Origin of the sequence: Bradyrhizobium sp. BLXBL-01, assembly GCF_051853025.1 — a bacterium.
In the GTDB taxonomy this organism is placed as follows: domain Bacteria; phylum Pseudomonadota; class Alphaproteobacteria; order Rhizobiales; family Xanthobacteraceae; genus Bradyrhizobium.
The window spans coordinates 1,017,614-1,468,284 of sequence record NZ_CP182471.1 but is presented as its reverse complement, the minus strand read 5'-3'; the positions used below and the strand labels follow the sequence as shown (position 1 = coordinate 1,468,284).

420 protein-coding genes, 1 tRNA gene, 1 other RNA gene and 1 pseudogene (2 of these 423 running past the window's edge) are annotated in these 450,671 nt (G+C 64.5%); 185 read left to right on the top strand and 238 right to left on the bottom strand.

Translation table 11 applies throughout. The features are described 5' to 3' along the window. Positions 1-586, bottom strand: the 5' portion of a protein-coding gene (locus ACNJYA_RS06900) for a TetR/AcrR family transcriptional regulator (RefSeq protein WP_063694085.1). It extends 95 nt beyond the left edge of the window; 586 of the gene's 681 nt are visible here — the first part of the coding sequence; the start codon lies at positions 584-586; its stop codon lies off the left edge, out of view. Positions 587-1,111: 525 nt separating this feature from the next. On the opposite strand from ACNJYA_RS06900, the gene ACNJYA_RS06895 reads away from it, so the two are divergent. The 5 genes from ACNJYA_RS06895 (at position 1,112) to ACNJYA_RS06875 (ending at position 4,997) form a co-directional block, all read left to right on the top strand. Next, entirely contained in the window at positions 1,112-1,531 is a 420-nt protein-coding gene (locus ACNJYA_RS06895) for a CopG family transcriptional regulator (RefSeq protein ID WP_439402284.1), read from the top strand. A gap of 3 nt (positions 1,532-1,534) precedes the next feature. Then, positions 1,535-2,722: an extracellular catalytic domain type 1 short-chain-length polyhydroxyalkanoate depolymerase gene (locus ACNJYA_RS06890; RefSeq protein WP_439402283.1), complete on the top strand. Its 1,188-nt coding sequence runs from the start codon at positions 1,535-1,537 to the stop codon at positions 2,720-2,722. Positions 2,723-3,080: 358 nt separating this feature from the next. Beyond that, on the top strand, positions 3,081-3,602 hold the full coding sequence (locus ACNJYA_RS06885) for a phasin family protein (RefSeq protein ID WP_172784764.1): 522 nt from the start codon (positions 3,081-3,083) through the stop codon (positions 3,600-3,602). A 76-nt stretch (positions 3,603-3,678) separates the two neighbouring features. Beyond that, a complete protein-coding gene (locus tag ACNJYA_RS06880) occupies positions 3,679-4,485 on the top strand; it encodes a transglutaminase-like domain-containing protein (RefSeq protein WP_439402282.1) in 807 nt (268 codons plus the stop codon). A gap of 275 nt (positions 4,486-4,760) precedes the next feature. Further along, positions 4,761-4,997 carry a VOC family protein gene (locus ACNJYA_RS06875; protein ID WP_439402281.1) on the top strand — a complete coding sequence of 79 codons (237 nt, stop codon included), beginning with the start codon at positions 4,761-4,763 and terminating at the stop codon, positions 4,995-4,997. On the opposite strand, the gene ACNJYA_RS06870 is transcribed toward ACNJYA_RS06875, so the two are convergent. After that, positions 4,885-5,187, bottom strand: a complete 303-nt coding sequence (locus ACNJYA_RS06870) for a hypothetical protein (protein WP_439403531.1) — start codon at positions 5,185-5,187, stop codon at positions 4,885-4,887. The two genes, ACNJYA_RS06875 and ACNJYA_RS06870, sit on opposite strands and share 113 nt — an antisense overlap. A 333-nt stretch (positions 5,188-5,520) precedes the next feature. On the opposite strand from ACNJYA_RS06870, the gene ACNJYA_RS06865 reads away from it, so the two are divergent. From ACNJYA_RS06865 to ACNJYA_RS06855, 3 genes are all read left to right on the top strand, one after another. Further along, positions 5,521-5,913: a hypothetical protein gene (locus ACNJYA_RS06865; RefSeq protein WP_439402280.1), complete on the top strand. Its 393-nt coding sequence runs from the start codon at positions 5,521-5,523 to the stop codon at positions 5,911-5,913. Between the two features lie 111 nt (positions 5,914-6,024). Next, complete coding sequence (locus ACNJYA_RS06860; protein WP_439402279.1) at positions 6,025-6,654, top strand: TerC family protein; 630 nt, start codon at positions 6,025-6,027, stop codon at positions 6,652-6,654. Positions 6,655-6,883: 229 nt separating this feature from the next. After that, positions 6,884-8,350, top strand: coding sequence for a CHASE3 domain-containing protein (locus ACNJYA_RS06855; protein ID WP_212254267.1), 1,467 nt, complete (start codon positions 6,884-6,886; stop codon positions 8,348-8,350). Positions 8,351-8,477: 127 nt separating this feature from the next. On the opposite strand, the gene ACNJYA_RS06850 is transcribed toward ACNJYA_RS06855, so the two are convergent. Both ACNJYA_RS06850 and ACNJYA_RS06845 read right to left on the bottom strand, forming a co-directional pair. Beyond that, positions 8,478-9,707 carry a glycosyltransferase family 87 protein gene (locus ACNJYA_RS06850; protein ID WP_439402278.1) on the bottom strand — a complete coding sequence of 410 codons (1,230 nt, stop codon included), beginning with the start codon at positions 9,705-9,707 and terminating at the stop codon, positions 8,478-8,480. 163 nt (positions 9,708-9,870) lie between these two features. Beyond that, positions 9,871-10,035, bottom strand: coding sequence for a Flp family type IVb pilin (locus tag ACNJYA_RS06845; RefSeq protein ID WP_172784770.1), 165 nt, complete (start codon positions 10,033-10,035; stop codon positions 9,871-9,873). A gap of 353 nt (positions 10,036-10,388) precedes the next feature. Between ACNJYA_RS06845 and ACNJYA_RS06840 the strand changes: the two genes are divergently transcribed. The 4 genes from ACNJYA_RS06840 (at position 10,389) to ACNJYA_RS06825 (ending at position 15,337) form a co-directional block, all read left to right on the top strand. Beyond that, complete coding sequence (locus ACNJYA_RS06840) at positions 10,389-11,879, top strand: hypothetical protein (RefSeq protein WP_439402277.1); 1,491 nt, start codon at positions 10,389-10,391, stop codon at positions 11,877-11,879. A 110-nt stretch (positions 11,880-11,989) separates the two neighbouring features. Next, complete coding sequence (locus ACNJYA_RS06835) at positions 11,990-13,486, top strand: hypothetical protein (protein ID WP_439403388.1); 1,497 nt, start codon at positions 11,990-11,992, stop codon at positions 13,484-13,486. Positions 13,487-13,649: 163 nt separating this feature from the next. After that, positions 13,650-14,645: a glycosyltransferase family 2 protein gene (locus tag ACNJYA_RS06830; RefSeq protein WP_439402276.1), complete on the top strand. Its 996-nt coding sequence runs from the start codon at positions 13,650-13,652 to the stop codon at positions 14,643-14,645. An 8-nt stretch (positions 14,646-14,653) separates the two neighbouring features. After that, positions 14,654-15,337, top strand: coding sequence for a class I SAM-dependent methyltransferase (locus tag ACNJYA_RS06825; protein ID WP_439402275.1), 684 nt, complete (start codon positions 14,654-14,656; stop codon positions 15,335-15,337). Between the two features lies 1 nt (position 15,338). Here the strand turns inward: ACNJYA_RS06825 and ACNJYA_RS06820 are convergent, their stop codons facing one another. The 11 genes from ACNJYA_RS06820 to tolQ all read right to left on the bottom strand — a co-directional run bounded on the left by ACNJYA_RS06820 (position 15,339) and on the right by tolQ (position 29,349). Then, on the bottom strand, positions 15,339-16,781 hold the full coding sequence (locus ACNJYA_RS06820; protein ID WP_439402274.1) for a hypothetical protein: 1,443 nt from the start codon (positions 16,779-16,781) through the stop codon (positions 15,339-15,341). Between the two features lie 182 nt (positions 16,782-16,963). Then, positions 16,964-18,886, bottom strand: a complete 1,923-nt coding sequence (gene ftsH / locus ACNJYA_RS06815) for an ATP-dependent zinc metalloprotease FtsH (protein WP_035998585.1) — start codon at positions 18,884-18,886, stop codon at positions 16,964-16,966. A gap of 279 nt (positions 18,887-19,165) precedes the next feature. Continuing rightward, positions 19,166-20,221 carry a tRNA lysidine(34) synthetase TilS gene (tilS, locus tag ACNJYA_RS06810; protein ID WP_439402273.1) on the bottom strand — a complete coding sequence of 352 codons (1,056 nt, stop codon included), beginning with the start codon at positions 20,219-20,221 and terminating at the stop codon, positions 19,166-19,168. Between the two features lie 64 nt (positions 20,222-20,285). Next, positions 20,286-21,365 carry a tol-pal system protein YbgF gene (gene ybgF, locus ACNJYA_RS06805; protein WP_439402272.1) on the bottom strand — a complete coding sequence of 360 codons (1,080 nt, stop codon included), beginning with the start codon at positions 21,363-21,365 and terminating at the stop codon, positions 20,286-20,288. 207 nt (positions 21,366-21,572) lie between these two features. Then, on the bottom strand, positions 21,573-22,061 hold the full coding sequence (pal, locus tag ACNJYA_RS06800; protein ID WP_018641585.1) for a peptidoglycan-associated lipoprotein Pal: 489 nt from the start codon (positions 22,059-22,061) through the stop codon (positions 21,573-21,575). Between the two features lie 256 nt (positions 22,062-22,317). Next, the gene (locus ACNJYA_RS06795; RefSeq protein WP_172784778.1) at positions 22,318-23,049 is read right to left on the bottom strand and encodes an N-acyl amino acid synthase FeeM domain-containing protein; all 732 of its coding nucleotides are present in this window, start codon (positions 23,047-23,049) and stop codon (positions 22,318-22,320) included. Between the two features lie 151 nt (positions 23,050-23,200). Further along, complete coding sequence (locus ACNJYA_RS06790) at positions 23,201-25,531, bottom strand: putative bifunctional diguanylate cyclase/phosphodiesterase (RefSeq protein ID WP_212254257.1); 2,331 nt, start codon at positions 25,529-25,531, stop codon at positions 23,201-23,203. Positions 25,532-25,784: 253 nt separating this feature from the next. Beyond that, the gene (tolB, locus tag ACNJYA_RS06785) at positions 25,785-27,131 is read right to left on the bottom strand and encodes a Tol-Pal system beta propeller repeat protein TolB (protein ID WP_172785222.1); all 1,347 of its coding nucleotides are present in this window, start codon (positions 27,129-27,131) and stop codon (positions 25,785-25,787) included. A 41-nt stretch (positions 27,132-27,172) separates the two neighbouring features. Continuing rightward, positions 27,173-28,132 carry a protein TolA gene (locus ACNJYA_RS06780; protein WP_172784780.1) on the bottom strand — a complete coding sequence of 320 codons (960 nt, stop codon included), beginning with the start codon at positions 28,130-28,132 and terminating at the stop codon, positions 27,173-27,175. A gap of 4 nt (positions 28,133-28,136) precedes the next feature. Beyond that, positions 28,137-28,589 (bottom strand): protein TolR, encoded by a 453-nt coding sequence (gene tolR, locus ACNJYA_RS06775; RefSeq protein ID WP_172784781.1) that lies wholly within the window; start codon positions 28,587-28,589, stop codon positions 28,137-28,139. Between the two features lie 43 nt (positions 28,590-28,632). Next, a complete protein-coding gene (gene tolQ / locus ACNJYA_RS06770) occupies positions 28,633-29,349 on the bottom strand; it encodes a protein TolQ (protein ID WP_212254256.1) in 717 nt (238 codons plus the stop codon). A 412-nt stretch (positions 29,350-29,761) separates the two neighbouring features. Here tolQ and ACNJYA_RS06765 point away from each other — a divergent pair, with 412 nt between their 5' ends. After that, positions 29,762-30,277, top strand: a complete 516-nt coding sequence (locus ACNJYA_RS06765) for a DUF2231 domain-containing protein (RefSeq protein WP_439365735.1) — start codon at positions 29,762-29,764, stop codon at positions 30,275-30,277. Between the two features lie 10 nt (positions 30,278-30,287). On the opposite strand, the gene ACNJYA_RS06760 is transcribed toward ACNJYA_RS06765, so the two are convergent. Further along, complete coding sequence (locus ACNJYA_RS06760) at positions 30,288-31,055, bottom strand: serine O-acetyltransferase (RefSeq protein ID WP_439402271.1); 768 nt, start codon at positions 31,053-31,055, stop codon at positions 30,288-30,290. 311 nt (positions 31,056-31,366) lie between these two features. Here ACNJYA_RS06760 and ACNJYA_RS06755 point away from each other — a divergent pair, with 311 nt between their 5' ends. Then, entirely contained in the window at positions 31,367-32,530 is a 1,164-nt protein-coding gene (locus ACNJYA_RS06755) for an acyl-CoA desaturase (protein WP_439402270.1), read from the top strand. A gap of 160 nt (positions 32,531-32,690) precedes the next feature. Here the strand turns inward: ACNJYA_RS06755 and ACNJYA_RS06750 are convergent, their stop codons facing one another. From ACNJYA_RS06750 to ACNJYA_RS06735, 4 genes are all read right to left on the bottom strand, one after another. Continuing rightward, positions 32,691-33,182, bottom strand: coding sequence for a DUF2852 domain-containing protein (locus ACNJYA_RS06750; RefSeq protein ID WP_172784786.1), 492 nt, complete (start codon positions 33,180-33,182; stop codon positions 32,691-32,693). 121 nt (positions 33,183-33,303) lie between these two features. Next, complete coding sequence (locus ACNJYA_RS06745; protein ID WP_172784787.1) at positions 33,304-34,044, bottom strand: TetR/AcrR family transcriptional regulator; 741 nt, start codon at positions 34,042-34,044, stop codon at positions 33,304-33,306. A gap of 127 nt (positions 34,045-34,171) precedes the next feature. After that, positions 34,172-34,537, bottom strand: coding sequence for a hypothetical protein (locus ACNJYA_RS06740; RefSeq protein ID WP_439402269.1), 366 nt, complete (start codon positions 34,535-34,537; stop codon positions 34,172-34,174). A gap of 52 nt (positions 34,538-34,589) precedes the next feature. Continuing rightward, the gene (locus tag ACNJYA_RS06735; RefSeq protein WP_172784789.1) at positions 34,590-34,994 is read right to left on the bottom strand and encodes a YciI family protein; all 405 of its coding nucleotides are present in this window, start codon (positions 34,992-34,994) and stop codon (positions 34,590-34,592) included. 265 nt (positions 34,995-35,259) lie between these two features. On the opposite strand from ACNJYA_RS06735, the gene ACNJYA_RS06730 reads away from it, so the two are divergent. The 3 genes from ACNJYA_RS06730 to ACNJYA_RS06720 all read left to right on the top strand — a co-directional run bounded on the left by ACNJYA_RS06730 (position 35,260) and on the right by ACNJYA_RS06720 (position 37,371). Further along, entirely contained in the window at positions 35,260-36,048 is a 789-nt protein-coding gene (locus ACNJYA_RS06730; RefSeq protein WP_439402268.1) for an SDR family NAD(P)-dependent oxidoreductase, read from the top strand. Positions 36,049-36,212: 164 nt separating this feature from the next. Further along, entirely contained in the window at positions 36,213-36,650 is a 438-nt protein-coding gene (locus tag ACNJYA_RS06725) for a hypothetical protein (RefSeq protein WP_172784791.1), read from the top strand. Positions 36,651-37,026: 376 nt separating this feature from the next. After that, positions 37,027-37,371, top strand: coding sequence for a hypothetical protein (locus ACNJYA_RS06720; protein ID WP_212254251.1), 345 nt, complete (start codon positions 37,027-37,029; stop codon positions 37,369-37,371). A gap of 104 nt (positions 37,372-37,475) precedes the next feature. Here ACNJYA_RS06720 and ACNJYA_RS06715 read toward each other — a convergent pair whose 3' ends face one another. The 4 genes from ACNJYA_RS06715 to ACNJYA_RS06700 form a co-directional block, all read right to left on the bottom strand. Beyond that, the gene (locus ACNJYA_RS06715) at positions 37,476-37,889 is read right to left on the bottom strand and encodes a VOC family protein (protein WP_172784793.1); all 414 of its coding nucleotides are present in this window, start codon (positions 37,887-37,889) and stop codon (positions 37,476-37,478) included. A 25-nt stretch (positions 37,890-37,914) separates the two neighbouring features. After that, positions 37,915-38,454 (bottom strand): SRPBCC family protein, encoded by a 540-nt coding sequence (locus ACNJYA_RS06710; protein WP_439402267.1) that lies wholly within the window; start codon positions 38,452-38,454, stop codon positions 37,915-37,917. Positions 38,455-38,627: 173 nt separating this feature from the next. Beyond that, on the bottom strand, positions 38,628-39,914 hold the full coding sequence (locus tag ACNJYA_RS06705) for an RNA polymerase sigma factor (RefSeq protein ID WP_172784795.1): 1,287 nt from the start codon (positions 39,912-39,914) through the stop codon (positions 38,628-38,630). Further along, on the bottom strand, positions 39,911-40,279 hold the full coding sequence (locus ACNJYA_RS06700) for a YciI family protein (protein ID WP_172784796.1): 369 nt from the start codon (positions 40,277-40,279) through the stop codon (positions 39,911-39,913). The genes ACNJYA_RS06705 and ACNJYA_RS06700 overlap by 4 nt, the downstream gene beginning before the upstream one ends. Positions 40,280-40,419: 140 nt before the next feature. Here ACNJYA_RS06700 and ACNJYA_RS06695 point away from each other — a divergent pair, with 140 nt between their 5' ends. Further along, entirely contained in the window at positions 40,420-41,385 is a 966-nt protein-coding gene (locus ACNJYA_RS06695; protein WP_212254247.1) for a 2-hydroxyacid dehydrogenase, read from the top strand. A 105-nt stretch (positions 41,386-41,490) separates the two neighbouring features. Then, positions 41,491-43,458 (top strand): cache domain-containing protein, encoded by a 1,968-nt coding sequence (locus ACNJYA_RS06690; RefSeq protein ID WP_439402266.1) that lies wholly within the window; start codon positions 41,491-41,493, stop codon positions 43,456-43,458. Position 43,459: 1 nt separating this feature from the next. On the opposite strand, the gene ACNJYA_RS06685 is transcribed toward ACNJYA_RS06690, so the two are convergent. Then, positions 43,460-44,146: a TetR/AcrR family transcriptional regulator gene (locus ACNJYA_RS06685; protein WP_439402265.1), complete on the bottom strand. Its 687-nt coding sequence runs from the start codon at positions 44,144-44,146 to the stop codon at positions 43,460-43,462. Positions 44,147-44,253: 107 nt separating this feature from the next. On the opposite strand from ACNJYA_RS06685, the gene ACNJYA_RS06680 reads away from it, so the two are divergent. After that, entirely contained in the window at positions 44,254-44,898 is a 645-nt protein-coding gene (locus tag ACNJYA_RS06680) for a glutathione binding-like protein (RefSeq protein ID WP_439402264.1), read from the top strand. A gap of 82 nt (positions 44,899-44,980) precedes the next feature. Here the strand turns inward: ACNJYA_RS06680 and ACNJYA_RS06675 are convergent, their stop codons facing one another. The 4 genes from ACNJYA_RS06675 to ACNJYA_RS06660 all read right to left on the bottom strand — a co-directional run bounded on the left by ACNJYA_RS06675 (position 44,981) and on the right by ACNJYA_RS06660 (position 48,324). Continuing rightward, the gene (locus tag ACNJYA_RS06675; protein ID WP_439402263.1) at positions 44,981-45,745 is read right to left on the bottom strand and encodes a substrate-binding periplasmic protein; all 765 of its coding nucleotides are present in this window, start codon (positions 45,743-45,745) and stop codon (positions 44,981-44,983) included. Positions 45,746-45,762: 17 nt separating this feature from the next. Continuing rightward, the gene (locus tag ACNJYA_RS06670; RefSeq protein WP_246708779.1) at positions 45,763-46,056 is read right to left on the bottom strand and encodes a c-type cytochrome; all 294 of its coding nucleotides are present in this window, start codon (positions 46,054-46,056) and stop codon (positions 45,763-45,765) included. Positions 46,057-46,194: 138 nt separating this feature from the next. Further along, positions 46,195-47,913 (bottom strand): pyrroloquinoline quinone-dependent dehydrogenase, encoded by a 1,719-nt coding sequence (locus ACNJYA_RS06665; protein WP_212254242.1) that lies wholly within the window; start codon positions 47,911-47,913, stop codon positions 46,195-46,197. 207 nt (positions 47,914-48,120) lie between these two features. Further along, complete coding sequence (locus ACNJYA_RS06660) at positions 48,121-48,324, bottom strand: hypothetical protein (RefSeq protein ID WP_439402262.1); 204 nt, start codon at positions 48,322-48,324, stop codon at positions 48,121-48,123. Between the two features lie 931 nt (positions 48,325-49,255). On the opposite strand from ACNJYA_RS06660, the gene ACNJYA_RS06655 reads away from it, so the two are divergent. Both ACNJYA_RS06655 and ACNJYA_RS06650 read left to right on the top strand, forming a co-directional pair. Beyond that, positions 49,256-49,663: a hypothetical protein gene (locus ACNJYA_RS06655; RefSeq protein ID WP_439402261.1), complete on the top strand. Its 408-nt coding sequence runs from the start codon at positions 49,256-49,258 to the stop codon at positions 49,661-49,663. Positions 49,664-49,699: 36 nt separating this feature from the next. Next, positions 49,700-52,084: a patatin-like phospholipase family protein gene (locus ACNJYA_RS06650; RefSeq protein WP_439402260.1), complete on the top strand. Its 2,385-nt coding sequence runs from the start codon at positions 49,700-49,702 to the stop codon at positions 52,082-52,084. Between the two features lie 49 nt (positions 52,085-52,133). Here ACNJYA_RS06650 and ACNJYA_RS06645 read toward each other — a convergent pair. The 3 genes and pseudogenes from ACNJYA_RS06645 to ACNJYA_RS06635 all read right to left on the bottom strand — a co-directional run. Next, positions 52,134-52,367, bottom strand: a pseudogene (locus ACNJYA_RS06645) (TRAP transporter large permease subunit); the annotation flags it as partial. A gap of 76 nt (positions 52,368-52,443) precedes the next feature. Beyond that, the gene (locus ACNJYA_RS06640; RefSeq protein WP_439402259.1) at positions 52,444-54,102 is read right to left on the bottom strand and encodes a hydantoinase B/oxoprolinase family protein; all 1,659 of its coding nucleotides are present in this window, start codon (positions 54,100-54,102) and stop codon (positions 52,444-52,446) included. A gap of 2 nt (positions 54,103-54,104) precedes the next feature. Beyond that, on the bottom strand, positions 54,105-56,189 hold the full coding sequence (locus tag ACNJYA_RS06635; protein ID WP_439402258.1) for a hydantoinase/oxoprolinase family protein: 2,085 nt from the start codon (positions 56,187-56,189) through the stop codon (positions 54,105-54,107). A gap of 298 nt (positions 56,190-56,487) precedes the next feature. On the opposite strand from ACNJYA_RS06635, the gene ACNJYA_RS06630 reads away from it, so the two are divergent. Next, positions 56,488-57,585, top strand: coding sequence for a hypothetical protein (locus tag ACNJYA_RS06630; RefSeq protein ID WP_260382106.1), 1,098 nt, complete (start codon positions 56,488-56,490; stop codon positions 57,583-57,585). A 60-nt stretch (positions 57,586-57,645) separates the two neighbouring features. Here ACNJYA_RS06630 and ACNJYA_RS06625 read toward each other — a convergent pair whose 3' ends face one another. The 4 genes from ACNJYA_RS06625 to ACNJYA_RS06610 form a co-directional block, all read right to left on the bottom strand. Next, positions 57,646-58,467 carry an NAD-dependent protein deacetylase gene (locus ACNJYA_RS06625; RefSeq protein WP_260382105.1) on the bottom strand — a complete coding sequence of 274 codons (822 nt, stop codon included), beginning with the start codon at positions 58,465-58,467 and terminating at the stop codon, positions 57,646-57,648. Between the two features lie 76 nt (positions 58,468-58,543). Continuing rightward, positions 58,544-60,343 (bottom strand): cation:proton antiporter domain-containing protein, encoded by a 1,800-nt coding sequence (locus ACNJYA_RS06620; RefSeq protein ID WP_212254237.1) that lies wholly within the window; start codon positions 60,341-60,343, stop codon positions 58,544-58,546. A gap of 131 nt (positions 60,344-60,474) precedes the next feature. Then, entirely contained in the window at positions 60,475-61,311 is an 837-nt protein-coding gene (locus tag ACNJYA_RS06615; RefSeq protein ID WP_439402257.1) for an SDR family oxidoreductase, read from the bottom strand. Positions 61,312-61,380: 69 nt separating this feature from the next. Continuing rightward, entirely contained in the window at positions 61,381-62,700 is a 1,320-nt protein-coding gene (locus ACNJYA_RS06610) for a solute carrier family 23 protein (protein ID WP_439402256.1), read from the bottom strand. Positions 62,701-62,827: 127 nt separating this feature from the next. Here ACNJYA_RS06610 and ACNJYA_RS06605 point away from each other — a divergent pair, with 127 nt between their 5' ends. After that, the gene (locus ACNJYA_RS06605) at positions 62,828-64,162 is read left to right on the top strand and encodes a dicarboxylate/amino acid:cation symporter (protein WP_439402255.1); all 1,335 of its coding nucleotides are present in this window, start codon (positions 62,828-62,830) and stop codon (positions 64,160-64,162) included. Between the two features lie 258 nt (positions 64,163-64,420). Here the strand turns inward: ACNJYA_RS06605 and ACNJYA_RS06600 are convergent, their stop codons facing one another. Genes ACNJYA_RS06600 through ACNJYA_RS06560 form a run of 9 tightly spaced genes read right to left on the bottom strand, consistent with a single transcriptional unit; the run spans position 64,421 to position 72,558 of the window. Beyond that, positions 64,421-64,768, bottom strand: coding sequence for a RidA family protein (locus ACNJYA_RS06600; protein ID WP_025034068.1), 348 nt, complete (start codon positions 64,766-64,768; stop codon positions 64,421-64,423). 15 nt (positions 64,769-64,783) lie between these two features. Next, the gene (locus ACNJYA_RS06595; RefSeq protein ID WP_439365721.1) at positions 64,784-65,905 is read right to left on the bottom strand and encodes an NAD(P)/FAD-dependent oxidoreductase; all 1,122 of its coding nucleotides are present in this window, start codon (positions 65,903-65,905) and stop codon (positions 64,784-64,786) included. After that, the gene (locus ACNJYA_RS06590) at positions 65,902-67,320 is read right to left on the bottom strand and encodes an NAD(P)/FAD-dependent oxidoreductase (RefSeq protein ID WP_439402254.1); all 1,419 of its coding nucleotides are present in this window, start codon (positions 67,318-67,320) and stop codon (positions 65,902-65,904) included. Before ACNJYA_RS06590 ends, ACNJYA_RS06595 begins: the two co-directional genes overlap by 4 nt. After that, entirely contained in the window at positions 67,317-67,613 is a 297-nt protein-coding gene (locus tag ACNJYA_RS06585; RefSeq protein WP_172784813.1) for a (2Fe-2S)-binding protein, read from the bottom strand. The genes ACNJYA_RS06590 and ACNJYA_RS06585 overlap by 4 nt, the downstream gene beginning before the upstream one ends. 26 nt (positions 67,614-67,639) lie before the next feature. Further along, positions 67,640-68,776 carry an NAD(P)/FAD-dependent oxidoreductase gene (locus ACNJYA_RS06580; protein ID WP_260382099.1) on the bottom strand — a complete coding sequence of 379 codons (1,137 nt, stop codon included), beginning with the start codon at positions 68,774-68,776 and terminating at the stop codon, positions 67,640-67,642. Between the two features lie 8 nt (positions 68,777-68,784). After that, on the bottom strand, positions 68,785-69,591 hold the full coding sequence (locus tag ACNJYA_RS06575) for an ABC transporter permease (protein WP_172784815.1): 807 nt from the start codon (positions 69,589-69,591) through the stop codon (positions 68,785-68,787). Beyond that, positions 69,588-70,463 carry an ABC transporter permease gene (locus ACNJYA_RS06570; protein WP_439402253.1) on the bottom strand — a complete coding sequence of 292 codons (876 nt, stop codon included), beginning with the start codon at positions 70,461-70,463 and terminating at the stop codon, positions 69,588-69,590. Before ACNJYA_RS06570 ends, ACNJYA_RS06575 begins: the two co-directional genes overlap by 4 nt. Continuing rightward, entirely contained in the window at positions 70,460-71,500 is a 1,041-nt protein-coding gene (locus tag ACNJYA_RS06565) for an ABC transporter ATP-binding protein (RefSeq protein ID WP_439365719.1), read from the bottom strand. The genes ACNJYA_RS06570 and ACNJYA_RS06565 overlap by 4 nt, the downstream gene beginning before the upstream one ends. Before the next feature lie 23 nt (positions 71,501-71,523). Further along, positions 71,524-72,558 carry an ABC transporter substrate-binding protein gene (locus ACNJYA_RS06560; protein WP_439402252.1) on the bottom strand — a complete coding sequence of 345 codons (1,035 nt, stop codon included), beginning with the start codon at positions 72,556-72,558 and terminating at the stop codon, positions 71,524-71,526. Between the two features lie 274 nt (positions 72,559-72,832). Here ACNJYA_RS06560 and ACNJYA_RS06555 point away from each other — a divergent pair, with 274 nt between their 5' ends. Beyond that, entirely contained in the window at positions 72,833-73,732 is a 900-nt protein-coding gene (locus tag ACNJYA_RS06555; protein ID WP_172784819.1) for a LysR substrate-binding domain-containing protein, read from the top strand. A 187-nt stretch (positions 73,733-73,919) separates the two neighbouring features. On the opposite strand, the gene ACNJYA_RS06550 is transcribed toward ACNJYA_RS06555, so the two are convergent. From ACNJYA_RS06550 to ACNJYA_RS06515, 8 genes are read right to left on the bottom strand one after another with little or no spacing between them, the layout of a single operon-like run. Beyond that, positions 73,920-75,293, bottom strand: a complete 1,374-nt coding sequence (locus ACNJYA_RS06550) for an amidohydrolase family protein (RefSeq protein ID WP_439365717.1) — start codon at positions 75,291-75,293, stop codon at positions 73,920-73,922. Beyond that, positions 75,290-76,873 carry an ABC transporter substrate-binding protein gene (locus ACNJYA_RS06545; protein WP_439365716.1) on the bottom strand — a complete coding sequence of 528 codons (1,584 nt, stop codon included), beginning with the start codon at positions 76,871-76,873 and terminating at the stop codon, positions 75,290-75,292. The genes ACNJYA_RS06550 and ACNJYA_RS06545 overlap by 4 nt, the downstream gene beginning before the upstream one ends. Further along, positions 76,873-77,757 carry a polysaccharide deacetylase family protein gene (locus ACNJYA_RS06540; RefSeq protein WP_172784822.1) on the bottom strand — a complete coding sequence of 295 codons (885 nt, stop codon included), beginning with the start codon at positions 77,755-77,757 and terminating at the stop codon, positions 76,873-76,875. Before ACNJYA_RS06540 ends, ACNJYA_RS06545 begins: the two co-directional genes overlap by 1 nt. Beyond that, positions 77,744-78,559, bottom strand: coding sequence for an ABC transporter substrate-binding protein (locus ACNJYA_RS06535; protein ID WP_212254226.1), 816 nt, complete (start codon positions 78,557-78,559; stop codon positions 77,744-77,746). Before ACNJYA_RS06535 ends, ACNJYA_RS06540 begins: the two co-directional genes overlap by 14 nt. Positions 78,560-78,575: 16 nt before the next feature. Beyond that, complete coding sequence (locus ACNJYA_RS06530; protein ID WP_212254225.1) at positions 78,576-79,340, bottom strand: amino acid ABC transporter ATP-binding protein; 765 nt, start codon at positions 79,338-79,340, stop codon at positions 78,576-78,578. Then, complete coding sequence (locus ACNJYA_RS06525; protein ID WP_212254224.1) at positions 79,337-80,194, bottom strand: amino acid ABC transporter permease; 858 nt, start codon at positions 80,192-80,194, stop codon at positions 79,337-79,339. The genes ACNJYA_RS06530 and ACNJYA_RS06525 overlap by 4 nt, the downstream gene beginning before the upstream one ends. After that, positions 80,191-81,018 carry an ABC transporter substrate-binding protein gene (locus ACNJYA_RS06520; protein WP_439365715.1) on the bottom strand — a complete coding sequence of 276 codons (828 nt, stop codon included), beginning with the start codon at positions 81,016-81,018 and terminating at the stop codon, positions 80,191-80,193. Before ACNJYA_RS06520 ends, ACNJYA_RS06525 begins: the two co-directional genes overlap by 4 nt. 36 nt (positions 81,019-81,054) lie before the next feature. Continuing rightward, positions 81,055-81,978, bottom strand: a complete 924-nt coding sequence (locus ACNJYA_RS06515) for an N-carbamoyl-D-amino-acid hydrolase (protein ID WP_439367420.1) — start codon at positions 81,976-81,978, stop codon at positions 81,055-81,057. Between the two features lie 184 nt (positions 81,979-82,162). Between ACNJYA_RS06515 and ACNJYA_RS06510 the strand changes: the two genes are divergently transcribed. Together ACNJYA_RS06510 and ACNJYA_RS06505 are read left to right on the top strand one after the other, a co-directional pair. After that, positions 82,163-83,089 (top strand): LysR family transcriptional regulator, encoded by a 927-nt coding sequence (locus tag ACNJYA_RS06510; protein ID WP_172784828.1) that lies wholly within the window; start codon positions 82,163-82,165, stop codon positions 83,087-83,089. A gap of 28 nt (positions 83,090-83,117) precedes the next feature. Further along, positions 83,118-83,831, top strand: a complete 714-nt coding sequence (locus ACNJYA_RS06505) for a type 1 glutamine amidotransferase (RefSeq protein ID WP_172784829.1) — start codon at positions 83,118-83,120, stop codon at positions 83,829-83,831. Positions 83,832-84,030: 199 nt separating this feature from the next. On the opposite strand, the gene ACNJYA_RS06500 is transcribed toward ACNJYA_RS06505, so the two are convergent. From ACNJYA_RS06500 to ACNJYA_RS06470, 7 genes are all read right to left on the bottom strand, one after another. Beyond that, the gene (locus tag ACNJYA_RS06500; RefSeq protein WP_439402251.1) at positions 84,031-84,498 is read right to left on the bottom strand and encodes a DUF1348 family protein; all 468 of its coding nucleotides are present in this window, start codon (positions 84,496-84,498) and stop codon (positions 84,031-84,033) included. A 78-nt stretch (positions 84,499-84,576) separates the two neighbouring features. Then, positions 84,577-85,026, bottom strand: coding sequence for a tol-pal system-associated acyl-CoA thioesterase (gene ybgC / locus ACNJYA_RS06495; RefSeq protein WP_172784831.1), 450 nt, complete (start codon positions 85,024-85,026; stop codon positions 84,577-84,579). Between the two features lie 68 nt (positions 85,027-85,094). After that, a complete protein-coding gene (locus tag ACNJYA_RS06490; protein ID WP_439403387.1) occupies positions 85,095-86,015 on the bottom strand; it encodes a metallophosphoesterase in 921 nt (306 codons plus the stop codon). A 129-nt stretch (positions 86,016-86,144) separates the two neighbouring features. Next, positions 86,145-87,179, bottom strand: coding sequence for a Holliday junction branch migration DNA helicase RuvB (gene ruvB / locus ACNJYA_RS06485; protein WP_439403386.1), 1,035 nt, complete (start codon positions 87,177-87,179; stop codon positions 86,145-86,147). A gap of 20 nt (positions 87,180-87,199) precedes the next feature. After that, positions 87,200-87,817: a Holliday junction branch migration protein RuvA gene (ruvA, locus tag ACNJYA_RS06480; protein WP_260382083.1), complete on the bottom strand. Its 618-nt coding sequence runs from the start codon at positions 87,815-87,817 to the stop codon at positions 87,200-87,202. Beyond that, positions 87,814-88,341, bottom strand: coding sequence for a crossover junction endodeoxyribonuclease RuvC (gene ruvC / locus ACNJYA_RS06475; protein WP_260382082.1), 528 nt, complete (start codon positions 88,339-88,341; stop codon positions 87,814-87,816). Before ruvC ends, ruvA begins: the two co-directional genes overlap by 4 nt. A 230-nt stretch (positions 88,342-88,571) precedes the next feature. Continuing rightward, entirely contained in the window at positions 88,572-89,318 is a 747-nt protein-coding gene (locus ACNJYA_RS06470) for a YebC/PmpR family DNA-binding transcriptional regulator (RefSeq protein WP_439402250.1), read from the bottom strand. Positions 89,319-89,537: 219 nt separating this feature from the next. Between ACNJYA_RS06470 and ACNJYA_RS06465 the strand changes: the two genes are divergently transcribed. The 6 genes from ACNJYA_RS06465 (at position 89,538) to ACNJYA_RS06440 (ending at position 96,246) form a co-directional block, all read left to right on the top strand. Beyond that, entirely contained in the window at positions 89,538-91,286 is a 1,749-nt protein-coding gene (locus ACNJYA_RS06465; protein WP_439402249.1) for a methyl-accepting chemotaxis protein, read from the top strand. Positions 91,287-91,404: 118 nt separating this feature from the next. Then, positions 91,405-92,829, top strand: coding sequence for a methyl-accepting chemotaxis protein (locus ACNJYA_RS06460; RefSeq protein WP_439402248.1), 1,425 nt, complete (start codon positions 91,405-91,407; stop codon positions 92,827-92,829). A gap of 278 nt (positions 92,830-93,107) precedes the next feature. Beyond that, the gene (locus tag ACNJYA_RS06455; RefSeq protein WP_439402247.1) at positions 93,108-94,244 is read left to right on the top strand and encodes a DSD1 family PLP-dependent enzyme; all 1,137 of its coding nucleotides are present in this window, start codon (positions 93,108-93,110) and stop codon (positions 94,242-94,244) included. A gap of 630 nt (positions 94,245-94,874) precedes the next feature. After that, a complete protein-coding gene (locus tag ACNJYA_RS06450) occupies positions 94,875-95,201 on the top strand; it encodes a hypothetical protein (protein ID WP_439402246.1) in 327 nt (108 codons plus the stop codon). Positions 95,202-95,263: 62 nt separating this feature from the next. Further along, positions 95,264-95,752: a hypothetical protein gene (locus tag ACNJYA_RS06445; protein WP_439402245.1), complete on the top strand. Its 489-nt coding sequence runs from the start codon at positions 95,264-95,266 to the stop codon at positions 95,750-95,752. A 203-nt stretch (positions 95,753-95,955) separates the two neighbouring features. Then, entirely contained in the window at positions 95,956-96,246 is a 291-nt protein-coding gene (locus ACNJYA_RS06440; protein WP_439402244.1) for a DUF1330 domain-containing protein, read from the top strand. An 839-nt stretch (positions 96,247-97,085) separates the two neighbouring features. On the opposite strand, the gene ACNJYA_RS06435 is transcribed toward ACNJYA_RS06440, so the two are convergent. The 5 genes from ACNJYA_RS06435 to ACNJYA_RS06415 form a co-directional block, all read right to left on the bottom strand. Continuing rightward, positions 97,086-97,910, bottom strand: a complete 825-nt coding sequence (locus tag ACNJYA_RS06435; RefSeq protein WP_172784838.1) for a TIGR00282 family metallophosphoesterase — start codon at positions 97,908-97,910, stop codon at positions 97,086-97,088. Further along, positions 97,888-98,484: a 5-formyltetrahydrofolate cyclo-ligase gene (locus tag ACNJYA_RS06430; RefSeq protein WP_439402243.1), complete on the bottom strand. Its 597-nt coding sequence runs from the start codon at positions 98,482-98,484 to the stop codon at positions 97,888-97,890. Before ACNJYA_RS06430 ends, ACNJYA_RS06435 begins: the two co-directional genes overlap by 23 nt. Positions 98,485-98,684: 200 nt before the next feature. Continuing rightward, positions 98,685-98,845, bottom strand: a non-coding RNA gene (gene ssrS / locus ACNJYA_RS06425) — 6S RNA. 293 nt (positions 98,846-99,138) lie between these two features. Then, the gene (locus ACNJYA_RS06420) at positions 99,139-99,522 is read right to left on the bottom strand and encodes a cell division protein ZapA (protein ID WP_035998340.1); all 384 of its coding nucleotides are present in this window, start codon (positions 99,520-99,522) and stop codon (positions 99,139-99,141) included. Beyond that, positions 99,519-99,839 (bottom strand): DUF4164 domain-containing protein, encoded by a 321-nt coding sequence (locus tag ACNJYA_RS06415; RefSeq protein ID WP_020608063.1) that lies wholly within the window; start codon positions 99,837-99,839, stop codon positions 99,519-99,521. The genes ACNJYA_RS06420 and ACNJYA_RS06415 overlap by 4 nt, the downstream gene beginning before the upstream one ends. Positions 99,840-100,207: 368 nt before the next feature. On the opposite strand from ACNJYA_RS06415, the gene tkt reads away from it, so the two are divergent. The 8 genes from tkt (at position 100,208) to ACNJYA_RS06375 (ending at position 109,769) form a co-directional block, all read left to right on the top strand. After that, a complete protein-coding gene (gene tkt, locus ACNJYA_RS06410) occupies positions 100,208-102,193 on the top strand; it encodes a transketolase (RefSeq protein ID WP_439402242.1) in 1,986 nt (661 codons plus the stop codon). Between the two features lie 148 nt (positions 102,194-102,341). Continuing rightward, entirely contained in the window at positions 102,342-103,349 is a 1,008-nt protein-coding gene (gap, locus tag ACNJYA_RS06405; RefSeq protein ID WP_439365707.1) for a type I glyceraldehyde-3-phosphate dehydrogenase, read from the top strand. A gap of 147 nt (positions 103,350-103,496) precedes the next feature. Next, the gene (locus tag ACNJYA_RS06400) at positions 103,497-104,693 is read left to right on the top strand and encodes a phosphoglycerate kinase (RefSeq protein WP_439365706.1); all 1,197 of its coding nucleotides are present in this window, start codon (positions 103,497-103,499) and stop codon (positions 104,691-104,693) included. Between the two features lie 40 nt (positions 104,694-104,733). After that, a complete protein-coding gene (gene fba, locus ACNJYA_RS06395) occupies positions 104,734-105,801 on the top strand; it encodes a class II fructose-bisphosphate aldolase (RefSeq protein WP_035998315.1) in 1,068 nt (355 codons plus the stop codon). A gap of 260 nt (positions 105,802-106,061) precedes the next feature. Then, positions 106,062-107,087: a class I fructose-bisphosphate aldolase gene (locus ACNJYA_RS06390; protein ID WP_439402241.1), complete on the top strand. Its 1,026-nt coding sequence runs from the start codon at positions 106,062-106,064 to the stop codon at positions 107,085-107,087. A 3-nt stretch (positions 107,088-107,090) separates the two neighbouring features. Continuing rightward, positions 107,091-107,810: a thiamine phosphate synthase gene (locus ACNJYA_RS06385; protein WP_439402240.1), complete on the top strand. Its 720-nt coding sequence runs from the start codon at positions 107,091-107,093 to the stop codon at positions 107,808-107,810. Positions 107,811-107,818: 8 nt separating this feature from the next. Further along, positions 107,819-108,892, top strand: a complete 1,074-nt coding sequence (locus tag ACNJYA_RS06380) for a tetratricopeptide repeat protein (RefSeq protein ID WP_439402239.1) — start codon at positions 107,819-107,821, stop codon at positions 108,890-108,892. Positions 108,893-108,977: 85 nt separating this feature from the next. Further along, on the top strand, positions 108,978-109,769 hold the full coding sequence (locus ACNJYA_RS06375) for an inositol monophosphatase family protein (protein WP_439402238.1): 792 nt from the start codon (positions 108,978-108,980) through the stop codon (positions 109,767-109,769). 135 nt (positions 109,770-109,904) lie between these two features. On the opposite strand, the gene ACNJYA_RS06370 is transcribed toward ACNJYA_RS06375, so the two are convergent. The 3 genes from ACNJYA_RS06370 to ACNJYA_RS06360 form a co-directional block, all read right to left on the bottom strand. After that, positions 109,905-113,060, bottom strand: a complete 3,156-nt coding sequence (locus ACNJYA_RS06370; protein ID WP_439402237.1) for a multidrug efflux RND transporter permease subunit — start codon at positions 113,058-113,060, stop codon at positions 109,905-109,907. A 158-nt stretch (positions 113,061-113,218) separates the two neighbouring features. Then, entirely contained in the window at positions 113,219-114,412 is a 1,194-nt protein-coding gene (locus tag ACNJYA_RS06365) for an efflux RND transporter periplasmic adaptor subunit (RefSeq protein WP_172784849.1), read from the bottom strand. A 231-nt stretch (positions 114,413-114,643) separates the two neighbouring features. After that, on the bottom strand, positions 114,644-115,663 hold the full coding sequence (locus ACNJYA_RS06360) for an SAM-dependent methyltransferase (protein ID WP_439402236.1): 1,020 nt from the start codon (positions 115,661-115,663) through the stop codon (positions 114,644-114,646). A 167-nt stretch (positions 115,664-115,830) separates the two neighbouring features. On the opposite strand from ACNJYA_RS06360, the gene ACNJYA_RS06355 reads away from it, so the two are divergent. The 4 genes from ACNJYA_RS06355 to ACNJYA_RS06340 all read left to right on the top strand — a co-directional run bounded on the left by ACNJYA_RS06355 (position 115,831) and on the right by ACNJYA_RS06340 (position 118,755). Continuing rightward, positions 115,831-116,847, top strand: coding sequence for a flagellar motor protein MotA (locus ACNJYA_RS06355; RefSeq protein ID WP_212254200.1), 1,017 nt, complete (start codon positions 115,831-115,833; stop codon positions 116,845-116,847). Between the two features lie 147 nt (positions 116,848-116,994). After that, entirely contained in the window at positions 116,995-118,023 is a 1,029-nt protein-coding gene (locus tag ACNJYA_RS06350) for a peptidoglycan -binding protein (RefSeq protein WP_439402235.1), read from the top strand. Further along, positions 118,023-118,469, top strand: coding sequence for a GNAT family N-acetyltransferase (locus ACNJYA_RS06345; RefSeq protein WP_439402234.1), 447 nt, complete (start codon positions 118,023-118,025; stop codon positions 118,467-118,469). The genes ACNJYA_RS06350 and ACNJYA_RS06345 overlap by 1 nt, the downstream gene beginning before the upstream one ends. Positions 118,470-118,539: 70 nt before the next feature. Continuing rightward, positions 118,540-118,755, top strand: a complete 216-nt coding sequence (locus tag ACNJYA_RS06340) for a hypothetical protein (RefSeq protein ID WP_439365700.1) — start codon at positions 118,540-118,542, stop codon at positions 118,753-118,755. Positions 118,756-118,890: 135 nt separating this feature from the next. Here ACNJYA_RS06340 and ACNJYA_RS06335 read toward each other — a convergent pair whose 3' ends face one another. Then, on the bottom strand, positions 118,891-120,741 hold the full coding sequence (locus ACNJYA_RS06335; RefSeq protein WP_439365699.1) for an ABC transporter ATP-binding protein/permease: 1,851 nt from the start codon (positions 120,739-120,741) through the stop codon (positions 118,891-118,893). A 198-nt stretch (positions 120,742-120,939) separates the two neighbouring features. Between ACNJYA_RS06335 and rpmE the strand changes: the two genes are divergently transcribed. Beyond that, positions 120,940-121,167, top strand: a complete 228-nt coding sequence (gene rpmE, locus ACNJYA_RS06330; RefSeq protein ID WP_439365698.1) for a 50S ribosomal protein L31 — start codon at positions 120,940-120,942, stop codon at positions 121,165-121,167. A 202-nt stretch (positions 121,168-121,369) separates the two neighbouring features. On the opposite strand, the gene rcdA is transcribed toward rpmE, so the two are convergent. Together rcdA and ACNJYA_RS06320 are read right to left on the bottom strand one after the other, a co-directional pair. Then, on the bottom strand, positions 121,370-121,879 hold the full coding sequence (gene rcdA / locus ACNJYA_RS06325; protein WP_172784856.1) for a protease adaptor protein RcdA: 510 nt from the start codon (positions 121,877-121,879) through the stop codon (positions 121,370-121,372). Positions 121,880-122,480: 601 nt separating this feature from the next. Next, on the bottom strand, positions 122,481-122,672 hold the full coding sequence (locus ACNJYA_RS06320) for a DUF1192 domain-containing protein (protein WP_172784857.1): 192 nt from the start codon (positions 122,670-122,672) through the stop codon (positions 122,481-122,483). Between the two features lie 118 nt (positions 122,673-122,790). Here ACNJYA_RS06320 and ACNJYA_RS06315 point away from each other — a divergent pair, with 118 nt between their 5' ends. Continuing rightward, positions 122,791-123,825 carry an NAD(P)H-quinone oxidoreductase gene (locus ACNJYA_RS06315; RefSeq protein ID WP_439402233.1) on the top strand — a complete coding sequence of 345 codons (1,035 nt, stop codon included), beginning with the start codon at positions 122,791-122,793 and terminating at the stop codon, positions 123,823-123,825. Positions 123,826-123,942: 117 nt separating this feature from the next. After that, a complete protein-coding gene (locus ACNJYA_RS06310; protein ID WP_172784859.1) occupies positions 123,943-126,819 on the top strand; it encodes an EAL domain-containing protein in 2,877 nt (958 codons plus the stop codon). Between the two features lie 189 nt (positions 126,820-127,008). Here the strand turns inward: ACNJYA_RS06310 and ACNJYA_RS06305 are convergent, their stop codons facing one another. Then, positions 127,009-127,272 (bottom strand): DUF7662 domain-containing protein, encoded by a 264-nt coding sequence (locus tag ACNJYA_RS06305; protein WP_212254195.1) that lies wholly within the window; start codon positions 127,270-127,272, stop codon positions 127,009-127,011. A 146-nt stretch (positions 127,273-127,418) separates the two neighbouring features. Between ACNJYA_RS06305 and ACNJYA_RS06300 the strand changes: the two genes are divergently transcribed. Next, entirely contained in the window at positions 127,419-128,915 is a 1,497-nt protein-coding gene (locus ACNJYA_RS06300; protein WP_439365696.1) for a sensor domain-containing diguanylate cyclase, read from the top strand. A 122-nt stretch (positions 128,916-129,037) separates the two neighbouring features. Here the strand turns inward: ACNJYA_RS06300 and ACNJYA_RS06295 are convergent, their stop codons facing one another. Further along, positions 129,038-129,913: a UTP--glucose-1-phosphate uridylyltransferase gene (locus ACNJYA_RS06295; RefSeq protein ID WP_172784861.1), complete on the bottom strand. Its 876-nt coding sequence runs from the start codon at positions 129,911-129,913 to the stop codon at positions 129,038-129,040. Between the two features lie 207 nt (positions 129,914-130,120). Here ACNJYA_RS06295 and ACNJYA_RS06290 point away from each other — a divergent pair, with 207 nt between their 5' ends. After that, positions 130,121-131,503 (top strand): lytic murein transglycosylase, encoded by a 1,383-nt coding sequence (locus tag ACNJYA_RS06290; protein ID WP_439367418.1) that lies wholly within the window; start codon positions 130,121-130,123, stop codon positions 131,501-131,503. A 170-nt stretch (positions 131,504-131,673) separates the two neighbouring features. Further along, positions 131,674-133,386 carry an SGNH/GDSL hydrolase family protein gene (locus ACNJYA_RS06285; protein WP_439365695.1) on the top strand — a complete coding sequence of 571 codons (1,713 nt, stop codon included), beginning with the start codon at positions 131,674-131,676 and terminating at the stop codon, positions 133,384-133,386. A 134-nt stretch (positions 133,387-133,520) separates the two neighbouring features. On the opposite strand, the gene ACNJYA_RS06280 is transcribed toward ACNJYA_RS06285, so the two are convergent. Together ACNJYA_RS06280 and ACNJYA_RS06275 are read right to left on the bottom strand one after the other, a co-directional pair. Beyond that, positions 133,521-133,895 carry a CsbD family protein gene (locus tag ACNJYA_RS06280; protein ID WP_035998251.1) on the bottom strand — a complete coding sequence of 125 codons (375 nt, stop codon included), beginning with the start codon at positions 133,893-133,895 and terminating at the stop codon, positions 133,521-133,523. A gap of 79 nt (positions 133,896-133,974) precedes the next feature. Further along, positions 133,975-134,712, bottom strand: coding sequence for an SDR family NAD(P)-dependent oxidoreductase (locus ACNJYA_RS06275; RefSeq protein WP_172784865.1), 738 nt, complete (start codon positions 134,710-134,712; stop codon positions 133,975-133,977). A 100-nt stretch (positions 134,713-134,812) separates the two neighbouring features. Between ACNJYA_RS06275 and ACNJYA_RS06270 the strand changes: the two genes are divergently transcribed. Further along, a complete protein-coding gene (locus ACNJYA_RS06270) occupies positions 134,813-135,592 on the top strand; it encodes an SDR family NAD(P)-dependent oxidoreductase (protein WP_439402232.1) in 780 nt (259 codons plus the stop codon). Positions 135,593-135,688: 96 nt separating this feature from the next. Next, positions 135,689-136,576 (top strand): TauD/TfdA dioxygenase family protein, encoded by an 888-nt coding sequence (locus ACNJYA_RS06265; protein WP_172784867.1) that lies wholly within the window; start codon positions 135,689-135,691, stop codon positions 136,574-136,576. A gap of 188 nt (positions 136,577-136,764) precedes the next feature. Here the strand turns inward: ACNJYA_RS06265 and ACNJYA_RS06260 are convergent, their stop codons facing one another. Further along, the gene (locus ACNJYA_RS06260) at positions 136,765-137,406 is read right to left on the bottom strand and encodes a YqgE/AlgH family protein (RefSeq protein WP_172784868.1); all 642 of its coding nucleotides are present in this window, start codon (positions 137,404-137,406) and stop codon (positions 136,765-136,767) included. Positions 137,407-137,548: 142 nt separating this feature from the next. Between ACNJYA_RS06260 and ACNJYA_RS06255 the strand changes: the two genes are divergently transcribed. Together ACNJYA_RS06255 and ACNJYA_RS06250 are read left to right on the top strand one after the other, a co-directional pair. Beyond that, positions 137,549-138,388 (top strand): protein-disulfide reductase DsbD domain-containing protein, encoded by an 840-nt coding sequence (locus tag ACNJYA_RS06255; RefSeq protein ID WP_212254190.1) that lies wholly within the window; start codon positions 137,549-137,551, stop codon positions 138,386-138,388. A 311-nt stretch (positions 138,389-138,699) separates the two neighbouring features. Then, positions 138,700-140,058, top strand: coding sequence for a flippase (locus ACNJYA_RS06250; RefSeq protein ID WP_212254189.1), 1,359 nt, complete (start codon positions 138,700-138,702; stop codon positions 140,056-140,058). Positions 140,059-140,172: 114 nt separating this feature from the next. Here the strand turns inward: ACNJYA_RS06250 and ACNJYA_RS06245 are convergent, their stop codons facing one another. From ACNJYA_RS06245 to cysG, 12 genes are all read right to left on the bottom strand, one after another. Further along, entirely contained in the window at positions 140,173-140,961 is a 789-nt protein-coding gene (locus ACNJYA_RS06245; RefSeq protein WP_212254188.1) for a 3-hydroxybutyrate dehydrogenase, read from the bottom strand. 1 nt (position 140,962) lies between these two features. Then, a complete protein-coding gene (locus ACNJYA_RS06240) occupies positions 140,963-142,138 on the bottom strand; it encodes a DUF3734 domain-containing protein (RefSeq protein WP_212254187.1) in 1,176 nt (391 codons plus the stop codon). A gap of 78 nt (positions 142,139-142,216) precedes the next feature. Beyond that, positions 142,217-142,720, bottom strand: a complete 504-nt coding sequence (locus tag ACNJYA_RS06235) for a CAP domain-containing protein (protein ID WP_212254186.1) — start codon at positions 142,718-142,720, stop codon at positions 142,217-142,219. A 107-nt stretch (positions 142,721-142,827) separates the two neighbouring features. Beyond that, positions 142,828-143,862 (bottom strand): sulfate/molybdate ABC transporter ATP-binding protein, encoded by a 1,035-nt coding sequence (locus tag ACNJYA_RS06230; RefSeq protein WP_212254185.1) that lies wholly within the window; start codon positions 143,860-143,862, stop codon positions 142,828-142,830. Beyond that, the gene (gene cysW / locus ACNJYA_RS06225) at positions 143,852-144,763 is read right to left on the bottom strand and encodes a sulfate ABC transporter permease subunit CysW (protein ID WP_172784875.1); all 912 of its coding nucleotides are present in this window, start codon (positions 144,761-144,763) and stop codon (positions 143,852-143,854) included. Before cysW ends, ACNJYA_RS06230 begins: the two co-directional genes overlap by 11 nt. Positions 144,764-144,772: 9 nt before the next feature. After that, positions 144,773-145,558 carry a sulfate ABC transporter permease subunit CysT gene (gene cysT / locus ACNJYA_RS06220; RefSeq protein ID WP_246570639.1) on the bottom strand — a complete coding sequence of 262 codons (786 nt, stop codon included), beginning with the start codon at positions 145,556-145,558 and terminating at the stop codon, positions 144,773-144,775. 87 nt (positions 145,559-145,645) lie between these two features. Next, the gene (locus ACNJYA_RS06215) at positions 145,646-146,653 is read right to left on the bottom strand and encodes a sulfate ABC transporter substrate-binding protein (protein WP_433996045.1); all 1,008 of its coding nucleotides are present in this window, start codon (positions 146,651-146,653) and stop codon (positions 145,646-145,648) included. Between the two features lie 114 nt (positions 146,654-146,767). Further along, entirely contained in the window at positions 146,768-147,493 is a 726-nt protein-coding gene (locus ACNJYA_RS06210) for a phosphoadenylyl-sulfate reductase (protein ID WP_212254183.1), read from the bottom strand. After that, positions 147,490-148,005, bottom strand: a complete 516-nt coding sequence (locus ACNJYA_RS06205; protein ID WP_172784879.1) for a DUF934 domain-containing protein — start codon at positions 148,003-148,005, stop codon at positions 147,490-147,492. The genes ACNJYA_RS06210 and ACNJYA_RS06205 overlap by 4 nt, the downstream gene beginning before the upstream one ends. Further along, positions 147,992-149,647: a nitrite/sulfite reductase gene (locus tag ACNJYA_RS06200; protein ID WP_172784880.1), complete on the bottom strand. Its 1,656-nt coding sequence runs from the start codon at positions 149,645-149,647 to the stop codon at positions 147,992-147,994. Before ACNJYA_RS06200 ends, ACNJYA_RS06205 begins: the two co-directional genes overlap by 14 nt. Positions 149,648-149,658: 11 nt before the next feature. Continuing rightward, positions 149,659-149,976 (bottom strand): DUF2849 domain-containing protein, encoded by a 318-nt coding sequence (locus ACNJYA_RS06195; RefSeq protein WP_172784881.1) that lies wholly within the window; start codon positions 149,974-149,976, stop codon positions 149,659-149,661. Then, positions 149,973-151,397, bottom strand: coding sequence for a siroheme synthase CysG (gene cysG, locus ACNJYA_RS06190; RefSeq protein ID WP_212254182.1), 1,425 nt, complete (start codon positions 151,395-151,397; stop codon positions 149,973-149,975). Before cysG ends, ACNJYA_RS06195 begins: the two co-directional genes overlap by 4 nt. Positions 151,398-151,632: 235 nt before the next feature. Between cysG and cysD the strand changes: the two genes are divergently transcribed. The 4 genes from cysD (at position 151,633) to ACNJYA_RS06170 (ending at position 157,189) form a co-directional block, all read left to right on the top strand. Further along, the gene (gene cysD / locus ACNJYA_RS06185; protein ID WP_172784883.1) at positions 151,633-152,427 is read left to right on the top strand and encodes a sulfate adenylyltransferase subunit CysD; all 795 of its coding nucleotides are present in this window, start codon (positions 151,633-151,635) and stop codon (positions 152,425-152,427) included. A gap of 19 nt (positions 152,428-152,446) precedes the next feature. Then, positions 152,447-154,363 carry an adenylyl-sulfate kinase gene (gene cysC / locus ACNJYA_RS06180; RefSeq protein ID WP_439365688.1) on the top strand — a complete coding sequence of 639 codons (1,917 nt, stop codon included), beginning with the start codon at positions 152,447-152,449 and terminating at the stop codon, positions 154,361-154,363. Positions 154,364-154,660: 297 nt separating this feature from the next. Beyond that, the gene (locus ACNJYA_RS06175; protein ID WP_439402231.1) at positions 154,661-156,826 is read left to right on the top strand and encodes a malate synthase G; all 2,166 of its coding nucleotides are present in this window, start codon (positions 154,661-154,663) and stop codon (positions 156,824-156,826) included. 162 nt (positions 156,827-156,988) lie between these two features. Next, complete coding sequence (locus ACNJYA_RS06170) at positions 156,989-157,189, top strand: CsbD family protein (protein ID WP_008546815.1); 201 nt, start codon at positions 156,989-156,991, stop codon at positions 157,187-157,189. Between the two features lie 61 nt (positions 157,190-157,250). On the opposite strand, the gene ACNJYA_RS06165 is transcribed toward ACNJYA_RS06170, so the two are convergent. After that, positions 157,251-157,406, bottom strand: coding sequence for a Thivi_2564 family membrane protein (locus tag ACNJYA_RS06165; RefSeq protein WP_130363252.1), 156 nt, complete (start codon positions 157,404-157,406; stop codon positions 157,251-157,253). 272 nt (positions 157,407-157,678) lie between these two features. Here ACNJYA_RS06165 and ACNJYA_RS06160 point away from each other — a divergent pair, with 272 nt between their 5' ends. Next, a complete protein-coding gene (locus ACNJYA_RS06160) occupies positions 157,679-159,772 on the top strand; it encodes a methyl-accepting chemotaxis protein (RefSeq protein ID WP_439365686.1) in 2,094 nt (697 codons plus the stop codon). A gap of 31 nt (positions 159,773-159,803) precedes the next feature. Here ACNJYA_RS06160 and ACNJYA_RS06155 read toward each other — a convergent pair whose 3' ends face one another. Together ACNJYA_RS06155 and ACNJYA_RS06150 are read right to left on the bottom strand one after the other, a co-directional pair. Further along, positions 159,804-160,454, bottom strand: a complete 651-nt coding sequence (locus tag ACNJYA_RS06155; RefSeq protein WP_439365685.1) for a DUF2865 domain-containing protein — start codon at positions 160,452-160,454, stop codon at positions 159,804-159,806. Positions 160,455-160,470: 16 nt separating this feature from the next. Beyond that, positions 160,471-161,265: a L,D-transpeptidase gene (locus ACNJYA_RS06150; RefSeq protein WP_439365684.1), complete on the bottom strand. Its 795-nt coding sequence runs from the start codon at positions 161,263-161,265 to the stop codon at positions 160,471-160,473. A gap of 206 nt (positions 161,266-161,471) precedes the next feature. On the opposite strand from ACNJYA_RS06150, the gene ACNJYA_RS06145 reads away from it, so the two are divergent. The 5 genes from ACNJYA_RS06145 to ACNJYA_RS06125 all read left to right on the top strand — a co-directional run bounded on the left by ACNJYA_RS06145 (position 161,472) and on the right by ACNJYA_RS06125 (position 165,601). Continuing rightward, on the top strand, positions 161,472-162,584 hold the full coding sequence (locus tag ACNJYA_RS06145) for an AI-2E family transporter (RefSeq protein ID WP_172784889.1): 1,113 nt from the start codon (positions 161,472-161,474) through the stop codon (positions 162,582-162,584). A gap of 77 nt (positions 162,585-162,661) precedes the next feature. Then, the gene (locus ACNJYA_RS06140; protein ID WP_172784890.1) at positions 162,662-163,033 is read left to right on the top strand and encodes a DUF883 family protein; all 372 of its coding nucleotides are present in this window, start codon (positions 162,662-162,664) and stop codon (positions 163,031-163,033) included. Positions 163,034-163,121: 88 nt separating this feature from the next. After that, positions 163,122-163,577, top strand: coding sequence for a hypothetical protein (locus ACNJYA_RS06135; protein ID WP_172784891.1), 456 nt, complete (start codon positions 163,122-163,124; stop codon positions 163,575-163,577). Positions 163,578-163,765: 188 nt separating this feature from the next. Further along, complete coding sequence (locus ACNJYA_RS06130) at positions 163,766-164,908, top strand: OpgC domain-containing protein (protein WP_212254176.1); 1,143 nt, start codon at positions 163,766-163,768, stop codon at positions 164,906-164,908. An 84-nt stretch (positions 164,909-164,992) separates the two neighbouring features. Continuing rightward, entirely contained in the window at positions 164,993-165,601 is a 609-nt protein-coding gene (locus ACNJYA_RS06125) for a TetR/AcrR family transcriptional regulator (RefSeq protein WP_439403385.1), read from the top strand. Positions 165,602-165,812: 211 nt separating this feature from the next. Here ACNJYA_RS06125 and ACNJYA_RS06120 read toward each other — a convergent pair whose 3' ends face one another. The 16 genes from ACNJYA_RS06120 to urtA all read right to left on the bottom strand — a co-directional run bounded on the left by ACNJYA_RS06120 (position 165,813) and on the right by urtA (position 180,917). Continuing rightward, the gene (locus ACNJYA_RS06120; protein ID WP_172784893.1) at positions 165,813-167,474 is read right to left on the bottom strand and encodes a CHASE domain-containing protein; all 1,662 of its coding nucleotides are present in this window, start codon (positions 167,472-167,474) and stop codon (positions 165,813-165,815) included. Positions 167,475-167,774: 300 nt separating this feature from the next. Then, positions 167,775-168,398: an urease accessory protein UreG gene (gene ureG, locus ACNJYA_RS06115; protein ID WP_439402230.1), complete on the bottom strand. Its 624-nt coding sequence runs from the start codon at positions 168,396-168,398 to the stop codon at positions 167,775-167,777. A 39-nt stretch (positions 168,399-168,437) separates the two neighbouring features. After that, positions 168,438-169,166, bottom strand: coding sequence for an urease accessory protein UreF (locus tag ACNJYA_RS06110; RefSeq protein WP_439403384.1), 729 nt, complete (start codon positions 169,164-169,166; stop codon positions 168,438-168,440). Then, entirely contained in the window at positions 169,147-169,758 is a 612-nt protein-coding gene (locus ACNJYA_RS06105; protein WP_172784895.1) for an urease accessory protein UreE, read from the bottom strand. Before ACNJYA_RS06105 ends, ACNJYA_RS06110 begins: the two co-directional genes overlap by 20 nt. A 13-nt stretch (positions 169,759-169,771) precedes the next feature. Further along, positions 169,772-170,071 carry a putative quinol monooxygenase gene (locus tag ACNJYA_RS06100; RefSeq protein ID WP_035998129.1) on the bottom strand — a complete coding sequence of 100 codons (300 nt, stop codon included), beginning with the start codon at positions 170,069-170,071 and terminating at the stop codon, positions 169,772-169,774. 130 nt (positions 170,072-170,201) lie between these two features. Continuing rightward, on the bottom strand, positions 170,202-171,917 hold the full coding sequence (ureC, locus tag ACNJYA_RS06095) for an urease subunit alpha (RefSeq protein ID WP_439402229.1): 1,716 nt from the start codon (positions 171,915-171,917) through the stop codon (positions 170,202-170,204). A gap of 34 nt (positions 171,918-171,951) precedes the next feature. Further along, positions 171,952-172,491 carry an HD domain-containing protein gene (locus ACNJYA_RS06090; RefSeq protein ID WP_439365682.1) on the bottom strand — a complete coding sequence of 180 codons (540 nt, stop codon included), beginning with the start codon at positions 172,489-172,491 and terminating at the stop codon, positions 171,952-171,954. A gap of 13 nt (positions 172,492-172,504) precedes the next feature. Then, positions 172,505-173,632 (bottom strand): patatin-like phospholipase family protein, encoded by a 1,128-nt coding sequence (locus tag ACNJYA_RS06085; RefSeq protein WP_439365681.1) that lies wholly within the window; start codon positions 173,630-173,632, stop codon positions 172,505-172,507. 12 nt (positions 173,633-173,644) lie between these two features. Next, positions 173,645-173,950 (bottom strand): urease subunit beta, encoded by a 306-nt coding sequence (locus tag ACNJYA_RS06080; RefSeq protein WP_026202067.1) that lies wholly within the window; start codon positions 173,948-173,950, stop codon positions 173,645-173,647. A gap of 108 nt (positions 173,951-174,058) precedes the next feature. Continuing rightward, positions 174,059-174,361, bottom strand: a complete 303-nt coding sequence (locus ACNJYA_RS06075) for an urease subunit gamma (RefSeq protein WP_007605424.1) — start codon at positions 174,359-174,361, stop codon at positions 174,059-174,061. A gap of 38 nt (positions 174,362-174,399) precedes the next feature. Further along, complete coding sequence (locus tag ACNJYA_RS06070) at positions 174,400-175,230, bottom strand: urease accessory protein UreD (RefSeq protein WP_172784899.1); 831 nt, start codon at positions 175,228-175,230, stop codon at positions 174,400-174,402. Positions 175,231-175,268: 38 nt separating this feature from the next. Further along, on the bottom strand, positions 175,269-175,964 hold the full coding sequence (urtE, locus tag ACNJYA_RS06065; RefSeq protein WP_036021619.1) for an urea ABC transporter ATP-binding subunit UrtE: 696 nt from the start codon (positions 175,962-175,964) through the stop codon (positions 175,269-175,271). Positions 175,965-175,967: 3 nt separating this feature from the next. Then, complete coding sequence (gene urtD, locus ACNJYA_RS06060; protein ID WP_212254171.1) at positions 175,968-176,729, bottom strand: urea ABC transporter ATP-binding protein UrtD; 762 nt, start codon at positions 176,727-176,729, stop codon at positions 175,968-175,970. A gap of 7 nt (positions 176,730-176,736) precedes the next feature. Further along, positions 176,737-177,906: an urea ABC transporter permease subunit UrtC gene (gene urtC, locus ACNJYA_RS06055; RefSeq protein ID WP_172784902.1), complete on the bottom strand. Its 1,170-nt coding sequence runs from the start codon at positions 177,904-177,906 to the stop codon at positions 176,737-176,739. Next, entirely contained in the window at positions 177,903-179,510 is a 1,608-nt protein-coding gene (urtB, locus tag ACNJYA_RS06050) for an urea ABC transporter permease subunit UrtB (protein WP_439402228.1), read from the bottom strand. Before urtB ends, urtC begins: the two co-directional genes overlap by 4 nt. 84 nt (positions 179,511-179,594) lie before the next feature. Further along, the gene (urtA, locus tag ACNJYA_RS06045; protein WP_172784904.1) at positions 179,595-180,917 is read right to left on the bottom strand and encodes an urea ABC transporter substrate-binding protein; all 1,323 of its coding nucleotides are present in this window, start codon (positions 180,915-180,917) and stop codon (positions 179,595-179,597) included. A 502-nt stretch (positions 180,918-181,419) separates the two neighbouring features. Between urtA and ACNJYA_RS06040 the strand changes: the two genes are divergently transcribed. The 3 genes from ACNJYA_RS06040 to ACNJYA_RS06030 all read left to right on the top strand — a co-directional run bounded on the left by ACNJYA_RS06040 (position 181,420) and on the right by ACNJYA_RS06030 (position 183,758). Then, positions 181,420-182,979 carry a DEAD/DEAH box helicase gene (locus ACNJYA_RS06040; protein WP_439402227.1) on the top strand — a complete coding sequence of 520 codons (1,560 nt, stop codon included), beginning with the start codon at positions 181,420-181,422 and terminating at the stop codon, positions 182,977-182,979. 23 nt (positions 182,980-183,002) lie between these two features. Continuing rightward, complete coding sequence (infA, locus tag ACNJYA_RS06035; RefSeq protein WP_439365677.1) at positions 183,003-183,290, top strand: translation initiation factor IF-1; 288 nt, start codon at positions 183,003-183,005, stop codon at positions 183,288-183,290. A 255-nt stretch (positions 183,291-183,545) separates the two neighbouring features. After that, the gene (locus tag ACNJYA_RS06030; protein ID WP_014439634.1) at positions 183,546-183,758 is read left to right on the top strand and encodes a cold-shock protein; all 213 of its coding nucleotides are present in this window, start codon (positions 183,546-183,548) and stop codon (positions 183,756-183,758) included. Between the two features lie 89 nt (positions 183,759-183,847). On the opposite strand, the gene ACNJYA_RS06025 is transcribed toward ACNJYA_RS06030, so the two are convergent. The 4 genes from ACNJYA_RS06025 to ACNJYA_RS06010 all read right to left on the bottom strand — a co-directional run bounded on the left by ACNJYA_RS06025 (position 183,848) and on the right by ACNJYA_RS06010 (position 186,756). Further along, complete coding sequence (locus ACNJYA_RS06025; RefSeq protein ID WP_246570574.1) at positions 183,848-184,462, bottom strand: TadE/TadG family type IV pilus assembly protein; 615 nt, start codon at positions 184,460-184,462, stop codon at positions 183,848-183,850. Positions 184,463-184,485: 23 nt separating this feature from the next. Further along, positions 184,486-185,067: a TadE/TadG family type IV pilus assembly protein gene (locus ACNJYA_RS06020; protein WP_172784907.1), complete on the bottom strand. Its 582-nt coding sequence runs from the start codon at positions 185,065-185,067 to the stop codon at positions 184,486-184,488. 208 nt (positions 185,068-185,275) lie between these two features. Then, complete coding sequence (locus ACNJYA_RS06015) at positions 185,276-185,779, bottom strand: pilus assembly protein N-terminal domain-containing protein (RefSeq protein ID WP_172784908.1); 504 nt, start codon at positions 185,777-185,779, stop codon at positions 185,276-185,278. Positions 185,780-185,928: 149 nt separating this feature from the next. Further along, complete coding sequence (locus ACNJYA_RS06010; protein ID WP_212254167.1) at positions 185,929-186,756, bottom strand: sterol desaturase family protein; 828 nt, start codon at positions 186,754-186,756, stop codon at positions 185,929-185,931. A gap of 271 nt (positions 186,757-187,027) precedes the next feature. On the opposite strand from ACNJYA_RS06010, the gene ACNJYA_RS06005 reads away from it, so the two are divergent. The 10 genes from ACNJYA_RS06005 to ACNJYA_RS05960 all read left to right on the top strand — a co-directional run bounded on the left by ACNJYA_RS06005 (position 187,028) and on the right by ACNJYA_RS05960 (position 195,958). Further along, complete coding sequence (locus ACNJYA_RS06005; protein WP_106941836.1) at positions 187,028-187,192, top strand: Flp family type IVb pilin; 165 nt, start codon at positions 187,028-187,030, stop codon at positions 187,190-187,192. Positions 187,193-187,269: 77 nt separating this feature from the next. Beyond that, positions 187,270-187,410, top strand: coding sequence for a hypothetical protein (locus tag ACNJYA_RS06000; protein ID WP_172784654.1), 141 nt, complete (start codon positions 187,270-187,272; stop codon positions 187,408-187,410). Between the two features lie 120 nt (positions 187,411-187,530). Beyond that, entirely contained in the window at positions 187,531-188,055 is a 525-nt protein-coding gene (locus tag ACNJYA_RS05995; RefSeq protein WP_212254166.1) for an A24 family peptidase, read from the top strand. A 129-nt stretch (positions 188,056-188,184) separates the two neighbouring features. Beyond that, the gene (gene cpaB, locus ACNJYA_RS05990; RefSeq protein WP_212254165.1) at positions 188,185-188,982 is read left to right on the top strand and encodes a Flp pilus assembly protein CpaB; all 798 of its coding nucleotides are present in this window, start codon (positions 188,185-188,187) and stop codon (positions 188,980-188,982) included. Further along, positions 188,979-190,469 carry a type II and III secretion system protein family protein gene (locus tag ACNJYA_RS05985; RefSeq protein WP_212254164.1) on the top strand — a complete coding sequence of 497 codons (1,491 nt, stop codon included), beginning with the start codon at positions 188,979-188,981 and terminating at the stop codon, positions 190,467-190,469. Before cpaB ends, ACNJYA_RS05985 begins: the two co-directional genes overlap by 4 nt. Positions 190,470-190,489: 20 nt before the next feature. After that, the gene (locus ACNJYA_RS05980; RefSeq protein ID WP_439365674.1) at positions 190,490-191,224 is read left to right on the top strand and encodes a CpaD family pilus assembly protein; all 735 of its coding nucleotides are present in this window, start codon (positions 190,490-190,492) and stop codon (positions 191,222-191,224) included. After that, a complete protein-coding gene (locus ACNJYA_RS05975; protein ID WP_172784914.1) occupies positions 191,221-192,489 on the top strand; it encodes an AAA family ATPase in 1,269 nt (422 codons plus the stop codon). The genes ACNJYA_RS05980 and ACNJYA_RS05975 overlap by 4 nt, the downstream gene beginning before the upstream one ends. A gap of 21 nt (positions 192,490-192,510) precedes the next feature. Continuing rightward, entirely contained in the window at positions 192,511-193,980 is a 1,470-nt protein-coding gene (locus ACNJYA_RS05970) for a CpaF family protein (RefSeq protein WP_172784915.1), read from the top strand. 16 nt (positions 193,981-193,996) lie between these two features. Beyond that, positions 193,997-194,974, top strand: coding sequence for a type II secretion system F family protein (locus tag ACNJYA_RS05965; RefSeq protein WP_260382039.1), 978 nt, complete (start codon positions 193,997-193,999; stop codon positions 194,972-194,974). Positions 194,975-194,983: 9 nt separating this feature from the next. Further along, positions 194,984-195,958: a type II secretion system F family protein gene (locus ACNJYA_RS05960; protein WP_172784917.1), complete on the top strand. Its 975-nt coding sequence runs from the start codon at positions 194,984-194,986 to the stop codon at positions 195,956-195,958. A gap of 49 nt (positions 195,959-196,007) precedes the next feature. On the opposite strand, the gene ACNJYA_RS05955 is transcribed toward ACNJYA_RS05960, so the two are convergent. From ACNJYA_RS05955 to ACNJYA_RS05945, 3 genes are all read right to left on the bottom strand, one after another. Continuing rightward, positions 196,008-196,835: a tetratricopeptide repeat protein gene (locus ACNJYA_RS05955; RefSeq protein WP_439402226.1), complete on the bottom strand. Its 828-nt coding sequence runs from the start codon at positions 196,833-196,835 to the stop codon at positions 196,008-196,010. Positions 196,836-196,915: 80 nt separating this feature from the next. After that, complete coding sequence (locus ACNJYA_RS05950; protein WP_439402225.1) at positions 196,916-198,439, bottom strand: metallophosphoesterase family protein; 1,524 nt, start codon at positions 198,437-198,439, stop codon at positions 196,916-196,918. Between the two features lie 268 nt (positions 198,440-198,707). Beyond that, a complete protein-coding gene (locus ACNJYA_RS05945) occupies positions 198,708-198,911 on the bottom strand; it encodes a hypothetical protein (protein ID WP_172784920.1) in 204 nt (67 codons plus the stop codon). 199 nt (positions 198,912-199,110) lie between these two features. Between ACNJYA_RS05945 and ACNJYA_RS05940 the strand changes: the two genes are divergently transcribed. After that, a complete protein-coding gene (locus ACNJYA_RS05940; protein ID WP_439402224.1) occupies positions 199,111-200,484 on the top strand; it encodes a leucyl aminopeptidase family protein in 1,374 nt (457 codons plus the stop codon). Further along, positions 200,477-201,319 carry a C40 family peptidase gene (locus ACNJYA_RS05935; protein ID WP_439365671.1) on the top strand — a complete coding sequence of 281 codons (843 nt, stop codon included), beginning with the start codon at positions 200,477-200,479 and terminating at the stop codon, positions 201,317-201,319. Before ACNJYA_RS05940 ends, ACNJYA_RS05935 begins: the two co-directional genes overlap by 8 nt. A gap of 30 nt (positions 201,320-201,349) precedes the next feature. Here the strand turns inward: ACNJYA_RS05935 and ACNJYA_RS05930 are convergent, their stop codons facing one another. The 6 genes from ACNJYA_RS05930 to ACNJYA_RS05905 all read right to left on the bottom strand — a co-directional run bounded on the left by ACNJYA_RS05930 (position 201,350) and on the right by ACNJYA_RS05905 (position 209,864). Continuing rightward, entirely contained in the window at positions 201,350-202,987 is a 1,638-nt protein-coding gene (locus ACNJYA_RS05930; RefSeq protein WP_439402223.1) for an ABC transporter ATP-binding protein, read from the bottom strand. A gap of 5 nt (positions 202,988-202,992) precedes the next feature. Continuing rightward, on the bottom strand, positions 202,993-204,171 hold the full coding sequence (locus ACNJYA_RS05925; protein ID WP_439402222.1) for an ABC transporter permease: 1,179 nt from the start codon (positions 204,169-204,171) through the stop codon (positions 202,993-202,995). Further along, positions 204,171-205,280 (bottom strand): microcin C ABC transporter permease YejB, encoded by a 1,110-nt coding sequence (locus ACNJYA_RS05920; RefSeq protein WP_172784925.1) that lies wholly within the window; start codon positions 205,278-205,280, stop codon positions 204,171-204,173. The genes ACNJYA_RS05925 and ACNJYA_RS05920 overlap by 1 nt, the downstream gene beginning before the upstream one ends. A 2-nt stretch (positions 205,281-205,282) precedes the next feature. Then, positions 205,283-207,169 carry an extracellular solute-binding protein gene (locus ACNJYA_RS05915; protein WP_439402221.1) on the bottom strand — a complete coding sequence of 629 codons (1,887 nt, stop codon included), beginning with the start codon at positions 207,167-207,169 and terminating at the stop codon, positions 205,283-205,285. A gap of 14 nt (positions 207,170-207,183) precedes the next feature. Then, the gene (locus tag ACNJYA_RS05910; protein WP_439365669.1) at positions 207,184-209,100 is read right to left on the bottom strand and encodes an extracellular solute-binding protein; all 1,917 of its coding nucleotides are present in this window, start codon (positions 209,098-209,100) and stop codon (positions 207,184-207,186) included. 209 nt (positions 209,101-209,309) lie between these two features. Further along, the gene (locus tag ACNJYA_RS05905) at positions 209,310-209,864 is read right to left on the bottom strand and encodes a c-type cytochrome (RefSeq protein WP_439365668.1); all 555 of its coding nucleotides are present in this window, start codon (positions 209,862-209,864) and stop codon (positions 209,310-209,312) included. 233 nt (positions 209,865-210,097) lie between these two features. Between ACNJYA_RS05905 and ACNJYA_RS05900 the strand changes: the two genes are divergently transcribed. After that, positions 210,098-210,838 carry a 3-deoxy-manno-octulosonate cytidylyltransferase gene (locus ACNJYA_RS05900; protein WP_172784929.1) on the top strand — a complete coding sequence of 247 codons (741 nt, stop codon included), beginning with the start codon at positions 210,098-210,100 and terminating at the stop codon, positions 210,836-210,838. A gap of 21 nt (positions 210,839-210,859) precedes the next feature. Then, on the top strand, positions 210,860-211,717 hold the full coding sequence (locus tag ACNJYA_RS05895; RefSeq protein WP_212254156.1) for a prephenate dehydratase: 858 nt from the start codon (positions 210,860-210,862) through the stop codon (positions 211,715-211,717). A 154-nt stretch (positions 211,718-211,871) separates the two neighbouring features. Here ACNJYA_RS05895 and ACNJYA_RS05890 read toward each other — a convergent pair whose 3' ends face one another. Then, positions 211,872-212,891 carry an LLM class flavin-dependent oxidoreductase gene (locus ACNJYA_RS05890; RefSeq protein WP_260382030.1) on the bottom strand — a complete coding sequence of 340 codons (1,020 nt, stop codon included), beginning with the start codon at positions 212,889-212,891 and terminating at the stop codon, positions 211,872-211,874. 373 nt (positions 212,892-213,264) lie between these two features. On the opposite strand from ACNJYA_RS05890, the gene metF reads away from it, so the two are divergent. Together metF and metH are read left to right on the top strand one after the other, a co-directional pair. Then, complete coding sequence (metF, locus tag ACNJYA_RS05885; RefSeq protein WP_439365667.1) at positions 213,265-214,185, top strand: methylenetetrahydrofolate reductase [NAD(P)H]; 921 nt, start codon at positions 213,265-213,267, stop codon at positions 214,183-214,185. A 6-nt stretch (positions 214,186-214,191) separates the two neighbouring features. Continuing rightward, positions 214,192-218,034, top strand: a complete 3,843-nt coding sequence (gene metH, locus ACNJYA_RS05880) for a methionine synthase (protein ID WP_439365666.1) — start codon at positions 214,192-214,194, stop codon at positions 218,032-218,034. A gap of 290 nt (positions 218,035-218,324) precedes the next feature. Here the strand turns inward: metH and ACNJYA_RS05875 are convergent, their stop codons facing one another. Both ACNJYA_RS05875 and ACNJYA_RS05870 read right to left on the bottom strand, forming a co-directional pair. Beyond that, complete coding sequence (locus ACNJYA_RS05875) at positions 218,325-218,954, bottom strand: glutathione S-transferase family protein (protein ID WP_439402220.1); 630 nt, start codon at positions 218,952-218,954, stop codon at positions 218,325-218,327. A 129-nt stretch (positions 218,955-219,083) separates the two neighbouring features. Then, complete coding sequence (locus ACNJYA_RS05870; RefSeq protein WP_439402219.1) at positions 219,084-219,386, bottom strand: ArsR/SmtB family transcription factor; 303 nt, start codon at positions 219,384-219,386, stop codon at positions 219,084-219,086. Positions 219,387-219,413: 27 nt separating this feature from the next. Between ACNJYA_RS05870 and ACNJYA_RS05865 the strand changes: the two genes are divergently transcribed. Both ACNJYA_RS05865 and ACNJYA_RS05860 read left to right on the top strand, forming a co-directional pair. Continuing rightward, a complete protein-coding gene (locus tag ACNJYA_RS05865; RefSeq protein ID WP_439402218.1) occupies positions 219,414-220,397 on the top strand; it encodes a threonine/serine dehydratase in 984 nt (327 codons plus the stop codon). 11 nt (positions 220,398-220,408) lie between these two features. Continuing rightward, positions 220,409-220,843 (top strand): DUF6636 domain-containing protein, encoded by a 435-nt coding sequence (locus ACNJYA_RS05860; RefSeq protein ID WP_439365664.1) that lies wholly within the window; start codon positions 220,409-220,411, stop codon positions 220,841-220,843. Positions 220,844-221,064: 221 nt separating this feature from the next. Here ACNJYA_RS05860 and ACNJYA_RS05855 read toward each other — a convergent pair whose 3' ends face one another. The 3 genes from ACNJYA_RS05855 to ACNJYA_RS05845 form a co-directional block, all read right to left on the bottom strand. Then, on the bottom strand, positions 221,065-221,658 hold the full coding sequence (locus tag ACNJYA_RS05855; RefSeq protein WP_439402217.1) for a GNAT family N-acetyltransferase: 594 nt from the start codon (positions 221,656-221,658) through the stop codon (positions 221,065-221,067). Between the two features lie 222 nt (positions 221,659-221,880). Beyond that, the gene (gene glpK / locus ACNJYA_RS05850; RefSeq protein ID WP_439402216.1) at positions 221,881-223,386 is read right to left on the bottom strand and encodes a glycerol kinase GlpK; all 1,506 of its coding nucleotides are present in this window, start codon (positions 223,384-223,386) and stop codon (positions 221,881-221,883) included. A 337-nt stretch (positions 223,387-223,723) separates the two neighbouring features. After that, entirely contained in the window at positions 223,724-224,044 is a 321-nt protein-coding gene (locus tag ACNJYA_RS05845; protein WP_439402215.1) for an endonuclease domain-containing protein, read from the bottom strand. A gap of 207 nt (positions 224,045-224,251) precedes the next feature. Here ACNJYA_RS05845 and ACNJYA_RS05840 point away from each other — a divergent pair, with 207 nt between their 5' ends. Beyond that, positions 224,252-225,658, top strand: a complete 1,407-nt coding sequence (locus tag ACNJYA_RS05840; protein WP_439402214.1) for an MBOAT family O-acyltransferase — start codon at positions 224,252-224,254, stop codon at positions 225,656-225,658. A gap of 29 nt (positions 225,659-225,687) precedes the next feature. Next, positions 225,688-226,557: a hypothetical protein gene (locus ACNJYA_RS05835; RefSeq protein ID WP_172784941.1), complete on the top strand. Its 870-nt coding sequence runs from the start codon at positions 225,688-225,690 to the stop codon at positions 226,555-226,557. On the opposite strand, the gene ACNJYA_RS05830 is transcribed toward ACNJYA_RS05835, so the two are convergent. From ACNJYA_RS05830 to ACNJYA_RS05805, 6 genes are all read right to left on the bottom strand, one after another. After that, the gene (locus tag ACNJYA_RS05830; protein WP_172784942.1) at positions 226,538-227,311 is read right to left on the bottom strand and encodes an SDR family NAD(P)-dependent oxidoreductase; all 774 of its coding nucleotides are present in this window, start codon (positions 227,309-227,311) and stop codon (positions 226,538-226,540) included. The genes ACNJYA_RS05835 and ACNJYA_RS05830 overlap by 20 nt on opposite strands. Positions 227,312-227,481: 170 nt before the next feature. Continuing rightward, positions 227,482-228,624: a pimeloyl-CoA dehydrogenase small subunit gene (gene pimD / locus ACNJYA_RS05825; protein WP_439402213.1), complete on the bottom strand. Its 1,143-nt coding sequence runs from the start codon at positions 228,622-228,624 to the stop codon at positions 227,482-227,484. 164 nt (positions 228,625-228,788) lie between these two features. Beyond that, a complete protein-coding gene (gene pimC / locus ACNJYA_RS05820) occupies positions 228,789-229,979 on the bottom strand; it encodes a pimeloyl-CoA dehydrogenase large subunit (RefSeq protein ID WP_439365657.1) in 1,191 nt (396 codons plus the stop codon). Positions 229,980-229,995: 16 nt separating this feature from the next. Continuing rightward, entirely contained in the window at positions 229,996-231,183 is a 1,188-nt protein-coding gene (locus tag ACNJYA_RS05815; RefSeq protein WP_439402212.1) for an acetyl-CoA C-acyltransferase, read from the bottom strand. Continuing rightward, complete coding sequence (pimA, locus tag ACNJYA_RS05810; RefSeq protein ID WP_439403383.1) at positions 231,180-232,862, bottom strand: dicarboxylate--CoA ligase PimA; 1,683 nt, start codon at positions 232,860-232,862, stop codon at positions 231,180-231,182. The genes ACNJYA_RS05815 and pimA overlap by 4 nt, the downstream gene beginning before the upstream one ends. A gap of 118 nt (positions 232,863-232,980) precedes the next feature. Beyond that, the gene (locus ACNJYA_RS05805) at positions 232,981-235,077 is read right to left on the bottom strand and encodes a 3-hydroxyacyl-CoA dehydrogenase NAD-binding domain-containing protein (RefSeq protein ID WP_439365655.1); all 2,097 of its coding nucleotides are present in this window, start codon (positions 235,075-235,077) and stop codon (positions 232,981-232,983) included. Between the two features lie 130 nt (positions 235,078-235,207). Between ACNJYA_RS05805 and ACNJYA_RS05800 the strand changes: the two genes are divergently transcribed. The 10 genes from ACNJYA_RS05800 (at position 235,208) to ACNJYA_RS05755 (ending at position 246,539) form a co-directional block, all read left to right on the top strand. Further along, entirely contained in the window at positions 235,208-236,074 is an 867-nt protein-coding gene (locus tag ACNJYA_RS05800) for an IclR family transcriptional regulator (RefSeq protein ID WP_172784948.1), read from the top strand. Positions 236,075-236,140: 66 nt separating this feature from the next. Further along, positions 236,141-236,938: an ABC transporter ATP-binding protein gene (locus ACNJYA_RS05795; protein WP_439402211.1), complete on the top strand. Its 798-nt coding sequence runs from the start codon at positions 236,141-236,143 to the stop codon at positions 236,936-236,938. Continuing rightward, a complete protein-coding gene (locus ACNJYA_RS05790; RefSeq protein ID WP_035711291.1) occupies positions 236,935-237,648 on the top strand; it encodes an ABC transporter ATP-binding protein in 714 nt (237 codons plus the stop codon). The genes ACNJYA_RS05795 and ACNJYA_RS05790 overlap by 4 nt, the downstream gene beginning before the upstream one ends. 13 nt (positions 237,649-237,661) lie before the next feature. Then, positions 237,662-238,540 carry a branched-chain amino acid ABC transporter permease gene (locus ACNJYA_RS05785; protein ID WP_172784951.1) on the top strand — a complete coding sequence of 293 codons (879 nt, stop codon included), beginning with the start codon at positions 237,662-237,664 and terminating at the stop codon, positions 238,538-238,540. 2 nt (positions 238,541-238,542) lie between these two features. Then, entirely contained in the window at positions 238,543-239,562 is a 1,020-nt protein-coding gene (locus tag ACNJYA_RS05780; RefSeq protein ID WP_172784952.1) for a branched-chain amino acid ABC transporter permease, read from the top strand. Between the two features lie 30 nt (positions 239,563-239,592). Next, positions 239,593-240,828 (top strand): ABC transporter substrate-binding protein, encoded by a 1,236-nt coding sequence (locus ACNJYA_RS05775; RefSeq protein ID WP_172784953.1) that lies wholly within the window; start codon positions 239,593-239,595, stop codon positions 240,826-240,828. A 117-nt stretch (positions 240,829-240,945) separates the two neighbouring features. After that, on the top strand, positions 240,946-242,172 hold the full coding sequence (locus tag ACNJYA_RS05770) for an ABC transporter substrate-binding protein (RefSeq protein WP_260382016.1): 1,227 nt from the start codon (positions 240,946-240,948) through the stop codon (positions 242,170-242,172). 254 nt (positions 242,173-242,426) lie between these two features. After that, positions 242,427-243,653 (top strand): ABC transporter substrate-binding protein, encoded by a 1,227-nt coding sequence (locus ACNJYA_RS05765; protein WP_439365654.1) that lies wholly within the window; start codon positions 242,427-242,429, stop codon positions 243,651-243,653. Positions 243,654-243,835: 182 nt separating this feature from the next. Continuing rightward, complete coding sequence (locus tag ACNJYA_RS05760; RefSeq protein WP_172784956.1) at positions 243,836-245,065, top strand: ABC transporter substrate-binding protein; 1,230 nt, start codon at positions 243,836-243,838, stop codon at positions 245,063-245,065. Between the two features lie 190 nt (positions 245,066-245,255). Beyond that, on the top strand, positions 245,256-246,539 hold the full coding sequence (locus tag ACNJYA_RS05755) for a glycerate kinase type-2 family protein (protein WP_439402210.1): 1,284 nt from the start codon (positions 245,256-245,258) through the stop codon (positions 246,537-246,539). A 129-nt stretch (positions 246,540-246,668) separates the two neighbouring features. Here ACNJYA_RS05755 and ACNJYA_RS05750 read toward each other — a convergent pair whose 3' ends face one another. After that, the gene (locus tag ACNJYA_RS05750) at positions 246,669-247,190 is read right to left on the bottom strand and encodes a MarR family winged helix-turn-helix transcriptional regulator (protein WP_172784958.1); all 522 of its coding nucleotides are present in this window, start codon (positions 247,188-247,190) and stop codon (positions 246,669-246,671) included. Between the two features lie 175 nt (positions 247,191-247,365). Here ACNJYA_RS05750 and ACNJYA_RS05745 point away from each other — a divergent pair, with 175 nt between their 5' ends. From ACNJYA_RS05745 to ACNJYA_RS05735, 3 genes are read left to right on the top strand one after another with little or no spacing between them, the layout of a single operon-like run. Beyond that, entirely contained in the window at positions 247,366-248,406 is a 1,041-nt protein-coding gene (locus tag ACNJYA_RS05745; RefSeq protein ID WP_439365652.1) for a branched-chain amino acid ABC transporter permease, read from the top strand. 5 nt (positions 248,407-248,411) lie between these two features. Beyond that, a complete protein-coding gene (locus tag ACNJYA_RS05740; protein ID WP_172784960.1) occupies positions 248,412-250,181 on the top strand; it encodes a branched-chain amino acid ABC transporter ATP-binding protein/permease in 1,770 nt (589 codons plus the stop codon). Continuing rightward, the gene (locus tag ACNJYA_RS05735; protein WP_439365651.1) at positions 250,178-250,909 is read left to right on the top strand and encodes an ABC transporter ATP-binding protein; all 732 of its coding nucleotides are present in this window, start codon (positions 250,178-250,180) and stop codon (positions 250,907-250,909) included. Before ACNJYA_RS05740 ends, ACNJYA_RS05735 begins: the two co-directional genes overlap by 4 nt. A gap of 178 nt (positions 250,910-251,087) precedes the next feature. On the opposite strand, the gene ACNJYA_RS05730 is transcribed toward ACNJYA_RS05735, so the two are convergent. After that, positions 251,088-251,726: a pyridoxamine 5'-phosphate oxidase family protein gene (locus ACNJYA_RS05730; RefSeq protein ID WP_439402209.1), complete on the bottom strand. Its 639-nt coding sequence runs from the start codon at positions 251,724-251,726 to the stop codon at positions 251,088-251,090. 120 nt (positions 251,727-251,846) lie between these two features. Between ACNJYA_RS05730 and ACNJYA_RS05725 the strand changes: the two genes are divergently transcribed. Further along, positions 251,847-252,731, top strand: a complete 885-nt coding sequence (locus tag ACNJYA_RS05725; protein WP_212254130.1) for a LysR family transcriptional regulator — start codon at positions 251,847-251,849, stop codon at positions 252,729-252,731. Between the two features lie 181 nt (positions 252,732-252,912). On the opposite strand, the gene ACNJYA_RS05720 is transcribed toward ACNJYA_RS05725, so the two are convergent. Next, entirely contained in the window at positions 252,913-253,332 is a 420-nt protein-coding gene (locus tag ACNJYA_RS05720) for a PaaI family thioesterase (protein WP_212254129.1), read from the bottom strand. A gap of 574 nt (positions 253,333-253,906) precedes the next feature. Between ACNJYA_RS05720 and ACNJYA_RS05715 the strand changes: the two genes are divergently transcribed. The 4 genes from ACNJYA_RS05715 (at position 253,907) to ACNJYA_RS05700 (ending at position 257,458) form a co-directional block, all read left to right on the top strand. After that, entirely contained in the window at positions 253,907-254,923 is a 1,017-nt protein-coding gene (locus ACNJYA_RS05715) for a TRAP transporter substrate-binding protein (RefSeq protein WP_439403382.1), read from the top strand. 204 nt (positions 254,924-255,127) lie between these two features. Continuing rightward, the gene (locus tag ACNJYA_RS05710) at positions 255,128-255,664 is read left to right on the top strand and encodes a TRAP transporter small permease (protein WP_210268232.1); all 537 of its coding nucleotides are present in this window, start codon (positions 255,128-255,130) and stop codon (positions 255,662-255,664) included. Positions 255,665-255,666: 2 nt separating this feature from the next. Next, on the top strand, positions 255,667-256,986 hold the full coding sequence (locus tag ACNJYA_RS05705; RefSeq protein WP_172784965.1) for a TRAP transporter large permease: 1,320 nt from the start codon (positions 255,667-255,669) through the stop codon (positions 256,984-256,986). A 10-nt stretch (positions 256,987-256,996) separates the two neighbouring features. Next, a complete protein-coding gene (locus ACNJYA_RS05700; protein ID WP_439402208.1) occupies positions 256,997-257,458 on the top strand; it encodes a DUF3237 domain-containing protein in 462 nt (153 codons plus the stop codon). 11 nt (positions 257,459-257,469) lie between these two features. Here the strand turns inward: ACNJYA_RS05700 and ACNJYA_RS05695 are convergent, their stop codons facing one another. The 3 genes from ACNJYA_RS05695 to ACNJYA_RS05685 form a co-directional block, all read right to left on the bottom strand. Further along, on the bottom strand, positions 257,470-257,676 hold the full coding sequence (locus tag ACNJYA_RS05695) for a hypothetical protein (protein ID WP_439402207.1): 207 nt from the start codon (positions 257,674-257,676) through the stop codon (positions 257,470-257,472). Between the two features lie 118 nt (positions 257,677-257,794). Next, positions 257,795-258,070 carry a YiaA/YiaB family inner membrane protein gene (locus ACNJYA_RS05690; RefSeq protein WP_439402206.1) on the bottom strand — a complete coding sequence of 92 codons (276 nt, stop codon included), beginning with the start codon at positions 258,068-258,070 and terminating at the stop codon, positions 257,795-257,797. A gap of 52 nt (positions 258,071-258,122) precedes the next feature. Then, positions 258,123-258,818: a PspA/IM30 family protein gene (locus ACNJYA_RS05685; RefSeq protein WP_172784968.1), complete on the bottom strand. Its 696-nt coding sequence runs from the start codon at positions 258,816-258,818 to the stop codon at positions 258,123-258,125. A gap of 103 nt (positions 258,819-258,921) precedes the next feature. Between ACNJYA_RS05685 and ACNJYA_RS05680 the strand changes: the two genes are divergently transcribed. From ACNJYA_RS05680 to ACNJYA_RS05665, 4 genes are all read left to right on the top strand, one after another. Next, the gene (locus ACNJYA_RS05680) at positions 258,922-259,551 is read left to right on the top strand and encodes a TetR/AcrR family transcriptional regulator (RefSeq protein ID WP_439402205.1); all 630 of its coding nucleotides are present in this window, start codon (positions 258,922-258,924) and stop codon (positions 259,549-259,551) included. 69 nt (positions 259,552-259,620) lie between these two features. After that, positions 259,621-261,075 (top strand): dihydropyrimidinase, encoded by a 1,455-nt coding sequence (gene hydA, locus ACNJYA_RS05675; protein ID WP_439402204.1) that lies wholly within the window; start codon positions 259,621-259,623, stop codon positions 261,073-261,075. A 120-nt stretch (positions 261,076-261,195) separates the two neighbouring features. Next, positions 261,196-262,473: a DUF892 family protein gene (locus tag ACNJYA_RS05670; protein WP_260382007.1), complete on the top strand. Its 1,278-nt coding sequence runs from the start codon at positions 261,196-261,198 to the stop codon at positions 262,471-262,473. Positions 262,474-262,601: 128 nt separating this feature from the next. After that, positions 262,602-264,224, top strand: a complete 1,623-nt coding sequence (locus ACNJYA_RS05665) for an ABC transporter substrate-binding protein (RefSeq protein WP_439402203.1) — start codon at positions 262,602-262,604, stop codon at positions 264,222-264,224. On the opposite strand, the gene ACNJYA_RS05660 is transcribed toward ACNJYA_RS05665, so the two are convergent. Next, positions 264,221-265,564, bottom strand: a complete 1,344-nt coding sequence (locus ACNJYA_RS05660; RefSeq protein WP_439402202.1) for a glycoside hydrolase family 3 N-terminal domain-containing protein — start codon at positions 265,562-265,564, stop codon at positions 264,221-264,223. The genes ACNJYA_RS05665 and ACNJYA_RS05660 overlap by 4 nt on opposite strands. Positions 265,565-265,751: 187 nt before the next feature. Here ACNJYA_RS05660 and ACNJYA_RS05655 point away from each other — a divergent pair, with 187 nt between their 5' ends. From ACNJYA_RS05655 to ACNJYA_RS05645, 3 genes are read left to right on the top strand one after another with little or no spacing between them, the layout of a single operon-like run. Then, the gene (locus ACNJYA_RS05655; protein ID WP_439402201.1) at positions 265,752-267,254 is read left to right on the top strand and encodes a DUF4153 domain-containing protein; all 1,503 of its coding nucleotides are present in this window, start codon (positions 265,752-265,754) and stop codon (positions 267,252-267,254) included. A gap of 12 nt (positions 267,255-267,266) precedes the next feature. Beyond that, complete coding sequence (locus tag ACNJYA_RS05650) at positions 267,267-267,971, top strand: response regulator transcription factor (protein ID WP_271509807.1); 705 nt, start codon at positions 267,267-267,269, stop codon at positions 267,969-267,971. Continuing rightward, positions 267,968-269,554 carry an ATP-binding protein gene (locus ACNJYA_RS05645; RefSeq protein ID WP_439402200.1) on the top strand — a complete coding sequence of 529 codons (1,587 nt, stop codon included), beginning with the start codon at positions 267,968-267,970 and terminating at the stop codon, positions 269,552-269,554. The genes ACNJYA_RS05650 and ACNJYA_RS05645 overlap by 4 nt, the downstream gene beginning before the upstream one ends. Here ACNJYA_RS05645 and ACNJYA_RS05640 read toward each other — a convergent pair. Beyond that, on the bottom strand, positions 269,551-269,691 hold the full coding sequence (locus tag ACNJYA_RS05640; RefSeq protein ID WP_165935896.1) for a hypothetical protein: 141 nt from the start codon (positions 269,689-269,691) through the stop codon (positions 269,551-269,553). The two genes, ACNJYA_RS05645 and ACNJYA_RS05640, sit on opposite strands and share 4 nt — an antisense overlap. A 79-nt stretch (positions 269,692-269,770) precedes the next feature. Here ACNJYA_RS05640 and ACNJYA_RS05635 point away from each other — a divergent pair, with 79 nt between their 5' ends. Together ACNJYA_RS05635 and ACNJYA_RS05630 are read left to right on the top strand one after the other, a co-directional pair. Beyond that, positions 269,771-270,340, top strand: a complete 570-nt coding sequence (locus ACNJYA_RS05635; RefSeq protein ID WP_439402199.1) for an alpha-ketoglutarate-dependent dioxygenase AlkB — start codon at positions 269,771-269,773, stop codon at positions 270,338-270,340. Between the two features lie 236 nt (positions 270,341-270,576). Continuing rightward, positions 270,577-271,506 carry an alpha/beta hydrolase gene (locus tag ACNJYA_RS05630; RefSeq protein ID WP_439402198.1) on the top strand — a complete coding sequence of 310 codons (930 nt, stop codon included), beginning with the start codon at positions 270,577-270,579 and terminating at the stop codon, positions 271,504-271,506. Here ACNJYA_RS05630 and ACNJYA_RS05625 read toward each other — a convergent pair whose 3' ends face one another. The 6 genes from ACNJYA_RS05625 to ACNJYA_RS05600 form a co-directional block, all read right to left on the bottom strand. Continuing rightward, entirely contained in the window at positions 271,507-271,773 is a 267-nt protein-coding gene (locus tag ACNJYA_RS05625) for a DUF3551 domain-containing protein (RefSeq protein WP_439402197.1), read from the bottom strand. 82 nt (positions 271,774-271,855) lie between these two features. Then, the gene (locus tag ACNJYA_RS05620; RefSeq protein WP_212254114.1) at positions 271,856-272,347 is read right to left on the bottom strand and encodes a hypothetical protein; all 492 of its coding nucleotides are present in this window, start codon (positions 272,345-272,347) and stop codon (positions 271,856-271,858) included. A 12-nt stretch (positions 272,348-272,359) separates the two neighbouring features. Continuing rightward, positions 272,360-275,509 (bottom strand): efflux RND transporter permease subunit, encoded by a 3,150-nt coding sequence (locus ACNJYA_RS05615; RefSeq protein WP_439402196.1) that lies wholly within the window; start codon positions 275,507-275,509, stop codon positions 272,360-272,362. A 2-nt stretch (positions 275,510-275,511) separates the two neighbouring features. Beyond that, positions 275,512-276,582: an efflux RND transporter periplasmic adaptor subunit gene (locus ACNJYA_RS05610; protein WP_439402195.1), complete on the bottom strand. Its 1,071-nt coding sequence runs from the start codon at positions 276,580-276,582 to the stop codon at positions 275,512-275,514. Further along, complete coding sequence (locus ACNJYA_RS05605) at positions 276,579-277,694, bottom strand: efflux RND transporter periplasmic adaptor subunit (RefSeq protein ID WP_439402194.1); 1,116 nt, start codon at positions 277,692-277,694, stop codon at positions 276,579-276,581. The genes ACNJYA_RS05610 and ACNJYA_RS05605 overlap by 4 nt, the downstream gene beginning before the upstream one ends. Continuing rightward, positions 277,691-278,560 (bottom strand): histidine kinase dimerization/phosphoacceptor domain -containing protein, encoded by an 870-nt coding sequence (locus ACNJYA_RS05600; protein WP_439402193.1) that lies wholly within the window; start codon positions 278,558-278,560, stop codon positions 277,691-277,693. The genes ACNJYA_RS05605 and ACNJYA_RS05600 overlap by 4 nt, the downstream gene beginning before the upstream one ends. A gap of 210 nt (positions 278,561-278,770) precedes the next feature. On the opposite strand from ACNJYA_RS05600, the gene ACNJYA_RS05595 reads away from it, so the two are divergent. Beyond that, positions 278,771-279,424, top strand: coding sequence for a TetR/AcrR family transcriptional regulator (locus tag ACNJYA_RS05595; protein WP_439402192.1), 654 nt, complete (start codon positions 278,771-278,773; stop codon positions 279,422-279,424). Between the two features lie 37 nt (positions 279,425-279,461). Here the strand turns inward: ACNJYA_RS05595 and ACNJYA_RS05590 are convergent, their stop codons facing one another. From ACNJYA_RS05590 to ACNJYA_RS05580, 3 genes are all read right to left on the bottom strand, one after another. Further along, positions 279,462-280,106 (bottom strand): TetR/AcrR family transcriptional regulator, encoded by a 645-nt coding sequence (locus tag ACNJYA_RS05590; protein ID WP_439402191.1) that lies wholly within the window; start codon positions 280,104-280,106, stop codon positions 279,462-279,464. 8 nt (positions 280,107-280,114) lie between these two features. Beyond that, entirely contained in the window at positions 280,115-280,552 is a 438-nt protein-coding gene (locus ACNJYA_RS05585; protein WP_439402190.1) for a hypothetical protein, read from the bottom strand. Between the two features lie 79 nt (positions 280,553-280,631). Continuing rightward, on the bottom strand, positions 280,632-280,886 hold the full coding sequence (locus ACNJYA_RS05580) for a hypothetical protein (RefSeq protein ID WP_439402189.1): 255 nt from the start codon (positions 280,884-280,886) through the stop codon (positions 280,632-280,634). Positions 280,887-281,042: 156 nt separating this feature from the next. Between ACNJYA_RS05580 and ACNJYA_RS05575 the strand changes: the two genes are divergently transcribed. The 10 genes from ACNJYA_RS05575 to ACNJYA_RS05530 all read left to right on the top strand — a co-directional run bounded on the left by ACNJYA_RS05575 (position 281,043) and on the right by ACNJYA_RS05530 (position 288,407). Then, entirely contained in the window at positions 281,043-281,243 is a 201-nt protein-coding gene (locus ACNJYA_RS05575; protein ID WP_212254106.1) for a hypothetical protein, read from the top strand. After that, the gene (locus ACNJYA_RS05570) at positions 281,240-281,395 is read left to right on the top strand and encodes a hypothetical protein (RefSeq protein ID WP_164940715.1); all 156 of its coding nucleotides are present in this window, start codon (positions 281,240-281,242) and stop codon (positions 281,393-281,395) included. The genes ACNJYA_RS05575 and ACNJYA_RS05570 overlap by 4 nt, the downstream gene beginning before the upstream one ends. Positions 281,396-281,416: 21 nt before the next feature. Beyond that, positions 281,417-281,635, top strand: coding sequence for a hypothetical protein (locus ACNJYA_RS05565; protein WP_246570570.1), 219 nt, complete (start codon positions 281,417-281,419; stop codon positions 281,633-281,635). A 40-nt stretch (positions 281,636-281,675) separates the two neighbouring features. Beyond that, positions 281,676-281,975: a hypothetical protein gene (locus ACNJYA_RS05560; protein ID WP_439402188.1), complete on the top strand. Its 300-nt coding sequence runs from the start codon at positions 281,676-281,678 to the stop codon at positions 281,973-281,975. 23 nt (positions 281,976-281,998) lie between these two features. Next, positions 281,999-282,598: a PepSY domain-containing protein gene (locus ACNJYA_RS05555; protein WP_212254104.1), complete on the top strand. Its 600-nt coding sequence runs from the start codon at positions 281,999-282,001 to the stop codon at positions 282,596-282,598. Between the two features lie 31 nt (positions 282,599-282,629). Beyond that, complete coding sequence (locus ACNJYA_RS05550; RefSeq protein ID WP_212254103.1) at positions 282,630-283,796, top strand: DUF3734 domain-containing protein; 1,167 nt, start codon at positions 282,630-282,632, stop codon at positions 283,794-283,796. 27 nt (positions 283,797-283,823) lie between these two features. Continuing rightward, the gene (locus ACNJYA_RS05545) at positions 283,824-284,615 is read left to right on the top strand and encodes an acetoacetate decarboxylase (protein WP_212254102.1); all 792 of its coding nucleotides are present in this window, start codon (positions 283,824-283,826) and stop codon (positions 284,613-284,615) included. Positions 284,616-284,679: 64 nt separating this feature from the next. Continuing rightward, positions 284,680-285,468: a 3-hydroxybutyrate dehydrogenase gene (locus tag ACNJYA_RS05540; protein ID WP_439402187.1), complete on the top strand. Its 789-nt coding sequence runs from the start codon at positions 284,680-284,682 to the stop codon at positions 285,466-285,468. 348 nt (positions 285,469-285,816) lie between these two features. Next, positions 285,817-287,043: an ABC transporter substrate-binding protein gene (locus tag ACNJYA_RS05535; protein ID WP_439403381.1), complete on the top strand. Its 1,227-nt coding sequence runs from the start codon at positions 285,817-285,819 to the stop codon at positions 287,041-287,043. Positions 287,044-287,315: 272 nt separating this feature from the next. Beyond that, positions 287,316-288,407 carry an enolase C-terminal domain-like protein gene (locus ACNJYA_RS05530; protein ID WP_439402186.1) on the top strand — a complete coding sequence of 364 codons (1,092 nt, stop codon included), beginning with the start codon at positions 287,316-287,318 and terminating at the stop codon, positions 288,405-288,407. 9 nt (positions 288,408-288,416) lie between these two features. Here the strand turns inward: ACNJYA_RS05530 and ACNJYA_RS05525 are convergent, their stop codons facing one another. The 4 genes from ACNJYA_RS05525 to cpdR all read right to left on the bottom strand — a co-directional run bounded on the left by ACNJYA_RS05525 (position 288,417) and on the right by cpdR (position 290,626). Next, a complete protein-coding gene (locus tag ACNJYA_RS05525) occupies positions 288,417-288,992 on the bottom strand; it encodes a RidA family protein (RefSeq protein ID WP_439402185.1) in 576 nt (191 codons plus the stop codon). Positions 288,993-289,361: 369 nt separating this feature from the next. Next, positions 289,362-289,835 (bottom strand): L-2-amino-thiazoline-4-carboxylic acid hydrolase, encoded by a 474-nt coding sequence (locus ACNJYA_RS05520; RefSeq protein ID WP_439402184.1) that lies wholly within the window; start codon positions 289,833-289,835, stop codon positions 289,362-289,364. A gap of 284 nt (positions 289,836-290,119) precedes the next feature. Continuing rightward, positions 290,120-290,194 (bottom strand) — tRNA-Val (locus ACNJYA_RS05515). A 72-nt stretch (positions 290,195-290,266) separates the two neighbouring features. Continuing rightward, entirely contained in the window at positions 290,267-290,626 is a 360-nt protein-coding gene (cpdR, locus tag ACNJYA_RS05510) for a cell cycle two-component system response regulator CpdR (protein WP_007597092.1), read from the bottom strand. 333 nt (positions 290,627-290,959) lie between these two features. Between cpdR and ACNJYA_RS05505 the strand changes: the two genes are divergently transcribed. The 3 genes from ACNJYA_RS05505 (at position 290,960) to ACNJYA_RS05495 (ending at position 294,156) form a co-directional block, all read left to right on the top strand. Then, positions 290,960-291,850, top strand: coding sequence for an N-formylglutamate amidohydrolase (locus ACNJYA_RS05505; RefSeq protein WP_172784984.1), 891 nt, complete (start codon positions 290,960-290,962; stop codon positions 291,848-291,850). Between the two features lie 524 nt (positions 291,851-292,374). Further along, entirely contained in the window at positions 292,375-293,157 is a 783-nt protein-coding gene (gene hisN / locus ACNJYA_RS05500) for a histidinol-phosphatase (RefSeq protein WP_172784985.1), read from the top strand. 21 nt (positions 293,158-293,178) lie between these two features. Next, entirely contained in the window at positions 293,179-294,156 is a 978-nt protein-coding gene (locus ACNJYA_RS05495; protein ID WP_212254095.1) for a Bug family tripartite tricarboxylate transporter substrate binding protein, read from the top strand. 178 nt (positions 294,157-294,334) lie between these two features. Here ACNJYA_RS05495 and ACNJYA_RS05490 read toward each other — a convergent pair whose 3' ends face one another. Next, positions 294,335-295,225, bottom strand: coding sequence for a LysR substrate-binding domain-containing protein (locus ACNJYA_RS05490; protein ID WP_212254094.1), 891 nt, complete (start codon positions 295,223-295,225; stop codon positions 294,335-294,337). Positions 295,226-295,374: 149 nt separating this feature from the next. Between ACNJYA_RS05490 and ACNJYA_RS05485 the strand changes: the two genes are divergently transcribed. Next, entirely contained in the window at positions 295,375-296,127 is a 753-nt protein-coding gene (locus ACNJYA_RS05485; RefSeq protein WP_212254093.1) for a sulfite exporter TauE/SafE family protein, read from the top strand. 151 nt (positions 296,128-296,278) lie between these two features. Here ACNJYA_RS05485 and ACNJYA_RS05480 read toward each other — a convergent pair whose 3' ends face one another. Next, positions 296,279-296,911 carry a LysE family translocator gene (locus tag ACNJYA_RS05480; RefSeq protein WP_212254092.1) on the bottom strand — a complete coding sequence of 211 codons (633 nt, stop codon included), beginning with the start codon at positions 296,909-296,911 and terminating at the stop codon, positions 296,279-296,281. 234 nt (positions 296,912-297,145) lie between these two features. Between ACNJYA_RS05480 and ACNJYA_RS05475 the strand changes: the two genes are divergently transcribed. Next, positions 297,146-298,942, top strand: coding sequence for an adenylate/guanylate cyclase domain-containing protein (locus tag ACNJYA_RS05475; RefSeq protein WP_439402183.1), 1,797 nt, complete (start codon positions 297,146-297,148; stop codon positions 298,940-298,942). Between the two features lie 150 nt (positions 298,943-299,092). Further along, a complete protein-coding gene (locus ACNJYA_RS05470; protein WP_439402182.1) occupies positions 299,093-301,867 on the top strand; it encodes a di-heme-cytochrome C peroxidase in 2,775 nt (924 codons plus the stop codon). Between the two features lie 169 nt (positions 301,868-302,036). On the opposite strand, the gene ACNJYA_RS05465 is transcribed toward ACNJYA_RS05470, so the two are convergent. Then, on the bottom strand, positions 302,037-302,984 hold the full coding sequence (locus ACNJYA_RS05465; protein ID WP_172784992.1) for an alpha/beta fold hydrolase: 948 nt from the start codon (positions 302,982-302,984) through the stop codon (positions 302,037-302,039). Between the two features lie 217 nt (positions 302,985-303,201). Here ACNJYA_RS05465 and ACNJYA_RS05460 point away from each other — a divergent pair, with 217 nt between their 5' ends. Next, positions 303,202-303,666: an Hsp20 family protein gene (locus ACNJYA_RS05460; protein ID WP_035997846.1), complete on the top strand. Its 465-nt coding sequence runs from the start codon at positions 303,202-303,204 to the stop codon at positions 303,664-303,666. Positions 303,667-303,820: 154 nt separating this feature from the next. After that, complete coding sequence (locus tag ACNJYA_RS05455; RefSeq protein ID WP_439402181.1) at positions 303,821-304,591, top strand: alpha/beta fold hydrolase; 771 nt, start codon at positions 303,821-303,823, stop codon at positions 304,589-304,591. Between the two features lie 62 nt (positions 304,592-304,653). Here ACNJYA_RS05455 and ACNJYA_RS05450 read toward each other — a convergent pair whose 3' ends face one another. After that, positions 304,654-305,412 carry a hypothetical protein gene (locus ACNJYA_RS05450; protein ID WP_439402179.1) on the bottom strand — a complete coding sequence of 253 codons (759 nt, stop codon included), beginning with the start codon at positions 305,410-305,412 and terminating at the stop codon, positions 304,654-304,656. Between ACNJYA_RS05450 and ACNJYA_RS05445 the strand changes: the two genes are divergently transcribed. The 3 genes from ACNJYA_RS05445 to ACNJYA_RS05435 all read left to right on the top strand — a co-directional run bounded on the left by ACNJYA_RS05445 (position 305,411) and on the right by ACNJYA_RS05435 (position 312,246). Then, positions 305,411-305,587 carry a hypothetical protein gene (locus ACNJYA_RS05445; protein WP_439402178.1) on the top strand — a complete coding sequence of 59 codons (177 nt, stop codon included), beginning with the start codon at positions 305,411-305,413 and terminating at the stop codon, positions 305,585-305,587. The genes ACNJYA_RS05450 and ACNJYA_RS05445 overlap by 2 nt on opposite strands. Positions 305,588-305,902: 315 nt before the next feature. Continuing rightward, on the top strand, positions 305,903-310,648 hold the full coding sequence (gene gltB / locus ACNJYA_RS05440) for a glutamate synthase large subunit (RefSeq protein WP_439402177.1): 4,746 nt from the start codon (positions 305,903-305,905) through the stop codon (positions 310,646-310,648). 146 nt (positions 310,649-310,794) lie between these two features. After that, entirely contained in the window at positions 310,795-312,246 is a 1,452-nt protein-coding gene (locus ACNJYA_RS05435; protein ID WP_212254085.1) for a glutamate synthase subunit beta, read from the top strand. A 156-nt stretch (positions 312,247-312,402) separates the two neighbouring features. Here the strand turns inward: ACNJYA_RS05435 and ACNJYA_RS05430 are convergent, their stop codons facing one another. Both ACNJYA_RS05430 and ACNJYA_RS05425 read right to left on the bottom strand, forming a co-directional pair. After that, positions 312,403-312,669, bottom strand: a complete 267-nt coding sequence (locus ACNJYA_RS05430; protein ID WP_212254084.1) for a hypothetical protein — start codon at positions 312,667-312,669, stop codon at positions 312,403-312,405. Between the two features lie 12 nt (positions 312,670-312,681). Further along, complete coding sequence (locus ACNJYA_RS05425) at positions 312,682-314,424, bottom strand: outer membrane beta-barrel protein (protein ID WP_212254083.1); 1,743 nt, start codon at positions 314,422-314,424, stop codon at positions 312,682-312,684. 190 nt (positions 314,425-314,614) lie between these two features. On the opposite strand from ACNJYA_RS05425, the gene ACNJYA_RS05420 reads away from it, so the two are divergent. Then, positions 314,615-315,622: a KpsF/GutQ family sugar-phosphate isomerase gene (locus ACNJYA_RS05420; protein WP_212254874.1), complete on the top strand. Its 1,008-nt coding sequence runs from the start codon at positions 314,615-314,617 to the stop codon at positions 315,620-315,622. A gap of 116 nt (positions 315,623-315,738) precedes the next feature. On the opposite strand, the gene ACNJYA_RS05415 is transcribed toward ACNJYA_RS05420, so the two are convergent. After that, positions 315,739-316,290 carry a carboxymuconolactone decarboxylase family protein gene (locus ACNJYA_RS05415; protein WP_212254082.1) on the bottom strand — a complete coding sequence of 184 codons (552 nt, stop codon included), beginning with the start codon at positions 316,288-316,290 and terminating at the stop codon, positions 315,739-315,741. A gap of 72 nt (positions 316,291-316,362) precedes the next feature. Between ACNJYA_RS05415 and ACNJYA_RS05410 the strand changes: the two genes are divergently transcribed. Next, positions 316,363-316,701, top strand: a complete 339-nt coding sequence (locus tag ACNJYA_RS05410; RefSeq protein ID WP_212254081.1) for a winged helix-turn-helix transcriptional regulator — start codon at positions 316,363-316,365, stop codon at positions 316,699-316,701. A gap of 117 nt (positions 316,702-316,818) precedes the next feature. Here the strand turns inward: ACNJYA_RS05410 and ACNJYA_RS05405 are convergent, their stop codons facing one another. From ACNJYA_RS05405 to hemH, 4 genes are all read right to left on the bottom strand, one after another. Then, positions 316,819-317,262 carry an NfeD family protein gene (locus ACNJYA_RS05405; RefSeq protein WP_172785001.1) on the bottom strand — a complete coding sequence of 148 codons (444 nt, stop codon included), beginning with the start codon at positions 317,260-317,262 and terminating at the stop codon, positions 316,819-316,821. Positions 317,263-317,287: 25 nt separating this feature from the next. Further along, positions 317,288-318,286: an SPFH domain-containing protein gene (locus ACNJYA_RS05400; protein WP_172785002.1), complete on the bottom strand. Its 999-nt coding sequence runs from the start codon at positions 318,284-318,286 to the stop codon at positions 317,288-317,290. 252 nt (positions 318,287-318,538) lie between these two features. Beyond that, positions 318,539-319,516 (bottom strand): ABC transporter substrate-binding protein, encoded by a 978-nt coding sequence (locus ACNJYA_RS05395; protein ID WP_172785003.1) that lies wholly within the window; start codon positions 319,514-319,516, stop codon positions 318,539-318,541. Positions 319,517-319,526: 10 nt separating this feature from the next. Then, positions 319,527-320,564, bottom strand: a complete 1,038-nt coding sequence (gene hemH, locus ACNJYA_RS05390; protein ID WP_439402176.1) for a ferrochelatase — start codon at positions 320,562-320,564, stop codon at positions 319,527-319,529. An 80-nt stretch (positions 320,565-320,644) separates the two neighbouring features. On the opposite strand from hemH, the gene ACNJYA_RS05385 reads away from it, so the two are divergent. Beyond that, positions 320,645-321,043, top strand: a complete 399-nt coding sequence (locus ACNJYA_RS05385) for an MAPEG family protein (RefSeq protein ID WP_172785005.1) — start codon at positions 320,645-320,647, stop codon at positions 321,041-321,043. 7 nt (positions 321,044-321,050) lie between these two features. Here ACNJYA_RS05385 and ACNJYA_RS05380 read toward each other — a convergent pair whose 3' ends face one another. From ACNJYA_RS05380 to ACNJYA_RS05365, 4 genes are all read right to left on the bottom strand, one after another. After that, a complete protein-coding gene (locus ACNJYA_RS05380) occupies positions 321,051-321,488 on the bottom strand; it encodes an acyl-CoA thioesterase (RefSeq protein WP_439402175.1) in 438 nt (145 codons plus the stop codon). A gap of 201 nt (positions 321,489-321,689) precedes the next feature. After that, positions 321,690-322,811 (bottom strand): nickel/cobalt transporter, encoded by a 1,122-nt coding sequence (locus tag ACNJYA_RS05375; RefSeq protein ID WP_439402174.1) that lies wholly within the window; start codon positions 322,809-322,811, stop codon positions 321,690-321,692. Further along, the gene (locus ACNJYA_RS05370; RefSeq protein ID WP_439402173.1) at positions 322,808-323,446 is read right to left on the bottom strand and encodes a DUF1007 family protein; all 639 of its coding nucleotides are present in this window, start codon (positions 323,444-323,446) and stop codon (positions 322,808-322,810) included. The genes ACNJYA_RS05375 and ACNJYA_RS05370 overlap by 4 nt, the downstream gene beginning before the upstream one ends. Continuing rightward, on the bottom strand, positions 323,446-325,527 hold the full coding sequence (locus tag ACNJYA_RS05365; RefSeq protein WP_439402172.1) for a M3 family metallopeptidase: 2,082 nt from the start codon (positions 325,525-325,527) through the stop codon (positions 323,446-323,448). The genes ACNJYA_RS05370 and ACNJYA_RS05365 overlap by 1 nt, the downstream gene beginning before the upstream one ends. Before the next feature lie 137 nt (positions 325,528-325,664). On the opposite strand from ACNJYA_RS05365, the gene ACNJYA_RS05360 reads away from it, so the two are divergent. The 5 genes from ACNJYA_RS05360 to ACNJYA_RS05340 all read left to right on the top strand — a co-directional run bounded on the left by ACNJYA_RS05360 (position 325,665) and on the right by ACNJYA_RS05340 (position 330,529). Further along, entirely contained in the window at positions 325,665-325,919 is a 255-nt protein-coding gene (locus ACNJYA_RS05360; RefSeq protein ID WP_172785010.1) for a hypothetical protein, read from the top strand. Positions 325,920-326,607: 688 nt separating this feature from the next. Further along, on the top strand, positions 326,608-327,750 hold the full coding sequence (locus tag ACNJYA_RS05355) for a type III PLP-dependent enzyme (RefSeq protein WP_439365621.1): 1,143 nt from the start codon (positions 326,608-326,610) through the stop codon (positions 327,748-327,750). A 134-nt stretch (positions 327,751-327,884) separates the two neighbouring features. Then, positions 327,885-328,472 carry a GNAT family N-acetyltransferase gene (locus tag ACNJYA_RS05350; RefSeq protein WP_260381977.1) on the top strand — a complete coding sequence of 196 codons (588 nt, stop codon included), beginning with the start codon at positions 327,885-327,887 and terminating at the stop codon, positions 328,470-328,472. Between the two features lie 146 nt (positions 328,473-328,618). Further along, a complete protein-coding gene (locus ACNJYA_RS05345) occupies positions 328,619-329,008 on the top strand; it encodes a RidA family protein (RefSeq protein ID WP_172785229.1) in 390 nt (129 codons plus the stop codon). 78 nt (positions 329,009-329,086) lie between these two features. Continuing rightward, positions 329,087-330,529 carry a homospermidine synthase gene (locus ACNJYA_RS05340; RefSeq protein ID WP_212254072.1) on the top strand — a complete coding sequence of 481 codons (1,443 nt, stop codon included), beginning with the start codon at positions 329,087-329,089 and terminating at the stop codon, positions 330,527-330,529. 178 nt (positions 330,530-330,707) lie between these two features. Here the strand turns inward: ACNJYA_RS05340 and ACNJYA_RS05335 are convergent, their stop codons facing one another. From ACNJYA_RS05335 to ACNJYA_RS05285, 11 genes are all read right to left on the bottom strand, one after another. Next, positions 330,708-331,046, bottom strand: a complete 339-nt coding sequence (locus ACNJYA_RS05335; protein ID WP_172785014.1) for a hypothetical protein — start codon at positions 331,044-331,046, stop codon at positions 330,708-330,710. A gap of 94 nt (positions 331,047-331,140) precedes the next feature. Further along, positions 331,141-331,857, bottom strand: coding sequence for an MgtC/SapB family protein (locus tag ACNJYA_RS05330; protein WP_172785015.1), 717 nt, complete (start codon positions 331,855-331,857; stop codon positions 331,141-331,143). 132 nt (positions 331,858-331,989) lie between these two features. Next, positions 331,990-333,009, bottom strand: a complete 1,020-nt coding sequence (locus ACNJYA_RS05325; protein WP_212254070.1) for a WD40 repeat domain-containing protein — start codon at positions 333,007-333,009, stop codon at positions 331,990-331,992. Further along, positions 333,009-334,052 carry a CobW family GTP-binding protein gene (locus ACNJYA_RS05320; protein WP_212254069.1) on the bottom strand — a complete coding sequence of 348 codons (1,044 nt, stop codon included), beginning with the start codon at positions 334,050-334,052 and terminating at the stop codon, positions 333,009-333,011. The genes ACNJYA_RS05325 and ACNJYA_RS05320 overlap by 1 nt, the downstream gene beginning before the upstream one ends. A 56-nt stretch (positions 334,053-334,108) precedes the next feature. Further along, positions 334,109-334,972, bottom strand: coding sequence for a metal ABC transporter substrate-binding protein (locus ACNJYA_RS05315; protein ID WP_212254068.1), 864 nt, complete (start codon positions 334,970-334,972; stop codon positions 334,109-334,111). Between the two features lie 2 nt (positions 334,973-334,974). Continuing rightward, entirely contained in the window at positions 334,975-335,844 is an 870-nt protein-coding gene (locus ACNJYA_RS05310; RefSeq protein ID WP_212254067.1) for a metal ABC transporter permease, read from the bottom strand. A 6-nt stretch (positions 335,845-335,850) separates the two neighbouring features. After that, positions 335,851-336,606 carry a metal ABC transporter ATP-binding protein gene (locus ACNJYA_RS05305; protein ID WP_172785019.1) on the bottom strand — a complete coding sequence of 252 codons (756 nt, stop codon included), beginning with the start codon at positions 336,604-336,606 and terminating at the stop codon, positions 335,851-335,853. Between the two features lie 2 nt (positions 336,607-336,608). After that, positions 336,609-336,851, bottom strand: coding sequence for a hypothetical protein (locus tag ACNJYA_RS05300; RefSeq protein WP_172785020.1), 243 nt, complete (start codon positions 336,849-336,851; stop codon positions 336,609-336,611). Positions 336,852-336,907: 56 nt separating this feature from the next. Next, positions 336,908-337,408, bottom strand: a complete 501-nt coding sequence (locus ACNJYA_RS05295) for a hypothetical protein (RefSeq protein ID WP_172785021.1) — start codon at positions 337,406-337,408, stop codon at positions 336,908-336,910. Continuing rightward, complete coding sequence (locus ACNJYA_RS05290) at positions 337,405-338,016, bottom strand: permease (RefSeq protein ID WP_172785022.1); 612 nt, start codon at positions 338,014-338,016, stop codon at positions 337,405-337,407. The genes ACNJYA_RS05295 and ACNJYA_RS05290 overlap by 4 nt, the downstream gene beginning before the upstream one ends. A 257-nt stretch (positions 338,017-338,273) precedes the next feature. Continuing rightward, complete coding sequence (locus tag ACNJYA_RS05285; RefSeq protein ID WP_172785023.1) at positions 338,274-338,870, bottom strand: superoxide dismutase; 597 nt, start codon at positions 338,868-338,870, stop codon at positions 338,274-338,276. 245 nt (positions 338,871-339,115) lie between these two features. On the opposite strand from ACNJYA_RS05285, the gene ACNJYA_RS05280 reads away from it, so the two are divergent. From ACNJYA_RS05280 to ACNJYA_RS05270, 3 genes are all read left to right on the top strand, one after another. After that, entirely contained in the window at positions 339,116-339,643 is a 528-nt protein-coding gene (locus ACNJYA_RS05280; protein WP_439402171.1) for a GNAT family N-acetyltransferase, read from the top strand. Between the two features lie 82 nt (positions 339,644-339,725). Further along, a complete protein-coding gene (locus ACNJYA_RS05275) occupies positions 339,726-341,111 on the top strand; it encodes an MATE family efflux transporter (protein WP_439402170.1) in 1,386 nt (461 codons plus the stop codon). 81 nt (positions 341,112-341,192) lie between these two features. Beyond that, positions 341,193-341,627 carry a DUF2147 domain-containing protein gene (locus ACNJYA_RS05270; protein WP_172785026.1) on the top strand — a complete coding sequence of 145 codons (435 nt, stop codon included), beginning with the start codon at positions 341,193-341,195 and terminating at the stop codon, positions 341,625-341,627. Here ACNJYA_RS05270 and ACNJYA_RS05265 read toward each other — a convergent pair. The 11 genes from ACNJYA_RS05265 to ACNJYA_RS05215 all read right to left on the bottom strand — a co-directional run bounded on the left by ACNJYA_RS05265 (position 341,624) and on the right by ACNJYA_RS05215 (position 352,558). Further along, complete coding sequence (locus ACNJYA_RS05265; RefSeq protein ID WP_439402169.1) at positions 341,624-342,775, bottom strand: DUF3095 domain-containing protein; 1,152 nt, start codon at positions 342,773-342,775, stop codon at positions 341,624-341,626. The genes ACNJYA_RS05270 and ACNJYA_RS05265 overlap by 4 nt on opposite strands. Positions 342,776-343,040: 265 nt before the next feature. Then, positions 343,041-343,250, bottom strand: coding sequence for a hypothetical protein (locus tag ACNJYA_RS05260; RefSeq protein WP_172785028.1), 210 nt, complete (start codon positions 343,248-343,250; stop codon positions 343,041-343,043). 126 nt (positions 343,251-343,376) lie between these two features. After that, positions 343,377-344,099, bottom strand: a complete 723-nt coding sequence (locus ACNJYA_RS05255) for an SDR family NAD(P)-dependent oxidoreductase (RefSeq protein WP_439402168.1) — start codon at positions 344,097-344,099, stop codon at positions 343,377-343,379. Beyond that, positions 344,092-345,474 carry a class I adenylate-forming enzyme family protein gene (locus ACNJYA_RS05250; RefSeq protein ID WP_439402167.1) on the bottom strand — a complete coding sequence of 461 codons (1,383 nt, stop codon included), beginning with the start codon at positions 345,472-345,474 and terminating at the stop codon, positions 344,092-344,094. The genes ACNJYA_RS05255 and ACNJYA_RS05250 overlap by 8 nt, the downstream gene beginning before the upstream one ends. After that, positions 345,461-345,706 (bottom strand): acyl carrier protein, encoded by a 246-nt coding sequence (locus ACNJYA_RS05245; protein WP_015688794.1) that lies wholly within the window; start codon positions 345,704-345,706, stop codon positions 345,461-345,463. The genes ACNJYA_RS05250 and ACNJYA_RS05245 overlap by 14 nt, the downstream gene beginning before the upstream one ends. Positions 345,707-345,850: 144 nt before the next feature. Next, positions 345,851-347,656 (bottom strand): long-chain-acyl-CoA synthetase, encoded by a 1,806-nt coding sequence (locus tag ACNJYA_RS05240; RefSeq protein ID WP_439402166.1) that lies wholly within the window; start codon positions 347,654-347,656, stop codon positions 345,851-345,853. A 208-nt stretch (positions 347,657-347,864) separates the two neighbouring features. Further along, positions 347,865-348,143 (bottom strand): DUF3551 domain-containing protein, encoded by a 279-nt coding sequence (locus ACNJYA_RS05235; protein WP_172785032.1) that lies wholly within the window; start codon positions 348,141-348,143, stop codon positions 347,865-347,867. Between the two features lie 175 nt (positions 348,144-348,318). Continuing rightward, the gene (gene htpG, locus ACNJYA_RS05230) at positions 348,319-350,196 is read right to left on the bottom strand and encodes a molecular chaperone HtpG (protein ID WP_439402165.1); all 1,878 of its coding nucleotides are present in this window, start codon (positions 350,194-350,196) and stop codon (positions 348,319-348,321) included. A gap of 109 nt (positions 350,197-350,305) precedes the next feature. Continuing rightward, positions 350,306-350,728 (bottom strand): hypothetical protein, encoded by a 423-nt coding sequence (locus tag ACNJYA_RS05225; protein WP_439402164.1) that lies wholly within the window; start codon positions 350,726-350,728, stop codon positions 350,306-350,308. Between the two features lie 232 nt (positions 350,729-350,960). Next, on the bottom strand, positions 350,961-351,593 hold the full coding sequence (locus tag ACNJYA_RS05220) for a nuclear transport factor 2 family protein (protein WP_439402163.1): 633 nt from the start codon (positions 351,591-351,593) through the stop codon (positions 350,961-350,963). Positions 351,594-351,751: 158 nt separating this feature from the next. Then, entirely contained in the window at positions 351,752-352,558 is an 807-nt protein-coding gene (locus ACNJYA_RS05215) for a response regulator (RefSeq protein ID WP_172785067.1), read from the bottom strand. A gap of 231 nt (positions 352,559-352,789) precedes the next feature. Here ACNJYA_RS05215 and ACNJYA_RS05210 point away from each other — a divergent pair, with 231 nt between their 5' ends. Both ACNJYA_RS05210 and ACNJYA_RS05205 read left to right on the top strand, forming a co-directional pair. Beyond that, on the top strand, positions 352,790-353,023 hold the full coding sequence (locus tag ACNJYA_RS05210) for a NepR family anti-sigma factor (RefSeq protein WP_025032292.1): 234 nt from the start codon (positions 352,790-352,792) through the stop codon (positions 353,021-353,023). Beyond that, on the top strand, positions 353,023-353,571 hold the full coding sequence (locus ACNJYA_RS05205) for a sigma-70 family RNA polymerase sigma factor (RefSeq protein WP_018316216.1): 549 nt from the start codon (positions 353,023-353,025) through the stop codon (positions 353,569-353,571). The genes ACNJYA_RS05210 and ACNJYA_RS05205 overlap by 1 nt, the downstream gene beginning before the upstream one ends. 102 nt (positions 353,572-353,673) lie before the next feature. Here the strand turns inward: ACNJYA_RS05205 and ACNJYA_RS05200 are convergent, their stop codons facing one another. From ACNJYA_RS05200 to ACNJYA_RS05190, 3 genes are all read right to left on the bottom strand, one after another. Continuing rightward, positions 353,674-354,372, bottom strand: a complete 699-nt coding sequence (locus ACNJYA_RS05200; protein WP_212254054.1) for a nitroreductase — start codon at positions 354,370-354,372, stop codon at positions 353,674-353,676. Between the two features lie 139 nt (positions 354,373-354,511). Next, positions 354,512-356,743 carry a CHASE2 domain-containing protein gene (locus tag ACNJYA_RS05195; protein WP_172785069.1) on the bottom strand — a complete coding sequence of 744 codons (2,232 nt, stop codon included), beginning with the start codon at positions 356,741-356,743 and terminating at the stop codon, positions 354,512-354,514. A 148-nt stretch (positions 356,744-356,891) separates the two neighbouring features. Continuing rightward, a complete protein-coding gene (locus ACNJYA_RS05190) occupies positions 356,892-365,159 on the bottom strand; it encodes a VCBS domain-containing protein (protein ID WP_439367414.1) in 8,268 nt (2,755 codons plus the stop codon). Positions 365,160-365,901: 742 nt separating this feature from the next. Between ACNJYA_RS05190 and ACNJYA_RS05185 the strand changes: the two genes are divergently transcribed. Both ACNJYA_RS05185 and ACNJYA_RS05180 read left to right on the top strand, forming a co-directional pair. Then, positions 365,902-366,633 (top strand): transglutaminase-like cysteine peptidase, encoded by a 732-nt coding sequence (locus ACNJYA_RS05185; RefSeq protein WP_439365617.1) that lies wholly within the window; start codon positions 365,902-365,904, stop codon positions 366,631-366,633. Positions 366,634-366,817: 184 nt separating this feature from the next. Then, positions 366,818-367,933: a lysozyme inhibitor LprI family protein gene (locus tag ACNJYA_RS05180; protein ID WP_439402162.1), complete on the top strand. Its 1,116-nt coding sequence runs from the start codon at positions 366,818-366,820 to the stop codon at positions 367,931-367,933. A gap of 165 nt (positions 367,934-368,098) precedes the next feature. On the opposite strand, the gene ACNJYA_RS05175 is transcribed toward ACNJYA_RS05180, so the two are convergent. The 6 genes from ACNJYA_RS05175 to ACNJYA_RS05150 form a co-directional block, all read right to left on the bottom strand. After that, a complete protein-coding gene (locus ACNJYA_RS05175; RefSeq protein ID WP_172785073.1) occupies positions 368,099-369,298 on the bottom strand; it encodes an ABC transporter substrate-binding protein in 1,200 nt (399 codons plus the stop codon). Positions 369,299-369,373: 75 nt separating this feature from the next. Beyond that, positions 369,374-371,212 (bottom strand): AMP-dependent synthetase/ligase, encoded by a 1,839-nt coding sequence (locus tag ACNJYA_RS05170; protein WP_439365615.1) that lies wholly within the window; start codon positions 371,210-371,212, stop codon positions 369,374-369,376. Between the two features lie 93 nt (positions 371,213-371,305). After that, positions 371,306-372,094 carry an ABC transporter ATP-binding protein gene (locus tag ACNJYA_RS05165; RefSeq protein WP_212254049.1) on the bottom strand — a complete coding sequence of 263 codons (789 nt, stop codon included), beginning with the start codon at positions 372,092-372,094 and terminating at the stop codon, positions 371,306-371,308. Positions 372,095-372,098: 4 nt separating this feature from the next. Further along, positions 372,099-372,857 carry an ABC transporter ATP-binding protein gene (locus ACNJYA_RS05160; RefSeq protein ID WP_439365614.1) on the bottom strand — a complete coding sequence of 253 codons (759 nt, stop codon included), beginning with the start codon at positions 372,855-372,857 and terminating at the stop codon, positions 372,099-372,101. Continuing rightward, positions 372,854-374,005 carry a branched-chain amino acid ABC transporter permease gene (locus ACNJYA_RS05155; protein WP_439365613.1) on the bottom strand — a complete coding sequence of 384 codons (1,152 nt, stop codon included), beginning with the start codon at positions 374,003-374,005 and terminating at the stop codon, positions 372,854-372,856. The genes ACNJYA_RS05160 and ACNJYA_RS05155 overlap by 4 nt, the downstream gene beginning before the upstream one ends. Before the next feature lie 5 nt (positions 374,006-374,010). After that, positions 374,011-374,886: a branched-chain amino acid ABC transporter permease gene (locus ACNJYA_RS05150; RefSeq protein ID WP_172785078.1), complete on the bottom strand. Its 876-nt coding sequence runs from the start codon at positions 374,884-374,886 to the stop codon at positions 374,011-374,013. A 273-nt stretch (positions 374,887-375,159) separates the two neighbouring features. Between ACNJYA_RS05150 and ACNJYA_RS05145 the strand changes: the two genes are divergently transcribed. The 7 genes from ACNJYA_RS05145 (at position 375,160) to ACNJYA_RS05115 (ending at position 380,845) form a co-directional block, all read left to right on the top strand. Next, a complete protein-coding gene (locus ACNJYA_RS05145) occupies positions 375,160-375,909 on the top strand; it encodes an ABC transporter ATP-binding protein (protein WP_172785079.1) in 750 nt (249 codons plus the stop codon). Further along, positions 375,906-377,432, top strand: a complete 1,527-nt coding sequence (locus tag ACNJYA_RS05140; protein ID WP_439365612.1) for a permease — start codon at positions 375,906-375,908, stop codon at positions 377,430-377,432. Before ACNJYA_RS05145 ends, ACNJYA_RS05140 begins: the two co-directional genes overlap by 4 nt. Positions 377,433-377,500: 68 nt before the next feature. Then, positions 377,501-377,755, top strand: a complete 255-nt coding sequence (locus ACNJYA_RS05135; protein ID WP_172785081.1) for an AbrB/MazE/SpoVT family DNA-binding domain-containing protein — start codon at positions 377,501-377,503, stop codon at positions 377,753-377,755. Then, complete coding sequence (locus ACNJYA_RS05130; protein WP_439365611.1) at positions 377,752-378,147, top strand: type II toxin-antitoxin system VapC family toxin; 396 nt, start codon at positions 377,752-377,754, stop codon at positions 378,145-378,147. Before ACNJYA_RS05135 ends, ACNJYA_RS05130 begins: the two co-directional genes overlap by 4 nt. A gap of 65 nt (positions 378,148-378,212) precedes the next feature. After that, on the top strand, positions 378,213-379,025 hold the full coding sequence (locus tag ACNJYA_RS05125) for an MBL fold metallo-hydrolase (protein ID WP_172785083.1): 813 nt from the start codon (positions 378,213-378,215) through the stop codon (positions 379,023-379,025). Between the two features lie 65 nt (positions 379,026-379,090). Next, entirely contained in the window at positions 379,091-379,612 is a 522-nt protein-coding gene (locus tag ACNJYA_RS05120) for a hypothetical protein (protein WP_212254045.1), read from the top strand. A 180-nt stretch (positions 379,613-379,792) separates the two neighbouring features. Next, positions 379,793-380,845 (top strand): amidohydrolase family protein, encoded by a 1,053-nt coding sequence (locus ACNJYA_RS05115; RefSeq protein ID WP_439402161.1) that lies wholly within the window; start codon positions 379,793-379,795, stop codon positions 380,843-380,845. Positions 380,846-380,927: 82 nt separating this feature from the next. On the opposite strand, the gene ACNJYA_RS05110 is transcribed toward ACNJYA_RS05115, so the two are convergent. After that, positions 380,928-381,383 (bottom strand): cupin domain-containing protein, encoded by a 456-nt coding sequence (locus ACNJYA_RS05110; RefSeq protein WP_172785086.1) that lies wholly within the window; start codon positions 381,381-381,383, stop codon positions 380,928-380,930. Between the two features lie 236 nt (positions 381,384-381,619). Here ACNJYA_RS05110 and ACNJYA_RS05105 point away from each other — a divergent pair, with 236 nt between their 5' ends. Then, positions 381,620-382,174, top strand: a complete 555-nt coding sequence (locus ACNJYA_RS05105; RefSeq protein WP_439402160.1) for a hypothetical protein — start codon at positions 381,620-381,622, stop codon at positions 382,172-382,174. A gap of 181 nt (positions 382,175-382,355) precedes the next feature. Here ACNJYA_RS05105 and ACNJYA_RS05100 read toward each other — a convergent pair whose 3' ends face one another. Both ACNJYA_RS05100 and pcaB read right to left on the bottom strand, forming a co-directional pair. Continuing rightward, positions 382,356-383,612, bottom strand: coding sequence for an aminopeptidase (locus ACNJYA_RS05100; RefSeq protein ID WP_439402159.1), 1,257 nt, complete (start codon positions 383,610-383,612; stop codon positions 382,356-382,358). Between the two features lie 113 nt (positions 383,613-383,725). Further along, complete coding sequence (gene pcaB, locus ACNJYA_RS05095) at positions 383,726-385,087, bottom strand: 3-carboxy-cis,cis-muconate cycloisomerase (RefSeq protein WP_439402158.1); 1,362 nt, start codon at positions 385,085-385,087, stop codon at positions 383,726-383,728. A 322-nt stretch (positions 385,088-385,409) separates the two neighbouring features. Between pcaB and ACNJYA_RS05090 the strand changes: the two genes are divergently transcribed. Both ACNJYA_RS05090 and ACNJYA_RS05085 read left to right on the top strand, forming a co-directional pair. Then, a complete protein-coding gene (locus ACNJYA_RS05090) occupies positions 385,410-386,966 on the top strand; it encodes a winged helix-turn-helix domain-containing tetratricopeptide repeat protein (protein WP_439402157.1) in 1,557 nt (518 codons plus the stop codon). A gap of 117 nt (positions 386,967-387,083) precedes the next feature. Further along, entirely contained in the window at positions 387,084-388,664 is a 1,581-nt protein-coding gene (locus ACNJYA_RS05085; protein ID WP_439402156.1) for a GMC family oxidoreductase, read from the top strand. Positions 388,665-388,667: 3 nt separating this feature from the next. Here the strand turns inward: ACNJYA_RS05085 and ACNJYA_RS05080 are convergent, their stop codons facing one another. The 11 genes from ACNJYA_RS05080 to ACNJYA_RS05030 form a co-directional block, all read right to left on the bottom strand. Then, positions 388,668-389,366: a hypothetical protein gene (locus ACNJYA_RS05080; protein ID WP_439402155.1), complete on the bottom strand. Its 699-nt coding sequence runs from the start codon at positions 389,364-389,366 to the stop codon at positions 388,668-388,670. An 89-nt stretch (positions 389,367-389,455) separates the two neighbouring features. Continuing rightward, positions 389,456-390,166, bottom strand: coding sequence for a hypothetical protein (locus tag ACNJYA_RS05075; RefSeq protein ID WP_439402154.1), 711 nt, complete (start codon positions 390,164-390,166; stop codon positions 389,456-389,458). A gap of 132 nt (positions 390,167-390,298) precedes the next feature. Continuing rightward, on the bottom strand, positions 390,299-390,547 hold the full coding sequence (locus ACNJYA_RS05070) for a hypothetical protein (protein ID WP_172785094.1): 249 nt from the start codon (positions 390,545-390,547) through the stop codon (positions 390,299-390,301). A gap of 134 nt (positions 390,548-390,681) precedes the next feature. Then, positions 390,682-391,647 (bottom strand): NAD(P)H-dependent flavin oxidoreductase, encoded by a 966-nt coding sequence (locus tag ACNJYA_RS05065; protein WP_439402153.1) that lies wholly within the window; start codon positions 391,645-391,647, stop codon positions 390,682-390,684. Between the two features lie 446 nt (positions 391,648-392,093). Then, entirely contained in the window at positions 392,094-392,867 is a 774-nt protein-coding gene (locus ACNJYA_RS05060; RefSeq protein ID WP_439402152.1) for a thioesterase family protein, read from the bottom strand. A gap of 22 nt (positions 392,868-392,889) precedes the next feature. Next, positions 392,890-393,858 (bottom strand): NAD(P)H-dependent flavin oxidoreductase, encoded by a 969-nt coding sequence (locus tag ACNJYA_RS05055; RefSeq protein ID WP_439402151.1) that lies wholly within the window; start codon positions 393,856-393,858, stop codon positions 392,890-392,892. 267 nt (positions 393,859-394,125) lie between these two features. Then, positions 394,126-395,526 (bottom strand): aspartate ammonia-lyase, encoded by a 1,401-nt coding sequence (locus ACNJYA_RS05050; protein WP_275515164.1) that lies wholly within the window; start codon positions 395,524-395,526, stop codon positions 394,126-394,128. 30 nt (positions 395,527-395,556) lie between these two features. Next, entirely contained in the window at positions 395,557-396,096 is a 540-nt protein-coding gene (locus ACNJYA_RS05045; protein WP_439365602.1) for a hypothetical protein, read from the bottom strand. A gap of 45 nt (positions 396,097-396,141) precedes the next feature. Further along, the gene (locus ACNJYA_RS05040; RefSeq protein WP_246570560.1) at positions 396,142-396,723 is read right to left on the bottom strand and encodes a YqaA family protein; all 582 of its coding nucleotides are present in this window, start codon (positions 396,721-396,723) and stop codon (positions 396,142-396,144) included. Positions 396,724-396,790: 67 nt separating this feature from the next. After that, positions 396,791-397,195: a phosphoribosyl-ATP diphosphatase gene (hisE, locus tag ACNJYA_RS05035; protein WP_172785232.1), complete on the bottom strand. Its 405-nt coding sequence runs from the start codon at positions 397,193-397,195 to the stop codon at positions 396,791-396,793. Positions 397,196-397,313: 118 nt separating this feature from the next. Next, positions 397,314-397,673, bottom strand: a complete 360-nt coding sequence (locus ACNJYA_RS05030) for a hypothetical protein (protein ID WP_172785101.1) — start codon at positions 397,671-397,673, stop codon at positions 397,314-397,316. A 226-nt stretch (positions 397,674-397,899) separates the two neighbouring features. Here ACNJYA_RS05030 and ACNJYA_RS05025 point away from each other — a divergent pair, with 226 nt between their 5' ends. The 5 genes from ACNJYA_RS05025 (at position 397,900) to ACNJYA_RS05005 (ending at position 405,100) form a co-directional block, all read left to right on the top strand. Next, on the top strand, positions 397,900-398,949 hold the full coding sequence (locus ACNJYA_RS05025) for an ABC transporter substrate-binding protein (protein ID WP_439365601.1): 1,050 nt from the start codon (positions 397,900-397,902) through the stop codon (positions 398,947-398,949). Positions 398,950-399,030: 81 nt separating this feature from the next. Beyond that, on the top strand, positions 399,031-400,827 hold the full coding sequence (locus tag ACNJYA_RS05020) for a glucan ABC transporter ATP-binding protein/ permease (protein ID WP_172785103.1): 1,797 nt from the start codon (positions 399,031-399,033) through the stop codon (positions 400,825-400,827). A 191-nt stretch (positions 400,828-401,018) separates the two neighbouring features. Next, complete coding sequence (locus ACNJYA_RS05015) at positions 401,019-402,506, top strand: D-alanyl-D-alanine carboxypeptidase family protein (RefSeq protein WP_212254032.1); 1,488 nt, start codon at positions 401,019-401,021, stop codon at positions 402,504-402,506. Between the two features lie 188 nt (positions 402,507-402,694). Then, the gene (locus tag ACNJYA_RS05010; RefSeq protein ID WP_439402150.1) at positions 402,695-404,380 is read left to right on the top strand and encodes a long-chain fatty acid--CoA ligase; all 1,686 of its coding nucleotides are present in this window, start codon (positions 402,695-402,697) and stop codon (positions 404,378-404,380) included. A gap of 234 nt (positions 404,381-404,614) precedes the next feature. Next, positions 404,615-405,100 (top strand): peroxiredoxin, encoded by a 486-nt coding sequence (locus ACNJYA_RS05005; RefSeq protein WP_172785106.1) that lies wholly within the window; start codon positions 404,615-404,617, stop codon positions 405,098-405,100. 110 nt (positions 405,101-405,210) lie between these two features. On the opposite strand, the gene rnhA is transcribed toward ACNJYA_RS05005, so the two are convergent. Genes rnhA through ispH form a run of 3 tightly spaced genes read right to left on the bottom strand, consistent with a single transcriptional unit; the run spans position 405,211 to position 407,630 of the window. Continuing rightward, complete coding sequence (gene rnhA, locus ACNJYA_RS05000; RefSeq protein WP_212254030.1) at positions 405,211-405,675, bottom strand: ribonuclease HI; 465 nt, start codon at positions 405,673-405,675, stop codon at positions 405,211-405,213. After that, positions 405,672-406,655, bottom strand: a complete 984-nt coding sequence (locus ACNJYA_RS04995; protein ID WP_172785108.1) for a homoserine kinase — start codon at positions 406,653-406,655, stop codon at positions 405,672-405,674. Before ACNJYA_RS04995 ends, rnhA begins: the two co-directional genes overlap by 4 nt. 6 nt (positions 406,656-406,661) lie before the next feature. Continuing rightward, on the bottom strand, positions 406,662-407,630 hold the full coding sequence (ispH, locus tag ACNJYA_RS04990; RefSeq protein WP_172785109.1) for a 4-hydroxy-3-methylbut-2-enyl diphosphate reductase: 969 nt from the start codon (positions 407,628-407,630) through the stop codon (positions 406,662-406,664). Positions 407,631-407,895: 265 nt separating this feature from the next. Here ispH and ACNJYA_RS04985 point away from each other — a divergent pair, with 265 nt between their 5' ends. Further along, positions 407,896-408,591, top strand: a complete 696-nt coding sequence (locus ACNJYA_RS04985) for a DUF1013 domain-containing protein (protein ID WP_172785110.1) — start codon at positions 407,896-407,898, stop codon at positions 408,589-408,591. A gap of 130 nt (positions 408,592-408,721) precedes the next feature. Here the strand turns inward: ACNJYA_RS04985 and ACNJYA_RS04980 are convergent, their stop codons facing one another. From ACNJYA_RS04980 to ACNJYA_RS04960, 5 genes are all read right to left on the bottom strand, one after another. Then, positions 408,722-409,468: an OmpW/AlkL family protein gene (locus ACNJYA_RS04980; protein ID WP_439402149.1), complete on the bottom strand. Its 747-nt coding sequence runs from the start codon at positions 409,466-409,468 to the stop codon at positions 408,722-408,724. 186 nt (positions 409,469-409,654) lie between these two features. Beyond that, on the bottom strand, positions 409,655-409,924 hold the full coding sequence (locus tag ACNJYA_RS04975) for a hypothetical protein (protein ID WP_172785112.1): 270 nt from the start codon (positions 409,922-409,924) through the stop codon (positions 409,655-409,657). Between the two features lie 230 nt (positions 409,925-410,154). Next, positions 410,155-412,065 carry a propionyl-CoA synthetase gene (locus ACNJYA_RS04970; RefSeq protein WP_439402148.1) on the bottom strand — a complete coding sequence of 637 codons (1,911 nt, stop codon included), beginning with the start codon at positions 412,063-412,065 and terminating at the stop codon, positions 410,155-410,157. A gap of 190 nt (positions 412,066-412,255) precedes the next feature. Continuing rightward, the gene (locus tag ACNJYA_RS04965) at positions 412,256-413,641 is read right to left on the bottom strand and encodes a tetratricopeptide repeat protein (protein WP_260381939.1); all 1,386 of its coding nucleotides are present in this window, start codon (positions 413,639-413,641) and stop codon (positions 412,256-412,258) included. 129 nt (positions 413,642-413,770) lie between these two features. Further along, entirely contained in the window at positions 413,771-414,529 is a 759-nt protein-coding gene (locus tag ACNJYA_RS04960; protein WP_260381938.1) for a tetratricopeptide repeat protein, read from the bottom strand. A gap of 107 nt (positions 414,530-414,636) precedes the next feature. On the opposite strand from ACNJYA_RS04960, the gene ACNJYA_RS04955 reads away from it, so the two are divergent. Continuing rightward, complete coding sequence (locus ACNJYA_RS04955) at positions 414,637-416,214, top strand: cation:proton antiporter (protein WP_172785116.1); 1,578 nt, start codon at positions 414,637-414,639, stop codon at positions 416,212-416,214. 163 nt (positions 416,215-416,377) lie between these two features. Beyond that, positions 416,378-417,148, top strand: a complete 771-nt coding sequence (locus ACNJYA_RS04950; protein ID WP_212254024.1) for a hypothetical protein — start codon at positions 416,378-416,380, stop codon at positions 417,146-417,148. 60 nt (positions 417,149-417,208) lie between these two features. On the opposite strand, the gene ACNJYA_RS04945 is transcribed toward ACNJYA_RS04950, so the two are convergent. The 5 genes from ACNJYA_RS04945 to ACNJYA_RS04925 form a co-directional block, all read right to left on the bottom strand. After that, complete coding sequence (locus ACNJYA_RS04945) at positions 417,209-418,015, bottom strand: SDR family NAD(P)-dependent oxidoreductase (protein ID WP_172785118.1); 807 nt, start codon at positions 418,013-418,015, stop codon at positions 417,209-417,211. 12 nt (positions 418,016-418,027) lie between these two features. After that, positions 418,028-418,447: a DUF1850 domain-containing protein gene (locus ACNJYA_RS04940; RefSeq protein WP_439402147.1), complete on the bottom strand. Its 420-nt coding sequence runs from the start codon at positions 418,445-418,447 to the stop codon at positions 418,028-418,030. Next, positions 418,408-420,516, bottom strand: coding sequence for a TRAP transporter permease (locus ACNJYA_RS04935; protein ID WP_439402146.1), 2,109 nt, complete (start codon positions 420,514-420,516; stop codon positions 418,408-418,410). Before ACNJYA_RS04935 ends, ACNJYA_RS04940 begins: the two co-directional genes overlap by 40 nt. 155 nt (positions 420,517-420,671) lie before the next feature. Further along, a complete protein-coding gene (locus ACNJYA_RS04930; protein WP_172785121.1) occupies positions 420,672-421,619 on the bottom strand; it encodes a TAXI family TRAP transporter solute-binding subunit in 948 nt (315 codons plus the stop codon). Positions 421,620-421,937: 318 nt separating this feature from the next. Further along, positions 421,938-422,417, bottom strand: a complete 480-nt coding sequence (locus tag ACNJYA_RS04925) for a hypothetical protein (RefSeq protein WP_439402145.1) — start codon at positions 422,415-422,417, stop codon at positions 421,938-421,940. A 193-nt stretch (positions 422,418-422,610) separates the two neighbouring features. Here ACNJYA_RS04925 and ACNJYA_RS04920 point away from each other — a divergent pair, with 193 nt between their 5' ends. Next, positions 422,611-422,916 (top strand): hypothetical protein, encoded by a 306-nt coding sequence (locus ACNJYA_RS04920; protein ID WP_439402144.1) that lies wholly within the window; start codon positions 422,611-422,613, stop codon positions 422,914-422,916. 171 nt (positions 422,917-423,087) lie between these two features. On the opposite strand, the gene ACNJYA_RS04915 is transcribed toward ACNJYA_RS04920, so the two are convergent. Beyond that, entirely contained in the window at positions 423,088-424,305 is a 1,218-nt protein-coding gene (locus ACNJYA_RS04915) for a hypothetical protein (protein ID WP_212254018.1), read from the bottom strand. Between the two features lie 56 nt (positions 424,306-424,361). Then, a complete protein-coding gene (locus tag ACNJYA_RS04910; protein ID WP_433996050.1) occupies positions 424,362-424,991 on the bottom strand; it encodes an NUDIX hydrolase in 630 nt (209 codons plus the stop codon). Positions 424,992-425,058: 67 nt separating this feature from the next. On the opposite strand from ACNJYA_RS04910, the gene ACNJYA_RS04905 reads away from it, so the two are divergent. From ACNJYA_RS04905 to ACNJYA_RS04880, 6 genes are all read left to right on the top strand, one after another. Then, positions 425,059-425,484, top strand: coding sequence for a PaaI family thioesterase (locus tag ACNJYA_RS04905; protein WP_212254016.1), 426 nt, complete (start codon positions 425,059-425,061; stop codon positions 425,482-425,484). Between the two features lie 180 nt (positions 425,485-425,664). Continuing rightward, complete coding sequence (locus tag ACNJYA_RS04900) at positions 425,665-426,687, top strand: aldo/keto reductase (RefSeq protein ID WP_439365590.1); 1,023 nt, start codon at positions 425,665-425,667, stop codon at positions 426,685-426,687. A gap of 14 nt (positions 426,688-426,701) precedes the next feature. Continuing rightward, positions 426,702-428,015, top strand: coding sequence for a tetratricopeptide repeat protein (locus ACNJYA_RS04895; RefSeq protein ID WP_172785128.1), 1,314 nt, complete (start codon positions 426,702-426,704; stop codon positions 428,013-428,015). Between the two features lie 197 nt (positions 428,016-428,212). After that, positions 428,213-428,791, top strand: a complete 579-nt coding sequence (locus ACNJYA_RS04890; RefSeq protein ID WP_439365589.1) for a hypothetical protein — start codon at positions 428,213-428,215, stop codon at positions 428,789-428,791. A gap of 55 nt (positions 428,792-428,846) precedes the next feature. After that, the gene (locus ACNJYA_RS04885; protein ID WP_439365588.1) at positions 428,847-429,194 is read left to right on the top strand and encodes a DUF3088 domain-containing protein; all 348 of its coding nucleotides are present in this window, start codon (positions 428,847-428,849) and stop codon (positions 429,192-429,194) included. Positions 429,195-429,532: 338 nt separating this feature from the next. Further along, complete coding sequence (locus ACNJYA_RS04880; protein WP_172785131.1) at positions 429,533-429,826, top strand: hypothetical protein; 294 nt, start codon at positions 429,533-429,535, stop codon at positions 429,824-429,826. Positions 429,827-429,870: 44 nt separating this feature from the next. Here the strand turns inward: ACNJYA_RS04880 and ACNJYA_RS04875 are convergent, their stop codons facing one another. The 7 genes from ACNJYA_RS04875 to ACNJYA_RS04845 all read right to left on the bottom strand — a co-directional run bounded on the left by ACNJYA_RS04875 (position 429,871) and on the right by ACNJYA_RS04845 (position 437,543). Next, positions 429,871-431,142, bottom strand: coding sequence for a flavin monoamine oxidase family protein (locus tag ACNJYA_RS04875; RefSeq protein ID WP_439365587.1), 1,272 nt, complete (start codon positions 431,140-431,142; stop codon positions 429,871-429,873). Between the two features lie 9 nt (positions 431,143-431,151). Then, positions 431,152-431,859: a RibD family protein gene (locus ACNJYA_RS04870; protein WP_439365586.1), complete on the bottom strand. Its 708-nt coding sequence runs from the start codon at positions 431,857-431,859 to the stop codon at positions 431,152-431,154. Positions 431,860-431,878: 19 nt separating this feature from the next. Further along, the gene (locus tag ACNJYA_RS04865; RefSeq protein WP_439365585.1) at positions 431,879-432,541 is read right to left on the bottom strand and encodes an FABP family protein; all 663 of its coding nucleotides are present in this window, start codon (positions 432,539-432,541) and stop codon (positions 431,879-431,881) included. Between the two features lie 190 nt (positions 432,542-432,731). Further along, complete coding sequence (locus ACNJYA_RS04860; RefSeq protein ID WP_212254010.1) at positions 432,732-432,980, bottom strand: hypothetical protein; 249 nt, start codon at positions 432,978-432,980, stop codon at positions 432,732-432,734. Between the two features lie 169 nt (positions 432,981-433,149). After that, positions 433,150-435,717, bottom strand: coding sequence for a bifunctional diguanylate cyclase/phosphodiesterase (locus tag ACNJYA_RS04855; protein ID WP_172785136.1), 2,568 nt, complete (start codon positions 435,715-435,717; stop codon positions 433,150-433,152). A 354-nt stretch (positions 435,718-436,071) separates the two neighbouring features. Then, the gene (locus tag ACNJYA_RS04850; protein ID WP_439365584.1) at positions 436,072-436,851 is read right to left on the bottom strand and encodes a DUF2182 domain-containing protein; all 780 of its coding nucleotides are present in this window, start codon (positions 436,849-436,851) and stop codon (positions 436,072-436,074) included. A gap of 59 nt (positions 436,852-436,910) precedes the next feature. Then, complete coding sequence (locus ACNJYA_RS04845; protein ID WP_172785138.1) at positions 436,911-437,543, bottom strand: DUF1326 domain-containing protein; 633 nt, start codon at positions 437,541-437,543, stop codon at positions 436,911-436,913. Between the two features lie 681 nt (positions 437,544-438,224). On the opposite strand from ACNJYA_RS04845, the gene ACNJYA_RS04840 reads away from it, so the two are divergent. The 4 genes from ACNJYA_RS04840 (at position 438,225) to ACNJYA_RS04825 (ending at position 443,452) form a co-directional block, all read left to right on the top strand. Then, positions 438,225-439,502 carry a phosphoribosyltransferase-like protein gene (locus tag ACNJYA_RS04840; protein WP_439402143.1) on the top strand — a complete coding sequence of 426 codons (1,278 nt, stop codon included), beginning with the start codon at positions 438,225-438,227 and terminating at the stop codon, positions 439,500-439,502. Positions 439,503-439,688: 186 nt separating this feature from the next. Continuing rightward, a complete protein-coding gene (locus ACNJYA_RS04835; protein ID WP_439402142.1) occupies positions 439,689-440,831 on the top strand; it encodes a reverse transcriptase family protein in 1,143 nt (380 codons plus the stop codon). Between the two features lie 21 nt (positions 440,832-440,852). Then, positions 440,853-442,748, top strand: coding sequence for a patatin-like phospholipase family protein (locus ACNJYA_RS04830; RefSeq protein WP_439402141.1), 1,896 nt, complete (start codon positions 440,853-440,855; stop codon positions 442,746-442,748). Between the two features lie 2 nt (positions 442,749-442,750). After that, positions 442,751-443,452, top strand: a complete 702-nt coding sequence (locus ACNJYA_RS04825; protein ID WP_439402140.1) for a primase 1D-like protein — start codon at positions 442,751-442,753, stop codon at positions 443,450-443,452. Positions 443,453-443,508: 56 nt separating this feature from the next. Here the strand turns inward: ACNJYA_RS04825 and ACNJYA_RS04820 are convergent, their stop codons facing one another. Then, entirely contained in the window at positions 443,509-444,201 is a 693-nt protein-coding gene (locus tag ACNJYA_RS04820; RefSeq protein ID WP_439402139.1) for a DUF2971 domain-containing protein, read from the bottom strand. An 887-nt stretch (positions 444,202-445,088) separates the two neighbouring features. On the opposite strand from ACNJYA_RS04820, the gene ACNJYA_RS04815 reads away from it, so the two are divergent. Continuing rightward, positions 445,089-445,469, top strand: a complete 381-nt coding sequence (locus ACNJYA_RS04815) for a hypothetical protein (RefSeq protein ID WP_439402138.1) — start codon at positions 445,089-445,091, stop codon at positions 445,467-445,469. A gap of 10 nt (positions 445,470-445,479) precedes the next feature. Next, positions 445,480-446,313: a hypothetical protein gene (locus ACNJYA_RS04810; RefSeq protein WP_439402137.1), complete on the top strand. Its 834-nt coding sequence runs from the start codon at positions 445,480-445,482 to the stop codon at positions 446,311-446,313. 117 nt (positions 446,314-446,430) lie between these two features. Here the strand turns inward: ACNJYA_RS04810 and ACNJYA_RS04805 are convergent, their stop codons facing one another. Next, entirely contained in the window at positions 446,431-447,384 is a 954-nt protein-coding gene (locus ACNJYA_RS04805) for an STM4504/CBY_0614 family protein (RefSeq protein WP_439402136.1), read from the bottom strand. 139 nt (positions 447,385-447,523) lie between these two features. Further along, a complete protein-coding gene (locus ACNJYA_RS04800; RefSeq protein ID WP_439402135.1) occupies positions 447,524-448,255 on the bottom strand; it encodes a hypothetical protein in 732 nt (243 codons plus the stop codon). A 130-nt stretch (positions 448,256-448,385) separates the two neighbouring features. Between ACNJYA_RS04800 and ACNJYA_RS04795 the strand changes: the two genes are divergently transcribed. Next, entirely contained in the window at positions 448,386-450,047 is a 1,662-nt protein-coding gene (locus ACNJYA_RS04795; RefSeq protein WP_439402134.1) for a hypothetical protein, read from the top strand. A gap of 417 nt (positions 450,048-450,464) precedes the next feature. Further along, positions 450,465-450,671, top strand: the 5' portion of a protein-coding gene (locus ACNJYA_RS04790) for a recombinase family protein (protein WP_439402133.1). It continues 510 nt past the right edge of the window; the window shows 207 of its 717 coding nt (coding positions 1-207); it begins with the start codon at positions 450,465-450,467; the stop codon falls past the right edge of the window.

The window sequence follows — 450,671 nt, the reverse complement described above, 5'->3', positions numbered from 1 at the left end:
CCAGCAGCGTCACCGTCTGCACCGCATCGCGCATCTTGACGGGATCTTCGAGATTGTCGGGCGCGAGCGGCCCAACGAGAGCCTCATGCAGGGCCCCAAGCAGCGCGGTGGCGGCGAGCGCGGTGTCCTGCGCCGGCAGATGGCCGGCGCGCACCGCAGCGTCGATCCGGGAGGCGATCTCGCCGGCGATCTCGCGCCGGCTAGCGAGGCGGGAGGCGCTGACATCGACATCGACCGGCTCGGCCAGGATGCCCCAGGCTAGCCTACGCTGCGACAGCGTATGGACCGCCACCGTGGTGACCGCAGCCGCCAGCGCCGAGGACGGCCCCGGCGCGGCATCGGCCGCCCGGCGGATCGCCGCGAGCTCGTCGCGGGAGACCTCGGCAATGAGCTCGGAGATCAGCTCGGCCTTGGAGGGGAAATAGCGATAGACGGTGCCGGCTGCGACATTGGCCCGAACCGCGACCGGCGCGATCTGCACCGCCGCCATCCCGCCCTCCGCCGCCGCCTCCCGCGCCGCCGCCAAAATCGCGCTGCGCCGCGCCGCAAGGCGCTTCACCACTTGATGCGTCCGCCGATAAACCATGGCGCGCTTCCTGTCCCACACACGCCGGCCGCACGCCCTGCGGCCGAACGCTTCTCACGCAAAAGATGCAAATCGCCCCGCAAGGACTGAACAACTATTCAGGATGAATGACAAGATGGGAAATGCGTGGAGCACCATGGTGAGCGGACGGGGGCGCCATGCCTGCGTCGGCGCCATCCCTGTCGAGGCCGCCTTCCGAGGGTGGCAGTTTGCCAGGAGCAGAGCGGAATCAGCGTCACGTCTGTCCGGTACGATCGATCTCCAGCGAACCTTCGCGAGGCCGAACGAGTAGGGTTGGAGGACCTGGACCGCCGTTCACAATGAGCTCGGTAGTCGCGGCAGAGGTCGTGCGGCATGCGCGCCATCCGGAGCTCCACCGAGGTCATCGAGACGCCGGCCCGCTGCAGCATCCAGTCTCGTGCTCTTGGGCGCGGATCTATCCGCTCTATCCCTTGAAAGAAGCCTACGAGCATCTAGATAGCATCCATATGCCATCCATACGGATGGTAAGAATGGATGCTAGCCATGGCCGATAATATGCGCGAGCTGCGCCCCAAGGTCCCCGACACCGAGAAGATCACGATCAACCTTGGCTATATCGACCTCGGTCATGTCGATCTCATGGTGCAGGAAGGGTTCTATTCGAACCGGACCGATTTCATTCGGACAGCAATCCGGAACCAGCTCGAGCGCCACGCGGAGGTCGTCAGACAATCCACGGTCCGGAAGAACCTGGACCTCGGGCTGCGCAACTACGCGCGCGAGGATCTCGAAGCGGTGCGCCGCGCCGGCGAGATGCTGCAGATCAATGTTTTGGGCTTGGCCACTATCGCCCAAGACGTCACTCCCGAGTTGGCTCGCGCCACGATCGCGTCGGTCTCGGTGCTGGGGGCCCTCCACGCCACTCCCGCGGTCAAGGCCGCTCTCGCCGACAGAATGAGGTGAACGATGCTGAATCAAGACATAGTCCGCGAAGCAACCCGCCTTACGCGTGCCGGCCAACTGGTCGAGGCCACCGCGCTCCTGCAGCGCATGCTCCAGGGCGGTTACGCTCCAAGACCGGAGTCTCGTAGCGCCGCTCAGGCTCGGCTTCCGCTCGATCCGCTTACTATCGACGCCACTGCCGACGTCGTCGAGGAGCGGGAAGCTCCGCCGATCTCGGCGGCCCGCTCTGCTCAGGGACGCAGACGCGCCTTACCGCTCGACGGCATGCGGGATTTTCCCGGGGTCGGCCTGCGAAGTCCGATCACGCGCGCTCCCCTGTCCCCATCGGACATCGTGCCCGAGGGCACACAATTTATCGCCGGTACGTTCAGTAACGCCGCAGGAAGCCGGGCCTACAAGCTGTTCATTCCAAGCCGCTTTCAGGGACAACGGCTTCCCCTGATAGTCATGCTTCATGGCTGCACCCAGTCGCCGGACGATTTCGCGGCCGGCACCCGGATGAACTTCCTGGCGGAAGAGCAGAATTGCTATGTGGTCTATCCTGAGCAGCCGAGCGGAGCCAACCAGTCGAAGTGCTGGAACTGGTTTCGCACCGGCGACCAGCGTCGCGGCGGGGGCGAGCCGTCGATGATCGCCGGTATTACCCGCCAGATCATGCGCGAGCATCCGATCGATCCGAAGCGCGTATACGTCGCGGGTCTGTCGGCCGGCGGGGCCGCCGCCGCGATCATGGGCGCAACGTATAACGACCTGTACGCGGCCGTCGGTATTCATTCAGGCCTCGCGTGCGGGGCCGCGAGCGATCTTCCCTCCGCGTTCGTCGCCATGCGGCAGGGAGGCGGCTCCAAGGCAAATGCGGATGGCAAAACTTCTGTGCCGACCATCGTTTTCCATGGCAATCGCGACACTACGGTGCATCCAAAGAATGGCGATCAGATTATCGAGCAGTCCGCCAGGGCGACGAGGCCGACGACGAAGGTACTTCGCGGACGCGTACCCCACGGCCATGCCTATACTCGCACCGTCCTGATCGACGGGGCCGGTCGGGCGATCTCGGAACACTGGGACATCGATGGCGCCGGACACGCGTGGTCAGGCGGCAGCCCCGCCGGGTCTTACACTGATCCGCAAGGGCCGGATGCCACAAGGGAAATGCTGCGCTTCTTCCTCGAGCATTCGCTCGGTGGGTAACCCAGCTTCACAGGGCGCTCGGGTCCTCGAGCACGTCGCCGAGCTTCCGGATCAGCTTGCCGGCCTCTATCCGCCAGTCTCGCGATCAAGGCACGAATGCGAGCGTAGTCGCCGCAACTTAAAGCGGTCTCTGGAGAGCACAACGAGCGGAGAGCTGATTGTTCTCAGACCGACACCCGTTGAGTATAGGTCTGGAAGATCGCCAGCTATACGCTTGTTGGTTGGAGTTGCGACATCGCAGAGCGTGCGATTGATCTCGGGACTCCAACAATGCGCGGGTTGGAACGCCAGCTCACAAAGCCTGTTGTCCGTTCAGAAATGACCGTTGTGGTCGCACCCCATTTTATTGGAGCGTCAGATGAGCAAACGCAAACCGGCATCAGCCTCAAAGCGCGCCCGCAATCCGAAAATGGCCGTGCGGACCGAACGGAACAAACAGGCCGTTGTTAGAAGCCCGAAAGAGAATTTTCTTCGCTCGGTTGCGGCAGTTTCGATTGAACCGCCTCTTAAGCTTCAGGATGATCCTAACCACGAGGTTCCTACCATTGAGCCTCGGGTGGATGCCTTGCCAGATGACGTCAGTCAGAGAATGACGGAAAGCGATCAAACGAAGAGCTTTGTTTTAGCCACGGCAAACATGCAGGCATATCAAACGAAGCTTTTTGAGGTCGCCCGAGCCAACGTGCAATTTGCTTTTGAATTTGGCCTGAGATTTGCGACGATCGGGTCACCGACTGAATTTTTCGGCGTCCTTGCGGAGTTTACAAGCAGACAGGTCGATATGTTCGGGCAGCATTCGAAAGAATTGGCGGCATATCCATTCTGGCGCATCGAGCCGCCCCGTTCGCAAGTCACCAAGGAAGCCTCTAGTTTGAAGTAACGGACGCCGGCCGCCGTTGCCAACACGATCATCCCCGCAGCCATTCGAGTTGATGCAGTCGAGACAGGCCCTAAGGATGAAAATACGGGTTGGCTTCGAAATGATCTACGACTTCCAGCAAGTCACACCATTGATTGCTATCGTCGGCATGCATTTTACCCGGGCATCCGACATCATTGTGCCGGATTACCTCATCACCGAGCCTTCCGTCCCGATCTCGCCCTACCGCGACGGCTTCGGAAACTGGTGCAGTCGGTTCGTTGCGCCCGCCGGCCGCATGCGCCTTTCCGCCAACGGTACAGTGCGCGATAGCGGTTTGCCTGATGTGATCGCGCCTTCCGCCACGCAATACGCGGTTGAGGATCTTCCACCTGATACCATCGTTTATCTGCTTGGCAGCCGCTACTGCGAAACCGATCGGCTTTCCGACATCGCATGGAAGCTGTTCGAGAATGTGGCGCCGGGTTGGCCACGGGTCCAGGCGATCTGCGATTTCGTGCACAATCACATCGCGTTCGGCTACGAGCACGCGCGGGCCACCATGACGGCTTGGGAAGCATTCAACGAGGGCAAGGGCGTCTGCCGCGACTATGCACATCTTGCCATTGCATTCTGCCGTTGCATGAACATTCCAGCACGCTATTGCACCGGCTATCTCGGCGACATCGGCATCCCGCCGCCCCACGCTCCCGGGGACTTTACAGGCTGGTTCGAAGCCTATCTTGGCGGTCGCTGGTACACATTCGATGCACGCAACAACACTCCGCGAATCGGCCGCGTCCTGATCGCGCAAGGCCGCGATGCGGCGGATGTTCCGATCGCCCAAACTTTCGGACCCAACACGCTCGTCAGCTTCAAGGTGTGGGCTGATGAACTTGTATAAAGCGCTCGCCTTGGGCGATTGGGTACGAGGCGGCTGAGATTGATCTCGGCTGATTGCTTGGAAGACTGTTACACAGTTCGCATCACCGCCCGAAGTCCAGCTCGTACTTCTCGCAAAGAAGGGCCAACAGGTCGTTCGTGAGGAAATAGAATTCGAAGAAGATGATGGTTGGCAAGAGATACAGCCCGTCTCAGAGCTCAGACTTTGCAACGTCCTGCTCTATTGCAGCCCAAGGATGCCAGCCAAGACGATGACCAGGAGCACTGCGGTGAAGATTGCTTCCAGCCGAGGACCTGGAGCGCGCTCGGGCTTTCTACTCCGAAAAACTCGGTCTCGACCCGGTCGAACAGCGCGAGGGTGGATTGCGCTACGTCTGCGTATCTGGCGAGTTTGCGATATTCATCTCGGCCGGGTGCAATCCGGCAGCATACGCAGATGGGCTGGGAAGTAGAGGATATCGACGCAACAGTGCGCGAACTTCGCGCGCGGGGAGTCAAGTTCGAGGAATATGACCTTCCTGGTCTGAAGACTGCTAATGGGATCGCCGAGATCGCCGGCAACTACGCCAGCAAGGGTGTCGCTCAGCGAGGCGCGTGGTTCCGCGACAGCGAAGGCAATCTTCCTGGTATCGAACAGCCAGTTCGATCCTGACGTTCCAGTAGAAAGATCGATGCGCGTGCGGGCCGAACGGATCGTGGTCATGTTGCCGCGCGGCCAAAACGCGCGCGACCATCAGTAGCATTGTGTTTCTGAATGCAAGGGTCGTCCTTAAGCGGTGAAATCTATCGATCGTGGGGTGCGCTCTCGAGAGAGGCCAGCACATGATTGAGCTTTGGAACAGGTGGTATGAGACCTTGGCCTCCGTCGAGGGGCTGGCAGCCGTTGTCATTGTTGCCGTAACGACCGCTGGCGTTCTTACGTTGATTGAGGGTCGGCGGCATAGGACAACAAGACATTCATTTGAGAGGCGGAAAACGCCCAAGTAGACCGGAGTAGATGGCTCCTACATAAAGCGCTCGTATGCAGGAGGATCAAATGATCGCTTCTCATGCAAGTTGGAACAGGAATGCGCCTCGGCGGGACACATTCTGCTTATTCGCGTTGTTGAGCATCCTGGTCGCGACTCCCGCCCTCTTTATGATCCTCCTGCTGGATTCCCAACTCGTCTTACCAGCGCTCAGTCTTCTATTTTTCTCAGACGCGATGATCACCGCGCTCTTGGCCTGGGCAAAGCCCGAACATGTAACGCCAGAACATGTAACGCTCTGGGATATCGCAGGTGCATTCACCATGATGTGTTGCGCCGCAGCGATTTTTGGCGAACCAGATCAAGTCGCAATGCTTTTCGGGGCGCCGGTCGGACAGCATTCCGACGCCGTTTTGGGAGATCGTCACCTGGCGCCCGGATTGCCGGCGACGTCGGACTAGAGCTGAATTGGCCGCTCTGTTTTGGATGGTAACGCGCATCGGTCAATCCATAAGAACGTATGCGGCCATCGCTCGGAGTTGCCATTTCCCTGGCATCGGGGACCATGATCCGTGTTAGATTCTCTCAATACGGATGTTCTTAGCGTACTCTTGCAGGTCGTTCTAATCGACCTTGTGCTCGCCGGCGATAATGCCATCGTCATCGGCCTTGCCGCGGCGGGACTTCCTCAGGCCCAACGAAGCAAGGCGATTTTGATCGGTATAGTCGCCGCGACGATACTGCGCCTTCTGTTAGCCGGGATAGCGACGCAGATCCTGCAGATCGTCGGCCTCCCACTCGCCGGCGGGATCCTGCTATTGTGGGTATGCTGGAAAATGTGGCGAGAGTTGCGCACGTCCCGCACGGGCCCCACCGATAGGAAAGGGGCAATTGAAGCAATCCCGGAAAACAAACCTCGTAAAACACTCATCCAAGCGAGTTGGCAAATTATCGTTGCCGACGCTTCGATGTCTCTCGACAATGTTCTGGCCGTCGCGGGGGCTGCGCGGGAGCATCCATTGGTCCTGATCTTCGGCTTGGGCCTTTCCATCGCGATGATGGGAATGGCCGCTTCCTTCATTGCCCGCCTTCTGGAGACTCATCGCTGGATTGCATACGTCGGTCTGGCCGTCATTCTCTACGTGGCACTTGAGATGATCTTTCGCGGAACATTGGATGTCATGAAGGTCGCGTCGATATGACGGCCCTGTTGTGTCCGACGGCACGGCAACATTTCCCCCTTGCCCGACGAGACACTGACTGCGCTCCACTCCGGAGGCTGCGCCGCTTTGCCCCGTCACGGTCCCATACCAATTCTTGCGAATGCCATCGCTTGGGAGCAATCTCGAGCTAGCTGTCTGGTCGGTCGCGGACTTCGGCCTTGAGGGTCAGGTGCCCCAGTTTTCGAGTCTACTGATTTTGCACAAATTGATGGCGGCATTTGCAGCCGTGGTAGCGGTCATATTCGTGAGCGGCGCAATCGTCTACGACAGACTTAGCGTGATCGAAGAGGCCAAAAACCGGCGGGTCCACACCACTGACGTGTTGGACACGCTAGAGGCGGCAGTAGCCGCAACGCTGGATCAACAAACTAGCCTACGCGGCTATTTGATCAGCGGCGACGAGAAATTCCTGGACCCGTACCGCAGAGGCAGCGCCGACTTCAGCGCGGCAATCCGAAAATTGAGAGAACAGACTTCGGATAACCCAGACCAGCAAAGTCGTCTCGATGAATTGAACAAGCTGGCGATGACGTGGCGCGTCGAGACCGCCGAGCGGGAGATCACGCTGATGGCGGATCCCACGACGCGGGAGCAGGCGCGCACGTTGGAGGGGGCGACCGGCAAAGCTGCCATGGACGCAATCCGCGCCAAGGCGCGCGAAATCGAGAAGGTTGAGCGCGATCTGTTGGCAAGGCGTGACGCCGTACAGAACTCGGCATATGCTACTGCATACACGGCAACCGTGATGGGCGCCGCAGCCTCACTCATGATCGCAGTGTTGATGGGCATACTACTCACACGCGCGATCGCGCGGCCGATCACACGCATGACCGGGGCTATGGCAGCACTTGCCAAGGGAGACACGAGCATCGACGTGCCCGGAATTGACCGGCGTGACGAAATCGGCGCAATGGCGGCCGCGGTCAATGTTTTCAAGAAAGGCATTGTCGAACGCCAAAGGACACAAGTCGAGCTCGCTCATGTCAGTCGCGTAGCCACAATGGGCCAGCTGACGGCCTCGATTGCCCATGAGATCAATCAGCCGATCTCGGCCGTGCTTAGTAACGCCGACGCCGCCTTGAACTGGCTCGCCGCGGACCCGCCAAACCTGGGCAAGGGCCGCGAGTCCCTCCACCACATTGTCACAGATTGCCAACGAGCTGGCGACATCGTCCACCGGATCCGCGATATGGTCAGGAAAGCGCCGGTGCCCAAAAGTCGGCTCGACGTCAACGCAGCCGTTCTGGACGTCATCGCCATGGTCCGGAGCGAGGCGGTGAGGCATGGAATCTCGGTACAGATGCAACTCGCTGAGGATCTGCCGCAAATCGAAGGTGAGCGCATTCAGCTGCAGCAAGTGCTCCTTAATCTGATCCTCAATGCCGTGGAAGCCATGAACAGCCTCGAGGACGGCAAGCGGGAGTTGCAGATCAGTACCGAAAGAGACGTTGCAGGCAGCGTGCTCGTCGCTGTACGGGATTCGGGCCCGGGGATCGAGCCGACGAGTGCGGAACGTGTTTTCGACGCGTTTTACACGACCAAGTCCGACGGCCTAGGCATGGGGCTTGCCATCTGTCGGTCGATCATTGCGGCTCATGGCGGACGGTTGTGGGTCACCGTGAATAAACCGCGGGGCGCCGTCTTCCAGTTTACCCTCGCTCCCCTCCAGGACTAGATGACGCCACTTGCCCTGCGCGGCTGCTGAGTTTTGCGGCCGATGCTCGGGTTGCGCGAGATGGGCCCGAGGGCTCCCACGCCCCTCGCGTCTCACCTGGAGCCCGATCAAAGCGTAATCGAGCTTCTCAGCTCGTTCGCGCGATCGCGGGCTGCGCCGATGCGGCCTCGGCGGTCCGCCAGGCTGCACAGCGTCCGAGGATCAGCCCGAACACGATCAGGATTGCCGGGAAGCCGACCGGTTGCCCGAGAAACAGGAAGCTCGCAAGCAGCGCAAAGACGAGCGCCAGCGCCAACACCTCGTGGCGTGCGAAACCCTCATCGAGACCGGCGCGGATGAGGAAGGCCACCGCGATGCCCAGCACGACCAGGTCGTACATGAAGAGATAGGGCGTCGTCAGCAGCGTCGCCGTCGCGAGCATCGCCGCCTTGAGGGCGTGGGGCAGCCGGCTCCGCCACACCACGGCCAGCACGACGGCAACGGCTGCGGTCAACACCCACTGGAAGATCCATCCGAGCGGCTCGGTGCCGCCGACATAGCGCACCAGCGCGAAGATGCTCTGCATCTTGAACCAGGGCGCCCTGCCCTCGGTCAGGAAGGCCTGGGAGAACATCGGGATCCAGTGGAAGAACGCCTGCCAGCTGTCGGTGCCGAAGGCGAACCAGGACACTACAGCGATCGCAGCGGTGACGATTGCGGCCGTGAACAGCACGGTCCATTCGGCGGCGGCGAGCAGTGCAAGCGGAAACAGGAGGCCGTATTGCGGCTTGTAGCTGAGCAGGCCGAGACAGATTCCGGCCAGGACCGGCCGTGCCGGCAACAGGTAGAGCGTGCCGCCGATCAGCGATGCCGTGAGGAAGCCGTTCTGCCCGACCAGGATGTTGAGGAAGGCGGCCGGAAATCCAATGGCAATCACGAGGCCCGCATTGCGCCCGATGATCGCGCGCATCACGGCAAGATACGGCACCATGCTGAACGCGGCCCAGCCGATGAAGGCGATTGCATAGGGAAATTGCGCGAGGAACGACGCAACGAACAGGAAGGGCGGCGGATAGTGCCAGGCGAAATGGCCGACGAAATCCTGCTTGAGCAGTGCAAGCTCGACCTGCTTCTGAATGTCCCAATCCCAGGCCTGCGCGGGATGCCCCTCGAGCGCCAGCTTTCCGGCCGCCCAGACATTGACGAAATCAGTGGGGATGCCGCGTCCGTCGGCGTCGAAGATCCAGAGATGGGTGAGATAGGCCGTCGGAAAATACGCCAGCGTGACGATCGCCAGCACGAAGGAGATGTTGACGAGGATCGCAGGGACCGCATCGTGACGGCCGACGGCTGGCGGGACGGACGAAGCTTCGGCCATGCGGCTTCCTTACGCGATACGCTGACGCAGATGCGTTCAAGCCATACACCCGAGTGGCTTGAAGGAGGCTTAAGCCCGATCGTCGCGCCTCGCGCCGATACCGGCAAAGCAAAAGAGCCCCGTCGATGACGGGGCTCTTCGCTATTTCGCTTGTCGTCCGGCCTTACTTGAGGCTGGTCGAGATCGAGGTGAACTTGGCGTTCAGCGTGGTGCCGAGGTTGTTGACGACGGTGATGATCGCCAGCGCGATGCCGGCAGCGATCAGGCCGTATTCAATGGCGGTGGCGCCCGATTCATCCTTCATGAAACGCGCAACGAGGTTCTTCATAGAGTGCTCCAAATGAGTACACGAGGCTACAACTGATCTGGTCTCTTCGGCTTCCCAGCGCCGCCCGACCATGGGAACGAAACGTAGAGGCAAAGAATTGCGCCGCAGTTAATTCGACTGCGTAAACACTGAGCGGATTGCGTGTATTGGCCCATGGTAAATCCAAGTTCGAAACAATCCGTTAAATTGTAAATATATGACGCCGGTCTGGCGCGGCCGGTTTACCCGAAGTTATGACCGGCGTGGTCCAATGCCGCCCGCTCGGACTGAAGCGCGGCGAGATGGTGCGCACGCAGCCCGCCGGGTCCGGATCATGGCCGGACCGGCAAGAACAACCAGGACGACGAGGCGGCATGTCCCTTTCCTTCGCCAACAGCATCGCGGTGCAGGGCCGCGCACGCGCCCTGGTGCCATTGTGCGTCGGCGCCGGCGCCTATCTGTTCTTCCTGTTCCTCGGCGACACGCTGCTTCAGGATTCCGACTCGTTCTGGCAGATCAAGATCGGGCAATGGATCCTCGATCACCGCGCCATTCCCATGATCGACTTCTATTCCTTCACGCGGACGGGCGCGCCGTGGATCTCGACGTCCTGGCTGTCGCAGGTCGCGTTCGCCTTCTCCCATGCGCAATGGGGCTGGGCGGGTCCCGTCATCCTCACCGCGGCCGCCGTCGCGTTCACCGTCGCAATCTTCGTCCATCTGCTCGAGGCGCATCTCGAAGCCCCGCGCGCGGTGCTGTTCGCGATGCTGGCGCTGCTGCTGTCGATCCACCACGTGCTGGCACGCCCGCATATTCTGGCGCTGCCGGTGATGGTGGCGTGGGTCGGCTTGCTGATGGCGGCTGCAAGCCGCAAGAGCGCGCCGTCCTGGACCTGGCTGCCGCTGATGGCGCTCTGGGCGAACCTGCATGGCGGTTTCGTGCTGGGGCTCGCGCTGATCGGCCCGATCTCGCTCGAAGCGGTCGAGCATGCCGAGAAGGGCCGGCGGCTTGCCCTGTTCATGCGCTGGGTGCTGTTCGGAATCGGGGCGCTGATCGCGAGTTGCTGCACGCCCTATGGCTGGCGAACGCTGCAGGGCGCGACCAACATCCTCAGCCTCGGCGAGCTGCTGACGCTGATCCTCGAATGGATGCCGGCGAACTTCGCCACCTTCACCCCGTTCGAAGGCGCCCTGCTCGCCCTGATCGCATTCGGCTATTCTCGCGGCGTGGTGCTGTCGGCGCCCCGGATCTTCCTGATCCTGTTCCTGACCTGGAGCGCGCTGAGCCATGTCAGGAGCATCGAGGCATTTGCATTCCTGGTGCCGCTGGTGCTGGCAAAGCCGCTCGGCGAGATGTTCCCGCAGCCGGCGCCTGAGGCCGCCGGTGCCGAAAGCTGGCCGGGCCGCACCCTCACAGCACTCGGCGCGCTGATGATCATGGCGGCAAGCTGGACCTCGACCTCGCTCTACATGGGGCACCACCGTTTCACCTTCACCATGACGCAGACGCCGGTTGCGGCGGTCGATCTGCTCGAGCAACGCAAGGTGCGGCGCGTCTTCAACGCCTACCAGTTCGGCGGCTATCTGATCTCGCGCGACATCCCTGTTTTCGTCGACGGACGCGCCGAGCTCTACGGCGAGAAGTTCATCATGGACTTCTTCAAGGCAACCGAAGGCAAGAAGCCCGAGCTGCTGCCGCGTCTACTGGAAGAATACAAGATCGATGCGACGCTGCTGGGCGCCGATGCGCCGGGCCCGCAGATCCTCGACCAGCTCAAGGGCTGGAAGCGGATCTATGCGGACGACATCGCCGTGATCCACGTGCGCGACACCGCAGACAGCACGATTGTGGCGCCTGCGAAGTGAGGACCGGCTCCAGCGCGCGTCATCGGCCTCAGCGGCTCCATCACATGGCTCCTTTCAGCAAGCCGACCCTGACAGATCCGGCTCGTCCCGACCCGGACCGAGCCGTGACGATGATCGTGCTTACGATGCTGGCGGCGGTCTCGTTTGTTCCGGTGCTGCTGACGCCCATTCCGGCGATGGTCGATTATCCCAATCACCTCGCCCGCATGTACATTCTGAGCCAGAACGGCACCCCGGGGGCCAATCCGTATTACGAGGTGAGGTGGGCCTTCTATCCCAACCTCGGAATGGACCTGCTGGTCCCGCAGCTGGCGCGGCTGATGAGCGTCGAGAACGCCACGCGGCTGTTTCTGCTGCTGAGCCAATTCCTGATCGTCACCGGTGCGGTGCTGATCGAATGCGTCAGGAAGGGGCGCATCCATCTCGCCGGCTTCGCCGCGCTCGCTTTCCTCTACTGCCTGCCGTTCAGCTGGGGCTTCGTGAATTTCGAGTTCGGGCTCGGCCTCGCGCTCTGGGGCATCGCCGTCTATCTGATGCTCGCCGAGGGCCCCTGGCCGCTGCGCTTCGCCGCCAATCTGATCTTCGTCGCCGTGCTCTATGTCGCGCATTTCTTTTCGCTCGGCATCTACGGCACGACGCTTGGCCTCTTCGAACTGTCGCGCATCCGCCGAGGGCAAGTCGCGTATCCGATCGCGGCCGCGCGGCTTGGCGCGCTCGCCCTGCCGGCGCTTGCGCTGCTTGCGATCATGCATCTCACCGCAGGCTCGATCGGAAGCGAAGGCAACAGCTGGTTCGCCGCATTCAAGCCGGTCTGGCCGCTGCGTATCATGAACGGCTACAATCTGACGATCGCGGCGATAACCGGCCTGGCGCTGATGACCGGTTTGCTGTTCGCCGCAAGGCGCGGCGTTCTCCGACTCGAGCCGGCGGGGATTTGGCTCGCGATCGGCTTCGCGCTGCTTTACCTCGTCATTCCCTCAAAACTATTCGGAACCTCGTTCGTCGACCTTCGCATGATTCCCGCCGCGGCTCTGATCCTGCCGGCGTTCTGCTCGCTGTCCTTGCCGAGCCGGGCCTGGAGAATGGCTGCGCTCGCTGCGATCAGTGGCATCATATTGCTCAATGTCGCCGTCGTTCTGGCGGTCTGGCTGCCTTACCGCGCCGACTATGCGGCGATGATCGCCTCGTTCCAGAAGATCGATCGCGGCTCGCGCGTTCTCGTCGGCAGCACGGACGACAAGGGAGATCCGCCCTTCGCCGACCTCACCTCCTATCCGATGTATTATGCGCCGACGCTGGCGGTGCACTATGCCGACGCGTTCGTGCCCAACCTGTTCACCGAAACGGGCAAGCAGCCGGTGCGGCCGCGCGAGGCGGTGCGCAATATTGCCATTCCCTATGGCGGGCCGGTGCCGTCGGGCCTGCTTGCCGCGATCGCGGCGGGCCAGCCGGCGGCGGACGCTCCGCAATTCGTCCGCACCTGGCACCGGGATTTCGACTACCTCTATGTGCTGGGATCGCCGGCCGCAAATCCGCTGCCGGATCGGCTGGAGGTGCTGGAGACCTCGAAGCGGTTCGTCCTTTACAGGATTCGCCGCACGCCCTAGCGCGAAGCCGCGGCCGCAAAGCGTGGTTAACCGCACTTCACCATTCCGGTCCGCCGCCCTCACCAATGCTCCGGGCGATAGACCCTTAACGGTTGCGGCAAGGCGGCCTTAACCACCTGCTCATAGACTTCCGCCCCTGCAACCCCAGCCGGACTCCTTTCGCATGGCGGCCAATTCCAGATCGATCCGCTACAGCCTCGTCATCCCCGTGTTCAACGAGGAAGCGGTGTTGCCGGTGCTGCTGCGCCGGCTCGACCAGGTCATGTCCAGGCTGGACGGGCCGGCCGAAGCGATCTTCGTCGACGACGGCAGCAGCGATTCCAGCTCGATCGTGCTGCGGGCGCTCGCCGCGCGTGACGAGCGCTTTCGCTACATCGGCCTGTCGCGCAATTTCGGCCACCAGATCGCCATCACCGCCGGCATGGACGCCACGCAAGGCGACGCTATCATCGTCATGGACGCCGATTTGCAGGATCCGCCCGAAGTGATCGAGCAATTGATCGCGAAGTGGAAGGAAGGCAACGACATCGTCCACGCCCGCCGCCTGTCGCGCGAGGGCGAAAGCCGCTTCAAGCGTGCGAGCGCGCATCTGTTCTACCGGCTGCTCGGCAGGATGTCCTCCGTCGGCATCCCCGCCGATGTCGGCGACTTCCGCCTGATCGATCGCAAGGTGCTCGACGCGCTCATGCAAATGCCGGAGCAGGATCGCTTCGTGCGCGGCATGATCGCCTGGCTCGGCTTCCGCCAGGCCGAGGTCGCCTTCCATCGCCTCGAGCGCGCCGCGGGCGAAACCAAATACCCGCTGTTCAAGATGGTTCGGCTGGCGGTGAACGCCGCGCTAGGCTTTTCCGATCTGCCGTTGCGGCTGGCGATCTGGTGCGGATTGACGGTCTCCGGGCTCGCCCTGCTCTACGGCGGCTGGGTGGTCCTGTTGTGGCTCAGCAAGGACAGCCATCTCGTGACCGGCTGGTCCTCGACGATCGTCGTCGTGTCGCTGCTGTGCGGCATCAACATGCTGATGACGGGCATCGTGGGACTCTATGTCGGCCGCATCCATGCCGAGGTCAAACGCCGCCCGCTCTACGTGGTGCAGGCACGCATCGGATTCGATCGCGGCGAGGCCGCGGCGACACCCGCAATCCACGCCGTCAACGAGTGACCCAGCGCATGGCCGAACTGTTCGACGGCTATCACGACAATTACCGTGATGTGGTCCAATCCTCGATCGACTTCTCGGGCCTGCCGCATGATTTCTTCATGCGCGCGAAGGCCGACCTGCTGCGCGATCTGATCGCGCAGCGGCTCGGCGCGGAAAGGCCCGACATGCTGGACGTCGGCTGCGGCGTCGGCAGCCTTCATCCGCTGCTGCACGGCATGGTCGGCCGCCTCAGCGGCATCGACGTCTCGTCCGCCAGCCTGATCCAGGCGCGCACTCACAACGCCGCGGTCGACTACCGGGAGTATGACGGCCGCACCTTTCCGTTCGCCGACGCCAGTTTCGACCTGGTCACGGCCATCTGCGTGATGCACCATATCGTGCCGGCCGAATGGGCGCAGTTCATGGCCGAGATGCGGCGGGTGACGCGCCCCGGCGGGCTCGTCTGCGTGATCGAGCACAATCCCTACAACCCGCTGACGCGCCTCGCCGTTGCGCGCTGCGAGTTCGACCGGGACGCCGTGTTGCTCGGCGCCGGCACGACCCGGAAGCTGATGGCGGCGAGCGGCCTGCGCGAGATCGGCGCGCGGCATTTCCTGCTGCTGCCCTGGGACACCAAACCGGCGCGGCGCCTCGAAGGCGCGCTGAGCGGGTTTTGGCTCGGCGGCCAATACGCCGCGTTCGGCACCGCTTGAATTATTGCGGCGTCGCCCGCCGCTTGTGCACGACCGCCACATCGTCGCCGTAGACGCGCTGCCATTCGGGCAGCCGGTCGAGCAACGCGACGGCCGGTGTGCCAGGCGCAAGCAGCGTCGCGCCGATCTTGTACTCGTCGAGCAGCTTGAGCAGATCTCCGAGGTCGACCAGCGCCAGCGCACGGTTGTAGCGGTCGATGAACGGCCCGCCGTAGAGCTCGCCGCGGCCGTCGATGAAGGTGGGAATGCCGGCATAGATCAAGTAGCCGCCGAAGGAATAATCGTTGAGCACGCGCTCCGCCTTGGCGAGGCCGGCTCGGGCGATGGCGGCCTCGGGGGTGATAATCGGCGCGGGCCGGATGTCGCGCGCCAAAGCCAGGCCGCTGATCGCGGCCAAGACGCCGAATGCGGCCAGATTCAAGCCGCGCGCGGAGCCGTCGGTCTCGCTCTCGCTCGGCCCCCCGAAGGTGCGGCCCAGCGGGGCCGCCAGATAGAGCGGCGCCAGCATGGCCAGCAGATCCGCATTGCGCATCTGCGCCAGCGCGAAATGCAGCAAGCCGATCACCACCATGGTCCGCACCACCGGCAGCGTCACGCCGCGCGAGAGCGCGAAGATGCTCCCCAGCAGCAGCAGCTCGAAGCCGCCGACATGGCTGAAATCCTGCGGCCGCCATTCCGCGATCCAGGCGAGCGCGGAGCCGAGGCCGAGCGTGGTCAGCGGCATCAGCAGCGGTTCCGGGCCGTGCGGCGTCAGGCAGGACGCCGCCAGGGCAAGCACCGAGAACGGCAGCCATCGCAGCAGCACGCGCGGCCATTCGCTTCGCTGCTCGCGCAGCAGCGCCTCGAGCACCGCCGGGCCGATCAGCCCGAGCGCCAGCACCACGCTGCCATGCAGGTTGGTCCACAGCACCAGCAGCGGCAGGGCCCAATAGGGCGGAGGCATGCTGCGGTCCATGCAGCGAACCAGCGCAGCCGCCCAGGTCACCATCAGCGGCAGCACGAGGACATGGGGCCGCGCCAGCATGTGCGGCGCCAGCAGAACGATGGCCGCGATCACCATCAGCATGGTCAGGGCCGGCGAAAGCTCGCGCAGCAGGAAGAACGTGAGCAGGCCAAAGGCGAGTGCTATCGCCGCGGCGGCGATGGCGACGACGCCCGGCCAGCCGGCCGGCGCGTAGACGGCGGCATAGATGACCTCGGACAACCATTCGAAGGTGATCCAGGGCGCGCCGTGCTTCGAAAATGAAAACGGGTCGCTCGTCGGCAGGGTGCCATGCGCGATGATCCAGCGTCCGACCTCGATGTGGGAATAGCTGTCGGGATCCCCGAGCAGACGCGGCCCGATGGCCAGCAGCACGGCATAGAGCAACAGCCCCACCGCCCAAGGGAGCGCTGCACGTGCCGAAAACGGTTGAACCGCGCTGTGGACGACCTGATCAGTCATGGCGGGCCAAGATAGGCCGCAAGCGTTAAGTTCTTCTTTAGGGTTTCGCGCATTTGCCCCGGAGCGCAGTGCGCTTCTGCCGCCCGCTTCAGGCCGCGCGCGCTGGCTTGCGCCCCGGGGGCCAGCCAACAAAAAAACGCGGCGTTGCCGCCGCGTTTTTCAATCTCAGTTGCCGCCTGGGTTTACGCCTGCGGCTGCGGCTCGAGGCCGGGATCCGGATCGGGACGCGGGCGCGGCTTGCCGGCCGGGGGCACGGCGGAGGCGCGCGGGGTGGTCGGCTCGAGCACGGACTCGCGGTTCGGCTTCTTGCCCTTGAGCAGGTCGACGATCTCATCGCCGGTCAGCGTCTCGAACTCGAGCAGGCCCTTGGCCAGCGTCTCGAGATCGGCGCGCTTCTCGGTGAGGATGCGGGTCGCTTCCTTATAGCCTTCCTCGACCAGGCGCTTGATCTCGGAATCGATCTTCTGAACGGTGGCTTCGGAGGCGTTCTGCGTGCGCGACACCGACATGCCGAGGAAGACCTCGTCCTGATTCTCGCCATAGGAGACGGTGCCGAGCTCTTCCGACAGGCCCCAGCGCGTCACCATCATGCGGGCGAGGCGCGTGGCCTGCTCGATGTCGGAGGCCGCGCCCGAGGTCACCTTCTCGCGGCCGAAGATCAACTCTTCGGCGACGCGGCCGCCCATCATGATGGCGAGGCGCGAGGTCATCTGCTCCAGCGACATCGACAGCTTGTCGCGCTCGGGCAGCTGCATGACCATGCCGAGGGCACGGCCGCGCGGGATGATCGTCGCCTTGTGGATCGGATCGGTCGCGGGCACGTTGAGGCCGACGATGGCGTGGCCGCCCTCGTGATAGGCCGTCAGCAGCTTCTCTTCCTCGGTCATGACGAGCGACTTGCGCTCGGCGCCCATCATCACCTTGTCCTTGGCCTCCTCGAACTCGGCCTGTGTCACCATCCGCTTGTTGCGGCGGGCGGCGGTCAAAGCGGCCTCGTTGACGAGGTTCATCAGGTCGGCGCCGGAGAAGCCCGGGGTGCCGCGCGCGATGGTCTTGAGATTGATATCGGGCGCCAGCGGAACTTTACGAACATGCACCTTCAGGATCTGCTCGCGGCCGACGACGTCGGGGTTCGGCACCACGACCTGACGGTCGAAGCGGCCCGGACGCAGCAGCGCGGGATCGAGCACGTCGGGACGGTTGGTCGCGGCGATCAGGATCACGCCCTCGTTGGCCTCGAAGCCGTCCATCTCGACCAGCAGCTGGTTCAGCGTCTGCTCGCGCTCGTCATTGCCGCCGCCCAGGCCGGCGCCACGGTGACGACCGACGGCGTCGATTTCGTCGATGAAGATGATGCAGGGCGCGTTCTTCTTGGCCTGTTCGAACATGTCGCGGACGCGGCTGGCGCCGACGCCGACGAACATCTCGACGAAGTCAGAACCGGAGATGGTGAAGAACGGCACGTTGGCTTCGCCCGCGACCGCACGCGCGATCAGGGTCTTACCGGTGCCGGGAGGGCCGACCAGCAGCACGCCGCGCGGAATGCGGCCGCCGAGGCGCTGGAATTTGCCGGGGTCGCGCAGGAATTCGACGATCTCCTGCAGGTCCTGCTTGGCCTCATCCACGCCGGCGACGTCCTCGAAGGTGACGCGGCCATGGGCCTCCGTCAGCATCTTCGCTCGCGACTTGCCGAAGCCCATCGCCTTGCCGGCGCCGCCCTGCATCTGCCGCGACAGGAAGATCCAGACGCCGATCAGCGCGATGAAGGGCAGCCAGGAGACCAGCAGCGAGACGAACCACGGCACGTTGTCGCCGGGCGGCTTCGCGGTGATCTGCACCTTGCTGTCATAGAGGCGCTTCACCAGCGTCGGGTCGTTCGGCGCGTAGGTCTGGAAGCTGGAACCGTTGGTGAAGGTGCCGTGAATATCCGGCCCCTGGATCACGACGTCGCGCACATTGCCGCGGTCAACCTCGCTCAGCAGCTGCGAGAAGGCGATGTCCTGCGAGGAAGCCCGCTGACCCGGATTCTGGAAGAGCGTGAACAACGCCAACAGCAGCAAAACAATGATGACCCAGAGGGCGAAATTGCGCAGATTGGCGTTCATCGATCTTCCTTCGTGGTCGCGCGGATCGCGGCCCTGATCCTTGGGTCGTTACTTCCGTCAATGCGAGGAAATCCCAAGGAATCCTCATCGTTGGACGCATACAATTTAGGTGCCGCCCCGGTCGCTGCCAAGGGAACGAGATGGGACTATTTATCCCATCTTACCGCGATTCCCGCTGAAATAATGGCGCCCAAACCGGGGTTTTTCCTGCCTGGTTAAGGCGGCCTGACGGGCACGGACGCGAATTGACCGGTGTCATAATCCGCTTCTCTGTCGCGCTCATTTGCCCTTGCGCCGCCGGGCCGGCGCCGGCGCGATCTGGATACGCCCGCCGGCAAGGCTGATCAAGGCTCCCGCAAGGGTTTGCTTCAGGACCGGCCGGCCATTTGCGGCTGCACGGGGGCTGGCGGCCGCCCGATCAAGCACGGACATCAGGGTTTCGACCTTGCCGAGTTCCGCCGGCCCTTCATGACCGAGCGCGTTGATGGCCCGCAGCAGCAGCCGCAGCCGCACCTCCTCCGGCAAGGCGGCAAAAGCCGAGGCCTCGAAGCTTCGGACGCCCACCTGCGGCGCATCGCCGCGATCCCGCACGCGGAGGAAGCGCTCGGCGCCGTCGGCGAGCACCTCGATCGCCGCGTTGGCCCGCGCCAGCCTTGCCGCGAGCCGCGCCAGATTTCTGGCATCGCCGCCCTCGGCTGCGAGAAGCGGCAGCAGCGCGCGCAGCCGCGGCCGGGTGAAGGCGGCGTCCCGGTTGGTGGGGTCCTCGGCAAAGCCGATCCTCGCCCGCCGCAAGGTCGCGATCAGCTGCGATTTGGGGACATCGAGCAACGGACGCGCCAGCACGATTCCCTCGCGCGCGGTGAAAGGAGCCATGGCCGAGAGCCCGGCAAGTCCGCTGCCGCGGAACAGGCGCATCAACAGGGTCTCGGCCTGATCGTCACGGGTGTGGGCCGTCAGGACATGGCTCGCGCCGGCGGCACGCGCGGCCTTTGCAAGCAGACGGTAGCGGGCCTCGCGCGCAGCGGCAGGCAACCCCGTCTTCGGCTTTTCACCGTGCCAGCGCAGAGTCCGGTGCGGCAATCCGAGCGCGGCGGCGAGCCGCTTGACCTCGCGCGCCTCGCGGGCGGCTTCCGGGCGCAGGCCGTGATCAATCGTCACGACCGTGATTTGCGGGGCTCGCGCGAGGCTGCGCTGCCAGCGGGCCGCAAGCCACATCAGCGCAACCGAATCGGGCCCGCCGGAGACCGCGAGCACCAGCGCCGGCGCATCTTTCAGGCCCGCGAAGAGCCGCCTCGCCTCGCGCGCCGAGATCGGTGAATTGTCGTCGTCTGACATGACGCTGCAATCGTCCGCGGATGGACCGAGTGTTTAGCGCAACGCCATCGGTTTTGTCAGCGGATCAGCACTTCACCCGCTTCTGCTCGCGATCGACGGTGGCTTTGACGCTCGCCGAGGCGCGCGGATATTTGCGGCCGATCTCGCCGAAGGCGGCGCAGGCGGCCTCCTTCTCCTTCAGCGCGGCGAGCGACTGGCCGAGCCGCAGCAGCGCATCCGGCGCCTTGGCCGATTTCTCGTATTTGGTGGTGACGGCGAGGAAGGCTTCCGCGGAATCGCGATATTGCTGGCGCTGGAAATAGCTCTCGCCGAGCCAATATTGCGCGTCACCAAGCAGCGGGTCACTCGGATATTTCTGCGTGAAGTTCTTCATGGTCTGCTCGGCCAGCGCGTAGTCCTTGCGCTGCATGTAGCCGATGCCGAGGTCGAACTCGTCGCGAGGCGTCGCCGAGGGCGGCAGGGTGGCCAAGGCAGCGCCCCCGGCCGGTGCGGGATAACCCGATTGCGCCGGCGGATAGCCGGGCTGCGCGGCCGGCGGCACACCTTGCTGGTAGCGGGGGCTGGTGTTGGCGAGATCGAGCGGCTCGCCGGCATTGCGGCCGCCGCCGGGCGTGACCGCCGGCATCGGCTGCTGCCCGCCGCCGAGTGCGCGCGGCGCACCGGGCGCGTTCGGGTTCTGGTTGGGGTCGAAGGCATCGCCGCGGCGGCGCGTGCCGGGTCCGCCGGGCGCCGGCTGCTCCTGAACGATCGGCGCGGGCGCGGCGATCTGCGGCTGCTCGTAAGCAGGCTGAGCGGCCTGCTGTTGCGACGGCTGGCGGTAGCCGGGCGCGGCCTGACCTGGTGCAATCTGGCTCGGTGCGATCTGTGCGGGCGGCATCGCCGCGACGTTGGGTGCCTGCCCGGGCGCGGCTTGCGCGCCGCCCTCGAGCGCCCGCAGCCGCTCTTCGAGCTGGCGGTTGCGATATTGCAGCTCCTCGTTCTGGCCGGTGAGCTGGCGCAGCCGGTTCTCCAGCCGCTCGATCCGCATCTCCGGGTCGGCATCTTCCGACTGCCCGTAGCCCGATTGCGCAAGTGCGGGCGAGCACAAGGAGAGCAGCGCGGCGGTCGCCACGGTGCCGGTAAAGACCTTAAATCTGGATGACATCTTGCCCTGACGACGAAAGCGAAATGGCCTGCGACGGAACCCTCGACGCGCCACACATTGAAGTGGAGTACGCCAAAAATGTGACTGATACCAAGGGGTTTTCAGTCACAGAATGCTGAAACGAAACCGGCGCCCGAGAGGGCGCCGGCATCATCCAATTCCAAAGCTGAACGGCACCTGACTGACCGCCGGGGACCTGACTGATCGTCAGGAGCTCGCGTTCAAGACAGTGACCGCGCGGCGGTTCTGCGACCAGCAGGAGATGTCGTTACAGACGGCGACCGGCCGCTCCTTGCCGTAGGAGATCGTGCGCATGCGGTTCGGGTCGATGCCGCGCGAGGCGAGGAACGAACGCACCGACTGGGCACGCCGGGCGCCGAGCGCGATGTTGTATTCGCGGGTGCCGCGCTCGTCGGCATGACCTTCGATGGTGAAGGAGTAGCGCGGATAGGTCTGGAGCCACTGCGCCTGCTTCTCCAGGGTCACGATCGCCTGCGGGGTCAGATCGGTCTGGTCGCTTTCGAAGAACACGCGGTCGCCGACATTGACGACGAAGTCCTGCTGGCTGCCCGGCGTCGCCGCATTGGCCATCGCATCCGTCGCGGCATTCTTGTTGGCGCAGGCGCCCATCGACAGCGCGACGGCGAGCACCGCGGCCAGCTTCAATCCCTGGAGGATACGCATAGGATGTTTCATTCCGGAGCCTCCACGCTCACGTTAGTCCACTGCTGTCCGGTCTACAGGGGGTTGGTTAAGCGAACGTTCCGTCAACCTTGACGGAACCTTGCCACAGCCGGTCAAATGCCCCCAACCAGCGAAAAGCAAACGCCATGGTTAATGGGTTGTAAATGTGGCGCGAGGGTGAAGGCAAGCCGGTCGATGATCAAAACACCGTTCCGCCAGGATCGACCCCGGCGGCCGAGCGGCTGAAGCCGCTCACGGACTGAAGAGTTCAGGCCGGCGCAGCCGCGCCGGCAACGAGAACCGGCCGCGATGGGGCGATCCGGGGGGTGCTACGTTCGAACAGCATCCGCCGCTCGAACGCACTGGATCGCATGATGGGAAAACGCGTGAGGATCTTTTCCCGGACTCTAGGATAGTCCGAAGCCATCAGGACGGCTTTCTTGGTCGGCCAGCCCGGAAACGAACGCGGCTCGGTGAGAGTCTCGGACAGGAACACGCGGCGGTAGAACGCCTGATGATCGGTGCGCACCATCGAGAGTCCGACATCGGCGTTGAAGTGCTCGCAGGCGACGAAGGGAAGCCGCACCGTCAGATAAGGCAGTTCGGGGAACCGTTGCTGCATTTCCGGATCAGCGACGAATCGACAGGGGTCGATGAAGACCTCGCCCCGGTCCAGGCGCGGATGCAGCACGTCACCGAACACCTCTGTCGTGTAGGACATCCGCCATTCGAATGTCAGAACGTGGATGCGGACGGCACTGCAGAGTTCGTTGTCGACGTAGACTCCGAAATTCCAGACGTTGGGCGCGTCGTCGAAACGGTCGGTCACCCGCTGGGATTCCGACGGCGGAATCAGCCCGGCGTGCAAATAGGCATGGTAACGCATCCGATGGAGGCGATCCTTGTCCTCTTCCGTTTCGATGAGCCGATAATCCACACGCTCAAACAGCGCGGCTCCGCGTGGAACAAGCGCCGTTTGCGGTTCGGCCCCGGACTTCATCGATAACCCCTACGCTGCAAGCAACTTCTGCGAGTGAGCACAAGTTAATAGTTCCTTAAAGAAATTGCAAAGCGTTAGAAACGTTAGGGTTAACCTTTTGCGCCCCGTAAAAACACCGACAAGAAGAGCCTTTGTGAAGTCGGAAGGGAGGTCAGGCGATCGATCGCGCCGAAGCCGCGAGGGACTGATCGTTGCCGCCGCGAACGCCGTAGGAGGCATTGAGCAGCTGACGAATGCGCACGGCAGGGACTGGCCGGCTGAACAGGTATCCCTGAGCTTCGGTCACTGTCCCGTCGGCGTTGATGAGCTCGAGTTGCTCGTTGGATTCAATTCCTTCCACCACCACCGACATACCGAGGTCGGCGGATAGCCGCGCCACCCCCCGCAGCAGCGTCAGCGGACGGTCCGAGTCGATGCCTTCCAGGAAGGAGCGGTCGATCTTCACCTTCTGCATGGGGAAGTTGTGCAAATAGCTGAGGCTGGAATAGCCGGTGCCGAAATCGTCCAGCGAGATGCGCACGCCGAGCGCGTGCAATTGCGACAGGATGTCGTGCGTCAGCTGGGTGTTGCGCAACAGCGAGGACTCGGTGATCTCGATCTCGAGCCGATGCGCCGGCAGGCCCGACACTTCGAGGGCATAGCGGATTTCACTCAGGACGTCGCGCTGGTGGAATTGCTGCGGCGAGAAGTTGACGGCGACGCTGACGCCTTCCGGCCACTTCATGCATTCCACGCAGGCGCGGCGCAGGATCCAGCGGCCGAGATCGACGATCAGGCCCATGTCCTCCGCGACCGGGATGATGTCGATCGGCGACACCGTGCCGCGCACCGGGTGATTCCAGCGCAGCAGCGCTTCGCAGGTGGTGATCTTGCCGGACTTCAGATTGACCAGCGGCTGATAGAACAGCTCGAACTCCTCGTTGGCGAGCGCCTTGCGCAGGTCGAGCTCGAGGATGCGGCGGGCCTCGACGGTCGCCGCCATCTCGTCGCGGAAGAAGCAGAAGGTGCCGCGACCGTCGGCCTTGGCACGGTACAGCGCCATGTCGGCATTCTTGAGCAGCGTGTCGGCGCTGGTGCCATCCGGCGAGGTCAGCGCGATGCCGACACTGGCGCCGATCTCGACCAGGTGATTGTCGATGCGATAGCGCTCGCTCAGCCGCTCTACGATGCGGCGGGCGAGCGCCGCCGCGTCCTCCGGCGAAGCGAGGTTCTGCTGGAACACGACGAACTCGTCGCCGCCGAAGCGGGCGACGAAATCTTCGGGCCGCAGCATCTCGCGCAGGCGGTTGGCCACCGCACACAGGAGCTGGTCGCCGCAGGGATGGCCGAGCGTGTCGTTGACCTGCTTGAACTGGTCCAGATCTATGAACAGCAGTGCGGAGAGCCGCTCGGCATGATGCGTGCTCGCCAGCAGTCGCTCGATCTCGTCGCGGAAGCTGACGCGGTTCGGCAGCGCCGTGAGATCGTCGAAGCGGGCCAGATGGCTGATCCTGGCCTCCGCCGTGCGCCGCTCCGTAATGTCCTCGAGCAGCACCACCGCACCGCCGTCAGCCATCGGCTGGACGGTCCATGACAGCGAACGGTTCCTTTGTGAATCGGGGTCGGCGGTGATGATCTCTTTCGCATGCGCGTTTTCGATATCGGCAATGATCGCAGCGCCGCTCGCGGCCGAAATCGATCCCCCCTCGACACATGCGGCGACGATGTCGCGCGCTGTCATGCTGCTCTGGGTGAGATTGCCGGGCAGTTTCATCATGGCGGCAAAGCGGTGGTTCATCACCGCGAGCTGGCCGTCGATGCGAAACATGCAGAGCCCGTGCGGCATGTTGTTGAGCGCCGTGTCGAACTGGCCGGCGAGCGCAGCCTCGCGTTCGCGTGCGACAACCGCGCGCAAGAATATCTTGTGCAGATTGCCGGACAGCCGCATGACCGAAAGGAGGAACGCGGCGCAGACGACGGACATCGCGACGTAATAGGGCGTGCGGTGCAGCGCCAGCGCGATCACGGCCGGTCCGAAGATCAGAGTGGCTTGCAGACGAAATATCCACTGCCGTCCATAAGCTCTCCCGGCCCCTCCCGCCACGATTCCGGTGGTGACCGAGAGCGCAATCATGTGGGCGACGGCATCTTCATTGCTCAACAGCGTCGTGGAACACCAGAGACCGATGACGGCCGCCTGAATGAGCGCTCCAATCTGGTAGCGCTTCTGCCAACGCGCCGCTTGTTCGGCGCTCAGAACCGATTTTTGGGCCTGGTATCGACTGAGATCGAAAGCGCGTATAGCTCCCGCAAGAATGAGAAGCGGAACAAAGCCCCAGAGCAGCACCTGTCCGGTCTTGAGCGCCGTCAGCGAGGCCGAGAACGCCGAGAACACAATGCCGGTAAGCACCGTGCCGGGAGCTTCGAACAGCGAATCGGTCAGCGCCGCCGAGATCGTCGGCGAGGCCTGGTCCGGCTCTCTGCTCTGGCTTGCGAACTGCATTGGTGTTTGTACGCGCGTCCTGTTTGCCGCGTACTTTTACCCACTTCAGGTGAAGCCTTTCTGAGGGAACATCGTTAAAGTCGAGTTGTTTTCGGCAACGACGAAATGGCTTTCGCCTGATATATCAGGCAGGTAGGAAACTCTCGCCGGGGCCCAAGGTGAAGGAAGTGTTGCCCTTCGTAGAGAACGCGGAAAAATCGGCGCGTTTTTTCGAAAACATCGCGCGTCTGAACGCGCGATGTTTCAGATGTCGTCAGCCCGAGGTCGAGGACAAGAGCGGCGACCATGCCGGGTCCGAGGCGAAGCCCGGCGTCGGCACCTTCAATTCGTTGCGGCCGGAGATGTCGACCGAGTACAGCGACGGCCCGCCGTTGCCGCCGGGATCGCGGAAGAACATCAGCACGCGGCCGTTCGGCGAGAAGGTCGGGCCTTCATTGTGGAAGCCGGAGGTGAGCAGCCGCTCGCCCGAGCCGTCGGGCTTCATGACGCCGATCGCGAACTGACCGCCGCCCTGCCGGGTGAAGGCGATGTAATCGCCCTTCGGCGACCACACCGGGGTGGAGTAGCTGGCGTTGGTGTCGTCCTTGGAGAAGGAGATGCGCTGCGCCTGTCCGCCACCCGCACTCATCACGTAGATCTGCGACCTGCCGCCACGATCGGACTCGAAGCAGATCCGGCTGCCATCGGGCGAATAGGACGGCGAGGTGTCGATCGCCGGCGTGTCGGTGAGACGCGTGGTCGAGCGCGAGCGCAGATCCATCACGAACAGGTTGGAATTGCCGCCCTGCTGCAGGCTCATGATGACGCGCTGGCCGTCCGGCGAGAAGCGCGGCGCAAAGGTCATGCCGGGGAAATTGCCGACGATCTCGCGCTGGCCGGTCTCGATGTTGTAGAGATAGACCTTCGGATCACCCTGGCCGAACTCCATGTAGGTGATCTCTTGCGAGTTCGGCGAGAAGCGCGGCGTCAGCACGAGGTCGGAGCCGCGGGTCAGATAGCGCACATTGGCGCCGTCCTGGTCCATGATCGCGAGCCGCTTGACGCGGCGCTCCTTCGGCCCGGTCTCGTCCACGAACACGACGCGGCTGTCGAAATAGCCCTTCTCGCCGGTCATGCGCTCGTAGATCTGGTCGGAGATGATGTGCGCGATGCGGCGCCAATATTCCGGCGAGGTGAAATATTGCTGGCCGGCGAGCTGCTGGCCGGAGATGACGTCCCACAGACGGAATTCGGCCTTGAGACGGCCGTCCGGCTGCCGCGTCATGCGGCCGGTGACGAGCGCCTGCGCGTTGAGGGTCTTCCAGTTCTGGAATTGCGGCGCGACGTCCATGTTGCTGATGCGCTCGATGAAGGCGGCCTGGTCGATCGGCGCGAACAGGCCCGAGCGCTTCAGATTGTTGGTGATGACCTGCGTGACGCCGTTGCCGACGTCGCCGTCGGACGGCGAGCCCGGCAGGAAGCTGGTGATCGCGATCGGGATCGGCTGGAATGCCGTGGGATCGATGCGCAGGCGCCCCTCCTGCCCTTGAGCGAAGGCGCGTCCGCTCCCGAGCATCGCGAGCGTCGATCCGGTCAGGGTCATGAAGCGGCGGCGGTTCATCGAGCTCACGTCATTCATCGCAAAATTCTTTTGTTCGGATGTCACAACATATCTTTCAGGCCGAAAGTCATCGGAATGAGCTTCCAGCTCTCGTACTGCTGCTTCGGCATGAAGGAATAGACCTGGCACTGCACGATGGCACGCTTGGCGCTCTCCGCCACCGCCTGTGCGATCGACCGCGACGGTCCACGCACTGCGACGACGATCGGCTCGGAGGCGAGCGATCCGTCGATCTTCATGGGAATGTCGATGTCAGCCTCGTACTGATCGGCATCCTGCCCGTTATAGGTGGGGGTGAAGCAGCGCTTGACGGCGCCCTGGAATGCACCGCGCCAGGTCGCGACATTGTTGGCGGCCGTCCCGGTCGCCGCCCCCAGCGATGCCGACGCGTTCAGCGTCGACCCGGCGAGCTCGTGCCGGGTCGCGGCGCGCTTGTCGAGGTCGCGCTGGATCTGCGCGGGATCGAAGGTGCGCTCCTTGGGCTTGGGCTGCTGCTGCGGCTGCACCGCGGCGACCTTCTGCTCCACGGGCTTCGGCGGCGGCTTCTTGGTCTCCATCTTCTTCTGCAGCTCGGCGATCGGATCTTCCTTGGCCGGATCAGGCTTCTTGTCCTGCGGCTTCGGCTCTTCCTTCGGCTTGGCTTCCGCCACCGGCTTGGGCGGCTCCGGCTTCTTCTCGACCGGCTTCTCGACGGGCTTCGGCGGCGGCTCCGGCTGCGAGTTGGTCTTGATCAGCTCTTTTTTCTCGGTGACCTTGCCGACGGCGTCTTCCTCGGGCTTCGGTTCGGCGATCTTCTCGACCTTGGGCTTCGGCTCTTCCTTCTTGCCGGTCTTCTGCCCCGCCATCATCTTGGCGAGCTGATCGGTGGAGATGATGTCGACCGGAAGCGACTCCTCCGGAGCGATGTAGGCCTTGCTGCTGAAGGTGACGAGCCCCCATCCCAGCACGAGGACATGCAGGGCAATCGACGCAACGAGTGTCTTGTCGACGTTCACCTTCACGGCCTCAAGACCCCTGATCCGCTTCCGTGACGAGCGCCAGCTTCTTGAATCCGGCGCCCGAGAGCTGGCCCATCACCTTGGCGACGGTGCCGTAATCCGCCTTCTTGTCGGCGCGCAGATAGATGCGCTCCTCGAGGCCGCCGCGCGCATCGGTGATCGCCTTCAGCTTCGGGATCAGCTCGTTCAGCGCAATCTCGGTATCGTTGATGAACACCTTGCCCTTGATGTCGACCGACATCTGGATCGGCTTCTGGTCGTTGTTTTCGAGGCTCTTGGCATTGGTCTGGGGCAGGTCGAGCGGCACGCCGACCGTCAACATCGGCGCCGACACCATGAAGATGATGAGCAGCACCAGCATGACGTCGACCATCGGCGTGACGTTGATCTCGGCCACGACCGGCTTGCGCCGGCCGCGGCGCCCGCCGCCGCCGGACGAACTCGCAACGTTCATGGCCATGATCGCGTGCCCAAATTGCCCTTCACACTATACATGCCGTCGTTCAGCCCCGCTCGTCGATCTGACGGGACAAGATGGCTGAAAATTCATCAGCAAAGCCCTCGAGCCGCTGGGCCTGCCGGTTCACCTCGGAGGTGAACTTATTGTAGAAAATAGTGGCAGGAATGGCGGCGATGAGGCCGACGGCGGTCGCAAACAGCGCCTCGGCGATGCCGGGGGCGACCACCGCCAGAGAGGTATTTTTCGACGCCGCGATCGACTGGAAGCTCGACATGATGCCCCAGACCGTGCCGAACAGGCCGACGAAGGGGCCGGCGGAGCCGACGGTCGCGAGCACCAAGAGGCGCCGTTCCAGCCGCTCCACCTCGCGCGCGATCGAGACGTTCATCACCTTGTCGATGCGCATCTGAAGCCCTGCGACCGAGCGGGCATGGCTCTCGAACGAGCGCTTCCACTCGCGCATCGCCGCCACGAAGCAGGCCGCCATGGAATGCGTCGGCTTGGCCGACAGCGTGCGATAGAGCTCCTCGATCGACTCGCCGGACCAGAACGCCTGCTCGAAACGGTCCATCGAGCGGCGGGTGCGCGCGTAAAGAAAGATCTTGTCGATGGCGATCGCCCAGACCCAGACCGAGCAGGCCAGAAGCCCCAGCATCACCGCCTTCACGATCCAGTGAGCCTGCCAGAACAGCGCAATCAGCGACACGTCGGCGGCGGCAGCAACCGGAAGGGCTGACTGAGCCAATTCGGCCGGATTCATAAGCAGTATCCTCTCAAGGCGATCGTTACCTAATGTCCTTCGGCCAGCAAATCTCGGCCGGTGTTCCCCAACAGCCGCGCTGGACCCGCGCGGCGGGCAAGCCCGCTCAAAGCCTTGTCTTTCTGGGGTGCAGGGCTAGTCCAAAGCCGGCCGCCTGCATTCCCCGCCAAGATGTCAAAACTAAGGGGCCTTGACCCCAGGCAGGCACGCCTGTCCGGCCTTACCAGAGCCCGCCGATGGTTAATGCGGGGTTACCGGCGGCGCATTTGGCTGCGGGAAAGGCAGTTCGCACAGGGGGATGAAGGACGCTGCGTCGCGCCCGGAGCACGGGTTCCGCGTCCATGGTACGGCCGGAGGAACCAGCTTTCGCCCCAAAAATTGTCCGGAAAATCACTTTCAGCGAGGTCTTGCCATGTCCATCAACCCCAAGACGACTGCCGCCATCGGCGATCACCCGCTCCACCCCATGCTGATCCCGTTCCCGGTCGCGTTCCTGGTCGGCGCGCCCATCGCCGATCTGGCGTTCATCGGAACCGGTGACAGTTTCTGGGCGCGCGCCGCGATGTGGCTGATCGGCGCCGGCATCGTCATGGCGCTGGTTGCCGCCGCAGCCGGCTTCACCGACTTCTTCAGCGAGCCCCGCATCCGCCGCCTGAACGATGCCTGGTATCACATGGTCGGCAATCTCGCCGCGGTCGTGCTGGCCCTGGTCAATTTCTATCTCCGCTACGCCCAAGGCGCGGAGGCGGCGATCAAGCCGTGGGGCGTCGTGCTGTCGCTGGTCGTAGTCGGCATCCTCCTGTTCACCGGATGGAAGGGCTGGGAGATGGTCTACCGCCACCACGTCGCGGTGCTGGATGCGCCGGGCCAGACCAGCTCGGAGCCGGTCAACCCGCATCACGGCGGCGAACATCGCCGCGCCGCGTAAGCGAGGGCCCTCAGGCGGCCGATGCTGCCTCGGGGCAGTTGGTCAGCCGCGCGGGATTGCCGACCGCCGTGCAGCCAGCGGGGATGTCGCGCGTCACGACGGTGCCGGCGCCGATCTTGGCAAAATCGCCAATAGCGATGTCGCCGAGAATGGTCGCGCCCGATCCGATGAAGACGCCGCGGCCGACCCGCGGCGAGCGTGTCGGCAGCTCGCTGCGACGGCCGATGCTGACGTTCTGCAGGATGGTGACCTCGTCGCCGATGACGACGTTGGCGCCGATCACGATGCCCGTGGCGTGGTCGAGATAGACCGCCGATCCGATGCTGGCGGCCGGATGAATGCTCACCTGCAAGACATTCGACGCCTCGTTCTGAAACAGCAGCGCCGCATCGATTTGGCCACGATGCCACAGCCAGTGCGAGACGCGCCAGGCTTGCAGCGCGACGTAGCCCTTGTAGTGCAGCAAGGGCGGCAGCAGCTCGGCGATGGCGGGATCGCGAGATGCGATGGCCTGCAAGTCGCGGCTGGCGGTCTCGATCAGGTCCGGCTCGCCGTGAAAGGCGTCGCGGGCAAAGGATGCGAAGCGCGCGCGTTCGGCGGCATTGCTGCCGAGGCGCTGGCCGATCAGATCGGATAAGGCTGCGGCAAAATTATCATGAGCGAGAATGGCGCCGGCGAGCGCCTTGCCGAACACGGGATCGGCAGCGGCCGTGCGCTGCGCCTCGCTGCGAAGTCTCCGCCAGAGGCTGTCGCTCGCCATGATCGCAGCTTCCGCCATTGCCGCCTCCGGTATTCTTGCGCGTCCTACTCAGGTGCCGAATATAGGACGTGGCTGGCCCCCGCGCCACGGCGCACGCGTGGCCCCCAAACAGCATGCCGCAGCTCCCCGTGAGGCTACGAGCTTGCATGCCAGGCACCCGCGACCATATAGTTCGCTTGCTATTCGGCCGGCGCTGCGTTGGCCGGGGATGTACACGCAGAGCATCTCAAGCCCCCGCGGTGGTCCGCCATCCGCGGGTTTTTCGCACCCGACGTCCTGCGCGGCCGATGCGAATACCCGATCCCCCTCACCCAAGGTCACGCCAAGACATGTCGCCCAACGCGCTCGCCGACGACCACCATGACGACGTCATGTACCCCTCCGCCATACCGTTCGTGCTGGTCCATCTCGGCTGCTTCGCGGCCATCTGGTCGGGCGTCACCTGGCAGGCCGTCGCGATCTGCGGTTCGTTGTACGTCGTGCGCATGTTCGCAATCGGGGCAGGTTACCACCGCTATTTCTCTCATCGGGCCTTTGCGACAGGGCGCGCGTTTCAATTCATCCTGGCCTGTCTCGCGCAGAGCAGCGCACAGAAGAGCGTTCTGTGGTGGGCGGCCAAGCATCGGCACCATCATCTCCATTCCGATACCGAATTGGACGTGCACTCACCGCGCCAACGCGGCTTCCTGTACAGCCATGTCGGCTGGATTTTTTACCGGCAGCACGACGCGACCGACCTCGTGAAGGTCGGCGATCTCACGGTCTATCCGGAGCTGATGTGGCTGCATCGGCTGGAGCTTCTGCCGGCCGTCGTGCTTGCAGCGCTCTGCTTCCTGGTTGCGGGCTGGTCAGGTCTGATCGTCGGCTTCCTCTGGAGCACGGTGCTGGTCTATCACGCGACCTTCTGCATCAACTCGCTGGCCCATGTCCATGGACGCAAGCGCTACGTGACAGGCGACGATTCCCGCAACAACTGGCTGCTGGCCTTACTCACCCTGGGAGAGGGCTGGCATAACAATCACCACGCCTACCAGAGCAGCGTGCGACAAGGCTTTCGCTGGTGGGAGGTCGACGTGACCTATTACATCCTGAAGGTCCTGTCCTGGTTCGGCATCGTCTGGAACATGAAGGCGCCGCCCGAACTGGTGCTGCGCAACGAGCAGCAGCTCGGCGCACGGGTCATCAACAGGGCAGCCCGCCAGCTCGCCGGACAGTTCGACGCTCACGCGCTGGCGCACGCGATCTCGTCGGCGCTGCACAGGGCCGACATGGCCCAGCTGCAACTGCCGACGCTGCACGACATCTTTAATCGCGCCCACGAGAGCGTCGATGCGATGACGCATCTGCATCTGCCGAAGATCCCGACCCGCGACGAGTTTCTCGCCGAAGCCAGGGCGATGTTCGCGCGAACGCGATCGCTTAACGAGATTGTGGACCACGCCTACGAGCATTTCCTGACGTCGGTTCGCGCGCAGCTCGCCACCGCGCGCTGACCAGGGTGACCTGCAAGGCCATCTGAACGTCGCGGCTGCCCAGCCGCACTCCCCCCAAGAACCAAACCGCCCGCCTGCGGGTTGCGCAGGCGGGCGGCTCGGGGCCATCAGGACTTTGGGGGCATGCGCCTGAAGGCTTTGAGAGGTGGACTTCTTCGGATCAACCCTGCTGCTGGTCGGTCGGCGGCGGGGTCGGACGCGTCTTGTGCTGCGCCATGAACTGGTCGAACTCTTCCTTGTCCTTGGCGTGACGCAGGCGGGTCAGGAAATCCTTGAACTCGCGCTGCTCTTCCTCGAGGCGCTGCAGCGTCTCGGCGCGATATTCGTCGAAGGCGCGGTTGCCGGAGGACGGCGGGCCGAAGCCAAAGCCGAAGCCGCGGCGATCCATGCGGTCGCGCATGCGATCCATCTTGTACTGCATCTTTTCCATCTTGTTCTGCCAGCGATCCTGGTGGCTCCAGCACGACATTCTTCTGCTCCCGAGTGTGAAAAAGAGAAGGGCAAGTCCGATCGGCCACCAGATGATGAAGCCGAGAATGGTCACGGCGATCCAGCCGGGATGCCAGGGCGTATCGAGCATGCGGGGGCGCTCGTACTGTTGGTATTGGTCCGAAGGGCCGCGCCATCGATTGACATCAGCGGTGTAGGCCATTTCCCATCTCCATCACGGCAACTGCGCCGTTGTGAATGTAAATAACATTTACATAGCTAGACTATCCCGCGATTTTGTCAAGCTGGCCGCCAGACACGCCCGCGTGATTATTCGCGCAATCTTATTTCGGCTTGCCCCAGGGACCGCCGGGCGGGACGCCCGAACCGGAGGGAGCCTCCGGCGGCACCGGCGGCGGCGCGGCGCCCTTGCCCGCAGGACGGCGGTCGGTCGGGAAACCGAGGCCGCGCAGATAGATCAGCACTTCGGCCTCCAGCAGCTCGTCCGGCGACATCGGCAGCTTGCGGCGCGCGGCATCGCCCCGCGAGAACAGCGAGGCCACGCCATGCGCCATCGACCAGATGTGCAGCGCCATCATCATGGCCGGCGGTCGGGGCGTGCCGGGTGGCGTCAGCGCGGCGAGCCGCTCCGCTGCGGCTCGGATGATGTTGAAGGCGCGTTCGCTGGCCGCCTGAAGTGCGGCATTGGCATCGACCGGCACGCCAGATTCGAACATCGCGTTGTAGAAGGCCGGCTCCTCGCGGGCGAAGGCGAGATAGGCCTTGCCGACGCGCTCGAACGCGGTGACCGTATCGGGCCGCCCGTCGTCCCAGGCCGCGGACAGGCGCGCCTCGAACTGCTCGAAGCCGCGCTGCGCGATCGAGGACAACAGCTCCTCGCGGTCGCGGAAATGCCGATAGGGCGCCGCCGCACTGACGCCGGCCATGCGCGCCGCATCGGCGAAGGTGAAGCCGGCCGCCCCCTTCTCGGCGATCAGCCCGAGGGCCGCCTGCAACAGGGCTTCCTTCAGATTGCCGTGGTGATAGCCGCGCTCGGCGCGGCGCTGCTCCTTGCGCCAGCTCATGTGAACGACCTTTACATGAGCCGGGCGTGAAGGTCACTAGCGGCGATGGGGCGTGATTAACCCCGTAGTCTCCGCAGTCGTTCCGAACTGGCTCGAAGAGCCGCCCCGGAATGACGATCGCCGGAAGCTACATCTGCGGAATCGGCAGCACGGGCATGACCTCGATGGCCTCGCCCGGGAAGATCGCAAAATGCGGGTGGTTCTCGAACAGCTTTGCAGCGTCCTCCTGCGAGGCGGCGCGCAACACCGTGAAACCGGTCAGCGCGTTGCTGATCTCGGTGATGCCATTGGCGTCGATCCTGCGGGTCTTGCCGAGCGGGCCGCCCATCTCGACGATCACGGCTTTGTGCTTCTCGACCCAGCCTTGCCAGGCCGCCATGCCCTCCTGCTCCTTCGCCTTCCGTTCGGCCTCGGGCAGTGCGCGCCACGCCGCCATTTTCGATCCCGTCGTGCTGCCGAGATAGATGGCGAGGAATTTGTGTTCGGTGCTCATGGTTTTCTCCTGGGGTTGAAAGATTGGGGACATCACGCAGCGGCTGTGTCGTCTACGTCTTCAGGTCGCCAAACCCGGCGAGGATCTCCTGCACCTCGGGCGAGTAATCGGCGATCTCGTGCACCTGCCGGATTTCGACGATCTCGTTCGGCGAAGCCGGGCACTTCCTGGCCCACGCGATCGCTTCCTCGCGCGAAGCGACCTCGATCATCCAATAGCCGCCCAGGACTTCCTTGGCTTCCGCGAAGGGCCCGTCGGTCACCACAGGCTTGCCGGTCGCGAACGAGACGCGCGCGCCGGTCGACGGCGGGTGCAGCCCGTCCAGCGTGATCAGCACGCCCGCATCCTTCAGCGCCTCGTTGTAGCGCATCATCGCCGCAACGCGCTCGGGATCGAGCTGCACCTCCGGCGGCGCATTCTCGTAGCCGAGCGGGATCATCAGCATCATGAATCGCATGGGGCTCCTCGCTGTCAGTCCATTCCGATATGTCCTGCGGGCGGAAACGGCTGGCCCGCGCTCCCCTCCAAGACGAACGACCTTCTGCCGGGCAGACAGCGGGACAGAAATTATTTGGAGGCCGCGGGCGCAGCCGCGTCTGGCGCATTCTGGGCCACACCGGGCTCGATCGGCACGGCGCGAGGCCTTTCATGCCGAAACGAAAGCGCAGTAAAAGGGGCCGGCGCTCTCGCACGCCCCTCCCCGACACAGGACAGATCAGCCGATGCCGCAAGCCACGCAAAAAGTCGCCCTTGTCACCGGAGCCGCCCGCGGCATCGGGCTTGCGACCGCGAAGAAGTTCCTCGCAGAAGGCTGGCGCGTGGCGCTGCTCGACATCGAGGGCGAGCAGCTCGGCCGCGCGGTTGCCGAGATCGGCCAGAGCGAGGTAACGCTGGCGCTCACCTGCGACGTTTCCGACGCGGCCGCAGTCAGCCATGCGATGACGCGGCTCGAGCGGCGCTTCGGCCGGTTGGATGCGCTGGTCAACAATGCCGGCATCGCCGTGTTCGCGCCGCTGATGGAGACGTCGGAGGCTGACTGGCGCCGCGTGCTCGAGGTCAACCTCACCGGTCCGTTCCTCTGCACCAAGGCGGCCGTGCCCTTGATGCGCGACGGCAATGGCGGGGCCATCGTCAACATCACCTCGATCTCGGCCGTGCGCGCCTCGACGCTGCGCTCGGCCTACGGCACCAGCAAGGCAGGCCTTGCGCACCTCACCAAGCAGCTCGCAGTCGAGCTCGCCTCGCTCAACATCCGTGTCAACGCGGTCGCGCCGGGACCGGTCGACACCGCCATGGCCAAGCAGGTGCACACCAAGGAAATCCGCGCCGACTATCACGACGCCATTCCGCTCAACCGCTACGGCCTGGAGGAGGAACTCGCGGAAGCGATCTATTTCCTGTGCTCGGGCAGCGCGAGCTACATCACCGGCCAAATTTTGGCCGTGGACGGCGGCTTCGATGCGGCGGGTATCGGCCTGCCGACGCTGCGCGGGCAGAGGCGCAACGGGTAGAATTTGTAGGGTGGGTTAGCGCTGCGGCTGCGCGAAGCGCGGTCGCGGCGCGTAACCCACCACTTCTCACGCGGTCAGAAAGATGGTGGGTTACGCCAACGGACTGCGCTTCGCGCATCCGTCGGCTAACCCACCCTTACGGAATCGAGTTCGTGGAGAGTACCATGCAACGCATCACCTTCCTCAAAACCCTGATGCTTGCATCCGCGCTGCTCGTCGCCGCGCCGGCGGCGGCCGAGATCCGGATCATCCAATCCCCGGGTGGACAGGTCGGGCCGTTCCTCGATCTGTTCGAGAAAGTGCGCGAGAGCGGCGAGCGCGTCGTGATCGACGGCCCCTGCCTGTCCGCCTGCACGCTGGTGCTGAGCATCGTGCCGGGCGAGCGCATCTGCGTCACCAAGCGCGCCGTGCTCGGCTTCCACGCCGCGCGATCGGTGGACCGGCGCGGCCGCTTCTATGCCGAACCGGAAGCATCGGTCGCGGTGCTTGCCGCCTATCCAGGCCCGGTGCGCGACTGGATCAGCCGCCGTGGCGGTCTTAGCTCGCGGCTGCTCCTGTTGAAGGGGCGCGATCTCGCCGCGATCTATCCGCGTTGCCGCTGATACAGCCGGCAGCCGCCAACCGCTTTCAAAAGAGCGTCTGGATCACCGGCGCCAGCTTCGCGCTGGCGCAAATGAGCATTCCCCAGAGAGCAAAGTTGATCTGTAGCGCCGCCGCCATCGGTCGCTCCCCTTCCACGTGACGTCCATCCCAGTTTGTAGCTTTTATGACTCACCAATAGCGATTCTGACGTGCATATCACAGCCCAATATTGCGCCAATTGTTGTGCGATGCAGCCGGCGCCTCACTGCGTCCGCAAAGTGATGCGAAAGCACGACTCATATTCGGCCATGCCGGCAAGCTTGTTTTGCCTTGAGTTCCATTGAACCGATGAGGCGCGTGTCTCTCGCGCGCCGCTTATGGAGGCAAAAGCCCGGCATGATTCGACACGGCTTCATCGTGCTTACTTTTTGCACAGCGCTGATCGGCTGCGCAGAGGCGCAGGAGCGCCGCGCCATCGCATGGGATGGTCTCGGCAAGGATCCGAACCGTCCGCATGTCGCCAAGCGGCGCGTCACGACCGGCGCGCCGGCCGCAAGTGATCCCAATCAGGAGCGGGAAAAGGTGCTCGGCACATTGCGCCCATATTCCGAGGCGTGGTGGGCGGTCCAGGACGAGATACAGGCGGAGAACGACAAGAAGCTCGGCGCCAAGCTCGTGATCTGTCCTCGCTGCGTGGAATCGTCGCCGCCGCGCGAGGACGTCACCGGATCAATCCGGTGAGAGGAGACACGACCGATCGACTCGTGACGTAACGAAGCGTACGTCCCCTCTCCCGCAGCATTGGAGAGAGGGGATCGCAACGCGACGGATCGCGCTCGCGCCCGTCACATGCCTTCGGCCGGGCAATTCACCATCCAGGGAATGCCGAACTTGTCGACACACATGCCAAAGCCCTTGGCCCAGAACGTCTTGCTGAAGGGCATGGTGACGCTGCCGCCGTCGGCGAGCGCGTTGAACTTGCGCTCGCCATCTGCAGGATCCTTGACCGTGAGCGAGATCGAGAAGCCCTGCGGCTTGTGAAAGTGCTCGGCCGGCGCGTCGGAAGCCATCAGCACGCTGCCGTCGGGGAGCGACATGCGCGCATGCATGATCATCTTCTCGCGGCCGGGCGCGGCCGGCATCTCCGGCGGAGCATCCGATGCGCGCATCATTGCGTCGATCTTGCCGCCGAGAACCTTGGCGTAATAGTTGAACGCCGCTTCGCAATTGTCCTGGTAGAACAGATAGGGATTGAGCATCGTTTCTCTCCTCTTCGTTGCAGTCCTATTGCTTCTCGGTGAGCTTCTTCAGGCCGGCGAGGCCCGCCTCGAAATCCTTGCCGATCATGCCGTCCATGTTGATGAACACCTGCATGACCTTGGACAGGAACGGGGCCGGACCGTACATCGCCCATGTGACGAGTGTGGCATCGCCTTGCGGCACAAAGGTGAACTCGGCGGTGTTGTGGCCTTCGAACGGCCGCTCGAAATCGAGCTTGATGCGGAGCTTGGAGGGCCCGTTCGCCTCCAGGATCTCCATATGGCCGGCGCCGACATTGTTGTTGCCGTCCCAGGCATAGGTCGCACCCTTGCCTTCAGCGGTTCCGCCGAACGTCCGCTTCATGGCGGGATCGCGGGTCTCATAGGGCGACCAGGCGGTCCAGCGATGGAAGTCGGCAACCAGCGGATAGATCGCAGCGGCCGGCGCCTTCACGGCGAGCGCGCGCTCGACACGGAGCGTATCGGGTTTGGTTAGGGCAAAGACGAGGACCGCGGCAATGCCGACGGCGAGAACGATGGCGATGACGGCAATGGCTTTCAGCATGAGGGCTCTCCTGGATACGGGATTAAGACGAAGGAGAACGGCTGGGGCCGACAAGACGGAAACGGAATTATTTCAGCGTCATTCCGGGGCACCCGAAGGGTGAACCCGGAATCTCGAGATTCCGGGTTCGATGCTTCGCATCGCCCCGGAATGACGGTTTAGGGGCACCTGCCCTACTTCGTCTTCGCGCTTTCCTTTGCCCTCGGCTGGCTGTCCCGGATCAGGCGATCGAGATGCATGCGGATGTGGGCGGCTTCGGCCGAGGTGTTGGCGAGCGCAATGGCGCGGTCGAAGGCGATTCGGGCTTCGTCGTTGCGGCCGAGCTGCATCAGGAAGGCGCCGCGCACGCCGTAGAAATGGAAATAGTTGGCGAGCTTCGGCGCCAGCGGCTCGATCAGCTCGAGCGCGGCCTGCGGCCCGCGCACCTTGGAGACCGCGACCGCCCGGTTGAGCGTGACCACCGGCGAGGGCTGCACCACTTCGAGCGCGCCGTAGAGCAGGTCGATCTCCGTCCAGTCGGTCTCCTCCGGCGTCGCTGCGCGCGCATGCAGCGCGGCGATCGCGGCCTGGATCTGGTAGGGCCCGCTGCGACGGTGGCGCATCGCCTTGTCGATCAGCGCGAGGCCCTCCGCAATCATGGTGCCGTTCCACAAGGACCGATCCTGATCGTCCAGCAGGATCAGCGAACCGTCCGCGGCAAAGCGCGCGGCGCTGCGCGCGTGCTGCAACAGGATCAGCGCGGTCAGACCCATGATCTCCGGCTCGCTCGGAAACAGCCGCAGCAGCAGCCGCGCCAGCCGGGTCGCCTCCTCGCACAGCGGCTTCCTGATTTCAGCTGTGTCGCCGCTCGCCGAATAGCCTTCGTTGAAGATCAGGTAGATCATCGCGGCGACGCCGGCCAGCCGTTCGGAGCGCTCGACCGCGCCGGGCGCCTCGAACGGTGTCCCGGCCTCGGCGACCTTTGCCTTGGCGCGCGTGATGCGCTGCTCCATCGCCGCTTCCGAGACCAGGAACGCGCGTGCGATCTGCTTTACCGTGAGGCCCGAGACGATGCGCAACGCCAGCGCGATCTGCTGCGTCGCCGGCAGTCCTGGATGGCAGCAGATGAACATCAGCCGCAAGATGTCGTCACGATAGTGCGAGCCGTCGAGCCGCTCGGCCAGCGCGCCTTCGGCGTCGTCGAGATCGGAGATCGCCTGGTCGTCCTCCGGCAGCGGCTGCTGCCTGCGCGCGCGTCGCACTTCGTCGATCGCAACGTTGCGGCCGACCATGATCAGCCAGGCCGCGGGATCGCGCGGAGGCCCGTTCTGCGGCCAGGTCTTCAGCGCGCGCAGGCAGGCGTTCTGAAAAGCCTCCTCTGCGGTGTCGAGATCGCGGAAATAGCGCAGCAGCGCGCCGACCGCCTGGGGTCGCGCCGAGGTCAGCGCAGTCTCGATCCAGGCGGTATCGGCCTCGCTCACGTCAGGTTTCCTCCGGGCCGGAACACGCCGACGGGACGCACCTCGTAGGCGCCGCCGGGGTTGGCGGCAGCCAGCTCGCGTGCGACGTCGAGGGCGTCGTCGAGGTTCTTGCAGTCGACGATGTAGAAGCCGAGCAGCTGCTCCTTGGTCTCGGCATAGGGGCCGTCGAGCACCAGCGGCGGGTCCTCTTTGCGCAGGGTCGCCGCCGCAGTCGTCGGCAACAGCCGCGCCACCGGCCCGAGCCGGCCCTGCTTGGTGAGCTTCTCCTGCACGACGGAGAGCTTCTTCATCACGGCCTCGTCCTGGTCCTTGCTCCAGGAGCCGACGAAATCCTCATCGTGATAGCAAAGAATGGCGTAAAGCATGGCCGGCACTTCCCTCGTCTGTTCTGAAGACGCGCCAATATGCCCCGCGCCGACAGCGCTGCGGAAAAAAATTGCAAGAAAAATCCGGCAGATCGTGCCAAGGAGGGCTTTCTCGAGCGGAACCTGAAGAGGCACTTCGAATGACCATGGGCACACTGGCCGTCCTGATCAACAGCACGCAGCAGAACTGGCTGCCGGAGCGCTGGAAAGCCCGGTTTGACGCCGTCTGCGGGGATCGCCGCGTGGTGCTGCTGCCGGACGCCGGGCTCGATCCGGCGGAGGTGCATTATGCGGCGGTGTGGAAGCCGGTGCCGGGCGATCTCGGTGCGTTCCCAAATCTGCGGGCGATCTTCAACCTCGGGGCGGGCGTCGACGCGCTGATGGCCGACAAGAGCCTGCCCGAGGTGCCACTGGTGCGCGTCGCCGTGCCCGATCTCACCAACCGCATGACCGAATATGTCGTGCTGCACGTTCTGATGCATCACCGCCAGGAGCTTTACCTCCGACAATCGCAGCGCGAGAAGCGCTGGGAGCCCAGATATCAGTGGCCGGCCAGCGCGATCACGGTCGGCGTCATGGGACTGGGCACGTTGGGCGCCGACGCGGCCGACGTGCTGCGGCGGCTCGGCTTCCGGGTCGCCGGCTGGAGCCGCAGCCCGCGCACGATCGACGGCGTCGAATGCTTCCATGGCACGGCCGGAATGGACGCGTTCCTGCGCGCGACCAATATCCTGGTCAGCCTGCTGCCGCTGACATCCGACACGCACGGCATCCTCAACCGTGACGTCTTCGCAAAGCTCAACCGCAGCAGTCCGCTCGGCGCGCCGGTGCTGATCAATGCCGGCCGTGGCGGCCTGCAGAACGAAGCCGATATTCTCGCCTGCCTCGACGACGGCACGCTCGGCGCGGCCTCGCTCGACGTCTTCGTGCAGGAGCCGCAGCCGAAGGACAGCCGGTTCTGGACCCACCCCAAGGTGGTGCTGACGCCGCACAATGCCGCCGACACCGACGCGGATGCGATCTCGGCCTATGTCGCCGAGCAGATCGCGCGGTTCGAGGCGGGCGGGAAGCTGGAGAACGTGGTGGACCGCGCAAGGGGCTATTGAGACCGGCCGAGAGTCGCACGACCGCACGCTCCGGCATCCCGTTCACCGTCTCTTAGCGAGAAGTTGATAGGCCTCGTTAATCAACGCTCAAACAACGAGTCGGACATGCGGGCGAGTCTCGGTCTCAGGATGCGGATCACGGTTGCGCTGGCGGTGACGGCCGCAGCGACCACCCTGTTTGCCGTGCTCGGCGCGATGTGGATCATCGGCGGGATCATCGACCGCGCCGACCAGCGCGAGCTGCGCAGCCATTATGATGCCCTGTTGTCGCGCATCGCCGAGGAATCCCGCCGCGCCGCCGCCATGAGCACCGTGGTTGCCGCGATGCCGGCGACGCAGGATGCAATGGCGAAACAGGACCGCAACGCGCTCGTCACCCTGTTCGGTCCGGTGTTCACCGCGACCAAATCGGAGTACGGCGTCGAGCAGTTCCAGTTTCATGTGGCGCCGGCGACCTCGTTCCTGCGCGTGCACCAACCCGCCAAGTTCGGCGACGACCTCTCGGGCTTTCGCAAGACGGTCGTCGCCGCCAACCAGGACCGCAAGGTCGTGGTCGGTCTCGAGGGCGGCGTCGCCGGTCTCGGCATCCGCGGCGTGGTGCCGATCGCGCAAACCGGCAAGCATCTCGGCAGTGTTGAATTCGGCCTGAGCTTCGGCCAGTCCTTCCTCGACGACTTCAAAGCCAACCGCCATGTCGACATCGCCTTCCATCTCGCCGATGGTTCCGGCTTCAAGCTCTTTGGCGGCACGCTGAAGGGCAAGAGCTTCTTCGATGCGACCGAATACGGCCGGGCCACCGGCGGCGACTTCACGGTGCGGCAGGACAAGCTCGACAGCACGCCGGTCGCCGCCCTGCTGGGACCGGTCAAGGACTTTTCCGGCAAGCCGCTCGGCGCGGTCGAGCTGGTGATGGACAATGCCGACTATGTCGCTTCCGCCGATCGCGCGTGGTGGCTTTCGCTCGGGATCGCCGCGCTTGGGCTCGTGTTGGCCGCGATCGTCGGCTATCTGATCGCTCGCAGCATTTCGCGTCCGATCCTGTCGATCACATCAGTGATGCGCGAGCTCGCCGACGGCCGGCTCGACGTTGAAGTTCCCGTCAGCACGGCGAATGACGAAGTCGGCGCGATGGTGAAGGCGGTCGGGGTGTTCCGCGACAATGCCGTGAGCTTCGGCAAGCTTCAGGCCGAGCAATTCGAGGCCAAGGCCCAGTCCGAGGCGGAGAAGCGGCGGACTTTCGCGGCGCTCGCCGACAATTTCGAAGCCAGCATCCGCGACGTCGTCACCACGGTGTCCTCGGCCGCGGTCGAGATGGAGCATACGGCGCGATCGATGTCGGCCATCGTCGAACAGTCGCGGCAGCAGACCCGGATGGTGTCGTCGGCCTCGGCGCTGGCCTCCGAGAACGTGCAGACGGTTGCGGCAGCCGCCGAAGAGCTATCCTCGTCCATGACCGAGATCAGCCGCCGCCTCGCCCATGCGACCGAGGTGGTCGGCAAGGCGGCCAGCGACGGTCAGCGATCGAATGCGCGTGTGCAGAGCCTCGCCGACGCCGCGCAGAAGATCGGCGACGTCGTCTCCTTCATCAACGGCATCGCCGGTCAGACCAACCTGCTGGCGCTGAACGCGACGATCGAAGCGGCGCGCGCGGGCGAAGCCGGCCGCGGCTTCGCCGTGGTGGCGTCCGAGGTGAAGGCGCTGGCAACCCAGACCGCGAAGGCGACCGAGGAGATCGGCGCACAGGTCACCGCCGTGCAGGGCGAGACGTCAGGCGCGGTTGACGGCATCCAGTCGATATGCGCAACCATCCAGCAGGTCGACGAGATCTCGGCCGCGATCGCCGCCGCCGTCGGCCAGCAGGGCACGGCAACGCAGGAGATTGCGCAAAACGTCCAGCAGGCCGCGGCCCGCACCGGCGAAGTCTCGCAAAACATCGCGGGCGTCACCGACGGCATCGCAGCGACGGGTACCGCCGCCGAAGAGGTGCTGGGCTCGGCGGTCGAGCTTGCCAAGCAATCGCAGCGGCTGCGCGAAGAGGTGGATCGTTTCCTCGCGCAGATTCGCGCGGCGTAACTCAGGCCCTGGTCCCAGCTCCCACCATCACGTCGATTGCGCCCTTCACGATCGCCTCCAGCTCCTTGCGCGGCACGCGGGCGCGCGAGCGGATGGCAATGGTGTGGACGGTTCCCGATGCGACTTGCGCCAGCGCGACCGGATCGGCGCTCTCCGGCAGCTCGCCTTTCTCCTTGGCGCGGCGGAAGCAACTGGCAAACGCCTTGTCGAGCCCGGTGAGGCCCTCCAGCACCATGGCGCGGATCTCGGGATCGCCGACCGCCTCGGAGGCCGCGGTCACCACCGTGAAGCAACCCCGCGGTCCGGTGTCGCCGGACAAATAGATGTCCAGCGCGGAAGCGTAGATGCGCTCCAGCCGCTGCCGCAGCGGCATCTCCTCGCGGAAGATCGCGACCATCGCCGCGCCCGCCTCGTCGCGATAGCGCTGGTAGCTCTTGATGTAGAGCTCGCGCTTGTCGCCGAAGGCGCCGTAGAGGCTCGGCCGGTTCATGCCGGTGGCTGCGCTGAGATCGTCCAGCGAGGTGGCCGCGAAACCCTGCTTGCGGAACAGATCGAGCGCCTTGCCGAGCGCGACATCGGGCTCGTAGGCGCGCGGGCGGCCGCGGCGCTTAGGCTGGCCGCGGCGCTCGGGTTGACCGCGGGATTCGGGCTGATTGGCAGCAGCTGGCGGCTTCGATTTTTGTACCATTTCGCAAGATAATCCTTGACCGCATCCATATTATGCAAGATGGTACAAAAATCAATCTGGCCAGGTTGAGCGACACCCAAAGAGGAATTGCCCAAGGAGGCTACCAGATGGATCTCTATTTCTCGCCGCTTGCCTGCTCGATGGCGACGCGCGTCGCATTGTATGAAGCCGGCGCCGGGGCGAATTATCTCGAAGTCGATCCGCCGACCAAGAAGGTGCTGAACGACGGCTCCGACTTCCGCACCGTGAATCCGATCGGCCTCGTGCCGACGCTGCGCACCGACGAGGGCGTGGTGCTGACCGAGAACGCCGCCATCCTGCAATATGTCGCGGACCGTTTTCCGCAATCCGGTCTCGGCGCCACAGTTGGCATCGAGCGCACAAGGCTGCATCAGTGGCTCTGCTTCATCGGCACCGAGCTGCACAAGGGTCTCTTCATTCCCCTGCTCGACCGCAAGGCGCCGCAGGAAGCCAAGGCGTATGCGCTGGAGAAGAACCTGTCGCGGCTCGACTATCTCGACAATTACCTCGACGGACGCGAGTTCCTGCTCGACCATTTCAGCGTGGCCGATGCCTATCTCGCCACGGTCATCAACTGGACCATGGCGACGCCGCCGATCGAGCTTGCGAAGTGGCCGAACGTGAAGGCGTATTACGAGCGCCTGCGTCAACGGCCGTCATTCGCGAGGGCGGTCGCCGAGGAGTTCGAGCTGTACAAGGCCGAGCTCGCGCGGAAGAAGGCGGCGGCCTGAGGCCGCACGCGAGCTCCGTATTCGCGCGGCAGCGACGCTATTCCGGCTCAGTCGGGTCAGCGTCGCTCCGTCGTGCAGCGCGCTATCTCGGCGCCTGCAGCGTGATGCCGTAGCGGCGATAGATCCGGTCGATCGTGCCGTCGCTGCGCAGCCGTTCCATCGCTGCGTCGACGGCATCGCGCAATGCATCGTCCGGGCGGACCATGCCGACGCCGACGTTCCAGTTCAGATCGGCCGTGCTCTCATCGCGATCCAGGATCCGGAGCGGATTGTCCGGATGGGTCAGATTGAAATAGCTCGCCGCAGTGGGCGTGACCGCGGCGGCATCGATCTCGCGGTTCGATACGGCCTCCAGGCTGTCGCTCTCGAAGCCGAAGGTCGATATCGGCACGCGCCGCTGACCGATGATCATGGCTGCGATCGATCCAACCTGCACGCCCACCTTGGTCGACCCGTTGAGGCTCGCGAAGGACGTGAGCGTGCTGGATGAAGGCACGGCAAGCGCGACGCCCGTGCGATAATATGGTTTGGAGATTCTCAGGCGGGTTTCGCCTTGCGCTTCGCGATCGGCGATGACGTCCAGAAGAATGTCGCAGCCGGCGCTGCGCATCTGGTACTGCGTGATGATCCAGTCGAGCCTCAGGGAGACACCGAGCTCGCGTGCCAGAACCCGGCCGAGCTCGACCTGGAAGCCGGGCGGATCGCCGGTCTTGTGCGCGAAGGGAAGCGAATTGGGATGTGCGCAGAGCCCGATCACGCCGCTGGAGCGGATCGCCTCCAGGGTTCGCGCCGACGCCGGCCCCGACAGCACGATGGCGGCGACGATAACAGGGACAAATGCCTTCATGCCGCGCTCTCTGCGGTTCAACCCTCGCGCGGTTTCAGGGCGCGGATGTATTTGACCATCTGGTCGATCTGGGCGTCGGTGAAGGCGCCGTCGAAGGCCGGCATCGCCCCCTGCTTGCCCTGCTTGATGCGATTGCGAATGAAGTCGTCGTCGCGCGGCGAATTCATCAGTTGCGGCCCTTTGCCGGCGGCCCGGCCACCGTCAGAGTGACAAAAGCCGCACGTCCCCGCGAACACCTGCTCGACCTCGAACGCCGCGTTCTCCGGCGCGGGCGTGGCGGATTGTGCCTGGGCCAGCGCAGCCCACAGCAACGAGGCGCCCAGCCCCGCCGGAATCGTTTTGCAAGGCAGTCTCAACAGCTACGCTCCATTCCTGATCCACGCACGGGCCGCGACGTCGATCGAGGAGCGGGCTTGCGCCCGCTCCATGACCGAACATCTGCGGCTTACCTATTTCAGGCTGAAGACGACCAAGGCGCCGTCGTCACGCGGCATGCTCTTGTAGACGCCGCCGAAGTTCGGCGCATATTCGTCTGCCAGCATCCCGCCGAAGCCCGCCGTCACGGCGATATATTGCTTGCCGCCGACGGAGTAGCTGACGATGCCGCCCTGATGGCCGGTGCCGTTGTTGTGCTTCCACAGCTCAGCGCCGGTTTCGGCATCATAGGCGTGCAGCACGCCGCGGGAATCAGGCACGAAGACGAGGTTGCCCGCGGTCGACAGCACGCTTCCGAGCGGAGGCTCGGGATAGCGAACTTCCCATTTCTTCGCGCCCGTGATGGGATCGCGCGCGTCGAGGTGTCCGTAGATCTCACCACCTGGAGGCGGCACCATCTTGAAATCGGCACCGATGTTGAGCTGGGCCTGCGGCGCTGTGACCGGGGTCGTCTTCTGGATATCCAGCGTCATGCACCATTCCTGTCCGATCTTGTAATAGAGACCGGTCTTGGGGCTGTACGAGCCGGCGTTCCAGCTGATGCCGCCGCCGATGAACGGACACAGCGGTGGTTCGGTGACCTTCCCGACCGGGAAATCGCGACGGCCGATCAGCGCGCCGGTCTTGGGATCGATGTCCTTCACGAAGTTGATGTTCTCGACCAGCCGCCAGACGTTCTTCACGGCGAGATTGCGGTCGTAGACGAAGACGAAGCCGCCCTTGTTCGGATGGACCACGTATTTCTGGCCGTCACGCTCGAGCATCACGAACTCGCCGACGGAGCTGTCGAAGTCCCAGGCATCGTGCGGCAGTTCCTGATGGTAGAATTTCAGCTTGCCGGTGTCGATGTCGAGCCCGATCACCGAGCTGGTGTAGAGATTGTCGCCGGGACGCGCGCCCTGCGTCTTGTAGTCTGCGCCCGACCAATCGTAGAGCGGCGCCGGGTTCGCAGTGCCCCACAGGATGGTGTTGGTCTCGGAATCGTAGGTGCCCGGCATCCAGCCGCCACCACCGCCGGTGCGCCAGGACTCGTTGCCCCAGGTCTTCATGGCCTCGTCGGTGCCTGCGACCGTCAGGAACTCCCACTTCTTCTTTCCCGTCGCGGCATCGAGCGCGAAGATCGGGCCGCGGCCCGGCCATTCGCCGCCTTGCGCGCCGATGATCACGCTGCCCTTCGCGTAAAGCGGCGCGCCGGTGAAGCCGACCGTGAGCTTCTGCGAGTCGAGCAGCCTGGTCTCCCAGAGAACCTTTCCGGTCTTGGCGTCCAGCCCGAAGGCGCGTCCATCCATCGTGCCGACGAAGACCTTGCCTTCGCCGAGAGCGACGCCGCGGTTGTAAGGCGAGTGGGTCTGCCGGCTGATCAGCGCTTCATCCAGCTCCGGAAAGAACGACCAGATGACTTCGCCGGTCGCGCCGTTCAGCGCGAAGACGCGGCTGTAAGAGCCCGAATAGTACAGCACGCCGTCGGCTACGAGCGGCATCGACTGCAGCCCGCGCGTCGAGCGTCCGGGAATGTGCATCCACGCCACGCCCAGATTGCCGACATTGCTCGCATTGATCTGCGCAAGCGGGCTGTAGTGATGAGATTTGTACGAGCCGTGATAGGTAAGCCAATCGTTCTGCCCGGCGCTCTCGATACGGGCCGTATCCACGGACTGAGCCAATGCCGCCGTCGCTGCAAACGTCGCAACGACAACGACAGGCAAGACCGAGCTGAGCCACTGTTTCCTCATTTGCACTTCCTCCCGCTCTTGTGTTTGTTGATTGCGTCTCGTGAACGCCGCCGCGAGGGATTATTTGCAGTTCAGTGAGCGTCGATCGTCCTCCATTGGACCGAATCGTCAACAGACGTCCCCTCGCTCGGCGCATCGCGCCGAGGAGCCACGTTCACCGGAGTGGTTGCTATTGTACTTCTGCTTGCCGCTACAGTGTACGACGGATCAAAGAACGTGCAAACACGGAATGCGCGCTGAAGGCGATTTGATGCAGTGCAACTTGAAACGGCAGCGGCGCTGACCGTTTTTGCTTTTGAGCGGCCAAGTTTCTCGGAACGAGCCGATCATCGCATTGCCGAGGATCGACGTGCCTGACGCAATCAGCACGGTCATCGAGCAGGTGACGACCGCCAGGGCTCTGAGCCGCATCCGGGGCACGAGATCGTTGAATGATGGACATAGCTGCCTATCCTCGCGGCGTAGTTCGCCCGAGCTTTGCTATCCTTTTCCGCCCTTATCTGACGCAAGGGCGCAGGGAAGGCCGGGCGCCGGCGGGCACCCGAAGTCCCGCGTGTGCGAAAGAAGCGCGCACGGGGTGGACGACAGGTGTTGCCGGTCGCCCGGCCTTCCCTGCGCGATGGTTTTCACGGTGTCCTTCGTGCTCTCCTCGGGGAGCGATGCACTATTGCCCCCGTCGCCTTGCAGATGCTCGATGCGCGCACCGGTTGGCCGCCACATCACCGCAAGACTTGACGCACAGACCTCGGGCGTCGGGACCACACGACTTCTCCGTCCGCGCACGTCCTCGCTGGGTTCTCCACGGCTGGCGTGCGCTCACCGTCGAGGCCATTCGAAGACGCTGTCAGCGCCGTGTCGTATCGCGCCTGTCGCTGCTCACGGTTTCCCGCCCTGCAGCTACCACTCGCGCCGACGCCGTCGCGGCCACCGCATCCCGGCCCGCGTTCCGTGACGATCGCGAAACGCCCCTTGCGGCGGGCGGGATGGCGCGCGTTGTACGGTAAAACCGAACTTCTGTAAATACGAATATTTTGCGGACGGCTGTCGACCCAGTGCTGGCGTGTTTTGCCCGTCGGGCAACACAACGGATGGTAGGCGAAGCGACGGCCTTGGGACATTGGGCGCCGCGGTAGGCCGTTTCGCCGCGGCGCGGCCACCTTCCCGAAGAGCTCGCGGCTCCGATCGAGCCCGCCCCAAGATTCTGCACGCACGAGTTGCGCGAAATGGAGGTCGCGGGATAGGATGGCCGCCGCCGAAGAAGATCCGCCAAATTGCTGGCGGCGAAGTCTCCAGAACTTCGCCGCGTCGTTCATATTCATTGCAAAGCAAAGGATTTTTCGCCATGAACCGGGGTATCATTCATATCTGGTCCTGCGCAGCGGTTGGCGCTGCGCTGTTTTCCGTCGGCCAGGCGCAGGCCGTCTGCGATCCTCCGAAGGATATGAGGGACTGCGCGCGCATTCCGAAGGAAATATTTGCGCAGGAGAATCCCGCTCTTCCCGAGCCGCCATTCCTCGTGGTCTATCCGGGCAGCTCAAAGCAACTCGCGCTGACTGATTTCGATCTCTTGCGATCCCCGGATCCCCTGCCGGGAAGCAACGGATGCCACCCGCTGAACCAGAGCGCATGCGCCTCGATCCCATCGGCGGATCTGGCGAAGAGCACGGTGGCAAAGAAGTCCACTTCCTTCGTGGTGCGATTCCAGAACGGCCGGTCCTTGCTCGCGGCCCCAGTAGCTGCCGCTCGCTAAGCGTTACCAATCCCGGTCCGCGAGCGGAGACACACGGTGCAGAGTCCCACCCGCGCAGCTACGGCACTGCGAGCCCTTCTGAACGCTGTGGCCCCGCTGCGGTATATTCCTTATGGCCTGCGGGATGTGTTCGTCTGCCTCAGGGTCCTGATCATTCCCGCCTGCCTGAGCGGCTTTGCATCGCTCGTTCTGTTTCTGCCGGATCAGATGCGCGACTATTATCGCCTGGTGGTCGAGAATCTTGCTGAGCAGATCGACGTCTCGCGGTGTGCTGCCGTCGCCGACGCGGTTCTGCCGATCGTATTTCTGCTTGGCATGGCGACGTGCCTGTCGTTCAGCACCATCGTGCTTCTGCTCGATCGAAACCGGCCAAGCCTGTACCGCACGGCCTGTGCCCGCTACGCCGTTCCGTTCCTGCCGATCGTGTTCGGCGCACTTCCACTCGTTGCCGCCATCGCGGGTTTTGCGGCAGGCGCGGACGCAATCAACCTCAAGGTCGAGACGACATCGATCGATGAGATCAATGCATTCGGGGACCACGACTTCGCCGATCAGCTGAAGAAGCTTTTTGACTGGGCCAAGCGGGGCGACTGGTACTTCCGATTGGGGCTATGGGTTCTCGGCGCCGTCACCCTGCTGTTCGTTCTGAGAAGCATTCTTGTCGTGCACCGCAGCAGCCGGCTCGCGGCACCTCAAAAGGCGAGGCTCCGACAAATCGCAAATCGGGCCTCCGCCGCCTCGCTCATCCTGTCCCTCATTGCGGTGATCCTGATCGCTGCATTTCCAGTGCCGATCGGTCAAACCTTTGGATCGATCTCCATATTTGCGATCTTCATTGGCTGTCTTACGCTGAATGCTACGGGCTTGAGCATGTGGTCCCGGCGTCTCGACTTTCCCATCCTTCCGACGCTACTCGCCGTGGCCGCCATCCTGGCGTGGACCGACATCAACGACGATCACGAGCTGCGCCGCATCGACAGGAGCGGCCGGGAGGTCCGTTGGTCCGCAACGCCTACGGCCCGTCCTCTGGGCGACGTCGAAGGCGAATTCGAGAAATGGTTTGACCTGCGGCCCGACAAGAAGAACCCCGAATTCAGTGGGGACCAAGGCTATCCGGTCTACATCGTCGCCGCGCAGGGCGGCGGCATCTACGCGGCCGCGCAGGCCGTGCAATTCCTGACCAAGCTGCACACGACCTGCGAGCGGTTCGCCCAGCATCTGTTCGCGATCAGCGGCGTGTCCGGAGGCAGCGTCGGTGCCGCGCTCTATGCCGCGATGACCGAGGAATTCAAGCCGACGACGCAACAGTGCCGCAGCATTGCGGAAATCGGGAGCAGCGGTCCCCGCAGTCCGGAACTGCGCGAGGCGCAGCAATCCGCATTTGAGCTCGTGCGCAACGATTACGACTTCCTCTCGCCGCTGGTCGCTTCGGCACTCTTTCCCGATTTCGCACAACGCTTCTTCTGGCCGGCCAATCCTGCCTTGTCACGGGCCCGAGCGCTCGAACAATCGATCGAAGCCGCATGGGCGGATGTCGCAACCCGAAACTTCGGCGGCACCGGACGGGATGCTCTGAAGAGCGGGGTGCTGGCGTCCTGGAACCCAGCGGGCCTCAAGCCGGCACTGTTCTTCAATACGACCGAAGTCGCATCCGGACGGCGCCGCGTCATCGCGCCATTCGGCTTCGACAAGGGCTTTCGGACCGACGCGCAATTATTGCCCCTGAGCGAGGACTATGACATTCCGCTGAGCGTTGCGGCAGTCGCAAGTGCGCGCTTTCCCTGGCTTACGCCGGCGGCCTGGTTTTGGGACAGCGGGTCGACGGCAACCCCACCCGCCAAGAGCGACATCACGAGATTTCATGTCGTCGACGGCGGATATTTCGAGAATTCCGGCGTGACCACCGCGGTCGAGATCATCAATCGTCTTCAGCGTCGGGTGGACACATGCTGCAAACAGGCCCGCTTCCATCTCATCGTTCTGACATCGGGCGAGTACAGCAAAGGCAGCTCCAGCGCGTTCAGCGAGGCGGTATCTCCGGTGGTCGCACTGTTCAACAGCAGAACCGCGCGAACCTACTCGACCGTCGACCTGGCCACGCGAGATCTCGGCGTCATCAACCGTGATGCCAAGGACGTGCGGGCACGAATCACCCGGGTGCAACGTGTCGATTTCGGCGACTACGTGATACCGCTGCCTCTCGGCTGGCGCCTGTCGAAAATGTCGGCGTCCGAGATATTCTTCCTGACGGGCCGCGCCGCACATTGCGTGCCCGACGAGAACTTCTTGCAGAGATCAAAGGTCACGGGATTCGGCCCAGGCGATTGCGTGCAACGGTTGATCCTGCATCAGCTCCGGGGAGATGACCTCGAGACCGCGCTCAGAGAGGCTCAAGCAAGCCATCCACGAGTGAAGCCATAGAGTCGACGGCTTGAGCCCGCCGGTTTGCAGGCGCCCGTCCTCGACCCATTTACCCGTACAGCACCCGCGGCAGGATCGTGACGATGCCGGGCCAGAGCGTGAGCAGCAGCACGAAGGCAATCATGATCCCCAGGTACGGCAAGGTGACGCGCGCGATATAGCCGAGGCCGTCTTCGGTGAGGCCCTGGATGACGAACAGGTTGAAGCCGACCGGCGGCGTGATCTGCGCCATCTCGACCGCGAGCACGAGGAAGATGCCGAACCAGACCTCGTCGAAACCTGCGGAGCAGCGTCGCTGCGCCTGCGAAGTTCCGTCGCGTGATCAGTTCTCTCTTCTGTTTACCAAGCGCGTCGATGCATCAGCGCGCGTGTCCATAAACCTTGACGGCGTTCTCCGACGACACGAGACCGCTCGCGATGTCGTCGTTGACGGCCGCGCGATCGCGCTCCCTGGGATCGCCGATGCCGGCGCCGCCGGGCGTCATCACGACCAGTCGATCGTCCGGCGGCACCTGCTGGAAGCCTTTGCCGCGCAGTTTCTTGCCGGACTTGAGGCCGACATAGCCGGCCTCGCCGTTCCGGCCGCCGTCGCGCCCACGCGGCGGATGATCGATGCGATCGAACGCGGCGAGGATGTCGAACGGCGCATCGACGCCGCTGCCGACTTCGATGATTTGGCCGAGGCCGCCGCGGGTGCGCCCTGCCCCGCCGGAATCCGGACGCAGCTCCTTGCGCCAGAAGATCAGCGGCGTCTGCGTCTCCGCGATCTCGACCGGCGTGCCGCGCACGCCGCTCGGGTAAGCGGTGGCCGACAATCCATCCTTGCCGAAGCGCGCGCCGGTGCCGCCATTCGAGGTGACCGCCATCGAGAACCCGTAATTGCCGCCGGCGCCGCTTCGCGTCTGGCCGCGGACGTTGAGATTCCACAGGCACGAGGTGCCTTCCGCGGGCACGCGCTCGGGAATGATCTGGCGCAGGCAGCCGAACACGACGTCAGGCAGCATCTGGCCGATGACGTGACGCGAAGCGACCGGCGCGGGCTTCGGGGCATTGAGGATGGCACCCGCCGGCGCCGACACGGACAGCGGCGAGAGCGAGCCGGCATTGTTCGGGATCTGCGAGGCCACGACGCAGCCGAGGCCGAACACGGTGTAAGCCGTGGTGTAGGACAGCGGCACGTTGATGCCGAACTTCGAGGCGGCGGATGTGCCGTCGAAATCGACGTGGATGCCGGTCTCCGAGATCGTCAGCGTCGCGGCCAGCGTCACCGGCGCATCATAGCCGTCGACCACCATGGTGTTGCGCCAGCTGCCCTTCGGCAGCTTTGCGATCTCGGCCAGCACGGCCTCGCGCGAGCGCTCGCAGATGTAATCGCCGAGCTCGTCGAGCGTATCGATGCCGAACTCCGTCATCATCTCGACCAGGCGCTCGCAGCCGACGTCGTTGCAGCCGGCGAGCGAATAAGTGTCGCCCTCGGTATCGATCGGCAGGCGTGTGTTGGTGCGGATCATCGCCATCAGCGTCTCGTTGACGACGCCCTGATCGATCAGCTTCAGCATGGGGATGTAGAGCCCCTCCATGAACACGTCGGTGGCGTCTGGCCCGAAACCGATGCCGCCGATGTCCATGAGATGGCTCGTGCAGGAGAACAGCGCGACGACCTTGCCGTCCTTGAAGCAGGGCGTGGTGACGACGAAATCGTTGAGATGACCGGTCCCCATCCAGGGGTCGTTGGTGATGTAGGCGTCGCCCTCCTTCATCGTCTCGATCGGGAAGTGAGCGATGAAGTGCTTGACCGATTCCGCCATCGAGTTGACGTGGCCGGGCGTGCCGGTCACCGCCTGCGCCAGCATCCGGCCCCTGAGGTCGAACACGCCGGCCGAGAGGTCGCCGCATTCGCGCACGATCGGGCTGAAGGCGGTGCGCAGAAGCACCTGCGCCTGCTCCTCCACCACGGCGATCAGCCGGTGCCACATGATCTGAAGGTCGATCAGGCTCGCGCCATTTGCCTTGCTCATGATCAGGCCGCCTTTCGTTCCATGACGATGCTGCCTGCACCGTCGATATGGGCGTCGAAACTGGTGGAGACGAAGGTCGAGGTCTCGTCTTCCGCGATCACGGCGGGACCCGCGATGGTCACCCCCGGCGCCATGTCCTCGCGCCGATAGAGCGGGATCTCGATCACTTCTCCGGCCCGGCCGTCGAAGAATTTTCGACTGCCCGACGCCTTGGCCGCGGCCTTGCGCGCGACCGCCGCAACGGCAGGCGGATTGCGCGCCTCCGTGGTCGCCAGCACCGACCAGCTCAACACCTCGATCGCCGCGCCCGGAATCGGACGCTCGAACATCGCCGAATAGTCGGTTTCGAACTGCTGACGCAGGGAGGCGAGATCGGCCGAGGCGAGCCGCCGGTTCGGCAGCTCGACGGTGATCTCGTGGCCCTGGCCGACATAGCGCATGAAGGCCGCGCGCCGCTCGCGCACCGGTGCGCCGGCAGCTCCAGGCTCGACCAGCGCACGCGCTTCGGTTGCCATCTCCTGCAAGAGGTCGGAGACGGCCTCGGTGTCGAAATCATCGAGGCGGACGTGCCGGCTGCGCACCAGCTCATAGGCGATCGGCGCCGCCAGAAAGCCGACCGCCGAGCCGACGCCGGCATTCGACGGCACGATCACACGCGAGACGCCGATCTTCTCGGCGACGCGCGCCGCATGCAGCGGCGCAGCGCCGCCGAAGGCGATCAGCGTGTGCTGGCCGACCACCGCGCCGCGCTCGACGGCGTGCACGCGCGCCGCGCTCGCCATGTTCTCGCAGACGACCTCGTGCACGGCATAGGCCGCGGTTTCCGCCGACAGGCCGAGCGGTGCACCGACATCGCGCAGCAGCGCCTGTTTCGACAGCTCCGGATCGAGCTTGATCGTGCCGGCCGCGAAGGCATCAGGGTCGATCATGCCGAGCGCAACGTCGGCATCCGTCACCGCCGGACGCTGGCCGCCGCGGCCATAGCAGGCCGGGCCCGGCTCCGACGAGGCGCTCTCCGGGCCGACGGTGACGCGCTTCATCGCGTCGACATGGGCGATCGAGCCGCCTCCGGCGCCGATCTCGACCATCTCGATCACGGGGATGCGCACCGGCAGGCCGGAGCCCTTGAGGAAGCGCGCGGCGCGATCGACCTCGAACACGCGTGAGGTCTCGGGCTGGTATTTCTCGATCAGGCAGATTTTTGCCGTGGTGCCGCCCATGTCGAAGGAGAGCACCTTGCTCTCCCCGAGCCGCGCGGCGATTTGCGCCGCGAAGATCGCGCCGCCGGCAGGACCGGATTCGACAAGACGCACTGGGAAGCGCCGCGCGGTCTCGATCGAGGTGACGCCGCCGCCTGACGTGACCAGATAGATCGCGCCGCGAAACTGCTCGACCTGCAGGGCATCGGCCATGCGGGCGAGATAACCGTCGATCAACGGTTGCACATAGGCGTTGGCAACAGCCGTCGAGGTGCGCTCATATTCGCGGATCTCTGGACACACCGCCGAGGACACCGTCACCGAAATGCCGGGCATCTCTTCCGCGATGATCGCCGCCGCGCGCCGCTCGTGCTCGGGATTGGCGTAGGAGTGCAGGAAGGCGATCGCGACGCTCTCGACGCCGAGCTCACGCAATTTCGGCGCGAGCGCCCGCACTGCCGTCTCGTCGAGCGGGAGGCGGACGGCGCCGTGGGCGTCGATGCGCTCGGGCACGGTGAAGCGGAGGCTGCGCGGCGCCAGCGGCTTCGGCTTGTCGATGCCGAGATCGTACTGGTCGTAGCGGCTCTCGGTGCCGATATCGAGCACGTCGCGAAAGCCTTCGGTTGCGATCAGCGCCGTCCTGGCGCCGCGCCGCTCGATGATGGCATTGGTCGCGAGCGTCGTGCCGTGGATGAAGACGTCGATGTCGCTAATATGCGCGCGTGCATCGGCAAGAATGAGCCGCATGCCGTCCAGCACCGCCTGCTCGGGGCGCTGCGGCGTCGTCAGCAGCTTGCGGGTTTTGCGATCCTGCCCCACGTCCAGCACGATGTCGGTGAACGTGCCACCGATATCGACGGCAAGCCGCACCTCGGCTCCCTCAAGCATTCCAATTTCTCCGTGCTGATCGTCAAGACTGGGTCCAAAAAGCGCAGCAATTCCCGTGCCATGAGGCATGCCGGCAACGCTGTGCCCGGCTATTTTGCGCGGCACCTATGCAATAGGCAAGGCGTGTTCGCGCCTGCGCGATCAGAGCAGGAATGCAAGCGCCGCTTCGCAGCGCTCCTCGACCTGACGCGAGGAGATCGCCGGCGCAGCGCGACCAAGCAGCGGATGCGTTCTGCCTTTACCAAAGATTGCATCCGTGATTATTTTCCCGCAGCAGCCATTCCCAGGAGTGACTTGCATGGCCGACGATACTCCGCTCGAGGAGCGCAAATTCCTTTTCGAACAACAGCGATGGCGCGACGAGCTCCCGCTCAAGCGGTTGGAACTCGAACAGAAGCTTCGCGAGAACGGCTGGCTTGCCCGGGCATTCTCGCCGCTGACGACGGCCCTGATGGCGGGGGTTCTGACCATCTTCGGATCCGTGGTCGCGACCACGATGCAGAGCCGCAATTCACTCGAGCTGGAAACCAGGAAATTCGAAAGCACCAAGCAGTTGGAAAGCCAGAAGCAGGAGCACGAATTGATCCTGAAGATGGCCAGCGTCGGTGACGTCGAGCAATCCCGGAAGAACATTCGATACCTTGCTGAAACCGGACTCATTACAGACAAGGCGCTGGTCACGAGAATCCTTGCAAGAACGGATGCGCCCGTTCTCCCAGCGCCGGCCGGGGCAGCCAACTTCCCTGTTCCCGACTCGCTATCCCGGAGGCTTTCGCCGAGAGCGCTTGAAATGATAGCGAGCTTTGAGGTTCTCGGCCGCGAGAACTACGAAAAGACTTATGCGCATCCAACATGGACAGGCATGGGCGGCGTCACCATCGGGATCGGTTATGATCTGGGTTCGGTTTCTCCAAGCCAGATGAATCAGGACTGGGGCGGCCTGATTGCCTCGGCCGACCTGAACCGGCTGACAACAGCTGTCTCGATCAGAGGGCAAGCCGCGCGCGATCTCGCAAACAGCTTGCAGGACATCGTGATCGATTGGGATGACGCGGTCATTGTATTCGGCAAGCAGATCGAACGCTGGTCGAGCCTGGTTGACGGGCGCCTGCCAAATGCCCGCGAGCTTCCTCCCGATTGCTACGGAGCGATCCTGTCGATCGCATACAACAGGGGCCTGTCCTTCGACTCGCAAGGCGATCGCTACATCGAAATGCGAGCCATCAAGGAGCTGATCGAGAAACGGGAGTTTGACAAGATTGCCGATCAGATTCGGGCGATGAAGAGACTATGGCCGACCGTCTCCGGACTACAGCAGCGCCGCGACAAGGAGGCAAAACTTTTCGAAGATGGGCTCGCGCGTGCCGGCAACAAGGCCGCAATTGCTCCAAACTAGACTTGCTACAGTGCCGGGCCGAGCCTGATCAACAGCCAGGCCACCCTGTTGGCCATGCGCTCAGAGCAAAAACGCCAGCGCCGCTTCGCAGCGCTCCTCGACCTTCAGCGTCAAGAGATCGTCGGCGCGGGTGCGGCCGAGATTGACCGCGGCGATCGGAATCTGCCGTTTCGCGGCGGCCTGGACGAAGCGAAAGCCGGAATAGACCATCAATGACGAGCCGACGATCAGCATGGCATCGGCCTGCGCCAGATGATCCTGCGCCGTGGCCACCACCTCGCGCGGCACGTTCTCGCCGAAGAACACCACGTCGGGCTTGAGGATGCCGCCGCAGGCCTCGCAAGGCGGCACCTCGAAGGAGGAAAAATCCTCGTGCTCGAGATCGGCGTCGCCATCGGGTGCGTCCGCGGCATCCAGCGTCAGCCATGCCGCATTGGCGCGGCCGAGAGCGTGCTGGAACGCGTCGCGAGGGGTCTTGCGACCGCAGCCCATGCAGCGGACCAGATCGAGCCGGCCGTGCAGGTCGATCACCTGCCGGTGGCCGGCCGACTGATGCAGCCGGTCGACATTCTGCGTCAGCAACATTCCGCATCGCCCATTCGCCTCGAGCCGGGCCAATGCGCGATGCGCATCGTTCGGCTTCGCCTGGCCGAACCGCCGCCAGCCGATCAGGCTGCGCGCCCAATAACGCCGGCGCGTAGGCGCGTCCGACATGAAGGCCTGGAAGTTGACGGGCTGGGTCCGCTTCCAATTGCCCTGGCTATCGCGATAATCGGGAATGCCCGAATTGGTGCTGCAGCCGGCGCCGGTCAGCACGAACAGGTTCTCGTGCCGCTCGATAAAATCCTGGAGCGATCTGTTTCCCGGCGCAGCATTTGTCATGGCGTAGATGTAGTTCGCGCAAGTGCATTTTGCCAGATCACGAGCGTCGGCGGCGCACAGCCGTCCGGACGAGTGGCTATCGTGAGGACCGGCGCCCTGTGAGATCGGGCGGAGGAGCCTTCTCTTGTCCGGCGATGCGGGCGGCCTGCTGCAGCGTGCGCCGGAATTCGTCCCGCTTCTCGTGCACCGAGGCGATCGCATGACCGACCGCAACGCCGAGGCCGACCAGCGCGGCTTCGGAGAGCTGCAGGCTCGCCTCGATCGTTTCCGGCACCGCATCGGTTGCGCCGATCGCATAAAGGTGGCGGGCATGATCGGCGTCCCGCGCGCGTGAAACGATCAGCACATCCGGCCGCACCGCCCGGATCCGCTCGACGACGGCGTCGATCGCCGGCCGTGATTGGACGGTGATGATCACGCCGGTCGTCTGCATCAGGCCGCAGGCTTCGAGGAATCCCGGTTCTGTCGCATCGCCGAAATAGACTCTGTGGCCGTCGCGGCGGTCGCGCGCCACGCTGGCGGCCTCGTGATCGACGGCGATGTAGTTCAGGCCGTGGCTTGTCAGCAGCGAGCAGACGACTTTTCCAACACGGCCGTAGCCGACCACGATGGCTTGCGCCTGATCGCCGGGCGGCCGAACCGCAAGCTCGGGATCGGGCGCGCGTTCGCTGCCCAGCTTCGCGGCCAATTTTCGTCCGAGAATACTCAGAAGCGGTGTCAACGCCATCGTCACGGCGGTGACGGCCACGGCAAAGCTCGATACGCGGGGCTCGATCAGGTCGCCGGCCGCCGCCATTCCGATGCTGACGAAGGCGAATTCGCCGACGGGGCCCAGCAGGAAGCCGATCTCGATCGCCGCCGGCCATGACAGCCTGAAGAGGCGGCCTAAGATGATGAGCACGATCGCCTTGCCGACGACAATGCCGATAACGGCCGCCAGCAGCCAACCGGGCTCCCGCGCGAACACGCGGAAGTCGATGGCCATGCCGACGGTGAAGAAGAAGATGCCGAGCAGCAGGCCCTTGAACGGCTCGACGGTGGCCTCGATGGCCTTGCCATACTCGGTCTCCGCCAGCATCAGTCCTGCAACGAATGCTCCGAGCGCCATCGATAGGCCGGCCTGGTGGGCGGCAAGCCCTGCGCCGACAATGACGAACAGGGTCGCGGCAACGAACAACTCCGTCGAATGGGTGCCTGCAACCATCTGGAAGAGCGGACGCATCAGCAGCCGTCCAATCAGAATCAGGAAAACGACTGCCAGCACGGCCTTCAGGATCGCCGTGGAGATGTGCGCCACGACCGAGCCGCCGCTGCCCGCGCCGAGCACCGCGACAAGGACGAGGACGGGGACCACGGCAAGGTCCTGAGCCAGCAGCACCGCGAAGCTGGCGCGCCCGGCTGTGGTCGCAAGCCGCCTCTCGGTGGATAGAAGCTCGAGCACGATCGCAGTCGAGGACAGCGCAAGGCTCGCCCCGAGGATAACGGCCGTATCGGAGCTCTGCCCAAAGAGAAGCGCCACGCCGAAAATCATGGCCGAGGTCGCAAGGACTTGCAGGCCGCCAAGCCCGAACACGAAGCGTCGCATCGTGACGAGCCGGCGTAACGACAGCTCGAGCCCGATCAGGAACAGCAGGAACACGATGCCGAGATTGGCGATACCCTCGACGTTCTGCGCGTCCGTCACCGTGAACCAATACAGGAATGGGATGTCGCGAACGAGCGAGCCGAGCCCGAGCGGACCGAGAATGGCGCCGGCGCCAAGATAGCCCAGCACGGGATTGATGCCCCAATGCCGGACCATTGGCACCACCACGCCGGCGGTCCCGAGCACCACCAGCGCGTCGCTATAGGCATTGATGTTGATGGTTGTGGTCACGAGCCCGTCATGTGTCGGCGTCTGCCAATAGCGGCAGCAACGTCCACGGTCGATAGCACACGGCGCCGCAGACCCCCAACCGGACCTGCCCCTCCATCCCGCGCGAGGGACGCGTCATCCCAAGCCGATTCTCAGCTTGCCCAGTTCTCCCTGAACTCTGGAAACAGCGTGAGACCCCCGCAGGCATAGATGGTCTGCCCGGTGATGTAGCTGGCATCGTCGGAGGCGAGGAAGGCGAACACGGCGGCGATCTCTTCGGGCGCGCCGACGCGCCCCATGGGAATATGGGAGGTGACGACGCCGCGCTTTGCGGGATCTCCCGTCCAGGCGGCGTTGATCGGCGTGTCGATAGCGCCGGGACCGACCGCATTGACGCGGATGCCATGCCGCGCGAATTCGAGCGCCAGCGTGCGGGTGAGACCGGCCATACCGCTCTTGCTGATGGAATAGGCGAGATAGCCGGGCTTCGGGACGATCTGATGGACGCTGGAGCAGTTGATGATGCTGCCGCCTGCCCCTCGCGCGACGAAATGCGCCAGCGCTTTCTGCGCACACAGCACGGCACCGTTGAGATTGACGTCGATGATGCGGCGGTAGGTTTCGACGTCGAGCGCCTCGCTCGGCGATTCCCGCTGGAAGCCGGCATTGTTGACGAGGCAGTCGAGGCGCTTGAAGCGCGCCAGGACGGTCTCGAACATCGCGGCGATGTCCTGCTCATTGCCGATATCGGCCTTGACGACGATGTGATCGAGCCTGCCGTGGCCGCGATCGCTCGACGCGCTTCGTGCAAGGGCAAGGGTCTCCTCGGCCTTTCCAGCGTGATCGAAGTAGTTGATGGCGACAGTCGCGCCTTCCTGCGCCAGCCGGATGGCAACGGCGCGGCCGATGCCTTGCGAGGCGCCGGTCACCAGCGCGTATTGGCCGACGAGGCGCGAGGGAAACGAGGTCGAGCGTTCGGTTTGCGGCATGTGTTCTCTCCTGGATGCACCATCATGGATGGAACCGGCGATTTGTTCCATCCCTTGCAGTGCTGGGATCTAGTCGGCTCGCTGCGCGAGCGGCGAGGTCAGGATCTGATAGAGGATGATCGCGCCGAAAGTCGCGGTGCCGATGCCGCCGATCGTGAACGCACCGAATTTGAGCGTGAGATCGCCGGCACCTGCGGTCAGCGCCACCGCGACGGTGATCAGGTTCGCAGGATTGGCGAAGTCGACCTTGTTCTCGACCCAGATCCGCCCCGCCATCGCGGCGATCAAGCCGAACAACACGATCGAGAGGCCGCCGATGACGGGACCCGGGATCGACAGGATCAGCGCGCCGAATTTCGGCGAGAAGCCGAGCAGGATCGACACCAAGGCTGCGAACGCAAACAGCAGGGTCGAATAGACCTTGGTCGCCGCCATCACGCCGATGTTCTCGGCATAGGTGGTGACGCCGGTGCCGCCGCCGCAGGCCGCCACGATGGTCGCGAGGCTGTCGGCGAACAAAGCGCGGCCGAGATAGGCATCGAGGCTGCGGCCCGTCATGGCGGCGACGGCCTTGATGTGCCCAAGGTTCTCGGCAACGAGAATGACCGCAACCGGCGCGATGAGGAAGATCGCATCGGCATGGAAGCTCGGCGTGGTGAAGTTCGGCAGGCCGAGCCACGGCGCGGCCGAGAGCTGGGTGAAGTCGATCGGCTTGCCGAAGCCGAGGCCGTTTGCGAACAGCAGATACAACAGATAGCCGCCGGCCGCGCCGAGGATGATCGGCAGGCGGCGCCACAGGCCTGGCGCTGCAACGGCCACCACGCCGATGATCAGCACGGTGGCGAGCCCGATTCCCGTGTCGAACGCATTGGCACTCACCGCCTTGACCGCCACCGGCGCGAGATTGAGGCCGATCGCGGCGACGACAGCGCCGGTGACGGCCGGCGGCAGCAGCCGCTCGATCCAGCCGACGCCGGACCACATCACGACCAGCGAAATCAGACCATACAGCACCCCGGCGCCGACGATGCCGCCCAGCGCGACCGACAGGTTTGGGTTCGGCCCCTGCCCGGCATAGCCGGTGGCGGCGATGACGACGGCGATAAAGGCGAAGCTCGAGCCGAGATAGCTCGGCACGCGCCCGGCAACGACGACGAAGAAGATCAGCGTGCCGACGCCCGAGAACAGAATTGCAACGTTGGGATCGAACCCCATCAGCAGCGGCGCGATGATCGTCGCGCCGGACATCGCGACGCAATGTTGAAGACCCGAGACGATGGTCTGCCCCCAGGACAGCCGCTCCTCCGGCATGATCACGCCCGAGGTCTTGAGCTTCCAACGTGGAAAATAGCCTTGCCCCTGCTCGCCCGAGCCTGTTGCGATCGTCATGTTCCCACCCAAGTTGCGGCGCAACGATCGATGGTCGTGCCAACAGACAAAAATGTGATTATCGCTTCTGCGGCGCCCATCACATGATGCAAATCGTGCACGATCAATCCGTTCCCGAGCCTGCATTATGACACAGATCGCAATTCCGTCAGCCATCCAGCGCCGGCACCAGCCCTGGTACAAGATCCTCTACGTCCAGGTGCTGATCGCGATCGTGCTCGGCGTGCTCATCGGCTATGTCTATCCCGATCTCGGCAAGGCCTTGAAACCGCTCGGCGACGGCTTCATCGCGCTGATCAAGATGATGATCGCGCCCGTGATCTTCTGCACCGTGGTGCACGGCATCTCCTCGATGGGCGATCTGAAGCGGGTCGGTCGGGTCGGGCTGAAATCGCTGATCTATTTCGAGACGGTCTCGACCGTGGCCCTCGCGGTGGGTCTGCTCGTCGGCGAGATTCTCCAGCCCGGGCACGGCTTCAATATCGATCCGGCCACGATCGACCCGAATTCGGTGGCGACCTACGTCACCAAGGCCAAGGAGGAGGGCATCGTCGCGCATCTGATGGCGATCATTCCCGACAGCTATCTGGGCGCGATTGCGCGCGGCGACCTGCTCCAGGTGCTGCTGATCTCGATCCTCTCCGGCTTCGCCATCGCCTTTCTCGGCAAGGCCGGCGAGCCCATTGCGGACGCGATCGACAAGGCGGCGAAGATGTTCTTCGGCATCATCCGCATCATCGTGCGCGTCGCGCCGATCGGCGCCTTCGGCGCCATGGCGTTCACCGTCGGCGCCTATGGCCTCAGCTCACTGCTCAATCTCGCCGCTTTGATCGGAACGTTCTATCTGACCAGCATCCTGTTCGTACTGATCGTGCTGGGCGCGATCGCCCGCCTCTCCGGCTTCTCGATCCTGCGTTTCATCGCCTATATCAAGGACGAGCTCCTGATCGTGCTCGGCACCTCGTCCTCCGAGACCGTGCTGCCGCAGATGATCCAGAAGATGGAACATCTCGGCGCCTCACGCTCCGTGGTCGGCCTCGTCATCCCCACCGGCTACAGCTTCAATCTCGATGGGACCAACATCTACATGACGCTGGCGACGCTGTTCCTGGCGCAGGCGACCAACACCCATCTGACCATCTGGCAGGAGCTCGGCATTTTAGGCATCGCCATGATCACCTCCAAGGGGGCCTCGGGCGTGACCGGCGCCGGCTTCATCACACTCGCCGCGACGCTGTCGATCGTGCCTGATATCCCGATCCAGTCGATCGCGATCCTTGTCGGCATCGACAAGTTCATGAGCGAATGCCGCGCGCTCACCAATCTGATCGGCAATGGCGTCGCCTGCGTCGTCATCAGCATCTCCGAAGGCGAGCTCGACCGCGACGCGCTGCACGAGACCATGGCGCATCCGCTGGAGATCGGCGAGGCGCTGGAGCCGGGCGGAGGCGCGGCGTCGTAGTCCGCGCAGTCGGTGAGCAGACGACGCCTAGTTCCAATGCGGTAGTTTCCCGGAGTAGAAAATCGATGCGGTCCGCGTCACAACAATGGCGTTGGGATCACGGATTGATACTCATTCTTTCCGCCCGACGCGCTGGGGGCAGGGCGTCGGGCTTTTGAAAATCATTACCGCATGCGATCTGGCGGCGGGTCGAATTCCCTCTCATGAATGCGCTGGCAAGATCGGGCGATCGCCCGATCTCGGTCCCGCCGATCGCGATCAGCCCTTGAGTGCGGTCACCACCACCTCGATCAGCGCGCCGCCGCCGAGATCGGCGACGCCGACGGTGGCGCGGGTCGGCAGGTTGTCGCCGAAGAATTCGGTCCAGGCCGCGTCCATCTCCTTCTTCTTGGAGAGATCGGTGACAAAGATCGAAGCGCTGACCACGCGCGACTTGTCGGTTCCCGCTTCCTTCAGATAGCCGGCGATCTTGCCGAGGATGTTGCGGGTCTGGTCCCCCATCGAGACCGAGGTGTCGTCGGCGATGGTGCCGCCGAGGAAGACGAAGCCATTGGCTTCGACGGCGCGGTGCATGATGGGCGTGCGGATGCTGCGGGTGATGCTCATGATGTCCTCTTCTTTTTAGAGCGTGGAGGGGTGAAAGCGGTCGATGCCGAGATCGCTGACGCGGGTCTGGGTGCCGCCGTTGACGATCAGCTCCGCCATCACGGCGCCGGCGCCGGGGCCGAGCTGGAAGCCGTGCAGCGAGAAGCCGAACTGGTGATAGAGGCCCTTGTGACGGGAGCTCGGCCCGAACACGGGAATGTCGTCCTTCATCTTGGCTTCGATGCCGGCCCAGGCGCGGACGATGGTGGCGCTGCGCATCACCGGGAACAGCTCGAACACAGTCTGCGCGCTGGTCGCAAGGCTCTTCCAGTCCAGCACTGTCTCGTTGCGGTCCTGATAGGGCGTTGCCAGATGGCCGCCGCCGATCAGCACGGTGCCGTTCTTGAACTGCTTGAAGGAGAGCTTTCGCCCGCGCAGGATCACGACGGGATCGATGAAGTGGGGCACGCGCGAGGTGATCATCAGCATCGGCGCCACGGTCTCGACCGGCACCGGCTCGCCGAGATCAGCCGCGATCTTGCCGGCCCAGGCGCCGGCCGCATTGATCAGCACCGGCGCGGCAAAGCTCTCCGAACCGACATCGACGTGCCAGAGGCCGTCGCTGTAGCGGATGTTGCCTGCGGCCACGCCTTCGCGCACGGTCGCACCTAACTGCTCGGCCTTGCGGCGGAAGGCCGTCGTCGTCTGCGCCGGATTGGCCGCGCCGTCGCGGCGCGAGACCACGCCACCGGGACAGGTCTCGGCCACCGCCGGCACGAGCCGGCGCAATTCCGCCGCGTCGATCAGTTCTTCGTGGGTAAAGCCCAGCGCATTGAGCTCGGTGACACGCGCACGGCAGACCGCGAGCTCGTCCTCGTTTTCGGCGACCAGCACCTGACCGTAGCTCTCGAAGCTGCAATCGTCGTCGAGGAGGTCCGAAATCTTCTCCCAGATGCCCATCGAGCGGATCGAGAGTGGGATTTCTGGAATGTGCCGGGCGAGTTGGCGAACGCCACCGGCGTTGACGCCCGAGGCGTGACGGCCGGCATAGTCCTTTTCGATCAGCAGCGGCTTCAGGCCGGCGAGACACAAATGCAGCGTGGTCGAGCACCCGTGGATGCCGCCGCCAATGACGATCGCATCCACGTTTCGTGTCATCCGCGCACCACCGCCTTGACGTCGGCCTCGCTCTTGGGAACAGCGGCGAGCTCGGCCAGCGTGATCGGCTTCACCGGCGCGCGCAGCCGGTAGTAGCCGATCTCCTGCGGATTCTTGCCCCGCGCCTGCGCCATCAGCTCGGTGACGGTGAGGCCGCAGAGCCGGCCCTGGCACGGGCCCATGCCGGTGCGGCGATAGGCCTTGAGCTGGTTCGGCCCGGTCGCACCGATTGCGACGGAATCCAGAACGTCCTTGGCGGTCACCTCCTCGCAGCGGCAGACGATGGTATCGCCCGCGGGAATGCGGAACTGCGGCGCCGGGCGGAACAGCGTGTCGAGGAACAGTCGGCCGCGCTCGGCCTTGGCGAGGTCGGAACGAAGTGTCGCCATTGCGGGGAGTTTTGCGGCAGAAGCGGGCGCAAGTGCTTCCACCGCGGCGCCCGCGGCAATGCGACCGCGCACCACAGCGGCATTCGCGCCGCCGATTCCCGCGCCATCGCCCGCGATCGCGATGCCCGCGACCGACGAATTGCCGCTTGCATCGAGCACCGGCGACCAGCACAGCTGTAAATCATCCCAGCGATGCTCGATGCCGGCCGACATCGCCAGATTGACGTTGGGCACGACGCCCTGATGCAGCAGCAACAGATCGGCCAGAATGGTCTCGCGCTTGCCGCCGGCGACATAGCTGACGCTCGCGAGCTGGCCGTCGCCAGCCGCGGCGAGCTCGGTGACGCCCGAGACGACCTGCACCTTCGCCTTCACCTCGCGCATCATCGAGAGGCCCTTGGCGAAATAGGGCGACGTCAGGAATGCAAAGGCGTGCCGCAGCGCCGCGAAATAATTGCCGCGCTCGGTGGTGTCGAGGATGCGATCGATGCGGCCGCCGAGCCGCAAAATCTGCGCGGCGAGCAGCCAGAGCAGCGGCCCCTGCCCTGCGATCACCGTGCGTCCGTCGGGCACCAGGGCTGACGACTTCAGCATGGTCTGGGCCGCGCCTGCGGTCATCACGCCCGGCAGCGTCCAGCCGGGAATCGGGAACGGCCGCTCAAGCGCGCCGGTCGAAAGGATCACGCGCTTGGCCTTCACGAAGGCGGAGGCGCCGCCGATCGAGACGGCGATGTCGAGATTGCGGTCGAGACTCCAGACCGTGGCACGCTGGATCACCTCGGCATTGCTCGCGCGCAGCGACTGCACGAGATCGGCCCCGACCCAATAGTCCGGGCCGAGCTGGTTGCGGTCCGTCACAGGTGTCGAGGCGATCGCCCGAAACACCTGACCGCCAGGGCCGATGTTCTCATCGAGCAGCAGCGTCGACAGGCCGGCCTCGGCAGATGTGGCCGCAGCGGCGAGGCCGGCAGGGCCGGCGCCGATCACCACGACGTCGTAGTCATTGCGCTTGGGAGCCACACTCATCTTCCGATCTCCCGCTTGCCCTTCTGAATCTCGATCTGCATGCCCTCGGCGACGGGCACGAGACAGCCTTGCCGATTGCCGACGCCGTCGATGGTGACGAGGCAGTCGAAACAGACGCCCATCATGCAGTAGGGCAGACGCGGTGCGCCGCTGACTGCGGTGGAACGCCGTGCGTCAACGCCGGAGGCCAGCAGCGCGGCCGAGACGGTGTCGCCCTGGCGCGCCGCGACGGCGACGCCGTCGACGAAGATCTGCACCTGTGGGCGCTTGTCCTGTTCGGATCGTCTAAACATGGGATGCCCTTGGCTCCTTGTGATCTCTAGTAGCCGCTGCTGTTGGCAGCACCTGCGCCACCAAAGCGGCTGGCGGAGAACGCACCAACCAGCTCCGGCTCGAGCGCGCCCTGCGCCACCATGCGCGCAATCTCGAAGGCATGGTTGGAAGCCAGCGTCACACCGGAATGGCAACAGGCGACGAAGGCGCCGGGATGCGTCTCCGACTGGTCGTAGATCGGAAAGCCGTCCTGCGGCATGACGCGAATGCCCGACCAGCTCCTGACCACGTTGAGCCTCGCCAGATGCGGGAACATGCGCTGCGCACGATCGGCCATGACGCCGCTGATCGACGGCTTCAGCGTGCGATCGTCGAGCTCGTCCTCCTTGCTGTCGCCGATCATCACCGTGCCCTCGTCGGTCTGACGGATCGTGGTCAGCGGATGCGGCAGGAACGGCATGGTGCGCTCGGTCACGACGACCTGGCCACGGGTCGGGCCCATCGGAGCAAAGAGGCCGACCATCGGCGCCAGCGTCTGGTTGGCATTGCCGGCGGCGAGCACGATCTTGGCGGCACGCAGCTCGCCCTGCGGCGTCGTCAGGCGAAATTCGCCGCCGCTCTTGCTTATCGCCGAGACCGAACGCTCCGGAAAATAATCGATGCCGAACGCAACGAAGCCGGTGTGGAAGGCGCGGAACGTGCGCAGCGAATTGACATGGCCGTCGAGCGGACAATAACTGCCGCCGGAGACCTCGGGCCCGATCAGCGGCAGCGCCTTCTTCAGCTCGGACGGCCGCAGCATTTCCATCTTGTAGTCGGCCGCGCCGGCCTGGTTGTGCATGCGCTTGACGAGCTCGGTGCGCTGGCCGAATTCGTCCTCACCGAGGGTGAGGTGAAAACCGCCATTCTGCTGAAGGGCAACGTCGAGGCCAGTCTGCTGCTTCAACTCGGAGGCAAGCCGTCCCCATGCCTGCGAGGCCTGCACGGTCCACACCGTATAGGCGGGCATGCCGAGCCCCTTGCTCTGCACCCACACCAGCGCGAAGTTCGCGCGCGAGGCGCGCTTGGTGATGTCGCCTTCGTCGAGCACGGCGACCTTCTTGCCGAGCCGGCCGAGCCCCCAGGCAATGGCGGAGCCGAGCAGTCCGCCGCCGACGACGGCGACGTCGTAATCCGTTCGCATAGGTTCTCCTATCGTCCCGTATCGCCCTTGCCGGCGAGCACACGGTCGAGCCCGTAGAAGCGGTCGAGCAGAATGAGGGCGGTCATGGTGATCGCGATCACGCAGGCCGAGACAGACGTCACCAGCGGATCAATGTTGTCCTGGATGTAAAGGAACATCCGCACCGGCAATGTTTCGGTGCCCGGCGCGGCGAGGAAGACGGTCATGGTGAGATCGTCGAAGGACTGGATAAAGGCGAGCGCCCAGCCGCTGATGACGCCAGGCAGGATCAGCGGCAGCGTCACGCGACGGAACAGCGTCCAGCCGCCCGCACCGAGCGAGACGGCAGCCATTTCGACCGAGCGATCCATGCCGGTCGCAGCCGCCAAGGTCAGCCGCAGCGCGAACGGAAACACGATGATGACATGGGCGATGATCAGCGCTGCAAAGCTGCCGCCGAGGCCCGCCGAGGTGAAGAAGCGCAGGAAGGCGATGCCGAGCACGACATGCGGGATCATCAGCGGCGACAGGAACAACGCCGCCAGCGCATCGCGGCCGCGAAAGCGATAGCGCGCGATTGCCAGCGCCGCCGGTACCGCGAACAGGAGCGCCACGAGCGAGGACAGCGCGCCGAGGCCGAGGCTGACCCAGAACGCGTGGATGAATTCGGGATAGTTCAGGATGGTCCTGAACCAGCGCAGCGAAAACCCGTTGGTCGGTAGCGACAGAAACCCTTCGGGGGTGAAGGCGACGAGGCAGACCACCAGGATCGGCGCCACCATGACGATGACGAAGATGGTGTGGAAGATCAACGCGAGCGGACCGTTCTGCCTCATCGGAACACCTCGGCATAGCGGCGCTCGATCAGCGCATTGCAGCCGACCACGATCAGCACCAGCGCGACCAGCAGCAGCGTTGCGACCGCAGCTCCCAGCGGCCAGTTCAGGGTGTTGAGGAACTCGTCATAGGCAAGTGTCGCGGCGACCTTGAGCCGGCGGCCGCCGATGATCGCCGGTGTGGCGAAAGCGCTGGCCGAGAGCGAGAACACAATGATGGCGCCCGACAGCACGCCGGGCATGATCTGCGGCATGATGATGCGGCGGATGATGGTCGCGGGGCCCGCGCCGAGCGACATCGCGGCATTCTCGATCTGCGGGTCGAGCCGCTGCAGCGCCGCCCAGACCGAGAGCACCATGAACGGCATCATCACATGCGCGAGCGCGACCACCATGCCGGTTTCGGTGAACATGAACGGAATGGGCGAACGGATCGCGCCGAGCGACATCAGGAGCTTGTTGACGAGACCGTTGTTGCCGCCGAACAGCAGCGCCCAGCCGAGCGTGCGCGCCACGACGGAGATCAAGAGCGGCCCGAGAATGACCAGCAGGAAAAAGCTCTTCCAGCGGCCGCTCATGCGGTTGAGGATGTAGGCTTCGGGCGCGCCGAGCAGCGCGGTGAGCAGCGTGGTCAGGATCGCGATGCGGAACGTCCGCCAGAACATCTCGGCGTAATAGGGATCGGTCGCCATCTCGTGCCAGTTCTTCAGGATGAAGACCGGCTCGATGCCCTTGTACTGGCCCCAATCGTGGAACGACAGCATCACCGTCATCGCCAGCGGAATCAGCAGCACGCCGGCGAACAGCATCAGGGCGGGCGCGGTCAGCGCCCACGGCGCGCGTAGGCTGCGCTCCTCGGCGGCCATGCTCATGCGCCGGCCCTCGCGCGCACGCTCATGTCCTCAGGCCGCCAGGTGAGGCGGACGGCATCGCCTTCGCCTGGCTGCGCCGTGCCGTCATTCTGGCGGATCACGATCGCCGGGCCGCATTCGCTGTCGCACTGGAACAGCCAGTGATTGCCCTGGAAGATGCGCGTGATGATTTTTGCGCTGAGCCCTGTATCGCCAAAGCCGATTCTTTCCGGGCGAACGCTGACGGTGACGGGACCGCCGAGCGCGGCCGGCGCCGGTGCGCGCCAGGAGCCCGCCACCAGTTGCGTCGGCGAGACGGTCCGGTCGATGGTTCCGGCAAAATCGTTGGTCTTGCCGAGGAATTGCGAGACGAAGGCGGAGGCCGGCTTCTCGTAAGTCTCTTGCGGCGTGCCGATCTGCTCGATCTTGCCCTGGCTCATCACCACGATGCGGTCGGACAGCGACATCGCCTCGTTCTGGTCGTGGGTGACCAGGATCGTGGTGGTACCGACGGTGCGCTGGATCTGGCGCAGCTCGATCTGCATCTCCTCGCGCAGCTTGGCGTCGAGGTTCGACAGCGGCTCGTCGAGCAGCAGCACGCTCGGCTTGATTACCAGCGCACGCGCCAGCGCCACGCGCTGCTGCTGGCCCCCGGACATGCGGCGCGGATGGCGGTCCTCGTATCCGGCGAGCCCCACCATCGCGAGCGCGGCGCGCACGCGCTCGGCCCGTTCGGTGCGCGGCACGCCACGCATCTCCAGGCCAAAGGCGACGTTCTCCGCCGCGGTCATGTGCGGAAACAGCGCGTAGCTCTGGAACACGATGCCGAGGCCGCGCTTGGCCGGATGGATCGCGGTCAGGTCCTTGCCCTCGAGGCGGATCGCGCCGCGCGTGGGATCGAGGAAGCCCGCGATCATCTGCAAGGTCGTGGTCTTGCCGCAGCCGGACGGGCCGAGGAAGGAGATGAACTCCCCCTTCCCCACCGACAGGCTGAAGTCGTCGACCACAGTCTGCGTGCCGAACTGCTTGGCGACCCGATCGAGCTCGAGATAGGCCATGGCGCTGTCTCCGCGGCGACCGATCAGCGTTCGACCTCGCGATTCCAGCGCTTGGTCCACTCCTCGCGCTTCTCGTTGATGACGGTCCAGTCCGGATTGTAGAGCTTCGCCGCGCGCTCCCCGATCGGCGCCATCTTGCCGAGCTCCGGCGGGATCACCAGCGATTTCAGCACCGGGCCGTAGCCGTAATCCTTCAGCATCACGAGCTGGATCTTGGGATCGAGCAGCATCTTGACGAAGCTCGCCGCCAGCGGCGAAGCATTGGGCTTGTTGATCGGACACGCCGTCGTCAGCAGCGTCGCCGCGCCTTCCTTGGGATAGACGAAGTCGACGGGAAAGCCGGTATTGGCAAAGCTCTGCACGCGGCCGGTGCCCCACACCGCGATCACGGCCTGGCCGGACTGGAACAGCTCGGTCATCTTGCCCGGCGACGGCTCATAGGCCAGCACGTTCGGGTTGATCTGTTCCTTGAAGATCTTGAAGCCGGAATCGACGTTGGTCTCGCCGCCGCCGTTCATCTTCGACAGCATCACCAGCGCTTCGAGACCGTAGGTGTTGTTGATCGGCGGGATCACGAGCTGTTTTGCGTATTTCGTGTCCTTCAGGTCGTTCCACGAGGTCGGCGGCGCCCAGCCCTTCTCCTTGAACACTTTGGTGTTGTACATCAGGCCGGTGGCGACGATGCCGATCGCGACTGCGCGATCGTCCTTGAAACGCGCGGTGTCGTAGAGATCGGCGGGCAGGCCGTCGAGCCTGCCGCAGAAGCCGAGCTGGATTGCCTGGTACATCGGGCCGTCATCGACGATGGCGACGTCGATCTGCTGGTTGCCCTTCTGCGCCTGGAGTTTGGCCAGCGTGTCGGTGGAGTTGCCGGCGACGTATTCGACCTTGACGCCGTTCTCCTTCTCGAAGGCCGGGATCACCTCGTCGCGGATGGTCTTCTCGAACGAGCCGCCATAGCCGGCGACATAGAGCGTTTTCTGCTGGGCCCAGGCGACTGATGGGGAGGCAATGAGCCCTGCGATGCTGACCGCGGTCAGAAGGCGAAAAGTCTTCATGTGGACCGATCTCCAATACCGGAATGAGGTGACGTGCCGACGAGTCTCGCTGGCTGAAGCACCTTCCGCATTCCCTTCCGCGCAAACCCTCTCCGATTAGGGCTCCGGCCCCTGTTCGGCGGGTTTTTGGCGCGATCTGGAGGTTTGAACCCTCCAATCTGCCGAAAAAGCGGGCTGTCTCCAGTCCTGATGAAAAAGATCGCAACCTGTACTTCCATCGTCCAATGAATAATGGCACCCTCTGCATGCCAAAATGTTATGATTGGAATCGGGAATGGCGCGGATCAATTCGCGGCAGGTGGAGGCCTTCCGCGCGACAATGCTGACGGGCAGCGTGACCGAGGCCGCGGCGCTGATGAAGGTGACGCAGCCGGCCGTCAGCCGGTTGCTGCGCGACCTCCAGGCCCTGCTGAAAATGGAGCTGTTCGAACGGCGCGGCACCGGCCTGGTGCCGACCGCGGCGGCGATGGCGCTCTATACCGAGGTCGAGCGCTCCTTCGTCGGCCTGGAGCGCATCACTGCGGCAGCAGAAGAAATCCGCGGCCGCCGCACCGGCTCGCTACGCATCGCAGCACTGCCGGCGCTGTCGAACGGCTATCTGCCGCGGCTCACCGGTCACTTTCTGAAGGAGCGGCCCAACCTCAACCTGGCCTTCTTCGGTGTCATCTCGCCGATCGTGGTCGACTGGGTGCTGAACAATCAATGTGACGTCGGCTTTGCCGAGGTGCCGATCGCGCATTCCGGCCTGCCGAGCCAGCGGCTGCCAGCGCCGGCGCGCGTTGCAGTGCTCCCGACCGGCCATCGCCTCGCGGAGAAGGAAGTGCTGGAGCCGCGCGATTTCGAGGGCGAGACCTTCATCTCGCTGTCCGCGGGATCGTCGAGCCGTCATCTCGTCGACCAGGTCTTCCATCGCCATGATGTCCGCCGGGTGCTCAGGGTCGAGACCACGCTGTCGGAGATCATGTGCGGCATGGTGTCGTCGGGGCTCGGCGTCGCGATCTGCGATCCCTTCACGGCGCAGGAATTCGCAACGCGCGGGGTCGTCGCGCGCCGCTTCTTGCCGCGCATCGACTTCGAATTCTCCGCGGTCTTTCCGGCGCAGCGCAGTCCCTCGCCGGTGGCGCTGGACCTGGTCGAGACCATGCGCAAGGCGCTGGTGGAGTTTGAGGATTAGGGCTTGGATTTGAACAGTGCAGCTACAGGCTCGCTGCAACCTCTCCCGCTTGCGGGAGAGGTCGGCGCGTAGCGCCGGGAGAGGGCTCCCTCCACACTGAGAGTGTCCTATGAGGAGAGAGCCCTCTCCCCCGCCCTCTCCCGCAAGCGGGAGAGGGAGCGCACCGTCGTCGTGGCGTCAGCAGCGCTCAGCCGTTGAACGCCGCCTGCGCCTCCGGCAGATCCCAGATCTTGCCGATTGCGGCGGTGCCGGCGGCAATGATCGCCGCTTCATCCGCGCCGAGATAGCGTCCCTCATCGACCAGCACGCGGCCATCGACCACGACCTGGTCGATATTGGCGCGGTTGGCGAGCGCGATCAGCGCGCGGCGCGGATCGAACAGCGGCTGCAGATGCGGATGGGTGAGATCGACGACGGTGAGATCGGCAGTCGCGCCCGGCTCGATGCGGCCGAGATCGGGCCGCTTGATGACGTCGGCGGCGACCGTCGTGTTCGCCTCGATCAGCTCGGGCGAGTTCGCGACATCTGGGCGCGCCGAAGTGATCTTGGAGATCAGCGAGGCCGCATTGAGCTCGCCGAGCAGGTCCATGTTGTAGCCGTCGGTGCCGACCACGGTACGGACGCCGTGCTCTGCGAAGCGGCTGAAGGCTGCGGTGATGCCGGCGCGCGCGAACACGCGTGGACAGTTCAAGACGGTCATGCCGCGCGCGGCCATGAGCTTGAGATCGTCGTCGCTCGAGAACATGCAATGCGCCGCCATCAGATCGGGCGCGAGCAGGCCGAGCCAATCCAGATATTCTGCCGGGGTGCGGCCGCCATAGCGCTTGCCGATGGTCTCGACCTCGGCGCGGCTCTGCGCCATGTGCGTGGTGATGGGAACGCCGAGTTCGCGCGCCCGCGTGGCGCAAGCCTTCAGGAGATCGGGACCGCAGGTGTCGGTGGCGTGCGGGCTCATGGCAAGGCTGATGCGGCCGTCGCCGCGATTGTTCCAGCGCTGATAGAGCGCATCCCATGTCGCCATGTCCGCGGCGCCGTCATCGCCGGAATATTGCACCACGCCGTCCGGGCCAGCCTTGGCATCGGAGGTCGAGAACAGATAGGGCGCGCCGTAGAAGCGGATGCCCATCTCTTCCGCCGCGTCGAACATTTCGGGGATCGAGTTGCGGAACGGCTCCATCACCGTGGTGGCGCCGCCCTTGAGCAGCTGGAGGATGCCGAGCCGCGCCACCGCGAGCCGTTCCTCCGCCGACAGGATGTCGGCGCCGCGCTTGGTCAGCGGCAGCAGCACCGTGTAGACGATGCTCTGGTTGTTCTTGCGGCCGTTGCCGTCCTCGGTGTGACTGCGCGCCACTGCTTCCGAAAAGCAGTGATTGTGCAGGTTGAGCAGACCGGGCAGCACGAAGCGGCCCGGGCGGTCATAGATCACGTCGGCGCGCGGCTTGTCGCGCGTGACCGCCGCGATCTTCTTGCCTTCGACCAGAACCCAGTGGTCGCGCAGCACGTCCTGCACGCCGTCTTTCCGTGACAGCACGTAGCTGCCGAAGATCGCTGTTGTGCTCATGCGGGGCGCACGTTCCAGAACACGGCGGTGCCGTCGAGAATGCCGGTGATCGCCTTGCGATAGGCGGTCGGCTGCTTGTACAGGCCGATCGGAATATAGGGGATTTCCTCGAACGCCACCGCCTGGATCTCGCGGCAGATGCGCTGCTGCTCGGCGAGCTCGGAGGCCGCCAGCCATTGGCTGCGCAACGCGCCCATCTTCGTGCTCGCATACCAGCCGGCGACCTTGCCTTCGCCGCGGATGTTGGTGTTGCCGGCCGGGTTGAGCCAGTCGATGCCCTGCCAGTTGCCGACCGCGGCGCTCCAGCCGCCCTGCGGAAGCGGATCCTTCTTCAGCTGGCGCTGCAGTACCACGGCGAAATCGAGGCCGGCATATTCGACGTTCATGCCGGCCTTGCGCAACGAGTCCACCGCGATCTCGCCGAGCGGCTTTTGCGCCAGCGAGTTGGTGGGCACGAGCAGCACGATCTTCTCGCCGTTATAGCCGGCGGCCTTGAGGTCAGCCTTGACCTTGTCGTAGTTGCGCGGGCCGCGGAACACGTCGAGGCCGACGTCGTTTGCCATCGGCGTGCCGGGTGCGAAATAGCCGATCGGCGAGACCTGGAACGCCGGATCGGTGCCGGCGACGGCCGTCATGAACGCGGACTGGTCGATCGCCCCCAACAGCGCGCGGCGGATGGCGGGATTGTCGAACGGCGGCTGCAGGTGATTGAGGCGCAGCATGCAGGCGTAGCCTCTGGGATCGAGGATTCGCGTCTCGATATCGCCGGCCGCCTTGATCACCGGGAGCAGATCGTGCGGCGTGGTTTCCTGCCAATCCTGCTCGCCGGTCTGGAGCGCGGCGACGCCGGTGCCGGCATCAGGCGTGGTGGTCCAGACCACGCGGTCGTAGTGCACGATCTTCGGCCCGGCGGTCCAATCCGGCTTGCCGTCGGTGCGCGGCTGGTAGCGCTCGAACTTGGCATAGGCGTTGCGCGCGCCCTGCACGCGCTCGTCGGCGAGATAGCGGAACGGGCCGCTGCCGATCACCTCGGTCAGCGGCTTGAACGGATCCTGGCTCGCCAGCCGCTCCGGCATCATGAAGCAGGCATTGATCGCGGCCTTGCCGAGCGCCTGCGGCAGCAGCGGGAACGGGCGCTTGAGACGGAAGCGGATGGTGCGGTCGTCGACGGCCGAGAGCTCGGCGGTCGCCTCCATCAGCTCGCCGCCAAAGCCGTCGCGCGCGGCCCAGCGGCGAATGCTGGCGACGCAATCGCGTGCCAGCACGCGCTCGCCATCATGCCAGAACAGACCATCACGAAGCGTGAGGTCCCACTGCAGCTGGTCGCCAGAGATGGCTTGGCCCGACAGCATCTGCGGCGAAACCTGGAGCGAGGAGCTCATGCCGTAGAGCGTGTCGTAGACCATGAAGCCGTGGTTTCGCGACACCTGCGCGGTCGAATAGATGGGGTCAACGAAAGCGAGGTCGATGACCGGGATGAAGCGCAGCGTGGACTGCGATTCAGCGCGGACGATGCCCGGCAGCGACAGCGCCGGCAGCGCCGCGCCGGCCTTCAGGAGCAAACGGCGGGAAATGGACATTAGCGGTTACCGGCCTCGTGGCGCAGGAAGTTCTCCGCGATCTTCTCGCCGGTGGTGATCCAGACATCCGGGCACGATTTTGCGTAAGTGAGGAACTCGCGCAGCAGACGCAGCCGCATCGGACGGCCGCTGCATTGCGGATGCAGCACGGTCGTCACCATCGCGCCCCAGTCGCGGACCTCGTCCAGCTCGTCCTTCCACATCGAGAGCACGTGCTCCTTGGGGAAGATCGAGCGCGGGCTGAAGCGCGCGGAGAGGCCGTGCATCCAGTCGTCATAGCTCGCGGTCACCGGCAGCTCGATCGTGCCGGGCTTGCCGTCGGCGAGGCGATGGCGATAGGGCCTGACGTCGTCGCGGAACGAAGACGTATAGACGATGCCGTGGCGCACCAGCGCGACGCGCAGCTCCTCCGTGAACTCGCCATAGGGCGCGCGATAGCCGGTCGGCTTGACGCCGAGCCGGCGCTTCAGCGCCTCGAAGCCGCGCTCCAGCTCCTCCTCGATCCAGGGATCGCCGGGATCCGGCAACAGATGGTGATAGCCGTGATGGCCGATCTCGTGGCCGGCCTTCAGGATCGATTCCGCCATCGCCGGATGCGCGTCGACCGACCACCCCGTGACGAAGAACGTCGCCTTGAGATCGAGCTGGTCGAGCAGCTCCAAGAGCTTCGGCGTGCCAACGCGCGCCTCGTAGCCGCCATAGCTCATGGTGATGAGCCGCTGCGCATGCACCGCATCCTTGCTGGTCCAGGCGCTCTCCGCGTCCACGTCGAACGACAGGAACATCGCGGAATTGTACGGCTTCGGCCAGGGATATTCGGGCGCGGGATCCGCGGTGTTGGCCGGAACGAGCGGAATGCTCTGGAGTGCCTTACTGTCCAGCATTGATGGTCGCCTTCTCAATTGCGTTGTCGCTCAACTTCCACTTCGCCAGCAGCGTCTTGTAGGTGCCGTCCGCAATCAGCGCGTCGACCGCCTCCAGCATTGCCTGCTGCAATGCCTTCTCCTTCACCGGCAGAGCAATGCCGGTGAATTGCTGCGCGATGGGCTCGCCCACGGTCGCATAGGTGTTGGGCTCGAGGTCCATGATGTAGGGCAGCGTCTCGTTGCCCTGGGCGGCGGCATCGATGCGTCCCTGCCGCAGCTGGGTGCGCGCGTCGGCCGAGCCGTCGGTGCCGATGACCTGGATCGGATTGCTGCCGCAGTTCTTCTCGCTCCACGCCGCGATCTGCGCCGGGAACATGGTGCGGCGGCTGGAGCCGACCTTCTTGCCGCACAGCGACGTCGCATCCTTGAATTCCGCCTTGCGTGACGCCTGCACGAAGAACTGCGGGCCGCTGCGCAAATAGTCGACAAAAGAGGCGGTCTCATGCCGGCTCGCATAGTCGGTGAAGCCGGACAGGATGGCATCCACCCGCCCCGTCGAAATCGACGGCATGAATTCGGCAAAGCTGGTCTCGGTCCATTCGATCTTGAGGCCGAGCTTGCGGCCGATCGCCTCGCCGAGATCGACGTCGAAGCCGGAGAGCGCGTTGGTGGCGGGATCGCGGAACTCCATTGGCGGATAGTTCGGCACGATCGCCACTTTGAGGCTGCCGCGCTTTGCGATGTCAGGCGGCAATTCGGCCGCCATCGCCGACGCGCTCATGGCGCCCAGGAACGCCGCCGCAAGCAAAAATCTCTTCATCGCCATACCCCCAATGTCAGATCACTGCCGAAAGAAATGCCTTGGTGCGCTCCTCGCGCGGCGCGCCCAACACGTCGGAGGCGCGGCCCTGCTCGACGATCGCGCCATGGTCCATGTAGACGACGCGGTCGGCCACCTCGCGGGCGAAGCCGAGCTCGTGCGTCACCACCATCATGGTCATGCCGCTCTTCGCCAATTCCTTCATGACAGCGAGCACCTCGCCAACCAGCTCGGGATCGAGCGCGCTGGTCGGCTCGTCGAACAGCATCAACATCGGCTTCATGGCGAGCGCCCGCGCGATCGCGACGCGCTGCTGCTGGCCGCCGGAGAGCTGCGCCGGATAGGAATCCGCCTTCGCCGCCAGCCCGACGCGACGAAGCAGCTCGGTCGCCTCGGCGCGCACCTCGTCCAGCTTGCGCCCCTGAACCTGGGTGGGGCCTTCGGTGATGTTCTCCAGCGCGGTCTTGTGCGGAAACAGGTTGAAACGCTGGAACACCATGCCAGTCTTCAGCCGCTGCCGCCCGATCTCGCGCTCGCTGAGGCGATGGAGCCGCCCGCCGTGCTCGCGCACGCCCAGAAGCTCGCCGTCGAGCCAGATGCCGCCGGCATCGATGGTGGTAAGCTGGTTGATGCAGCGGAGCAGCGTGGTCTTGCCTGAGCCGGAGGCGCCGATCAGGCACATCACCTCGCCGGGCCAGACGTCGAGCGAGACGTTGTTGAGAGCCTGAAACTCTCCAAAGTTTTTGCTGACGGAGCGGATGGCGACGAGGGGTTTTGTCATCGCGCCAGCCGCAATGTGCCGCGTGCAAAGCGGCGTTCGAGCAGCATCTGCAGCGGCGTCAGGATCGAGACCACGAGCAGATACCAGAGCCCGGCGACGATCAGGAGCTCGATCACGCGCGAATTGGCGTAGTAGATGTTCTCGGCATTGTGCAGCAGCTCCGGATACTGGATCACGCTGGCGAGCGAGGTCGCCTTCACCATGCTGATGAACTCGTTGCCGAGCGGCGGGATCACCACGCGCATCGCCTGCGGCAGCACGATCCGCCGCAGCGCGCGCAGCCGTCCCATGCCGATCGCCTGCGCCGCCTCATACTGCCCGATATCGACCGACAGCATGCCGGCGCGCATGACTTCGGAGGTGTAGGCGCCCTGGTTGATGCCGAGCCCAAGCAGCGCGGCAAGGAACGGCGTCATGACGTCGACGGCGCGCGCGGACCACAGGCCGGGAATGCCGATGGTCGGAAACACCAGCGCGAGGTTGAACCACAGCAGCAGCTGCAGGATCAGCGGCGTGCCGCGGAACAGCCAGGTGTAGCCGGCGGCGACCGACTTCAGCACCGGATTGGGCGACAGCCGCATGATCGCGACGACGATGCCAAGAAAGATGCCGAGCATCATCGCCAGCACCGCCATCACCATGGTGTTGACGATGCCTTCGAGGATGACCTTTGCGGTCAGGAAGCGGCTGACATAGGACCATTCGATCTGGCCGTTCGCAAAGGCGCGCGCGATCGCCGCCAGCACGAGGACGATCAGGGCCGCGCTGATCCAGCGAAACCAGTGCGGCTCGCGCGCGATCCGCATGCCCGACAGATCGGGAAAGCCTTGCGCGAGTGCCGGCGCCGGCTTCATTGCGGCGCCGCGTTCAGCATGGGCTGGGCGACCGCATTGGCCCCTAAGCCCCATTTGTCGAGAATGGCCTTGTACGAGCCGTCGGCGATCATCGCCACGAGCTTCTCCGTCACGACCTCGCGCAAGGCCGCATCGTCCTTGCGGAACATGATGCCTTGATAGCCCGTGGACAATTGCTCACCAATGACGCGGTACTTGCCGGCTTCCTGCGTTTGCGCGTAGGGCAAGGTTTCACTGCCCTGAACCGCGGCATCGATGCGGCCCTGCTTGAGCTGATTACGCACGTCGATCGAATTCTCGCCGGGCACATACTGAATGGCAGGCTTGCCAACCGCCTCGCAGTTCTGCTTGCTCCATTTCTCGATCTCGATCGGAAATGCGGTGCTGCGGGTGGTGCCGACCTTCTTGCCGCAAAGATCGGTGGCGACCTTCGCCGCATTCTCGGTCAGCACGAAGAATTGCGGACCAGTGGTCAGGTAGTCGACGAAATCCGCCGTCTCACGCCGCGAACTACGATCCTGGATGCCACTGATGATGAAGTCGGCCCGCTTGGTCTGGAGCGAGGGGATCAGCTCGGCGAACGGCGTCTCGCTCCAGACGATCTTGAGGCCTCCGAGCCGCTTGGCGAGCTCGTTCGCCAGATCGATGTCGAGCCCGACCAGCTCGTTGGTTGCGGGATCGCGGTATTCCATCGGCGCGTAGGTGGAGTTGACCGTGAGCTTCAGCGTGCCGGCTTGCTTGATCTCCGCCGGCAGCTCGGCGGCTCGCGCCGACGTCACGGCAGCCAATGCTGCGAAGGCAAGCAAATGCGAAAGGCGTGTCATGTCAGCTCCTTTGCCAACGCCGCGACCGGCCGTTGATCAATCCGCGTCGAGAACGGCCGGCTCGATGACGCCGGCACGCTCGGTGATCACCCTGTATTGCTCGGGCCGCCGGTGGGCGGCGAAGTTGAACATCTTGTCCTTGCCCTGGCGGCAGAGGTCGAGATCGATGTCGGCGACGATCACCTCGTCGGCCAGCGTCTGCGCCTGCGCCACGATGCGGCCATTGGGATCGACGATGCAGGAGCCGCCGATCAGCCCGGAGCCGTCCTCCTCGCCCGCCTTCGCCACCGAGATCGCCCAGGTCGCGTTCATGTAGGCGTTGGCCTGCGTCACCAGCGTCGAGTGGAAGGTGCGCAAGGCGCCGTCTTCCGTCGTGCCGCCGTTGGGATCGTAGGCCGCCGAATTGTAGCCGATGCAGACGAGCTCGACGCCTTGCAGACCGAGCACGCGCCAGGATTCCGGCCAGCGACGGTCGTTGCAGATCATCATGCCCATGATGGCGTGGGCCCAGGACGAGCCGGCGCGGAAGGCGGGAAAGCCGAGGTCGCCATAGTCGAAGTAGCGCTTCTCGAGTTGCTGGTAGCGCGCGCCCGGACGTGGCTCGACCGAGCCCGGCAGGTGCACCTTGCGATAGCGGCCGAGAACCTCGCCGTCGCGATCGACCAGGATGGAGCAATTGTAGCGCCGGCCCTCCGGCGTCAGCTCGGCGTAGCCGACATAGAAGCCGACGCGCAGCGCACGGGCGCGGTCGAACAGCTTTGCCACAGCGGGGTTCGGCATGTCGCGCTCGAAATACCGGTCGAGCGCCTCGCCCTCGAGCAGCCAGCGCGGGAAGAAGGTGGTGAAGGCGAGCTCCGGAAACACCACAAGGCTCGCACCCCGACCGGCCGCCTCCTCCAGCATGTCGAGCATCCGCGACAACGTATGCTCGCGGCTGTCTGCTTTTTGCGTCGGCCCCATCTGAGCGGCGGCGGCGCGAAGGACACGAACCAAGATTGCCTCCAATCTGTGCGCAGTGCCGCCTCAATGGGCGAGCGAACCCTTTGATGCGACGTGCAAATCTGCTGCCATTACGGGGAAGCGCTGCTGCAAAATCAATTCGCTTTGCTATGATGTTTTGGCTCAGACTATAATCGGTAGTGATATGAACCTGCGTCAGCTCGAGATCCTGCGCGCCGTCATCCGGCACCGCACCACGGTGGCGGCGGCGGACGAGCTTGCGCTGTCGCAGCCCGCAGTCAGCAATGCGCTGAAGACGATGGAGACGCAGGCCGGCTTTGCGCTGTTCGAGCGCGTCAACAACCGGCTGTTTCCAACCGCCGAAGCGATGGCGCTCTACAAGGAGAGCGAGGCGATCTTTGCGCTGCACGCCAAGCTCGAGAACCGCGTGCGCGATCTGCGCGAGAACCGCTCCGGTCATCTCGCCATCGTGGCGACGCCGCCGCTCGCCTACAGCATCATTCCGTCCGCGCTGTCGGGCTTCCTGCGCCGCCGACCGGAGACGCGGGTGTTCTTCGACGTGCGGCGCTATGAGGGGATCATCGAGGGCGTACTGAGCCGTGTCGCCGAGCTCGGCTTCGCGCTCGGACTGACGCACCATCCCGGCATCGCGCATGAGGTGGTGCACACCGGCGAGATGGTGTGCGTGCTGCCGCCGCAGCATCCCCTCGCGGAACGACCGGTGATCACGGCCGCTGATCTCTCCGGCCTTCCCTTCATCGGGCTCGAACGCGGCACGCGGCTCGGCGAGGCCGTGCGCGACAGCTTTGCACGGGCCGGCGCGCCGTTCCGGCCGACGGTCGAGGTGCGCTACTGCAACACGGCTTGCGTGCTCGCCGCCGCCGGCGTCGGCGCCGCGGTGGTCGATCCCTTCTCGCCGCGGCAGAACGGCGGCAGCGGCCTCGTCGTCCGTCCGTTCACGCCGACGACGCAGGCGGTCGCCTACATGCTATGGTCGGAAGCCGAGCCGCTGTCGCGTCTGGCCAAGGCCTTTCTCAACGAGATCCGCAAGGAGAGCGCTCTGCTCGAGCGCACAGCGCCGCACCAGCAACATGGGGCAGAAGGCGGCTGAGCTTCGCAACCTCTTGCCTGGGAGGCCCATGGCACGCATCACCATCATCGAGACCGGAGAGGTCCCACAAAAATACCGCGAGCGCCACGGTTCATTTCCGGACATGTTCGCGCGTATGATCCGCGCCGAAGATCCGGCCGCGACAGTCGAGGTCGTCAGCATCCCCAACGGCCATGCGCTTCCCGATCCGGGCAACCTCGAGGCCGTCCTGATCACCGGCGCGGCTGCCGGCGTCTATGACGGGCTCGACTGGATCGCGCCGCTGGAAGATTTCGTGCGGACGGCCTACGCCAACAAGACTCCGATGGTCGGTGTCTGCTTCGGCCACCAGCTGATCGCGCAGGCGCTCGGCGGCACCGTGCGCAAGTCGGAGAAGGGCTGGGGCATCGGCCGGCACGTCTATCAGGTGCTGCCGGAGAACGGAGTGGTCGACGGCGAAGCGGTCGCGATCGCCGCCTCGCATCAGGATCAGGTGATCGAGCCGCCGAACGACGCGCTGACGATCCTCTCGTCCGACTTCACCCCGCATGCCGGCCTGCTCTATGCCAACGGCGCAACGCTGACCGTGCAGCCGCACCCGGAATTCGACGTGGGGTTTGCGCAAGTGTGCTGCGACCTGCGCGACGGCAAGGCGCCGGAGGAAGTCGTTGCCACGGCGCGGGCGTCGCTGGCGGAGCCGATGGACAGCGCCAAGCTCGGCGGAGCGATTACGCGGTTTCTGGCAAGGCGCGCGGCGCCTTAGTTCGCAACAATCACCACGGCGACTCTTCCCTTCTCCCCTTGCGGGAGAAGGTGGCGCGAAGCGCCGGATGAGGGGTATCTATCCGCGTGTTCGCTACTATCGAATGCTCGGATAGATACCCCTCACCCGTCTCGCCGCTACGCGGCGAGCCACCCTCTCCCGCAAGGGGAGAGGGTGAAGCAGCTCCGCTGGTGAGAATTTAGAACGGATCCGTTCCCAACCCCGGCACATCGGCCGGCCGCGGGCCCGGCGCCGCCCAGTGAAAGCGGCGGTCTTTCTCTGCAATCGCGATGTCGTTGATCGACGCCTCGCGGCGCTTCATCAGGCCGTGCTCGTCGAACTCCCACTGCTCGTTGCCGTAGGAGCGGTACCACTGCCCGCTTGCATCGTGCCATTCGTACTGGAAGCGCACCGCGATGCGGTTCTCGTCGAAGGCCCAGAGGTCCTTGATCAGGCGGTAGTCCTGCTCCTTCTCCCATTTGCGGGTGAGGAAGGCGACGATGGCCTCGCGGCCCTGAAACACTTCCGAACGGTTACGCCAGCGGCTGTCCTCGGTATAGGCGAGCGAGACCCGCACCGGATCGCGTGAATTCCAGGCGTCCTCGGCCATGCGGGCCTTTTGCGCGGCGGTCTCGCGGGTGAAGGGTGGAAACGGCGGGCGCGACATGATGGCCTCATCGGTTGATCGGACCGCGAATGTATCGTCGCAATTGGCAGAGTCGATAGGCCATCCGCTATCGAGCGATCACGAAACCAGATCGGCCTTCATCAGCTGGCGGATCGATTTCGGGATCGGCTGGGCGCGACCGCCGCTGATGAAGGCGACGCGGACCTCGGCTTTCACCAGCACATCGTCGCCGCGTCGCACCTCCTGCGCCAGCATGATGGACGCCCCCTTCACAGCAACCGGCCAGGTCACGACATCGAGCACGTCGTCCATTCGCGCGGGCTTCAAGAAGTCCAGATGCATCGAGCGCACCACGAAGGCAAAGCCCGTGCCTTCCGTCTCGGTCTGCTCGAACAGCGCCTGCTGCTCGGCCCCCATCAGCCTGAGATGATTGGTGCGTCCGCGCTCCATGTAGCGCAGGTAATTGGCGTGATAGACGATGCCGGAAAAATCCGTGTCTTCGTAGTAGACGCGGACCTGCATGTGGTGGCGGCCGTCGCGGATCTCGCCGTCGAGATGAGCTGTCACGTCGCGAGCCTCTTCGCTTGTCGGTAACCGGCTCGTTTTGCGCAAAAACGGCCGGAGGCGCAAGCGTGTTAGGACACAACCAGCCCTGACCGTCCCAGCGTCACCTCGACGATCTCAGGCGGCACGCCGAAGCGGAGCGGCATGATGCTGCAACCAAGGCCGCCGGAGACGATGAGGTCGCATTTCAGGCGGAAGTGGCCATAGGCGAGCCGCAGGCCGTTCTTGGGCGAAACCGCAGGCGACCAGCCGAGCAGGCGGACCTGGCCGCCATGGGTATGGCCGGACAGTTGCAGCGCGACGCGCGCGGGTACCAGCGGCGCGATGTTGGGCTCGTGCGCGAGCAGGATGACCGGCGCATCGTCGGTGATCTTCGCCAGCGTGGCGTTGAGATCGTCGGCGCCGAAATGCGCCATGCTCCGGAAGCGCCGCGCCGGCAGGAAGGCGAGCTGGTCGCCGAGCCCCGCGAGCCAGAACGGACGGCCATTCTTGGTCAAGCGCACGGCATCGTTCTCGTAGACGGGGATGCCGGCCGCCTCCAGCGCACGATGGGCGATGGTCGGCCCGTGCCCTGCCTGCTGCACGGTCCTGTCGTCCCAATAGTCGTGATTGCCCATGACGGCATGAACGCCGAGGGGCGCCTTCAGGCGCGCCAGCACCCTCGCCCATTCGCTCGACGGAATGAAGCGCGTGACCTGATGCAGGCCGGCGACATAGTCGCCGAGCAGCACGATGAGATCGGCGTTGAGCGCATTGGTCCGGTCGACGATGCCCTCGATACGCTCCAGCGACATCCAGGGATCGCAGGCATGGATGTCGGCGATGGCCGCAATCTTCAGCGGAAAATCCGCCGGCCACTGCCGCGGCGTGGGATGATAGCGCGTGACGCGCAGCCGCAGCACCGGCTCGACGCCGACGCCATAGGCTGCAGTCGAGACGCCGAGGGCGGACAGGCCGCCGATGGAACGAATGAGATGACGGCGCGTGATCATGGAAGCCCGATGATGATGCGACATCTTGATGATATCCGATTGGAGCGGAATTGGGGTGCGTTCGTGCAGATCGTTTGCACGAGATTAACGGAAATTCATCAAAGCCGGAACGGCGCGCGGTTCAGCAGATCACTCGTCGCTGTCATCCGTGCCGAACAGACCGAACTGCGCCGCCGCATCGCGCGAGGGTTCGGCGATGCCGAGATGACGGAAGGCGTGCGAGGTCAGCAGGCGGCCGCGCGGGGTGCGCTGCAGATAGCCGCACTGGATCAGATAGGGCTCGATGATGTCCTCGATGGCATCGCGCGGCTCCGACAAGGCCGCGGCCATGGTTTCGACGCCGACCGGGCCGCCGCCATAGTTGAGCGCGATGGTCGTGAGATAGCGGCGATCCATGGCGTCCAAGCCGGCGGCATCGACCTCGAGCGCGCTCAGCGCGTGGTCGGCGATCTTGCGGTCGATCTTGTCGGCATCGGCCGCGGAGGCGAAGTCGCGCACACGGCGGAGCAGGCGGCCGGCGATGCGCGGTGTGCCGCGGGCGCGGCGCGCGATCTCGTTGGCACCGTCCGCGCTCATGCCGACGTTGAGCACGCGCGCGCCGCGGCTGACGATGCTCTCCAATTCCTCGATCGTATAGAAATTCAGCCGCACCGGAATACCGAAGCGGTCGCGCAAGGGATTGGTGAGAAGGCCGGCGCGCGTGGTGGCGCCGACCAGGGTGAATTTCGACAGCTCGATCTTCACCGATCGCGCTGCCGGGCCCTCGCCGATGATGAGGTCGAGCTGAAAGTCCTCCATCGCGGGATAGAGCACCTCTTCCACCGCCGGGCTGAGGCGATGGATCTCGTCGATGAAGAGCACGTCGCGCTCTTCGAGATTGGTGAGGAGGGCGGCGAGATCGCCGGCCTTGGCGATCACCGGGCCTGAGGTGGCGCGAAAGCCGACGCCGAGCTCTTTCGCCACGATCTGCGCCAGCGTGGTCTTGCCGAGGCCGGGGGGACCGACGAACAGCACGTGATCCAGCGCCTCGCCGCGCTTGCGCGCGGCCTCGATGAAGATCGAGAGATTCTTGCGCGCCTGCTGCTGGCCGACGAAATCGGACAGCGATTGCGGCCGCAGCGCGGTGTCGCCGACATCGTCGCTGCGGCGCTCGGGCGAGACCATGCGGTTGGCTTTGGGGTCGCTCACTTCGCGAGCTCCTTCAGCCCGAGCCGGATCAGCTGCGCCGTCTCGGCGCCCTCACCCGCACTGCGCGAGGCCGAGGCAATCGCCGCGGCGGCTTGCGGCTGGCCGTAGCCGAGATTGATCAGCGCGGAGATCGCATCGGCCACCGGGCGCGGCGCGCGCTGGTCGTCGACGGCACCGGCAAGATGCACGACGGCGGGATCGACATTGGCAAAAGCCGGCGCCTTGTCCTTCAATTCGGTGACGATGCGCTCGGCGACCTTGGGGCCGACGCCGGGCGTGCGCGCCACCGCGGCCTTGTCGCGCAGCGCGATGGCATTGGCGAGATCGGCCGGCGACAGCGTGCCGAGCACGGCGAGCGCGACCTTGGCACCGACACCCTGCACGGTCTGCAGCAGGCGAAACCATTCGCGCTCCTGATCGGTGCGGAAGCCGAACAGTTTGATTTGATCCTCGCGGACATAGGTCTCGATCGACAGCACCGCGGCTTCGCCTGGCGAGGGCAGATGCTGCAAAGTGCGCGAGGAACAGTGCACCTGATAGCCGACGCCGCCGACGTCGAGGATGACGAAGTCCTCGCCGTAAGAATCGATCAGGCCCTTGAGCTTGCCGATCATATCCCCACCACCTTCAGCCGCAGCGCGGTGCTCTGGCGGTGATGAGCGTGGGTGATGGCGATGGCGAGCGCGTCGGCGGCGTCCGCGGACGGCGGCTCGGCCTTCGGCAGCAGGATCTTCAGCATCATCGCGATCTGTTGCTTGTCGGCGTGGCCGGCGCCGACCACGGTCTTCTTGACCTGGTTCGGCGCGTATTCGGCGACAGAAATGCCGAACATTGCGGGCGCAAGCATGGCGACGCCGCGGGCCTGTCCGAGCTTCAGCGTAGCAACGCCGTCCTTGTTGACAAAAGTCTGCTCGACCGCGGCTTCCATCGGCTGGTGGCTGGACAAGACGGAAGCGAGGCCTTCATGGATCGCAAGCAGCCGGCTCGCCAGCGGCAAATCGTCCGGCGGTTCCACCGAGCCGCAGGCGAGGTAGATCAGGCGATTGCCCTCAGCCTCGATCACACCCCAGCCGGTGCGGCGCAGGCCGGGGTCGATGCCGATGATGCGAACGGGGCCACGAATCGGAAGCGCAGTCATGGGCCAGTGATAGCGGCTGGCCGCGGGATGGGAAACAGAAACAGAACGGAAGTAACAGGGGAAGTGGGGTATCTCGGGTGAGCACCGCCGCCCACTCCACATTCCGTCGTCATACCCCGCGAAAGCGGGGTATCCAGTACGCCGCGGCTTATCCGTATCCCTCTCGCGTCTCTGGAATACTGGGTCGCCCGGTCAAGCCGGGCGACGACAGCAGAATCCGGAGCGAGGTATCAGCCGCCCATCTTCGCCATCAGCGCGTCCGACACCTCGAAATTGGCGTAGACGTTCTGGACATCGTCGTGCTCGTTGAGCAGGTCCATCAGCTTCAAGAGCTTCTCGCCGGTCTCGTCGTCGACCGTCACCGTGTTCTGCGGCTTCCAGATCAGCGCGGCCTTGCGCGGCTCGCCGAACTTGGCTTCCAGCGCCTTGGCAACGTCGCGATAGCCTTCGGTCGAGGCGTAGATCTCGTGGCCGCCCTCGCCGGACACGACGTCGTCTGCGCCGGCCTCGATCGCAGCGTCCAGCACCGCATCGTCGGAGGCGACGCTGCGGTCGTATTCGATGACGCCGGTGCGGTCGAACATGAAGGAGACCGAGCCGGTTTCGCCGAGATTGCCGCCGGACTTGGTGAAGAAGGAGCGGATGTCGGAGGCGGCGCGGTTGCGATTGTCGGTCAGCGCCTCGACGATGACGGCGACGCCGCCCGGGCCATAGCCCTCGTAGCGGATCTCGTCATAGTTCTCGCCGTCGCTGCCGAGCGCCTTCTTGATGGCGCGCTCGATATTGTCCTTCGGCATGTTCTCCTGGCGCGCAGCGATCACGGCGGCGCGCAGGCGCGGGTTCATGGCGGGGTCGGGCGTGCCCAGCTTGGCGGCGACGGTGATTTCACGCGCCAGCTTGCCGAACAGCTTCGACTTCTGGGCATCCTGCCGCCCCTTGCGGTGCATGATGTTCTTGAATTGGGAATGTCCGGCCATGCTTGGTCTCGTGAGGGAAGCGTGCGTCAAGGTGAGTGCGGGAAGCGCGGCCTTATAGGCCGCCCACCCACCGGAATCAAAGGGCTCGGCTGCTCCTGAGGTAGCCCTGTAAAGGTAGCCGCCGTAATGGCGCCTGCCTAGATGTCGGGCACCGTTAACCCTGATTTCATTCCGACTTGCGAAAATAGCGCCCGACCGTTCCCCGACAAGAGAGAGCTGATGGCGTTCGGACTATTTCGGAAGCGTCTGCCGGACACGGCCGCGCCTGCGGCAGCCCCGGAGGCTGCGCAGCCGGCGGCCCCTGCCGCACCCGCCCCGACCGCCGAAAGTGATTCGGCCCGGGAAATCCTGGAATTGCTGGAACTCGAGCTCGGCGCCATGATCCGCCAGCTCGAGCGCGCCGCCAATTCCGTCGCCGGCGGAGCCGATGCGACCGCCGCGACGCTCGCCGCCATTCGCGACCGCACCGACGCCCTGACCGGCCGGACCAACGCGGCGCAATCGACCGCCTCTACCTTCGCCCATGCCGCCGACAAGTTCACCCAATCCGCGCAAGGCATCGGCGCGCAGGTCCGCGAGGCCGGCAAGCTCGCCGACGAGGCCAGCGCCGCCGCGCAGGAAGCCCGCGCCAATGTCGACCGCCTGCGCGAATCCTCCGCCGCCATCGGCAACGTCGTCAACCTGATCGCGCAGATCGCGCGGCAAACCACGCTGCTCGCGCTCAACTCGACCATCGAGGCCGCGCGCGCGGGCGCCGCGGGAAAAGGCTTTGCCGTCGTCGCCACCGAGGTCAAGGCGCTCGCGGTGCAGACCCAGAGCGCGACGGAGGAGATCACAAAGAAGATCGACGCGCTGCAGCGCGACGCCGCCGGCTCGGCGGATGCGGTGCACCGCATCTCGCAGGCGATCGAGGCGATCCGCCCGGTGTTCGACACCGTCAACGGCGCGGTCGCCGAGCAGAACGCCACCACCAGCGAAGTCTCCGGCAATGCCGCCAGCGCCTCCGAGTTCATCATCTCGGTCGGCGAGAGCGCGGCCGAGATCGACGCGGCGACCAAGGCTGCCGAGACCCATGGCGAGAGCGTCGCCAGCGCCGGCAAGGCCGTCACCACCTTCGCCCAGAAGCTGAAATCACGCTGTGCCGTGCTGCTGCGCCAGAGCGAGCACGACGACCGCCGCAGGACCGAGCGGCTGCCCTGCCATCTCAAATTCGAGACCGCGCGCGGCGTGATGCCGGTCTATGAAATCGCGATGGAGGGCGTGCTGATCGGCGGCGCGGACGCAAGCCGGCTCGCGACGCAAGCCACGGTCGAAGGCAGCCTAGAGGACATCGGCGCCTGCCGCCTGCGCGTGGTCGAGCAATCCAAGGCCGGCGCCCGCGCGCAATTCGTCGGCGCCACCGCCGCGCTCAACGAGAAGATCGAGGACAAGCTCTGGTCGATCCATGAGGAGAACACCGAGCTCGTCACCCGTGCCATGGAAGCAGGCAATACGCTGACGAAGATATTCGAGCAGGCGGTTGCGCGCGGCGAGGTCAAGATCGAGGACCTCTTCGACACCGACTACGTGGAGATTGCCGGCACCAACCCGCAGCAATACCGCACCAAATATCTCGACTGGGCCGACCGCGCCCTGCCGCCGTTCCAGGAAGCCTTCCTGGCGAGGGAGTCGCGGATGGCGTTCTGCGCCATGGTCGACCGCAACGGCTTTTTGCCGGTGCACAACAAGATCTATTCGCATCCGCAGCGGCCGGGCGACGTCGCCTGGAATACGGCCAACAGCCGCAACCGGCGCATCTTCAACGATCCGGCGGGGTTAGCTGCCGCACGCAACCTGCGATCGTACTTGGTCCAGAGCTATGCGCGCGACATGGGCAACGGCAACACGGTGATGATGCGCGAGATCGACGTCCCGATCCGCGTGCAGGGCCGGCACTGGGGCGGCTTCCGCACGGCTTACAAGCTGTAGCACCCCGCGTGCACTCCTGGGCAAGACGCCGGGTGCGAATCATCCTCTAAGGTCGGAGCTAGGAATCGGAATGCCGCCAAGGAGCCGATCAACGGCTCCGACTGGAGAGAGCCCGTACATGTCCTTTGCCCAACTTGCCGTGTTGGACACTGCGTCCAACCGGACGCTCGCCGAACGCCTGATCGACCAGCTCGCCGACCGCATCGGCGGTCTCGGCGTCGAGCTCGCCGATATCGCCGGCAACGTCCAGGAAGTCGCCAACCGCGTCGCGAGCCAGTCGGAACGGTTTCACCATCTGCAGAAGACGGCCGAGACGATGGTCTCGGCCAACCACGACATCGCCAACGCCTCGCAGGCGGTGCAAAGCACGACGTCGGCTGCAGTCGGCGAGATCGCGCAGTCGCGCGGCGCGGTCGACACCGCGGTCAGCCACATCTCCGAGCTCGTCGCCGCGGTGGAGCGGATCGAGGCCCGCCTCAGCGCCGTCGGCGCGGCGCTGGCGCAAGTTGCGAAGGTCTCCGGCTCGATCGAGGCGATCGCGAAGCAGACCAATCTGCTTGCGCTCAACGCCACCATCGAGGCGGCGCGCGCCGGCACTGCCGGCCGCGGCTTCGCGGTGGTCGCAAGCGAAGTCAAGAACCTCGCGGAGGCCACGCGCCAGGCCACGCATGAGATCTCCGACACCGTGCGCGATCTCGACGGCCAGATCGAAGGCCTGATCGGCGAGAGCAGCGACGCCTCGCAGCGCGCCAAGACCGCCGGCGAAGGCGCGCAAGCGATCTCCGGCATCATCTCGCGGGTCCAGCAGGGCTTCGCCTCCGTCGAAGCCGAGATCGACTGCGTCGCGCGCGCGGCAACCTCCAACCTCGGCCATTGCGACACCGTGATCAGCGAGCTCAACGAGCTCGCCAAGGGCGTCGACCTCTCCTCGCGCGACCTTCGAAGCGCCGACGAGCGCGTGGCGAAGCTGCTCGACACCTCCGAAGGCCTGATCGCGCTGATTGCCGACAGCGGCGTCGAGACATCGGATGCGCCGCTGATCCGCGTCGTCATCGACACCGCGAAGCGGATCTCCGCCGAGTTCGAAGCTGCGATCGACCGCGGCGAGATCACGCTCGACCAGCTCATGGACGAGAATTACCGCGAGATCCCCGGCACCAATCCAAAGCAGTACAACACCGCCTACGTCGACTTCACCGATCGCATGCTGCCCGCGATCCAGGACCCGATCCAGACATCCGACCCGCGCATCGTGTTCTGCGTCGCCTGGGCCAAAGGCGGGTACCTGCCGACCCACAATCCGAACTACCGCCTGCCGCAGGGCAAGGACCCGGTCTGGAACAACGCCAATTGCCGCAACCGCCGCCTGTTCACCGACCGCGCGGTGAAGAAGGTCGCGGCCAACACAAAACCCTTCCTGCTCCAGACCTATCGCCGCGACATGGGCGGTGGGCAGTTCGTGCTGATGAAGGACCTGTCCTCGCCGATCATGATCCGCGGCAAGCACTGGGGCGCCTTCCGGATGGGCTTTCGGCAGGGCTGACGCCGACGCTCCGGCGTCCTTAAAACAAAAAGCTCGAAAACAACCCCATGCACAGTAGCCGGGGTGTGCGGAATCAATGGCTTATGCCGGCAGGCCATGGCGCGCGTTGACTCGTCGGGCAAAACAGGGGTAGAATGCTATTATTCCGAAATTGTGATGCGATTCTCCCCGCCGCCTGCCGAGCACAAAAGCCGACAGCACTGGTGCGGCGGCCGACGTTGCCGTAGAAATGCCGCCGCGCATTCGCGCGAACCCGAACACAGCAAGCTGGCTTTTCGATGTCCTGTCCACCCGCCCAAATCGGCGCGCCGTTTTCCGAGATCGATACACCGGCGCTGATCATCGACCTCGACGCCTTCGAGCGCAATCTCGACACCATGGCGGCGGCAGTGGGCAAGCTCGGCGTTCGCTTGCGTCCGCATGCGAAGACCCACAAATCACCGATCATAGCGGCCAAGCAGATCGCGCGCGGCGCAATTGGCATGTGCTGCCAGAAGGTCGCCGAGGCCGAGATCCTGGTTGCGGGCGGGGTGAGCGACGTGCTCGTCAGCAATGAGGTGGTGGGCCTGCGGAAGCTGGAACGGCTCGCAGGCCTCGCGCGCCACGCACGCATCAGCGTTTGCGTCGACGATGCGATTATGGTCGAGCAACTATCGCACGCCGCGGAGCGGGCAGGATCGCAAATCGAAGTCCTGGTCGAAATCGACGTCGGCGCCGGTCGCTGCGGTGTCAGGCCGGGACCGGCGGCGGCCACCCTGGCGCGGCAGGTGGCGGCTTCACGCTTCCTGTCGTTCGGCGGCCTGCAGGCCTATCACGGCTCTGCCCAGCATTTGCGCACGCCGGAGGAGCGGCGCGCTGCCATCGCCGGTGCCGCGAACGCGACCGCGGAGACACTGCGCGTCCTCAAGGACGCGGGCTTTCACTGCCGGACGATTGGAGGTGCGGGAACCGGCACATTCGAGCTCGAAGGCGCGAGCGGCATCTGGAACGAATTGCAGGCGGGCTCCTATATCTTCATGGACGCCGACTACGCCAAGAACCTCGCGGACGGGGCACGCAACGCCAATCCGTTCGAGCATGCGCTGTTCGTGATCGCGACGGTGATGAGCACCGCCGCCGGCGAACACTCGGTCATCGATGCCGGCCACAAGGCCCTTTCGAACGACAGCGGATTTCCGGTCGTGCTGGGCCGGCCCGACCTGCGCTATCATCGGCCCTCCGACGAGCATGGCTTGCTCGATTTCGTCAGCGCTTCGTCGCGACTGGCGATCGGCGACAAGGTGACGCTGATCCCCGGCCATTGCGACCCGACCGTCAATCTCTACGACTGGTATGTCGGCGTGCGCGGCTTCAACACGCCGGATGCCCGCGTGGAGGCACTCTGGCCAGTCGCGGCGCGGGGCGCGGTCACCTGAGATTGACGCGTGATTGCGCGCGACGATCTCCGCCGTCGCCACGGACAAGCGAAGCGCAGATCCGAGACCCATACGCCACAGCATCGGTTTGGCGAAGACGCGGAGTGACAAGCTTTGCGAAGCAACTACGCGCTTGGGGTTATGGGTTCTGGCCCCTCGTTCGCAATTGCGGACCAAGGCGTACACTCATATTTCGGGACTGCCCGTTTCCGAGGACGAGCAGACGTGGCCTGCCCAGCTGGGAACGTCTGCAAATGACCCAAAGCCGACCTGTGTGGGACCCTTATCCTAATTCGTTTTTCGCCGTTTCCATGTAGCGATCAGATACGCGGAAAGACCCAAAATCACGGCCCACAGTATGATCCGAATTGGCTTCGATTCGCCGCTGTCGACGAGGCCGTATAGCGTCAGGAGGAAGTAAACGACTGCGCATCCTAGAAGGGTCCATTTCAACGCGCCTCTCGACATTCCAGAACCCCATCACCCCCCGGGCCGCCCAGTTGACTATCTCCTTCATACCATAGCGAGGTCTGGTTGTGGCCCTCAACTGAGCGCTCGCGCGGCATGGTCGACGATGGCGCCACTTGACCCGAAGCGGACTTCGCAACGCAGTGGTGCTATGAAAAATCCATGACCCGAGAAGCCACCCTGCGACGACGCCTTGCCCTTGGTCTTCCTGACCTCACAGCAGAGGTCTACCTCTATCCAACTGGTGCAGGAGGGAGGAAGTCACCTGTCGGGCTGGGGTGGGGGTGTCCCTGCAGCAGCACGAACAAAGCTCCAGTCGACGGTTGGGACGGCTATCTGCTGCTCAAAAGCGAAATGATGCCGGGCGAACGGCGAACGCTTGGCTTCGTCTTTCTATCAGGCGCGGAGGCGACTTCGGCACTCACGGCGAACGACAAGTTTTATCTTTGGGAGGCCGGCGTTATCGGAGAAGCCAACATCATTCGATAGGGTGGTTCACGTCGCCGATTGGCCCATTGCGACAATCTCGACCCAGCGCCTTGTTGTCGGCCATGACCCAACTTTCAAACCGAAAAGGACTCCAGTTGTTTCCTGATCCCACTATCAAATGGCGGCCCTACCCTTCGATAATCGATGGCATCGAACGCCCACCTTTTGTTTTCGATCAAGGCCTTTGGCGTGGCGTTCTCTATCTCGTCGTGGTGGCACCGAACCCCGGCCTTCGCGCTTACGGCATCGAAATGTCCTGCGAGATCTATTCGGGCATCGAAGAAATGATCTATTCGATCGCCGATCACGGGGACAAAACAACTGGCCGTTACGACGGCGGAGTCTACATTAAAGAAGCTGAGAACTCGGCATTGCTGAAAGCCTACGCTGCGACCGATCCGGTCGGTCGGAAGCCGCGGCACTTCTCCTTTGTCGGAAGCGACTACTGCTACGAAGTGCTTGGTTTCTCCGAACCGATCATACGAGCGTTTAGCAGCCCCGAAGAGGCATATGCTTGGGGACCTTCTAGGTCCGAGGAGAAAGTAAACTAGGTCAGTAGCAACGCAGAGCCAGCACTTCCGCTTCTGGCCCATCGCTTCCATTAGGACGTAGCCGCGAGCTGTCTGGAGTCGGGGTAAACCGGAAGCGCTCGACCGCTGGTCAAACGGCGCTCATGACCCATTGCGGACCTGAGACGGCTAACTAATTGATAGGCCATGACCAACTCAAGGCGGGTGCTGCGGGAGCTTTGCAGGTGAAGGCTTATTTCGTCCTCGACATCACTGTGCATGACTACGGGCGGTTCAAAACGTATATTGACGCAATCCCCGCGATCATTGCGAGACATCACGGCAAGTATATCGTTCAGGGCGTCGAGCCAACGCTGCTCGAAGGCGAATGGAGGCATGAGAGACTTGTAGTAATCGAGTTTCCTAGTCGTGTAGATGCCGAAGCGTTGTTGAACGATCCTGAGGCGCAGCAACTTTTCGCAATTCGTCATGCCACGACGACCGGCCGTCTGCTTCTCGCTGATGGGTGCACCTAGTCAGTGGCGTCCGCAAATGGCCCAAGAAGGACACTGCCGGGTACTCGCTATAATTTGAACTCTATTATTCATGCGGGCGAAAGCGTGCTTAGCTATTGTGGTTGTAGGGCAAATAAGGCGCTTCGTCCCATGTCGAAATGGCTTGTTGTACTTGTCGCTCTCCTCGCGGCAACGGCCTACATCCCTCAGGTCCGCCACGGGGTGATCAACTGGCTTAAGAGGCACCCTGCGCTCATTGGACCAGCTCTGACCGTCGCCGGAATAGTAGCAGTCTTGTATCTGTTCATCGACCCTACCACGGTCCTGTTCTTGGCGGTTGTCGCTGTCGTCTCCTGTCTCGCTGCATTTTTGGACCCAAGAACCTATTCAAGCCGATGAGACCCTCGTACGAACGGCAGCTCGCGGACTTTGAAGCTGCATATGGCGAATTGCTTCTCTCGGCTTTGCAAGTGTGCGCCAAGGGAGAATGGGGTCTCTTCGGCTCATATGAACGGGTCGGCTTGCGCAACTCGGCAAGGGAGCAGCTGCTTGAATTGGGCTCGAGAATCGAGCGCCTGCGCGACAAATGCGGTATGGAGCCCTTCGCGCTTCATGCACGGTTCCTTCAGATGGGCACTCGCCATTCAAACACTCCGGGTGAGCCGAAACTGGCTCAGAGGTGGTTGGACGAGCTGACGTAAGCATCCTCACGGCTACAATCCTGTGTGGGCCATAGCATCTCTTGGAGTTCTGCTTGTGGCCCAAAGCGGATGCCCCTTGGTTGCCCGTCGATGTCCGCTGCTGAGGGCAAAGTTGATATAATCGTTTGGGGACGACACCGTGTGATCTGGCTTCGCGCTTCAACTCAACCAGAACTTCGGCGTTGTCGGCTCCAGCCTTCCACCGACGCGCACCGGGGCGACCTTCAGCGCGAGCCCCGTTGCGTCATCCGTCTCCACGGCGACGCCGCTGAGCGTCGCGGCGCCTGCGGCGGGCTCGAAGCGGCTCGACGGAATTCCTGATGTGAACCGGCGCAGCGGTTCTTCCTTCTGCATGCCGATGATGGAATCGTAATCGCCGGTCATGCCGGCGTCGGTCATGTAGGCGGTGCCGCCTGCGAGGATCTGGTGGTCGGCGGTCGGCACATGGGTGTGCGTGCCGACGACGAGGCTGGCGCGGCCGTCGCAGAAGAAGCCGATGCCCTGCTTCTCGCTGCTCGCCTCGCAATGGAAGTCGACGACGATGGCGTCGGCGGCCACACCGAGCGGACAGGCCCCCAACTCGCGCTCGAGCGCGGCGAATGGATCGTCGAACGGGGTCATGAAGACGCGGCCCAGCGCGTTGACGACGAGGGCGTGCTTGCCGTTCTTGGTTTCGACTAGAGCGGCGCCGCGGCCGGGCGTGCCGCGCGGATAGTTGGCGGGGCGCACGAGGCGGTCGGCGCGCTCGATGAAGACGAGGGCCTCGCGCTGGTCCCAGGAGTGATTGCCGAGCGTCACCGCATCGGCGCCGGCCTCGAGAAACTCCTGGTAGATCGCTTCCGTGATGCCGAAGCCGCCGGCCGAATTCTCGCCGTTGACGACGACGAGATCGAGCGACCAGTCCTTGACCATGCCGGGCAGATATTCGGAGACGGCCTCGCGCCCGCTACGGCCGACGACATCACCCACGAAGAGAATGCGCAACTTCAGAACTCCGGAAATCGAACACGTCCGATTCCGTTAGCACATAATCCAGCGCCACGTCGTGGGATAGTGCCGGAACCGCCTCGATCTCCTGCGCTGCAAACGCAAGGCCGATGCCGACGATGTGCTTGGCTTTGCGCAAATGCGCGAAGGTGAAATCGTAATGGCCCGCGCCATAACCGATGCGATGGCCGAGGCGGTCGAAGGCGGCGAGCGGCGTCAGCATGATGTCGGGGATCACTTCGGCGGCGGCCGGCGACGGCTCGGGAATGCCGAGCGGGCCGAGCATCAGGCGGTCGTTCGGATGGAAGAGACGGAAGATCAGCGACTGGCCGCGCGCGGTGACGCAGGGCAGCGCCAGCCTGGCGCCCTCTTCCGCGAGCTTCGTGAGCAGCGGCATCGGATCGATCTCGCTGCGGATCGGCGAATAGCCGGAGACGATGCTGCCCGGCAGCAGCGTGAACGGCAGCCCGCGCTTGGCGAGCTTTGCGGCGGCAGTGGCGCGCTTCTTCTCGCTCAGCGCATCGCGCTTGGCGAGGGCCTTGGCTCGGAGCTCGGCTTTGGAGTTCGACATGCGCTTTGGTCCCCCACGTCATCACCCGCCTTGTGCGCCCTTGCGCACTGGTGCGGGTGATCCAGTATTCCAGAGGCAGTGGTGATTCACACAAAGGCCGCGGCGTACTGGATGCCCCGCCTGCGCGGGGCATGACACCTACTGATTTGCCGCAGTCATTTCGACAGGCACGAATCGACAGGCAACCAAGCAAACAAAAGTGCGAAGCCGCGGACGCCGTTGAAGCACTCGATCCCGGAGTTCCCTACGAAAGTAGGTGGGCACCATATGTCCGAGCCCACGGGCCCGGCCAGGGACAGTTCCCTAAAGGATCGATAAGGCCCCGGGGATATATGGCTCCTGACGCACGTCGCAGCCTCGCGGAGGCAATGTAACAACGATACTGACGAATCGCCAGTGCAACGAGCGGGGCGCTTTCTTACCCTCCCCTGGAGGGGTCCGGGACGAGCGAAGCTCGCCCGTGGGTCGGCTCACATGGAGCGCAGCGAAATGTGAGACGGGGTGAGGTGACGGTCTCTCCACTCGAACAGTGCCCGTGCGGAGAGATCACCCCACCCCGCTCGCGCTGCGCGCGATCGACCCTCCCCCTCCAGGGGAGGGTAAGGCGCGCGGCCCCGTCGAGCCTAACAATTTGGTCGAGTCTTCCGAAGAGCTTCAGCCGATCGCGATGCCGTTGCCTACCGTCCGGTTCAGCACCTGCGTCGACTTTTCGATGCGCTCGGCGGCGGCATTGAGCGCGTTCACCACCGCGGTCTGCGTCATGCGGGCGCGCTCGACGGCGGCGTTGCGGAAATCCCTGAGCTCGGTCAATTCCTGCTCGAGGGTGCGGACGCGGTTGGTGGTGTCGATCAGTTCGTCGCAGACGGTCAGCGCGGCCATCACGGTGAGCCGCGCATCGCCGATCTCGCCGAATTTTCCGCGCAGCGACTGGATACGCGTCTCCAGCGTTTCGGCGAGCTTGAGCAGCCGCACCTCCTGGCCCTCCTCGCAGGCCATGCGGTATTGCCGGCCATTGATGGTGACGTTGATGTGGCTCATCCGTCCTCTCCGGTATCGAGCACCGAGCGTATCGTGACGATCGCGGAATCCAGCCGGTCGGAGATCTCGCGATTGGTGCGCTCGAGCTTGCGTGCCTTCACCAGCGCACCGTCGAGCTCGTCGGCAAGACGCGAGCGATCCGCGCCGAGCGCCTGGATTCGCGCCGCAAGCTCGTTCTCGTCGCGATCGGCGTCGCGCCGCCGCTCCACCGCACTTTCGAGCGCGTCGAGCGCCGCCATCAGTCTGCGGGTCGCAATCTCGATCTCGACGGCGGAAGACTCCGTCATGGCGGAACTGTTGGATACGCGATCGTTCATGCAGCTAGCGGCGGAACCTGGCGGCCTTTGCCCAGTGGCCTTTCCCTGGAGCTTGCCGTCCGGCAAAAGACTCGGTTCGGCAAGCGGTTAGAAGCAGAAATTTACGTGGCAAGCTAGCCAAGCGCAACGCCGCCGCAAAACTATGCACCGATCTATCGGGATGACCGTGATGATCCGTCCATTCCGCCCGGCGCGATCCGAGCGGAAACCGATGTCCACACGGGCAACTTTTGCGGCCAAACCGGCGTTTGATTGCCTTGGACTCCCGGAACCGAGGTGCTATCCCAGCCCGACCTTCAGTGGCCGCCAGGCTCCTCCCCGCGCGGGCAACCATCGCCAAGCGCCTCTTTTCAGACGGATTTTCAGACATGACGCAGGTCGATCACACCCGTATGGCCAACGCGATCCGCGGCCTTTCGATGGACGCTGTCGAGAAGGCGAAATCGGGCCATCCCGGCCTGCCGATGGGCGCCGCCGACATCGCCACCGTGCTGTTCACGCAGTTCCTGAAATTCGATGCCACAGCGCCCGCCTGGCCGGACCGCGACCGCTTCGTGCTCTCGGCCGGACACGGCTCGATGCTGCTCTATTCGCTGCTGTATCTCACCGGCAATGCCGAGATGACGCTGGACCAGATCAAGCAGTTCCGCCAGGTCGACTCGCTGACCCCCGGCCATCCCGAGAACTTCCGCACCAACGGCATCGAGACCACGACGGGCCCGCTCGGCCAGGGCATCTCGACGGCGGTCGGCATGGCGCTGGCCGAGAAGATGCTGGCGGCCGAGTTCGGCAAGAAGATCGTCGACCACCACACCTATGTGCTCGCCTCCGACGGCGACCTGATGGAAGGCGTATCGCAGGAAGCGATCGCGATGGCCGGGCACTGGAAGCTCAACAAGCTGATCGTGCTCTACGACGACAACGGCATCTCGATCGACGGCCCGACCTCGATCGCCGATTCCGTCGACCAGGTGAAGCGCTTCAAGTCGGCGGGCTGGGCTGCCGAGAAGATCGACGGCCAGGACCAGGCCGCGATCGCCGACGCCATCACGCGCGCGAAGAAATCCAGCAAGCCGACGCTGATCGCCTGCCGCACCACGATCGGCTTCGGCGCGCCGAACAAGGCCGGCACCTCCAAGGTGCACGGCGAGGCGCTCGGGGCCGACGAGCTCAAGGCCGCCAAGGAAAATCTCGGCATCGCGCTCGAGCCGTTCGCGGTCGCCGACGACGTGCTGAAGGCCTGGCGGGCGGCCGGCAGCCGCGGCGCGGCGGCGCGTCAGGAGTGGGAGACACGGCTCGGTGAGCTCGGCAGCCGCAAGCGGGCCGAGTTCGAGCGCCGCCTGCGTCATGAGCGTCCGGCTTCGCTGGCAAAGGCCGTGCGCGCTTACAAGAAGGAGCTGCTGGAAAAGCCGATGATTGCGGCTACCCGCAAATCCTCGGAAGCCGTGATCGAAGTCATCGCCGGCGCCATGCCGATGGAATTCCTCGCCGGCTCGGCCGACCTCACCGGCTCCAACAACAACAAGGCGAAGTCCGCGACCGCCTTCTCGGCCAAGACGCCGAAGGGCCGCTTCATCCATTACGGCATCCGCGAGCACGGCATGGCCGCCGCGATGAACGGCATTTTCCTGCATGGCGGCTTCGCGCCGAACGGCGCGACCTTCCTGGTGTTCACCGATTACGCGCGGCCTGCAATGCGCCTTGCCGCCTTGATGGGCTCCGGCGTCGTTTACGTCATGACCCATGACTCGATCGGCCTCGGCGAAGACGGCCCGACCCATCAGCCGGTCGAGCATCTCGCTGCGCTCAGAGCCATTCCCAACATGCGCGTGTTCCGTCCCTGCGATGCGATGGAAGTCGCCGAGTGCTGGGAGCTCGCGCTCAACCGCGTCGACGGCCCGACCGTGCTGGCGCTCACGCGGCAGAACCTGCCGCAGCTGCGGACCACCGCACCGAACGATAACCCTTGCGCGGCCGGTGCCTATGAACTGGTCGCCGCTCAGGGCGAAGCCAAGGCGACGCTGTTCGCCTCCGGCTCCGAGGTCGAGATCGCGGTCGCGGCCCAGAAGCAGCTGGCGGAACGCGGCGTCGCCTCGCGCGTTGTCTCCGTTCCCTCGCTCGAGCTGTTGTTAGCGCAACCAGAGGCGAAACGCGCCACCATCATCGGCAACGCGCCGGTGAAGATTGCGATCGAGGCTGCGGTGCGCTGGGGCTGGGATGCCGTGATCGGCCAGGATGGCGAATTCATCGGCATGCATTCGTTCGGCGAAAGCGGCCCCGCAAAGGAGCTTTACAAGCATTTCGGCATTACCGCCGAGGCCGCGGTTAACGCTGTGCTGAAGCGCGTTTCCTGAGAGTTGAGCTTGCCGCAAAAAAGGACTACCTAATCTCCCATATGATCAAGCACCGCCCGGCCGAACCGGGCGTCCGCCCCTAAAAAACCCTCGCAGGCGCGTATAGCGCGTTGTGCGGGATGACAACGGTCATTGAAGGAGACGAAACATGGTAGTCCGCGTCGGAATTAACGGTTTTGGCCGCATCGGCCGCAACGTCCTGCGGGCTATCGCCGAGTCAGGCCGCAAGGATATCGAGGTCGTCGGCATCAACGACCTCGGCCCGGTCGAGACCAACGCCCATCTCCTCCGCTTCGACAGCGTCCATGGCCGCTTCCCCGGCACCGTCACCGTCGATGGCGATTCCATCAGCCTCGGCAACGGCAAGATCAAGGTGACCGCCGAGCGCGATCCCTCGAAGCTGCCCTGGAAGGATCTCGGCGTCGACATCGCGCTGGAATGCACCGGCATCTTCACCTCGAAGGACAAGGCTAGCGCGCATCTGACCGCCGGCGCCAAGCGCGTGCTGGTTTCCGCGCCCGCCGACGGCGCCGACGCCACCATCGTCTACGGCGTCAACCACGACACGCTGACCAAGGATCATCTGGTCGTCTCCAACGGAAGCTGCACCACCAACTGCCTCGCGCCGGTCGCCAAGGTGCTGAATGATCTCGTCGGCATCGAGACCGGCTTCATGACCACGATCCACGCCTATACCGGCGACCAGCCGACGCTGGACACGCTGCACAAGGATCTCTACCGCGGCCGCGCCGCTGCGATGTCGATGATCCCGACCTCGACCGGTGCGGCGAAAGCGATCGGCCTCGTGCTGCCCGAGCTGAAGGGCAAGCTCGACGGCGTCGCGATCCGCGTGCCGACCCCGAACGTCTCGGTCGTCGACCTCAAGATCGTCGCCAAGCGCGCTACCGACGCCAAGGAAGTCAACGCGGCGATGAAGCGCGCCAGCGAGCAGCAGCTCAAGGGCATCCTCGGCTACACCAGCGCGCCCAACGTCTCGATCGACTTCAACCACGACCCGCACTCCTCGACCTTCCACGAGGACCAGACCAAGGTGCAGAACGGCACGCTGGTGCGCGTGATGTCCTGGTACGACAACGAGTGGGGCTTCTCGAACCGCATGGCGGACACCGCCGTCGCGCTGGCGAAGGTGATCTGATCGGGGTCTCGTGTCCCGGCTGCGGTGCAGCGCGCAAGCGCTGCTCCGCAAAGCCGGGACCCATTCAACCGCGGGACTCGCTGTCATGTGGGTCCCGGTTCTGCAGCGCATCGCTCCGCTGCTATCGCAGCGCCCGGGACAAGAGAGATGACCAACAAATTCCGTACCCTCGACGACGTCGACGTGAAGGGCAAGCGCGTGCTGCTGCGCGTCGACCTCAACGTGCCCATGGAGAACGGGCGCGTCACCGACGCCACCCGGCTGGAGCGCGTTGCGCCGACCATCACCGAGATCGCGGACAAGGGCGGCAAGGTCATCCTGCTCGCGCATTTCGGCCGGCCGAAGGGGCGCGATGCCAAGGACTCGCTGAGGCCCGTCGCCGAGGCGCTGGCGAAGGAGGTGAAGAAGCCCGTTGCGTTTGCCGAGGATTGCATCGGCGAGCCCGCGGCCAAGGCGGTTGCCGACCTGAAGGACGGCGACATCCTGTGTCTGGAAAACACCCGCTTCCACAAAGAGGAAGAAAAGAACGATCCCGGCTTCGTCGCGGAGCTCGCTAAGCTCGGCGACATCTGGGTCAATGACGCGTTCTCGGCCGCGCACCGCGCCCACGCCTCGACCGAAGGCCTCGGCCACAAGCTGCCGGCCTATGCCGGCCGCACCATGCAGGCCGAGCTGGACGCGCTGGAGAAGGCGCTGGGCTCGCCGACCAAGCCTGTCATCGCCATCATCGGCGGCGCCAAGGTCTCGACCAAGATCGACCTCTTGGAAAACCTCGTGACCAAGGTCGACGCGCTCGTGATCGGCGGCGGCATGGCCAACACCTTCCTGCACGCGCAGGGCGTTGCGGTCGGCAAGTCGCTGGCCGAGAAGGATCTCGCACCGACCGCGCTGCGCATCATGGAGAAGGCTGAAGCCGCCAATTGCGCCATCATCCTCCCTGTCGACGCCACCGTCGCCTACCACTTCGCCGCCAACGCGCCGTCGCATGCCTATGGGCTCGACGCGATCCCGACCGACGGCATGATCCTCGACGTCGGCCCGCAATCGATTGCGCGCGTCCACGCCGCGATCGACGATGCGGCGACGCTGGTCTGGAACGGACCGCTGGGCGCGTTCGAGATGCAGCCGTTCGACCGCGGCACGGTCGCGGCCGCCAAGCACGCCGCCGAGCGCACCAAGGCCAAGAAGCTGATCTCGATCGCGGGCGGCGGCGACACCGTCGCCGCGCTCAACCAGGCCCATGTGGCCGGTGACTTCACCTATGTGTCGACCGCCGGTGGCGCGTTCCTTGAATGGATGGAAGGCAAGCCCCTGCCCGGCGTTGAAGTTCTGCGTAGCAAGTAATCAAGCGGCCCTTGCAGGCCCCAACGGGAGACAAAGACAGATGGCTCGGATCACGTTACGTCAATTGCTCGACCACGCGGCGGAGAACGATTACGGCGTACCGGCCTTCAACATCAACAATATGGAGCAGGCGCTGGCGATCATGGACGCGGCCAACCAGGTCGATGCGCCCGTCATCATCCAGGCCTCGCGCGGTGCGCGCTCCTACGCCAACGACGTCATGCTCAAGCACATGATGGACGCGGTGACCGAAATCTATCCGCACATTCCGGTCTGCGTGCATCTCGACCACGGCAACGAGCCCGCGACCTGCATGACCGCGATCCAGGCCGGCTTCACCTCCGTCATGATGGACGGCTCGCTCAAGGCCGACGGCAAGACCCCCGGCGACTGGGGCTACAATGTCGGCGTCACCAAGACCGTGACCGACATGGCCCATCTCGGCGGCATCTCGGTCGAGGGTGAGCTCGGGGTGCTCGGCTCGCTCGAAACCGGAATGGGCGACAAGGAAGACGGTCACGGCGCCGAAGGCAAGCTCAGCCACGACCAGCTGCTGACCAATCCGGACGAGGCCGTGAAGTTCGTGCAGGAGACCAAGGTCGACGCGCTCGCGATCGCGATGGGCACCTCGCACGGTGCTTACAAATTCACCCGCAAGCCCGACGGCGACATTCTCGCCATGAACGTGATCGAGGAGATCCACCGCAAGCTGCCGAACACGCATCTCGTCATGCACGGCTCCTCTTCGGTGCCGCAGGACCTGCAGGACATCATCAACGCCTATGGCGGCAAGATGAAGCCGACCTGGGGCGTGCCGGTGGCCGAGATCCAGCGCGGCATCAAGAACGGCGTGCGCAAGATCAACATCGACACCGACAACCGCATGGCCATGACCGGCCAGATCCGCAAAGTGCTGAAGGACAACCCGGAAGAGTTCGATCCGCGCAAGTACCTGAAGCCGGCGATGGAGGCGATGACCAAGCTGTGCAAGCAGCGCCTGCAGGAGTTCAACACCGCAGGCCAGGCCTCCAAGATCAAGAAGGTGCTGACCACCGCCGAGATGGCCAAGCGCTACGCCAAGGGCGAGCTGGACCCCCGCGTCGCGTAAGCGATCGCGAGGTGGCGTAAACCAGTGCACCTCTCTCCGTCATTCCGGGGCGCCGCAGCGCGGCGAGCCCGGAATCCATAACCACAGCCTGGGGTTATGGATTCCGGGCCTGCGCCTTCCGGGGCATCCCGGAATGACAGTCTTTTTGTGGCACGACATTCCCTCCCCCCTTTACCCTGCGACGAACGATAACTCGGCAATTGCCCGAGAACGGTCTATTTTCACGGGCAAGGGCAGAATCGTTTTGGGAGGACCTCTCGATGAATCTGACTGAGCTCAACAGAATCGCGACCGCCATGGTCGCGCCGGGCAAGGGCATCCTTGCCGCCGACGAATCCTCCGGCACCATCAAGAAGCGCTTTGACGCCATCGGCGTGGAATCGACGGAAGAGAACCGCCGCGACTATCGCGAGATGCTGTTTCGCTCCAAGGACGCCATGAGCCAATACATCTCGGGCGTGATCCTCTATGACGAGACGATCTGGCAGAATGCCAAGGACGGCACGCCGCTGGTCAAGCTGATCGAGCAGGCTGGCGCCATTCCCGGCATCAAGGTCGACGAAGGCACGCAAGGCTTACCGATGTGCCCGGGTGAGCTCGTCACCGTCGGGCTCGACAAGCTCGCCGAGCGCCTGAAGAAATATCACGAGCGCGGCGCGCGCTTCGCCAAATGGCGCGCGGTGATCGACATCGGCAGCGGCATTCCCTCGATGACCGCGATTAGCGTCAACGCCCACGCGCTGGCGCGCTATGCCGCGCTGTGCCAGGCCGCGCAGATCGTGCCGATCGTCGAGCCTGAGGTGCTGATGGACGGCGACCACGACATCGACCGCTGCTATGACGTCACCCAGCGCGTGCTCAACAAGACGTTTCAGGAATTGCGCGTGCAGCGCGTCGCGCTCGAAGGCATGGTGCTGAAGCCGAACATGGCGATCTCTGGCAAGAAATGCGCAAAGCAGGCCTCCGTCGAGGAGGTCGCGGAGAAGACGATCCGGCTACTGAAGGCCTGCGTGCCGGCGGCGGTGCCAGGCATCGCCTTCCTCTCCGGCGGCCAGTCGGACGAGGAGGCAACCGCGCATCTCAACGCCATGCACAAGCTCGGTCCGCTGCCCTGGGACCTGACCTTCTCCTATGGCCGCGCGCTGCAGGCCGCGCCGCAGAAGGCCTGGGCCGGGAGGCCTGAGAACGTCGCGGCCGGCCAGCGCGCCTTCAGCCATCGCGCGCGCATGAACGGCCTCGCCTCCAAGGGCGAATGGCAAAGCAGCCTGGAACAGAAGGCAGCCTAGACCTTGTCGAACAAACCGCTTCCGCCGCGCCCGGCGCCGCGTCTCTATCTCGCGACGCCCGTCGTCGATGATCCCGCGACGCTGGTCGCCGCGCTGCCCGAGCTGATCGCGTCCGCCGACGTCGCCGCCGTGCTGCTGCGGCTGAAGGAAACCGATCAGCGCAGCATGACCTCGCGCGTCAAGGCATTGGCGCCGCCGGTGCAGAAGGCGGGCGCGGCGCTCCTCGTCGACGGCCACCCCGATATCGTCGCCCGCGGCGGCGCCGACGGCGCGCACCTGCCCGGCATCGCCGCGCTGAAGGAGGCGCTGCCGTCGCTCAAGCCAGATCGCATCGCCGGTGTCGGCGGGCTGACGACGCGGCACCATTCCATGGATGCGGGCGAGATGGGCGCGGATTACGTGCTGTTCGGCGAGCCCGATGCGAAAGGCCAGCGTCCCTCGGCGCAGGCGATCGCCGAGCGGCTGGACTGGTGGGCCGAGCTGTTCGAGCCGCCCTGCGTCGGCTTCGCCATTTCGCTGGACGAGGCCCACGATTTCGCCCTTAGCGGCGCCGATTTCGTGCTGGTCGGCGACTTCATCTGGGCCGATCCGCGCGGGCCCAAGGCCGCGCTGATCGAGGTCGACGCCGCGATCAAGAAGGCCCATGCGACGGCGCTGGCCGGCCAAGATCCTGCGAGCCAAGATCCTGCGAGCCAAGATCCTGCGCGCCAGGAGCACGGCTAGCGCCCGACATGAAGCTCCCGTGCATCACCATGCTGGCCACGCTGCTGCTGACCGTCCCTGCGGCCGCGCAGCTGCAGATCACCCCGCCGGCGACGACGCCGAGCGCACCGGCAGAGAAGCAGAAGCCGAAGCCGCCCGCGCCGGCCAAGAAGAAGGAGGCCGCGCCGGCGCCGAAGCCCTCTTCATCTCCAAAGCCGTCCGCCTCGCCCAAGCCGGCAACCGTGATCCCCGCGCCGCCGTCCGACGATCCCAACGTCGATCTGGTGTTCGGCGCCTATCAGCGCGGCCAGTACAAGACGGCGTTCGAGCTCGCCACCGCGCGGGCGCAAGGGGGCGATGCCAAGGCGATGACCATGCTCGGCGAGCTCTATTCCAACGCCATGGGCATAAGGCGCGATTACGCGAAAGCGGCCGAATGGTACAAGCGCGCCGCCGATTCCGGCGATCGCGAGGCGATGTTCGCGCTCGCCATGCTGCGCATTTCCGGCCGCGGCGGCCCGGTCGACAAAAACGAGGCAGTCAAGCTGATGGCCTCCGCCGCCAAGCTCGGCGAGCCCAAGGCGGCCTATAACCTCGCTCTGCTCTATCTGGACGGCCAGACGCTGCCGCAGGACATCAGGCGTTCGGCGGAGCTGCTGCGCCAGGCCGCCGATGCAGGCCTGCCCGAAGCGCAATACGCGCTCGCGACCTTCTACAAGGAAGGCACCGGCGTGCCGAAGGACCCCGAGCGCGCGGTGCGGCTGCTGCAGGCCGCCTCGCTCGCCGACAATGTCGATGCCGAGGTCGAATACGCCATCGCGATGTTCAACGGCACCGGCACGCCGAAGAACCAGCCGGCCGCCGTCGCCCTGCTCCGCAAGGCCTCCCGCCAGGGCAGCGCGATCGCGCAGAACCGCCTCGCATGGGTGCTGATCAACGGCGTGGGCACGCCCGTGGACAAGATCGAGGGCTTCAAATGGCACCTGGTGGCCAAGACATCAGGCAAGGGCGACCCCGAGCTCGACAAGCAGCTCTCGGATCTGCCGGCCGATGACCGCGCCAAGGCCGAGGCCGCCGCCAGGAAGTGGCTCGGGTCCAAATGACTTGACGCGGGGCCCCTCACGGGGCACCCAGTCCCCCAAACAGGCGTGTTTCCGCGCCCCTCTCCCCGATCAAGACCAGAAGCACATGCTGTATTCCGCCACTATCAACGTCATGGTCAAGGCGGCGCGCCGCGCCGGCCGCAGCCTCAAGCGCGATCTCGGCGAGATCGAGCATCTCCAGGTCTCGCTGAAGGGGCCGGCCAATTTCGTCTCGCTCGCCGACAAGCGCGCCGAGGAGATCCTCTACCAGGACCTCGCCAAGGCCCGGCCCGGCTACGGCTTCATCGGCGAGGAAGGGGGACAGCGCGAGGGCACCGACAAGAGCCACACCTGGATCGTCGATCCCTTGGACGGCACCACCAACTTCCTGCACGGCATCCCGCAATTCGCCATCTCGATCGGCCTCGCCCGCGAAGGCACCGTGATCGCCGGCGTGATCTACAACCCCGCCAATGACGAGCTCTACATCGCCGAGCGCGGCAAGGGCGCCTTCCTCAACGACCAGCGCCTGCGCGTCGCCGGCCGCCGCCAGCTGAGCGAATGCGTGGTCGCCTGCGGCCTGCCCCATATCGGCCGCGGCGATCACGAGGAATTCCGCCGCGAGATGACCGCGATCCAGGACCGCGTCGCCGGCCTGCGCCGCTTCGGCGCCGCCTCGCTCGATCTCGCCTTCGTCGCCGCCGGCCGCCTCGACGGCTATTGGGAGCGCGATTTGCAATCCTGGGACATCGCCGCCGGTATGCTGATGGTGCGCGAAGCGGGGGGAACGGTGAGCGATATCGCCACGCCGGGCGACCCGCTGGTCACGGGGCACGTCGTGTGCGGCAATGAGTACGTGCACGGGGAGTTGGTGAGGATCTTGCGGAAGCCGGCGTAAGGCGGAAGCTCGCTCACGTACTCCGCTGTCATCACCCGCGAAAGCGGGTGATCCAGTATTCCAGAGACGTCAGTTTGATACGGACAGGCCGCGGCGTACTGGATGCCCCGCCTGCGCGGGGCATGACAATGTTCCCTACGGCTTGACCGGCGCCGGCCGGCCGTGCGCTTCAGCTTCCCGCGCCGGCGCTGGCTCGCGATCCCCCGCCAGCACGCGCTGCACGGAGACGAAGAACACCGGCACCATCAACAGCGCCAGGATCACCACCGCGATCATGCCGCCCATCACGACTGAGCCGAGCGCCTGCTGGCTGGCGCCGCCGGCGCCGTGGGCGATGGCCATCGGCAGCACGCCGCAGATGAAGGCAAGGCCCGTCATCAGGATCGGGCGGAAGCGCAGGCGGCAGGCCTCGATGGTGGCTTCGACCAGCGGCTTGCCTTCCTTCCGCAGGTCTTTCGCGAACTCGATGATCAGGATCGCGTCCTTGGCCGCAAGGCCGATGATGGTGATCAGGCCGACGGTGAAATAGACGTCGTTGGGCAGGCTCCGCAGCGTCGCAGCCGCGACCGCGCCGACGATGCCGAGCGGCACGGTGAGCAGCACCGCGAGCGGAATGGTCCAGCTCTCGTAGAGCGCGGCGAGGCACAGGAACACCACGAACACCGACAGCGCGAGCAGGAACGGCGCCTGCGAGCCCGACAGCTTTTCCTGCAGCGACTGTCCGGTCCATTCGTAGCCGAAGCCGCGCGGCAAGCGGCCGGCGAGCCGCTCCATTTCCGAAATGGCGTCGCCCGAGGTGAAGCCGGGCCTGGCTTCACCGGAGATGCGCACCGCCGGATAATAGTTGAAGCCGGCGATCTGCGTCGGGCCGCGCGCCCATTCCACCGTGGCAAAGGACGAGAACGGCACCAGCTGGCCGCGGCTGTTCTTGACGTTGTAATTGAGGATGTCCTCGGTCCGCATGCGGTCGCGCGCGTCAGCCTGCACCACGACGCGCTGCATGCGGCCGCGGTTCGGGAAGTCGTTGATGTAGTTCGAGCCGAGATTGGTCGAGATGGTGTTGTTGATGTCCTCGAAGGTGACGCCGAAGGCGCCGGCCTTCTCGCGGTCGATCATGAGATTGACCACGCCCGCCTCGGGCAGGCCCTCGATATAGACCTTCTGCAGCACCGGGCTGGCATTGGCCTCCGCGATCAGCTGGTCGGCGGCGCGCATCAATTGCTGATAGCCCTTCTGGCCGCGATCCTGCAGGCGGAACGAGAAGCCGGAGGAGTTGCCGAGATTGTCGATCGGCGGCGGCTGCAACGCCGAGATCTTTGCGTCGCGGATCGACGAGCCCAGGTCGCGGTTGATGTCGTTGACGATCGCAGCAGCGGAATCTTTAGGCCCGCGCTCCGACCAGTCCTTCAGCGTGATGAAGGCCTGCGCGGTGTTCATGCCCTGGCCGGAGAAGCTGAAGCCGGTGAGGAAGGTGACGTTGTCGACGCCCGGCCGCGCGGCCAGATATTTCTCGACCTTCTCGATCACGGCTTCGGTGCGGGCATAGGACGAATCCGACGGCGTCTGCACGTCGGTGGTGACGAAGCCCTGGTCGTCGACCGGCAGGAAGCCGCCGGGCAGGTTGACGAAGGCCCAGGACAGGCCGACCAGCAGCGCGGCATAGACCAGCATCAGGCGGCCGGTGCGGTTCAGCGAGAAGCCGACGGTGCGCGAATAGCGCTCCTTGCCGCCTTCGAGCATGCGGTTGAACCAGCCGAACACGCCTCTCTTCGCATGACCGTGGCCGGCCTCGACGGGCTTGAGCAGGGTCGCACACAGCGCCGGCGTCAACGATAGCGCCAGGAAGGCGGAGAAGCCGATCGCGGCGACCATGGTGACCGAGAACTGGCGGTAGATGATGCCGACCGAGCCCGGGAAGAACGCCATCGGCACGAACACCGCCATCAGCACCAGGGTGATGCCGATGATGGCGCCGGTGATCTGCGACATGGCTTTCCGCGTCGCTTCCTTCGGCGGCAGGCCCTCCTCGGCCATGATGCGTTCGACGTTCTCGACCACCACGATGGCGTCGTCGACGAGGATGCCGACCGCGAGCACCATGCCGAACATCGAGAGCATGTTGATGGAGTAGCCGGCGAGCAGCAGCGTGGAGCAGGCGCCGAGCAACGCCACCGGCACCACGATGGTCGGAATGATGGTGTAACGGATGTTCTGCAGGAACAGGAACATCACCACGAACACCAGCACCACGGCTTCGACCAGGGTCGACAGCACCTTCTTGATCGAGGCTTCGACCACGGGCGTGATGTTGTAGGGGATCTCGTAGCTGATGTTGGCCGGGAAGAAGCGCGACAGCTCCTTCATCTTGGCTTCGACCGCGCTCGCGGTGGCCAGCGCGTTGCCGGTCGGCGACATCAGCACCGAAAGACCGGCGGTCGGCTTGCCGTCGAGGCGGGTGTTGAACTGATAGCTGAGGCCGCCGACCTCGATGCGCGCGACGTCGCGCAGGCGCACGGTCGAGCCGTCGGCATTGGCGCGCAGGATGATGGCGCCGAACTCGTCCGGCGACGACAGCTGGCCCTTGACCAGCACCAACGCCGAGGTGCGCTGGTTCGACGTCGACGGTTCGGCGCCGATGCTGCCGGAGGCGACCTGCGCGTTCTGCGCGGTGATGGCCTTGTTGACGTCGTCGGCGGTCAGCCCGTAGCCGACGAGTTTTGCGGGATCGACCCAGACACGAAGACTGCGCTCGGTCGAATAGAGCGTGGCGCGGCCGACGCCGGGAATGCGGCGGATCTCGCCGAGCACGTTGCGGATCATGAAGTCGCCGAGGCCGACTTCATCCAGGCTGCCGTCGGTCGAGTTCAGCGTGATGATCTGCAGCACCGCACTGGAGGCTTCCTCGATCAGGATGCCCTGCTGCATCACCGCGCGCGGCAGGCGCGCCTCGACCCGCTTGATGCGGTTCTGCACCTCGACCGAGGCGGCGCTGGTATCGGTGCCCGGCTGGAAGTTGGCGATGATCTCGACCTGGCCGAGCGAGTCGCTGGTCGATTCGAAATTGAGGATATTGGCGGCGCCGTTGAGCTCCTCCTCGATCAGCCGCGTGACGCTGTTGTAGAGGTTTTCCGGCGAGGCGCCGGGATAGCTGGTCGAGACCGAGATCGAAGGCGGCGCGATGATCGGATATTGCGCGATCGGCAGCAGCGGCACCGCGATGGCACCGATCAAGCAGATGAACAGCGCAACCACCCAGGCGAAGATCGGCCTGTCGATGAAGAAACTCGGCATTGGCCGTTTATCCTCGTTGTTTCGTTAGATCCTCATGGCGAGGAGCTCGGAACGCGCGTCTCGAACCATGAAGGCCCGGCTCTCTCCCGGCCATCCTTCGAGACGCCCGCTTCCAGCGGGCTCCTCAGGATGAGGACGACACTTGCAACGCCGTCCGGTTACCGCGTGAGCTTAAGGGCGTGCCGGTTGTCCGCGGTCGCGTCCGCCTCGGACCAGGATTGCGGCTGGACCTTGTCGCCGGCCGCGAATTTCTGGAAGCCTTCGACCACGACCTTGTCGCCGGCCTTCAGGCCTTCGGTGACGAACCAGAGGCCGTCCTGCACCGATCCGGTGCGCACCGGCTGCACCGCGATGTGGTTGTCGTCCTTGACCACGAACACCTCGCTGCCGCCGCCGCCGTTGCGCTGGATCGCCTGCTGCGGCACCGCGATCGCGTCGGAATCGAGTCCCTGGTCGATCCGAACCCGCACGTACATGCCCGGCAGCAGCTCGCGCTTGGGATTGCGGAACTCGCCGCGCAACGTCACCTGCCCGGTGTGGGCGTCGACCTTGGCGTCGGAGAACAGCAGCTTGCCGTCGAGCGAATAGATGGTGTTGTCGTCGAGCACCAGGCGCACCTTGGCGGCATCGGCGGCGATGCGCTCGAGGTCGCCGGTCTCGAAGGCACGGCGGAGCTGGTTGAGCTCGGTCACCGACTGGGTGAAGTCGGCATAGATCGGATCGAGCTGCTGGATGGTGGCGAGATTGGTCTCGTTCTGCACGGCGAGCGCGCCCTCGCTGACGAGGGCCGCACCGACCACGCCGTCGATCGGCGCGCGAACGGTGGCATAGTCGAGATTGAGCTTGGCCCGCGCGAGCTCGGCCTTGCGGCCTTCGACCTCGGCATGGGCCTGGCGTTCGGCCGCGATCGCCTTCTCGTTCTCGGCTTCGGGGGCGGCGCGATCCCTGGTCAGGGTGGCGATACGATGCGCCTGTTGCCTGGCCTGCATCAAAGCCGCTTCGGACTTGGCCAGCGCGGCCTCATTCGCCATCACCTCGACCTCGAACGGGCGCGGATCGATGCGGTAGAGCGGATCGCCGGCCTTCACCTCGCTGCCCTGGCGGAACAGGCGCTCGACCACGATGCCGGACACGCGCGGCCGCACGTCGGAGACCCGCGTCGGCGCGATCCGGCCCGGCAGCTCGCGCACCACGGCGCGGGACTGCGGCTTGACGACGACGATGCTGACGTCAGGGGCGGGCGGCTGGGCGGCGGACACCGCGGAGCTGGATTCGTCGCAGCCTGCCAGAAGCGGCGCAAGGGCCGCGAGCATCATTGCAACGCATGCCGATCGCGCGCGAAGTCCGGACATGAAGTGGGGTGCCCCGATATTGTTGAAACTGATCGTGCTCGCGCGCGGCCCGTTCTGGACCTTTTACACGCGGCTGATGCCGCCAAAATAGAATGCATCTGCTGCGATGCAACGCATGGCGCGGGCGGCTCATTGTCACACAGCTTATGCTGCTGAGATCAGAAGGCTTTTACGGTGTCACTTGATTGTGAGTCGGGGTCCACCGGCGCGTGCTGCGACGGAACATCGCAATTACTCGGCGGCCTTCATCCGGTAGTGGCTGACGCCCCATTCGGTTCCATCGGCGTAGCCGAACAGGCCCGAGCTCGCGAGCAGGAACCAGCGCCAGCGACGGATCCAGAGAGCGGCCTCCTCGCCATAGACCCTGCGCAAGGCGGCCTCGATGGCCTCGCGATGCGCATCGAAATTGGCGAGCCAGTCGTTGGCGGTGCGCTGGTAATGCGTCCCGCTCCAGCACCATTCCTTCTCGACCGCGAAGATATCGTCGAACTGCCTGACCAGGTGATGGCTCGGCATCAACCCGCTTGTATAGAGATGCTGCGCGATCCAGTCGTCGCGATCGGCGGGGTCAAGCAGATGCGAGCCGGAACGGTGGGTGACGACGTGCATGAAGAACCGCCCCTCCGGCGTGAGCCATGACCGCGCGCGCGTCATCAGCTTGCGCCAGTTGCGCATCTGCTCGAACATCTCGACCGAGACGATGCGGTCGAACTGCCCCTCCGGCGCGAACACGTTCATGTCGGCCGTGACCACGCGCAGATTGAGCAATCCACGCAGCCGCGCCTCCTCCTCGACATAGGCGCGTTGCGCCTGTGAGGTCGCGACCGCCGTCACCCTGGCGTGCGGAAACTGCCGCGCCATCCACAGGGACAGCGAGCCCCAGCCGCAGCCGAGCTCGAGGATGGCCTGGCCGTCGGCCAGGCCGGCATGCTCGACGGTCTGGCGCAGCGCCTCCTCCTCCGCCTCCCGCAAGGTGGTCGCGTCAGTCTTGTAGAAGCAGGAGGAGAATTTACGGTTGGGACCGAGCAAATCGGCGAAGAAGGCGGCAGGCACCTGGTCATGCCCGGCACCTGTACCCTCGGCGATCGGCCGCAGCATCATCCGGCCGGCAAAGGCGGCATCGTCGCCGGCGCCCAGGGCGGACAGGCGCGTCGCCATGCGGGAGCACAGGCGCTGGATCGCGGCGCGGATCACCACGTCCGGCAGCGGCACACGCTCGGCAGTCCCGATGATCGCGGAAACGACGCTCATGCGCCCCCCGAATGGCGAAATTCTGCAGAGACCTGCTTATCAAAGCGCCGCTTCCGGTCCGGGTTCCCCGAGCTGTCCCCGAAATCGGCGCATCCGGCGCTTTTTTTGGGCCGGCGCTGTGCCATAGTGCGCGCCGCAAGCAAGCTTACGTAACGGATGATACTGGCATGCGGTCTGGCACTTCCCGATCAACCATGGACATCGAGTACACGAAACTGTCCTCGCCCAGCGTCTTCCTGGTGCGGATGCTGGTCTTCCTGGTGCTGTGCACGCTGGTGGGCGTGGTGCTCTACAAGCAGATCATCCAGGCCTTCTTCGCCAATCCCGGGCTCAATGCCCTGATCGGCGGCGTGCTGTTCATCGGCATCATCCTCGCCTTCCGCCAGGTCATCCGGCTCTATCCCGAGGTCTCCTGGGTCAACAATTTCCGCGTCGCCGATCCCGGCCTGGCGCCGTCCCGTCACCCCAAGCTGCTGGCGCCGATGGCGGCGATCCTGGGCGGGGAGCGCTCGGGGCGGATGACCATCACCCAGACCACCATGCGGCACCTGCTCGATTCGATCGCGACCCGCCTGGACGAGGCCCGCGACATCTCCCGCTACATGACCGGCCTGCTGGTGTTCCTCGGCCTGCTCGGCACCTTCTGGGGCCTGATCGAGACGGTCGGCTCGGTCGGCAAGGTGATCGACGGGCTCAAGGTGGGGGGCGATTCCGGGGCGCTGTTCGACACGCTGAAGGAGGGCCTCGCCGCCCCGCTCGGCGGCATGGGCATCTCGTTCTCCAGCTCGCTGTTCGGCCTTGCCGGCTCGCTGATCCTCGGCTTCCTCGATCTGCAATCGAGCCAGGCGCAGAACCGCTTCTACACCGACCTCGAAGACTGGCTCGCCACCACCGTGCGCGAATACGGCAATGGCGAGGTGCCCGCCGCCGCCTCCGGCGGCGGTGTCGCCAGCGGGGAGCTTCAGGCCGCGGTCGAACGCCTGCGTTCCGTGTTCGAGGAAGGCAGCGCCGGCCGCGGCACCACGGCGGCGATGGCGAGCCTTGCCGAAGCGATCCAGGCGCTGGTCTCACACATGCGCACCGAGCAGCAGATGATCCGCGAATGGGCCGACGGCCAGGGTGAGCAGAACCGCGAGATCCGCCGCCTGTTGGAGCGGATCGCGCGCCAGCCCGAGAAGAGTTGAGACGGTATCGTGCCCCGGACGCGACGCAGCATGAAATGATGCGTCGCTGAGCCGGGGCCCAGCGTCAGGGACAATATGGGTCCCGGCTCTGCGAAGCAGCGTTGCACGCTGCATCGCGTCCGGGACACGAAAGAAACGGAGACGTTAATGGCTCTAGCGCGCGGCCGCCGCAGCGAAGGCGCCTTCAATTATTGGCCCGGCTTCGTCGATGCGCTGTCGACGCTGGTGCTGTCGATCGTGTTCCTGCTGTCGGTGTTCCTCGTGGTGCAGTTCTTCCTGTCGCAGGAGGTCACTGGCAAGGACAAGGCGCTGGAGCAGCTCAACGCCAAGATCGCCCAGCTCAACGAGCTGTTGTCGCTGGAGAAGCTCGGCAAGCTCACGCTCGACGACCAGGTCTCGCAATTGAAGGCCGGTCTCGCCTCGGCCGAGACCGAGCGCGACCGCATCAAGGGGCTCTATGACGGTCTCGCCGCCGCCGGCAACGACGCGCAAGGCAAGACCGCCGAGCTCGGCAAGGCGCTGGATTCCGAGAAGGCGGTCTCGACGCGGGCGCTGGCGCAGATCGAGGTGTTGAACCAGCAGATCAGCGCGCTGCGCCGGCAATTAGCGGCGCTGGAAGAGGCGCTCGATGCATCCGAGAAGCGCGACAAGGAATCGCAGAACCGCATCGCCGACCTGGGCTCTCGCCTGAACGTCGCCCTGGCGCAGCGCGTGCAGGAATTGTCGCGCTACCGCTCGGAATTCTTCGGCCGGCTGCGCGCCATCCTCGGCAACCGCCCCGACATCCGCATCGTCGGCGACCGCTTCGTGTTCCAGTCCGAAGTGTTCTTCGACACCGGCCAGGCGGTGCTGCTGCCCGAGGGCCGCGCCGAGCTCGACACCTTGGCGGCCGCGCTGATCGAACTCGACAAGAAGATCCCGAGCGACATTCCCTGGGTGCTGCGCGTCGACGGCCATACCGACGTGCGCCCCGTCAACGGTCCGAACTTCAAGTCGAACTGGGACCTGTCCGCGGCGCGCTCGATCTCGGTGGTGCAATATCTGGTCTCGCTCGGCGTGCCCGCCCAGCGCCTCGTCGCCGCCGGCTTCGGCGAATTCCAGCCGCTCGATACCGGCAACACGGAAGAGGCCTACAAGCGCAACCGCCGCATCGAGCTGAAACTGACGGAGCGGTAGTGAGCGCGCTCCACCTCCGCCCCTACGCGGCCTCCGACGAGGCCGCCGCGATCGATCTCTGGCATCGCACCTGGCAGCAGGCCTATCCGCAGATCGACTTCGCGGCGCGGCTGGACTGGTGGCGCGAGCGCTGGCTGGGGGATCTGGTGCCGAAGGCCCAAATCGTGGTGGCGGAACAGGACGGCGCGCTGACCGGTTTCGTCACCATCGACGGCGAGGGCTATCTCGACCAGCTGGTGGTCGATCCCGCGCATTGGGGCTCGGATGCGGCACGGCTGCTGGTGGACGAGGCCAAGCGCCTGTCACCGTCGGGCGTCACGCTGCTCGTCAACAAGGACAATGCCCGCGCCATCCGCTTCTACGAGCGCAACGGCTTTGCCCATGCCGGTGACGAAGTGAACCCGACCTCGGGCCGGCCGGTGTTGAAGATGGTATGGCGGGCGTGAGGCCTGTCACATCGGGGATCCCAAGGCGCCGGTTATTCGTTGTCTCAAGGCATGGCCATGGAGACGATCGATGAAGCTGAGCGAGCTGGCCAAGGGGTCCTCGGTGATGCTGGGCGTCATCGTCGCCGGCTATGTGTCGACGACCTATGTAGACCAGCGCTTTGCGACATCGAGCGCCCCTGCGCAGACGAACAGCCCTGAGGCATCAGCCTGCGTCGAAGCGGACGGCAGCTGGAAGAACTGGCCCTGGCCGAACGTGCCGGCGCTGTCACCGAAGTGCCGGTAGGCCCGCAGTTGTGGCGCGAAGCTCCCTCCACACGTCATTGCGAGGAGCTCTTGCGACGAAGCAATCCAGAGTCTTTCCGCGGAAACAGTCTGGATTGCTTCGCTGCGCTCGCAATGACGAGAGTGAGGCGGCGCCTCACGCCCCCTCGAACTGCAGCCGCGCCAGCCTGGCGTAGAGCCCGTTCGCCGCCACGAGCTCGGCATGCGTGCCCTGCTCGACGATCTTGCCCTGGTCCATCACCAGGATGCGGTCGCAGGAGAGCACCGTGGCGAGGCGATGGGCGATCACCAGCGTGGTGCGGTGGCGCATCAGCTCTTCCAGCGCGGTCTGCACCAGCGTCTCGCTTTCGGCGTCGAGCGCGGAGGTGGCTTCGTCCAGCAGCAACAGCGGCGCGTCGCGCAGGATGGCGCGCGCGATCGCGATGCGCTGGCGCTGACCACCGGACAGCGTCACGCCGCGCTCGCCGAGCGCGGTCTCGAAACCTTCGGGCAGGCGGCGGATGAATTCGGCGGCATGGGCGAGCTCGGCGGCGCGCTCGACCTCGGCATCGCTCGCACCGGGCCGGCCGAAGCGGATGTTCTCGCGGGCGCTCGCGGCGAACACCACGGAGTCCTGCGGCACCAGTGCGATGCGCGCGCGGAAATCCCCGGGGTCGGCGGACTTGACCGGCACGCCGTCGAGCGAGATCGTCCCGCTGCGCGGATCGTAGAAGCGCAGCAGCAGATGAAAGATGGTGCTCTTGCCGGCGCCGGAGGGACCGACGATCGCGACCTTCTCGCCGGGGCGCACGGTGAACGACACCGCGTCGAGCACCTTGACGTCGGACCGTGCCGGATAGGCGAAGCTGACCCGGTCGAAGCCGACCTCGCCGCGCGCCGGCACCGGCAGCGCAAGCGGCGCCGCAGGCGCGGCGATCTCGGGCCGGACGTGGAGGATCTCGAACAGGCGCTCGGCTGCGCCCGATGCGGCCGAGACCTCGCCCCAGACCTCGCTGAGCTGGCCGAGCCCGGCTGCGGCAAACACCGCATACAGCACGAACTGGCCGAGCCGGCCCGGCGTGATCGCGCCGGTGAGCACGTCATGCGAGCCGATCCAGAGGATGGCGACCACGCTTGCGAACACGATGAAGATGATGATCGCCGTCAGCACGGCGCGGGCCTGGGTCGAGGTGCGCGCGGCTTCATAGGCCTGCTCGACCTCGCCGCCGAAACGCTTCTCGGCGAAGCCCTCGCTGGTATAGGCCTGCACGGTGCGGATCGCGCCGACCAATTCGCCCGCATAGGCGGAGGCATCGGCGAGCGTGTCCTGCGCGTTGCGCGACAGGCGCCGCACCCAGCGCCCGAACGCCACAAGCGGCAGCACGATCAGGGGAATGGCGAGCAGCACGAAGCCGGAGAGCTTCGGGCTCGTGATCACCATCATCGCCGTCGCGCCCAGGAACATCATAAGGTTGCGCAGCGCGATCGAGACGGAGGCACCGACGGCCGATTTCAGCTGGGTGGTGTCGGCGGTGAGGCGCGAGATCAGTTCGCCGCTGCGCGCGGAATCGAAGAAGGCGGGGGACAGCGACAGCAGATGGGCGAAGACGTCGCGCCGGAGATCGGCGACGATGCGTTCGCCGATCGTCATCACGAGGTAGTAGCGCGCGGCACTGGCGATCGCGAGCACGGCAACGACCGCGAGCATGACCGAGAAGTAGCTGTTGATCAGCTCGATGCCCTCGGGCGTCAGGCCGAAATCGATCATCCTGCGCACCGCGACCGGCACCAGCAGCGTGGTCAGCGCGGCGATCGTGAGCGCGACGAACGCCAGCGCCGCGCGGCCGCGATAGCGGATCACATAGGGCGCGAGCGCCAGCAGCGGCCGCAGCTTGGCGCGGCCCTTGGCCGGCGCTTCGATCAGCTCGGCCTCGATCGAAGGGGTGTCCGCGGCGTTCATTGCGGGCCGATCGACATATTGGTCATCAAGCCGTTCCACTGCGCTCATGAGATCCGACCCATTGCATTCGTTTGCTCCCAATAGGCCGGTGCATCAGTAGTGGCAAATCCGGGAAGTCCCTTAGGGCAAACCCCCGGTTCACCGCGGCAGCATGGCTTGTTTTGCCGGGTTTCGTGAGGTATAGAGCCGCCCAAATCCGTCATTCGCGAGCCACCCAAGAAGGCGCCGGAGCGCCGAGGAATTGCCATGAAAGCCGAAATTCATCCGAATTATCATACGATTAAGATCGTCATGACCGACGGAACCGAGTACCTGACCCGCTCCACCTGGGGCAAGGAAGGCGACACGCTGAACCTCGACATCGACCCGAAGTCGCACCCGGCCTGGACCGGCGGCTCCGCCCAGATCATGGACCGCGGCGGCCGCGTCTCGCGCTTCCAGAAGAAGTTTTCGGGCTTCCTCAAGAAGGATTGAGCCGGCCGCAAGGCTGGACATGGAAACGCCCCCGGGAGACCGGGGGCGTTTTTGTTTTGGGGCCGGTCGTCGGCCAAGGCTGAGGACTCGTAAGGGTGGGCAAAGCGAAGCGTGCCCACGACCTCTATTGTGATCCCAAAAGAGAGAGAGATGGTGGGCACGGCGCTTTGCGCCTTTGCCCACCCTACGGCACCGGTGAGACCTACCGCTCGAACGCGGCCTTCAGCGCGTTGAGATGCGGCACCAACGGATTGCCGATCGCGGCCTGCTCGGCCGGCGGGGTGTGGATCGTGCTGTCGAGCCGGCGGACGCGGGTCTGCAGGCTCATCGAGCGATGGATCAGGTCCTGAAGCTGCGCCGGCAGCTTCTCGATGGTGTCGGCCGGGCCGGGATCGGCGGCGGTGAGCTTGACCTTGGTCTTCTCACGGTTGGCCTGGCTCAGCGTCATCTCGCCTTCCTTCACCGCGCGGTGCAGCAGCAGCCAGGAGGCGAGCTGCATCAGGCGCGTGGTGAGGCGCATGCTCTCGGTCGCGTAGGTGAGGCTGACGGCGCGGTCGAGCGCCTTGGCCTCGACGCGGCCAGCGCCGTCGAGATAGGCGGCGGTTTCCTCGACGAGGTCCATGCCCTCCCGGAACAGGCTGCCGAACGCCGCAGAATTGGTGAATCGCTCGCTGAGCTGAACGAGAGCGCCTTCGGCCTGCAAACGTTCCATGGTTAACGCCTCTTACGCAACTGTTTGACTGCCCGGCTTTGGCGCCGGCTTATGATGAACAAATCATTGCGCGGGCGAGAGGCGGAGTCCAGTGACAAGCGCGGATATGGTTTCCGCGGGTCAATCCTTCGGAATGCAACCGGACGGGGATGCTAGACAGCGGGAGCGGAAGCAAAAAAAGAGCCGCCGGAGACCGGCGGCTTTGAAAGTTGATAACAGGGAGGCGTCAAACAGAGTGGACAGGAGCCACTCGGTGTCCAAACGAGGACAGTTCCAGTCATAAACCCGAAAGCTTAATCCGAAGTAAACGAGCTAATTTTTTGGGATTTCGTTAGCCATGTCGGCCAGTGGCCGAATGAAGTGCGGAACAATCTTCAGCCGTCATTCCGGGGCGCGACGACGTCGCGAGGTACGATGCGCAATTGCGCACCTGAGAATCCATAACCACAGGCGGATGGAGTAGCCGGCCACGATCAGCGTGCCCGTATCAACGGCCTGTGGCTATGGATTCCGGGCTCGGCGCTGACGCGCCGCCCCGGAATGACGAGGCGGAGAAAGTTCGGCCCACGCGTCCGGGACGACAGTCGTTGTGGGGCGACTGCTACGACTTGAAAATGCTGTTCGCCGCATCGCGCGAGGCGCGCTTCTTGGTGGCGGCTTCTTCCAGTCTTGCGATCTCGGTCTTGAGCAGCGCGACACGCTCGGTCAGTTCCTCCACTGACAAGAGTGAGAGGTCCTGTCCAATCTCATGGCTGATCTTCTTGCGCGGGCGGTCGTCGTCTTCCATCGGCATCGTCGTTCCTCCTCTCGTCCGCGGACCGGACCACATGGCCTAAGGCGGTTGCCAGCCTGCACCGCGCTGGCTAAGCAAGGGCCTCGTTTCCTCCCGCACCTTTGCTCAAGGACACATCATGGACAAGCTGCCCGCGCAAATGACCGTGGTCGCCATCTCCAAGCCCGGTGGGCCGGAAGTGCTGGTGCCGGAGCAACGCAGCGTTCCGCAGCCCGGTCCCGACGAGATCCTGGTCAAGGTGATGGCTGCCGGCGTCAACCGGCCCGACGTGGCGCAGCGCTCGGGCGCCTATCCGCCGCCGCCCGGCGCCAGCGACCTGCCCGGCCTCGAGATCGCGGGCGAAGTCGTCGCGGTCGGCAGCAATGCCAAGCGGCACCAGGTCGGCGACAAGGTGATGTCACTCGTCGCCGGCGGCGGATATGCGCAGTACTGCATCGCGCAGGATGCCCAGGCGATGAGCGTGCCGCCGGCGCTGTCGATCAAGGAAGCCGGCGCGCTGCCGGAAACCCTGATGACGGTCTGGCACAACGTGTTCGAGCGCGGCGGCCTCAAGGCCGGCGAGACGCTGCTGATCCATGGCGGCTCCTCCGGCATCGGCACCATGGCCATTCAGCTCGCCAAAGCCTTCGGTGCGAAGGTGTTCGTCACCGTGGGATCGCAGGACAAGATCGATGCCTGCCTCAAGCTGGGGGCCGACCGCGCCATCAACTACAAGAGCGAAGACTTCGTCGCCGTGATCAAGGCTGAGACCAACAACGTCGGCGTCAACCTGATCCTCGACATGGTCGCCGGTGACTATGTCGACCGCAACTATGATGCCGCCGCGGTCGACGGGCGCATCGTCCAGATCGCGACCCTCAACGGCCCCAAGGTCAGCGTCAACATCGCCAAGGTCATGGTCAAGCGCCTGACCCATTCCGGCTCGACCTTGCGCCCCCGTAGTAATGCGGACAAGGCCGCGATGGTGGCCGCGATCGAGCAGAAAGTGATGCCGCTTTTGCGCGAAGGCCGCATCAAGCCGGTGATGGACAGCACTTTCCCGCTGGAAAAGGCCGCAGACGCCCACCGGCGCATGGAAACGAGCGCACATATTGGCAAAATTGTGTTGGAGGCCTTGGTCACCGGCCCACAGGGCAAGCCGGAAACCCTTTGATTTTCCTCGCTTTCGTGGCATCTATCGCGACGCACCGAACCACATCGGTTCGGTCTGAAATCGCCTTTTAGATTCGCCTTGCACTGACGAGTTTGCGTCGAACGCGGAGAACTGACCTTGCGTCTGATCAGGTGCCTCGCGCCCATCGCGCTGGGCCTCATGATTCTCGTCGCCGCGTATCCCGCGCGCGCGCTCGACGCCGTCAGCGTCCGTGGCGACGCGCCCGCGATCGACCTCACCAGCGTGCTCGAGCATCAGCGCAGCGATGCCGATCGCATCCAGGTCTCGACTGCGCCGGGCACCGACGGCATCGTCCGCCGCATCGAGGTGCGCGCCCGCGAGGGCGGCCAGAACTGGGTGGTGTTCGCGCTTGCCAACAACACCGACGACCAGCTCGACCGCCTGATCGTCGCCCCGCATTACCGCATCGTCTCCTCGGGATTGCTGTGGCCCGACCTCGGCCTGTCGCGCATCGCGACCATCACGCCCTCGATCGGCGACCGGCCGGAACGGCAGGAAAGCGCCACCGCGGACGTGTTCCGCATCACGCTCGACCCCGGCGCCGTCGTTACCTTCGTCGCGGAGCTGCGCACCGACAAGCTGCCGCAGCTCTATCTGTGGGAGCCGGAAGCCTACAAGGACAAGGTCAACTCGTTCACGCTGTACCAGGGCATCGTGATCGGCATCTCCGGCTTGCTTGCCCTGGTGCTGACCATCCTGTTCGTGGTGAAGGGCAGCATCATGTTCCCGGCCGCGGCAGCGCTGGCCTGGGCGGTGCTGGTCTATATCGGCGTCGATTTCGGCTTCTGGGGCAAGGTGCTCGACATGTCGAACAACGCCGAGCGCATCTGGCGCGCGGCGGGTGAGGCGATCCTGGCGGCGACGCTCTTGGTGTTCCTGTTCGCCTATCTCAATCTCAGCCGCTGGCACGTGCGCTATTCGCACATCACGGTCGGCTGGCTTGCGTTCCTCGGCTCGCTGGTGGCGCTCGCCCTGTTCGATCCGGCAGTGGCCTCCGGCATCGCGCGCATCTCGCTGGTGCTGATCGCCTTCGCCGGCTTCGCGCTGATCGTCTATCTCTCCACCCACGGCTTCGACCGCGCCGTGCTCTTGATCCCGACCTGGTTCCTCCTGGTGGTCTGGGTGGTGGCGGCCGGTATGACGGTCGCGGGCTCCGTCACCAACGACATCGTCGGCCCTGCCCTGCTCGGCGGCCTCGTGCTGATCGTGATGCTGATCGGCTTCACGGTGATGCAGCACGCCTTTGCCGGCGGCGGCGCCAGCACCGGCGTCGTCTCCGACATCGAGCGGCGCGCCCTGGCGCTGGCCGGCTCCGGCGACCTGATCTGGGACTGGGACGTCTCGGCCGACAAGGTGTTCACCAGCCCCGAGACCGAAGCCCTGCTGGGACTGAAGCGGGGCACGCTGGAAGGGCCCGCCGCCTCCTGGCTCGAGGTGCTGCACCCGCTCGACCAGGACCGTTTCCGCGCCGCGCTCGACAGCGTGCTCGACCAGCGCCGCGGCCGCCTGGTGCAGGATTTCCGCCTGCGCACCCCGGACGGCCACTTCATGTGGTTCGCGCTGAAAGCGCGCCCGGTGGTCGGCTCGGACGGCGAGGTCTCGCGCGTGGTCGGCACGCTCACCGACGTCACCGAGCTGCGCAATGCCGAGGAGCGCCTGCTGCACGATTCCGTGCATGACAATCTCACCGGCCTGCCCAACCGCAAGCTGTTCATGGACCGGCTGAATGCGGTCGCGCATTTCGCCAAGACCATGCCGACGCTGCGGCCGACGCTGATGGTGATCGACCTCGACCGCTTCAAGCAGGTCAACGATTCCGTCGGGATTGCGGTCGGCGATTCCATCCTGCTCACTTTGGCGCGCCGCCTCACCCGCATCCTGAAGCCGCAGGACACGCTGGCCCGGATGGCCGGCGATCAGTTCGGCCTGATCTTGCTCTCGGAGCAGGACCCGGCGCGCATCACCGCTTTTGCCGAGACGATCCGCAAGACCATCCGCGCGCCGATCGCCTTCAACGATCGCGAGATCTTCCTCACGGCGTCGATCGGCCTCGCGCTGTCCGATCCGCAAACCCAGCTCACGGACGAGATCATCAAGGATGCCGAGCTGGCGATGTATCATTCCAAGCGCATCGGCGGCGACCGCATCGACGTCTACAAGCCGGCGATGCGCGCGCGGAAGACCGACCGCCTGACGCTGGAGAGCGAATTGCGCCGCGCCATCGAGCGCCAGGAGATCACGATCCTGTACCAGCCGATCGTGCGACTGGAGGATCGATCCGTCGCCGGCTTCGAGGCGCTGGCGCGCTGGGATCATCCGAAGCTCGGACGCATGGCGCCCTCGGAGTTCATATCGATTGCGGAAGAGACCGGCCTGATCGTCGACCTCGGCATGTTCGTGCTCGACCAGACCGCCAAGCAGCTTTCGGTGTGGCAACGCGCGATGCGCTCGCGCGAGCCGATCTTCGCCTCCGTCAACGTCTCGTCACGGCAGCTGCTGCGCCACGATTTGATCCACGACATCCGCACCGTGCTGTCGCGCTCCTCGGTGGCGCGCGGCACGCTCAAGCTCGAGCTGACGGAATCGCTGGTGATGGAGAATCCGGAGCACGCAGCCCAGATGCTGACCCGGATCCGCGAGCTCGGCACCGGGCTGTCGCTCGACGATTTCGGCACCGGCCATTCCTCGCTGGCCTATCTGCAGCGCTTCCCGTTCGACACCATCAAGATCGACCAGTCCTTCGTGCGCACCACCAGCCGCGGCACCCGCCCCGTGATCCTGAAGTCGATCATCGCGCTCGCGCACGATCTCGGCATGGACGTCGTCGCCGAAGGCGCCGAGACGGATTCGGACGCCGTGGAGCTCTACCAGATGGGCTGCGAATACGCGCAAGGCTTTGCCTTCGGCGAGCCGATGGACGCGGACGCGGCGATGCGGCTGCTTACGGAAGTGCGGCTGGAAGCGGCGAGCTGATTGCTCTCTTACCCTCCCCTGGAGGGGGAGGTCGATCGCGCGCAGCGCGAGCGGGGTGGGGTGATCTCTCCACTCGGGCACCGCATCAGTCGAGAGACTGTCACCCCACCCCGGCTCGCAATCTCGCTTCGCTCGATCGCGAGCCGACCCTCCCCCTCCAGGGGAGGGTGGACGGCGTGCCCTACGATACTATCGCCGCCGCTCGTTCTTCTGCTTCCTGAACCTTACGCTCTGGCCATCCGGCATGCGCGTTGCCACGAAGCCGGCGGCGAGACAGGCTTCGCGTTGCGGCATCTGGATGTCGGGGCTGCGCAGGCTGTCCCACCATGAGGCACGCTGGGCCGCGCGCGGCAGCGCCGCGCCGATGATCTCCTCGATCTGCTCGAAGCTCAGCACGAGCTCCTCCTGCTTCTGCCGCAGCAGATAATCGCGCAACGCATCGTAGTCGTTCACACTCGTCCTCTCGTCCGGGGCCGAAGATCAGGTCTGCTCAAAACCGTCAGCCGCATAAACCGATTCTTAACTCATTGCAGCAGCGCCGTCGCGGCTTAAACACTACGCAAGCTTTCGGGCGCATCCACTATGGACAGGAGCGAACAATGTTCTCTGGATGGCGCGACGTTGCGGCCCGCCGGCCGTGGCGGATTTCGGCGAAGCTGCTGATCATCTCGTCCGTGGTGACGGTGATCGGCTTTTCCGCCATTTGCGTCAACGTCATGCTCGACATGCGCCGCGGCGAGGAGGCGCTCGCCCGCCAGACGCTGGAAAACCTTGCGACCACGATCGAGTCCGACGTCAGCCGCAACGTCGAGATCTACGATTTGTCGCTGAAGGCGGTCGCCAGCAACATGCTGCTGCCCGAGCTGGCGACGGTCTCGAAGCCGATTCGTCACCTGATCCTGTTCGACCACGCAACCACCGCCAGGCATTTCGGCGCCATCCAGGTGTTCGACGCCGAGGGCCGGCTGACCATCGACGCCTCCACGCTCGATCCGCTGCCGGAGGACCGCAGCGAGGAAGACTATTTCAGGGTTCACCGGGACAATCCCGGCGCGGAGCTGTTCATCAGCCGTCCCATGCTGTTTCGCGGCGCCTACTCGATCGTGCTGAGCCGGCGCATCAGCGACGCGGACGGCGGCTTCATGGGCGTCGTCGCCGGCTCGATCCGATTCAGCTATTTCCACGAATTGTTCGATCGGCTCAACCTCGACCCCGACGACACCATCACCGTGCTCAAGCGCGACCGCACCATCATCATGCGGCGGCCATTCGATCTCGACGTCATCGGCACGAACCTGAACGACCGCCAGAACTGGAAGGCCGACAATCTCAGGGTCGGCGCCTCCTATTCGGGACAGGGCCCGGTCGATCCGACGCCGCGACTCTATGTCCGCAGCAAGAACAATGGTCCGCTGTTCGTGGTCGCCGGCAAGCCTTTGGCCGCGGTGTTCGCGCTCTGGCAGAAGGAGGCGATCCGCATCGGCGCCGTGGTGCTGGCGCTCGCGCTGTTCGTGCTGGGATCGACGCTCGTGCTGGCGCGCGAGATCGGCCGGCGCGCCGAGGCCGAGCGCAAGCTCGAGGAGTTGGCGACGACGGACGCCCTCACCGGCCTGAAGAACCGCCGCAAGTTCGATTCCGTCATCGACGTCGAATGGCGGCGCGCCATGCGCCAGAAGGCGCCGATCGCGCTGCTCATGATCGATGCCGATCATTTCAAGGCCTACAACGACACGTTCGGCCATCAGGCCGGCGACCAGGTGCTGGTCGGCATCGCCATCTGCATTTCCGATTCGGTGAGCCGCGCCGGCGACTGCGCGGCGCGCTATGGCGGCGAGGAATTCGCCGTGCTGCTGCCGAGCACCTCGGCCGCCGATGCCTTCAAGGTGGCGGAGACGATCCGCCTCAAGGTGCAGGGCTGGTCCGACGATCAGGCGATGTCGACGGTGTCCTGCGGCATCGCCAGCCTCGTCCCCGCCGCCGGCATGGACTGGGCGCTGCTGGTTGCCGCCGCCGACAAGGCGCTCTACGCCGCCAAGGCCGGCGGGCGCAACCAGTCGGTGGTGGCGAGCCTGCCGCAGCTGTCGCTGGTGGCGTGAGGCGCTGTTCTCTCGCAGTCATTGCGAGCGAAGCGAAGCAATCCAGATCGTCTCCGCGGATACATCACTGGATTGCTTCGTCGCTTCGCTCCTCGCAATGACGAGTTGAGAGATAGCGCATGCTACTGCCCCAGATATTTCTTCATCTCCGCGATCAGGCCGTCGCGCAATTCCGGGCGCTTCAAGCCGTAGGCGATGTTGGCGCGCAGGAAGCCGGGCTTGGAGCCGCAATCATGGCGCTCGCCCTCGAACTCGACGCCGTAGAATTTCTGCGTCTTGGCAAGCCCGATCATGGCGTCGGTGAGCTGGATCTCGCCGCCGGCGCCGCGCTCCTGGGTCTCCAGGATCTTGAAGATCTCCGGCTGCAGGATGTAGCGACCGGTGATCGAGAGGTTGGAGGGCGCCGTGCCCTTGGCCGGCTTCTCGACCATGCCGTCGACCTCGAACATCTTGCCGTTGCGCTTGCCGACGCCGCAGATGCCGTATTGGTGGGTCAGATGATCGGGCACCGCCTCGACCGCGACCAGATTGGATTTTTCGCCGAGCGAGGACGCCATCTCGATCATCTGCTTCAGGCAGCCCGGCGTGTTGAGCACGAGCTCGTCCGGCAGCACCACGGCGAACGGCTCGTTGCCGACGATGTCGCGCGCGCACCAGACCGCGTGGCCGAGGCCGAGCGGCGCCTGCTGCCGGGTGAAGCTGACCGCGCCGGCTTCCGGCTGGTTCTGCGCCAGGATGTCCTGCTCGGCTTTCTTGCCGCGTGCGGCCAGCGTCGCGTCGAGCTCGAACATCCGGTCGAAATGATCCTCGATGACAGCCTTGTTGCGGCCGGTGACGAAGACGAAGTGCTCGATGCCGGCTTCCTTCGCCTCGTCATAGACGTACTGGATCAGGGGCTTGTCGACGATGGTCAGCATTTCCTTCGGCATTGCCTTGGTGGCAGGCAGAACGCGGGTGCCGAGGCCGGCGACGGGGAATACAGCTTTGCGAATCTTCATGGGATCGATCGAATACCTTGGGGCACATGGGACGGGAGCAATGGCATTCTTGCTAGCCTGTTTGCAGCCGCCAACAAAGGCGGATGTGGGGCCTCGCCCCGACAGAGTTAAGAAAAAGGCCGTCACCAAAATTTCACCTTTGTTAAGCTATTGGCAACGCTAACCAGGCCTCCTGTGGCGGGTTTTCAGGCCGACGCGTGGGATATGATGCAATCAATGGCAGGACTGACGAGACGGGCTGGCGGCGCAGTCGTTGCGGCCGCTTTGCTGCTGCCGGCCGGCGCGCAAGCGCAGGCACAGAACGGCCTGTCGAACCTGTTCGGCGGCATCTTCTCGGGATCGAACCCGGCACCGGCGCAACCCACACCTGGCCCGAGCGGCGCGCCGACGGGAGCATTGCCCTGGAGCGGCGAGGACGGCGCCTCCGGCCATCCCTTGATGACGGCCGCCGCGATCCGCGAGGCCGCCGGCAACTTCAACAATTGCGTCGCTGCGATGTGGCCCGATGCTGCACGGCGCGGCGTCACGCAGGAGAATTTTCAGCGCTTCACCGCCGGACTCTCGCCCGACCTGCGCATCATGGACCTCATGGACTCGCAGCCGGAATTCACCAAGTCGATCTGGGACTATCTCGACATCCTGGTGAACGACAACCGCCTCGCCAAGGGCCGCGAGGTCCTCGCCAAATACAAGGCGCAGTTCGACGCGACTGAGAAGGCCACCGGTGTCGACCGCACCATCATCGCCTCGATCTGGGGCATCGAGTCCAATTACTCGACGCAGATGGGCGACCGCAGCGTGCTGCAATCGACCGCGACGCTCGCCTGCATCGGCCGCCGCCAGGCCTATTTCAAGGACGAATTCCTCTCCGCGCTGGAGATCCTCAACCGCGGCGATCTGCGTCCGGAGCAGCTGCGCGGCTCCTGGGCCGGCGCCTTCGGCCCGACCCAGTTCATGCCGACCGCGTTCAAGCGCTTCGCGGTGGACGGAGACGGCGACGGCCGGCGCGACGTCGTCGACAACCCGACCGACCTGATTGCCTCGACCGCCAACAATCTGAAGAAGGACGGCTGGCAGCCCGGCCAGACCTGGGGCTACGAGGTCGTGGTGCCGCAAGGCTTCAACTACATGCTGGCCGACCGCGCCAAGGCGATGCCGATCGCGCAATGGGAGAAGCTCGGGCTCAAGCGTCCGAACAACCAACCCTTCCCGCAGCCGGCGGAGAAAGCTTACCTGCTGGCGCCGGCCGGCGCGCAGGGACCGGGCTTTCTGATGCTGCAGAATTACCGCGTCATCATGAAGTACAATCCGGCCGAGGCCTATGCGCTGGCGATCGGCCATTTCGCCGACCGGCTGCGCGGGGGACAGCCTTTCGTGCAGCCCTGGCCGCGCCAGGAGCGCGAGCTCTCGCGGACCGAGCGGCTGGAGCTGCAGCAACTGCTGGCCCAGCGCGGCTTCTACAAGGGCACCCCGGACGGCCAGTTCGGCGGCATGACCAGGGAGGCCTTGCGCAACTTCCAGGCCTCGATCGGGGCCCCCGCCGACGGTTTTGCCTCGTCCGACGTGCTGGACCGGCTGCGCGGGCGGTAAAATCGCGCCTGAAGTAACCTTGAAGGCGGATTTTGCCTGAAAACCTTGACCGGGACTGGTGTTCCCCGGTCTATGGACAAGAATCTGCGATGGAATTTGCCCGTTTGGCGCCTGATTCCGTTATTATATGAAGCTAACTCCGATCCTCCATTGCGCGCGCCCGAGATCGCATGTCGAAGAAGTCCCTGTTCAAGGCGCTGACCGAGACCGGCCCGTTGATCGCGCTGGGGACGGCGCTTGCGATCCTGGTGTCGGTGGCGGCACCGGCTTCGGCACAGTTCTTCAACTTCCCCGGCTTCGGCGGGCCGCCGCAGCGTTCGGCCCCACCACCGCCACCCCGGGGCGGCGGAGGTGGCGGCTGGTTCGGCGGCGACTTCTTCGCACCATTCCAGCAGCAGCCGCAGCAAGCGCCGCGCCAGGATTTTTCGCGCGCGCCGGCACCGGCCAAGCGCGACACCATTCCTGAGAAGAACGTGCTGGTGATCGGTGATGCCATGGCCGACTGGCTCGCCTATGGCCTCGAAGACGCCTACGCCGAGCAGCCCGACATGGGCGTGATCCGCAAGCACAGGACCACGTCCGGCCTGATCAAGTACCAGCCCAAGGGCGAGCCCGCGGACTGGGCCGCGGCGGCCAAGGGCATTCTCGAGACCGAGAAGCCCGACGTGATCGTCGTCATGCTCGGCCTCAACGACCGCGTCGCGATCCGCGAGCCGGCCGCCGACAAATCCGACAAGGCAGCCGCGGAAAAAGACAAGGACAAGAAGAACGACAAGGGTGCGCGCGCCAAGCCACAAGCAAAGCCCGGCGACGCCAAGCCCGACACCGCCGCCAAGCCGGACGACAAGCCTGCCGATGCCGACCTGCCGCAGGACGACGCCGACAACGCCGACACGCCGGCGGCCGCGCCGGAAAAGACTGCGCGCAACCCGAACGGCCTCTATGAATTCCGCGACGAGCGCTGGGTCGAGCTCTACGGCAAGAAGATCGAGGAGCTCGCGGGTGTGCTCAAGGCCAAGGGCGTGCCCGTGCTCTGGGTCGGCCTGCCCGCAGTTCGCGGACCGAAGGGCACCGCGGACACGCTGTTCCTGGATTCGCTGTATCGTGAGGGCGCGGCCAAGGCCGGCATCACCTATGTCGACGTCTGGGACGGCTTCGTCGACGAAGCCGGCCGCTTCCTGCAGAAGGGCCCGGACTTCGAAGGCCAGATCCGCCAGCTCCGCAGCTCCGACGGCGTCTACTTCACAAAGCCGGGCGCGCGAAAACTCGCGCATTATGTCGAGCGCGAGATCACGCGCCTGCTTGCCGGACGCTCCGGCCCGATCGCGCTGCCGAGCGAGCCTGCGACCCCCGACACCAGCGCCGAGCCGGGCAAGCCCGCGCCGCGGCCGCTGGCCGGGCCGATCGTGCCGCTGGTTGCAGCCTCGATCTCGACCGATCAATTGCTGGGCGGACCAGGCACGCGTCCCGCCGCCGTCGATGCGCTCGCGGCAAAGACCATGGTGAAGGGTGAGCCGCTGGCAGCTCCCGCCGGCCGTGCCGACGATTATGCCTGGCCGCGCCGGGAAGTCGGCCGCGAGCAGGCCAAGGGCGATACGCCGATGGCGGCAACGACGCCGGACGGCGGGGCGGCTCAGGGCGCACCGGGCGCAGCCGCCGCGATCGCGCCGCCAAAGCTCGCGCCGAAGAAGCCGCCGCTCCCGCCACAACAGCCGGCCCAGGCAACGCCCTCGTTCAGGGATTTCTTCGGCTTCGGCTCGCCGCAGCCCCCGCCGGCCCCGCGCCAGCTGGCGCCGGCACCCGGACCGCGCAATCCGAATCCCAATCCTGGGGTCCCGCGGCCGCCGGGCAACGTTGGCCGCTCGGCCGAGATGTTCCGGTAATCGTCTCTGACGATTTCAGATGTCATTCCGGGGCGCGCATAGCGCGAACCCGGAATCCATCGTGCCACCGGCAATGTTGATGAATGGATTCCGGGCTCGCGCCAAGAGGCGCGCCCCGGAATGACGCACGACAATCAGCCGTAATAGCGCCAGCGTGACGGCGGGCGACGGGCGGGACGCGACATCAGAAGCGCCAGCGCGAAGCCGATGCCGCCGGCCACCAGCAGCGCGCCGAGCGGGTTGTCCTGCACCTTCTGCGCGATGGCCTTCGAGCCGTCGCGGAAAGTCTCGCCACTGTTCTCATAGGCGTCCTTGGCATAACCCGCGGCCGTGTCCGTGGCGTCGCGCACGGCATCCTTGGCCTGGCCGTAGAGATTCTGCACCGTGCCCGCAGCTTCCCGCGCCTTGCCCGATGCCTGCGTCTTGGCATCGCCTGCCATGTCGCCGATCGCGCCTTCCGCGCGCCCGGCGTATTCCTTTGCCGATCCAACAATCCGATCCGTGTCCATGATGATCCTCCTCGGTGGTCAGCCGAAGTAACCGATCAGACGCAGCGCGGTTCCTTGGCTTGGCCTACAGAATCTTGGCCTACAGAATCAGGCCGCCATCGACGACCAGCGTCTGGCCGATGATGTAGGACGACAGCGGCGAGGCCAGGAACAGCGCCGCGCCCGCCATGTCGGCCGGCGTGCCCAATCGCCGCAGCGGGATGCGTGCGAGTGCGCCTTCCAGCCGCTTCGGATTGTCGGTCGTCACCTTCGTCATCTTGGTATCGACGAGCCCTGGCGCGATGCCGTTGACGCGGATGCCGTCCTCGGCCCAGGCCTCGCCCAGCGTGCGCGTCAATCCGACCGCACCGGTCTTCGAGGCATTGTAGGCGGGATTGCCCATGGTGGAATGATAGGCCGCAGTCGAGGACACGATGATCAGGGCGCCCTTCGCGTCCCGCAACATGGAATGAAAGCGCGTCGCGCAGGCCATCAGACTCATCAGATTGACCTCGACGACCTTGCGGAAACCCGCCATCTCGAATTCGCCGCGGCGGTAGATCACCGCGCCCTGCGCGAGCACCAGGACGTCGAGACGTTCGAACGACGGCTTGAACGCTTCGATGGCATTGGGATTGCTGACGTCGAGCTGCGCGTAAGCAAGACCTTCGAGATCGGAGCCTTCCTCGGCCGAATATTCCGTTGCGTGAGCACGCGTGCCGCAGACCGCAATTGTTGCGCCCTTGGCGCGAAAGGCCTGCGCGATGCCGTTGCCGATGCCGCTGGAACCGCCGACCACCAGCACCTGCTTGCCTGAGAAATCGAGCTCGTTTGCCATTCGCGGCCTCCCCTGGTGTTTTCTGCTTGTTTGACCTGTCTGCGGATCGATGCCAGCCTTGTCAATCATAGCAAGAACCAGCTCGGCGCGAGGAAACAGCATGTCCGACTTCAGGGAGCTCAGCCGGTCCGTGAAGGGCCTCACCGTGCTCGTCACCGGCGCAGCCAGCGGCATGGGACGCGCCACCGCGCGCATATTCGCTAACGAAGGTGCGAATGTCGCCGTCACTGATTTCGACGAGCAAGGCGCGCATGACGTCGCCGGGGAGATTGCGGCGAGCGGTGGCGCGGCAAGGGCGTGGAAGCTCGATGTCGCCGACGGCGGCGAGATCCAGCGTGTGGTCAGCGATGTCGCCGCGCATTTCAGCGGTCTCGACATCGTCGTCAACAATGCCGGAATCTCGGTGCGTGTCGCGATCGACGATGAGACCTATGAGGACGCCTGGGCAAAGGGCATCGCCGTGATGCTGACGGCGCATCCGCGCATCATCCGCGCGGCGCTGCCCCACTTGCGCCAATCGAAGAGCCCGCGCATCGTCAACATCGCCTCGACCGAGGCGCTCGGCGCTACCGCCTTGCACAGTCCGTATTCGGCCGCGAAGGGTGGCGTTGTGAGCCTCACCCGCTCGCTTGCCGTGGAGCTCGGCCGCGAGGGCATCACCGTCAACTGCATCTGTCCCGGACCGATCCGCACGGCAATCACCGACCGCATCCCGGAGGAGCACAAGACCATCTACGCCAAGCGCCGCACCGCACTCGGCCGTTACGGCGACCCTGAAGAGGTCGCGCATATGACGCTGAGCCTGTGCCTGCCCGCGGCGTCCTTCCTCACCGGCGCGGTGATCCCGGTCGACGGCGGGCTGATGGCGCGGAACGCGTGAGAGCCATGCGCGCGGCGCGTTGACATCGCCGGATGCGGGAGTCATTTTTTCCAGAAACAGAGCGGGGAAACCGCTCGTCAATGCGGGAGGAACGCCATGACCATCGCCATCCGGCAGCTTCAGAAACATTTCGTCGGCGAGGTATCCGGCCTCGATCTGCGCAAGCCGCTCACGCCGGATCAGGCGCGCGAGATCGAGGCCGCCATGGACAAGTACGCCGTGCTCGTCTTCCACGATCAGGACATCACCGACGAGCAGCAGATGGCGTTCGCGCTGAACTTCGGCCAGCGCGAGGAAGCGCGCGGCGGCAACATCACCAAGGCGGATGAACACCGCCTCACCTCGGGCCTGAACGACGTCTCCAACCTCGGCAAGGACGGCAAGCCGCTGCCGAAGGACAGCCGCGCCAATCTGTTCAACCTCGGCAATTGCCTGTGGCACTCCGACAGCTCGTTCCGCCCCATCCCCGCAAAGTTCTCGCTGCTGTCGGCGCGGGTGGTGAACCCGAAGGGCGGCAACACCGAATTCGCCGACATGCGCGCGGCCTATGACGCGCTCGACGACGAGACCAAGGCGGAGATCGAGGACCTCGTCTGCGAGCATTCGCTGATGTATTCGCGGGGATCGCTCGGCTTCACCGAATACACCGACGAAGAGAAGGAGATGTTCAAGCCGGTGCTGCAGCGGCTGGTGCGCACGCATCCCGTGCATCGCCGCAAGTCGCTGTATCTGTCATCGCATGCCGGCAAGATCGTCGGCATGAGCGTGCCCGAGGGGCGGCTGTTGCTGCGCGATCTGAACGAGCACGCCACGCAGCCTGAGTTCGTCTACGTGCACAAATGGAAGCTGCATGACCTCGTGATGTGGGACAACCGCCAGACCATGCACCGGGTCCGCCGCTACGACCAGTCCCAGCCCCGCGACATGCGCCGCGCGACGGTGGCGGGGACGGAGCCGACGGTGCAGCAGCAGGCGGCGGAGTAAGGCGCTGTCGTCGTGGTGAAGGCAGCAACGACAGAGTTGCAGACGACAGGGCGCGGGCGTTTCAACACACTCCGTCATTGCGAGCGAAGCGAAGCAATCCAGAATCCCTCCGCGTCGGTTTTCTGGATTGCTTCGTCGCTTCGCTCCTCGCAATGACGTGGTGGGAGGCCAGCTACACTCAGCGCCAGCTACGCATGCCCGGCCTCGTTCGAGAGCATGCCGGGATCGATGCCGATCTTCTGCAAGGCGCGGTTGTACTTGTCGTCGACGTCGTCGCCGAAGATCAGATCCGCATCCGCGTCGCAATGCAGCCAGCCGTTGCTCTGGATCTCCGTCTCGAGCTGGCCCGGCGCCCAGCCGGCATAGCCGAGCGCGAGGATGGCGTGCTTGGGGCCGGAGCCGTTGGCGATGGCGCGCAGAATGTCGACCGTCGCAGTCAGGCAGACGCCGTCATCGATCCGCAGCGTCGCGTTCTCGATGTAGAAGTCGCTGGAATGCAGCACGAAGCCGCGGCCGGTGTCGACCGGGCCGCCGCGCAGCACCTTCATGCTTTCGGCGTTCTCCGGCAGCTTGATGTGCTCGCCCTTCTTGATGATGCCGAGCTGCTGCAAGAGCTCGGGGAAATCGATGCTGCCGGCGGGATGGTTCACGATGATGCCCATCGCACCTTCCGCCGAATGGGCGCAGAGATAGATCACCGAGCGCTCGAAGCGGGAATCGCCCATCACGGGCATTGCGATCAGGAGCCGGCCGTCGAGATAGCCGGAACTGGGCAACGCGGCGCCCGAGCTGCGGGTGCTTTCGCCCGTCCTCTTGCCTGTGGGAGCCATCGCTCAAGCACTCCGGTTTCAATTCCTATCCTGATGTCGGGCCGGTCGGCTGTCAAATCAAGGCTTGCGGCGCCTTGATTCAAGTGCATCCATCACACGCAATTCAATGGTTTGGCCCGGGGCCACCCTGTAAAGACGTGCTATGCTTACGAGAGTTCCCCTGCGTGCGGCGATTGGCGTCGCAACAACCCTGCTCGCGTCGGCGCTGGCCATCGCCGCCCGTGCCGATGACGCCTCGCCTTGGCAGCGCGACGGACATTCCGCGGTGCGGCTGCTGGCGGGATCGCGCAGCGGCGCGGTTTTGCTCGGCGGTATTGCCTTCCAGCTCCAGCCCGGCTGGAAGACCTACTGGCGGTCGCCCGGCGATTCCGGCGTTCCACCCCGGTTCGACTTCTCGAAGTCCGATAATGTCGAAGCGGTGACGGTGATGTGGCCGGCACCGCTGAAATTCGACGACGGCGCGGGCGGCCATTCGATCGGCTATCGCGACCAGGTCGTGCTGCCCCTGCGCATCGTCGCCAAGGCCGCGGACAAGCCGGTGACCTTGCGCGCCGAGATCAACTACGCGGTGTGCGAGAAGCTCTGCATTCCCGTGGAGGCCAGCGCCGAGCTCGGCTTCAACAGCGTCGCCTCGACCGAGGATGCGAACTTGCGCGCTGCGCTCGACACCGTGCCGAAGCCCGCCAATATCGGCGACCCCAATCCGCTCACCATTCGCGACGTCAAGCGTGACGGGCCCAAGAACGTGGTGGTCGACGTGGTGACGCCCGACAGCCGCAAGGTCAATCTGTTCGTGGAAGGCCCGACACCCGATTGGGCGCTGCCGATTCCGGCGCCGGTGCAGCACGGCCCGCCGGGGGTGATGCGCTTCTCGTTCGAGCTCGACGGATTGCCGCCGGGCGCCAAGCCCGAGGGCGCCGCGCTGAAGTTCACGCTGGTCGGGCCGGAGAAGGCGTACGAGTTCAATACGAATTTGGAGTGAGGCCCGGTCAACGCGAGTACGTTGCTCTGCTGGCGTTCCACGTTCAGCTGTCGTCCCGGGGCGCGCGAAGCGCGAGCCCGGGACCCATAACCACAGGGAGTGGGTTGGCGAAGACTCGGAGTTGCCAGCTCACGCAACAACTTCTCCCTGGGGTTATGGGTCCCGGATCGGCGCGCGCTTGAGGCGCGCTTGTCCGGGACGACACCGCGTTTGGGGGTTACGGCACCCCGCCCAACCGAATCTTAACGAATCGTTGCTAGTCCCTCACCTGCCGCTGCAGGTCGCCCTGGGGATTCTTCGAATTGGCCGTGATGGATGCACCACCCGCAACGACCGGACCGGCCGGCCTGATTGCGCGGCTGCGCGCCAAGCTCGCGGGCGGATCGAGCGAGGCGTCGCTGACGCGGCGGCTCGCCGGCACCATCTTCGTCATCCGCGTCATCAGCGCGGGCCTCGCTTATGTCTCGCAGGTGCTGCTCGCGCGCTGGATGGGAACGTCCGATTACGGCATCTACGTCTATGTCTGGACCTGGGTGCTGCTGCTCGGCAGCATGATGGATTTCGGCATCTCGGCCTCGGCGCAAAAGATCATTCCGGAGTACCGCGCCAGCGGCGCGCAAGCGCTGCTGCGCGGCTTTCTCTCCGGCAGCCGCTGGCTGACCTTTGCCGTGTCCACGCTGGTGTCGCTCGGCCTTGCCGGCATCGTCAAATTGCTGTCGCCCTGGATCGATCCGGCTGAGGTGCTGCCGCTCTATATCGGCTGCATGACGCTGCCCGCCTTCGTCGTCGCCAACACCCAGGACGGCATCGCGCGCTCGCACGACTGGATGCAGCTCGGCCTGATGCCGCAATTCATCATCCGCCAGGCGCTCATCATCGGCATCACCGCGCTCGCCTTTCTGCTCGGCTATCACCTCGGCGCGGTCGCCGCGATGGTGGCGAGCCTGGGCGCGGTGTGGATCGCGATGGCCGGGCAGATGGTGGTGCTAAACCGCAAGCTCGCCGATCACGTCACACCGGGACCGAAGGTCTATGACGTCAAGGGCTGGCTCGCCGTCTCGCTGCCGATCCTGCTGGTCGAGAGCTTCTACCTGCTGTTGTCCTACACCGACGTGCTGGTGCTGCAGCAATTCCGTCCCTCCGACGAGGTCGGCGTCTATTTCGCCGTGGTGAAGACGCTGGCGCTGGTCTCGTTCATCCATTACGCGATGTCGGCGACGACGGCGCATCGCTTCGCCGAATACAATGCCAGCGGCGACAAGGCGCGCCTGTCGGCTTACGTCGCGCACGCCATCAACTGGACGTTCTGGCCGTCGCTGGCCGCGACCATCGTGCTGCTCGCGCTCGGCAAGCCGCTGCTGTGGCTGTTCGGACCGCAATTCATGATCGGCTACGACATCATGTTCGTGGCTGCGATCGGCCTCGTGGTCCGCGCCGCCATCGGCCCGGTGGAACGGCTGCTCAACATGCTCGGCCAGCAGAAGATCTGCGCGCTGGCCTACGCGCTGGCCTTCGTGATGAATGTCGTGCTCTGCATCGCGCTGGTGCCGCGCTACGGCGGCCACGGCGCGGCGGCTGCGACCTCGATCTCGCTGAGCTTCGAGACCGTGCTGCTGTTCTGGATCGTCCGGCAGCGCCTGGGGCTGCACGTGCTGGCGTTCGGGAAATAGCGATAGCAATTCGTGAGGTGGGCAAAGCGAAGCGTGCCCACCGCTCTTTCTCAATCGCGGAAAAATGGTGGGCACGGCGCTTACGCGCCTTTGCCCACCCTACGGCCTCGCCTCTTACTCCGCGGTCCAGCCGCCGTCGATCGAGAGGTTGGTGCCGGTGATCTGGGCGGCGTCGTCGCTGCACAGGAACAGCGCGAGCGCGGCGACCTGCTCGGAGGTGACGAACTCCTTGGTCGGCTGCGCATCGAGCAGCACGTCGTTGATGACCTGCTCGCGCGTCAGATTGCGCGCCTTCATGGTGTCGGGGATCTGCTTCTCGACCAGCGGGGTCCAGACATAGCCCGGGCTGATGCAGTTGCAGGTGATCTTGTGGGTCGCGACTTCCAGCGCCACGGTCTTGGTGAGGCCGGCAATGCCGTGCTTGGCCGAGACGTAAGCCGACTTGAACGGCGAGGCGACCAGCGAGTGCGCCGACGCCGTGTTGATGATGCGGCCCCAACCCTTCTTCTTCATGCCCGGCACCGCGGCGCGGATGGCGTGGAAGGCCGAGGACAGATTGATCGCGATGATCTGGTCCCACTTCTCCGGCGGGAATTCCTCGATCGGCGAGACGAACTGGATGCCGGCATTGTTGACGAGGATGTCGACCGAGCCGAAGGTCTTCTCGCCGAGCGCGATCATGCCGGCGATCTCGGCGGGCTTGGTCATGTCGGCGGGCGAGTAGACCGCCTTCACGCCGAAATCGGACTCGATCTTGGCGCGCTCCTTCTCGATGTCCTCCGGCGCGCCGAAACCGTTGATGACGACATTGGCACCGGCGGCGGCGAAGGCGCGTGCGTAAGCGAGCCCGATGCCGCTGGTCGATCCGGTCACGACGGCGTTCTTGCCTGACAGAGTACCCATTCTATTCACTCCTTTTTGCCGGGGGCGCGGTGACGTCCCCCGTGAGATCGTAGGTCACCATGGTCTCGCCGGACTGCGGCCGCTCCAGCCAATCCTTGTGGCGCATCGACAGGTGCACGTCGCGCACGCCGGCTTCCCAATGCTCGACCATGGCGACGTGCGAGAAATCGTAATCCTTGGACGAGGATTCGTAGTTCTTGCTGCGATAGATCAGATGCACCACGGTGACGGTGCTTTCGCGCGACACTTTCGCCAGGAATTCGACGGAAGGATCGTTCTTGAGATAGTCCGGCAATTTGCCGATCAGATCGCGCACGGCCCTCCGGGCGTTGTGCAGCTGCTTGTTCTTGTCGGTGTTCATCCGCGTGCGGCTGGAATAGCGAATGTCCTTCTCGCGCTCGGCGGCCTCCAGCAGCGAGTTCGGCAGGTCGCCGCGCGCGGAAAACAAATCGACCTGGAAGATCAGCATGTCGCGTGCGACCTCGGCATCGAGCACATAGTCGAGCGGGGTGTTGGAGGCGATGCCGCCGTCCCAATAATGCTCGCCATCGATGACGACGGAGGGAAAGCCCGGCGGCAGCGCCCCGGAGGCCATGATGTGCTCGGGGCCGATCTTCTTGCCGCGCTTCTTGAACTCGTAATTGTCGAAATATTTGAAATTGCCTGAGGTGACGCCGACCGCGCCGACCGACAGGCGTGTCTTCAGATCGTTGATGCGGTCGAAATCGACGAGACGCTCCAGCGTCTTCTTCAGCGGCGCGGTGTCGTAATAGCTTTCCGCTTCGGGATGCCCCGGCGGCCACAGCGGCGCCGGCGGAATGCGCGGCGTGAAGAAGCCGGGCACGCCGAAGGTCGCGATCAGCGCAGCACTGGTGGAATTGAACAGCTCGCGGCTGTGATCGCTCTTGCCGACCGGCTTCCACGGCACCGGGGCCGACACCATTTCCCAGAATTCCTTGAGCCGCTCGACGCGGGCGCGCCCCTCGTTGCCGGCGATGATGGCGGCATTGACCGCGCCGATCGAGATGCCGGCGACCCATTCCGGATCGAAGCCGTAGCCGCACAGCGCCTGAAAGGCGCCGGCCTGGTAGGAGCCGAGCGCGCCGCCGCCCTGGAGGACCAGAACGCGTTGCGCATTCGCGGGGACGCTGGCGGATTCCGGGCTATGATCGGTCATATGGGAACAATAGCAAAAGGCTGGCCACCGTGGCGACACTCCGCCGCGGCGTCAATGCATCCCGGGATCAAGTCTGGCTTATCGCGGCTCCGTCGAGGCCAGGATCATGGTCCAGAACACCTTGTACTTGGTGCCTGGAGCATAGCTCGCCGCGATGCCTAATTTTGTGACACCGCCCTTGAGCATGTTGGCGCGGTGCGGAGGCGAGTCGCGCCAGCCGGAAAACGCTTCCGCCAGCGTATGATAGCCGGCCGAAATGTTCTCGACCGCCACGGTGGCAGGATAGGCGCCAGAGGCCAGACGCTTGGCCAGCGGCGCGCGGACGTCGTGGTCCATCTTGTTGGCCGCCGCCATCGCGCCCGACTGGGATTCGGCGAGCCTGGTCAAATCCGGATCGACCACGACCGTGCCGAGCCCGTTGTTCTGGCGGTATTGCGAGATCATGATCGCAGCCGCCTGGACGTCGAGCTTCGAGCCCGGGACCGCCATGTCGGCATACATCGACGGCTGCTGGACCGGTGCTTCGTTGCCGGCGCAGCCGGCGAGCAGCAACATGATGAGAATTGCGGCCGCAGCGCGCATGAATCGGGGCCCCCAAATGAGGGGCCGTTGTTGCATACCAACAATGGCTGAAAGGTGAATATTGAAGAGAATTTGAGCCGTCATTCCGGGGCGGAATGACGGCAGACTTAGGCCGCAAATATCCGGTAGCGACGCGGATTGAGACCGATCGTGTCGCCGGCGCGCAGTTCCTTGTCGCGGGGGGCGTCGATCTCGATCGTCTCGCCGCCGGACAGGGCCACCTCCGCCCGCTGCACCGGGCCGAAATTGCGGACATGCTGGACCGCGCCCTCGAAGGCCCCGCTGCCGGGCGGGCCGACCAGCATGTCATGTCGCCGTACGAACAGCTTTGACGCGCCAGGCGTCAGGCCCTCCGCGGCGAGCTGAAGCGGCCGGTCGCCGAGCCTGATCACGCCGCCTTCGACCTGGACCGGCAACTCGATGGACTCGCCGATAAAGCCGTGAACGAAGGCGCTCGCCGGCGTTTCGTAGACATCGTCAGGCGAGCCGACCTGCTCGATCCGGCCCTTGTCCATCACCACGACGCGATTGGCGACTTCCAGCGCCTCCTCCTGGTCGTGGGTGACGAAGATCGAGGTGACGTTGATCTCGTGATGCAGCGAGCGCAACCATTTGCGCAGCTCTTTCCGGACCTTGGCATCCAGCGCGCCAAAGGGCTCGTCGAGCAGGAGGATGCGCGGCTCGATCGCGAGCGCGCGGGCGAGCGCGATGCGCTGGCGCTGGCCGCCGGAGAGCTGGCTGGGATAGCGGTCGGCGAGCCAGTCGAGCTGCACCAGATCGAGCAGCTCCTTGACCCGCGAGCGGATCGCGGCCTCGTCCTTTCGGACCGCGCGCGGCTGCACGCGGAGGCCAAAGGCAACGTTCTCGAACACCGACATGTGGCGGAACAGCGCATAGTGCTGGAAGACGAAGCCGACGTGACGCTCGCGGGCGCCTTGCGCCAGCGCGTCCTCACCGTTGAAGAAGACTTCGCCCGAGTCCGGCCAGTCGAGGCCGGCGATGATCCGCAGCAAGGTGGTCTTGCCGGATCCGGAGGGGCCGAGCAGCGCCAGCAACTCGCCGTTGTCGACCTTGAGGTCGACGCCGTCGAGAGCGGCAAAGCTGCCGAATTTCTTGACGAGATTCCTGACTTCAATCGTCACTGGCGTCTTGTCCTTCGTCGAGATGACGTTCGAGAATTGTTTTTGCGATGAGCGTGATCAGCGCAAGCATTGCGAGCAGCGAGGCGATCGCGAAAGCGGCGACGAACTGGTATTCGTTGTAGAGGATCTCGACCAGAAGCGGCATGGTGTTGGTCTCGCCGCGGATGTGGCCGGAGACGACCGAGACCGCTCCGAACTCGCCCATCGCGCGCGCGTTGCAGAGCAGGACGCCGTAGAGCACGCCCCATTTGATGTTGGGCAGGGTGACGCGGAAGAAGGTCTGCAGGCCCGAGGCGCCGAGCGAGATCGCGGCCTCCTCCTCCTGCGTGCCCTGCTCCTGCATCAGGGGAATCAGCGCGCGCGCCACGAAGGGGAAGGTCACGAAGGTGGTGGCGAGCGCGATGCCGGGAACCGCGAACAGGATCTGGATGTCGTGCTCGCGCAGCCAGCTGCCGAAAAAGCCTTGCGCGCCGAACAGCAGCACGAAGACGAGGCCCGAGATCACCGGGCTGACCGAGAACGGCAGGTCGATCAGCGTGATCAGGAAGGTCTTGCCCGGGAACTCGAATTTCGCGATCGCCCAGGCGGCGACGAGGCCGAACACCAGATTGAGTCCGACGGAAATCGCCGCGACGATCAACGTCAGCTTGATCGCCGCCATCGCCTCCGGCTCGGCGAGCGCGGCGAAATAGGCGAGGATGCCGCGGGAGAATGCCTGCGCGAACACGACGACGAGCGGCAGCACGACGAAAACGGTGAGAAACAGCACCGCCAGCGTGATGATGGCGATGCGGACGGCGCGCGGCTCGGTGCGCAAATTGTTCCGCGCTGCCGCCGCGTGAGCGCGTGCCTTCGAGTCGGAGGCCGAGAGCGACACGGAATCTGCGATCTGCATCGTCATGATCCGCCCTCAGCGCGCCGGAATCCGGCTCCGCGCCCAGCGCTGGAGCCGATTGACCGTGAAGATGATGACGAAGGAGACGACGAGCATGACCACCGCAATTGCGGTCGCATCGGCGTAGCGGAATTCGGACAGGCGTATCACGATCAAGAGCGGCGCGATCTCGGAGACGTTGGGCAGATTGCCGGCGATGAAGATCACCGAGCCGTATTCACCGACCGCGCGGGCGAACGCGAGCGCGAGGCCCGTGAGCAGCGCCGGCGCGAGCGAGGGCAGGATCACGCGGACGATGGTCTGCCAGCGGCTGGCCCCCAAGCTGCCCGCAGCCTCCTCGATTTCTGGATCGAGATCCTGGAGCACCGGCTGCACGGTGCGGACAACAAAGGGAATGCCGATGAAGATCATGGCGACGAAGATGCCGACCGGCGTGAACGCCACCTTGATGCCAAGCGCGGCGAGCGGCGCTCCCAGCCAACCTTTCTCGGCGAACAGCGCCGTCAGCGCGACGCCGGCCACCGCCGTCGGCAGCGCAAACGGCACGTCGACGATGGCATCGAAGATGCGACGGCCGGGGAAGCGGTAGCGCACCAGCGCCCAGACGATGATGCTGCCCATCACCAGGTTGACGCAGGCCGCCGCAAAGGCGAGGCCGAACGAGACGCGGAGCGCGTTCAGGGTGCGGCGGCTGGAGAGGATATTCCAGAACTGCTCGGGGCTGAGCTCGAGCGATCTCAGGAACAGGCCGGCGAGCGGAATCAGGATGATCACGGACAGCCAGGAAAGCGTCAGTCCCATGGTGAGACCGAAGCCCGGCAATGTCCGGCGTCGTGCTGCGAGTGCGCTCACCAGGCCCCCTGCTAAAGCCTCTACGACAGCGCCCGATCAGTTCTTGTAAATCTGATCGAAAACGCCGCCGTCTGCAAAATGTTCCTTCTGTGCCTTGGTCCAGCCGCCGAAGACGTCGTCGATCGTGAACAGCTCGACCTTGGCGAAGGAATTTTCGTACTTTTTGGCGGTCTCGGCATCGCGCGGACGGTAGAAATTGCGCGCGGCGATCTCCTGCCCTTCCTTGGTGTACCAGTATTGAAGGTAGGCGTCGGCCGCGTTGCGGGTGCCCTTTTTGTCGGCAACCTTGTCCACGATCGCGACCGGCGGCTCGGCGAGGATCGACTGCGGCGGTGCAACGATCTGGAATTTTTCGGGACCAAACTCCTTGAGCGCAAGATAAGCCTCGTTCTCCCAGGCGAGCAGCACGTCGCCGACGCCGCGCTCGACAAAGGTCACAGTGGCGCCCCGCGCGCCGGTATCCAGGACCGGCACCTGCTGGTAGAGCTTTCCAATGAAGTCCTTGGCCTTGTCGGTCGAGCCGTACTTCTTCTGCGCAAAGCCCCAGGCGGCCAGATAATTCCAGCGCGCGCCGCCCGATGTCTTCGGGTTCGGCGTGATGACGGCAACGCCCGGCTTGAGCAGATCGTCCCAGTCCTTGATGCCCTTGGGATTGCCCTTGCGCACCAGGAAGACGATGGTCGAGGTATAGGGTGATGAATTCTGCGGCAGCCGCTTCTGCCAATCCGTCGCGGTGAGACCCTTGTTCGCGATCGCGTCGATGTCATAGGCGAGCGCAAGCGTCACCACATCGGCCTGCAAGCCGTCGATCACCGCGCGTGCCTGCGAGCCGCTGCCGCCGTGCGACTGCTTGATCTCGACGCTCTTGCCGGTTTCCTTCTGATAGGCGGTCGCGAACGCCTTGTTGAACTCGACATAGAGCTCACGCGTCGGATCGTACGACACGTTCAGCAAATTGATGTCAGCGGCCAGAGCCGAGCCTGCCCAGAACCCCGTCGCGAGCAATCCCGCGGCGAGCGGAACGATACGGCGCATCATGTCCATCTCCATTCACCTCGACGACATCGGCGTCATCGACGGCAGGCATAACTCGTGGCGAAACGCTCTTGTGTCAACGGAACCTGATTTTCTTGTTCGCAGCGTGGCAGCGCGACTGTGCTACGAAGTCTTCATCGTGTGGATGCCGCATTCTGTCTTGGCCCTGCCACGCCAGCGGCCGGCGCGTGCATCCTCGCCCTCAGCCGTTCGGCTGGTGCAAGGCATACACCCAACCGACAGGAATCCTGACGCAGCCAGAGGGTGTCGCGGCAATTTGGCGCGGGAGAAGATCGCCTCGATCTCCTCGCGCGAGACGTTGGCGAAGGGATTGAATTTCAGCCGCGCGCCATCGTCCTCGACGACCGGAATGTCGGCGCGCGCATTGCCCTGGAAACGCTTGCGGCCGTTGAGCCAGGCGTCGAACGGTTTCAGCGCACGCGCCAGCGGCTCGACCTTGCGGATGCGGCAGCAGGCGTCGGGATCGGAGAACCAGAGGTCGCGGTCGGGATCTTCGCGCGACAGCGCCTCCTCGGCGGGCTTGATCGAGCGGACATCCTTCAGGCCCAGCGTCGCAATGAGGGTATCGCGATAGGCCAGCGTCTCCTCGAACAACCAGCCGGTGTCGAGAAAGATCACGGGGATCGCCGGATCGACGTCCGCCATCACCTTCAACAGCGTCGCCGATTCCGTGCCGAAGGAGGACACCAGCGCAAGCTTCTCGCGCCCGACCGTTTTCAGCGCCGCGGCAATGACCTCCGCGGGCGAGGCATCGCGCAGGGCGCGATCGAGCTCGTCCGCCGAAGGCAGCGCAGACACGGGCGAAACCTGTGGCGCGATCGCGTTCACGTGCCGACCCCTTCGGAGTGGCGCAGCTGCATGCGCCGGTGCAGCGCGGTGATGCGACCATCGCCGGTCGGCTGGTAGAACACCGAATAGCGCTTGGCGGTCTGCATGAAGGCTTCGGCGTCGGCCTGCTTCTTGACCTCGAAGGCATCGAAGCCGGCCCGCAACATGAACACGAACTGGTCGCGCAGCACCTGACCGGTCGCGCGCAATTCGCCGCGGTAATTGTAGCGTTCGCGCAGCAGCCGCGCCTGGCTGTAGGCCCGTCCGTCACGGAAGGTCGGGAACACCAGCGCGACGGCGGCGATCTTGCCGAGATACGGCACGAGCTCGCTGATGTCGCGACTGTTGGGCCAGATCACGCCGACCTTGCCGGAACGCTTGAGCAAGCCTTCGGCCTCGCCGAGGAAGCGCTCGGCGGGCACCAGGATGTCGCCGCCCTCGGGCAGCGGCGTGTCGACGGCGAGCTTGACAAAGCTGTCATCGACGATCTTTCCGCCGTTAACGAGTGGCATAGACGCGCTCCTTGAAGGGTTCGACGCCGAGGCGCTTCACCGTGTCCATGAACAGCTCTTCCGGCCGCTCGCGCAGCGCGAGATAAGCTTCCACGATGTCCTCGACGACGTCGGCGACCTCGTCGAACTTCACGCCGGGACCGATCAGGGTGCCGAGCGCCGCATTCTCGTCCGCACGGCCGCCGATGGTGATCTGGTAAACCTCCTCGCCGTTCTTCTCGACGCCGAGAATGCCGATATGGCCGACATGGTGATGGCCGCAGGCATTGATGCAGCCGGAAATGTTGATGTGGAGACGGCCGATCAGGTTGGCCAGCTCGTGGTTGGCGAAGCGCCGCGTCAGCTCCTGCGCGATCGGAATCGAGCGCGCATTCGCCAGCGAGCAATAATCGAGCCCCGGGCACGCGATGATGTCGGTGATCAGATTGACGTTGGGCGTCGCGAGCCCGAGCTTGTCGAGCGCCTTCCACAGCGCCGGCAAATCGCGCTTGGCGACGTGCGGCAGCGCCAGGTTCTGCTCATGGCCGACGCGGATCTCGCCGAACGAATATTTGTCGGCGAGATCGGCCAGCGCATCCATCTGCTCGGCCGTGGCGTCGCCCGGAGGCCCGCCGGTCGGCTTCAGCGAGATCGTGACGATCGAATAGCCCTGCACCTTGTGCGGCGCCACCGAGTTCTTGCGCCACGCCTCGAAGTCCGGATCGGCCGCGGCCTGGCGCAGCTCGTCCGGCATGTGCGGCAGCTTCTCGTAAGGAGGATAGGTGAAGCGCGAGCGGATGTCCTCGATCACCTCGTCGTCGATCTGGAGCGAGGAGTTGCGAATGTGCTGCCACTCGTCCTCGACCTCGCGCGAGAATTTCTCGATGCCGAGCTCGTGCACCAGGATCTTGATGCGCGCCTTGTAGATGTTGTCGCGGCGGCCGTACTGGTTGTAGACGCGCAAGATAGCCTCGATGTAGCTGAGGATGTCGCGTCCGTGCACGAAGTGCTTGATGGTCTTGGCGATGAACGGCGTGCGGCCGAGACCGCCGCCGACGAGAACCTCGAAGCCGGTCTCGTTCTTCTCGTTCTTGATCAGGCGGAGGCCGATGTCGTGGATCTTGATCGCGGCGCGGTCGTGGTCCGAGGCGGTGATCGCGATCTTGAACTTGCGCGGCAGGAACGAGAATTCCGGATGCAGCGTGGTGTGCTGACGGATCAGCTCAGACCAGATGCGCGGATCCTCGATCTCGCCCGGCGCGACGCCGGCCCACTGATCCGAGGTGACGTTGCGCATGTTGTTGCCGGAGGTCTGCATCGCATGGATGCCGACCTTGGCGAGGTCTTCGAGCGCGTCCGGCAGCTCGGCGAGCTTGATCCAGTTGAACTGGATGTTCTGCCGCGTGGTGAAGTGGCCATAGCCGCGGTCGTATTTGCGCGCGACATGGGCGAGCGCCCGCATCTGGTTCGTCGCCAGCGTGCCGTAGGGAATCGCGACGCGGAACATGTAAGCGTGCAGCTGCAGATAGACGCCATTCTGCAGACGCAGAATCTTGAACTCGTCCTCGGTGAGCTCTCCGGACAGGCGCCGCTTCACCTGGTCGCGGAACTCCGAGACGCGCTCGTTGACGAGCGTGCGGTCGATTTCGTCGTAAGCGTACATAAGTGCGTGCCTTAAACCTGGGCCGGCTGTCCGATTGTGACGCCGGTGCGGCGAATCTGTTCGCGCAGATTGCCGGGCAGGACCTTGCCATCGTCGCCGATCTCCACCGGCGCGATATAGGGGCCGATGGCGCCGACGTCATCGGCCACGGCTTCCGCAAGCAACGCCTTGGCCTCGTCGGAGTTGCGCACGATGGCGGCTTCCGACAGCTCGGCGGACCAGCTTTTGGCGGCGGTGCGGTAGACCACGATGCCGTCCCAGGTGCGATTGGCCGTCACAACCGAGGGGCCGGCGATCTTGATCTTCTTCTGTTCGAGCGGAGAGGTCATTCGGCTGCATCCAATAGGTCAGAGATGATTTGCTTGGGAGTCTGGCGGCGAAGCGAACCGGCATGCCGGACCACGTCGCCGATGATGAGAATGGCGGGACCGCCATGGATCCGCCGCACCAGTTCCGGCAGGTCGCGCAGCGTGCCGATCGCGCCTTGGGCATCGGGTCGCGTGACGCGGGCGAACACGCCGACCGGCGTCTCCGGCGAGCGACCGGCCGCGAACAAGCCGGCGCGCACGGCGGGCGCTGCGGTCACGCCCATGTAGACCACGACGGTCATCTTCGTGTCGGTCAGCGTCGACCAATCCACGTTCTCGGCATCGCGCGACTTGTGCGCGGTGAGAAAGGTGATGCGGGTCGCTTCGTGACGATAAGTGAGCGGCACCTCGAAATCGGCAGCGGCGCCTAGGCCTGCAGTGATGCCGGGAATGATCGAATAGGCGACGCCGGCGGCGCGCAGCGCTTCCACTTCTTCGCCGCCGCGGCCGAACACGAAGGGATCGCCGCCCTTCAGCCGCACGACGCGCTGGCCCGATTGCGCGGCCTCGATCATGCGCCTGTTGATGGCGTCCTGGCCGATGCCGGGCCTGCCGACGCGGCGGCCGACCGCAACGCGCGTTGTGTCGCGGCGAATGCGATCGAGAATCTCGGGCGAGACCAGCTCGTCATGGAAGACGATGTCCGCGTCCTGCAGCGCGCGCAGCGCCTTGATGGTGAGCAGATCGGGATCGCCGGGGCCGGCGCCGACCAGCGCGACCGAGCCTTCCGGCTTGTCGGCGCGGGCAAATACGGCGGGATCGGAGATCGCCTTGAGCGAAGCGTCCGCCTCAGCCTTGCGGCCGGCGAGCACGGCAGCGCCGATCGGACCGTCGATGACGCGCTCCCAGAAGCGGCGGCGCAGCGGAAACTCGGCGATGCGCTCGTTGATGGACTTGCGGAAGGTGCCGATGAACTCGGCGAGTTCGCCGATGCGCGCCGGCAGCAGCGCCTCGATCTTCTCGCGCACGCGCCGCGCCACCACCGGGGAGGTGCCGCCGGTGCCGACCGCGACCACGACATCGCCGCGATCGACGATGGCCGGAAAGATGAAGCTGGAATGCTCGAGGTCGTCCATGACGTTGACGGGAAGGCCGAGCGACTTGGCGCGAGCCGACATGGCCACACCGACATCGCCCGCGCCCGCGCAGACGACAGCAATGACACCTACGAGATCGGCCGTGAGCGGATCGCTCGCCGCGATCTCGATGCGGGCCGCATCTTCGGAGCCCAGGCCGAGGTCATGATTGCCGTCGATCGCATGCACGCGCAGCCGCGCGCCGGCAGCGGCGAGCACGCGCAGCTTGGCGCGCAAAAGCTCGCCCGCGCCGATGAGAATCACCGGGCCGGCCTTGAGATCGAGAAACACCGGCAAGAACCGCATGCGATACTCGCTTCCCCACAAACGGGGTTGACTGGAATTATTTTCTATATATGTCTCGTTTCGAGCGCGCAAAGAGAAATTTTTTTCTTCTCTTCTGCACCGCAACTATAGAATTTTCGCCTCCAAACGCAAAGTGGCAGAGATGCATCTTCTCAGGACGGATTCCGGTGCAGATGGGCAGAACTTTCGCGCGCCCATTTCCGAGCAAATTCCAGTCGGGCTGACCGCCCCGAGCATGGATCATCTCGACCAGCTCGAAGCGCAGAGCATCTACATCTTCCGTGAGGCCTTTGCCCGGCTGAAGAAGATTGCCCTGTTGTGGTCGCTCGGCAAGGACTCCAACGTCATGATCTGGCTGGCGCGGAAAGCCTTCTTCGGCAAGATGCCGTTTCCGGCCCTTCACGTCGACACCGGCAAGAAGTTTCCGGAGATGTATCGCTTCCGCGATCATTACGGGAAGGAATGGGATCTCGATCTGCGCGTCGAGCCCTGCCCGCCGATCGATGCGGTCGACCCGACGCTGCCGCCGGCCGCCCGTTCCGCCGCGCGCAAGACCGAGGGCCTCAAGATGGCGCTCGCAAAGTATGGCTTCGACGGCCTGATCGCCGGCATCCGCCGCGACGAGGAAGCGACCCGCGCCAAGGAGCGCGTGTTCTCGCCGCGCGGGCTCGAAGGCAATTGGGACGTGCGCGACCAGCCGCCGGAGTTCTGGGACCATTTCAACGCCTCGCCGCCGCAAGGCGCGCATTTGCGCATCCATCCGATCCTGCATTGGACCGAGGCCGATATCTGGGCCTACACCAAGCGCGAGAACATTCCGATCATCCCCCTGTACCTCGCCAAGGACGGCAAGCGCTATCGCTCGCTGGGCGATCAGGACATCACCAACCCCGTGAATTCGACGGCGTCCAGCATCGACGAGATCCTGATCGAGCTCGAGCAGACCAAGGTGCCGGAGCGCTCGGGGCGCGCGCTCGACCACGAGACCGAGGACGCCTTCGAGCGTCTGCGCGTCGCCGGCTATCTCTGATCAAGGACGCTTTGCGGCTATGAACATGATCGTCACTCCCGCTTCGCCTGCGACCCCGAACGGCACCACGCGTCCGCAAGTGCGCATCGTCATCGTCGGCCATGTCGACCACGGCAAGTCGACGCTGGTCGGCCGCCTCCTGCATGAAACCGGCAGCCTGCCCGACGGCAAGCTCGAAATGCTGAAAGCTGTGAGCGCGCGGCGCGGCATGCCATTCGAATGGTCGTTCCTGCTCGACGCGCTGCAAACCGAGCGCGACCAGGGCATCACCATCGACACCACGCAGATCCGCTTCCGCACCAATTCGCGCGACATCGTGCTGATCGACGCGCCCGGCCACGCCGAATTCCTGCGCAACATGATCACCGGCGCCTCGCAGGCCGACGGTGCGGTGCTGATCATCGATGCGCTGGAGGGCGTGCGCGACCAGACCAGGCGGCATGGCTATCTCCTGCATCTGCTCGGCGTGAAGCAGGTCGCCGTCGTCGTCAACAAGATGGACCGCGTCGATTTCTCCGCCGCACGCTTCAAGGACATCAGCGACGAGATTTCCGCGCATCTGAACGGCCTCGGCGTGACGCCCACGGCCGTGATCCCGATTTCCGCGCGCGACGGCGACGGCGTCGCCGAGCGTACGGACCGCATCGGCTGGTACAAGGGACCGACCGTGGTCGAGGCGCTCGATCGCCTCGAGCCGGCGCGTCCGCTGGAAGCGCTGGCGCTGCGGCTGCCGGTGCAGGCGATCTACAAGTTCGACGACCGCCGCATCGTTGCCGGCCGCATCGAATCCGGCAGCCTGATTGCCGGCGACGAGATCGTGATCATGCCCGCGGGCAAGATCGCGAAGATCAAGACGGTCGAGAGCTGGCCGGTGACGCCGGTCGCCAGCCGGCAAGGCGCGGGCCGCTCGGTCGGCATCACGCTCGACCGCGAATTGTTCATCGAGCGCGGCGACATCATCGCGCATGTGGGCAGCGCCCCGCGCGAGACGCGGCGGCTGCGCGCGCGGATCTTCTGGCTGCACGACAAGCCGCTCGCGAAGGGCGACCAATTGCTGGTGCGCTGCGGACCGAAGGAAAGCCGCGCCACCGTTGTCGCCATCGAGAAGGCGGTCGATCCCGGTGAGCTCTCGAGCAGCGAGAACAAGGCGATCGGCCGCAACCATGTCGGCGAGATCGACATCTCCCTGTCCAATCCGATCGCGACCGATCCCTACACCGAAAATCCGCGCACCGGCCGCCTCGTGATCGAGGTGTCCGGACGCATCGCGGGCGGCGGCCTGGTGCTGTCGGTCGATGCCGGCCAGCGTGCCGTGCCGGTCGACATCGTGCCGGTGGAATCGGCGCTGCGCAGCGACGAGCGCTCGGCGCGCTATCGCCATAACGGTGCCGTGGTCTGGCTCACCGGCCTGCCCGCCTCCGGCAAGTCGACGCTGGCGCGGGCGCTGGAGCGGCGTCTCTTCACCAATGGCGGCTCGCCGATCCTGCTCGACGGCGACACGCTGCGCGCCGGGCTCAACAGCGATCTCGGCTTCTCCGCCACCGATCGCAGCGAGAACATCCGCCGCCTCGCCGAGGTCGCGACACATCTCGCCCGCAACGGCCACATCGCCATCGTCGCGGCGGTCTCGCCCGCGCGCGAAGATCGCGCCGCCGCGCGCCGCATCGCCGATACCGCGTTCCGCGAGATCCATGTCGCGACGCCGGCCGAAGTGTGCGAGGAGCGCGATCCCAAGGGCCATTACAAGAAAGCCCGCGCCGGCGCGCTCGCCTCGTTCACCGGCATCGGCAACGATTACGAGAAGCCTGAGGCTGCCGAGCTCGTGATCGACACGTCGAAGCGGACCGTGGCTCAGGCGGCTGACGAGATCGAGCAGATGCTGAAGACATCAGGCGTGCTGTTCGACGAGCTCGTGGACCTCGCTGCGAACATTTGAGGTCGCCCCAGTCTCCGCTGTCGTCGCCCGGTGTGAACCGGGCGACCCAATATTCCAGAGACAGCGTTGGGATACGGAGAAGCCGCGGCGTACTGGATTCCCCGCTTTCGCGGGGAATGACACCGGTGCGTGGGGCTTCTCCCACCTTCTCTTGACATTTTGACAAGCCCCCGGGGGTCTTCTCACCGCCCTGATTTTGGGGCTAATAGGTCCGGAAAGCCGCCCCGCGTGGGCGCATTTTGCTGCTGTCGGGTCAAAAGCAGCCAAAAACAGCCATTTCCAACAAGAAAGCCCATCATGAAACGCGTCGACGCCCACGGATTGAAGATCGCCCCTGTTCTGTTTGACTTCATCGCCAAGGAAGCCGCCCCGACAACGGGGATCGCGCCGGATGCGTTCTGGGCCGGGCTTGCCGGCATCATCAAGGAGCTGGGACCGAAGAACCGCGAGCTGCTCGCGTTTCGCGACAATCTGCAGGCCAAGATCGACGACTGGCACCGCGCCAACAAGGGCAAGGCGCTCGACCTCGATGCCTATACCGCCTTCCTGAAGGAGATCGGCTATCTCGTGCCGGAGCCGGCGACGCAGAAGGTCGAGACCGCCAATGTCGACGAGGAGATCGGCAAGATCTGCGGCCCGCAGCTCGTCGTGCCCCTCACCAATGCGCGCTACGCGCTGAACGCGGCGAATGCGCGCTGGGGCTCGCTCTATGACGCCTTCTACGGCACCGACGCGATCCCGCACGACCCGTCCGAGAGCGGCAAGGGCTACAACAAGGCGCGCGGCGACAAGGTGATCGCCAAGGCCAAGGCGTTCCTCGACAACGCCGTGCCGCTCGCGACCGGCAGCCACACCGACGTCACCGCCTACAGCGTCGTCGCGGGCCAGCTCGCAGGGAAGCTGAAGAGCGGCAACGCCACCGCGCTGAAGCACGCCGCACAGTTCGCCGGCTTCCAGGGCGATGCCGCCGCGCCGAGCGCCGTGCTGCTCGTCAACAACGGCCTGCATATCGAGGTCAAGATCGACCGCAGCAGCGCGATCGGCAAGGACGATCCGGCCGGTGTCGCCGACATGATCATGGAGGCCGCGGTCTCGACCATCCTCGACATGGAGGACTCGGTCGCCGCGGTCGATGCCGAGGACAAGGTGCTGGTCTACCGCAACACACTCGGCCTGATGAACGGCACGCTGTCGGCCGATTTCGAGAAGGGCGGCAAGACGCTGACGCGTTCGCTCAATTCCGACCGCCTCTACAAGACGCCTGACGGCAAGGGCGAGGTCAAGCTGCACGGCCGCAGCCTGCTGTTGATGCGCAATTGCGGTCACCACATGTTCACCGACGCGGTGCTGGACGAGAAGGGCGAAGAGGTTCCGGAAGGCCTGCTCGATGCCGCCGTCTCGGGCCTGCTCGCGATCCACGACCTCAAGGGCCACTCCAAGGTCAAGAACAGCCGCACGGGATCGGCCTATATCGTCAAGCCGAAGATGCACGGCCCGGACGAGGTGTCGCTGACCTGCGAGATCTTCGACCGCGTCGAGAAGATGCTGGGCCTGCCCGAGAACACGCTCAAGGTCGGCATCATGGACGAGGAGCGGCGCACCACCGTCAACCTCAAGGCCTGCATCCAGCGCGCCTCCAAGCGCATCATGTTCATCAACACCGGCTTCCTCGACCGCACCGGCGACGAGATCCACACCTCGATGGAAGCGGGCCCGATGATCCGCAAGAACGAGATGAAGGCGCAGGCCTGGATCAAGGCCTACGAGGACTGGAACGTCGACATGGGCCTGACCTGTGGCCTGCCGGGCCACGCCCAGATCGGCAAGGGCATGTGGGCCGCCCCCGACAAGATGGCGGACATGCTGGCGCAGAAGCTCGCCCATCCGCAGGCCGGCGCTACCACCGCCTGGGTGCCCTCGCCCACAGCGGCGACGCTGCACGCGCTGCACTACCACCAGGTCAACGTGATCGCGCGCCAGGAAGAACTCGCCAAGGGCGGACCGCGGGCAAAACTGTCCGACATCCTGACCATTCCGGTGTCGAAGTCGAACTGGGCTCCCGATGACGTCAGGCAGGAGATCGACAACAATTGCCAGGGCATTCTGGGCTATGTCGTGCGCTGGATCGACCAGGGCGTCGGCTGTTCCAAGGTGCCCGACATCCACGATGTCGGCCTGATGGAAGACCGCGCCACCTTGCGCATCTCCAGCCAGCACCTCGCCAACTGGCTGCACCAGGGCGTCATCACCGAGGCGCAGGTGATGGAATCGCTCAAGCGCATGGCGGTCGTCGTCGACAAGCAGAACGCTGGCGATCCGATCTACAAGCCGATGGCGCCCGCCTTCGACGGCGTCGCCTTCAAGGCGGCCTGCGAACTCGTCTTCAAGGGGCGCAAGCAGCCGAACGGCTACACCGAATACATCCTCACCGCGCGCCGCCGCGAGGCCAAGGCTCTTGGATAAGAGGCTCTTGGATAAAGAGGCGCTGGGCTGAACGAAGTCACGGAACCGTCAAAAGCCCCGGCCCGCGCCGGGGCTTTTTTCTTGCGCGAAACGTCGCGGCTTGGCGCGGAACAGGCTGCGTGCGCCTCGCGTTGTCGGGCCATCAACCCATGGGAGATGGTCATGGACTGGAATCGGATCGAAGGAAACTGGAAGCAGTTCAAGGGATCGGCCAAGGAGAAATGGGGCAAGCTCACCGATGACGACCTCCAACTGATCGAGGGCCGCCGCGAGCAGCTCGAGGGCCGGCTGCAGGAACGCTACGGCAAGGCCAAGGACCAGGTTCGTCAGGACGTCGACGACTGGCTGAAGTCGCTGCACTAGCGCAGCATGAACGAAGCCCCGGCTCAGGCCGGGGCTTTTTGTTTGGGAGCAGTAGCCCCCGCTAGAATACTGTCAGATATTTCAGCAGCGACACGACGCCGATGATGATGACGATCACGCGCGCGATCTGCTTGGCGCGGCCGTCCATCGGCAGCATGTTGATCAGATAAAGCACGAGAATGACGACGAGAAAGGTGACGAGGACGCCGATCAGCATTGCAGGGACCCCCCTTCTGGCAAATTGCTAACGATGTCCTAACGCTGGCCTCGCGCGCTGGTTCCATCAACGCAACCCATTGCAACTTCTAGTAAATGCGTATTTTTACCGGTAGCTTGGCTGCCTAAAACTTTACCCTTTTCCTCTCACATGCAGAAACCGTCTGGCCATGAGGCGCCAACGGCATGTGATTGCCGATGCCACAGGGCTCCTCCTTTTCGATTGTTGCCGGGCGCCCTCCGCGAACTCGACATGGAAATTGGGGGACCTCGATGCTGAATCGTCTGACCGTATCCGCGCTGCTCAAGGCCGTGATCGCGATCACGTCGGTCTGCGTGGTCGTTGCGCTCTCGCTCACCGCCTACGCATCCTGGGATCGGCTGAGGACCGCCAGCCGGATCTCGCAGATCGCGGACGCGTCCGCCGACCTGTTCAAGGCGATGCACAATCTGCGGACCGATCGCTCCACCAGCAACAGGCTGCTGAACGCGACCACGCCAATGGACGCCGACATCGAGAAATATCTGCGCGCGATCCGCGACGCCGAGATGCCGGCGATGGCGCATGCGCTCGAGCTGTTGCCGGCCATCGACTTTCCGCAATCCGGCACGCTGGTGCCGGAGCTCGCGCGCCTCTACAAATCCGCGAGCGAGCAGCAGAAGCAGTTCTGGGAGGACGTCGCCAAGCCCAAGGATCAGCGCCGCGCCGGCCTGCCGAAGGACTACATGGAGACGACGCAAGGCCTGCTCGACACGCTCGACAAGCTCTCGAGCGTCCTGGCCGGGACCGTCAATCACCAGGACGCGGCGATCGATCAGCTGCTGTCGATCAAGCAGAACGCATGGCTCTTGCGCAACACTGCCGGCGAAGCCTCGCTCATCGTCTCGACTGGCCTTAACGCCGGCAAGATCACGCCCGAGGCTCACCAGTCCTACACCCAATATGTCGGCGGCACGGCCGCGATGTGGAAGGCGCTGGAATTGTCGGCATCGGGCATGCAGCTGCCGTCCGCACTGTCATCCGCCATGACCGCGGTCAAGTCCGCCTATTTCGATCCGCAATATCTCGCCCTGCGCGACCGCCTCGCGGAGACGCTGGTGAAGGGCGACAAGGCCGAGATGACAGCCAATCAATGGACCCCGGTCACGGTCGGTCGCCTGTCCAATGCCGTCGCAGTGGCAGAAGCCGCCCTCGACGCCGCCAAGGTCCATACGCTGGAGCAACACGGCGCCGCGCAGCGCGCGCTGATCGTGCAGCTTGGGCTCCTGGCGCTCGCCATTGGGCTTGCCGTCGGCGCGACCATGCTGGTCAGCCGCCGCGTCATCACCCCGCTCAACACCATCCGCGACGCCATGCTCAAGGTCGCCGGCGGCGACCTCGCCGTCGACAGCGGCTATCTCGACCGTCATGACGAGATCGGCGCACTGGCCGGCGCACTGGAGACCTTCAAGCAGCAGGCGGCCGAGAAGCTCAAGATCGAAGAGCAGGAGCGTGAGCGCAATGCGGGCGCCGCCGCCCGCCAGCGCGTGGTCGAGGCCCATGTCGGCGAGTTCGAGAGCGCCGTGCGCAAGTCGTTGGGCGAGCTGAGCGAGGCCTCCGGCGAGATGCGCAAGACCTCGGGCGACCTGTCGGCCGTCTCGCGCCAGAGCAATGAACGCGTCGAGATTGCCGGCAAGGCCTCGAACGAGGCCTCCACGAGTGTCGAGAGCGTCGCGGCAGCGGCCGAGGAGCTCTCGGCCTCCATCAACGACATCAGCCAGCAGGCCGCGCATGCCGCGGGCATCGCCAGCCGCGCCGTCACCCAGGCGCGCGAAACCGACGGCACCGTGCAGGGCTTGGCGCAGTCGGCGGGGCGCATCGGCGAGGTCGTCGGCCTCATCAACACCATCGCGGCGCAGACCAACCTGCTCGCGCTCAACGCCACGATCGAGGCGGCGCGCGCCGGTGATGCCGGCCGCGGCTTTGCCGTGGTCGCCTCCGAGGTGAAGTCACTCGCGAGTCAGACCGCGAAGGCGACCGAGGAGATTTCCGAGCAGATCGCCGACATCCAGAAGGTTGCGGGTGATGCCATCAACGCGATCCAGGCGATCGGCGGCATCATCAGCGAGGTCAACGAAGTCGCTACCGCCATCGCGGCCGCAGTGCAGGAGCAAGGCGCCGCTACGCAGGAGATCACCCGCAGCACGCAATACGCGGCGCAGGGAACCAAGAACGTTTCGGACAACATCACCGGCGTGAAGGCCGATGCCGACACCGCAGCCGGTGCCGCGGAGAACGTGAAGCAGGCCTCCGAGATGCTGGAGACGCAAAGCCGCCAGCTCGGTCAGCAAGTCAGCGATTTCCTGGGCAAGATCCGCGCGGCGTAGGGCTGGCGAGGACGGCGTTCGGAAGCCGAAGCTACTCCTTCGCCACCACGGGGACCTGGCGGAATCTGGCGCGCACCGATTCCGGCAGCGGCGAGAAATTCATCGCGACACCGCGGCGGTCATTGGCGTTGCGGCTGGCGACCACGAGGCCGCCGGCTCCGGCGACGATGTCGCCCTTGCGCAGGGTCGGATCGTCCTCGACCTTGACCGATGCGAGCCCGACCGGGTCCTTGCCGTTGCAGGTACAGCCCGCGACGATCTCGTTGCGAAAGCGGAACGCGTTCGGCAGGTCGGAATAGGACTTTCCGTTCTCCGTAGAGGCGTCGTCGATATTGCTGCCATAGACCAGCGAGGTTTCCGAGGCTGGGCAGAAGCTCTTGCAGGATTGCGCCTTGCTCTCGGAATCGCTGCCCTGCGCCGGGAAATAGCGGCCGTCACAGCCGCGCACGCAATAGGCCGCGCCGCCGCCATAGGAGGCCCGCTGACGCGGCCCATCGTAGCGCGGCCCATCGTCATTGGGGAACGGCATGCGGATTTCCGGCGGCGGCCGCATCCGGAAGCCGCCGAACAATGCCGAGAAGAAATCCTCCGCATGCGCCGACGGCGCCGATGCAAGACCGGCGGAGATCGCGATCAGGATCACCGTTCCGCCAGTCCATTTGCCAATCAGGCGTCTGCTCATATGACCTCGCTCACGCTTAATTCACGGCCGACGACGTGACGTTCAACGCCTGCCGACCCGAGGGCAGCGTCGTCACGGCCGGCCGCCTGCGCACGGGCTCGCCGGCCTTGTCGCCTCCTCTGGCCATCAAGGGCGCGTTCTTCGGCAGCACCACGACCTTGGCGCCGACATTAACGCGATTGAACAGGTCAATGACGTCCTCGTTGGTCATGCGGATGCAGCCGGAGGAGACGAACTTTCCGATGGTGGAGGGATCATTGGTACCGTGGATGCGGTATTGGCTCGAGCCGAGATACATCGCACGCGCACCGAGCGGGTTGCCGGGGCCGCCGGCGACGAAGCGCGGCAGATAGGGCTGGCGCGCGATCATCTCGGCCGGCGGATGCCAGTCCGGCCACTCGGCCTTGCGACTGACGCTCTGCACGCCCGACCAGGTAAAGCCCTCGCGGCCGACGCCGACGCCGTAGCGGATCGCGCGGCCGCCTCCGAGCACGTAGTAGAGATAGGTGCTGTTGGTATCGATGACGATGGTACCAGCCGCCTCGCTCCTGTCGAAGCTGACGATCTGCCTGCGCAGCCGGTCGGGCAACTGAGCATCCTCGTCGGCGACCTGCGGCGCCTCGTTGAGGTCATCCTGCGAGTATTGGCCCTGCGAGTACAGGTCCTGCGGGTACACCCGCTGCATCGGCGCATAGCCGAAGGTTTGCGCGCTCGCGGTGCCCATGGGCGCCATGAGCAGAGCGCTTGCGAAAGCGAATGCGCCGACGGCGCGCGGCGAGAAGCTGCGACGGACTGCAAACAACTTTGTCATGAGCTGCCCCGTTGGATGTGCATCAGGTAATGCGCTGCCCAACAAACTCCGCCGGCTGGATCGAAGTTCCGTTGCCGCGTGCGGCAGCGACGTCACAGTCAAGCGAGCCATCGTTCACGAAGCCGCGATGGAACCGGCATACCGCCCACGCGTTGTGAGGTCATCAATGGGCGCGCGGATCGCGGATTCCGTGCGGGAGAGATATTGTGCGCGTCCTACCCAGTGACCGTTTGATTTCCGGCAACGGCGAAGGCGAACCGCTCCCCGAGAGCCATGTCGAGCTGCCGCCGGTGATCCGCCGCACTGAATTCGTCGCGTTCGCGCTGGCCGGCCTGTTGCTGATTGCCATCGTCGCCGTGCTTTATGTCGGCAAGGCGTTCTTCCTGCCGGTCGTGATGGCGTTCGTCACCGGGACCATGCTGTCTCCGGCGGCCACCTTCCTGGAGCGAAGCAAGGTCCCACGCAGCCTCGGCGCCGTTCTGATCGTGGTCGCGGTGACCGCGGTGGTCGCCTTCGTCGTGGCGCTGATCGCTTCGCCGGTCATGGCATGGAGCACGCGCCTGCCGGAGCTCGGCGCGCAACTGCGGGACAAGCTGCACGTGTTCGATCGGCCGCTTGCGCTCTGGCGGGAGATGCAAGCCATGCTCGGCGGCTCGGAGGGATTGCCGAGCATCCACATGCCCAAGGTGGAGTGGGTGCAGCCGACGCTGGAATTCCTGTCACCGACCTTTACCGAATTTCTGCTGTTCTTCGTCACCCTGATCCTGTTCATCGCAAGCTGGCGCGACCTGCGGCGAGCCATGATCATGACCTTCAGCGATCGCGACGCGCGGCTGCGCACGCTCCGGATCCTCAACGAGATCGAGGTCCATCTCGGCAATTATCTGCTGACCGTCACCCTCATCAATGTCGGCGTCGGCGTCGCCACCGGCCTGATCTGCGCGCTCACCGGAATGCCCAATCCGGCCGGGCTCGGCGCGCTGGCGGCCACGCTCAACTTCATCCCCATCATCGGGCCCGTGGCGATGTTCGCCGTGCTGGTCGTGGTGGGGCTGATCGCCTTTCCGACCATCGGCGGCGGCCTGATGGCCGCGCTCGCCTTCGGCGGCCTCACCTTTCTGGAGGGGCACTTCATCACACCGACGATCATCGGCCGGCGGCTCGCCCTGAACGCGCTCGCCGTGCTGCTCGCGCTCGCGTTCTGGACCTGGCTGTGGGGGCCGATGGGCGCGTTCCTGTCGTCGCCGCTCCTGATCGTCGCGCTGATCCTGAAGGACCACCTGTTGCCGGAGAATTCGCCGCAGCTTCCGCAAGCCTGACCGGTTTCAGCGAACGGAACTTACCCGGCGACGAAACGTTCTCCGCCCATCTCAGCCGTCACAGTTCGGAGCTCCCGATGTCCACGCCCAATGCCGAAACCGGGATGAGAGACTGGACCGACAAAGCCACCCGAGACCGCCTCGAAAAGGATGTAGCAGCCGTGAAAAGCGATATCGCCGCCCTCACCGACCAGATCACCGACGCGCTCAATACTTTCGCCAACTCCACCAGCAAGCAGGCTCGCCGCGGCTATCGCCAGGCGCGCGAGAACATGGATTCCGCGATGGACGACATGTCCGAGCGCGGCAGCGCGATGATGGAAGCCGCACAAGATGCCTACGGCTCGATCGAAGAGACGCTGGAAGATGCGATCACACAGCGGCCGCTGGCGACCGTCGGGCTGGCGCTCGGCATCGGCTTCCTGATCGGCGCCGCCTGGCGTCGCTAAGGATGCCGCCGTTCATTTGACACGGCAGCGACACGCGGCCGCTGTCGGCCCGTGACGATTCGGCTGGCGGGGATTGAGGAGCAAGGCCATGTTTCAGCGCATCATCGACAGCATCAGTGCATCCACCGGCACGACTGTTCGGCTGACCTCCCTGGCTGCGGGCGCTGCCTTCGCGCTGCTCGTGACGACAGGCTTCCTTTGTGCCGCCGTCTTCATCTGGGTGCTGCAGAAATATGGCCCGGTGCAGGCTTGTCTTGCCGGCGCCGGCATCTTCTTTCTGCTGACGCTGGCCGCGGCAGGCTCCTATTGGGGCTACAAGCGCGAGGTGCAGAAGCGCGCCCAGATCGCGGCCGAGCGCGCGGCGAAATCGGCCGCGCAGAGCATGCTTGCAGATCCGATGCTCCTCGCCACCGGGCTTCAGATCGTTCGCGCCATCGGGGTGAAACGATTGTTGCCGATCCTGGCCATCGGGGGCGTCGCCCTCGGCATCCTGGCGAGCCGCGCCGGCGTGGCCGACGAGGTGTCGGCGGAGCCTGCCGAGTAGCGATCGGCGCGGGTCAGAAAATTTCGTCGTAAGTCCTTTGGGCGCATCTATCCCAATTCGATAGAGGGCGAGGGCCGCATTTCTGCGCGGTTCGGCGCGATTGCCTTGCCGCTCACGCAAACGCTACTCGGATGGGCAGGCGATTGCCGCTAAAAGCATCATCCTGATTCCCAAAGCTATTTTACTTAATGAAACCGTCCGTCAAGGCGAACCTCGCCGCATTCCAGCACGACGCCAGGCTCTATCTGACGCTCGGCATCGCCAATTGGTCCATCTTCGTCGACCATATTCCGAACAACGTCGTCAACCTGCTGACGCTCCGCAATTTCGGCTTCAGCGGCGCGGCGGACCTGTTCGTGTTCGTGGTGGGCTACGGCGTTGCCATCATCCACGGCAGGATGGCGCTGGAGCGCGGCTATGTGGTCGCAGCGACGCGCATCTTTCGTCGGGTCTGGCGGCTCTATGCCGCCTATGTCGTGCTGTTCGTGATCTATATCGACGCCATCGCCTATGTCGCCTCGCAATCGATGGCGCCGGAGATCATCCACGAATACAACATCTCCGGAATTCTCGAGCATCCGCTGCGCATCCTGGTCCGCGGTCTCGTGCTCCAGGAAGAGCCGCTGAATCTCGACCTGCTGCAGCTGATGATCCCGCTGATGGCGCTCTTTCCGCTCGTGCTGTGGGGCCTGTTGCGGGGGCCGAACCTGACGCTGGCGGCATCGGTCGCGCTGTATCTTGCCGCGCGCTGGTTCGGCTGGAATTTTCGGATCTATCCGGACGGGGAATGGACCTTCAATCCGCTGTGCTGGCAGCTGCTGATGGTGCTGGGCGGCTGGTTCGCCGTGACCGGTGCGCCGGGGCGGGCGCTGCGCGGCATGTCCTGGCTGCGGATCCTCGCAGGCGCCTATTTGATCTTCGCAATGGCCGTCACCTTGATGCGCCATTCGCCGACGCTATCCGCTTACCTGCCGGATCTCCTCCTCAACAGCATCGCGCCGACCGACAAGGAAAACCTCGCGCCCTATCGCGTGGTCCATTTCCTGGCCCTCGCGTTCATTGCGACCCATCTCATTCCGGCCGATCACCCCGGCCTGAGATGGAGACCGCTGCAAGCGGTGATCGCATGCGGTGAGGAATGGCTCGCGGTATTCTGTGTCGCCGTGTTCCTGTCCTTCGCCGGCCACCTCATCCTGATCACCGGGCCGAACTTGGTGGTGATGCAGGTGGCGGTGAGCATCACCGGCTTCGCCGCGATGACCGGGCTCGCCTACTACATCGCCTGGTCGAAACGGCAGGATCTGCCGGCAGCCCTGCGGCGGCAGGCGTAGAGCCAAAAAAGCGTGCGATTCTGCTAGGCCGAAAGGCGCCCCTGCGCTATGCCGGGACTCTGCGTGAGGAGACCGGGCGTGGCGATGGCGAAAGACGGGCGTGAAGAGGCGGAGAGCGCGCCCCGGCGCGGCCGGCCAAGGTCGATCGAGACCACCAACGCCATCCTCGAAAGCGCCTATGCACTGATGGCGACCACCGGCCTTGCCGCCACCACCATCGATGCGATCGCGCGCCACTCCAGCGTGTCGAAGATGACGATCTACAAATGGTGGCCGTCGCGGGAAGCGCTGCTGATCGACGCATTCCTCCACCATGCCGCGCAGATGCTGCCGCTGCCGCCTGCGAGCGCCGGCACGCCCGCGGCGCGCGCGCGGCGCCACGCCGCCGCCTATGCCGAGGCGCTCCAGGGCGAATTCGGCAAGGTGCAGCTCGCCGTGATCTCAGAATGCATTTCCAAGACCGGCTCGGCCGAGCTGTTCTACGCCCGCTACTTGCAATTCCGCCGCGACGCGCTGGTGGACATGATCGCCGCCGGCCAGAAGGACGGCAGCATTCAGGCCAAGGGTCCCCCTGAGAATCTCTACGACGCGATCTATGGCAGCCTGTTCTACCGCTACATCTTCGGCATCGCGCCGATCACACCTGGCTACGCCCGCAACCTCGTCGATCTGGTGTTGCGACCGAAGAGCTAAAGCGCGATGCGATGAGGCTTGATCGCTCCAACGACGGAGCTGGGCTCCCTCTCCCGCTTGCTTGCGGGAGAGGGTTGGGGAGAGGGTGTTTCCGCAATGGGACAGTCCCCTAGAGGAGAAAGCCCTCACCCGCGCCTACGGCGCGACCTCTCCCGCAAGCGGGAGAGGTGAACGAGCCGCGGCAATCGATTCGACCTAAAGCCATTCCGCTCTAACTTCGCGCCGGCCTGACCGGCGCCGAGATCTTGTCCGTGCGGTCGCGCTCGGTCATGTCGACCACCGTCTCCATCGGCGCGGTCAATTCATAGACGTAGGAGACGTCCGTGAAGAAGCGCTTGGCGGTCCCCCCCAGCGCCTCGGGCGCGACGCGGTCGAGCAGGATCAGGCCGAAATCGGAATCGGGCCGGCGCGTCGCCTCGCTGGTGTTGAACTCCTCCCATCGAAAATGGAAGACCTCGTGGCCATCTTCGCCCGTCACCGTCCAATTGGCGGTGATGTGCGGGTGCTTGCCGACCAGCGACAGGCCCTCGTCGGAATGCGAGGCGAGCTCGAAGAACAGCAGCGAGAGGCTCTGCGCCGCTCGCGCGCTGACCGCGATGTCGGGGCCGGTGACCGCGATGCGATCGGCATGCGGAATCGCGCGCGCCTCGAACAGGCCCTTCAACTTGACGCCCTGCCACTGGCTCTCGCTGAGCAGCGACACCACGTTGGACATGGCGTGGATGCGCCCGATCAGGAGCTCGCGCGCGCTGTCGATGTCCGAGCCGTGGCGCAAGGTGCGCGTCACGATCGACTGGATCACCGCCAGGATGTTCTTGACGCGGTGGTTGAGCTCGTCGATGACCGCGGTCAGCCGGCGCTCGAAGCCGATCCTGACCTGGATCTCCCGGCTAAGCCGCAGATTGTTGTAGGCGACATAACCGAACAGGCCGCACACCATTGCGGTGATGGCAAAGCCGATCGCCGCCACGATGATCGCGGTCTGCTCGGCGCGGCGCACCGAATTGGTCTTCGCGTAATAGCCGAGCTGCCAATCGCGGCCGCCGAAGCTCACCGTGCGCGTCGCCGACGGCGCCGGCCCGTCCGCCGCCGCCATCCGCGTCGAGACCACGCCCTGATCGTTGGCGATCAGCTCGCCGCCGTCCTTGCGCGGATCCCTGAGCGCCACCGCGAACAGCGACATGTCGTCATTGGCCAGCATCAGCGAGGCGAGCTCGTAGGAAAACGTCACGAACCCGGCCGGCTCGGTCGCTCCCTCGGGAATGACGGGCGCAGCCACGATGATGCCGATCGCTCCGTTTCCGCGGATCAACGGCACCGGGTCCGAGGCAACCGACCTCTTCTCGGTGCGCGCGCGCGTCAGCATCGCGCTGCGAACCGGATCCTGATCGTAGCTGCGGCCGGGCAACATCCTGGTCTCGTTGCTGCGCGGCTCGAGATCCAACAGTACGTCGATCGGCTGGGTGACATCGGCAGGGTTGATCGGCTTGTCGTCATACGAGCGGATCTGCGGAGTGGGGAAGCCGGCGCCAGCGAGGGCGGCCTGCGCCGCCGCAAGCTCGTCCGGCTTCAACCGGGCGACCCACCCAGCCACCACGAAGTCGGTCTTGAAGGCGTAGATCGCCGAGCGCAGCGGCTCCAGCATGTTCGGCTTGATCACCGACGGCGCGCGGAACAGGCCTGAGGCGACACGCGCGAGCAGCTCCCGCTCGGTCAGGCGGTCCTGGACCAGGCTCGCATGGACATCGATCGCACGCGCCAGCGCGATCCGGTCCAGCGCCAGCTCCTGGTCGTGGACGCGATAAGCCGCAAGCCCGGAGAGCAAGGCCCCGAGCAGAGCGATGAAGCCGATGATGAAACCCAGCCTGACCACGCGATTACTCAGGCGAAAGCAGGAGGTCGGCAATGAACACGGAGCACATGAACGCCGCTCGAACGGCCATGGGCCGAAGCAGGGTAAACCCCAGTGCCGGAGATAATGAAGGAGGAGGCATCAGTACGCAACTTGGGTCGCCTGAAAAGCTTAATCCGTCCGGCCGATGGTCTGGCCGGGATGAATTCGCCCCGGGCGCCGGAGGTAGTTAATCCCCGTGTCCCAAATTTGTTCCGCGGGTTGCGGCGTGGCCCAGCTCGTTAACGGCGAAAAACACCTGCGCCAACTGGTCGCGTCCGGTCAGCCCGCCCGTTTCAGGCCGCCTTTGGCCTCGATGAAGCCGACGATTTGGTCGAGCCCCTCACTTTTCTTGAGGTTGGTCATGACGAAGGGCCGCTCGCCGCGCATGCGCCTGGCGTCCCTCTCCATCTTCTCCAGGGAGGCGCCGACATGGGGCGCAAGGTCGGTCTTGTTGATGACCAGGAGGTCGGACCGGGTGATGCCGGGGCCGCCCTTGGACGGGATCTTGTCGCCGGCGGCGACGTCGATGACGTAGATGGTGAGGTCGGCCAGCTCCGGGGAAAAAGTGGCAGCAAGATTATCGCCGCCGGATTCGATCAGCACGAGGTCAAGTCCGGGAAACTTGGCGCGCATGTCCGCGACCGCGGCGAGATTCATCGAGGCATCCTCGCGGATCGCCGTGTGCGGGCAGCCGCCGGTCTCGACGCCCGCGATGCGATCCGGCGTCAACGATCCCGAACGCACCAGGAACTCCGCATCCCATTTGGTGTAGATGTCGTTGGTGATCGCCGCAATGTCATAGCGCTCGCGCATGGTCTTGCAGAGCAGGTCCATCAGCGCGGTCTTGCCCGATCCGACCGGACCGCCGACGCCGACACGCAAGGGACCGTGAGATTTCGCCATGTGACTTGCTCTCTCCTGATGACTTGAAGGCCGCGCCTCTCACGACCGAAACAACCGGGTATATTGCGTCTCGTGCCGCAAGCTGGCGAGGTCGGCCCGGAACGTCGCGCTGCCGAGATCGTCCAAGGTTGCAGCCAGCGCGCGATTGGCGGTGGCGGCGACGGCGGCTTCCAGCTTCACGAGCACACGCTGGCTATCGGTCTGGCCGAGCGGAATGAGCCGGCTGGCCGCGGAAATCCAGTTCGAGACCAGCGCATGCAGGAAGGCGTGCAGCGTCGGCGCCAACGGCACGGCGTGCATCGCGGCAACGACGCCGACCGCGACCGGATAGATCAGTGGCGCGCTGCATGCCGCGACCGTGGCATCCAGTCCGTCGGCATCCCACGCGGCGCGGGCAATGTCGATGAAGGCGCGGCCCTGCGAGGTCGTCTCCAGCTGCCGCTCGCGCGACGGCACGAAGGCGCTTGCAAGCTCGGCGATCTCGTTCAAAGCGGCCGTCTCGCCCGATTCCGTGGCGCGATAGGCGTGGACCAGAAACGTCGCGTCACAGAAGCCCGAGCCGTCGGCGAGCATCGCATCGAGCCAATCCGCCAGCGTCGTCGTGTCGGTGACGTCGCCGGCTTCGACCGCCCATTCGATGCCGCTGGAATAGGAGAAACCACCGACCGGGAACGCCGGCGAGAGCCAGGTCATCAGCCGGTACAGCGCCGCCGCCTCGCCCTCAGCAAGATCACCGGCGCCGACCGGCTCATTTGTGGTCATGAGCATGCTTGTGGCCGTGGTGATGATCGGGATGATCGCAATGCTCGTCGTGGTGATGGTGGTGCTCATGGCCATGGTCGTGCGCGGCATGATCATGGTGGTGGCCATGGTCATGGTGATGATGGCCGTGATCGTGATGCGCATGGTCGTGTCCATGCGCATGGCCGGCATCGGCATAGGCGCCGCCTTCGGGATCGAACGGCGCTTCGATCTCGATCACACGCGCGCCGAGGCCCTTCACCATCGCCTCGATGACGTGATCGCGGCGAATACGCAGGGCCTTGGCCAAGATCTGCGTCGGCAGGTGACGGTTGCCGAGATGCCAGCCGACGCGGACGAGGTGGTGCGGATCGCGGCCGCGGATTTCCAGCAGCGGCTCGGGCGCCGCGACCACCTCGATCAGCCTTCCATCCTCAAGCACCAGCGCATCGCCGCCGCGCAGCGCGACGGCATGCTCCAGGTCGAGCAGGAATTCGAGGCCCCGCGTTCCCGTCATCGCCATGCGACGACGGTGCCGATCGTCGAAATCGAGCACGACCGTGTCCACGGGTGCTTCCGTGAAGCGGTGCTGTCCCCTGACCTGCGTCGCCCGGATCATGCGTCGTCCCTCTTTACCGTGTCTCGACCTTCTCGGGCGTGATGTATTCGATCTTCGGCGGCGCCGTGAAGCATTTCACCGCAACGCGGCCGAACGTCTTCATGTGCTCGGCAGCACGATGCGGCCCCAGCGCTTCCATATTCTCCCACTGCTCGACGAACACCATCTTGGCAGGGTCCGTGACGCTCTCATGCAGATCATAGGCGATATTGCCGGGCTCCTTCCGCGTCTCCTTGATGCAGGCGGTGGCGGCCGCGATGAACTCGGCGCGCGTCTCGGGCTTGATGGTCAGGGTGGCAACGACGTAGATCACGAGAAATCCTCCCGGCTTTTCTTCTAAAGGGTTACGATACCGGGCGGGACATTAGACCAGGCGGGACCGAACGCAAAACCGCAAAAAGCCGTCCCCGGACACCGCCGGGGACATGCGTTGAGGCGCTATTTCAGTACATGAAATATCGCTGCGCCATCGGCAGCACCTCCGCCGGGGCGCAGGTCAGCAATTCGCCATCGGCCCGCACTTCATAGGTCTCCGGATCGACCTCGATCTTGGGCGTCGCGTCGTTGTGGATCATGCTCTTCTTGGAGATCCTGCCCCGGGTATTCTGGACGGCATAGAGCTTCTTCTCGATGCCGAGCTTTCGCGCGAGGCCACCAGTGATCGCGGCCTTGGAGGTGAACACCACCGAGGATGCCGTACGCGCCTTGCCGAACGCGCCGAACATCGGCTGGTAGTGCACCGGCTGCGGCGTCGGGATCGAGGCGTTGGGATCACCCATCGGCGCCGCGACGATGGTGCCGCCCTTGACGATGCAGTCCGGCTTGACGCCGAAGAAGGCCGGCGACCACAGCACGAGATCGGCGAGCTTGCCCTTCTCCACCGAGCCGATCAGCTTCGACACGCCATGCGCGATCGCGGGGTTGATGGTGTATTTGGCGATGTAGCGCTTGACGCGGAAATTGTCGTTGTCCTTGCCGTTGTCCTGCGGCAAGGCTCCGCGCTGCTTCTTCATCTTGTCGGCGGTCTGCCAGGTCCGGATGATGACCTCGCCGAGCCGGCCCATGGCCTGCGAGTCCGAGGACATCATCGAGAGCGCGCCGAGATCGTGCAGGATGTCTTCGGCCGCGATGGTCTCCTTGCGGATGCGGCTTTCGGCGAACGCCAGATCTTCCGCGATCGAGGGATCGAGGTGGTGGCACACCATCAGCATGTCCAGATGCTCGTCGATGGTGTTGCGGGTGAAGGGGCGCGTCGGATTGGTCGAGGACGGCAGCACGTTCTTCAGGCCGGCGACCTTGATGATGTCAGGAGCGTGGCCGCCGCCGGCGCCTTCGGTGTGGAAGGCGTGGATGGTGCGGCCCTTGAAGGCCTTGATCGTGTCCTCGACGAAGCCGGATTCGTTCAGCGTGTCGGTGTGGATCATCACCTGGATATCGTGATCGTCCGCCACCGACAGGCAATTGTCGATCGCGGCCGGCGTGGTGCCCCAATCCTCGTGCAGCTTCAGCGCACAGGCACCGGCCCTGATCATCTCGACCAGCGCCGCGGGGCGCGAGGCGTTGCCCTTGCCGGAAATGCCGAGATTGACCGGGAAGGCGTCGAACGACTGGATCATCCGCGCGATGTGCCAGGGCCCCGGCGTGCAGGTGGTCGCGAACGTCCCATGCGAGGGGCCGGTGCCGCCGCCCAGCATCGAGGTGACGCCTGACATCAGCGCGTGCTCGATCTGCTGTGGGCAGATGAAATGGATGTGGCTGTCGAAGCCGCCGGCCGTGAGGATCTTGCCTTCGCCCGCGATCACGTCGGTGCCGGGTCCGATGATGATGGTGACGCCGGGCTGGATGTCGGGATTGCCGGCCTTGCCTATGCCTGCGATCAGGCCGTCCTTGATGGCAACGTCGGCCTTCACGATGCCCCAATGGTCGACGATCAGCGCGTTGGTGATGACCGTGTCGGCCGCGCCCTGCTTGTTGGTGACCTGCGACTGCCCCATGCCGTCGCGGATCACCTTGCCGCCGCCGAACTTCACCTCCTCGCCATAGGTGGTGAAATCCTTCTCGACCTCGATGACGAGGTCGGTGTCGGCCAGCCGCACCTTGTCGCCGGTGGTCGGGCCGAACATGTCGGCATAGACGGAACGCTTCATCTGGACGGACATCACAAGCCCCGTTTGCGATTGAATGTCTGGTTGGTCACAGCAAGGCCTTTGCTGCCTTCACGGCATCGTCGAATTTTTCGTCGAGCCATGCATTGCCGCCGCGGCACCCCGCCACGACCTGCGTGGCCCAGCCGATATAGTCGGCGAGTTCCTCGCGCTCCTCGGCGCTCGGATCGGTTTGAATGCGCGCGCCCGTATTGCTGATCTTGTCGGCGATCTTGATCAGCTTGGCGCCCGGCGATTTGTGGGGCGCGTCGTCGATCTGCTTCTGCCGCCGCTTTGCCTTCGGCAAGCTCATGTCGTCGGTGCACTCGGCAACCAGCGAGGCGACACGCTCGGAAAATCTCTGCGCGAGCTCCTCGCGCGTGGTGTCGGTGTCCTCGATCGTGTCGTGCAGCCAGCCGGCGGCGACCAGCTCTGCATCGGCGCCGTCGGTCGCGGTCGCGAGCAGGTTCGCGACCTCGGCGAGATGATTGATATAGGGCTCATTGCCGCGGCCCTTGCGCGCCATGCCGTTATGACGATGCGCAGCGAGCTCGGCAGCTTCTGAGACGAGGCGGATCGGGGAAATCACTGGAGCCTCCTGGTCAATGAAGCACCGGCAGCAGACCGCGCGTCCTGAATACGTCCTGCAGCTTCAATCGCGCAAGCTTGTATCCGGCCTCGCGACGCCGCTGAATTCCCGCGGCCGAAAAATCGCGAAAAGCGCCGGAGTCCCGGGACTCCGCGGAAAGACCGGCTTCCTTCATGAGACCCGCATCGGCCAGGTCGATGTTGGTGATGGCGCCCAGGGTCTTGAAACGCTGCGCACGCGAGACCTTGTCAACGAGCTGCGGATCCCGCGCCTCTACGGGAACGGCGGCGTAGAGCGCCTCCACGGTCTGCAACAATTCATTGATGACCGCTGCGTTCGCACCGTCCTGGCGCAGGCGGTTGCCATAACGCAGCTCGCTCAAGCGATCATTGACCTCGATCATGTTCTTTGGCGCCGCACGCTTGCTTCGAAACAAGTTCATCACGACCAGGATGCGATCGACGTCGTCCGATCCGGAAAACGCATCAATCGCATCGCCGAGCGGCGTGTTGTCGACGATGCCGCCGTCCCAGAAATTCGCGTCGCCGATTGGCGTCGCCGGAAATCCGGGCGGAAGGCTGCCGCTTGCCAGCACATGGCGAGGACCGATCTCGGTCCGCTTCTCGCCCTTGTGCGGATGGTTGCAGAAACGCACCAACTCGCCGGACGACACGTCGACTGCGGTGACGACGAAGGTGGTCGGGCTGTTGTTCAGCGCCGTGAAATTCACGTGTCTCGCCAACGTCCCGAGCATGGGCTCGGTGTTGTAGAAATTGGTCCAGCGGAAGACATTCCAGTAGTCATAACGAGGCTTGTAGAAACCGTGCACGCCGAACAAAGCGAAATCCTGGCTGGCGATACCCCACCAATAATTCCGCGACTCCAGCGAAAGCTCCGACCACAGCAATTGCAGGCGCCTTTTGGCATCGGCCCGATCGGTCGCGCCAACCACGCAGGCCGCATTTATCGCGCCAATGGAAACTCCGGTGACCGCGGCCAGCGTAACGGTCCTGCCCTCGGCATGGATGGCATCCATCAATTCCAGAAGCGCCTCGATCGCGCCGAACTCATAGGCCCCAAGCGCACCGCCGCCCTGGAGCACGAGTCCAATCTCGACCTTGTCCTTGAGGACGGTATTCATGGCAGGCCTGCCCTACAGCTTCCCCATCACATCCCCGCGGAAACCGTAGATCGTCTTCTTCCCCGCCATGGCGACGAGTTGCACGTCGCGGGTCTGGCCGGGCTCGAAGCGGACGGCGGTCCCGGCGGCGATGTCGAGGCGCATGCCGCGGGCCTTCTTGCGGTCGAACTTCAGCGCCGGGTTGGTCTCGAAGAAATGATAGTGCGAGCCGACCTGAATCGGGCGGTCGCCGGTATTGGCCACAGTCAACGTCACGGTCTTGCGGCCGGCATTGAGCTCGATCTCGCCGTCCTGGATGAAGAGTTCACCGGGGATCATGTTTTGCATTCCTCTGTCGTTCCGGGGCGGCCCGAAGGGCCGAACCCGGAATCTCGGTCAACAATCTCTGGATTCCGGGTTCGCCCTGCGGGCGCCCCGGAATGACACTTAGCGGATCGGCTCGTGCACCGTGACGAGCTTGGTGCCGTCAGGAAAGGTCGCCTCGACCTGGATGTCGTGGATCATCTCGGGGATGCCTGGCATCACCTGGTCGCGGGTCAGCACCTGCGCGCCCGACTGCATCAGCTCGGCGACGGTGCGGCCGTCGCGGGCGCCTTCGAGGATGAAATCGGAGATGATCGCGATCGCCTCGGGATGGTTGAGCTTGACGCCGCGGTCCAGCCGGCGCCGGGCCACGATTGCCGCCATCGAGATCAAAAGCTTGTCCTTTTCGCGGGGAGACAGGTTCATGCGACATCTCTTCCGTTCAGCACGTCAATTCAACCAGTCTAGTTCAACCAGAGCCGCGGCAGGGCCGCACCGGTGCGTGCCAGCACCGTCATCATGTCGGCGCGCAAGCGCGCCGCATCTTGGGCACAGAACCGCGCCATTGCAAAGCCATTCCAGGCCGAGATTCCGACCTCGCCGGAGAACGATTCCGACGCCTCCCGGATGCGCTCGACCAGGGCCTCGTCGCCGGGCACGATCAGGGCTGTGCCGATCGCCGCGCCACCCTTGGCGACCGCGGGCCGTGCAAGCTTGCCGCCGATGTCGCCGTCGAGCCGGACCGTCTCTGCGAACACCAGCCGGCCGCCACGGCGCAGCCGCCAACGGTCGATGAACTCGCCCTGCTCCATCCGCTCGCCCATGGCGGTGCGGCCGAACACCACGATTTCGCAGAGCAGGAGCGAGGCTGCCTCGTCGAGATCGATGTCGAAGCGGCGCTGCACGCGGGCGCGGTCGAACAGAATCGTCTCCTGAGGCAGCCAGGCAAGATGCGCGCCCGCGCCGACCTTCAGGGCGATGTTGAGCTGCGCCGCAGCTCCGGGCGTGCGATAGACCTTTTCGGCGGCCGCTGTGGTCAGCGTCAGCCGCGCTCCATCCGCCGCCGCTATCTCGACATCGAAGCGATCGCCACCAGCAACTCCGCCGGCCGTATTGACGAACACGCCGGACAGACCCTGATCTTCCGGCGAGGGAAAGCGGACGCGGAGCGAACCGGATTCATGCAAGGCGCCGCGACGCGTCACGCCGGCGCGCGCATGCACGTCGAAGCGCACCGCGCCACGGGCGCGGTTGGCCTCGAACAGCGTGGATGTGGCTGACAATTCGCTGCGCATCCGTCTCCCCCAGCCGGTCGCGGCAGGTCTTTGCCGGCTTACAGCGCCATCTGGCGGCTGATCTCGCCCGGATCGAGATTGGAACGGTCGCAGGTGAACTTCACCGCGCCGCGATCCATCACCGCGAAACTGTCGCCGAGTTCGCAGGCGAAGTCGAGATATTGTTCGACCAGCACGATGGCGATGTTGCCGAGATTGCGCAAGTAAGAGATGGCGCGGCCGATGTCCTTGATGATCGAGGGCTGGATGCCTTCGGTGGGCTCGTCGAGCAAGAGCAGTTTTGGCCGCATCACAAGCGCGCGGCCGATCGCGAGCTGCTGCTGCTGGCCGCCGGAGAGGTCGCCGCCACGCCGGCCGAGCATGGATTGCAGCACGGGAAACAGCGAGAACACGTCGTCCGGAATGTGCTTGTCCTCGCGCTTGAGCGGACCGAAGCCGGTCTTGAGGTTCTCCTCGACCGTCAGCAGCGGAAATATCTCGCGGCCCTGCGGCACGAAGCCAATACCCTTGCGCGCCCGCTCATACGGCTTGAGGCCGGTGATATCGCTGCCGTCGAACACGATTGCGCCCGAGGAGATCGGATATTGCCCGACCATGGCGCGCAAGAGCGAGGTCTTGCCGACGCCGTTGCGCCCGAGCACGCACGTGACCTTGCCGGGCTCGGCCGAGATCGATACGCCGCGCAGCGCCTGCGCCGCGCCGTAGAACAGGTTGATGTCCTTGACCTCAAGCATCGCTCAGCGTCCCAGATAGACTTCGATGACCCGCTCGTTGGACGAGACCTGGTCGATGGTTCCTTCCGCGAGCACCGTGCCTTCGTGCAGGCAGGTGACCTTGACGCCGAGCTCGCGCACGAAGGTCATGTCGTGCTCGACCACCATGACGGTGTGGGTCTTGTTGATTTCCTTCAGCAGCTCGGCGGTGAGGTGCGTCTCGACGTCGGTCATCCCCGCGACGGGCTCGTCGACCAGCAGCAGTTTCGGATCCTGCGCCAGCAGCATGCCGATCTCGAGCCATTGCTTCTGGCCATGGCTGAGGCTGCCGGCGAGGCGGTTGCGCGCCTCGGTGAGACGGATCGTCTCCAGCACCTTGTCGATGCGCTCGGACTCCGCCTTGCTGCCGCGCCAGAACAGCGTGCCGCGGACCGAGTGATCGACATTGAGCGCCAGCAGCAGATTGTCCTGCACGGTCTGGCTCTCGAACACCGTCGGCTTCTGGAATTTGCGGCCGATGCCGAGCTCGGCGATACGGGTCTCGTCGAGGCGCGTCAGGTCGGTGATGCCGTCGAACAGCACGGTACCTTCGTCCGGCTTGGTCTTGCCGGTGATGATGTCCATCATCGTTGTCTTGCCGGCGCCGTTCGGGCCGATGATGGCGCGCATCTCGCCGGGCTCGAGCGTCAGCGACAGATTGTTGATGGCGTGGAAGCCGTCGAAGGAGACGTGCACGCCGTCCAGATAGAGCATCGCGGAGGTCGCGCGGGTGTCCATGACGTTCATGACCCGCTTACTCCGCCATCTTGGGTTCGGTGACGCCGTCTTCGGCCGCGGCGCTCGCGGTGGTCGCGGCGGTGCGTTTTTCCTTCGACTGATCCCACCAGGCGTTGAAGGTGCCGACGATGCCCTTGGGCAGCAGCAGCGTCACCAGGATGAACAAAGCGCCCAGCATGAACAGCCAGTACGGCGCCAGCACGCCGGAGGTGAAGAACGTCTTGGCGTAGTTGACGACGACGGCGCCGAGCGCAGCGCCGACCAGCGTGCCGCGGCCGCCGACCGCGACCCAGATCACCGCCTCGATCGAATTGCCCGGCGCGAATTCGCTGGGGTTGATGATGCCGACCTGCGGCACATAGAGCGCGCCGGCGACGCCGGCCATGCAGGCCGACACCGTGAACACGAACAGCTTGTAGGATTCGACGCGGTAGCCGAGGAAGCGCGTGCGCGATTCCGCGTCACGCACCGCGATCAAGACCTTGCCGAGCTTGGAGGAGACGATGGCGCGGCAGATCAGGAAACCGACGATCAGTGCCAGGCAGCTCAGCGCGAACAGCGCGGCGCGCGTTCCCTCCGCCTGCACGTTGAAGCCCAGGATGTCCTTGAAGTCGGTCAGGCCGTTGTTGCCGCCGAAGCCGAAATCGTTGCGGAAGAAGGCGAGCAGCAGCGCATAGGTCATCGCCTGCGTGATGATCGACAGATAGACGCCGGTGACGCGGGAGCGGAAAGCGAGCCAGCCGAAACAGAAGGCGAGCAGGCCGGGCACGACCAGCACCATCAGCGCGGCGAACCAGAACATGTCGAAGCCGTACCAGTACCAGGGCAGCTTCTGCCAGTTCAGGAATACCATGAAGTCGGGCAGGATCGGATTGCCGTAGACGCCGCGGGTGCCGATCTGCCGCATCAGGTACATGCCCATGGCGTAGCCGCCGAGCGCGAAGAAGGCGCCGTGGCCGAGCGAGAGGATGCCGCAATAGCCCCAGATCAGATCGATCGCGAGCGCCAGGATGGCGTAGCAGACATATTTGCCCCAGAGCGCCACGAGATAGGTCGGCACTTGCAGGAACGAGCCGGCGGGCAGCAGCAGGTTGGACAGCGGGATCAGCACGCCCAGCCCGGCGACAACCAAGAGGAAGATCGTCGCGCCGCGGTCCAGCGATCGCGTCAGCATGTGAGGGGTCATGCTTCCACCGCACGGCCCTTGAGCGCGAACAGGCCGCGCGGCCGCTTTTGAATGAACAGGATGATGAGAACCAGGATCGCGATCTTACCGAGCACTGCGCCGGCGACCGGCTCCAGGAACTTGTTCGCGATGCCGAGCGTGAAGGCGCCGACCAGCGTGCCCCAGAGATTACCGACGCCACCGAACACCACGACCATGAAGCTGTCGATGATGTAGCTCTGGCCGAGATTGGGGCTGACATTGTCGATCTGCGACAGCGCCACGCCGGCGATGCCGGCAATGCCCGAGCCGAGGCCGAATGTGAGTGCGTCGACGCGCGAGGTGGCGATGCCCATCGAGGCCGCCATGCGGCGGTTCTGCGTCACCGCACGCATTTCGAGCCCCAGCGCGGTGTAGCGCAACATCGCGAGCAGGATCGCGAACACGGCGAGCGTGAAGACAAGGATCCAGAGCCGGTTATAGGTGATGGTGATCTGGCCGAGTTCGAACGCGCCGCTCATCCAGGAGGGGTTGCCGACCTCGCGGTTGGTCGGGCCGAACATGGTGCGCACTGCCTGTTGCAGCACCAGCGACAGGCCCCAGGTCGCGAGCAGCGTCTCGAGCGGGCGGCCGTAGAGGAAGCGGATGATGCTGCGCTCGATCAAGACGCCGATCGCGCCTGCGACGAGGAAGGCGAGCGGCACGGCGATCAAGAGCGAATAGTCGAACAGGCCGGGATAGCGGGTGCGGATCACCTCCTGCACCACGAAGGTGGTGTAGGCCCCGATCATCACCATCTCGCCATGCGCCATGTTGATGACGCCCATCACGCCGAAGGTGATGGCGAGCCCGATCGCGGCGAGCAGCAAGACCGAGCCGAGCGAGAGGCCGTACCAGGCATTCTGCACCATCGACCAGACTGCGAGCGAATTCTGGATCGAGCCGATCGCGCTCGCGGCGGCCTTGGTCACCGAGGCGGGCTGCTCGCCCATGCCGGTGAGCAGCGCCAGCGCATCCTGGTCGCCACGCGCCTTGATGGTTGCGACCGCTTCGAGCTTCTCGACCTCGGTGGCGTCGGACTTGAACAGCAGGATCGCAGCGCGGGCCTCGCCGAGCGCCGCCTTGACGGATTTGTTGGTTTCCTTGGCAAGCGCGGCATCGACCGCCTCAAGCGCGGTCTCCTCGTGCGACTTGAAGACGGACTGTGCCGCCTGCAGGCGCGCTCCCAGATCCGGCGACTGCAGCGTCAGGCTGCCGAGCGCGGCATCGACGCTGCGGCGCAGGCGGTTGTTGAGGCGAACCGCGCTCGCACCGTCGGGAACGCTGGCGACGGCCTCGCCGGTCGCAGCGTCGATCGACTTGCCGTCGGCACCGGTGACGTAGACCTTCTTGCTGTCGGGATCGGCCATGAGACGGCCGTCCTGGAGCGCACTGATGATCGGAAAAGCCAGCTTGCTGCCGCTGCCCGCGATCGCACCGATCGCCTCTTCCGTGTCGGAAAAATCATCATGGGCGAATTTGGCGACCGCGTCCTCGAACGGACCGGCGAAGGCCGGCAGCGCGAACGCAATCAGAAACAACGAGAGTGCAAGCGAACAGAGACGGGCGGACAAATGGGCTGGCACTGTGAATGACCCCGGCAGAAATGAGTGGGGAAGGCGGCGGGATCGCCGCCCTCTCCGGTCTTGTAATGGAGCGTTAGATCGGGATCAGGAGCCCGAGCCGAGGCACTTGTTGGTCTTGGTGTTGAAGTTGCCGCACTTCTTGCCGACCCAATCGCCGATCAGGTCCTTGGAGCCGTCGAGCTCCTTCGACCAGGCATCGCCGGGGACGAGGCTCGGGGTCTTCCAGACCACGTCGAACTGGCCGTTGCCCTTGATCTCGCCGATGAACACCGGCTTGGTGATATGGTGGTTCGGGAGCATCTTGGAGGTGCCGCCGGTCAGGTTCTTGGCTTCGATGCCCGGGAGAGCGTCGATCACCTTGTCGGGATCGGTCGACTTCGCCTTCTCGACCGCCTTGACCCACATGTCGAAGCCGATCACGTGCGCTTCCATCGGATCGTTGGTCACGCGCTTCGGATTCTTGGTGTAGGTCTGCCACGCCTTGATGAACTTCTCGTTCTCCGGCGACTTGATCGACTGGAAGTAGTTCCAGGCGGCGAGGTGACCGACCAGCGGCTTGGTGTCGATGCCGGCGAGCTCTTCCTCACCCACCGAGAACGCGACCACCGGGATGTCCTTCGCCTTGATGCCCTGGTTGCCGAGCTCCTTGTAGAAGGGAACGTTGGCGTCGCCGTTGATGGTCGAGACCACCGCGGTCTTCTTGCCGGCCGAGCCGAACTTCTTGATGTCGGCCACGATCGTCTGCCAGTCGGAATGACCGAACGGCGTGTAGTTGATCATGATGTCTTCCTGGGCGACACCCTTCGACTTCAGATAGGCTTCCAGGATCTTGTTGGTGGTGCGCGGATAGACGTAGTCGGTGCCCGCGAGCACCCAGCGCTTCACCTTCTCTTCCTTCATCAGATAGTCGACGGCGGGGATCGCCTGCTGGTTCGGCGCAGCACCCGTGTAGAAGACGTTGCGCTCGCTCTCCTCACCCTCGTACTGCACGGGGTAGAACAGGATGCTGTTCAGCTCCTTGAAGACGGGGAGCACCGACTTGCGCGACACCGAGGTCCAGCAGCCGAACACGACCGAGACCTTGTCCTTGGTGATCAGCTCGCGCGCCTTTTCGGCGAACAGCGGCCAGTTCGAAGCGGGGTCGACGACGACGGCTTCCAGCTTCTTGCCGAGCACGCCGCCCTTCTTGTTCTGCTCGTCGATCAGGAAGAGGATGGTGTCCTTCAGCGTGGTTTCGCTGATCGCCATGGTGCCGGACAGGGAGTGCAGCACACCGACCTTGATGGTGCCGTCCGCGGCCTTCGCGCCAGTCAATGAAGCCAGACCGAGCATCAGTCCGGCGGTCGCGGCGAGCACGCCGCGGCGGCTAAATGACGCCGCTATATCGTGAGTGGATTTGTTAAACATGAGTGCTTCATCTCCCTGACGCAGACGTGAAAACGCTGCGAAACGGCCCCACGGCCGCCTGCGATTAACGGAATCGCAAGAACCATGCCATGGGCTGAGCCCCCATCAACTTATTGAATCTATTGACTTAATCGTCAGAAATCAAAGTTTCGCCGCAGGCAGACAGCCCAAATCCTAGGCAATATAAATGTATGCGAAAGCGGCAGTCGGACTATTTTCTGAGCAAATCGCCAGTTCTGGCTAAATTTCCGGCAGCAGTATTTTTGCACCGCACCCGCTGGTTTCGGGCGCACCCGCCTTGAAAGCGCCCCGTCGATGTTCCATATGAACGTCCGAGACCTCTTGCGAATCAAGGGGTCGTTGCGAGCCGCGTGTTCTTAAGCCCTCTACGGGCCTCTGGCTTGCCCCATATCATCCAAGCCATCCGACACCCCAAACACGCAGGTGTCTTCTCGACACCCTTTTGCGCGCGCCGCGCTGATGCGCCGGGCGTTCGCTTGACATGGAAAGAACCCCTCTTTTGACTTCGTTTCAGGACTTCGGCCTCGCCGAACCCATCGCGCGCGCTCTTCGTGAAGAGAATTACGTCACCCCAACCCCGATCCAGGCCCAAACCATCCCGCTGGCATTGACCGGCCGCGACGTCGTCGGCATCGCCCAGACCGGTACCGGCAAGACCGCGTCCTTCGCGCTGCCGATCCTGCATCGTCTGCTCGATAACCGCATCAAGCCGCAGCCCAAGACCGCCCGCGTGCTGGTGCTGTCGCCGACCCGCGAGCTGTCCGGCCAGATCCTCGACAGCTTCAACGCCTATGGCCGCCACATCCGCCTGTCCTCGACGCTTGCGATCGGCGGCGTGCCGATGGGCCGTCAGGTCCGCGCGCTGATGCCGGGCGTCGACGTGCTCGTCGCCACCCCCGGCCGCCTGCTCGACCTCGTGCAGAGCAACGGCTTGAAGCTTTCAAGCGTCGAGTTCCTCGTGCTCGACGAAGCCGACCGCATGCTCGACATGGGCTTCATCAACGACATCCGCAAAATCGTCGCCAAGCTGCCGATCAAGCGGCAGACGCTGTTCTTCTCGGCCACCATGCCGAAGGACATCGCCGAGCTCGCCGATTCCATGCTGCGCGACCCCGCCCGCGTCGCGGTGACGCCGGTGTCCTCGACCGCCGAGCGGATCAACCAGCGCATCCTCCAGGTCGATTTCGCGGCCAAGCCCGCCTTCCTGACCAAGCTGCTGCAGGACGAGGCGATCAACCGCGCGCTGGTCTTCACCCGCACCAAGCACGGCGCCGACAAGGTGGTGAAGACGCTGGCCAAGGCCGGCATCGCCGCCAACGCCATCCACGGCAACAAGTCGCAGAACCATCGCGAGCGCACGCTCGCCCAGTTCCGCTCGGGCGAGATCCGCACCCTGGTCGCCACCGACATCGCCGCCCGCGGCATCGACGTCGATGGCATCAGTCACGTCATCAATTTCGACCTGCCGAATGTGCCGGAAACCTACGTCCATCGCATCGGCCGCACCGCGCGTGCCGGCGCCGACGGCACCGCGATCTCGCTGGTCGCGGGCGGCGAGGAACTCGGCTATCTGCGCGACATCGAGCGGCTGATTCGCGTCGCCCTGGCGCGGGAGGACCACCGCACCGACGCCGGCCGCCGCGATCCCGGTCCCGCTCCGTCGCAGCAACGACAGGGCCGGCCAGGCGGCCGCCCCGGCCAGCGCCCGCAAGGCGCACGGCACGGTGACGGGCGTCGTGCCGACGAACGGCATGCCGACGGGCGCCACCATGGTGCCGGCAAGCACGGCGACGGAAGGCACGGTGAAGGACGGCATGCGGAGGCAAGGCATGCCGACGGACGGCCCGGCAGTGGGCAGAATGCCTCCAAGGGTTCTCGCCGCCGCCGCTCCGGTGGTAAGATGCATTCATCGCCTGTCGACCGTCCGGAACAGCGTTCCGCGCATAGCGCCGGGACCCCTGATGGGATACAAGGCGTTGCCTTTTTGCGCCGCCAGAGTCGGCCAAACAGCCAACCGAACCGCAAACCCTATTCGCACTAGCCGTCCACGACCTGGAGACATTCATGGCTAAGGAAGAGCTGATCCAGTTCGAAGGACTGGTCACCGAAATCCTCCCCGATGCCCGCTACCGCGTGCAGCTCGACGCCGGACACGAGATCGTTGCCTATACCGCCGGCAAGATGAAGAAGAACCGCATCAAGACGCTCGCGGGCGACCGCGTGACGGTGGAGATGTCGCCCTATGACCTCGAGAAGGGCCGGCTGATTTTCCGCCACAAGGACGAACGTCCCAGCGCGCCGGGCGGACCGCCCCGTCCCGGACAGCGCGGCGGCCAGTTCCGCCGCCGCTAGTCGGCTGCGTCGAGTTCGAATTCCGATCTGTAGATTGATCCGCCGTTGGCATCACGGCGGATCAAAAATCGTGTACGTCCGGATTGTTTCGGACCCTCGTTTCCGATAAAATGAATTAATCGATTTTCGGCCGGACGACATTGGCATCCACCGGTACAGCCGGTTCAGACACGCTGACGACCCTTCCAGAAATTCGATCTAACCCTGCCCGCGCGAGCGGGCTCCGACATTGTGTTATCTGAGAAGGACTACCCCATGAGCATGGGAACCGTGAAGTGGTTTAACGCGACCAAGGGTTTCGGCTTCATTCAGCCCGACGACGGCGGCCAGGACGTGTTCGTTCACATCAGCGCCGTCGAGCGCGCCGGCCTCGGCTCGCTGCGCGAGGGCCAGAAGATCTCCTACGAGATCGTGGCCGACCGCCGTTCCGGCAAGTCGGCAGCCGACAACCTGCGCGCTGCGGGCTGAGCCCACCGGGCCGGTGGCCCGATCGAGCCAAAGCAAAAAGGCCGTGCGTGACGCACGGCCTTTTTCATTTCACGGGCGGCTGGCAAGTCTCAACAGGTCGAGGGCACGTTGTTGTAGGGCACGCAGACGACCTGACGCGGCCGCGTGTAGGAGAGATCGCTCAGCGTCACGCTCGACTTCAACACGTAACCGATGGTCGGCGTGTAAGTGTACTTGACCTCGCTCAGAATGAGATAACTCGACGGAATCAGGAGCGTCGGGGGAATCATCGTGGTGACCGTGTCGCCGGCGGTCCGAGTCGAGGTCGCAAGCGTAGCTTGCGTCGCGCCGCTCGCAATCGTGCCGGCCTTGCTCCACTGGACCTTGGCGACGCTGTTGGCGTCGATGTAGATCTGCGAGATCGTGCCCTTCACAAGCGTCGCGTCGTAGGGCATGACGACCGAGATGCTTGCCGTGAACGAATCCTTCATGCTGGCATCGTCGAGCGTCGTCGACTGCGACGTCAGATCGGACAATGTCCGCGCGATCAACGTGATTTTGCGGTCGATCGCCACGGCCGACGAAAATTCGACGGTGCCGAAGAACATCACCAGCATCAGCGGTACGATGATCGCGAATTCGGTCGCCGCCAGCGCGCGCTTGTCGGCGACGAAGCCGCGCACGGAGCCGCCTGCATTCCTCCAGATGTTCGCAATCGCCCGCATCGGTCCGCCCAGATCCATCTGCCTCAGAAGGGTTCGTTCTTGAACGCCGCCGTTGCCACCATCAGCCGCTTGTTGTTGCATCCCATGTTGTAGCCGAGACCGGTGACGATGAGCGGCCACTGATAGAACAGGCGCACCACGACGACCTGTCCGGAGCTTCCGGCACTGTACTGCATGCCGGAGGGATTGAAGGTGCAGGAAGTGCCGAAGTTGGTGAGGCTGAGCGTCCCGAAGGAGCTGGTGCTGACAACGTCGACATAAAGCTTGCTGCAATCGAACAGCGCCGGGATCTTGGTGCAGACAAAGGCCTTGAACGTCGTCTGATCGCACGCGGAGACGGTGTTGGGCGCGGTCTGACAGGCCGCCACCGAGCCGCCTTGTGCCTGGGCCTGGCCGGTCAGAATCGCGCGCGCGGAGTCCTGCGCGATGGTTTCGAGCACCTGGCTCGAGAAGAACATGAGCGCCGTCTCGATGATGGCGAACAGCAGCGCGAAGAACATCGGTGCGACCAGCGCAAACTCGACGGCTGCGGAGCCGCGGCGGTTGCCGCGAAACCGGAGCAGCGCCTTCCGCAGCGTGAACCTCGTAGGTGCAGGCGATGGCATCTCGTCAAATTCCCCAGCGACCGGCGATCATCTGCCCGTTCAATAGCGGAAACTGATTGTCTAAGTGTTTCAGACGATCCGCAGCCGGCGGACCGCGCCGTTAAGACTGCGTTAACCAGGCGCGTCCCGAAGCGCGCTGAAATACGGCGCGCGGAGAGATGCCGGCGAAGCGGCGAGCGGCCTGGCGGGGTGCAGGCCGGCCGGTCCGCTAGTTTGGCTTGGCAGCCGCGCCGGCACCCGCACCGCCGCTGGCGCTGCTGCTCAGCGTACCGGCCTGGCTCATCGCGTTGTTGAAGTAGGCATCGCTGTCGCCGAGCGTCACGCGGCGCTGGCAAAGCGGTACGCAGCTGTAGGACTCGCGCTCGATGCCGCGATAGACGGTGACGAGCCGGTCGCTCGGACCTTCGACCTGGATCTGGCGGTCCACCAGAATCTCGCCGCCGCGGTCGAGCGCGATGAAGTTGGTGGCCCCGTAGCCCTTTCCGGTCACGACGATCATGCCGCCGGGCTGGAGCGTGACGTCGGCGATCAGGGGATTGCCGACCACGATGGTCGCCACCTTGCCGGGCAGCCGCACCAGCTTGGCCTGGTCGACATTGACCGCGATGGTATCGGCGACGGGCTCGGCGAGGCCTGCGGCCGGCGTTGCCAGCATCGCAGCGGCAACCAGAAGACAGACGCGCACATGACGGCGCAGCATTTCTTTACGCATACTCTTACCCCCGGGACGTCACAAACCGGCAGAAACGACCGAATACAGCGGAGCCGGTGCCCGACCCGGCTAACCTGCCTTTAATTCGTGAACGTTCCGCAAACTCGCCGCGTATTGTTTGAACGGACGGATATCTGCGGGCCCGCCCCCTAGTGCCGGAACGGATAGGCGAGCTGGCCTCCGATCTCCTTGGGCATGCTCGCTTCGTCCTTGCCGTAATCCTGCGGCAGCCTGCCCTCCGGCATGCGGAAGGTGCCGAACAGCACGTCCCAGATCGGGAACGTTCCGGCGAAATTGGTGTCCCCGCCCTCTTCGAGCGAGGTGTGGTGCCAGCGGTGGAAGACCGGCGTCGCCAGCACGTATTTGAACGGTCCGAAGGTCCAGTTCAGGTTGGCGTGCACGAAGGCCGAATGGAAGGTGGTGAACGGGCCGACCCAGACCATGACGTTCGGGGAGATGCCTGCCATCAGCAGCAGGACGTCGACGCTGATCGTCCCGAGCAAGAGATTGACCGGATGAAAGCGGGCCGCGGAGATCCAGCCGATCTCCTCCGACGAATGATGGACCGCGTGATATTTCCAGAAGCCGCCGTCGTGGAATAGCCGGTGCAGCCAGTACAGCATGAAATCGGACAGCACCAGGAACAGCAGGGCCTGCAGCCACAGCGGCAGCTGCGCCAGCGGACCGTGGCCGTTGTCGTAGAAGGCGATGAGCTCGTCGGCATCGTGGATGTTGAAGACGACGCTGGCGCCGACGACCAGCAGCCCGATCCGCATGGTGCGGGCGAACACCGGGACGAAGAACCAGTAGCAGATGTCGGTGACGATCTCCCGCTTGCGCCACCACGGCGCGCCGGGATTGCAGGCCCAGAAATGCTCCAGCACGGTGAAGACCGCCGCGAGCAGGAAGGTGACCGGGATCACCTTCACGATGGTCTCGCCGAGCATCAAGGCGACTTGCATGGGCAGGCTCGACATCGTCGCCTCTCTCCGCGAATTCCGCTGTAGCCTTACGCCTACTCCGCGAAATTTAAGGGAGGGTGAAGCAGGCGCCGCGTTGGCGAGGCATCCGGAACCGGAACGAATTGCAGAGGCCGTCTTAAGGCGAAATTCACTCTGGGCAAAAGCATCGCGCCGAAGCTGGGTTTACCCGATCGAATTAACTCCCCCGAAAGAGCTCGGCTCTCATGGTCGTCACGTCAACGACAGCGCCGAACGAGGCGGTCCCCACCCAGACGGAGTTTTGTTCATGAAGAACTTGATTGCGCGTTTCGCGAAGGATGAATCCGGCGCCACCGCCATCGAATACGGCCTGATCGCCGCCGGCATCGCGCTGGCCATCATCACCGTCGTCAACAATCTCGGCACCACGCTGAACGCCAAGTTCACCTCGATCAGCACCTCGCTGAAGTAAGCGGGTCCACGAACGACGACAAAAGCCCCGGACCTCCGGGGCGTTTGTTTTTCTGAAGACGGCGAGTTCCAGTGGCGTTGCACAAGGTAAGAACCGATGCCGCGGTTGCGGCGCGCGAGGCGGAAGCGGCGCAGGCCGGCTCGCCGGTCTATTGGATCTGCCTTGCGCTGCTGGTTGCGACGGTCGCGCTCGCCGCACGCATCGCCAGCTTCTGGTGAAGGCGCGTTCGGCGCCCGAGGGCCCGCGCCCCTGCCGCCGTTGTCGGTTTGTTTAGCATCGCGCGCTAGCATCGCCCGACGCCAGCTCCCGCGACAAACCCAGGCCCCAAGACGCAGCCCATGATCCTCGACCTTGCGCGCCTTCTGCTCTTCCCGGCCCTGATGGCGTTCGCCGCGGCGAGCGATCTCTTCACGATGACGATCTCGAACCGCGTGTCGCTGGCGCTGGTGGCAGGCTTCTTCGTGCTCGCCCTCGCCGGTGGCATGGCACCTTACGAGATGCTGAGCCATGTCGGCGCCGGTGCGCTTCTCCTGGTCGTGGCCTTCACCTGCTTCGCCATGGGCTGGGTGGGCGGCGGCGACGCCAAGGTCGCGGCTTCCGTCGCGCTCTGGTTCGGCTTCCCACATCTGATGAACTTCCTGCTCTACGCCTCGCTGTTCGGCGGCGCGCTGACGCTGCTTCTGCTCCAGTTCCGGCAGTGGCCGCTGCCGTACGGGCTGGCAGGACAGGCCTGGCTCGCACGGCTGCACGCCAAGGAGAGCGGCATTCCCTACGGCATCGCGCTCGCGCTGAGCGCGCTGATGGTCTACCCGGAGACCGAATGGGTGAAGGCGATCGACCTCGCTCACCTCGCACTGCGCTGAACGCCCAGGGTAAACCCGGCGTTAAGGCGATTTAGATACGCCTCATTAACCATGCTTTGACGAATAGCTGGTCAACTGCCGATGACGGCGGCGGCAGCGTCGCGGCGTATTGTTGGAAAGTTGAAGCGTATGAATAGGGCACGCATTGTCGTCCTGACGGTCGCGATCTGCGCCGGCGGCGTCGCCGCGTACCTGGCGAGCGGCACCGACAATTCTGCGCCGCCTCCGGTTCCGGTTGCGCAGCTGCCGACGGTCGACGTCCTCGTCGCCAAGAACGACATCGGCCTCGGCCAGACCGTGAAGCCCGAAGACGTGCAATGGCAGACCTGGCCGACCGCGACCGCCAGCGCCACCTTCATCCGACGCAACGAGCGCCCCGATGGCGCGACCCAGGTGACCGGCTCGATCGCGCGCGCGCCCTTCATTCAGGGTGAGCCGATCCGCGACCAGAAGCTCGTCAAGGCCGAAGGTTCCGGCTTCATGGCGGCAATCCTGCCCACCGGCATGCGGGCGATCTCGACCGAGATCTCGCCGGAGACCGGCGCAGGCGGCTTCATCCTGCCCAACGACCGCGTCGACGTCCTGCTCACGCGCCGGCTCAAGAACCCGGACCAGAGCAGCGGCGCTCCCGACATCGTCACCTCCGAGATCATCCTGGCCAATATCCGCGTCCTCGCCATCGACCAGGCGCCCAAGGAAAAGGACGGGCAGAACGCGGTGGTCGGCAAGACCGTCACCCTCGAGCTCAATCCCGCGCAGACCGCAACGCTCTCCGCGGCGCGTCAGAGCGGCACGCTGTCGCTGGCGCTGCGCAGCATCGTCGACGTCAAGATGAGCGAGATCACGCTCGATGACTCCGCGCAGAAGCGCGAGGGGGTCTCGATCATTCGCTACGGCATTCCAAGTCAGACGGCTAAGGCACGATGAAGACAGTCGACATCAAATGCAGGCCAGATTCGGCGACAATGCGGACCTCACTGGTCCGCGCCCTGTCGTTTTCGGCCGCCCTCGCGCTGGCGCTCCATCCGGCGATCGCCCCGGCGGTCGCAGCCGATTACCGCCCCGTGGCGCCGGCCGCGGCGGACGGCCAGATCAATGCGCGTTTCCTTTCGCTCGGCGTCGGCAAGTCCATCGTCATCGACCTGCCGCGCGACATCAAGGACGTGCTGGTCGCCGATCCCAAGATCGCCAACGCGGTGGTCCGCTCGGCGCAGCGCGCCTATATCATCGGCGCCGCGGTCGGCCAGACCAACATCGTGTTCTTCGATTCCGCCGGGCAGCAGATTGCGGCCTATGACATCGCGGTGAAGCGCGACCTCAACGGCGTGCGGGCCGCGCTGAAGCAGGTCCTGCCCAATTCGGACATCCAGATCGACGGCCTCGGCGACGGCATCGTCCTGACCGGCACCGCTGCCAATCCGCTGGAAGCGCAGCAGGCCAACGACCTCGCCGCGCGCCTGGCTGGCGGCGCCGACAAGGTGGTGAACTCGATCGTGGTACGCGGCCGCGACCAGATCATGCTCAAGGTGACGGTGGCCGAGGTCCAGCGCAACATCGTCAAGCAGCTCGGCATCGACCTCACCGCCAACCTGAACTACGGCACGTCGGTGGTGAGCTTCACCAATTCGAACCCGTTCACGGCGCTCGGCAAGAACCTCGTGGACGGCAACAACCTGACCACGAAGTTCGGCGCCGCCCCGTCGGTGCAGGCCACGCTGCGCGCGATGGAAACCGCCGGCGTGATCCGCACGCTGGCCGAACCGAATTTGACTGCGATCTCCGGTGAATCGGCGACGTTCATCGCCGGCGGTGAATTCCCGGTTCCGGCAGGCTATGCCTGCGATCCCACCACGCATGTCTGTACCACCCAGATCAGCTTCAAGAAGTTCGGCATCTCGCTGAACTTCACCCCCGTCGTGCTGAGCGAGGGCAAGATCAGCCTGCGGGTGATGACCGAGGTCTCGGAGCTGTCGAACGAGAATGCGATCACGCTGTCGCAGGCGGTGACCACGAACACGGTGAACTCGCTGACGGTCCCCTCGATCAGGACCCGCCGCGCCGAGACCTCGCTGGAAATTCCCTCCGGCGGCGCGATGGCGATGGCCGGCCTGATCCAGCAGCAGACCAAGCAGGCAATCAGCGGATTGCCGGGGCTGATGCAGCTGCCGATCCTGGGCACGCTGTTCCGCAGCCGCGACTTCGTCAACAACGCGACCGAGCTGGTCGTGATCGTGACGCCCTATGTCGTCCGCGCGGTGGCGCCGAAGGACCTGTCGCGGCCGGATGACGGCTTCGCCCCGCCTGCCGATCCGCAAGCCCAGCTGATCGGCAACATCAACCGGCTCTACGGCGTGCCCGGACGCACCGAACCGGCCAAGAACTACCGCGGCACCTACGGCTTCATCACCGACTGAGGCGGAACGGGGACTCTACGATGACCACAAGACCACCCCAGCTTCGCAAACGCGCCGTCCGCCTCGGCGGCGCGCTCGTCGGCCTGACGCTCGCGCTCGGCGGCTGCCAGCACAACGAGGTCGTTACCGCCTCCATTCCCGACGACTACAAGCAGCGCCATCCGATCGCGATCGAGGAGCAGAACCGCTCGATCGTCGTCTTCGTCGGTCATGCCCGCGGCGGATTGACCGCCGCCCAACGCGCGGACGTGATGGGCGTCGCATCGGCATGGTTGCACGAAGGTACCGGTGCCATTCGCATCGACGTGCCGTCCGGCACGCCCAATGCGCGTCCGGTCGCGGATACGATGCGCGAGATCCAGGCCATGCTGGCAGGGGCAGGCGTTCCGCCGCGCGGCGTCACCATTCGTCCCTATCAGCCCGAGGACAAGCGGTTCCTGCCGCCGATCCGGCTCACTTATTCCAAGATCGCCGCGGTCGCCGGTCCCTGCGGCCTGTGGCCGGACGACATCGGGCCTTCGATGAAGAACAAGAGCTGGTTCGAGAACAAGGACTATTACAATTACGGCTGCGCCTATCAGCGCAACCTCGCGGCCATGGTCGACAATCCATCCGACCTCGAGCAGCCGCGGCCCGAGACACCTTCCTACACGATACGGCGCACCGCCGCCTTCGAGAAGTATCGTAAGGGAATGCCGACGGGTGTCGCCTATCCCGATGCCGACAAGGCCAAACTCAGCGACACAGGCAAATGATCAGTTACGCGCGCCAGACACACGAAGAGCAGCCGGCAGCAGCTCCTCCGCCGGTCGAGGAGCATATTGCGCCCGCGCCGCGCGTCTCGGTCCAGGCCTTCTGCGAAACCGTGGAGACGGCCGCCGCGGTACAGTCGGCCGGCGAGGATCGCCGTCTCGGCAAGGCTCACCTGAAGATCCAGATGGGCGGCATGGCGGCCGCGATCGAAGCCTACCGCTCGGCACCCACGCCGAACGTGATCGTGCTCGAGAGCGACGGCCGCAACGACCTGCTGGGCGGGCTCGACCAGCTCGCCACCGTCTGCGATGCCGGCACCCGCGTGGTCGTGATCGGCCGCATCAACGACGTCACGCTCTACCGCGAGCTGGTGCGCCGCGGCGTCAGCGATTACGTGCTCGCGCCGGTCGGCGCGATCGACGTCGTGCGCTCGATCTGCAACCTGTTCTCGGCGCCGGAAGCCAAGGCGGTCGGCCGCATCATCGCCGTGGTCGGCGCCAAGGGGGGCGTCGGCGCCTCCACCATCTCCCATAACGTCGCCTGGGCGATCGCGCGCGACCTCGCAATGGATGCCGTCGTCGCCGACCTCGATCTCGCCTTCGGCACCGCTGGCCTCGACTACAACCAGGATCCGCCGCAGGGCATCGCCGACGCCGTGTTCTCGCCCGACCGCGTCGACACCGCCTTCATCGACCGCCTGCTGTCGAAGTGCACCGACCATCTCAGCCTGCTGGCGGCGCCTGCGACGCTCGACCGGGTCTATGATTTCGGCACCGACGCCTTCGATGCCGTGTTCGACACGCTACGCTCCACCATGCCCTGCATCGTGCTCGACATTCCGCATCAATGGTCGGGCTGGACCAAGCGCGCCCTGATCGGTGCGGACGACATCCTGATCGTGGCCGCCCCGGACCTTGCCAATCTGCGCAATACCAAGAACCTGTTCGACCTGTTGAAGGCCGCCCGTCCCAACGACCGGCCGCCGCTGTACTGCCTGAACCAGGTCGGCGTGCCGAAACGGCCCGAAATCGCCGCCGCGGAGTTCGCCAAGGCGATCGAGAGCCAACCGGTCGTCTCGATCCCGTTCGAGCCGCAGATCTTCGGCTCGGCCGCCAACAACGGCCAGATGATCGCGGAGATCTCCGCCAACCACAGGTCGATCGAGATGTTCCTGCAGATCGCCCAGCGCCTGACCGGCCGCAGCGAGACCAAGAAGCAAAAGTCGTCCCTGCTTTCACCTCTGATTGAGAAGTTGCGGGGAAGATAAGCCGCCGCATGGAGTTGTTAAGTGTTCGGTAAGCGTAGCGGAACAGACACCGACTTTCGGGCGCCCAAGCCCGGCGCCGTGTCGCTCGAGCCTGCCCCGGCTCAGGCGCCGACGGTGTCGCGCGCCCCGCCTCCGCCGGCCGTCGCCTCGCCGCCGCTTGCGCCCGCCAAAGCTCCGCCGCCTCCGGCCATGGAGAGCCGGCGTTCGGACAATTATTACGAGGTCAAGGCGACCATCTTCGGCGCGCTGATCGAGGCCATCGACCTCGCCCAGCTCGCCAAGCTCGATTCGGAGTCCGCGCGCGAGGAAATCCGCGACATCGTCAACGAGATCATTGCGATCAAGAACATCGTGATGTCGATCGCCGAGCAGGAGGAGCTGCTCGACGACATCTGCAACGACGTCCTCGGCTACGGCCCGCTCGAGCCGCTGCTATCGCGCGACGACATCGCCGACATCATGGTCAACGGCGCCAACACCGTCTACATCGAGGTCGGCGGCAAGATCCAGCGCACCGGCATCCGCTTCCGCGACAACCAACAGCTTCTCAACATCTGCCAGCGCATCGTCAGCCAGGTCGGCCGGCGCGTCGACGAATCCTCGCCGATCTGCGACGCGCGCCTCGCCGATGGCTCCCGCGTCAACGCCATCGTGCCGCCGCTGTCGATCGACGGTCCCGCGCTCACCATCCGCAAATTCAAGAAGGACAAGCTGACGCTTGATCAGCTCGTCAAGTTCGGCGCGATCACGCCGGAAGGTGCCGAGATCCTCCAGATCATCGGTCGCGTCCGCTGCAACGTGCTGATTTCCGGCGGTACCGGCTCGGGCAAGACCACCCTGCTCAACTGCCTCACCAACTACATCGAGCACGACGAGCGCGTCATCACCTGCGAGGACGCCGCCGAGCTCCAGCTGCAGCAGCCCCACGTGGTGCGGCTGGAAACCCGCCCGCCCAACATCGAGGGCGAGGGCCAGGTCACGATGCGCGAACTGGTGCGCAACTGCCTGCGTATGCGCCCCGAACGCATCATCGTCGGCGAGGTCCGCGGACCCGAAGCCTTCGACCTGCTGCAGGCCATGAACACCGGCCACGACGGCTCGATGGGCACGCTGCACGCCAACAACCCGCGCGAGGCACTGTCGCGCTGCGAATCCATGATCACGATGGGCGGGTTCTCGCTGCCCTCGCGTACCATCCGCGAGATGATCTGCGCCTCGATCGACGTCATCATCCAGGCCGCGCGCCTGCGCGACGGTTCCCGCCGAATCACCCACATCACGGAGGTGATGGGCATGGAAGGCGACACCATCATCACCCAGGACATCTTCCTCTACGACATGGTCGGCGAGGACGCCAACGGCAAGATCATCGGCCAGCACCGCTCGACCGGCATTGGCCGTCCGAAGTTCTGGGAGCGCGCCCGCTACTACGGCGAAGAGAAGCGCCTCGCTGCGGCGCTCGACGCGGCGGAAGTCGCGCCGAAGACGTGAGCAGGTCAGCAGCGCCATGAACATTCAGGTCCTCGCCCTCGCCTTCCTCGCCACCGCAGCGGTCGGTGGCATCGCCTGGGTCTTTCTCTATCCGCTGCTGTCCGGGGAGCGAAAGGCGGAAAGCCGCCGCGCCTCGGTCGCGCGCGCCGAGGCGCCCACGGCCCGTCAGGCCGAGAAGACCCAGCGCTCGCGCCGCGAGCAGGTCGAGACCACGCTCAAGGACCTCGAGGCGCGGCGCGCCCAGGAGAAGAGCGTCCCGCTCAGCGTCCGCCTGTCGCAGGCCGGGCTCGACTGGACGCCCCAGAAATTCTGGATCGTGTCCGCCGTCGTGGCGGGCGTATTTTTCGCGGCCGCTGTGTTCGCGGGCGGCGGACTGATCGGCGCCGCCGGTCTTGCCTTTGCCGGCGGCTTCGGCCTGCCGCGCTGGGCACTCGGCTTCCTCAAGAAACGCCGCGAAACCAAGTTCCTGGCTGCACTGCCCGATGCGGTCGACGTGATCGTCCGCGGCATCAAGGCGGGCCTGCCCTTGTTCGAATCGATCAAGGTCGTGGCCGCCGATGCGCCCGAACCGCTGCGCAGCGAGTTCCTGGCCATCATCGAGACGCAGGCGATCGGCATGCCGCTGGGCGAGGCCTGCGCGCGGCTCTACGAGCGCATGCCGCTGCCGGAGGCCAATTTCTTCGGCATCGTGGTGTCGATCCAGCAGAAGTCGGGCGGCAACCTCTCCGAAGCGCTCGGTAACCTCTCCAAGGTGCTGCGCGACCGCAAGAAGATGAAGGAAAAGATCCAGGCGATGTCGATGGAAGCCAAGGCCTCGGCCGGCATCATCGGATCGCTGCCGCCGATCGTGATGTTCCTGGTCTATCTCACGACGCCGCAATACATCTCGGTGCTTTGGACTCATCCCACCGGCCAGCTGATGCTGGTCGGCTGCGTCGTCTGGATGTCGATCGGCATCCTGGTGATGAAGAAGATGATCAACTTCGATTTCTGACGGTGGCGTATGGTCGAATTCCTCGTCTCGAAACTGCACGACGTCCGTTTCATGACCATGCTGCTCGCGGCCATCGCCGCGAGTGCCACCGTCTATACGCTGGTGATGCCGTTGTTCGCCGGCGAGGGCCTCTCCAAGCGCATGAAGGCGGTGGCGAGCGAGCGTGAGCGCATCCGGCAGCGCGAGCGTGAGCGTCTCAACAAGAGCGAAAAGGTTTCGCTGCGCCAGACACCGAAGCAACTCGTCTCCAGGGTGGTCGAGGACTTCAACCTGACGAAATGGCTCGCGCAGGAAGCTGCGCGGGACAAGCTCATCATGGCAGGTTACCGCGGCCAGGCACCCTATATCACCTTCCTGTTTGCCCGCATGGTCGCCCCGATCGTGTTCCTGATCGGCTCGGCCCTCTACGTGTTCGTGATCGGAAACATGCAACAGGCGCTGCCGATCAAGATCGGCATCTGCCTCGGCGCCGCCTATCTCGGCCTCCAGGCGCCGATGCTGTTCCTCAGGAATGCGATCTCCAAGCGCCAACTCTCGATCAAGCGTGCGTTTCCCGACGCGCTCGACCTGCTCCTGATCTGCATCGAATCCGGCATGTCGGTCGAGATGGCATTCCGGAAGGTTGCGAACGAAATCGTGGGCCAGTCGATCGCGCTGTCGGAGGAGTTCACCCTGACCACCGCCGAGCTGTCCTATTTGCAGGATCGCAAGGTCGCCTACGAGAACCTGGCACGGCGTACCGGGCTCGAGGGCGTCAAGTCGGTGTGTCTGGCGCTGCAGCAGGCGGAACGTTACGGCACCCCGCTCGGCCATTCCTTGCGCGTCATGGCGCAGGAGAATCGCGACATGCGCATGAACGAGGCCGAGAAGAAGGCGGCCGCGCTGCCGCCGAAGCTCACGGTGCCGATGATCCTGTTCTTCTTACCGGTGCTGTTCGTGGTCATTCTCGGACCCACCGCCATCAAGGTCACCGAGATGCAGTGAGCCGGGCTGGACCCATACGCTCTGCCACCAAGGCCAGGAAGTCAGATGATCAGTCGGGCTGGCTCAGCGAAGCGATCGGCGTCCGCTTCGGCGCGCCGCGCGGGGCGTCGCTGCGGCTCAGCATTTCCTTGAGATAGGCGACATTGGCCGCAGCCTGGTCCGGCGGCAGGTCCGCCTTGACGATGGCCTCCGCTTCCGCGAAGCGGCCCTGCAGACCGACGACCAAGCCGAGGTTCTGCCGCACCCGGGCGCCGGCACGCGGCGAGGCATGGGCCTGCCGTAGCGCCTCTTCCGCCTTCGGCAGCTCTTTCGACAGCATGTAGGACAGGCCGAGGTTTGAGAGCACGCCGGGATCACCCGGTGCGATCTTCAGCGCGCTCGCGTAATAGGATCGCGCCTCCTCATGACGGCCCATCTGGTCCAGCGCGGTGCCCTGCACAGAGAGCAGGCGCCAGTCCGGATTGTCGGGCGAATGCGCCTTCGACAGCACGTCGAAGGCCTGCTGGAAATTGCCGTTGTCGGCGAGTGCGCGGCCGTATTGAGCGAGCAGCGCCTTGTTGCCGGGGTTGGCGATGGTCGCCTGCTCGAGCACGGCGGCCGCCTGGGCGCGTTGGCCGTTGGCGCGCAAGGCCTGTCCATAGGCGAGTGCGGCGTCGGCATCCCGGGGATTGGCGCGGTAGCGCTCGCCATAGGCTTCGACCGCACGCGCCGGATCGGTCGGCGCGCGATCGGCGGAGGCCGCATCCGCCTGGGGGCCGACCGAGCCCGTCACCTCGGAGAGCTTCGACATGGCCGTGCAGCCGCCGAGGCCCATCGCAACCGTCGCGACCAGCGACGTGGAAGCAAGTAGCCGGGTAAGCCTGATCCGTTGACGCATGACGCTTTGACTCTCGAGCTGCTCGATCGAGCCGAACGCGTCAGCAATAGAATGTTAACCCTAACGGCCGGTTAACGGCGCTATCCGACGTGCTCCTCTCGCGCCGGCGGTTGTTGCGGAGGCGCGCCTCCGCCGAGGCCGAGATCGGGGCCGAGCGCCTTCACCTGCTGGTCCAGCTCCCGCAGCAATTGCAGTCTCTGCCGCGCCCGCCGTCGAACGTCGATCCCCTCGCGAGGCAGCCGCGGCACCTGGCGCAGGAAGTCGTGACGGTTGATCAGGCCTCTCCCGTAGAGCTCATCGAGCTGAGCGCGATCGATGCCGAGCACGTCGGCGGATTGCTCGATCAATTGGCCGAGCAGCGTTCTCACCGCGGCGAGCACGTCGACATCGAATCCCGGCCCGGATCTCGCGGCCTTGCGCTCGAGCTCCGCCCAGGCATGGGCCGAGACGACGTAGGCGTAGAGCGCATTCGCCCAGTTCGGCTCCGCCTCATCGTAGAAGCTGCCACGCATGAACAGCCGGCGGACGATCGCCGCGACCTGGTCGCGTGTCAGCGCGCCGGATGAGGCGGCCGCGATCGCCGACTGGACGGCCGGATCACGGGAAAAGTCGCGTCCCGCGGGCAGCCTGATGACCCCGCCCGGCAGGTTGGAATCGAGTGGCCCGAAGGCCGCATCGTTGCGGAGCCTCGAATAGCGGGTGATCGCGAAGCGGTGCTCCGTGCGGCCGGCATGGGACGCGGGGCCGAAATGGACGAGGTTGAAGCCGGCATCGTCACCGGCCTGCCCGGTCGAGGACGGACAGGAGAGCACGTAGATCGTGCGCCAGAACGCCTCACCGCTGTCGCTCGACGTCGCACGCGGATCGGGGATGGAATAACGGGTCAGCCCCTCGACATGGCGATGACCGTGCAGAACCAGATCGACGTTGAGCGAGGTGGCGGCCTCGAGGAAGGTCGCGGGTGCGGCGAGATACATCAGCGGCTCGTCGGGCACGCCGAGAAAGCGCTTTCCTTCGCCGGTCGCCTGCGGCAGCGGATGATGGTGCAGGGCCAGCACGCGGACCAGGTTGTCCACGGGCTCGGCATAGTCGGCGCGCCCGGCAGAACCGATGCTCCCCGCGAGCTCGGCGCTCAGCCGGGCGGAATCGGCGACCATCGCCTTGTAGGCGCTCTCGCCGATCTTGCCGCTCGCGAGCGCCATGAGGCTTGCGCGATTGGAATCGAGCAGCACCAGGTCGAGGCCGGCCTGGCGGTAATAGACGCTCTTCGCGCTCCGCGGCAGGTGCAGGTAATCGTAGGCGTCGTGACGGCCCGCACGCTGGCTCGGCCGCTTGACGTCGTGATTGCCGGCTACGGCCTGGATGTCGGTGAACAGCCCGGTCTGCCGGAAGGATGCGATGACGGCGAGCGCCTCGTCGAGTGCGCGCGGCGTCGGATCGTCCACCAGGTCGCCCGTGATCAGCAGGATGCGATCGGGAACATTCGTGGCACCCGCCATCTTCTCGCAAATCGCGGCCCTGAGCGTCTCGATGGCCGGAAGCAGCCGGCCCGACCCGTCCAGATGCAGGTCGGAAATCTGCGCAACAACGAACGATCTATCCATTTTGCGCCGCTCATCTGCAATGCTGCGCCGCCCAAACAGTAAGAAAAATGCTTCGACGAACGGATTCGGCCGTATCGATCTAACCTGGGCAGGCACCGTGCTGCTGCGGTCTGCGTTCGGGTCACGCAGAGCGAGCGGCACAATCTAGAATATTCTCAGATAATGCCACAACCAAAACGCTAGTAAAGCCCTGCGGCCGCGGCGTCGCGAACGGCAGCTCTCGGCGTCAGATACGAGATTTGTCCGAGGAGGGTTTCGTCTCGTCCGCTCAATATTCGATGGCAATCCGCTTGCGGATCTCGTCGACGCGCCTGTCGAGCGCATCGAAGCGCGCGTGGACGGAGCGGTCGTGGAGATAGAAGAGGTAGCCGCCGGCAAGGAACGCGAAGATCCAATGATGGTGCTCGACATAACCGAAGATCACCTCGATAGCCTGGCCGATGAACGTAACCACGCTCCACACAAACTCCATTGCATGTCCTCCCGGCGCGTTTGTCGTCGGTCGCCCCCGATTTCATTCTGGCGACCGTTGCCGGAACCTACCATGGCCCCCTTGAGGCGAGTAGCGGCTCGCATAACGGTGACGGCAAAGCCGATTGCAGCCGCGGCCAAACTCTGCGAAGTCTCGTCCGTTCGCATGACTCGCCTGAACTGACGATCCGGACCCGCCAATGCCTTCTGTCTTCGAGACGTCATCCACCGCCACCCCGATCACCTTCGTCGCCAAATCGAGCTGGGATCAGGTCGCCGAGACGCTGCCGCCGGCGCAACGCCAGTTCGCGCGCGCCAGCGCCTTTGCCGCAAAGCCGGGCGGCTATCTGGCGCTGCCCGCGACCGACGGCACCATTGCACAGGTGCTGTTCGGGCTCGAGGAGGAGAGCGCAAGATCGCGCGACCTGTTTCGGCCCGGCGCCCTGCCCGGCCTTTTGCCGCCGGGCACCTATCGGTTTGCCAATGCACCGCACGACGCACGGCTCGCGGCGCTCGCGTTCGCGCTGGGATGCTATCGCTTCGCCCGCTACCGTAAGGCTGATCGCCCCGAGGTCCGGCTGGTGCCGCCTGACGGTGTCGATGCGGCCGAGATCGAGCGGATTGCCGATGCCGCAATGCTCGCGCGCGACCTCATCAACACGCCCTCCAACGACATGGGCCCGGACGAGCTCGCCGCAGAGGCGCAAGCGCTCGCCGCCGAGTTCGGCGCGAGCTTCGCCTGCACCATCGGCGAAGAGCTGGCGAAGAGCTTTCCGCTGATCCACGCCGTCGGCATGGCCTCCAGCCGCGCGCCGCGGCTGATCGACATCGTCTGGGGCGATCCTGATCATCCCAAGGTGACACTGGTCGGCAAAGGCGTGTGCTTCGACACCGGCGGCCTGGACCTGAAGCCGTCGAGCGGCATGCTGATCATGAAGAAGGACATGGGCGGCGCCGCCAACGTGCTGGCGTTGGCGCGCATGGTGATGGATGCGAAGCTGAAGGTGCGGCTGCGCGTGCTGATCCCGGCGGTCGAGAACGCCGTCGCCGGCAATGCCTTCCGCCCGCTCGATATCTTCACCTCGCGCAAGGGGATCACGGTCGAGATCGGAAACACCGACGCCGAAGGCCGCCTCGTGCTCGCCGACGCGCTGGCGCTGGCCGACGAGGAGACGCCCGATCTGCTGATCGACCTGGGTACGCTGACCGGCGCGGCCCGCGTCGCGCTGGGACCGGATCTGCCGCCCTTCTACACCAATGATGAGACGCTGGCCTCCGACGTCGCGCGCTGCGCGGTGAAGGAGAACGATCCGTTGTGGCGCATGCCGCTGTGGCCGCCTTACGATGCCTGGCTGGACTCCAAGACCGCCACCATCACCAATGCACCATCGGGCGGTTTTGCCGGCTCGATCACCTGCGCCCTGTTCCTGCAACGCTTCGTCGAGCGCGCCAAGAGCTGGCTGCATGTCGATATCTTTGGCTGGACGCCGTCGGCGAAGCCGGCACGGCCCGAAGGCGGCGAGTGCCAGGCCGCGCGCGCCATCTACGCACTGCTGAGCGAGCGCTATGCATGACCCGCGGCTGACACCGGCGCGCGGCGACCTCGCCGCCAAATATCTCGAAGGTAAGGTGCAGGCGGATCGCTACGTCGCCGGCGAGGAATTCGAGGTGGTCGAAGCGATTGCGCCGGTGCGCGAGCAGCCGTCTTCCAACGCGATGCTGATGACGGAGGCCCTGCGCGGCGAACGTGTCACGGTCTACGACCGCAACGGCGAGGGTTGGGCGTGGGGCCAGCTCAATGGCGATGGCTATGTCGGCTGGCTGCCGGATGCGGCGCTCGCAAAGCCGGCGGCCGCCCCAACTCACTTGGTCAGCGCGCTGCGGACGTTTGCGTTCCCCGGACCCTCGATCAAGCTGCCACCGGCCGACACGCTCGTGATGGGATCGAGGCTCGCCGTGGCGCGCCAGGACGGCGGCTTCGCCGTGACGCACGACGGCAGATATCTGCCGAGATCGCATCTCGCTCCGCTCGATCACCGCGAAGCGGATTTCGTCGCGGTCGCCGAGCGCTTCCTCGGCACGCCCTATCTCTGGGGCGGCAAGAGCAGCTTTGGCATCGATTGCTCCGGCCTCGTCCAGGTCTCGCTGGCATCGACCGGGATCGGCTGCCCGCGCGACAGCGACATGCAGCTCGCTGGTCTCGGCCGTGCGCTGGAGCCGCATGAATGGAGCAGCTTGCAGCGCGGCGATCTGATCTTCTGGAAAGGTCATGTCGCGATCGTGCGCGATGCCGCCACCATGGTTCACGCCAATGCGCATCACATGGCAACGGTGATCGAGCCGATCGAGCCGGCGATCGCGCGGATCAAGGCGGCCGGCAGCGAGGTCGTTGCGATCAAGCGGCTGTAGCCGCGCACCTTGTAGATGGGTAGAGCGCAGCTACGTCGCCACCGCCCCATTCCCGGCCGTTTCCAGCCGGAACGCGGCCGCGAACAGCGCGCGGGTGTAGTCCGTCTTCGGATTCCTGAACAGCTCGGCGGCCTGGCCTTCCTCGACCACCTTGCCGCCGCGCATCACGATGAGGTGGCTGGCGAGCGAGGCGACGACGCGCAAATCGTGCGAGATGAACATGTAGGTGAGCTCGCGCTTGCGCTGCAGCTCGCGCAACAGATCGACCATCTGCGCCTGGAACAGCATGTCGAGTGCGCTGGTCGGCTCGTCGAGCACGACAAAATCCGGCTCCAGCACGATCGCGCGCGCGATCGAGATGCGCTGACGCTGGCCGCCGGAGAATTCGTGCGGATAGCGGAAGCGCGTCTCCGGATTGAGCCCGACATCCTCGAGCGCCTTGACGACGCGCGCCTCGCGTTCTTCGCGCGAGAGCTTCGGCTGATGTACGGACAAGCCTTCGGCGATGATGTCGGCGACCGACATACGCGGTGAGAGCGAGCCGAACGGATCCTGGAACACGATCTGCATGTCGCGCCGGAAGGGACGCATCTCCTGGAAACGCAGGCCCTGGATGTCTTTCCCTAAGAACACGATGCGGCCGTTCGAGGAGATCAGCCGCAGCAGCGCCAGTCCCAGCGTCGTCTTGCCCGAGCCGGATTCGCCGACCACGCCGAGCGTCTCGCCCTTGCGTACGGCGACGCTGACGCCGTCGACCGCCTTGATGTGGCCGACCGTCTTGCGCATCAGGCCGCGCTTGATCGGGAACCAGACTTTGAGATCATCGGCCGACATCACCACCGGCGCATCCGGCTGCGGCGGCGCCGGATCGGGCTTGGGCTCGGCCGCGAGCAGGTCGCGCGTATAGGGGTGTTTCGGGGTCTTGAAGACCTGCTCGACCGGCCCCTGCTCGACGATCGCGCCGCCCTTCATGACGCAGACGGTGTCGGCGATGCGGCGCACGATGCCGAGATCGTGGGTGATGAACAACAGGCTCATGCCCAGCCGCGAGCGGATCTCGGCGAGCAGCGCCAGGATCTGCGCCTGCACGGTGACGTCGAGCGCGGTGGTCGGCTCGTCCGCGATCAGAAGGTCCGGCTCGTTGGCGAGCGCCATCGCGATCATCACGCGCTGGCGCTGGCCGCCGGAGAGCTGGTGCGGATAGCTGTTCAGCCGGGTCTCCGGATCGGGAATACCGACCTGGGTCAGCAGCTCCAGCGTCCGCTTGCGCGCCTGCGCATTGCTGGTCGGATTGTGCAGCTGGATGATCTCGCCGATCTGCGCCTCGATCGTGTGCAGCGGATTGAGCGAGGTCATCGGCTCCTGGAAGATGATGGAGATGTCGCTGCCCCTGAGCTCGCGCATCTGCTGCTCGGATTGGTCGATCAGCTCCTGCCCCTTGAAGCGGATGCTGCCGGAGGGGTGGGAGGCGTTCGGATAGGGCAGCAGCTTCAGGATCGAGAGCGCGCTGACCGACTTGCCGGAACCGGATTCGCCGACCAGCGCGACGCATTCGCCGCGCTTGATCTGGAACGAGACCTTGTCGACCGCGAGCGTGGTGGCGCCCCCCTGATGGAAAGCCACCGAGAGATCGCGCACGCTGAGTAGAGGCTGGTTGATCGCGTCCATGTGCCTTACCTGAACGTCTTGCGCGGATCGAAGGCGTCGCGCACGGCTTCGCCGATGAAGATCAGGAGCGACAGCATGATCGCGACCGAGAAGAAGCCGGAGAAGCCGAGCCACGGCGCCTGCACATTGGCCTTGGCCTGCGACAGCAGCTCGCCAAGGGAAGGCGACCCCGGTGGCAGGCCGAAGCCGAGGAAATCGAGCGCCGTCAGCGTCATCACCGAGCTCGACACGATGAACGGCAGGAACGTCATGGTCGCGACCATCGCGTTCGGCAGCAGGTGGCGGAACATGATCACCGGGTTGGAAACGCCGAGCGCCCGCGCCGCCTGGATGTATTCGAAATTGCGCCCGCGCAGGAACTCGGCTCGCACGAGGCCGACCAGCGAGACCCAGGAGAACAGCAGCAAGATGCCGAGCAGCACGAAGAAGCCGGGTACGAGCACCGAGGACAGGATCAGGAGTAGATAGAGCGAGGGAATCGCGGTCCAGATCTCGATGAAGCGCTGGAAGATCAGATCGACCCACCCGCCGAAATAGCCCTGCACCGCGCCCGCCGCGATGCCGATGACGGACGAGACGATGGTGAGACAAAGGCCGAACAGCACGGAGATGCGGAAGCCGTAGATCAGCCGCGCCACCACGTCGCGACCCTGATCGTCGGTCCCGAGCCAATTGTATTCGAGATCGCGGCAGCTCGTCAGCCCCTTCTTCTCGACCACCGGCTTGCACTGCTTCTCCGTCAGCATCCAGGTCGGCGGCGACGGCGCCGGCGTCGGCAAATCGAGATTATGGGTGTCGTACGAGTAGCGGATCAACGGCCAGACGATGGTGCCGCCCTTTTCCTTGATCAGCCTCTGCAAGTACGGGTCGCGGTAGTCAGCCGCCGTCTCGAAATCGCCACCGAAGGTCGTCTCCGAATAGGTGACGAAGGCCGGCCAATAGAGACGGCCATCGAACTTGATCAGGAAGGGCCGATCATTGGCAATCAGCTCGGCGAACAGCGAAATCACGAACAGGCCGATGAAGATCCAGAACGACCAGTAGCCGCGGCGGTTCGCCTTGAAGTTCTGCCAGCGCCGCCGGTTGAGCGGCGAAGGCGCAAACGGCTTGCGCGTGATCGGAACGACATCGCCGAGCGGCGACTTCGCTGTGGTCTCGATCGGCGTCGACGCGGTGATCGTCATCAGACCTCCCGCGCTTCGAAATCGATCCGGGGGTCGATCCACATATAGGTCAGGTCGGAGATCAGGTTGATGACGAGGCCGACCAGCGAAAAGATGTAGAGCGTGCCGAACACCACGGGATAGTCGCGGTTGAGCACGCTCTCGAAGCTGAGCAGCCCGAGCCCGTCCAGCGAGAAGATGGTCTCGATCAGCAGCGAGCCGGAAAAGAAGGCGTGGATGAAAGTGCCGGGGAAGCCGGCGATCACGATCAGCATCGCGTTGCGGAAGACGTGGCCGTAGAGCACCCGGTTCTCGCTGCAGCCCTTGGCGCGCGCGGTCATGACGTATTGCTTGCGGATCTCGTCCAGGAACGAGTTCTTGGTCAGGAACGTCATGGTGGTGAAGGCACCCAGCCCCATGGCGATCAGCGGCAGCGTCAGATGCCAGAAATAATCGATGATCTTCCAATACCAGGGAAACTGCGACCAGCCGTCCGAGGTGAGTCCGCGCAGCGGGAACCAGTTGAAGAAGGAGCCGCCGGCAAACAGGATGATGAGGAGGATGGCGAACAGAAAACCGGGGATGGCGTAGCCGAGCACGAGTACCGTCGAGGTCCAGGTGTCGAAGCGCGCCCCGTCGTTCACGGCCTTGCGAATGCCGAGCGGGATCGAGATCAGATACGTCACAAGCGTCAGCCAGAGGCCAAGCGAGATCGAGACGGGCAGCTTCTCCTTGATGAGCTGGAGCACGCTGACGTCGCGAAAATAGCTCTTGCCGAAATCGAAGCGGGCGAAGTTCCACACCATCAGCAGGAAGCGTTCCGGCGCGGGCTTGTCGAAGCCGAACTGCACCTCCAGCTTCTTGATGAAATCAGGGTCGAGGCCCTGCGCGCCGCGATATTTCGAGTTGATGGCATCGCCGCCGGCACCGACCTGTCCGGGCGCGCGCTGCGCAAAATCGCTGCCGCCGGAAATACGCGAGGTCCCGCCGGTATCGGCACCCGAGAGCTGCGCGATTACGCGCTCGACCGGGCCGCCCGGCGCGAATTGCACGACGACAAAGGACACGAAGAGGATTCCGAGCAGCGTCGGAATCATCAGCAGGATGCGGCGGGCGATATAGGCGCTCATGGCTATTTTGCCTGCTCGAGCTTGGCCGCCTTGGCGGGCTCATACCACCAGATCTCCGGCGCGCCGACGCCATTGGCATAGCGCGGCAGCTTCTGCGGATGGCCGAACTGATCCCAATAGGCCAGCCGGTGCGTCTTGTTGTACCATTGCGGTACCCAATAGCGACCGGCGCGGAACAGGCGATCGAACGCGCGGCAGGCGACGGTCAGCTCTTCGCGGCTGTCGGCCGCCATGATCTTCTCGATCATGGCATCGATCGCCGGACTGGCGACGCCGGCGAGATTGTACGAGCCCTTGGTGTTTGCGACCTGCGAGGAAAAGAATGCGCGCATGGCATCGCCTGGTGTCGCCGACATGCTGAAGCGCTGGATCGTCAGGTCGAAATCAAAATCTTCCTGCCGGGCCTTGTGCTGTACGGCATCGACGAGGCGCACGCTCGCTTCGATGCCGAGCGTCGCGAGATTCTTGATGTAAGGCGCGTGGTGCGGCTGAAACGAGGGCTCGTCCAGCAGGAACTCGATCTTGAACACCTCGCCGTTCGGCAGTACCCGCTTGCCGTCCTTGATGGGAACGCCGGCCTCGGTCAGCAATTGCTGCGCCTTGCGGAGAAGGCTGCGATCCTGACCGGAGCCGCCAGAGGTCGGCGGCGTGAACGGCGCCGCAAACACCTCGTCGGGAACCTGGCCGCGAAACGGCTCCAGCAGCTTCAGCTCTTCCGGCGAAGGCGGCGCATTGCCCGCCATGAGGTCCGAATTCTGGAACGGCGACACCGTACGGGCATAAGCGCCGTACATGATGGTCTTGTTGGTCCATTCGAAATCGAAAGCGTTGATCAGCGCCTCGCGCACGCGGGGGTCTTTGAATTTGTCGCGCCGCGTATTGATGAACCAACCTTGCGCACCGGAGGGCGTATCGTCGGGCACGACCTCCATCTTGACACGGCCGTCCTTGACCGCGGGGAAGTCATAGCGCGTCGCCCAGATGCGCGAAGTGAACTCCTCGCGGTAGAGATAGCTCTTGCCGGTAAAGCCCTCGAAGGCGACGTCGCGGTCGCGGTAGAATTCGTAGCGGACGACATCGAAGTTGTAGCTGCCGCGGCAGGGCGGGAGATCAGCGGCCCACCAGTCCTTCACGCGCTCGAACTCGATGTAGCGATTGACCTCGAACCTGCCGACCCTGTACGGGCCCGAGCCGAGCGGAATCTCCAGCGACGATTCATCGAACGGGCGGGACGCGTAGTACGCCTTCGAGAAGATCGGCAGGCTGGCGACATAGAGCGGCACGTCGCGCGCACGCCCCTTGGCAAAGGTGACCACGAGCGTCGCATCGTCGAGGGCTTCCGCGCTGACCATGTCGCGCATCTGCACGATGATCAGCGGATGCCCCTTGGTCTTCAGCGTCGTCAGCGAAAAAGCTGCATCGTGGGCCGTGAGCCTGGTCCCGTCGTGGAACTTCGCTTCCGGCCGCATCATGAAGCGATAGACCAGCTTGTCCGGCGATATTTGCACGGATTTGGCGGCCAGCCCGTACATTGCGTCAGGCTCGTCACTTGCCCGGACCATCAGCGGCGAAAACGTCATGTCCATACCTTGTGCGCCGTCGCCTTTCAGGATGAAGGCGTTGAGCGAGTTGAAGGTCTGGTAGGACTGATTGTAGGCGCGCACCGACGGGATCAGCGAGAACGTGCCGCCTTTCGGCGCATCGACATTGACATAGTCGAAATGATGGAAGTCGGCGGGATATTTGAGATCGCCGAACGCCGACATGCCGTGCGCCTCGATCGCCGCTTCCGATGCTCGTGCGCCGCGCAACGGCTGCGCACCCAGCGACGCCCCGAGGGCGCCGCCAACACCCAAGACCAGCACATGGCGGCGTGACATCTGCGTCATGCGGGAATTGTCCTTCACGACTTCTTTGCGATCCGCGCCGCCTTGTCTGCGTCGTACCACCAGATGAACGGGAAGCCCGACTGACCGTATTTGGGCAGTTCCGCCGGCCGGCCAAAGCGATCCCAGCGTGCGGTGCGGACCTTGTTGTAGGTCCATTGCGGAACGACGTAGTGATTCCACAACAGCACGCGGTCGAGTGCCTTGGTGGCCGCGACGAGATCGTCGCGATCAGTGGCGTAGATCACCCGCTCGATCAGCTTGTCGACGGCCGGATTCTTGATGCCGGCGATGTTGCGCGAGCCGGCGATGTCGGCCGACTTGGACGACCAGAACTCGCGCTGCTCGTTGCCCGGCGATTGCGATTCGCCCCACGAGTTCGTGACGATGTCGAAGTCCCACTCGCGCGTCCTGTTCTCATATTGAGTCGGATCGACCGTCCGCACGCTCACGGCAATGCCGAGCCGCTCCAGCGACGGCTTGTAGAACAGCGTAATTCGTTCGAAGCTGGGATCCGAGTTGAGCAGTTCCAGCGAGAACTGGGCGCCGGTCTTGACGTCGATCAGCTTGCGGTCGCGCACCTCGTAGCCGGCCTCCTTGAACAGGCGCAGCGCCTCACGCAGATTGTCACGCACCGCTTCCGGGTTGCCTCCTACCGGATTGGTATAGGCCGTCGTGAAGACTTCGGGCGGCACCTCGGCGCGAATCGTCTCGAGGATCTCCAGCTCTTTTCCCTGCGGCAATCCGGTTGCCATCAGCTCGTCGATGCCGTCGAAATAGCTGCTGATGCGCTTGTACTGACCGAAGAAGATCTGCTTGTTCATCTCCTCGAAGTCGAACGCGTAGTTGAGCGCACGACGAACACGCGGATCGCTGAACTTGGCGCGGCGCAGGTTCGGCACGAAGGCCTGCATCACGCCCGAGCTGCGATTGGCGAACTCCTCGAGGATTACCCGCTTTTCGGTCACGGCCGGGAAATCGTAGGCGGTCGCCCAGCTCTTCGCGCTGTTCTCGGTACGCCAATCCACCTGGTCGGCCTTGAAGGCCTCGATCGCAACGGTGCCGTCGCGAAAATATTCGTAGCGCAGCTCGTCGAAATTGTTGCGGCCCACATTTATGGGAAGATCGCGACCCCAATAGTCCTTGACGCGCTCCAGCGCGATCGACCGTCCTGCAACGAAATCCTTGATCTTGTAGGGACCGGACCCGAGCGGCACTTCGAGCGTGGTGGTGGACACATCGCGCTTGCGGCCCTGCGCATCGGTCCCCTCCCACCAATGCTTCGGCAGCACGATGAGCTGCCCGACGATCTGCGGCAGTTCGCGATTGCCGGGCGCGTCGAACACGAACTTCACCTCGCGCTCGCCGACCTTCTCGGCCTTCACCACATGGCTGTAATAGGCCGAGTACATCGGATGGTGCTTCTTGAAGGAATCGAGCGAGAAGATCACGTCCTCCGGCGTGACGGGCTTGCCGTCGTGCCATTTGGCTTGCGGCCGCAGGCGATAGCTGACGAAGGAAAAATCGTCGGGATGGCTGACCGCTTCGGCCAGCGCGCCGTATTCGGTCGAGACCTCGTCAAGAGACTGCGTCAGGAGCGATTCGTAGATGAATGCGACAGCGCCGGCGACCTGGCCCTTCACGCCCGAGACGACGATGTTGAAATTGTCGAACGTGCCGACGGCGATCTGGCGCGCCACGCCGCCTTTGGGCGCGTCCGGATTGACGTAGTCGAAGCGCTTGAAGTCGGCGGGATACTTGACCTTTCCGAACAGGGACAGCGCGTGGCGCCAAGGCAACCCATTAGAAGGCAGCTCGCTTGCCGATTGCGCCTGTGCCGTGCCGGCGACGGGAACGCCCGCGACGGAACCAAGGGCTGGAAGCGCTGCCGCAGCAGTGCCGGTGAGCAGGAGATCGCGTCGGGTAATGGCCAAATCAACATCCCTGTCTTGAAGGAGGCTACTCCTTTAAGTTCCCAATATAGGCGAGGTTTCGACGGAATATGTTGCTTTTTCCTCATCTTGGAAGTCCGGCCGGCCTAACGGATGCGGCCAAACGCCCCGATAACGTCGTTGCGAGGCCCGGATAAGAAAACGGCCAGGCTTTTCAGCCTGGCCGCATTCCGAAGAATGCTCTGGAAGCCTTACTTAGACGCGGTCGGCAGCGGCTGCGGATGCTCCGACAGCGAGTTCAGATAGGCAATGACGTCGGCGCGCTCGGAATCCTTCGGAATGCCGGCGAAGCCCATGGCAGTGCCCGGGATGAAGCCCTTCGGGTTGGCAATGAACTTGTTGAGGTCGTCGAAGGTCCAGGTGCCGCCCTTTGCCTTCATGGCAGCCGAGAAGTTGAAGCCGCCACGGCCCTCACCCCGCTTCTCGCCGACCACGCCATAGAGGTTCGGACCGACGCGATTGGGGCCACCCTTCTCGAAGGTGTGACAGGCGCCGCACTTCTTGGCGGCGGCAGCGCCCTTCTCGATGGAGGCAGTCTGGAGCAGCTTTTCGATCGGCTCGGAGGAGGCTGCGGCGGCGCCACCTTCCTTGCCATGGCCAGCGTCTTCCTTCACCGCGATCTCGAAGCCCGGCTTTTCCGGCATCTTGGGGGAGAACAGTGCACTCGCGGTGAAGCTCGTCACCAGCAGGAAGAGACAGGTGCCGAGCACGGCACCGAGAATCTTATTGAGTTCGAAAGAGTCCATTTCCGGCCAGGCCCCACCGCAAGAAGGAAACAGCGGCCCAAGCGGCCGCCAGGACGAGCCTCGGGAGAATCAAACGTTCCTTATTGTTTCCCCGAGTTTTGCCATTGAGATATCGGTTTGCCCGGGGTCTGGCAACCCGTATAAGCGAGCCGGCTTCAGGCCCGTCCCCATCCCATTTCCCGGTGCGGAAAACGCTCCGTTTTCAGGCTCTTGACCCCAGACCTTTGAACCCAATGATCGACCCCCGCATCCTGGTTCTGATCCCGGCCCGCATGGCGGCCACCCGCCTGCCCGGCAAGCCGCTCGCCGATATCGCGGGACTGCCGATGATCGTGCATGTGCTGCGCCGCGCAGAGGCCGCTGCAATCGGCCGGGTTGCGGTCGCGACCGACACCGACGAAATCGCCTCGGTCGTGACCGCCCATGGCGGTGAGGCAGTGATGACCCGCGCCGACCACCCCTCCGGCTCCGACCGCATCCACGAAGCCATGCAGAAGCTCGATCCCGAGGGCAAGGCCGAGATCGTGATCAATCTCCAGGGCGATTTCCCGACCATCACGCCGCAGACCATCCGCGAGGTGCTGCCCCCCTTCGACGATCCCGCGGTCGACATCGTCACATTGGCCTCGCAGATCCACACCGAGGAGGAGGACCTCGCGCCGAGCGTGGTGAAGGCGATCGGTTCGCCGATCGGGCCGAAGCGGTTGCGGGCACTTTATTTCACCCGGGCCACAGCCCCTTACGGCAACGGACCGCGATACCATCACATCGGGCTTTATGCCTATCGCCGCGCGGCGCTGGAGCGGTTCGTATCGCTGCCGCCGTCGCCCCTGGAACGTCAGGAGAGCCTGGAGCAGCTCCGGGCGGTGGAGGCCGGCATGCGGATCGACATCATGATCGTCGATAGCGTGCCTCGCGGCGTCGACACGCCGCCCGATCTCGAAACCGCGCGCAGCATCCTTTCCAAATCCTGAGCCGCTGCTACAAGGCCGAGCATGAGCAAGATGAAGATCGCATTTCAGGGCGAACCCGGAGCCAATTCCCACATCGCCATCGTCGAGGCCTATCCCGACGCCGAGCCGATGCCCTGCGCCACGTTTGAAGACGCGCTGTCGGCGATCTCGTCGGGCGAGGCCGATCTCGGCATGATCCCGATCGAGAATTCGGTCGCCGGCCGCGTCGCCGACATCCATCATTTGCTGCCGGCGTCCGGCCTCTTCATCGTCGGCGAATGGTTTCTGCCGGTGCGGCATCAGCTGATGGCGGTGAAGGGGACCAAGCTCGAGGACATCAAGAGCGTCGAGAGCCACGTGCACGCGCTCGGCCAGTGCCGGCGCATCATCCGCAAGCTCGGCATCAAGCCGATCGTGCACGCCGACACCGCCGGCAGCGCCCGCGACATCTCGGAGCGCAAGGACAAGACGGTGGCCGCGATCGCCTCGCGCCTGGCGGCAAAGATCTACGGCCTAGACATCCTCGCCGAGGACATCGAGGACGAGGCCCACAACACCACGCGCTTCGTGGTGCTGGCGCGCGAACCGAAATGGGCGCCCCAAGGCACCGCGCCGCTCGTCACGACTTTTGTTTTCCGCGTGCGCAATTTGCCGGCGGCGCTCTACAAGGCGCTCGGCGGCTTCGCCACCAACGGCGTCAACATGACCAAGCTCGAGAGCTACATGGTGGACGGCAATTTCTTCGCCACGCAGTTTTATGCCGATGTCGACGGCCACCCCGATGATAAGGGCCTCGCCTTCGCCATCGAGGAGCTGAAATTCTTCTCGCGCGAGTTCCGCATCGTCGGGGTGTATCCGGGCCATCCGTTCCGCGCGACATTCAGCGAAGCGCAGGATTGATGGCGTGTCCCGGACGCGCGAAGCGCGAGCCGGGATCCAGGGACAGGATACCCAGTCGCGAGATGGGCCCCGGCTCTGCAGCGCACCGCTGCACCGGACGATGCTTCGCATCGCCGGGGAAGCGCTGCGCTGCGTCCGGGGCACGAGAGCGGGTTTACGCGCTTTCTCTTTTCGCCAGCCCGAACGCCTCCGCCAGCAACGAATACGACTTCTTTCGGGCCTCGTGGTCATACACCGCCGTGATCACCATCAGCTCGTCCGGTTTGCTCGCGTAGATCAAGGGCTGCAGCTTCTTCTGCACCGTCGCGGGGCTGCCGACGAACAGGCGCGACCGGTTGCGCAGAATCGAGGTGCGCTCGGCATCCGTATACGGATAGGCCATGGCCTCCTCGACGCTCGGCAGCGGCAGATATTGACCACGGTCGCGGCGAAGGCGGTTGAGGTCGAAGGACGAGGCGAGCCTTTCGGCCTCCTCGTCGGTATCGGCCGCAATGACGGCAACCGCGAGAATGGCGTGCGGGCTCGCGCGCCACGCCGAGGGCTGAAATCGATTGCGGTAATGCACCATCGCATCGATCGCGTCGTGGGATGCGAAATGATGGGCGAAGGCGAAGCCCATGCCGACCTGGGCGGCCAATTCCGAGGAATAATCGCTGGAGCCAAGCAGCCAGATCGGCGGTAGCCTGGTGTCGTCGGGCATGGCGACGACGTTGTTGTATGGGTGCCCTGCGGGGAATTCGCGCGTCTCCCACAGGATCAATTCGTGCAGGCGCTCCAGGAAATCGTCGCCCTCGCGACGGTCGAGCCGGCTTCTGAGCGCGTAGGCCGTGGCGCCGTCGGTGCCCGGCGCGCGGCCGAGACCGAGATCGATCCGGCCGGGAAACAGCGCCTCCAGCATCTTGAAGCGCTCGGCGACGACGAGCGGCGCGTGGTTGGGCAGCATCACGCCGCCGGAGCCGACGCGGAGATGCTTCGTCACCGCCGCGATCTGCCCGATCATGACATCGGGCGCCGGGCTCGCGACAGAGGCGAGGTTGTGATGCTCGGCGAGCCAGTAGCGGACATAGCCGAGGCCATCCACGTGACGCGCCAGATCGATGCTGTTGCGTAGCGCCGCGGCGGGCTTGGTGCCTGTTGTGACGACGGAGAGGTCGAGGACGGAGAGCGGGATCATGGCGGCTTAACCTAATGGAGGCCGTCGCGGCGGCAATGGGCAGGCTGCGCAGGCCTGACGTGTACGGACGGGCGGGCCCGTCAGCGGCTCAGGTTGGGCCAATTGCTGCTCGTTTGTAGACGGTTTTATCCTGCCCACCACGAAATCAGGCCCGCGAAACGAAGCCAAAGAACAATAATTCTTTTAAAATCAGTATATTATGCCGGCCGCCCTCTTTCCCACCAGACGCGCGATTCAAACGAAGAAACTGCACATTGGCGCCTAAATGGGCAACTTCCCATCAATGATGGGCTGTCGACCCGGGGGCCTTTGCCGTATTTTAGGTCTCCGAAGCTAGATCCGATCGCCGGCCTACATTGGAGTGAGTGGCGCCATGACTGACCTGACGACGCCTGCGACAGCCGACCGGCAAGATGGGCACCTGAAACGGCCTGCGATCTCCTTCGAGTTCTTTCCGCCCAAGACGGAAGAGATGGAGCGCAATCTCTGGGAGACGATCAACCGGCTCGCCCCACTCGAGCCGAAATTCGTCTCGGTGACCTATGGCGCCGGCGGCTCGACCCGCGAGCGCACGCATTCGACCATCGCGCGCATCCTGCAAGAGACCGCACTGCTGCCGGCGGCGCATCTGACCTGCGTCGGCGCTTCGCGCAGCGAGATCGACGAGATCGTCGACCGCTATCACGAGGTCGGCGTCCGCCACATCGTGGCCTTGCGCGGCGATCCCGTCGGCGGCATCGGCACGCCCTATTCGAGCCATCCCGAGGGTTATCAGAGCTCGGCCGGGCTCGTCGCCGGGATCAAGAAGCGGCACGGCGATATCGAGGTCTCGGTCTCGGCCTATCCCGAGAAGCACCCTGAATCGCGCGACTTCGATGCCGATATCGACACGCTCAAGGCCAAGGTCGATGCGGGTGCGACGCGCGCGATCACCCAGGTGTTCTTCGACAACGACCTCTACTTCCGCTATCTCGACCGCGTGCGTGCGCGCGGCATCGATATCCCGATCGTGCCCGGCATCATGCCCATGCACAATTTCAAGCAGGCGCGCAATTTCGTCACCCGGAACGGCACCTCCGTGCCCGACTGGCTCGCCGCGAAATTCGAGGGCCTCGATGACGATGCCGAAACGCGCAAGCTGGTGGCGGCGACCGTCGCCGCCGGCCAGGTGCAGAAGCTCGCCAAGCACGGCGTCGACACCTTCCATTTCTACACCATGAACCGCGCCGATCTCGTGTTCGCGATCAGCCATTTGCTCGGCATTCGCGCCAAGAGCGCGCAGAAGGCGGCATAAGAGAAAATGACCGTGACCGTCTCTCCGAAGCGAACTGCTCTCCTTGCCGCCGCGCGCGAGCGCATCCTCGTGCTCGACGGCGCCATGGGCACGATGATCCAGAACCTGCAGCTCGACGAGAAAGCCTTCCGCGGCGAACGCTTCAAGAACTTCCATCGCGACCTGCGCGGCAACAACGACCTGTTGATCCTGACGCAGCCGCAGGCGATCGAGGACATCCACGCGGCCTACTTGCGCGCCGGCGCCGACATCGTCGCGACCAACACCTTCTCGACGACCTCGATCGCGCAGGCCGATTACGACCTCACCGACATCGTCTACGAGATGGCGCGCGAGGGCGCCCGCCTAGCCGGCAATGCCGCCCGCCGCGTCGCGGCCGAGGACGGCAAGCCGCGCTTCGTCGCCGGTGCCATCGGACCGACCAACCGCACGGCCTCGATCTCGCCCGATGTTTCCAATCCCGGCTATCGCGCCGTCACCTTCGACGATCTGCGCAAGTCCTATGGCGAGCAGATCCGCGGCCTGATCGACGGCGGCGTCGATCTCTTGCTGGTCGAGACCATCTTCGACACGCTCAACGCCAAGGCGGCGCTCTATGCGATCGCGGAGATCACCGAAGAGCGCGGCATCGACATGCCCGTGATGGTGTCAGGCACCATTACCGACAAGTCCGGCCGCCTGCTGTCGGGGCAGATGCCGGAAGCGTTCTGGAATTCGGTGCGGCATGCAAAGCCTGTGACCATCGGCTTCAACTGTGCGCTCGGCGCCGAAGATCTGCGCGCGCATATCGCCGACATCGGCCGCGTCGCCGACACGCTCGTGTGCGCCTATCCCAATGCAGGCCTGCCGAACGAGTTCGGCCAGTATGACGAAACGCCCGACTACATGGCGCGCCTCGTCGGCGAGTTCGCACGCGACGGCCTCGTCAACATCGTCGGTGGCTGCTGCGGCACGACGCCGGACCATATCGCCGCGATCGCGGCCGCCGTCGCCCCGCACAAGCCGCGCATCGTGCCCGAGATCGCACCGCGCCTGCGGCTCTCCGGCCTCGAGCCTTTCGTGCTGACGGACGCGATCCCCTTCGTCAATGTCGGCGAGCGCACCAACGTCACCGGCTCGGCCCGCTTCCGCAAGCTGATCACCGCCGGCGATTACACCGCCGCGCTCCAGGTCGCGCGCGACCAGGTCGAAAACGGCGCGCAAATTATCGACGTCAACATGGACGAGGGCCTGCTCGATTCAGAAGCGGCGATGGTGACGTTCCTCAACCTCGTCGCCGCCGAGCCCGACATCGCCCGCGTGCCCGTGATGGTGGACTCCTCGAAATTCTCGGTGATCGAGGCCGGCCTGAAATGCGTGCAGGGCAAGCCGGTCGTGAACTCGATCTCGATGAAGGAAGGCGAGGAGAAGTTCATTCACGAGGCGAAGATCGCCCGCCGTCATGGCGCGGCCGTCGTCGTCATGGCGTTCGACGAGGTCGGCCAGGCCGATACGTTCGCGCGCAAGACCGAGATCTGCAAGCGCGCCTACGACATCCTGGTGAACAAGGTCGGCTTCCCGCCCGAGGACATCATCTTCGATCCGAACATCTTCGCGATCGCGACCGGCATCGAGGAGCACAACAATTACGGCGTCGACTTCATTGAGGCGACGCGCTGGATCCGCCAGAACCTGCCGGGCGCGCATGTCTCGGGCGGCGTCTCCAATCTGTCGTTCTCGTTCCGCGGCAACGAGCCGGTGCGCGAAGCCATGCACTCGGTGTTCCTGTATCACGCCATCAAGGCCGGCATGGACATGGGCATCGTCAATGCCGGTCAGATGATCGTCTATGACGACATCGATCCGGAGCTGCGCCAGACCTGCGAGGACGTCGTCCTCAATCGCGACCCCGGCGCGAGCGAACGCCTGCTGGCGCTCGCCGATAAATTCCGCGGCAAGAAGACGGAAAGCAAGGAAGCCGATCTCGCCTGGCGCGAATGGCCGGTGGAGAAGCGGCTGTCGCATTCGCTGGTGCATGGCAACACCGAGTTCATCGAGCAGGACACCGAGGAAGCCCGCAAGAAGTCCTCGCGGCCACTCGATGTCATCGAAGGCCCGCTGATGGCCGGCATGAACGTGGTCGGCGACCTCTTCGGCGACGGCAAGATGTTCCTGCCGCAGGTGGTGAAGTCCGCGCGTGTCATGAAGCAGGCCGTTGCCTACCTCATGCCGTTCATGGAGGAGGAGAAGGCGCGCAACCTTGCGAGCGGCATCGGCACCGAGGGCTCCTCGTCCGCCGGCAAGATCGTGCTCGCGACGGTGAAGGGCGACGTCCACGACATCGGCAAGAACATCGTCGGCATCGTGCTCCAGTGCAACAATTTCGAGGTCATCGACCTCGGCGTGATGGTGCCGGCGGCGAAGATCGTCGAGACCGTGAAGGCGGAGAAGGCCGATATCGTCGGGCTCTCCGGCCTGATCACGCCCTCGCTCGACGAGATGGCGTTCTTCGCCGGCGAATTGCAGCGTGAAGGCTTGAGGCTGCCGCTCTTGATCGGCGGCGCCACCACCAGCCGCGTGCATACCGCCGTGAAAATCGACCCGAGCTATCGCGCCGGCCCCGTCGTTCACGTCAACGACGCCAGCCGCGCCGTCGGCGTCGCTTCCGCGCTGCTCTCGCCGGAGAAGCGCGAGGCCTATGCCGCCGAGGTGCGCGCCGAATACGCAAAGATCTCGGAGGCGCATCTGCGCGCGCAGGCCGACAAGAAGCGGCTGAAGCTCGCTGATGCCCGCGCCAACCGCGTGCCGGTCGACTTTGCCGCGAACAAGCCGGTGAAGCCGACCTTCTTGGGCACCAAAAGCTTCGACGCATACGACCTCGCCGAGCTCGTGCCCTATATCGACTGGACGCCGTTCTTCCAGACCTGGGAGCTCGCGGGACGTTTCCCCGCCATCCTCGACGACGCCAAGGTCGGCGAGGTCGCGCGCTCGCTCTATGACGATGCGCGCAAGATGCTCGACACCATCGTCAAGGAAAAGTGGTTCCGGGCGCGCGCGACGATCGGCTTCTGGCCGGCGAATGCGCAAGGCGATGACATCGTGCTCTATGCCGACGAAAGCCGGACCAAGAGCATCGCGACGCTGCACACGCTGCGCCAGCAGTTGGAGAAGCGCGAGGGCCGCTTCAACGCGGCGCTGTCCGACTTCATCGCCCCGGCCGGCGTGCCCGATTACATCGGCGGCTTCGTCGTCACCGCTGGGATCGGCGAGGACGCCGTTGCCGACCGCTTCAAGATGGCCAACGACGACTACTCCTCGATCCTGTGCAAGGCGCTGGCCGACCGCCTCGCCGAGGCCTTTGCCGAACGCATGCATGCCCGCGTGCGCCGCGAGTTCTGGGCCTATGCACCTGACGAGGCGCTCTCCAACGATGAGCTGATCCTGGAGAAATACCAGGGCATCCGCCCCGCGCCCGGCTATCCCGCGCAGCCCGATCACACCGAGAAGGCGATACTGTTCGAGCTGCTCGATGCGGAGGCGACCGCCGGCGTGAAGCTGACCGAGAGCTTTGCGATGTGGCCGGGCAGTAGCGTGTCGGGGCTCTATTTTGCGAGCCCCGAGAGCTACTATTTCGGCGTCGGCAAGATCGAGCGCGACCAGGTCGAGGACTACGCGGCGCGCAAGGGCATGACGGTAGCGGAAGCCGAGCGCTGGCTCGCGCCGGTGCTGAACTACATCCCGTCGCAGGACAAGGCCTTCGCCGCCACGCCGGCGAACGACGAGATGCCGAAAGATCTCGCCTCGCATCCGCCGGGCTGCACCTGCGCGGTGCACCTCGTCTGGCAGAAAAAGCGCGCCGGCGCGGGGTAAGCGGGGCGTCCAAAACAAAGTAGAGAAAACAACCCCATGCACAGTAGCGATGGGGTTGAAAAGGCTTGAGGATTTTCGGCCTTGCCGAAATCCCGTTGCGGCGTCGGGCAAAACAGGGGTATTATGGCATCATCGGGCTGCTGTAGCGGTCCGACACTCTCGCCAGCGCCAGCGCCGTCATTCCGGGGCGCGCCTCTTGGCGCGAGCCCGGAATCCATTGCTCCACATCATCCGCTGCACGATGGATTCCGGGTTCGCGCTTCGCGCGCCCCGGAATGACAGAGCGCACCTCATCCCTTCGGCGGGGACAGCGGCTGCACGATCTCCTGGAACGGGGCCAGTGCCTCGCAACGCGCGCTATGCGCCGCGAGCGCCGGATAGCGCGACGCATCGAACAGCTGTGGATGCGCTTCGCGGGTAAAGCGGACGACGCAGGCCACCGCGATGTCGGCGTGGCCGATGCGCGTCCCCAGCCAGTACGGCGTCGTCACCCTGGCGCGCTCGGCCTCGAGCACCTCCAGCACGTCCGCGATCTGCGCCTGGCAGCGCTCGACCCACAGCGCGAGCTGCTCCTTCCGCAGCACGCGCTCGTAGAGCAGGCTGACCGCCTTGTCGCCGAGGCCGGAGGCGAGCGCGCAGATGCGCAAATGCTTGCGCCGCTCGGTGCCGCCGCGCGGCAGCATGGCCTTCTCGGGCCCGACGAGGTCGTCGAGATAATCCAGGATGATCATGCTCTCGATCAGCGCCTCGCCGCCGTCGAGCACCAGGGTCGGCACGCGGCGGAGCGGATTGTAGGGCGCGATCTTGTCGGCATCGCCGAAGGTCGACCATGGCTTGTGCTCGAAGGCGAGCCCGTAGAGCCGGAGCGCAATCGCGACGCGGCGGACGAAGGGGGAATCATATTGGCCGATCAGGAACATGGTTCTCGCTCTTCTCAATCATTGAACAACGGCCGATCAGTCTCCACGACGGGCTCGGCGCGACGCAACAAAAATCTCGGAAAGGGAGCATTGCGCCGGCTGCAACGAGGTCCGCGGGCGGCCTTGCGCTCAAAGGCCGTCCTGGATCGAGCGCTTGATCGCGGCGATGGCCGTCTCGTTGCGCTTGTACATCGTCCATTGCTTGATGCGCTTGGCGCGCACCAGCTTGGCTGCCGTCAGCACCCGCATGTGCTCGCTCAATGTCGGCGCGCTGACCCCGAGCTTTTCGGCGATCAGCAATCCGCAGACGCCGTCCTCGACCAGGTCGCCATCTTCCTGCTCGCGAAAATGCCGCCGCGGATCCCGCAGCCATTCCAGGATCTGCAGGCGGCGTTCGTTGGCGAGCGCGCGCAAGGTGACGGCAAATTTCATTTAGCCATTTTGCTAATTACCTAATTGATGTCAACGCTCCCTTGGGCTATCCTGGACGGTATCATGACAGCGACAATGGACATCAATCGGGAGCGGATTGCGGCGACCGAGCCGGTCATCCGTCCGCATATCAGGCGCACGCCGCTTGTTCAGGCCGATCTCGCCGATTTCGGCCTGCCGGCAGCGCCCGTCACCTTCAAGCTCGAGATGCTGCAGCATTCCGGATCGTTCAAGGCGCGCGGCGCCTTCGCCAATCTGTTGCTGCGGCAGGTGCCGCAGGCCGGTGTCGTCGCCGCATCCGGCGGCAATCACGGCGCGGCCGTCGCCTATGCGGCGCAGCGGCTCGGCATTCCCGCCACGATCTTCGTGCCCGACATCACCTCGCCGGCCAAGGCCGAGCGGATCAGGGCTTATGGCGCAAAGCTCGTGATCGCGGGCAGCCGCTACGCCGATGCGCTCGCCGCGAGCGAGGCGCATGTCGCGCAGACCGGCGCGCTGGCCGTCCATGCCTACGATCAGGCCGAAACCCTGCTCGGCCAGGGCAGCGTCGGACTGGAATTGGAGCAGGATGCGCCCGGCATCGACACGCTGCTGGTGGCGGTCGGCGGCGGCGGACTGATCGGCGGCATTGCGGCGTGGTACGCCGGCAGGACACGCATCGTCGCGGTCGAGCCGGAGCAATCGCCAACCCTGCACGCCGCGTTCGAGGCGGGCGCACCGGTCGATGCGCCGGCCGGCGGCATCGCCGCCGACAGCCTTGCGCCGCGGCGCGTCGGCGAGCTGATGTTTCCAATCGCGCGCGCCCATGTCGAGCGTGTCGTCCTGGTCAGCGACGATGCAATCCGGCAGGCCCAGGCCGCGCTGTGGTCGCACTTGCGCCTCGTAGCCGAGCCTGGCGGCGCCGCCGCCTTTGCCGCGGTGCTCTCCGGCCGCTATCGTCCCTCACCCGCCGAGCGCGTCGCGATTCTGGTCTGCGGTGCCAACACCAATGCGGTGAATTTCGATAGCTGAGCGGGAATGACATGACGGCACCGCGCGGACTGATCCTGATAGCGATCCTGCTGCCGATGATCGGCGCCGCCCACGCCCAGGACCGCCCGATCGACGACCGCCCGATCGGTTTCTTGACGCCGTCGAAGAACATCGCCTGCCAGTTCTTCACCGACAACGGTCAAGGCGTGCTCCGCTGCGACATCATGAACATGGACGCGCGCCCGCGCCGGCCCGCCGATTGCGAGCTCGACTGGGGCCACGCCTTCGAGATGAGCGCGAAGGGCGCCGCAAGCCGCATCTGCGCCGGCGACACCGTGATGGATCCCTCGCTGCCGGTGCTGGCTTATGGCGAGATCTGGCAGCGCGGCGGATTTACGTGCCGGTCGGAGCAGACGGGGCCGACATGCTTCAATGCGATGCAGCGGGGGTTTTCGCTGGCTCGGGGGAAGCAGGAGGTGTTTTGAGATCGTAGGCCCATTGCATGCGGAAAAGCAGGTCCCGGACTTTGCTGTGCGCCATCCAGTACGGCGCCGCCGCCCTTTGATGTGCTAATCAGAACATTGACGTCAGCGCAGCACTTCGTCATTGCGAGGCAGCGAAGCAATCCAGAAACTCTTCGTGCAGACATTCTGGATTGCTTCGTCGCAAGGGCTCCTCGCAATGACGGTGAGGAGGCAGCCGCACACTACTCGATGATCGGCACATGCGGCGCCGCATCGCGCGGCGACCTGCCGTCGAGGCGCGGGTCGTCGTCGATTTCGATCTGGCGGCGAAAGGGGCGGAAGCCGAAGCGCTGATAGTAGGCCACCGCCCCGGGATGATCGAAAGTGCAGGTGTGCAGCCAGAGGCGGCGGAGGTCGCGTGACCATGCGATCTCCAGCGCGCGGTTCATCAGGAAGCGGGAGGCACCCGTTCCGATCAGGCCGGCGGTGACGCCGAAATAGACCACCTCGCACTGCCCGGGTTCGCGGAAATCCAGCTCCAGAAAGCCTTCCTCGCGCCCGTCCTCGACGAGGGCATAGACCTCGACGCCAGGCGCGTGGATGATTGCGGCGAGCTCGGTGTCGGTCAGATGCGACCGCGCCAGCCACAGCCAGTTCTCGCCGACGCGACGGAAGATGTCGCGATACCAGGCAAGCGCGGGCGCATCGACCTTGCGCAGGGACCAGTTTCCCGGGGGATCGTCGCGGCGCGCGGGAGGCGCGGTCATCTCCAGATGGGTGACGACGGCGGCGATCTTGCCGTTCGGGACGTCGGAATAGCCGTCGGGGACGATCATGCTTCGTTGCTTCTTTCGTTATGGGCGAGCGGGCGGCGCCGTTTGAGCCACCACAGCAGCGCCACACTCCGTCATTGCGAGCGCAGCGAAGCAATCCAGGATCTTTCCGCAGAGGCAGTCTGGATTGCTTCGTCGCAAGAGCTCCTCGCAATGACGACGTGGAGGCAGTTGAGCGCGCCTCGCGGCATCGAGCTGCGACGCTGTGCCTACCTACGCCTACGCCTACCCCTCCCCCTCGTCGCTCGCCAGCACGCCCTTCACGGCCCTTGCCCAGCCGGCGAGCTTCCGCTCGCGCGTGGCCTGGCTCATGTTCGGCTTGAAGCGGTGCTCGAGGCGCCAATTGTCGGCGAACTTGGTCGGCTCGGGATAGACGCCCGCATTGAGGCCGGCGAGATAGGCGGCCCCTAACGCCGTGGTCTCCTGGATCACGGGGCGATCGACCGGTGCATCCAGGAGATCGGCGAGGCGCTGCATGGTCCAGTCGGAGGCGGTCATGCCGCCGTCGACGCGGAGCACGACGCTGGCGGTTTCCGAGCTCGGCCAGTCCGCGCGCATCGCGGCCCAGAGGTCGAAGGTCTGGTAGCAGACGCTTTCCAGCGCGGCATGGGCGAGCTCGGCGGGGCCGGTGTTGCGGGTGAGGCCGAACAGCGCGCCGCGGACGCGCGGATTCCAGTAGGGCGCGCCCATGCCGACGAAGGCGGGGACGAGATAGACGCTCTGCATCGAATCCGACTGATCGGCAAGAGGACCGGTCTCGGCGGCGTGCTTGATGATGCCGAGGCCGTCGCGCAGCCATTGCACCGCGGAGCCTGCGACGAAGATCGAGCCTTCGAGCGCGTAGGTGCGCTTGCCATCGAGCTGATAGGCAACGGTGGTGAGCAGCTTGTTCTTCGACACGACAGGAGTCGTGCCGGTGTTGAGCAAGGCAAAACAGCCGGTGCCGTAGGTGGACTTCATCATGCCCGGGCGGAAGCAAGCCTGGCCGATGGTGGCGGCCTGCTGGTCGCCGGCGATGCCGGAGATCGCGATGGCGCCGCCGAACAGGTCCGGCGTGCTCTCGCCGAAGCGGGCGGAGGAGTCCTTCACCTCGGGCAGCATCGATCGCGGCACGCCGATGATTTCCAGCAGCTCGTCGTCCCACTGGCCGGTGTGGATGTTGAACAGCAGCGTGCGCGAGGCGTTGGTGGCGTCGGTGGCGTGCACCTTGCCGCCGGTGAGGCGCCAGAGCAGATAGCAATCGATGGTGCCGAACATCAATTCGCCGCGCGCGGCGCGCGCCCGGGCGCCGGGGACGTGATCGAGGATCCAGGCGACTTTCGTTCCGGAGAAATAGGGGTCGATGATCAGGCCGGTCTTCTGCGAGATCACGCCCTCGCGGCCGTCGGCTTTCAGTTTCGCGCAGATGTCGGCGGTGCGCCGGTCCTGCCAGACGATGGCGCGGTGCACGGCCTGGCCGGTGGCGCGGTCCCACACCACGGTGGTCTCGCGCTGGTTGGTGATGCCGATCGCGGCGATGTCCTTTGCGGTGATGCCGGCGTGCTCGATCGCCTCGCGGCAGACCATCACGGTCGAGGTCCAGATGTCCTCCGGCTCGTGCTCGACCCAGCCGGAGGCCGGAAAATGCTGCGGGAATTCGGCTTGCGCCTTCGCGGCGATGGAAATATCGCCGCGAAACACGATCGCGCGCGAAGAGGTGGTGCCCTGGTCGATGGCGAGGACGAAAGACATGGCGGCTTACCTTGATGTGTTCTTGGCGTTTCCCGGAGGGTCGTTGTGTTGGGCCAAAGGGAGCGGATTGGAGGCAGAAGGTCAAGATTGGACGCGTCGGGTGCCACGCTTACTTACCCTCCCCTGGAGGGGGAGGGTCGCTCGCGCGCAGCGCGAGCGGGGTGGGGTGAAGCCACAAAGGCGGTCTCACATTTGTTCCGCCGAAGGCTTTTCCGTTCATTCAGGAGCACTGCGCTCGCGGATGGTCTGTCACCCACCCCGGTTCGCATTCCGCTTCGCTGCATGCGAACCGACCCTCCCCCTCCAGGGGAGGGTAACAGAAGGGTCGCGCGAGCCGCTAGGTTCGGCGGTGCTTTAAGAGTGTCGTCTCTGCGTCGCTCGATCCGTACAGCTCGACATAGATGCGCTCCATCACCGCGGTCAGATCGGTCGTGATCTCCAAATTCCAGAACCGGATGATGCGGTAGCCTTCGTGTTCGAGCCAGCGTTGGCGGTCGAGATCGCGGGCGGCCACACCGTCTTCATTGTGGTGGCCGCCGTCGAGCTCGATGATCAGGCACCTGGCAGGGCAGAAGAAGTCCACGATGTATGGACCGATCGGCGCTTGCCGGCGGAAGTGTGAGCCATCCATCGGTAATTCTTTGAGGGCACGCCACAAGATGCGCTCATGTGGGGTTGTATTCGCCCTCAGCTTTTTCGCGGCGTTACGTCGGATTGATGTTGAGACCATTGCCTTGGCTTCACCCCACCCCGTCCCAAGTTGCGCTCTGCGCAACTTGGGACGACCCTCCCCCTCCAGGGGAGGGTAAGCGACGCCCGTCACGCCGGCAACCAGAAGTCGCGTCCCGGCAGAGCCGACAAGGCTATGACCATCTCGACCAAAATGCTAAATGCCGTGTCGGGCCAATGGGGCGGCATGACTTTCACCTCCTTTCAGTTCGGCGTCTTCGTGGCGGCCGTGTTCGGCGCTTATTACCTGCCGCCGCTGCGCGGCTTCCAGGTGCAGCTGCTGGTGGCCGCGAGCGTGTTCTTCTACGGGTTCGGCCAGCCCGAGTTGCTGCCGCTGCTGCTGGTCGCGGTGCTCGGTACCCATGTCTGCCTGGTGCTGGCGTTCGAGAACCGGGCCGTGTGGATGCCGGCCGGCATCGTCTTCAACCTCGGCCTGCTGGCGTTCTTCAAATACAAGTTCCTGTTCGTCGATGGCGCCGCAAGCCACCTGACCGGCGTCGCGCCGCTCGACTTCCTGCTGCGGCTGCCGCTGCCGATCGGCATCTCGTTCTTCGTGTTTCACAACATCAGCCTGCTGGTCGACCTGACGCGCGAGAAACGCACCGCAAGCCTGCGCGAGGTCTTCCTCTACATCATCTTCTTCCCGCAGCTGGTGTCCGGCCCGATCACGCGCGCGGCCCAGTTCATGCCGCAGATCGTGCCCAAGCGGATCAGTGACGTCGCCTTCGTCGAGGCCGCAAAATGGATTCTCGTCGGCTATTTCTTCAAGCTGTATGTGGCGAACAATCTCAACGAGATGACGTCCTACATGGACTTCCCGCTCCACGAGACGCTGCGCACGCAGGACCGCTGGCTGCTCGTGTTCCTCTATAGCTACCAGATCTACGCCGACTTCTTCGGCTATTCCGCGATCGCGCTCGGCCTCGGCCTCTTGTTCGGCTATCGGCTGCCGGTGAACTTCAACCTGCCCTACATCTCGAGATCGTTCTCGGAGTTCTGGACGCGCTGGCACATCTCGCTGTCGAGCTGGCTCAGGACCTATCTCTACATTCCCCTTGGCGGCAACCGGCACGGGGGCTTGCGCACCTATCTCAACCTGATGATCGTGATGACGCTAGGCGGGCTCTGGCATGGCGCGAGCCTGAGCTACGCGCTGTGGGGCATGGCGCACGGGCTGCTGCTCGCCATCGAGCGCCCGTTCCTGAAGCTTCTCGGCGACCGCCCTGCGTTGCGCGTCGTCCGGATGGGCGTCGTGTTCTTCTGCGTCACGATGCTCTGGATCTTCTTCAAGCTGCCGAATTTCGACCACGCGATCAGCTACCTCAAGGGCATGTTCATCGCGACGGACGCGCCCAATCCACCGAAGCTGTTCTATAACCTCGCCCTGCTCTACGCGCTGCCGGTGATCATCCAGCATGCCGGCATCGGCGCGCTGGTCGACGGCCGGTTGCGGCGATGGGAGCCGTATCTCTATGGTGCGCTGGCGGCGCTGGCCTATCTCGAAGCCGGGCCCGACAGCGCCTTCATCTACTTCCAGTTCTGACCATGCGGCAGGATACGACACTTTCGTGGATGATCAGGTGCGCCGGCGGCGCCGCGATGCTGCTGCTCGCCTGCGGCCTCGCCACCGCGCGCTTCGGCTCGGCCCTGCAGCAGCCGGCCGTCACCACGCGCGACGGCAGCCTCGTCACCCTCAACCGCTATGTCCGGGAGCCCACGCCTGACATCGTGCTGGTCGGCAGCTCGGTCGCGTGGCGCCTGAAGGAGGAATATTTCTCGTTGCCCCGCATCCGCAACCTGGCGCTGGCCGGCGGCTCGCCGGTGACGAGCCTGGAGATCATCGCAAGGCAGAAAAGCCTGCCGAAGATCGTCCTGATCGAGGCCAATGTGCTCACGCGCCTGCCGGACGACGCGCTGATCGAGAAATTCTCCGGCGGCGCGGACAACGATGCGCGGTTCCTGCGCCCGGTGCGAACGGCGGTGGCCGCCTACGAGACCTGGAATCACACCCCGCCAAGCCCCGCGGAGGCGCGCGCGGCGCGGGATCGCCTGCTCGGCGAGCCACCGAGCACTTTCGACAACAAGATCCATCTCGACCGCGCCGTGCAACAGATGAACGACGAGGACCCAACGGTTGCGGCGCGGGTGAATGTGGCGCGCATCAAGGCGCTCATCGACGAGATCGAGCGGCGGGGATCGCGCGCCTTGCTGCTCGAGATTCCCTTCGCGGCGGAGATCGAGGAGTCCCGCATGGTCAGGATGAGCAAGGCGATCGTCCACACGGCCTTCCCGGATGGCGGGCGCTGGCTGCCGATCCATCCGCCGATCGGCGAGCTGCGCTGGGCCGACGGCGTGCATCTCGACGAGCGGTCCGCCCTGATCGTGGTGCGCGCCATCGAGGGCGCGCTGGCGGCGCGCGGGGCTACACCGCCGCGGTCGTGACGCCGCCATCGATGACGATGGTCTGGCCGGTCATGAAGCTCGAGGCGTCGGAGGCGAGGTAGGCGACGGCGCCGGCGATCTCGTCGGGCTCGCCGATGCGGCGCAGCGGCGTGGTGGCGGTGCGGCGCTTCAAATTGGCTTCGTCTTCCCAGAGCGCGCGGGCGAAGTCGGTCTTGACGAGGCCGGGCGCGATGCAGTTGACGCGGACGCCTTTCGGGCCCCATTCGCCGGCGAGCGAACGGCACAGCGCGAAGTCGGCGGCCTTGGAGATGCCGTAGGCGCCGATCACGGTGGAGCCGCGCAGGCCGCCGATCGAGGAGATGATGATCACCGAGCCCTTGCCGCGCTCGGCCATCTCAGGGATCGCGAGCGCGGCGAGCCAGATGTTGCTCTTGACGTTGCTTCCCATGATCTTGTCGAAGGCTTCGTCGGTGATGTCGAGCAGCGGGCCGTAATACGGGTTGACCGCGGCGTTGCAGACCAGGATGTCGATCTTGCCGTAATGCTTCGTGGCGCCTGCGATCAGCGCCTCGACCTCGGCCTTGCGCGCGATGTTGCAGGGGATGACGATGGCGTCACCGCCGGCCGCATTGATGCCGTCGGCGACCTCCTTGCAGGCCTCCGCCTTGCGCGAGGAGACCACGACCTTGGCCCCGAGCCTGGCGAGCAGCTCGGCGGAGGAGCGGCCGATGCCGCGGCTGGAGCCGGTGACCACGGCGACCTTGCCGGTGAGATCGAACGGGGTGTTTTGCATTTGGTGTTCTCGATGCTTCAACGGCTTCCGTCATTGCGAGGAGCGAAGCGACGAAGCAATCCAGACTGCCTCAACGGAAGGATCCTGGATTGCTTTGCTTCGCTCGCAATGACGATGTGGAGAGATCCCGGGACGATCGCCTCTTGATGCCCCGGGATGACGCCAAGGCGTCAGATCAACCCGCCCGCATCGGCGACGCGGCGCTGGTGGTAGTCGGTGTCGCCAAAGGTGTTTTCGATCATGGTGAGGCGCTTGAAGTAGTGGCCGATCTTCGCCTCCATGGTCATGCCGATGCCGCCGTGGAGCTGGATCGATTGCTGGCCGACGAACTTCAGCGACTTGCCGATCTGCACCTTGGCCGCGGCGATCGCGTTGCTGCGCTCCTTGGCGTCCTCGAAATCACCAGCCATGGTCGCGAACATCGACATCGAGCGCGCCTGCTCGGTGGCGACGAACATGTCGGAGGCGCGGTGCTGCAGCGACTGGAACGAGCCGATCGCGACGCCGAACTGCTTGCGCGTCTTGATGTACTCGACCGTGGTCTTGAGCGATTCGTCCATCAGGCCGACCGCTTCGGCGCAGAGCGCGACGCGGGCCTCGTCCACGACACGCTCGATCAGCGCGAGCGAATCCTCGGGGTTGCCGAGCACGGCATCAAGGCCGACCTCGACACCGGTGAAGGTGATGTCGGCGGCGTGCAGGCCGTCTTGCGTGGGATAGGACTTCCTGGCGACGCCCTTGGCATTGGCCGGGACCAGGAACACGCCGATGCCTGATTTGTCGCGGCGGTCGCCCTTGGTGCGTGCGGTGACGATCAGGGTGTCGGCGTTCTCGCCGTTGAGCACGACGAACTTTTCGCCGTCGATCACGTAGCCGTCGCCCTTCTTCTTCGCGGTCGTGGTGACGTCGAACAGATCATAGCGCGAGTTCTTCTCGAGCTGGGCGAAGGCGAGCGTCTTGCTGCCGTCGATGATCCCCGGCACGTGCGCGGCCTTCTGCGCATCGGTGCCGGCATGACGCAGGAAGCCGCCGCCGATCACGACCGTGGCCAGATACGGCTCCAGCACCAGCGCCTTGCCGAGCGCCTCCATCACGATCATGGTCTCGACGCCGCCGCCGCCGAAGCCGCCGTCGGCCTCGCTGAAGGGCAGGCCCAAAAGACCCTGCTCGGCGAGCTTGAGCCAGACCGTTTTGCTCCAGCCGCCCTTCTCCGCCATGTACTTCTTGCGCTGCTCGAAATCGTAGGAATCGGTCAGCAGGCCGTCGATGCTTTCCTTGAGAAGCCGCTGCTCCTCGGACAGATCAAAATCCATGTTTTTCTCCAAATCGGCGGGAATTGTCCTGCCGTCGTCCTCACCCTCAGACGTCATCCCCGCGAAGGCGGGGATCCAGTAAACGCAGCCGCCGGCTGTACTCACGACCGCCGCGGCGTACTGGGTCCCCCGCCTTCGCGGGGGACGACAGCGTCATTGTTGATTCACAGCCCCAGCACCGCCTTGGCGATGATGTTGCGCTGGATCTCGTTGGAGCCGCCGTAGATCGAGACCTTGCGGTTGTTGAAGTAGCTCGGCGCGATCTGGGCGGTCCAGTCCATGGCTTCGTTCGAGCCGTCGTCGCCGTGCACGTCGTAGGGCGCGGCGAACGGGCCGATCACTTCCATCAAGAGCTCGGTGGTGGTCTGCTGGATCTCGGAGCCCTTGATCTTCAGCACCGACGAGGCCGGATTGGGCTTGCCCTTGCCGTGCTTGCCTTCATCGGCGACGACGCGCAGCTGGGTCAGCTCGAGCGCCTTCAGCTCGATCTCGCAGGCCGCCAGCTTCTCGCGGAAGGCGGGATCCTGGATGATCGGCTTGCCGGCGGATTCGACCTTCGACGCCAGATCCTTGATGCGGCGGATGCGCTCCTTGGAGACGCCGACGCGGGCGATGCCGGTGCGCTCATTGCCGAGCAGGAATTTTGCGTAGTCCCAGCCCTTGTTCTCCTCGCCGATCAGGTTCTCGTAGGGAACCTCGACGTCGTCGAAGAAGACCTCGTTGACCTCACGGCCGCCGTCGATGGTCTGGATCGGGCGCACGGTGACGCCCTTCGACTTCATCGAGAACACGATGAAGGAGATGCCCATCTGCTTCTTGGCGTTGTTGTCGGTGCGGCAGAGGCAGAAGATCATGTCGGCGTGCTGGGCGAGCGTGGTCCAGGTCTTCTGGCCGTTGATGATCCACTTGTCGCCACGGCGCTCGGCCTTCGTCTTCAGCGAGGCGAGGTCGGAGCCGGAGCCGGGCTCCGAAAAACCCTGGCACCACCAATCGTCGACATTGGCGATGCGCGGCAGGTACTTCTTCTTCTGCTCCTCGTTGCCGAAGGTGTAGATGACCGGGCCGACCATGCTGACGCCGAAGGCAAGCGGCTGCGGCGCCGGATAGGACTGCAGCTCCTCGTTGAAGATGTAGTGCTGCACGGAGCTCCAGCCGGTGCCGCCATATTCCTTCGGCCAATGGCTGACGCCCCAGCCCTTCTTGTTGAGGATGCGCCACCACGTCACCATCTCGTCCTTGGAGAGGTGACGGCCCTCGACCAGCTTGCGCCGCGTATCCGGCGGCACGTTGTCGCGGAAGAACTGCCGCACTTCGTCGCGAAACGCCTGCTCTTCTTTCGTGAATGCGAGATCCATCGGATCCTCCTGTGAATTACTGCAAAACTTCGAACAGCCCGGCCGCGCCCATGCCGCCGCCGACGCACATGGTGACGACCGCGTACCTGGCCTTGCGACGGCGGCCTTCGATCAGAGCGTGGCCGGTGAGGCGCGCGCCGGACATGCCGTAGGGATGGCCGACCGAGATCGCGCCGCCGTTGACGTTGATCTTCTCGGGGTCGATGCCGAGCTTGTCGCGGCAATACAGCACCTGCACCGCGAAGGCTTCGTTCAGCTCCCAGAGGCCGATGTCGTCGACGGTGAGGCCGTGGCGCTTCAAGAGGCGCGGCACGGCGAAGACCGGACCGATGCCCATCTCGTCCGGCTCGCAGCCGGCCGAGACGAAGCCGCGGAAAATGCCGAGCGGCGCAAGGCCGCGCTTGGCGGCTTCCTTGTCGCTCATGATCACGGAGGCGCTGGCGCCGTCGGAAAGCTGGCTGGCATTGCCGGCGGTGATGGTGAAACCTTCGCCGCGCACGGCCTTCAGGCCGGCGAGACCTTCGATCGTGGTCTCGGGGCGCGGGCCCTCGTCCTGCGACAGCGTGACTTCCTTCATCGAGACGGCGCCGGTCGCCTTGTCGGTGACCGCCATCTGCGTCGTGATCGGGGCGAGCTCGTCCTTGAACTTGCCGCCCTGCTGCGCGGCCGCGGTGCGGCGCTGGCTCTCCAGCGAATATTCGTCCTGGCGTTCGCGCGAGATGCCGTAGCGCTTGGCGACGACTTCCGCCGTGTCGATCATGGGCATGTAGACCTCGCCCTTGATCTTGAGCAGCGCCGGATCCTGGGCGTGGAAGCCATTCATCTTGTCGTTCTGCACGAGGCTGATCGACTCGCCGCCGCCACCGACCGCGATCTCGACGCCGTCGAAGATCACCGAGCGCGCCGCGAGCGCGATCGCCTGCAGGCCCGAGGCGCATTGCCGGTCGATGGTGGTGCCGGCGACGGTGACGGGAAGGCCGGCGCGTAGCAGCGCCTTGCGCGCGATGTTGCCGCCGGTCGCGCCCTGCTGCAGCGCTGCGCCCATCACGACGTCCTCGACCTCCTTCGGATCGATCTTGGCGCGGGCGACCGCTTCGCCGATGGCGTGGCCGAGCAGCGTTGCGCCCTCGGTGGCGTTGAGCGCGCCGCGATAGGCCTTGCCGATCGGGGTGCGGGCGGTGGAAACGATGACGGCGTCGGTCAAGAGCGACCTCCTGATGCTTGTGAAGTGGATTGTGACGGTTTCTGCTGCTGGCGCAATTCGTGGCGGGACAATTTTCCGACCGGCGTGCGCGGCAGATCGGCGACGAACTCGACCGCGGCCGGCAGCTCGTGCTTGCCGAGCTTGCCGGCGAGCTGGGTGCGCAGCTCGTCGAGCGAGAACGGCTTTGCGTCCGGCCTCAGCTTGATGAAGGCCTTTGCGGCCTCGCCCCGATAGGGATCAGGAATGCCGAGCACGATCACCTCGTGCACGCCCGGAATGGTGTAGATCGCCTGCTCGATCATCTGCGGATAGACGTTGAAGCCGCCGGAGATGATCATGTCCTTCTTGCGGTCGACCAGGAAGAAATAGCCGTCGGTGTCGACATAGCCGATGTCGCCGGTGAGGAAGCGGCCGTCGACGAAGGCCTCGGTCGATCCCGCCGGCTTGTTCCAGTAGCCTTTGGTGACGTTCGGGCCCTTGATGCGGATTTCCCCGATCTCGCCCGGCGGCAGCACGCGTCTGGGATCGTCGAGCGCGACGACGTCGAGCTCGATGCCGGGCAGCATCAGGCCGATCGAGCCGGGCTTCTCGGGACCCGTGGGCGGATGGCCGGTGCCGGGCGAGCAGGTCTCGGTCATGCCCCAGCCGCTGCGCAGCTTCTTGCCGACCTTGCGCTCGAAGAAGCTCGCGATCTCCACCGGCAGCGGCGCGCCGCCGGAGCCAATGGTAACGAGCGAGGAGAAGTCGCGCTTGTCGAGATCGGGCAGCGCGGCGATCGCGATCCACATCGTCGGAACGCCCGGGAAATAGGTCGCACGCTTGACCTCGATGTCGCGCATCACGGCTTCGACGTCGAAGCGCTGATGCAGCGAGATCAGATTGCCGCGCCGAAGCGAGGACAACAGCACCACGGTGAGCGCGTAGATGTGGAACAGCGGCAGCACGCAGATCACGCGCTCGATCACGTCGCCGCGGGCGGCGCGCGCCGGCTTGCCCCAGACGTCGTAGATCGACACCGCCGAGGTGAGATTGCCGTGGGTGAGCATCGCGCCCTTGGGCAGGCCGGTGGTGCCGCCGGTATATTGCAGCAGCGCGACGTCATCGGCCGCGACGACAGGCCATTGCGCAGGCGCGGCGGCGCCCTCGACGAAGGTCTTGAAGGTGACGATGCGGGGATCGTCGGGGATCGCCGCCTGCGGCGTGCCGACCTTGCCCCAATGATCGTCCTCGCAGACGACGAGCTTGTCGATCAGGCCCTTCTCCAGGAATTTCAGCGCGGTCGGCAGCAGGGCCTGGAGGTTGGAGGTGACCAGCACACGCGAGCCGGAATCGGTGATCTTGTGCGTCAGCGCGATCTCGCCGTCGAGCGGCGACAGATGCGCGACGCGGCCGCCGGCCTTCAGCGCGCCGAAGAAGTTGACGGGGTGATCGGGCGTGTTGCCGAGGAACAGCGCGACCGAGCTGTTCTTGCCGCATCCGGCGCGCAGGAACGCCGCGGCGGCGCGATCGGCCTGAGCTGTGAGCTCGGTGTAGCTGATCGGTCGGTCGCGGAACTCCAGCGCGGTGCGCGTGCCATAATCGGCGGCGGCCTTCGCGAGGAGATCCGGCAGCGTGCCCTGGACGATGGTGTCGTCCCACCGCACGCCCTCGGGATAAAACTGTTCGCCGGGATGGGTCATTTTCTTGATTGCTTGAGCGAGCACTCGCGAAATCCATAGCCACCAGCTGGGGTTATGGATTCCGGGCCTGCGCCTTGCGGCGCATCCCGGAATGACAAAGGTTGAGACGAAGCGGCCATCACGCCGCTTTCGACTCGGCCGCGAGCGAGGCGAACGTCTTGCCCTCCGCCGCGAGCTTCTTCAGCAGCGGGGCGGGCTCGAGGCTGGGGTCGTTGGTCTCCTTGGCGTAGAAGGCCAGGCGATCGGCGATGTGCTTCAGGCCGACGCTGTCGGCCCAGAACATCGGGCCGCCGCGATAGATCGGCCAGCCGTAGCCGTAGAGCCAGACCACATCGATGTCGCTGGGACGCGCGGCGATGCCCTCTTCGAGGATCTTCGCGCCCTCGTTGATCATCGGATACATCATGCGCTCGAGGATCTCCTCGTCGCTGACGACGCGCTTCTTGCGGCCGAGACGCAGCAAGGTCTCGTCGATCAGCTTCTCGACATCGGGGTCAGGCAGCGGCGCGCGAGAACCCTGCTCGTACTTGTAGTAACCCTTGCCGGTCTTCTGGCCGAAGCGGCCGGCTTCGCAGAGCGCGTCCGCGATCTCCGACTTGATGCCGCGGTCCTTGCGCGAGCGCCAGCCGATGTCGAGGCCGGCGAGGTCGCCCATTGCGAACGGCCCCATCGGCATGCCGAATTTCGTCACGACGGCGTCGACCTGCTGCGGCAGAGCGCCTTCGAACAGGAGCTTCTCGGACTGCTTGCCGCGCTGCGCCAGCATGCGGTTGCCGACGAAGCCGTCGCAGACCCCGACCACGGCCGGGACCTTCGCGATCTTGCGCGCGATCGACACCGCGGTCACCAGCGCATCCGGCGCGGTCTTGTCGGCGCGCACGATCTCGCACAGCTTCATGACGTTGGCCGGCGAGAAGAAGTGCATGCCGAGCACGTCCTGCGGACGCTTGGTCGACTTGGCGATCTCGTCGATGTTGAGGTACGAGGTGTTGGAGGCGAGCACGGCGCCGGGCTTGGCGTACTGGTCGAGCTTGCCGAACACCTCCTTCTTCACCGCCATGGTCTCGAACACGGCCTCGATGACGAGGTCGGCATCGCCGACATTCTCGATACCGACGACGCCGTTGATCAGCGCCATCCGCTTGGCGGGCGCATCGGCCGGGATGCCGCCGCGCGCGGCGGTCGCTTCCCAGTTCTTCTGCATGATGCCCATGCCGCGCTTGAGCTGCTCTTCGCCGGTCTCGATCAGGGTTACGGGCACGCCGGCATTGGCAAAGGACATCGCGATGCCGCCGCCCATGGTGCCGGCGCCGAGAATGGCGACGCGGTTGACGGGCCGCGGCTTGGTGCCTTCAGGAACGCCCGCGATCTTGTTGGCCTCGCGCTCGGCGAAGAAGGCGTAGCGCTGCGCCTTGGACTGGTCGCTGGCGACGAGCTTGAGGAAGCCCTCGCGCTCCTTCTTCAGCCCTTCGTCGAAGGGCAGGTCAATGGCGTAGCCGACGGCATCGGCCGCCGCGAACGGCGCCTCCAGGCCGCGCGACTTCTTGGTCATTGCCGCAACCGCATTGGTGAAGATCGAGCGGTCGGCCTTGGCCGCCGCGAGCTTGGAATCGTCGTCGCGCAGGCGCCGCAGCGGGCGCTTCTCGGCCAGCAGTTTGCGCACGAAGGCTTCGCCACCGGACGCCGGCCCCTCGATGATCTCCTCGATCAGGCCGTTCTTCAGCGCTTCCGCCGCCCCGATCGGGTCGCCGCCGACGATCATCTTGACGGCGAGCTCTGGGCCCACCGCACGGGGCAGGCGCTGGGTGCCGCCGGCGCCGGGCAACAGGCCGAGCTTGACTTCGGGCAGGCCGAGCTTGGCCTCTTTCACTGCAACGCGGAAATGGCAGGCCAGCGCGACCTCGAGGCCGCCGCCGAGCGCGGTGCCGTGGATGGCGGCAACGACCGGCTTGGGCGAATTTTCGATCTCGGACAGCACGTCGTTGAGGGCAGGCGGCTTCGGCGGCTTGCCGAACTCGGTGATGTCGGCCCCGGCGATGAAGGTGCGGCCGGCGCAGGTCAGCACGATGCCCTTGATGGCGGGATCGGCGATCGCCGCCTTGATGCACTCGAGGATCCCACCGCGGACTGCGGCACTCAGCGCGTTGACCGGCGGGCTGTTGACCGTGACGATCCCGACTTCGTCATGACGCTCAAGCTTGACCACTTCGCTCACGGTGTCCCTCCTTGGTGGGGATTTACTTTTGTTCGATTTCGCGGTGCGGAATTTAATTCCGCATCTTGACGGCAGGGTTATTTTGAAGCACGGACGTTGTCAACGACTCCGCGCAAGAAGCAGATCAGGGATGAAGCGTACAGGAAAGAAGACCGCGACCGATCGGAATTTCGTCGTCGCGCTTTCCCGCGGACTGGAAGTATTGCGCGCGTTCCACCCCAATGACGGCCTGCTCGGCAATCAGGAGATTGCCTCGCGCACCAATCTGCCCAAGCCCACCGTGTCGCGCCTGACCTACACGCTGACCAAGCTCGGCTATCTGACGCCGGTTCCCCGGTTCGAGAAGTACCAGCTCGCACCTGCAGCGATGTCGCTCGGCTACGCGGCGCTGGCCAATCTGGGCGTTCGGCATTTGTCCGAGCCGTTCCGCGAGGAAGTGATGCGCGCGACCGGCGGCGCCGTCGCCGTCGGCGGCCGTGACCGCCACAGCATGATCTATTTCGGGCAGAGCCGCGGCAGCGAGACCGTCGGCGTTCAACTCGACGTCGGCTCGCGCGTGCCGATTGCAACCAGCGCGATGGGCCGCGCCTATTTCTGGGCGCTCGACGACGAAGGTCGCGCTGACGTGTCGCGCATCCTGCGCGAACATTACGGCAGCCGCTGGCCGAAGATGCGCGAGGGATTGGAACGTTCCGGCGAGACCGTCGCGAAATACGGCTTTGCGATTTCGGTCGGCGACTGGCACGACGACATCGGCGCGGCCGGTGTCGCGCTCAAGCTCAACGACGGAACCGGACCATACGCATTCAATTGCGGCGCGCCCGCATTCCGTTTCACGGAAGAGCGCTTGATCAACGACATTGGACCGCGTCTCCTAGCGATGGTAAGGAACATCGAAGCGGCGCTCGGGGGTCTGATGCCGCATTCAAAAAAAGACATCGGCAAAAAGCTGAAATCAGGAGGAAAAGTTGCGCGTGTGGCCGAGGGATTCAGATAGCCTTTGTCATCACCGGGAGCGGCTCGGATCGCCCCATCGCTCACTGAATGACGTGAGCGAGACGAGATGACGCAGGCACAGCTCGCGCAGGGTACATCGCCCCTGCTCGCGGTTCGCGACGTCAGCGTCGTGTTCGGCGGCATCGTCGCGCTCAACGGCGTGTCCTTCGACATGCACAAGGGCCAGATCCTCGGCTTGATCGGCCCGAACGGCGCCGGCAAGACCACGCTGTTCAACTGTCTGTCGCGGCTGTACCAGCCGTCGTCCGGCGACATCCTGATGGAGGGCGTGAGCATCCTGTCGCGGCCGCCGCACCGGATCGCCGAGATCGGCATCGGCCGCACCTTCCAGAACGTGGCTCTGTTCCCGAACCTGTCGGTGATGGACAACGTCCGCGTCGGCGCGCATGCCCGCACCTCCAGCGACATCATCAGCGACTCCTTGAAGCTTGCCTGGGTCCGCCGCAGCGAGACCGCGGTCAACAAGAAGGTCCACGAGATCCTCTCCTATCTCGACCTCGAGGACGTCGCGCACACCATCGTCTCCGGCCTGCCCTTCGGCACGCAGAAGCGGGTCGAGCTGGCGCGCGCGCTGGCGGCGGACCCGAAGATCCTGCTGCTCGACGAGCCCGCCGGCGGCCTCAACCACGAGGAAGTCCACGTGCTCGGCGACCTCATCCGCCGCATCCGCAACGAGCGCCACATGACCGTGCTGCTGGTCGAGCACCATATGGGCCTCGTGATGTCGATCGCCGACCACGTCGTCGCGCTGAATTTCGGCAAGAAGCTCGCGGAAGGTACCCCCGCCCAGGTGCAGGCGGACCCCGACGTCATCAAGGCCTATCTCGGGAGCAAGGACCAATGACGACACTGCTCAACGTCAAGGACCTGCGCGCCTATTACGGTCAGGTCCAGGCGCTCCATGGCCTGTCGTTCTCGCTCAACGAGGGTTCGCTGACGACGCTGCTCGGGGCCAACGGCGCCGGCAAGACCACGACGCTGCGCGCGATCTGCAACATGGTGCGCTCGACCGGCGGAATCGAGTTCGACGGCAAGCCGCTCAACAACCGCTCCACCGAGAGCATCGTGCGGTTCGGCATCGCCCATGTGCCGCAGGGTCGCGGCACCTTCACCACCATGACGGTCGAGGAGAATCTCCAGCTCGGGGCGATCACCCGCAAGGACAGCGCCGGCATCGTCTCCGACATCGAGCGCATGTATGCGCATTTCCCGGTCTTGAAGCAGCGCCACACCCAGCAGGCCGGCACGCTCTCCGGCGGCGAACAGCAGATGCTCGCGGTCGCCCGCGCCCTGATGCTGCGGCCGCGGCTGATGCTGCTCGACGAGCCCTCCTTCGGCCTCGCGCCGCTGGTGGTGCGCGATCTGTTCGGCATCCTCGGCAAGATCAACCGCGAGGACAAGGTGTCGATCCTGGTGGTCGAGCAGAACGCCCAGCTGGCGCTCGAGCTCGCCGACCAGGCCTATGTGATCGAGACCGGCCGCATCGTGATGTCCGGCAAGGCCAAGGACATCGCGAACAACGAAGAAATCCGCAAATCCTATCTGGGTTACTGAGGGAGCCGGCACAATGGAGCTGTTCACCAACCAGGTCCTGGCCGGCATCGCCACGGGCGCGATCTACGCCTGCATGGCGCTCGCCGTGGTCATGATCTACCAGGCCATCGACCATCTCAACTTCGCGCAGGGCGAGATGGCGATGTTCTCGACCTTCATCTCGTGGCAGCTGATGCAGTGGGGCGTGTCCTATTGGGCCGCCTTCCTGATCACTCTGGCATTTTCCTTCGTTGCCGGCATCGCGATCGAGCGCATCCTGTTCAAGCCGCTCGCCAAGGCACCGGTGCTCACCAACGTCGCCGGCTTCATCGCGCTGTTTGCGATCATCAACTCGTCGGCCGGCCTGATCTGGGACTTCACCATCAAGCAATATCCGACGCCGTTCGGCTCCGCGCCGTTCCTCGGCAGCCAGCTGATCTCGACCCACCAGGCCGGCATGATCGGCGTCACCGTGCTGCTGTTGCTCGGGCTCTATTTCTTCTTCCAGTACACCCGCATCGGTCTCGCCATGCGCGCGGCCGCCTCGGTGCCTGAATCGGCCCGCCTCGTCGGCATCAACACGAGCTGGATGATCGCGCTCGGCTGGGGCATGGCGACCGCGATCGGCTCGATCGCCGGCATGCTGATCGCCCCTGTCGTGTTCCTCGAGCCCAACATGATGGGCGGCGTCCTGATCTACGGCTTCGCCGCGGCGGTGCTCGGCGGACTGTCGAGCCCGTTGGGCGCCGTGGTCGGCGGCTTCCTGGTCGGCGTCTTCGAGAATCTCGCCGGCACCTACATCCCGGGCGTCGGCAACGAGCTGAAGCTCCCGATCGCGCTCGCGCTGATCATCTCCGTCCTGGTCGTCAAACCCGCTGGTCTGTTAGGCCGGCACATCGTCAAGCGAGTTTGATCATGAGCGCAGCAGAAGAAGTCGTCGCCGAAGGCCACGAGGCGGTCGAGGCGGTTCCGAAGCGGGCCATGACGCTGGGCACCGGCACCTCGCTGGTGGTGCTGGCGGCGCTGTTGATCGTGCCGATGTTCGTGAAGAACTTCATCATCTTCCAGATGACGATGCTCCTGATCTACGGGCTCGCGGTGCTGGCGCTGAACATCCTGACCGGCGGAAGCGGCCAGTTCTCGCTCGGCCAGAGCGCGTTCTACGCCGTCGGCGCCTATACCTCGGCCGTGCTGATGGAGCACGCCAACATCAACTACGCGCTGACCATTCCGATCTCCGCTGCGGTCTGCTTCGCATTCGGCTATTTGTTCGGCAAGCCGGCGCTGCGGCTGTCCGGCGTCTATCTCGCGCTCGCGACCTTCGCGCTCGCGACCGCGATGCCGCAGCTGCTCAAGCTGAACTTCCTCGAGCACTGGACCGGCGGCGTGCAGGGCCTCGTCGTCACCAAGCCGGACGCGCCGTTCGGCCTGCCGATGTCGCAGGACATGTGGCTCTATTATTTCACGCTCATCGTGACGGTCTTGATCTACATCTTCTCGGTGAACCTGTTGCGCTCCCGCTCCGGCCGCGCCTTCATGGCGATCCGCGACAACGAGATCGCGGCCTCCTCGATGGGCGTCAACGTCGCGCTGTACAAGACGCTGGCGTTCGGCGTGTCCGCCGGCATCACCGGCGTTGCCGGCTCGCTCGGCGCCATCGCGGTGCAGTTCGTCGCACCCGACAGCTACACCATCACGCTCGCGATCTCGCTGTTCCTCGGCATGGTCGTCGGCGGCGTCGGCTGGCTGCCCGGCTCGTTCGTCGGTGCGGCCTTCATCATCTTCGTGCCGAACATGGCCGAGAGCATCTCCAAGGGCCTCTCCGGCGCGGTGTTCGGCGTGCTGTTGTTCCTCGTCATCTACCTCGTGCCGCATGGTGCAAGGCAGGTCGCGATCCTGGGCCAGCAACTCGTCGGCAAGCTCAGGAAGAACTGAAGACCCGTTGAATTAACCAAGGAGACCGAATTGTATTTTGGAAGAACACTGCGAGCCGCCGCGCTGGTCACGGCAACGGCGGCCATCACTCTCACCTCCGGCGCTGCACTCGCCCAAAAGAAATACGACACCGGCGCGTCCGATACCGAGATCAAGATCGGCAACATCATGCCGTACAGCGGTCCGGCGTCGGCCTATGGCATCATCGGCAAGACCGAAGAAGCCTATTTCAAGATGATCAACGACAAGGGCGGCATCAACGGCCGCAAGATCAACTTCGTGACCTATGACGACGGCTATTCGCCGCCGAAGGCCGTCGAGCAGGTCCGCAAGCTGGTCGAGAGCGACGAGGTGCTGGCCGTCTTCAACCCGCTCGGCACGCCCTCGAACAGTGCGATCCAGAAATATCTCAACGCCAAGAAGATCCCGCAGCTGTTCGTCGCCACCGGCGCCACCAAGTGGAACGATCCGAAGAACTTCCCCTGGACCATCGGCTGGCAGCCCTCCTACCAGAGCGAAGCCCACATCTACGCGAAATGGCTGATGAAGGAGAAGCCGGACGCCAAGATCGCGATCCTCTATCAGAACGACGATTTCGGCAAAGACTACCTCAAGGGCACCAAGGACGGTCTCGGCGCCAAGGCCTCGTCCATGGTCATCCTGGAGGAGAGCTACGAGGTTTCCGAGCCGTCGATCGACGGCCACATCGTCAAGATCAAGGCCGCCAATCCCGACGTGCTGCTGATCTACGCGACGCCGAAATTCGCCGCCCAGACCATCAAGAAGACCGCCGAGCTCAGCTGGAAGCCGCTTCAAATCCTCACCAACGTGTCGATCTCGGTCGGCAGCGTGATGAAGCCGGCCGGCTTCGAGAACGCGCAGGGCGTGCTGTCGGCCGCCTATGCCAAGGACTCGACGGACCCGCAATGGGCTAACGATCCCGGCATGAAGAGGTGGAACGAGTTCGTCGACAAGTACATGCCGGGCGCCGACAAGTCGGACACCAGCATGGTCTATGGCTATGGCGCCGCCTCGACCCTGGCCAAGGTGCTGGAAATGTGCGGTGACGATCTCACCCGCGCCAACCTCATGAAGCAGGCCGCGAGCCTGAAGGACTTCGCGCCGGATACGCTGCTGCCCGGCGTCAAGATCAACACCGGCGCCACCGACTTCGCCCCGATCGCGCAGCTCCAGATGATGCGCTTCAAGGGCGAGAAGTGGGAACTGTTCGGCGAAATCATCAGCGGTGACGTCGCCTCCGAGTGACGGGCTGACGCTATCATCCAAGACGAGGAGCCCCCGCGGACAGCCGCGGGGGCTTTTTGTTGACGACAGGCGTCAATCTTGTTCAATGCGATCGATCCATCCCGGAGTAGGAGAACAATGGCCGCCGCTCGTTCCCAGGTTGCGCTCCTCTGGGCCGCGCTCGCCTTGTGCACCGCAACGAGCAGCGGAGCGCTGGCGCAAAAGAAATACGACAGCGGCGCATCAGATACCGAGATCAAGATCGGTAACATCATGCCCTATAGCGGTCCGGCCTCCGCCTATGCCGCGATCGGCAAGATCGAGGAAGCCTATTTCAACAAGATCAATGCCGAGGGCGGCATCAATGGCCGCAAGATCAAATTCATCTCCTATGACGACGGCTATTCGCCGCCGAAGACGGTGGAACAGGCACGCAAGCTGGTCGAGAGCGACAATGTGCTGCTGATCTTCGGCTCGCTCGGCACCTCCACCAACAGCGCCATCCGCAAATACATGAACGAGAAGAAGGTGCCGCAATTGTTCGTGGCGAGCGGCGCCTCGAAATGGAACGATCCCAGGCAATATCCCTGGACCATGGGCTGGCAGCCGAGCTACGCGAGCGAGGCGCGCATCTACGCCAAATACGTCATGAAGGAGAAGCCGGAGGCGAAAATCGGCGTGCTCTACCAGAACGACGATTTCGGCAAGGACTATCTGAAGGGGCTGAAACAGGGCCTCGGGCCCAAGGCCTCGATGATCGTGCTGGAAGAAGCCTATGACAGCTCCGAGCCGGCGATCGACGAGCACGTCGTCAAGTTGAAAGCCTCCGGCGCCGACGTCTTCATCAGCATCACCAGCCCGAAATTCGCCGTGCAGGGGATCAAGAAGGCGGCGGAGATCAACTGGCATCCGATGCAGATCATCTCCAACGTCTCGGCTTCGATCAGCGGCGTCTTGGAGCCGGCGGGCATCGAAATCTCGCAAGGCGTCCTGTCGGCGACCTACACCAAGGACGGCTCCGACCCGCAGTGGAATGCCGATGACGGCATGAAGAAATTCTACAACTTCCTCGCCCAATACCAGCCCAAGGCCAACAAGCTCGATGCCGGCGTCGTGTTCGGCTACGCCGCCGCGCAGACCATGGTGAAGGTGCTGCAGATGTGCGGCGACGATCTCACCCGCGAGAACGTCATGAAGCAGGCCGCCAGCCTGAAGGACTTCGAACCCGACACGCTGCTGCCCGGCATCAAGATCAACACCGCGCCGGACAATTTCGCCCCGATCGAGCAGCTGCAGATGATGCGCTTCAAGGGCAAGAAATGGGAGCTGTTCGGCGACATCATCTCGAGCGAGATGAGCCACTGAGCGCCGCGGCGGCACAATTCAAGATAGCTGCTTCTTCACAAGGCAACTCCCGCGGTGAGTTTGCCCCGCAAAAATCTCACGCGCCGGAATATTCCGAGTCGGCTTCGAAAAGATCTCCGCTCCCGCGATGCTCGTGCGGGGCGTTTGTCTTGCTGACGGCCGTGGATAGGTATTGAATACACGACGGAGCGACGAGCAACGATCGCTCCCAACAAGAACAATCGACACAATCAAACCCACCTAGGGAGAGCAAGATGCCTGCAATGCATGTGCGATTGGGGGCCGTCTCGGCTGCCCTCGTGCTGGCCGCCACACTTTCCACGGCAGCGTCCGCGCAGAAGAAATACGACACCGGCGCATCCGACACCGAAATCAAGATCGGCAACATCATGCCCTACAGCGGTCCCGCGTCCGCCTACGGCGTGATCGGCAAGACCGAAGAGGCCTATTTCCGCAAGATCAACGCGGAAGGCGGCATCAACGGCCGCAAGATCAACTTCGTCACCTACGACGACGCCTATTCGCCGCCGAAGACGGTGGAGCAGGCGCGCAAGCTGGTCGAGAGCGACGAGGTGCTGCTGATCTTCAACTCGCTCGGCACGCCGCCGAACTCGGCGATCCAGAAGTACATGAACCAGAAGAAGGTGCCGCAGCTGTTCGTCGCCACCGGCGCAACGAAGTGGAACGATCCGCAGAACTTCCCGTGGACGATGGGCTGGCAGCCGAACTACCAGAGCGAGTCGATCATCTACGCCAAGTACATCCTGAAGAACCATCCGAACGCCAAGATCGCCGTGCTCTACCAGAACGACGATTACGGCAAGGACTATCTGAAGGGCTTCAAGGACGGGCTCGGCGGCAAGACCTCGATGATCGTGATGGAGGAAAGCTACGAGGTCTCGGAGCCGACCATCGACTCCCACATCGTCAAGCTCAAGGCGACCGGCGCCGACGTGTTCTTCAACATCACGACGCCGAAATTCGCGGCGCAGGCGATCAAGAAGAACGCGGAGATCGGCTGGAAGCCGCTCCACTTCCTCAACAACGTCTCGGGCTCGATCGGCAGCGTGATCAAGCCGGCCGGCTTCGAGAACGCGCAGGACATCATCTCGTCGCAATACTTCAAGGATCCGACCGACGCGCAGTGGAAGGACGACAAGGCGATGATCGCGTGGAACGAATTCCTGGACAAGTACTATCCGGAAGCGAACCGCGCCGATGCCTCGGTGATGTATGGCTATATCGTGAGCCAAGGCCTCGCTCACGTGCTCAAGGCCTGCGGCGACAATCTGACCCGCGAGAACATCATGAAGCAGGCCGCCAACATCAAGGACTTCGAGCCGGCGGGCCTGTTGCCGGGCGTCAAGGTCAACACCTCGGCCGCCGATTTCGCGCCGATTTCGCAGCTGCAACTGATCCGGTTCAAGGGCGAGCATTGGGAGCGATTTGGCGAGGTCTTGAGCGGCGACGTCGGCGGCTGACCATTAACCAGTCGCTAAAGACGTAAGTCCCAATCGACTAAAGACGCAGCCCCTGCGGCCCTGCCGCAGGGGCTTTTCCTTGAAGCTTCTGGGCAAATCGTATTGAATTGCGCTCGCGCCGCCAAAAACAATCAAGCCAAGAAAAGGGACGCACACACCAAGAAAAAAACAGGGAGATTGGAATGCCCGCTGTCACCGGCAAATTTGCGGCCGCGTCACTGGCGCTCGCGCTCATTGCAGCTGCGACCTCCACTGCATCGGCCCAGAAGAAATACGATACCGGCGCGACCGACACCGAGATCAAGATCGGCAACATCATGCCCTACAGCGGACCGGCCTCCGCCTACGGCATCATCGGTCGCACCGAAGCCGCCTATTTCAAGAAGATCAACGAAGAAGGCGGCATCAACGGCCGCAAGATCAATTTCGTCTCCTACGACGACGCCTATTCGCCGCCGAAGACGGTGGAGCAGGCGCGCAAGCTGGTCGAGAGCGACGAGGTGCTGCTCGTCTTCAACTCGCTCGGCACGCCGCCGAACACCGCGATCCAGAAATACATGAATTCGAAGAAGGTGCCGCAGCTGTTCGTCGCCACCGGCGCCACCAAGTGGAACGATCCGCAGAACTTCCCGTGGACGATGGGCTGGCAGCCCAACTACCAGAGCGAGACGCAGATCTACGCCAAGTACATCCTCAAGGCCATGCCGAACGCCAAGATCGGCGTCCTCTACCAGAACGACGATTACGGCAAGGACTATCTGAAGGGCCTGAAGGACGGCCTGGGCGCCAAGGCCGCGAGCATGATCGTGCTGGAGGAAAGCTACGAGACGTCGGAGCCGACCATCGACAATCACATCGTCAAGCTGAAAGCGACCGGCGCCGACGTGTTCATCAACATCACCACGCCGAAATTCGCGGCACAGGCGATCAAGAAGATCTCCGAAATCGGCTGGAAGCCGACGCACTTCCTCAACAACGTCTCGGCCTCGGTCGGTAGCGTGATCAAGCCCGCCGGCTTCGAGAATTCGCAGGACATCATCTCGGCCGCCTATCTGAAGGACGTCTCCGATCCGCAGTGGAAGGACGACGCCGGCATGAAGGCGTTCCTGGAGTTCATGACTAAGTACTTCCCCGAAGGCGACAAGCTCGACGGCGGCACCATCGTCGGCTACGGCGTGGCACAGACGCTGGTCGAAGTGCTGAAGAAGTGTGGCGACAATCTCACGCGCGAGAACGTCATGAAGCAGGCCGCGAGCCTGAAGGACTTCCGCACCGAAGTGCTGCTGCCCGGCATCAAGATCAATACCGGGCCGAACGACTTCGCGCCGATCAGCTCGCTCCAGCTCATGAAGTTCAAGGGCGACAAGTGGGATCTGTTCGGTGACGTGATCAGCGCCGACGCCGGCGGCTAGAAGCTGCAAAGCGCGGACAACGAGCCCCCTGCGCCGATCACGCAGGGGGCTTTTCTTTGCGCGGCAATTTTGATCACGCGATTGCACAATCGAATGATGGCAAAGGCCGCTTACGCTTTGGCGCACGATGCGGTAGGCAGATGGCGGCGACCTCGTCGCCGCCACTCCCGTCTGCTCAAGGCCATCGTCCATGACCGACCGACGCCCCCTGCTCCGCGCGCTTTACGACGCCGCCGTCGCCGCCGCCCATCCCAACGTGGTGCTGGCCCCTCACCTGCGGCCTGCGCCCAGGGGGCGCGTGATCTGCCTCGCCGCCGGCAAGGGCGCCGGCGCGATGGCCGCGGCCGCGGAGCGGCATTATCTCGACGCGCTGGGATTGGCGCCGGAGCGCCTCGTCGGCATCGCCACCACGCGCCACGGCTACGGCGTGCCGACGCGCCGCATTCGTGTGGTCGAAGCCGGTCATCCCGTGCCCGACGAAGCCGGCCTGAAGGGCGCGGCCGACACCCTCGCACTCGCGGGCGAGGCCGGGCCGGACGATCTCTTGCTGGTGCTGCTCACCGGCGGCGGCTCGGCCAACTGGATCGCGCCGGTGGAGGGCATCAGCTTCGCACAGAAGCAGGCGGTCAACAAGGCGCTGCTGCGCTCGGGCGCGCCGATCGGCGAGATGAACGTCGTGCGCAAGCACCTGTCGCGGATCAAGGGCGGCCGTCTCGCCCGCGCCGGCAGGAAAGCCGCGGAGATCGTGACGCTCGCGATCTCCGACGTGCCGCACGACGATCCTTCCGCGATCGCCTCCGGCCCCACCGTGCCTGATCCGACCACGCTGGCCGATGCGCGCGCGATCGTGGCGAAATACAAGCTCGACATCGACGATGCGGTGCGCCGCGCCCTCGACGAGCCCGCCAATGAAAGCGCCAAGCCCGATGACGCCGCCTTCGCGCGCGCGTCGTTCGAGCTGATCGCGCGGCCCAAGCAATCGCTGGACGCGGCGGTGAAGCTCGCACGCGAGTCCGGTTACGAGACCATCGATCTCGGCGCCGATCTCGAAGGCGAGGCGCGCGAGGTCGCCGCCGACCACGCCAGGCTGGCACTTCAGGCCCGCGCGCAGGGCAAGCGCGTCGCGATCCTGTCCGGCGGCGAGCTCACGGTCACCGTGCGCGGCAATGGCCGCGGCGGGCCGAACCAGGAATACGCGCTGGCACTGGCCTCGCTCTTGAAGGACACGGTCGGCATCGCGGCGCTGGCCGGCGACACCGACGGCGCCGATGGCGGCGCCGGCCACCCGACCGACCCCGCCGGCGCGCTGATCGACGCTGCGACGTTCGCGAAGATGAAGGCCCTGGGGCTCGAGCCGCAGGCCTATCTCGACAACAACGACGCGACCACGTTCTTCGAGGCGACCGCCGACCTGCTGCAGCCCGGCCCGACGCTGACCAACGTGAACGATATCCGGGTGATTTTGGTGGATTGAGGCGCCTGCCCCAACAACGGTGTCATTCCCCGCGAAAGCGGGGAATCCAGTACGCCGGGCCTTCTCCGCATCTCACGACGGCCTCTGGAATACTGGATCGCCCGCCTTCGCGGGCGATGACGGAGTAACTCAAAACTCGTTGGCGATCTTCGCGAGCATTCCGATCAGGGCTTCGCGGTTGGCCTGGCCGAGCAGATCGTTCAGCCGGGCCTCGTGCTTGGTGGCGACGAGCTTCTTCGCCCGCGCCAGCACGGCCTTGCCCTTGTCGGTCAAGACCAGGATGTGCGAGCGGCGGTCGTTGGTGGAGCGGATCCGCGCGCAAAGGTCGCGGCTCTCCAGATTGTCGAGCATGGCCACGAAGTTCGGCCGGAGGATGCCGAGCGTGGAGGCGATCTCGGTCTGGTTACGGCCGGGGTTCTTCTCGACCAGCAGCAGCACCGAGAACTGCGCCGGCGTCAGCTGGAGCGAGGCCATGCAGCGCAAGAAATTCTCGAACACCTTGAGCTGTGCACGTTTCAGGACATAGCCCAGCTGCTCGGACAACTCGCCGAGCTGGAGGGCTTCAGCCTGCGGCTCGCCCGCGTCCTTGCGGCCCTTGGCCGCCTCGGCAGGCTTTTCGGAAGACTTTTCAGCGGTTTTGGAAACGGTCATCGCCTCGTGCTCGTAATCCCGCTAAATTCGGGACGGGTTCGTTCCCCGCCCTTGAAGTTATATTTGATAATTGTTATGGACCATATCAAATATCGCATGCGTTTTTCAATGGCTGTGAGCGGACCGTCCACCACAATCAGGAGGACCGGTCCGGATTAAGGGGGAGCGTCCGGTCTTGAATACCACCATCATGCTGTTCCTGCTGCAGGACGGCATCACCAATGGCGCAATCTACGCGCTGCTCGGCCTGGCGCTGGTGCTGGTGTTCGCCGTCACCCGCGTCATCCTCATTCCCCAGGGCGAATTCGTCACCTATGGCGCGCTGACCTATGCCTCGCTGGCCGCCGGCCAGATGCCGGGCACGGCTAAGCTCGCTCTGGCGCTCGGCATCGGCGCCTTCGCCTTCGATCTGTTCGTCGCGCGCAAGGCGCTGCATGGGCGGCTGATCGCGCGCAGCTTCACCGCCAATGTCGTGCTGCCGGGCATCGTGCTGGCGCTGACGCTGTATTTCTCCGCCCAGAAGCCGCCGGTCGCCGTCTGCATCGCGCTGTCGCTGGTGATCGTGGCGATGATCGGCGTCTATCTCTACCGCATCGCCTTCCAGCCGCTGGCGCACACCTCGGTGCTGGTGCTGCTGATCGCCTCGGTCGGCGTCCACCTCGCGCTGCAGGGCCTCGGCCTGTTGTTCTTCGGCGCCGAAGGCCAGCGCGGGCCTGCCGTGCTGTCCGGCGCCTTCACCGCCGGCGCGCTGCGCTTCACCGGCCAGAGCATCACCGTCTACGCGATCACCATCGCTTTCATCGTCGGGCTCTGGCTGTTCTTCGGCCTGACACTCTATGGCAAGGCGTTGCGCGCCACTGCCGTGAACCGGCTCGGGGCACGGCTCGCGGGCATCCGCACCACGCTGTCGGGCCAGATCGCTTTCCTGCTGGCCTCCGTGATCGGCGCGCTCTCCGGCATCCTGATCGTGCCGATCACGACCCTGTATTATGACTCCGGCTTCCTGATCGGGCTGAAGGGCTTCGTCGCCGCGATCATCGGCGGCCTCGTCAGCTATCCCCTCACCGCCGTCGCGGCGCTGGTGGTCGGCATCGTCGAGGCGTTCTCGTCCTTCTATGCCTCCAACTACAAGGAGGTGATCGTCTTCATGCTGCTGATCCCCGTGCTGCTGCTGCGCTCGCTCGCCGCGCCCGCGGTCGAGGAAGAGAAGGACTGAGCCCGATGCAGAGCCGGCTTCCCATCCTCGTCTTTGCACTTGTCATGGCGGCGATCCCGTTCATCCCGGGCGTGCCCCCGTTCTGGATCGTGCTGCTCGACAATATCGGCCTTGCGGCCCTGGTCGCGATGGGCCTCGTGCTGCTGACCGGCGTCGGCGGCCTCACCTCGTTCGGCCAGGCCGCCTTCGTCGGCTTCGGCGCCTATACCACCGCGGTGCTGTCGACGGCCTACGGCCTGTCGCCCTGGCTGACGCTGCCGCTGTCGCTCCTGGTCAGCGGCTCGCTCGCGGTGCTGCTCGGGCTGATCACCGTGCGCCTCTCGGGGCACTATCTGCCGCTCGGCACCCTCGCCTGGGGGCTTGGACTGTTCTACCTGTTCAGCAAGCTGGAGTTTCTGGGCCGCAACGACGGCATCTCAGCGATCCCGCCGCTGTCGATCGGCACGTTCAAGATGCTCTCGCCCGGCTCGATCTATTACGCGATCTGGGTCGCCGTGATCCTCTCGGCCCTGCTGACGATGAACCTGCTGGACTCCCGCACCGGCCGCGCCATCCGTGCGCTACGCCGCGGCCATGTCGCGGCCGAGGCGTTCGGCGTCCACACGCCGCGGGCCAAACTGCTGGTGTTCATCCATGCCGCGGTGCTCGCCGGCCTGTCCGGGTGGCTCTACGCCCATCTCCAGCGCGCGGTGAACCCGACGCCGTTCGGTGCGCATATGGGCATCGAATATCTCTTCATCGCCGTGGTCGGCGGCGCCGGCTATGTCTGGGGCGGCGTGCTGGGGGCGGCAATCGTCGTGATCCTGAAAGAGGTGCTGCAGAGCTATCTGCCGTTGATCCTGCCCGGCTCCGGCCAGGTCGAGACCATCGTGTTCGGCATCATGCTGGTGGCGCTGCTGCAACTTGCGCCCGGCGGACTCTGGCCCTGGCTGATGTCGTTCTTCCCCGAGCGCACCGATGGCGAGAAGCCGGACACCTCGCTGAAGCTGGAGCATCGCGCCCGCGCGCCCACCGAGGCCGGTGTCCTGCTTCAGGTCGAGAAGGCGCGAAAACAGTTCGGCGGCGTGGTCGCGGTGAACAACGTCTCCTTCGACGTCCAGGCCCGCGAGATCGTCGCGCTGATCGGCCCGAACGGCGCCGGCAAGAGCACGACCTTCAACCTGATCACCGGCGTATTGTCGGCGACGTCGGGCTCGATCTCGGTGCTCGGCAGGAAGGTCGACAACGCGCCGCCGCAGGAGATCGTCAAGCTCGGCATCAGCAGGACCTTCCAGCACGTCAAGCTCGTCCCCGACATGACCGTGCTGGAGAATGTCGCGATCGGCGCACATCTGCGCGGTCATTCCGGACCGGTTTCCTCGATGCTGCGGCTCGACCGCGCTGACGAAGCCAAGCTGCTCGCCGAGGCCGCCCGGCAGATCGAGCGCGTCGGCCTCACCGAGCAGATGCACCAGCTGGCAGGCTCGCTCTCGCTCGGCCAGCAGCGCATCGTCGAGATCGCCCGCGCGCTCTGCGTCGATCCGATGCTGCTGCTGCTCGACGAGCCGGCCGCGGGCCTGCGCCACATGGAGAAGCAGCGGCTCGCCGCACTGCTCCGCGAGCTGCGCGACGGCGGCATGAGCGTGCTGCTGGTCGAGCACGACATGGGCTTCGTCATGAACCTCGCCGACCGCATCGTGGTGCTCGATTTCGGCACCAAGATCGCCGAAGGCACGCCGGCGACGATCAAGACCAATCCCGAAGTGATCAAGGCCTATCTCGGAGTGGCGGCATGAGCACGCTGTTGTCCGTCACCGACGCGCATGTCGCCTATGGCAAGGTCGAGGCAGTGCGTTCGGTCTCGCTCGAGGTCGGCACCAACGAGATCGTCACCATCGTCGGCGCCAACGGTGCCGGCAAGACCACGCTGCTTTCGGCCATCATGGGCATCCTGCCGCTGAAAGGCCGCGTCGCCTTTGCCGGGCAGGATCTCGCCCGGCTCGACATCGAGGACCGCGTCGCGATGGGGCTCGGTCTCGTTCCCGAGCACCGCGAATTGTTCGTGACCATGAATGTCGAGGACAATCTCGAGCTGGGCGCGTTCCGGATCGAGCGCAGCAAGGCGAAAGCCTCGATCGAGCGGGTCTATGCGCTGTTTCCGCGGCTGAAGGAGCGGCGCAAGCAGCTCGCCGGCACGCTCTCCGGCGGCGAGCAGCAGATGCTCGCGATGGGCCGCGCGCTGATGGGCGAGCCGAAGCTCTTGATGCTGGACGAGCCGAGCCTGGGCCTTGCCCCGATCATCGTCGCCGACATCTTCCGCATCGTCACCGAGCTCCGCGCCGCCGGCGTCTCCGTGCTGCTCGTCGAGCAGAACGCGCAGGCCGCGCTGAAGATCGCGGACCAGGCCTATGTGATGGAGCTCGGCGAGTTCGTGCTCAGCGGCAAGGCCAGCGACATCGCGGCCAACGAGCGGGTCGCGGCAAGCTATCTCGGCTTCCAGCACGAAGGTGAGAGTGTGATTTAGCGATGTAGCGCTGTTCTTCCCTTCTCCCCTTGTGGGAGAAGGTGGCGCGAAGCGCCGGATGAGGGGTTCTCTCCACCCGCAAGATTGCTCGTGAGGATAGAGACCCCTCACCCGTCTCGCCGCTCCGCGGCGAGCCACCCTCTCCCACAAGGGGAGAGGGTGCACCGCGCAGGCTGCTTTAGCTTTCGTTGGAGGCTAAGCTCGCCTTCTCCCCCTTCAGCGCCGCAACCTCCGCCTCCAGTTCCGCGATCCTCGCATCCCTCGCCGCGAGCGCGGCCGCGACGTCGGACGCGTCGAATTTCTGCGGGATGTGCTGCGGGCAGTTGGTGTCCCAGGCCGCGATCTTGAACAGGATCACCTGCTCGGGCCGGGCGCGGTAGCCTTTCGGCATCAGTGACGTGGTCAGGGCTTCGTCGTCCTCGACCACGCGCGCCTCGCCCCAGATCTTCACACGGCGGCGGTGGGCGTAATCCATCACGAAGATGTAGGCCTTGGGATTCTCCGAGAGATTGCCTTGCGTGATGAACTGCTGGTTGCCGGCGTAGTCGGCGAAGGCGAGCGTCTGCTTGTCCAGCACCTTGAGAAAGCCCTTAGGGCCGCCGCGGTGCTGGATGTAGGGCTGGCCGTCGGCCGAGGCGGTCGCGAAGTAGAAGCTGTTCGCGTCGGCGAGGAAGGCGGCGAGATTGTCGTCGACCTCGGTGCGCCAGCCGCGCTGCTCGCTGCGCGCATAGGCCTCGCGCGAACCCTTGCGGGCCTGGATCGTCTTCACCGCCGGCGAGAAGGCCACGTCGCTGGCATAGGTATGGACTTCCGTCATCGGAACATCTCCTGAAATTCCGGCGCATTGCTGCGTCTTTCCCACCTAATCTGGACCTTTCGGCACCCAAAACAATTGAGCACCTTGACACTTCATCGTTGCGATATATGCAATAATGCCATGGACCGCCTGGAAGCCATGCACGTCTTCGTCACGGTCGCTGATCTCAGCGGCTTTGCGCCGGCCGCGCGAAAACTGCGGCTGTCGCCGTCGGCGGTGACGCGGCTGATCGCGGCGCTCGAGGAGCATCTCGGCGCGCGGCTGCTGCAGCGGACCACCCGGCAGGTGACGCTGACCGACGTCGGCACGCGCTATCTGGAGCGAGCTCGGCGCATCCTCGCCGATGTCGAGGAGGCTGACGGCTCGGCGCGGGAGGAGCGCAACCGGCCGAGCGGGCGCCTCGTCGTGTCGGCGCCGGTCGGCTTCGGCCGGCTGCATGTCGGGCCGGTCATGACCGCCTATCTCAAGCGCTATCCCGAGGTCACGGCCGAGCTCCGGCTGTCGGACCACCTCGTCAACCTCGTGGAGGACGCCGTCGATGCAGCGGTGCGGATCGGCCACCTCGCCGATTCCTCGCTGGTGGCACGCCAGGTCGGCGAGATGCGGCGGATCGTGGTGGCTGCGCCCGGCTATTTGAAGCGGCATGGTGAGCCGAAGACGCCGGAAGCGCTCGCCACGCACCAGACCATCCAGTTCGGCCCCTGGTCCGAATGGCGCTTCCTGCGCGACGGCCGCGATATCGGGCTGCCGCTGTCCCCTCGCTTCATCAGCAACAGCGCCGACGCCGCCCTGCAATATGCCGAGGCCGGCGGCGGCGTGACGCGGGTGCTGGCCTATCAGGCCGCCGAGGGCCTGAAGCGCGGACGCCTGAAGATCGTGCTGGCGAAGTACCAGCAGCCGGCGCTGCCGATCCACATCGTCTATCCGACCTCGCGTCTGCTCTCGGCCAAGGTGCGCGCGTTCATCGATCTCGTGGTGGAGACGGCGGAGTGGCGGTTTGGGTGAGTGCGTGTCCCGCCCCGCTATCTCCACATCGTCATTGCGAGCCAACGGGTCCGCGCGTAGCGCGGCCCGATGACAGGCTCCGCGAAGCAATCCAGAGTCTTTCCGCAGTGGCAGTCTGGATTGCTTCGCTACGCTCGCAATGACGGGACAAGGGGCGACATCGCGGCCCACCTCACGAGCATCATCCCTTCTTCGGCACCACCCGGAACGTGCCGCTGGCCCGCGCGATCACGGCGTCGTCCGCCTTCACCAGGCACTGCGCGAAGCAGATCGTGTTCCCGGTCTTGATCGCCTCGCCCTCGACCGCGAGCCACTGGCCGATCTCGGCGGCGCCGACATAGTCGACCGACAGCGAGATGGTGACGAACGACGTCGTCCAGCCCGTCGCCTGGGCGCAGCTGTAACCCATGGCAGCGTCAGCGAGCGCTGCGATCAGCCCGCCGTGGATCAGCCCGCGGGCGTTGGTGTGCGGCGTCGCCAGGCGGAGTCCGACGGTGACGCCCTTGTCGGTCTTCTTCGAGTAGAGCGGCTCCCAGGGATCGGTCAGCGGCGCTTTGCGGAAATGCGGCTCGTAGCCGGCGGGGATGTCGGTGAAGGTCATGGCAATCTCGCTTCATTGCTTTGGCCGCATTGGAAGCGAATGAAGCGGCGAATGCATCACCTACAAAGCTTTAAACGGAATTTGTGCAGGTGTTTGAAACGAGCTCCGCCGTCGCCTCACCAAGACTGTCATCACCCGCCTTGTGCGCAATGGCGCACCGGGGCGGGTGATCCAGTATTCCAGAGACGGCAGTGATTGAAATCGAAAGGCCGCGGCGTACTGGATGCCCCGCCTTCGCGGGGCATGACAGTTGCCCAAGCAGCAATTCGGCCGGCCCGACTCCGCTGATTGCGACCTTTGCCCGCAATACTTGCTCTGCCCGATCCTGTAGGCTCTGGGTCCGGGGCCTGCTTGTCGCACGGGCTCGCAGACGATAATTATATCATATAACGTTTGCGCAAAGGGGAGAGCGGTCGTCGCCCGAGCAGCGACAAATCCATGCAACATGGCTGACGTAGATGGCGCGACACCGCGCGCCTCAGTTCCGGCTTGAACGCGCCGGCCAATTAGATAACATGTTAATTAACGAGACCGGGCCAACGAAGCCCGCCGTCGCAAAAGGGAGAGACGCGTGATGAGGAAAGCCTGTCTGGCCTTGCTGCTGGCAGCAAGCGTGAGCCCAGCGCTCGCGCAGGACAAGACCTTCGATCTGAAGATCTCGCATTGGGTGCCGGCCTCGCACCCCCTGCAGAAATCGCTGGAAGACTGGGCCGCCGCGGTCGAGAAGGATTCCGGCGGCACGATCAAGGGCAAGGTGTTTCCGGCCCAGCAGCTCGGCAAGGCCTTCGACCATTACGACATGGCGCGCGACGGCATCGCCGACGTCACCTATGTCAATCCCGGCTACCAGCCCGGCCGCTTCCCGATCATCGGCGCCGGGGAATTGCCGTTCCTGATCTCGGACGCCAAGGGCGGCTCGATGGGGCTGGACGCCTGGTACCGCAAATTTGCCGAGAAGGAGATGAAGGACGTCAAATATTGCCTCGCCTTCGTCCACTCGCCCTCCTCGTTCCATTCCCGCACCAAGAAGATCGTCAACCCTGAGGACGTCAAGGGCCTGAAGATCCGCCCGGCCCACGCCACGATGGCGAATTTCGTCACCTCGCTCGGCGGCACCAACGTGCAGTCCTCGGCGCCGGAAGTGCGCGACATCATCGAGCGCGGCGTCGCCGACGGCGTCACCTTCCCCTGGGGCTCCCTGGTGCTGTTCGGCATCGACAAGGTGACCAAGTACGACATGGAGGCGCCGCTCTACACCACGACCTTCGTGTTCGTGATCAACAAGGACAAGTACAATGCGATGTCCGACAAGCAGAAAGCCGCGATCGACAAGAACTGCACGGTCGAGATGGCGGGCGCGGTCGGCGAGCACTGGGGCAAGTTCGAGGACGCCGGCATCGACAAGGTGAAGGCGGAATCCAACCATGAGGTCTACAAGCTGACGCCCGAGCAGATCGCGACCTGGAAGAAGGCCGCCGAACCGCTGGTCAAGACGTGGGGCGACGGCGCCAAGAAGGCCGGCGCCGATCCCGATGCGACGCTCGCGGAGCTCAAGGCCTCGCTGAAGAAGTACAACGCGCTGGCGGAGTGACGCGGCGCCGGCGCGGCGACTTTCTCTTCCCCCTCGCCCCGTTCTTACGGGGAGAGGGTCGGGGTGAGGGGCTGCCTCCGCAAAAACAGTGAGAGATGGCCTCGCGGAGAGTCCCCCTCACCCGCATCGCATCTCCGATGCGATGCGGCCTCTCCCCGCGCGCGGGGAGAGGCGAAGAGCCGCCGCTGGAGTCGGGATCAAGCAATGACAGCACACGACGGAACACACCCCGCAAGGCGCTCCTGGATGGATCGCGTGATCGACTCAATCGAATGGATCGCGGCCGGCTTCGTCGGCATCGTCGCGCTCGACATCTTCCTGTCGGTGCTCTTGCGCAACACGCTGAACTATTCGATCCCCGACAGCTTCGATATCGGCCGCATGCTGCTCGGCATCCTCATCTTCTGGGGCATCGCCGCGACCTCCTATCGCGGCACCCACATCACGGTCGACCTGGTCTGGGGCAATGTCGGGCCGCGCCATCAGCGCTGGATCGACGTGTTCGCGACGCTGGTGCTGCTGTTCGTCGTCACCGTGCAGACCTGGACGCTGTTCGACAAGGTGCGCGGCACCTACAACGACAACGTCCAGACCTTCGACCTGCACATGCCGACCTGGCCGTTCTTCGCGGTCGCCTGGATCGGCGACGTCTGCGCCGTGCTGCTGATCGCGATCCGCACCTACCGGCTGATCTTCCATCCCGAAGAGATGCACGACCCCAAGATCAAGGCGACGGAGTAACCATGAGCACCGATGCCGTCGCCGTAATCGGCTTCGTTTCCCTCTTCGTCCTGATGCTGCTGCGCGTGCCGGTCGGCATGGCCATGGGCCTCGTCGGCGTGTCCGGCTTCGCCTATCTCGTCAACGGGACTGCCGCGCTGAAGCTGGTCGGACAGACCTCGATGCGCACGGTCACCGACTACACGTTCGGCGTCATCCCGATGTTCCTGCTGATGGGCTCGTTCGTCTCCCATTCCGGCATGAGCCGCGAGCTGTTCCGCGCCGCCAACGGTTTCGTCGGCCATCTGCGCGGCGGGCTCGGCATCGCCACCGTCGGTGCCTGCGGCGGCTTTGCCGCGATCTGCGGCTCGTCGGTCGCGACCGCCGCGACCTTCTCCGCCGTCGCCTATCCCGAGATGCGCCGGTTCGGCTATCCGCAGTCCTTTGCCACCGGCGTGATCGCGGCCGGCGGCACGCTGGGGGCGATGCTGCCGCCCTCCACCGTGCTCGCGGTCTACGGCATCATCACCGAGCAGGACATCGGCAAGCTGTTCATAGCCGGCATCATCCCGGGCCTGCTCGCGATGACCATGTACATGATCACGATCTTCCTGATCGGCTATTTCCGCCCCGACTTCCTGCCGAAAGGCAAGGTGACGCCGTGGCGCGAGCGCTTTGCCGGGCTGAAGGAGATCTGGGCACCGGTGCTGCTGTTCATCTTCGTCATCGGCGGCCTCTACGGCTTGCCCTTCCTGCCGCGCTTCACGCCGACCGAGGCCGGCGGAGTCGGTGCGACCGGGGCCTTCATCATCGGCGTGCTGACCGGCCGGCTCGACCGCGAGAAGGTGCTGGCCTCGCTGCTGCAGGCCACGCGCACCGCGGCTGCGGTGTTCACGGTGCTGATCGGCGCCCTGATCTTCGGCTATTTCCTCACGGTGACGCAGACGCCGCAGAAGGTGACGGAATTCCTCACCGGGCTCGGCCTTGGTCCCTACGGCGTGCTGGCCCTGATCATGGTGATGTATCTCGTGCTCGGCTGCCTGATGGACGCCATGGCGATGATCATCCTCACCGTGCCGATCATCTTCCCGGTGATCATGCATCTCGGCTTCGACCCGATCTGGTTCGGCGTCATCATCGTCATGACCGTCGAGCTCGGCCTGATTCATCCGCCGGTCGGCATGAACGTCTTCGTCATCAAAAGCGTGGTGAAGGACGTGTCATTCTCCACGATCTTCAAGGGCGTGATCCCGTTCGTGGCGACGGACCTGGTGCGGCTGGTGATCCTGATCGCCTTCCCGCTGCTGGCGACCTGGCTGCCGACGCGGATGATGGCGCATTGAAGGTGAAGCGATGACCACACCGACGCTGGAAACCAAATACGTCTTCACCATCACCGCGCGGATCGGCGACGTCATCACCGCCGGCGAGACCGGGATCGGCGTCCGCCGCATCATTCCGATCATCGGCGGCGAGGTGACGGGCGCGGTCCGGGGAAAGGTGCTCCCGTTCGGCGCGGACTTCCAGACCATCCGGCCCAACGAGCTGATCGATCTCGAGGCGAAATACGCCTTCGAGACCGACGACGGTGCGACCGTCTACGTCGAGAACAGAGGTATGCGCTTCGGCCCGCTCGAGCTGCTGCACAAACTCAAGCGCGGCGAGCCGGTCGATCCGAAGCTGATCTATTTCCGCACCGTGCCGAAATTCGAGACGGGACACGAGAAGTACCGCTGGCTGATGGAGCACATCTTCGTGGCGTCAGCGGCGCGCCATGCGGATCGCGTCGTGATCGACGTGCATCAGGTGATGTGAGGCGAAGATGCCTACAACGTCTCCTGCTTGTGCCCGCAGTTCTTGCAGGCGAACTTGACGCGGGTCTGGCCCTTCTCCGCCTGCACCCGGTTCGGCGCTCCGCACTTGCCGCAGACCGCCTCGATGCGGGTGGTACCCTGCTTGACCTGGATGGTCTTCTTTTCCATCGATTCGCGGATCAGGCGCTCGGCCTCCTCGCGCAGGGATTGTTTCGACAAAGCTCGTCTCCGCCTCTGGAAAGCGCGAGAGCCATATCGCACCTGCACGCGAAGCACAATGCGCCCGTCCTGCCGCAGGGGCCCCGCCGCCCCACATTGCGGCGGGGCCGTTCGCTCCTCACGCCGCCTTGGAGACCTCCATCAGCAGCCGCTCGGCCTTGGCATCCTCGATGCGGTTCACGAAGCGGCTGCTCTCATGATTGTCGCGCACGGTCTTGGTCAGGGTGACGCAGGTCTGGATCATCATCACGATGCCCATGGTGAGATAACCCTTCATCCAGAGGTCGATCGGCAGGAAGAAGATGCCGATGGCGACGAGGAAGGCGGACGCTGCGAAGGACGCGTAGGTAAAGCTCACCCAGGCGCCGCTGTGGGGCTGGCCGGTTTGATTCATGATCGTCTCCTGTTGTTTCGAATGATGATTGCGTTCGGCTTCAGGCGTGAGTTCAGGCCGCCGGCATGCGCTTGGACTTCAACCGCGCCAGCACGTCGTCTGCGGTCGTCTTGAGCCGGGGGCCAAAGCCCTGCTCGGCGAGTTTTTCGGCGGTGGCGAGCGGACCGGTGGCCGCGTCGAGCTCGACCAGGGCATCGTCGGCCGCCTGAGCCTCCATCTGCCGCTCGCGCAGACGCCTCAGCGTGCCCTCCGCTTCCGGCAATGTCGATTCATAGGGGCGCGCGGCCTCGATGCCGCTGCGGCGAAGCGAGCGCACCGCGTCAGAGGCACGCGCGATCCGGCGACCGCGATCGAGCTCGGTGATACGGGCCTGCGCGTTGGCGACGTGGCGCTTCAGCCGGGCGATCTCGGTCGCGAACAGCGCGCGCGCCGTCATGGCCGCATCGCGGTCGGCCTCCAGGGCCGCAATGGCTTCGGCGGCCTCCTTGGCGAGGTCCTCGCGGCCGCCATCCAGCGCCGCAACGGCGCGGGTCTCGAGATCGGCGATGCGCGCGTTCGTGGCCTCGAGCTTTCGGCCTTCCTGCTGGTCCTGCGCGATCGCCAGCGCCAACGTGCGCTTGCTGCGCTCGACGGCTGCGGCCGCATCGCGCATCTGCTGGTCCAGGATCAGAAGGGCGGTGCGGTCTTCCAGTTCCTCGCCCGCGGCGGCGACGCTGCCGCGGAAGAGGGTCACGACGGTCTTGAACATTGGTTGCTCCCTCTCTATGAGCGTTGCTCACACATGCTTTGTAGCAGGAATCTTGAACATCGTTCAATAAATATTTGAGCGACGCTCACGAATTTGGTTAAAGATGACTAAAGCTCTGGAACGGCGAGAGAAATTGCGGACCGCCCTGATCCAGGCGGCCGAGCAAATGATCGCTGAGCGGGGGTTGGCGGGCCTGAAGACCCGCGATTTGGCCCGCGAGATCGGCTGCGCCAATGGCGCGGTCTATAATCTCGTGGCTGATGTCGATGAGCTGATCCTGCGCGTCGGGTCGCGCACGCTGCTCCGGCTCGACGAGGTGCTGACTTTCGCGACGCGTGCGGGCGAGTCATCGCCACGGGAATCCCTGATCCGCATCGCCCTCGCCTATTGCGATTTCGCCGCCGAAAATCTCCAGCTCTGGCGCGCGCTGTTCGAGCACCGCATGGAGACGGGCAAACTGGTGCCGGATTGGTCGGTGCACGACCAGATGCAGCTGTTCCGTCATATCTACCAGCCGCTGGCCGCGCTGTTTCCCGGGCGCTGCCCAGAGGAACTCGGCATCACTGCGCGCAGCCTGTTCTCGGCCGTGCATGGCATGGTGGCGCTCGGGCTGGAGCAGAAGCTGGTGGCGGTGCCGTTGCCGGCGCTGCGCAAGGAGATCGCGGGCCTTGTGCGCGCGATGATCGACGGGCTGGTCGCGCGCGACGTGAAAGGAGCGGCGGCGGCTGACTAAAATTTCACCTGTCGCATCGTGAGCGGTGCACTTAGCCTTCGAGCGGTCCCTCACCTCTCGGAGTCACTCATGCCCCTTCTCATCCGCGGCGGCACTGTCGTCAATCACGATCATTCGCGCCGCGCGGACGTGCTGATCGACGGCGAGACCATCGTCGCGGTCGGCGCATCGCTCGATGCGCCGACCGGTAGCCAGATCATGGATGCAGGGGGCGCCTACGTCATCCCGGGCGGGATCGATCCGCACACCCATCTCGAAATGCCGTTCATGGGCACCGTCACAGCCGACGATTTCGAATCCGGAACCAAGGCGGCGCTGAGCGGCGGCACCACCATGGTGGTGGATTTCTGCCTGCCCGATCCCGGCCAATCCATGCTCGCGGCGTATCAGGAGTGGCGGCACAAATCCGAGAAGGCGGCCAGCGACTACGGCTTCCACATGGCGGTGACGTCGTGGTCGAAGCAGATCCACGACGAGATGGAGACCGTGGTCAAAACCTACGGCATCAACACCTTCAAGCACTTCATGGCCTACAAGGGCGCGCTGATGGTGAACGATGACGAGCTCTACAACTCGTTCGCGCGCTGCGCCCATCTCGGCGCCATGCCGGTTGTCCATGCGGAGAATGGCGACGTCGTCGCCTTGATGCAAGAGGCGCTGATCGCGCGCGGCGTCAACGGCCCCGAGGGCCACGCCTATTCACGGCCGCCGGAGGTCGAGGGCGAAGCCACCAACCGCGCCATCATGATCGCCGATATGACGGGCACGCCGGTCTATATCGTGCACACCAGCTGCCGCGAGGCGCATGAGGCCATCGCTCGCGCGCGGGCCAGTGGAAAGCGGGTCTATGGCGAGCCGCTGATCCAGCATCTGCTGCTCGATTCCGGCGAATACCAGAACAAGGACTGGGATCATTCCGCCCAGCGCGTGATGTCGCCGCCGTTCCGCGACAAATCGCATCAGGACAGCCTCTGGGCTGGCCTGCAAGCCGGCTCGCTCCAGGTGGTTGCGACCGACCATTGCGCCTTCACCACCGAGCAGAAGCGGTTCGGGCGCGGCGATTTCAGGAGGATCCCAAACGGCACCGGCGGCCTCGAAGATCGCCTGGCGCTGCTCTGGACCGCGGGCGTCGCCACCGGGCGGCTGACGAAAGAGGAATTCGTCGCGGTGACCTCGGCGAACATCGCGCGCATCCTCAACATCTATCCGCGCAAGGGCGCGATCGCCGTGGGCTCGGATGCCGACATCGTGGTGTGGGATCCCAAGCAGAGCAAGTCCATCAGTGCCAAGCGGCAGATGAGCCGGATCGATTACAACGTGTTCGAGGGTTTTGCCTGCACCGGCGGTGCGGCCGCAACGCTGTCGCGCGGCCGTATCGTCTGGAAGGATAGCGATCTGCGTGCCGAGGCGGGCGATGGGCGCTATGTCGAACGCCCAGCCTTCTCGCCGGTGCATGTGGCGAATTCGACCTGGAAGGAACTGACGGCTCCGCGCGCCGTCGCACGTAGCGCGGTAACACCATAAGCCATCGCGCTCGCTGGCAGACGTCCGGGCAACGACAGCCTCAAGCTCGGAGAGACTTAGGAACGAACGGCTGGAGGCCTCGTTGTCGCGCATATTTTCCTCCAGCACGCGAGTCCCTCCATGTATCACCACGTCAAGAAGCTGATGTTCACCGTGCGCGTCGACGAACCCGATCCGCGCTTCGGCAATATGCTCCTCGAGCAGTTCGGCGGCGCCAACGGCGAACTTGCGGCTGCGATGCAATATTCGATTCAGGGACTGAATTGCGAGGATCCAGACCGCAAGGACCTCTTGATGGATATCGGCACCGAAGAGCTCAGCCATCTCGAGGTCGTCGGTTGCCTCGCCCGGATGCATCTTGCGCCCTCGCGGAACGACCGCCAGGCCGCGGAGGCCGATCCGCTGATTGCGATCGCCGGCGGAGGCGGCGTCAATCTGTTCAACTCGCAAGGCAATCCCTGGACCGCCGACTATCTCAAGATCACCGGCGAGCTCGACGTCGATCTCCGCAGCAACATCGCCGCCGAAGCGCGTGCCAAGATCGTCTACGAGCGCCTGATCAATTTCTGCGACGACGCCGGCAGCAAGGACGCGCTGCAATTCCTGATGACGCGCGAGATCACGCATATGAAGGCGTTTGCGCGCGCGCTCGAGAGCCTGTCGAAGCCGGCCTTCAGCATCGGCCGGATCGCCCCGACGCCGGGCCTCGTGAACCAGTATTTCAATGATTCCACCGGCAGCGGTGATCACGGCGAGATCGACACCCGCGGTCCTTGGAACGAAGGCGAGGACTGGGTGTTCACGGAATCGCCTGCGCTTCAGTCCTCCGATCCCGGCGCTGCCCCGTCGATCGTCGCGGAGAGTTCGCCGCCCGTCGACGAGGCCGGCCTGACCGATCTGATGCTCCATGAGCTGCGCGATATTCTTCATGCCGAGAAGCAGCTGACGAAGGCGCTTCCCAAGATGGCGCAGGCCGCCCGATTCGATCAGCTGCGTGAACTGTTCGAGCAGCATCTGGCCGAGACCGAAAATCAGGTCGAGCGCATCAACGAGTGCTTCGAGCTGCTCGGCGAGAACGCTCGCGCCAAGCCCTGCAAGGGCATGATGGGCCTGATCGAGGAAGGCCAGGAGGTCATGAAGGAAGGCGAAGAGAAGGAGGATGCGGCCGCCGACCTCGCGCTGATCTCTGCGGCGCAACGCGTCGAGCATTACGAGATGGCCGGCTATACCACCGCACGCAACCTCGCGCAGCAGCTGCGCCACAGCGCCATCGTCGCCCTGCTCTCCAAATCCCTCGCCGAGGAAGAGAATGCCGATCTCCTGCTCAACCAGGTCGCGCGATCGCTGATGTCGGTCGCGAAAATGCCCGCCGCGCTGGAGCAGGCCGAACAGACCTAAGACGATCGCGCAGCGCGTATCCGGTCGAACCCAAGCCGCCTCGCGCCTTTGCGGGGCGGCTTGGCACGTCCTGCCTGTGGCATACACCTTGCCTCTCGATGCCGGACAATTCCGGACAGGAGGTACCCTTGAGCGTTTCACCCCTCGATTTGAACCGCCGCAGCGTCGTGCTCGGAGGCCTCGGTGTCGCCGGTATGGCAGCATTTGCTCCATGCCTCGCCTGGGCGCAGGGGCGAGCTGAGACGCTGCTGGTGGTGCAGGAGCTCGGGCCGAACTCGCTGGACATGCAGGGCGTCGGCTCCAACCAGACCGTGAACGGCCTGTCCTGGAATTGCTATGACCGCCTGCTCACCTACGCCTCCAAGACGCTGCCGGACGGCACGCTGTCGTATGACCGCGAGAAGCTCGCGCCCGAGCTCGCCGAGAGCTGGGAGGTCGCGGCCGACGGCATGTCCTGCACCTTCAAGCTTCGCAAGGATGCCAAATTCCACGACGGTTCGCCTGTCACCGCCAAGGACGTCAAATGGTCGTTCGACCGCGCCGTGAAGGTCGGTGGCTTTCCGACCTTCCAGATGTCGGCGGGGTCGCTGGAGAAGCCGGAACAGTTCGTGGTGGTCGACGACCACACTTTCCGCATCGACTATGTCCGCAAGGACAAGATGCTGCTGTTCAACGTCGCCGTCGTCGTGCCCTTCATCATCAATTCCGAGCTCGCCAAGAAGAACGCGACTCCGGAAGACCCGTGGGCGCTGGCCTGGCTGAAGAACAACGAGGCCGGCGGCGGCGCTTACAAGATCGAGAGCTGGAAGCCGGGCAGCGAGACCGTGCTGACGCGCTTCGACGACTGGAAGAGCGGGCCGCTGCCGAAGGTGAAGCGCGTGATCGCACGCGACGTTCCTTCCGCCGGCACCCGCCGCGCCATGCTGGAGCGTGGCGATGCGGATATCTCCAGCGGCTTTGCGCCGCGCGATTTCGAGCAGATCATCAGGGAGGGCAAGGTCAAGGTCTCGGGCGTGCCGATCCCGAACGCGCTCTGGTACGTCGCGCTGAACACCGCCAAGCCGCCGTTCGACAATGTCAAGCTGCGCCAGGCCATCGCCTGGGCCATGCCCTACGAGCAGATCCAAACCAGCGCCTTCTTCGGGCGCGCCGTTCCCATGTATGGCGGCGCGGCCGAGGTCTCAAAGCCGGTCTGGCCGCAGCCATTTCCTTACGTCACCGATCTCGACAAGGCCAAGGCTCTGCTGAAGGAAGCAGGCTTCGAATCCGGCCTGGAGACCACGCTGTCGCTCGACACCGGCACCGCCACCGTCGGCGAGCCGGCCGCGATCCTGATCCAGGAGAGCCTCGCCAAGATCGGCATCAAGGCTTCAATCGAGAAGATTCCCGGCGCGAACTGGCGCACGACGCTGAACAAGAAGGAACTGCCTCTCGCGCTCAACCGATTCAGCGGCTGGCTCGATTATCCCGAATATTACTTCTACTGGAATTTCCACGGCAACAACTCGATCTTCAACATCTCCTCCTACAAGAACAAGGAGATGGACGCCCTGATCGACAAGGCACGCTTCACCACCGATACCGCGGAATACGACAGGTGCGTGAAGGATTTCATCGCGCTCTGCATGCGCGACGTTCCCGTCGTTCCGCTCAACCAGCCGATCCACGACGTTGCCATGCAAAAGGGTGTCTCCGGCTACGAGTTCTGGTTTCACCGCGAGCCGGACTACCGTCAGTTTGCGAAAGGCTAGTTCCGCCGGGCGACGCTGACGGTGCGTGAGGCAGCTCGCGCCTGCGCGGTCGAAAAGCCGCGCTCCAGGCGCGCCGCGCTCGCATGCAGCATCGCCGCATCGAGCCTGCCCTGTCGCGATCCTTGCAGGGCGCAGGCAAAGACCCGGTAGAACTGCGCGCCGTCATAGGCGACCAGCAACAGATCGACGCCGGCATTGACCGCCTCGACCACGGCCTTGCAGACGTCGTTCTGGTAGATCGCGCCCATCACGAGGTCGTCGGTCATCACCACGCCCTGGTAGCCCCACGTCCCGCGAATGATCCCATCGACGACGCGCTTCGAATGCGAGGCGGCGCGATCGGGATCGACGGCGGTGAGCGTGACGTGGCCGACCATGAGCGCGCTGCGCGAATGCGACAGCACCTCGCGGAACGGGCGCCAGTCGGTTGCCTCCAGCTCCTTCACCGGCGTGTCGAGGTTGGCGCTGAAATGATGCGTGTCGGTGCGGACGCGGCCGATGCCGGGAAAATGCTTGAGCGTGGCGCCGACGCCGGTCTCTTCCAGCCCGCGCACATAGGCGCTGGCGATGGTGCTGACGACGGCGGGATCGGTCGCAATCGCGCGCTGGCCGATCAGCGTGTGGAAATCGAGACGGTTGCGCCGCGCCGGCGGCTTGAGGTCGAGCACCGGGGCGAGATTGAGGTTGACGCCGACTTCGGCAAGCTCGCGGCCGTGAATGCGGCCGAATTCCTCAGCCTTGGCCTGCTGATCGTCGGGGGCGAGCCCCGTCAGCGTCGCCAGCGCCGGCACCTTCGTCAGCGGCGGTGCAAGATGCCCGACGATGCCGCCTTCCTGATCGGCGGCGACGACCAGCGGCGGCAGGCCGGCTGCCCGTCTGAGATCCTGGAGCGCCGTGATCTCGGCCCGCAGCGCCTCGATGGTGCGGCCGCGGTCATTGTGCCGGGTGACGTAGACGCCGCCGATCAGGCCCTGCCCGGCAAGACGCGCCACCTCGGAAAAAGAGGAATAGCCGACCATGAAGTGGGGCCCGAGCTGCCGCGCCTCGACGGCGCTGGCGCCGAGAACGTCATGCTTGCGCAGCTCGAACTTCAGATGCGCGGCGGACATCAAGACAGGCGGCAAGCACCAGAGCACGACGAGCGCCTTGCCGGCCAAGGTGCGCCAGCGGCCTCTGCGCAGCAAGAGAACGACGACTGCGATGCTTGCGACGACAAGAGCGATGTTTCCGGCGCCGCGCAACACGAGCAGATACGGATCGTTCTTGTTCGCGGCCAGAAATGCAACGAACGGCGCGGCGAGCCAGAGCAGGATGAGACCGATGCGGTTGAGCAATTGCATGATGCGTCACTTGCGAAAAGCGATGATGCTTCGCACCTATCAAAGCACTTCGCGCCGCGCGAGGGCCAAAATCGCGCCTGCACGAAAACTGCAAAAGACTCCCGAAACCGTGCAGACGATGGCCGCGGCTTCTGCGCAAACGCCGTTCAGAGTTCGTGATGCCACCATTCACGGAGACTTTCTGGACATGACGAGCCTGGCTTCGACATCGACGACGGACATCCAGCCTATCAGGCCTTCTGCGCTGTCGGCCAAGCTTGCAATGGCGCTGCTGCTGGCCGCGCTCGCCGACTGGCTGTTCTACGGCCAGCGGATCGGGCTGTCGCTGACGCTGTTTGCGATCGCGACCGCCTGCGTGTCGGTGCTGTTCAATCATGCGGCCCTGGACTTCAGGCGTGCGGCGATCGGCGGCGCGATCCTCACGCTCGGCGTCGTCCCCGCCGTGGAGGAGCTCAACACGCTGTCCTTCCTGATCCTCGTCGCGTCGCTGACGATCGCGCTGTTGCTTGCGACCAATCCTGATACGACCGAGCTCACCGAACGCGCACGCGCGCTGCGCAATCTTCTCCTGCTTGGCCCCTTCAGGTTCTTCCTCGACGCCCCCCAGGTCTTCAACATGTCGGCGTTCACCCGCGGCGTCGCGCTCTGGCTGATGCCTGCGGCACTCGGCACCGTCTTCGTCGCACTGTTCGCCGCGGCCAATCCGGTGATCGAGCAATGGGTGTCCCTGCTCAATCCCAAGGTCATCCTCGAATATGTCAACACGTGGCGCGTTCTGTTCTGGTCCATGATGCTGGCCCTGGTCTGGCCCTTCATTCATGTGCGTTGGCGGCGCAAGACGATGGTCACCACCACCGGGGTCGACGGCCCTGTGCCACCGCCGCTGCCGCCCATGGTCTCGGCAGAATTTCTCGGCCCCTCCACCATCCTGCGCTCGCTGATCCTGTTCAACCTGCTGTTTGCGGCGCAGTCCATTCTCGACGGCATCTATCTCTGGGGGCACGTGGCGCTGCCCGACAACATGACTTATGCGACTTACGCCCATCGCGGTGCCTATCCGCTGATCGTAACCGCCCTGCTCGCTGCTGCCTTCGTGCTAGTGGCAATGCGCCCGGGCGGGCCGGCGGAGAAATCGACGGTGATCCGGCCGCTGGTCTATGTCTGGGTCGGGCAGAACGTGCTGCTGGTCGCGTCCTCCATTCTGCGGCTCGATCTCTACGTCGGCATCTACATGCTGACCTACTGGCGCATCGCGGCCTTCATCTGGATGGGCCTTGTGGCGCTAGGACTGATCCTGATCGTCGCCCGCATCGCGCTCAACCGGTCCAACCGGTGGCTCGTCTGCGCCAACCTGATCGCATTAACGATCGTGCTCTATAGTGTCTCGCTGGTGAACTTCGATGCATTCATTGCCGACTATAATCTGAAGCACAGCAGCGAAATGGGAGGGAACGGCGTGAAGATCGATGCCAACTACCTCCTCACGCTCGGGCCGCAGGCGCTGCCTGCGATCGACAAGGTCATTGCGCTTCGCGGCGGCGACTACTGTCTTGCGGGACGTCGCGATCGGCTTGTAGAAAGTCAACGGCAGGACCTCGCCTGGCGGGCCTGGGGCTTCCGGAGCTGGCGGCTGCAGCGCCGGCTCGACGCTCAGGTCAAGGTGCAGCCCGGCAATCCGCCGGCGGGGTGAGCGGAGAGTTTCTTGGCGCATCGCATTCTCATCGTCGACGACGAGGGCCATATCCGCGAGGTCATCCGCGTCGCCCTGAAGAAGGCCGGCATGGACGTGATCGAGGCGCGCGACGGCAAGGAGGCGCTTCTCCGCTTTGCCGCCGACAGACCCGACCTCATCGTGCTCGACATCGGCATGCCCGAGTTCGACGGCCTCGACGTCTGCCGCGAGATCCGCAAAGGCTCCGACGTGCCGATCCTGTTCCTGTCGGCGCGCGATGAGGAGATCGACCGCATCCTCGGCCTCGAGATCGGCGGCGACGATTACGTGACGAAGCCATTCAGCCCGCGCGAGCTGGTGGCGCGGGTCAACGTCATCCTGCGCCGCCTCAGCCCGCGCAATGGCGAGGCCAAGGCCGGGCCCACCGCGCTGGCGCAAGGCGGCCTGCTGATCGATCCCGAGCAGCATGTCGCGACCTTCGCCGGCACGCCGCTGAAGCTGACCGCGATCGAGTTCGGCATCCTGCGCGCGTTCCTGACCCGGCCGACCTCGGTGTTCAACCGCGAGCAGCTGATGCGGGCGGCCTATCAGCTCAACATCCAGGTCTCCGACCGCACCATCGATAGCCATATCCGCAACATCCGCGCCAAGCTGGCGGCGCTTGCTTGCGACAACGTCATCGAGACCATCCACGGCGTGGGCTTCAAGCTCGGCCGCTGCGAGAAAGAGGCATGAGCGCTGCGCCCGACAAATGGCGGCCCTCGCTCACCCTCGTGATCTTCACGGTGCTGGCGACGGTCGGAATATTGCCGCTGGTCGGCCTGTTCTTCTTCCGTCTCTACGACAACCAGCTGATCCGCCAGACCCAGGCCGAGCTGATCGCGCAGAGCCGCGTGCTGGCGACGATCTATGCGCAGGAGGTCGCGGCCCGGCTCGACGGCGGCCTCATGCTCGGCGCCGAGGTGCCGCCGGGCGTGCTGCCCGATCCCGGCGATCAGGTCACGCCGATCCGCCCCGCGCTCGACCTCACCGCGAACGACCTCTTGCGGCGGCGGCCCGACGCATTGCCCGCGCCCAAGCCGGCGCAAGCAGCCTATGTCGAGATCGGCGCCAGGCTGACGCCGATCATCCGCGAGACCCAGAAGGTGACGCTGGCCGGCTTTCGCATCCTCGATCCCCAGGGCGTGGTGATTGCCGGGCGGCAGGAGGTCGGCCAGTCGCTCGCCCATATCGAGGAGGTCGCGGACGCCCTGCACGGGCAATACCGCGCGACTTTACGCAACCGCGTGCCGGACAAGCCGCCGCCGCCGATCTATTCCTTCAGCCGCGGCCTCGGCGTGCACGTGTTCTCGGCGATGCCCGTCATCGTCAACAACCGCGTCGCCGGGGTGATCTACACGACGCGGACGCCGAGCAACATCTTCGACCATCTCTACCAGGAGCGGGCCAAGTTCGTGCTGGCGGGGTTGGCGGTGATCCTCGGCACGATCGCGATCGGCCTCGTGTTCTCGCGCACCATCACGCTGCCGATGCGCGAGCTGATCGACCGCGCCGCCAGAATCGGCCGCGGCGACCGCGAGGCATTCCAGCCGCTGAAACATTACGGCACGCGCGAGTTCGCCCAGCTCTCGCACAGCTTTCTCGGCATGGCCGAGCAGCTGGCGCGGCGCTCCGACTATATCGCGACCTTCTCGGCCCATCTCACCCACGAGCTGAAATCGCCGCTGACCTCGATCAAGGGCGCGGCCGAGCTGTTGCAGGATTCGGTTCAGGGCAAGGCCGAGGGCCTGACGCCGGCCGAGCAGAAGACCTTCATCGCCAACATCCTGTCCGACACCCAGCGCCTGGAGGCGATGGCACAGCGGCTGCGCGAGCTCGCCCGCGCCGAGAGCCTGCCGCAGAACGAGCGCACCGAGCTGTCGCCCGTGATCGCCGATCTCAGGAACCGGTTTCCGGCAAGCGCGATCGAGGCCAGCGGCAGCCTCGATCGGGCGATCGGCATGTCCTCGGAGAAGGCGCTGATCGTGCTGTCACACATCGCCGACAACGCGGTGCGGCACAAGGCCGGGACGATCAGGCTGGAGGCGGTCGACGCGCGGACGACCGTGCTCGTGACGGTCAGCAATGACGGCGAGCCGATCTCGGCGCCGAACCGCGACAGGATCTTTGATGCGTTCTTCACCACCCGCCGCGACCAGGGCGGCACCGGCATGGGGCTGGCGATCGCGCGCGCGGTAATGGCGAGCCATGGCGGCTCGATCAGGCTGAAGCCGACCGACGAAGGGGCCGCCTTCGAACTCCAGTTTCCGGTTGCCTAGATTGCAAAGACCCAGGCGGCGACGATGGTGCCGATGGTGACGAGACCGGCGATGGTCCAGCCGGCGGCGTATTCCAGCTCAGGATGACCGGTCGCCCGCATGATCTCAACCGGATCGGCGGTATGCTTCTCTGCCATGACAGCCTCGCACGTTTCTTCCCGCGTCATAGATAAGTCGCATCAGCCGCAAAGAGGTTCCATCACGGAAATGCGAGGCATGACGCAGCTAGGTTTGTTCGCCGACCCGCAGGAAGGCCCGGCCGGCCTTCGCTACACGGACGATTTTATCGATCGTGCCACCGAGCAGGATCTGATCGGCCGCATCGCAGCATTGCCGCTCCAGCGCTTTCAGTTCGGCGCCTTCGAGGGCAACCGCCGGGTGGCGTCGTTCGGCTATCGCTACGACTACACGCTGCAGCTTCTGGCCGAGGCCGATCCGATCCCGGACTGGGTGCGGCCGGTCGCGCACCAGGTCGAGGCCTGGGCGGGGCTGCCGGAGGGCAGCGTCCGGCAGGTGCTGTGCACCGAATACGAGGTCGGCGTCGGCATCGGCTGGCATCGCGACAAGCCGCATTTCGACAAGGTGCTCGGCCTCTCGCTGGGCTCGCCGTGCAACTTCCGCTTCCGCCGTCGCAGGGGCAAGAAGTGGGAGCGCCACACGCTCAAAGCCCTGCCGCGCTCGCTCTACATGATGGACGGCGAGGCGCGGTCGCAATGGGAGCACAGCATCCCGCCGGTCGCGGCGCCTCGCTACTCCATCACCTTCCGGACAATGAAGCGGGCTTGACGGGCCGTCCAAAACAAAAACTGCGAAAACAACCCCATGCACAGTAGAACGCCAGATCCGGCGCGAGCCTCGGCGGCGCCGGACAACGGCTTGACGGATCGGGATAAAACGGCGGCTGCGCGCGGTGTCGGCCAAGGCGCCGCGAATTCGCCTCAAGGCCGGCGGACTAATGAGACGAATTGAAAAGACGGGCCATATCTGCGAGCCAAGACGAGTCCCGCAAGGCCGCCACACCCATGAAGAATTATCTGACATTTTTCCTGTTTCTGACCATGACCGCGGCCTCCGCGCACGGACCCGTGCCGGGCCGGCTGCCGCCGCCCTCCGATCTCGTGCAAGTGGGCCTCACCGATTCCGACACCACCGCCGGCGGCACCGCGCGGCTGTGCGAGCAGGTGACCTTCTCGCGCGGCCTGCGCTACGGCGAGAGCGAGGCCAACGTGCTCGATGTCGCGGCCAGCGCGACCAAGGCCGATACGCCGCGGCCGGTGCTGGTGTTCGTGGCGGGTGACACCTTCACCGGCGACCGCGGAGCGCCGGAGCTGTCGCGCCAGATCCAGGATCAGGTCATGTGCTTTGCCGCGCGCAACGGCATGATCGGGGTCCGGGTCAATTATCGCCTGGCACCCGCGGCGACCTGGCCGGCCGGCGCGTCCGATGTGGCCGCGGCGCTGTCCTGGGTTCATGGCAATATCGACCTCTTCAACGGCGACGCCCGCGAAATCGTCGCGGTCGGCTACGGCGCCGGCGCCTTCCACGTCGCCACCCTGCTCGCGCATCCGGAGCTGCAGACCGCCGGCGCCGACGTCGCCGGCCTGGTGCTGGTGTCCGGGGTCTACCGCGCCGGCAAGGACGCCAGCGACAGCGAGAAGGCCTATCTCGGCGGCGATGCCACCCAGTACGACAAGCGCTCGGTGTTCCCCGGCATCCTCAATGTCGACGTGCCGATCGTGCTGGCCTGGGCCGCGGACGATTCCGCCGGCCTCGTGGCGCAGGGCGAGACCCTGAAGAAGACGCTGTGCGGCGCCGGCCATTGCCCGCGCAGCACGCTGCTGCGCAGCCGCGACGGCATCGCGAGCGCCTTCGGCCTCGATGGCTCCGGCGAGAGCCTCGCGGAGCCGACGCTGCTGCTGGTGCATCAGTTGGAGGCGCGGGGGTTGCCGTAATCAGTGGCGATGACGAGCATGCATCTTCGGAGCCTCGGCAGACGATGCGTCCCCCTCGCTGCCGGCGCTGCGAAAGCAGCTCCCGCCACGTCCGGCGATGGCCGACACGCACTGATCGATCGTCTCGAACGAGCAACTGCGCACGCCCGAGTCATAGTCTAGCCGGCAGAACGCGTGTTCCTTTGTCGCGTCCAGCTCGGCAGGGATCAGAATTGCCGCGGCCATCGACGCTGCGACAATGGCGAGGAAGCCGAAAATCCTTTCCATATCCGTTCCGTAATCCGATTGGCGCTGAGGTCCTCAGCGCCCTCAGCGAGAGTGCTCCGTTCACATGCAGCTTGCTCGCAGGCTAATCGCAGACGAGATACCTGCGATGACGTCTATAGACGTAGTAGCAGTCGCTGCTCGAGTAGGAGCTGGAGCGCGCGCCACCATAGGCGTACCCGGCATAGGCGCCGGCTGCGTATGCGCCAGCATAGCTCGCAGCGCGCGCTCCATAGCCATATCCGTGCACACCGCCATAGCCATAACCGCCGCCACTGCCGACGTTGATCGCCGTCGTGCGCGCGGCGTTCACGACAGCGGGCCCTCCGCCGACACCTCGCGCGGCGAGATCGGCGCGCGGCCCAGCTGCCGGACCGAGCCGCGGCCCGGGACCAGCTAGGGGGCCGGGCCGCGGGGGACCTGCGAAGGATGGCGGAGCTGCCGCAGCCATCGGAGGCGGGCCGGCCGGCGCCATCGGCGGCGGTGGCGGAAACTGCGCGAACGCAGCCATGGGTACGAGCGGGATCGCGGCGACCGTCACAGCCAACACGCAGGTTGATATTCTCTTCGAAAGCATCGTCGTCTCCGTCTAGATCTGGGCCTCGAGCACAGGCTCGGGTGCGTGGTGAGTGGCGGTCTGTTCGGCCGACGCCTCCTGCGCAACAGCGTCGGGTCGATGGGAAGGTAGTGCATCGGCATCGTCCGGATGGATCCTGAACCACGCCACGTAGAGCGCCGGCAGGAACAGCAGTGTCAGCAGCGTACCGACGATGATGCCGCCCATCATGGCGTAGGCCATCGGGCTCCAGAAGATCTCGCGCGCGATTGGAATGAGCGCGAGACTTGCCGCGGCGGCCGTGAGCAGGATCGGGCGCATGCGGTGCTCGGTTGCTTCCACCACGGCATCCCAGGCCGGCCTGCCCTCGTTCTTGAGATCCTCGATCTGCACGATCAGGATCACGGAGTTTCGGACCAGGATGCCGATGAGGGCCAGCACGCCGAGGATCGCCACGAAGCCGAGTGGCGCGCCGCTCGGCAGCATGGCCATGACGACCCCGATCAGCGCGAGCGGCGCGACCGCGAACACGAGGAACAGGCGTGAAAAGCTCTGCAGCTGCACCATCAGCACGGTCGCCATGACGAACAGCATCAGCGGCACCACCGCAATGATCGGCCCCTGGCTCTTGGCACTCTCCTCCACCGAGCCGCCGATCTTGATCGCGTAGCCCGCGGGCAGCTGCTTGGCGAATTCCGCGACTTTCGGCGCGAGCTGGTCGACGACCGTCTTCGGCTGAACGTTGCTGACGACGGCAGCCTTCAGCGTGATGGTCGGAATCCGCGCACGCCGCCAGATCGTGGGCTGCTCCAGCTCGTAGCGCAGATTGGCGACGGCACCCAGCGGCACGGGTTGGCCGCCCAGCCCTGTCAGTTGCAGGTCGCGCAGCGTATCGATCGAGGCGCGCTCCTGCGCGGTCGCACGTCCCGTGACATTGACGAGATAGATGCTGTCGCGCACCTGCGTGATCGGCGAGCCCTGCAGCACGGAGTTCAGGGTGGTGGCGATGTCTTCCGAGGTCACGCCGAGCTGGCGCGCCTTGTCCTGGAGCACGTCGACCTTGACGACGCGCGCCGGCTCCATCCAGTCGAACACCACGTTGCCGAGATCAGGGCTGCTGCGAATGACGCCTGCAAGCTTCTGCGACAGGGCGCGGACCTCAGCGATGTCGGGGCCGCTCAGGCGATATTGCACCGGACGTCCGACCGGAGGCCCGACCTCGAGCAGCTTGACGTAGGTGTCGGTGCCCGGGAACGTCTTCCTCAGATAGCCCTCGAACTGCGACTTGAGCTTGTCGCGCGCGGCGATGCCGCCTTTGGTCACGATCACCTGCTGGCCGAACCAGGTGTTGGCGGTCTGCACGTCGAACGACAGCACGAAGCGCGGCGCACCGGTGCCGACATAGGTGGACCAATGCTCGACCGCATCATTGCCCTGCAACTGCTCGCGCTCGAAGCGAGCCATCTGCATGTTGGTCTCGGCAATCGAGGCGTTCTGCGGCAGGTTCCAGTCGATCACGAGCTCGGCACGGTCGGACGAGGGGAAGAACTGCTGCTGCACGAACTGCAAACCGAACAAGGCGAGAAGGAACGCGCCGGCCGTCACGGCGACGGTGCTCCAGCGGTGATGCATGCAGACCAGCAGCAGGCGCGCGAACATCTGCGTCAGGCGGCCCTTCTGCTCGTGATGTCCTTTCATCCTGGCCGGCAGGATGGTGACGCCGAGCAGCGGGGTGAACAGTACGGCCACGATCCAGGAGACGATCAGAGATACCGCGATCACCACGAACAGGGTGAAGGTGAACTCGCCGGCGTTGCTGCTGTTGAGCCCGATCGGGATGAAGCCAGCCACCGTGACCAGCGTTCCCGTCAGCATCGGAAATGCCGTCGACGTATAGACGTGGGTTGCCGCCTTTTCCAGGGGATCGCCGATCTCGAGCCGCGCCACCATCATCTCGACCGCGATCATGGCGTCGTCGACCAAGAGGCCCAGCGCGATGATCAGGGCCCCCAGCGAAATGCGTTGCAGCGAGATGCCGCAATAGGCCATCACGACGAAGGTGATCGCGAGCACGAGCGGAATGGCAATCGCAACCACGAGCCCGGCACGCATGCCCAGGCTCAGGAAGCTGATGCCGAGCACGATGACCACGGCCTCGAACAGCGCTTCGGTGAAGCCGGAAACGGCATGTTCGACCACGACGGGCTGGTCGGCAACGAGGTGCACGCCGACGCCGATCGGCAGGTCGGCGATGATGCCTGTCATCTCCTCCTTCAGCGCCTCGCCGAACTGGAGCAGGTTGGCGCCGGACTTCATGCCGATCGCCAGCGCAATGGCGGGCTGACCGTTGTATCTGAACAGCGTCGACGGCGGATCGGCGTAGCCGCGCGTGATGGTCGCGACATCGGTCAGCGGGAAGAAGCGATCGTTGATGCGGAGATTGACCGCCTTCAGGCTCGCCTCGGAGGCGAACTGGCCGTTCACGCGGACGCTGATCCGCTCCGGTCCTTCCTGGAACACGCCCGAGGGCGCCACCGCATTCTGACCTTGCAGCGAATTCATGACGGCGTGGATATCGAGGCCGAGAGCCGCGATCTTGCGGGTGGAGAATTCGAGAAAGATGACCTCGTCCTGCGCGCCGAGAATGTCGACCTTGCCGACATCGGGCACGGTCAGCACCTTGGCCCTTATATCCTCGACCTGGTCGCGGAGCTGTCGCTGGCTCAAGCCGTCGCTGGTGAAGGCATAGACGTTGCCGAAGACGTCACCAAAGCGGTCGTTAAAACCGGGGCCGATCACGCCTTGCGGGAAATCGCCCCTGATGTCTGCGATCATATTGCGGACGCGCACCCAGGTCGGCTTGACGTCGGCCGCCTTGGTCGAATCGCGCAAGTAGACGAAGACGGTGGTCTGACCCGCGACCGTCACGCTCTTGGTGTAGTCGAGCGATTCCAGCTCCTCCAGCTTCTTCTCGATCCGGTCGGTGACCTGACGCGTCATCTCCTCGGGCGAGGCGCCTGGCCACTGCGCCTGGATCACCATGGTCTTGATGGTGAAGTCAGGATCCTCCTGCCGTCCCAGCTGGAGATAGGCAAACAGGCCGGCCGCCATAAAGGCGATCATGAAATACCAGACGAGCGAACGATGGCCGAGCGCCCAGTCGGAGAGGTTGAACGACTTCATGGCTATTGATCCTGTTCGAAGCGGACGTGCTGGCCCGGCTTGAGGCTGTGAATGCCGGCGGTGACGACGCGGGTGCCTGCGGCAAGCCCGCCGGTGACACGGATGCCCGCCTGTTCGGCGACACCCTCGATCTTCTGCAGCGAGACGGTGCCGGCGGACTGATCGACCACCCAGACGAAATCGGCGCCGTCCTTGGCGAGCACCGCCGATGCCGGCAGGCGCAAGACTTTGCTGTGATCCTTGCCGAACTTTGCCGTGATCGTCGCGCCAAGGCGGAAGTTTTCGGGCGGGTTGTCCAGCGCAATCCGAACACGACGCAGCCGCGTCACCGCATCGGCTTGCGGCGCGATTTCGCGAATCCTGCCCTCGACCTGAACGGCGGGAAGGAGCTGCAGGCTGACGCTGAACGGGAGACCGATTTCGAGCGGCACAGGCAGGTCTTCCCCGATATCGACGACCGCCTCGCGAATGTCCGGCCGCGCGACCGTCACCACGGTTTGACCGGGCGAGACCACCTGGCCGACTTCGGCGCCGACGGCGGTGACGACGCCACCGAAGTCGGCCTTGATCTGGGCATAGCCGAGTTGTTCGATCGCTTTGGTCAGGTTCGCCTGCTCCTGCGCGACGCTTGCTTCGGCGCCGGCGCGGGCCTGCTCGGCATTATCAAGCGTCTGCCTGGTGGTCGCATCGCTGGTGATCAGCGTGCGTTGCCGCTCCTCCGTGGCCCTGGCTGTCGCAAGCTGCGCCTCGGCCTTGGCAAGCTGAGCTTTGGCAGCGCGAACGGCGAGATCGAGTGCGGTGGGATCAATCGTCCCGATGATTTGTCCTTCGCTGACGATGTCGCCAACGTAGACCGCACGCGAGGTCAGCCATCCGAGCACGCGAAAGCCGAGGTTGGTCTTGTAGCGCGGCTCGACGACCCCGACCGCAACCGTGCTGTCAGCGCTATTCGGCTTGGCCACCATTGAGAGCACGGGGCGCACCGGCTCCGGCGCGTTCGTTTCCTGCTGACAGCCTGCGAGCAACGAGGCCGCCGCGAGCGTGCCAGCAATCAACATGACCAGTCGCTTCATGACCGACCTCCCTCCTCGGTGACCGACTGACCGACGCTCAAGAGCTTGCCGCCGTCGACGACGACGCGCTCGCCGGGCTCGAGGCCCGCCTTGATCAGCACCTGACCGGCTTCATAAGCGCCGACCGTGACGGGCTTCAGCGACGCTGTCTGCGTCCTGGGGTCGACGGTCCAGACGGCAGGCCTGCTGCCCGTGGCCATCAGCGCGCGCCAGGGCAAGGCGATCTCCTTCTGGGCTTTCGCCTTGACCGTTCCCGCGACGGCGCTGCCCAGCGTCATCGCAGCCGGCGGATTCTCGATGGACACCTTGACGCGGATCGTTGAGCTCTTCGCATCGATTGCAGGTGAGATCTCCCTCACCTCCCCCGTCACCGTCACGCTTGGGTCGGAGAGCAAAGCCAACGCGACGCTGCGGCTCTCAGTCTGGCCAAGGAAGACGGATTCGTAGACCTCGAAGACGGCATCCCGCTCCCCGTCCTGAGCAAGCGAGAACACCGGTTGGGCAGCCGGAACGACCTGACCGACCTCGAGATTTCGCGCGGTAATGACGCCGTCCGCTTCAGCGCGCAGCACGGTATATCCGAGCGCATCGCGCGAGGTGCCCAGCTGCGCCTTGGCCGCCTCCAGCACGCCCTCTGCCGTCCGCAAGCCTTGCTGGGCCTGATCGTAAACGGTACGGGTGGTGAAGCCGCTTGCGATCAGCGCTTTCTGCCGCTCGAACGTGGCCTTTGCCACGCGTAGCTGGGCTTCGGCCGAGGCCACTGCCGCCGTCGCAGCATCGACATCAGCCTGTTGCTCGGCCGGATCGAGCCGGGCGAGGACGTCGCCCTTGTTGACGTGCGCACCGACGTCCACGGTACGAGCGATCACACGTCCGCCGACGCGGAATGAAAGATCGGCACGGAAGCGCGCCTGAACCTCGCCCGTCAGCGTGATGGTAGCTTGCCGATCGCGCGGCTGCACGACCGTGGTTCGGACCAACGTGGCCCGCGTGGCCGTCTGCGCCGCGTGATCGTTGCAACCGGCCAACGCAATGCTGACAAGCACGGTCGCTGCAGCGAGGGCCTTTCCCAGATGTGGCGTTCGAATAGGGTTCGAGAATTGGCTTGTCATGGCGCGTCCGTATGATGGGAAGCTGACAACAGCCCGCCGAGCGCATCGGCGGATCGGTGAAGGACGACCAATTCACCGTCGTGCTGGCGCAGTGGTCCCGCAATGGGATCGGTCTCAACGGCCGGTCCGCGTTGACCGGTCGCTGTGCTTGCCGTGAGCACCGCGTCGCCTGGAGCGGCGGCTTTCGTGCGGCGCGGGGCCCTCATCTGGCGCGTTGCGATCGACCAGTTTGCGCCCCGTTCGCGTTCGGTCAGCGGGAACGAGAGAACGATCGAGGTGAATTCGGCGCCGAAGCCCTGCTCGACCCGGCCGCCGAGCGCTCGCGCGATTTCCCTCGCAATTCGCAATTCGCGGTCGGAAGTCTCCCGCGCGGGACGCGAGCCGTTGTCCAGGATCACGCAATTCACCAGCGCACCGGTACGGGTCAGCTTGATCCTGATCTGCCCGGTCCGGGCGTCGAAACAGGCGTGCCTTGCCGCGTGCATCACGAGCTCATGGACGATCAGCCCCAGATGCCAGCAGCGCTGCGGCTGAAGCGCGATGGACTGGGTCGCGAATGCCAGCTGAATGTTCATCCGGTCCAGGACTGCCCGGCGCATGCCACAGCCCAGTTTGCGGATGTAGGCCGCGGCCTGGATCAACGTTTCACCCGCCGGCGTGGCCAACTCACGATGCACATCGGCGTATCCCTGCAGCAGCTCGACGACATCGCTGAGCGCGCACTTGGCTTCCGTCCCCTCGACCCGAATGGCGGCGGCGGAGACCAGATTGATGGCGAAGGCGACACCGTTGGTGACCCTGTGATGCAGCTCGCGCAGCAGCACGCCTTCCGGCAAGCCAGACGAGGCTGGGCTCAAGACAGACACGACATTCTCCTCGTTCCGTTTGGGCGATCGGAGTCGAACGCCCCACATCTTTGCGACCCTGTTCGTCAGGCGCACCCGCCAAGGCTCAGCGACGTGCAGACCCAACGTATTAATAAACTATACCGTATATTTTCTTTTTCTTGCCTTTCTTCCCGAACCATGTCAAGCGAGAAAGCGACACGCACAGATTCGTGATTTCGGAGTGCCAAGATGAAGAAGACGAAGCGAGGCAGACCGCCCAAGGATCTTGCCGGCGACGCGCAAGCGCGCATTCTCGATGCAGCCCAGCAGCTGTTTCTGGAGAAGGGCTTCCGCAGCGCCAGCATCGACGACATTTCCGAGCTTGCTCCCGCAAGCAAGCCGACGATCTATGCCCACTTCCCCGGCAAGGAAGCGCTGTTCGCGGCGGTAGTTGCGCGTACCATCGACGGCTTGACGGACTTCGAGGGGTTTTCGCCCCAGGGCCGTACCATCGAGGACAAGTTGATGAGCCTGGGGACCGCCATCGTCGAAAGGGTGGTCGAGGAATCGCTCGGCATGGTGCGCGCGACGATCGCGGAATCGCAGCGGTTCCCCGAACTGAGCCGCAACGTTCACGACGCAGCCCGCGATCGCTCTCTGGCCGCGGTGTCCCAGTTGTTGGACGACGCCACGCAGAAGCTCTCTCGCACCGCGAGAGGCCCTTTCAGCGCCAAGCGAAGCCGCGCCACCGCGCAGATCTTTCTCGACCTGATCCTGCTACCGATGCTGTTCCGGTCGCTCGTCGGCGAGACGCCGAAAGACCTGAAGAAGGAGCTTCCCGGCTTCGTGCGCGAGCGCGTCGGCTTTTTCCTGGCTGCCTGCGAGACAGACTGGACGCACTAGCTGTCTTCTTTGGATGGTTGGATTGGAAGCATCCGCACTAGCCGGCGACCTTGAGCTGCACGGGAGCTGTCATCTCGGCCGGCTGCAGGAATGGCGCGCGACGCAAAGCGCTCGTACAAAAACTCAGCATCTCCTCGAAGCTCGGTCGCAGCGTCGCAGCTCCGATGCGCGACGGATCGAGATGGACATCCATGGCTTCCAGCAGGCAGCAGGTCAGCGCCATCGGACTGCCGCCCTGCAGTTCACCGCGTGCTTGCCCGTTACCGATGACCGGTCGCACCAGCCCTCGGATCCTGTCGTCGTAGGTGAGGACGACCGTCCAGTTCTCACGAACGGCCAGCGTTATCAGGTCTTGCAATCGCCGATGCTTCGCCGGTCGAGCTTCATTGCAGTCAGCGATGGCCTTCAGGATTGCGCCTAAGCGCCGCAGCGGTGGCCCACTGCCGTGAGCCGCTTCAGCCGCCGCGCTGACCGCCTCCTCGAGCACCTGCTCCACCACAGCCTCCTCGATCGCCCGCCTCGAGGGAAAGAATCGATAGACGCTTGCCGAAGACATCGCCAGACTCCGCGCAATGTCGGCGACGGTGGTCTTGTTGTGCCCCATCTCGCCATAGAAGTGGATGGCAGCCTGCACGATCCTGCGGCGCGCGCTCCTCGTTCGATCTTCAATCTGCTCGCGCATAACGTCACTCACCGCGCCGGAATGTTCATCAGCTCGCGGCGGCAGGCCTCTCCGAAATCGCGCAAGGGATCCATCTCCTCGATGAATTTGGGGAGATCGACGAATGTGCGATTTGGCGAGACATATGTTTCGATGATCAGGTGCCCAGCTCTCTCGGCGGCCTGAACGACCTCGCTGCTCGACAGGATCCGCATGCGTCCGACCAGCGTATAGAGGCTGACCAGTTGCGGGATTTCGGCCTGGTCATTGACCAGGGCATCGGCATAGAGCCGTGATGCCTCCTCGATGAAGCTATGGTACAATTGTTCGCGCTTCGAGAACGAGCGGGCATGATGAAGCTCGCGACGCCTTCGGCGTCCGCTGAACCATCCGCTGATGATGGTCGAGACTGCGCCGACGGCAGAGCCGCCGAAGGCAGCCAGGGCCGGTATGTACACCGTGCTCATAAGATTGCTCCTGTCTCCTGTCGCGATGCGGATGTGGTTCAAGGCAGCGCCCGGTCACATCACGCCGCAACGTCGCTCGTTATCTGGCCCTGACTGAACCGGTGGATGCCTGCTCGAACACCGCTTTACAGCCTTCGCTCAGATCAGCTTTTCTGAACCGCAGACAGGCTTCGACTCCGGAGGGGTCGGGAATGTAGGCACTGCACAGACGAAAGGCGTCGGACGTGCAAGCCGCTCGCTGCTCGGGTGTGCCCCGGTTCTCCTGGGCAAAGGCCGCCGCGCTCCCGAGCGCAACCACCATGGTTGCGAACAGCGCCTGCATCAATCTCGTCATGTCAGATCCCTTCTCTGCTCGAAGCTTCTGGTTGAACCTGGCGGAGCCTCGCCGCCTTTGATCCTGCACACGCGCTTGTGACGCACTCGTCTTGACTTCGGCCGTGGCGCGTGATTTATATGAACTATACGGTGTATTTTATTACGGAGACGCGAAATGTCAACTCTGCTGTTTGCATTGATGCGCGAAAATCCGCTGCCTGGCCTCGCCGCCGCATCGCTGAACGTGATTGTCGCCTTGTGCCTCGTGGCCCTGAGCGTGCTGCTTGGCATCACGATCGCGATGATCGCTTGGGCCCATACGCTTGCCGCGCGCGAGCCCGACGCGGTTCAGCTGGAGCGGAGGACCCTCGCATGACAGCGGCCCTTCTGATCGCCCGCGACTGCATCATCTACTGGGTCAACGTCTGGATCGCGCCGGTCGAATGCGTGTTCGACGTGATCGAGTCCGAGCTCGCGCGCAGGGGCGTTGCGCCCGAGGAATTCGACCGCCTTTCGCAGGCGGCGTGAGACGACGCCCGGTGTCCTGACATGCTGAACTTCGTCGAAGTCTTTGACGTGATGGAAGTGAATCCAACCAGTGGAGAAGCCATCTGGACCGGTCTCACCGGAACACGAACGGCGCTCCAGCGCGACGGATTCATGATCAACCCGAAAGCCAGCGCCTATTGTCCAACGGACTGGCTCGATGAGCGCGGTTATCTCGATGTCGAGCTCGCACGCCGGCACCCGCGCCCCTGGAGTATCTGATGATGAGCCGGACTGATTTGCCCGTCGGGAGTGACCTACCGTGAGCCGACGATCCGCAATGTTCATGCATGCGAGGCAGCCGACCGACTCCGCCCTACCCTTGCGCGGCTATTTTCTGTCGGTGGGTGGAGCGCTGGTCTGCCTGCTTTTGCTGGCGAGCTGGGTGCTGCCGGCGCAACCGCCGACTCATCCTGCCGAGCCTGATCCTGCACCGCCCTCAATCCGCATCCACTCCGACGTGAAGCCACCGGAGCGCGTTGTGATCGATACGAATCAGTCGCTGCCGGGGCCCTCCGACAAGGAGATCGTCGTCGCTCACAGGCCCGTCGCAAGCGATTAACCAATCAGACCGAGATTGATCCGATGTCGAAGCAGCATTTGTTTGCCCTGATCATGTGGTCCGCCACGCTCGCCGCGACAGCCGCCGTCGCTGACGTACAGAAATCTGCAGATGCAGACAGCCGAAGCGCGAGCGCGCAAAGCCAGGCCGAGGAGGCCGCCATCCAACGCGTTCTCTCGGAATTCCGCACCACACGCGTCCCGCTCAGCCGAGCGATGGCGATCGCGGAACGCCTGCATGACGGCTCCAAGACCGCCGACATCAGCTTCGAGATCGACGGCCCGCCCGTCTACCGCGTTCGCACGATCCGGAATGAGCGCGTGTGGGAGAACGCCATCGATGCAAATACCGGAAGCATCATGGGCAAGGAGATGACATCTTCGCTGAAGGAGCTCGATCGCGAAGACCTCGCCAACATTCTTGCCCTGAAATGGATCAAGCAGGAATTGTCGGATGCCGTGCAGGTCGCCGAGAAAGCGGCGGCAGGCAGCGCTCTGGCCGGTGGACTGATCCAACAGAACGGCAAACTCAACTTCGTGATCGTGGTCGCCACCGGGGACCATTTGAAAGAAGTCACGCTCGAGCCGCCCAAGGTCAGCAAGCAAGACTTGAGCCGCCCTTAACCCTCCAATCAGCAATTCAAGAGCACTCGCCATGAACTTCCAGCCTCGATCGCAGCTCTCACCCGCACAGCGGCAGCTTCCCTTCGACTGCATCGCACTGCTGTTGCAAGGCGGCGGTGCGCTCGGCGCGTACCAGGCGGGCGTCTACGACGCCTTGGCCGAGGCGAGCATTCACCCCGACTGGGTTGCCGGCATTTCGATCGGAGCCATCAATGCGGCCATCATCGCCGGCAACGCGCCCGAGACCCGCGTCGACCGCCTGCGCGATTTCTGGACCCAGGTCACTTCGACGGCGCCCTGGGAGTGGTCGGCTTTCAGCGATTGGACAAAGAGCGACAACACGCGCAACCTCATCAACCAGATGAGCGCCGGTCTTGCGGCGACATGTGGCGCCACCGGATTCTTCTCCGCCCGCCCCGTTTTGCCCTGGCTACAGCCCGGTGGAGCCAGCGATGCGACCAGCATCTATGACACGCGCGCGCTCAAGACCACGCTGGAGCGACTGGTCGATTTCGATCGGCTCAACAGCGGACTGACGCGCTTCAGCGCCGGCGCGGTCAACGTCCGAACCGGAAATTTCGTCTATTTCGACAATACCACCCATACGATCCGCCCCGAGCACATCATGGCGAGCGGCGCACTGCCGCCGGGCTTTCCAGCGGTGGAGATCGAGGGCGAGCACTATTGGGACGGCGGTCTCGTCTCCAACACGCCGCTGCAATGGGTGATCGAATCGGATGCCCCGCAGGACATCCTGGCGTTTCAGGTCGACCTCTGGAGCGCGCGCGGTCAACTTCCCGCCAACATGGCCGAAGTGATCACACGGCATAAGGAAATCCAGTATTCCAGCCGTACGCGCGCCAGCACCGACCAGTTCAAGCGGGTGCAGCGCCTGCGGCGCGCACTCACGGACCTGCTCGGCCGGTTGCCCGACGATCTCAGCCAGCACGAGGACGTGAAGCTGCTCAGCACGGCGGTCTCCCGTAACGTCTACAACATCGTCCACCTGATCTATCGCGCGCGTAATCACGAGGGGCACTCCAAGGACTACGAGTTCTCGCGCCTGTCGATGCAGGACCATTGGCAGGCCGGCTACCACGACGCGTTGCGCACGCTGCGCCATCCCGAGGTGCTCGCTCGGCCTTCGAGTCCCGATGGGGTCTTCACCTTCGATCTCGAACTTGACGGCCGCGAGTAGCCTCCACCTCATCCTGGAGAGAGCCAAATGCGCGAGACTGACGTGAGACAACGAGCCTTCGCCATGCCGCTGACCAGCCCGGCCTATCCGCCCGGGCCGTACCGGTTCGTCGATCGCGAATACCTGATCATCACCTATCGCACCGATCCGGCCAAGCTACGGGCCGTGGTTCCGGGGCCGCTCGAGGTCGACGAGCGAGAAGCGCTGGTCAAATACGAATTCATCCGGATGCCCGATTCCAACGGCTTTGGCGACTACACGGAAAGCGGTCAGGTCATTCCCGTCTCGTTCCGCGGACGCAGGGGCGGTTACACCCATTGCATGTTCCTCAACGACGAAGGTCCCATCGCGGGCGGACGCGAACTCTGGGGCTTTCCGAAGAAGCTTGCGCAGCCGACGTTGCGAACCGAGATCGACACGCTGATCGGTACGCTGGATTATGGCCCTGTGCGGGTCGCCACGGGGACGATGGGCTACAAACATCGCGAGGCCGATCTGGCGAAGGTCAAGGCTGCACTTCACGAGCCGAACTTCCTGCTCAAGATCATCCCGCACGTCGACGGCAGCCCACGCATCTGCGAGCTCGTTCAGTACCATCTCGAGGACATCGTGCTGAAGGGGGCCTGGACCGGACCGGCGGCTCTGGCCCTCACACCACACGCACTGGCGCCGGTTGCAGAACTGCCGGTCCTGGAGATCGTCTCAGCGATCCATATCCGCGCCGACCTTACACTCGGCCTCGGGACCGTGGTGCATGACTATCTGCAACAGCCGGCTCGCGGCTCAATTCGCGCCGGTGAGAAGGCTCTGGTCTTCTAACTTTGACCGCGCGTGGCGTCCGAGGCGAGCGCCGCTCCTGTGCGAACTTTACGAGGAAGTTACGATGAAAATTCTGAACGGTAAGACCGCAATCGTCACAGGCTCGACCAGCGGCATCGGCCTTGCTTGCGCGCAGGCCTTCGCCAGCGCCGGCGCGAACGTTGTGATCAACGGCATGGGCGCCCCAGGCGACGTCGAGGAAACGCGTGCTGCGATCGAGCGCGATTTTTCCGTCGAGGCGATCTACTCGCCTGCGGACATGACGAAGCCGAGCGAAATCGCCGAACTCATTGCTCTTGGCGAAAGGACCTTCGGCAGCGTTGACATCCTGGTCAACAACGCCGGCGTCCAACACGTTTCGCCGATCGAGGACTTTCCCGCCGAGAAGTGGGATGCGATCATTGCCATCAACCTGTCCGCCGCTTTCCATGCCATCCGCGCGGCGGTACCCGGCATGAAGAAGCGCGGCTGGGGCCGCATCATCACCACGGCTTCGGCACATTCCTTGGTCGCCTCACCGTTCAAGTCGGCCTATGTCGCTGCCAAGCACGGCATCACGGGCCTCACCAAGACGGTGGCGCTGGAGCTCGCCCGCTCGAAGATCACCTGCAATTGCATCAGCCCCGGCTACGTCTGGACGCCCCTCGTGGAAAAGCAGATCCCGAACACGATGGCGGCCCGCCGCATGCGGAGGGATGAGGTCATCAGCGACGTCCTGCTCGCTGCGCAGCCTACCAAGGAGTTCGTCACCGTCCAGCAGGTCGCCGCGCTCGCACTGTTCCTGTGCAGCGACGATGCCGCTCAGATCACGGGCACCAACCTCTCGATGGATGGCGGCTGGACGGCCGCGTAGCCGCTTTCAATCACGGAACTTTCATCGTGCATTCTTTCGAGCGGCGGCCTGCTTGAGCTCTTCATCGAGGGCTTTCAGATCGACTTCAAAGCCGCATTTTCTCGCATGAGCTGATCAGTTCGCCCCGCAGACGCCTGGAAACGAACCCATCAAGCTTGTGCAAGCGGGTGTCGATCGGCCTCGTGCAGCCTTGCCGGCACGTCAGCACGCCTGCCTCTTCGCACCGCCGGTTGCGCGGCGTTGACGCGGCCCATCGAGCCACAGCTTTGCCAAACGCTTGATCTAGATCAACCTACCTTGATGCAGGCTGAGCCGACCTCGCTGGGGGCCAACCACAGGGCATCGAACATGCGCGTCATCGGCAGGATGCTGTTCGCTTCCGTGATTGCCGTCGCATCGCTGGGCGCGATGTCGCAGCAGCAACACTCGGATCAACCCGCAAGCGACCAGGAGATCCGCATCGGCAATGTCATGCCGTATTCGGGGTCGCTGTCGGAGTTCGGCGCAATCGGCCAGGCGGAAGCGGCCTATTTCGACATGGTCAACGCGCGCGGCGGGATCAATGGCCGCAAGATCCGCTTCATCACCCGCGACGACAATTCCGACCCGGGGACCGCGCTGGAGCTGACGCGCAAGCTGGTCGAGACGGACGGCGTGCACCTGATGTTCGGCTCGTTCGGCACGCCGGGCAATCTCGCCACGCGCCGGTACCTGAACGAGATGAAGATCCCGCAGCTGTTCGTTGCCACCGGCGACGAGGAACTGAGCCAGCCGAGCGCGTTTCCCTGGACCATGGGCTGGCAGCCGTCGTTCCGGTCGGAGGGACGCATCTATGCCAACTACATCCAGGCCTATTACCCCAGAAAGAAGATCGTCGTGCTCTGGCAGAACGACCAGTTCGGACGCATGCTGTACAAGGGCATCCAGGAGGGCCTTGGCGATCTCAACCGCCACGTTCTCGTCGACATCGCCTTCGACCTTGCCGATGAGCATCTCGACGGGCACATCTCGATCCTCAAGCGCGCCGGCGCCGATATCTTCGTCTTCCTCGGCGTGCCCTCGACCGCATCCAAGGTGATCAAGCTGGCAGCGTCCATGAATTGGCGTCCGGTCTTCATCGTCAACGATGCCTCCGCCTCGATCGCCAATGCGATGGCGCCCGCGGGGCTGGAGAATTCCGCCGGCGTGATCTCGGCGGCCTTCCTGAAGGATCCGAGCGATCCGGCCTGGAAGAACGATCCCGCCATGAAGGACTGGTTCGCCTTCATGGACAAATACCATCAGGTCGAAAGCACCAACAATAGCGCAGCCGTCTTTGGCTACGCCGCGGCCGAGGCGCTGGCGCAGGTGCTGAAGCAATGCGGCGACGACTTTTCGCGCGAGAACATCATGCGCCAGGCGGCCTCGCTCAGGGACGTTAATCCCTCCCTGGCGTTGCCCAACATCCGGATGAGCACCTCGCTGAACAATTATCTGCCGATCAGGCAGATGCGGCTGGTGCAGTTCGACGGCCGGTCGTGGCAGCAGTTCGGGGACGTGATCGAGACGGCGTTCACGGAAGGTGCGGCAAGATGAGGTGACTCTGACCCTCCCCTGGAGGCGCAGTGCTGTCGCATTTGAGAGCTTTTCCGTGCGGCCATCCTTCGAGACGCCCGCTTTAGGCGGGCTCCTCAGGATGAGGACGGAGTGCGCGGAAGCAGTTTCAACTCGCACTGACGCCAAATAGCCTCATTCCGGCTTAAGCGAGGCCAGCGCGTCTCCAGCAGCGAGCGCACGCGGGTCCTTTTCGTTTGATCACGGATGCTTAAGATCGGCGCGACCTGCAGCCGCTCCGACGGGAGAGACCCATGACCGAGACCATCCGCATCAAGCGCTTTGTCGCACGTCCCGTGATCGTGCCGATGAACCTGCCGCTCCAGACCTCGACCGGGGCGGTCGCCAAGGCGCCGCTGGTGCTGATCGACTGCGAGACCGACCACGGCGCGACAGGCCATGCCTATCTGTTCTCGATCACGCCCTCGGCCCTGAAGCCGCTGACGGCGATGGTCACGGAAATGTCAGATCTCGTCGCCGGCGACGAGCTGCTGCCGTTCGAGATCGAGCGCAAGCTGAGCCAGCGCTTCACGCTGCTGGGCCTCGCCGGCCTGCAGCGGCTGGCGCAATCCGGCATCGACATGGCGGCATGGGACGCTCTGGCGCGCACGCGCGGCCTGCCGCTGGCGCGCCTGCTCGGCGGCGCGCCGAAGCCGGTGCGCGCCTACAATTCGAAGGGCCTCGGCATCATGCCGGCGGGCGCGGCGGTGGAGGAAGCGCATAAGCTGCTGGCCGAAGGGTTTCACGCCGCCAAGATCCGCGTCGGCCGGAGCGATGCGCGGGAGGACCTCGCCGTCGTGCGCGCGGTGCGCAAGGCCGTCGGCGACGAGGTCACGCTGATGTGCGACTACAACCAGGCGCTGACGGTCACCGAAGCGATCCGCCGCGGTGAGATGCTCGACGACGAGGGCCTCACCTGGATCGAGGAGCCGATCCGCCACGACGATTATGAGGGCAATGCCCGCGTCGCCGACGCGCTGCAGACGCCGGTCCAGATCGGCGAGAACTTTGACAGCGCGTTTTCCATGCAGAGCGCCCTCGCCGCGGAGGCCTGCGACTACGTGATGCCTGACGTGCAGCGCATCGGCGGCGTCACCGGCTGGCTGCGGGCCGCATCGCTCGCCCATGCGGCCGGCATCGAGATGTCGACGCACCTGTTCTCGGAGATCAGCGCGCATCTGCTCTGCGTGACGCCATCAGCGCATTGGCTGGAATATGTCGACTGGGCCGACGCCGTGCTGGCAACGCGGCTGCAGATCAAGGACGGCTTTGCGGTGCCGAGCGAGGAGCCCGGCAACGGGATCGCGTGGGACGAGGCGGCGGTCGCCAAATATCTCGTCAAATAGAACGACCTCCTACGGCCGAACGGCGGCAATCATGCTCAGCTCGACCGGCGCTCCCCGCGGCAACTCGGCGACGCCGACGGACGTTCGCGTGTGACGGCCGCGATCGCCGAGGCGTTCGATCAGCCGGTCGGAGGCACCGTTCATGACTTGCGACTGCTGGGTAAATCCGGGCGCTGAAGCAACATATCCAACGAGTTGCAAGACCTGGACGATCCTGTCCTCGCCGCCCGTTGCGTTGTTGATCGCCGCAATGCAGAGATCGGCGCAGAGGGCCGCAGCCTCCTGCGCGGCCGCCATATCGACGCCAGCGCCGACCTTGCCTGCATACAGCAGGTCCTCGCCGCGACGGGGCAGCTGACCGCTGACATAGGCAATTCCATCATGGATGATCACCGGCAGATAGTTGCCGCCGGGTTTGTTGATGCTGCTCATCTTGAAAGCCTGCCTTCTTTTCATCTCCGGCACAGCGACGCATTTCGCCGAACGCCGTAACCCGATCGCACCAGGCTCGTTGCCGTGGTGGCGGACCGGACAATGGCAGGCGGCGAGTCGTGGATCAAGGCGGTGCAGATCCAGCTCCGACAAGACCTCGCCTGCATGCATTGCACGGCGGCGGTGCGCGGGAGCAAACGCGACGTTCCGTCATCCTGAGTCGCGAGTGTCGCGATGCAAATGCATCTCGCCGGGAGCCTCGAAGGATGAAGGCCCGGATACAACCGGGCCATCGCCCTTCGAGGGCCGCTGAAGAAGCGGCCACGTCCAGCGACAACGGCTTCGCCGTTGCGCGGGGGTGACGGTCCGCATGTATCTGCCGGCTGCATCAACATCGTCATTGCGAGCGCAGCGAAGCAATCCAGACTGCTGCCTGCGGAAAGACTCTGGATTGCTTCGCTGCGCTCGCAATGACCGGCCCCATCATTGCCACGGCGAGACAGATCGTCCGCATCGTGCCCGTCATCGTGACCCGCCCACATCGCGCTTGTAGCGGAAGTCGCAATGGGAGGCGCCTTGCATGATCGTCTGCGTGCGCGTGAGCTTGACGTCGGGACCAAAACCTTCCGCGGTGGCAAAGTCCGCGGTGCAGATCAGGAGGAAACCGAGCTCCGGCTCGCCCAGGGCCTTGTAGAACTCGGCATAGGCGCAGCGCGTCACGTCGATAGCGAACGCGTCATGCGTCTGCTCCACGACGTCATAGGCGAGCGCATCGTCGCGGGCATAGGTGCGGAAGGCCGAGGACACGGCCTTGCCGAGATCGCGCTCGTTCTTGGCCTTCCAGAATTCCTCGCCGAAGCGGCGATAGAGATCGCCGAGCGCCTTGCGCACCAGCGCGTTGGCGCGCGTCTCGCCGAGCTCGGCCTGCAATGCCTTGACCAGCGGCACCAGCACCTGCGCCTGGATCTTTGCCTGTTCGATGACGGATACGGTCATGGCGGCCTCGCGTCGGAGACACTATCGTAGACCTGATGGAGCGTGCGCGTAATCCGGGGCGGTGCCCGAGGGGATAGAGCCCTGGATTGCGCTGCGCTCCATCCAGGCTATGAATGTTCCAATGATACCGAGGAGGCCGCACCAGTCCGTCTACGCTCTTCGAGCTACGCCGGACACGCTTCGCAATGAGATTCCCGGCTTGCCGAGCCGAGCTCGCGGCGGCAGCCCGCCTGCGCCCGTTGGGCTTCGGCGCGGCATCCTTCACTCGCTTCGCGAGCGAAGGATGGTGGGCACGACAGGGATCGAACCTGTGACCCCTACCATGTCAAGGTAGTGCTCTCCCGCTGAGCTACGTGCCCTAGAGGTCATTTCATCGGTGGGGTCCCTATAACGGCTCAGGGGACCCGGCGCAAGGACGGAACGGGGCCGATTTAGGCCGCCAGCATCTTGTTCACTTCGCTGACCAATTCGCGCAAATGCACGGGCTTGGACAGCACCTTGGCGTTCTTGGGGGCGTCCGAATCCGAGTTCAGGGCGACCGCGGCAAAGCCGGTGATGAACATGATCTTGATGTCGGGATCGAGTTCCGAGGCCCGGCGGGCCAGCTCGATGCCGTCCATTTCCGGCATCACGATGTCGGTCAGCAGCATCTCGAACGGCTCTTCCCGCAGCCGCTGATAGGCGGCCATGCCGTTGTCGTGGGACGAGACCTGAAAACCGGCGTTTTCCAGCGCCTTGACCAGGAAACGGCGCATGTCGTTGTCGTCTTCGGCGAGCAGGATCTTTGGCATGGCAGGAAACGTCGAATCCCCAGAGGATATCAGCAGAGGTCACTAAGCCCGACAGAGGGTAAATTTGGGGTGAAAATCTTAACCCTGCGGCGGCCCCGCTGCCGGCTCTTTGTGGACCGTAACGAACTCCGAATCAATCGAGCCGGATCTGCGGGTCCACATCCCGATGCCCGCACGGTTAAGACCTGTTCCAATCGGCCAATACATCTTTTCGCTTGGCAGAATGGTTGCGATTCCGGACAATGACGACACATAAGAGCCGCGTGATCGGCCGAATCATTGAATCCGGAGCTTGTCCGGATCGTGCGGCACGAAGGGACGAAGCCTGAGAAGATGACCCGGTTTGACGGCGACATGTCGCCAGCCTTCGAGATCTTCGAGCCCGCCGAATGGCGTGCGCCTGTCATCTTCAACTCGCCGCATTCCGGCTCGACCTATCCTGAGGAATTCCTGGCGGCCTCGCGGATCGACCTGCCGACGCTGCGGCGGTCGGAAGATTCGTTCATGGACGAGCTGATCGGCCATCTGAGCGCGCGCGGCTTTCCGACGGTGCGGGTCAACTTTCCCCGCTCCTATGTCGACGTCAACCGCGAGCCCTATGAGCTCGACCCGCGCATGTTCACGGGCCGCCTGCCGAGCTTCGCCAACACCCGCTCGATGCGGGTCGCCGGCGGCCTCGGCACCATTCCGCGCGTGGTTGGCGACGGCCAGGAAATCTATCGCGACCGCATCCTGGTCGATGATGCGCTGGGGCGCATCGAGACGCTGTACAAGCCCTACCATCGCGCGCTGCGCCGGCTGATCAACAAGGTGCACCAGATGTTCGGCACGGTGGTGCTGGTGGACTGCCATTCGATGCCCTCGGTCGGCGTCAGCAGGGACGAGCCGCGCCGGCCCGACGTCGTGATCGGCGATCGCTACGGCACCAGCTGTACGCCGCTCTTGCCCGATCGCGTCGAGGAGACCATGAGCGGGCTCGGCTATTCGATCGGCCGCAACAAGCCCTATGCCGGCGGCTTCATCACCGAGCATTACGGCAATCCCGCAAGCGGCCTGCACGCCGTGCAGCTCGAGCTCAACCGCGCGATCTACATGGACGAGCGGCGGCGCGAGCGCAGTGCTCGCTTTGCGCAAGTGGCCTCCGACTTCGGCGTTCTCGCCGACGTGCTGGCGACCACGATTCCGTTCGCCGACCTCGGCCCGTTCCAGGCCGCGGCGGAATAGGACTCAGCTTCTCTCCAACGACGAGACCTTGCGCGCGAGTGCGCTTTCACTTCGCAAGCTTGCGCGCCCCAAAATGAAAACGGCGGGGCTAAGAAAAAAGGGCCGCTCGCGAATGACGCAAGCGGCCCAAGTCTAGGGAGGAAACGCCCAAGGAGGGCAGCGGTAACGCAGAGCGCTACCGCACCGCAACAATATGCGGCCGCGCCGCACAAAGTGCAAGGGCTTTTGCGCCGTTTCCCATGCAAATCGCACATGGCTCAGTTGCTTCCATGGAAACCCAGATTCAGTTTCTTTGATAAGGAAATTCAATGGGTTGATAGTCGTTTGCATACGAACAAGGCAACCTCGGAACTAAGTTTTCAACTCCGTGATCGATATTTGGCCAGCAGATGACTGGAATGGGGCAGCGCGCTTCGGCATCCAAAATACCAGGGCGCAACATCAAGACAGCGCTGCACGCGGCAGGCGAATTGAGCTAGGCAGGAGGCAAGCTTCATCCAACCTTCGCTTCGAGGATTTCGCCTGTGACGGTGATCGACTTCTCCGCCTTCATCGGTCGGCTTGCCACCGCCTCCGGCGAAACCATCCTGCCGTTCTTCCGCACCTCGCTGTCGATCGACGACAAGAGCAAGACCAAGGATTTCGATCCCGTGACGGAGGCCGACCGCGCCGCCGAGGCGGTGATGCGGCGGCTGATCAAGGCCAACTTCCCCCAGCACGGCATCGTCGGCGAGGAATTCGGCAGCGAGCGCGAGGACGCCGACTACGTCTGGGTGCTCGATCCCATCGACGGCACCAAATCCTTCATCGGCGGCTTTCCGATCTGGGGCACGCTGATCGCGCTGTTGCACAAGGGCACGCCGGTTTTCGGCATGATGCACCAGCCCTTCATCGGCGAGCGCTTTTCCGGCGACAACGGTTCGGCCAATTATAAGGGGCCGTCGGGCGAGCGCCGGCTCCAGGTCCGCCGCTGCGCTTCGCTGTCGGAGGCCACGACCTACACCACCAGCCCGCTGCTGATGAACGAGAGCGACCGCGCCATCTTCGGCCGCATCGAGAGGAGCGCGCGGCTGTCGCGTTATGGCGGCGACTGCTACTCCTATTGCATGCTTGCCGCCGGCCACGTCGACCTCGTGGTCGAGACCGAGCTGAAGCCCTACGACATCGCGGCGCTGATCCCGATCGTAACCGGCGCAGGGGGCGTCGTCACCACCTGGGAAGGCAAGCCGGCCCAGGGCGGCGGCCGCATCATCGCGGCCGGCGACGCGCGGGTTCACGAGGAAGCGTTGAAGCTTTTGAACCAATAGCAAGGGAAGCGGAGGGCTTGCATGATTCTCTCAAGCAGGCTGCTCGTTACATTGTTCTTGGGATTGTTCCTGCTGCTGCCATCGCTGGCATCGGCGCAGAACTTTCCGGCCAAGCCGATCAAGCTGATCGTGCCGTTTTCCGCCGGCGGGCCCAACGACATCATCGCCCGGGTCGTCGGCCAGCGCATGTCGGAACTGTGCGGTCAGCCGGTGCTGATCGACAATCGCGGCGGACAGGGCGGCGTGCTCGGCACCGACGCCGTAGCGAAGAGCCCGCCCGACGGCTACACCATCGCGATCACTTCGGCTGGCGCCCTCGCGATCAGCGCGAGCATGGAGAAGGTCGCCTACGACACCCTCACCGACCTCACCCCGGTGACGCTGGTCGCGATCGTGCCGGAAATGCTCGTCGTCGCCGCCAACGTCCCCGCAAAGGACGCCGGCGAATTGATCGCGCTGGCCAGGGCGCAGCCGGGCAAGCTCAACTTCGCCTCAACCGGCGCCGGCAGCCTGCCGCATCTCGCCGGTGAATTGTTCAAGCTGACGGCCAGGATCGACATCGTCCACGTGCCCTATCGCGGCGCCGCGCCTGCGGTGAACGACCTCCTGGGGCAGCAGGTGCAGATGGCGTTCCTCGATCTCCCGGCGCTGCTGCCGCAGGTCAAGACGGGCGCCCTGCGCCCCATTGCCGTCGGCTCGGCCGAACGTGCCCCGACCGCGCCTGACGTCCCGACCACCGCGGAAGCGGGCTTTCCCGATCTGCGCATCGAGAACTGGTACGGCATGGTCGCGCCCAAGGGCACGCCGAAGGAGATCATCGCCGCGCTGCATGGCCTCGTCACGAAGGCAATGGCGGATCCCGCGGTGAAGGAAAAGCTGAGCCAGCAAGGCGCGACGCTGATCGGCGATGAGCCGGAGCATTTTCGTCAATTCATCGCCGACGAAACCAAGAAGTGGGCGAAGGTGATCAAGGACGCCGGCGTGGAGACGGCGAAGTAGACTTGCTGACCCTCCCCTGGAGGGGGAGGGTCGATCGCGCGAAGCGCGAGCGGGGTGGGGTGATCTCTCCACGCGGGCACTGTTGGATGTGGAGAGACCGTCACCCCACCCCGTCTCACATTTCGCTCCGCTCAATGTGAGCCGACCCTCCCCCTCCAGGGGAGGGTAAGAGCGCCCCTCACACCGCCTCGGCCCTGAGATGCTCCACCAGCATCTTGGCCGGCCGCGGCAGCGTCTTGAAGCTGCGCGCGCAGATCACGAGGCGGCGGTTGGCCCAGGCATCGCGCAGGCGGACCATGGCAAGCGGCATAGTCTTGGCGCAGCGGCGGGCGGCGGCTTCGGGCACGAGTGCGACGCCGACATCGGCGGCGACCATCTGGCAGATCGCGTCGAAATCGCGCAGGCGGGCGCGGACATGCTGGCGGATGCCGAGCCGCGCCGCGTGCCTGGAAATATGCATCTGGAGCGCGGTGGCGCTGGTCAGGCCGACGAAGTCGCAAGCCCCCGCCTCCTGAAAGTCGATCTGGCGGCGGCCGGCGAACGGACCGCGTTTCGAGGTCACCAGCGTCAGGCGATCCTTGCTGAAAGGGAAGCGCTCGATATGCTCCGGCAGCGCGTGCTCGGCGGCGAAGCCGAGGTCGGCAGCGCCTGCGGCGATCGCCGCCGCGATATCGGTGCTCTCGCGTTCCTCGATGTCGACGGCGACGTCGCGATGCTCGCGCAGGAAGCCGGCGAGCGCCTTCGGCAAATGCTCCGACAGGCCCGACGTGTTGGCGAGGAAATGCACGCTGGCGCGCACGCCGCTGGCAAAGCCGGCAAGATCGCCGCGCATGGCGTCGATCTGATGGATCACGAGCCTGGCATGATCGAGCAGGCTCTCGCCGGCCGCGGTCAACTCGATGCCGCGGCGCCCGCGCTTGAGCAGTACGACGCCGAGCGCATCCTCCAGGCCCTTGATGCGCGCGCTGGCCGAGGCCAGCGCCAGATGCGAGCGCTCCGCACCGCGCGTGATGCTGCGCTGGTCAGCGACCGCGATGAAGAGCTGGAGATCGACGAGGTCGAAGCGCATGAAATGTCTCTTCTTTGTTGTTGGAGTATGATCTTGTCGGAAAACCGCTTCGCACTTTTCCGGATCATGCTCCAGCCTTCGTTGGTAGCGAAGGCTGTCTCCGTAACCTCCAGATTGTGCGCCCGCGCGGCTTCGGTCAATGTATTGAGATGATCGACCCGCTGCTCATTCTCATCGCCGTCGTCTTCCTGCTCGCCGGATTCGTCAAAGGCGTGGTCGGGCTCGGCCTGCCAACGGTGTCCATGGGCCTGCTCGCCGTGAGCATGGCGCCGGGCCGCGCCATTGCCATCGTCATCGTTCCCGCCATCGTCACCAACATCTGGCAGACCTTCGTCGGTCCGTATTTGCGCGACATCCTGCGGCGGCTGTGGCCGCTGATGATCGGCACCGTGATCGGCTGCTGGCTCAATGCCGGCGCGCTGACCGGACCTCACGCGCGCTACGGCACGATCGTGCTCGGCGCCCTGCTGGTCGTCTACGCCGTGATCGGGCTGAACAAGTTCCACTTCCGCGTCGCGCCCGAGAACGAGAAATGGGTCGGTGGCGTGGTCGGCGTCATCACCGGCGTGATCTCGGCCTCGACCGGCGTGCAAGTGATCCCGTCGATGCCGTTCATGCAGGCGATCGGCATGGAGAAGGACGAGCTGGTGCAGGCGCTCGGCGTGTTCTTCACTACCGCCACGCTGGCGCTCGCCTTCAACCTGACCGCGGTCGGATTGCTGACGCCGGCCAATGCCGTGCCGGGCGCGATCGGCCTCGCCATGGCCTTTGCCGGCATGTTTATCGGCCAATCGGTGCGGGCGCGGATGCCGGCCGAAGCGTTTCGCCGCTGGTTCCTGATCGCGATGATCCTGCTCGGCCTCTATCTCGCCGGCAGTGCGCTGGTGAAGGAGTTTGCCTGAGAGAAGACCGTAGTAGGGTGGGTTAGCGCAGCGTAACCCACCACTGTTCGTATCCGCAGAGACAGAAGAGTGGGTTACGCCTAGCGACTGCGCTTCGCGCAGCCGCAAGGCTAACCCACCCTACGCAGCCCGCATCATTCGTTCGAGCGAGTTACCGGCTCTCCAGCATGGCGACACGGATGCCGAGATAGATGAAGAGGCCGCCGAGCGCGCGGTTGACCCAGGCAATCGCCGCCTCGGACTGACGCAGCCGGTGCGCGGCTCTGGCGGCGAAGGCGGCGAGCACCAGGCACCACAGCGTCCCCGTAAAGATGAAGATCAGGCCGAGCGTCAGGAAGGCGAGCGGCTTGTGCGGCGCATCGGCTGCGACGAATTGCGGCAGGAAGGCAAGGAAGAACAGCGCGACCTTGGGATTGAGCGCATTGGTGAAGACGCCCTGGAGGAAGACCCGCGAGAGCGAGCTGCGCACCGGCTCATCGATGCTTGAAGCCAGCACAGGGCGCGACCACAGCATCTGGACGCCGGTCACGACCAGATAGGCCGCGCCGACCAGCTTCAGGATCGAGAAGGCGGTGGACGAGGCCATCAGCAGGGCCGAAAGCCCGATCGCCGCGCCCGCGACATGGACGAAGCAGCCGCAACTGATGCCCAGGGCGGCAGCGGCGCCGCCGCGCCAGCCCATCTGCATGCTGCGGCCGATCACATAGACCGAATCCGGCCCCGGCGTGATGTTGAGCAGCACGCCCGAGAGGATGAAAAGCCCGATTTCGTGAATACCCAGCATGAAGGTGCCCCGCTGCCGTCCTGGCGGTCCCAGTTCCGCTTAGTCGGTTCGCCCGTCCCCGTCCACCGCCGGGATTGCGTAGGATTTACCTCGAATTTGCAATGCGGATCATGCTTCCGCTCCGGCGCATCTGCTCTATAAAGGCGGGGTTCTTGAAATGCGGGATTCGCGGCAACCGCCACGCTGTGGCCGGTCCCGGATTCCTCACCCAAGTCCCCTTGGAGCTCTGCGGATATGGAAAGACGTCTGGCCGCCATCGTCTGCGCCGATGTCGCCGGCTATTCGCGCATGATGGGCAGCGACGAGGCCGGCACTCATGCCGCCTTCAAGGCCCATCGCGCCGCGATCCATCCCATCATCCTCAATCACGGCGGCCGCGTCGTGAAGAACACCGGCGACGGCTTCCTGCTGGAATTCCCCTCGATCGTCGGCGCCACCGAGGCAGCGATCGCAATGCAGACGCTGATGGCCGAGCGCAACCACCATCTGCCGGCCGATCGCGCCATGCAGTTCCGGCTCGGCATCCACATGGGCGACGTGATCGCCGACGAGGACGAGGTGTTCGGCGACGACGTCAACATCGCCGTCCGCCTGGAATCGGTGGCGAGCCCCGGCGGATTCGCGATCTCGGCCAAGGCCTATCGGGAGGCCAGCAAGCATCTCACCGTGCCGCTGACCGATGCCGGCAACCATCGCTTCAAGAACATCAAGGATGCGATCGAGGTCTTTACCTGGACACCCGAAGGCGCGCCGGCGCTTGCTCCCGAGTTCCGGGAGGCCTCGGTTCTCTCGCAGCAGTACCGTACCGCGATCGTCGGCGTGCTGCCCTTTGCCAATCTCAGCGACGCCCAGGACGAATATTTCTCCGATGGCCTCACCGAGGACCTGATCCATGCGCTGTCGCTGCAATCCTTCTATCGGGTGCTGAGCCGCAACTCGACATTCGCCTTCAAGGGCAAGAACGTCGGCACGCGGCTGATCGCGCGCGAGATCGATGCGACTTACCTGATCCAGGGCTCGGTGCGGCGCGCCGGCGCCAAGATCCGCGTCACCGCCGAACTGATCGCGCCGGAGACCGGCGAGCAGCTCTGGACCGGCCGCTACGACCGCGACATCGGCGACCTGTTCGCGATGCAGGACGAGATCACGACCAACCTGTCCGCCGCCATCGCCACCGAGATCGTCCGTGCCGAGGCTTCGGCGCCGGCGCGGCTCTCGACCGACGTCTCCGCCTGGGACCGCTTCCTCAAGGGGCTGTCGCATTACTACCGGCAGACCAAGGAGGATCTGGCGGCCGCCGTCGAGCTGTTCCGCGAGGCCATCGGGCTCGATCCCAAACTGTCGATCGCGCACGCCTATCTCGCCACGATCCAAATCCAGAGCATCCAGTTCGGCTGGGTCAAGGGCACGCGCGAGATGTGGGCCGAGGCGATGAACCTCGCCGAAACCAGCGTGCGGCTCGACCCGCGCTCCTCCTTCGCGTTCTCGATCCTGTCCTGGGCGCATGCGATGGAGGGGCATCACGAGGCGGCGATGGACGCCGCCAAGCGCGCGGTCGCGCTCAATCCCTACGACAATGGCGCGCGCGGCGTGCTCGGCATCTGCCATTTCATGATCGGCGAGCATCGCGAGGCGATCGAGCTGTTCTCGATGGCCGCGCAACGCGACAACAGCGACCCGCGCTACCAATGGGCGGCGCTGAACGCATTCAGCCATTATCTGTTGCGCCAATATGACGCGACGCTGTCATGGGCGCGCGAGCAGCTCTACATCAACCCGAATCACATGCAGGCGCTGGCGATCCGGGCCGCGGCGTTGGCGCAGCTGGGACGAAACGACGAGGCCAGCGAAGCCGCCCGCGTGCTGATGGCAAATTATCCAACGCTGAACGTCGACAGGCACTTGCGCAACTTCCACTGGAAGCGGCCCGAAGACCTCGCCCATTATCGCGAGGGGCTGCTGAAGGCCGGCGTGCCGCTCGGCAAGCTGACGCTGGTTCAGAGCGACGTGAAGCGGGCCGCCGAATCCTGAGCGAAAGCCCGCTCTTGTTGACAGGACAGTGAAATCCGCCACACTTCGTCACACGCTGAAGTAGTATATCGTGCTGTCGGTTTGTTAGGACTTTCCGCGCTCTAACGGCGCGCCTGCTTTCCACGATTCGCTGTTTTCAGGATTTGGGCCATGCACGACCCCGCTTCGAAACCGCCCTTCGACCCCTCGATTCACGTCTCGCCGAACAATCCCTGCCCGTTCCTGCGCGGCCTCGTCGGCGAAGGCTTCGTCGAGGGCGGCACCGTCCCGCTCAACACGCTGTCGCAGACCATCGCCAATGCGAGCGGCGAGACCGGGCTGAAGAAGGTCTCGGCCCGCATCCAGGTCCGCGGCGTTGCGATGATCGCCAACGGCCTCAAGCACATCCTGAAGAGCATCGTTTCGGGCGCGCAGCTCGACGCGCTGCGCGGCGGGCCGCTGGACAAGCGCGGTGCCGGCTCGCGCATCCTCGGCGTCGACGGCAAGGTCAACGAGGACGAGATCGCGCGCCTTGCGAGCTTCGGCCGGACCTACACCGACCCGAACACCGGCAACAGCGAGCCCGGCCTCAACGCCGCGGAAATCAAGACCTTCATGCGCGACAACCTCAAGCGCGCCGGCAGCGCCGCACGCTGGTACTACCCGCTGCTGATGAAGTTCGAATGGCCCGTCCTCTTGAAGATCCTCGGCAAGGGCAAGCCGAGCGAAGAGCGTTATCTCAGCGTGGCCGACGTGCGCACGATGTTCGAACAACGCCAATTCCCCGACCGTATCAACCAGAGGATCGTGTCGCAGCCGCTGCTGTCGTCCTGTCAGCTCCGCTTTCGCTGGGCGGTCGCGCTCACGGCCGTTGTCATCGGCGTTGGCCTCATCGCCTTGGTCGCCGTCGCCGAATTTCCCAATCAGGTTCGCGCCATGCTGCCCCAGAAGGGCGTGCTGGTGAATCTCCTGCCGCCGCCGCTGCCCGCGATGCCCGAGACCAAGGCTGCCTATTGGCTCGAGCAGAACTGGTCGCTGAAGGACCGGCACTGGTTCCACCACGTCAGCCAGGGCACCGCGACGTTCCCGGTGCCCTATGAGTGGTTCGTGGCGCTGGAGCAGCCGCAGCTTCACCTGTTCTCGAAGCCCGGCATGATCAAGGACAGCGCTTATCTCGAGCGCTTCGGCTTCATCCCGAGCCCGCAATCGGTCCAGGTCGACACGGCGACGCTGCGCCGGTTCGGCTACGCCAATGTCTACGAAACCACGCAAGCGTCGGATTGGTCGACGCGCTGGACGCCGGTGGAGAACGTCGACGGCCTGCCGGTCGGCTTCGCGCGCATGACCGGCGTCGTCGATCCCGCGACGGGTCGGCGCGAAGAGGACAAGATCGGGCTGACCTGCGCCGCCTGTCATACCGGCCAGATCCATTATCAGGGCGTCGACGTCCGCTTCGACGGCGGCCCGGCGATGACCGACCTGAAGAAGCTCGAGCTCGCAACCGGCCTGTCGATCGCCTACACGCTGTACGTCCCGTTCCGCTTCCAGCGTTTTGCCGATCGCGTGCTCGGCCCCGAGGCCAGCAAGACGGACCGCGCGGCTCTGAAGCAAAGACTCAGCGCGATCGGCAGCTTCCTGATCGACTGGGCCAAGAACTACGAAAAGACGATCGAGGCCAAGAAGACCTGGGACGGCAAGCAGCAGCAGGACACCGAGGAAGGGTTCGGCCGCCTCGATGCCCTCAACCGCATCGGCAACCAGGTGTTTTCGCAGGATCTCGCGCTGAGCGGCGTCAAGGGATTCGAGAAGAACCTGCACGCCCAGGACGCGCCCGTCAGCTACCCCGCGATCTGGACGGTGCCGTGGTTCAAGTTCGCCCAATACGACGCCTCGATCGAGCAGCCGCTGATCCGCAACGCCGGCGAAGCGCTCGGCGTGACCGCCCTGCTCAACCTGTCCGACGCCTATCCGGAGGACAGGCTGTGGCGCTCCTCGGTCAACATCAGGACGCTCGGCTGGATCGAGGACATGCTGAGAGGCCCCGATCCATTCAAGGCGGCTGATACCACAACGGGTCCGAAGTTCGGCGGCCTGCTCGCACCGAAATGGCCCTCGCACATCCTCGGCGACGCCTGGAAGCTGAAGTCAGATCGGGTCGAGCGCGGCCGCGCCATTTACGCGGAGATGTGCTCCGGATGCCATCTGCCTGATATCAACAGTCCGGCCTTCTGGTCGTCGCAGCGCTGGGAGCCGAGCGGCGACAGCAAGGTGCTGAATGCGGTGACGATCCCGCTCGACGAGATCAAGACCGATCCCGAGCAGTCCCTCGTTCTCAGCAAGCGGACCGTCGACGTGCCCGGCTTCCTGAAGGTCAACACGGCCGACCTGCAGACATGGTGGCAGTGCCAGATCCCGACCGCGAGCGCTTCGCCCAACGAGATGGTCTACGCGCTCGGCCTGATGACGGTGGTCGATCTGGTCGCCCGCAAATGGATGGACGACGAGGACATCCCGGAGGCCGAGCGGGCGCACATCTGGAATCTCGCGCGCAAGAACTGTCTCAATCCGGCGCCCGATCCGCGCTATCGCGCGCGGCCCTTGAACGGCATCTGGGCCACCGCGCCTTACCTGCACAACGGCTCGGTGCCGTCGCTGTACTGGCTGCTGAAGCCGCAGAACGAGCGCCCGCAGAAATTCTGCATGGGCCGCCGCGACTATGACCCCGACACCGTCGGTTTCGCAGTCACCGCCAACGAGCGCTGCAAGACCGGTGAAACGGAGTTCTCCGCGACGGGCTCCGACGGCAAGCCGATCCAGGGCAACAGCCTGCTCGGCCATTCCTTCGAGCGCAAGGACGGCGAGCCGAAGCGCCCCGGCGTCATCGGTCGCATCTTCAAGGACGACGCCGAGCGCTACGACCTGATCGAGTATCTGAAGACGCTGTAACGCACCCGTACTTCGTCATTTGCGAGCCAACGGGTCCGCGCGAAGCGCGGCCCGATGACAGGCTCCGCGAAGCAATCCACACTGTCTCCGCGGAAACAGTCTGGATTGCTTCGTCGCAAGAGCTCCTCGCAATGACGGAGAACGAGGATTCTCCCCCTCGTCGCCGTCCTCACTTGAACAGCGGCGTGCCCGGCACGAAGGCGTCGAAGGCGGCCCAGAACTGGGCGCGGTAGCGATCCTGCTCCTGGAGGATCTCGTGCTTGGCGCCGGCGATCACGAGATGGGAGCCGGCGCGCAGGTGATAGGCGAATTCCTCGATCGCCGCGGTCGAGACCACGGCGTCATTGGAGGCCGCCAGCATCAGGATCGGCTGGCGGATCTGGGAGGGGTAGTTCACGCGCTTGAAGGTGTGCATGGCCCGGAAGGCGGTATCGGCCCAGGCGACGGTCGGCGAGGCCAGTCCGAGCGTCGGGTCTTCCTCCAGGATCGCGGCATTGCGCGCATAGCGGACGGGATCGCTGGTCAAGGGGTTGTTGATGAAGGGTTCGAGCCCGGTGAGGCGGTCGCTGCCGCCGGGAACGTAGCGGCCGCCCTGCCCCAGCAGGCGCATCGTCTTGAGCAGCGCACGCACCGGCAGCGAGGTGGTGCGCCCGGGCAGGTCGATCATCGGCGCGGACAGCACCATGCGGTCGAACCAGCGCTTGCCGGCATGGGCCACCCGCAGCAGCACCGTGCCGCCCATGGAGTGGGCCAGCGCGAAGAACGGCGGCGGGCAATCCGGCAGTACCACCTGCTGCACGAAGGTCTCGACGTCGATCTCGAAATCGGCGAAGTCGCGCACATAGCCCTTGCGCGGATCGCGCAGGCGGCGCGACGAGTGCCCCTGCCCGCGCCAGTCGATCATCGCCACCGCAAAGCCGCGGTCGCGCAGGTCGCGCACGGTCTCGAAATATTTCTCGATCTGCTCGCTGCGCCCGGTGAAGACGCAGACCGTACCCTTGCGGTTCGCCGGCGGCGCCCAGCGCGCAAAGCGCAGCTCGACGCCATCAGGGGTCTTGATGGTGCCGCTGACGACGTTTTCGGGGACCGGATTGGCGGGAATCGAGACCAGCGTCATTTGGGCGTGCTTGGGCGGGAAGTGCTGCAATTCAAGGGGCCAAAGCGCCGAAAAGGCGCCTGTCCCGCCCTCTTGAACGCCGTCTCGTTCCACCCATATCACCTTCGTGCAGGCCGCTACCAGTGTTTCGGAACCGGAACATCAGGCTGCACACAGACTAAAGCCCGGCCCGATTGGCGGGCGGGTTACCAACAGTCGCTCAATGGAGGACTTGACCATGCGTAGCTACGATCTCACTCCGTTCTATCGTTCCACCGTCGGCTTCGACCGCCTCTTCAACCTGCTCGATCAGGCCAGCTCCGACGGCAGCCCCGGTTATCCCCCCTACAACATCGAGCGCACCGGCGAGAATGCCTACCGCATCACCGTTGCGGTCTCGGGCTTTGCCAAGGATGAGCTCTCCATCGTCGCGAAGGAAAACACCCTGACGATCAAGGGCGAGAAGGTCGCGAACGAGAACTCGAAATCCGAAGTGCTCTACCGCGGCATCGCCGCGCGTGCCTTCGAGCGCGCCTTCCAGCTTGCCGACTTCGTGCAGGTGAAGGACGCTTCGCTCGAGAACGGGCTGCTTCACGTCGACCTCGTCCGCGAGATTCCCGAGGCCAAGAAGCCGCGCCAGATCGCGATCAACGCCGGCGCAAAGGCGCAGGTGATCGAGAACTCGGCCGCGCAGGCCGCCTAACCAGGCAACCAACCCAAACGACTTCCAGGTTGCGAAAACGCCCCGGTGCCCCGGGGCGTTTTTTTGCACTGCATCACAGAACGGTGAAGGCGTAACGCTGCGGCCTCGCGCGCCGTCCTTTGGGCATCGACCCCAAACAAGACGGAGAAAGATCATGTCACTCTGGCGCAGCCTTTTCGTCGCCGCGAGCCTTTTGGCGGCTCCCCTCAGCCTTGCTCATGCGCAGACACCGCAGACGGTGAAGGCGAAGAACGTCGTGCTGGTGCACGGTGCCTGGGCCGACGGCTCGAGCTGGTCGGAGGTGATCCCGATCCTGCAGGCTGCAGGCCTGCATGTGACGGCCGTGCAGAATCCGCTGTCCTCGCTCGAGGACTCCGTCGAAGCGACCAAGCGGGCGCTGGCCGAGCAGGACGGGCCGACCGTGCTGGTCGCGCATTCCTGGGGCGGCACCGTGATCAGCCAGGTCGGCACCGACCCGAAGGTCACCGGCCTCGTTTACGTCGCCGCACGCGCGCCTGATGCGAACGAGGATTTCGTCGCGCTGTCGAAGCAGTTTCCGGCCGGGCCGGCGCGCGCCGGCATCGTCGAGCGCGACGGCTACACCAAGCTCTCGGAAGAGGCCTTCCTGAAGTACTTCGCCAACGGCGTGAAGCCGGAGCAGGCCAAGGAACTCTACGCCGTGCAATGGCCGACCGCGGCCTCGATCTTCGCCGGCCGCATCACGGAGGCGGCCTGGCGCTCCAAGCCGAGCTGGTACGCGGTATCGAAGAACGACTACACCATCAACCCCGATCTCGAGCGCTTCCTCGCCAAGCGCATCAACGCCACCACGATCGAGCTCGATGCCGGCCACCTCTCGCTGGTGTCGCACCGGAAGGAGGTGGCGAATCTGATCCTGGATGCGGCGGGGTATCCGCGGAGCTGACGCGCAGTCATTTCATGCAAAAGCGCCCGAGGGGTTCTCGGGCGCTTTCCGTTTGCTGACGCCTAGTCCAGCCCCTGCGCGGCGGGCATGTCCTGCGTCGGCAGGATCGTTGGGGCCAGCCTGGCCTGACCGACGGTCGGCGCGGCAGCTTGCGGTGCGGCCTCGGCCGGCTTGGCTTGCACCACGGCAGCTTGCTGCGCGGGCTGGGCCTGCACTGCCTGCACCTGCTGCGCCGCGGGCTCGGCCGGCTTCGCAGCGATCGGCGTCTCGGCGCGCCGCGGGGCGGGCTTGGGCAGCGGCACGGCGCGGCTCGCGACATGCGGGATCGACGCCGGCGGGCGCGGCGGGCCGCTGCGGATCACGGTCGGCGGCGGCAGCGCGGTTTGCGGCCCGTAGGGCGCGACCCGGCGCTCGTCATAGGCCGGCGCCATGCCATAGGCATCAGCGGCGGGCATGAAGCGGATGATCCGCCCGTCGCGGGCGTCGATCACCAGCCGGCCATCGTCGCCGCTTCGGTCGATCACCGCGATGGTGTAGACGCTGCCGCGCAGGCGCGGAATGCCGAGCGGCGAGAAGCCGTTTTCGCGCAGCACGGCGTAGACCTCGGTCGGCGGCAACAAGGCCAGCGCCGGGCCGCGTTCCTCGTAGCCGTAACCGTAGCGCGGCGGCGGAGCGACCTCCGGCGGGGCGTAGGGCCCGTCGAAATCCGACACCGCGATGACGGCCCCTCTCGCAATACCGCTCGCGGGAACCTGGGCATGCCCCGCACCGGCAGCCAGCGCCAGCGCGGCGGCCGCCACACATCTTGTGAAAAACTTCATGATCGAGACGCTCCTGTCAGGCCCCCCGGTGGCCGCCCTCTTTCGCTTCTCGCGGCGTGGCGCGCCTTCCGAAGGGTTGATCCGAAACTTCATTTGGGATTTCGGCGCCGCCGGGGCCGGATCAGGGCGCGTTTGCCTCAAAACCGGGGCCGCGCAACTTTTGGAAAGCGATTGATTGACTTCTGCGGAATCGGGACTTCCGCGCGCTTGTGTGCTAGACAAAAATTTGGCAAGGTGATGGTTAGGACAGGAAGACTGTCTCATTTTGCCTGCGGTTCCGGCATAGGGATTGCAGCGAGAACTGGTGCTCTCGAGCGCCGGCAAGGTACCAGGCAAAGCCGTTCTCGGGGACGAAGAACGCCTAGGCCTGAATTTAAGAAAATGCGGCTCGCAGAGGACGAGCGGTGGCCCAGGATCGGGTGCCGCGGGACGCCGAAGGTGCGCCGAAGATGGCGGTGAGGCAGCTTGCCGCATGGAGAGGACAGGAACAATGAACGGGTCGCAATTCGAGCGCGCAAACATCGTGGCAGAAGAGCTGTCGGCGACGGTCGCCTCGAAAACGACCGATCCGATCACCTCACCGATTCAAGAGCACAATTCGCGCCCCCAAGCCGAAGGCCTGTACGATCCGAGCCTGGAGAAGGATTCTTGCGGCGTCGGCTTCATCGCCAACATCAAGGGCAAGAAGTCGCACGAGATCGTCTCGGACGCGCTGAGCATCCTCTGCAACCTCGAGCATCGCGGCGCCGTCGGCGCCGATCCGCGCGCCGGTGACGGCGCCGGCATTCTGGTGCAGATCCCGCACGCCTTCTTCAGCCGCAAGGCCGGGGAGCTCGGCTTCACGCTGCCTCAGCCCGGCGAATACGCCATCGGCGCGCTGTTCATGCCGCGCGACACCGCCTGGCGCAACGTCATCAAGAGCATCATCGCCGACCAGATCAAGGAAGAGGGCCTCACCCTGCTCGGCTGGCGCGACGTGCCGACCGACAATTCCTCGCTCGGCGTCACCGTGAAGCCGACCGAGCCCGCCTGCATGCAGGTGTTCATCGGCCGCAACGGCACCGCCAAGACCGAGGACGAGTTCGAGCGCCGGCTCTACATCCTGCGCAAGTCGATCTCGCAGGCGATCTACCAGCGCCGCGACCGCGGCCTCGCCGGCTATTACCCGTGCTCGATGTCCTGCCGCACCGTGATCTACAAGGGCATGTTCCTCGCCGACCAGCTCGGCAAGTACTATCCCGATCTGCACGAAAAGGATTTCGAGAGCGCGCTGGCGCTGGTGCATCAGCGCTTCTCGACCAACACCTTCCCGGCGTGGTCGCTGGCGCATCCCTACCGCATGATCGCGCATAACGGCGAGATCAACACGCTGCGCGGCAACGTCAACTGGATGGCGGCGCGCCAGGCCTCGGTGAGCTCCGAGCTCTACGGCAAGGACATCAACCGGCTGTGGCCGATCTCCTACGAGGGACAGTCGGACACTGCCTGCTTCGACAACGCGCTCGAATTCCTGGTGCAGGGCGGCTACTCGCTGCCGCATGCCGTGATGATGATGATTCCGGAGGCGTGGGCCGGCAATCCCTTGATGGATGAGAAGCGCCGCGCCTTCTACGAATATCATGCCGCGCTGATGGAGCCGTGGGACGGCCCCGCCGCGATCGCCTTCACCGACGGCCGCCAGATCGGCGCCACGCTCGACCGCAACGGCCTCAGGCCCGCGCGCTATCTCGTCACCAAGGACGATCGCATCGTCATGGCGTCCGAGATGGGCGTGCTGACGATCCCCGAGGACCAGATCATCACCAAGTGGCGGCTGCAGCCCGGCAAGATGCTGCTGGTCGACCTCGAGCAGGGCCGCCTGATCCCGGACGACGAGATCAAGGCCGAGCTCGCCAAGAGCCATCCCTACAAGGAGTGGCTGGAGCGGACCCAGATCGTGCTGGAAGAGCTGCCGAAGGTGCCGACCACCGGCGTGCGCTCGAACCTGTCGCTGCTCGATCGCCAGCAGGCATTCGGCTACAGCCAGGAAGACATCACCATCCTGATGACGCCGATGGCGGCCACCGGCGAGGAAGCCGCGGGCTCGATGGGCAACGACACGCCGATCTCGGCGCTGTCGGACAAGGCCAAGCCGCTGTTCACCTACTTCAAGCAGAACTTCGCGCAGGTCACCAACCCGCCGATCGACCCGATCCGCGAGGAGCTGGTGATGAGCCTCGTCTCGATCATCGGGCCGCGGCCGAACCTGTTCGACCTGCAGGGCATGGCCACCACCAAGCGCCTCGAAGTGCGCCAGCCGATCCTGACCGACGCGGACCTGGAAAAGATCCGCTCGATCTCGGAGGTGGCGGAGTCGCACTTCAAGTCGCGGACGCTGGACACCACCTTCCACGCCGGTCTCGGCGCGGCCGGCATGGACCAGGTTCTCGACGAGCTCTGCGCGCGCGCCGAAAGCGCGGTGCGCGAGGGCGTCAACATCATCATCCTGTCCGACCGCATGGTCGGCACCGACCGGGTGCCGATCCCGGCACTGCTGGCCTGCGCCGCCGTGCATCATCATTTGATCCGCGTCGGACTGCGCACCTCGGTCGGCCTCGTCGTCGAATCCGGCGAGCCGCGCGAAGTGCATCACTTCGCCTGCCTCGCCGGCTACGGCGCCGAAGCGATCAATCCGTACCTCGCGTTCGAAACCATCATTGCGATGAAGGACCGCCTGCCCGGCTCGCTCGACGACTATGAGATCGTCAAGCGCTACATCAAGTCGATCGGAAAGGGCCTGCTCAAGGTGATGTCCAAGATGGGCATCTCGACCTACCAGTCCTATTGCGGCGCGCAGATCTTCGACGCCGTCGGCCTCAAGGCCGACTTCGTGTCGAAGTTCTTCGCCGGCACGCATACCCGCGTCGAAGGCGTCGGCCTCGCCGAGATCGCGGAAGAAGCCGTGCGCCGTCATGCCGACGCGTTCGGTGAGGCGCAGGTCTACAAGACCGCGCTCGACGTCGGCGGTGAATATGCCTATCGCAGCCGCGGCGAGGACCATGCCTGGACCGCGGAGTCGGTGTCGCTGCTGCAGCACGCCGCGCGCGGCAATTCGCAGGAGCGCTACCGCGCCTTCGCCAAGATCCTGAACGAGCAGTCGGAGCGCCTGCTGACGCTGCGCGGCCTGTTCCGGATCAAGAGCGCGGAGGAGGAGAAGCGCAAGCCTGTGCCGCTCGACCAGGTCGAGCCGGCCATGGACATCGTCAAGCGCTTCGCCACGGGTGCGATGAGCTTCGGCTCGATCTCGCGCGAGGCGCACACCACGCTCGCGATCGCCATGAACCGGATCGGCGGCAAGTCGAACACCGGCGAAGGCGGCGAGGAAGCCGACCGCTTCAAGCCGATGCCGAACGGCGATTCCATGCGCTCGGCGATCAAGCAGGTCGCCTCGGGCCGCTTCGGCGTCACCACGGAGTATCTCGTCAACTCCGACATGATGCAGATCAAGATGGCGCAGGGTGCCAAGCCCGGCGAAGGCGGCCAGCTGCCCGGCCACAAGGTCGATGCCACCATCGCCAGGGTGCGACACTCGACGCCCGGCGTCGGCCTGATCTCGCCGCCGCCGCACCACGACATCTACTCGATCGAGGACCTGGCGCAGCTCATCTACGACCTCAAGAACGTCAACCCGACGGGCGACGTTTCGGTCAAGCTGGTCTCCGAGATCGGCGTCGGCACGGTCGCCGCGGGTGTCGCCAAGGCGCGCGCCGACCATGTCACCATCGCGGGCTTCGAGGGCGGCACTGGCGCTTCGCCGCTGACCTCGATCAAGCATGCCGGATCGCCGTGGGAAATCGGGCTCGCCGAAACCCACCAGACCCTGGTGCGCGAGCGGCTGCGCAGCCGCATCGTGGTCCAGGTCGACGGCGGCTTCCGCACCGGCCGTGACGTCGTGATCGGCGCGCTGCTCGGCGCCGACGAGTTCGGCTTCGCCACCGCGCCGCTGATCGCAGCCGGCTGCATCATGATGCGCAAGTGCCACCTCAACACCTGTCCGGTCGGCGTCGCGACCCAGGACCCCGTCCTGCGCAAGCGCTTCACCGGTCAGCCCGAGCACGTGATCAACTACTTCTTCTTCGTCGCCGAAGAAGTCCGCGAGATCATGGCGAGCCTCGGCTTCCGCACCTTCAACGAGATGGTCGGCCAGGTTCAGCTGCTCGACCAGACCAAGCTGGTTGCGCATTGGAAGGCCAAGGGCCTCGATTTCTCCAAGCTGTTCGTCAAGCAGAAGGAGGAGAAGGGCCAGAAGATCTATCACTCCGAGCGCCAGAACCATCATCTGGAGGCGGTGCTCGACCGCTCGCTGATCGAGCAGGCAACGCCTGCGCTCGACCGCGGCGCACCGGTGAAGATCGAGGCCGCGATCAACAGCACCAACCGCTCCGCCGGCGCGATGCTGTCCGGCGCGGTCGCCAAGATCTACGGCCATGCCGGCCTGCCGCACGACACCATCCATGTCAGCCTCAAGGGCACCGCCGGCCAGGCCTTCGGTGCCTGGCTCGCCCACGGCGTCACCTTCGAGCTCGAAGGTGAAGGCAACGACTATGTCGGCAAGGGCCTCTCGGGCGGCAAGATCATCGTCAAGCCGCCGAGGAACTCCGCCATCGTGCCGGAAGAGAGCATCATCGTCGGCAACACCGTGATGTACGGCGCGATCGAGGGCGAGTGCTACTTCCGCGGCATCGCCGGCGAGCGTTTTGCCGTGCGCAACTCGGGCGCGGTCGCCGTGGTCGAGGGCGCGGGCGATCATTGCTGCGAATACATGACCGGCGGCATCGTCGTCGTGCTCGGCAAGACCGGGCGCAACTTCGCGGCCGGCATGTCCGGCGGCATCGCCTACGTGCTCGACGAGGCCGGCGACTTCGACAAGCTGTGCAACCTCAGCATGGTCGAGCTCGAGCCGGTGCTGTCCGAGGAGCTGATCAACGCCGGCACCTACAACCATGCCGGCGACCTCGAGGCGCATGGCCGGGTCGACGTGTTCAAGAACCTGCTCGCCTCCGACGTCGAGCGGCTGCACGTCCTGATCTCGCGCCACGCCAAGGCGACCGGCTCCAAGCGCGCCGCCGAGATCCTCGCCAATTGGAAGGATTGGCTGCCCAAATTCCGCAAGGTGATGCCGGTCGAGTACCGGCGCGCGCTGCGCGAAATGGCGGCCAATGCGGACGCCGAGCCGAAAATCGCGATCGGGGCGTAGGGCATCACATCCCGTCATTGCGAGCGCAGCGAAGCAATCCAGAAACTCTCCGCGGAAACAGACTGGATTGCTTCGTCGCAAGAGCTCCTCGCAATGACGGCGAGTAAGAAACGGAACGAACTTAAGCGGCAGGGACTTCGGGTTTAATGGGCAAGATCACGGGTTTTCTGGAAATCGAACGGCACGACCGCAAGTACAGCCCGGTCGCCGAGCGCGTGAAGCATTACAAGGAATTCGTCGTTCCGCTCTCCGAGAAGGAGGTGCGCGACCAGGCCGCGCGCTGCATGAACTGCGGCATTCCCTATTGCCACGGCACCGGCTCGGTCGCGCCGGGCACGCCGGGCTGCCCGGTCAACAACCAGATTCCCGACTGGAACGATCTCGTCTACCAGGGCAATTGGGAAGAGGCCTCGCGCAACCTGCACTCGACCAACAATTTCCCGGAGTTCACGGGCCGCATTTGTCCGGCGCCGTGCGAAGCCTCCTGCACGCTCAACATCGACGACAACCCGGTCACCATCAAGACCATCGAATGCGCGATCGTCGACCGCGCCTGGGACAATGGCTGGCTGAAGCCTGAAGTGGCCGCGGAGAAGACCGGCAAGAAGGTCGCGGTGATCGGCTCGGGTCCGGCCGGCATGGCGTGCGCGCAGCAGCTGGCGCGCGCCGGCCACGACGTCCACCTCTACGAGAAGTACGCCAAGGCCGGCGGCCTGCTGCGCTACGGCATCCCCGACTTCAAGATGGAGAAGGGTGTCATCGACCGCCGCGTCAAGCAGATGGAAGCCGAAGGCGTTACCTTCCACTACAACAGCCACGTCGGCGCTGAAGGCAATGTCGATCCGCGCGAGCTGCTCAACGAGTACGACGCGGTCGCGCTGACCGGCGGCGCGGAGGCTCCGCGCGACCTGCCGATCCCCGGCCGCGAGCTCGCCGGCATCCACTACGCCATGGACTTCCTGCCGCAGCAGAACCGCCGCGTCTCCGAGGAGCCGCTCGGCGGCGTCCAGGAGATTTTGGCGGGCGGCAGGCACGTCGTCGTCATCGGCGGCGGCGACACCGGTTCGGACTGCATCGGCACCTCGCTGCGCCAGGGCGCGCTCTCGGTGACCCAGCTCGAGATCATGCCCGCTCCGCCTGAGCGCGAGAACAAGGGCCTGACCTGGCCGAACTGGCCGCTGAAGATGCGGACGTCCTCGAGCCAGGCCGAAGGAGCGGTGCGCGAATACGCCGTGTTGACCCAAAAATTCTCCGGCGAGAACGGCCAGGTCAAGAAGCTGCATTGCGTGCGCGTCGACGACAAGTTCAAGCCGATCGCCGGCACCGAGTTCGAGCTCGACGCCGAGCTCGTCCTGCTCGCGATGGGCTTCGTCCACCCTGTCCACGAGGGCCTCCTGAAGCTGCTCGCGGTCGACCTCGACCCGCGCGGCAACGTCAAGGCCAACACGCTGGACTACCAGACCTCGCGCCCCAACGTGTTCACCGCCGGCGACATGCGCCGTGGCCAATCGCTGGTGGTCTGGGCGATTCGCGAGGGGCGGCTGTGCGCGCGGTCGATCGATACGTTTTTGATGGGGAAGACGGACCTGCCGCGCTGAGCCTTTTGCTCCGCCGTCAGATCAGCAAACGGTGTCATCGCCCGGCTTGACCGGGCGATCCAGTATTCCAGAGAGAGTTGTCATTGAAACGATAGGCCGCGGCGTACTGGATGCCCCGGTCAAGCCGGGGCATGACAGCGGAGTGGGTGGCGGGCTTCACTCCAAGACGTGCGGAAAGTGCTGCGCGTCCCACTCGTCAAGCCGGAACAGCACCTTGCCGTATTCGAGAAGCTTGTCGCTCGGTCGATAGGGTCGCGTCGAAACTTCAACGTCCGATGCAACTTCACTTGGCATCAAGTGAAAGTGCTCTTTGGTCTCGCTCAGGGCCAGCAATTGCTTCACAAGAACGTCTCGGCCTTCGGGATTAAGCCATAGCTCGAATTCACCGGCCGAGTTGATGTCCAAAGTAATTCGAGCTGCCATCGTAGCTACTCCTCAATTCTGCAGCCTCACCCCCAGCATCACCACCGTCCCCTGCGAGCTCGATCCCGGCTGGTTCGAATCCAGGATGTCGTGGCGCAGCGTGCCCTTGACCCAGATGTTGCGGTTGAGCTTGTAGATCAGGCTGCTTTCGAGCGAGTAGGTCTTGTCGTTGCGGTTCTGGCCCTGGTAGTCGAGCGTGCCGTAGGTGAACTTGCCGACCGCGGTGAGCCAGCGGCGGAAGTCGTGGTCGACTTCGGCGGAGTAGGTGCGCACCAAGACGCCGGAGGAGCCGGGGACCGTGGTCTCCGAGATCTGCGTGTCGGTGAAGAACTTCACCGTGGTGAGGCCGCTCGCGCTCCAGATCAGGGAGCCCGTGGTGAGGAAGCCCGAGAGCTGGCTGAGGCGCGGGTCGGTGTAGCTGCGCGCGGAATAGCCGACCGAGATCTCGCCGGTGAGGATGCGCGAGAACTCGAACGACGAGCCGACCTTGGCATAGCCGCCGTTCGAATCGCGCAAGTAGCCGTTGCGGTCGGCGGCCTGGTCGTGGACACGGGTGTCGCCCTGGACCTCGACGAAGGGTTTCAGGCCGGGCTTGAGGTCGTAGGAGAAGCGGCCGACGCCGCCGTACTGGTTGAAGTTGCGGTCGTCGTTGCTGAAGGTCGAACCGTCGGTGAGCTTGGAATCGGTGTAGGCGGTGCGATCGATGGTGGCGCCGGCGGCGACCTGGAAGCGGTTGAAGGTCTGGTCGAAGCCGAGCGTCGTGCCGTAAGCAGCGTAGACAGGATATTTCTGCAGGCCGGCCTGCACGTTGGGGCTGCCGGGATTGTCGGTGGCGAGCCGCAGGCGCAGCTGCGAGGTCAGCTTGAAATCGCGGGTGACGTCGAGCCGGCCGTCGACATGGCCGTTGAAATCGGGACGGTTGGCCTCGACCGGCGACGGCGAGGCGAAGCCGTTGATCGTCGCCGGCATGTCGTTGGTGTAGCCCGAGAACGAGCCGCGCAGATCGGCGACCAGCGCGTGGCGCTCCCAATCGGACACCACGAGCAGATCGGGCGCGACCACATAGGCGGGCGAGCCGACCGGCTTGTTGAGGCGCGTCGGATTGCTGTCGTAGCCGGCGGACAGCTCGAGCCCGCCCTTGATCAGGAAGCTGCCGGCATAATCGCCAACCGCGCCGAAGGGATCGTCATCGGCCCTGAGGCGGCGGCGCAGCGGCTGGCCGGGCGCGTTGCCCGCCATCGCTGCCGGCACCGGCACCTTGTGCGCGGTCTCGGACGGCGGCGGCGCAATGCGCGGTGGGCCGAGCGTCGTGGCCGGCGTTGTTGCGGGTGGCGGCGGCGAACCGGGACCGGCGCGCTTCGGCTTCGGCTGGCCCGGATAGAGCTTGGGCTGCTGCCGCTTGCGGTTGAGCGAATCGTAGCCGGAGCCGCTCGCGCCGGTGGCAGCGGGCAGGCCATAGGTCGGGACCTGACCGACACGCGAGCTCGCCGGCGTCTGCTGGCGCTGGCGCGGGTCGGCATTGGGATCGGGCAGTTTCGGCAACGCGTCGGAGGGCGCCTGCAGAACGCCGGCGGTGCGGCGGGTCGGCAGCGTATCGGGCGAGGCAAAGCCGCCGCGGTTGGGATTGAACAGGTCGGGCGTGAGGCTCTGGGCGGCCGCCGGGCTGCTTCCGAGGGCAGTCAGCGCGAGGCACGGCAAAGCGGCGCGCAGGAAATGCGCGACAGTGCTCCGGCCCCTGCCTGGAGACGACCCCACGATGGAATTACCCCAACGAAATCAAATACTTTCTCGATCATCCCCGCCGGCCGGCCGGAACCATCGTTAATGGAGTTAAACAATTATGGTTAATGACCCGTTGAGGGCGCTCGGGCGCGCGTCGCCTCGCTGATCGGGGCGTGCTAAGCAGGCGCCAATGGGCGAACGCCCCTCCTCCCTGGACCAGACCATGCCGAGCTCGAAACCGCTGATGACCCAATCATCCGGCTCCATTCCCGATAGCATCGAATCCGCGCTCCGCACCCTGGAGACGGAGAGCGGCGGCATCAACGCGCTCGCTGCCGCGCTGCGCGGCCCGCTGGGCGAGCCCTTCGCCAAGGCGGTCGAACTGATCCGCAACGCCAAGGGTCGCGTCATCGTCACCGGCCTCGGCAAGTCGGGCCATATGGGCCGCAAGATCGCGGCGACCCTGGCCTCGACCGGCACGCCCGCCTTCTTCGTGCACGCCGCCGAAGCCGGTCATGGCGATCTCGGCATGATCACGTCCGACGACGTCATCATGGCGCTGTCCTGGTCCGGCGAGCAGCCGGAGATGAAGAACCTCGTGAACTATTCGGCGCGCTTCGCGATCCCCATGATCGCGGTGACCTCGAACGCTTCGTCGTCGCTCGGGCAGGCCGCCGATCTCGTCATCGAGCTGCCGAAAGCGCGCGAGGCCTGCCCGCACAATCTGGCGCCGACCACCTCGACGCTGATGCAGGCCGCGATCGGCGACGCGCTAGCGATCGCGCTGCTGGAGGGACGCGGCTTCACGGCGCTGGAGTTCGCGCATTTCCACCCGGGCGGCAAGCTCGGCGCGATGCTGAAATTCGTCCGCGACTACATGCGCACCGGCGCGGAGATTCCGCTCAAGCCACTCGGCACCGAGATGTCGGAAGCCGTGGTCGAGATGTCGGCCAAGGGGCTCGGCTGCGTCTGCATCGTCAACGATGCGGGCGAGGCCGTCGGCATCATCACCGACGGCGATCTGCGCCGCCACATGCGGCCCGATCTTTTGACGGTGACCGTCGACGAGATCATGACCAAGCAGCCCAAGTCCGTTCCGCCCTCGATGCTCGCGACCGAGATGATCGAGGTGCTGAACACGCGCAAGATCACCACGCTGCTGGTGACGGAAGCGAACAAGGTGGTGGGGATCGTGCACCTGCACGATCTGCTGCGCGCGGGCGTGGCGTAGGGTTTGCGCCCTCTCACCTCGTCATTGCGAGCGCAGCGAAGCAATCCAGACTGCCTCCACGGAGACAGTCTGGATTGCTTCGTCGCAAGGGCTCCTCGCAATGACGGTGGAGAGACCTACGCCGGAAACCGCGCCGCGTTCTCCTCCAGCGGCAAGCGCAGCCCGTTCGCCAGATACGACACCGTGCGATAGAAGCCGCACAACAGCATGATCTCCAGGATCTGCGCCTCGTCGTAATGCGCGGAGAGCGCGTCGAATTCCTCGTCCGTAAGTGTCGCGCGATGATGCAGCGCGTCGGCGGCTGCGATCAGCGCCCGCTCGGCCGGCGACCAGCAGGCCGACGCCGCATCACCCAGCACCGTCGCATGCACCTCCTCCGCGGTGAGCTTCGCCGGCCCTGCAAAGATCGCGACATGCACGCCCCATTCGTATTCGCAGCCGTTCAGCGCACAGGTGCGGTCGATGACGATCTCACGCTGGCGCAGCGAGAGCGGCCCCGGATCAAGCAGCCCGCCGGCGCGAAACTTGTCCCAGGCCCGGCCATGGCCCGCCATCACCCGGAACAGCACCAGCGGCGGCGCACCGCGCATGATGCGGTCGAATTGCGCCTGGATCTCCGGGGGATAAGGCGGCGAGAGCGGAGCGATGCGCGGTGAGACCTGGGACATGAGCGATTTCCATTGCTACATTTATCGTAGCACGACGCTACATTATCCGTAGCAATACGCAAGAGGGCGGCAATGGCGAAACGGCCGACAACAGCAGAACGCAGCGTCCGCGGCTCGCGCACCGGGCGGCCGATCATGGCTTTGCTCGACCTGCTCGGCCGCCGCTGGGCCTTGCGGATCCTGTGGGAGTTGCGCGAAGAGCCCCTCACCTCGCGCGCCCTGCGCAGCGCCTGCGACGAGGCCTCGCCCACGGTGCTGCAGGCACGGCTGACCGAGCTGCGCGAGGCGGGCTTTGTAGAACTGGGTGCCGGTGGAGGTTACGGACTGACGCCGCTGGGCCGGGAATTGTGCGAGACGTTCATGCCGCTGCACAGGTTTGCGGAGAAATGGCGCAACAAGAACGGCGCCTAAGTCCGGCGACGCCGTCTCAACAAACTCGTCATTGCGAGCGAAGCGAAGCAATCCAGACTGCCGCCGCGGAAAGATTCTGGATTGCTTCGTCGCAAGGGCTCCTCGCAATGACGGCGGTTAAGCCGCCGCCACGGTCAGATTCGCGCCGTCGACCTGCACCACTTTCACCCGCGTGCCGGCGGGCGTATCCGGCCCTGCGACACGCCAGACGGTGTCGCCGATCCGCACCGTGCCCGAACCGTCGATGATCGGCTTCTCCAGCGTGAACTCACGGCCGAGCAAGGCTTCGGTGCGCTTGTTGAGGAACGGGCTGGCGCTCGCATCCGGCTTCGGCTTGGCGAGGTGGCGCCAGACCGGCACGGCAGCGGCGGCAAAGATCGCGAACATCACGAGCTGGATCTGCCAGGAGATGGCAGCCGCGAACGAGATCAGGCCGACCAGCAGCGCGGCAAGGCCGAGCCAGAACAGGAAGATGCCCGGCGCCAGCACCTCCAGCGCCATCAGGATGAAGCCGAAAATCAGCCAATTCCAGTTGCCGAGCGATACGAACATGTCGGTCATGACACGACCTCTGTAAAATACCCCGTTACTGCGGCGGCACTGCGGGCGGGGTCGGGCCCGACGACGGGACCGATCCGCCGCGGCGCGCGGCAGCGGCTGCGGATGCGGCACTCTCGCCGAACGTCGCCTTGGCGATCTCGCCGATACCGGCGAGCGAGCCAAGCATGCTCACGGCTTCCACCGGCAGCATGATGATCTTCTGGTTCGGCGCATCGGCGAACTGGCCGAACGCCTTGATATATTTGTCGGCGATGAAATAGTTCAACGCGGCGACGTCGCCCTTGGAGATGGCTTCCGACACCACTTGAGTCGCCTTGGCTTCGGCCTCGGCGAGACGCTCGCGCGCCTCGGCGTCGCGGAAGGCGGCCTCGCGGCGGCCTTCGGCCTGGAGGATCTGGCCCTGCTTGGCGCCCTCGGCGCGCAGGATCTCGGACTGGCGCTGGCCTTCGGCCGCAAGAATGTCGGCGCGCTTGACGCGCTCGGCCTTCATCTGGCGACCCATGGCTTCGACGAGGTCGGCGGGCGGCACGATGTCCTTGATCTCGATGCGGTTGACCTTGACGCCCCAGGGCGAGACCGCGGCATCGACCACGCGGAGCAGGCGCTCGTTGATCTCGTCGCGGTGCGACAGCACCTGGTCGAGGTCCATCGAGCCCATCACCGAGCGAATGTTGGTCATTGTGAGCACCGTGATCGCCTGGTTCAGGTTGGCGACCTCGTAGCTCGCCTTGGCGGCATCGAACACCTGGAAGAAGGCGACGCCGTCCACCGTCACGGTGGCGTTGTCCTTGGTGATCACCTCCTGCTCGGGAATGTCGATCACCTGCTCCATCATGTTGATCTTGCGCCCGACGCGATCGAAATAGGGCACGATCAGATTGAGCCCGGGGCTCAGCGTCTGGGTGTATTTGCCGAACCGCTCGATGGTCCAGTCATAGCCCTGCGGCACCGTCTTCACGCCGGCGACCAGCGTGACGATGACGAGCAACACCAGAACGATCGCGAAAATGTCGAAGCCGCTCATTTCTCCTCCAAGGCGGGCAAGACGCCGGGAAAGCCCTTTCCCGCGCTGTCATTGGTCGGGATCACGACCTTACCGGTTCAGCGGTCGCAAGTAACGTCGGTACCGGCGCGATTCTGCACAAGACGCACAGCAAGAGAACGGTCACGATATGTATTTGCGACAGGCTCTTGAAAGCGAGCAGGCGCAGACCTAGCGGCGAACGTTAAGGATTTCGCGTCCTCTCATTTGAACGCTACCGTCCGGCGGCGCGCTCTATTCGATGACGTCGTTCGCGATTGCGAGCAGGCCCGGGGCAAGCGTGACGCCAAGCGCCTTGGCCGTCTTCAGGTTGACCGCAAGCTCGAACTTGGTGGGATTTTGCACCGGCAGATCGGCCGGCCGTGCGCCCTTCAGGATCCGATCGATGTAGCCCGCAGCGCGGCGGAGCTGCTCGGCGCTGTCGGTGCTGTAGGACATCAGCCCACCTTCGTCGACGAAGGTGCGGCTCCAGAACACCGCGGGCACGCGCGCCTGTGCAACGGCGGCCAGAAGCTGCGCGCGGTTGGCCATGGTGAAGAAATCCGGCAGGACCAGCAGCCCATCGGCCTTGCGCGAGGCCAGCGCCGCGATCGAGGCCGTGTCATGTACCGGCGCGGGCTCGATCGTCATATGAAGCGCGCGGCCGGCGTCCTCGATGGTGCGCAGCATCAGGGGCGCGAACGGCGCGGTGGCGGGATTGTAGACGATCGCAACGCGGGACACCTTTGGCGTGACCTGCGTCAGCATCTCCAGCCATTTGCCGGCGAGCGGACCGTCGTAGTCGGTAAAGCCGGTGAGGTTGCCGCCGGGATGCGCGAGGTTTTCGACAAAGCCCTGGCTGACGGGATCGGTGACGACGGCGAACACGATCGGGATCGTCGTGGTGCGCCGGCGCAGCTCTTCGACCGAGGGTGTGCCGACCGCAAGCAGGATGTCGGGCTTGAGCGCGATCAGCTCGTCGGCGAGCTGCGCGATGCGGTCACGATTGCCGCCGCCGCTGCGCCAATCAACCTTGAGATTGTCGCGCTCCTTCCAGCCCTGGCCGGCGAGCGCTTCGACCAGGACCATGCTGCGCGTCCGGCCGATCGCATCATCGGCAGCCGTGACCGAGAGCACGCCGAGCCGCCGTATCGCGTTCGGCTGCTGCGCCAGGGTCGGGCCCGGCAGCGCTGTGAGCATTCCAAGAAGCGCCAGGCACCGGCGGCGGTTCATGGGACACCCATCAGATCCAGCCCTGAAGCTCGCGCAGCACCAAAGTGCGGATCACGTCCATGCCCGGTCCGCTGTCGTTGAGGCAGGGGATCGCGGAAAACTGCTCGCCGCCATTGTGCTTGAAGATCTCGGCGTTCTCCTGCGCGATCTCCTCCAGCGTCTCCAGGCAGTCGGCGGAAAAGCCGGGCGTCACCACCGCGATGCGGCGCACGCCGTCCTTGGCGAGCCGCTCCATGGTCTTGTCGGTATAGGGCTGCAGCCACTCGTCGTTGCCGAAGCGCGACTGGAAGGTCAACAGCAGCTTCGTCTCGTCCATGCCGAGCCGGCGGCGCAGCGCCTCGGTCGTTGCGATGCAGTGCTGCTGATAGGGATCGCCCTTGTCGACATAGGCTTTCGGCATGCCGTGGAATGACGCCACGATCAGCTCCGGCTTGAACGACAGCGTCGCCAGATGCCCCTCGATCGAAACGGCGAGCGCCTCGATATAGGCTTCGTCCACGTAATAGGGCGGCGTGATCCGCAGCGTCGGCTGGTTGCGCAGCTGCGCGAGCACCCGGAACACTTCGTCGCAGACCGTCGCCGAGGTCGAGGCCGAATATTGCGGATAGAGGGGGACGGCCAGGATGCGCTCGCAGCCTTTCGCGATCAGCGCGTCGATGCCCGACTTGATCGACGGATTGCCGTAGCGCATCGCCCAATCGACAACGACGTTGTCGCGGTCGGACAAGGCGGCTGCGAGCTTGTCGCGTTGCGACCGCGTGATGGTTTTCAGCGGCGACTCGTTCCGATCATTGTTCCAGATCTTCTGGTAGTCGAGCGCCTTGGTACGGGGACGGCTGCGCAGGATGATCCCGTTCAGCACCAGCTTCCAGATCAGGCCCTGGTCCTCGATGACGCGGGCGTCGCTGAGGAACTCCTTGAGGTAGACCCGCACGCCGGGGGCATCGGCCGTATCAGGCGTTCCGAGATTGATCAGGAGCACGCCGACCCTCGGCAGGGCGGATCGGGTGGCCGGTTTCGCAGTCTCGAGGGGGACGACGCTGTTCATGGCTGGTTGGGTCGCGCGTTGGTCCGAACTTGTCAAGATGAGCCAGGGTTCGCTAGGGTCGCACCCAAGGGGGAGGGACGATGACGCTCGCGGAATGGTGTGTCTTCGGGGCGCTGCTGCTCTATCTGTCTACGATCGCCTCGGTCAAATGGATCAGGTTTCGCCGCTTCGACAATTCCCGGCCGCGCGATCCCGCCTTCTACGAGGACGCCCTGTCGCAACGCGCGCTCGGCGCGCACCAGAACGGCATCGAGACGTTTCCGTTCTTCGCGTTCGCGGTGCTGCTCGCCGAATACAGGGAATCGCCGCAGCGGCTGATCGACGAGCTCGCGGCGCTGTTCCTGATCGTCCGGATCGCCTATGTGCTGACCTATCTCGGCAATCGCCCGACGCTGCGCTCGATCCTCTGGAGCATCGGCTTTGCGATCAATCTCGGGATCTTCTTCATGCCGGCGTTGAAGCGGTTTCTGCCAGTGTGAGGCGGCTTCACGTCGAGAGGTGCCGCTCGCGCGTCGCGATCAGCGCCCGCATCGATGCCGGGATCGTGACCGGACGATGGGTCTTCTGGTCCGTGTAGACCCACACGATCTCGCCGGTCACCAGCGCGTCGGCGCCACCCTTCCGGAAGATGGCGAGCTCGAAGACGAGGCTCGAATTGCCGATCCGCGCCACGCGCGCGCCGACGTCGAGCTCCCAGTCGAACCGCACCGGCGCCTTGTACTCGATCAGCGATTTGACGACGTGGAAATCGATGCCGCTCGTCTGCGCATCCGCATATTGGTCAAAGCCCAGCGCACGGAAATATTCGGTGATGGTGGTATCGAAATAGGTCAGGTAATGCGCATTGAAGACGACGCCCTGGCCGTCGATCTCGGAATAGCGCACCCGGAACGGATGGAAGAACCAGAATTGTTCGCGCGACATGGAGTCTCCCGACCAAGATATTTCAGGCTCGTCATGGCGAGGAGCTCGCGACAAAATTGCGTAGCAATTTTGCGCTGATGCGACGAAGCAATCCAGACCGCCGCCGCGGAGACATTCTGGATTGCTTCGCTGCGCTCGCAATGACGGAGCTGGCGCTCGACCGTCTTTGCCCAATTAGCGCCGAGAAGTGCAGATGCACCCTCAAAAACACGTGGTCCGTTCGGCGGCGATGTAGCCGAACAGGAGGCCGACGCCGAACAGCAGGACCAGGCCCGCGGCGCCGAACTCGATGCCGCGCATGAACAGCGCGCCACCGCCGTCGCGGCCGGCGCTGAGACGGGCGGCGATGTCCTTGGCGGAGACGGCGATAACCGCGATGGTCGCCACCGTGATCGCGGTGCCCAATCCCATCAGGAAGGTGGCGGCGATGCCGGCCCAGAACAGGCCCTGGGCGAGCGCGAACACCAGGACAAGGATCGCGCCCGAGCAGGGACGGATGCCGACGGTCAGGATCGCCGCAAAGCCGCGCCGCCAGCCGCCGGGACCGGCGAGTTCGCTCGGGGTGGGGCCGTGGGAATGCCCGCAGTGCTCGTCATGGACGTGATCGTGCCCGTGATGGACATGGGCATGGGCATGGGCATGACCGTCGTGATGATGATCATGCTCATGATGGTCATGCGCATCGTGATGATGGTGATGGCCGTGACCATGGTCGTGCGGCACGCCCGCCATCACCGGCAACGGTTGGGCGGCCTGAAGTGCGCGGATGAAGGTGCGGCCCTTGACCCAGACCAGGCGCAGGCCGAACAGCGCGATCAGGGCGTAGCTCGCGATCTCGATCACGCCTTCGGCCTTGCACATGGTCTTGGCCGTCGCATTCAGCACCCAGGCCGAAATGCCGACGATGAGGATCGCGACCAGCGACTGCATCAGGGCCGAGGCAAAGGACAGCGCGATCCCGCGCCGCGCCGTCTCGCGGTTGGCGACCAGATAGGAGGCGATCACCGCCTTGCCATGGCCGGGACCGGCGGCATGGAAGATGCCGTAGGCGAACGAGATGAAGAGCAGCGTCCACACCGCCGAGCCGTCGGATTTTGCGGCACGGATGGTCACCGACATCTGGCGATAGAATTCCGACTGTTTTGCCAAGAGCCAGCCGATGACCCCGCTGGCCTCGGGCTCGGGTGCTTGCGCCGGCTTCGGCGCGCCGAACGGATTTTGCGCGAGGACATCATGAAGCGCGGCATCGGCCACACCGACGACGAGAAGAACTGCGCTGCAGGCGAGAAGCCCGCGCGCGAGCGGGGAGAGCTTTGGCTTCAAGGGCAATCCACCGTGATCTTGTTGGCGAACATCATGCCGAAATTCGAGTTCTCGCCGTCCAGGAAGGTCTGCTCGTTCAGCTTCTGGGCGCTCGCGGTGCCGTCGTTCGGCCGCTCCAGCTTCATCTGGCAGCCCGCGGGCGCACCGACCAGCTTGACCGGACTGTCCTTGGCCATCTGGAAGTCGATGAAGAAGGAGCGGTCGAACACTTCGAGCACCAGCTGCCTGGGCTTGACCGGGTTCTTCAGCGGCAAGGTGAAGTGCAGGGTCAGCACCGTGTCCTTGTAGTCGAGGAAATAGTCGACCGGCTCCTGGAATCGCTCCTTCTTGCCGTCGGCTCGCGCAAAGGTGAAGTAGGCGTATTCCTTCAGCGACTCGACATTGGTCTGCGCCAGCGGCTTGAGCTCCTCGCGCGTGTAGGCGCCCTTGGTCTTGCTCTCGAGCCCCTGCACGGCATAGGCCGAGAACATGTCGTCGAAGGTCCAGGCGTGGCGCACGCCGGTGATGCTGCCGTCAGCGGCATAGAGCAGTTCGCTGGTCGCGGTGATCCAGACATGTGGATGCGCATTTGCTGCCCCCGCCGCGAGCGTCATCGCGGCGGCGAACAGCATTCCGAACAGGGCCCGCATGCTCATCAGGCCGCCCTGGCGTCGTCGAGCAGACCGCGGCGGCGGAGCAGCGCATCCGGCTCCGGCGGGCGGCCGCGGAAGGCCTCATAGGCGGCTTCCGGATCGACCGACCCGCCCGACGAATAGATGTCGTCGTGCAGACGCTTGGCCACGGCAGGATCGAAGATGTCCCCGGCCTCCTCGAACGCGCCGAAGGCGTCGGCGTCCATCACCTCCGACCACATGTAGCTGTAATAGCCGGCAGCGTAGTGGTCGCCGGTGAAGATGTGGCCGAACTGCGTCGGACGGTGACGCAGCGCGATCTCCTCGGGCATGCCGATCTTCTCCAGCTCGCGTCTTTCGAAGGCGCGGACATCCTCCGCGGCGGCTGCCGGCTGGGTGTGGAATTCCAGGTCCACCAGCGCCGACGAGACGAACTCGACCGTGGCAAAGCCCTGGTTGAATTTCCGCGCGGCGAGGAAGCGTTGCAGCAGGTCGTCCGGCAGCGGCTCGCCGGTCTGGTAGTGGCGGGCGAACTTCTGCAGCACCTCGGGCCGCTCCTGCCAGTGCTCGTAGAGCTGCGAGGGCAGCTCGACGAAATCGGTGAACACCGAGGTGCCCGACAGCGAGGGATAGGTCACGTTGGAGAGCATGCCGTGCAGGCCGTGGCCGAACTCGTGGAACAGGGTGCGGGCATCGTCGGGCGACAGCAGCGACGGCTCGCCGCCCGCGCCCTTGGCGAAATTGCAGATGTTGAGAACCAGCGGCGCGACGTCGCCGTCGAGCTTCTGCTGGTCGCGCAGCGAGGTCATCCAGGCGCCGGAGCGCTTCGACGGCCGGGCGAAGTAGTCGCCATAGAACAGCGCCTTGTGCTTGCCGTCCGGCCCCTTCATCTCCCAGACCCGGACGTCCGGGTGCCAGACCGGAATGTCCTTGCGCTCCTCGAAGGTGACGCCGAACAGGCGCGTGGCACAGTCGAAGGCGGCGGCGATCATGTTGTCGAGGCCGAGATACGGCTTGATCGCGGAATCGTCGAAATTGGCGCGCTGCAGACGGAGCTTCTCGGCGTAGAAGCGCCAGTCCCAGGGGGCGAGCCTGAAATTGCCGCCCTCTTCCGTGATCAGCGCCTGCATCTCGTCGCGGTCGGCAAGCGCGCGGGCCCGGGCCGGCTTCCAGACCCGCTCCAACAGGTTGCGCACCGCGTCCGGCGTCTTGGCCATGGAATCCTCCAGCCGGTAGGCGGCGTAGGTCGGATAGCCCAGGAGCCTGGCGCTCTCCTCGCGCAGCTTCAGGATCTCGACAATGGTCGCGTTGTTGTCGTTGGCGTTGCCGTTGTCGCCGCGCGCGATGAAGGCCTTGTAGACCTTCTCGCGGAGGTCACGCCGGGCGGAGCTCTTCAGGAACGTCTCGACCGAGGAGCGCGACAGCGTGACGATGGCCTTGCCCGCCATGCCGCGCTCTTCCGCCGCAGCCTTGGCGGCGGCGACAAAGCTCTCCGGCAGGCCCTGGCGATCGGCCTCCCCGAGCTCCATGAACCAGTCCTGCTCGTCGCCGAGCAGATGATGGCTGAAGCCGGTGCCGAGCTGGGCCAGCCGCTCGTTGATCTCGGCCATCCGGGTCTTGGCCTCCTCGGAGAGGCCGGCGCCGGCGCGGTGGAAGCGGGTGTAGGTGCGCTCCAAGAGGCGGAGCTGCTCGGGCGTGAGACCGAGACCCGCGCGGTTCTCGTGCAGATGGGCGATGCGGCCGAACAGCACGGCGTTCATCATGATCGGATTCCAGTGCCGCGCCATCCGCAAGGAGACCTCCTTGTCGATCTCCAGGATGGCCGGGTTGGAATGCGCCGAGACGAGGTCGTAGAAGACCGCCGCGACCTTGCTCAAGAGCTTGCCCGAGCGCTCCAGCGCCGTGATGGTGTTGGCGAAGTCGGGCGCCGCGGGATCGTTGGTGATCGCCGCAATCTCGGCGGAATGGTCGGCGAAGGCCTGCTCGAAGGCCGGCAGGAAGTGCTCCGGCTTGATCTCGTCGAAAGGCGGGGTCGCGAACGGCGTCACCCAGGCCTTCAGCAGCGGATTGGTCTCGGGGTCCGTAATTTGGCGGGGTTCTGACATCACAAGTCCCGGATTTCGTGGCTCTATTGCCGCGGCCAGCTATAGCACGCGTGGGGCTTTTTTGGGCCGTTTGCCCTTGCTCCCGGCCGCCTTTTCGGGGAGATTGCGGCCCTTCGAAGCCAGGACCCTCTGAAACCATGAACGCGCCTTCCTCATCGTCCCGCCGGATCGTCTGGCCCAGCGTCATCACCGTCATCAGCGCCGCCATCCTGATCGGCGCGGAGGTGTTCGGCGCGGCCTTTGCGGGCGGCTGGGCGCTCGCGATCCTGTTCGGGCTCGGCGACCAGGGCGCCCATATCCTGCAGGCCGTGCTGTTCGCACTCGGCGTGCTCGTGATGACCGCCTTCATCCGCGGCGCTCAGCGCATCGAGCCTTTCACCAAGCGCGGCTGACGCGTCTCGCGCGTCGGCAACACGCGCAGCGCAGCGAAAACTTAACGCGCGTTCATCTCCCGCGTCGCTCGCGCAACAGCGCGCAAGCAGATGTTAGGCAATTCTGTCCGCAGCCTAAAAAAATTCTTGCGAAGCAGAGTCAAAACGCTTATGTGCGGACTTGCCCAATTTCGCACGTGCCTGTGGTCGTGTGTCAGTCGGTAGGTATCCGGACAAGAGGCCGGACAGCCGCCAAGGGGTGAAGAAGCCGAGGGGCTCTTCGGAAGTGCGGAAGTCGGAAGACCGAGGTCGCAAGACCAGAAAGTCGGAAGACGAAGCAAACCCGGAGCGCCCAGCATCTCTCTCAAAGAGATGCCATGTCGAAGGTGACTTCGCTCTTTGCAACCGTGACTGGCAGCCGGAGGCGAACCGGCGCACCCCGCTCTCAACGGGGGACGCGACTTAAAGCAACGACGGATCGGGCTTTTTTGGTCTCTACCGGCATTCCAACGCCGGCGCGGGCTACTGAAAAGGCTTGTCCTTCATTGCCAGGTGAGCGGGCGGGAAACTCTCCCAACCAATCCACGGCAGCACAGTCTGGTTTGAGTTTTTTGGCCTCGACGCGCCTCCATCGCGCGATGCGGCCGAAGCACTCTCATCAGACGTCATGTTGATACGGCTCCCGTCGCTGGGGCCGTTGGAGAGTGCCATGACCGAACGTATCCAGGAATTCCTGCGCAACCGCCGCAACGAAGGCCTCGACACCGAGCCGTGCCTCGTCGTCGACCTCGAGGTCGTGCGCGACAATTACCAGAGCTTCGCCAAGGCGCTGCCCGACAGCCGCGTGTTCTATGCCGTCAAGGCGAACCCGGCGCCGGAAGTGCTGGCCCTGCTCGCGTCCATGGGCTCCTGCTTCGACACCGCCACGGTCGCAGAGATCGAGATGGCGCTGACCGCGGGTGCGACGCCCGACCGCATCTCCTTCGGCAACACGATCAAGAAGGAGCGCGACATCGCGCGCGCCTTCGCGCTCGGCATTCGGCTGTTCGCGGTCGATTGCGCCGCCGAGGTCGAGAAGGTCGCCCGTGCCGCCCCCGGTGCGAAGGTGTTCTGCCGCATCCTCTATGACTGCGCCGGCGCCGAGTGGCCGCTGTCGCGCAAGTTCGGCTGCGACCCGGAAATGGCGGTCGAGGTGCTCGACCTCGCCAAGCGCCTGGGCCTGGAGCCGTGCGGCATCTCCTTCCATGTCGGCTCGCAGCAGCGCAAGGTGAAGGCGTGGGACCGTGCGCTGGCGATGGCCTCGCAAGTGTTCCGCGACTGCGCCGAGCGCGGCATCAACCTGTCCATGGTCAACATGGGCGGCGGCTTCCCGACCAAGTACCTGAAGGACGTGCCGCCGGTCGTGACCTACGGCCGCTCGATCTTCCGCGCGCTGCGCAAGCACTTCGGCAACCAGATCCCGGAGACCATCATCGAGCCGGGCCGCGGCATGGTGGGCAACGCCGGCATCATCGAATCCGAGGTCGTGCTCATCTCGAAGAAGAGCGACGAGGACGAGGTGCGCTGGGTGTACCTGGACATCGGCAAGTTCGGCGGTCTCGCCGAGACCATGGACGAGTCGATCCGCTACGCCATCCGCACCCGTCATGACGGTGCGGACATGACGCCGTGCGTGCTCGCGGGTCCGACCTGCGACAGCGCCGACGTGCTGTACGAGAAGAACCCGTATCCGCTTCCCGTCACGCTCGAGATCGGCGACAAGGTGCTGATCGAAGGCACCGGGGCCTATACGTCGACCTACTCGTCGGTGGCGTTCAACGGCATCCCGCCGCTGAAGACGTATCACATCTGATCCGCCTCTTGGTTCTAGAGGCCTGACGAACCCGGGAGCCGGTCCGCCGGCTCCTCATCCACCATTTAGATTTCTGACGACGTCTTGGACAGGCGTGCTGCGCGCACGCCGGTTCAAGCGGGGACTGACGTGCCATGACTGCTCCTCGGAAGCCGCAAGTTGCCCTCACCTCGAAAGCCGCTCCGTTCGTGATCCGCGCGGAACGTGCTAGCGACGTCGCGACGCGCGAAACGCTGCTCGATGCCTGCTTTGGCGAGAACCGCCACGGCCGCACCTGCCAGCGCCTGCGCGACGGACGCGCGCCCGCTGCAGGCCTTGCCCTGTCGGCGATGCGCGAGGGCAAGCTCGTGGGAACCGTGCGGCTGTGGCATGTCAGCGCCGGAGGCAGGCCCGCTCTGGTCCTCGGACCGCTGGCGGTCGACCCTGCCTGCCGCGAGCTCGGGATCGGCGCCGCGCTGATGCATCAAGCGCTGGCCGCCGCCCGGGCGCGCGGGCATGACGCCGTGATCCTGCTCGGCGATGCCCCCTATTACGCCCGCTTCGGCTTCTCGGCCGACAAGACGGCCGAACTCTCGCTGCCGGGCCCGTTCGAGCGCGACCGCCTGCTGGCGATCGAGTTCACCGATGGTGCGCTCGATGGCGCCGCCGGGATGATTGTCCCGACCGGCGCGGCCCTGCCCAAACGGAGGTCGGTTCGCGCGCCTGAGGCGCACGCGGCCTGAGGGATCGCTCCTGTAGCGACGACCTAGGCCGCATCGAGCGGCAACGCCCTGCCGCGCCTGCGCGAGGCCCTTCCTTTGGGGTTGCGCAGGCCCCCGAAACGCCCTTTAAACCCCGCGAAACACCCCTTCAGTCGAGGCCCATGACCATGTCCCGTCGCCTGATCTCCACCGGCTCCCCGCTCGAGAAGACCGTCGGCTACAGCCGTGCCGTGATCGACGGCGAGTTCGCCTTCGTCGCGGGAACCACCGGCTATGACTACACCACGATGACGATGCCATCAGATGTCACGAGCCAGTCACGCAACTGCTTCAAGACCATCGCCGCCGCACTGACGGAGGGCGGCTTCGAGATGGCCGATATCGTCCGTGCGACCTACTACGTGACCGACGCCAGCTACATCGACGCCCACTTCGCCGTCTGCGGCGAGGTCCTCGCCGACATCAGGCCGGCGGCGACGTTGCTGGTCGTCAGCGCCCTCGCCAGGCCCGAGATGAAGGTCGAGATCGAAGTCACCGCCAAGCGCCGCGGCACCTAAAAAGCGCCGCAGCATCTGACAAGCGCCGCAGCGCCTGATCCATCCCTCACTGCCAGCACTTTCCGGAGAACCCATCCCATGAGCCCTCCCTCGCAGATCTACGCGAAGATCACCGGCCCCATCGTCATGGTCGGATTCGGCTCCATCGGCAAAGGCACGCTGCCGTTGATCGAGCGGCATCTCGACTACGACAAGTCGCGCATCACCGTGCTCGATCCCAAGGACGAGGGCCGCAAGGCACTTTGCGAGAAGCACAATGTCCGCTTCATCCAGAAGGGCCTGACCAAGGACAATTACCGCGAGGTTCTGACCCCGCTGCTAACCGAGGGCGGCGGCCAGGGCTTTTGCGTCAATCTCTCGGTCGATACCGGCTCGACCGACATCATGGAGCTCTGCAACGAGCTCGGCGCGCTCTACATCGACACCGTCAACGAGCCCTGGCTCGGGTTCTATTTCGATCCCTCGAAGGGCCCGGAAGCGCGCTCCAACTACGCGCTGCGCGAAACGACGCTGGCCGCCAAGAAGGCGCGCCCGGCGGGCTCGACCACGGCGGTCTCCTGCTGCGGCGCCAATCCGGGCATGGTCTCCTTCTTCGTCAAGCAGGCGCTGCTCAATGTCGCCGCCGATCTGAAGCTCAATGCCCCCAGGCCGAAGACCAAGGGCGAATGGGCGGATTTGATGCGGCAGGCCGGCATCAAGGGCATCCACATCGCCGAGCGCGACACCCAGCGCTCGAAGAAGCCGAAGGAGCCTGACGTCTTCGTCAACACCTGGTCGGTGGAAGGCTTCCTGTCGGAAGGCATGCAGCCATCCGAGCTCGGCTGGGGCACCCATGAGAAATGGATGCCCGAGAATGCGCACACCCATGAAGCCGGCTGCGGCGCCGCCATCTACCTGATGCAGCCCGGCGCCAACACGCGCGTGCGCACCTGGTGCCCGACCCGCGGCGCCCAGTATGGCTTCCTGGTCACCCACAACGAGTCGATCTCGATCGCCGATTACTTTACCGTGCGCGATGCCTCGGGCAAGGCGATCTACCGGCCGACCTGCCACTATGCCTATCATCCGGCTGACGATGCCGTGCTGTCGCTGCATGAAATGTTCGGCCGCGCCGGGAAGATGCAGGAGAAGCACCACATCCTCGACGAGAACGAGATCGTCGACGGCATCGACGAGCTCGGCGTGCTGCTGTTCGGCCATGACAAGAATGCCTATTGGTTCGGCTCGCAGCTCTCCATCGAGGAGACGCGCGAGCTCGCGCCCTACCAGAACGCCACCGGCCTGCAGGTGACCTCCGCCGTGCTCGGCGGCATGGTCTGGGCGCTGGAGAACCCGAACGAGGGCATCGTCGAAGCCGACGAGATGGATTTCGAGCGCCTGCTCGAAATTCAGCTGCCCTATCTCGGCCCGGTGAAGGGTTTTTATACCGACTGGACCCCGCTGACGGATCGTCCCGGACTGTTCCCGGAGGATATCGACACGTCTGATCCGTGGCAGTTCCGGAATATTCTGGTGCGGTAAGAGAAGCCCAAGCGTTCCGTCAATCATTGCCGAGTGACGCCGCCCCACACTCCACTGTCATGCCCCGGCTTGACCGGGGCATCCAGTACGCTGCGACTTCTCGACTCCAGCACTGCGGCCTCTGGAATACTGGATTGCCCGCCTTCGCGGGCAATGACACCGAGTGTTGAGAGGGAAGCTACTTCTTCTCAATCGGCGGCGCGATCTTCTCGGCCGGGGCCGGCGGCAGTGCTGGTTTGGCCGCGCCTGCCGCGCCCTGCGTCTGCGGCTCCGGCCGCGCGGGCTCGGGGGCCGGCGTGGTCGGCCGGTCGCCGCCGGGCTTCGCCTCCGCGGGCACCTTGCTCTGTTCGTCGGACGGGGTGCCCTGGAGCGGGGGCGTCGCCTGTGCCAGCTGCATCCGGCTTTCCGCGCGGATTTGCGCCAGCGACATCACCGATACCACAACGCCTGCTGCGAACAGCGCACCGGCGATTGTCAGATTGAGCTTCAGTCTGTGCTTGTCATCTCGGCCGGGCATGTCGATCACCGCCTTTGTCCTGGGGATCAACGAGTTTGGGGCGCGCCGGTTCCGGAACCGAAGACGCGGGGAACCCACGCGCCAAAACGCCGCGCTACTCCGTTGTGCTGACTTGCCAGGTCGCATGCCGCACGCCTGGGAGATGCTGCAGATCGGTCGCGACCGCGTTCAGCTCGTTCGGGTCGACCGCGCTCGCAACCAGCCTGGCGGCGATCTCCAGAATGTCCTCGCTGATCTCGGCGACTTCGATATCGGCCACCGCATATTTCGCCGCCTCGAGCTTGTCGACGAGGCGGTCGCGCATGTCGGGCAATGCGTCGGCCGCCACCGCGAGCTTGAAATAGTAGGTCGCCTCCAGCGCCTTCTCATTCAGCGGGATGCGGTTGATGGCGTTGACCAGCGGGCGCAGCATGGTGTTGCCGGCGATGACGAACACGGTCAGCGCGGCCGCCTGCGCGACCATGTCGGCGCCGGCGCAGGAGCCGACCGCGGCCGAGGCCCATAGCGTCGCTGCCGTATTGAGGCCGCGCACGTCCATGCCCTGCTTCATGATGACACCGGCGCCGAGGAAGCCGATGCCGGAGACGACGTAGGAGATCACCCGCACCGCGCCGTCGGCGCCGGTCAGGTGCATGGCGAGATCGACGAAGGCGGCCGCTCCCACCGCAACCAGCACGTTGGTGCGCAGCCCCGCGGTGCGCTGGCGGTACTGCCGCTCGGCGCCGATCAAGGTGCCCAGCACGAAGGCCGTGGTCAGGCTGATCAGCGTGTCGGCGAAATCGGCAAGCTGGAAGGTCGTCAGAAAGCGCATGAATTGAGCTGCCGTAGGGTGGGCAAAGGCGCGCTCTTCGCGCGACGTGCCCACCACTTTTGCTTTGCGGAGAGGATGGTGGGCACGGCGCAAGAGCGCCTTTGCCCACCCTACGGCCTGAAGGATGACAGTTTAAAGCTCGAGCAGACCGCCGTCCCCATTTTCGTCGGCAAACGCCAGCAGCGTGCCTTTGGCGTTCCAGGCAAGCGCGGCGACGGGAGGCGTGCCGTTGCGACGGACCAGGATCTCCGCGCCGTCCTCCATGCGGACCATCAGCACGGTGCCGTCGCTATAGCCGGCGGCGAGGATGTCGTTCTTGGGATGACAGGCGACCACGGAGACGCGCGCCTGCAGCGGCGCGAGCATCGCGGGCTCCTTGCCCATCGGGCCGTCCTTGCTGCCGAACGGCCAGATGATGACGGTATCGGCGCCCGAGGTCGCGAGCCCCTTACCGCCCGCGCTCCAGGACATCGAGCGGACGCGGCCGGGATAGCCGGTCATGCGCATGTGCCTGTTGTCGGCAAGCCGCCAGCCGTGCAGCGCCGGCTCGTGCATCGCTGTCACAAGAAATTTGTTGTCGGGGCTGAAGGTGACCGCGTGGTGCGAGCCGGCCCAGGGCAGGAATTCGGCCGATCCCGCCATGTTCGGAAACCACAGCGTCGCGCCGTTGTAATGCGCGATCGCGAGCCGCAGGCCCTTCGGCGCGAAGGCAAGGCCGCCGACGGTCGAGGGCACGTCGAGCGACTTCTCCTCGGCCTTGCCGCTCTTGACGGTCGCGGTCTTGCCGGCGGACCAGGCGAAGGCGCCGTCGGCCTGCAGCGCCACCGCGTCGATCCAGCGCCGCTTGGGATCGGTGGCGAGCAACGTCACATCGCCCTTGGCGTCGAGCGAGACCACCTTGCCGTCGTCGCCGCCCATCACGATGCGCTTGCCGTCGGAGGCGGTCGAGAGAATGCCGCCGCCATGCACGGCGACCGTGGTGATCTCGCAATTGGCATCGACGAATGCGACGTTCTCCTCGCCGCCGACGAAGACGGCGCGATCCCTCAGGAAATGCACCGAGGTCACGGCCATACCGAGCGCAACAGGCTTGACGCGGTCGGTGACGGAAACGATCGAAGCGGAATCGGAGGCGGGCGTAAACTCTTTCATCACGAGACGATGCAGCTCTCAAAGCCCTTGCGGATTGCCTCTTCGGGCAATTCGCGGCCGATGAAGACGAGGCGGCTCTCGCGCGGCTCGCCATCCTTCCACTTCCGCTGGTGGTTGCCCTCCAGCATCATGTGGACGCCCTGGAAGACGTAGCGGTCGTCGTCGTCGTGGAAGGAGAGGATGCCCTTGGAGCGCAGGATCTTGCCGCCCTCGACCTGCACCAGGTTCTGCAGCCAGGGCATGAACACGTTTGGATCGAGCGGCTTGTCGGTCTTCAGCGAGAGCGACTGCATGTCCTCATCGTGATAGTGCTTGAGGCCGTGACCGTGGTGATGATGGTCGTGGTCGTGATGGTGGTGATGATCATGGTCGTGATCATGATCGTCGGCCTCGAGGAAATCCGGCTCGATGTCGAGGATGCGGTCGAGATCGAACGCACCGCGATCGAGCACGTCGGCCAGCGCCACCGAGCAGCGCTCGGTGCGGTGCAGCTTCGCATAGGGGTTGATGCCGCGGATGCGCGCCTCGACCTCGGCGAGCTCGCCCTTGTTGACGAGATCGGTCTTGTTCAGCACGATGACGTCGGCAAAAGCGATCTGGTTCTTCGCCTCGGGCGCGTCCTTGAGCCGGTCGGACAGCCATTTGGCGTCGGCGACCGTCACGACCGCATCGAGCCGCGCGTTCTTCTGCACGTCCTCGTCGACGAAGAAGGTCTGCGCGACCGGCGCCGGATCGGCAAGACCGGTGGTCTCGACGATGATGGCGTCGAACTTGCCCTTGCGCTTCATCAGGCCGTCCATGATGCGGACGAGGTCGCCGCGCACGGTGCAGCAGATGCAGCCGTTGTTCATCTCGAACACTTCCTCGTCGGCGCCGATGATGAGATCGTTGTCGATGCCGATCTCGCCGAACTCGTTGACGATGACGGCGTATTTCTTGCCGTGGTTTTCGGACAGGATGCGGTTCAGCAGCGTGGTCTTGCCGGCGCCGAGATAGCCGGTCAGCACGGTCACGGGAATCTTCTGGGAGGTCGCTTCAGACATAACAACTCCGGACTTCAAGGCTTTTTCGCGCGACGCGAGGCGGGGTGGCCCCTGCCCTAGTGGTCAAGCGCGCTGGTCAGGGCCTTTATATTGTGCCTGACCATGTCAATGTAAGTGGGTGCAGGCCCCTTTTCGCCGGTCAAACCGTCCGAAATCAGGGTCCCGCCGACCCTGGCCCCGGTCTCGGCCGCGATCCGCCGGATCAGGCGATCGTCGGTGATATTTTCAAGGAACACGGCCGGGATTTTCTGGGCCTTGATCTGGCCGATGATGGCGGCGATATCGCGCGCGCTCGGCTCGGTTTCCGTGGAGACGCCCAGGGGCGCGATGAACTGGATACCGTACTCGGCGGAAAAATAGCCGAAGGCGTCGTGGGTGGAGATCACCTTGCGCCGCTCGGTTGGGATCTTGCCAACGGCCTCGCGGACCTCGCGGTCGAGTGTTTCGAGCTTTTCCAAATAGGCCTTGGCCCGGTCTTGGAAGAACTCCGCGTCGTCAGGAGCGGCTACGGCCAGCGCATTGGCAATGTCCGTGACGTAGATCTTTGCGTTGGGAATGGACTGCCAGGCGTGGGGATCAGCGGCCGAACCTAATTTCAGCGGCGCAATGCCGGCGCTCGCGGTGATTACCTGCGCCTTGCTGCCCGCTGATTGCACGAGGCGCGGCAGCCAGCCCTCCAGCCCGAGCCCGTTGACGATGACAAGCTTCGCCGCCGCGACCCGCTTCGCATCGCTAGGGGCCGGCGTATAGACGTGGACGTCGCTGTCAGGCCCGACCAGCGTCGTCAGGTTGATGCGGTCACCACCGACATTGCGAACGAAATCGCCGAGGATCGAGAAGCTCGCAACGACGTTGAGCCGCTCCGCGGCCTCAAGCGGCGAGGCGATCAGCAACAGTGCACAAAGCAGGATGAGCCGCATTGTCATGCTTCCAGATGCCGGCCGGGAAATAGCTGCCGGACGATGCCGCCGACGCGGCCGAACAGGACGGAGACGATGTAGAGCACCGTCGCCACCAGAATGATCGCGGGGCCTGAAGGCACGCGGGTCTGGAACGAGAGCACGAGGCCGGCATAGCCCGACACCGCAGCGGCCACCACGGCGATGCAGATCATCGCGGTGAGATCGCGCGACCAGAACCTTGCGATGCCCGCGGGCAGGATCATCAGCCCCACCGCCAGCAGCGTGCCCAGCGCCTGAAAGCCGTTGACCAGGTTGATGACGACCAGCGCGAGGAAGGCGAGATGGGCCGGGCCGCCGGCCCGGCTCACGGTGCGCAGGAACAGGGGATCGACGCTCTCGATCACCAGCGGGCGGTAGATCACTGCGAGCACCAGCAGCGTCACCGTGGCGTTGAAGGCGACCACCAGCAGGGTCTGGTCGTCCATCGCGAGGATGTTGCCGAACAGCACGTGCAGCAAGTCGATATTGGTGCCCTTGATCGAGACGATGGTGACACCGAGCGCAAGCGAAGCGAGATAGAAGGTCGCGAGCGAGGCGTCCTCCTTCAGGCCGGTCGAGCGTGCGACCACACCGGCGAGGATCGCGACGGCAAAGCCGGCGATCAGGCCGCCAGCGGTCATCGCGAACAAGTTCAGGCCGGAGAGCAGGAAACCGACCGCCGCGCCCGGCAGGATCGCATGCGCCATGGCGTCGCCGACGAGGCTCATCCGGCGCAGCATCAGGAACACCCCGATCGGCGCGCCCGCCAGCGCCAGTGCGATCACCGCGGCGAGCGCCCGCCGCATGAACTCGAATTCGGTGAACGGACCGATCAGCGCGTCATAGAGCATCGGAGATCAGGCCGCCCGCGAGCTTATATCATCGGCCGCGCAGGCCGCCGCGCTGTCGTCGAAGGCCTCGCACATCCGCATCGCGACCAGCAGGTTTTCCGGCGTCAGCACCTCCGCCGTCGGTCCCCACGCGACCGGGCCGCGCGCCAGCACCAGTGTTTCGGCGAAATGGTTGCGCACCATCTCCATGTCGTGCAGCGCGGCGAGCACGGTGCGGCCCTCGCCGTGCCAGCGCTTCACCAGCGCGAGCAGATCGGTGGTGGTCTTGCTGTCGATGGCGTTGAAGGGCTCATCCAACACGATCAGGCTGGCATCCTGGAGCAGCACCCGCGCGAACAGCACGCGCTGCATCTGGCCGCCGGAAAGCGTGCCGATCGGGCGGTTCTCGAACCCGCTGAGGCCAACGGCTCCGATTGCGCGGAGTATCTTGTCGCGCGCGGCCTTGCCGATGCCGCCGAACAGGCCCGTGCCACGCCACAGCCCGGTGCCGACGAAATCGAACACCGAGATCGGGAAGCTGCGGTCGATCTCCGCACTCTGCGGCAGATAGGCGATGTCCCTGCTGTCGAGCCCGCCGAGATGGATGCTGCCGTCGAGCGGCCTCAGGATGCCGACGATGCCGCGCAGCAGCGTCGACTTGCCGGCGCCGTTCGGACCGATCACCGCAACCAGCGCACCCGGCGCGACCTCGCCGCTGAGATGATGCACGGCGGGGTGCCGGTCGTAGCCGAGCGTGACATTGTGGAAATGCAGCGCTGCCATCCTCACCTCATTGCCAGCAAGACGATGCCCCACAGCACGGCACAGACGGCGAGCGCGGCCGCGAGGCGGCCCGCCATGGTCATGCGCAGGATCGACCAGGGCGCGGCCTGGGCGGGGTGCGGCGAAGCCGCATCGTGGACATGGGCGTGGGTGTGATCGTGCCCGTGAGAATGCTCGTCGCCATGACCATGGGAGTGGCCATGAGCATGGTCGTGCTGATGGGCGTGGGACGCGGCGGGAGCCATTTGCGGACGTTATATTATAACATTACGCCTGTCCACGGCTGGACCGACATCCCGGCTCAGGGCTTGCCGATCACCATGGCGATGGCGGCTGCCACGAACGGGAACGGCACCGAGACGGCGCAGCGGAACCAGACGAAACGGGCGGGCATGAACGGGATCTCCCACAAGATCACCCGCTGGAAGGCAAACAGCGCCCAGGCGACGACATAGGCGACCACCTGCGGCATCCCACCGCCCGACTTCAGCGCGACCGTGCCGATGGAGAAGCCGACCACGGGCCCCCCGGGCGTGGCCGCACCGGCGACCACGGCGGTGGCAACCCCGAGCCAGCCGCTATCCGGGCCGAGCCAGCCGGTGATCACCTCCTGCGGAATGATCGCAGCGATGTAGCCGGAGCCGATCACGCCGAGCGCAATCCGCGGCACGATGTTGACGAAGTCCATCGTGCCTTCGCGCAAGGATGCCTTGAACACCGGCGCGCCGCGGCGAAAGGCGATCAGCCCGACGCCGAGCACCGAACCCCACAGCAGAACGTCGATCAGAAGCGCTGCGCTCAACTCTCGTCGTCCTTCGCGAGGGGCTTCGGATAGAGCCTGATGTAGACGAAGCGGCCGAGCGCGCCGGCGAGCACGGGCAGCGGCAGCGAGATCAAAATCCGCCACAGCGTGAAATCGGTGCCCATGATCGGGATTTCCCAGGCGACCGCCCGGCCATAGCCGATCAGCGTCCAGCTCACGACCATGGCGATGGTTGCGCCGAAATCGGCGCCGACCGCGAGGAGTGCGCTGGCGACCGGATAGGCGGTGAAGGGACCGCCGGGCAGGATTGCGCCGAAGGCGGTGCCGATCAGCAGGCCCATCAGCCCGGATTTCGGCCCGAGCGAGCGCGAGACTTTCTCGTGCGGCAGGATTTCCGAGATGAAGGCGCCGAGCAGGCAGCCGGCGAGCACGCGCGGCAGGATGCCCGAGAACAGCGAGAGATCGTGGGTGAGTATGTCCAGAACGCCGTCGGTGCCGTCGCGCCGCCAGACCAGTGCCGCACTCACCGCCACCAGAGCTGCGATGATGATGGTCGACCAGCCGATCGGCTTGCGGACCCGGCCCGGCCGCGGCTCGGATTCCGCGTCGCCGCCAGGCGCCGGATTGTTCGGGGAAGGTTCTGACAACGGGCTGGGTCGCTCGAGGATGATGCCCGCCCTGATTAAGGGCCGTGTTCCCCCGATGCAAACGGTACGATGACAGACCCGTGCGCGCTCGGCGCAGGGCAATTCCGCACAGCAAAAAAGGCGGTCGCGCCTGCGACCGCCTTTGTTTCTGTCATTCCGGGGCGGCGCGTCAGCGCCGAGCCCGGAATCCATCGGGCGTCACCCGAACGGACAATGGATTCCGGGCTCGCGCTTTCGCGCGCCCCGGAATGACATCGTCACGCCTTCTCGAACAGGGACTCCACGTATTCCCAGTTCACGAGGTTCTCGACGAACGCCTTGAGATAATCAGGGCGGCGGTTGCGATAGTCGATGTAGTAGGAGTGCTCCCAGACGTCGCAGCCGAGGATCGGGGTGGCGCCGTGCACCAGCGGATTCTCGCCGTTCGGGGTCTTGGAGATCTCGAGCTTGCCGTTCTTGACCTGGAGCCAGCACCAGCCGGAGCCGAACTGGCCGACGCCGGCCGCCTGGAAGTCGGTCTTGAACTTCTCGAAGCCGCCGAGGTCCTCGTTGATCTTCTTCTCGATCTTGCCCGGCAGCTTGGTGCCGCCGCCATTGGGCTTCATCCAGCTCCAGAAGTGGATGTGGTTGTAGTGCTGGCCGGCGTTGTTGAACACCGCAGGGTTCTTGCCGAACGAGCCCTTGACGATCTCTTCAAGGGACTTGCCTTCCCATTCGGTCCCCTTGAGCGCGTTGTTGCCGTTGGTGACGTAGGCCTGATGATGCTTGTCGTGGTGATATTCCAGCGTCTCCTTCGACATGTACTGGCCGAGGGCGTCATAGGCGTAAGGAAGTGGGGGCAGCGTAAAGGTCATGGCTTCTTGTCCGCAACTGGTGGGGAACGAGTTCTAACGGTCACCCCTTATAGAAGGTTCCGCCGCCATTAAATACCTTAGAATTTGCGAAAAGGCGTGACTGGGCGAGCCTCTCCCGAATGCACAAATTGATCGCAATCGGCCACCGTCGATCAGGCCTGCGGGCCGTGGTAAAATATCATTGCCTTTGAAGCGCTTAAGACAGAACAAGCGCGCCACGAAACGGAGCTGTGGAGGACCACGCCATGAGCATCGAAATCGACATTTTGAACGGCGAGGCCTCGTGGCCGATCGCGGAGCCGCTGCTTCAGGCGGTCTGGGCACCGCAGTTGGTCGCAGGCAAGTCCTGGGCTCACGTCAAATGGGCCAATGCCGATCTCCGCGTGCTGCTCGAGACGCCCGAGGACGGTCTCGTCTGCCACGTCGGCATCTACTTCCGCACCATCACCTGGAACGGACAGAAGGTTCATGTCGGCGGCATCGGCGGCGTCTCCACGCGCGAGGACCAGCGCGGCCGTGGCTATGCAACCACGGCTATCGAGGCAGCGGTGCATACGATCCGCGCCAACGAGGCGGTCCGTTTCGCCCTGCTGGTCTGCGAGCCGCACAACGCGGCCTTCTACCAGGCCCGGAGCTGGCTGCCCTTCAACGGCGAGGTCTATTGCGAGCAGCCGGAAGGGCGGATCCGGTTCACCTACATGGCGCCCTATGTCTTCCACATCGTGCGCGCGCCGACGCTGGGCACGATCGACCTATGCGGCCTGCCGTGGTGAGCCCTGCATGAGCCAGGGCTGCGCCGGCCGCCTCATTCTCTTATAATATGTCGATCATCATTTAATATTCCGCCCGGTGAACATGACGATCGACGCCCCCGCAGATGCCGTCCCGCCGGTTGCGCCGGTCGCCTCCCCCATCGCAAGCCTCCTGACCGCGCCGATCCTGCCGACATTGCTGCGGCTCGCGATCCCCAACATGATCGCGATGGTCGGCAGCACGCTGGTTGCGGTGGCCGAGACCTCCTATATCGGCCGGCTCGGCACCATCCCGCTCGCCGCGATCGCGCTGGTGTTTCCGTTCGCGATGCTGACGCAGATGATGAGCGCCGGCGCGATGGGCGGCGGCGTCTCCTCTGCGATCAGCCGCGCACTCGGCGCAGGGGATCGCGACCGCGCCGCGACGCTGGCGCTGCATGCCGCCATCATCGGCCTTTGCGGCGGGCTGTTCTTCACGGTGATGATGCTCGCCTTCGGTCGCTCCTTCTTCGCGCTGCTCGGCGGACGCGAGCGCGTCCTCGAGGAGGCCAGCGGCTATTCACAGGTGCTGTTCTCCGGCGCGGTCGCGATCTGGCTCGTCAACACGCTGGCCTCGGTGATCCGCGGCACCGGCGACATGCGCCTGCCTTCGATGACGTTGATCGGAGCGAGCGTGCTGCAGATCGTGCTCGGCGGCACGCTGGGCCTCGGCCTGTTCGGCGTGCCGCAACTCGGCATGCCGGGCGTCGCCAGCGGCCAGCTGATCGCGTTCAGCTGCGCCGCGCTGTTCTTCCTCTGGTATCTCCTGTCCGGCCGCAGCCGGCTGCCGCTCGATCTTCGCGCCTTCCATTTCGAGCGCGCGATGTTCCTGGACATTCTCAAAGTCGGCGCGGTGGCCTGCCTGTCGCCGCTTCAGACCGTGCTCACCATCCTGATCTTCACAAAGATCCTCGCGACCTTCGGCACCGAGATGCTGGCCGGCTACGGCATCGGTTCGCGGCTGGAATTTCTGCTGATCCCGATCACCTTCGCCTTCGGCATCGCCTCGGTGCCGATGGTCGGCATGGCGATCGGCGCCGGACATGTGAAGCGCGCGCGGCGTGTGGCCTGGACCGCGGCTGCGGCCTCAGGACTCACGGTGGGCCTGATCGGCCTCGCCGTTGCGCTCGCGCCGTCGCTGTGGGTGGGGCTGTTCACGCGCGATCCCGGCGTCACCGCCGCCGCGCACAGCTATTTCCACTGGGCCGGTCCAGCCTTCGTGTTCTTCGGCATGGGCGTGTCGCTCTACTTCTCCTCGCAAGGCGCCGCACGCGTCGGCGGGCCCGTGCTCGCTTCCACGGCACGGCTTCTGATCGTCGCGATCGGCGGCATCGGACTGATGACCGCGCAGGCTCCGGCCTGGACCCTGTTCGCGCTGGTCGGCGGCGCCATGGTCGTGTTCGGGCTCTCGACCGCCGCCTCGGTCGCTTTCGCGCGCTGGGGCAACTGAACGCAGGAATGTGATTCCTTCAGGCGTTGCGCGCGCTCGATTTGCTGCTATGGAGGCGCCTCCATTCCAGGGCTCCTCTCCATGACATTCAGATTTGCCGCTCTCACCGTCATTCTGGCTGCGCTGATCGGTGCGCCTTCCGCTTATGCGCAGAACGCCGAAGGGACCTGGCTCACCCAGGCGGGCGATGCGCGCGTCAAGATCAGCAAATGCGGCGGCGGCATCTGCGGCCACATCGTCTGGCTGCGCGAGCCCATGGACACCGCGACCGGCCAGCCCGCCACCGACAGCAAGAATCCCAATCCCGCGCTCGCCAGGCGTCCGATGATCGGCCTGCCCTTGTTCAGCGGCATGGAGCCGGCGGGACCGAACAAATGGTCGGGCCAGATCTACAATGCCGACGACGGCGGCACCTATGCGAGCAACATCAGCCTGACTGGCGCGGACGCGCTGCGGGTCGAAGGCTGCGTCGGCGCGCTCTGCGGCGGCGAGACCTGGACGCGCACGGGCCGCTAACCCGCTGCCATCATCGCCTTCAACGCCGTCGCCGCCGAGGCATAGCCGCCGCGCGCGCCGTCGATGAAATGGACGTGATCGCTGCGCAGTGCCGACGGCGTGAAGCAGGTCATCATCGCGGCGTCCTGCCGATGCAGGCCGTAGCGCACGATGCCTTCGCGCGCGGCGGCTTTGAGACGATCGTTCAACGCGCGTTCGAGCTGCGGCGTGCAGTCCAAAATCATGCGCAGGCCATCGTCATATTTGCGGAAGTCCGAGTTCTCGACGACCTGGCGCCTGTAGAGGCTGGGCACGAAGCCGCCGATCTTGATGTCGAAGCGCATGATGAGATAGGCGAACAGCGTATAGGCCAGCACGCTGGCTCTGCGCGCGAGCAGCGGCCCCCCGCGCCTGGTGCGGGCCTCGAATTCCACGCCCTGCGGCGGCCATTTCAGCGGCGGCCCCTGCGGCGGCACCGGGCGGCCGCCCTCCGGGCTGCGCTCGACGAGATGGATGATGTCCTCGATCACCTTGCGGAAGGCCTGCGGATCGCCGCCGCGCGCCGGCATCACCAGCACCGACAGGATCAGGCCGCGCGCAGCCGGCATCACCTCGAAACGACACGACAGGCCCGAGAGGTCCGGCTGCGTGCCGGCGGGCGCCTCCTCGACGGCAAACTCGCCGCGCTTCATCGCAGCGTCGGCCCAGGCGAGCCCGCCGCCCGAGAACATCGCATAGGACAGATTGGGCGACGGCCCGAACCGGGCGACGCGCACGTCGAGGCCCTGTGCGCGAATGACGCTGACCGGCACCAATGCGACGCGCATGGTCAGATCGAGGTCTTCCCGCACCCAGGTCGCGGTCGCCGCCAGCGCCTCGCGGGCAAGTTCGACATCGTCAGGCGCCACCGCGAAGCTGGCGCCGTCGCCGCCGAACACGAAGGGGAATTCCCGCCCCTGCAGCGCATTGGTCACCGCCGCGATCACGGCGGCGCCCGCCATGTTCACGGCCTTGTAGCGCAGCGCCGCGATCGCCTTGGTCGAATCGACGATATCGGCCACACCGATGCTCCAGTCGTCCGGCAGCGGCGCATAGAGCGCGGGATCCATCAGGCTGGTGAAGCCTCGGAAGACGGGAATGCCGCCATAGAAGGACTCGCCTGAGCTCATCGGGATTACCGGATGGTTGGAATGCGAAACAAAATACGTGGCAGGACCGATCCGGGTTCGCTGGCCGGCACCCGCTTTCGATCATTGGCCGAAACCGGCCCGGACAACAAGATGCGGCCGCGTTGCAATGGCGCGGCGGGATCATTGATCGGCATCAAACGACCGCGCGGGGAGAGCGGCTATCGACGGTCGGCTCCAAGAGGTTGAGGGCCGCCGGAATTTTCACACGAACGAATCGACTTGCCGAAGCAGCGGCCGTGAGCGGCTAGTGCAGCTGCTCGTCCTCGCGCTTGCGCAGCCGGGATGCAGGGACGTCGTGGCAGCCGACGAGACGCACGAATTGCTGCGGATACATCTCGTGACCGTGAGCGCCGGAATTCTGATGCGACATCGGCGGACAGCGAACCTCATCCGGCTTTACACGGACTGGCTCCGTCAGGGCCCGATTTGAAGCGGTCATGTTTGAAGTGGCCATCGACTGCTCCTCTTCGACTAGGGCAGATCGATTGACGTAACCCAATCGATTGCGGGGCATCTTACGACCAAATCCGGCTGGCTGTCATTGCGCGCGATCAACGCAATTGTGGCAGCCGGGTTCCGCTTACGCCGTGTTCCCGGCATCGATGGTGAACACGGTACCGGTGACGTTGCGGCCGCCGTCGCCCAGAAGGTATTCCACCATGCGCGCGACGTCGTCCGTCTCCGGCAACCGGCGCAGCGCGCTGCGGCCGGCGATGCGCTTGCGGCCTTCGTCGGAGAGAGTGTGCGTCAGCTCGGTGTCGATGAAGCCCGGCGCGATCGCGTTTACGGTGATGCCGAGCTTGCCGACCTCGCGCGCGAGCGAGCGGGTGAAGCCGGTCGCGGCCGCCTTGGTCGCGCCGTAGACGGACAGGCCGTTATAGCCAGTCGTCGCGATGATGGAGGAGATGTTGATGATGCGGCCGGCGCCGTCAGCCATCATCTGCCGGGCCACGTATTTAGTGAGGATGATCGGCGACAGCACGTTGAGCTGCACCAGCGCCTCGATCTCGGAATTGTGCATGGTGGCGAGCAGGCCTTCGGTGCCGAGACCGGCATTGTTGACGAGGCCATAGATCGGGCCGAACTCGTCGCGCACGAGCTTCGCGAAGGCCGGGATTGCATCGATCACGGCAAGATCGCAGGCGCGGAAATGCAGGCGGCCGTCGGCGGCAGCGATGGCCGCGTTGAGCTCGTCGCTTTCGCGCCGCGCCGCCGCGATGACGTTGAAGCCGGCCGCGACCAGGCGCTTGCCGATCGCAAGCCCGATGCCGCGGCTGCCGCCGGTGACCAGAACGTTATGCATCGGTGCGCGCCAGTTTTCCGGCCGGGGTGACGTCGAGCGCCTCGACGAAGCGGAGCACCGCCGGCACCTTGTGGGATGCGAGCTGGGCGCGGCACAGCGCGAGGATCTGGTCGCGGATCTCTTTCGCGCGCGCAGGATCGGTGCCCTCAGCGAGGATCACGTCCGCGACGACGATGCCGCCGGTGATCGGGCTCTTGCGCGACTTCGCGCGGGACATCCGCACGTCGGGATGGCGGTTGATCACCGCCTCGATCTCCTCGGGGTGGACCTTCAGCCCGCCGATATTGATGATGCCGCCGCGGCGGCCGACGAAATAATAGCGGTCGCCGCGCAGCTCGACGATGTCACCGCTGTCGACGAACCCGTCGCCGTCGGTGAGCGCGGCGGCATTGCGGCCGATATAGGCATGGGCCGTGCGCGCCGAGCGGATGCGCAGCGAGCCGTCGACGACCTTCATCTCGACGCCGTTGCGGTTGCCGAGATAGTCGGCCGGAAAGCCTTCCAGCCCGTCATTGACGGCGAAACCAACGCCGGCCTCGGTCGAGGCATAGGCATGGCCGACGGACGCATTGGGAAATCCCGCCTTCAGGCCGTCGAGCACGGCCTGGTCGGCGATCTCGCCGGAGAGGCGGACGTAAGCCGGGGCGAATTGCGCGGCCGAGCCGCTCATCAGGAGCTTGCGCCAGTGCGAGGGCGTGCCGGAGATATGCGAGACATTGCGCGCCTTCAGCCGCGCGACGTGATCGGCGAGCGCCTGGTGGGGATCGGATAACACCAACGAGCCGCCGGAGAGGATGGCGCGGAGAAAGATTTGCAGGCCGCCATAGCGGCGGATGTCGTAGAACGTCGCCCAGACCGGTGCAGGTCCGCGTGCGGGGCCTTCAGCGACGATCGCGCCGGTCAGCGCTTCCAGCGTATGGCCGGCGATCTTTGGCACGCCCGAGGTGCCCGAGGTCAGCATCAGCCATTCGGTGGCGCACTCGGTCCTGGCCGGCGCGGCGGCTTGAAGCGGCAATTGCGCGGTGACGATCAGCGGCACGGCGGACGCAGCCCAGCGATCGGGCTCATCGGTGACGACAGCATTGATCCCGGCGTCCGCAATCAATGCATCGAGATGCGCCGGATTGAGGTCCGGCGGACACAGCAGCATGCGACGGGCGATGCCGTCGAGCTCGATCATGGCAAGGCCGGACCGGAGCTGGTCCGACAGCTTGAGCAGCACGGCGCGGCCTGACAATTCGTGCAGCCGGCCGCCCAGAACCGTGTGCGACAGGATGTCGGTCAGCGACACGACATCGTGCGCATCGGAGATGGTGCGGCCTTTCAGCTCAGCGCCGAGATGGTCGCGAAGCGCAAAGATCTCACGCGGGGACATTTTCGTAGGCCCGCACGAAATCGCCCACCGTGGCGGGGAACGCAGCGTCCTCGGAAATGGTGAAGGGGTCGACGCCGGTTTCGTCCTCGAGGCGCGCGACCAGGATGGCGAAGGCGAGCGAGTCAAAACCCGTCTCGTGCAGGGACAGATCGTCCGAGAGGGCGGGAAGCGTGACGTGCTGCTCCTTGGCGATCTGCTGGATCGCTTCAATGACCTTTGACCTTACCGACATGGCTGGCTCGCTTTTGTTTTCGATCTCGTTGTTGCGGCGGCTCTTGATGACCGCCTCCCCATGGCGGTCTGTTTACCCGACAGAAGTAAATGGCTTCTTGGACAATTCAGATAAAATTGGACCTATCTCTCGATTTCGGTTGCTCTACAGCCTGATCGTGCCGCCCGAGATTGCCGCATACGCCTTCTCGTCCAGCGAAACGTAGGCGCCGGATATCGGATCGAGCATGAACAACGGATCGGAGACCGCGGCCGGGTCAAACCCCTCGCGGGCCAGCTCGCCCTTCTTCTGCTTGAAGGTCTCGGTGGCATCGAGCTCGCGCGAGATGCGGATGAAGAGCGGGCGGGCGTAAACCGGCAGGCGCTGCGCCAGATGAGCGGGCAGCGCGCTGATGTCAAAGCCCTCGTTCACGACGATGGCGCTCATGCCGGCCCGGCCGTCGGCGCCGGGAACGCTGACGCCATAGGTGGTGGCATCGACCACGCCGCTGAAATCGCGCACCGCGTCGTTCACCTCGGAGGTCGCGACATTCTCGCCCTTCCAGCGGAACGTGTCGCCGATACGATCGACGAAATGGAAGAATCCCTTGTCGTCCATCCGCATCAGATCGCCGGTGCGGAACCAGGCATCGGCCTTGGCGAAGACGTCGCGCAGGATTTTCTTCTCGGTCTCACCCTCGTCGGTGTAGCCCTCGAACCGTCCCCCGCCCTCGTCCGCGGTGCCGATGCGGCCGATGGCTTCGCCGGCCTCGCCGCGGCTGCAGGCGATGCAGAAGCCCTCGTCATTGCGCAGCGGCGCACCGCTATCGGGGTCGAGCTTGACGAGACTGGCAGGAAAGCGGTGCGCGAGCAGCGGCGGGATACGGCCGATCGCGCCTGGCTGGCCCTCGACGTTGAACAGCGAGAAATTGCCTTCGGTCGCGGCGTAGAATTCAAGGATGCGCGGAATGGCGAAGCGCGCCTGGAAATCCTCCCAGATGTCGCCGCGCAGGCCGTTGCCGCAGGCGAGCCGCAGGCGGTGCCGGTTTTCGTATTCCGAGGGCGCGGCCTTGAGCAGATAGCGGCAGAGCTCGCCGATATATTGAAACAGCGTGCAGTCGTGCTGGACGATGTCGGACCAGAAATGCGAGGCCGAGAATTTTTCCGCAATCACCACCGAGCCGCCGGCGGCCAGCATGCTGCACGGCGCGACGATGCCGCCGACCGAATGGAACAGCGGCAGACAATCGTACAGCCGATCCTGCGGCGTCGCGCCGGTGAGGCCGGCGAACCAGAAGCCCCAATTGAGGATACGGCGGTGGCTGATGCTGGCTGCTTTCGGCAGGCCGGTGGTGCCCGAGGTGTAGATCAGCAACGCACGGTCGTCGATGGTGACCTCGCCATGCTCCTCCGAAGCGAGCGGGCCGTCGTCAAGAACGGCAAGCGCGTCATCGATCGCGCGCTCGCCGCGGCCATCGCCATGCGTCCAGATTTTGGCCTGCGTCTTCAGATGAGGCGCCGCGCTGTCCAGCATCCCCGTCAGCGCATGCGCAACGATGAGATGCGACGGCTTTGCCACGTCGAGGCAGTGCGCGAGCGATGGCCCGACGAGCTTGGTGTTGATCAGCGCGACCACGCCGCCGACACGGCTGATGCCGAGCCAGGCCGCGACATAGTCGATGCCGTTCGGCATGATCAGCGCGACGGTGTCGCCCTTGGCAAGGCCGACCGAGCGCGCCCAGCGGGCGTAGCGGTTGATCCTCCTCGACAGGCCTTCGTAATCGAGGCTTGCCTCGTCCGCCACCAGCGCAACGCGGTTCGGTTGGCGCTGCGCCCAATCGTCGATGACGTCGGCGAACAGACGGCCCGGCAGCGTTTCGATCCGCGCCGTGAGCTCGATCGCCCTCAACCAGATCTTGGAAGCCGACGGTGCGCGCGCGGCTTTCGGCTGCTCGATGACGCCGGTGGTCATATTGTTAAACTCTTTCGGGCGGTCTGCGGTTTCCGGCAGCTTAGCCCGCGCGCCCTGACCCAGGCGTTAAGAGACAAGGTAAAACCCGGTTAGGGCGCGATTAACCGTCGTCGGCAGCGCGCAGCCAAGGTCGCGCCCGCCGGCAGCGCGCCGACGCGTGTGATCAGGCTGAAAGAGCGATGAATGCAGAAGTCCTGGGCTCGCTTACCTAGTGCACCTTCTTGGGACGCCGGCGCGGCGGCGGCGATTCGTTGAAGGCGTAATAGGGATTGAGGTCGCAGGTCGCGGCAAGGCCCGAGGCCGTGGCGCGGCACTGCTCCAACGAGGTGAACGAGCAGTCGAAATAGTCACTGCCTCCGCCACCAGGGCCGCCACCGACGTAGCGGTGCATGCAGACGGGATAGGCCGGATCGTATCGCTGCGCGCTGGCATCCGCTGCGCCCAGCAGCGTGAAGATCGCGGTAAGAGTGAGGAATGACAAGCGCATGGGGAAATCCTCGAATAGTGACGTCGCTTCATATGACACATCATCTCGTCGTTCGCGACTGTTCCTCGGGCCAATTGACGTCAAGTTGAGTGGGACGCGCAGCGCCAGAGCCGATGCGCGCCGAACGGTTTGACGACCCGGGCGGCCCCCGGTCGGAACGATGCTGCAAGCGGCGCTAGACGCCGAGTCCCTGCAAGACGAGCCGGTTCAGCCGCGCCGCGAACGCTGCCGGGTCTTCCGGCAATTCGCCGTCCAGGATCTGCGCCTGTTCGAGCAGGAGCAGACTGAGATCGTCGACGACCGTCGAGCCGGCCTGCGCCTTGGTGACCGCGGTGACCAGCGGATGGCGCAGATTGATCTCGAGGATCGGCTTGGTCTTCATGCCGCGATTCTGCTGCGACAAGATGCGCTCGAGCTCGCGGCTCGGGCCCTGGCTGTCGGCGACGAGGCAGGAGGCCGAGCTGGTGAGGCGCGTCGAGGCCTTGACGTCGCTGATGCGCTCGCCGAGCGCGGCCTTGATCACGGCGATGGTGGTGGCTTCGTCCGCAGCCGGCTCGTCCTTCTTCGGCTCGTCCTTTTCGTCGATACGCGGGATCAGGTCGAGGTTGAGATCGCCCTGGCTCAGCGACTTCAGCGGCTTGCCCTCGAACTCCGAGGGCATCGAGGTCCAGAACGCATCGACGGGATCCGACAGCAACAGCACCTCGATGCCGCGCGCGGTGGCAGCTTCCAGCCGCGGATTGGACTTCAGCCGCTCGATGCTGTCGCCGACGAGATAATAGATCTCGGTCTGGTTCGGCTTGAAATCGCCGATCACCTGCTTCAGCGACCGCTTCTCGCCTGACGTGGTGGTGAAGCGCGACAGCGCGAGCAGCTTTTCGCGGCGCTCGAAATCCTCGTAGATACCTTCCTTCAGCACCGCGCCGAACGCGTCCCAGATCTTGGCAAAATTCTCCGGGTCCTTCTCGGCGAGGCTTTCCAGCTCGGACACCACCCGGGTCGCCACGGCCTTGCGGATCTGCGTCAGCTGCGGATTGTTCTGCAGCATCTCGCGCGAAATGTTGAGCGGGAGATCCTCGCTGTCGACGACGCCGCGGATGAAGCGCAGGTATCCCGGCAACAGGTCGGCATCGTCGGTGATGAAGACGCGCCGGACGTAGAGCTTTACCCGCCCCTTTCGGTTCGGCTCGAACAGGTCGAACGGCTTGGTCGAGGGCGCAAACAGCAGCACGGCGTAGGAGTAGCGCCCTTCCGCGCGATAGTGGAGCGTCATCGCGGGATCGTCAAAGGCGGAGGCGATCTGCTGATAGGCCTTCTTGTAGTCGTCAGCCGTCAGCTCGGATTTGGAGCGCTGCCACAACGCGCTCGCCGAATTGATCTGGCGCGGCTCGCCGTCTTCGGGCACCAGCTCGATCGGAAACAGGATGTTGTCGGAATAGGCGGTGACGATGCGCTCGATCTCGTAGGTCTCGAGATATTTCTTGGCGTCGTCCTTCAGGTGCAGGACGATCTCGGTGCCGCGCGTCACGCGCGCCGCCTCCTCGTCGCTGGCGCGGGCGATCTCGAAGCCGGAGCCGCCCTGGGAGCTCCAGGTCCAGACGTCGCTCTCGCCGGCGCGGCGGCTGATCACGACGATCTTATCGGCGACCATGAAGGCGGAATAGAAGCCGACGCCGAACTGGCCGATCAGGCCGAGCCCGTCCTTGGCCTCTTTCAGCTTGGACACGAACGCCTTGGTGCCGGAGCGGGCGATGGTCCCGAGGTGGTCGATCAGCTCCTGCCGCTCCATGCCGATGCCGTTGTCGGCGATCGTGAGCGTCTTGGCCGTCTTGTTGGGAATGATGCGGATCTTGAGCGCGTCGCCTTCGCCCAGCAGGGCGGGACTTGCGATGGCCTCGTAGCGGAGCTTGTCGCAGGCATCGGAGGCGTTGGAGATGAGCTCGCGGAGGAAGATGTCGGTTTCCGAATAGACGGAGTGCACCATCAGGTGCAGCAGTTCGGAAACTTCGGCCTGGAAAGGCTGCGTATGCACAGCCGTATCTGACGTCGTCATGCGCTTACCCGGTCAAACAAAAAGGGAGGGAACCCGGATATAGCGCGAGGCAACGGCGGATCAAGAGGATGTGAAGTCTGGGTCCGCCAAGCCACCCTGGCGGCGCGGATCAGGTCACGCAGCGACCGGGCTGGAGCAGCCTTGCGACCTCGGTCAGGGAGCTGACCATCGGCTCACAGGCGATCGTCGGCTTGTTGCGGGGCTTCTTCTGGTTCTGGAACAGCACCGGCGACTTGGCATTGCCGGTCTCGATGACGGCGGGGACCCGCAGCAGCACCGACGTATCGGCGAGGTCGTTCAGGCGCATCGACACCGTCCGGGTGGGCACAGCTGCCGGCTTGATCTCGGCGAGCCGGTCTGCCTTGGCGACACGATTGACGTTGTGCCCCGGGGCGATGCTGGAACTGTGGCTGGGGATGTCGGCGACCGCGTGCCAGCGGTCAGCGAGATCGTGGCCGGAGGCCAATTGCACGGCACCGAGCGTCGCGGCGATCGCGATGGCGCTCAAAAAAACCTTTTGAATCTGTGACATGGCTGTCGATCCCTCGCCCCATGGCGATCGCGGGAACAACTCCGCCGAAGGACCGGGGGTTCTTGGCCGTTACGATCACTTAACCGTGTGCGAAAAATGCAGCAGACCGGCAAAATATTTCGCGACGTGTGGAACGACTTTCGCGCACGGGAGTCGTCTCAGCAGCCGGCTATTCCCCCCTGCCCCATAAGCCGGCGACGTAGGGCGCGACTGTGGTGATGCCAGTCGCGCCTTACTTTTGTCTGGCGTCTACTTCGCCTTTGCCGGCGAGCCACTCGCTCCCTTCCCTATAGAGCTTCTCGACCTCAGTGCCGGTGAGGCCCGGCATGTCGCGCTTGACCTTGTAGCCGATCAGCTCCTGCATGTAGGCGAGGTGGCGGTAGCCTTCGGGGAGTGCAGCGAGCGCTGGCTGGTCGAGGCGAAGCGTCGCGGCGGGATCGACCGGATCGATCCGGTCTTTCTCGTAGATCGGCTGGCGACGGACGATGCCCCATTTGCCAATACCTGATGGGTCATGCCGCTTCTCCAGGAAATCGTAGAAGCGTCCGGTGCAGACGACGTCGCAGAGCACGTCGTGCACGAGGCCGCGCTGCGAGATCGTCATCTTGGTCTGCGCGATGGCCCGCTCGCCGGCGAGATCGATGCTGGTGCCGCCGAGGAAATGCAGGATGCGCACCCCCTTGGCAAACCCCTCCTGGCTGACGCGCATGAAATCCCGCGCCGGCCCCTGAAACCAGGTCGCGGACATCCAGCCCTCTTCGTGCCAGACTGTGGCAAAGCGCTCCCAATCGCCGGCATCGCGCCACACCGCCCAGTTCTCGACGAGGTCGCGGATGGCGAGACGGTCGAGGAGTTGCTGGTCCATGAGCCCGTCTCCGATTGGGGTGGTCGCACGCGCAGCTGCGGCATCAGCTATGGGCGGCGAATTCAGCGCCCGTCAAGCGGGCGGGCGGCATGAAAAATCCGGCGTGCCTCGCGGCACGCCGGACCAAACTCGCCAATCGGCAAGCCGCTAGTGCCTTGTTACGCCGCCGGCGCCTTCGGCGTACGGTTGCGCGAGTTGCGCTGGAAGAACAGGGCCTGGCTCGCCACCGCCGACACCATCGCGGGCTGGAACGGCTTTGAGATCAGGAACGCCGGCTCGGGACGCTCGCCGGTGAGGAAGCGCTCCGGGTAGGCGGTGATGAACACCACCGGCACTTCGAAGGTGCGCAGCAGCTCGTTGACGGCGTCCAGGCCCGACGAGCCGTCGGCAAGCTGGATATCGGCGAGGATCAGGCCGGGTCGCCTGTTCTTGGCCAGCGCCACCGCATCGGCATGGGTGCGGGCGACGCCGACGACGTTATGGCCGAGATTCTTCACGAGGCTCTCGAGATCCATGGCGATGAAGGTCTCGTCCTCGATGATCAGCACGTCGGTGGCGATCTCGGCGGCCATCTCGCGTCCGGCTGCGTCGGCAAGACGGCGCGTCTCGGCGACGTCGGTGCCGAGAATGAAGGCGACTTCCTCTTCGGAAAAGCCCTCGAGCGAGAGCAGCAGGAAGGCCTGTCGCGGCAGCGGGGTGATGTTCGACAGCCGCCGCTCCGGAGGCATCGGCAGGGTCGTCACTTCGGCATCGTCATTGATGGAGACCGAATTCCAGATCTGGGTGAACAGCCGGAACAGGCCGGCCCGGGGCCCATGGCTCTCGTCGAGCACCGAGGGATCGCCCAGCATGGCTTCCAACATGGCGGCGACATAGGCGTCACCGGAGGCCTGGCTGCCTGTCAGAGCCCGCGCGTACCGGCGCAACAGCGGCAAGTGTTCAGCAACTACCTGTGAACGGGACATCCCCACTCCATTCGTCTTCGGGCCAACCTTGAGGTCCAATCCTGAGGTCAGGCATCACGCGGGGGGCCCAGGTTCCCCTGCTGGGCTGTCTACGCCTCACCTCAACAAAAGTTCCGCCAAGCTGGGAACTTTTTGGCGCAGCTGGAATTGTGCCTATCCAGGGAACGGCTCCCGGTTGAGAAAACTTCTCGATTTTACAGTCACTTAACTCGGGGAAACGTGGAACAGGTCATGAAAGATCTCAAGTCTCAAGCCAGCAGAAGCACGACCCCCGGCAAGGGAGGCCTCACTCCGGAAATTCAATCCCGGATTGGGCACCAGTTGCGCGCCATGTACGACGATGTCGTACGACAGGGGGTTCCAGATCGGTTCGCAGAACTGATCAAGAAGCTTGATGCGCCGGGAGCGTCACCCCACGTGGAAAATGAGGGCGGATCCAACGACAACAACAATGGGAGGGATTAATGCCTCTCACGGACTCCCTGCGTAACGACATCTTGGCGGCCGTGCCCAGTCTGCGCGCCTTCGCCATCTCGCTCAGCGGCAATGCGGACCGCGCCGACGATTTGGTCCAGGAGACGCTGCTGCGCGCGCTCGCCAACATCGACTCGTTCCAGCCCGGCTCCAACCTGCCGGCCTGGCTGTTCACGATCCTGCGCAACCTGTTCCGGTCCGACTACCGCAAGCGTCGGCGCGAGGTCGAGGATGCCGAAGGCAACTATGCCAAGACGCTGAAGACCCAGCCTTCGCAGAATGCGCATCTCGAATTCGAGGAGTTTCGCACCGCGCTCGACAAGCTTCCACAGGATCAGCGTGAAGCCTTGATCCTGGTCGGCGCGTCCGGTTTCTCCTATGAGGACGCGGCCTCGATCTGCGGCTGCGCGGTCGGCACCATCAAGAGCCGCGTCAACCGCGCCCGCTCGAAGCTCGCCGCGCTGCTCTATGTCGACGGCGCCGAGGATTTCGGCCCGGACGAGACCGTGCGAGCCGTGATCGGCGGCAGCGGCGGCTGACCCGCCGGCGTCAATCGAACGGGACGAGAGGAAGACGGCCGTTTCCACGGCCGTCTTCGCGCGCGCGTCCGACGCCGATGGCATCGGGCTCACGGCGCGCGATCACACATCCACGAAGGTCGCGGTCTCGGCCACGCTCGCCCGCGAGGTGCGGTAGCTGTTGACCTTGTGCGCATGGTCCGCATAGCCGAACGAGATGCCGCAGACGACGCGGCGGTCGCCGGGCAGATCGAAGTGGCGGCGGATCAGTCCCGAATGCCGCGCCAGCGCGGCCTGCGGAATGGTGCCGAGCCCGAGCGCCTGCGCCGCCAGCATGAAGTTGGAGACATAGGCGCCGCAATCGATCGCACCATAGATGCCGAGCGGCTCGTTGGTGTGGATGATGGCGACATGCGGTGCGCCGAAGAAATTGTAGTTCTCCAGCGCCTGCTTGGCGTAGGCCGCCTTGTCACCGCGGGCGATGCCGAGCGTGTTGTAGAGCTGGAAGCCGCTCTCGCGGCGGCGATCGAGATAGACGCCGGCATATTCGCGCGGTGGCGTGAAGTCGTAATCATCGCCGAGACCCTTCGAGGCTTCGGCGTAAATCGCCTTGCGAAAGCGCTCCTTGGCCTCGCCGCTGGCGATGATGATCTGCCAGGGCTGGCTGTTGCACCAGGACGCCGTGCGCTGCGCGGTCGCCAGCACGTGCTCGATGATGGCGCGATCGACCTCCTTAGGGAGAAAGGCGCGAACGGAGTAGCGCTCGTTGAGGAGCTCTTCGAGCACGCCGATGCGGTCGTTTTGTTTCACTTGTGCGTCCATCACTCAGCTCGCCCTTTTTTCTTCTGGTTGGGCAATGGCGCCAGGCGCCGTACCCCTCGGCCATACTTACCTCGATGCACCTGCATATGGTAGGCGTGCTTCGCTTTGCCCACCCTGCGGGAGGCGGTGACGGCGACCATTACTTGGTCAGCAGGGCATAGGCGCCGGTCCAGCCCTCCGGCGGCGGCTCGATCTGGAAATCCTTGATCCGCGCCTCGTAAAGCCTGAACAGCTTCTCCAGCGTGTCGGCGTCCTCGCTCTTGCGGCCGCGCTCGATCGCGTCCAGCGCGCCCTGCCAGTCGCGGCTACGGTAGCAACCGAGCATCTCGATGGTGATGTTGCGCAGGCGCTGGAACGCGGCCGAATGCATCACGTCCTCGCGGCCGGCGATGGCGTAGATCACTTCCGGCTCGGACTTGCCCTTGACCATGATGAAGTCGAGCTCGAGGATCGCGAACTTTTCCTTGGCGGCGAGCGCGGTGCGCGAGCCCACGATGATCGGGAAGCCGTATGCCTTCGACTGGCCCTCGAGGCGCGAGGCCAGGTTCACGCTGTCGCCGAGCACCGAATAGTTCTTCTTCAGGTCGGAGCCCATGTTGCCGACCACGCCGATGCCGGTGTTGAGACCGATCCCGACATTGAGCGGGATGTAGACGTGGCCGCCGTCGGCGGCTTCCTGCTCGCGCTCCTTGTTGACCTCGTCGATCTGCTCCAGCATCTGGATCGCGGCTTCGCAGGCGTTGATCTCGTGCTCGGCATCGTCGAGCGGCGCGTTCCAGAACGCCATGATGGCGTCGCCCATGTACTTGTCGATGTAACCCTTGCGCTCGATGATCACGTCGGTCAGCGGCGTCAGGAAGCGGTTCATCAGCGCGATCAGCCCTTGTGGATCGTGCTTGTAGCTCTCCGAGATCGTGGTGAAGCCGCGCACGTCGGAGAACATGATCGTCATCTCGCGCTCCTCGCCGCCGAGCACGAGCTTTTCCGGCGATTGCGCCAGCTGCTCGACCAGCACCGGCGACATGTATTGCGCGAACTGCCCGCGGATCTGCACGCGCTGGCGCTGCTCGCGCACGAAGCTGGCGAAGATCAGCGTCAGATAGACCGCGGTGGTCGACAGCAGCGGATAGGTGAAGTCGATGAGCTGGCGGTGCTGCACGTAGAAGAACCAGGACACGCCGACCAGGATGGCGGCGAAGGCCCCACCCGCAAGCACCAGGCGGACGGGGCCGAGATTCGGCGTGAAGATGATGACGAGCAGGCCGATCACCAGCGCCGTGATCAGCTCGATCCCGAGCGCGTAGTTCGGCTGCGAGATCACTGCGCCGCTGAGCACGCTCTCCAGCACCTGGGCATGGATCTCGACACCCGGCATGGTCGCGGACACCGGCGTCGTCTTGATGTCGTTGAGCCCGGCCGCGGAGGTCCCGACCAGCACCAGCTTGCCGGCGAACTTGCTCGGCGACGCGCTGTTGTCGAGCACGTCGGCCGCGGAGACGTAGATCGAAGGATCCCTGCGGGCATAGTGCACCCAGAACTGGCCGTTCTTGTCAGTGGGGATCTCGACGCCCTTGAGGCGCACGGCCCGCACGCCGGTCTTGTCGGTCCTGATCAGCAGCGTCGGTGTCCCCGTGACGACGCGCAGGATCTCGAGGCTGAGCGATGGCATGATGTTGCCTTGGGCACGCATGACCATCGGCACGCGGCGGATGAACCCGTCGCGCTCCTTTCTGATCGAGAACAGGCCGCGGCCGGCGGCCGCCATTTCGATCACCGGCACGTTGCGCAGCAGGCCTGGAAATTCGAACAGGAAGCGGTCGGCGCCCTCCTCCCCGACCGTCGCCACGCCCGTGAGCGGAAGTGACTTGTCGGGCTCGGCCAGGATATCGGGCAGACCCGTCTCGCCCAGCACCACCCGCGAGCGCTTGATCGCCTCGGCGAGGATCTGGTCGTTGGTCGGCAGCCCGCGCAGCTTGGCGCGCGTGGCGTCGTCGAGATAGCGCATCTGGCCCGCGACCAGATCCGGATTGAGTCGGTCGGGCTCCGAAAACACCACGTCGAAGCCGATCGCCACCGCGCCGTTGTTGGTGAGGCTCTGGATCAGATCGGCGATCCGCGTCCGCGGCCACGGCCATTGCCCGAGCTTGGCGAGGCTCTTGTCGTCGATGTCGACGATGGTGACCGGCCGCGCCGTCTTGTGCCTGGGATCGATCAGCTGGAACATGTCGAAGGTGCGCAGCCGCAATTCCTGGATCGGCGGCGGATCCCAGAGGCGCGCAACGGCGAATAGAACCAGCAGCGCAAGGCACATCAGCCGCGCAAAGCCGAGCTTCCGCGCAAACCACCGCCGCAGGATCCTCAGACGTTTCATGCCAGCCGAACTTCCCGCCCCGCACCACGCCGGGCGCACCGATCATGGAGCCTCGGCCCGCGATTGGCTATTCCCTGACGGTGGTAGACGGTGAATTTTTTGCCGCGGTCAAGCTACGCGCCTGTTGGCCGATAGGACCCGCACGTCCTCACGTGACATGCGTGCCGAAGATGAAATCGCTGGCCTGGAGATTTGCGGCGACCACGTTCTTGAGCAGGAGCGACTCGTGCTCCTGTATCAGTCCGGATTGCTGCGAGACCTCCTGATTCCAGGTGATCAGGGTGTCGCCATTTTGCTGCTGGGCGATGGCGAGGTCGCCCTTGCAGCCGACGTCGGAGAACTGCCGCAGATCGATCTTGTCGAGCCCTACCTTGAAATCGGTGATCGTGTGGGAGAAATCGGTGACGGGTTGCCCGTTGTCGTCATACAACAAGCCCGGCGCGAACACGAACTGATCCTTGCCCTCGCCGCCTGTCAGCGTGCTGTTCGTATCGGTCGCGAAGATGACGTCCTTGCCGCTGGTGCCTTCCAGGGCAACGGCCTGGCTGGTGTCGCCGGCCTCGTGGAAGATGAAATGGACGGTGTCGAACAGCCCCGTGGCCTGGTCCGTCACAGTCAGCGTGATCTGCTCGATGTCCGGCGGCTGGGCTTGAGGATCGGAGCTGGCCGCTGTCGGATTGTAGGTGGCGCCGGTCTCGAAACCGAGGTTGATCTCCTCGAGCGAGCCCGACGCCGGATAGAAGTCCACCTGACTAAGACCTGGATGCGCCGTCGACATGGTGACGCTGAAGTCGTGGTCCGCCGAGCCGGTGACCATGAGATCGGTGATGATGTCGGAGTTGTTCTCGATGATATGCTCGACCTGGAAGCTCTCGGTGTTGATCACCGGGCCGTCGGCGGGAGCAGTCACTTCCGTGCCGATGGTGGTGAGATCCTGCGAGACCGGAGTCTCACCGCCGGTGCCGGTCACTGAAAGATCGATTGTCGCGGTCGACAGATCAGTCGTGATGGCGCCGGTATAGGTGTCGTCGAGCGCGTGGACTCCCAGCGCGCCCGGCGTCCCGGAAAGGCCGTTGGCGGGCACGAACCGGATCAGCGTATCGGGGCCCAGCACCAGCGCGTTCGTGTTGCTGACCGACCCGATATCGACCCATTGATCCGTGCCGGCGAGCTCGTACTGCCAGACGCCCTGCGCTGCGGTGGCGGCGTCGGAGGTCACCGCGAGGGCTTTGAATGTCGCACCGGTGTCGGCGTCGTGGAACTTGTCCGTGAACAGGCTGCTGATCGCAGCTCCGCTCGGATCGCTGTCGTTGCCGGCGACGGAAGCCAGCGTCGCATCATCGAGCGTCGGCGCGTCGTTGCTGCCCACGATGTCGATCGTGACGGTGCTGCTGGTGCCGGCGCCATCGGCATCCGACGGGATGATCGTGTATTGCAGCGACAGGGTCTGGCCGGCGGCGAGGAAATCGAAGTCCTCCCCCTGCGAGTTGAAGGTCCAGGTGAACTGCGCGTGGGTGGCGGTGCCGTTCAGGATATCGGCGGCCGGAACGGTCAGATAGTTCAGTAGATCGGTGTTCGACAGCCCGCCGACGTCGTCGGTCTGCAACACACCGTCAAGATAGACCGAGAGGTGATCGCGCGCGACGCTCACATGATCGGTGGCGTCCGCGTCGGACAGGGTCAGCGTGCCGGTCTTGTCCAGCCCCGCATTGGTCTCGTCCAGAGTCGCGCCGGCGCTGTCGCCGCTTGCGACCGTGATCACCGGCGCGTCGTTCTTGCCGGTGATGGTGACCGTCACCGCGGCCGTATCGGTCTTGCCCTGATGGTCCGCCAGCGTGATGGTGGAGACCACCGTCACGGTCTGGCCTTCGCCGAGGAAATCCAGCGCGCTGTCGGCGATCGAATAGCTCCAGCCGATCGCGCCGTTGTTCTTGTTGCCGGTCGCAGAGAGCGTCAGCGCCTGCTCCAACGCGGTGATTTCGTCCGGCGACAGCGTCAACTGCGTGGTGTGGTCGGCGTCGAGCCAAGTCAAGGCATACGCGACGTTCGTCACCGTCGGACGATCGGTGAGGTCGATGTCGGTGAAATGGATCGCGCCCGTCCCACCCGAGACCGGATCGAGCGTCGGATCGCCGGTGGTGCTCTCGAGCTCGGAGAAGCTCACGCTCGGCGAGGCCTCTGCCGCGGTGAAGACCGGTGCATCATCATCCGCATTGAACGTGATCAGGGTGCCGCCATGGCCGTCGCTGCTGCCGGCGAAATGGGCGTTGCTGTAGTCGGCACCGGTCAGATTCAGATCGATGTGGTTGCCATCGGCGTCGGTGACCGTCAGCACGCCTCCGGTCGCAGGGTCGGCATTGGCGACATAGACCGCACTGGTGCCGAGACCGTACTTGATCGTGGACAGGTCGATCGTGTCGCCCGCGGACAGCCCCGCGATCGATCCGCCGAAGGACGACGTATCGATCTGAAGCGCGGCGCCATCACCGGCGAGCGTGACCGTTTGCGTGACCGTGCCTTCGAGCTTCAGGAGCGCGCCGGCATCGACGGTAACCGACCCCGCGCCGGACAGCGAGCCGAACAGCGTCAGGATCCCGGCGTTGACCTCGATCGTACCGGCGTTGGTGATGGCGCCGGAGATCGTCGCCGTGCCCCAGCTGTCGATCTCATGATAGTTCGCAATGCTCAGGCCGGTCCCGGCAATCGAGGCCGCATCGAGCAGGTCGATATCGCCCTCGTTGACGATCGACGACAGGCTGCCGAACACGCTGGTGCCGGAGACGGTCCAGATGCCGCCCGCGTTGTTGTTGAAGGTGGCCGTGGCGACGGAGATGTTGCCATTGATGTCGCCAGAGTTGTTGATCGTGATGGCGCCGCCGGTCTCGACGATCGCATAGGTCGTCGAGGTCACGCTGGATGCGTCCGCAGCACCGATCGTGCCGGAATTGTCGATCGTCGCCGTGCCGGTCGCGTTCTCCTGGATGTAGATCGCTGCGTGACCGGTGGGAGCCGAGATCGAGCCGGAATTGGTGATGTGCGTCGAGCCGGTCGCGCCGGCCCCATTCTGCGTGACGCTGATGCCGGCGAAGCTCGTGCTGCCGATGTCGCCATGATTGACGATGGTGACGTCGCCGGCGCCGGTGGCGAGGGCAGCCACGCCGACCGCCCCGGAGGCCGAACCGTCATTGGTGATGCTGACGTCGCCGCCGCCATGATCGAACGCCGCGATCGCGGTGCCTGCGGCGGAGATCTGTGAATTCTGGCCGGTCGCGACGGTGATGTCGCCAACACCCCAGGTGAACGCCTCGATGCCATAGCCGGCAGCCGCGGTGATGTTCGCATCGCTGTTGACGACTACGTCGCCGTTGACCGCGTTCGAGAATGTGCCGTTTCCGCCGGGCTTGTAGCCGGCGATGATCGCGCCCGGCGTGGTGCCGTCGTTGTTGAGCGTGGTGCCGGAATGAATCGTGCCGTGTGCTTCGACCGAGATCGTGCTCGCAACGCCGGCGGCAATGGCCGTCGCAAAATTGACGGCCACGATGCCGGAGCTGCCGGAGGTGATGCTGTCGCCGTTCGCCAGGGTGACGCTGATGTCGCCCTGGTCGATGCTGTGGGCCCTGATGCCGCAGCTCGCCGCACCCGAGATCGTGACATTCTCGCCGAGCGTGACCGTGACGTCACCGGTGCCGCCGCTCAATGCTGCGGCGTTGATTCCCATGCTCTGCGCCCCGGACACCGAGATCGTGGTGCCGGCGAAGCTGGTCACCGAGACGTCGCCGCTCCCGTAATTATAGGCGTTGATGCCGTAACCGGCCGCGGCGGTGATGTTGCCATGGTTGTTGACGACCACCGAGCCGTTGACGCCGGTATTGGCGTGGGTGCCACTGGTGGCGCCGGTGTAGCCGGCTTCGATGCCGGCCGGAACATTGCCGGCCAGGTTCGGGCTGCTTCCCGAATTGATCGTGCCGTAGCTGGTGACCGTGACGCTGCTATCGGCCGCAGCGTTGATCGATGTCGCGCGATTGACGGCGACGATGCCCGAGCTGGCCGACGTAACGATGCTGCCGGCCTCCGTCGTGACGGTCTGGCTGCCGCTGCCATAGCTGCGCGTCCGGATGCCGTAGATGGAGCCGCCGGTGATCGAGCCACCGGCGTCAATGTCGATGTCGCCGTGGCCCAGCGTCGCTGCATCGATGCCATACGCGCCGCCCGCCGCGCCGCCGAGCTGAGTGATCGAGATGTCGCCGCTATTGGCAGCGTTCAAATTCTCGACGAGAACGCCGACCGAATTCGTGCCGGTGCCGGTCGCCTTGCCGGTGAGATTGTTGACGGTGACGTCGCCGGAGCCGGTCGCACTGTCGCGCAGCGTGATGCCGTTGCCGGCGAGGCCCGTGATGTCCTTGGTTGCGGTCAACGAGACGTCGCCGGCGCCGTTCTGGGTGACGACGAGCCCGCTGGCCGCGCCGGTCAGTGCGCCGGTTGGCGTCAGAATGACGTCGCCATGGTTGCCGCTGGTTCCGCCGGATGCAGCGAGCACGAGCGCGTCGCCGCTCGCGCTGGCGATATCGGCATCACCGGTGACGGTGAAGGTACCGCCGGTCGAGGCCCCGGCCGTAATGGTGCCGGTGAAGTCATGGCTCGTGGCATCGAGCCGGAGCGTGTTGGTACCGCCGGCAAAGGTGACGGTCTGCGCATCCGCGCCGCCCAGCGCGAGTGTCGCGCCGTCGTCGACGAGCAGCGTCCCGACGCCGGTGATGCCGCCAGCGAGGTTCAGCGTGCCGGCCTGCACCTCGATCGTGCCGGTGTTGGTGACCGCGCCCGTGATCGTGCTGCTGCCGGAGACGCCGTAGAGATGACCGGCATTGCTCAGGGTGCCGCCGTTGATCGAGACGTCGGTCAGATAGAGCTTCGAGGCGCCGTCGACCGCGATCGTACCGCCGGCATTGCTGACGGTCGCGGTCGCGAGCTTGAGGATGCCCCCGCCCGCCGCCTCGATCAGCCCGAGATTGGTGATGGCATGAAGCAGGCCGGGATCGATCGTCAGCGTGCCGCTGGTCACGGAGATCGTGCCGGTGTTGTTGAGGTCGGCGCCGTCGACTGCGCTCGTGCCGGTCGATTCCAGCGTGCCCGCGATCGTCACCGTGCCGCCGCTGATGGTCGAACCGGCGAGATCGAGCGACGAGCCCGATGCGACCGACACGGTGCCGCCGGTGTTGGTCACCGTCATCGCAGTCAGCTTCAGCGTGCCGCCGTTGATCGCGGCCAGCGTGCCGGTGTTGGTGACGGCCTGATGGTCGATATCGAGCTCGGCGCCGTTGGCGCGGAGGGTGCCGGCATTGGCAATGGCGGCCGAGGTCGTGGCGGCGAGCGTCAACACGCCGCCGATCGCCTCGATCAGGCCGTTGTTGGTGATGGACGCATTGGTGACGGTGCTGGCGCCGGACGAGGCCAGCGTACCGAGCACGTTAAGCTGGCCGCCGGTGACGCTCGCGCCCGAGAGCGTCAGTTTCTTGCTCGCATCGATCTTGACGGTGCCGCCATTTGCGATCGCGGTCCCCGCAACGGTGACATCGTCGAGCGTCAGCGTCACCCCGCTTCCGACGGTGACGGCGCTCGTGCTCAATGTCGCCCCGCCGTCGATCCTGCTGGCGCCGGTGACGTCTATGTTGCCGCCACCGTCGATCATGCCGCCGCTGATGGTTGCGCCGCTGATCGACAGCTTGCCCGAGGCATCGACCGTGACGTGGCCGGCGTTGGCGACGCTGGATCCCTGGTCGATCGTCAACCAGCCATTCGCCAGTACCCTGATCGTGCCGGCGGAGGTGTTGGAGACCGTCTCATTGGCAAATTCGACCGTGCCCTCGACGTTGACCGTACCGGAATTGGTCAATGAGCCGTTCTCGATCAAGCTGGCGCCGTCGAGTTCCAATGTCCCGAGAATCGTGACCGTGCCGCCGTGGACGGCCGCATTGTCCACGATCAGCGTCGTGCCCGCGTCAGCCTTCAGCGTGCCGCCGGCATTGGCAATGTCGGCCAGCATCTTCAAGGTGCCGCCCGACAGCTCCAGCGTGCCGGAATTGGTGATCGTGGTACCGGCAGCGAAATCGCCGCCGCCTGCGAGCGTCAAGTGGCCCGCATTGGTGAGCACGCTCGTGTCCAATATCTCGGCCTTGCCGCCGACCGACATCGTGCCGGTCGCGGCGTTGGTGAGGATCGAGTCCGCGCTCATGTTGAGCGCACCGGCAATAGTCAGCGAGCTCTGGTTGATCAGCTTCGGCGGCGGGCCGCCGAAATCGTTCATCGTCAGCGATTTCGCATAGGCGGCCGCATCGATCGTCACCGGATAGGACGGCGTCAGACCGTGCAGCTGATCGGTGATGACAATGACGTCGTCATCGATGGTCGGGACGGTCCCGGTCTCCCAATTGGCCGCGTCCTTCCAGAAGCCGCCGGAGGGCGCGCCCGCCTTGTCGGTCGCGATCCAGACCACGGCGGGCGCGTCGGTGCCGGTGATCGTGACCGTGATCGTCTGCTGGGCCGTCGCGCCTTGCGAGTCCGTGACGGTGACGGTGTAGACCAGCGTCAGCACCACGCCCTTCGGGATGAAGTCGGCGAGATAGACCGGGAGATCGGCCAGTGACCAGTTGATGGTGCCGGTGCCGTCACCGGTGCTGTCGGCGCCCGCAGCGATCGCGACCGACATCGCGCTCTGGAATGCCGCGAGCGGACCGGGCGGAACGGTGCCGCCGGGCAGGGTCGCGCTGGTCAGCGCCACCGACACCGTATGCTTGTCGGTGAGATCGACGTCATCGAAGCTCAGCGTGCCCGAGGTCGGAACGTCGCTGGTGAGCGGGCCACCCGGCACGCTGGTGCCGCCTTCGAAAGTGATGACGGGAACGTCGGTGGTGACCACCGGCTTGTCGTTCGTTCCCGTGATCGTGATCGTGATCGGGATGAACTTGGACTCGGGGTTCACCGAGAAATTGGTGTCGACGCGGACCATGTAGGTCAGCGTCAGGGTCTCGCCGGCCGCGAGGAAATCGAAGACCTTGTCCGGGATCGTGTAGGTCCAGACCGCCGAGCCGTTATTGTTGTTGGCGGGGTCGGCGACGACACTGATCTGAATCTGCGTCGCCGCGATGTCCTGCTTCTGCAGCGCGGTGAGCGAGCCTGTGACATCCTGCTGGCCGGCGCTCTTGTAGACGTAGTTCGGCGCCTCGGCGAGGCTCACGCTCACCGTCGGCAGGTCGCCGAGGTTTTGATCGAGGAATCTGATCAATCCGGAAATCGTGTCGGCGTGCGTATCGCCCGTGGTGTCCGCCCGTTCGGTCAGCGCGAACGCCGTCTTCACGTTGCCGCCGAGGTCGAAGCTTTGCGCGATCGGCTGACCGGGAATGCGGCCGGGCGTCGGCGTCGACGTGGTCGGGCCTTCCTGCGTCTGCGGATTGAGATTGACGAAGGTCGCGGTGACGATCGGACCGGACCCCGACTTGAGCACCACCTCATGGCCGAACGGCGTGATCGTGTCGGTGTAGTTCGTGGTCAGCTTGGTGTTGGTGTTGTTGTCGGTGAACTTCAGCGTGAACACGTCCGTGATCAGCTTCTGCACATCGGGCGACATCAGTGCATTGGTGACCGAGACGTTGCCGCCGCTGATCTGGATCATCTGGCCGGCCTGGTTGACCGTCGCGATCGGCAGCAGCGTGACCTTGTCGAACAGGATGTAGGAGCCGGTCGTGCCGTTCGGCTCGACCAGCACCTGGAAGCTCGCCTGCGGCTGCGGATCGCCGCCGCCGGCGGGAACGACGAAGTTGATCTGTGTCAGCACCGCCGTGCCGCGGATGCCCATGGTGGCGACCGGCGTGTCGACCTTCATGTCGCCGTGCTTGGCGGTTTCGCCGGCGACGAAGGTGATGGTGCCCGCGACCAGGCTGAGCAGCGAGGAATTGTTCGACCCGTTGGGGTCGTAGACCATCTCGTTCAGCACCATCCGCGCATTGGAGGACAAGCCGAACACGGTGCCGTCGATGAAGGTGATGCCGAGCGTCGAATCGGCGCCGGTCGAGACCACGTCGCCCTTCTCGACGTTGTCGCCGTTGTTCAGGATCACCGAGACGCCGTTGCGGATGGCGGTCGCGCTGCCCACGAGCTTGGTGACGTGACCGATGACCTGGGCCGCACCGGCGCCGGGCGCGGCCTGGGCGACCTGGACGTGGCCGGTGAGGGCGTTGACGACGTCGCCGCCGAGGTGGGCGCCGTCGGGCGAAGCGATCGCGGCGCGCTTGTCGCCCCTGAAATAATCGTGAACGACGAACTCGTGACCGTCGTGCGACAGCACGAGGTCGAGCCCGGCACGCTTGAACTCGCCGTTGAAGATCAGATTGGCGTCGGGAACGACGAATGCACCGTCGGGCACATGGCCATGCGCCTTGGCAATGAAGGGCTTGGCGGCAAAGGAATCGACGTGGACAAAGACGGGCGAGTTGGAACTCTGGCCGTCCAAAGACGTCGCGGCGTCAAATTTGCCAGCGTAATTCAACCGGGCACCGTAAAAAGGGTTAAAATTTATGTAAGTATCGACGACCTAAGCTTGCTTAGCATTACCAAGTCCTTAGCGAAACCATCTATTGCTTGTGTGATTTCGCGTCACTTGACCGTAAGAGCCTGCGCCGGGCGGTGCATTCCCAGAGGAGCGGAAGTCATATTCCAAGAATTCGGAAGTTGAAACAGGGTTAGATGCACGCATTTCCCGCCGTCCCAAGTCATTCGAAGTAAAACTGGTAGAACAGATACTTGCGTCATCTTTTGTTCGTGATGCCCTGCAACATCCTGCGGCAAATACGGCGTTAAATCTGTGACCTAACTAACAGAACCCGTGAAATAGCGGGTCGTTAGCCATAGGTGAGATTCGGCGCCCGTCGCAACTTCTGCCTGCAATTGGTTCCATTTCGCGGCAGCGAGGCTCTCCTAGCCGTCGAATCGTAAAATTTTACGCAATTCGCGCGGGTCCGATTCAGCCTGCCACCCGGTTTTGAGACCCCTGCCGGGCGCGTTAAGCAGAACAAAACGGCCCGTCTCGCACTATCTCCGCGAAAGCAACAAAGCCCGGCACGACGAGATCGAGGGGGATCTCGCGAAGCCTGGGAAGGGGATGTCAGATGGAGACCGCTGCTCGCTCGCGCGCCTTTCGCGCAATCCTTGTCATGTGCGGCTTGATCCTGCTCGGCTCGGCCGCCGAGCTTCGCGCCGGCACGCTGCTCTCGCCGGGCGCCGGCGTCCTCGTGCGCAAATCCGCCGAACCGTTTGGCGTGTTCGCCTTCGCCATCTCATCCGGCAGCCTGCAGCAGAAATGGTCCGCGCTGAAGGACAAGCTCGACGACGACATGGTGCAGCTCGCGCTGTGCGACGGCGACCGGGACAATTGCGCTTCACCCGCGGCGCTCGAGCTGCTCGCCATCGTCGATCAGGCCCGCGCCCGCGACGGCCGTGCGCGGCTCGGCGAGATCAACCGCGCCATCAATCTCGCCATCCATGCCGCCAACGACGGCAGCGCCGACCTCTGGAGCTCGCCGCTTGCGACCTTCGCGCGCGGCGCCGGCGATTGCGAGGACTATGCCATCGCCAAGCTGGCCGCGCTGCGGCTGGCGGGAATTGCCTCTGAAGACCTCCGCATGGTCGTGGTGCGCGACGTCAGGGCCGGCGAGGCGCACGCCATTGCCGCAGCAAAGCTCGACGGCCAATGGCTCATGCTCGACAATCGCCGCATGGCGATGATCAGGGACGACGCGACGCGGAGCTATCAGCCGCTGTTCGTGCTCCACCAATCGGCCGTGCTGAAATATGTCGACGAGCCGGTACAGGTCTCGATGGCGGCCGCCGAGGCGCGTTGATCGAATCGGCCTCCTAGCCCGGCTAGAGCGCAGCGAAATCCGGGACTCTTGCCACTCGCACCGCCCCCGGATTACGCTTGCGCACCATGCGGGCTACAGACCTCCCGCTGCTCTTCCGCACAAACCCATTTCACCGCGCAAGACCAGACGCTAGCATGGCGCCTTCCGTGCGGGGGCGACTGGAATGCGATTCATCGTGCTGTCTGTGCTTGCGCTGCTGGCATTGCCGGCGGCGTCCGCGTCGGCGCAATCCGACCGCGCGATCGCCGACAGGCTGCCGCTGTTCTCCAGGAACAACTGCCAGCAGATTCGCGACCCCGGCAATCAATTGTTCTGCGGTGATGCGACCCTTGCCGCCGCCGCCGAGAAGCTGAGCGTCGCGATCGAGGCGCGGCTCGCCCGCCTGCCGGATCGCCTGCCTGGAATCGAGGAGAATGCGATCTGGGTCCGCCAACGCAACCTCAGCTGCGGCATCGTCGGCCAGACCGCGATCCGCCCGGACGAATTCGACCAGGTCAAGGCGTGCCTGCTCAAGGTCACCGAGGAGCGCGCCGCGATCGTTCGCGATCCGGATTTCGACTGCCTTGCGGCCAACACCGCTGCGGGCGCGGTGATCTGCGCCGACCCCACGCTGGCGCTTGCCGAAACCGAGCTCAATGGCCTGGTGCTCGGCCTGATCGGCAAATTGGACCCGACCGCGGCACGCTTTGCCTTCGCCGAATATGGACGGTGGACACGCGAGCGCGACCGCAAATGCAATCTGGTCGGCAAGGAGAACGTGCCGCTGCATGAGCTGGAATCCGCGGAGGACTGTCTCGCCGAACATTTGAAGCGCAAGACCGACGAAATCCGCGCGGCGAAAGGCGATCCCAAGAAGGTGTTCGGCCGGCAGGTCGCGGCCCGATCACCCGACACCGACGCGGTCGATTTCTGCGCCGCGCGGATTCATGCGGCCAATTCCTGCGGCAATTTCCTGCGCATCAACCGCGTCTATGCGCTCGACAGCCAGGTGAGCGACCAGGAGGCGCAGGTCACCGGCGAAATCGAGATGGCCGTGCTGGCCCCCTTCACCGTGTGCAGCAAGATCGCCTCCATCTGCACCGGCACCTGCTGGGACCCCACGACGGGTCGTCCGCAGCCGGGAGCCGGCAACAAGGAGCGCGCCGCAGACGCCTTCAACGTCACGCGCCGGCTGAGAATTCAGCGAACCTTCGCCTTCGTCAAAGCCGACGATGGCCGGCGCTGCCGGGAAGACGAGCTCGCCCCGGTGAGCTCGGGCACCGCAGGCGGGGGATCGTAGGGGCTATCTTCCTTCTCCCTCTCCCCGTTCTTACGGGGAGAGGGTTGGGGTGAGGGGCTGCCTCCGCGATCACGGTGAGAACTGGACTCGCGGAGAGTCCCCCTCACCCGCATCGCATCTTGGATGCGCTGCGGCCTCTCCCCGCGAGCGGGGAGAGGCAAGAGATCAAAACATCAGATTGTCCTTCACCAGCACCCAGCGGCCGTTCTTGACCTGTTGGACCTGGGTGACGGTGGTCGCGAGATGGTTGGTCTTCGAGAACACCGTCGGCGGCGAATTGAAGATGTCCTGGAACTTGTCGCCGGACTCCAGCGCGTCGAGCATCTTCTGGCCAGTCAGATCCTTGCCAGCCTTGTTGGCATAATGCGCGAACGTCATCACTGCATTGTAGCCGATGATGGCCTGGGTGTTGGCGTCGGCGCCAAACATCTTCTTGTAGTTGACGAGCCAGTCCTTCACCTTTCCCTTTGCGGTGTCTTCATAGGGAATTTCGAAGTTCGAAGCAGCATACAAGCCTTCCACCGTTTCCTTGCCGAGCGCCGGCACCTCGAGCACGTTGACGGGCGTGGCGCCGAGGAAGGTGACGTCCCAACCGAGCTTCTTCGCTTCACTCATCGTGCCGATCGGCTCACGGAGCACCGCGCCGAGCACGACGAGGTCACAGCCGTCGGACTTCATCTTGGCGACTTGCGCCGAGAAGTCGGAGGCGCCGCGCTTGTAGCTCGTGATCGAGGCCGGCTGCACCTTCATGGCGGCGAGCTGCTGGTTAAAACCATCGAGCACGTTTTTTCCGTACTCGTCGTCCTGATGCATGATGCAGGGCTTCTTGAAATTCTTTGCCTCAATCATGTATTTGAGCGCCGCGCGCGTGCTCTCGACGTAAGGAAGCAGGTTGTTGAACTTCAGCCGCTCCTGCGGCTTGGCGGGATCGAACTTGAAGGTGAACTCGGCCGCCGTCAGCGGGAAGAGCTGCATGACCCCGGCGTCGAGCAGGATATCCTGCGCGGCGAGCACGGTGGGCGATCCCATCGGTCCCACCATCGCGAAGATCTTGTCGCGCTCGATCAGCTTCTGCGAAGCCAGCACGGCCTTCTTCGGATCGTAGCCGCTGTCCTCGACCACCAGGCGGATCTTGCGGCCGTTGATGCCGCCGGCGGCGTTGACCTCCTCGACGGCCATCTTCATGCCGTTGGAGACCGGCACGCCCCAGCCCTTGATCGGACCCGACAGGTCCTGATGGGTGCCGATGACGATCTCGGTTGCCGAAATGCCTTCATTGGTGATCTTGGTTTGCGCGACGGCCGGCAGACAAGTGAGCGCGATAGCGCCCATAGCAAGGCCGAACGCGTGGAACGACTTCGACATTGAGGTCTCCTCTCCTTTTGGGCCCGTATTGTGCGAAGGGCGGGGCCATCGCTCCCTCGCTTTTTCGCTAGGTATTCACGCCACCGCACGCTCGCGATACATCGCCTCGATCTCGGCGGCGTAGCGCTTGTTCACGAAGCCGCGCTTCAGCTTCATGGTCGGCGTCAGCTCCTCGTCCTCGGGGGTGAGCTGGCGCTCGATCAGGTAGAACCTCTTGATGGTCTCGACGCGGGCAAAATTGCCGTTGACCTGTTCGATCTCGCGCCCGATCAGGTCCTGGATCTCCCTCGCCCGGCACAGGCTGGCATAATTGGTGAAGGGGATGTCGTGATCCTGGGCGAACTTCTCGACGTTCTCCTGGTCGATCATCACGAGGCAGGTGAGATAGGGCCGCTTGTCGCCGATCACGACGGCGTCCGAGATGTAGGGCGAAAACTTGAGCTGGTTCTCGATCTCGGACGGCGTGATGTTCTTGCCGCCGGCGGTGATGATGATGTCCTTCATCCGGTCGGTGATGCGGACGAAGCCCTCGTTGTCGATGGTGCCGACGTCGCCGGTGTGCAGCCAGCCGCGGGGATCGATCGTCTCCGCGGTTTTCTCCGGCTGGTTCAGGTAGCCCATGAACAGGAAGTCGCCCTTGATCAGGATCTCGCCGTCGGGCGACAGCGCGACCTCGCCCCAGGGCACGGCGGTGCCGACCGAGCCGAGCTTGATCCTGTCCGCGGGCATCATGGTGGCGACCCCGCAATTCTCGGTCTGGCCGTAGACCTCGTGCATGTCGATGCCGAGTGCCAGATACCAGCGGATCAGCTCCGGCGCGATCGGCGCTGCGCCGGTGAATGCGATGCGGCAGCGGTCGAGCCCAATCATGCGGCGGATGTTGCGGAACGCGACCACATAGGCGATGCGGTTGGCGATGCGCAGCGACAGCGGCGGCGCCCTGCCCTCGAGCCGGCAATCGACCATGCGGTAGCCGATGCCAATGGCGCGGCGATAGACCCATTGCTGCAGCGGCGTCGCATCCTTCAGCGCGATGGTGATGGCGGAATAGAATTTTTCCCAGACGCGCGGCACCGCCAGAAAGGCGGTGGGCTGCACCTCGCGCAGATTGTCCGGCACGGTTTCCGGGCTTTCGGCAAAATTCATCACGGAGCCGAGCGCGACCGAGATGTAATAGCCGCCGACGCGCTCGGCAACATGGCACAGCGGCAGGAACACCAGGCGATCCTCGTCCTCCCGCGCCGGGATGAAGTCGTTGGCATGCCGCATCTGGTGGGTCACGCTGCGATTGGCGTGCATCGCGCCCTTGGGCGGACCGGTGGTGCCGGACGTATAGACGAGGATCGCGAGATCGCCGGCGACACGGCTGTCGATCATCTCCTGCCACAACGCCTCGCGGCCGACCATGTGGTTGCGGCCAAGCGCGCGAAACTCGTCGAGCGACATCACCATGTCGTCGGAGAAGCCGCTGAGGCCCTCCATGTCGAACACGATGATCCTCTGCAAGCTCGGGCAGCGCGCGCGGCAGGTGAGAATCTTGTCGAGCTGCTCCTCGTCCTCGGCGAAGATCACCCGGGTCGCGGAATCGTTGACGAGATACTCGACCTGGGACGCAGAATCGGTCGGATAAATTCCGGAGGAGACGCCGCCGGCGCACAATATGCCCATGTCGGCGTAGACCCATTCGGGGACGGCATTGGCGATGATGGAGGCGACGTCGCCGGGCATGAAACCGACGGCGCGAAGCGCGTAGGCGATCTCCTTCGAGATCGCGAGCCACTCTCGCCAGCTCGTCGGCTGCCAGATACCGAACTTCTTCTCGCGGATCGCCGGCCTGTCGCCCCGCGTCTCGGCGGCGCGCAAGAAGCTCTTCGCGATCGTATCAGCGACCGTCAGCACCGCCGGTCCGGCCATGCACCTCTCCTCCTTGTCGCCTACCTCCGCTGCCTGCCTTGCCGGCGGTCTTTGCTTAGCGTTGGGCAAGCTCATCTTACTGCCAGCTCGCCCTCACCGCCACGTCTTCTTCTTCTTCCAGCGCCGCTCGCCGCGCGCGCCCGCTTCCTTGGCGCCAAGGTAGAATTCCTGGATGTCCTGGGAATGCATCAAGCGGTCGCAGCTGTCGTTCATCACGATACGGCCGATCTCGAGCACATAGCCGTAATGGGCGGTTTCCAGCGCCACCTTGGCGTTCTGCTCGACCAGCAGGATCGACATGCCCTGCTCCTCGTTGACCCGGCGGATGATGGTGAAGATCTCCTTCACCAGCAGCGGCGACAGGCCGAGCGAGGGCTCGTCGAGCAAGAGCAGCGTCGGCCGGTTCATCAGGGCGCGGCCGATCGCGAGCATCTGCTGCTCGCCGCCGGAGAGCTGGCCGGCCGGCTGGTTGATGCGCTCCTTCAGGCGCGGGAAATAGCCGTAGACACGCTCCAGATCCTCAGCGACGCCGTCCCGGTCCTTGCGCGGATAGGCGCCCATCATCAGGTTCTCGCGCACTGAGAGGAACGGGAACACCTCGCGTCCCTCCGGCACGTGGCTGAGGCCGAGCCGCACGATGCGGTCGGCCTCCATGCGCTGGATCGGCTTGCCCATGAACTCGATCGCACCCTTCTGCGGATCGAGGATGCCGGAGATCGTCTTCAGCACCGTGGTCTTGCCGGCGCCGTTGGCCCCGAGAAGCGTGACGATGCGGCCGCGCGGCACTTCCAGCGAAATGCCGCGGATCGCCATGATCGGCCCGTAATAGCTCTCAATGTTGGAGAGTTTTAAGATGATATCCGGAGTCGCCGCGGCATCCATTGCTTCAGGCTCCCAGATATGCGGCGACGACGTCGGGATGCTGCTGCACTTCAGCGGGCGAGCCCATCGCCAGCACCCTTCCGTAGTTCAGCGCGATGACGCGATCGGAGACGCGGTTGACCAGCGACATGTCGTGCTCGACCATCAGTACGGTGACGCCGAGCTCGCTCTTCATGTCGCGGACCCAGAACGACATGTCGTCGGTCTCCTCGACATTGAGGCCGGAGGACGGCTCGTCGAGCAGGATCAGCTTCGGCTCCGAGCACAGCGCGCGCGCCAGCTCGATCACCTTGCGCACGCCGTAAGGAAGGCCCGAGATCAGCTTGTCGCGATAGGGTTCGAGGTCGAGGAATTCGATGACCTGCTCGACCCTGCGCCGGTGCACCTTCTCGTTGGCCCGCACGCTCGGCAGAAACAAGAGCTCCTGCCAGAGCTGCGTGGTCGAATGGCGGTGGCGGCCGACCAAAAGATTCGACAGCACGGTCGCATTCTCGAACAGCTCGATGTTCTGGAAGGTGCGGGCGATGCCGAGCTTGGCAATGTCGTAGGGAGGCTGCTCCGTGATGTCCTGGTCCTCGAAGAAGATGCGGCCCGAGGTCGGCCGGTAGATCCGCGAGATCAGGTTGAAGATCGAGCTCTTGCCGGCGCCGTTGGGCCCGATGATCGAGAGAATCTCGCCCTTCTCGACCGCGAACGACACCGCATCGACCGCCTTGAGGCCGCCGAAATGCAGCGACAGGTTCTCGGCGCGGAAATAGCTCATCGATTGCGCTCCGACTTCACATAGATCTTATGCCGCTTGAAGGTGGCGCGCTTGTAGAGCGGAAACAGCTGGAAGAAGAGCTTGATCTTGAGCCAGCGGCCGTAAAGGCCGAGCGGCTCGAACAGCACGAATAGCACGATGATGACGCCGTAGATCGCGCCCTTCAGGCCGTTGAGCGAGGCGAAGGCCGCGACCTTCGCCTGGATGTTGCCCGCCGTCGCCGTGCCCGCTCCGAATGTCGCGGCAATGCCGGCGATGATGCCGGGCATGTCGTCCTTCAGATAGGTCAGGAACGGATCGATCATCACGATGAAGATCGCTCCCAGCACGGCGCCGTGCAGGCTGAAGGTGCCGCCGATCAGGATCACGATGATGAACTCGATCGAGAGCTGCAGCGTGAACATTTCCGGCGAGATGAAGGAGAGCTTGTGCGCGAACAGCACGCCGGCAAAGCCGGTGATCGCGGCCGAGATCGCGAACGACTTCACCTTGTAGAGCGCAACATTGACGCCCATGCTGCGCGCCGCCGTCTCCGAATCGCGGATCGCGACGAAGGCACGTCCCGTCGGCGAACGCAGCAGATTGAGCGTGCCGACGATGGTCAGCACCAGCACGGCAAGGCAGAGATAATAGAAGGTCGGGCTGTCGCGCGGCACGGCGACGCCGAGCAGCGACAGCGTCTTGACCCGCATGCCCTCGTTGCCGTGGGTGACGCTCTCCCACCGCGCCAGGATCTCCTCCACGATCAGGGCAAAGGAGATGGTGGCGATGACGAGATAGATGCCGGTGAGGCGTAGCGCAGGAAAGCCGACCATCGCGCCGATGATGCCGGTCAGGAGCCCGGCGGCGAGGAAATAGACCGGGAACGGCACATTGTACTTCTGCAAGTAGGCCGCGGTGTAGGCCCCGATGGCGAGGAAGGCGGCATGGCCGAGCGAGGCCTGGCCGGTGAAGCCGGTCAGGATCAACAGCGCCACGCCGACGGTCGCATAGATGCAGACGAAGACCAGCTGGCTCATAAGATAGCTGGAGAGCACGTAAGGCGCGATCAGCAGCAGCGCGAGCAGGACGCCGTAAGTGGCGACGTAGCCCGAATGCGGGAACAGCTTGATGTCGTCCTCGTAGTCGGTCTTGAACAGGAAGCGCATGGCGTTCAGACCTTCTTGCGGACGTGCAGGCCGAACAGGCCCTCGGGCTTCAGCAGCAGCACGGCGAGCAGCACGATGTAGGGCGCAACGTCCTTCCAGCCCTCGGGCAGGTAAAAGCCGGCCATGCTCTCGATCACGCCGATCAGAACGCCGCCGACCACGGCGCCCGGGATCGAGCCGAAACCGCCGAGCACCGCGGCGGGAAACGCCTTCAGACCGAGCACGAGGCCGACATTGGAATGGATGAAGGTGATCGGCGCCAGCAGCACGCCGGCACAGGTCGCGACCGCCGCGCTGATCGCCCAGACGACCGAAACCACGCGCTTGACCGGAATGCCCATGTAATAGGCTGCCAGCATGTTCTCGGAGCTGGCGCGCATCGCTGTGCCGAGCGTGGTCTTGTTGAAGAACAGCCAGAGCAGCGTGCACAGGATCATCGTCGCCGCGATCACCGAGAGCTTGTCGTAGGCGAGCACCAGCGAACCCATGCGCAGCACGCCCTGGCTGAATGGCGTCTCGATCTTCAGGTCGTCGGTGCCCCAGATCATGCCGGCGATCGAGCGCAGGAAATAACCGAGGCCGATCGTGGCCATGATGATGGAGAATTGCGGATAGCCGAGGATCGGCCGCACCACCACGCGCTCGGCCAGCATGCCGAACAGCGCCATCGCCGCCACCGCACCGGCAAAGCCGATCCAGTAGTTCAGGCCCATCATGCCGATGAAGGTGAAGGCGAAGAAGCCGCCCAGCATCATCAGGTCGCCCTGGGCGAAATTGACGACCTCGGTGGCCTTGTAGACGAGCACGAAGCCGAGCGCGATCAGGCCGTAGACGCAGCCGAGCGCAACACCGCTGACCAGCTGCTGAACGAAATCCAGCATTGACGCGCGTCCTCCCGATGCATCCGGCGGTTCTTTTGGCCGCCTTGCCGCATCTTGTGTCCAGTCGCTACGCAGTCGTTTCGCCGCGTTCGCGCCATTTGTCCGGAATCAATTCAGCCTGAACGCCCGCGCGCTGTCAACAAACGGTGACTTGTCGGGATGCCTTGTCTTTAGTCCAATCCGGTTGACGGAATTTGCGGCAGTGCGATTCACGGTGCCGAAATATCTTCGGGTCATGGTCGCGGGCGATGCAAACCGGATGGTATGGCCGTCATGAAGCCGGACAACTCGGCGCTGGAAGTGGTGGGGTTAACGAAGCGTTTTGACCGTCTGGCGGTCGACAGCCTCGATCTCACCATCCACGCCGGCGAATTCTACGCGCTGGTCGGCCCCAACGGTGCCGGCAAGACCACCACCCTGCGCATGGTTGCGGGCCTGCTCAGGCCCGATGCCGGCGCCGTCTCCATCTTCGGCATCGATGCGCTCCAGGATCCCGTCGCCGCCAAGCAGGTGATGGCGTGGGTCTCCGATGAGCCCATGATCTACGACAAGCTCACCCCGCTCGAATATCTCGAATTCGTCGCCGGCCTCTGGGGCATCGCGCCGTCGATCGCGCAACCGGTCGCCGAGGACCTGCTCGATTCGCTCGGGCTGGAGGCGCACCGGCACGAGCGCTGCGAGGGCTTTTCCAAGGGCATGCGCCAGAAGGTCGCTCTCGCAGGGGCGCTGGTGCACGACCCCCGCCTCATCATCCTCGATGAACCCTTGACCGGGCTCGATGCCGTCTCCGCTCGCCATGTGAAGGGCCTGCTCAGCGCGCGTGTCCGCGCCGGCTGCACGGTCATCATGACCACGCATATCCTCGAGGTCGCCGAGCGCATGGCCGACCGGATCGGCGTGATCGCCTCCGGCCGCCTGGTCGCCGAAGGCACGCTTACCGAGCTGCGCCAGCAGAACGGCCATGCCGACACCAGCCTGGAAGATCTCTTCATCGCGCTGGTGACGCTTCAGGAAGCGGCATGAGCTCGGCCACCGCGCTGTCCTGGTTTGCCCGCCACGAGCTGCGGCTCGCCTGGCGCGAATGGCTCGCCATGATGACGGGCGGGCGGCGCAAACGGGCGCGCGCGGCAATGATCGGCCTCGTCTGCTTCGCCGCGCTGCTGCACCTGCCGGCCTGGGCGGTGATCGGCCGTTTCGCCGACCTGCAGCTGCCGCTCGACAAATCCTCGCTGATCGTGATTTCGGCCACGATCTTTCTCGCCTGGACCTTGATGCTGTCGCAGGCGATCGAATCGGTGACACGGGTATTTTACGCCCGCGCCGATCTCGACCTGATCATGTCCTCGCCGGCGCGGCTCGCCAATCTGTTCTCGGTCCGCATCGCCGCGATTGCGCTGACCGTCACCGTGCTCGCGCTGCTGTTCTCGACACCCTTCATCGACGTGCTGGTGATCGGCGGCGGCGCGCGCTGGCTCGCGGCCTTCGGCGTCGTCATTGCGATGGGCCTGTCGGCCGCGGCGATCGCGATCGCCGTCACCATTCTCCTGTTCCGGCTGATCGGCCCGGCGCGGACGCGCCTGATCGCCCAAATCCTCGCAGCGATCATCGGCGCGGGCTTCGTGATCGCGCTTCAGGTCGCGGCGATCATGTCCTACGGCACGCTTTCGCGCTTCACCATCCTGACCTCAGGCAGCGTTGCCGCCTACGCCCCCCACGTCGACAGCATCTGGTGGTGGCCGGCGCGGGCAGCGATGGGCGACAACGAGGCGCTGTCGCTGATTCTCGCGCTCGCGCTCGTGATGCTCGGCAGCGTGATGGCGATCTTCTCGCACCGCTTTGCCGACACGGCGATCGATGCGGCGGCCTACGCCACGTCGGGCCGCGTCCATACCGAGGAGCGCGCGTTCCGCGGCGGATCGCGCCAGCAGGCGCTGCGCCGCAAGGAATTCATGCTGCTGTGGCGCGATCCATGGCTGATCTCGCAGACCTTGATGCAGCTGCTCTATCTTGTGCCGCCGGCGCTTCTGCTCTGGCGCAACTTTGCCGACAGTTCGGCGGCGCTGACGCTGATCACACCTGTCATCGTGATGGCGGCCGGACAGCTCGCCGGCGGGCTCGCCTGGCTGACGATCTCGGGCGAGGACGCCCCCGACCTGGTCGCGACCGCGCCCTTGATGCCGTCCGCCGTCATTCGCGCCAAGATCGAGGTGGTGCTGATCGCGATCGCCGTGATCTTCGGTCCGCTGCTGGCGGCACTGGCCTTTGCCTCGCCATTCCAGGCCGCGGTCAGTGCCGGCGCGATCATCGTCAGCGCGGCCTCGGCGACCGCGATCCAGCTCTGGTTCCGGGTGCAGGCAAGGCGCAGCCAATTCCGCCGCCGGCAGACCTCATCGCGGCTCGCGACCTTCGCCGAGGCCTTCTCCTCGATCGGCTGGGCAGCCAGCGCCGCACTGCTGCTCGCCCTGCCGCTCGCCGGCCTCATCAGCGGCCTGATCACCGCAAGCCTCGTTGCCATCACTTGGAAGTTCAGCCCGCGCCGGGAGTGAGCGGCGCCCCTTGAAAGTAAGGAGAAATTCCCTTACTTATCGAAGGATCTCAAGGATTGAGGAATCCCATGAGCACGCTCACCGTCACGGCGAAGGGGCAGGTTACGCTCCGGAAAGACCTTTTGGAGCACCTTGGTGTGCATCCCGGCGACAAGATTTCGATAGAAAAGCTCCCTGGGGGTCGAGTTGAGGTGAGGGCAGTTCGGCCCACCGGAAAGATTTCGGATGCGTTCGGCTTCCTGAAAGGGAAAACGAACGGTCGATCGCTTTCGATCGAAGAGATGAACGAGATCATAGCTGACGGCTGGTCCGGCAAGCGATGAAGATCACACCAGACACCAATGTCCTGGTACGGGTTCTGGTCGGGGATAATGCCGAACAGAGCAAAGCAGCCGAAGCCGTTCTCAAAAAGGCAGACGTAGTAGCCATCTCGATCTCGGCACTGTGCGAGTTGGCCTGGGTCCTCTCGCGAGGCTACAAAACTTCCGCTGTGAATATCGCGGCGTCTATCCGGCACTTCATCAGCGCCTCCAATGTGGTCGTCAACCGTCCCCTGGCTGAGGCTGGGTTGGCACTCCTCGAAGCTGGCGGCGATTTTGCCGATGGGATCATTGCTCATGAAGGCTATTGGCTTGGGGCCGAGACCTTCATTTCATTCGATAAGAAGGCCGTAAAGCTGGTAGAGGCAAGCGGCGGATTGGCGCGGCTGCCGTAGCGGCGCATGACGTCGCGCAAATTCGACGATACACTCTCGCCGAATGCGCAACGGGTGATCGCGTTATGCCTCGACTGGTCCTGACGATCTTTGCCTTCTTCGGCTTGCTCCTCTCGCCTGCCCTCGCCCAGCAGCCACAGCGCAGCGAATGTCTGGCGATGGCCCATGCTGCTCCGCGGGCCATGCCGGTCGCGTTCCGGCCGGCCGCCGGCTCTGCCGAGGTCGAGATCACCTATGCGGGCCATTCCACCTACTACATCGACACGCCCGGCGGCTTGCGCATCGCCACCGATTATAGCGGCGCCTATCAGGTCGGACGGCTGCCCGACGTCGTCACCATGAACCGGGCGCACAGCACCCACTACTCCTTATACCCGGACAAGCGCATTCCCCACGTGCTGCATGGCTGGAGCGACGACGGCAAGCCGGCCATCGTGTCGCAGCGCATCGGCGATACCTTTGTCCGCAACGTCACGACCGACATCCGCCGCTATTACGGCGACGATGTCGGCGCGGACATGATCCGCGACGGCAATTCCATCTTCATCTTCGAGGCGGCCGGCCTCTGCATCGGCCATCTCGGCCATCTCCACCACAAGCTCGACGACAGCCATTTCGCCCAGATCGGACGGCTCGACATCGTGATGGTGCCGATTGACGGCACTTACACCATGTCGCTCGAAGGGATCTCGGACATCACCAAGCGCTTGCGCGCCTCGGTGGTGCTGCCGATGCACCGCTTCGCCACCCCGCTCGACGACTTCATGCGCCGGATCGGCCAGCAGTTCGAGATCGACCGGCGCATCGAGCGCTCGTTCCGGATGTCGCGGGATACGCTGCCGACGAAGCCGACGGTGATCATCCTCGACGGGGTCTGAAGCGCAATTTTCTCCAAGCCGGCCGTTGGCGGGTCATGCTGATCTCCCTGCAACAGGAGAGCGATATGACGGACTTTGCGCGACTATTGCACGCGAACGGACCCAACCCCGAGCACGCCGCGGCGCTCCAGCTCTACGGCCGCTTCGTCGGCGACTGGGACGCCGAGATCACCGCCTTCGGGCCGGACGGAACGAGCCACACCGCGCCGGGCGAGATCCATTTCGGCTGGGTGCTCGAAGGCCGCGCGGTGCAGGACGTCTGGATCATTCCCCGGCCGGCGGGCGGCGCGGCCTTTCCGATCGCCGGCAATTGGTATGGCACGACACTGCGCGTTTACGATCCGGGTATCGATGCGTGGCGGATTTCCTGGTTCGATCCGGGCCGCCGCGTGTTCAGGCAACAGATCGGCCGTCCCCGTGGCGACGACATCGTGCAGGAAGGCACGACCGAAGCCGGCGACCTGACGCGCTGGAGCTTTACGGAGATCACCGGCGACTCCTTCCTTTGGCGTGGGGAGGTCAAGCCAGCCACGGCGGCGGACTGGCGGTTGATGGTCGAGGTCAGAGCAAGACGGCGCAAGGCCTAAGGCAAACAGATATTGATTGGATCGATCGGGCGGCAAACAACCTCTCCGGCTGGCGGGCCCCGCAAGCGGGAGGGAGCGCACCTCCTCCGCCCCCGCCATGGTGCTCTGAACAACGCGCGCTGCTGTGCGTCAGAATGAGGTGCTAAGCTCCGGGTACAAAAAATCAGGGAGCGAAGGCCGATGGCAGCAAGCAGTGTGCCCGCCAACACGAGCGGGCTGTTCGTCGATCCGCGCGAGGACTGGCTCGCGCTGCATCGGGAGGAGATCATCGATCCCTTGCGGCCGATCGTCGATCCCCATCACCATCTGTGGAATCGCGGGCACCGCTATCTGATCGAGGAGATGGCCGCCGATATCGCCTCCGGTCACAACGTCATCGCCACCGTCTATGTCGACTGCCGTTCGATGTATCGCGCGCATGGGCCGGAAGCATTCCGCCCCGTGGGTGAGGTCGAGTTCGCCAACGGCGTCGCCGCCATGAGTGCGAGCGGTGGCTACGGCAAGGCCGCGATCTGCGCCGGCATCGTCAGCCACGCCAATCTGCTGCTCGGCGACGCCGCAAAGGGCGTGCTGGAAGCCGAGATCGCCGCCGGCAACGGCCGCTTTCGCGGCATCCGGCATTCCTCGGCCTGGGACGAAGATCCTGTCGTCGCGGGCATGTATGCGAACAGGCCGAAGGGATTGTTGCAGGACCCGACCTTCCGCAAAGGCTTTGCCTGCCTCGCGCCCCTCAAACTCAGCTTCGATGCCTGGCTGTTCCATCCGCAGATCGGCGAGCTCACAGCGCTGGCGCACGCCTTCCCCGACACCAGGATCGTGCTCGACCATTGCGGCGGCCCGGCCGGAACCGGCCGCTTCGCAGGGCGGCGCGAGGAGGTGTTTGCGCAATGGCGCGCCTCGATCCGGGAGATCGCGAGATGCGAGAACGTGGTGGTGAAGCTCGGTGGTCTCGCGATGTGCCTGCTTGGTTACGATTTCCATTTGCGCGAGAGGCCGCCGACATCCGAGGAGCTTGCCACGGCCTGGCGGCCCTATGTCGAGACGTGCATCGAGGCGTTCGACCCGAAGCGCGCGATGTTCGAAAGCAATTTCCCCCCGGACAAGGGCCAGTGCAGCTACCAGGTGATCTTCAACGCCTTCAAGCGTATCACCTCAAAGCTGAGCGAGGCCGAAAAGACGGCGTTGTTCTCGCAGACCGCGATCGACGTCTACCGGCTCGAGCTGCCGTCATGACGAAAAGAGGGGCCGGGACATTGATCCCGACCCCTCTTCGTCGTGGCCGCTGGGAAGCGTCCTTGAAACGCGCTTGCGAGCTCTAGCCGGCGCCCATCAACGAGGCCGGGCGGCGCTCGCCGGTGGGGGTGAAGATCTTCTTCAGCTTGTTGACGACGCGGATCAGGAAACCGATCATCACCGGATTGGTCTTGCGGCAGAAGGCGATCTTCTTGACGTGGCCTTCGACATGCCATTTGGCATGCGCGCCATCGCGGAAGAAAATGACGTCGCCGGGGCCGTAGCGCTTGGGCGGCATCCCGTCGCTTTCGAGCACGATCGATCCTTCCATGATCATGATCGTCTCGTCGATGTCGTAGTACCAGTTGAAGCGGCCTTCGGTGCAATGCCAGATGATCGTCTGCGCGGTGCCGTCGGCGCTGGTCGACAGGACGCGAGAGCGGGATACCGGATTTCCCTCGATGATCCAGGACGGCTCGATCGGCCGCAGCTCGAGGTCGACATTGCAACTACCAATTTCAATCAATGCGCGCGACATCTGCTTCCCCAGGAGATATAATATGAATGACCGGGTCTCGGCCCGGATTGCTTTCGAAAGAAGCTGGGACGCTAGTTGCCGGTTTTTAATTCTTTCTTACGCGGGGCTCGACAATCAGCCCTGAGTTGCGGCTGCGAAACGGTTAACGTCACGATTTCCTCTGCGAATTCGCACACATGAACCGATCCTGTCCGGGGTGCGACAAAGTGCGCAAAGTATTGGAAGGAGCCGCACCGATGCCCCTCACGCCCGAGATTCTGACAGCCAACAGCGAGGTCGTCGCCAGGCTCCGCAGTCTCGATGTCTCCTTCGCGCCGGACGAGGAGCCCTGGTTCACCATCGACGGCGTCGAAGGCCCACGGCACGTCGGCAGTGACGGCTCCGGCAGCGCGTTCGTGCTGCTGCCGTCGCAGACTGTGCTCTATGTGTCATCGGAGGGCCGCGCAGGCATCATCGCGGAGAGCTTTGAAGCATTCATCCAGCTCGTCCTCGTCCGCCCCTACTGGCGCGACATCCTCAAATTCTCCGGGGGCGGCGACCTTGCCGAAATGCGGCGCGCGGCGGATGCGCTGGAGGCGACGCTCGACGATGAGGACGAGGTCAACGTGGCCCGCGAAGACATCCGCGGCGCGCTCGCGCTGCCGGGGGCGGATGATCCGGTCGGCGCGCTCTACGAGGCGGTGGCGGCGTCCGACGCGATCGTGCGAGCCACCGACGGCAGCCCGTTCACGACGCTGTTCAACCGCTTCAGCATCGACAACAACCCCACCCTGCGCAACGCGGCGGCGTGAGAGCGCGCTAGACGTGAGTCTCCTGAAGTCTATAGGCCGATCCTTACCTCTCCCCAGCGGGGAGAGGTCGGATTGCGCAGCAATCCGGGTGAGGGGCCGCGGCGTTCGGTGAGACCGTAACCCCTCACCCGGATCGCATCTATCGATGCGATCCGACCTCTCCCTACGGGAGAGGTGAAGGCTACTTCGCCCATTCGCCCTTGCGGAAGACGGGCACCTTGCTGCCGTCGGCCAAGATGCCGTCGATGTCGGTCTCGGCCGAGCCGATCATCCAGTCGATATGGATCAGGCTCTGGTTGCCGCCTTGCGCCGCGATCTGCTGCGGCGTCAGCTGGGCGCCGTTGACGAAGCATTTCGAATAGCACTGGCCGAGCGCGATATGCGAGGCCGCGTTCTCGTCGAACAGCGTGTTGTAGAACAGCAGACCGCTCTGCGAGATCGGCGAGGAATGCGGCACCAAGGCCACTTCGCCGAGGCGCCGCGCGCCCTCGTCGGTATCGAGCACCTTGTTCAGCACCTCGGCGCCGCGCGAGGCCTTGGCGTCGACGATCTTGCCGTCCTCGAACCGTACCGCGATGTTGTCGATCAGCGTGCCCTGATAGGACAGCGGCTTCGAGCTCACGACATGGCCGTAGACGCGGCGGCAATGCGGCGTGGTGAAGACCTCTTCGGTCGGGATATTGGCGTTGCAGCTGATGCCGTTCTTGGAGAGCGAGGCGCCGCCTTCCCATTCGTGTCCGTCGGCAAGGCCGATGGTGAGATCGGTGCCGTGACCCGAGTACTGAAGCGCGCGGAAGCGCTGGCCATTGAGCCAGTTGGTGCGCTCGCGCAGCACCGCATTGTGGCTCGCCCAATTGCTGATCGCGTCCTCGCGATCGACCCGGGACGCTGCGAAGATCGCATCCGCGAGCTTGCCGATGGCGATATCTTCCGGATCGTTCGGGAACACCTGCTTGGCCCAGGACGGACTCGGATAGGCAATGATGTTCCAGTTGGTGTCGAAATTGACGATCTTTTCCAGCGCGGGCTGGTAGGCCATTGAATTGGCCTTGCTGGCGCGCGCGACCTTGGAAGGATCTTCGCCCGACAGCAACATCGGGTTGTCGCCGACGATGGCGAGCCGTGCGGTGTTGTCCGAGAACGCCTTGGCCATGCCCTCGTAGAGCCAGCTGGCGGCACGATCGAAACTGTTGTCGTGGCCATGACGGTAGCGCGCCAGCGTCATCTCCTCGTCCGACAGGATCGGCGTCACCAGGCCGGCGCCGGCCTTGTAGGCATGCACGGCGATCCGCCGCACCAGCGGCAGCGCGATTGCGGGCGCCGTCAGAAGCAGATCCTGTCCCGGCCGCAAGCCCAGGCCCACCTTCACCGCCACCTCGGCCAACCGGTCGAGCTTCGCGGGATCGATGGGAGTGGAAGTATTGCGTTGGTCAGTCATACCGGGCCCTCTGCCGAAAGTCGCTCACTCAATTTAAACCTAGCACCGCGAGACACAAGTATGCGAGCGTCTTGCGGCCTTGGAAAGATACGCGGTTTCACGCATTTTGGTTTTCAACGCGTTGCCGATGCCAGCACCCGGTCGACCATGGCAGGCGCGAGCCCGAGGTAATTTTTCGGTGAGGTGAGCGCCTCGATTGTGGCGCGATCGATGCGGCTCGATATCCGTGAATCTGCGGATAACGCATCAGCAAGGCTCATTCCCTTCTCGTTGGCCTGACGGCAGGCGTCATAGACGACGTCATGCGCCTCCTGCCGGCCGATCTGCGGGGCGAGGCCCATCATGACCGCTTCGGCCACAATCAGGCCGCGGCTGATGGCGAGATTGTCGTTCATCTTCGCCTCGTCCACGATGAGGCCTGCGAGCGCGAACTTCGCCTGGTGCAGCGCGCCGGCGGTCAGCACGAAGCTTTCCGGGATAGCCATCCATTCCGCGTGCCAGGGGCCGGTGGCACGCTCGAAATCCTGCACCATGGCGTCGAGCATCAGGCCGGCGTGCTGGCGCACCGCCTTGGACGCCGCAAGCATCAGCTCCGAGGAGATCGGGTTGCGCTTCTGCGGCATGGTCGAGGAGGCGCCGCGCCCCTTGACGAAGGGCTCGTAGACCTCGGCGAACTCGGTCGAGGCCATGATCATGATGTCGAGCGCGATTTTGCCGAGCGAGCCGGTGACGAGCGCGAGGAAATTCACGGCCTCGGCAAAGCCGTCGCGCGCGACGTGCCAGGTCGAGGCGGGAACGCTGAGCTTCAGCTCGGCACAGAGCGCCTTCTGCACGTCGAACCCCTTGTCGCCGAGCGAAGCCAGCGTACCGGCCGCGCCGGCAAACTGGCCGACCAGCACGCGCGGCTTCAGCTGCGCCAGCCGCTCGGCGTGGCGGTCGAACATCGCAAGCCAGATCGCGGTCTTGTAGCCGAAGGTCACCGGCAGCGCCTGCTGCAGATGGGTACGCCCCGCCATCGCCGTGTCGCGATGGCGCTTCGACAGATCGGCGAGGATCTTGCGCAGCTCGGCGATGTCGCGCTCCACGATCTCGAGCGCGGCACGCAGTTGCAGCACCACGGCCGTGTCCATGATGTCCTGCGTGGTGGCGCCCCAATGCACGTAGCGGCCCGCCTCGCCGCATTGCTTCACCATCTGATGCACCAAGGGCAGGATCGGATAGCCGACGACATCCGTCTCCTGCCTGAGCAGATCGAAATCCAGCGCGGCGACGTCGGTCCGCGCCGCGATCGCTGCGGCCGCCTCCTGTGGGATCACACCGCACTTCGCCTCCGCCTTCGCCAGCGCCACCTCGACCTCGGCATAGCGCGCGACCGTCGCGGCGTCGGAGAACACCTCGCGCATCTCGGGCGTGCCGAAGGCGTCGCGAAACAGCAGGGAGTCGAGCACGGTAGTGGCGGCGGGAAAAGCAGGCATGGCGTTTCTTCGTGGTTGGTGTTTTCTGTAAGCGGTAACTTACGCAGGCCACTCAATTCGGCAAAGGGCGTTCACCCTTCGCCACATCTATTGTGGGGGCATTGTGCCGAGGCGCCTGAGGATGACGGTGTTCGGCGAAGCAGATTTCGGCGGCCCACGACCGCAACATTCCAGTTGCGGTTGTATTCCCGTCTGAAAACGGCATGGCTGCCATCACGCGATTGCGATGAACCAAGCGCCCCCTTCGGCAGACACACGGTTTTCGACCCAAATTTCATTTTGTTTGTTTGCCCGATTTCGCAATGAGGCCTGAGTTTTCGACGTGCAGTTTCTGTTCCAGGACCACCTTCTCGACACCGACCGGCGCGAGCTGAGCCGCGAGCAGGTTCCCATTGCCGTGGAACCGCAGGTTTTCGACCTCGTCGTCCATCTCATGCAGAACCGCGACCGGGTCGTCAGCAAGGACGAGCTGATCGACAAGATCTGGCACGGGCGCAGCGTCTCCGAATCCACCCTGACCAGCCGGATCAACGCGGCGCGCAAGGCGATCGGCGACAATGGCGTGAGCCAGTCGCTGATCCGCACCATCACGCGCAAGGGTTTTCGCTTCGTCGGCGATGTCCAGACACAAATCGGCGCGGTCGCGTCGGGGCCGGTCCGTATCAGCCCGCCCCAGGCGGCCTTCGCGCTGCCCGAGCGGCCCGCGATCGCCGTGCTGCCCTTCACCAATATGAGCGGCGAGGCCGAGCAGGATTATTTCTCCGACGGCATCAGCGAGGACATCATCACCGCGCTGTCGAAGCTGCGCTGGTTCTTCGTCGTCGCGCGCAACTCCTCCTTCGTCTACAAGGGCCGCGCCGTGCACATCCACGAGGTCGCGCGGGAGCTCGGGGTGCGCTACGTGGTCGAAGGCAGCGTGCGGCGGAGTGGCGAGCGGGTGCGCATCTCGGCCCAGCTCAACGACGTCTCGACCGGCAGCCATCTCTGGGCCGAACGCTACGACCGCGAACTCGCCGACATCTTCGCCGTGCAGGACGAGATTACGGAAGCGATCGTCGCCGCGATCGAGCCGCAGCTCTACGCCGCCGAAAGCTTCCGGGCCCAGCAGAAACCGCCGGGCAGCCTGGATGCATGGGATCTCGTGATGCGCGCGCTGTCGCATTATTGGCGCATCACCCGCGAGGACAATGCAGCCGCCCAAAAGCTGCTGGAAGAAGCCGTCGCGGTCGATCCCGCCTATGGCAAGGCGCTGGGCCTGCTCGCGACCAGCCATATATTCGGCGCGCATATGGGCTGGGCCAACATGGCTGCCACCGTGCCGGTCGCCGAGCGTGCGGCGCTCGCGGCGGTGGAGGCCGATCGCGAGGATGCCTGGGCCCATCACGGCCTTGCTTACACATACCTGTTCCGCCGCCGCTTCGACGACGCGCTGGCTGAATTCGAATTGGCCTTGCGGCTCAATCCGAATTTCGCGATGGCGCATGCCTTCCACGGCGTGACGCTGTGCTATGCCGGGCGTTGGCAGGACGGCGATGCCGCCGCCCGCCGCGCGCTGCGGCTGAGCCCGCGCGACCCGCTCGCGGCGATCTATTGCGGGGTTGCGGCCTATGCCCGGTTCGTCGGCCATGACTACGGGGGCGCCGTGCAGATGGCTCGGGAATCGATGCGCCAGCGCGGAGATTTCGTCGGTGCGCACCGCGTGCTGACGGCGGCCGCCGGCATGCTCGACGATCCGGCCCTGGCGGCATCCGCCCTGGAAGGCCTGCGCCGCACCCAGCCCGAGGTTTCGCTTGCCTGGATCACGCGCGAGCTGCCGATGCTGCGGGAAGAGGATCGCGCGCATTACCTCCAAGGCTTGCGCCGTGCAGGCATGACGTAGGGCACAATGCTGACGGCATCCCCCCTTTGTCGATGGGGAGGAATTGCACTGTGCCGATCCGCAAAGCACGAAACTTGCAAGCACTCCGCGACGTGAATGATCGCGGAGCGCTCGTCTATGTACGACACCATCATCGTGGGCGCCGGCTCGGCCGGCTGTGTGCTGGCCAATCGGTTGTCGGCCGATCCAAATCGCAAGGTTCTGGTGCTGGAGGCCGGTGGCGCTGCCCCGCCCGCCTCGGACATTCCGTCCGACTGGCCGACGATGTTCAATACGGCGGTCGATTGGGGGTTTCATACCGAGCCGCAAGCAGGCTGCCGCGGACGGCGCATCTTCTGGCCGCGCGGCAAGATGGTCGGCGGCTCCGGCGCGATGAATGCGATGATTTATATCCGCGGCCTGCCGTCGGATTACGATGCATGGGCGCGGGCGGGCTGCGCAGGCTGGGCTTGGGGCGACGTGCTGCCGAAATTCATCGCCTTCGAGAACAATGCCCGCTTCGCCGACGATCCCTTCCACGGCACCAGCGGGCCGCTGCACGTTGCCGACGTCCCTTTCGTCGATCCCAACGAATTGAAATGGCTGGAGGCAGCCCAGGCCGCGGGGCTTCCGCACAACCCCGATTTCAACGGCGCCACCCAGGAAGGCGCCGGCTTCTTCCAGTTCGTCATCAAGGACGGCGAGCGCTTCGGCACCGGCAAGGCCTATCTGCACCCGGCGCTGGCGCGTCCCAATCTCGTCCTGAAGACCGGCGCACGCGTCACGCGCATCATCATCGAGCGCGGCCGCGCGATCGGCGTGGCCTTTCTCGACAATGGTGAACTGAAGAGCGCCTTCGCCACCACCGAGATCGTGCTCGCCTCCGGCGCCATCGGCTCGGCACAACAGCTCCTGCTATCAGGCGTCGGCCCGGCTGACGAATTGAGGGCGGTCGGCGTCGACGTCCTGCATGAGCTGCCCGGCGTCGGCAAGGATCTCCAGGACCACATCAACATTCCCATCACCTTCTACACCAAGGAGAGGATCGGCGTCGGCGCCTGGACCGACGAAAGTCTCGCGGCGAGCCTTGCAGAGTGGCAGGCGCATCGCACCGGACCGCGCACCTCGCCCTGGGTCGCCGCCGGCGCCCATGTGCGCAGCCGCCCCGACGTCGAGCCCGATCTCCAGCTCTATGGCGCGATCAGCCCGCACCGCGACTATGTCCGCTTCCTGTCGTCCAGGCCGGGCATCACCCTGCATGCAACCTTGCAGCGACCGAAGAGCCGCGGCGAGATCACGCTGCGCTCGTCCGATCCGATCGAAGACCCCGCGATCGACCCCGGCTATTTCGCGTCGGACCCGAACGGCAGCGACATCGCGACCATGATCGAAGGCGTGCGCATCAACCGACGCATCGCCGCGCAATCACCGCTCAAGGAGATGATCGAAACCGAGGTCACGCCAAGCGCGGAGGCGATCAGCGATGCCGAGATCGCCGATTATATCCGCGGCCATTGCACGACGCTCTATCATGCCGCCTCGACCTGCCGGATGGGCATGGACGACCTCGCCGTCGTCGATCCCAAACGATTGCAGGTGCGCGGCATCGACGGTCTGCATGTCGCCGATGCCTCGGTGATCCCGATCATGATCTCAGGCAATATCCAGACGCCGACGATCTTGATTGCCGAATGCGCCGCGGCGGCGATCCTGGCTTAGACGCTAATCGTCGTCAGGCCCGAACAGCTTGATCTGGGGGAAGCCGCCGCGCGGCCGGCTCGCGACATCGCGCGCATCCGAATCCTCGCGGATGTTGCGTGCGACGTCATCCCAATCGGTGCGGTCGCGCATGCCGCGCGGCTCGCGGGACTCGTAATAATAGCGGCGCTCGGCCCAGCGCTCGCGACGCTCGGCTCGGCGCCGTTCGGACGCGGCGCGCTTCACGTCGGAATCCCTCGCCTTGGCATAGGCGTTGTTCGAGGAGGACGACGGCTCGGTCGAAGCCTGCTGCTCGGCAGGCTTTGCAGCCAGTGGCGACGATGCAGCGGCGGGCTTGGGCGGCTCCTTGGGCGGCTCGACGGCGGCGGCTTGCGAGGGCTGCGGCGCCGCCGGCGCAGCATTTGCCTGCGTGGCTTGCGTCTCGGGCTTTGCGGCTTCAGGCTTTGCTTCGGCCTGCGCCGGCGCTGCGATCATCGTGCCGAAGGCTTGCGAGCCGGTGAGATAGTTCACGCGCTCGGAAGGAGCGTTCGTCGTCGCCGTAGCTGATGTCGCCGTGCGCTGCGCCACCTTGCTGGTGTCCGGCCCCTGCTTGGACGCCACGGGATTCATGATGTTGCCGGCCACGATACCGCCACCGAGACCAATGGCGATGGCCCCGATGATGGTTCCGGCACCGACAAAATAGGCTGTCGAGGCGCGCATTCATCCACTCCCTCTTTTGGAGCGGGCAACGCGTGGGGATTGCCAGATGTTCCTGATGGCCGCGGCTCCTCGATGAGGAACCGCGCGTATCAGATCTGCTGTGCGACCTTCTCGAGCCCGATCAGGCGGGCGAGCTTGCGCACTTCTTCCTTCTGGTCGTCGCGAAGCTGGAACAACAATGGCATCGCGGCCGACTTCAGCTGCTGCACCTCGTCGCAATTCGGATCGATCTGCGCGCTGGGCGGCGCATTCGGATTCGACAGCCTGTTCGCCTGCATCTTGCGGGCAACGTTGCGCAGTGCGGTCTCGACCGAGGGCCAGTAATATTCCTGCGACGAGGAGAGTTTCAGGCGATCCCTGATGCCCGCGATCTGCACGTCGGACAGCAGCGAATAGGATTTTTGCGGCTGCGGCTTGGCGACCTTCGGCTTGGCCGGAACTTCGACGGCCGGAACCTCGGCAGTAGCAGGGGCCTCGTGCGCGCTCGCCTTCGGCATCGGGAAATCGGAGGGGGTGGCGGCGGCGAAGGCCTGACGCAGCGGCTCGGTCAGGACCGGTGCCTGCGCCAACTTGTCGGCGGCGACCTGGACCGGCTCGATCGCGGCCGAGGCCAGTGCGAGCGTCGGAACCAGGCGGTCGGCCTTGGCGGCGCGGTTGGTCGCGAGCGGCTTGGGCGGGGGCGTCTCGGCGATCATCTCGGCGCTGACGCTGGGAACGCTGTCGCGGCCGAGGATGGCGGCTGTGGCGGCGCCGAGGACGAGGAAACAGGTCAGCGCGACGATGGTGATGGCTTTGGACAAACGTCTCTCCGCGTCCGACTTCAAGTCCACGTGATCACTGCCCGGTAACTGGGCGATAATTAAGGCTGAACCGTGCCAATGCGGCGGCAATCGCGCGGACTACGGCGACATCCCCCGGAAATCCCAGCGAAATCAGGCCGCCGCCGCAAGATCATAGGCGTCCTGGATGTCGGCCACGATCTCCGAGGCCTCCCAGACTGCGCGCGGCTCGACCGATTGCAGCGTCACCGTCCAATTTCCGCCGCGGCGGGTCTGGGGGACGCTGACGATGTCGAAGCGGACGTTGCGGCACAGCGGGTGGCGGGCCAGTGCGTGGGCGACGCGGACGCGGATCTCGTCCATGGTCGCAGCCGTCTTGCTGTTGAGATAATTGAAGTCCATCGCCTGTCCTCTCGTCCTGATTGGCGGCCACGAGGGGATTCTTGGCTGGCGATGGTTAATCCGCCGTTAAGTGGGGCGGACTGGAGGCATGCGGGATTAACCGTGTGCGATGCACCGTGGGAGAGGCGACGACGCTACCGCCCACCCGCCCGGTGATATTCCGCGACGGTCCGCGCGACGAGATCGTCGACCGCGAGCACCTCGGTGACACCAGAGGTCGAATGCCCGCCGCTCCAGACGTCGCGCCAGCGCTTGGGACGGCTTTCGCGCGCGGCGACGTCGATATCCTCGGCGATGTCGATCGCGCCGCGCGCCGGCAGATCGTCGGGATCGAGCCCGGCGGCCACGATCGACGGCCGCAGCATGCTGGTCTGAAGTCCCGTGAACGCGGTGGTGAGCAAGATGTCGTCGGCGCTGCTCTCGACCAGCATCTGCTTGTGACGTTCGTCCGCCATGCTCTCGCGCGTTGCGATGAACTTCGTGCCCATATAGGCGAGATCGCAGCCGAGCACTTCTGCCGCGTGCAGCGCGCAGCCGTCGCCGATGCCGCCCGCGAGCACGATGATGCCGTCATAGAACGCGCGCACCGCGCGGACGAAGGCGAACGGGTTGAGCCAGCCGGTCTGCCCGCCCGCGCCCGCGGCGAGCAGCACCAACCCGTCGGCGCCTGCTTGTGCCGCGCGTTCGGCATGGCGGATGGAAGCGACGTCCGCCAGCACCAGCGCTCCGGCGTCGTGCAGCGGCTTCAACACGGGCGCGGGCGAGCCGACCGATGTGATGACGATCTCCGGCCTGTGCCGCAGCAGTACGGCAAGATCCTGCTCCAGCCGCGCATTGGAGCGGTGCACGATCAGATTCGGACAAAGCGGCGCGGCCCTGCGGCCGGCCTGATCTTCGTACCGGCGCAAGCGCGTCTCGATCGCGGTCAGCCATTCATCGAGCTGCTCCGCGCCACGGCAATTCGCCGTGGGGAAGCTGCCGATCACCCCGTTGCGGCAGGCCGCGACCATGAGCTCGACGCCTGAGACCAGAAACATCGGCGCCGCGATCAGCGGCAGCGCGAGACGATCGCGGAAGCGTTGCAGTCGATCCGATGGCATGCGTGCCTCCCTCTCGCGGGCGTTTCGTGTCCTCCCGCAGTCTCTGTGCCAGCGTCGTCCCCGGCTTGTGACAAGGTGCTGCGCGCGGGCTTCGGGAGCGGCGGGACCGGATGGTAGAGTAAATACTCCGGGATTCTACGGTATCGTTGTTGCTTCCGCACCACAGCGCACAACGGAGTCTACGGCGACGATGCCCGCGCAATTGCCGGCGAATCAGGGAATCAACTAGACCGCTGACGGGGCTGGGGAAGCGGAGAGTGAAATGAGAGTCGCTTCCCTGGAAAGTGCGGTCGCCGCGATTACGTTGATCACGGCTATCATCGTGGTGCTGTGGGGGATCAAGATCTTCTACGGTGTGTGAACTGGCAGGATGCCGAGCATCCCTTCCGCGGCGGCGGAAGCCTGCCGTTCATCCGGAAGGAGCGATCGCGGCCCCGCCGTGACGCTCACCGCTTCTCGATCACCAGACTCTGCACCGCGCGGCCGAAATAGCCCTGACGGTCGGCGAGGCGCGACATCGCAAGGCCCGCGCCGTCGGGGCCGATCCAGGAATCGCCGTCGAGCAGGATCCACTCGCCGACCGGCTGGCGCGCAAAGCTCACGGTGAGGTCGGCGTTGATGTAGGTCCAGGCGCGAAAGTCGAGCGTCGAGGCGGTGCCGTTGGAGAAGTCGGCGGCGACCACGGCGCGCATCGCCTGCGAGATGGCCTCGCCTTCGATCAGCGGATGGTCGACGCGAAACCAGATCGCGCCGGCGCCGGCCTGGCCGAAGCGGCCGCGGGCGGCGCGCATCGAGACCGATCGCACGAACGGGCTGGTGGCAGCGTGACCGTCCTCGACCAATGAATGCTCCGGCGCGGGCAACGTGACCGGCAGTTCCTCGACCTCGTCCGGCAGCGTCAGCTCCTGGTGCCTGATCTTCAGCACGGTGGCGCCGACCACCTGCACCCCGTCGGCGAGCAGCTTGATCCCGCAGAGCTGGATCTTGCGGCCCTCGCGCAAGACCTCGGTCGCGATCGTGAGCGGCGCCACCGGCACCGGACGCATCAGGTCGATGGTCACCCGCGCGATGTCCATCGGCGCCGCCGTCGGGATGCGCTCAGCCGCCCACGTCACCAGCGATGCCGGTGCCGAGCCGTGCTGCATGCGCCGGTCCCAGGGACCGGCCGCATCGGGGCTGGTGACGACGTTGTTGCCGTCGACGCGGTAGATGGCGGTCATGCTGCACTCGATCCGGGAGCGATCACAGCGGCGGATCGATCGCTTCGTCGTATTCCTTCTTGAAGCGCGCGATCAGCTCGGCGGCTGGCACGATGCCCTCGACGCTGCCGATGCCCTGGCCGCTTCCCCAGATCTCCTTCCAGGCCTTCGGCTTCGCGCGCTCGCCTGAGGCGTCGGTGCCGAAGTTCATCTTGGAGGGATCGGACGTCGGCAGGTTTTCCGGGTCCATGCCTGCGGCCAGGATCGAAGGCTTCAGATAATTGCCGTGCACGCCGGTGAAGAGATTGGAATAGACGATGTCGTCGGCGCTCGAGCCGGCGATCATCTCCTTGTACTTCTCGACCGCATTGGCCTCCTTGGTCGCGATGAAGGCCGAGCCGATATAGGCGAAGTCGGCCCCCAAGATGCGCGCGGCGCGGATCGCCTTGCCGTTGCCGATCGCCCCCGACAGCGCGATCGGTCCGTCGAACCACTTGCGCGTCTCGGCCACGAAGGCCAGCGGCGAGATGGTGCCGGCATGGCCGCCGGCGCCGGCCGCGACCAGGATCAGGCCGTCGGCCCCCTTCTCGATCGCCTTGTGCGCGAATTTCTGGTTGATCACGTCGTGGAAGACGATGCCGCCCCAGCCGTGCACGGCCTGGTTCAGCTCCTCGCGGGCGCCGAGCGAGGAGATGATCATCGGCACCTTGTACTTGGCGCAGAGCTGCATGTCGTGATCGAGCCGGTTGTTCGACTTGTGCACGATCTGGTTGACCGCGAACGGCGCCGACGGCCTGTCGGGATGGGCGCGGTCGTAGGCCGCGAGCTCTTCGGTGATCCGCGCCAGCCATTCGTCGAGCAGTTCCGGCGGCCGCGCGTTCAGCGACGGAAACGAGCCGACCACCCCCGCCTTGCACTGCGCGATCACCAGATCGGGCACCGAGATGATGAAGAGCGGCGAGCCGATCACGGGGATCGACAGGCGCCCCTTGAACAAGGCAGGCATGGACATTGCGGAACGATCCTTTGTTGGCCGGTCGAATTGAAAGCTGAGAGCCATACCAACAAGGCAATCTTTCCACTGTCAAGTATTGCGTTTTGGCGCCGTGTCCGATGCGGCTACCACAATTCCAAGCAGCGGAATTCGGGCCTTCCAGGTCTACCCGCCCGTCATTGCGAGCGAAGCGAAGCAATCCAGAAATGTATCCGCGGAGACGGTCTGGATTGCTTCGTCGCAAGGGCTCCTCGCAATGACGCGGCGAGAGCTGCAGATGACACCCTACCCGATCAGATCCGGATTGATCAGCCGCTCGAACGAGAACATCTCGTCCCACTTCTCCTGCGTCAGCAGCTTGCGCTCGACCACCACGATCTGGTGCAGCGACTTGCCGCTCTTGTAGCCCTCGCGCGCGATCTCGGCGCATTGCTTGTAGCCGAGCAGCGGCTTCAGCACCGTGACGATGCCGAGCGAGTTGAGCACCATGTTGCGGGTGTGCTCCTCGTTGGCGGTGATGCCGACGACGCAGTTCTCGCGCAGGCTGTTGACCGCACGCTCCATGGTGCGAATCGAAAAGAACAGCGCGAACGAGATCACCGGCTCCATCACGTTGAGCTGAAGCTGGCCGGCGCTTGCCGCCAGCGTCACCGTGGTGTCGAGGCCGATCACGAGGAAGCTGGTCTGGTTGACGACCTCGGGGATCACAGGGTTGACTTTGCCCGGCATGATCGAGGAGCCCGGCTGCAGCTGCGGCAGGTTGATCTCGTTGAAGCCGGCGCGCGGGCCCGAGGCGAGCAGGCGTATGTCGTTGCAGATCTTGGTCAGCTTGCTCGCGGTGCGCTTCAACACGCCGGAGAGCTGCACATAGGCGCCGGTGTCGGAGGTCGCCTCCACGAGATCGCCGGCGAGGATGAAATCGACGCCCGTGAGCGCGCTGAGGTGGCGGACGGCGAGCTTGGGATAGCCGACCGCCGCAGTGACGGAGGTGCCGATCGCGGTGGCGCCGAGATTGATCTCGCGCAGCAGCGCGCGCGCTTCCGAGATGCGGTCGACCTCCTCGCCGATCGTGGTGCCCCAGCCCCGGAATTCCGCGCCGAGCGACATCGGCACCGCATCCTGCAGATGGGTGCGGCCCATCTTCAGCACCCGGTCGAACTCGCGCCCCTTGGCGAAAAAGGCTTCCTGGAGCTGGCGCAGCGCCGTCATGTAGCTCTCGAGCCGCAGGATCAGGGCGAGGCGAAAGGCGGTCGGATAGGTGTCGTTGGTGGACTGGCCGTAATTGACGTGATCGTTCGGACTGACGTGCTGGTAGTCGCCCTTGGCAAAGCCGAGCGATTCCAGCGCGAGGTTCGCGATCACCTCGTTGGCGTTCATGTTGGTCGACGTGCCGGCGCCGCCCTGGATGAAATCGGTGACGAACTGATCCATCATGTCGCCGGCGATGACGCGGTCGCAGCCGAGGATGATGGCGTCCGCGACCTTGGCGTCGATCGCGCCGAGGTCGCGATTGGCCATCGCGGCGGCCTTCTTGACGTAACCGAGCGCCTTCACGAAGTAAGGCTCCTGGTTCATCGGAATGCCGGTGATGTGGAAGTTCTCCTTACCCCGGATGGTCTGGACGCCGTAATAGATGTCGTCGGCGATCTCGCGCTGTCCGAGGAAGTCCTGCTCCGTACGGCTCATGGGCGCTCCTTGGTTCTCGCGCGAGGGCCTTCAGTTCTGGCACAGCGCGCTGGTCACGAAAGTGTCGGTGCGGCAGTCGTCCGGCTTACGTTGCCGGCCGGGGATCAGGACCTTGGCGGAGCATTTTTCCGCGGAATCGGCGTTCAGGCTCTTGCCTTCCTTGTAGCCCTTGCCCTGGCAGAGCTGGTCGGCCGCCTGCTTGCAGTCGGGTGCGCCGTTCGCAGAGACCGGGCAGATCACGCGCCCCGACACCATGGTCGAGGGCTTGGCCAGCCGCGACAGGTCGTCCATGGTTTCGCTGGGGCTTTTGATCGGCGGCAGGATCGAGGGCAGCTTGTCGAACAGCTTGCCCATTTCGTTGATCAGCCCGGGATTCTCCTCAGCTGCCGGCGGCGCCGATGGAGCGGGCGTCGACGGCGGCGGGGCGGCCTGCGCCCCCTGCTCCCGAAGGCCGAGCGTCGGCGGGGCGGATTGCGGCCGGGCTGTTCCGCCGGCCGCGAGAAGGAGCAGCAGCGCTGCCGACATCAGCGTCCCAGACCGTGCGGCCGGATTGCCGGATCGAACCATCATGACGGCAACCGTAACCGAAGCCGGCGCGGCGGCAAAGCCGCCGCCCTAGATCAGCTTGACCGCGATGACGAAGCCGAGCACCAGCACCGCGGCGCCGATCGCAACCCAGAGACCGAGATGCTTCTCGATCCGAACCCGGATCCAGTCGCCATAGCGGTTGAGCAGGATCGCGACGACGAAGAAGCGCCCGCCGCGCGCGACGATCGAGCACAGGATGAACAGGATGATGTTGTAGCCGGCAAAGCCCGAGGTGATAGTGACGAGCTTGTAGGGGATCGGCGTCAACCCCTTGAGCAGGATGATCACCGCCCCCCATTCGGCATAGGAGGCCCTGAAGGCGTCGACCTTGTCACCGAGGCCGTAGACCTGGATCAGCCACTGGCCGACCGAGTCGAACAGCAGCGCGCCGATGGCATAGCCGACGACGCCGCCGATCACCGAGGTGATGGTACAGACCGTTGCATACACCCAGGCGCGCTGCGGGCGCGCCAGCGACATCGGGATCAGCATCACATCCGGCGGGACCGGAAAGAAGGAGCTTTCGGCGAAAGACACGATGCCCATGATCCAGAGCGCGTAGGGCTTGTGGGCGGCGTCGATGCACCAGTCGTAGATACGTTTCAGCATGGCGCCGCGATGAAGCACCATGGGACGGATTTGTCCATCGCCAGTTTTTGGGCGATTTGTGACGTTTTCAGTGGCGCTTGCGCGCGGCGCGGCCGTCGAGCGCGACAATAGGCCGCCGCGAGGCCATGCGCGGTGACGCGACTTTGGGCAATTTCGCCGGCGTCTTCGGCAGTTTCTCGGCAATACCGAGCATGTCCTCCCGCCGCGTCATTTCCCGCCAGACGTCCTCGGGGCGTACTCCGGCCGAAGCCCACAGCACGGTGAGATTGTAGAGCAGGTCGGCACTTTCCCGGATCACGGCCTCACTATCGCCATTGACCGCATCGATGACGACCTCGATGGCTTCTTCGGCCAGTTTCTTCGCCATTTTTGAGGGCCCACGCTGAAACAGCCGGGCTGTGCGCGATGTTGCCGGATCAAGATCTCTGGCCGCGAGCACAGCCAGATATAGCCGCTCAAGCGAATCACTCATGGTACTCAAAACTACTCGAAACAAATGGCCGGCGTGTTAACACGCGGCAATATAAGCAAAAAACAAGCCGCCGCGGCAAGCGCGACGGCCTGTTCGCCGATGACGTATGGCCGATCGGTTAATAGCAGCTATAGCCGGAATAGCCGTGGGCGCAGGGGTTTTTGTAGCCGCCATAGGTGTAGCGGTTGCCGGAGTCGTAATAATAGGGACCATAGCCGGGGCTGCTGTAATAGACCGGGCCGCCCTCGTAATAGTAACCCGGACCCGGATCATAGGCGTAGGCATTGCGGCTGGCTGCGATCGCGAGGCCGGTCGCGGCCAGGCCGAACATCGCGGCAGCAGCGGCGCCGCCACCACCGCCATGCCAATGACGGCCGCCCGCGTAGGAGGCGCTGGGGGCAGCGGCGGTCAGGGCCACCACGGCAGCCGTGGCAAGAACGGCCTTGCGGCCGACGAACTTCGAAAAGCTGTCAAACATGATCTGGACCCTCCTTGGGACCTCGGATTGTGCCTGACGACAGGCTGATGTCTGTCAAACACTCGCCCCCTAAGTAGGTTCCCCAACCCCAACACAAGCTGAACGGGGTTGCGTAACGATGCCGCAAGCCCGCTCATCCACCGTTCATGTTCGCGCGCGCACGCTCGTCGCGGGCCGGCGCTGCAAGCCGTCACGAAACCATAACAATGCGGGGCCGGCGCGACCGATGTCCGGATTCAAGACGATCGCCCTTCAGTGCCTGCTGGCCCTTGCAATCCCGTTCGCCGCATTGAGTGTGCCCAAGGCCATCGCGGCCGAGAGCGGCGCTCCCTCGACTGCGATCCACTTCACCTTCGACCGTCCCATCGATGCGAGCATGGCGCCGTTCTTCCTTGCGGCGAAGGACGGCAGGTTCGGCGCCGAGCGTCTCAACGTCTCCTTCAACAGCGCGAGCGGATCGCCGGAGGCGCTCGCACGCCTCGCCAAAGGCGACAGCGAGCTTGCGCTCGTCGACATCAACGAGCTGATCCGCTTTCGTGACAAGGACGACGCGGCGCCGGTCAGGGCCGTGTTCGTGCTGTTCGACCGCGCGCCTTACGCGATCGTCGCGCGCAGGAGCCGCGGTGTCCGCGTCCTGCCCGATCTCGATGGCAAGACCGTCGGCGTTGCCGACGGCGATCTATCGATGCGGCTGTGGCCGGCACTGGCGCAGCAGAACGACATCAAGGCATCGCACGTCAAATTCCACAAGATCGGCGCCGCGGTGCGCGAACCGATCCTGTCCGCAGGACAGGTCGATGCCGTCGCCGGCTTCAGCTACCTCTCGGCGGTGAACCTGCGCGATCGCGGCGTGCCCGAAGCCGATCTCGTCGTGCTGCGCTACGCCGACTACGGCTGCGAAGCCTACGGCTTTGCCGTGGTGGCCAACACCGCCTTCGCCGCGTTGAAGCCGGATGCGGTGAAGGGCTTCGTCCGCGCCTTGATCGCGGGCATCAAAGCGACGGCCAGGGAGCCGGCGCGGGCGGCGGAGGAGGCCGCGAGCCGCATCGACGACGGCGACCGCAATCTGGAGCTGGAGCGCCTGCGCGCCGTCCTTGCCGACAACATCCTGACCGAGGAGGTCAAGCGCAACGGCGTTGGCGGCATCGATCCGGCGCGCCTGGAGCGCTCGATCGATCAGATCGCGCAGGACTTCAAATTCCGCAAACGGCCGGCTTTTCGCGACGTGTTCGACGACCAGTTCCTGCCGCCGCTGGCAGAGCGGCTGATCAACTGAGCAAAACTGCAAGCTTGCGCTGTATCTCGCGGCGGTCCCTGCTTAGAATGTGGGCTCCCTCGTCGCCGAGTCCTCGCCCACATGTCCATTCTCCGTCTCTACACCCGCGTTCTCGAGCTGCTCGGCAAGGAGGCGCGGCTCGGCTGGGTGCTCGCGGTCGCCAACCTCCTGCTGGCGGGATCGCAGTTCGCCGAGCCGGTGCTGTTCGGCCGGATCGTCGACGTGCTCTCGGGCAAGGCCGTGGCCGGCTCGAGCTCGGCCTGGCCGTTCCTGGCCGCCTGGGTCGCGTTCGGGCTGTTCACCATCGTCTGCAGCGCGCTGGTGGCCTTGCAGGCCGACCGGCTCTCGCATCGCCAGCGCCAGGCGGTGCTGACCGATTATTTCGAGCACATCCTGCAGCTGCCGTTGACCTTCCACTCCGGCACCCATTCCGGCCGGCTGATGAAGGTCATGCTCAACGGCACGGACGCGCTGTGGCGGCTGTGGCTCGGCTTCTTCCGCGAGCATTTTGCCGCGATCCTTTCGGTCCTGGTGCTGCTGCCGCTGTCGCTCTACCTGAACTGGCGGCTGGCGATCCTCTTGTTCGTGCTCTGCATCGTCTTCACTGGCCTGACCACCTTCGTTGTGCGCAAGACCTTCGGCATGCAGATGGAGGTCGAGGAGCATTACAGCGAGCTCTCCGCGCGCGCGTCGGACGCGCTCGGCAACGTCGCGCTGGTGCAGAGCTTCGTGCGCGTCGAATCCGAGGTCAAAGGACTGCGTTCGGTCGCCGACGAGCTGCTGGCCGCGCAGATGCCGGTGCTGTCGTGGTGGGCGCTGGTCACGGTGATCACGCGCGCGTCCACCACCATCACGGTGCTGGCGATCTTCACCCTCGGCATCGCGCTGCACGACCAGGGCCTGACCTCGGTCGGCGAGATCGTGATGTTCGTGAGCTTCGCGACGCTGCTGATCCAGAAGCTCGAGCAGGTGGTGAGCTTCATCAACAGCGTGTTCATGGAAGCCCCGCGCCTGCGCGAGTTCTTCAATGTGCTCGACGCCGTGCCCGCGGTGCACGACCGACCCGACGCAATCGATGCCGGCAGGCTGTCGGGCCTCGTCGAGTTCAACGACGTCACGTTCTCCTATGACGGCAAGCGGCCGGCGATCGAGGACCTCACCTTCACCGCGCTGCCGGGCCAGACCATCGCGCTGGTCGGCCCGACAGGGGCAGGCAAGTCGACCGCGATTGCGCTCCTGCATCGCGCCTTCGATCCGCAATCCGGCGTCATCAAGATCGACGGCATGGACGTGCGCGGCGTCACGCTGACCTCGCTGCGGCGGAACATCGGCGTGGTGTTCCAGGAAGCACTGCTGTTCAACCGCTCGATCGCGGAGAATTTGCGCGTCGGCAAGCCGGATGCGACCGAGGCCGAGATGCGCAAGGCGGCGGAGCGCGCGCAGGCGCTGGAATTCATCGAGCGCAGCGGCGGTTTCGAGACCAATGCCGGCGAGCGCGGCCGCATGCTCTCCGGCGGCGAACGGCAGCGGCTGTCGATCGCCCGCGCCCTGCTGAAGGACCCGCCGATCCTGATCCTGGACGAGGCGACCTCCGCGCTCGACGCCGTCACCGAGGTCAAGGTGAATGCCGCTCTCGACGAAGTGATGAGGGGCCGCACCACCTTCGTGATCGCCCATCGCCTCTCCACCATCCGCAACGCCACCCGGATCCTGGTGTTCGAGAATGGACGCGTGATCGAAACCGGAACTTTCGAGGAACTCGTGGCCAAAGGCGGCCATTTTGCCGAGATGGCCAAGGCCCAGTTCATGGTGCAGGAGAACGCGCGGGCCAGCGTGACGGCCGCCGAGGCTGCCGCGACAGCTGCCAAATCCCCCTAGCAAGTCCCGAGAGGACCGTCGAAATTCGGCCTACTTCGTTGCGGAATACCCGCCCGAAGCCCCTATTCTCGACGCACCAGCCGGTATAGGTTTGCGACGCCGCAAGCGGCGGCGCTGGATTTCAGAACCGACAATCAGATCACGAGAACCGACCCTCTCGGGCGCGGATCTCCAAGGACCGGAATCGGATAGTGCACGCCCTTCGCCCGCTGCTTCGCAAATCCCTGTTCAACCTGTTCGCTGCGACGCTCGCCTGTGCCGCGTTGCTCGCACCGCGCGCGGCGGACGCCGAAGCGCTCCTGCTGATCGAGGCCGACAGCGGCAAGGTGTTGCAGGCCGAAAACGCGACCATTCCGTGGTATCCGGCCTCCGTCACCAAGATCATGACAGCCTATGTGACGCTGAAGGCGGTCAAGGACGGCAGGCTGACGCTCGACACGCTGCTCACGGTGTCGCCAACCGCGGCCTCGCAATCGCCCTCGAAGATGGGGTTCCGCCCGGGAACGCAGGTCACCGTCGACAACGCGCTGAAGATGATGATGGTCAAGTCGGCGAACGACATGGCCGTGGTGCTCGCCGAAGGCGTCGGCGGCTCGGTCGACGGCTTCTCCGCGGTGATGAACGACACCGCGAGGAAGCTCGGCATGACCCAGACGAGCTACGTCAACCCGAACGGCCTGCCCGCCGAAGGCCAGGTCACCTCGGCGCGCGACCTCGGCATCTTGGCGCGCTCGTTCCTGCGCGACCTGCCGGAGTACGAGTACTTCGTGCACATCCCGGCGATCCGCTTCGGCAAGCGCGTCACCGGCAATTTCAACAAGCTGATCGGCCGCTATCCCGGCGCCGACGGGTTCAAGACCGGCTTCATCTGCGCCTCCGGCTACAACCTCGTCGCCTCGGCCACGCGCAACGGCCGCCGGCTGATCGCGGTGGTGCTCGGCGCCAATTCCGGCACGGCGCGCGCGGTGAAGGCGGCGCAGCTGCTGGAGCGCGGCTTCGCTCAGGACAACCTCACCTGGCTGCGCCCCTCGCTCGGCACCGTCGACAATCTCGTGCCGGTCGATGCCACGCCGCCGAACCTGCGCGACGAGATGTGCGGACCCAACCGCAAGCGGCCGGCCAGCGACGACGACGATGCGCTGATTGCTGCCAATGGCGGCGCGACCGGATCCGCCTCCGCCACCGGCGGCGCCGCCCAGTTCACCTTCTTCACGGCCGGCCTGCAGCCGCCGCTGATGAAGGCTTCCGAGCTGATGGCCTCGGCCCCCGCGGCCACAGAGCCCGTGCAGGTCTATACCGGTCCGACCCGCACCGGCACGGCCCTGATCGCCGCGGTCGCAGCCGATGCCGACCAGCAGGCCGCGTCCAAGCCGCGTGGCAAGAAGTCGCGCGTCGCCAAGAAGCCAGACGCCGCCGACAAGCCCAAGGAGGGAAACAAGGAGGCTGGCACGAAGACCGCGGCGGTGAAGCCCGACGCCAAGCAGGCTGACGGCAAGGGCGACGGCAAGACCGCAGCCAAACCGGCCGCTGCCAAGCCGGCCGGCGCCAAGCATGCTGCGGCCAAGCCCGATGCGGCCAAACCTGCCGAGAAGCCTGCAAGCGGCGACCAGGCCGCCAAGCCCGCCAAGCCCAAGGCTGCGAAGCCGGCCGCTGCCGCCAAGCCGGCGAACAACAGTTAACGCCTCTCGGAATTGAGCCAGCCCGCGCTTCGCACCTGCGGCAGCGGGTTTTGCGACGATTCCAGTAGCGACACCCCGACCTTTGCCCTAAGCCACGATGGCTTGCCACCCGTTCCGGCAAGCTGGATACTGGCGGCAACGAGGCAAGCCCGAGGACAACGGGCCCTGGTCAATGAGGGGAGTCTTCCATGGAGCGCATCTGGCTCAAGCAATATCCGCCCGGCGTGCCCGCCGATATCGAGCCGACGCAATACGCATCGCTGGTCGACCTGCTGGAGGAGAGCTTCACCAAGTTCGCCGACCGCAAGGCGTTCATCTGCATGGACAAGTCGATCAGCTATCGCGACCTCGACCAGATGTCGGTCGCGCTCGCCGCGTACTTGCAAGGCCGCGGACTGCAGCGCGGCGCGCGTGTCGCCATCATGATGCCGAACGTGCTGCAATATCCGGTTGCAACCGCCGCCGTGCTGCGCGCCGGTTTCGCGGTGGTCAACGTCAACCCGCTCTATACCCCGCGCGAGCTCGAGCACCAGCTCAAGGATTCCGGCGCCGAAGCCATCATCGTGTTGGAGAACTTCGCTCACACCGTCGAGCAGGTGATCGCGAGAACGCAGGTGAAGCACGTCATCGTCGCCAGCATGGGCGACCTGCTCGGCTTCAAGGGCGTGATCGTCAACCTCGTCGTCCGCCGGGTCAAGAAGATGGTCCCGGCCTGGTCGCTGCCAGGCTCGGTCTCCTTCAACGACGCGCTGTCCGCCGGCCGCGGCATGACGTTCAACAAGCCGAAGCTGTCGCCGGGTGACGTCGCCTTCCTGCAATATACCGGCGGCACCACCGGCGTCTCCAAGGGCGCCACGCTGCTTCATCGCAACATCGTCGCGAACGTCCTGCAGAACGACGCCTGGCTGCAGCCGGCGCTCAATGCGCCGCCGCATGTCGAGCAGCTCATGATCGTCTGCGCGCTGCCGCTCTATCACATCTTCGCGCTGACGGCCTGTTATCTGCTGGCGGTGCGCGCCGGCGGCTGCAACCTGCTGATCCCGAACCCGCGCGATATCGCCGGCTTCGTCAAGGAGCTGGCGAAATACCAGGTCAACAGCTTCCCGGCCGTGAACACGCTCTACAACGGCTTGATGCACCATCCCGATTTCAAGAAGCTCGACTTCTCCAAGCTGAAGATCTCCAACGGCGGCGGCATGGCGGTGCAGCGCCCCGTGGCCGATCAATGGAAGGCGATCACCGGCTGCTTCATTGCCGAAGGCTACGGCCTGTCGGAGACCTCGCCGACGCTGACCTGCAACCCGGCGACGGCAACCGAGTTCACCGGGACGATCGGCATCCCGGTGCCCTCGACCTACATCTCGATCCGCGACGATGACGGCAACGAAGTCCCGCTCGGCCAGGCCGGCGAGATCTGCGCCAAGGGCCCGCAGGTGATGTCCGGCTACTGGAACAGGCCGGAAGAGACCGCCAAGGTGATGACCGCGGACGGCTTTTTCCGGACCGGCGACATCGGCGTGATGGACGAGAAGGGCTACACCAAGATCGTCGACCGCAAGAAGGACATGATCCTGGTCTCGGGCTTCAACGTCTATCCGAACGAGATCGAGGAAGTGATCGCGAGCCATCCGGGCGTGCTCGAATGCGCCGTGATCGGCATCCCCGATTCCAAGTCCGGGGAAGCGGTGAAGGCCTTCGTGGTGAAGAAGGACCCGAACCTCACCGCCGAAGCCGTGATCAAGTTCTGTCACGAGCAGCTCACCGGCTACAAGGTGCCCAAGCACATCGAATTCCGCAACGACCTGCCGAAGACCAATGTCGGCAAGATCCTGCGCCGGCAGCTCCGCGACGAGAAGAAGGCGGAAGCGGCTTAAAGGCACGCCTCTCGGCTCGATGGGGCGCGCCCACGCGCCCCATCGTCATTGCGAGCGTAGCGAAACAATCCAGAGTTATTTCCGCAGAGACAGTCTGGATTGCTTCGTCGCAAGAGCTCCTCGCAATGACGAGAAAATTGCGACCGTCGCCTCATCACAGCGCGGTGAAGCCGTTTCCCTCCGGCGGTAAAATGCTCTAGAACAGCCCCGGCCCATTTCCATGGAGAAACGACGATGGCGATCCAGATTGGCGACAAGCTGCCCGAGGCGAAATTCCGCGTGATGACGGCGGAAGGCCCGCAGGTGAAGACCACCGACGACGTCTTCAAGGGCAAGAAGGTGGCGCTGTTCGCGGTGCCCGGCGCCTATACCGGCACCTGCCACAAGATGCATCTGCCGAGCATCTTCCTCAACGCCTATGCCATGAAGGACAAGGGCGTCGACACCATCGCCATCGTCTCGGTCAACGACGCCTTCGTCATGAACGCCTGGAAGCGCGACACCGACCAGCGCGACGAGGCGATCTTCCTCGCCGACGGCAATGCCGACTTCACCAAGGCGATCGGCATGGAGCTGGACGCCTCCGCCAACGGCCTCGGCATCCGCTCCAAGCGCTATTCGATGCTGATTGAGGACGGCGTGGTCAAGAAGCTGAACCTCGAGGCGATGCCCGGCAAAGTCGAGGTGTCGGGCGGAGATACGTTGCTCGGGCAGCTGTGAGACTCTGGTCATTCCGGGGCGCGCGCAGCGCGAGCCCGGAATCCATCTTACGTCACAACGCGTAGAGGAATGGATTCCGGGCTCGCCCTCCGGGCGCCCCGGAATGACACCTACTCCCTCACCCGCTGCTGCAACCGCGCCATGGCGATGCCGTCGCGAGCGAGCTGATCGGCGCGCTCGTTCTCGGGGTGGCCAGCGTGGCCCTTGACCCAATGCCAGCGGACCTCGTGCTGCTTCAGCGCGGCGTCGAGGCGCTGCCATAGCTCGACGTTCTTCACCGGCTTCTTGTCGGCGGTGCGCCAGCCGTTGCGCTTCCAGCCGAAGATCCAGCCGGTGATGCCCTGCCGGACATACTGGCTGTCGGTATAGAGATCGACCGTGCACGGCCTCTTCAACGCTTCGAGCGCCGAGATCGCCGCCATCAATTCCATCTGGTTGTTGGTGGTGTGCGGCTGGCCGCCGTTCAGCTCCTTCTCCTTGTCGCCGAACTTCAGGATCGCGCCCCAGCCGCCCGGCCCGGGATTTCCCGAGCAGGCGCCGTCGGTATAGATCGTGACATTGGGAAGCTCGCTCACGCCACCAGCCCCGACGGCGTCAACCCGTAGTCGCGCACGCTCGTCACACTCTGGTGGAAGCGCAGCTTGCGAACATATTCCAGCGGGTCCTTCGGCTTGACCAGCGCGCCCGGCGGCACGTTGAGCCAGTCGACCAGCCGCGTCAGCAGGAAGCGGATGGCGGCGCCGCGCGCCAACAGCGGCAGCGCGGCCTCTTCGGCTTCGCTCAGCTGGCGCACGCGGCCATAGGCGTTGAGGAAGGCGCGCGCCTTTGTGACGTTGAAGGAATGATCAGGCTCGAAGCACCAGGCGTTGAGGCAGATCGCGACGTCATAGGCCAGCATGTCGTAGCAGGCGAAGGTGAAATCGATGATCCCCGAGAGCTTGTCGCCGAGGAAGAAGACGTTGTCGTTGAAGAGGTCGGCATGGATCACGCCTTCGGGCAGGTTGCTCGGCCAGATCCCGCTCGAGAGATGGTCGAGCTCGGCGGCGAGGAAGGCGCGCAGCCCCGGCTGCACCTCGTCGGCCCGGTTCGAAGCCGCATCGAACAGCGGCCGCCAGCCGGCGACCGACAGTGCGTTGGCGCGCCGAACCGCGAAATTGGCGCCGGCCAGATGCATCCGGGCCAGCCCCTCGCCGACCCCGGCGCAATGGGTCGCGTTCGGCTTGCGCGGCCAGACGCCTTCGAGAAAGGTGATGATCGCGGCGGGCCGGCCTGCGAGCTCGCGCAACGCCTCGCCGTCGCGTCCCCGCACGGGCAGCGGACAATTGACGCCGTGCTCGGCGAGGTGCGTCATCAGTCCGAGGAAGAACGGCAGATCGTTCTTCGCCACGCGCTTTTCGTAGAGCGTGAGGATGAACGAGCCTTTGCTCGTGTGCAGCAGGAAGTTGGAGTTTTCGACGCCCTCGGCGATGCCCTTGTAGGAGAGCAATTCGCCGAGATCGTATTGCTTCAGGAAATCCGCAAGCTCGTCGGCGGCGACGTCGGTGTAGACCGCCATAAAGGTCTACTCGGCGGCAGCTTCGGGGCGCACCTGACGCGGCAGCGGGAAGAACTCATTCTCCTCCGCGGCCGAGACCGTCTCCACGTGCAGCGTGTAGCGCTCGGCGAAGGCGTCCATGATCTCCTCGACGATCACCTCCGGCGCCGACGCGCCCGCCGTGATGCCGAGACTCTTGATGTTGCCGAACCTGCCCCAGTCGAGGTCGGCGGCGCGCTGCGCCAGCACCGCGATCTTGCAGCCCTCGCGCTCGGCAACCTCGCGCAGGCGCTGCGAGTTCGACGAATTGGGGGCACCGACGACGATGAGCGCGTCCACCACCGGCGCCACCTTCTTCACCGCGAGCTGGCGGTTGGTGGTGGCGTAGCAGATGTCTTCCTTGTGCGGCCCGTTGATGTTCGGGAAGCGCTCCTTGAGCAGTGCGACGATCTCCGCGGTGTCGTCGATCGACAGCGTGGTCTGGGTCACGAAGGCGAGGTTGTTGGGGTCCTTCGGCGTGATGGTCTTGGCGTCCTCGGCGGTCTCGATCAGGGTCACGGCGCCGGGCGGCAGCTGGCCGAGCGTGCCGACCACCTCGGGATGGTGGGAATGGCCGATCAGGAAGATCTCGCGGCCGCGCTTGAAGTGGATCGCGGCCTCGCGATGCACCTTGGTCACGAGCGGGCAGGTCGCATCCAGCGAGAACAGGTTGCGGGACTGGGCGTCGGCCGGAACCGACTTCGGCACGCCGTGGGCCGAGAACACCACCGGGGCGGTGGTGTTTTCGGGGATTTCGGCGAGCTCCTCGACGAAGATGGCGCCCTTCTTCTTCAACCCATCGACGACGTACTTGTTGTGCACAATCTCGTGGCGAACATAGACGGGGGCACCGTACTTATCGAGCGCCCGTTCCACGGTGTCGATCGCCCGGACCACCCCGGCACAAAAGCCGCGGGGAGAACAAAGCACGATCTTGAGGTCTGGTTTGGCTGACATTGAGCGATCTCGGGACCGAATCACCCGTTTCGCCTTCTGGCGGGGGCGGTCGATGGATGGGAATTAGGCTTAAAACTGTCGGCTTGAACCCTACAGCGGTTCAAAGGGAATTGGGCCCCCTTTCGGGCGGTGTCAAGGCACTATCTATAGCAGAACCATTGCATGGCTACCCCCTCCGGGCTTATATAGCGCGAATTCCCTGTCATCGCTGATGACCACCGGTTTCGCCTCCAGAGGGGTGGGCGAAGCACAAAGGAGATTTGCCATGAGCAACGCACCTCTGATGCCCAAGGCGACCGCCGTTTGGCTGCTCGACAACACCGCGCTGACCTTCGATCAGGTCGCCGATTTCACCAAGATGCATCCCCTCGAGGTGCGCGCCATCGCCGACGGCGACGCCGCCCAGGGCATCAAGGGCATGGATCCCCTCTCCAACGGCCAGCTGACCCGCGAGGAGATCGAGAAGGGCGAGAAGAACCCGGACTACCGGCTCCGCCTCCAGGAGAGCAAGGTGGTGCTGCCGCCCCAGCCCAAGCGCAAGGGCCCGCGCTACACCCCGGTCTCGCGCCGTCATGAGCGCCCGAGCGCCATCCTCTGGCTGCTGCGCAACCATCCGGAGCTCAAGGACGCCCAGATCATGCGCCTGGTCGGCACCACCAAGAGCACGATCGCCAGCGTGCGCGACCGTACCCACTGGAACACCTCGTCGCTGACCCCGATCGACCCGGTCACCCTCGGCCTGTGCTCGCAGATCGAGCTCGATTTCGAGGTGCAGCGCGCGGCGAAGGAAAAGCCGATCGACGCAGCCTATGGCGGCGCCACCCTGCTGCCGGCGTCCGAGACCACCAAGAAAGACGAGTTCGAGCCTGCCGAGCGATCGAGCGACGACCTCAACGTCGACGCCGTGTTCGCCAAGCTGAAGACGCTCGGCGGCAAGAAGCAGGACCAAGAGGAGGAGTAAGACTCCGCTCTTCGTTCGCGATCGAACACAAAGCAAAACGCGGCAGGAAAACCTGCCGCGTTTCGTTTGGGTGTGTGATCTCCCCGGCTTGAGAAGGGCGGGCCGTTGCCACACCCTCGGCGTCGTCCCCTCAGAACTTGTACGTCACGCCGGCGCCGACCAGCCAGGGATCGATATGCGCTGTGCCGGTGACCGGCAGGCCGGAGACGGTCGCGCTGTAGTTCGGGCGCAGCCAGAGCTTCTTGACGTCGACGTTGAGACCCCAGTGCCGGTCGATCATGTAGTCGAAGCCGAACTGGACGGCAGCGCCCCAGGCATTGCTGACGTGCAGGTTCGTTGCGGTGGCGACGATCGCGGGCGGTCCGACGATGGCCGCCGGCACGTTGGCGGCGGAATTGTTGAAGAACACGGTGTAGTTCACGCCCGCGCCGACATACGGCTTGAACGCGCCGAACTGGTCGAAGTGATATTGCAGCGTCAGCGTCGGCGGCAGCAGCGTGGTCTTGCCGATCGGCAGGTTCGCGAGCGAGCCGGTGCCGCTGATCGAATGTCTGGTCACGCCCAGGATCAGCTCGGCCGCTATGTTCTTGGTGAAGAAATAGCTGATGTCGAGCTCGGGGACGACCTGGTCGCTGATCGACAGACCTGAATTCGGCGACGACAGCGAAGGCACGCCCGCGACATTGACGGTGCTCCCGCCCGCATCCGGCAACACGCCGAGCACCCGCAGGCGCACCATCCACGGATTGAACGCCTCCGCCGGCGGCGGCGCCTTCTTGTAGGCCGGCAGATCTGCGGCCTGCACTGATGCAAGCGTGCCCACGAGCAGCGCGCCGAGTGTCGCGATCCGCGCCAAGTTTCTTATCGTTCCATCCATTGCAATCCCCTTCAACCATGTCCGCGCATCGTTGCGCGACATCAGCGTCAGAGCAGAAAGAGGACGGTGAAGGATTTGATGCCGATCAAACCAGGACCATCGCGACGCGATTTGACCCCGGCGTTGCAGATGTGTCACGGAAGGCGCGAATCCGAAGCGGGCGGCAACATAGTGCCGCAGCTCACATCATGGGCGCACGGGGTTGTTCAACATGTACTCGCCGAGATCGCGCTGGCGGCGATCGGCGCGCGCGGTGGCGGCGTTGCGCTGGACGTCGCGGTCCTTGCGGCAGGCCACGTATTCCGGCGAGCCTTGCGCATAGCCTCGGCTCTGGCACACCGCGTCGTCATCATCGCCGCCCATCGCCACCGGATTCTGGTAGCGCGCCGAGCAGGCGGAGAGAGCGATGGCGAGAGCTAAGGCGGTCAGCAGGCGTGGCGCGGCGGCAAGTGGCATCGAGGGTCCCTTGTTGACCGCCCCTGTTTAGCGCGGAATGAGGAGATTGTAAGTCCCCGGGCGCCGTTCCACGCTCGCTGTCATTCCCCGCGCAGGCGGGGAATCCAGTACGCCGCGGCGGTCATTGGCTCACACAATCGCCGCGGGGTACTGGATCACCCGCTTCCGCGGGTGATGACAGTTGAGTTGGGGACGACCTCGCGCCTCGCCCGTATGACCGCAGAACTTCCTCACACCCTTCCCTTCAGCGCCTCGCCGATCTCGTCGAGCGCCTTGGGATCCTCGATCGTCGCCGGCATGGTCCAGGATTCGCCGTCGGCGATCTTCTTGATGGTGCCGCGCAGGATCTTTCCGGAGCGCGTCTTGGGCAGGCGGCCGACGGTAATGGCGAGCTTGAACGCGGCGACCGGGCCGAGCTTGTCGCGCACCAGCGCGATGATCTCCTTCTCGATCTCGGCGGGCGGGCGCTTCACGCCCGCCTTCAGCACCAGGAAGCCGCAGGGCACCTCGCCCTTGATCGCGTCCTTGACGCCGAGCACGGCGCATTCGGCGACATCGGGATGCGAGGCCAGGATCTCCTCCATGCCGCCGGTGGAGAGACGGTGGCCCGCGACGTTGATGATGTCGTCGGTGCGGCCCATCACGAAGACATAGCCGTCCTCGTCCTTGTAGCCGGCGTCGGAGGTTTTGTAATAGCCGGGGAATTCGCTCAAGTAGGCTTCCTTGAAGCGCGCGTCCTGATTCCACAGCGTCGGCAGGCAGCCCGGCGGCATCGGCAGCTTGATGACGATCGAGCCCATGGTGTTGGGGCCGACCGGCTTTGCCGCTTCATCGACGACATCGACCTGGTAGCCCGGCATCGGCACCGTCGGCGAGCCGTGCTTCACCGGTAGCATGCCGAGGCCGACCGGATTGCCGGCGATGCACCAGCCGGTCTCGGTCTGCCACCAATGGTCGATCACCGGCACCTTCAGCTGCTGCTCCGCCCATTCCACGGTCGGCGGATCGGCACGCTCGCCGGCGAGGAACAGGGTGCGGAATTTCGAGAGATCGTACTGCCGGATGAATTTCCCTTCCGGGTCGTCCTTGCGGATGGCGCGGAAGGCCGTCGGAGCGGTGAAGAAGGCGACCGCCTTGTGCTCGGAGATCACGCGCCAGAACGCGCCGGCGTCGGGCGTGCCGACCGGCTTGCCCTCGTACATGATCGTGGTCGCGCCGTGCAGCAGCGGGCCGTAGACGATGTAGCTGTGGCCGACCACCCAGCCGATGTCGGAGCCGCACCACCAGACCTCGCCCGGCTTGACGCCATAGAGGTTGAACATCGACCATTTCACCGCGACGAGATGCCCGCCATTGTCGCGCACGACGCCCTTCGGCACGCCGGTCGTGCCCGACGTGTAGAGGATGTAGAGCGGGTCCGTCGCGGCGACGGGCACGCAAGCCGCGCGCTTGCCGTCGTTCAGCGCCTTGCGGCGCAGGCTGGCCCAGTCGTAATCGCGGCTCGGCGTCATCTCGCAGGTGAGCTGCGGGCGTTGCAATACGATGCAGGCCTTCGGCTTGCTGCCGGCAAGCCTGATCGCCTCGTCGAGCAGCGGCTTGTACTGCACGATGCGGCCGGGCTCGATGCCGCAGCTGGCGGACAGGATCAGCTTGGGCTGCGCATCGTCGATGCGGGTGGCAAGCTCCTTTGCGGCAAAGCCGCCGAACACCACCGAGTGCACCGCACCGAGCCGCGCGCAGGCGAGCATCGCGACCACCGCCTCCGGCACCATCGGCATATAGAGGATGACGCGGTCGCCCTTGGTGACGCCGAAATCCTGCATGATTGCGGCGAGCGCCTGGACCTCGTTCAGCAGTTCGGCATAGGTGAGCTTGGTGACCGAACCCGTCAGCGGCGAATCATGGATCAGCGCGACCTGGTCGGCACGTCCGCGTTCGACGTGGCGGTCGAGGGCGTTGTAGCAGGTGTTGACGACGCCTCCGGCAAACCAGCGGCCGTAGGTTCCTTGCGAGGGATCGAAGATCTGTTTCGCAGGCTCGATCCAGTCGATGTCCTTGGCTGCCTCGGCCCAGAACCCTTCCGGATCCGCCAGCGAACGCGCGTGGACCTCGTGATAGCTGCTTTTGCCCTGGACGTTCATGCCCGCGCTCCCGTTCCCTTTGTTCGCCTGGCCCTGACCTGACGACAGGACGAGCGTCCCGCCATGACCAGGATCAATTGCCGGCCTTGTTTGACGGGTATTTTCCCGGGAACGGGCCGCGGTTCAAGCCGAAAAGAACGCGTCTTCTCCCTGTCCCCGTTCTTGCAGGGCAAGGGCGAAGAACGGGCTTTCAGCTCTCCATCGCGTTCAGCCGCTGCAAGCGGTCCTGCATGATCTTCTTCAGATCGTAGCCGGGGCGGCGGAAGCTTGCATTGCGCGTGGTGAGGAACTCGCGCTGGGTCTTGCGCAGGTCGCTGGCGGAACGTCCCTTGGAGGCCCTCAGCACGCGTTCATAGGTCTCGGCAATCTGGCGATCGAGCACGCCGAGCTGAGCATCGGCGCAGATCACCTTCTCGACCTCGCGCTTGGCAGTGGCGCAATTGAAGGACGGGCCGTTGCCCGCCTCCGCATTCAGGGCACGCGGGGACTCGGCGCCGAACTTCGCGATCTCGGCGATCATGACCCGGCGGCCGTTCGCCGCATTCTCGTTGCCCGGGTCCAGCTTCAGCGCCGTCTCATAGTCGGCCAGCGCCTTCTTCCGCTCGCCCATCTTCTTGTAGAGCACGGCGCGGTTGTTGTAGGTCTTCGCGAAATTCGGATCGAGCTTGAGCGCAGCCTCGTAGTCGCTCAGCGCCGCCCCGAGCTCGCCCTTGAACTGGTAGGAATCGCCGCGGTTGGTCAGGAAATTGGCGCGCTGCTCCCGTCGTATCGCCTGGTCGTAATCGGCGATCGCCTTGTCGTACTCGCCCATCGCAGCATAAGTCAGGCCGCGGTTGTCGTAATATTCCGGCACCTTCGGATCGAGCCTGATCGCCTCGCCGTCGTCGGCGACCGCCTTGTCGAGCTGGCCGAGCTTCTTGTAGGCCGCGCCGCGATTGGTGTAGGTGCGCGCGCGGTTTGGATCGAGCCGCAGCGCCTCGTCGAAATTCCTGATCGCCTTCTCGTTGTCGCCGCCGAGATAATAGGCCACGCCGCGGTCGGACCAGGCTTGCGCATCGTCCGGCTTCAGCTTGATCGCCTGGTCGTAATCGGCGAGCGCGCGGTCGAGCCGGCGCTGATTGGTGTAGACGACGCCGCGCAGCTCGTAAGCTTCGGCATCCCGAGGGTCGAGCTCGATCGCCTTGGTCAGATCCGCCGCGGCGCGGTTGAGATCGCCGCCGGCCTCGCGCAGGAGGTCGCCGCGCACGCGCCAGGCCTTCGCGTTCTTGCCGTCGAGCGCGATGGCGCGGTCCAGATCCCGCAGCGCCTGGGACTGGCCGCCGGAGGTCCGTGCATTGGCGTCGGCGCGCGCAACGAGCGCCGCGCTGCGTTCGGCGGCCGGATTGGCGGTCTGGTCGATGATGGCGCTGCATGCCGGGATCAGCTCGGCCGGGTCAGCCTTGCTCCCCAGCACGCACTCGGTGCTCGCCGCGGCGGGGGCCGCGAGAGCGAAACTGATTGCCGCGCCGAGGAATAGGGCGCGAAGCGAGATCTTGGCAGGCGAAAGCGCTTGCGCGGAGGCGTGAGTGCCGCACATGACATAGGGCTCCGTGACGTCGGGTTCTCACCGTTGTCGCAGCTGGCAAGGGATGGGTTCAAACCGGGCCTGGCAGGGACGGCCAGTGCCTGCTCTCCCTCGCCCCGCACGCGGGGAGAGGCGAAGGACTCAATACCCATCCACCCCGTTCAGCCGCTGCAAGCGCTCCTGCATCGCCTTCTTCAGGTCGTACCCCGGCCGGCCGAAATCGGCATTGCGGCGCGCGATGAACGCGTCCTGCTCACGCTGGAGCGCTTTGGCCTCGGCCGCATTGCGCGCTTCACGGATCGCACGGGCATTGGAGGCAAAGACCTCGCGATCGAGATCGGCGAGCTCGCGATTGCCGCAGATCGCCCTTTCCACCGCCAGACGCGCTCGCGCGCAATTGAAGCTGGGCTTGCCCGCGACCGCCATCTGCGCGCCGATCCGCTCGATCTCGCGCGCCATCGCCTTGTGATTGGCCTTGGCCTTCTCGTGGTTCGGATCGATCCTGAGCGCTGCGCCGAAATCCTGCACCGCCTTCGGCTTGTCGCCCTTCTTCAGCCAGAGCTCGCCACGCGCGTTCAAGATGTCCGCAAGGCCGGGGTCGAGCAGAAGAGCGCGGCTGTCGTCGGCGATGGCGCGGTCGATCTGGTCGTGCCGCGCATAGAGCGCGCCGCGCGCGATCAGCGCCTTGATCAGGTCGCCCTTCACCGTCTTCTCGTTGTCGATCACGGCGTCGCAGGCCGTGGCCGCCTTGTCCATGTCGTCGGCTGCGGCCGCCGCGAGGCAGGGCGCGACATCGACCGGCGTCACGGCCACCGGCTCGCCGCCGGTCGCGGCATCGGCCGGGGCGAGCGAGAGCGCGTAGAGCAGCCCGGCGCCGAACAGGTGGATGAGAAAACGCATGCTCGTTGCGGTCGAAACCTTGCCGTCCATCCTCTTAAGATGTTGTCTTGAAGAGGTCTTGCCTTGAAGCCGTACTATCCATCATACGGCAAGATTGGTGCTAGCTTGTGGCACCGCTCAGATCGGCTTCGGGGATCATCGTGTCGACATTCGAATGGATCATCGCGCTGCTGCTCGGCGCCGTTGGCTTATCGGCGCTGGCGCGGCGGATCAAGGTGCCCTACCCGACCTTTCTCGCCATCGGCGGCGCGCTGATCGCCTTTGTGCCCTCGAGCCCGTCCTGGGCGCTGGAGCCGGACCTGGCCTTGGCGCTTTTTGTCGCACCGGTCCTACTCGATGCCGCTTTCGACACGTCGTTGCGCGACCTTCGCAACAACTGGGTTCCGGTCTCGACTCTGGTCGTCGCCGCGGTCGGCTTGACCACGGCGGGCGTCGCCTATGTCGCGCACCGGCTGATGCCCGACATGCCCTGGGCCGCCGCGGTCGCGCTCGGCGCCATCGTGGCGCCGCCGGATGCGGCCGCTGCGGTCGCGATCCTGAGCCAGGTCAAGCTGCCCCATCGCATGGTCAAAGTGCTGGAAGGCGAAAGCCTGCTCAACGACGCCAGCGCGCTGCTGATCTATCGCATCGCCGTCGGCGCGGTCGCCACAGAGCATCTGACCTGGAGCCAGGTCGCGCCGACCATGGCGCTGGCGCTGGTTGGCAGCGTCATCGCGGGTCTGGCCGCAGGCCGCATCATTCCGCTGTTCATGGAGCGGGTGACGGAGGCGCCGAGCGCCATCATCGTGCAGTTCGCCACCACTTTCCTGGTGTGGATCGCCGCCGAGCATCTCGGCCTCTCCGGCATCCTCACGATCGTGGTCTATGCCATCACGGTCGCACGGACCGCGCCGGCACGCATCCCGGCGCGGCTGCGGGTACCGTCCTATGCCGTGTGGGACACGACCGTGTTCGTGCTCAACGTGCTCGCCTTCATGCTGATCGGCATGCAGATGCGGCCGATCTGGACGCGGCTGGACGCGGACGTGCGCTGGGAATATTGCGTAGCCGCCGCCTGGATCCTGCTGACGGTGATCCTGGTGCGCCTGTTCTGGGTGACGTTCTATCGCACAAGTCTCCGGGTGCTGATCGCGCAGGGACTCTATCGCCCTAAAGATCCGAAGCAGATGGCCTCGCCCAAGGGCGGGCTCATCATCTCCTGGTGCGGCATGCGCGGTCTCGTCACGCTCGCCACCGCCTTTGCCCTGCCGGAAAACTTTCCCTATCGCGACTTCATTGTCTTCATCGCCTTTGCGGTGGTGCTGGGCTCGCTGGTGATCCAGGGCCTGACGCTGCGGCCGCTGATCCTCGCTTTCAACCTCAAGGACGACGATCCCGTTGGTATCGAGGTCGCCCGCGGCCGCGCGGTCGCCTATCGCGCTGCGCTCGATGCGATCGAGAGCGATCCGTCGGAGGAGGCGGAAATCCTGCGGCTCGAATATCGCGCCATCCTGATGCAGACCGAGACCGATCCGAACGGCGGCATCAGCAACGGCGAACTTCCCGCCGATCCCCTCCGCCGCCGCGCCATCGAGGCCGCGCGTAAGGCGATCTTCGATCTGCGCGCCACCGAGGTGATCGGCGACGATGCGTTTCACCGGCTCGAGGAGGAACTCGATCGCGCAGAATTGAGCGCGGGCGGATGAGGCAGCTCCGCGACACAAACTCGGGGTCGTCCCGGACGAGCGAGCCCCTAGGGGCGCGCAGATCCGGGACGACGGCGAGTTTGGTGCGTTCAGCAACGTGCGCCTCGTCACACACAGCGTCCCGGAGTTTGAACCGGACCCCGCTTTCCCAGACTCACTCCTGATGACGACCTTGATCGACGATCGTCGTGTACGCGCGCGTGATGCGTCGCCCGCACGATACTTTTATTTCCACATGGCGCTGGCCTGCGCCGCCACCGCCTTTCTCGGCTTCGCACCGACCTATTGGGTGCCGCTCGCTCACCGGACATTCTCCGCAAGCCCGGTGATTCATTTTCATGGACTCTTGTTCTTCACCTGGTCGCTGTATTTCGTGCTCCAGACCTGGCTCGCGGCCTCCGGCCGCGTGGTCAACCACCGCTCGCTCGGCATTGCCGGCGTATCGCTCGCGACCGCGATGACGATTTTCGGTTTCCTCGCCTCGGTCCACGTGATGCAGCATTCCGCCGCGCTCGGGCAGAAGGACGCCGGCATCGCCTTCTCGATCGTGCCGATGAGCGGAATCGCGTTCTTCGCCGTGGTGTTCGTGCTGGCGATCATGAATACGCGCAGGCCCGAGGTTCACAAGCGCCTGATGCTGCTCGCGGCGGTCTCGATCCTCGACGCCGCGATCGCGCGCTGGTTCCTGACCTTCCTCGCGCCTCCCGGACCGCCCGGCCCGCCGCCGGTGCCCGTGACGATCGCGCCGGCTGTCGTCGCCTCCCTTCTGCTCGTCGTCGCCATGGTGCGCGACTGGCGCACCGAAGGGCGCGTGCATCCGGTCTACATCACCGGCACCCTCGCGCTTTTGGCGGTGAAGGTGCTGAACTGGCCGGTCAGCGAAACGGCGGCGTGGCATTCGTTCGCCGGCGGCATCCTGGCGCTGGCGCAGTAGCTCTCGGCGTCGTCCCGGACAAGTGGAGCGCCAATCCGGGACGGCGACGAAGACTGAAAGCTACGCCCCCGCCTTGCACGTGATCCCGCCGTCGACCACGAGCTCGATGCCCGTCACGTATTTCGACTCGTCCGACGCCAAAAACAGCGCGGCGTTGGCGACGTCCCATGCATCGCCCATGTGGCCCATCGGCACCTGCGCGTCGCGCGCGCGCCACATCGCTTCGACATCGCCCTTGGCGTAGCTGGCGGCGAGGCCGGCGGAGTGCTCGACCATCGGCGTCTTCATCAGGCCGGGCAGGATCGCGTTGACGCGCACATGATGACGCGCGAACTCGATCGCCGTGGTGCGCGTCATCTGGTTCATCGCCGCTTTCGAGGTGCCGTAGGTAACGTAGGAGATGCCCATGTGGCGGATCGAGGCGATCGAGGAGATGTTGATGATCGAGCCGCCGCCCTGCTTCACCATGATCGGGATGACGTGCTTCATGGCGAGATAGGCGCTCTTGAGGTTGACGCTGAAGACGCGGTCCCAGCTGTCCTCGCTCACCTCGACCACGCTGCCCATCTCGGCGATGCCGACATTGTTGTCGAGCACGTCGATGCGGCCATAGGCCTTCAGGCACGCCGCGACCATCGCCTCGATCTCACTGGCGCGCGACACGTCGGCCGTGAATGCCGTCGCCTTGCCGCCTTCGCCCGTGATGATCTTCGCGGTCTCCTCGGCCGCGGCAGCATTGCGATCGACGCAAAACACCTGCGCGCCCTCGCGCGCAAAGGTCACCGCGGTCGCCTTGCCGTTGCCCCAGCCGGGTCCGATCGAGCCGGCCCCCACCACCATCGCAACCTTGCCCTTGAGCCGATCCATCGTGATCTCCCCTTATTTCTCTTGTTCTTTGCAGATGCTCATTCTTGTGACGTTAGCACCGATCGGCTGCCCGACAATCTCCGACAACGTCCGGCACTTTGCGTCATGGCAAAGTCGCCATTCCCCCGCCGCGCCGGAATTGCCGAGCACCACCTCCGGCATCGGCGCACGCTGCGGCCGCCATTGAAACCAGCCATCGACCAGCCGCGCCTCGGGCGGCGGCTCCATGCCGGGGCCGGTGCCCTTGACGCGGGCCTGCACCAGTTCGAGGCCGGCGGGCGTGAGGCGCCAGTCTTCCTGCCATTCGACCTTGGCGATCGAATGCGTCCAGACAAGCGTGAACGCGGACAGCGCCAGCGCCTTCACGCCGCCAACTGTCGCAAGACAGAGACTCACACCGCCTCGACCGTTGCCGGCGGACGCTGCCGCCATTGCCACAGCACGAGCGCGGCGGCGAGCACGAAGCCGGCGGTGTCGCTGAACGGGAATTCGCCGAGCAGACAGAGTGCGCCGCCGAGCGCGACCACGCGCTCGATCAGCGTCAGCCGCGTGAACAGGAAGCCGATCGCGACCATGCCGAACAGGCCGATCGCCACCAGCGCCTTCAAGCTCGCCAGCGCCACCGCGCCGTAGAAGCCGAGTTTGGCCGCCATGGGATCGCCGGCCTGCAGCATCAAGGCCGGCGAATAGACGAAGATGAAGGGAATGACGTAGCCGGCGAGCGCGATGCGCATCGCCTCCCAGCCGATCTTGTCCGGGTTCTCCTTGGCGATCGGCGCGGCCGCAAGCGCAGCGAGCGCCACCGGCGGCGAGAGGTCGGCCATGATGCCGTAGTAGAATGCGAACATGTGGCTCGCGATCAAGGGCACGCCGAGCTTGGCCAGCGCAGGCGCTGCGAGCGCGGCGGTGATGATGTAGGTCGGGATGGTCGGGATGCCGGTGCCGAGCAGAATCGACAGCAGCATGGTCATGACCAGCGCCAGGAACAGGCTCTTCTCGCCGAGACCGATCACCCAGCCGCCGAAGATGGTGCCGACGCCGGTCTGCGACATCATGCCGATGATGACGCCGACGATGGCGCAGGCCATGCCGACCGTGATGGCGGATTTCGCGCTCTCGGCGAGCGCATCGCGGCAGGCGCGCAACGCCGCAAAGCCGCCGCGCACGAAGGCCGTGATCACGATCAGCCCGACCACGACGGTCGCGACCGGCACGATCTGGAGGCCGTCGCGCGACAGTGCCGCGACGACGAGCGCGAGCCCGATCCAGAAGATGGTGCGGATCACGTTCGAGGAGGCGCCCGTCGTGATGGCGGTGCCGAGGATCAGCGTCACCGTCAGCGCAAGGCCCATGCTGCCGGCGTAGAGCGGCGTAAAACCCTCGAACAGCATGTAGACCAGCGCCGCGAGCGGCAGCACGAGGTACCAGCGCGTCACCAGCGCCTTCCAGGCGCTCGGGATCTCCGAACGCTTCATGCCGACGAGGCCGTGCTTGCCGGCTTCCAGATGCACCATCCAGAACGCGGAGGCGAAATAGAGGATCGCAGGGATAGCGGCCGCTTTGACGATCTCCGAATATTGTACGCCGAGCGTCTCGGCCATGATGAAGGCAACCGCGCCCATCACCGGCGGCATGATCTGACCGCCCATCGAGGCCGTAGCCTCGACGCCGGCGGCGAAGGCGCGGCGGTAGCCGAACTTGATCATCAAGGGGATCGTGAACTGGCCGACGGTGACGACGTTGGCGACGCCCGAGCCGGAGATGGTGCCCATCATGCCCGAGGCGAACACCGCGACCTTGGCAGGTCCGCCGCGGGTGCGGCCGAACAGGCCGAGCGAGACATCGGTGAACAGCTGGATCATGCCGGCGCGCTCCAGGAACGAGCCGAACAGGATGAACAGGAAGATGTAGGTCGCCGAGACGTAGACCGGCACGCCGTAGAAGCCTTCGGTGCCGAACGACAGATGCGTGACGATCTGGTCGAAATCATAGCCGCGATGGTTCAGCGGCGACGGCAGGTACTGCCCGAAAAACCAATAGAAGAGACACGCGCCGCACATCAGCGGCAGCGCCGCGCCCATCAGTCGCCGCGTGCCCTCGAAGATCAGCACCGCGAGCAGCGTGCCGACGGTGAGATCGAGCCTGGTCGGATCGCCGTCGCGCGCGATCAGGTCGGCATAGAAGATCCATTGGTAGAGACCGCAGAAGAAGCCGGCGCCGCCGATCACCCAGCCGAGCGCACGGCCGAAATCGCTCTTCGCAGTGAAGTTGGCGATCAGGCCGAAGGTGAGCAGGAGCAGGAAGCCGACATGGACGCCGCGTACCACCTGGCTCGGCAGATAGTTGAACGCGGCGACGTAGAGCTGGAAGGTCGCGAACGCGATGCCGATCCAGTAGGCGAGCTGGCCCCACCAGCCCGGGCCGAATCCTTCCGGAAAACCGTGCTCGAAATTGTCGAACTCGACCTTGATAGGGCCCTCGGTGGCCTCTGCCTGCGACATCGATATTCCCCGCGCCCTGATGGAGGTCGTTATAGCAAAGGCCCGTCCCCGCACACGTCATGGCCGGGCTTGTCCCGGCCATCCACGGTTACGCTGCCTCTAAGAACGTGGATGCCCGGGACAGCCCGGGCATGACGATACGGAGAGAGCCGATCCTACTTGATCAGCCCCTTTTCCTTGTAATAGCGGATCGCGCCAGGGTGCAGCGGAACCGGGCTGCCGGTGGCTGCCGTCTCGAGCTTGATCTCCTTGCCGGCCGCATGCGCATTCTGCAATTCCGGCAGGGACTCGTAGATCAGTTTTGTCATTTGATAGGCGAGATCGTCCGACACCGCGGAACTCGTGACGAGATAATTGATCACGGCCGCGGTCGGCACGTCCTTGTCCTGGCCGGTGTAGGTGTTGGCCGGAATGATCGCAGAAACGAAGGGCGGGCCGATCTTGTCGACCGTCTCCTTCGGCACCGACACCACGGTGATCGGGCTCGAGGTCGAGAGGTCTTTCAGCGAGGCGACGCCGAGCCCGGCCGATTGCAGCGTGGCGTTGAGCTGCCGGTTCTTCATGAGATCGACCGATTCGGCAAAGGGCAGATATTCGACCTTGCCGAGATCCTTGTAGCTCATGCCGGCAGCGGCCAGGATCGCGCGCGAGTTCAGCTCGGTGCCCGACTTCGGCGCGCCGACCGACAGGCTCTTGCCCTTGAGGTCGGCCAGCGTCTTGATGCCGGATTCAGCGGTCGCAACGATCTGGATGTAGTTCGGATAGATCGCGCCGATCGTGCGCAGCTTGTCGAGCTTGGTCTTGAAGCCCGCCTCCTCCTCGCCGTTCCAGGCGGCCTTCAGCGAATCGCCCAGCGTGAACGCCAATTCGCCGCGGCCCTGCTGCAACAGGATCAGGTTCTCGACCGACGCCTTGGTGGCTTGCACCTGTGTCTTCACGTTGGGAATCTTGTCGCCGTAGATCTTTCCGATTGCGACCCCGAGCGGGTAATAGACGCCCGAGGTGCCGCCGGTCAGCACGTTGACGAAGGATTGCGCCTGCGCGCAAGGTGCCGACGCCGCCAGAGCAAGAGCCGCGGCCGCGCCGAAAATGGTCCGTTTCATGGTTGTTGTTCTCCCCAAACCGGCGGCGAAATTGGCCGGATGAGGGATGCGGGTCAACCCATCCAAAAGGCAAAACAGGACTGCGGCAAAGGGCCGTTCCCGCTGGTTTTTTTTGGAACCCGACGGTGCGGTGAGGTGGCGCACTTCAGCTCTCCCGCTTTGCTTGCGGGAGAGGTCGCGCCGAAGGCCCGCGTGAGGGCTATCTCCTCTAGGGGAGGGTCCCATTGCGGAGACACCCTCTCCCCAGCCCTCCCCCGCAAGCGGGGACGGAGCGCACCTTCTACGAGGCGATGGTCGAGCACACCCTCCGCAGCAATGCTACTGGAACGTCATGTCCAGGCATTTGGAGATGTCGGAGCCGAGGCCGGTGGAGATGATGATGCAGCCGCGCACCTTCTGCGCGCCGACGTCGGCCGCCCAGACCGAATAGCCGCCGGGGCCGAAGAACGAATTGGTGTTCGGCGGCTCGGTCTCGGTAGCGTCGAAATCATACTTGCCGTCGGTCTCGAAAATGCGCGGCTTCTTGGTGCAGCCGCCGTCGGTCTGGACGTTGATGACTTCCTTGTTGTCGCGGGTCAGCGCCAGGGAGACCTGGCAGCGGAAATATTCCGACGTCTTGGTGTTGAAGAGATAGGTGTAGGACTTGCAGGTCGCCGTGTTCAGCTTGCCCGGGGCAAGGCCGCGGCTGCACGAAATCCGCTGGTTGTGGCTGAGCTGGTAGTCATCGGCTTGGGCGGCCGGCGCCAGCGCGGTAAGCAGCACCGCGGCAGCCGAGCAGGCTTTAACGACAAGGTTCATTCGAATCACCCCCACCAATATTTTTGTCGAGTTGCGTTCTAGACGGAAAGCGGAACATAGTCGCGAGGGGACGAAGGGAAAATCACAAACTGCTGGGCAAGACGTGATGCGCTGCGGCGCTTTCGCAAATTGACCGGGACGCATCGTTCGTGATTTGTTCAAGCCCGGAATGTCCCGACCTTGGGAGGATGGGATGACGGCATTTTCAATCAAGACATTTGCAATCGCAGCCGCGCTCGGCGCACTGGCTGGGCCCGCATTGGCGCAAACCGCAGCGACGCCCTGGGAGCTCAAGCCCGACACCGGCTACGCCTATGACAAGGACGGCAAGACCTATTCCTACAAGATGGGCACCAGCAATGCCGGCGAGCTCTTGAAGGGCGCCAAGAAGGTGCCCAGGGGCACGCTGTTCTTCCTCGGCCACAACGGCCAGCTCTACATGCGCAGCGGCCCGTATCTGGAGGGTGACGGCAAGTTCAAGTTCGGGCCGGATCAGTAGAAGTCGCGGTCGGTGCGCTCCCTCGCCCCGTTCTTACGGGGAGAGGGTTGGGGTGAGGGGCCTCTCTCCACGCATGAGATTGTCGAGGGACCTGTACCCCCTCACCCGGATTGCATCTGACGATGCAATCCGACCTCTCCCCGCAAGCGGGGAGAGGTGAAGAAGGCGCTCCTAAAACGCCCCTGCCAGCTCCCTTGCGCCGGCTTTGCTGCTGTTGAAGTCCATGCGCTCGTCCGTCACGGCCAGCAGCTTCGCCACCGTGTTGTGGCGGATCGCGACCGGGTTGCGCTCGTAGCCGCCACGCTGGAAGAAATTCGAGGTCGGCACCTGCTCGCGCATCGCCTGCGGCATCGTCACCATGTCGAGGCCGGTGCCGTCGCCGGTGAGGTTCATCATCTCGAGCTCGGCCGCCGACAGCGGGCGGGTGAAGCCCTTGGCGCGGGCGAACAGCACGGATGTCAGCAGCTTGTGGGTCTGCAGCATCGGGCCGATGTCGATGTCCAGCACCATGGCATGCATGGCCCAGCCCTGCGTCGTGTTACCGATCTTCTCGTGCTCCGACCAGGTGTCGGGCACCGACTTCGCATGCGCCACCATCTTCTTGAGCACGGCGAGCTTGTGCTCGAGCGCCTGCCGGGCCGGCCCCGAGCTCCGCGCCACCTTCTCGGACAGCGCACGAATGAATTCGTGGCCCTGCTCGGCGAGCAGCTCGACGCTGTTGGTGGTGAGCAGCTGGTTGTAGCCCATCGCGGTCGAGATCGCGCGCTTGCCGCCATGCTCGATGCCCGCTTGCACGTCGTAACTGCCGGTGCCGCCGGTCTCGAACGAATAGACCCGCACCGCCTGCTCGCGCGTCAACCCGGAGGCCAGCGCGTAGCGCGCATAGGCGCGCTTGAACTCGAGCTCGCTGGAGGGGCGCTGCGGCGTGAACTGGTAGTGCTCCTGCGCCGCGCGCAGCAGATCGGCGACCACGGGGATGGGCTTCTTGGGCGGCCGGTCCGGGGTTTCCTCCGGCTCCGGGTTCACCGGCTTCTTCGGCCCGGTATAGAGCGGCGGATGCTCCAGAACGTAATCATCGAGCGTGATCTGCTGCCCGCTGCGCCGCTTGGCGTTCCGCGTCTTCCGCTTCTCGGAGATCTGGCTCCAGTAAGCGCCGGCCTCGGCATCGAAGGCCGCGCGCGCAGCCTGATATTCCGCGAGCTTGCGGCGATATTCGAGCACCGCGGGCGAGGCCCCCGCGCCTTGCGCGAAAAACTGCGACAGCAGCTGGGCGTTGGCATTGCGAACGGCGGGCGGCAGCGCGTCGGCCTCGGCGCCGCGCGCTGCGGGCGAGATCAGGACGAGCGCGAGCGGAACCAGCGCCAATTTGTTTCGAATCGAATGATGCATGCTGCCTTCTTAGCAGGCATCCGGTAACCGTCACGTTAACGCGCCGTTTACCATCGTCACCTCCAGGCAAATACCGGCTGTTCCAGGTCGGTGACGCGGGTGTGCCGCCCCGCCAGCACCTCGCGGAACTGGTAGATCAGCGCCGCGGTCGGCGCATGGATCAAACTCATCTGGTGATGGAAGCGGATCACGCGGCGGCTGCTCTCGGGAATCGCGGTGAAGTCGAAGGCATCGTCGCGCTCGATCGTGTCGAGCGCGATGCGATGGACGGAGGCGACCTCGTCCGGGTTCGGGCGGATCACAGCACTGTCGGCTGCCCAGACCACGACCGGCGTGATCAGATAGCCCGAGCGCGTCGGATAGTCGTCGAGCAGGCCGAGCACCGCATCGGCTGAAAGCTCGAGTGCGAGCTCTTCGTCGAGCTCGCGCAGCGCGGCCTCGACCGGCGTCTCGCCGGCATCGCAGCGTCCGCCGGGCAGCGCCCATTGGCCGCGATGGGCGCGCAGGTGCGAGGCGCGCCTGGTGAGCAGGAAGGCGGTGTCGCCACCGTCGTCGGATTCAGTCAACGCCAGCACCACCGCGGCGCGCTTCAGCGCCGACGGCGCGGTTATCTCGGGCAGCCGCGCGAAGGCCGCGCAGGCCTCTGCGATATTCCGTCTCGTGGCATCGTCGAACGCTCTCATGATGCTTGACTACACCAGGACCGCACCTGATGAAACGAGGAGAGATCGCGTTGCAAGGATAGACGACGACATGACCAGCAAGGCCGCCGCAAGGCTGAAATCAGAGGGCTGGAGCATCCTGGAGACCACGGGCTTCCTGCACCTGATCGGCCCCTTGTGGGAGCGCAAGGTCGACGGCCATTACGAGTTCGCGCTCGCGACCGAAGACAAGCACCACAACCGCCGCGGCATGGTCCAGGGCGGCGTGATGATGACGTTCGCCGATCGCACCTGCGGCATGACGGCCCGCCACGTCTCCGGCAAGGAGTACTTGGCGACGGTGCAGCTCGACACGCATTTCGTCGAGGCCGGCCAGATCGGCGACATCCTGATCTCCCGCCCCCGCGTGGTGCGCTCGACCCGCAGCCTGATCTTCATGAGCACCGAGTTGACGGTGGACGACCGCTGCATCGTGATGGCGAACGGCGTGTTCAAGATCTTGAAGGCGCCGGGGTAGCTGTTCGGTCAGCAAGGCCGCCAACGCTGCACACCGCACCCACCGCCGTCATTGCGAGGAGCTCTTGCGACGAAGCAATCCAGCACCTCTCCGCGGAGGCATCTCTGGATTGCTTCGCTGCGCTCGCAATGACGCAACCCGGCGGCTATGCTGCGCCCATAACATATCGAGGACCCGCTCATGCAATACCGTCAGCTCGGCCGCAGCGGCCTGAAAGTGTCGCCGATTTGCCTGGGCACCATGATGTTCGGCGGGCCGACCGACGAAGCCACATCAACGCGGATCATCGATAAGGCCCACGACGCCGGCATCAATTTCATCGATACCGCGGACGCCTATTCGAAAGGCGGCTCGGAGGAGGTCGTCGGCCGCGCCATCGCGCGCAACCGCCAAGCCTGGGTGCTTGCCACAAAGCTCGCAAACCCCATGAATAGCGAATTGGGCGATGATCCCAATCGCGGCGGGCTGTCGCGGCGCTGGGTGCTGCAGGCGGCGGACGAGAGCTTGATGCGGCTCGGCACCGATCGCATCGACATCTACTATCTGCACAAGGAAGACCATGCCACGCCGCTGGAGGAGACCGTGCGCGCGATGGGTGACCTGATTCGATCAGGCAAGGTGCGCTATTTCGGCGTCTCGAACTACCGCGCCTGGCGCCTCGCCGAGATCTGCAACATCTGCGACCGCCTCGGCATCGACCGGCCCGCGGTGAGCCAGCCTTATTACAACGCCATGAACCGCATGCCGGAGGTCGAGCAGTTTCCGGCCTGCGCCTATTACGGCCTCGGCATCGTGCCCTACAGCCCGCTGGCGCGCGGCGTGCTCACCGGCAAGTACAAGGTGGATGCGGCGCCCGACAAGGAGACGCGCGCCGGCCGCAACGACACCCGCATGATGCAGACGGAATGGCGGCCGGAATCGCTCCAGCTCGCCCAGGAGATCAAGGCTCACGCCGAGAAGAAAGGCATCACCGCCGGCCAATTCGCGGTCGGCTGGGTGCTCAACTCCGCCTTCGTCTCGTCGGTGATCGCCGGTCCCCGCACCGAGGAGCAATGGGACGGCTACATAAGCGCGCTCGATTATCGTTTCACCGCGGAGGACGAGGCGCTGATCGACCGCCTGGTGACATCAGGCCATCCCTCGACGCCGGGCTATAACGACCCGGCCTATCCGATCGAAGGCCGCCGCGCGCGGACGGCGTGAGGACGGGGACGTCGATGACGCTTGAAGACCGCTACGGCTTGCCGCTCTCCACCTCATCGCACGAGGCAGCAAGCGCCTATCGTGACGGCGTCGACCTCATGCTCGCGGGCTGGACCGGCACGGCGGAGATGCTGGAGCGCGCGATCGCGGCCGACCCTGATTTCGCGCTGGCCCATATCGCCCGCGGCCGCGTGCATGCCTTCTACCAGCAGGGCGATCTCGCGCGACAGAAGGCGGCACGCGCGCGTGAGCTCGTGGCGAAGCGCGGCAGCGAGCGCGAGCGCTCGCATGTCGAGACGCTGGCGCTCGCGATCGAGGGCCGGCTGCCGGAGGCGATCGCATCGACGCTGAAGCACATCGACGCATGGCCCCGCGACGCCGTGGTGCTGTCGCTGCCGCTCGGCGCGTTCGGCCTGTTCGCCTTCTCCGGCATGGCCGATCACGACCGCGCCCGGCACGAGCTCTGCGAGAGGGTCGCGCAGCATTACGGCGAGGACTGGTGGTTCCTCACGATGTCCGGCTGGGCGATGACGGAGAATGGCGACGTCGCGCGGGGGCGCATCGTCACCGAGCGCGGCTTCAATCTGCGTCGGGCGAATGCCCATGCCGCGCATGCGGTGCTGCATGCGATGTTCGAGGATGGATCGATCGAGGAAGCCGATCGCCTGGTCGAGGAATGGATCCCGGCTTACGGCCGCGCCGGACTCCTCCACGGCCATATCCGTTGGCATCAGGCGCTCGGCGCGCTCGAGCATGGCGATGCGGCGCGGGCGCTCGCGATCTACGCCGACGTGCTTCAGCCCACTGCCACGCAGGCGCCGCCGCTCAACGTCATCACCGACAGTGCCTCGCTGCTGTGGCGCCTGTCGATGTACGGCCATGCGGTGCCGAAGGCGCTGTGGCTGGAAGCCGACGCCGCCGCGCAAAAACTGTTTCCGAAATCGAGCCTTTCCTTTGCCGACGTCCACATGGCGCTGTTCGCGGCCGCGATGCAGAATCGCGAAGCGCTCGCCGTCCGCCTTGCGGCGATCGAGCAGCGGCTGGCTGACGGCAAGCTGCCGGCCGGCCCGGTGGTGCCGGCGATCTTCCGCGCGCTCGCGGCTTTCGCCGATGAGGATTACCGGACCTGCGTGCAGATGCTCGCGCCGGTGCTCGGCGAGGTCGTGCGCATCGGCGGCAGCCACGCCCAGCGCGAGCTGATCGAGGACACCTATATCGTCGCGCTGATGCGTAGCGGCGAGCTGCCCCGCGCCCGCGCCGCGCTGGACGCCCGCCTCCACCGCCGCCCCTCCTTCCGCGATCAGCGCTGGCAGGCGGCGGTGGGCTAGCTCCGCCACGAAAAAAACACCGGCCTGATGGCATGTGCCCGCTGGGATGGATCGGGCGATTTGAACGAATCGCCGTCGGGGTTGACGCGGTGGTATTCCAGTCGGGACTCGCAGCACAAACGGGATCGCAACCAATTTGCGATTCGATAGTTATGGTGCGGAATTGTTCCGCCGCCATGGCCCCCGTGAGCCCTACGATGCACCTTCGCCGATTGGTCCTCGCCGCGTTGCTCGTTGTCTCGGCAAGTCCTTGTTTTGCCGAGACTTCCAAGCCCATTCCGGTCAACAATCCGCCGGCGCAGCCGAACGCCTTCATCGATCTCCTGGCGCTGATGTCGGGCCACTGCAAGACGTTCAGGGTCGCAGGCCGCACCTTGCCCTGCAAGACGGTGGCCTACGCCCACGGCGACACGGGCCGGGTCAATTTCGCGGTCGCAGTCGACGATCCCTCCGATGACAGTCATGTGGTGTCGTTCTCCGGCGAGAACGGCAAGCGCGCCGACGACAATTCCTATGAACTCCCAATCGACCGCGTGCTGCTCAACTCCAAGGACCGCCCCAAGGTCGATGGCCTGCCGGTGCCGGCCGAGCAGACCTCGACCGGGATCTGCCGCCAGACCGGCAACTTCGCCGCCAGGAAGGTGAACGACGTCACCTGCTCGGCGACCGACAGCCAGGGCCGCAAATACGAGCTCCTGTTCGTCTCCGACGGCACCCCCGTCAGCGTGCGCCGCATCCGGCAATCGTCGCCGTCGATCCAGGATCCGTTCAAATAGCTCCGTGTCCGCTGGCGTCAACGCGTACGATGGCGATGACGTCACGGAGCGACCTATGAAACGTGACCGCCTGTTTCTGCTGCGTCCCGGCTTCGAGGATCCGGCCTTTCCGGGCCAACGCTTCTATTGCTGGCACTGCGCGCTGATCGAGGGTGTGCTGGCCTCGTTTCCACAGCTGGCCGAAAAGCTCGACGTCGAGCGGATCCCCTGGCCACGGCCGCGGCAAGCCGTGATCGCGCTGGTCGGCAAGGAGAATCAGTCGCTGCCGCTGCTCGTGCTCGCGACTGGGGCGACTTCGCCGCACCAGACCGGCAGCCATCATGGCCGCGCCTTCATCGCAGACAAGGACGCGATCCTCGCCGCGCTCTCCGAGCGGCACGGCTTTCCCGATCCGCATCCGTGATAGTGTGTGCGAAAATCTGTATGCCCCACTCTCGTGTCCCGGACGCGCTGCAACGCTCCTTGCGCTGCTGCGCAGAGCCGGGACCCATGCAGCGGGTCCACCAGGAAAATAGGCCCCGGCTCAGCAGCGCATCGTCGAAGAGACGCTGCGCTGCGTCCGGGGCACCAATCGGCAGGCGAAGCCTCGTCATGCGACGATAGAACGCGCGCCTTTCGAGCGTTCACAAACGTTAACGAGCGTTCATCGGAACTGATATCTGCGTCGTTTCGACGCCCGCACCGGCCGGAACGCGCGGGATGCTCATGTGTTGTCACGCGACATTCAACTGGAGTGATGACATGAAATATCTCATTGCCGCGATCGCCCTCGGTGCTGCGGCGTTGGCCGGCGGATCGGCGAACGCGGCCGGCAGCGTAAGCGCCAAGCAAACCGCGCAGGAAAGCCAATCCACCGACATCAGCGCGCACCGCAGGCACTACCGCTGGCACGGTCACCACCATCACGGCTATTATCGGCCCTATTACAGAAGCTACGGCTACTACCCGCGCCATAGCTATTACGGCGGTGGCCCCTATGGGTACTACGGCGGAGGCCCCGGCGTGACGTTCAGCTTCGGCGGCGGTCGCTGGTAAGAGGGACACAGACGAGAGGCCCGCAGAGATGCGGGCCTCTTTTGTTATTTCTGCAGGATCGCGGCCACCGTCTCCAGGCCACTCGCCAGGGCCGCCTCGACTGTGCCCATGTCGCGGCCGCGATAGAGCGCTTCACCCGAAAACAGCACCAAGCCGTCGGCACGCGCGAGGATCGCCTGTGCCTCGCGGGTGCGCGGCGTCGCCCACGAATAGGCGCCGCGCGCGAAGCGATCATGCGCCCAATTGGTCGCAGCAGACGCCACCAGCTCGCGCGCGATGTGATCGCGCGGCAGGCCGAAGACGGTGGCCAGCGAGCCGAGCCCGGCATCGATCAGGGCTTGCGCGTCGAGGCTTTCCAGCTCCGCCGTGCGCGGTCCGCCGAACCAGCCCGTGAGCACGGGACGCTGGTCCGGGTAGCGCGTCCACCACACCGGGATCACCTCATCCGACAGCAGGAAGGTCATGTCGGCAAGGTCTGCCATGCGCTCGCGCCACCATGGCCGCGCGAAGCGCAGCAGGATCTTGATGACGTTGCCGAAGCCGATATCGTCGGCAGCCGCAAGCTTGGCCACCGCGCCGGCCGGCAGCGCGATGTCGCGCAGCAGCGGCAGCGGCACGGTGATGATCGCGCGATCGCAGGTCTGCACATCGCCGCCGGCGCAGCGAACGATCACCGCGCCGCCCTCCTCCGCAATGGCCGACACGACGGAGCCGAGGCGGATGGTGACGCCGTGCCTGCGGCAGTCGGCCGCCATCCATTCGATCATCGCACCGTAGCCGCCGGCGATGCGCGCCTGCGGAGCGTGTCCGCCGTCCATCCATTCCGCGCGTAGCGCCAGCGTGGAGGCGCGTTCGGGATCGGCTGCGTCATAGCCTTCGACCATCCGCTCGATCGAATGGCGCATCGGCGCGTAGTTATCGCCTGCAAAATGCAGGCGCAGGAAGTCGGCGGCCGTGAGGTCGTCCTGCAAGCCGCCCAGCACGGCCTGAAGCTCCGCCTCATGGGGATCGTCGCGCGCCTCGCGCGTGAGCTTCGTCCCGTCAAAGCTCCACCGCTCGCCTTCGATCTCCTGAAGCGACAGGCCGGCCTCGCGCAGCAATGCGCGCGTGACCGGCGCCTCGCCATGAATGAACTCGGCGCCGCCATCGGCAGCATAGCCGAACTCCGCGGCCGGCAGCGGATGAATGCGGCCGCCGCAGCGCTGGCGCGCCTCCAGGATCGTCACCTTGCGGCCGGCACGCGCCAGCTCGCGCGCCGCCATCAGGCCGGCCGCGCCGGCACCGACGATGACGATGTGCTCGGATGGATCGGACATGGCCGCGCCTTACCGGCTCGCGGCTTGCGGATCGTTCTGGATCAGATAGCGCAGCAGCAGAACGCCGCCGCCGAGCTCGCGCGTGCTCTCCAGCGTCATCGCGGTGAGCGGCGCGCGCCGGTCGCCGTCCGCCTCCGTCGAATCGAACACGAAGGGGGCGCCTTTTGCGCCGTCGATCGCGGGGCTGAGGATCAGATTGAATTCGTCGATGAGGCCGGCGCGCAGGAACGCGCCGTTGGCGACGCCACCACCCTCGACCAGCAGACGCTTCACGCCGAGCTCGCGGCTGAGAATGTCCAGCGTCAGGGCGAGGTCGATCTCGGATTTGCCGGCAAAGATGTAGGACACGCTCTCGCCGCGGAGGCCGGCGAGATGCGAATCCGGGACGTTCTCGGTCAGCACGACGACGATCGGATCACCGCCGATCTCCGCGCGCCCCCAGCCGATCTTGCCCTCTGCATCGAGCACGACACCGTAGGTCTTCGCATCGCGCCGGGCGAACCAGCTCTCGCGTGGGAATTTCGCGTTCGTCGCGGGATAGGGCTTGCCCTTGGCGAATTCCGATCCGGTGACGCGGCCGATCACCCAGGCATCACCGCCGAGCTCTTCATGGATCTTCTCGAACCAGTCCGTGCCCGCGCCTTTCGGACGCCAGCGGCTGGGATGCGTGCGGCCGTCGAGGCTGGAGTGCATCAGGCAGATGACATACGGTTTCATGCAATCCTCCGGGCAGCGCTCAGGCCGCGGATCCATCGCCTGCAGCACGACCGTGCACGATCGCCGCCAGCGGATTGAGCCTGGGCGGCGCCACCAGCTGGAGCGTGTTGGTGTCGTGGTGATTGAACGGCGCGCCGCGCACGAACAACTCTGTCTGGATCAGATAGGTCCAGCTGCCGTCGTCGTTGAAAGTGATGTCGCAGCGATAAGCGTCGGTACGGAAGGCCTGCTCCAGAAAATCGGTCGAGCAGATCCCGTAGGCGGTGTCGCCGCGCTTGGCGGTGACCGAGATCGCCCTGTCATCCGGTCCGGCCTCACCCGAGGCCAGCAGCACCTGCCCGCGCGGGATCGCCAGGGTCTGCATGATCAGCCCGGTCGCCGGCTCCCACAGCCAGTAGCCGACCTGGTCGTGGAAGGTGATGTCTTCCTCGGGCGTGTTGATGTGAATGTGATAGCGCAGCCCGTACAACAGCTGCGGCCCATTGGCCTGCGGATCGATCGGGTCCATGCGGATGCGCTCGATGAAGGTCCGGCGCTCCGGCCCTTCCGCCTTCGGATTGATGTCGATGCCCTTGTCCGCCTGCCAGGTGCCGGCAAGACGCCGAAGCGGGCCGAGATTGGCCAGGCCGTCGGGCGAGACGTCCTCGGGTTCGGTGAAGATATCGGCGGGAACGGGGAGCATGGAGGCCTCGCGGAGTTGCAGAGACCAGCAATAACACGGGCCGGCGGCGGTCTGAATTCAACTGTTACCGGCAAAGCGCCGGAGGCATTCGAGCCATGCGATGATGCGTATTGCATCCCGCGCGCGCTCGGGCGCTGCAGCGCGCAGGTTGACCAGGTCGTTGAGCTGCCGGCGCGCCCGCGAGCCGTCGTCAGGCCGCTTCGGACACCGATTTCGCGCGCAGCTCGAGCACGCCGATCGTCGCGACCAGATTGTCGCGCCGCGCGCGAAGGTTGAGCGCGAGAAGCGGATAGGTCGGTTGAACCGGGTCGAACACCCCGGCGCGCGCTTCCTCCTCGAGAATGTCGGTATTAATCAGCCGAACGCGCCACCATAAATCGGCGATCAACGCGTCGAGCCGGAGTTCATCAGCAGCACCAGAACGGGACACTTCCTGCATCACTTGCCTCAACCTGAAACGGCCTCTCCGCCGAGGCCTGGGGTTGGGTCATGACTGAGCAAGTGGAGTGCCAGGACGGCGGAGGCGCCGGACCGACAGTTGAGCAGCTCTCTTGGGCCCAAGGGGCTGCAGTGGCCGGCCATGATGACAAACGCCGGAGGAATTCAGCTCACGCCACACGCCGTTTCCGGCGCGCCGTCGGGGCTTGCCAGGAGAGGTTTGCAACCGGCACGGGCTTGCTGAAGTGAAATCCCTGGCCGAGCGGTATACCGAGTGATTGGAGCAGCCTGACCTGTTCGGAGGACTCGACCCCCTCGGCGACGATCGACAGCTTCAGCGTCTTTGCGAGCTGCACGATGGATTTCAGCACGGCGACGGTCTCGCAGCGATCGATCCTGTCGATGAAGGATTTGTCGATCTTGACCTTGTCGAAAGGAAAGGCCGTCAAATAGGACAAGGACGAGTATCCGACGCCGAAATCGTCGAGGGCGATGGAGACGCCGAGCGCCTTGAGGCGCTGGAGCGTCCTGAGGTTCTCCTCGGTGTCGGCGAGAAATACGCTCTCGGTGATCTCGAGCTCGAGCCGGGTTTGCGGAAGCCCGCTCTGCGTCAACGCAAACGTCACGGTGTCGACGAGATTGGCGCTGGCAAATTGCAGGGCGGAGAGATTGACGGCGACCTTGACGTCGGCCGGCATGCTCATCGCATCGCGACAGGCTCTGGCGAGCACCTGTTGGCCGAGCTCGACGATCAATCCCCCCGCCTCCGCAACCGCAATGAACTCTGCCGGAGGGATGTAGCCCCTGGTGGCGTGATGCCAGCGCGCCAGGGCCTCGACCGATTTGACCTGACCGGTGCCAAGCTCGATCACAGGCTGATAATAGAGCTCGATTTCCTCGCGCCAGATCGCTTCACGCAGCTCGATCTCGAGCACGTTGCGCTGATCCGCTTCCGCCTTGAGCTCCGCTGAATAGACGTGGAAGCAGCTTCGGCCGGCATTCTTCGACCTGTAGAGCGCAAGATCGGCATTGCGAAGGATCTCGTCGACCCGCGTGCCGTGCTCGGGCACGAGCGCAACGCCAATGCTGCAGCCGATCACGACGGGATGGCCGTCGATGTGATAGGGCTCGGCAATGGCCTGGACCAGCCGCGCGGCCAGGCTTGCAGCGCCGTCGCGCATCGCCGCCCGGCCCGCTGCCACGATCACGGCAAACTCGTCGCCGCCGATTCGCGCCGCCGTATCGGCATCACGGATCTGCGCCTTGATCCGGTCGGCGACCTGCTTCAGCAACGCGTCGCCGCATTGATGGCCGAGCGCATCATTGACCGACTTGAACTTGTCGAGATCGAGCAGGAGTACGGCGAACGCGGGCTCGATCCGGCGCGAGCGGGCCAGCGCCTCGTCGAGGCGCTCCTTGAACAGGTTGCGATTGGCAAGGCCGGTCAGGCTGTCGTAATGCGCGAGCCGCTCGATGCGGTCCGCCGACGCCTTGCGCTCGGTGATGTCCTCATGCGTGGCAACCCAGCCACCGCCCTCGCGCCGGCCGTAGGAGATGTAGACGACCCGCCCGTCCGGAAACTGCACGGTGTTCGAGATCTGCTCCGACTGAGCGAGCCGGTTCTTCAAATCGACGAGGTACGTCTCGACGTCGAGCACGGCGGTCTGCTTCGCGAACACCTCCCGGAAGTCCATGCCGATCCGAATGTCTTCCGGCACGAGGCCATAGAGTTCGAGCCATTGCCCGTTGAACGCGATCAGGCGGTCCCGGCCGTCGAACATGCTCAAGCCCTGGGGAAGGTTCCTGAGCGCATCCTCGAACTTGCTGGCGAAATCGCGCCGCTCGCGGTGGGCGCGATCCAGCGCCTGCTGCCGTCGCCAATGGAAGGTCGTCGCGGCGAGGATGATGAACGTAAGCAGCAGCGCGCCGCCGAGATAGACCTTCTGCCTGAAGGCGGAGCGGGAATAAATCTCCTGCTCCGAAACGCCGACGGTGAAGATGAGCGGAAACGCGCGCGACCTGCGCGCCGTGATCAGCCGGTCGCTGCGGTTCGGCCGGTTCTCGTTCCAATATTGCGCATAGAAGCCGTCGCCCAGTTCACTCTCGACGCGGCTCGGCGCGCTTTGTCCCAGCACGGAGCCCTGGTCCACGCCCCGGGCAGCGAGCACGACGTGGTTCGCATTCCTGAGCATCAGCGTTCCTCCGACGCCGAGCTTTGCGGTGTCGTAGAACCTGCCGACGACGTCGACGCTGATCGAGCCGACAACCACGCCGACCGGCTTCCCGGCGAGGTCGAACAGCTTTCTCGCGAGCTGTATCGTCCATTTTTTGGACGCGCGGCCCAGCACCGGCTTCGCCACGTAAAGGCGATCGTCGGCCTGCGACATGGTATGAACGAAGTGCTCGCGATCACCGAGATAGAGCGGCGGACCGGAATAGCCCGCCGTCGTCTCGATCATGTATCCGTCCGATCCGATCAGAGCGAGCTGGACCACGTCGCCGGTGGCGATGCGGGCCTTTTCGGACCAGAACTTCAGGCGGAAGGTCAGCGGATCCTCGGCGTAGAGTGCCCGTACCACCAGCAACGACTGATCCACGCGCTCGAAGATGCGCTCGGTGTTCTCCTCGAACAATTCGGCGACGCTGTTGCCGTGCGACCGCGCTTGCTGGATCGCATCCATCCGCTCAGACGCGGTGATTGCGAAATAGCCGATCCAGACCAGGGGCAGAAAGAACAATGCGATCTGCAGCGGACCATTCCGCAGGATCGTTCTTCCGGCTTTGTGGACTGTTCCTGCGGGAATCACGACGCGCGCCCCCGCTCCGGCCGCCAGGGCAGAACTGCGCTCGCTCGCAGTATTGGCATCGCCTTGTCTCCGCCTCGACTGCACAGGGACACCCGCGGCCGAAGGCGGCGCGCGGGTGCCGTTCATGGCGCAAAGGTAGCTGAAACAGCCTTAAGTTTCTGTTTGGACGTAGCTCAATTCTTCAGCTCAAATCATCCGTATCATCACGGAGGTCGGCCGGTTTTGAGCAATCAGGCACATGGGCATGTCAAAAGCGGCGCATTTTAACCGTCTTTGGACCGCTTTTCACATCGCGCGCGCAACGACGATCGTGCCGGACAGGATGAGGAGCACGCCTGCCGCATAACTCAGTCGTTGGCCGAACGGCAGCAGTTTCTCGCCGGCGACATAGAGCGCGATGCCGATGATCCAGGCGAGGTTCATCACGCCGCCGACGAACAGCAATACCATCAGAAACCAGCAGCAGCCGACGCAATAGCTGCCGTGGCGAAGTCCCATCCGGAATGCGCCGCGCGTGCCGGGCCGCCAATGTCGGCTGAGAAACAACAGCGGGCTCTCGCAATAGCGCAGGCAGGCCTGTTTGAGCGGCGTGAACTGATAGATCCCTGCTGCAATCAGAACGCCGCCCCCCATGATCGCGCTGGTGCTCGCCATCGCCATCGACAGCAACCCGAAGCGTTCGAACGCTCCTTGCACCAGGACGGCAGCGAGACTGAACCCGGCCCAGGTCACGAGATAGCCGGCGAGGAAGGTCCAGCTATCGGTTGCGGCGCGGGAGGCAGTCTCTTGCCTGCGCTTGACGGTCGCATACAGGAGAACGGTGGGCACCGCGCTCGGCGCCATCATCGCGACCATCATCACCCACCACATCACGAACAGCAGTACGCCATAGAATGGCGTCCACGGCATCGGCGCCATGTCCGGCATGTCGGCCATCATCTCGGTGTCCATGCCGGCGCCCGCAGCGAGGTAGGCCCAGGCGAGCGCCACCACTGCGGCGGTCCCGATCGCGACGATCAGCCGGTCGCGGTGGAGCAAATGTTCCAGTATCGAGCGCCCCTGCATCGACTTGTCCATAGCGATGAGGAGCTGACACCGAGGTTTGTGTCGGTGTCAGCGCCGCATCATGCCGCAACGCCCTCCGGCGTCTGCACGACATTGGCGAGCGAGCTATGCGTACCGCGGGTCTCGAACGGAATCGCGCCGGTCGAGCGGATGTTGGCGGATGCGACCTCGGCCGCCCGATGTTCGAACCCCTCGGGCATGACCACCTGGATGCGATGCGGATCACCGGTCACCGGATTCTTGATCGGCTCGACATCGGTCTCGAGCACGCCCCTGGCGAGGAGCCTTGCGATGCGTCCGTCCTTGTCGAAGGAGAACTCGAACGGCACAAACACCGGATCGTGGATCTTGGTGACGATCATGCTGACGATCTGGAAAAGCGTGCCTTCGGCCGAATGCTTGCCGGAAAAGATATCGAACAACGCCTGACGCTGCTCCGCCGTAGCGCGTTCGTCGATGATGGGCTGGATTGTCCCGTTGCCCTCATGCAGCGGCCCAGGGAAATCGACCGTGATCGCAAAGCAGAGACCATCGAGCCTGGTCCCTTCGAAATGTCCCTTGGCGATCCGCATGGCGACCAATCCCTTGCAATAGCCTTGGGTCGGCCGTGCGTTGAAATCGCAGGGGCAGCCAAACGCGCAGCTGCAGTTCTTCATCCATTCGCCTTCGAGACGCCAGTCCGATGCAGCCATGGCACATCTCCTGATGTGAGCGGGGACGCGGCAGCCGTTGACGAATTTGTTCAGCGTTCTTGTCGAGGCAAGGCGAAAGGCGCGAGCGGGATCGAGATCCGATCAGAAGGCCGGCATCGCAGAAAAAGTATGGTGGCGAGCTGCCGTTTACCGTCCGAGGATCATATCAGCGGCCGCCGGCCACGTATACCGAACGAGGGTAGTGCCTCAGGGGCAGCCACATCTCGGGGATATCCGACGTCAGAGCCATGGTGCCCAGGGGCGGATTGCGCTTTCCGACATCAATGTAATTGAAATGTCGAGAGAATTTCTAGCAGGCGCTGGGAATGTTTACCACCCCCGTAACACACCAATGGGCTTTTTCGGCGATTAGGAAGTCAGCTAAGCGAAATTGACCCGGGATGTGGCGCTCCCTAGGGGAATCGCGCAGCCAACCCGCAACCGATTGAAATTTTGGCACTTTTTGAACGCCGAGGTTAGCGTTGTGAAGCACGGTTCTGTGGTGCCGTCGGGTCCCGAGTCTTGCTGCCATGACGCCCGTCTGTACGAGTGGCACATGCGCTCGCACGATAGATACCTTGCAGCTCAGAACTCACGATAAGCATTGATGTCAATTCAGCCCCGCGGGTCCGACCTATCGCTTTCCAAAATTCTGTCCGCAATCCACTAATAAGAGTCTTCATGGCGTCAGGAATTCAGGCGTCCCCGCACAAGCGCGAGTCTGTCATCATGCCCTTTGCCGAAAATCCAATAGCATCAGAATGGATAGATCAGTTTGACGACTCCGATCGAGATGACGCTAAAGCACTGCTGAATTCGATGCTTTTGGTCAGCGCGGATGCTCTGTTCGCGGGCCTTCGAAGCCTTATCGTGAGCCTAGCAAAGAGCGGAGGCCCGCTCGGCCTGTACGCGGAGCGAAGGGTTATACGGTATCGTGGAAGGCCCGTAGCCCTTTTCAAGGAACATTTGGCGAAAAATGGTCGTCTACGTGCAGCGGGTAAGGGTCCATCGGCAGTCGATGCATCAGACCCCGACATAGGGAGCGAGGGTGTTATCTCTACGCTAATCACAGGCTTATGCCGTGAGAATCCTTCAATGTTCCTCTCCCATCCGGGTCCGGACGAAATTCGCTCGCAACGAGTACGGCGCTTTGTAATCGTGGCAGACTTTGTAGGCAGCGGGAAACGCGCTACCACCTACTTGGACGCCGCTTGGCGAGTTCGTTCTGTGAGGAGCTGGCATTCCGGCAAAAAACTATCCTTCGATGTAGTTGCCTATTCTGCCACGACAGGCGGCCGGAAATCCGTCCTCGAACATGCGTCCACACCGACGCTTCATATCCTCCACCCGTGTCCAACTATTCACAGTGAATTTGAGCGTACTATCGATCGAATGACCTCGCTTTGTATGCGCTACGATCCAAGAGGACCAGACCCCGAAAGATCACTGGGGTACAACGGGGCTGGTACGCTCATCGCGTTTGCTCATGGCTGCCCCAACAACGCTCCGAGAATGCTCTACACTCCAGGCGCCGCATGGAAGCCACTCTTCCCCGGTCGGGCGACTGGAGCTGCCGCTTCGAGCGGCTTCACTCGGAGCAATGCGCTATCTGATCCAATTACGGCGTTGACACGCATGGGCGCCCAGCGCCTTGCAAGCAGTGCTTGGTTATCTCGGTTAACGGAAAATGGCTTGGCGATGCTGGTGCTTCTAGCCGCACTGAGAAGGCGTCCTCGTGACGAAGTTGCACTCGCAAGTCGAACCGGGCTTTCGATAATTGAAGTCCGAGCGAATCTTGCGCTTGCCCAGAACTTCCAGTGGATAGACGCGAAGAACCGACTAACAGACGCTGGCCACGCCGAATTGCTGCAGGCAGCCAAACAAAATTTTCCACAGCCACTTCCAGTTGCAACGAATAAGCTTTATGTTCCGTCCTCGCTGAGGATGCCAAACATCTAGTACTTGCTGGCCCGCTTAGGGCTGGTAGCGCGGTGTCTTTGACATCGTCAAGGGGCGAGGACTACCTCTGCTCTTCGGATAAGCGTACGCTTGCGACTGAAGTTGGATTGCGACCGTCCCCAAGAGGGTATGTTCGTAGCCTCACTCCGGCCGCAACCCATCATCATCCTTCGGATGTCGAAGTAGATGTCTTCTTGGCATCCTCAGCAGTTTCGTGATAACGCACTGGCCGCTGGGCACGACCCTGAGACGGTCGCACGTGCCGTGTCAACTGGCGTTAAGACTATTGCAGTCAATGCGACGCTGCCGCCAGTATTCACCCTCAAACATCTGGCCATCGAAGCAGGGGTGTCTTACGAATTTCTCCGATCGATTGTCGAACGGAATATCGATCCTTATCGATCGTTCCGAATTAAGAAATCTGTCACCGAGCCTATTGAAGATAACTATAGACTTATTTCTATTCCTGACCCGCGCTTGATGAAGGTTCAGCGTTGGATCAATCGCAACATCCTCAGTCGCGGCCACATCCATCATGCCAGCGGCGCTTACGCTGAGTTGTCAGACATCAAGAAAACAGCTTCTGTACACTGCGGTGCACGTTGGCTAATCAAGCTCGACATAAGGAGATTTTTCGAGTCCATCTCGGAAATTCCTCCATACCGTGTCTTTAGGGGGTTGGGTTATCAGCCGCTGATCGCGTTTGAGATGAGTCGTCTCTGCACTAGGAGGCGTGCCAGCGCCATTGGCGCCAGACATTGGGCCGTCCAGCATGGTCGTCAGACCATTTCTGCGTACTATGCTGCCACCATGGGTTATTTACCCCAAGGCGCCCCAACAAGTCCGATGTTAGCCAATCTCTCCATGTATTCATTCGACGAAGAAACGTTTGCAATCGGATCTAAGTACGGATGCAACTACACTCGCTATGCGGACGATATCGCATTCTCGACAAAGAGGCCGGACTTCTCTCGTCAAGACGCTGTATCGCTTGTAAGCGACATTTACGAGAGTATGGGCGCTCGCGGGCTGTCACCCCACTTTTTGAAGACCAAACTGCATCCACCCGGGTCGCGGAAGGTCATTCTCGGTCTTCTTGTTGATGGCAACTCGCCTCGTCTCACTAAGGAATTCAAAGACCGCATTCGGATGCACATCTACTTTGTGGTGAAATTTGGCGCGATTGAGCATCAAAGAAATCGAGGCTTCGTTTCAGTGCGCTCGCTTCGCAATCACATTGAAGGATTAATCAGCTTCGCTGGCCACATAGAGCCCGCGTTTGCCCGAGAGGCGAGAATTAAGCTGTCGTCTGTGGCTTGGCCCCTTTAGCAATGAGTTGATTGAACGCGCATGGACAAAACGTCGTTTTTCAAAAGCTGCCTTGGTGTTTTTCAGGGAGGCGGCTGCCGCGCAGCAGCCTTCGCCGGCGCTTACGAAGAAGCGATCCGGAGAGGTGTTAGTTTCACAGAGGTCGCAGGTACATCAGCCGGTTCTATTGTCGCCGCGCTAATCGGTGCTGGTGCAACACCCTCGTTCGTTCGCAGCAAATTAGAGAAATTAGACTTTGGGATTTTCCTTGAGAAGCCAGAACGAACAGCTAAACGCGCACTTTATTCGCCCGCCAGGTACTCTAGCTACGCGGATTTGTATTACGATCAAGGATACCACTCCTCGTTACCTATCAAGGAATGGACGGAGGCTCTCCTTAGGGAGCTACTGCCTACCGAATCGCAACCTATAACTTTCCGTTCGCTGCCTTTTCCGACCTATATCGTATCGACCGATTTGACGCGAGCAGAGGCTAAGGTGTGGAGCCAGGACACGACCCCCAATGAACTGGTATCTGACGCGGTGCGTGCTTCGTGCTCAATTCCGTTTCACTTCCAGCCGATCGACAAACGTTATGTCGACGGTGGACTGCTCAGTAATCTTCCTGCACACGTTTTCGCAATCCACGGAGCAGCGAGGCGCTCATTAACAAGTAATATTTTGGCATTTAGCCTTCACAGTGAAACTGAGCCTCCAGTGGATTGGAACATCAAGACGTTCTTATTCCAGTTGGCTAACGCCTTGGTAGACGGCAGCACTCGGCTACAGCTCGAACTTCAGCCGAGCGTCAACCTCGTGAAGATCAATACTGGCAAGATCCGGGCAACCGACTTCGACAAGATGACGGAGGAAGTGACTCAGACGCTCATCAAGAGCGGCGCGGAGGCGACCAAGACGTTTTTTGATCAGGAGCGAATGCATATCCGAAGGCCCACGCACCGCACTGGTGTCTGTTCCGACGTGGACGAATTCTACGCTCGCATAACCGAGACACTTTCTTATCCAATGGAACGACTGATTATAGCCGAGCACAATACTGATTGGGTTTATAAGCTGTTTCCGACCATCTTCGCCCTCAGAGAGCGCGGCGTTAGAATTGACGCGATTTTGCCGGAGAATGGTGATCGGCCTGGCGACGGGGCTTATCGCCGACGCCTGCTCGATGGCCTCGGCGCAAACTTAACAGTTTTGAATGGCGAGAGTTTCGTGCCAATACGAGCGACAATAGTTGTTCCAAATGACAGGTCTCAACTGCGTGCGCTGGTCGGCGTGGATCAACAGCCAAAAATTCAGACGAATGCTGTTTCATACGACGGCTACCTCGATGCCGGCGTTGTAAGAACCGTCTTCGAGAAGCTCTCCTCGCTAGTAACTCCAGCCGACGCTGGGACGATCCCGCAGCTAGAGAGAATCCCACATGAGGAGTGTATTGGGCTGCTAAGGAAGGTTGGCCAGTATTCAACCCTCGGCGTTTCGATTTCAATAGAGCAAGTGAAACTATCAGACCTAGTTGCGACCTCTAGGTTTACGCGAGAGTTCAAGTACAATCAGATCCGCCATTTGGCCGATTCTTATCGACGTCTAGGCCTCGATCTATTCGAGCCAATCGCAGTCAAACTAGCACGCGGCTTGAAATCCATTGTCACGCCCCCAGTTGTTGAAGAGGCCGGGGGAAAGTACATTCTAATTGAAGGCTCGACCAGAGCGACTTTCTGCAGAGACGAGGGAATTTCTTCATTCAAGTGCGCGGTTGTCCGGGGCGTATCTGCTCCTTTGCCAAGCCGCACTTACGAACTCAACCGAGTCCGAATTACCGGGAGGGACCTTCCTCCTTCGGAGCGCTACGAAGGGTTCGAATACGCGCATTTTAGGCACATCGAGAGGGCAATGCATTCAATCGATGGACCAGGAAGTTAGTCATGCCTCAGACAGCGTCTGACCTCGTCGTTGAAATCCTACGCAAACAGCCTAGAATCTCCGCTCTTCACATCTTCTATCCAATCCCGTCACCACCAATTCAGCTGATGCCCGAATTGACGGAGGACGAGCGATCAGTAATAGACCAATCCTTGCAGCTGAGATCGCAGACGGATTTCCCGTTCTGGGATTGTCTCTTTCAAGTTGCTGCAAAATCCACCGTCGAGATGCCGAACTTGCTTCGGACTGCCAAGCGACACAACGCGCAAGCCACGGCAATGGAGCGGATAGAGCGGTCAGACGTATTCGCTGGTGCGTTAGCTGCAAAGGCCCAGAGCCTGCGCTCGGAACAAGTTCTAGCGCTTTCATCAAGGGTTGAGTGTACCGATGGCGACTTTATGCACCTGCCAATGCTTGACTTGCACTGCAAGAGCAGCGTCGCAAATGACCGACGCGTGAAGCAAATTTTGAATGCACTAGGTCTGAAGGGCTATATTCTTCATTCTGGCCAGTCGTACCATTTTTATGGGACGCACCTGATTGAAACGGAGGCTCTAGTCACGACGCTCGCGCATGCCTTGCTATTCGCTCCGATTATTGATCGCGCTTGGATTGCCCACCAGCTTATTGAGCGGGCGTGTGGCCTGCGTATTTCGTCTGGCAAGTCGTACAGCACTCCACCAAACGTGATTGACACAGTTTAAACTCGGCAGAGCGGCTGGAAGTCGTTGCAAGGCTACGAGAAGCTGCCATTCGGAGATTACGTCAGCTCCGGCCGCTTCACTTTTTTCCAACTGTGCCGATAGCCGGCAACAGCCATTTGATGAAAGTTGATAGTTCTTCCGCCCATAGCTTTCAGGATACGCGCCTTGTTGTCGGGCGAGATTCGTGAACCGAAGTAAACATCGGTCACCACATCGCCATCATATGCAAGCTGCCCGGGATAATCACCCAAAACTCGCCACTCTCGCTCATAAGCCCAATTGTACTTTTTCTGACTGAGTATTTTTTGAGCCGCTTTAACGACATCAGCCTTGTCATGCTTTGAGAGATAGATGGGGGCGTCAGCGTAAGCAACTCGAACTAGACGCGCACTTTCAGGCAGATTGTCCCTTAACTTAGCAGACGAATAGGCGATGCAGATGCCGCGGTAATTGTTAGCGTAGTGAGCCCACATTAGCTCGTTGTCATATGTCTCGCTAAAACACGCGATTCCGGTCGCGCGTTTAGCATTCAGAATATCCTTGTAGGTCTGACGCCACTGCGGCTCCCTCTTCAGTCTACCACTCGGCTCGTAAAATCCCTCCATAGGGTCGTTCATACCCTTGTAAGTCGACGCATAGACATACCGCTCCAGGAACGCACTTACTTCGTGATCAAGGTCGTCGGGTCTGTCGAGCCGGCAGTAGCGGTACAAGCGCGGCGGCAAATCGGGCAAACGAACTTGGGCCATATATTTCCATATCGATTATCCGACCGCATTGACTATTTTCGAGCGCTGGGTCGGCGGTTTGCTTTTAGCAGAAGACAAAGCCCCACACCGCGTTCACCTTTTCTCGCCACAGAGATTCGGGGTAAGGCTTTTCGGGCAGTTCACGAGTGCAGCCGTATAATGCTTTGAACGGCAGCCATCGTCATCTGCTTGATTTGCCTATCAACAATTGCAAGTTGGTTCTGTAGTTTATGGCCCGTTCCGCCGCACTCACCATGCGGAAGCAGCTACGCCTGCGATCATCTGGAAGCGGAGACAGTCGTGCCGGTGACAATGAAGACATTTCAAGCAGCAGTCTGGGAGCGGATCGCTCTGACTGACAGCGCCAATAATGTAGCCGATGCAGAGAACGACCAATCCTCCTACACGGCCGATAATCACTAATGTCATAACTTTGCGCTCGTACGTGCGCCCGCTAGCCGCAAGGCGCACACACGAACGGGCTAGCCAATATATTTTGATTGTCTCACGCTTCTGACACCGTGCAAGCGCGGCTGCAGCGGTCGTGTCGATTGTCAAAGGTGGGAATCGAACTACCGTCAAAACGTGAGAGTAGGCAGCAGCGCTCGAAAACTTCCCTACTCTCACTCCTACTCTCACCGAGGCACACCACGGTGCTCCGCGAGAGAACATTCAGCGGACAGATGGGAACCGAACTACGGGAGGATTTGTGAGTAGAAAGGAAATGGTGCCCAAGGGCGGAAGCGCTGGCCAACGATTTTGCAATTGAAATTGTTGGATAATTTCTATCACCCGGCTGACATGTTTACAAGCGTCGTTACGCAGAAAGTTGACCCTTTCCCGAGACTCAATGAAGAATTGCAGTTCGGAGAACGAGGTGGCCGACTATGTTTGAGCAGGCACTTGTGGTGAGGACCGGCGACAAGCCTGATCAAGCAGATGTGTGCCTATTGGCTGAAACTCTTTTCTTCTACGGCTCAGTTCATCTTCTCCTTAACGCGGGCGCACTGGTTGCGCATGTGACCAAGTTCCCCGAGGGCGACTTCTTACGATTGCTCGATAGGAAGGAGGTAAAGTTTTCCTACCTTCGTCCAGCCTTTGCCGTGATGACCAACGGCCCCCCGCCGCTGCACGACTTCGGCGCAATGACCCTTCACGCTGAAGGCATCGGCAAAAAGCCGCTCAACTTCCGAGAAGATATGGAGGTCAGGCTGGAGCGGGCGCTAGGTAGTTCGACAAACGAGACGGTATATCCAGAGGATAGTTGATCAGGCGAAGTTGCATAGGTTTGACGGCTCGCTTGAGAAAGAAAAGACAATTCCCGATTTGGCCCGTGAAGACGCGAAAGACCCACAATTTATCGAGTCAGCCGCACGGGCCGTGCTTCGTTACCTCGTGCCCGAATTCAAGCTGCCGGACGATTTCTACTTTAGACTGATCAACATCGAGGGCCAATTTGCGGTTGACACAAATCTCGACTTCCAATCGATAAACTCGACCTATCGTGTTCGAGTGCCAGTCGAGCATAGTACCATCACATCGGCCTATGTACTTAGCCACATCATTGATGCGCGAGCTGACAGCTTCTTTGCCGCGTACTACATGGCGGAGCTTGTCACGTCACCAATATACAGTGACCTGATAAGATTGAAGCATTTCGAGTTTCTTCGCCGACGCGGCGAGAGCCTTGAACAGCAAGCTCAGTTCAGAGATTTAGTTGTGCCAGAGTTTCCCACGCTAAGGGAAACAATTAACAGCGGGACACGCTCCTTTAAGGAGTTTCTTGAGCTTCTGGACCGTGCAGATAAATTTAAAGGCTGGATTCAAAAAGCAAATCCCGATGCCGGCCTGATTCAAAGTTACCACCGCGCGGCCACAGAGGCGACCTGGGCAGAAAAAATTCCATCCCGATCCGTTCGCTTCGTTGTGGCAACAACCCTGGGTCTGGCTGCGGAGGCCATTGCGCCGAGCGGCATCGGAGCGGGTTTAGGCTTGACTGTTGGAGCCATGGATAGCTTGTTCTTGGACCGACTCATCAAAGGTTGGCGCCCCAATCAGTTTGTCACAGGACCATTGACCGACTTCCTGCGCGGCCCGCCTCGATATAGCTAAGGTTACGCATCAGAGCAGTTGAGCGGCATCCACCCTGGCCGCGTGGGGCCCGCCTGTATGGCCCATCGGGCACACGGTGGGTGACTCCGGCTCCTAAGAGGCCAAAGGCAAATCGCTCTAGGGAAGCCCCCTCTCCGCCTCCACAAGAAAGAGAACCGTGGCGGCGGTCATATGAAGGACGTAAGAGACAAGCTCGTCCGGCACCTCGGGCGCAGGTCCAGCGCCGGCTCCATGGCCCGCCTGTCTGTTGCGCGGTGTCGATATGGCCGACTCCAGTACGCTGCGCAATCCGCTGAAGTGCCCCTGCCAATATGCAGGAATGAGGCCGTTTGTTAGGCAAACATTCACAAGGTCTTTGGCTGCCGCCTTCGGATCGAACGGCCATTTCCGCTTGGTACAGATTACCTTCATGGTGCTCTCGAAGCACTTGTAGCAATCGACCAAAGCCTCTTGCTTCTTCCCGTGTCTAAAGTGCTCATAGGCGCTCAGAAACTCATCCTGCGCATTCTTGAATGCCTTGCCGCGCAGGACGGTTAACGCCGGCACCACCACCACTTTATGGACTAGTTGCGAATCTACGCGGACAATCTGACCATCTGTATATTGATAACCGATGCCATTCTCTTTGAAGCGAGTGTTGAGTTCTTCGGTGGCTTCGGTCGCGATCTTTCGAGCACCGTCGCCGCGTCCCGCATAATTGAACTCACCACAAACATTGTTGATCACCCTAAAGCTTAGCTCAATCGCATCAAGAACCTTGGTAGGCTCCTTCTCCGCCAAGAACCATTCAATAAGCTCAGATCGAGCTTGACTCGGATCATTCGGATTCATGTACCGAGAAACAAGCTGAAACACGCTGTACTCGCGTCGAAGTACCTTCACTATCTCATGATACCATTGTTGCATGTCCTCAGCGTAATACTCGCTCTGGTTTGGATCGCCGATGGCGTCGCTCCAGATATGAGCTACCTGAGTGCGAAATCCTTGCGGTATCTCGTCGTAAGAGAACACATCAGGCGCTTGGCCAAGCTCGCGCTTTCTGCGCTTAGAATAGAGATCGAAGACAGGCATTACTTAATCCTCCATGCACGCACAGCATACGCAGCGGAGACTGAGTCGCGAACTCTGCAGCCCTGGCTCATCGCGCACCGCAGGAGCGGTTACGCCGGACCGAGGCTGAGGGCCGCGCGGCCCGCTAAGAAGAGGCCAGTCACCTCTCGGTAGTTTGATCGCCAAGAAGCCCTCGAAAGTCCCTTTGCAACTCCTTGGTTGCCGGACCAGAAAGCCTCTCTATCTTTGCTTGAATCCCAAGCCATTTCGTCGTTCTTTCTGCGCCCAGGTCTCCATAGTCCACACCGTAGAGGAACTGAAAGAACGCGAACTTCAATTCGTCGGCGATAGCACGCACTTTATCAGCAGCAGCCTCTGGGAGATAAATCTCCTTTGTTCGAAATGTCCGAATGAACTTATTCGTTGCCTCTGCCGCCTTCAGTCCTCGCTCCGCGCGTGACGTGCCACCAATAGGTTCGAACGCCTTGGTGTAGTCGGCCGCTGCATCCAACGCATCGCGCAGATCGGCGTGGACTTCCGCAATAATCTCTGCTCGCTTTGAGTGGAGGTGTGAAAACTCGACATTGCGTTGAGCCGCAACGACAGCCAGTTCACTTTTCAACCGTTCAATCGCTACATCACCCTGCGCCTTTAGTTGCGCTTTCAGCTTCTCCAATTCTGTATCGTTGCTTGACTTGAGGTCGGCCTTCAGAATTTCCAATCTTTCCTCATATTCGCTCCTGATCGCGGCTTTGATCTTTTCGGCCAGATACGTTTTCGCCACAAGTACGCCGCCGCCAGCGCCGACAAAGCATGCCAGCACGTAAGTCCCCAAGAGTTGAAAGATAGCCATCCCGATGTGCACGGCATCAGCCGCAGAATTCCCGGTCATCAACCCGCTCCACCGCCGCTCGGAATCCCAGATAGGATGCTATAATTACAACCTTTGAACGATTCGCAATGTCCTGCGAGGCACGACCGTGAGCTCACGAGATGAATTGCTTAAACGCGTGCGAGACGATGTGGATACCATCGCCGATCTCGTTAGGCGCACAAATTTCCCCTTAGAGGACGTCCTGGACAAAACGAGCCTTGACGCTCTCTGCGACTCGCTAAGACTTGATCCAGACTATTGGAGCGAGGAGTTTTTCGAGACGATTTTTATTATCCGCGATGGCCTTTACCAGTTCCGGAATGATCTCCGGGACAAGGATGACGAGGAGGGCGTCTACCCAACGGAACAGCTGCTATCGGCCATGGACCGACTGTATGCGGATCTAGAGCGGGCGATGCGGTCCTTGAACGCTGAGGTAATTATAAGCGCCCAGGCGGAGATCGCAGCGCTTATGCGGACCCCTTACATAGACGTGCGGCTCATCCAACAAAGCGTGTTGGAACTTAAGGACGACGTTAACGAGCTACTCACTCGCACACACATAACGTATCAGCACTTTGAAGTTCATTTAATGCGCGTGAGCAACACTGAGGTTCTGCGAACCGCAAAGTTGGTTGTTCAGCGAATGAGCGCGACTGCTTTCGCGATCAAGCTCTCTCTGGAGCAGGATGTCGTCTATCAGGGCATATTCCGATTCCTGCAACAAGGAGCAGACAAAATCGTAGATGAGCTGAAATCACTGGCCGAACATTTCAAGAAGGCATATCGGGACGAGAGCGACTTCACGGAGGACCTTTCGACTCTCGTGGCTAAGGGCAGTAAAATCTCCCGTGACATCGCGAACCTCCTGCATCAAGTTTTTAGCGATAGGCCGATTGAACAAAAGCAGCTTAAGCTCAAGACACGTGCTGCTTCCATTGGTGAGCCCATGGTTTGCGCAACGCGGCTTGGGGAAAACAGGCTAATCCTAGGCGGAAAAGACGGCTGGGTTTACGTACTGGACGTCCTCACCGGCAAAGTTTCCGACCGCCACCGAATCGGCGAAAGAACCATCAATTGCCTAGCCCGCTCTTCTAGAGCCGTGGTGGCTGGAAATGAAGAAGGCCTCGAAACGATAAACCCCGCCACTCTTGTGAGCTTGGAGTTCGATTCAATCTATCAGGAAAATGTGTCAGCGGTTGCTGTAGCCAGTTGGGGCGTCGTGAGCGGGACGCGAGATGGAATTGCCAGACGTTGGAAACTAGATGAGACCACGCTGTTGAAATATGGCGCCGAAAAGCTAACGCTCGGCAGAAGTATCCAGCGCATGAGCGTGCTTAAAGAAGAGGTCGTAGTGGCAGCCGGACAAAACCTCTTCTTCATAAATGACCACTTCTCGGTAGATCGAAAAATTCCGATTGACTTTACCATCTCGGATATGTGCCCGATGGATCACAGCAGCTTAATCCTCTGCGGTGAAGGAGCACTGGCCCAAGTTAAGCTCTCGGAGGGAAAATACACTAAATACATCGCTGCATCAGAATCGACAAAGTACACCTGCGTGGCCGGCATTGATAGCAAGACATTCTGCGCGGGAAATGATGACGGTCTGTTGACCGTATTCGACGTCGAGTCTGAGGCAGAGATCGGTGCGACCAACGTCCAATTTCCACTCCGAGGCATGATGCGGGTTAACGACAAGCTAGTGGTCTACGGAGGAAGCTGGAAGGGCCGGTCCCAGAAGACGATAGCCATTCTGGACTGGGAGGAGATTATTCATAGGTCGAAAGAGTTTGATCCTAGGCGCTAGCGTTCCCCATTTGCCCGCGCTCGCATGCTCCCCTGTATCCCGCAGGCACGCCTCGGCTAACTGGATTTGTGCGGCGGCCGCCGAACTTGAATAGAGCGAATGAGCCCGGCCGATATTTTGAAAGGGGTCTAAAACGCGACTGGTGACCTTGTGGCAGCAGCACTGCAATTCCCCCCCTACTAGGCATCTCTACCCTGCTTTAGGGCACGAATGTGAGATCGTCGGACGAACTTACTCATTCGACCGCCCCAGCCAATCCGCTGTTTCGAGGTCGCAACGAACTGTGCGCCTCGAAGCATCGCTACGGCTCCCCTTCGCCAACACTCATGTGTTCAAAATAAGCTTCCTTGAGTCAATTTGACTCATTGGCCGCAGCGCTGAGGCCTCTAACATTTCGGTCAACGGACGTTGTTACAAATGTTGGAGCTGGTCATGTCCTCTTCAATCAATCGCTTCGTTGCCTACTACCGGGTGTCGACTGCAAAGCAGGGGGCGTCCGGCCTTGGACTGGCCGCACAGAGGTCCGCCGTTGCTGCTTACTTGAGGGAGCAAGGGCAGGTGATCGCTGAGTTCAAGGAGGTTGAGAGCGGGCGGCGAAGTGCCAGACCGGCTCTAGAGCAGGCC

Excerpts from the sequence above, each read along its gene's own strand:
- ACNJYA_RS06895 (WP_439402284.1), top strand. The coding sequence starts at position 1,112 with ATGGCCGATAATATGCGCGAGCTGCGCCCCAAGGTCCCCGACACCGAG.
- ACNJYA_RS06890 (WP_439402283.1), top strand. The coding sequence starts at position 1,535 with ATGCTGAATCAAGACATAGTCCGCGAAGCAACCCGCCTTACGCGTGCC.
- ACNJYA_RS06885 (WP_172784764.1), top strand. The coding sequence starts at position 3,081 with ATGAGCAAACGCAAACCGGCATCAGCCTCAAAGCGCGCCCGCAATCCG.
- ACNJYA_RS06880 (WP_439402282.1), top strand. The coding sequence starts at position 3,679 with ATGAAAATACGGGTTGGCTTCGAAATGATCTACGACTTCCAGCAAGTC.
- ACNJYA_RS06870 (WP_439403531.1), bottom strand. The coding sequence starts at position 5,187 with ATGACCACGATCCGTTCGGCCCGCACGCGCATCGATCTTTCTACTGGA.
- ACNJYA_RS06865 (WP_439402280.1), top strand. The coding sequence starts at position 5,521 with ATGATCGCTTCTCATGCAAGTTGGAACAGGAATGCGCCTCGGCGGGAC.
- ACNJYA_RS06855 (WP_212254267.1), top strand. The coding sequence starts at position 6,884 with ATGGCGGCATTTGCAGCCGTGGTAGCGGTCATATTCGTGAGCGGCGCA.
- ACNJYA_RS06850 (WP_439402278.1), bottom strand. The coding sequence starts at position 9,707 with ATGGCCGAAGCTTCGTCCGTCCCGCCAGCCGTCGGCCGTCACGATGCG.
- ACNJYA_RS06845 (WP_172784770.1), bottom strand. The coding sequence starts at position 10,035 with ATGAAGAACCTCGTTGCGCGTTTCATGAAGGATGAATCGGGCGCCACC.
- ACNJYA_RS06840 (WP_439402277.1), top strand. The coding sequence starts at position 10,389 with ATGTCCCTTTCCTTCGCCAACAGCATCGCGGTGCAGGGCCGCGCACGC.
- ACNJYA_RS06835 (WP_439403388.1), top strand. The coding sequence starts at position 11,990 with ATGATCGTGCTTACGATGCTGGCGGCGGTCTCGTTTGTTCCGGTGCTG.
- ACNJYA_RS06830 (WP_439402276.1), top strand. The coding sequence starts at position 13,650 with ATGGCGGCCAATTCCAGATCGATCCGCTACAGCCTCGTCATCCCCGTG.
- ACNJYA_RS06825 (WP_439402275.1), top strand. The coding sequence starts at position 14,654 with ATGGCCGAACTGTTCGACGGCTATCACGACAATTACCGTGATGTGGTC.
- ACNJYA_RS06820 (WP_439402274.1), bottom strand. The coding sequence starts at position 16,781 with ATGACTGATCAGGTCGTCCACAGCGCGGTTCAACCGTTTTCGGCACGT.
- ftsH (WP_035998585.1), bottom strand. The coding sequence starts at position 18,886 with ATGAACGCCAATCTGCGCAATTTCGCCCTCTGGGTCATCATTGTTTTG.
- tilS (WP_439402273.1), bottom strand. The coding sequence starts at position 20,221 with ATGTCAGACGACGACAATTCACCGATCTCGGCGCGCGAGGCGAGGCGG.
- ybgF (WP_439402272.1), bottom strand. The coding sequence starts at position 21,365 with ATGTCATCCAGATTTAAGGTCTTTACCGGCACCGTGGCGACCGCCGCG.
- pal (WP_018641585.1), bottom strand. The coding sequence starts at position 22,061 with ATGAAACATCCTATGCGTATCCTCCAGGGATTGAAGCTGGCCGCGGTG.
- ACNJYA_RS06795 (WP_172784778.1), bottom strand. The coding sequence starts at position 23,049 with ATGAAGTCCGGGGCCGAACCGCAAACGGCGCTTGTTCCACGCGGAGCC.
- ACNJYA_RS06790 (WP_212254257.1), bottom strand. The coding sequence starts at position 25,531 with ATGCAGTTCGCAAGCCAGAGCAGAGAGCCGGACCAGGCCTCGCCGACG.
- tolB (WP_172785222.1), bottom strand. The coding sequence starts at position 27,131 with ATGAACCGCCGCCGCTTCATGACCCTGACCGGATCGACGCTCGCGATG.
- tolR (WP_172784781.1), bottom strand. The coding sequence starts at position 28,589 with ATGGCCATGAACGTTGCGAGTTCGTCCGGCGGCGGCGGGCGCCGCGGC.
- tolQ (WP_212254256.1), bottom strand. The coding sequence starts at position 29,349 with ATGAATCCGGCCGAATTGGCTCAGTCAGCCCTTCCGGTTGCTGCCGCC.
- ACNJYA_RS06765 (WP_439365735.1), top strand. The coding sequence starts at position 29,762 with ATGTCCATCAACCCCAAGACGACTGCCGCCATCGGCGATCACCCGCTC.
- ACNJYA_RS06760 (WP_439402271.1), bottom strand. The coding sequence starts at position 31,055 with ATGGCGGAAGCTGCGATCATGGCGAGCGACAGCCTCTGGCGGAGACTT.
- ACNJYA_RS06755 (WP_439402270.1), top strand. The coding sequence starts at position 31,367 with ATGTCGCCCAACGCGCTCGCCGACGACCACCATGACGACGTCATGTAC.
- ACNJYA_RS06750 (WP_172784786.1), bottom strand. The coding sequence starts at position 33,182 with ATGGCCTACACCGCTGATGTCAATCGATGGCGCGGCCCTTCGGACCAA.
- ACNJYA_RS06745 (WP_172784787.1), bottom strand. The coding sequence starts at position 34,044 with ATGAGCTGGCGCAAGGAGCAGCGCCGCGCCGAGCGCGGCTATCACCAC.
- ACNJYA_RS06740 (WP_439402269.1), bottom strand. The coding sequence starts at position 34,537 with ATGAGCACCGAACACAAATTCCTCGCCATCTATCTCGGCAGCACGACG.
- ACNJYA_RS06735 (WP_172784789.1), bottom strand. The coding sequence starts at position 34,994 with ATGCGATTCATGATGCTGATGATCCCGCTCGGCTACGAGAATGCGCCG.
- ACNJYA_RS06730 (WP_439402268.1), top strand. The coding sequence starts at position 35,260 with ATGCCGCAAGCCACGCAAAAAGTCGCCCTTGTCACCGGAGCCGCCCGC.
- ACNJYA_RS06725 (WP_172784791.1), top strand. The coding sequence starts at position 36,213 with ATGCAACGCATCACCTTCCTCAAAACCCTGATGCTTGCATCCGCGCTG.
- ACNJYA_RS06720 (WP_212254251.1), top strand. The coding sequence starts at position 37,027 with ATGATTCGACACGGCTTCATCGTGCTTACTTTTTGCACAGCGCTGATC.
- ACNJYA_RS06715 (WP_172784793.1), bottom strand. The coding sequence starts at position 37,889 with ATGCTCAATCCCTATCTGTTCTACCAGGACAATTGCGAAGCGGCGTTC.
- ACNJYA_RS06710 (WP_439402267.1), bottom strand. The coding sequence starts at position 38,454 with ATGCTGAAAGCCATTGCCGTCATCGCCATCGTTCTCGCCGTCGGCATT.
- ACNJYA_RS06700 (WP_172784796.1), bottom strand. The coding sequence starts at position 40,279 with ATGCTTTACGCCATTCTTTGCTATCACGATGAGGATTTCGTCGGCTCC.
- ACNJYA_RS06695 (WP_212254247.1), top strand. The coding sequence starts at position 40,420 with ATGACCATGGGCACACTGGCCGTCCTGATCAACAGCACGCAGCAGAAC.
- ACNJYA_RS06690 (WP_439402266.1), top strand. The coding sequence starts at position 41,491 with ATGCGGGCGAGTCTCGGTCTCAGGATGCGGATCACGGTTGCGCTGGCG.
- ACNJYA_RS06685 (WP_439402265.1), bottom strand. The coding sequence starts at position 44,146 with ATGGTACAAAAATCGAAGCCGCCAGCTGCTGCCAATCAGCCCGAATCC.
- ACNJYA_RS06680 (WP_439402264.1), top strand. The coding sequence starts at position 44,254 with ATGGATCTCTATTTCTCGCCGCTTGCCTGCTCGATGGCGACGCGCGTC.
- ACNJYA_RS06675 (WP_439402263.1), bottom strand. The coding sequence starts at position 45,745 with ATGAAGGCATTTGTCCCTGTTATCGTCGCCGCCATCGTGCTGTCGGGG.
- ACNJYA_RS06665 (WP_212254242.1), bottom strand. The coding sequence starts at position 47,913 with ATGAGGAAACAGTGGCTCAGCTCGGTCTTGCCTGTCGTTGTCGTTGCG.
- ACNJYA_RS06660 (WP_439402262.1), bottom strand. The coding sequence starts at position 48,324 with ATGCGGCTCAGAGCCCTGGCGGTCGTCACCTGCTCGATGACCGTGCTG.
- ACNJYA_RS06655 (WP_439402261.1), top strand. The coding sequence starts at position 49,256 with ATGAACCGGGGTATCATTCATATCTGGTCCTGCGCAGCGGTTGGCGCT.
- ACNJYA_RS06640 (WP_439402259.1), bottom strand. The coding sequence starts at position 54,102 with ATGAGCAAGGCAAATGGCGCGAGCCTGATCGACCTTCAGATCATGTGG.
- ACNJYA_RS06635 (WP_439402258.1), bottom strand. The coding sequence starts at position 56,189 with ATGCTTGAGGGAGCCGAGGTGCGGCTTGCCGTCGATATCGGTGGCACG.
- ACNJYA_RS06630 (WP_260382106.1), top strand. The coding sequence starts at position 56,488 with ATGGCCGACGATACTCCGCTCGAGGAGCGCAAATTCCTTTTCGAACAA.
- ACNJYA_RS06625 (WP_260382105.1), bottom strand. The coding sequence starts at position 58,467 with ATGACAAATGCTGCGCCGGGAAACAGATCGCTCCAGGATTTTATCGAG.
- ACNJYA_RS06615 (WP_439402257.1), bottom strand. The coding sequence starts at position 61,311 with ATGCCGCAAACCGAACGCTCGACCTCGTTTCCCTCGCGCCTCGTCGGC.
- ACNJYA_RS06610 (WP_439402256.1), bottom strand. The coding sequence starts at position 62,700 with ATGACGATCGCAACAGGCTCGGGCGAGCAGGGGCAAGGCTATTTTCCA.
- ACNJYA_RS06605 (WP_439402255.1), top strand. The coding sequence starts at position 62,828 with ATGACACAGATCGCAATTCCGTCAGCCATCCAGCGCCGGCACCAGCCC.
- ACNJYA_RS06600 (WP_025034068.1), bottom strand. The coding sequence starts at position 64,768 with ATGAGCATCACCCGCAGCATCCGCACGCCCATCATGCACCGCGCCGTC.
- ACNJYA_RS06595 (WP_439365721.1), bottom strand. The coding sequence starts at position 65,905 with ATGACACGAAACGTGGATGCGATCGTCATTGGCGGCGGCATCCACGGG.
- ACNJYA_RS06590 (WP_439402254.1), bottom strand. The coding sequence starts at position 67,320 with ATGAGTGTGGCTCCCAAGCGCAATGACTACGACGTCGTGGTGATCGGC.
- ACNJYA_RS06585 (WP_172784813.1), bottom strand. The coding sequence starts at position 67,613 with ATGTTTAGACGATCCGAACAGGACAAGCGCCCACAGGTGCAGATCTTC.
- ACNJYA_RS06580 (WP_260382099.1), bottom strand. The coding sequence starts at position 68,776 with ATGCGAACGGATTACGACGTCGCCGTCGTCGGCGGCGGACTGCTCGGC.
- ACNJYA_RS06575 (WP_172784815.1), bottom strand. The coding sequence starts at position 69,591 with ATGAGGCAGAACGGTCCGCTCGCGTTGATCTTCCACACCATCTTCGTC.
- ACNJYA_RS06570 (WP_439402253.1), bottom strand. The coding sequence starts at position 70,463 with ATGAGCATGGCCGCCGAGGAGCGCAGCCTACGCGCGCCGTGGGCGCTG.
- ACNJYA_RS06565 (WP_439365719.1), bottom strand. The coding sequence starts at position 71,500 with ATGGCCTATCTCGAGCTCGATCGGGTCGCCAAGCAGTTCGGCACGCAG.
- ACNJYA_RS06560 (WP_439402252.1), bottom strand. The coding sequence starts at position 72,558 with ATGAAGACTTTTCGCCTTCTGACCGCGGTCAGCATCGCAGGGCTCATT.
- ACNJYA_RS06555 (WP_172784819.1), top strand. The coding sequence starts at position 72,833 with ATGGCGCGGATCAATTCGCGGCAGGTGGAGGCCTTCCGCGCGACAATG.
- ACNJYA_RS06550 (WP_439365717.1), bottom strand. The coding sequence starts at position 75,293 with ATGAGCACAACAGCGATCTTCGGCAGCTACGTGCTGTCACGGAAAGAC.
- ACNJYA_RS06545 (WP_439365716.1), bottom strand. The coding sequence starts at position 76,873 with ATGTCCATTTCCCGCCGTTTGCTCCTGAAGGCCGGCGCGGCGCTGCCG.
- ACNJYA_RS06540 (WP_172784822.1), bottom strand. The coding sequence starts at position 77,757 with ATGCTGGACAGTAAGGCACTCCAGAGCATTCCGCTCGTTCCGGCCAAC.
- ACNJYA_RS06535 (WP_212254226.1), bottom strand. The coding sequence starts at position 78,559 with ATGAAGAGATTTTTGCTTGCGGCGGCGTTCCTGGGCGCCATGAGCGCG.
- ACNJYA_RS06530 (WP_212254225.1), bottom strand. The coding sequence starts at position 79,340 with ATGACAAAACCCCTCGTCGCCATCCGCTCCGTCAGCAAAAACTTTGGA.
- ACNJYA_RS06525 (WP_212254224.1), bottom strand. The coding sequence starts at position 80,194 with ATGAAGCCGGCGCCGGCACTCGCGCAAGGCTTTCCCGATCTGTCGGGC.
- ACNJYA_RS06520 (WP_439365715.1), bottom strand. The coding sequence starts at position 81,018 with ATGACACGCCTTTCGCATTTGCTTGCCTTCGCAGCATTGGCTGCCGTG.
- ACNJYA_RS06515 (WP_439367420.1), bottom strand. The coding sequence starts at position 81,978 with ATGGGGCCGACGCAAAAAGCAGACAGCCGCGAGCATACGTTGTCGCGG.
- ACNJYA_RS06510 (WP_172784828.1), top strand. The coding sequence starts at position 82,163 with ATGAACCTGCGTCAGCTCGAGATCCTGCGCGCCGTCATCCGGCACCGC.
- ACNJYA_RS06505 (WP_172784829.1), top strand. The coding sequence starts at position 83,118 with ATGGCACGCATCACCATCATCGAGACCGGAGAGGTCCCACAAAAATAC.
- ACNJYA_RS06500 (WP_439402251.1), bottom strand. The coding sequence starts at position 84,498 with ATGTCGCGCCCGCCGTTTCCACCCTTCACCCGCGAGACCGCCGCGCAA.
- ACNJYA_RS06490 (WP_439403387.1), bottom strand. The coding sequence starts at position 86,015 with ATGATCACGCGCCGTCATCTCATTCGTTCCATCGGCGGCCTGTCCGCC.
- ruvB (WP_439403386.1), bottom strand. The coding sequence starts at position 87,179 with ATGGTCTCGCCCGAGCGCCGCAGCGACGATGTCGGCGACACCGCGCTG.
- ruvA (WP_260382083.1), bottom strand. The coding sequence starts at position 87,817 with ATGATCGGCAAGCTCAAGGGCCTGATCGATTCTTACGGCGAGGACTTC.
- ruvC (WP_260382082.1), bottom strand. The coding sequence starts at position 88,341 with ATGACTGCGCTTCCGATTCGTGGCCCCGTTCGCATCATCGGCATCGAC.
- ACNJYA_RS06470 (WP_439402250.1), bottom strand. The coding sequence starts at position 89,318 with ATGGCCGGACATTCCCAATTCAAGAACATCATGCACCGCAAGGGGCGG.
- ACNJYA_RS06465 (WP_439402249.1), top strand. The coding sequence starts at position 89,538 with ATGGCGTTCGGACTATTTCGGAAGCGTCTGCCGGACACGGCCGCGCCT.
- ACNJYA_RS06460 (WP_439402248.1), top strand. The coding sequence starts at position 91,405 with ATGTCCTTTGCCCAACTTGCCGTGTTGGACACTGCGTCCAACCGGACG.
- ACNJYA_RS06455 (WP_439402247.1), top strand. The coding sequence starts at position 93,108 with ATGTCCTGTCCACCCGCCCAAATCGGCGCGCCGTTTTCCGAGATCGAT.
- ACNJYA_RS06450 (WP_439402246.1), top strand. The coding sequence starts at position 94,875 with ATGACCCGAGAAGCCACCCTGCGACGACGCCTTGCCCTTGGTCTTCCT.
- ACNJYA_RS06445 (WP_439402245.1), top strand. The coding sequence starts at position 95,264 with ATGACCCAACTTTCAAACCGAAAAGGACTCCAGTTGTTTCCTGATCCC.
- ACNJYA_RS06430 (WP_439402243.1), bottom strand. The coding sequence starts at position 98,484 with ATGTCGAACTCCAAAGCCGAGCTCCGAGCCAAGGCCCTCGCCAAGCGC.
- ACNJYA_RS06420 (WP_035998340.1), bottom strand. The coding sequence starts at position 99,522 with ATGAGCCACATCAACGTCACCATCAATGGCCGGCAATACCGCATGGCC.
- ACNJYA_RS06415 (WP_020608063.1), bottom strand. The coding sequence starts at position 99,839 with ATGAACGATCGCGTATCCAACAGTTCCGCCATGACGGAGTCTTCCGCC.
- tkt (WP_439402242.1), top strand. The coding sequence starts at position 100,208 with ATGACGCAGGTCGATCACACCCGTATGGCCAACGCGATCCGCGGCCTT.
- gap (WP_439365707.1), top strand. The coding sequence starts at position 102,342 with ATGGTAGTCCGCGTCGGAATTAACGGTTTTGGCCGCATCGGCCGCAAC.
- ACNJYA_RS06400 (WP_439365706.1), top strand. The coding sequence starts at position 103,497 with ATGACCAACAAATTCCGTACCCTCGACGACGTCGACGTGAAGGGCAAG.
- fba (WP_035998315.1), top strand. The coding sequence starts at position 104,734 with ATGGCTCGGATCACGTTACGTCAATTGCTCGACCACGCGGCGGAGAAC.
- ACNJYA_RS06390 (WP_439402241.1), top strand. The coding sequence starts at position 106,062 with ATGAATCTGACTGAGCTCAACAGAATCGCGACCGCCATGGTCGCGCCG.
- ACNJYA_RS06380 (WP_439402239.1), top strand. The coding sequence starts at position 107,819 with ATGAAGCTCCCGTGCATCACCATGCTGGCCACGCTGCTGCTGACCGTC.
- ACNJYA_RS06375 (WP_439402238.1), top strand. The coding sequence starts at position 108,978 with ATGCTGTATTCCGCCACTATCAACGTCATGGTCAAGGCGGCGCGCCGC.
- ACNJYA_RS06370 (WP_439402237.1), bottom strand. The coding sequence starts at position 113,060 with ATGCCGAGTTTCTTCATCGACAGGCCGATCTTCGCCTGGGTGGTTGCG.
- ACNJYA_RS06365 (WP_172784849.1), bottom strand. The coding sequence starts at position 114,412 with ATGTCCGGACTTCGCGCGCGATCGGCATGCGTTGCAATGATGCTCGCG.
- ACNJYA_RS06360 (WP_439402236.1), bottom strand. The coding sequence starts at position 115,663 with ATGAGCGTCGTTTCCGCGATCATCGGGACTGCCGAGCGTGTGCCGCTG.
- ACNJYA_RS06355 (WP_212254200.1), top strand. The coding sequence starts at position 115,831 with ATGCGGTCTGGCACTTCCCGATCAACCATGGACATCGAGTACACGAAA.
- ACNJYA_RS06350 (WP_439402235.1), top strand. The coding sequence starts at position 116,995 with ATGGCTCTAGCGCGCGGCCGCCGCAGCGAAGGCGCCTTCAATTATTGG.
- ACNJYA_RS06340 (WP_439365700.1), top strand. The coding sequence starts at position 118,540 with ATGAAGCTGAGCGAGCTGGCCAAGGGGTCCTCGGTGATGCTGGGCGTC.
- ACNJYA_RS06335 (WP_439365699.1), bottom strand. The coding sequence starts at position 120,741 with ATGAGCGCAGTGGAACGGCTTGATGACCAATATGTCGATCGGCCCGCA.
- rpmE (WP_439365698.1), top strand. The coding sequence starts at position 120,940 with ATGAAAGCCGAAATTCATCCGAATTATCATACGATTAAGATCGTCATG.
- rcdA (WP_172784856.1), bottom strand. The coding sequence starts at position 121,879 with ATGGAACGTTTGCAGGCCGAAGGCGCTCTCGTTCAGCTCAGCGAGCGA.
- ACNJYA_RS06320 (WP_172784857.1), bottom strand. The coding sequence starts at position 122,672 with ATGCCGATGGAAGACGACGACCGCCCGCGCAAGAAGATCAGCCATGAG.
- ACNJYA_RS06315 (WP_439402233.1), top strand. The coding sequence starts at position 122,791 with ATGGACAAGCTGCCCGCGCAAATGACCGTGGTCGCCATCTCCAAGCCC.
- ACNJYA_RS06300 (WP_439365696.1), top strand. The coding sequence starts at position 127,419 with ATGTTCTCTGGATGGCGCGACGTTGCGGCCCGCCGGCCGTGGCGGATT.
- ACNJYA_RS06295 (WP_172784861.1), bottom strand. The coding sequence starts at position 129,913 with ATGAAGATTCGCAAAGCTGTATTCCCCGTCGCCGGCCTCGGCACCCGC.
- ACNJYA_RS06290 (WP_439367418.1), top strand. The coding sequence starts at position 130,121 with ATGCAATCAATGGCAGGACTGACGAGACGGGCTGGCGGCGCAGTCGTT.
- ACNJYA_RS06285 (WP_439365695.1), top strand. The coding sequence starts at position 131,674 with ATGTCGAAGAAGTCCCTGTTCAAGGCGCTGACCGAGACCGGCCCGTTG.
- ACNJYA_RS06280 (WP_035998251.1), bottom strand. The coding sequence starts at position 133,895 with ATGGACACGGATCGGATTGTTGGATCGGCAAAGGAATACGCCGGGCGC.
- ACNJYA_RS06275 (WP_172784865.1), bottom strand. The coding sequence starts at position 134,712 with ATGGCAAACGAGCTCGATTTCTCAGGCAAGCAGGTGCTGGTGGTCGGC.
- ACNJYA_RS06270 (WP_439402232.1), top strand. The coding sequence starts at position 134,813 with ATGTCCGACTTCAGGGAGCTCAGCCGGTCCGTGAAGGGCCTCACCGTG.
- ACNJYA_RS06265 (WP_172784867.1), top strand. The coding sequence starts at position 135,689 with ATGACCATCGCCATCCGGCAGCTTCAGAAACATTTCGTCGGCGAGGTA.
- ACNJYA_RS06260 (WP_172784868.1), bottom strand. The coding sequence starts at position 137,406 with ATGGCTCCCACAGGCAAGAGGACGGGCGAAAGCACCCGCAGCTCGGGC.
- ACNJYA_RS06255 (WP_212254190.1), top strand. The coding sequence starts at position 137,549 with ATGCTTACGAGAGTTCCCCTGCGTGCGGCGATTGGCGTCGCAACAACC.
- ACNJYA_RS06250 (WP_212254189.1), top strand. The coding sequence starts at position 138,700 with ATGGATGCACCACCCGCAACGACCGGACCGGCCGGCCTGATTGCGCGG.
- ACNJYA_RS06245 (WP_212254188.1), bottom strand. The coding sequence starts at position 140,961 with ATGGGTACTCTGTCAGGCAAGAACGCCGTCGTGACCGGATCGACCAGC.
- ACNJYA_RS06240 (WP_212254187.1), bottom strand. The coding sequence starts at position 142,138 with ATGACCGATCATAGCCCGGAATCCGCCAGCGTCCCCGCGAATGCGCAA.
- ACNJYA_RS06235 (WP_212254186.1), bottom strand. The coding sequence starts at position 142,720 with ATGCGCGCTGCGGCCGCAATTCTCATCATGTTGCTGCTCGCCGGCTGC.
- cysW (WP_172784875.1), bottom strand. The coding sequence starts at position 144,763 with ATGACGATGCAGATCGCAGATTCCGTGTCGCTCTCGGCCTCCGACTCG.
- cysT (WP_246570639.1), bottom strand. The coding sequence starts at position 145,558 with ATGGGACTGACGCTTTCCTGGCTGTCCGTGATCATCCTGATTCCGCTC.
- ACNJYA_RS06215 (WP_433996045.1), bottom strand. The coding sequence starts at position 146,653 with ATGGACATGATGCGCCGTATCGTTCCGCTCGCCGCGGGATTGCTCGCG.
- ACNJYA_RS06205 (WP_172784879.1), bottom strand. The coding sequence starts at position 148,005 with ATGCCACTCGTTAACGGCGGAAAGATCGTCGATGACAGCTTTGTCAAG.
- ACNJYA_RS06200 (WP_172784880.1), bottom strand. The coding sequence starts at position 149,647 with ATGTACGCTTACGACGAAATCGACCGCACGCTCGTCAACGAGCGCGTC.
- ACNJYA_RS06195 (WP_172784881.1), bottom strand. The coding sequence starts at position 149,976 with ATGACCTCTCCGCTCGAACAGAAGAAGATCAAGATCGCCGGCCCCTCG.
- cysG (WP_212254182.1), bottom strand. The coding sequence starts at position 151,397 with ATGCGGTTCTTGCCGGTGTTTCTCGATCTCAAGGCCGGCCCGGTGATT.
- cysD (WP_172784883.1), top strand. The coding sequence starts at position 151,633 with ATGGATCATCTCGACCAGCTCGAAGCGCAGAGCATCTACATCTTCCGT.
- cysC (WP_439365688.1), top strand. The coding sequence starts at position 152,447 with ATGAACATGATCGTCACTCCCGCTTCGCCTGCGACCCCGAACGGCACC.
- ACNJYA_RS06175 (WP_439402231.1), top strand. The coding sequence starts at position 154,661 with ATGAAACGCGTCGACGCCCACGGATTGAAGATCGCCCCTGTTCTGTTT.
- ACNJYA_RS06170 (WP_008546815.1), top strand. The coding sequence starts at position 156,989 with ATGGACTGGAATCGGATCGAAGGAAACTGGAAGCAGTTCAAGGGATCG.
- ACNJYA_RS06165 (WP_130363252.1), bottom strand. The coding sequence starts at position 157,406 with ATGCTGATCGGCGTCCTCGTCACCTTTCTCGTCGTCATTCTCGTGCTT.
- ACNJYA_RS06160 (WP_439365686.1), top strand. The coding sequence starts at position 157,679 with ATGCTGAATCGTCTGACCGTATCCGCGCTGCTCAAGGCCGTGATCGCG.
- ACNJYA_RS06155 (WP_439365685.1), bottom strand. The coding sequence starts at position 160,454 with ATGAGCAGACGCCTGATTGGCAAATGGACTGGCGGAACGGTGATCCTG.
- ACNJYA_RS06150 (WP_439365684.1), bottom strand. The coding sequence starts at position 161,265 with ATGACAAAGTTGTTTGCAGTCCGTCGCAGCTTCTCGCCGCGCGCCGTC.
- ACNJYA_RS06140 (WP_172784890.1), top strand. The coding sequence starts at position 162,662 with ATGTCCACGCCCAATGCCGAAACCGGGATGAGAGACTGGACCGACAAA.
- ACNJYA_RS06135 (WP_172784891.1), top strand. The coding sequence starts at position 163,122 with ATGTTTCAGCGCATCATCGACAGCATCAGTGCATCCACCGGCACGACT.
- ACNJYA_RS06130 (WP_212254176.1), top strand. The coding sequence starts at position 163,766 with ATGAAACCGTCCGTCAAGGCGAACCTCGCCGCATTCCAGCACGACGCC.
- ACNJYA_RS06125 (WP_439403385.1), top strand. The coding sequence starts at position 164,993 with ATGGCGAAAGACGGGCGTGAAGAGGCGGAGAGCGCGCCCCGGCGCGGC.
- ureG (WP_439402230.1), bottom strand. The coding sequence starts at position 168,398 with ATGGCGAAATCTCACGGTCCCTTGCGTGTCGGCGTCGGCGGTCCGGTC.
- ACNJYA_RS06110 (WP_439403384.1), bottom strand. The coding sequence starts at position 169,166 with ATGCTCATGACCACAAATGAGCCGGTCGGCGCCGGTGATCTTGCTGAG.
- ACNJYA_RS06105 (WP_172784895.1), bottom strand. The coding sequence starts at position 169,758 with ATGATCCGGGCGACGCAGGTCAGGGGACAGCACCGCTTCACGGAAGCA.
- ureC (WP_439402229.1), bottom strand. The coding sequence starts at position 171,917 with ATGTCCGTCCAGATGAAGCGTTCCGTCTATGCCGACATGTTCGGCCCG.
- ACNJYA_RS06085 (WP_439365681.1), bottom strand. The coding sequence starts at position 173,632 with ATGAATACCGTCCTCAAGGACAAGGTCGAGATTGGACTCGTGCTCCAG.
- ACNJYA_RS06080 (WP_026202067.1), bottom strand. The coding sequence starts at position 173,950 with ATGATCCCCGGTGAACTCTTCATCCAGGACGGCGAGATCGAGCTCAAT.
- ACNJYA_RS06075 (WP_007605424.1), bottom strand. The coding sequence starts at position 174,361 with ATGAACCTGTCTCCCCGCGAAAAGGACAAGCTTTTGATCTCGATGGCG.
- ACNJYA_RS06070 (WP_172784899.1), bottom strand. The coding sequence starts at position 175,230 with ATGCGCAGCGAATTGTCAGCCACATCCACGCTGTTCGAGGCCAACCGC.
- urtE (WP_036021619.1), bottom strand. The coding sequence starts at position 175,964 with ATGCTTGAGGTCAAGGACATCAACCTGTTCTACGGCGCGGCGCAGGCG.
- urtD (WP_212254171.1), bottom strand. The coding sequence starts at position 176,729 with ATGAACGTCATGGACACCCGCGCGACCTCCGCGATGCTCTATCTGGAC.
- urtC (WP_172784902.1), bottom strand. The coding sequence starts at position 177,906 with ATGACCCCTCACATGCTGACGCGATCGCTGGACCGCGGCGCGACGATC.
- urtA (WP_172784904.1), bottom strand. The coding sequence starts at position 180,917 with ATGTTTAACAAATCCACTCACGATATAGCGGCGTCATTTAGCCGCCGC.
- ACNJYA_RS06040 (WP_439402227.1), top strand. The coding sequence starts at position 181,420 with ATGGAAAGAACCCCTCTTTTGACTTCGTTTCAGGACTTCGGCCTCGCC.
- infA (WP_439365677.1), top strand. The coding sequence starts at position 183,003 with ATGGCTAAGGAAGAGCTGATCCAGTTCGAAGGACTGGTCACCGAAATC.
- ACNJYA_RS06030 (WP_014439634.1), top strand. The coding sequence starts at position 183,546 with ATGAGCATGGGAACCGTGAAGTGGTTTAACGCGACCAAGGGTTTCGGC.
- ACNJYA_RS06025 (WP_246570574.1), bottom strand. The coding sequence starts at position 184,462 with ATGCGGGCGATTGCGAACATCTGGAGGAATGCAGGCGGCTCCGTGCGC.
- ACNJYA_RS06020 (WP_172784907.1), bottom strand. The coding sequence starts at position 185,067 with ATGCCATCGCCTGCACCTACGAGGTTCACGCTGCGGAAGGCGCTGCTC.
- ACNJYA_RS06015 (WP_172784908.1), bottom strand. The coding sequence starts at position 185,779 with ATGCGTAAAGAAATGCTGCGCCGTCATGTGCGCGTCTGTCTTCTGGTT.
- ACNJYA_RS06010 (WP_212254167.1), bottom strand. The coding sequence starts at position 186,756 with ATGTCGAGCCTGCCCATGCAAGTCGCCTTGATGCTCGGCGAGACCATC.
- ACNJYA_RS06005 (WP_106941836.1), top strand. The coding sequence starts at position 187,028 with ATGAAGAACTTGATTGCGCGTTTCGCGAAGGATGAATCCGGCGCCACC.
- ACNJYA_RS05995 (WP_212254166.1), top strand. The coding sequence starts at position 187,531 with ATGATCCTCGACCTTGCGCGCCTTCTGCTCTTCCCGGCCCTGATGGCG.
- cpaB (WP_212254165.1), top strand. The coding sequence starts at position 188,185 with ATGAATAGGGCACGCATTGTCGTCCTGACGGTCGCGATCTGCGCCGGC.
- ACNJYA_RS05985 (WP_212254164.1), top strand. The coding sequence starts at position 188,979 with ATGAAGACAGTCGACATCAAATGCAGGCCAGATTCGGCGACAATGCGG.
- ACNJYA_RS05980 (WP_439365674.1), top strand. The coding sequence starts at position 190,490 with ATGACCACAAGACCACCCCAGCTTCGCAAACGCGCCGTCCGCCTCGGC.
- ACNJYA_RS05975 (WP_172784914.1), top strand. The coding sequence starts at position 191,221 with ATGATCAGTTACGCGCGCCAGACACACGAAGAGCAGCCGGCAGCAGCT.
- ACNJYA_RS05965 (WP_260382039.1), top strand. The coding sequence starts at position 193,997 with ATGAACATTCAGGTCCTCGCCCTCGCCTTCCTCGCCACCGCAGCGGTC.
- ACNJYA_RS05960 (WP_172784917.1), top strand. The coding sequence starts at position 194,984 with ATGGTCGAATTCCTCGTCTCGAAACTGCACGACGTCCGTTTCATGACC.
- ACNJYA_RS05955 (WP_439402226.1), bottom strand. The coding sequence starts at position 196,835 with ATGCGTCAACGGATCAGGCTTACCCGGCTACTTGCTTCCACGTCGCTG.
- ACNJYA_RS05950 (WP_439402225.1), bottom strand. The coding sequence starts at position 198,439 with ATGGATAGATCGTTCGTTGTTGCGCAGATTTCCGACCTGCATCTGGAC.
- ACNJYA_RS05945 (WP_172784920.1), bottom strand. The coding sequence starts at position 198,911 with ATGGAGTTTGTGTGGAGCGTGGTTACGTTCATCGGCCAGGCTATCGAG.
- ACNJYA_RS05940 (WP_439402224.1), top strand. The coding sequence starts at position 199,111 with ATGCCTTCTGTCTTCGAGACGTCATCCACCGCCACCCCGATCACCTTC.
- ACNJYA_RS05935 (WP_439365671.1), top strand. The coding sequence starts at position 200,477 with ATGCATGACCCGCGGCTGACACCGGCGCGCGGCGACCTCGCCGCCAAA.
- ACNJYA_RS05930 (WP_439402223.1), bottom strand. The coding sequence starts at position 202,987 with ATGGACGCGATCAACCAGCCTCTACTCAGCGTGCGCGATCTCTCGGTG.
- ACNJYA_RS05925 (WP_439402222.1), bottom strand. The coding sequence starts at position 204,171 with ATGACGATCACCGCGTCGACGCCGATCGAGACCACAGCGAAGTCGCCG.
- ACNJYA_RS05920 (WP_172784925.1), bottom strand. The coding sequence starts at position 205,280 with ATGAGCGCCTATATCGCCCGCCGCATCCTGCTGATGATTCCGACGCTG.
- ACNJYA_RS05915 (WP_439402221.1), bottom strand. The coding sequence starts at position 207,169 with ATGACGCAGATGTCACGCCGCCATGTGCTGGTCTTGGGTGTTGGCGGC.
- ACNJYA_RS05905 (WP_439365668.1), bottom strand. The coding sequence starts at position 209,864 with ATGGACTCTTTCGAACTCAATAAGATTCTCGGTGCCGTGCTCGGCACC.
- ACNJYA_RS05900 (WP_172784929.1), top strand. The coding sequence starts at position 210,098 with ATGATCGACCCCCGCATCCTGGTTCTGATCCCGGCCCGCATGGCGGCC.
- ACNJYA_RS05895 (WP_212254156.1), top strand. The coding sequence starts at position 210,860 with ATGAGCAAGATGAAGATCGCATTTCAGGGCGAACCCGGAGCCAATTCC.
- ACNJYA_RS05890 (WP_260382030.1), bottom strand. The coding sequence starts at position 212,891 with ATGATCCCGCTCTCCGTCCTCGACCTCTCCGTCGTCACAACAGGCACC.
- metF (WP_439365667.1), top strand. The coding sequence starts at position 213,265 with ATGACTGACCTGACGACGCCTGCGACAGCCGACCGGCAAGATGGGCAC.
- metH (WP_439365666.1), top strand. The coding sequence starts at position 214,192 with ATGACCGTGACCGTCTCTCCGAAGCGAACTGCTCTCCTTGCCGCCGCG.
- ACNJYA_RS05875 (WP_439402220.1), bottom strand. The coding sequence starts at position 218,954 with ATGTTCCTGATCGGCCAATATGATTCCCCCTTCGTCCGCCGCGTCGCG.
- ACNJYA_RS05870 (WP_439402219.1), bottom strand. The coding sequence starts at position 219,386 with ATGAAATTTGCCGTCACCTTGCGCGCGCTCGCCAACGAACGCCGCCTG.
- ACNJYA_RS05865 (WP_439402218.1), top strand. The coding sequence starts at position 219,414 with ATGTCAACGCTCCCTTGGGCTATCCTGGACGGTATCATGACAGCGACA.
- ACNJYA_RS05860 (WP_439365664.1), top strand. The coding sequence starts at position 220,409 with ATGACGGCACCGCGCGGACTGATCCTGATAGCGATCCTGCTGCCGATG.
- ACNJYA_RS05855 (WP_439402217.1), bottom strand. The coding sequence starts at position 221,658 with ATGATCGTCCCCGACGGCTATTCCGACGTCCCGAACGGCAAGATCGCC.
- glpK (WP_439402216.1), bottom strand. The coding sequence starts at position 223,386 with ATGTCTTTCGTCCTCGCCATCGACCAGGGCACCACCTCTTCGCGCGCG.
- ACNJYA_RS05840 (WP_439402214.1), top strand. The coding sequence starts at position 224,252 with ATGACCATCTCGACCAAAATGCTAAATGCCGTGTCGGGCCAATGGGGC.
- ACNJYA_RS05835 (WP_172784941.1), top strand. The coding sequence starts at position 225,688 with ATGATCAGGTGCGCCGGCGGCGCCGCGATGCTGCTGCTCGCCTGCGGC.
- ACNJYA_RS05830 (WP_172784942.1), bottom strand. The coding sequence starts at position 227,311 with ATGCAAAACACCCCGTTCGATCTCACCGGCAAGGTCGCCGTGGTCACC.
- pimD (WP_439402213.1), bottom strand. The coding sequence starts at position 228,624 with ATGGATTTTGATCTGTCCGAGGAGCAGCGGCTTCTCAAGGAAAGCATC.
- pimC (WP_439365657.1), bottom strand. The coding sequence starts at position 229,979 with ATGGATCTCGCATTCACGAAAGAAGAGCAGGCGTTTCGCGACGAAGTG.
- pimA (WP_439403383.1), bottom strand. The coding sequence starts at position 232,862 with ATGACCCATCCCGGCGAACAGTTTTATCCCGAGGGCGTGCGGTGGGAC.
- ACNJYA_RS05800 (WP_172784948.1), top strand. The coding sequence starts at position 235,208 with ATGAAGCGTACAGGAAAGAAGACCGCGACCGATCGGAATTTCGTCGTC.
- ACNJYA_RS05795 (WP_439402211.1), top strand. The coding sequence starts at position 236,141 with ATGACGCAGGCACAGCTCGCGCAGGGTACATCGCCCCTGCTCGCGGTT.
- ACNJYA_RS05790 (WP_035711291.1), top strand. The coding sequence starts at position 236,935 with ATGACGACACTGCTCAACGTCAAGGACCTGCGCGCCTATTACGGTCAG.
- ACNJYA_RS05785 (WP_172784951.1), top strand. The coding sequence starts at position 237,662 with ATGGAGCTGTTCACCAACCAGGTCCTGGCCGGCATCGCCACGGGCGCG.
- ACNJYA_RS05780 (WP_172784952.1), top strand. The coding sequence starts at position 238,543 with ATGAGCGCAGCAGAAGAAGTCGTCGCCGAAGGCCACGAGGCGGTCGAG.
- ACNJYA_RS05770 (WP_260382016.1), top strand. The coding sequence starts at position 240,946 with ATGGCCGCCGCTCGTTCCCAGGTTGCGCTCCTCTGGGCCGCGCTCGCC.
- ACNJYA_RS05765 (WP_439365654.1), top strand. The coding sequence starts at position 242,427 with ATGCCTGCAATGCATGTGCGATTGGGGGCCGTCTCGGCTGCCCTCGTG.
- ACNJYA_RS05760 (WP_172784956.1), top strand. The coding sequence starts at position 243,836 with ATGCCCGCTGTCACCGGCAAATTTGCGGCCGCGTCACTGGCGCTCGCG.
- ACNJYA_RS05755 (WP_439402210.1), top strand. The coding sequence starts at position 245,256 with ATGACCGACCGACGCCCCCTGCTCCGCGCGCTTTACGACGCCGCCGTC.
- ACNJYA_RS05750 (WP_172784958.1), bottom strand. The coding sequence starts at position 247,190 with ATGACCGTTTCCAAAACCGCTGAAAAGTCTTCCGAAAAGCCTGCCGAG.
- ACNJYA_RS05740 (WP_172784960.1), top strand. The coding sequence starts at position 248,412 with ATGCAGAGCCGGCTTCCCATCCTCGTCTTTGCACTTGTCATGGCGGCG.
- ACNJYA_RS05735 (WP_439365651.1), top strand. The coding sequence starts at position 250,178 with ATGAGCACGCTGTTGTCCGTCACCGACGCGCATGTCGCCTATGGCAAG.
- ACNJYA_RS05730 (WP_439402209.1), bottom strand. The coding sequence starts at position 251,726 with ATGACGGAAGTCCATACCTATGCCAGCGACGTGGCCTTCTCGCCGGCG.
- ACNJYA_RS05725 (WP_212254130.1), top strand. The coding sequence starts at position 251,847 with ATGGACCGCCTGGAAGCCATGCACGTCTTCGTCACGGTCGCTGATCTC.
- ACNJYA_RS05720 (WP_212254129.1), bottom strand. The coding sequence starts at position 253,332 with ATGACCTTCACCGACATCCCCGCCGGCTACGAGCCGCATTTCCGCAAA.
- ACNJYA_RS05715 (WP_439403382.1), top strand. The coding sequence starts at position 253,907 with ATGAGGAAAGCCTGTCTGGCCTTGCTGCTGGCAGCAAGCGTGAGCCCA.
- ACNJYA_RS05710 (WP_210268232.1), top strand. The coding sequence starts at position 255,128 with ATGACAGCACACGACGGAACACACCCCGCAAGGCGCTCCTGGATGGAT.
- ACNJYA_RS05705 (WP_172784965.1), top strand. The coding sequence starts at position 255,667 with ATGAGCACCGATGCCGTCGCCGTAATCGGCTTCGTTTCCCTCTTCGTC.
- ACNJYA_RS05700 (WP_439402208.1), top strand. The coding sequence starts at position 256,997 with ATGACCACACCGACGCTGGAAACCAAATACGTCTTCACCATCACCGCG.
- ACNJYA_RS05690 (WP_439402206.1), bottom strand. The coding sequence starts at position 258,070 with ATGAATCAAACCGGCCAGCCCCACAGCGGCGCCTGGGTGAGCTTTACC.
- ACNJYA_RS05685 (WP_172784968.1), bottom strand. The coding sequence starts at position 258,818 with ATGTTCAAGACCGTCGTGACCCTCTTCCGCGGCAGCGTCGCCGCCGCG.
- ACNJYA_RS05680 (WP_439402205.1), top strand. The coding sequence starts at position 258,922 with ATGACTAAAGCTCTGGAACGGCGAGAGAAATTGCGGACCGCCCTGATC.
- hydA (WP_439402204.1), top strand. The coding sequence starts at position 259,621 with ATGCCCCTTCTCATCCGCGGCGGCACTGTCGTCAATCACGATCATTCG.
- ACNJYA_RS05670 (WP_260382007.1), top strand. The coding sequence starts at position 261,196 with ATGTATCACCACGTCAAGAAGCTGATGTTCACCGTGCGCGTCGACGAA.
- ACNJYA_RS05660 (WP_439402202.1), bottom strand. The coding sequence starts at position 265,564 with ATGCAATTGCTCAACCGCATCGGTCTCATCCTGCTCTGGCTCGCCGCG.
- ACNJYA_RS05655 (WP_439402201.1), top strand. The coding sequence starts at position 265,752 with ATGACGAGCCTGGCTTCGACATCGACGACGGACATCCAGCCTATCAGG.
- ACNJYA_RS05645 (WP_439402200.1), top strand. The coding sequence starts at position 267,968 with ATGAGCGCTGCGCCCGACAAATGGCGGCCCTCGCTCACCCTCGTGATC.
- ACNJYA_RS05640 (WP_165935896.1), bottom strand. The coding sequence starts at position 269,691 with ATGGCAGAGAAGCATACCGCCGATCCGGTTGAGATCATGCGGGCGACC.
- ACNJYA_RS05635 (WP_439402199.1), top strand. The coding sequence starts at position 269,771 with ATGACGCAGCTAGGTTTGTTCGCCGACCCGCAGGAAGGCCCGGCCGGC.
- ACNJYA_RS05630 (WP_439402198.1), top strand. The coding sequence starts at position 270,577 with ATGAAGAATTATCTGACATTTTTCCTGTTTCTGACCATGACCGCGGCC.
- ACNJYA_RS05625 (WP_439402197.1), bottom strand. The coding sequence starts at position 271,773 with ATGGAAAGGATTTTCGGCTTCCTCGCCATTGTCGCAGCGTCGATGGCC.
- ACNJYA_RS05620 (WP_212254114.1), bottom strand. The coding sequence starts at position 272,347 with ATGCTTTCGAAGAGAATATCAACCTGCGTGTTGGCTGTGACGGTCGCC.
- ACNJYA_RS05615 (WP_439402196.1), bottom strand. The coding sequence starts at position 275,509 with ATGAAGTCGTTCAACCTCTCCGACTGGGCGCTCGGCCATCGTTCGCTC.
- ACNJYA_RS05610 (WP_439402195.1), bottom strand. The coding sequence starts at position 276,582 with ATGAAGCGACTGGTCATGTTGATTGCTGGCACGCTCGCGGCGGCCTCG.
- ACNJYA_RS05605 (WP_439402194.1), bottom strand. The coding sequence starts at position 277,694 with ATGACAAGCCAATTCTCGAACCCTATTCGAACGCCACATCTGGGAAAG.
- ACNJYA_RS05595 (WP_439402192.1), top strand. The coding sequence starts at position 278,771 with ATGAAGAAGACGAAGCGAGGCAGACCGCCCAAGGATCTTGCCGGCGAC.
- ACNJYA_RS05590 (WP_439402191.1), bottom strand. The coding sequence starts at position 280,106 with ATGCGCGAGCAGATTGAAGATCGAACGAGGAGCGCGCGCCGCAGGATC.
- ACNJYA_RS05585 (WP_439402190.1), bottom strand. The coding sequence starts at position 280,552 with ATGAGCACGGTGTACATACCGGCCCTGGCTGCCTTCGGCGGCTCTGCC.
- ACNJYA_RS05580 (WP_439402189.1), bottom strand. The coding sequence starts at position 280,886 with ATGACGAGATTGATGCAGGCGCTGTTCGCAACCATGGTGGTTGCGCTC.
- ACNJYA_RS05575 (WP_212254106.1), top strand. The coding sequence starts at position 281,043 with ATGTCAACTCTGCTGTTTGCATTGATGCGCGAAAATCCGCTGCCTGGC.
- ACNJYA_RS05570 (WP_164940715.1), top strand. The coding sequence starts at position 281,240 with ATGACAGCGGCCCTTCTGATCGCCCGCGACTGCATCATCTACTGGGTC.
- ACNJYA_RS05565 (WP_246570570.1), top strand. The coding sequence starts at position 281,417 with ATGCTGAACTTCGTCGAAGTCTTTGACGTGATGGAAGTGAATCCAACC.
- ACNJYA_RS05555 (WP_212254104.1), top strand. The coding sequence starts at position 281,999 with ATGTCGAAGCAGCATTTGTTTGCCCTGATCATGTGGTCCGCCACGCTC.
- ACNJYA_RS05550 (WP_212254103.1), top strand. The coding sequence starts at position 282,630 with ATGAACTTCCAGCCTCGATCGCAGCTCTCACCCGCACAGCGGCAGCTT.
- ACNJYA_RS05545 (WP_212254102.1), top strand. The coding sequence starts at position 283,824 with ATGCGCGAGACTGACGTGAGACAACGAGCCTTCGCCATGCCGCTGACC.
- ACNJYA_RS05540 (WP_439402187.1), top strand. The coding sequence starts at position 284,680 with ATGAAAATTCTGAACGGTAAGACCGCAATCGTCACAGGCTCGACCAGC.
- ACNJYA_RS05535 (WP_439403381.1), top strand. The coding sequence starts at position 285,817 with ATGCGCGTCATCGGCAGGATGCTGTTCGCTTCCGTGATTGCCGTCGCA.
- ACNJYA_RS05530 (WP_439402186.1), top strand. The coding sequence starts at position 287,316 with ATGACCGAGACCATCCGCATCAAGCGCTTTGTCGCACGTCCCGTGATC.
- ACNJYA_RS05520 (WP_439402184.1), bottom strand. The coding sequence starts at position 289,835 with ATGACCGTATCCGTCATCGAACAGGCAAAGATCCAGGCGCAGGTGCTG.
- cpdR (WP_007597092.1), bottom strand. The coding sequence starts at position 290,626 with ATGCCAAAGATCCTGCTCGCCGAAGACGACAACGACATGCGCCGTTTC.
- ACNJYA_RS05505 (WP_172784984.1), top strand. The coding sequence starts at position 290,960 with ATGACCCGGTTTGACGGCGACATGTCGCCAGCCTTCGAGATCTTCGAG.
- ACNJYA_RS05495 (WP_212254095.1), top strand. The coding sequence starts at position 293,179 with ATGATTCTCTCAAGCAGGCTGCTCGTTACATTGTTCTTGGGATTGTTC.
- ACNJYA_RS05490 (WP_212254094.1), bottom strand. The coding sequence starts at position 295,225 with ATGCGCTTCGACCTCGTCGATCTCCAGCTCTTCATCGCGGTCGCTGAC.
- ACNJYA_RS05485 (WP_212254093.1), top strand. The coding sequence starts at position 295,375 with ATGATCGACCCGCTGCTCATTCTCATCGCCGTCGTCTTCCTGCTCGCC.
- ACNJYA_RS05480 (WP_212254092.1), bottom strand. The coding sequence starts at position 296,911 with ATGCTGGGTATTCACGAAATCGGGCTTTTCATCCTCTCGGGCGTGCTG.
- ACNJYA_RS05475 (WP_439402183.1), top strand. The coding sequence starts at position 297,146 with ATGGAAAGACGTCTGGCCGCCATCGTCTGCGCCGATGTCGCCGGCTAT.
- ACNJYA_RS05470 (WP_439402182.1), top strand. The coding sequence starts at position 299,093 with ATGCACGACCCCGCTTCGAAACCGCCCTTCGACCCCTCGATTCACGTC.
- ACNJYA_RS05465 (WP_172784992.1), bottom strand. The coding sequence starts at position 302,984 with ATGACGCTGGTCTCGATTCCCGCCAATCCGGTCCCCGAAAACGTCGTC.
- ACNJYA_RS05460 (WP_035997846.1), top strand. The coding sequence starts at position 303,202 with ATGCGTAGCTACGATCTCACTCCGTTCTATCGTTCCACCGTCGGCTTC.
- ACNJYA_RS05455 (WP_439402181.1), top strand. The coding sequence starts at position 303,821 with ATGTCACTCTGGCGCAGCCTTTTCGTCGCCGCGAGCCTTTTGGCGGCT.
- ACNJYA_RS05445 (WP_439402178.1), top strand. The coding sequence starts at position 305,411 with ATGATCGAGACGCTCCTGTCAGGCCCCCCGGTGGCCGCCCTCTTTCGC.
- ACNJYA_RS05450 (WP_439402179.1), bottom strand. The coding sequence starts at position 305,412 with ATGAAGTTTTTCACAAGATGTGTGGCGGCCGCCGCGCTGGCGCTGGCT.
- gltB (WP_439402177.1), top strand. The coding sequence starts at position 305,903 with ATGAACGGGTCGCAATTCGAGCGCGCAAACATCGTGGCAGAAGAGCTG.
- ACNJYA_RS05435 (WP_212254085.1), top strand. The coding sequence starts at position 310,795 with ATGGGCAAGATCACGGGTTTTCTGGAAATCGAACGGCACGACCGCAAG.
- ACNJYA_RS05430 (WP_212254084.1), bottom strand. The coding sequence starts at position 312,669 with ATGGCAGCTCGAATTACTTTGGACATCAACTCGGCCGGTGAATTCGAG.
- ACNJYA_RS05420 (WP_212254874.1), top strand. The coding sequence starts at position 314,615 with ATGCCGAGCTCGAAACCGCTGATGACCCAATCATCCGGCTCCATTCCC.
- ACNJYA_RS05415 (WP_212254082.1), bottom strand. The coding sequence starts at position 316,290 with ATGTCCCAGGTCTCACCGCGCATCGCTCCGCTCTCGCCGCCTTATCCC.
- ACNJYA_RS05410 (WP_212254081.1), top strand. The coding sequence starts at position 316,363 with ATGGCGAAACGGCCGACAACAGCAGAACGCAGCGTCCGCGGCTCGCGC.
- ACNJYA_RS05405 (WP_172785001.1), bottom strand. The coding sequence starts at position 317,262 with ATGACCGACATGTTCGTATCGCTCGGCAACTGGAATTGGCTGATTTTC.
- ACNJYA_RS05400 (WP_172785002.1), bottom strand. The coding sequence starts at position 318,286 with ATGAGCGGCTTCGACATTTTCGCGATCGTTCTGGTGTTGCTCGTCATC.
- ACNJYA_RS05395 (WP_172785003.1), bottom strand. The coding sequence starts at position 319,516 with ATGAACCGCCGCCGGTGCCTGGCGCTTCTTGGAATGCTCACAGCGCTG.
- hemH (WP_439402176.1), bottom strand. The coding sequence starts at position 320,564 with ATGAACAGCGTCGTCCCCCTCGAGACTGCGAAACCGGCCACCCGATCC.
- ACNJYA_RS05385 (WP_172785005.1), top strand. The coding sequence starts at position 320,645 with ATGACGCTCGCGGAATGGTGTGTCTTCGGGGCGCTGCTGCTCTATCTG.
- ACNJYA_RS05380 (WP_439402175.1), bottom strand. The coding sequence starts at position 321,488 with ATGTCGCGCGAACAATTCTGGTTCTTCCATCCGTTCCGGGTGCGCTAT.
- ACNJYA_RS05370 (WP_439402173.1), bottom strand. The coding sequence starts at position 323,446 with ATGAGCATGCGGGCCCTGTTCGGAATGCTGTTCGCCGCCGCGATGACG.
- ACNJYA_RS05365 (WP_439402172.1), bottom strand. The coding sequence starts at position 325,527 with ATGTCAGAACCCCGCCAAATTACGGACCCCGAGACCAATCCGCTGCTG.
- ACNJYA_RS05360 (WP_172785010.1), top strand. The coding sequence starts at position 325,665 with ATGAACGCGCCTTCCTCATCGTCCCGCCGGATCGTCTGGCCCAGCGTC.
- ACNJYA_RS05355 (WP_439365621.1), top strand. The coding sequence starts at position 326,608 with ATGACCGAACGTATCCAGGAATTCCTGCGCAACCGCCGCAACGAAGGC.
- ACNJYA_RS05350 (WP_260381977.1), top strand. The coding sequence starts at position 327,885 with ATGACTGCTCCTCGGAAGCCGCAAGTTGCCCTCACCTCGAAAGCCGCT.
- ACNJYA_RS05345 (WP_172785229.1), top strand. The coding sequence starts at position 328,619 with ATGTCCCGTCGCCTGATCTCCACCGGCTCCCCGCTCGAGAAGACCGTC.
- ACNJYA_RS05340 (WP_212254072.1), top strand. The coding sequence starts at position 329,087 with ATGAGCCCTCCCTCGCAGATCTACGCGAAGATCACCGGCCCCATCGTC.
- ACNJYA_RS05335 (WP_172785014.1), bottom strand. The coding sequence starts at position 331,046 with ATGCCCGGCCGAGATGACAAGCACAGACTGAAGCTCAATCTGACAATC.
- ACNJYA_RS05330 (WP_172785015.1), bottom strand. The coding sequence starts at position 331,857 with ATGCGCTTTCTGACGACCTTCCAGCTTGCCGATTTCGCCGACACGCTG.
- ACNJYA_RS05325 (WP_212254070.1), bottom strand. The coding sequence starts at position 333,009 with ATGAAAGAGTTTACGCCCGCCTCCGATTCCGCTTCGATCGTTTCCGTC.
- ACNJYA_RS05320 (WP_212254069.1), bottom strand. The coding sequence starts at position 334,052 with ATGTCTGAAGCGACCTCCCAGAAGATTCCCGTGACCGTGCTGACCGGC.
- ACNJYA_RS05315 (WP_212254068.1), bottom strand. The coding sequence starts at position 334,972 with ATGCGGCTCATCCTGCTTTGTGCACTGTTGCTGATCGCCTCGCCGCTT.
- ACNJYA_RS05310 (WP_212254067.1), bottom strand. The coding sequence starts at position 335,844 with ATGCTCTATGACGCGCTGATCGGTCCGTTCACCGAATTCGAGTTCATG.
- ACNJYA_RS05305 (WP_172785019.1), bottom strand. The coding sequence starts at position 336,606 with ATGGCAGCGCTGCATTTCCACAATGTCACGCTCGGCTACGACCGGCAC.
- ACNJYA_RS05300 (WP_172785020.1), bottom strand. The coding sequence starts at position 336,851 with ATGGCTCCCGCCGCGTCCCACGCCCATCAGCACGACCATGCTCATGGC.
- ACNJYA_RS05285 (WP_172785023.1), bottom strand. The coding sequence starts at position 338,870 with ATGACCTTTACGCTGCCCCCACTTCCTTACGCCTATGACGCCCTCGGC.
- ACNJYA_RS05280 (WP_439402171.1), top strand. The coding sequence starts at position 339,116 with ATGAGCATCGAAATCGACATTTTGAACGGCGAGGCCTCGTGGCCGATC.
- ACNJYA_RS05275 (WP_439402170.1), top strand. The coding sequence starts at position 339,726 with ATGACGATCGACGCCCCCGCAGATGCCGTCCCGCCGGTTGCGCCGGTC.
- ACNJYA_RS05270 (WP_172785026.1), top strand. The coding sequence starts at position 341,193 with ATGACATTCAGATTTGCCGCTCTCACCGTCATTCTGGCTGCGCTGATC.
- ACNJYA_RS05265 (WP_439402169.1), bottom strand. The coding sequence starts at position 342,775 with ATGAGCTCAGGCGAGTCCTTCTATGGCGGCATTCCCGTCTTCCGAGGC.
- ACNJYA_RS05260 (WP_172785028.1), bottom strand. The coding sequence starts at position 343,250 with ATGGCCACTTCAAACATGACCGCTTCAAATCGGGCCCTGACGGAGCCA.
- ACNJYA_RS05255 (WP_439402168.1), bottom strand. The coding sequence starts at position 344,099 with ATGCATAACGTTCTGGTCACCGGCGGCAGCCGCGGCATCGGGCTTGCG.
- ACNJYA_RS05250 (WP_439402167.1), bottom strand. The coding sequence starts at position 345,474 with ATGTCCCCGCGTGAGATCTTTGCGCTTCGCGACCATCTCGGCGCTGAG.
- ACNJYA_RS05245 (WP_015688794.1), bottom strand. The coding sequence starts at position 345,706 with ATGTCGGTAAGGTCAAAGGTCATTGAAGCGATCCAGCAGATCGCCAAG.
- ACNJYA_RS05240 (WP_439402166.1), bottom strand. The coding sequence starts at position 347,656 with ATGACCACCGGCGTCATCGAGCAGCCGAAAGCCGCGCGCGCACCGTCG.
- ACNJYA_RS05235 (WP_172785032.1), bottom strand. The coding sequence starts at position 348,143 with ATGCGCTTGTCATTCCTCACTCTTACCGCGATCTTCACGCTGCTGGGC.
- htpG (WP_439402165.1), bottom strand. The coding sequence starts at position 350,196 with ATGACGACGTCAGATACGGCTGTGCATACGCAGCCTTTCCAGGCCGAA.
- ACNJYA_RS05225 (WP_439402164.1), bottom strand. The coding sequence starts at position 350,728 with ATGTCACAGATTCAAAAGGTTTTTTTGAGCGCCATCGCGATCGCCGCG.
- ACNJYA_RS05220 (WP_439402163.1), bottom strand. The coding sequence starts at position 351,593 with ATGGACCAGCAACTCCTCGACCGTCTCGCCATCCGCGACCTCGTCGAG.
- ACNJYA_RS05215 (WP_172785067.1), bottom strand. The coding sequence starts at position 352,558 with ATGTCCCGTTCACAGGTAGTTGCTGAACACTTGCCGCTGTTGCGCCGG.
- ACNJYA_RS05210 (WP_025032292.1), top strand. The coding sequence starts at position 352,790 with ATGAAAGATCTCAAGTCTCAAGCCAGCAGAAGCACGACCCCCGGCAAG.
- ACNJYA_RS05205 (WP_018316216.1), top strand. The coding sequence starts at position 353,023 with ATGCCTCTCACGGACTCCCTGCGTAACGACATCTTGGCGGCCGTGCCC.
- ACNJYA_RS05200 (WP_212254054.1), bottom strand. The coding sequence starts at position 354,372 with ATGGACGCACAAGTGAAACAAAACGACCGCATCGGCGTGCTCGAAGAG.
- ACNJYA_RS05195 (WP_172785069.1), bottom strand. The coding sequence starts at position 356,743 with ATGAAACGTCTGAGGATCCTGCGGCGGTGGTTTGCGCGGAAGCTCGGC.
- ACNJYA_RS05185 (WP_439365617.1), top strand. The coding sequence starts at position 365,902 with ATGGAGACCGCTGCTCGCTCGCGCGCCTTTCGCGCAATCCTTGTCATG.
- ACNJYA_RS05180 (WP_439402162.1), top strand. The coding sequence starts at position 366,818 with ATGCGATTCATCGTGCTGTCTGTGCTTGCGCTGCTGGCATTGCCGGCG.
- ACNJYA_RS05175 (WP_172785073.1), bottom strand. The coding sequence starts at position 369,298 with ATGTCGAAGTCGTTCCACGCGTTCGGCCTTGCTATGGGCGCTATCGCG.
- ACNJYA_RS05170 (WP_439365615.1), bottom strand. The coding sequence starts at position 371,212 with ATGGCCGGACCGGCGGTGCTGACGGTCGCTGATACGATCGCGAAGAGC.
- ACNJYA_RS05165 (WP_212254049.1), bottom strand. The coding sequence starts at position 372,094 with ATGGATGCCGCGGCGACTCCGGATATCATCTTAAAACTCTCCAACATT.
- ACNJYA_RS05160 (WP_439365614.1), bottom strand. The coding sequence starts at position 372,857 with ATGAGCTATTTCCGCGCCGAGAACCTGTCGCTGCATTTCGGCGGCCTC.
- ACNJYA_RS05155 (WP_439365613.1), bottom strand. The coding sequence starts at position 374,005 with ATGCGCTTCCTGTTCAAGACCGACTACGAGGACGACATCAAGCTGTTC.
- ACNJYA_RS05150 (WP_172785078.1), bottom strand. The coding sequence starts at position 374,886 with ATGCTGGATTTCGTTCAGCAGCTGGTCAGCGGTGTTGCGCTCGGCTGC.
- ACNJYA_RS05145 (WP_172785079.1), top strand. The coding sequence starts at position 375,160 with ATGAAGCCGGACAACTCGGCGCTGGAAGTGGTGGGGTTAACGAAGCGT.
- ACNJYA_RS05140 (WP_439365612.1), top strand. The coding sequence starts at position 375,906 with ATGAGCTCGGCCACCGCGCTGTCCTGGTTTGCCCGCCACGAGCTGCGG.
- ACNJYA_RS05135 (WP_172785081.1), top strand. The coding sequence starts at position 377,501 with ATGAGCACGCTCACCGTCACGGCGAAGGGGCAGGTTACGCTCCGGAAA.
- ACNJYA_RS05130 (WP_439365611.1), top strand. The coding sequence starts at position 377,752 with ATGAAGATCACACCAGACACCAATGTCCTGGTACGGGTTCTGGTCGGG.
- ACNJYA_RS05125 (WP_172785083.1), top strand. The coding sequence starts at position 378,213 with ATGCCTCGACTGGTCCTGACGATCTTTGCCTTCTTCGGCTTGCTCCTC.
- ACNJYA_RS05120 (WP_212254045.1), top strand. The coding sequence starts at position 379,091 with ATGACGGACTTTGCGCGACTATTGCACGCGAACGGACCCAACCCCGAG.
- ACNJYA_RS05115 (WP_439402161.1), top strand. The coding sequence starts at position 379,793 with ATGGCAGCAAGCAGTGTGCCCGCCAACACGAGCGGGCTGTTCGTCGAT.
- ACNJYA_RS05110 (WP_172785086.1), bottom strand. The coding sequence starts at position 381,383 with ATGTCGCGCGCATTGATTGAAATTGGTAGTTGCAATGTCGACCTCGAG.
- ACNJYA_RS05105 (WP_439402160.1), top strand. The coding sequence starts at position 381,620 with ATGCCCCTCACGCCCGAGATTCTGACAGCCAACAGCGAGGTCGTCGCC.
- ACNJYA_RS05100 (WP_439402159.1), bottom strand. The coding sequence starts at position 383,612 with ATGACTGACCAACGCAATACTTCCACTCCCATCGATCCCGCGAAGCTC.
- pcaB (WP_439402158.1), bottom strand. The coding sequence starts at position 385,087 with ATGCCTGCTTTTCCCGCCGCCACTACCGTGCTCGACTCCCTGCTGTTT.
- ACNJYA_RS05085 (WP_439402156.1), top strand. The coding sequence starts at position 387,084 with ATGTACGACACCATCATCGTGGGCGCCGGCTCGGCCGGCTGTGTGCTG.
- ACNJYA_RS05080 (WP_439402155.1), bottom strand. The coding sequence starts at position 389,366 with ATGCGCGCCTCGACAGCCTATTTTGTCGGTGCCGGAACCATCATCGGG.
- ACNJYA_RS05070 (WP_172785094.1), bottom strand. The coding sequence starts at position 390,547 with ATGGACTTCAATTATCTCAACAGCAAGACGGCTGCGACCATGGACGAG.
- ACNJYA_RS05065 (WP_439402153.1), bottom strand. The coding sequence starts at position 391,647 with ATGCCATCGGATCGACTGCAACGCTTCCGCGATCGTCTCGCGCTGCCG.
- ACNJYA_RS05060 (WP_439402152.1), bottom strand. The coding sequence starts at position 392,867 with ATGACCGCCATCTACCGCGTCGACGGCAACAACGTCGTCACCAGCCCC.
- ACNJYA_RS05055 (WP_439402151.1), bottom strand. The coding sequence starts at position 393,858 with ATGTCCATGCCTGCCTTGTTCAAGGGGCGCCTGTCGATCCCCGTGATC.
- ACNJYA_RS05050 (WP_275515164.1), bottom strand. The coding sequence starts at position 395,526 with ATGAGCCGTACGGAGCAGGACTTCCTCGGACAGCGCGAGATCGCCGAC.
- ACNJYA_RS05045 (WP_439365602.1), bottom strand. The coding sequence starts at position 396,096 with ATGATGGTTCGATCCGGCAATCCGGCCGCACGGTCTGGGACGCTGATG.
- ACNJYA_RS05040 (WP_246570560.1), bottom strand. The coding sequence starts at position 396,723 with ATGCTGAAACGTATCTACGACTGGTGCATCGACGCCGCCCACAAGCCC.
- hisE (WP_172785232.1), bottom strand. The coding sequence starts at position 397,195 with ATGAGTGATTCGCTTGAGCGGCTATATCTGGCTGTGCTCGCGGCCAGA.
- ACNJYA_RS05030 (WP_172785101.1), bottom strand. The coding sequence starts at position 397,673 with ATGTTTGACAGCTTTTCGAAGTTCGTCGGCCGCAAGGCCGTTCTTGCC.
- ACNJYA_RS05025 (WP_439365601.1), top strand. The coding sequence starts at position 397,900 with ATGTCCGGATTCAAGACGATCGCCCTTCAGTGCCTGCTGGCCCTTGCA.
- ACNJYA_RS05020 (WP_172785103.1), top strand. The coding sequence starts at position 399,031 with ATGTCCATTCTCCGTCTCTACACCCGCGTTCTCGAGCTGCTCGGCAAG.
- ACNJYA_RS05010 (WP_439402150.1), top strand. The coding sequence starts at position 402,695 with ATGGAGCGCATCTGGCTCAAGCAATATCCGCCCGGCGTGCCCGCCGAT.
- ACNJYA_RS05005 (WP_172785106.1), top strand. The coding sequence starts at position 404,615 with ATGGCGATCCAGATTGGCGACAAGCTGCCCGAGGCGAAATTCCGCGTG.
- ACNJYA_RS04995 (WP_172785108.1), bottom strand. The coding sequence starts at position 406,655 with ATGGCGGTCTACACCGACGTCGCCGCCGACGAGCTTGCGGATTTCCTG.
- ispH (WP_172785109.1), bottom strand. The coding sequence starts at position 407,630 with ATGTCAGCCAAACCAGACCTCAAGATCGTGCTTTGTTCTCCCCGCGGC.
- ACNJYA_RS04985 (WP_172785110.1), top strand. The coding sequence starts at position 407,896 with ATGAGCAACGCACCTCTGATGCCCAAGGCGACCGCCGTTTGGCTGCTC.
- ACNJYA_RS04980 (WP_439402149.1), bottom strand. The coding sequence starts at position 409,468 with ATGGATGGAACGATAAGAAACTTGGCGCGGATCGCGACACTCGGCGCG.
- ACNJYA_RS04975 (WP_172785112.1), bottom strand. The coding sequence starts at position 409,924 with ATGCCACTTGCCGCCGCGCCACGCCTGCTGACCGCCTTAGCTCTCGCC.
- ACNJYA_RS04970 (WP_439402148.1), bottom strand. The coding sequence starts at position 412,065 with ATGAACGTCCAGGGCAAAAGCAGCTATCACGAGGTCCACGCGCGTTCG.
- ACNJYA_RS04965 (WP_260381939.1), bottom strand. The coding sequence starts at position 413,641 with ATGTGCGGCACTCACGCCTCCGCGCAAGCGCTTTCGCCTGCCAAGATC.
- ACNJYA_RS04960 (WP_260381938.1), bottom strand. The coding sequence starts at position 414,529 with ATGCGTTTTCTCATCCACCTGTTCGGCGCCGGGCTGCTCTACGCGCTC.
- ACNJYA_RS04950 (WP_212254024.1), top strand. The coding sequence starts at position 416,378 with ATGACGACCTTGATCGACGATCGTCGTGTACGCGCGCGTGATGCGTCG.
- ACNJYA_RS04945 (WP_172785118.1), bottom strand. The coding sequence starts at position 418,015 with ATGGATCGGCTCAAGGGCAAGGTTGCGATGGTGGTGGGGGCCGGCTCG.
- ACNJYA_RS04940 (WP_439402147.1), bottom strand. The coding sequence starts at position 418,447 with ATGGCGGCAGCGTCCGCCGGCAACGGTCGAGGCGGTGTGAGTCTCTGT.
- ACNJYA_RS04935 (WP_439402146.1), bottom strand. The coding sequence starts at position 420,516 with ATGTCGCAGGCAGAGGCCACCGAGGGCCCTATCAAGGTCGAGTTCGAC.
- ACNJYA_RS04930 (WP_172785121.1), bottom strand. The coding sequence starts at position 421,619 with ATGAAACGGACCATTTTCGGCGCGGCCGCGGCTCTTGCTCTGGCGGCG.
- ACNJYA_RS04925 (WP_439402145.1), bottom strand. The coding sequence starts at position 422,417 with ATGAACCTTGTCGTTAAAGCCTGCTCGGCTGCCGCGGTGCTGCTTACC.
- ACNJYA_RS04920 (WP_439402144.1), top strand. The coding sequence starts at position 422,611 with ATGACGGCATTTTCAATCAAGACATTTGCAATCGCAGCCGCGCTCGGC.
- ACNJYA_RS04915 (WP_212254018.1), bottom strand. The coding sequence starts at position 424,305 with ATGCATCATTCGATTCGAAACAAATTGGCGCTGGTTCCGCTCGCGCTC.
- ACNJYA_RS04905 (WP_212254016.1), top strand. The coding sequence starts at position 425,059 with ATGACCAGCAAGGCCGCCGCAAGGCTGAAATCAGAGGGCTGGAGCATC.
- ACNJYA_RS04900 (WP_439365590.1), top strand. The coding sequence starts at position 425,665 with ATGCAATACCGTCAGCTCGGCCGCAGCGGCCTGAAAGTGTCGCCGATT.
- ACNJYA_RS04895 (WP_172785128.1), top strand. The coding sequence starts at position 426,702 with ATGACGCTTGAAGACCGCTACGGCTTGCCGCTCTCCACCTCATCGCAC.
- ACNJYA_RS04890 (WP_439365589.1), top strand. The coding sequence starts at position 428,213 with ATGCACCTTCGCCGATTGGTCCTCGCCGCGTTGCTCGTTGTCTCGGCA.
- ACNJYA_RS04885 (WP_439365588.1), top strand. The coding sequence starts at position 428,847 with ATGAAACGTGACCGCCTGTTTCTGCTGCGTCCCGGCTTCGAGGATCCG.
- ACNJYA_RS04880 (WP_172785131.1), top strand. The coding sequence starts at position 429,533 with ATGAAATATCTCATTGCCGCGATCGCCCTCGGTGCTGCGGCGTTGGCC.
- ACNJYA_RS04875 (WP_439365587.1), bottom strand. The coding sequence starts at position 431,142 with ATGTCCGATCCATCCGAGCACATCGTCATCGTCGGTGCCGGCGCGGCC.
- ACNJYA_RS04870 (WP_439365586.1), bottom strand. The coding sequence starts at position 431,859 with ATGAAACCGTATGTCATCTGCCTGATGCACTCCAGCCTCGACGGCCGC.
- ACNJYA_RS04865 (WP_439365585.1), bottom strand. The coding sequence starts at position 432,541 with ATGCTCCCCGTTCCCGCCGATATCTTCACCGAACCCGAGGACGTCTCG.
- ACNJYA_RS04860 (WP_212254010.1), bottom strand. The coding sequence starts at position 432,980 with ATGCAGGAAGTGTCCCGTTCTGGTGCTGCTGATGAACTCCGGCTCGAC.
- ACNJYA_RS04850 (WP_439365584.1), bottom strand. The coding sequence starts at position 436,851 with ATGCAGGGGCGCTCGATACTGGAACATTTGCTCCACCGCGACCGGCTG.
- ACNJYA_RS04845 (WP_172785138.1), bottom strand. The coding sequence starts at position 437,543 with ATGGCTGCATCGGACTGGCGTCTCGAAGGCGAATGGATGAAGAACTGC.
- ACNJYA_RS04840 (WP_439402143.1), top strand. The coding sequence starts at position 438,225 with ATGGCGTCAGGAATTCAGGCGTCCCCGCACAAGCGCGAGTCTGTCATC.
- ACNJYA_RS04835 (WP_439402142.1), top strand. The coding sequence starts at position 439,689 with ATGTCTTCTTGGCATCCTCAGCAGTTTCGTGATAACGCACTGGCCGCT.
- ACNJYA_RS04830 (WP_439402141.1), top strand. The coding sequence starts at position 440,853 with ATGGACAAAACGTCGTTTTTCAAAAGCTGCCTTGGTGTTTTTCAGGGA.
- ACNJYA_RS04825 (WP_439402140.1), top strand. The coding sequence starts at position 442,751 with ATGCCTCAGACAGCGTCTGACCTCGTCGTTGAAATCCTACGCAAACAG.
- ACNJYA_RS04820 (WP_439402139.1), bottom strand. The coding sequence starts at position 444,201 with ATGGCCCAAGTTCGTTTGCCCGATTTGCCGCCGCGCTTGTACCGCTAC.
- ACNJYA_RS04815 (WP_439402138.1), top strand. The coding sequence starts at position 445,089 with ATGTTTGAGCAGGCACTTGTGGTGAGGACCGGCGACAAGCCTGATCAA.
- ACNJYA_RS04805 (WP_439402136.1), bottom strand. The coding sequence starts at position 447,384 with ATGCCTGTCTTCGATCTCTATTCTAAGCGCAGAAAGCGCGAGCTTGGC.
- ACNJYA_RS04800 (WP_439402135.1), bottom strand. The coding sequence starts at position 448,255 with ATGACCGGGAATTCTGCGGCTGATGCCGTGCACATCGGGATGGCTATC.